Raw genomic sequence first — 331705 nt, forward strand, 5'->3', positions numbered from 1 at the left:
GCCGGATCTCCGGCTGGCGCGCTGTCTCCGGATAGCCGAGATGCCGGCGCGACACCTGGTGCTCGTGCCACACAACCACATAGTCATCATCCTCGGGATTCCGAAGCCACCGCTGAGGCAGTCGGCGAAGGCGTCGGGATTCCGGCCGAAGTAACCCCCAGGACCGTTGATCGCTTCGCCGATGACTCGCCGGGAGTCTTCCGGCGTTTTGATGTGCCTGCCGTCCGGCACATATGCCGGTGTCACGGAGCGGAGGTTATGCATGCTGCTCCACACTGGTCACTCCGATTCCGGCTGCCTGCTCTCGGCCCGGAAAAGCGCGTTCTCGTCATCGACGCTTACGGCGCAGCCGGGCGTGTGCGCGGCGCGAGTCGGCTTACCGCTTATTCGGCTTACCGCTTATGACGCCGCTTGCGCGCGCCGCCGGTACGGCGCGACCGGCCGGAGGAGGTGCCGGGCGACGGCGCATCGTCGGCGGGCTCGGGAGAAGCCGGGCCGGTCGGTGTGAAGTCCCCCTCGATGACGCCTTCCGCCGTGTCGAGAGTGGGGGCGGTGAAGCGCAGGCCGTCGGCGGGGGCGCGGCGTTCGAGGCCGCCGTCGGCCGGTTGCGCGGCGTCGAGGTGGAAGACGAAGCCGACGGACTCCTCCTTGATGGCGTCCGTCATCGCGCGGTACATGTCGTAGCCCTCGCGTTCGTACTCGATGATCGGTTCCCGGCCGAGGGTGAAGCGCAGCCCGATCCCGTCCCGCAGGTAGTCCATTTCGTAAAGGTGTTCGCGCCATTTGCGGTCGAGAACGGAGAGGACGACCAGGCGTTCCAGGTCGCGCAGGGGCTCGGCGCCGAGTTCCGCCTCGCGTTCGGCGTACCGGGCGTGGATGTCCGCCGTCACCGCCTCGACGAGGTCGTCCGGGGTGAGGTTCGCGCGCTCGCCCGCCTCCTCCTCCAGTTCGGCGATGGTGACGCCGACGGGGTAGAGCTGGCGCAGGGCGCTCCACAGCCGTTCCAGGTTCCATTCCTCGGGGAAGCCCGTGCTCGTCTCCTGCTCGATGTAGGCGCGGACGGTGTCGTCCATGAAGTGCCCGATCTGCTCCTTCAGGTCCTCGCCGGCCAGCACCCGGCGGCGTTCGGCGTAGATGCGCGTGCGCTGGCGGTTGAGGACTTCGTCGAACTTCAGGACGTCCTTACGGGACTCGAAGTGCTGCTGTTCCAGTTGGGACTGGGCAGAAGCGATCGCCCGGGTGACCATTTTGTTCTGGATCGGTACGTCGTCGGGCACGTTCGTCATCGCCATCACGCGCTCGACCACGTTGGCGCGGAACAGCCGCATCAGGTCGTCCTGGAGGCAGAGGTAGAAGCGGGAGGCGCCCGGGTCGCCCTGGCGGCCCGCCCGGCCGCGCAACTGGTTGTCGATGCGCCGCGCCTCGTGCCGTTCGGTGCCGAGCACGTAGAGGCCGCCGAGCTCCGTGACCTCGGCGTGTTCGGCCGCCGTCGCCTTCCCGAACCGGTCGAGCAGCGCCTGGCGTTCCTGCGCGCTCGTGTCCTCGGTGAGCTGGGCGCGCGCCATCTCCTCCGGGTTGCCGCCGAGCATGATGTCGGTGCCGCGGCCCGCCATGTTCGTGGCCACGGTGACCGCTCCCCTGCGGCCGGCCTGGGCGACGATCTGGGCCTCGCGCGAGTGGTTCTTGGCGTTGAGCACTTCGTGGCGGATGCCTTTGCGCGCGAGCAGGTCGGAGAGCAACTCCGACTTCACGACGGAGGTGGTGCCGACGAGCACCGGTTGCCCCACCGCGTGCCGTTCCTCGATGTCCGCCACGATCGCGGCGTACTTCGCCGCCTCGGTGCGGTAGACCCGGTCGGGATCGTCGCGGCGGATCATCGGCCGGTGCGTCGGGATGGGGACGACGTGCAGTTTGTAGATCTGGTGGAACTCGGCCGCCTCGGTCATCGCCGTGCCGGTCATGCCGCCGAGCTTCTCGTAGAGGCGGAAGAAGTTCTGCAGGGTGATGGTGGCCAGGGTCTGGTTCTCGTCCTTGACCGCCACGCCTTCCTTGGCCTCGATCGCCTGGTGCAGGCCCTCGTTGTAGCGGCGCCCGTCGAGGATGCGGCCGGTGTGCTCGTCCACGATGAGCACTTTGTCGTCGATGACGACGTAATCGCGGTCCTTTTTGAAGTGTTCCTTGGCCTTGAGTGCGTTGTTGAGGTGCCCGATCAGCGGAGTGTGATCAGACTCGTACAGGCTCTCTATTCCGAGCTGGTCCTGAAGGTATTCCACCCCCCGGTCCAGGATCGCGACCGTGCGCTTCTTCGGGTCGTACTCGTAGTCGTGCGTGGCGCGCAGCGCGGCGAGCCGGTCCTTGTCGGACGGCTTGGCGAAGTGCTCCTCCTGCACGCTGACGCCCCTCATCCGCTCGACCAGCTTGGCGAACGCGCCGTACCAGTTGGTGGGCTGCTCGGCCGGACCGGAGATGATCAGCGGGGTACGCGCCTCGTCGATGAGGATCGAGTCGGCCTCGTCGACGATCGCGAAGTGGTGCCCGCGCTGCACCAGTTCGTCCTGCGACCAGGCCATGTTGTCGCGCAGGTAGTCGAAACCGAACTCGGTGTTGGTCCCGTACGTGATGTCGCAGGCGTACTGCGCGCGGCGCTCGGCCGGGGTGGACCGCCCCGTGATGACGCCCACGCTCAGCCCCATGAAGCGGTAGACCCGGCCCATCCACGCGGCGTCGCGCTCGGCCAGATAGTCGTTGACCGTGACGAGGTGGACTCCCTTGCCGGTCAGCGCGTTCAGGTACAGGGGCAGGGTGGCGGCCAGGGTCTTGCCCTCGCCCGTCTGCATTTCGGCGACGTTGCCGAGGTGGAGCGCGGCGCCGCCCATGACCTGGACGTCGAAATGGCGCATGCCCAGAGCGCGCCGCGCCGCCTCCCGCATCGCGGCGAACGCCTCGGGCAGCAGATCGTCCAGGCTCTCCCCGGCGGCGTACCGCTCCTTGAACTCCGGGGTGAGGGCCCGCAACTCCTCGTCACCCAGTTCCCGGAAATCCTCCTCCAGGAAATTGACCTGTGCGGCCAGCCGCTTCAGCCTGGCCAGCATCCTGCCTTCTCCGGCCCGCATGATCCGGCCGGTGATGTTGTCGAAACCGATACCGGGCACTGGGATTCCCCCATATTCATACGGCATTCGTACTGCATTCATGCGGCGTATTCACACGGCGTCCGTGAGCATCCGTATCCAGCGATTGGCTCGCTGGAGAATCCGCACGCCCTGCTGATTCGCTGTGATCACCTCACGCAGCACGGGATCCCGCACCACCGCGAGCGCCTGCCCGAAGAGCTGCCCGATGACCGGCCGCTCCCCCGGACGCCCCGCATCCAGCAGCGCGTCGACATCCCGGACGTCGAACCTGCGGACGCGCGGGGTGTCGAACGAGGGGAGCACCGGCCTCGGCACCTCGTCGACCACCGCCAGCGCGCAGTCGTTCAGCAGGACCGCGAGCGCGTCCCGGTGCGCGTCGAAGGCGCGCGGGTCGGCCTCGCGCAGTTCCTCCGCGAGCGGCCACACCTCATTGCGCACGGTCTGTAATGCCGGTGCGAGCTGTGTCGCTTTCAGCTGGCGCTCGGCGTTCTCGCGGGCGCGCTTGAGCAGTGCGGAAATTCGCCGGGTGTTTTCTTTGGTGAGGGTCTGGTGGGTGTTGTTGCTGGGGTTGTAGCCGGTGTTGTCGCTGGTGTTCCGGCTGGTGGGCTGGCTTGTGGTCTGGCTTGTGTTTTCGCTGGTGTCCTGGTGCGCGTTGTCGTTGATTTCACGGTGCGCGTGATCGCTGATTTGACGGTCCGCGTTGTCATTGATGTTCTGGCGCATGTTCGTCCCCGTTCGCCATCGTGTTCATTGTTGACGGACGATTTACGGGCGGCAAGCAGCGGGAGGGCGGTAGGGGCAGGGGTGCGGTTCTGGGGGAAAAGGCAACGAGGGGGGGCAGGGTTGCGGCTTCGTTCGCGGGGCTTGTTCGTCGGAGCTTGTTCGTCAGCGCTTGTTCGTCGGGGCTCCTTCGCCGGGATTCCTTCGCCGGGGCTTTGTCGTCCCCGATCTTTTTCCGTCGAAGTCGTACCCGGTGCCGTGTTGAATGAGCGCATGATTCCAACCCCTGTCACACGACTTCGTCAGGCCGTCTCCCGTACCCAGGAGGCCACCCGCGACCGGACCGCCACGGGGCGGCGCGCGGAGGACGCCGACGATCTGATGGGCACCTTCGCCACGGACGGGGCGCTCGGCTTCGACCCGTTCCCCTTTCTCCGCGCGCTGCACGAGGCCGGTTGCCATGCGGTGGTCGTCGGTCAGGTGGCCGGGATCATGCACGGCTCCACGGAACTGACCGGCGACCTGGACCTCCTGTGGGACGGCACCCCCGCACAGGCCCGAGCCCTGCGCGACGCCCTCGTCCGCGCCGGGTGCGCCGAACCGCCCGCCCTCGACCGCGCCCAGGTCGCGTACCGCGTGACCGGCGCCGACGGAGACCTGTGCACGCCCGCCCTGCCCTGGGGCGGCCTCGACGTCTCGGCCTGCCTGACGCGGGCCGTGCACGCGCACGATCCTTCCGGCTTCACGATCCGTTACGTGGCCCTCGACGACCTCGTCCGTATGCGGCGCGCCATCGGACGCCCGAAGGACCACCGCCGCGCGGACGAACTGGAGCGGCTGCGTCGCTGACGGGCGCGGCGCGTGGGTGGTGGCCGGTCTGCCGATCTGCCGATCTGCCGGTCTGTCTGTCCTCCGGTCTACCTGCCTGCCGGGCGCGCCTCCGTCCGCCTTCCATGAATTGACGCTTCGTCAGGCAGGACCTAGGACTCCCGCCAGACCGTCATGTCCGCCGTCAGGGAGGCGAGCTTCGGCAGCGCGGTCGACTTGACCTGGACCACGAGCAGCGCGATGTCCCCGGAAGGGTGCTTGACGCAGATCTCGCTGCCGGCCGCCACTGCGGCCAGCGGGAGGTTGTGACTTCTGGCACCGGTGAGCATGAGGCGGCAGTCGTCGAGGGAGGCCCCCGGTTTATCGCTGTACAGCGTGACGAACACGCTGGTGTCGCTCTCCAGCTCGCAGCCGGCCATCTTGCAGCCGAAGCGGATGTCCCCCTTGCGGTCCTTGCGGTTGACCGGTTCCTTGATGCTCACCGAATTCGTGTCGTCCAGCATCAGGAGGGTGTACGGGGTGGCTTGCGGCTTCTTGGGCGCGGACGAGGTGGGTTCCGAGGACATCTCCGGCGCCAGGTCGCCGTCCTCCGACGTCGGCACGGACGCGGCGGACGGCCCCGACGCCCCCGGTGCCGCCGACTTGGACGCCGCCGCCCCGGGCGTCGATGACGCGCTCGCCCGCCGGTCGCGTATCCCGTCCACCATGTCGCTGACCGTCCACACCAAGCCGCCCAGCAGCAACGCCCCCGCCGTCACCGCCGCGCCCGTGATCAGCGCGATACGCCGCCGACGCGCCCGCCGCTCGTCCGGCCCCGCCGCCTGCGCTCGTGCGACCAGCGGCAGCGTGTGCACCTGTGTGGGGACGGGGACGGGCGCCGGGACGATCACTTCCGGACCCATGAACTCGCGCCAGACGGCCGGTCCCCCGCCCGCGTCGGCGTCCGGGCCCAGCCGCTGCCGGCACCATTCGATGATCTCCGCCGGGGTGGCCCGCTCCTCCGGGGCGGCGGCCAGGCACCGGGCGATCAGCGGACGGAGTTGCGTGGGCAAACGGGACAGGTCGGGTTCGTCGTGCACGATCCGGTACAGCACGCTGACCGAGGGCCCGTCCCCGTACAACGGCTCGCCCAGCGCCGCGAACGCCGCCGTCTGACCCAGCGCGAAGACGTCGGTGGCCGCGGTGACCTCGCCCGCGGTCGCCTGCTCGGGAGCCATGTACTGAGGGGTGCCGACGGCCGCGCCCGTGACCGTGTGCGAGGTGGTGTCCGAGGCCAGCGAGATGCCGAAGTCGATCACTCGCGGCCCGTCGGCGGCCAGCAGTACGTTGGACGGCTTCAGGTCCCGGTGCACGATGCCCGCCCCGTGGATGGCCTGCAGCGCCTCGGCCACCCCCGCCACCAGCCACAGCACCGCGGGCACCGGCAGGGGCCCGCGCCGGGCGACGGCCTGCGTCAGGGAGGGGCCGGGCACGTACAGGGTGGCCAGCCAGGGCGGCACGCCGTCCGCGTCGGCGTCGATCAGCTCGGCGGTGTACGCACCCCGGACCCGCCGGGCCGCCTCCACCTCCCGGCGGAACCGGCGCCGGAAGTCGGGGTCGTCGGCCAGCTCGGGCCGCACCACCTTGATCGCCACCGGTCGGCCGCCCTGCGTGTGCGACAGGTAGACCCGGCCCATGCCCCCCGCGCCGAGCCGGGCGGCGAGCCGGTAGCCGGCCACCTGGGGCGGGTCGTCCGCCCGCAGTGGCTGGAACACCTGGGACGCGTTGTTCATCGGGCCTCTTCCTGATGCTTACCTGATCAACATATGGTCGATCATTGGGAGAAGCCTATGCGGACCGGTATCAAAGGCCGATGTGGGCATGCGTCGGCGGCGAGCGGGGGGAACCGCGCGAGGACTGGCCGCCCTCTGGGGCGGGACTGGTCACCCTCTGGTGACGGGACTCGCCACCCTCTGGTGACGGGACTGACCGCCCCCTGGTGACAGGACTCGCCACCCTCTGGTGACGGTATCTACGGCGTGCCCGGCGGGTGCGCGAGCCGCAGGCGTGGAGGCGGCGGCAGCGGTGCGGGCGCTTCCGCCTCCGGTACGGCGGGGGTGGCTGGGGCGGTGCGGAATGCATCGATCATGTAGGCGGCGAAGCGGCGGGAGGCCGCGAGCCGGTCGGCGCGCGTCGCGCCCTGGAGGCCCTGGTGGGCCATGAGCATCAGGACCAGGTCGTCGACGACGAAGCCTGGGCGCAGTCGGCCGGTCTTCTGGGCGCGGCGGGCCAGTTCGGCGACCGCGCGCAGCGTCCGCTCCCGGTCGGCGGCGAAGTCCATGGTTTCGGGGAAGGCCGTCATAAAGGCGTCGGCGAACCCCCGGCTGTGGGCGTGGAGCTCGCAGATCCGCTCGATCAGGCTCCGGAGCCCCTGCCATGGGTCCGGGTCCGCGAGGGCGTCGCGGACGATGGCCTGGCAGGCCCGCCGCTGCTCGGCGAAGGTTTCCACGATCAGGGCCCGCTTGGTCGGGAAGTGCCGGTAGAGCGTGGCGGGGCCGACGCCCGCGTGCCGGGCGACTTCTCGCATGGGCGCGCTCAGGCCCTCTTCGCCGAACACCGCGCCGGCCGCGTTCAGGATGCGGTCCCGGTTGTCGCGGGCGTCCGAGCGTACGGAGTGAGGCAATTGGTCGGTCATCGTCTCTCACCTTAGCCAAACGGACGGGTGCGTCCGTTACGGTCCGATGACGGTGACGCCGCCGCCGGGTCCCCCGTCTTGTCAGGTCCCGTCTCGTCAGGGCCCCCGTCCGGTCCGTGACGGTTCGATATTCCGCCTGCGGCCGTCGCAGCCGCGTCCCCGTCCACCGCACCGCACCGCACCGCACCGCACCAAGGAGCCAAGATGAAAGCCGTCGTGATCAGGAAGTTCGGAGACCCCGAGGGTCTGGAGGTCGTCGACGTGCCCGTACCCGTCCCCGCCCCGGGGCAGGTGCGGATCGCCACGGAGGCCATAGGGGTGGGCGGCGTGGACGCCGTGATACGCCGGGGGACGCTCGCCGCGCACGGCTTCCGGGAGGGCCACCTCCTCGGCAGCGAGGTAGCGGGACGCGTCACCGCCGTGGGGGAGGGCGTGGACGCCTCGTGGACGGGGCGTCGGGTGTGGGCGTTCACCGGCCTGTCCGGTGGGTACGCCGAGCAGGCCGTCGCCTCGATCGAGAGCGTCCTCCCGCTGCCCGACGGGCTGACGGGCGCCGACGCGGTGACCCTCGGCAGCTCCGGCGTGGTCGCCCACTTCGCCTTGGAGCGCGCCCGTTTCGCACCCGGCGAGGCGGTGCTCGTACGCGGCGCGGCGGGCAGCATCGGGGTCACGGCGGTCCAGCTCGCGGCCAGAGGCGGCGCGGGCGCGGTGGCGGTCACCACGTCATCGCGGGAGCGTGGCGCCCGCCTGCGGGACCTGGGCGCGACCCATGTCCTGGGCCGTTCCGGAGAAGGCGGCGGCCCGGACGCGCCGACGGGCTTCGACGTGGTGATCGACATCGTGGGGGGTCCCGAGCTGCCCCTCTTCCTGGACCGGCTGAACCCCAACGGGCGGTTCGTGGCCGTCGGAATCGTCGGCGGGCAGCCACCGGCGGACTTCGGCACGCGGCTGCTGGACGCCTTCCGCAAGTCGCTGTCGTTCGCCACCTTCAGCGCCGACACCGTGCCCGAGCCCGACCGGCAGGCCGTCCGCTCGTCCCAGTTCGCCGATGCCGCACACGGGGACCTGCGGACGGTGGTGCACAGCGTGCTGCCGCTGGACCAGGCGGCGACGGCCCACCGGATGATGGACGCGGGCGAGGTGTTCGGCAGGGTGGTGCTGATCCCGTGAGGCGGGCAGCCGACGCCTGACCGCAACCGACCCCCTGAGCCGGACAGCCGACGCCTGACCTGGGCCGAGCAACCGGCCTCCCGAGCCGGGCCAGCCGGCCCCGAGCCGATCGGGAACGGCCCCCGAACGGCCCTGAGCCATCGGAACCGCCGGACCCGCTCGGCCGTGGCCGACGGCCGCCACCGCCCGCCCCCCGCCGTCAGCACCGCCGACGGCCGGAGACGCACGCGGCCCGCCCGGCCACGCCCCCGTTACGCCACAGTCGCGGAACGGCCGTGTCCGCGCCGACCGTGCGAAGCCTCGTCGCCGGGACGTATCCGCGTGAGCCGGTCCTCGCCCGCCGGTCCTGAGCCGGACTTGTCCAGGACGAAGGCGGTACCGGCCCGGGTCACCTGCACGTGGTTGGGCAACGCGCCGGTGGCCACGTTCCTCACCACGGCGCCCGACCGCGCATCGACGACCGACACGTTCCCCGCCAGGCGATTGACGACCAGCACGCGGCCCGAACGCGGTTCGACGGCAAGCGACTTGGCGCCCTCGCCCGTGGGCACGGTCTTGGTGACGGCGCCCTTGCGCAGGTCGACGATCGACACGCTGCCCGTGCTCTGGTTGGCGGTGTAGGCGGTGCGGCCGTCGGCGGAGAGCGCGATCGAGAGCGGCCCTTCGCCGGTGGGGATCAGGCGCGGGGTGCGGGAGCCAGGGGTGACCTCGATGATCCGGTTGTGGGTGAAGTCGGCGGCGTAGACCTTGCCGGTCCGCTCGTTCACCGCCAGCCCCGTCGGGCCGCTCCCCTCAACGGTGACGCGCTCGACCTCCTCGTAGGTGCGGCTGTCGTACGCGACGACGGCGCCGTCACCGAAGGCGGTGGTCCACACCCGGTCGCGCTTCTCGTCCACGACGATCTCGCGGGCGTGCCGCACGTTGGGGCGGGTCGCGAGGTGCGCACCGGTCTTCTGGCTGTAGACGGCGATGGAGTCGTTGCGGGTGTTGGTGACCCAGACGGTGTTGTGCTCGTCGTCGACGTCGATGCCGTAGACGGCCTCGATGGCGCCGGTGCCGTCGAGGGGCGGCGTGTACGTCGCCTTCACCTTGAGCGTGCGGGGGTCGACCTTCACCAGGCGGGACGCGGTGACCGGGGCCGGGGGCTGGCCCACGGAGGCGGTGGCCCACAGCACGCCGTTCCGCTCGGAGTACGCGGACTGGTAGAGGCCCGGCACGAGCGGCACGGAGGTGACGGGCACGGGGGATGACGCGGTGCCGGTGGGCCGGGTGGTGCCGGTGTGCGGAGTGGTGCCGGTGTGTGGGGTGACGCTGGTGTACGGGGTGTTGGTGTGCATGGTGGTGGTATCCGCAATCTCGGTGCGCACCGTGTCGATGTGCACGGAACCGGCGTGCGCGGTGCCGACGTGCGCGGTCGCGGAACCGGCGGTCGCGGAACCTGCGTGCGCGACCGCGGTGCCGCTCAGCAAGAGGGTGCTGCTTGCCGCGAGCGCCACGGCGCGTGCGGCGACGCGGCGGTTGAGCGAGGACATGGTGTGCTGGTCTCCCTAAAAGGTGCGCCTCTGACGAGGAGCCCGCGGAAGCAGGGCGCGGGTCCGGTCCGGCCGCGTCCTTCCGTCCACGGTCGGTACGACTGCCGAGGCTTCATGGCACGAGCGGGAGTGAGCGCCACATGGCACGCTTCAGCAACACGGGTCCCTTTCATGGCTCCCCACCCCAGGTAAAACTTAGGTAAGCCTAAGGTTATGCTCACTCAGGGAGCAAGCAGGTCACAGCGGCTGCGGCCCGCAGCCCCCCTTCCCTCACCTCGCTCTCATGAGGCTCAGCGCAGGAGCCGTCCAGGGACCGCATCTGCGTGAGCACTGGCTCCTGCGGTGATGACGTTTCCTGCGGTGATGACGTTTTCCGCACGCCATGAGCACTGCCCGTGGGTGCGGATCATGAGCAGAACGTCCCTCAGGGCCGCCATCGGTGGTCGCTCTGCGTAACGCCTGCCGTCTTCGGCCTACCTCCGGTAGGGCAACGAGGTTGTGCGGGTGGTGCGTTGTGAACGAGTTCTCCGTCACCGTGCTGGAGGAGCTCGCCGACTACCCGCTGCCGTTCCCGGCCGCGCGGTGGCGGGTCAACCATTCGGGTGGATGAGCCGGAGCCCGCCGAGCGGACCGCGCTCGGCCAGGGGGTGAAGTACGGCGCGGCCGGGGCTGCACCCCTGCCGGCAGACGAGGACCACAGCGAGGGCAACACCCCGACCGTGCTCGGGGATTCCGCCCACAGCACCGGTGCCCTGCGCGAACAGCTCACCACCGCCCGCACCCAGACCGCCACCGATACCGCCTGGCAGGACGAGTACCGCCGCTGGCGACCCCCGGTCGAACGCGCCATCGCCGGACTCGTCGACCGTGGCCACCGGCGAGTCCGCTACCGAGGCGTAATCGCCGACAACGTAGCGCTCCACCGCCGTGCCGCCACCCTCAACCTTCGCCGGCTGATCAACCTCGGACTCACTCGCACCCACGGCACCTGGACCCTCGCCCCGGCTACGCCCTGACGAAAGGGGGCCGCCCGACCTACGACCGGGCGGCCCCCTCAACAAGGTTCTCAGCAGCCTTTTCGGCTGGCGCGGTGACCGGTGAACAGGAGTGGGTGCAGCCGTCGGGTGTGTGGGCCACGGCGGTGGGGGTGGCCCGGGTGCGGGCGCTGGAGACCGAGCGGGCGGACGCGCTGTTCCGCGACCCACTGGCACAGGCCTTCGCCACCGCCGGCGGCCTGTGGTCCTCCTCGCCGCCGCTGCCCGGTGACGCGGTCGCGCGACGCCGCCGACCGGCCGTCCCGTACTCCATCGTCATCAGGACCTCGGCCGTCTCCACCCAGCGCTGATCCGCCCGCTCCACCACGCTGCGTACGGGACGGTCGGCCGCGGGCCCGGCCGGGCCCGACTTCTTGGACGTCGCCGTCCACCGGCGGATCGTGCTGCCCCCGACGCCGAGCTCGGCGGCCTTGACGGCGTAGCGGTGCGGCAATGGCTTGCCGGGGGCGAAGTCTGCCCGCGGCTCACCAACGAGTGCCGGCGCAGCATCACCGAGCCGGTATCCGGTCAGGACCTCCTGGAGGTGCCGGACCTTCACGGTCAGCTCGTCGTCCTCCTCGTCGGCCAGGCCGCTCAGCAGGGCTGCGGCAGCCATCGCTTCCTCCGGGGTCGGCTCCAGGATCTCGGTGGTGGGATGGGCGAGCGATACGGAGATGTCGACCTGCCGCAGCTTCGGCGGCCCGGCCGACGCCGACTGGCGCAGGAGAATCCGTCGCCCCTCGATCTCCGCGACGGTGAACTGCTCACCGTCGAAACCGATGGGCAGACCTGGCCGCGGCGTCGTCGTCCACTGGTTCGTCCACGCCTCCGCAGAACGCGCTCTCCCGACGGAAATGCTCGATCGATGCTCATGGTCACGCGGAAATGCTCACGAAACCGCGGAACCTAGAAGTCGCGTCACGACCCCCGAACCGGCCGCACGGTTGCGGTGCCGGAAAGCGAAGGACCGGCCTTCCTCAAGGGCGACGGGCTGTTCGAGCCTGACCGTCACCACGCCCTTGTGCAACGGCCGCAACACGTCCGTTTCCCGGGGCAGCGTCACCACGCCCGATACGCCGGCGGCGAGAAGATGGAACTGGAAGCGCTCGCCGGTGCGCACTTCGGTGGCGCCCTGTTCCTCGGACAGCAGCGCGATGTCCGCCTCGAAGCCGATGTGCGCGTGGATCGAACCGGGCGCGGCGAGCACCTGCCCCCGCTCCACCGCGCCCGTCGCCGCGCCGGGGAGCAACAGCCCCACGTTCATGCCCGCGCTCGCTTCGTCGATATGCCGGTGGTCCGCCTCGATGTCCCGAACGGGGACGATCGCGTCACCGCCGAGACCGACGAGCCGCACCTCGTCACCCTTGCGAACCCGGCCGCGTTCGACCCGGCCCGCCACCATGACCACCCGGCCCTGATTCCGGTGGAAGACATCCTCCACGCACATCAGGAACGGCTTCTCCGCCGCGTTCACGGAGTTCTCCTTCATCACCGGCCCCGAACAGGGGGCTCGCCGTCCCGGCCCAGACGGGCCGCCTTGGCCTCGCGCAGTGCGAAGACCTCCTCGCGCCGGTCTGCCATCTGCCGCAGCGCGTCCTTGCGGTCCCGCGTGGACAGCCGGTCGAGATACGTCCGGCCGAAGAGGTGGTCGGTCTCGTGCTGGAGGCAGCGGGCGAAGTACCCCGTTCCTTCGATGGTGAGCGGGTTGCCGTCCTTGTCGAAGCCGTGGACGACGGCGCGATCCGTACGGGGGACGGTCATGGCGGCGCCGGGCACGGACAGGCAGCCCTCGAATTCGTCGATGAGCCGGCGGCTGCCCGGCTCGGGCAGTTCCAGGACCGGGTTGAGGATGTGGCCGACGTGCCGGACCCCGTGGTCGTCCGGGCAGTCGTACACGAACAGCCGCAGATCGACGCCCACTTGGTTGGCGGCCAGCCCGGCGCCGTCGGCCACGTGCATCGTCAGGAACATGTCGTCGATCAACGCCGACAGCTCCGGCGTCCCGAACTCGGTCACCTCTCGGCAGGGACGGCTCAGGACCTCCTCCCCCACCACCGTGATCCTGCGCACCGCGCCCCGTTCCGCCTCCGGCGACAGAGCGGGATACGAGTCGACGGGGCGGCCCTGCACCCGGATCCGCCGGTCCTCGGGACGGGACCGGTCGTGAGAAACGGACATCGGGGTTTCCCTTTCTATGTATGTCTGCAACACGTCTGCACGCTTCTGCGCACGACTGCATGCTTCTGCACGTCTCTGCACACGCCTGCACGTACCTGCACACGCGTGCACATCTCTGCGCACGCCCGTACGCCGCGTGCCACGCCGCGCGCACGCCGCACACCACCACCGCGACCTCGTCCGCGCCCTCGTCCGCGTCCGCGTCCTGACGATTCCGCGCGAGGCCCGCTTGCCAAGCGCTTTGCAAAGTAGCAGACTTTGCAAAGTGACTGAAGACGACCTCACCTCCCAGCCCGGCGGCCAGCCCCGTCACACCGGCGAAGAACTGCGCGAACACGAGGTCCGCACCGCCCTGCTCGATCTGCTGGCCGAAGTCGGCACCGTCACGGCCACCGAAGCCGCCGCCCGGCTGGGCTACAGCTCGGGGCTCTGCTCGTTCCACCTCCGGCAACTCGCGCGCCACGGACACATCGAGGAGGCCCCTCACCACGGGGGACGCGCCCGCCCCTGGCGCCTGCGGCAGCCCGACCCCACCCCCGAGACACCCGCACCCGCGCAGGAACAGTTCGGCGACCTGGCCCGGGGGTTGGAGGACGAGAGCTGGCAGCGCTGGCTCGCCCAACGCGACCAGGCGCCGACCGAGTGGCGCCACGACGAAGCCTTCAGCGCCGTCGCCTACCTGACGCCGGACGAGATGAGCCGGGTCGCGGACACCATCCGACGGGCGCTCGCCCCCTACCGGGACCGCGAGCAGCGCCCGCTGGCCCGGCCCGACGACGCCCGGCCGGTGGCCCTCATCACCCGGCTGTTCCCCCTGCTGCCCTACGCGGGGGACGAATCCGATCACGCGTGAGAGGACGAGGAGGACGATCACACGTAAGAGGACGAGGAGGAAGAGGACGAGGACGAGGACGGCGCGGCGGGGACCGGGGCTGCCGGCCCTTACCGAGCGGTCGGGTTCGCCGCCTCGGCAGTTCTGCCCAGTTGGCCCGGGCCGATCCCGCGCATGCGCTTGAACGCCACGCTGAAGGCGAAGGCGTTGGTGTAGCCGGTAGCCGACCTTGCGGGCGGCGGTGGAGATGGTCATGCCGGGTTGCCGGAGCAGGTCCGCGGCGAGGTCCATGCGCCGGCCCGTCAGGTAGGTCATGGGCGGCGTCCCCACCATGGCGGTGAACCGGCGCGACGCGAGCGACGGACTACAGTTCCCCGGATGAGCAGCCGCGATGACCATGAAGGGCCAGGCGGGAGCCCCGTCCCGACCAATGTGCTGGGCCTGGGGGAGGTGTTCACCGATCCCCTGTGGCGGATCAGCGTCCGCCTGACGCCCGTCGAAGTCGACCTGTTGCGCACCGAGCCGCTGCGGCGCCTGCACTTCGTCGCGCACGGCGGCGCCTCGTCGCTCAGCACCCTGCAGTCGTACTCCCGGCTGGAGCACACCCTCGGGGTCTTCTCCCTGGTCGCGCACTTCCGCCCGGAGGACCAACCGTTGCGGGTCGCGGCTCTGGTGCACGACATCGGTCACCTGCCGCTCAGCCACACCTTCGAAGGCGTCGGCGGCCTCGACCACCACTCCATCGGCCTCCGGCTGCTGCGGGCCGACCCGGTCCGTGCCGTGCTGCGCGAGCACGGGACGAGTGCCGAGGCCGCCGTCGCCGTCCTCGGCGGGCAGCCGCCCTCGGCGCTGACCGGGCGGGCCGGTCTGCTCAACCTCGACCACCTCGATTCGTACGTGCGCAGCGGGCGCGCCGCCGGGCGGCTCGGCACCGATCCGGCCGCCTTGCTGGACCGGCTCGTCCTCAAGGACGGCGCGGTCTCCGCCGATCGCGAGGCGGCGGGGACGCTGATCGGTCTGGTCCGGGCGGAAGCACGGCTGCACACGTCGTGGGACAACGTGGGTCCGGTCTCGGTGGTCCGGCGCCTGGCGCAGCGGCTCCTGGACCATGGGGAGGCGACTCCCGACGAGCTCGCGCGGATGACCGATCCGCAGCTGTGGTCCGCGTTCGACTCCTGCGAGAGCACGCGTGCGGAGAGCGCCCGGCTCCGGTACGAGCCGCACCGCCTGAAGGTCGCGCCCGGCAGCGCGCCGGGGTCCCCCGCCGCGTGGGACTTCTCGCTGCGCAAGATCTACCGGTCCGCCCCGTTGGTGGACGGGCAGCGGCTGGAGGCGTCCGCGCCCGAGCTGGCCGCGGAGTTGGACGCTCTCGGACGGCTGCCCACCACGTATCGCGTCTGGTGGGACTGAGCACCCCAGCGCGTACGGACGACCATCCGCAGCGAGCACGGACGACCATCCGCAGCGAGCACGGGCAACCATCCGCAGCGAGTACGGGCAACCATCCGCCCCCGCCTATGTGACGAACCCCGCTCCGTGCAAATTCGCGCGACACGATCGCGCCGCCTCTGGAACGCTGCACTCTTGGGCCCGTGGTCTAGACCTTCGGCCCGGGTATCACCAACCGCGCTGGAGTGTGGATCGATGGGTTTCACGTTGGAGGGGCCGGTTCTGGAGGGCGCGCTCGTGCGTCTGGAGCCGTTGGAACATCGTCACGCGGCCGACCTGGCCGTGGCGGCCGAGGAGGACCGGAGCTCGTACCGGTTCACGTGGGTGCCGACGGCGGCCGAGGCCGAGGAGTACGTCGACGCGCAACTCGCGCGGGCCGCCGCCGGGAAGATGGCTCCTTACGCGCAGGTGGACCGGGCGACGGGGCGGGCGGTCGGCGCCACCTCCTACTGGGACCCGCGACTGTGGCCCGAAGGCGACCGTCTGCGCGCGATCGAGGTCGGCTTCACCTGGCTCGCGGCGTCCGCCCAGGGCACGGGGGTGAACACCGAGGCCAAGTACCTGCTGTTCCGGCACGCCTTCGAGAACTGGGACGTGGCCCGGCTCGACCTGAAGACCGACGCCCGCAACGGCCGTTCACGGGCCGCGATCGAGGGCGTGGGCGCCCGGTTCGAGGGCGTGCTGCGGAACTGGTCCCAGTCGTGGGCACCGGGCGAGGACGGGCGGCTCCGCGACTCCGCGATCTTCTCGATCACCGCGGCGGAGTGGCCCCACTGCCGGGCCGCGCTCGAAGAGCGAATGGGCCGGGACCTCGAACGGCGTCGGGGGCGGCAACGGGAAGCGGGGCTGCTTGCTCAGGGCTGAGCAAGCAGCGGGGTTGCTTGCTCAGAGCTGGGCAGGAAGCAGGGCTGCTTGCTCAGAGCTGGGCAAGAAGCGGGGTTGCTTGCTCAGAGCTGGGCAAGAAGCGGGGTTGCTTGCTCAGAGCTGGGCAAGAAGCGGGGCTGCTTGCTCGGGGCTGAACGGAAAGCGGGTCTTCTCGCTCGAAACCGAACGGGAACGCCCTCGCCGGTCCCTGGCGCACATGCCACGCTCCGGCAGCCGCCGACCGCCGGAGCCATCACCCACCTCCTCAGTCCCCTTCAGTCCCCTTCAGTCCCTCCTCAGCCCCTCAATCCCCCCTAGCCCTCCCACCCACAGGCGGCGCGCCGATCGAGCCATCCGGTTTGATCCTCGGAAGCGCCTTCTGCGGGGCGGGAAGCAGCGCCTTGTCCGGATCGATGCTGCCGTCCGGTGAGACGCCGTACAGGGCGTTGTAGATGTTGCGGACGGCGGGGGCCGAGGCGCCGGAGCCCGTGCCGCCTTGGGAGATCGTCATGACGACCGCGTAGTCCTTGGTGTAGGTGGCGAACCACGAGGTGGTCTGTTTGCCGTAGACCTCGGCGGTGCTGGTCTTGGCGTGCAGCGGGATCCTGTCCTGGGGCCAGCCCTGGAAGCGCCAGTCGGCGGAGCCGCGGGTGATGACGCCGGCGAGCGCTTCGTCGACGGCGTCGCGGGTGGCCTTCGTCATGGGGAGCCTGCCGTGTGTCCTGGGCTTGATCTCCTGGACCTTGCGGCCGTCGGCGCTGACGATCGCCTTGCCGACGGTGGGGGTGTGCACGGTTCCGCCGTTGGAGATCGCCGCGTAGATCGCGGCCATCTGGAGCGGGGTGACGAGGGTGTCGCCCTGGCCGATGGAGTAGTTGACGGCGTCGCCGGCGCGCAGCAGGTTCCCTTCGTGGCAGTTCTCGTAGGCGACGCGTTCGGCGTATGTGCCGTTCCGTTTCCCGGTCTCGCACCAGGCGTCCTTGTTGGCCTCCCAGTAGCGCTGCTTCCAGGCGCGGTCGGGGACGCGGCCGGCGGCCTCGTCGGGCAGGTCGACGCCGGTCGGCTTGCCCAGGCCGAACTGGTGGGCCGTCTTGTAGAACCAGTCCCGCGGCTTGGCGCGCGGGCGGAGGCCGCCGTCCTTGCGCCACTCCTCGTGGGCGAGCCGGTAGTAGACCGTGTCGCAGGAGACCTCCAGCGCCCGGCCGAGCGAGATGGGGCCGTGCTCCTCCGACTCGAAGTTGGTGAAGGTCCGGTCGCCGATGCTGTACGAGCTGGAGCAGTTGTAGGGGCCTTGGAAGGAGTGGCCCGCGTTGACCGCGGCGGTCGTGGAGACAACCTTGAAGATGGAGCCGGGGGCCGCCAGGCCCTGGACCGCGCGGTTCAGGAGCGGGTGGTGGGACTTCTCGTCGGTGAGCCGGGCGTAGTCCTTGGCGGAGATGCCGCCGACCCAGGCGTTCGGGTCGTACGCGGGGTTGGACGCCATGGCGACGATCCGTCCCGTTTTGGCCTCCAGGACCACGACGGCGCCCGCGTCCGCCTCGTAGTTGCGGCGGGTGTTGCGGTCCCACTGCTTGCGGGCGGCCTTCATCGCCTCGTTCAGCTCGTACTCGGCGACGCGCTGGACCCGGGCGTCGAGGGAGGTGACGAGGTGGGAGCCGGGGCGCGGCGGGTCGCTCGGTGCCCGGCCGATGACGCGGCCGAGGTTGTCGACCTCGTAGCGGGTGACGCCGGCCCGGCCGCGCAGGTACGCGTCGTATTGGCGCTCCAGGCCCGAGCGGCCGACCTGGTCGGAGCGCAGCAGCGGCGCGTCGGTGTCCTTCGCCCGCTGGACCTCGGCGTCGGTGACGGGTGAGAGGTAGCCGAGCACCTGGGCCGTGTTGGCCTTCCCCGGTGCGGGGTAGCGGCGGACGGCGGTGGGTTCGGCGGTGATGCCGGGGAAGTCCTCGGCGCGTTCGCGGATCTGGAGGGCCTGTTCGGTGGTGGCCTCGTCGGTGATGGGGATCGGCTGGTAGGGCGAACCGTTCCAGCAGGGCCGCGGCGTCTTCGCGTCGCACAGGCGGACCTTGGCCCTGATGTCCTCGGGCCGCTTGCCCAGGACCCCGGCCAGCCGGGTGAGGACCGCTCTGCCGTCGTCGGGCATCTTCAGCAGCTCGGTGCGCGAGGCGGTCACCACCAGGCGGGTCTCGTTGTCGGCGAGCGGCATGCCCCGCGCGTCGAGGACGGAGCCGCGCACGGCCGGCTGGACGACCCGCTGCACGTGGTTGCCCGAAGCCTCTCTCGCGTAGGCGTCGCCGTTGCGTATCTGGAGGTCCCACAGCCGGCCGCCGAGCGTGAGGAGCAGCGAGAAGACCAGGATCTGCACGACGATCAGCCGACGCCGGCCCCGGGGGGATTTGCCCGTCTCCGGAATGTTCGACACGCGGACCGAGCCTAAGTGAGGGGCGGATTCCGACGAAGCCGGTATTCGGTCACTTTCGATCACCCTGTACGCGTCAATTGGCCGATGAGTGCCGCCTGCTGACGGGACATCAGGAGCGGCTGACGACCGCGGCTCCGTGCGGCGGCCTCCGCGCGGGGCGGGGCGCCTCGGTGGCCGTCGGCCGCGGGGGCGGCGTCGTCGCACGTGGCGGGCGGCTCGTCCGCGTCGGCGGGAGTGCGGTGCGGACGGTGCTCCGCACCCGTGTCGCGTCCTTCGGAGCCGGGCGCCGGGGCGGGAGAGGGCCGGGCGTCCGGGTCGCCGGATTCCGCCGGACGTAGCGGTCCGTGTGTGCCCGGTGCCGCTACGGGATCAAGCCGCGTGGCCGAATCGGATGGCCTCGGTGGCGACCGGCGGGATGATGGGGCGCCTTGGGCGGCGCCCACGGGGAACACGGCGCGAACGAGGTGCTCCCGGGCCGGGAACACGGCGCAAACGAGGTGTTCTCCGGCCGGGACGACGAGTGGTCCGGCCGACTGACTTGGTGACTCGGCGTACGTGGCGCCGTGCTCGTTCCGGCCAGTTCACCCCGGGGCGATACCGCCAGACCGGACGGTTTCTTTACAGAGGTCTAGCCCAATCGTGGACACGGGTGACCGGTATGTAGCACGTGATCCCAGATGACGGTCCGGTTTCTCAGATACTGGGCTGACGCTGTCTCATCCCTGACCACTTGATGCCCCTTTGAGTGCGACTGCGGCCACTTCCCCGCCCTCATCTCCTGACCCGTTTCTTTCACCCGGGGCCGTGTCCTGAAGGCGACAGGTGTTCGACGACGGAAGCGGAAGGACACCTAACCTGTGGCTCATGACGCATTCCCGCAGCCATGGCGATTTCGCGCCGCCCCGCAGGCGCCGCTCCCGCGGCCGGACGATCGCGGCGACGGTCGCCGCGCTGGCCGTCACGGCAGGGGCCGGCTACTGGGGGTACTCCACCCTGATCGCCGGTGACGGCGCGGACGATCCCCAGGTGGTGAACGCGACGAAGGAACTGCGGAAGTTCCTCGACGCCTGGCAGGCGGGCGACGGCAAGCGGGCCGGTCGGCTGACCGACACCCCCGCCAACGCCGAATCGCTGATCACGTCCGTCATGACGAACCTCAAGCCGTCCAAGACCGAGATCACCACCGGAGACGGGAAGAAGACGGAAGCGGAAGGGGAAGTGGAGGTTCCGTTCACGGTGAAGATGGCGCTCCCGGGAGCGGGGAACTACACCTGGGAGTCGAAGGCGAAGGTCCGCGAGAACGACGACCGGTGGAAGGTCGAGTTCCGTACCGAGATGGTGCACCCCCGGATGGTTCCGGGACAGACCCTGGCCCTGAAGTCGCACGAGCGGGCCGCCATCCTCGACGCCAAGGGCGGGGAGCTCCAGGCGACCTCCCTCATCGGCGTCGTCGACACCGCCACGGGCAAGGGCACGTCCGGTCTCCAGGCCCGTTACGACCGGCAGCTCACGGGCGGCGACGGCGCGGCGAAATCGGTCGTCGTCGTGGACCGCCAGTCGGGCGCGGTCGTCAAGCAGCTCACGGGCGGGGCGGCCAAGGGCAAGCCGGTGCGCACGACCATCAACCCGCGGGTCCAGCAGGCCGCCGCGGACGCCCTGAGCGAGGTGAAGAAGAACGCCGCGATCGTGGCCGTCGATCCCTCGACGGGCAACATCCTGGCCGCCGCCAACAAGCCGGCGGGCCTGAACCGTGCGCTGGAGGGCCGCTACCCGCCCGGCTCGACCTTCAAGGTGGTGACCGCCGCGGCCCTGCTCAAGAAGGGCATGAAGCCCACGGACCCGGCGGAGTGCCCCAAGTTCGCCTACGTCGACGGCCAGCGCTTCGAGAACCAGGACCAGTTCGTCCTGCCCGCCGACTCCACGTTCCGGGACAACTTCGCGCACTCCTGCAACACCTTCTTCGTCAACTCGCGCGGACGGCTGTCCAACACGGACCTCCACGACACGGCGGCGGCGTTCGGCGTCGGCGGCACCTGGGACGTGGGCGCGGTGACGTACGACGGCGACGTCCCGGTCGCGACGAGCGACAACGACAAGGCCGCCTCCACCATCGGACAGGCCAGGGTGCAGGCGTCGCCGCTGGTCATGGCGTCGATAGCGGCCACGGTGAAGGAAGGCACGTTCAAGCAGCCCGTGCTGGTGCCCGAGGCGGTGAAGAAGCGGCACCAGGCCACGGCCCGGCTGGACACCGGCGTCGTCGAGTCGTTGCGGACCATGATGCGCGCGACCGTCACCGAGGGCGCGGGCAAGGCCCTGAGGGGCCTGCCCGGCGCGCCGCACGCCAAGACGGGCACGGCCGAGTTCGGCACCGAGACGCCGCCCCGCACGCACGCCTGGATGATCGGCTACCAGGGCGACCGCAACCTCGCCTGGTCGGTGCTGCTGGAGGACGGCGGTTCGGGCGGCTCCGACGCCGGACCGGTCGCCGCGAAGTTCCTCAGGAACCTGACGAGGTGATGCCCGAACGCTCCTGACGGTGGGGGCCGGCGTCCCGGCCCCCCTGGACCGAGAAGTGGTACGGGGGAGTACCGGTGGCGCGGCCCCCTGATCCGACGGCAGTACGCACTGCCGGTTCATCCGATTTCCGCACGAAGAGTTGTCACCAAGGAACGCACCCATGCCACGTCCGCCCTCCGGGGCGCAGCCGTGGTTCCTTCACTAGGGGGTATCCGCCATGAGCACCTTGAACAACGTGACGATCCGGCTTCTCGGTCCCGTAACCTTCGTGAAAGACGGCGTGCCCGTACCCGTACCGGGGCAGCGGCAGCGGCGCTTCCTCGTCTCCCTCGCCCTGCGCCCCGGACAGGTCATCTCCAAGGAAGCCATCAGCGAGGACTCCTGGGACGGCGAGCCACCCCTGACCGTCTCGGGCCAGCTCCAGACCTCCGCCTGGATGATCCGCACGGCCCTGGAGGAGGCGGGGCTCCCCCGCGACACCCTCGGCTCGCACGACCGGGGATACGAACTCTGTCTCCCACCACGGGCCGTCGATCTCTTCCTGTTCCGCGAAACGGTGCGATGTGCGCGCGACCTGCACGCCTGCGGAGAGCACCGGCAGGCCTCCGACCAGCTCGACGCCGCGCTGGCCCTGTGGAAGGGCCCGGCCTTCGCCGACGTCACCTCCAGCCGCCTGCGGCTCAAGGCCGAGACCCTGGAGGAGGAGCGGACGGCCGCGGTCGAGCTGCGCGCCCGGATCGACCTCGGGCTCGGGCACTACAACGAGGCCATCACCCGGCTGTCGGAACTGGTCGACGCCGGCCCGTTCCGCGAGGACCTCTACGTCAGCCTCATGAAGGCCTATTACGCGGAAGGCCGCCAGGTCGACGCGATCCAGGTCTTCCACCGGGCCAAACGCATCCTGCGCGAGCACATCGGGATCGACCCGGGGGCGCGGATGACGAGGGTGATGCAGGCGATCCTGCGCCAGGACGAGCAGTTCCTGAGGGTGGGGACGCCGGCGTAGGGAGCCGGCGGGAACGCGACAGGACCAACCCTGAACCCTGTGACCAGCCCTGTGACCAGCCCGGGCTGAGAAGCCCGGGTCCGGAAAACCGACGAGCCCCGGCTGAGAAGCCCGGGACCAGAAAACCGACGGGCCCGGCTGAGAACCCCGGGACCAGAAGACCGGCCGGCCTCGTGCCGGCCCGGGCCGGAGCGCCGCCCCCGTGCGCTCCGGCCCTTTCCCTTTTCCCGTGTTTACCGCGCGAATTCCCCACCGAACCCATTTCCCATTTCCCCGGAATTCCACGGAGAGGCCCCCGAGAGAGCCGCAAGAGAAGGCCAAGAGCAGTGCGCGTTAGTATCACAAGGCCGAAATGCGGCGCAAACTCAGGGGAGAGCGCTTTGAACGACTACTCTCGCGAGAACTTCCTGGATCTGAATGCATTCCGCGGATTGGGGGAGGACCCGGCCTACCACCCCCCGGCGCTGACGGACCGGCCGCGGGACTGGCCGCTGGACCGGTGGGCGGAAGCGCCGCGCGATCTGGGGTACTCGGATTTCTCCCGGTACCAGTGGCGGGGGCTGCGCCTGCTCAAGGACCCGGACGCACAGGCCGCGCTGCACGACCTGCTGTATGAATTCCGTCCGCGCACCATCGTCGAATTGGGCGTGTACGGCGGCGGTTCCCTGGTCTGGTTCCGTGATCTGACGCGGCTCATGGGCGTCGACTGCCAGGTCATCGGAATCGACAAGGACACCTCGCGCTGCCGGATTCCCGACTCCGAGATGTCGAACATCGCCGTCCACGAGGCGGACTGCACGGACCTGGGGACGCTGGAGAAGCTGCTCGGCGACGTCGCCCACCCGCTGCTGTTCATCGACGACGCGCACGCCGACACGTTCAACGTCATGCGGTGGGCGGTGGACCACCTGCTGCACGAGGGCGACTACTTCGTCATCGAGGACATGATCCCGTACTGGCACCGGTACAGCCCGAACCTGCTGGAGAAGTACCTGGCGTCGTTCCGGGACGTGCTGACCATGGACATGATGTACGCCAACACCAGCCCGCAGCTGGACCGGGGCGTCTTCCGCCGCACGGCGACGAACGGCTAGCCCGTCGTCATGCCCGACGTATCGACCGTCCTTCAGTACGCCGCGCCGCTGACGCCGGACTCCCCGGACGACGGCTGGTGCATCGACGCCCTGTCGCAGCCGCCCGAGGTGGTTCTCAACTTCCGCATCGTCCCGCACGAGGCGACCGTCACCGACCTGCGCGGCAGTGACGTGCGGCCCACCCTGGACACCATGGGGTTCGAGAAGGTCACCGCCCCGGCGCGGGCCGACCAGCGGGCCCTGGCGGAGGGCTCCGAGGAGGCCCGGGAGCAGTACCGGCGGGAGACCGCGGAGCTGCTGAGGTCCCTCACCGGGGCCGCCGCGGTGGAGTTCTTCGACGCCACCTTGCGGCGCCAGGACGCCGCCCCCACCGGCACGACGCCCCACCAGGCGCCGCACCTGCGCGTGCACGTCGACCAGACCCCGAACAGCGCCCGGGCGCGCGCCGCCCGGCACACCGGGGAGGACCGCCGCTTCGGCAGGTTCCAGATCATCAACGTCTGGCGGCCCCTGCTGGAGCCCGTCCGCAACTACCCGCTGGCGCTGTGCGACTTCCGGTCGCTGGACCCGGCCGCCGACCTCGTGGCGACGCGGCTGGACTTCCCGGAGTGGCTCAAGGACCGCGAGAGCTACTCCGTGAAGCACAGCCCCGGCCACCGCTGGCACTACTGGCACGCGCTGGCCCCCGACGAGGCCATCGTCTTCAAGTGCTACGACAGCGCGAGCCGTGATCTGGCGCTCGCCGCGAACGACGCGAGCGGGACAAGCGGCACGGAGCGTCCCGGGCTCGCCGACGTCGCCGGCGTCTGCCCGCACTCCGCGTTCTTCGACGAGGACGGGCCGAGCACCGGCCATCTGCGGACCTCTCTCGAAATGCGCGCCGTACTTTTCTACGACTGATCCGGGAAGGAGCAGGCCACCATGGCGGACACGACGGTGCCCCGCGTGCCCCTCTTCAGCCTCACCGCACTGAAAAAGGGCGAAGACCAAGAAGCACTGCGCACGTGCGTGACCGAGTCGGGCGTCTTCTATCTCACCGACTGCGGGGTGCGCGAGCAGGACCACCGGCTCGCCACCGACACGGCGATGGACTTCTTCAAGCACGGCACTCCGCAGGAGAAGGAGGCCGTGACGACGTCGATCCCGACCATGCGCCGCGGCTACTCCGCGCTGGAGGCCGAGAGCACGGCCCAGGTGACGAACACGGGCACCTACACGGACTACTCGATGTCGTTCTCGATGGGGATCTCCGGCAACCTCTTCCCCACCCGGCGCTTCGAGGACGTCTGGACGGACTACTTCAACGGCCTCTACACCGCCGCCCGGGAGACCGCCCGCGTCGTCCTGGAGTCCACCGGCACCTACGACGGCTCGGACGGCCGGGACATCGACACGCTGCTGGACTGCGATCCCGTCCTGCGGCTGCGCTACTTCCCCGAGGTGCCCGAGCACCGCGCCGCCGAGCACGAGCCGCGCCGCATGGCACCGCACTACGACCTGTCGATCATCACGCTGATCCACCAGACGCCGTGCGCTAACGGGTTCGTCAGCCTCCAGGCCGAGATCGGCGGCGAGCTGGTGGACCTGCCGCACATCCCGGACGCCGTGGTCGTGCTGTGCGGGGCCATCGCGCCGCTCGTCAGCCAGGGTGCCATCCCCGCGCCGCGCCACCACGTCCGGTCGCCGGAGGCCGGGATGCGCGAGGGCAGCGACCGCACGTCGAGCGTCTTCTTCCTGCGGCCGGCGACCGACTTCTCCTTCTCGGTCCCCAAGGCCCGTTCGTACGGCCTCGACCTCGACACCCTCGACGGCGAGACCGCGACGTTCGGGGACTGGATCGGCACCAACTACGTCACCATGCACGCCACCCCCCAGCCGTAGGCCGCCGCTCCATTCCGCTCCGTCTCGCCCTATCCCGTCCCGTCCCGTCCCGCACGTCCGTTCACACGCCGAGGGAAGAAATCATGGAACACAGGACCGACGCCGTCTTCAAAAAGCCCTCCATCTTCCGGGAAGGCATGCGGGAGTACGCGGAGAGCTGCTCCTCTCCGGTCTCCGCCGAGCTGCGGGAGATCGAGGAGGAGACCACCCGGCTCGCTCCCGAGTGGGCGGACATCAGCACCTCCCCGGTGCAGGCGACCTTCCTCCAGACGCTGATCCGCACCGCCGGCATGAACCGCGTCCTGGAGGTGGGCACCTTCACCGGGCACGGCACCATCGCCATGGCGTCGGCGCTGCCGGACGACGGCGAGATCGTCACCATCGACAACTACGTCGCCGACAAGCGCACCCAGGAGATCGCCGACCGGGCCTTCGCCCGCAGCCCGCACCAGCACAAGATTACGACCGTGCTGGACGACGCGCTCTCCGCCCTCCAGAGCGTCGAGGGCGACTTCGACCTCATCTTCATGGACGCGGACAAGCCCAACTACATCAAGTACTTCGAGAGCATCCTCGCCCGCGACCTGCTGCGCCCGCGCGGCCTCCTGGTGGTCGACAACACCATGTGGGGCGGCGAGGTCCTGCACCTGCGCGACCTGCCGCCCGCCGAGGAGGCGAAGACGGGCGAGGAGTGGGTGGAGCGCATGTTCGCCAACTGGGCGCACGACGTGGTCAAGTTCAACCGCCACATCGCCGAGGACCCGCGCGTGCGCACGGCGCTGCTCACCGTCCACGACGGCATGACCCTCGTCCAGCTTGCGTCGTGACCGCACAGGGCGGAATAGGGCTCTCCGTGGCGGCCCTGCTGCGGCGCGCGGTCGCCGTGGCACCCGGCAAGGAGATCCGTGAGGTGGACACCGCCGGGCGCCCCGGCGGCACGTCCTGGGCGGCCCTGCGGGAACGCGTCCTGCGGCTGACGGACGTCCTGGCGCGGCTGGGGGTGGAGCCGGGCGGCGCGGTCGCGACGTTCGCCTGGAACAGCACCCGGCACCTGGAGTGGTTCTTCGGCGTCCCGATGGCGGGCGACGTGCTCGTCCCCGTCAACGTCCGGTTCTCCGACGAGCAGATCGCCTGGGTCGTGGCCCACTCCGGCGCCCGCGTGATGGTGGTCGACGCCGCCCTCACCGGGCAGCTCGCGCGGGTGCTGCCCCGCCTGGAGGGCGTGCGCGAGTTCGTGGTGATCCCCGACGGCAGCGAGGTGCACCCCGCGTTCGCGGACGCGCACGGTTACGAGGAGCTGCTGGCCGCGGCCGAGCCCCAGGAGCCGCGCGACGTGGCGGAGAACCGCACCGCGTGCCTGTGCTACACGGGCGGCACCACCGGCAACCCCAAGGGCGTCGCGCACTCGCACCGCTCGCTGGTCCTGCACTCCCTGATGATGTGCGCGGCCGACGCCTTCGGGGTCCGCGAGCGGGACGTGCTCTTCCCGCTGACGCCGCTGTTCCACGCCGCGGCCTGGGGGCTGCCGTACGCGGCGGCCATGGCCGGGGCGGGGCTGGTGTTCACCGGACCACACCTGGAACCGCGGGCCATCGCGACGAGCCTGCAACGGGAGGGGGTCACGCTCGCGGCCGGCGTGCCCACCTTCTGGCTCGCCCTGGACGAACTGGCCCCGCCCAAGGAGGTGTTCGCCTCCCTGGAACGGATCGTCTGCGGCGGCTCGGCCATCCCGTACGGCCTGGTCCGCCGGTACGCCGACCGCGGGGTGACCATGCACCAGGCGCTCGGCATGACCGAGAACCTGGCGCTGGTCGCCCTGACCGGCGTCCGCAGCGGCCAGGAGTCCCTGCCCCCCGAGAAGCAGCTCGAACTCCACTACACGCAGGGCCTGGCCGTGCCCGGCGTCGAGCTGCGGCTGCTGGACGAGCACGGCGAGGTCCTGCCGCACGACGGGGTGACCCAGGGCGAGCTGGGCGTCCGCTCGTTCTGGGGGGCGACGCGTTACGAGAACCCCGGCGAGGAGGCCCACGCCGAGAAGTTCCGGGACGGCTGGCTGCGCAGCGGCGACATCGCCTCCATCGACCCGGACGGCTACGTGCGCATCACCGACCGCAGCAAGGACCTGATCAAGTCGGGCGGCGAATGGATCAGCTCGATCACGGTCGAGTCCGCGCTGATGGACCACCCCGACGTGCTGGAGGCGGCCGTCGTCGCCGTCCCGGACGACCGCTGGCAGGAACGGCCCCTGGCGGTCGTGGTGGCCCGCCCCGGCGCCGAGGTCACCGAGGCCGGGCTGCGGTCCTTCCTGAGCGACCGGCTGCCCAAGTGGTGGCTGCCGGACCGCTTCACGTTCGTGCCCGAGATCCCGAAAACGGCCACGAACAAGTTCGACAAGAAGGCGCTGCGGAGCCGGTACGCCGAGCGGTGACGGGCGCCGCGGGGGCGGTCCTGTCGCTCACCGGGGCGGTCCCGTTGCCGGGGCGGTCCCGTCGCCGGGGCGGTCCCGTCGCCGGGGCGGTCCCGTCGCCGGGGCGGTCCCGTTGCCGGGTCGGTCCCGTCGCTCACCGGGTCGGTTCCGTCGTCGGAGTGGCGTCGTGCGCCTCGCCTATGGGGCGGGCGTCACTTCGACGGCGGGGCCGGGGCGGCGTCCGGGATCGGATCGGCGTTCGGGCACGAGTCCGGGGGGCGGCCTGGGCCGATACCCGGGCCGGACCGACACTCGGGCCCGACCGGCACCCGGAATCGGACCGACACCCGGGATCGGCCCGACACCCGAGCCCCGACCGACACCCACGCCCGGACCGACAGGCCGACAGACCGACACCCTGCACCAAACACCGACACCCGACCCCGCCACCCGACACCCGACCACCGACCCCCGACCCCCGGCCAACACCCCGGGCCCGGCCCGGCCACGGAAGGAACAACGCGGGCATGCGACTGAACAACACCGGAGCGTGGCAGCCCGGTGACGCCCCGGGAAACCGGCGCTTCGTCGAAACCCACCCGGCCGACGCGCCGTTGCGCCTGTCCTCCGGGCAGACCCTCGGCCCGGTGACCATGTCGTACGAGAGCTGGGGCACCCTCGACGCGGACCGGGGCAACGCCGTCCTGATCCTGCCGCCGCTGAGCATGGTCAGCCACGCGGCGGGCCCGGCCGGTCCCGGGCACCGGGCCGAGGGCTGGTGGGACTCCCTCATCGGGCCCGGCAAGACCCTCGACACCGACCGCTTCCACGTCATGGTCGTCAACAACCTCGGCGGCTGCGACGGCAGCACCGGCCCCGCGAGCCTCGACGCCCAGGGCAAGCCGTGGGCGTCCCGGTTCCCCGCGCTCGACGTGGCCGACCAGGTCGCGGCCGAGGCCGCGCTCGCCGACGCGCTGGGCATCGAACGCTGGCACGCCGTCATCGGCCTGTCCATCGGCGGCGCCCGCGCCCTGGAGTGGGCCGTCTCCCGCCCCGAACGGGTCGGCCGGCTCCTGCTGATCTCCGTGGCGGCGGCCACCCGGGTCGAACAGGCCGGGCACACGTACGTGGAGCTGGAGATGGTCCGGCAGGACCCGCACTTCCACGGCGGCGAGTTCTACCACCTGCCCGAGGGCTGCGGACCGCGCACCGGCATGGGCCTCGCCCGCAGCTTCGCCCACATGCGCTACGGCTCGGAGGGCTACTGGCAGGAGCGGTTCGGCGGCGAGGCCTGGTACCACGACGCGGACGGCTGCCACGACAAGTTCCGCGAGTACGTCTTCGCCCAGGGCGACAAGGTCTGGGAACGCTTCGACGCCAACGCCTACCTCGTCCTCTCCGAAACCGCCCTGCGCGCCACGGTCGCCCGCGACCGCGGCAGCATCGCCGAGGCCCTCGCCCGCATCACCGCCCCCACCCAGGTCGTCGGCTTCACCACCGACCGGCCGTACCCTCCCGACACGCAGCGGGAGCTGGCGGCCGGCATCCGCGGCGCACGGGTGGACATCGTGGACACCGACCTCGGACATTACGGCGCACTGCTCGCGCCCGAGCTGATCGAGCCGTATGTGCGGGGGGTGGTGGGGTAGGGAGAGATGCCCCCGGTCGGGGCCTGCCCTGGCCGCCGACGACTTGGGGTCGTCCAGAAACCGCGCGGAGGCGGGTGCGGTTCGGCGCCACCTGAGCAGTAGCGGACCAGCTACCCGTCGTCCGGTGCGGCGGTTACATGTGCCGGGGGGTGTGACGTCGCTCGTCGGCCGGGCACGCCACACCCCGCCCTCCCCCACCACCTCCGGTGCTGTGACGGCGCTTCCCCCGAATCACATGATCAGCGGATGCGGCATTCGGGTCGGCACGGCGCTGAGGGCGGGGCCGCGAGAGCCATGAGGCACTGAACGACCGGCGTGCGGGGAAGGCTGGGGACACAGCCGACGATGGGGGGCGGTGTCCGTGACCGTGGCCGGGAGTAAGGACTCGGCTCTCAAGCGGGCCAGGGTGGCTCGGAACATGACGCTGGAAGAAGCCGCCGACGCCCTGAACGCGATCACTGGAGGCGCGTCGGACGCGAGCCTGATGAGCGCGTGGGAGTCCGGACGGCGCCGGACCGGCAAGCGGAACCGGGCCGGGCTGTGCCGGTTGCACCGCGAACGCCCCGAAGTGCTGTTCGCCCATCAGGACGGCGCGGTCACCAGCCTGCTGGAGTCCTCCGGCACCACGGTGGTCGTCAGGGTCCTCACCCGCTGGACCGATCTGGTCGAGGCGATGGTGGACGTCGCCGCCGGAGCGCGTGAGCACCTGGTCGTCACCGGTTCCCGCAGCCGGGAGAAGGCGTATCTGGCGGCGATCGAGACCGCCGTGGCCCAGCACCCGGACCTGGTCCATCACCGGGTGCTGTACGGGCCGCCCCGGCACCGCGTGCTGGCCGATCACCTGCTGCGGCTGCTGGAACTGCGCGATCCGTCGGCGCGCCGCAACGGTGTCAAGACGCTGCACATCGGGATGGTGGAGCCGGCCGAGGCACTGGAACGGTTCTTCGTCGCCTCCGAGGCCGCGGCGGTGGTGCCACTGCCGTCGTTTCACGGGGCGGAGGGTTTCGACTGCGGCGTTCTGCTCAGCCGGGAGGCAGCCGTCGGGCTGGTCCACCACGGGCGGGAGGCGTGCGCGTCCGCGCGGCCGGTGGAGACGATCGAGGCCGTCCGTGCGCTGCCGGTACGGCACAACCCATAGGGGCGAGGAAGAGGCGTGAGCGACCATCTGCGGCAGGCGGCCGAGGCCCGCGCGGCGTCCGTGATCGAGCTGGCCCAGGAGCTGGTCCGGCGCCCGAGCCGGGCCGGGATCGACGCCTACGGGCCGGTCCTGGGCGTGCTGGAGGAGTGGCTGACCGCCCATGTCCTGCCGCACCGCCGCCTGCACGACGGAGCGGGCGAACCGGTCGGGCTGCTGGTGGAGCTCCCCGGGGGACGGCCGGGCGCGTGGTGGACGCTCGACGCGTGCGTGGACACCGCTCCGTATGGTGACGAGTCCGCCTGGTCCTTCCCGCCGGCTTCCGGCGACATCGTGGACGGCTGGCTGCGCGGCCGTGGCTCGGCGGACTCCAAGCTCGCCGCGGCGATGTTCTGCCACATCGCCGCCGACCTCGCACCTCGTGCCGAGGCCCTGCACGGCGGACTCGCCGTGCTCCTGGACGTGGACGAGCACACCGGCGGCTTCGGCGGCGCCCGCGCCTACCTCGCCGACCCGCGGGCCGTCCGCCCGGCCGGGGTGATGATCGGCTATCCCGGACTGGACGACGTCGTGGTCGGCGGCCGGGGCCTGTGGCGCGCCGACATCACCGTGCACGCGCCGTCCGGGCACTCCGGATCGAGCCGGCGTGTGGTCGGGGCGATCTCGCGGGCGGCCCACCTCGTGCGCCTGCTGGACGCGGCCGAGCTGCCCGGCGTCGACGCCTCCTCGGGGTTCCCGCTGCCGCCGAAGCTGTCGGTGACTTCCTTCCACGGCGGCCAGGGCTTCTCGGTCACCCCCGACCGGTGCGACCTCAAGGTCGACATCCGTACGGTTCCGTCCTTCGACGCGCACGACGCCGAGACGCTGGTCCGCAAGGCGGTCGCCGAGCTCGACGCGGAGCTGCCCGCCCCGGCGCCCACCGACATCACGCCGGTCGCGGCCTGGCCGCCCTTCCGCCTGACCGAGGACGAGCAGCCCGCCGCCGCCCTGCTGGAGGCTGCCGCCGAGGCCGGGCTCGCGGTCACGGCGAAGACCGCCGGGCCGTCGAACATCGGCAACCTGCTCGCCGGGGAGGGCATCGCGGCCACCGCCGGTTTCGGGGTGCCCTATGAAGGGCTGCACGGCATCGACGAACGCGCCCACCTGGCTGAGCTGCCACAGGTATACGCCGTCTACCAGCGGGCTGTGCTGGGCCTTCTCCAAGGCTGACAAGACTGACGTCCCAGGCGCGTCCCACCTTTCTCCCAGATCAACTCCCGGGAACTGCCCAACTCCGTCTCTGGGAACGGGCCTCCGGCCGCGGTGACATAGAGGCAGCACGACCTCACATTCCCCGATGGAACGGAAGGCCGGTCATGACCGCTCAGATCCCCCACACCCGCTCGTCCGCCACCAAGGCGGACCCGTCCGCCACGGTGCCGGACATCGGCGGCTTCGCGCCGCAGATCAGCGCCCACTCAGTGGTCGCCCTCACCTTGGGCCGCCAGAACGCCAACGACGCGGACAAGTCCAACTACTTCGAGAGCGACTGACACGCCGCGGCGCAAGCGAGCAGTCCGGGGTGCGGCCGTTCGCGCGGCCGCATCCCGGTCACATGGTCGGCCGTCCAGGGGAGGACGAGCACATGGAACAGGAATGGATCACCGGTGGTGGGAGCACTGCCGCAGGAATGGTGATCGACGGGATGAGCGACGTCCGCCGGGCCCCGGGCGCGCGGCTGCGCGCGGTCGCCGAAGGGCCCTTCGCCCTGGCCGTCGTGGGCGACTGCCCGGTCACCGAGCAGGACCTGCGCGCCGGGCTTCGGGCGGTGCGGGCCGGCCTGTGGAACCGGCTGACGGGCTGGCCGGGTTCGTACTGGGTGATCGCGGGCAGCGGCCGGCAGCGGTTCGTATGCGGGGACCTGGCCGGTCTCCGGGGGATCTTCTACACGTCGCGCGGCCGGGCGACGGCGTGGGCGACGGAGGCCCGCCTTCTGGGGCGTCCGACCGTGCCGGACCTGCCGTGGCTGGCGGCCCGGCTCGCCGCCGGTGAGCACCACTGGCCGCACCGCACCCCGTACGAGGAGATCCGCCTGGTGCCCGGCGGGTTCGGGCTGCTGCTCACTCCCGGGGCGCCGCCACAGCTCGTCGATGTCCGCTGCATCGAGCCGGTGGACGAGCTTCGCGAGGGTGCCGACCGCTTCGGGCAGGCGCTCACCGACGCCGTTCGGCACCGGGTCCGCGCCGCACGCGGGGTGGTGGGGGCGGACCTGTCCGGCGGGCTGGACTCCTCGGCGGCCGTCGTCCTCGCCGCCGACGCGGGGACCGTGCACGCGGTCACCTACACCGACGGCTACACCAGTGGCGAGGACATGGCCTTCGCCGCTCGCGTCGCCGAGCACACCGGCATCGCGCACACAGTGGCCGCCGGAGGCGATGGGCAACTGCCGTTCGGCTTTCCCTCCGGACAGCCTGCCGGGGCCGAGCCCGTGCTGGAGGCGGTGAATTACGCCATGGACGCCTGCTACCTCCAGCCGGTGCGCTCCTTGCCGCTGCATCTGACCGGGCACGGCGGAGACGTCGTCCTGGACGCCTCCGGCTCCTGCTGGGTGCGCCTGCTCCAGGACGGTCGGCGGCGCGAAGCGCACCGGCAGGTCGTGGCGTTCGCCCGGTTGCGCAACACCGCGCCGGGCCCGTACTGGAAGGCCCTCAAGCAGGCCGCCGATCTGGGCAGGAGCGGCTCCCTGAAGCGTGCCGCCGAGACCCTGGAGCGCGGGCCGGTGACGCTTGAGGCGGCTGCGCCCGGCTGGTCATGGTGCCGCCTTGGTGCCGGGGCGTCCTGGCTCACCGGTCACGGCCGCCACCAGGTCGCCGCGTTTCTGCGGCAGGCGGCCGGCGACCGGCAGACGGAGGACGCCGACGAGTTCGACCAGTGGGCCGCCCTGCGGGCGGTGGGTGCCTCCGCCCGCGGGTGGGCTCCATACAGCCACGCGCTCGGCGTGAACCCCGTGTATCCCTACCTCGACAACCAGGTGGTCCGCGCCGCGTTCGCCGTCCCGGCCCTCGCCCGGCGCGGGCTGGTGGCCTACAAGCCGTTGCTGCGGGCTGCCCTCCCTCAGCTACCCGACTGGCTGACCTCCCGGCGCTCGAAGGGCTCGTTCACCGCCCAGCGCATCGCCGGACTCGCCCGGCACCGGAACAGGCTCGACACGCTGATCGCGTCGAGTCCGCTGGTGGACAGCGGTCTCATCGACCCCGCGACCGTCCGCACCGCCCTCGCGCGGGCGGCCAGGGGCCAGAGCGCCATGATGATCGCCGACCTGCACCATCTGATCGTGACGTGTTCGTGGCTGACCGGCCGGAAGCCCGCGCCGGAGACGGCATGCTGACCCCCGCACCCAGCGTCCACTACGCCACCGGCCCCCATGGCACCGCGGTGCTCGACGTCCGGCGCGCCAGGTGGCTCATGCTTGACGAGGACGCCTCCCGGATCTGGCACGCCGTGGCCGCCCGCGGCAGCACGGCCGGACTCGCCGAGGAGATCGCCGTCCAAACCGGCCAGGACCCGCGAGCCGTCAGCGGCCGGATCACCGCTTTCGTCGACGAGCTCGTGGCCGCCGGTGTGCTTCTGGACACCGACCGGCTCCAGAAGGCGCGGAAAAGGTGGTGGCGTCGATGACGGTCATGGTTCCCACCACCCGGCCCACCGCTCCGGTACGCGACCGGCTGGTGGCCGCCACCGCCCTTGCCTTTTCCTTGGCCGTGTGCCGGTTGCCGCTGCGGTGGCAGATCGCGGTCGTCCGGCTACCGCGCGGGCTGCCGGACGTGCGCCTGCCCCGGCTGGAGGCCCTCCACGCGGCGGTGCTGGCGGTGACTCCCTCATGGTGGCCGGGCCGGATCGCGTGCGGGGAACTCAGCCTCGCCACCGTCATCGCGACCGCACTCACCGGCCGCCGGGCCCGCTGGGTCCTCGGCGCCCGCTTCCTCCCCGACGCCGCGCACGCCTGGGCCGAGGCCCCCGAAGGCGCAGTGGGCCGCGACACCGCAGACGCCGTCGACCAGCCTTGGATGCCGGTCCTGTCCATGCCGTAACCGCTTCCGGGCCACCGTGGTCCGGGGGCCCGGCCCAGCCTTCACGCCCCGGGCACCGGCCTCACCGGAACGAGTGAAAACCTGAGAGTGTCGCCGACGGCCAGGTGAGATCGACCAGGAGCGATGTGGGGTGGGCACAACAATCCCGTTGCGCCGGACGTCCGGTTCGCCCCCTCATGGGGCGCGTGAGCTCTTCCGTGCCCTCCCCGCCCGTTGCCGCGGCGGATCAGCCGCCGGTCATGCGTCTGGAATCCGACCGGCACCGCGAGGCAAACGTCAATCTGTCCACCGGCACGATGGCACGCCGTTTGCCGTCCGCCCTCGCCCAGGCGGCCCGGCTGGGCCTGCGCACCGACCGCCGCGCCGTCCTGACCCTGCTGGCCTGTCAGACCGGCGCCGCCGCGCTCACCGCGACCGCGCTCGCGGCCACGGCCCGCGTGCTGACCGCCGTGTTCACCCACCCCGACATCGCCACAGGGCTGCGCGAGAACCTGACCCCCGTGGTGGTACTCGCACTCGCCGCGTCCGGCCGCTACCTGCTGGACGCCGCGGCCCACGCGTCCGCCGCCCGGCTCGCGCCGAAGGCCGTACGCGAAGCCGACCTGAAGATCATCACCGCGGCGACGGCCGCCGAGCTGGTGGCGTACGAGGATCCGGACTTCGCCGACGCCCACGACGCGGCTTCCGACGGGGCGGAGAAAGCCGGTGATCTCATCCTCGCCGCCCAACTGCTGACCTCCGCCGCAGCCCGGATGGCCGCCGCGGGGACGGTCGTCACCGTGCTGCACCCAGTGCTGCTGCCCCTGCTCCTCGCCTCCGTCATCCCGTGCGCCTGGGGCGCGGTGCGCGGTGCGCGGATCGAGCACGCCGCCCACCACCGCAACCTCGCGGACTCCCGGCTACGGAACGTCTTCCGCTCCTACACAACGGAGCGGAACACCGCTGACGAGGTCCGGGCGGGCACCATGGCCGGTTTTCTGATCCGTCAGTACCGCATCATCTCCGACCGCTTGGAGGCGGAACAGCTCCAGGCGACGCGGCAAGCCCTGGTGGCGCAGGGCGTCGGTGACACGCTCACCGCTGTGGGCACCGTCGCCACCTGGGGCATGCTCGTGCTCTTGGTGACCACCGGCCGCATGGAGCCCGCCGTGGCGGGGACCGCCGCCCTGGCCGTACGGACTTCCGGCGCCGCACTGGCCATCACGGTCCGGGCGGGGGCCCTGCTTTTCCGCACATCGCTGTCCCTGGAGGACTGGGCCCGCTTCCTCACGGTCGCCAAGCCGTGGACAACCCGCCGCGGCACCGCCGCCGTCGCCGAGGACGGACCTGAGGTGATCACCGCCCGGGACGTCTCCTTCACCTATCCCGGAACCGACCGACCCGCGCTCGACGCCGTCAGCCTGGATCTCAAACGTGGCGAAGTCATTGCCCTGGTGGGCGAGAACGGCGCCGGCAAGAGCACCCTGGCCCGCGTGCTGACCGGCCTGTTCCTCCCCACGGCGGGGTCGGTGCGGTGGGACGGCGTGGAGCTGGCGGACGCCGACCCGGCCGGGGTGCTGTCCAAGGTGGCGCTCGTGCCGCAGGACTACACCCGCTGGCCGCTGGCGGCCCGGGAGAACATCACACTCGGCCGGCCCCGCCCCGAAGGAGATGCCGCCGTGCACGCTGCCGCCGAAGCGGCCGGCGCCGACTCCGTTGTCGCCGCGTTGCCCCACGGTCTCGACACCTCCCTCGCGCGCTCCTGGTGGGGAGGGCACGACTTGTCCGGCGGACAGTGGCAGCGCGTCGCGGTCGCCCGTGCCTTCCACCGCGATGCCCCCGTGCTGGTGATGGACGAGCCGACCGGCGCGCTCGACGCCCGTGCCGAGCATCGGATTTACACCCGCCTCAAGGCTCTGGCCGCCGGCCGCGCCACCGTCTTCATCACCCACCGGCTGGCCAACACCCGCCTCGCCGACCGGATCGTCGTCCTCGACAGGGGCCGTGTCTCGGAGATGGGCACGTACGAGGAGCTGATGGACCAGGCCGGGAGTTTTTCCGAAATGGTGAAGTTGCAGGAGAACCGGGACTGAGCCCGTCTGGAGGCGAGCAGGGCGGTGACGGGCTTGCGGACCGCTTGCCCGGTCAAACGCACGAGTGTTACCTGCGCTTGCTCGGCGGCGCCGCGCGGCCCGATGCCCGTGCCCTGCCGCCTGCGCCCGGACCGGACCGCGGCCGGCCCCGCTTCCGCGCTCGTGCGCGAGCGCGAGCCGATCAGGAGGCGGGAAACCCGAGTTGTACTCTGCCGATCCCGACGCGTAGAACGCCCGGACCCGTGGAACATCCGGACGCGTTGGATCGTCCGAACGCGTAGACCGTCCAACGCGTGGAACGTCCGCATGCGTGGTTCGTCCGCATGCGTGGCTCGTCCGAACGCGTGCGACATCCGCACGCGGAGGACGACAACGGTCCCTTTCACGCGTCGCCCCGGCAGAGTGCGACTCGGCTTCCCGAAAGCAGGTACCACCGCATGTCCTTAGAGCAGTCCGGCCCATCCCGCCGTTCCCTCCTCGCCGCGGCGGTTCTGCTGCCCCTGACGGGGTGCGGTGGGACGGGGGACCGCTCGGCCGCCCCGGCACCGGCGCGTTCGTCCGCCTCCCCCTCGTCCTCCGCGCCGGCCACGGACCCCGCCCCGTTCCGCGCGCTCGAACGCAAGTATGACGCCCGGCTCGGGGTGTATGCCCTGGCCACCGGCACCGGCGCGACGGTCGCCTACCGGGCGGACGAGCGCTTCGCGTTCTGCTCCACGTTCAAGCCGCTCGCCGTCGCCGCCGTCCTGCACCGCAACCCGCTCCGGCACCTGGACCAGCGCGTCACCTACAGCTGGGACGACATCGACTCCATCTCGCCCATCACCCAGGCGAACGTCGCCAAGGGCATGACGATCGGCGAGCTCTGCGACGCCGCCGTCCGGCACAGCGACGGAACGGCCGGCAACCTGCTGCTGCGCGATCTCGGCGGACCCGAGCGGCTGACCGCCTACCTGCGCGGGCTCGGCGACACCGTCAGCCGCCTCGACCGGTACGAGCCCGCGCTGCACCGGAGCCACCCCCGGGACCCGCGCGACACCACCACGCCCCGGGCGATCGCCGCCGACTACCGCGCCCTCGTCCTGGGCGACGCGCTCGCCGCCGACAAACGCGCCCTGCTCACCGACCTCCTCGTGCGCACCACCACCGGCGGCAAACGCATCCGGGCCGGGCTCCCGAAGGGCTGGCGGGTCGCCAACAAGACCGGGAGCGGCAAGTACGGCCGGGCCAACGACGTCGCCGTCGTGTGGCCGGCGCGGTCCGCGCCGCCGCTGGTGATGGCCGTGATGTCCGAGCGCGCGACGCGGGACGTCCGGCCGAGCGAGTCCTTGATCGCGGAGGCTGCCGAGCAGGTGGTCGCCGCGCTGACGTGAGGTGGGGAGGGGAGGGGAGGGGAGGACGGACCACGGGGGGCGTTGCGCCGGGTCCGCGTGGGGGCATGTCGGCAGGCCCGCGTGGGGCATTGCGCCAGGCCCGGTCGCGGGCGGGCGTCGGGGAAAGCGCGGGCGGGCGCGGCGGCCACCGATGCCCGGCCGCGCCCGCCCCGCGCCCCTCAGCCCGGCCGCGCCCGCCGCGTGCCCTTCACCCCACCCGCGTCAGCTTCGTCCCGAGCGACGGCTCCGGCAGCTCGGACCGCAGCGCCACCGGCACCCGCAGCGCCTCCGGGCCGCCACCGCCCAATACCAGCTCACCGACCACGGTGCCGGCCTTCGCCCCGACGGCTACGGGCTTGTCGTCGGCGCGGAAGGTGAGTCCCAGCTTCTGCCCCGGCACCCCGATCACCTTCAGGTCCCGCGTGGCCACCACCGGCGTCCGGCCGCCGAGGCCGTCGTCGACGTGTCCGACGACCTGGCCCTTCCGCAGCGCCCGCTCCGAGGTGAGCGCGTCCCGGACCGCCTTGATGACCTTGACGCTGTTCTCCTGCACCAGTACCAGGCTGTTCGCGCCGTTGGGGTCCGGGCCGGTGACGTGCTGGTCCAGCATCGTGCCCAGGATCAGCCGGTCCTCGCCGTCCACCGTCCGGTACGCGGCCCACGACAGCGTGCCGCCCGCCGGGGTGTTCGAGCCGGTCTTGATGCCCTTGATGCCCAGCGGGAGGAGGATCAGCCAGTCGTTGTTGTTGTTGATGCGCCCGTACCCGGGGATGTCGGCGTTGGGCAGGGCGACGACCATGCGGAAGACCTCGAACCGCATGGCCGCTTCCGCCAGCTTGAGCTGGTCGACGGCCGTGCTGACGGTCCCCTTGTCCAGGCCGCTGGGGTCGGTGTAGGTGGTGTTCTCCATGCCGAGCGACTTGGCCGCCGCGTTCATCTTGCGGACGAACGCGGTCTCGTCCTGCGTCCCCGTGTCCCACCGGGCGAGCAGCCGGGCCACGTTGTTGCCCGAGGGGATCATCAGCATCTTCAGCATGTCCTGGAGGCTGAACGTCTGGCCGACCCGCAGCCCTTCTATGCGCGACTCGTCCGCCGCCTTGCCCTCCTCGACGGTCCGGGCGTCGACCGCGATGCGCGGACCCGGCTCGTCCTTCTTGAGCGGGTGGTCGCGGAGGATCACATAGGCCGTCATGATCTTGGCGACGCTCGCTGTCGGGACGGGCTTCTGCTCCCCGAACGTCCCGACGCCGCCCGAGCCCACGACCATGACCGCGCCCTGCCCCTCGTCGGGCCACGGCATGGTGAACGGGGCCCCGCCGATGGTGAAGGACGACGCGCCCTTCTCGATGGCGAGGGTCGGCTCGGGCAGCGGGCGGAGCAACTGGACGGCGAGGACGACCAGGACGAGGAGCGCCACGGCGGCCGTCCCGATCACGACGCCACGGCGACGCACCAAGGCCGGGGTGGGCGGTGGCGGCGGGGTGACGGTGGGTTCCACGAGCGGGTCGGGCGGGGAGTCCGGGGGAACGGGAACGGGGACGGGGACGGGGTCCTGCGCGGCGCGCGGGGTGGGTGTGGCCTTCACGTCCTGCGGTTCGTCCTTCGTGTTCTTCTCGTCATTCGTGTTCTTCTCGTCCTTCTCTCGCACATCGCGCGTGGCGGTCGCGTCCTTCGGGTCCTCCGTGGCGGTCGCGTCCTTGGTGTCCTTGGTGTCCTTCGGGTCCTTCGGGTTCTCCCGGTCCTCCGCGTCCTGCACATCGCGCGCGGCAGTCGCGTCCTCGTCACCCGCGTCCTGCGCGTCCCGCGTGCCCTTCCCGTCCGCCTCCTCGCGCGCGTCCGGCGCGGCGACGACGGGACCAGACGGCTTCGCAGCGGTGGCCTCCTCGGGCCCGTCCTCGGCAACCGCCTTGGGATCGCTCCCAGCAGCCGCCTCGCCCGCGCCCTCGCCCGCGTCCGTGTCCTCGTCCGTGTCCTCGTCGTCCGCGTCCTCGGCAACCGCCCCGGCGCTCTCCCCCGCCGTCACCTTCGTGTCCGCCGCCGCGCTTCCCCCCGACGCCGCACCGTCACCGCCACCCTCACCCTCGTCACCGACGTCCGATGCCTCAGCCGCAGTCGTCGGCTCCCCGGACGACTCCGACGACCCCGACGGCTGCGGCGACTCCAGCGATTCCGACGACCCCCCGCCGTCCTTCCGCAATAAGGCAGGCCGCGGCTCCCGGGCCGGGCCATGTGCCTTCGCCGACGATGTGTCCTGGTCAAGGCTGCCGCTGTCGGGGCGCCGGTCCGCCATCGCTGTCTCCTTCGTGCGTCCGCGACACGGCGTCCTGCCGGTGGGCAGGCCGGTGTCCTGACGCAGGGGGGGTGGTTGTTCTCGCCGGGCGATCCGTGGCTTCCGGGGGCGGGCCGGCGATCGTCACGCGGCGGAGCGGTCAGCGTAACCGATCACCGGTTCGAGGACGGCGGCGGCAGCCACCCATGCCACCGCCCCGGTCCGACAGCGCCGGACCGGGGCGGTACGTCGATGGGATGCCGCGCGGGCTACTGGGCGAAGTTCACCCCCTGCGCGAGCGTCACGCGGCCGGAGTGGTTCACGGTGTTCGTCGCGCGGCGCATGTAGGCCCGCCAGGCGTCGGAGCCGGACTCGCGTCCGCCGCCCGTCTCCTTCTCGCCGCCGAACGCGCCGCCGATCTCCGCGCCCGACGTGCCGATGTTGACGTTGACGATGCCGCAGTCGGCGCCGTCGGCGGCCAGGAAGCGTTCCGCCTCCCGCTGGTCGTTCGTGAAGATGCCGGACGACAGGCCCTGCGGGACGTCGTTCTGGAGCCGGATGGCCTCGTCGAGGTCCCGGTAGGTCAGGACGTACAGGAGGGGGGCGAAGGTCTCCTCGCGCACCACGTCGGTCTGCGCGGGCATGCGGACGAGCGCCGGGCGGACGTAGTACGCGTCCGGGGCCGCGTCGGCGAGCTGCCGTTCGCCGCCGGTGACGAGGGTGCCGCCGTCCGCGGTGGCCCGGTCGAGGGCGGCCCGCAGTTTGGCGTGGGAGGCCTCGTTGACGAGCGGTCCGACCAGAGTGGCGTCCTGGAAGGGGTCGCCGACCGGCAGCCGGTCGTAGGCGCGGGCGAGCCGCGCGACGAGGGTGTCGGCGACGTCCTCGTGCACGATGAGCCGGCGGAGTGTGGTGCACCGCTGGCCCGCCGTGCCGGCGGCGGCGAACACGGTGGCGTTGACGGTGAGGTCGAGGTCCGCCGAGGGGGCGACCACGGCGGCGTTGTTGCCGCCGAGTTCCAGCAGCGTGCGGCCGAAGCGGGCGGCCACCCGGGGCCCGACCGCCCGGCCCATCCGGGTCGAGCCGGTGGCGCTGACCAGCGGCACCCGCGGGGAGTCGGCCAGCCGCTCGCCGATCTCCGCCCCGCCGAGGACGACCTGGTTGAGGTGGGCCGGGGCGCCGGTCTCCGCCGCGGCCCGGTCCAGGAGGGCGGCGCAGGCGAGCGCGGTGAGCGGTGTGAGTTCGGAGGGCTTCCACACGACGGTGTCGCCGCACACCAGGGCCACCGCGGTGTTCCACGCCCACACCGCGACCGGGAAGTTGAAGGCGGTGATCACTCCGACGACGCCCAGCGGGTGCCAGGTCTCCATCAGCCGGTGGCCGGGGCGCTCGGAGGGCATGGTGCGGCCGTAGAGCTGGCGGGACAGACCGACCGCGAAGTCGCAGATGTCGATCATTTCCTGCACTTCGCCGAGCGCCTCGGACCGGATCTTTCCGGCTTCGACGGTGACCAGGTCGGCCAGTTCCTCCCGGTGCTCGGCCAGCAGCTCGCCGAGCCGCTTGACGAGCGCGCCGCGCGCCGGGGCCGGGGTCGTCCGCCAGGCGAGGAACGCCGTGTGCGCGGCCTCGACCGCCCGGTCGACGTCGGCGGGGGTGTCGGTGCGCAGACCGAACAGTCCGGCCCCGGTGATCGGCGTACGCGCGGTCAGGGCGTCGCCCTTGTACGCGGCGAGGTCGACCCCGCAGCCCGCCAGGGCCGCCGTCGCCCTGGCGCGTACGTCGTCGGTGCTGGTGACTGGTGCTGTAGCCATGCGGGCTGCTCTCTTCTGTGCCTGGGGGCGTGCCCGGGACGTGCCTGGGCACATGCCTGGGACGTGCCGGTGAACGTACGGGGGAACAGAAACGCGCCCTACGACGCCTTCTCCGTCCGGATGTTGACGTAATTGCCGCCGATCCAGTCCGCGAACGTCGCGGTCTCCCCGTCCAGGCTGATGTCGAATCCGCACTCCCGCGCCAGGGGCACCGAGAAGCTGAAGTCGGCGTTGGGCCGCAGGAAGAAGACGCTCGACGTCCGGCCGCTGCCCGCGATCTGGTCGCGGCCCGGCGCGGCGACGTGGTGCCGCGGGGCGTGCACGCGACCGCCGGTGACCAGGGTCGCGATGGCCCCGCAGAAGACGAGGGCCGTGTCCGGCCGGGCCGGCAGGTCGACGAAGGTGCCGCCGACCTCGCACTGGAGGCTGACAAAGCCGTTCGGGCAGGGAGTCTGCTGGATGAGCGTCACCGTGGACAGGTCGTAGTGCGGCGCCATGCGGAGGGGTTCCTCTTCGGCGCTGCGGTGCTCGGGCACCTCGGGGAAGTACCGGAACCGCAGCAGCGGCTCGCAGTTGACGAACGCCTCGGTGCCGCCGTCCGGCTCCGCCTCCATGGTCTTCAGGACCTGGCGCGCCACCTCGCGGGAGGCGTCGTACATGCCGTCGAAGTAGTGCGTCCAGGTCTGCTCGAAGTCGGCCGTCGGGAAGACGTTGTCCGAGGTGCCCATGGAGTAGCACATGGAGTAGTCGGTGTAGCTGCCGGTGTTGGTGATGCTGGCGGTGCTCTCCGACTCCAGGCCGGTGAAGCCGCGGCGCATGGAGGGGACCGTGGAGGTCACGGCCCGCTTCTGCTCCTCGGTGCCGTGCTCGAAGAAGTCGATGGCGACGTCCTTGGCGGACTTGTGGTCGGCCTCCGCCAGGCCGCTGTCCGTCAGGTAGAAGACGCCCTTCTCCGTCAGGCAGGCGCGGAACTCCTCCTGGTGGCGGCCTTCCTGGAGCTCCGCCAGGCTGAACGTGGGGACCGTCGTGTCCATCAGCTCTCACTGTTCCTCTCGTGACCGGACGGGGCCTGGTGCCCCGTCGTCAGTTCCTCCAGCGCGCCTGCCAGGTTTTCGATCTCGGTTTCGGTGGTGAAGAAGTTCACCGAGATCCGCAGCAGCGGGCCGTCCGGGCCCTCGACCGTGGCCGTCTCGATGCGGTGGTGTTCCCACAGCCCGCGGCGCAGCCCGTCCGCGTCCGCCCCCGGGGGCAGGCGGAAGGCGACCATTCCGGCGGACAGGCCGGGCGCCTCGGGTGTGGCCGGTTCCAGTCCCCGCAGCCCGGTGAGGCGGCGGCGTACCCGGCCGGCGAGTTCGTGCCGGCGGGCGGCGGCCCGGTGGGGGCCGAGCCCGGCGTGGAAGTCGATCGTCTCCGGCAGGGCGAGCCACGGGCACAGGTCCCGCGTCCCCTCGCACTCCAGGCGGCGCAGGCGCGGGGTGCTGCCGAACCGGTCGCGCTCGTCCGGGGGGCCCGCCGACGGGTGGTAGGCCCAGCTCACCTGGAGTGGTTCGAGGGCGTCCAGCCGTCCTTCGCCGAGGTGCAGGAACCCGACGCCGGTGGGCGCGAGCAGCCATTTGTGGCCGCTGCCCGCGTAGAAGTCGCAGGGGATGTCCGTCAGGTCCAGGTCGATGAGGCCGGGGGCGTGGGCCCCGTCGACGACGGTGACGATGCCGCGCCGCCGGGCCTGGGCGCACAGTTCCGCGGCGGGCAGCACCGTTCCGGTCGTGGCCGTGACGTGGCTGAAGGACAGCAGCCGGGTGCGCGGGCCCATCGCCGCGACGGCGGCGTCCACGATCTCCTCGGGGCCGGCGGGCCGCGGCGGCAGCCGGAACGTCCGTAATTCCAGGCCCTGGCGCCGCGCCAGCCGTTCCCAGGTCCAGCGCATCGGCGGGTATTCGTGGTCGGACAGCAGGATCTCGCCGGGCGCCGTCAGCTTCAGTGACGTCGCCACGAGGTTGACGGCCTCCGTCACGTTCGTGGTGAGGACGAGGCGGTGCGGGTCGCCGCCCAGGAAGCCGGCCAGGCGTTCCCGCGCCTTCCACAGCAGTGGGGGCACCTCGCGCAGCAGGAAGTCCATCGGCGCGCGGGCGAGGTGGGCGCGGAGCTCGCTGACGCGGGCGAACGTGGCGCGCGGCAGCGGTCCGCCGGAGCCGGTGTTGAGGTTGACGACGGTCGGGTCGAGGAGCATGTGGCCGCGGGCGGCAGCCCAGTCGGCAACGGCCATGGCGTGATCTCCCGCAGAATTCAGAAAAGGAAAAAGGAGGCCCGTGGCCCGCCGGGAATTCGGTCGACGGGAAGCACGTTAGCAGCCGCACCGGATCTCGGACAGATGCATTTCCTGCCGAACTCCCGGCACTCTCCGGGAGAACACCCGGGAGAACCCGCGAGAGAACCCCCGACAGAACTCCCCTGCGGGCGGAGAGGATTCCGAGAGAGCTCAAAGAGGGGGCCAAGAGGGCCGCGCGTTAATGTCGGAACTCCCGAATTCCCAGTTCACCGCCACGGCACGCGGCAATTGACAGTCCTGGCAATTCATCCTGCGCTACAGGAGTTTCCCCGCATGGACGAGCAAGCACGTTGTCCTGACAGTGATCTCTCGGAAATGGCACCGCTGACCGCCCGGGACGTGCATGGCGCCCTGGAGCCGCACGTGCTGGTGGACGGCTACGGCATCGTCGCGGATCTGCCGGCCAGCGGCGGCGCCCGGCTGGTCGACGCCCTCACCGGAAACGAGTATCTCGACCTCTTCTCCTTCTTCGCGTCGGCGCCGCTGGGCATCAACCCGCCCTGCGTCGCGGACGACCCGGACTTCCTGCGGGAACTCGCCGCGGCGGCCGTGAACAAGCCCTCCAACCCGGACCTGTACACGATTCCCTACGCGCGGTTCGTCAAGACCTTCGCGCGGGTGCTCGGTGATCCGCGGCTGCCGCATCTGTTCTTCGTGGACGGCGGGGCGCTGGCCGTCGAGAACGCCCTCAAGGCGGCCTTCGACTGGAAGGCGCAGAAGCTGGGCCTGGACGAGGACGCGGTGGACGGGCTCATGGTGTTGCACCTGGAGCACGCGTTCCACGGCCGCAGCGGTTACACCATGTCGCTGACGAACACCGAACCGGCCAAGACGGCCCGCTTCCCCAAGTTCGGCTGGCCGCGCATCCCCTCGCCGGCGCTGCGCCACCCGCTCACCGAGCACGCCGCCGCCAACCGGCAGGCCGAACGCCGGTCCCTGGAGGCGGCCGAGGCGGCCTTCCGCGCCGCCGACGGGATGATCGCCTGCTTCATCGCCGAGCCGATCCAGGGCGAGGGCGGCGACAACCACCTCAGCGCCGAATTCCTCCAGGCGATGCAGCGCCTGTGCCACGAGCACGACGCCCTGTTCGTCCTCGACGAGGTGCAGAGCGGCTGCGGTATCACCGGCACCCCGTGGACGTACCAGCAGCTCGACCTCCGGCCGGACCTGGTGGCGTTCGGCAAGAAGACCCAGGTCTGCGGCGTGATGGGCGGCGGGCGCATCGACGAGGTGCCGGACAACGTCTTCACCGTCTCCTCCCGGATCAGCTCGACCTGGGGCGGCAACCTCACCGACATGGTCCGCGCCACCCGCCTCCTGGAGACGATGGAGCGCACCCAGCTCTTCGACTCCGTCGGCCGGCGCGGCAAGTACCTGCGCGACGGCCTCCAGGCCCTGGCCACCGAGCACCCGGCCCTGGTGAGCAACCCGCGCGGGCGCGGCCTGATGTGCGCCATCGACCTGCCGGACGGCCCGGCCCGGGACGGCGTCCTGCGGCGGATGTACGAGGACCACCACGTCATCGCCCTGCCGTGCGGCGAGCGCGGGCTGCGGTTCCGCCCGCCGCTGACGATCACCGAGGGCGAGATCGACCGGGCGCTCGACGCGCTGGCGCACAGCCTCCGGCCGGCCGCCCGCTGACGCGCGGAGCGCGTGCCCGGCCCGCGGCGAACTGCACGAGAAGTCCCTGACCTCGCGGCCACGCGGCGGGCCCGGCCCCGCCGTGCGTCGCACACCCCTGCACGACGGAGAGCCTAGGTATGAAGTCAGCACGGTACCCGAGGACTGCCGCGGACTGGTCTGCCCGCATTCAAGGCGTATCGAGCGAGCGCTGCGATCTGGAGATGCTCCTCAAGGACGAGTGGCGCAACCGCATCGCGGTACGGGACGACGACCCCGGCGTACGGGCGACACGGCGCCAGGACCTGCTGGTCGGCGGGCCGGAGTACGCCGCGCTGCGCGCCGCCCCGCGCGATGGCAACGGGGTGTCGGTCGGGGCCCTGGCGCTCGCCACCCTGTCCACCGTCATGCGGGCGTACGGGCACGGGAACCGGACGGTCGCGGCGCTCGTGGACGCGACCGGGACGGAGGGCGCCGGGGCGGGCGCGACGGGGGCGGGCGCCGCCGACGCGGAAGCCGCTCGTCCCGACCGCCCCCGCGTCCTCCCCGTCCTCGTCGACCACCTCGCGCAGGCCCGCCTCACCTGCCGCGCGGCGGTGCGCGAGCTGGACGAGGCGATGCGCGACGCGGACGCGTACGTGCGCCCGGACGAGGTGCTGGGACGCGGCCTGTTCGACGCGCTGCTCGTGCTCACCGACCGCGAGGTGGACCTCGCGGAGCTGCCGCACTCCCCGCTGCTGGCCGTCGTCCGGGACGTCCCGGAGGAGGGCTGCCTGCGGTGGTCGCTGGCGTACGCGGGGGACCTGTTCGAGGACCGCACGATCGCCGGCGTCCTCGACGTCGTGCGCGAGGTGCTCGGCCAGTTCGCCGGGCACCCCGAGCGGCTGGTCGCCGACATCGAGCTGGTGTCGCGGGAGCAGCGCGAGCAGATGCTCAAGTGGAACGCCACCGACGGCGACTTCCCGGAGGACAAGCGGCTCAACGAGCTGTTCGAGGACGCCGTGCGGCGCTCCCCGGACCGGGAAGCCGTCGTCTTCGGCGACCTCCGGCTGACCTACCGCGAGATCGACGAGCGGGCCAACCGGCTCGCCCACTGGCTGCTCGGCCCCGCGCTGGGGGTGCGGCGCGAGGAACTCGTCGGGATGTACCTCGACAAGAGCGACCTCGGCGTCGTGACGACCCTGGGCATCTGGAAGGCGGGCGCGGCGTACGTGCCGATCGACCCGGCCTACCCGGCCGAGCGGGTCCGCTTCGCCGTCCGCGACACGGGCCTTGCGGGCATCGTCACCAACCGCCACCACGCTGCGCGGTTGCGCGAGATGCTCGGCCCGGAGCACGCCGCCGTCCGGATCATCGAGATCGAGAACGTGCTCGCCGCCGCACCGGATGCCACCGAGACCGCGCTCGCCGCGCGGGACGACGCCGACACCACGGCGCGGGACGACGCCGACACCGCGCTCGCCGCCGCCTCGGACGCCACCGCGACCGCGGCCCCCCGGCTCTCCCTGAGCAGCAAGGACCTCGCCTACATCACCTACACCTCCGGCACCACGGGCGTACCGAAGGGCGTGCCCAAGTACCACGACAGCGTCGTCAACAGCATCACGGACCTGTCCGAGCGCTACGACATGCGCCGCCCCGGCGAGGAGCGGGTCGCGCTGTTCGCCTCGTACGTCTTCGAGCCGCACCTGCGGCAGACGCTGATCGCGCTCATCAACTCGCAGACGCTGGTGGTCGTCCCCGACGACATCCGCCTGGACCCGGACCGGTTCCCCGCCTACCTCGACGAGCACGGCGTGACGTACCTGAACGCCACCGGGTCCGTCCTCCAGCACTTCGACCTGCGCCGCTGCACCCGCCTGAAGAAACTGCTGCTGGTCGGCGAGGAGCTGACGGCGGCGGGGCTGCGGCAGTTGCGGGAGCGGTTCGACGGGCTGGTCGTCAACGAGTACGCGTTCACCGAGGCGGCCTTCGTCACGGCCGTCAAGGAGTTCGGGCCGGGCGTGACGGAGCGCCGGGACCGCAGCATCGGCCGGCCGGTGCGGAACGTGAAGTGGTACGTGCTGAGCCAGAACCTCAAGCAGTTGCCGATCGGCGCCATCGGCGAGCTGTACATCGGCGGCTGCGGGGTCGCGCCGGGTTATCTGAACCGGGACGACCTGACGGCCGAGCGGTTCACGCCGAACCCGTACCAGTCCGAGCAGGACGCCGTGCGCGGGCAGAACGCCCGGATCTACAAGACGGGTGACCTGGCCCGCCTCCTGCCGTCCGGCGAGGTCGAGTTCCTGGGCCGCAGTGACTTCCAGCTCAAGCTGAACGGCGTCCGGGTGGAGCCGGGCGAGATCGAGGCGAGAGCCACCGCGTTCCCCGGCGTGCGCAAGTGCACGGTCATCGCCCGCGAGGGGGCCGGCGGCGCCGCCGACCGCCACCTCGTCGGCTACTACACCACCGAGGCCGGGGTGGAGGTCACCGAGGACGAGCTGCTGGCGTTCCTGGAGGAGCGGCTGATCCGGATCATGGTCCCGGCCCGGATGGTCCGCCTCGACACCATCCCGGTCAACGTCAACGGCAAGGTCGACTGGCGCGCCCTGCCCGAGGTGGAGCTGACGCGCCCCGGTACGGCCGCGCCCGCTTCCTCGGGTGGCACCGCCCCGGCGGACGGCACGGTCGCCGGGGTGCGGGACGCGCTGCGGGAGATCTGGAGCGAGGTCCTGGGCCTGCCGCCCGCCCGGATCGGCGACGGGGACGACTTCTTCCGGCTCGGCGGGCAGAGCATCTCCTGCATCCTGCTCATCGCCCGCGTGCGGCAGCGGCTGGGCGTCTTCGTCGGCGTGGACGATGTCTTCGGCCTGCGCACGCTGGGCGAACTGGCCGATCACCTGGCCGAGCAGCGGGCCGACGGGCAGCGGCCGGAAGCCGACGACGCGCCCCCCGCCACGGACGCCCCGCCCACCCCCGCCGACACACCCGTCCGCCTCCGCGCCAACGGCCTCCAGCAGGGCCTGCTCTACCACGCCCTCAAGCGCCGGAACGGCGACGACGCCTACGTCATGCAGTCCGTGCACCGCTACCGCTGCGCCCTGAGCCCCGACCTGATGCGCGCGGCCTGGGAGTACGCCCAAAGCAAGTACCCCGCGCTGCGGGTGCGCTTCGAGTGGGCCGAGGAGCCGCTCCAGATCGTCGAGCCCGACGACCAGCCCATGGACTGGCGGTACATCGACCTCGGCGACCTGCCCGACGAGGCCGCGCAGGACGCCCGCATCAAGGAACTCCAGGAGCGGGACCGGGCCGAGCCCTACGACCCGGCCGCCGGCCGGATGTTCCGCGTCTACCTGATCCGGCAGCGCGAGGACCTGTACGCGCTGCTGTTCAGCTGCCACCACCTGATCATGGACGGCTGGAGCCTGCCGGTCCTCCACGACGACGTGCACCGCGTGTACCTGCGCCTCCTCAAGGGCGAGCCGGTCGAGCCGGCCGTGGACCACGCGTACGTGGCGGCCCAGCGGCACTGGGAGGCGCACCGCGACGACCACGTGGAGCACTGGCTGCGGCAGGTCGAGCGGATCGAGGAGCGCGGCGACTTCGCCGGGCTCGTCAAGGAGGACCTGCGCTACCAGGTCGACCTGAGCGGCTACGACCACGTCCGGGAGCACCGCACCCGGACGCTGCGGCTGGGCGCGGAGCTGACGGAGACGCTGAAGGCGGTGTGCGCCGAGCACTCCGTCACCCTGCACTCGGTGCTCCAGTTCGTGTGGCACAAGGTGCTGTACTCCATCGGCGGGGGCACCACCACGGCCGTCGGCACCATCGTGTCCGGCCGCAACCTGCACGTCGACGGCATCGAGAACTCGGTCGGCCTGTTCATCAACACCCTGCCGCTGGTCGTGGACCACGACGAGCAGGCGGACCGCAGCGTCGGCGCGGCCATCGCCGCCATCCAGTCCGCCGTGAACACCATGAACGGCGCCAGCACGGTGGAGCTGGGCCGCCTGGAGACCGGCGGGATGAAGCGCCGGCTGTTCGACACGCTGCTGGTGCTGGAGAACTACCCGCGCCTGTTGGAGGAGGCCGAGGAGCACGACGAGCTGCTCCGCTTCGAGAAGGCCTACGACGCCGACAAGGTGGACTACCCGCTGGCCGTCGTCGCCCGGGAGGAGGGCGACGAGCTGACGGTCACTCTCTGGTACGCGGGCGAGCTGTTCGAGGACGAGACGATCGGCACTCTCCTGGACGTCACGCACACCCTGTTCTCGCAGGTGGCGCGGGACGTCGAGCAGCCCGTGCACGCGCTGGAGTCCGTCCCGCCCGCCATGGTGGAGCGGTTCGAGGAGTGGAACCGCACGGAGACCCCGTTCCCGGGTGAGAAGACCCTGCACGGCGTGTTCGCGGACATGGCCGCCGCCTGGCCCGAGGAGATCGCGGTGGTCTACCGCGACCGGCGGCTGACGTACCGGGAGCTGGACGAGCGGGCCAACCAACTGGCGCACCACCTGCGGTCCGTCGCCGAGCTGCGCCCGAACGACCTCGTGGGCCTCGTCGTCGACAAGAGCGAGCTGATGATCACCGCGATCCTCGCGGTGTGGAAGGCCGGCGCCGCCTACGTCCCCATCGACCCGGGCTACCCGGACGACCGGATCGCCTTCATGCTCCAGGACACCAGCGCCCGCCTGGTCGTCACCAACGAGGCGCACGGCGAGCGGCTGCGCGGCCTGGTCGCCGGCAACGAGGCGCACGGCGACCGACCGCACACCCCGACCGTCACCAACGACGCCCCCGGCAGCGAACCGCACGCCCCGACCGTCACCGACGAAGTCCACAGCGACCGACCGCACGACCTGCCCTCCGACGCGGCCCTCCCCGTCCTCGACATCGAGCGCCTGCCGCTGGACGACCACCCCACCACCGCCCCCGTCACCCCCGTCACCAGCACCGACCTCGCCTACGCCATCTACACCTCGGGCACCACCGGCAAGCCCAAGGCCGTCCTCGTCGAGCACCGGGGCGTGGTCAACCTCCAGCAGTCGCTGGCCACGCTGTTCGGGCTGGACAAGAGCCGCGGTGACGAGGCGCTCCTGTCGTTCTCCAACTACGTCTTCGACCACTTCGTGGAGCAGATGACCGACGCGCTGCTCAACGGTCAGAAGCTGGTCGTGCTCGACGACACGATGCGCACGGACGTCGAGCGCCTGTACCGGTACATCGACGACGAGCAGGTCACCTACCTCTCCGGCACGCCGTCGGTGCTCTCGCTCTACGACTACTCCACGACGCCGTCCCTGACCCGCATCGATGCCATCGGCGAGGACTTCACCGAGCCGGTCTTCAACAAGATCCGCGGAACGTTCCCGGGCATGATCATCAACGGGTACGGCCCGACCGAGATCTCCATCACCAGCCACAAGCGGCCGTACACGCCGGGCGAGCGGCGCGCCACCAAGAGCATCGGCCACCCGGTCGCCAACACCACCGCCTACGTGCTGGACAAGCGCATGAAGCGCGTCCCGGTCGGCGGCATGGGCGAGCTCTACATCGGCGGCGACGGCGTCGCCCGCGGCTACCTCAACCGCGACGACCTGACGGCCGACCGCTTCGTACCCAACCCCTTCCAGACCCCCCAGGAGCGGGCGGCGGGCCGCAACGCGCGCCTCTACAAGACGGGCGACCTGGTGCGCTGGCTGCCCAACGGCGAGCTGGAGTGCCTGGGCCGCACCGACCTCCAGGTCAAGATCCGCGGCCAGCGCGTCGAACTCGGCGAGGTGGAGGCCGTCCTGACCTCCTACCCCGGCGTGACCCGCTCCCTGGTGATCGCCCGCGAGCACCGCGGCACGGGCCTGACCGCCGCGCAGAAGTACCTCGTCGGCTTCTACATCGCCGAAACCGAGCTGGACGAGCAGGACCTGAAGCGGTGGATGCGCACGAAGCTCCCCGAGACCATCGTGCCCGCCCGCCTCCTGCGCATCACCGACATCCCGGTCACCCCCAGCGGCAAGCTGGACACCCGCCGGCTCCCCGAGACGGACTTCGGGCCCGGCGACGGCACCGCGTACGTCGCCCCCTCCAACGACGTCGAGGTCAGGCTCTGCGGCATCTGGTCGACCGTGCTCGGCGTCGCCCCGGACCGCGTCGGCGTGCACGACGACTTCTTCGCGCTCGGTGGCGACAGCATCCGCGCGATGGTGCTCGCCCAGGCCATCACCACCGCCTTCGGCCGCGGCGTCGGCATCGCCACCGTCCTCCAGCACACCACGCTCGGCGCGCAGGCCCGCCACATCCGCGAGACGGCCGGCACCGCCGAGGACCACGCGGACGAGCTCGCCGGCCCGCTCGCCACCGGCGCGGGCGAACCCCCGGTGTCGCTGACGCAGCAGCGCCTGCTGTTCATCGACGAGTTCGAGGGCGGCACCTCCGCCTACAACGTCCCCTTCACCCTGCGCGTCCCCGCGGCCGTCGCGACGGCGGACGGGATCGCCGACGCGCTGCGCGCCCTGCTGCGCCGCCACCCCGCGCTGCGCACCCTGCTCCCCACCGACCGGGACGGCGTACGGCGCCAGCGCACGCTGCCGGAGGACGAGGCCCTGGCCCGCTTCGCGGTGCCCGTGCACACCGTCGCCGACCCCGCCGAGCTGGACGCGCGGCTCGTCGAGCGCGCCGACCACGTCTTCCGCCTCGCCGAGGAACTGCCCCTCCAGGCCCACCTGTACGAGGTGGCCACGGACCCGGACGGCCGGTACCTGAGCCTCGTCCTGCACCACACCTGCTTCGACGGCTGGTCCTGGAACGTCCTCCGCGAGGAGCTGGCGGCGCTGCTGCGGGGCGTGCCGCATACGGACCTCCGAACGGTCGGCGGCACGTACGCGCAGTTCACGGCGTGGCAGCGGCGGTACCTGACCGGCCGGCGGCTGACGGAGCTGACCGAGTTCTGGACGAAGGCGCTCGCCGGCTACGAGACGATCCGGCTGCCGCTGGACCGCCCGCGCCCGGCGCGGTTCGACTACCGCGGCCGGGAGATCGAGTTCGCCGTCGACGAGCGCACCACGGACGCGCTCCGGGCGCTGGCCGGTTCGGCGCGGGTGAGCCTGTACAGCGTGCTGCTCGGCGCCTGGTGCCTGGTGCTGAACGTGTACACCGGCCAGCACGACTTCGTCGTCGGCACCCCGTCCGCCAACCGGGGACGGCCCGAGTTCGACCGCACGATCGGGTTCTTCGCCAACCTGCTGGCGCTGCGCGTCCGCATCGACCCGGCCGCCACGCTGGCGGAGTACGTCCGCGCGGTCGGCGAGCACGTCACCGCGGCCCAGGTCCACGGCGAGCTGCTGTTCGAACAGCTCGTCAAGGAACTGGACCCGGAGAAGGACCCCAGCCGCCACCCCCTCCTCCAGGTCAACTTCACCCTCCAGAACGTCACCGACCGCTCACCCGCGACCCCGGACGCCGACGAGCCGGTGCTGACCGAGTACCGCCCGGACGCCGACGGCTGGACGGCCACCAAGTTCGACCTGTCGACGACGCTGACCGAGACCTCCGGGGGCCTCGCGGGCAACCTGACCTTCGCCGCGTCCCTCTTCGACGACGCGAGCGTGGAGGGGTTCATCGCCACGTTCCAGCAGGTCCTGCGGGAGTTCGCGCGGCTGGCCGCGACCGGTGACGAGGCCCGGCTGACGGATGTGGCGGCCGTGGACGAGGCGGTCCACTCGCTGCCGGACGCGGCCGTCGACGCGCCCTCGGAAACCGCCCCCGCCCGGACCCTGCACGCCGTCTTCGAAGAGCAGGCCGCGGCATGGCCCGACGCGACCGCCGTGGTGGACGGCGACCGCCGCCTGACCTACCGCGAGCTCAACGAACGGGCCAACCAGCTCGCCCACCACCTGCGCTCCGTCGTCCAGCTCCGGCCCGGCGACCTCGTCGGCCTCGTCCTGGACAAGAGCGAGCTGACGATCGTCGCGATCCTCGCCGTCTGGAAGGCCGGCGCCGGATACGTCCCGATCGGCCCGGGGCACCCGGACGACCGGATCGCCTTCATGCTCCGCGACACCCGGGCGCGGCTCGTGGTGACCGGCCACGAGCACGCGGAACGCGTCCGCGGCCTGGCGGCGGCGACCGGGGCGCCCGTCATCGAGGCGGACCGGCTGCCGATGGGCGTCCGCTCCACCGAGAACCCGGTGACCGCCGTCACGCCCGCCGACCTGGCGTACGCCATCTACACCTCGGGCACGACCGGCCGCCCCAAGGCCGTCCTCGTCCCGCACCGCGCGGTGGACAGCTTCCGCGCGCAGATCACCGGCCGCTACTTCGGCACACCGGATGCCGTCCGCGAGGGCGTCCGGGGTGACGAAACGCGCGAGGGCGTCCGGACCGACGAGTCCCGGGGAGGCGAGACCAGGGGAGGCGAGACCGGGGGAGGCGAGACCCGGGGAGGCATCCGCGCCGACAAGACCCGCGAAGGCGCCCAGTCCGGCAACTCCCGCGAAGGCATCCTCTTCCTGGCCAACTACGTCTTCGACTTCTCCGTCGAACAGCTCGCCCTCTCCATCCTCGGCGGCCACACCCTCATCGTCCCCCCGGCCTCGCTCGCCCACGACGACGGCTTCTCCGACTACGCCAACCGCGCCGGCCTGACGTACATCAGCGGCACGCCCACCCAGATCCAGCAGCTCGACCTCTCCCGGCTCACCGGCCTGAAGACGGTGCTGGTCGCGGGCGAGGCGTTCCACGAGCACCACTTCGACAAGATCCGCGGCGAGTACGCCGGTCCGCTCGTCAACGCCTACGGCACCACCGAGACGGCCGTCTACAACACCGTCCGGCACTTCGCCCCCGGCGAGCCCTACCGCAACACCCTCGGGCAGCCCCTCGGCAACACCCGCCTGTACGTGCTCAGCGAGGGCATGAAGCCGCTCCCGCCGGGGGCCGTGGGCGAGCTGTACCTGTCCGGCGCCTGCGTGACGGACGGCTACCTGAACCGGCCCGACCTCACCGAGGAACGGTTCCTGCCGAACCCGTTCCGTACGGAGGAGGAGATCCGCGACGGCGTCCACCCGGTCCTGTACCGCACCGGCGACCTCGTCCGGCTCACCCAGACCGGCGAGCTGCGCTACGTCGGACGCAACGACGCCCAGCTCAAGATCCACGGCCTGCGCATCGAACCGGGCGAGGTCGAAGCGGTCCTGGCGAGCTGCCCGAACGTGCGTGAGTGCGCCGTCGTCGCCGCCCCCGACGACCGCTCGCCGGACGGCCGCCGCCTGGTCGGCTACTACGTGCCGGACAGCGGCACCACCGTCGACGAAGACGCTGTCTACGCCACCCTGCGGGCCAAGCTCATGCCCAGCATGGTGCCGTCCCTGCTGGTCCGCCTCGACGGCCCGCTCCCCATGACGATCAACGGCAAGCTGGACACCAAGGCGCTGCCGGCGGTCACCTTCGCGGCCCGCCGCGCGGACTACGCGGCCCCGCGCAACCGCACCGAGGCCCGGCTGTGCCAGCTGTGGGCGGCGCAGCTCCCCGGCGGCACGGTCGGCATCGACGACGACTTCTTCCGCTCGGGCGGCGACAGCATCAGCGCCCTGCACCTGGCCAGCCAGGTCCAGCGGGAGGTCGGGCGCCGGATCAGCGTGAAGGACGTCTTCGACTTCCCGACCGTCCGCGAGTTCGCCGCGACCGTCCTGACGCGCCCGGAGACCGCCCGCGGCACCGGCCAGCAGGGCACGGAGGCGCCCGAACAGGGCCCGCTGACCGGCGAGAGTCCCCTCCTCCCCATCCAGGAGTGGTTCTTCGCCAAGCCGCTCGCGGACCGCGGCTGGTGGAACCAGAACTTCGCCGTCACGACCCCGCCGCTCGACACCGACCGGCTGCGCGAGTCCGTCACCCGCCTGGTCGACCACCACGACGCCTTCCGCCTCCGGTACGCCATCGGAGACGACGGCGAGGTCACCCAGACCTACGCCGCCGCCCGCCCCGAAATCGTCCTGCACACCCTCGACGTGACCGGCATGACGCCGCACGAACTCAACCGCCGACTGGCGGACTGGCAGAGCGGCTTCGACCTGGCGAGCGGCCCGACGGCCTGCGCGGCCTACCTTCACGGCTTCCCCGACGGCACGGCCCGCGTCTGGTTCGCCCTGCACCACCTCATCGTCGACACGGTGAGCTGGCACGTCATCGCCCAGGACCTGGAGATCCTCTACCACGGCGGCGAACTGGACGAGAAGACCAGCAGCTACCGCCAGTGGGCCCGGGCGCTGCGCCGCTACACGCCCGACGCGGACGAACGCGCGCTGTGGGACGAGATCCGTCAGGCCCTGGCTCAGCCCGCGCCCCCCGCCCTCACGGCCCGGGCGGCGAACGCGCCGACCCACCGCGAGGAGTTCACCCTCGACGCGTCCGCCACCCGCGCCCTCCTCACCGACGGCCACTGGGCCTACGACACCACCATGAACGAACTGCTGCTGACGGCCACGGGCCTGGCCCTGCGCGCGGTCACCGGCCGGCCCACGAACCACGTCACCGTCGAGGGCCACGGCCGCGAACGCTTCGACGGCGCCCCGGACGTCCGCGACACCGTCGGCTGGTTCACCACGATGTACCCGCTGGCCCTGACGACGGACCCGGACGACCTCGGCCGCAGCATCCTCGCCACCCGCGAGACCAGCCGCCGGGTGCCGCACAACGGCATCGGCTACGGCGCCCTGCACGGCCGCTACGGCGGCGACCGGGCCCCGCTCCCCCCGGTGAGCTTCAACTACCTGGGCACGTTCGCCGACTCCCACGCGGACGGCGACGGCGCGCAGGGCTGGCGGCTGGACCCGTCCATGGCGGGCAGCGACATCTCCGACCGCAACCGCGGCGCCGACCAGTTCACCCTGGACGTGACGATGCGCTGCACCGGCGACCACCTCGTCACGGCCGTCGACAGCCGCCTGGACCCGGAGGTCACCCACCGGTTCGCCACCGCCCTGAAAACCTCGCTGGAGGAACTGGCGGCCCACACCGCGAAGGCGTCCCACTCCCCCGGCACGGCGGCCCGCCAACAGGCCGCCCCCTCCCAGGACTTCACCCCCTACCTCCTCGTCAACGAGGACGAACCGGACCTCCCCACCCTCTTCGTCTTCCCGCCCGGGGAAGGCGGCGCGGAAAGCTACCTGGGCAACCTCGCGCAGAAACTCCCCGGCCACCGCCTGGTGCTGTTCAACAACGTGCACCTGCACTCCCCGATGGAATCCTTCGAGGCGCTGGCCGAGTACCACCTCACACACATCGAGGAACTGGCCCCGACCGGCCCGTACAGCTTCCTGGGCTGGAGCTTCGGCGGCGTCCTCGCCCTGGAGATCGCACTCCGCCTCCAACGGAGCGGCAAGCAGGTGCGCGACCTCTACCTCATCGACTCCTACTTCAACGTGCGCGAGGCCTCGGCGGCCATCGGCCTCCCGGACGTGCAGGACATCCTCGACCCGATCAACTACCACTACGCGCCGAACCCGACGGACCTCAAGCGCCTCGGCGCGTCCGTCGAGAACCTGGTGCTCTTCAAGGCGGACGAACCCAACAACATCGTCCGCGACGACCACCAGCGCCGCCTGTTCACCTTCTACCAGCGCTCGCAGTACAACAGCCTGGACACGCTCCTGCCTGCCGAGGCGATCGAAGTCCGCGTCCTGCACGGCGAGACCCACCACACGTGGGTGCACAACGACGGCGTGGTCAGCGCGATATGCGAGCGCGTCTCGGGGGCGTCGCGTGACAGCAGCCGGTGAAGCCGAATCCGCGTGGCGGCGCCCGATGAAGCCGAATCCGCGTGGCGACGCCCGATGAAACCGGACCCGCGTGGCGGCGCCCGATGAAACCGGACCCGCGTGGCGGTGCCCGAGGAGAACGAAAGCGTGTGGCGACGCCCACCCGATAAGACGAAATCCGCAGAACCTACGGAAGAAGCCCTGGAGGGACGAATGCCCGTCCTGATGCCCTCGTCGGAAGTCCCGACGATCGACGTGTCACCCCTGTTCGGTGACGACGCGAACGAGAAGCTGCGCGTCGCGCAGGAGATCAACAAGGCGTGCCGGGGATCCGGGTTCTTCTACGCCGCCGGCCACGGCATCGATGTCCAACTGCTCCAGGACGTGGTCAACGAATTCCACCGGACCATGACCGACCAGGAGAAGTACGACCTGGCGATCAACGCGTACAACAAGAACAACCCCCACGTGCGCAACGGCTACTACATGGCCGTCAAGGGCAAAAAGGCCGTCGAGTCCTGGTGCTACCTGAACCCGTCCTTTTCCCCCGCCCACCCCGAAATCGCCGCGGGCACCCCCATGCACGAGGCCAACATCTGGCCCGACGAGAAACGCCACCCCCGCTTCCGCCCCTTCTGCGAGCAGTACTACCGCGACATCTTCGCCTTCTCCCGCACCCTGATGCGGGGCTTCGCCCTGGCCCTGGGCAAGCCGGAGACCTTCTTCGACGCGGAACTCCCGGAGGCCGACACCCTCTCCGCCGTCTCCCTGATCCGCTACCCCTACCTGGAGGACTACCCGCCGGTGAAGACCGGCCCGGACGGCACGAAGCTCAGCTTCGAAGACCACCTCGACGTCTCCCTGATCACCGTCCTCTTCCAGACCGAGGTGCAAAACCTCCAGGTCGAAACGGTCGACGGCTGGCGGGACCTGCCCACCTCCGGCGACAACTTCCTGGTGAACTGCGGCACCGCCATGGCCTACCTCACCAACGACTACTTCCCGGCCCCCAACCACCGCGTCAAGTTCATCAACGCCGAACGCCTCTCCCTCCCCTTCTTCCTCCACTCCGGCCACCACAACGTCCTCGACCCCTTCACCCCCGAAGACCAGGGCGACAAGGAACTCAACCCGCCCATCACCTACGGCGAATACCTCAACCAGGGCTTCCACGCCCTGATCGCCAAGAATGGGCAGACCTGATATTCGGAGCCTGAAAACGACAGCGCCGGACGGCTGGTGTGCCAGCCGTCCGGCGCTGTTCCCATATCAGGGCTACCCGCGAAAGATCACGGCACAACTCACTGGCCGTCGCCACGAAGCGAGGCGATCGCAGCCAGGAAATCGTCAAAGTCGTCGATGCCGCGTCCGACCAGTTCATCCAGAGAGACAAGCGGCGCGACACCCTGCTCCACGGCCAGTTCGTCCAAGGACCGGGCAGGTTCGAAGAAGCTCACGGGGTCGATGTCCGCGTTGCGCGATGCCCCGGTGGCGGATTCATGCGAATTCATCATGCACCTCTGCAATTCACGATTCCGGGCTCCGCGACCAGCCGAATTCATCCCTCACCCGCCCCCGGTTCCACCGCCGGCCGGGCATCCAGCTTCTCCCGCAGCCGCCGCAGCACCGCGACCGTGACACGCAGGTCGTCCAGCGGAATGCCCTCGGCCAGGTACTCCAGCCACCGCTCTTCCAAGGGACGCAGGTCGTCCAGGGCCTTCCGGCCGGCCGCGGTGAGTTCGACGAGCGGACTGCGCTGATCCTGCGGATTGGGGCGGGTCGCGACGACGCCCTCCGCACGCAGGCGCTCGACGGTCTGCTGGACCGCCTGCCGCCGCAGGCCCCGTTCGCGGGCGAGGTTGGCGACGGTGGACGGGCCGTCCAGCAGGAGCCCGGCCACCTGCCAGCGCGCCGAGGTGAGGCCCGCGTGCGCGGAGAGGCGGTCCCCTTCGCGGAGCAGGCGGCCGTTGACGGCAAAGACCTCGGTGGTCACCTCGATCAGGGCGTCCACGTCCGGTGGTGAGGAATCCATGGCCACAGCGTATGACCTCGTATGTCCTTGCATGACCTCCAGAGAATCCAGAGAACGACAAGAGCTTGTCAAAGTTCGCGGCGGCGCCTACGCTCGGCACCCGGCCGCGGCACCGACCGCGAGCGAGACGAGCAAGAGACGCACCAAGAGGCGCACCAAGAGGCGCACGGAACCGGGGCCACCGGCCCGGAAGGTCCGGACAGCCCCGGGACCACCGGCCCGGAAAGTCCGGAAAGTCCCGGAACCACCGGCCTGCAAAGTTCGGAAAGTCTGGAGAGTGAGGAACCGTGTCACCCGCGAATCCGGGCACCACCGGTGCCCCGGAGCGAACAGCCGGGGCGTTCACGCACCGGCAGGTCCTGACGGCCATGTCGGGGTTGCTGCTGGCCGTCTTCCTCGCGGCACTGGACCAGACGGTGATCGCCACCGCCATGCGCACCATCGCGGACGACCTGCACGGCCAGACCGAGCAGGCGTGGGCGACCACGGCCTACCTCATCGCCTCCGTCCTGGCGATGCCGTTCTACGGCAAGCTCTCCGACATCCACGGGCGCAAGCCGCTGTATCTGATCTCCATCGCCGTGTTCGTCGCCGGTTCGGTCCTGTGCGGCACGGCGGGTTCCATGGCGGAACTCGCCGTCTTCCGGGCGATCCAGGGCCTCGGCGGCGGCGGACTGATGTCCCTGCCCACCGCGGTGGTCGCCGATCTCGCCCCCGTACGGGAACGCGGGCGCTATTTCGCCTTCCTCCAGATGGCCTGGGTGGCCGCCAGCGTCGTCGGTCCGCTGGCGGGCGGGGCCTTCGCGGAGGCCGGCGGGGTGTTCGGCGTCGACGGCTGGCGCTGGGTGTTCCTGCTCAACGCGCCGCTGGGGCTGCTGGCCCTCGTCACCGTCCGCAAAGCCCTCACCCTGCCGCACGAGCGCCGGGCGCACCGGATGGACGTGCTGGGGGCCGCGGCGCTGACGCTGTTTCTCGTCCCCCTGCTGATCGTGGCCGAGCAGGGCCGCACCTGGGGCTGGAGCTCGCCGGCCTCCCTCACCCTGTTCGCACTGGGCGCGGCCGGGCTCGCGCTGCTCGTCCCCGTCGAACTGCGGCGCGGGGACGAGGCCGTGCTGCCGCTGCGGCTGTTCCGGCGGGGCGGCATCGCCCTGTGCTCGACGGTCAACTTCACCATCGGCGTCGGCATCTTCGGGACGGTGACGACCCTGCCGCTGTTCCTCCAGCTGGTGCAGGGGCGGACCCCGACCGAGGCCGGGTTGGTGGTCATCCCGTTCATGCTGGGCACCATCGCCTCCCAGGTGGTCTCCGGCAAACTCATCGCGGCCTCGGGCCGGTTCAAGAAACTCGCCGTCGTGGGCCTGGGCTCCATGGCCGGCGCACTGCTGACCCTGGCCACCGCCGACGTGGGAACGCCGATGTGGGGCATCGTCCTGATCGTCGGCTGGCTCGGCATCGGCATCGGCCTGTCCCAGACGGTCATCACGCTGGCCATGCAGAACGCGGCGCCCAAGAGCCAACTGGGCGTGGCGAACGCCGCCTCGGGCCTGTGCCGCCAGATCGGCGGCTCCACCGGCATCGCCGTCCTCTTCTCCGTCATGTTCGCGGTGGCACTCGGACACCTCACCGACCTGCTCCGCACCGGCCCCCTCGCCCGCGTCCTGACGGACCCGTCCGTCACCGCGGACCCCGCCAACCACGGCTTCCTGCACCTGGTGGAATCGAGCCACGGGGCAGGCATCGCCCTGGACGACACCTCCGTCCTCCAGGGCCTCGACGCCCGGCTCGCCCAACCGGTCGCGGAGTCCTTCGCCCACGGCTTCCACGTCATGTTCCTCGTGGGTGGAGCGGTGCTGCTGGTCGGCTTCGTCCTGAGCTGGTTCTTGCGCGAGCTGGAGGAGGGCGCGGACGAGGGCGCGGATACGGATTCGGACGAGGACGCGGCAGGGCAGGAGCAGCGGGCCGGCGGCGGCACGGCGGCGTGAGGCTACCGACTCCCCACACCGGACGCATGACACCTGGCCCCTGACGGCGGTGGCCCACCTGGGGACGACGAGCCCCATTCCTACCCCCGGCCGGATATTCTCCCTCGCCCCACCCATCCCCCGCTTCGAACTGGCAAGCGACCGACTGATCCACATAGGGTACGGATCCGGCGGACACGTCACCGCCGTCAGTACGCGAGGAGGGCCCCGTCAGGACCGGGGCGTGCTTGGGGGGGACCACATGCCGGGACAGTCCGGCTTCGACGTCGAGCAGGACGGCATGGCCGCCGAGGCCAGGAAGCTCGACACCGCGAGCGACGAGGTCGGCGACATCGCCAAGGCCGTCGCCGACGGCTGTGTCCAGCTACCGCGCTGAGGGCCGCCATGACCGGGCACCGTGACCACCGGCCCCGCCGCCCGATACGAACCGCTGCCGCCGCTCTGTGCGTGGCCGCCCTCCTGGGAGGCTGCGACTTCGGCGAGGCCGCCGTCTACTCGCTGGACCACCCCGACATCACCGCCGACGAAGGCGGCAGGTTCTCGCTGTCCGTGTCGCAGAACCCCTCCCTGGGCGAGGAGTGGTACGTGGTCGCCCCCAGCCCCGACCCCGCCGTCGTCCGCGCACGCGGTGTGCGCGCCGCTGACAAGGACGACGGCCTCGTCATGGTCGGTGCGGGGTACACGAGGCTTTACGACTTCGAGGCCGTGGGTCAGGGGAAGACACAGATCACCCTCCTGCACTGCCCCCTCAACGCGTGCAGCGGCGACAGCACGCCCCCGTCCACCACCCCCGGTCCCCACTGGCTCCCCACCATGCCGAAGGCCACGCACCACACCTACACCGTCACCGTCAACTGACCACCAGCCCGGCCCCGGGCACCCATGGCGCCCCATGGACACCCCCGACTCGCACCCCGTCCAAAGCCGACGCCGAGTTGCCGGCGCTCGACCTGCCCAACCCAGTCAGCTATGGAATCGCCATACCTGGACCGCACCGCACCGCCCTGTTTGAGGACGGTGCCGTCGCCACCGTGATGGAGCTTCGGGTGACGACGGGCACCGCTCACCCCCGGCCGTGACCACGCCACCGCCCGTCCGGGCCATCCGTACGCGTCCACAGCCGCCGTGAACCCGCTGCCCGCCCCCGCACGTCCCCGCCCCCGCACGTCCCCGCTCTGGCCGGACGGCGGCGGGGTCCGGCGGGATAGCACGGGGGCCCGGCGGGACAGCGCGGGGCGGGGGCGCCATTGCGCGCGGCGTGACGGACGGGAAGGCTGCCGCCGACCGTTGTCCGTCCTCCCGGAGGGAACGCCGCCGTGCGCAGAGGCTCAGGTACGACCGCCGGAAGTGGCTCAGGTACAACCGCCGGAGGTGGTTCAGGCACAACCACCGGAAGTCGTTCAGGCGCGATCACCCAAGGTGATGCAGGTACAACCACCCGCAGAAGTTCACGCACAACCCCCCGCAAACATGCACGCACAACCGCCCAAAAAGGCCACCCCTTCGGGCGCCGGCCCACCGGTGGGCTGGCCGACGTGCTGTGGGACTGGTCGAAGTCCGGCACCCGGCATGCCGCCCGGAACCGGCTGTTACGGCGGCTGCCCGGGGTGGGCCCTGACGCGGCGTACCGGTTCGGGCTGGTCGAGCGTCCGCACTACGCCTACGGCGTGCGCCGGGCCACCGAGTTGGCCGCGCGGCTGGGGCACCAGGGCGTCACGGTGGTGGAGTTCGGCGTGGCCGGGGGCAACGGGTTGCTGGCCCTCGCCGAGCACGCCCGGTATTACGCCGCCGCCACCGGCGTGACGGTGCGCGTGGTCGGCTTCGACAGCGGCGCGGGCATGCCCCCCGCCAAGGATCCGCGGGACCTGCCCTACCTCTTCGGCCCCGGCTTCTACACCATGGACCACGACCGGTTGCGCGCCCGCCTGGGCGCGGCCGAGCTGGTGATCGGCGACCTCGCCGACACGCTCCCCGCCCACCTCCGCACCCACGCGGACGTCCTGCGCGCCCACCCCGTCGGCTTCGTCGCCCTCGACCTGGACTACTACTCCTCGACGGCGACCGCCCTGGACCTCTTCCGCGTCCCGGCGCACGAGCATCTGCTGCCGCGGGTCACCTGCTACCTCGACGACCTGCCGGGAACGATCGCACAGATCGGCGAAGCCGCCGCCCTCGCCGACTTCAACACCGCCCACCCGGACCGCCCCATCGGCCGCGTCCTGGGCCTGCGCGCCTTCACCCCTTTCGACCCGCCCTGGGCCGACCAGATCTACGTCCATCACCGCATGGACCACCCGGACTACACACGGCTGGAGGTGGGCGCCACCGGGGATCAGCTGCCGTTGGTTTCCTGACGGCCGTCGCGGACTTCTCGACGGCCGCCGGGAACTTCTCGACGGCCGCCGAGGACTTCTGGCGGCCGTCGAGTGGGGCACCCACCCCCAGAACGTGCGGCGCACCGCCTCACCGCGCCAACGGGACCGTGATCTCCTTCAGCCAAGCCCGGCGGGCGAAGTCGCGGGCCTTGATGACGACCGCGTCGGGGCGCACCTCGACCTGGAGGCCCTGGTTGAAGGAGCCGCCGACGGCGACCTCGCCGCCCTTGCCGTCGTCGCGGAATCCGGTCTGGATGGCGCCGGTGTTGACCACGGTGAAGCCGCTGAGGTTCGCGGTGCCGGGCACGACGCGGCGTACCACCCAGTCGGAGAGTTCCAGGTCCCAGTGCGTGTGGCCGGAGAAGAGGAAGACGTCGGGGTGGCGGCCGAGCAGGTTCAGGAGGCGGTCGGCCTGGAGGTAGTCGTTCGCGTAGAGCTTGTTGCGGGTGCCGGAGACGGTGTTGGGCAGGGGGTGGTGGGTGATCACCATGACGGGCTTGCGGCGGCGCGACCAGTGCCACAGGCGGTCCTCCAGCCACGCGAACTGGGCGTCGCTGATCCAGACCTCGTCCCAGAGCTTGGGGTCGTGGTAGTGCGAGTAGCGCTCGGTGCCGAGGGTGAGAACGGGGACGCCGCCGAAGGAGGTCTCCGCGTGGACCGTGCCGCGCCCGGCGAAGTTGTAGAAGCTGCGGAAGAGGGAGTCCTCGGTGGTGCCGTTGGGCCAGGTGTCCTGCGCCAGGGTGTCGGGGTCGCGCCACTTCGGCACGTAGAACTCGTGGTTGCCGATCGCCCAGGCCACGGCGGACGGGTGCGAGTGACGCCGCAGTTCCGCGCTGACCTGGGCGTACTCGAAGTCGTAGCCGCGCGGCGTGATGTCGCCGGCGACGGCGAGGCCCGCGCTGTGCGGATTGACGGCCGCCATGTCGTCCAGCGCCCGGCCGAAGTCGCGCAGGTCTCCTTGGATGTCGCTGATGACGTTGAACCGGACGACGTTCCGGCGGAACACCGAGGCCCCGGTCGGGGTGGCGTGGGCCTGCGGGGCTCCGGTGGCGGCCACCAGGGCGCCGCCGCCGGCGGCGGCGAGGAGAGATCTGCGGTCCATGTCGCGGCTCCGTGTCCGTGAGGTGGGTGGGCTGGCACTGCGCCACGGGTGAAGATCACGGCGGCGGGTGCACGCCCTCCCACGTGCGACGGGCCTGTGCGTGAAGTGAAGGAGAACGAAAGGAAGTGAAAGCGGAGGGGGACGAGGGAGAGGAGCGCTGAAGGCCGGTGTTGTCGAGTCGATTCGCACGCACCCGAACCGATGACTGAAGCGAAACAGAAGGCTGAAATATTCGGCGACCATCTTTTGCCGTCAAGCATTTCCCGCGCGCCACAATTTCGGCCCACGAATACCGCAGTCACACCGAAGGCACATATCGCCCTTTCGCGAAATTCCCAACTTTTGACCGCCTCAAGGCACTTTCGCCTGCGGTGTTCCTCGTCGCGTCTGCGCAATCCGTCCGGCCAGTGAGCTCACATCGACAGGAGCGAGGGCAGCAGCCCGGCGCCGTCTCCGCGTCCTGGGGCCGCCGCGCACCCGTCCCGTCTCCCCCGACGCCGAACAACGCGTCCTCGCCCTGTTCCGGCAGCTCACCGCCGAGCAACAGGAACAACTTACGATTCTCCGCAGCAGGGTACGCAAGCCCGGCGCTTCGGCCGGACTTCCGCTTGCAGCCGTGCTGACCGCCGGGGGCGCCTCCTACGCCGCGACGGGTGCACAGAGCGGGTCGACACAGACGGCCGGGTTCGGAATTCCTGCTTCCGCACCGCGATTCATCTCGGACTACACTTTCCACTGCTCCAAGGAGATACTCGAAGACAGCATCACGGGTCCCGGTGCTCGGAATGTAGTGGCCACTGAGTACTCGTCAGCCAGGCACAACAGGGAAAAGGCGACTTGGAAGTACACCGGACGCAAGATCGTTGTCGTACTTAACAACAACGGCTTCTGTGACGGCCTGGCGCCTCTGAAGCTACCACTCCACAACCAAGGGGGAATCATATGACAAGCCGCATGGGTTGCCATATTCGTTACGATCCAGAAGCTGATGTGGCTCTGCTCTCCTTCACGGAATCATCCCGTTCGGGCGGCGTTGCGCTGGATTTCGATGACGATTCCGGATTGGCCGGTCTTCTGCGCCTTGGCGCAGGAGGAGAGTTCGACCACCTGGAACTTCTGGGGGCAAGACGTGCAATCCCTCAATTGGTGACGGGGTTGAACGCGCCGCCTTCGGGAGTACGGGACTATTGCCGAGGTGTGGTGAACGTGCACTTGGCGGCAGGTGACGAGCAAGGCGCGGTTCGCTTCGACCTTGTCGACATCTCCGCCGACGGAGGCGAGTACGAGATCTCAGTACGGGCCAAATCGTCGCCCTCGGTCCTCGCCACGCTGACGTATGACATAAATACGGGCGCACTCCGCTCTCTGACGCTGTTTCCGGTGGGGAATTTACTTCAAGGCATTCCCGGGATTACGTCCGACTGACCTAGGTAAAACCTTGCGTGTCCCCCTGCTCGATTTACAGGGCCGGGACACGCTCACGCCGCCACCATTGAAGGGGCCCCGGAAGAGCTCCGGAAAGCAGGCGCACGTCGGCTCGTCACCGTCGTTCGTTCTACGCGATGGTCTCCTCTGACCCTGCTCCACGGAAGGGCTATCACCGTCTCCCGGAGAGCGCCATCTGTCGTCGCTGGAAGGCGAGTTCCAGGATTGGCTGTGATGGTGTCTTCGGGTGTCGTTTCGGCGAGTTACGCATGATCGATGTCAGCGTCTTTCGGTGTCGCATATTCGTGCGATCGTGAGTTCCGGGGCCGTGGGCGCATCGGACGTGGGCGATCCAGCCGATATGGCGGTCGCGGTGGGCCGGGCCGACGCCGCACTGCCTGCGGCGCTCGTACGTCACGGCGCGGCAGCGGTGAAACAGGAGCCCCGGATGAACCGGCAGCCGGCCGCCGCGCCCGACCGTCAGCCCCTTGAGGAGCACGCCGCCGCGCCGATCCGCGAATGCGCGGCCGACCAGCGCGCCAAGACCGACGCCCTCGCCAGCGTCCCGGAGGTCGGCTGTGGCGCTAGTACAGATGGTCGCTCGCCTGGGCGCCGAGGACGTTCAGAAGGGCCAGCGCCTCGGCGCCGGGGGATCCCGGCGGTGCGCTGTAGAGCACGAGGTGCTGGTCGCGGTCGGTGAGCGTGAGGGTGTCGCAGTCGACGGTGACGTCTCCGACGGCCGGGTGGCGGAAGGTCTTGGTGAGCATCGGTGCGGGCTGTACGTCGCGCCGTTCCCAGAGCCGGGCGAAGTCGGGGCTGGTGTCGCGGAGTTCGTCGACAAGGCCGGTCACCGCGGGGTCGGTGGGGTAACGGGCGAGGGTGGCGTGGAGTTTCATGACCACTTGGTGGCGGAACTCGGCGGCGTCGGAGATCCCGTACAGCGGCGTATCGGAGTGCTCCGGCCCGGGGAATGCCCGGCGCGCGAGATTGCGGTCCTCGGGGGCGAGCTGGGCGAAGTCCTCCATGAGCGCGGCAGCGAGGTCGTTCCAGGCGAGCACCTCGAACGCGGCGGACACCACGAAGCCGGCCGTCCGCGGCAGCCGCTCCAAGAGCGCGAGGATGCTGGGGCGGACGTCGCGCCGGTGCAACCGGGTACGTGTCGGCGCGGTGCCGGCGAGGACGTGCAGGTGGTCGGACTCGGCGTCGGTCAGCCGCAGCGCGCCCGCGATCCCGGCGAGGACCTCGGCCGACGGGCGCGGTGCCCGGCCCTGTTCGAGCCGGACGTAGTACTCCGTGGAGATGTGCGCGAGGACCGCGGTCTCCTCACGGCGAAGCCCCGGGGTCCGGCGCCGCGGGCCTGAAGGGAGGCCGACGTCCTGCGGCCGGAGCCGCTCACGGCGGCTGCGGAGAAATGCCCCGAGTTCCCGCTTGTCCATACGGGAAGTGTGCCCGCCGTCCGGTGGCGGATCGTAGTACTGGTTGTGCCTGTATCCGCTCCCGGGCCGGAATGACAGTGGTGGCATGACAGAAAACACCGGCACCGCCGCGCCCATCGGCCTGCTCACCGGCAAGGTCGTCTTCATCACCGGCGCCAGCCGCGGCATCGGAGCAGCCGCGGCCCGGCTCTTCGCCTCCGAGGGCGCCGCCGTCGTGCTCGCCGCCCGCGGCACCGATGCCCTCGAAAAGATCGTCACCGGGATCCGTGCCGACGGGGGCACCGCCGATGCCGTCACCCTGGACCTCGCCGACAGCACGAGCATCCGCGCCGCCGTCGGCAGTGTCGAAAAGCTGCACGGACGGCTCGACGGCGCCTTCAACAACGGCGCGGTCATCCAGCGGCAGTTCGGCCCGGTCGACACCACGAGCGAGGAGGACATCGACGAGCAGTTCGCCGTGAACTTCCGCGCGCACTGGACCGCCATGAACGCCCAGGCCGCTCTCATGCGGCGGAACGGCGGCGGGGCGATCGTCAACACCTCCAGCATCGGCAGCCGCCGCGCGAACCCGGCCCTGCCCGCGTACGGCGCCATGAAGCGCGCGCTCAACAGCCTCACCGAGACCGCCGCGGTGAACTGGGCCCGCGAGAACATCCGGGTCAACGGCATCACGCCCGGCGGCACCTCCACCCAGATGATCGACACCTGGGAGGCGGCGGCTCCCGGCATCGTCGAGCGCATGACCAAGTCGATCCCGCTCGGCAGGATGGCCGAGCCCCGGCAGATCGCCGAGGCCGCCGCGTGGCTGCTCAGCGACCGGGCCTCGTACGTGACCGGCGCGATCGTCCCGGTCGACGGCGGCGCCGGCGCCTGACCAGGGCAACCCAGCACCACCACCCGCGCTCACCCCCTGAGCACCGAGCCGTCACTCCCGTAAGCCCCAGGTTCTGCCCACAGAGGTTGGCGACGACATATGGCTTTGGATGGTCAGCCGTTGGGCTTCCACTCGCCGAGGCGATTGCGGGCCTGGGCGAAGGCGGTGGTGCCGTCCGCGGGACGGCTTCCCGGCGATGACGCACAGTCGCTTCAGGCGAGCGGTCGGCGTTCAGCGCGTGGCCGCGGCTGGTGGCACGGTGCGAAGCTCGGTCGCGGCTCGGAGCAGCGCGGAGAGGGCCGGTGAGTGGTGGCCGGCCGGCCATGCGAGGACGGTTGTGATGTCCGGGGCGTCGACGACGGGCACCGCGACATGGTCGGGCCACTGCCAGGCGCGGCTGGAGGCAGGGATGACGAGCAGGGTCTTGCCGAGCGCGACGAGCTGAGCGAGTTGTGACTGCGTGCGCACCTCTGGCCCGGGGCCGTCGGGGTAGGAGCCGTCCGGCCGGGGCCATCGGGCGAGGGGAAGGTCAGGCACGTTGCCGACGTCCGCGAGGGTGAGCTGGGGACGTGCGGCGAGCGGGTGTCCCGACGGGAGGAGGGCGACTTGGCCTTCGGTGCGGATGTCCTCGGTATCGAACCCGGCGAGGTCGTCGACCGGCCGGTGCATGAGAGCCACGTCCGCGCGCCCGGCGCGCAGGAATCGTGCCTGCTCACCGACCTCGCACAAGACGACTTCGACCGGTGCCGTATCGGCGCCGGCCGCCGACGCGGCGAGAAGCCGTTGCAGCAGTTCGTGCGACGCGCCGGCTTTGGTCACCAGCACCAGGGGCCGCTGGAGGTCCGCGGCCCGCCGGGTCCGTCTGGCAGCAGCCGCGACCGCGTCGAGGGCCAGGCGGGCTTCGCGCAGCAGCACACCGCCGGCGCCGGTCAGGGCCACCCCCCGCCGGTCCCGGTCCAGGAGCCGGACGCCGAGCCGACGTTCGAGCTGCCGGATGGCGCGGGACAGTGGGGGTTGCGCGATCCCGAGCCGCTGGGCCGCGCGCCCGAAGTGCAGCTCCTCGGCGACCGCGACGAAGTACCGCAGCTCGCGGGTCTCCAGGTCGTCCATGTGCACACCCTATTCGCCTGGTGATACCCGCCAGGTATCACCAGGTACCTGATCCATATTGGACGAATCGGACGCCTCGCACGGAGCATGAACAGCGTGAACCACACCAAGACAGCGCTGGTCACCGGCGCGAACAAGGGAATCGGCTTCGCCATCGCTCAGGGTCTGGGATCCCTCGGCTTCACCGTCGCCGTGGGAGCGCGTGACGACGCCCGGCGTGAAGCGGCCGTGGAGCGGTTGCGTGCCGAAGGCATCGACGCGTTCGGAGTCGCCCTCGATGTCACCTCCGATGACAGCGTCGCCGCCGCGGCCACGAGCATCGAGAAGGAAGCCGGGCGACTCGACGTACTCGTCAACAACGCGGGAATCTCCGGCCGGTTCGAGGACGGCGCTCAGGACCCCACAACCCTCGACCTCGGTCTCCTGCACACGGTCCTGGACACGAACGTGTTCGGCGTGATCCGGGTGACGAACGCGATGCTCCCGCTGCTCAGCCGTGCTGCCGCGCCCCGGATCGTCAACATGTCCAGCACCATGGGCTCGCTGGCCCTGCAGAGCGGCCCGATGGCCGCCGCCTACGCACCCTCCAAGTCGATGCTCAACAGCGTCACGGCACAGTACGCCCGCCGATTCGCCGACACGAACATCATCGTGAACGCGGCATGCCCCGGGTACGTCGCCACCGACTTCACCGGATTCGCCGGGGACCGCACACCCGAGCAGGGTGCCGCGATCGCTCTGCACCTCGCCACCCTGCCCGACGACGGCCCCCGAGGCGGCTTCTTCGACGACAAGGGAGCCGTCGCCTGGTAGCTCGGGGAGCCGTCGCCTGGTAGCTCTGCGCGCGCGAGAGCGATGAGGTGGCGATAGGCGCGCCACGCAGCCGCCAGGAACCGTGCGGCCCCGCACCGACCTGCTCGGCGAGCCCCGCCTGAGACCCCCCGAACGACGTACGCGTTCCGCGCGAGCCCACCCACGTTTCCACAACCCGCTCCCGGACCCCAGCACTTGCCGGCGCCCACCGAACGGCCGGGTGCACGAGACGCGACTCGTGCACCCGGCCATGGTCGTCCTCCGAGCGGACAGACCCGCATGGTCCACCGCAACGCACCCCTGACCGAGACCGGCCGCCTGCGCCCGGCACAGTGCGCAGTCGACGAGCAATGGCCACTCCGCCGAGCAGCCGAACGCTTCCACGTCCCACCCGCCACAGCGAAACGGCGGGCCGACCGCTACCGCGAGCAAGGACCTGCCGGGACGGCGAATCGGCCCGGCCGCCCGCGCCTCAGCCCGCTTCGACCGCCCTCAATGGGGCGCCACCCGCCGGCCGTGTCCCCAACCTCTCGGGTCGGTATGCCCAGGCAACCTCCTTGGCTCTGTTCACGACCGAGCCCCAGATCTCAGTCCCCCGCCCGTCGATGGTGCGGCTAGCCCCCGGTCGATCGGGGGGGTGGAGCGGATGGTCCGGGTGCCCCCGCGCGGCGAGAGTTGCGCCCATGAACACGCACAAGGCCCTGCTCGCCGCCCTGCTCGTCCCGCTCGGTGCCACCCTGGCCGTCGCCCCGGCCGCCTCCGCCGCCACCCCGTCCGCCCCGCCCGCCGCGTCGGTCTCCGCCGGTGCCGCCGCGCCCGCCGGCCCGGAGGAGGCCGTGGCCGCCGCGTTCCGCTCCCCCGAGGCGGCCCTCGGCCGGGTGGCCCACCCGCTGCGCACCACCGAGCCCCGCGGCGGCCTGGCCGAGCTGCGCCCGTTCGGCCGGATGGTCGGCGACGCCCGGGTGGTGGGCCTGGGCGAGGCGACCCACAGCTCGCACGAGTTCTTCACCGTCAAGCACCGGGTCCTGCGGTACCTGGTCGAGGAGAAGGGCTTCAGGGCCTTCGCCCTCGAAGCCCCGTGGAGCACCGGACTGCGGCTCGACGCCTACCTCACGAGCGGCAAGGGCGACCTGAAGCAGATCATGGACGAGGAGTTCCAGGGCACCTACCGGTGGTGGAACAACGCCGAATACCGCGATCTGCTCCAGTGGATGCGCGCGTACAACGTCAAGCACCCCAAGGACCCGGTCCGCTTCGTCGGCGACGACGGCGCGTTCGCCGGTGCCGAGCTGTACGACAAGGTGAGCGCCTACGCGGCCGAGGCCCGCCCCGAACTCGCCCCGCGGCTCACCGAGTTGTACCGGGGCCTGCGGCCCACCACCGACGCCGAGACGTACGTCAACGACTACCTCGCGAAGCCGATAGCCGAACGCAAGGAACTCGCCGAGCGGACCGGCCGGGCGGTGGACCTGCTCAAGCAGCGGCCCGGCAGGGGCGCCGACGCCGACGCGCACGCCTGGGCCCTCCAGCACGCCACCGCGATCCACCAGATGACCACGCTGTTCGCCTTCGACCTGGACGACCCGCAGGGCGCCACCGACGCCATGCGCTACCGCGACCGGATCATGGCGGAGAACGTCGCCTGGTGGCAGCAGCGGACCGGCGACAAGATCCTGCTCGCCGCCCACAACAGCCACATCGCCCTCAAGACCTACGTCCCCGGCACCCATCCGAAGGTGCAGGGCGACTTCCTCCGCGAGAAGTTGGGCGGCGGCTACCTGAGTGTCGGCCTCACCTTCGACCGGGGCTCGTTCAACGCCTTCGGCCAGGACGGCGGCGTCCACCGCTTCGCCGTCGGCCCGGCCGCGCCCGGCACCACCGAGCACACCCTCGACCGGGTGCGGTACCGCGACTTCGTGGTGGACCTGCGCAACGCCCCGGCAGCGGCCCGCGCCTGGCTCGCCGCGCCGCGCACCGTCAGGAACATCGGCACCGCCTACCCCTGGAGCGGGGACTCCCCGCAGATCCGGCTCGCGGAGACACACGACGTCGTGATCCACCTCCAGCGGGTGGAGGCGGCCCGCCTGCTCAAGTAGCACCGGGCCCGCGCGGCGCGGCGGCGGCGCGGTAGGTCAGCCGGCCGACTGGGCGCAGGTCGGCCGCGCCTCGGTGCGCCGGCGAGTCACCGGCATGGCCGCCACCGAGGCCGCCACCGAGGCCGCCACTGCGGCCCAGGACGCCGCCGCCGACGACCACGACCGGGTCGAGGACGCCTACCTCCGGGCCGTCGAGGCGTTCGCCAGGCCGTCGAGGCGTTCGCCGCGGAGGCCGGTGTCGACCGCCTGGCCGTGTGGCCGGCCCTTTCCCGCGATGTCGGCGCGGTGCTCACGGCCCTGCCCGCCGCGGGTCTCGTCGAATGCGTATGGCAGGACCCGGACGGGCGCATCCACGACGCCATCACCGACGAAGAGGGGTTTCCCGAGCATTTCCCCGAGCATTTCCCTGGGACTTTCCCCGAGCTGATCGCCCGGCTGTCCGGCGCCACCGCCGCGGCACTCCTGCCCGTGGACGCCGACGCACGCGTGCCTTTGTGCACCGCCGTCATGCCGGATGACGACGGAGTGGTACGGGCCCGCTGGCGGACGGAGCCGACACCGAGCGACCGGGAGTAGGCCTCGCTCACCCGAGGACGTGCCACGGACCCCGACCGAAATCCTCGCCGACTCTGACCGTGCCATGGCCCGGCCCCGACCGCACCGGGCCCGCGTCAGCCGCGCCGGGCCCGCGTCGACCGTGCCGGGCCCGCGTCAGCCGCGCCATGGCCCGGCCCGACCATGCCTGTCCCGCATCGCCCCTGCCGTGGCCCCGGGCGAGGCCGCCGACAGTCAGGCGGAACGGCGCCGTACGGAACCCCGGCCCCCGTGTTCCCCTCTCACCAGCCGAAAGGGGAACACTTTGAAGACCAGGACTCGCCATCTCTCCGTCGCCGCCGCGCTCGTCTGCTGCTGCCTCGCGCTGACCGCCTGCGGTACGGAACGCGCGGGGGCGCCGCGAGCAGCCGCGCCGGAATCGTCCACGACGGACACGACCAGCGACGACCAGGGGGAAGACCTCCCGGACACCACCTCGGAGCTGAGTGACGAAGCCCTCCCCGACACCACGTCCGACGACCAGGGGCCGGAGCTGCCGGACACCACCTCCGACGACCAGGGCGAGATCCTCCCCGACACGACCACCGAGAACGGGGACACCGAGGAGACCGGGGACACCGACAACACCAACGACTACGACCCCGACGGCCCTCCCATGGGCGACACCGAGGACGAGGGCAGCCTCGTGCCGACGGCCGGTCCGCACCGCTGGTTCCCGATGCTCCGCGAATTCCGCGCCTACCTCGCGGCGGACGCCTCGAAGGCGGACGCCGCCATCGCCGATCACGTGCGGAGGGTCTACATCCGCACGCCTGCGGGCACCGCCCGGAGCGAGGCCGTGGTCCGGGTCGACTACGGAATAATGGAATCGGAAAAAGCGGACCGAACCGCCGAGGTGTTCACCCAGTGGCGGCATTCGGTGTACGGCGACCACGGCCACGTCCAGGTCCTCGGCCCGGCGAAGACGACGGCTGATCTGGACTGGTAGCGCGTCCGGCGCCGACGCCGAGCGCCCGCGCCGTCAGCCTTCCGTCTTCTCCCGCCTTCCGCCTTCCGCCTACGCACCAGCCACGAGTGGTCCGACGACGAGGGCGTCATCGTCTACGGGGAGTGGTGCGTGCCGACCGGGTTGACGGTTGGGTACGAGTACCAGCTGTAGCGGGGCGGCGTGGGCGGTTCCGTTCCCGGGCTGCGCCAAGTCGGGGTCCGGGCCGAGCCCAGCCAGCGGCCCGCGCCGGCGCCCAGCAGAGGCGCTGGACGAACGGGGTCAGGGAATTCGGCGTAGGGACTGCGGTCTCGTGAGCACTGGTACCCGCGAGAACACCGGCATGCACGCCCGATGGAGCGGTGGCCGTGTCGGTGGGTGATGCGTTGGGTGCGTTCTTTCCGCGGTCGCGGTCGGCGGCGATGAATGAGGAGTTCAGCCGTCCGGGGTTCTTCCTTATTCTCGCCGGCGCTGAGCTTTCGGTGTATGGCCTGCCGGGCGGTGGTGGCCTTCGCGCAAGGAAAGGCCTGAAGGTGCCTGTCCGACGGATGGTCGTAACCTCCCGGGCACTTATGCTGAGACCGCCGCATTCGACCACCCCAGCCCCGTGAAAGAAAAAACCAGTTGACTCCGCATTCCCTCGCGTTCTACGTGGACGTGGTCACCACCGGAACAGTGCTCGGCGCCAAGCCGACGGACAGCCCCGACCGGGTGACCTCGATCCTGGGTTCCGATTTCTTCGAAAACTCCCTCAACAACCACAGCATGTGGCGGGACTACGGAGTGGTCGAGTTCTTCTGGATACGAAAAACGCCAGAGCAGCCCTGGGAAGGTCACCACTTCACCTTGCAGGTGCACCGGCTGCCGCACGGGGGCGGCAGTCTCGTCAACCAGGTAATTCGCGACCGGTACGGGCGCTTCGACCGCCATCTCCGCTTCGCCAAGCTGGAGCGGCTGCTGAAGAATCGGGGCGTGTCCTTGGAAGACGTCCCGGACGTGAACGCACCGGCCGTCTCCCAGCACTGGCAGCCTGATTCGCAGGTGTCTGTCCTGGTGACCCGGGCCCACGAAGAATGGCGACCCCGCTATCGCGGCGACGACCGTTTGGGAGATGTGTATGCCATCTGTTCGTCGGTGAGCGCCGAGCAAGTGGCATGGAACAGGGAGCGATACGGCCGTTAGGAACCGTCCGGAACAGCCGGCCGGTCCCTCACCCAAGCCATGGCAAGGGCCCTTCGAAGCCGAATCGGCGCAGCCCTGCGCCCTTGAAACCACATCGACGAATCCCGGCGCCGGCCTCCGACCCAGGCCAGCCCTATACCGCCGGGGAAAGCGCCCCGTAGCCACTGCCGACAACCCGCGCATTGCATGTGCTCAGCTCGGACAGTGCTCGTCATCCGCACACCATCAGCGCGCGCTGATTCGCGCGCCCGTCACTCGACGGCGCCCATGCAACGCCCACGGCCCCCATTCAACACTCACGGCCCCCGACCGCTCACAGCGATCAGGGGCCGCGCTCAACTCGTGGAGCCGAAGCCATTCACCGCGCCGCTTCGGCCCGCTCCCGGGAATCCGGCCGCCCGTCGCCCTCGCGGGCTTCGGCTCGTCCTCCCAGCAGGTCCCGTTCGATCTCCTCCAAGCTCCGCCCCTTCGTCTCCGGCAGCAGTTTCCGTACGAAGACGAAGGCCGCGAAGGTCGTGACCGCGAAGAAGAGGAAGTTGACGCCCGCGCCCCAGGCGGTGAGCAGGGACGGGAAGACCAGGGCCACGATCATGTTGAAGAGCCAGTTGAACAGCACGCACAGGCTCACGGCCGCCGCCCGCACGCGCATCGGGAACAGTTCGGGCAGCATGACCCACTGCACCGGGCCCCAGGAGATCGCGAACGAGGCGATGTAGAGCGCGATGCCGAAGAGGGTCAGAACGGACAGCGCCGCGCCGTAGCCCAGTCCGGACAGGTTGGTGACGGCCAGCAGCAGCATGGCCGCGCACATGCCCAGGGCGCCGTACAGCAGCAGTGGCTTGCGGCCCTTGCGGTCGATCAGGCGCATGGCGGGGAGCGTCATCAGCATGTTGAGCAGGCCGATGCCGACGTTGGCGAGGATGGCGCCGTCGGAGCCGAAGCCGATGTCGGTGAGCAGGGTCGGCGCGTAGTAGATGATCGTGTTGATGCCGACGAAGTTCTGGAAGAAGACCAGGAGCATGCCGACGATGAAGACCGGGCGGAGCCGGGGGGCCGTCAGGTGGCGGAGGGTCAGCGTCTCGGTCTGTTCGCGTTCGACGCGTTCGGTCTCCTCGATCTCGGCGAGTTCCGCGCCGGCCGTGCCGTCCTCGCCGCGCAGCCGGACCAGGACCCGGCGCGCCTCGGTGGTGCGGCCCTTGCCGACCAGCCAGCGGGGGCTTTCGGGCTGGGTGACGATGCCGATCGCGAGGATCGCCGCGGGGACGACGCCCAGGCCGATCATCCAGCGCCACGCCTCGGCGCCGGCGAGCAGGTAGTCGGTGACGTAGGCGAGGAAGATGCCGACGGTGACCAGGAGCTGCATCAGCGAGGTCAGGCCGCCGCGCAGGTGTTTGGGCGCGAGCTCCGTCAGGTACAGGGGGACGACGACGGAGGCGATGCCGACGCCGACGCCGATGACGAAGCGGAAGGCGATGAGCGTCGCGGCGCCGGGGGCCAGCGCGGCGCCGAGCGTGCCGAGAATGAAGACGGCGGAGGCGGCGAGGATGAGGCGGCGCCGGCCCCAGGAGTCGGACAGCCGCCCGGAGATCCCGGCGCCGAGCATCGCGCCGACCAGGAGCCCGGAGACGACCATGCCCTCCAGGAGGGGCGTCAGCTCGATGTCCTTCTTGATGAACAGCATGGCGCCGGAGATGACGCCGGTGTCGTAACCCCACAAGATGCCGCCGAGGGCGCCGAAGACCCAGATCAGGGCGTTCTTCAGGCGGGAGGGCCGGGCGGGGGTGACCGTGGTGCGGGCCTCGGTTGCCATGGCCGGTCAGCCTCTCTTCAGCGGCGAGATGTGGATCTTGCGGCCGGTGCCGGCCCGGAAGCGGGCGACCGCCTCGTCGAAGTCCTCCAGCCCGAACACGTCGCTGACCAGCGGATCGAGGTTGAGACCGGCGGCGAGGACGTCGATGGCGGGCTGGAAGCTGTTGTGCACCGCCATCGAGCCGATGATGTCGATCTCGTGGTGGTAGACGCGGAAGGGGGAGAAGGACGCGGAACGCGCCGGGTCGGCGACGCCGAACTGGAGGAACGTGCCGCCCTTGCGGACGCGCCCGAGGCCGTCCTCGATGGCCGCGATGACGCCGGTCGCGTCGATGACGACCTCGAACCCCTCGTCGCGGCCCAGCTTGTCGGCGTGGGTGACGGCGGCGTCCACGCCGAAGGTCTCGGCGAAGGCCAGCCGGTCCTCGTTGAGGTCCACCACGGAGACGGAGGCGGCGCCCGCGGTGCGCACCAGCGCGGCCATCATCAGGCCCATCGTCCCGGCCCCGTAGATCAGGTAGTGCTCGCCGGGGCGGCGGGGCAGCCGGTTCAGGCCGTGCACCGCGCACGACAGCGGCTCGATCAGTCCGGCGGCGGTCTCGGAGAACCCCTCCGGCACGAGGTGGCAGCAGGCGGCCGGCACGGCGACCAGTTCGGCGAAGCCGCCGGCCTGGGTGACGCCGACGGCGCGGTAGTCGGCACAGAGGTTGGCCCGCCCGATACGGCAGTAGTGGCAGGCGCCGCAGGGCATGTTCGGGTTCACCGCCACGCGGTCGCCGACGGCCACGGAGTGCACGCCCTCGCCGACCTCGACGACCTCGCCGGTGAGCTCGTGTCCGGGGACCAGGGGGTAGGAGGCGGCCGGCAGCTCGCCGTCCAGGAGGTGCATGTCGGTGCCGCACAGCCCGCAGGAGGAGACGCGGACGACGACCTCTCCGGGCTGGGGCCGGGGATCGGGCAATTCGGTCAGGGCGGTACGGCCCGGCTCGGTGACCACGACAGCGCGCATCGGCGCCTCCTCACGTCATTGTGCGGTTCGGGGGTGCGCGACGGCTGGCCCCGGCGTTAGGTGCCGGGAACATAACCCGGACGTAAGCGTTTGCGCAATCGTTTACGTCTAGAGTGTGATGGACTGCGTTCCGGTAGGCCGTACCCGGTGCGGCGACCGGAACGGCGGCGCGACAAACTGCCCGGTACCGGCAATCGGGACCGGCGCGGCCGGTCACCGGAAGACGGAAACAGGCCGCAGGCCGGAACGTACGAAGACCGGAACGAAGAACGGCAGGCAGCCGGTGGCAGGACAAGGCCGGCAGGGCAGAACCGGACGAGCCGCCGGTGACAGGACAAGACACTGGTGACCGGACGAGCCACCGGCACCGGACGACACGAACACACACGGGGAGACGGACCGGATGACGACGATGGCCGATGTGGCACGGCACGCGGGGGTCTCCGTGGCCACGGTCTCGCACGTGCTCAACGAGACCCGGCCGGTGCGGCCGGACACCCGCGCCGCGGTCCTGCGCGCCATCGACGAGCTGGGGTACACCCACAACACCCTCGCCCGGTCCCTGGTCACCTCCCGCACCCGCTCCATCGGGCTCGCGGTCTCCGCGATCAGCAACCCGTACTTCACCGAGATCCTCCAGGGCGTCGAGGCGGAGGCCCTGGCCGCCGGGTACAGCCTGCTGATCGCCGACCCGCACGACGACCCGGAGCACGAGCGCAAAGTCGTCCGGCTGCTGCACGAGCGCCGGGTGGACGGCATGATCGTCGCGCCCTCGGCGGAACCCGCCGGCATGGTGGACTACCTGCGCCGCGGCAAGATCCCGGCCGTCTTCCTCGACCGGCTCGTCGGCGACGAGCACGACCAGGTCTGCGCGGAGAGCACCGCCCCCGTCCGCCACCTGGTCGAGCACCTGGCCGACGCCGGCCACACCCGCATCGGCCTGGTGGCCGGGCTGCCGGGCCTGAGCACCACCACCGAACGCGTCCAGGGCTACCGGGAGGGCCTGCGCTCGCGCGGCCTGCCCTTCGCGCCCGAACTGCTGGCCGGCGGCAATTCGGAGGCGGAGGGCGCCCAGGACGCCACCCGCCACCTGCTCGCCGCCCCGCAGCCGCCCACCGCGATCATCACCGCCAACAACGCGATGACCATCGGCACCCTCCAGGCACTGCGCGACCTCGGCCTCGCCGTGCCCCGCGACATCGCGCTGGCCTGCTTCGACGACTTCTCCTGGGCCGACCTCTTCGCCCCCCGGCTCACGGCGATCTCCCAGCCCAGCAAGGAGATCGGCGCCACCGCGGTACGGCTGCTGCTGGAGCGGCTGGAGGAACCGGACCGGCCGCCGCGCACGATCCGCCTGCCCTGCGCCTTCGTCCACCGCGACTCCTGCGGCTGCGGAACGGACCACGCCGACGCCCCCTGAGCCGCCGCCCTCCTCCCGTCCCGCACCTTCGTCCACCGCCGTCCACCGCCGTCCACCGCCGTCCACCGCGGCTCCCACGACTCCCGCGACTCCCGCGACTCCCGCGGCTGCGGAACGGACCACACCGCCAGCCCCTCCCCTTCCTCCCCTTCCTCCCGTTCCTCCCGAAACCCCACACGAAAGGCCAGCTCCCGTGATCGTCGTCGCCGGCGAGGCCCTGATCGACCTCGTTCCCGCCCCCCAGGACCCCGCCGGGGACGAGCGGCTGCCCGCGCTGCTGCCCCGCCTGGGCGGCGGCCCGTTCAACACCGCGCGCGCCCTGGGCCGCCTCGGCTCGCCCACCGCCTTCTGCTCACGCGTCTCCACCGACACCTTCGGCGAGGCGCTGCTGCGCGGCCTGCGCGCGGACGGGGTGGACACCTCACTGGTACAGCGCGGCGCCGAACCCACCACGCTCGCCGTCGCCGACATCAGCCCCGACGGCTCGGCCGGCTACGGCTTCTACGTCGAAGGAACCGCCGACCGCCTCTTCGTCCTCCCGTCCGAGCTCCCCGCCGGGACCAGGGCGGTGTCCCTGGGCACCTGCTCCCTCGTCCTGGAACCGGGCGCGAGCGCGTACGAGGCCCTGCTGCGACGCTCGTCCGACCAGGGCGTCTTCACGGCGCTGGACCCCAACATCCGCGCGCACATCATCCCCGACCACGACGCCTACCGCGCCCGCTTCCGCTCCTGGCTGCCGCACGTCACGCTGCTCAAGCTCTCGGAGGAGGACGCCGGGTGGCTGGCCGGCGGCACGGACGTCGCCGTGGCGGCGAAGGAGTGGCTGGCGGCCGGACCGTCGGCGATCGTGCTGACCCGGGGCGGCGACGGTCTCTCCGTCCTGACCCCGGACGGCGAGGTGACGGTCCCCGGCGAACGCGTCGAGGTCGTGGACACCATCGGCGCCGGCGACACCGTCAACGCCGCCCTCCTCCACCGCCTGGCCGGCCACGACGCCCTCTCCCGCGCCGCGCTGACCGCCCTCACCCCCGACGCCTGGCACGACATCCTCCACTTCGCCGCCCGCGCCGCGGCCGTCACCTGTTCTCGGGCGGGGGCTCAGCCGCCGTACGCGGGGGAGCTCGGCGTGGGCTGAGAGGTCGTTTCCTCCCGGTGTTTCATCCTGAGATTTGCGGTTGGTGGGGCTTTGCGGGGTCGCGCCAGGAGGTGGTGTTCTCACCGGTGAGGCGGCGGGCCATGAGGTCGGTCATCGCGAGGTGGATCATGGCTTCGGAGCGGGCGGGCAGAGCCTCGTAGTCGCGGGCCAGGCGGCGGTGGAGCATGAGCCAGCCGTACGTTCGCTCCACCGTCCAGCGTTTCGGGATCGGGGTGAATCCTCTGGTCCCGGGCATGCGTTGGGTGATTTCCATGTCGATGCCGAGGGTGGCGGCGTGTTCGACGAAGTGCTTGCGGTAGCCGCCGTCGACCCAGGTCTTGCGGATCGTGGGGTGGTCGGCGGCGACCTGGTCGAGCATCCGGGTGCCGGCCACGGAGTCCTGGACGCTGGCCGCGGTGACCAGGACGGCGAGGAGGAGGCCGAGTGTGTCGGTGGTGATGCTGCGTTTGCGGCCCACGATCTTCTTGCCCGCGTCCGTGCCCTGGCTCCTGGCCGGGACGCTGGTGGAGGTCTTGACGCTCTGGGCGTCGATCACGCAGGCCGACGGCTCGGCATTCCGTCCCTTCTTCTGCCGGGCAAGCTGCCTGAGCAGGCTGTTGAGCTGGGCGAACACGCCATCCTTCTGCCACTTCGCAAAGTAGCCGTAGACCGTCTCCCAGGGCGGGAAGTCGTGCGGCAGGTAGCGCCACTGCACCCCGGTCCGGTCGATATACAGGATCGCGTTGATGATCTCGCGCAGGTCGTGCTCGGGTGGACGCCCGATGTCCAGGGCATGCCGCCGGCGCTCGGCCCGCCAGGCGCTCAGCACCGGCTCGATCAACTCCCAGCGGGCATCGGACAGGTCACTCGGATACGGACGACGCTCGGCCATGTCCCGGGCGTACTGCCGACCGACGTCGGCGTCCAGGAGCGCGGGTCCGAGGTTGGGAGCACGGCTCCCGCCAGCGCGCCGGGCACCTTGGGATGAGACAGGCGTGAGCTCCATCCCGCCCCGCCTGTCACACCATCCGGCCCTGAAGCCTCACCCGCACTCACACTCCCACCCTCACCACATTCCCGGGTAGGAGAAATTAGGAGATTGCGCGCAGTGCAGATGAAAACGACCTCTGAGCGGTCCTGACTCCTCCGTGGCGCGCAATGCCCGATGCTTACGACGCGCGTCCGGGCTCCGCAGCGCACTCGTCCCCCTGGACCGCCCACCCCGGCCGCCACGTCCCCCCTCCGACGCCCCCCGAGCGAGCGGCCGTGGCGAGGTGCTCGCGCAAGGTGCCGAGCGCGGGATGAGGGTTGTCGACGCGCCAGAGCAGGGAGTGCGGGTAGACCGGGGTGGGGTCGCGCAGGGGGATGCGGCGCAGGTCGTGGCCGACGGGCCAGACGAGCGGGGTGCGCGCGCCGAGGAAGGTCGCCAGCGTCGACGAATCCGCGATGGCGTCGAGGAGCGCCTCGACACCGAAGTCGGGCCCGATCGTGTCGATGGTGAGCCCGAAACGGGCGGCCAACGCGTCGTAGTAGGCGCCCCATTCCGTGCCGGGGACGTTGCTGGGCATCCAGATCCGGTGCCCGGCGAGCTGCTCCGGGGCGACCGAGCGGGCGGCGGCGAACTCGTGGCCGGGGCCGGTACACAGTTGCAACGGCTCGTCGAAGACCGGGGCGGCCCGTACGCCGTCCGGGAGCCGCCGACCCGGCATGGTGACGGCCCGGAAGGTGGCGTCGATCGTGCCGTCCCGGACGGCGCTGACGGCCTGGTCGACATCGAAGAGGGTGACGACGTCGAGTTCCACCTCGGGATGCGCCCGGTGAAAGTCGCGCAGCAGCCCGGCCACCGCCATCCGCCGCCCGATGACGTCCACGCGCAGCGCCCGACGGCCGGGCCGCACGGAGGCGGCTGCCTGCTCCTCAGCCTTGAGCAGCGCCCGGGCGTGCGGCAGGAACGCCTGCCCGTCGATCGTGAGACTGGCCCCGCGCGGCGTACGGAGGAACAGCCGCACGCCGAGGTCCTGCTCCAGCGCGTTGATGCGCTTGGAGACGGCCTGCTGGGTCAGCGACAGATCGACTGCGGCCTTCTGGAACTGCCCCGCGTCCGCGATCGCGACGAAGGTGCGTACGGCGTTGAGGTCCATGGCGGCCACCTTACGCAGACAACTGTGGGTTGTACGCCGTGACCGTCCCGGTTGTTTGATCTGTTGTCGCGGGGCTCGCTTTGATGGTGAGGAGCGACGGCGGGTCGCCTGGTCCGGACGGGGATGAGCGCGCCCTGCACCGCGCCCTGCACAGGGAAAAGGCCGGACTCACGGTCCTACACCCGAAAGGCCCCGATCCGCCGGGCAAGCACACCGATCAACCGTTGGTTGTTGCAACAGGCAACAGGCCCACAGGCAACAGACCGCATGCCACACGCCACAAGCCCCACGCCATACGCCACTCCCCCGCCCCGGAGGTGACTCACCCGTGCCGGACTCCTTCGTCCACCTGCACAACCACACCGAGTACTCGATGCTGGACGGCGCCCAGAAGCTGCGGCCGATGTTCGGTGAGGTGGCCCGGCAGCGGATGCCCGCGATCGCCATGAGCGATCACGGCAACATGTTCGGGGCCTACGAGTTCGCGCAGGTCGCGAAGGACTTCGACGGCGTCAAGCCGATCATCGGGATCGAGGCGTACGTGGCACCCTCCTCCCGGTTCTCCCGGAGGCGGGAGTTCTGGGGGCCGGGGGGCAGGCGCGCCGTGAGCGAGGACGGCGAGGGTTCCAAGGACGTCTCCGGTGGCGGCCGGTTCACCCACATGACCATGTGGGCCCGCGACGCCGAGGGCCTGCGGAACCTCTTCTGGCTCAGCACGCAGGCCAGCTACCAGGGCCAGTTCCCGGCCGGCAAGCCCCGTATGGACCGCGAGCTGATCGCCGAGCGGCCGGGCGGCATCATCGCCACCACCGGATGCCCGTCCGGCGAGATCCAGACCCGGCTGCGCCTCGGGCAGTACGACGAGGCGAAGGCCGCCGCCGCGGCCTACCAGGAGATCTTCGGCCGCGAGAACTACTTCCTGGAGCTGATGGACCACGGCCTGGCCATCGAGCGCGACGTCCGCGGCGGCCTGCTGCGCCTGGCCGGGGAGCTGGACATCCCCCTCCTGGCCACCAACGACGCGCATTACGTCACCGAGGACCAGGCCGACGCCCACGACACCCTGCTGTGCATCGGCGTCGGCAAGAACAAGGACGACCCGAACCGCTTCCGCTTCAACGGCTCCGGCTACCACCTCAAGACGGCCGCGGAAATGCGCCGCCTCTTCTCGGAACTCCCCGAGGCCTGCGACAACACCCTCCTCATCGCCGAGCGCGTCGAGTCCTACGACGAGGTCTTCGACCACCGCGACGAGATGCCGAGGTTCCCGGACGTGCCCGAGGGCGAGACCCAGGAGTCCTGGCTGCGCAAGGAAGCCCTCAAGGGCCTGGCCCTGCGCTACGGGGACCCGGTGCCCGCGCACGTCCTGGACCGCTTCGAGACGGAGATGGCGGTCATCGGGCCCATGGGCTTCAGCTCGTACTTCCTGGTCGTCGCCGACATCTGCCGGTACGCCCGCACCCACGGGATCCCCCTCGGCCCGGGCCGCGGCTCGGCCACCGGCTCCCTGGTGGCCTACGCGACGCGCATCACCGAGTTGTGCCCACTGGAGCACGGCCTGCTCTTCGAACGGTTCCTGAACCCCGAGCGCATCAACCCGCCGGACGTCGACCTCGACTTCGACGACCGCCGGCGCGACCGCATGGTCCGCTATGTCATCGAGAAGTACGGCGAGGCGTACACCGCCCTGGTGAACACCTTCGGCACCATCAAGGCCAAGAACGCGATCAAGGACGCGTCACGCGTCCTGGGCTACCCCTTCTCCCACGGCGAGCGGATCACCAAGGCCCTCCCGCCGGACCAGAACGGCAAGCCCGCCCCGCTCGCCGCCCTCTTCGACCCCGCCCATCCGCGCTACGCCGAGGCCGGCCGGATCCGGCAGATGTACGAGGACGAGCCGGACGTGCGGCGCGTCGTCGACACCGCCCGCGGGGTGGAGGGCCTCACCCGCGGCACCGGGGTGCACGCCGCCGCGGTGATCCTGTCCAAGACGGAGCTGACCCGGCGGATCCCGCTGCACCTCCGCCCCGCCGACGGCGCGCGGATCACCGGCTTCGACTACCCGTCGTGCGAGGCGATGGGGCTGGTCAAGATGGATTTCCTGGGCCTGCGGAACCTGGGCGTCATCGATCAGGCGCTCGCCAACATCCGCGAGAACCGGGGCATCAGGCTGGCCACCGTCGATCCCCTGGACGGCGACCCCGCCACCGTCGTCATCCCGCTGGACGACGCGAAGACCTACCGGCTGCTGGCGAAGGGCAACACGCTCGGCGTCTTCCAGCTCGACGGCGGCGGGATGCGCGCCCTGCTGAAGCTGATGGCCCCCACCCGCTTCGAGGACATCGCCGCGGCCAACGCCCTCTACCGGCCCGGCCCCATGGCCGCCAACGCCCACACCAACTACGCCCTGCGGCAGAACGGCAAACAGGAGCCCACCCCGATCCACCCGGAGCTGGCCCAGGCCCTGGAACCGATCCTCGGCTCCACCCACCACCTGCTGATCTTCCAGGAACAGATCATGGCCATCGCCCGGCAGCTGGCCGGCTACACCCTGGGCGGCGCGGACATGCTGCGCCGCGCGATGGGCAAGAAGAAGCCGGAGGTGCTGGCCGCGGAGTGGGAGAAGTTCCACGCCGGAATGACGGCGAACGGCTACTCCGACGAGGCGATCAAGGCGCTCTGGGACGTGATGCTGCCGTTCTCCGGCTACGCCTTCAACAAGTCGCACACCGCCGGCTACGGCCTCGTCTCGTACTGGACCGCCTACCTCAAGGCGAACCACCCGGCCGAGTACATGGCCGCCCTGCTCACCTCCGTCGGCGACGACAAGGACAAGGCCGCCGTCTACCTCGCCGACGCCCGCGAGAACGGCGTCCGCGTCCTCCCTCCGGACGTGAACGAGTCCGTCGCGGAGTTCACCGCGATCGGCGACGACGTGCGCTTCGGGCTGCGGTCCGTGCGCAACGTCGGCGACGGTGTCATCGAGGCCGTCACCGACGCCCGCCATCGGAAAGGGAAATTCACCTCCTTCGCCGACTTCCTGGACAAGGTCTCCCTGCCCGCGCTGAACAAGCGGGCCGTGGACTCCCTGATCAAGGCGGGCGCGTTCGACTCCCTGGGCCACTCCCGCAAGGGCCTGTCCGCCGTCCACGAGGAGGCCATCGACGCGATCATCCCCGTGAAGAAGGCGGCGGGCTTCGGACAGGACGACCTCTTCGCCGATCGGGACGACGAGGACGCCGCCGGACCGCCCCTCGGCCTGGGCTTCCCCATCGACGACGCCGACTGGCCGCAACGGCAACTGCTGTCACTCGAACGCGAGATGCTCGGCCTGTACGTCTCCGCCCACCCGCTGGACGGCGCCGAGCACATCCTCGCCGGCGCCCGGGACTGCTCCCTCGCCGCGCTCCTCGCCTCCGGCCGCACCACCGGGGAGGTGCGGCTCGCCGGGCTGATCACCGGCGTCCAGCGCAAGGTGACCAAGCAGGGCAACGCATGGGCCCTGGTCACCCTCGCGGACCGGGACGCCGGCATCGAGGTGCTGTTCTTCCCCGCCGCCTACCAACTCGTCCAGCACGCCCTGACCGAGGACAACGTCGTCTCCGTCAAGGGCAAGCTCGAAGACCGCGACGGAACCCTGAACGTCTTCGGCAGGGAACTGCACGTGCTGGACATCTCCGCCACCGAACACGGCGGCCGTCCCCCCATCCGGCTCACACTCCCCTCCCACCGCGTCACCGAACACTCGATACGCGAACTGAAACGAATCCTCGCCGCCCACCCCGGCGACACCCCCGTCCACCTGCACGTCCGCGGCCCGCACACCACCACCGTCTACGCCCTGCGCGGCACGGTGAACGCCGCCACGATCGCCTCGGACGTGAAGGGGGCGTTCGGCGCGGAGGGGTGGGGTGGGGTGGGGTGATGGGGGGCACCCGCTTCGGCTTCTGTCCCGGTAGGCGGAAATGGCTCCGGAACGAGGAATGGGTCTCGTGCGCGTTTCGGCTTGCCGACCGTAATTACCGGGGGCGCTGGGATGGCGATGACGGAGGCATGACGGGCGCCGTGCTATCAGCATCGCCCGCCTGAACACGGGTGTGTGTTTTCGGACGGGAATGCCTCGCCTCGTCGATTGGCCGACTCGCCCTTTCCGGCGGTGGAAGGAGACGTCACCGGGCGAGCCGGGCGACGCCTTCCGAGGGCTGTGCCGGAGGGCGGGCGAGTAGGTGGCGGGGCGTTTTCTTCCCGTCGGACCGGAGGGGAGAACGGGTAGGCAAGGCCTTTGTGACGAGGCTCGGGGAAAAACCGGTTCAGTGCTTCGCCGTGTCGCTCGCGGCGAGGGCGGTTCTTGTCACCGAGGCCACTCGCGAGCGCGTGGGGCGCCAGTATCGGCAGCTCCGTTCGTCCTGCCTGGGTTCTCGCGCGGGTGCGTGCGGTCCGTTACTTCTCCTCCCCTCGTGCAGGTCTGGCACCGTCATCACTGAACTGCTTTAGTTGACCAGCAGCTTTCTGCGGCGCGTTCAGCGGGTGACGTCCTGGCACGGCATTGAGAGCACCTCGGCGCGGGGGCCGGCGTACCGCCCTTCTTCCGTACCGAGACGCGTGGCGTGGTGTGACTCCGGTTCCGCGTACGAGTTTGCGTGAGACCAGTGGGAGCGCTCCCAAGCATCGGGGGACATCAGCCCACCGTCAAGAGCGGGCATCGAATGGACGCCGCGTCGCACCGAACGATAAACGCGCCAACCCCCTGTATTTCCCGGGGACTTGTCGCTAGTCTCCGGCGTCACCAGTGGGAGCGATTCCAACCGCCGCACGGGCCGCACCGCTCGTGCAGGACCCAGGAGTCGCCCATGCGCAGTCCGCCGCACGGTACCTCCCGGCGGTGATCACGCCGTTCGCCGCCGTGGCCGCCGTCCCTTCCACCGGCCCGCCGGGCCCGGCCGAAAGGCCCGCGCCCCGGCTCCCTCCGCCGATGACCACACCACCCGGAACGCCCGGCCCCCGAACACCCGGGAGCGCGCGGCGGGCCCGGCGTCGATCCGCGATCACACGGGCGCGGTCACCACCTTCAACACCGGGCCGCGCGACTACCCGCGCGTCCTGAGTCGAACCGCCCGTCCATCCATCCACCCGTCCATCGACCCATCCGTCCATCGACCCGTCTGTCATGGCTCGTTCCAACCGAGAAAGGAAGACCCTCGCATGAGACACACCGCTGAACAGTTCCCCGAACGACGGCACCGCGTCCGGACCGCGGCGCTCGCGGCCTGCGCGATGCTGGTCGCCGCCACGGGTACCGCCGGGTCCCTGAGCGGCACCGCCCACGCGGCCACCGTCCGTGTCGACAACCCGTACGCGGGGGCCGGCGTCTACGTGAACCCGGAGTGGTCGGCCAAGGCCGCGGCCGAACCGGGCGGCGGCAAGGTGGCCGACCAGCCGACCGGTGTGTGGCTCGATCGCATCGCGACGATCAACGGCACCGGCGGCGCGCTGGGCCTGCGCGGCCACCTGGACACCGCCCTGCGCCAGGCGGCGGGCCGACCGCTCGTCGTCCAGCTCGTCATCTACAACCTGCCGGGGCGCGACTGCTCGGCCCTCGCCTCCAACGGCGAACTGGGCCCCACGGAGATCGGCCGGTACCGGACCGAATACATCGACCCCATCGCGGCGATCCTCGCCGACCCGAAGTACGCGTCGCTGCGGATCGTGACGACCGTCGAGATCGACTCGCTGCCCAACCTCGTCACCAACACCGGCGGGCGTCCCACCGCCACCCCGCAGTGCGACACCATGCTCGCCAACGGCAACTACGTGAAGGGCGTCGGCTACGCGCTGAACAAGCTGGGCGCGGTTCCCAACGTCTACAACTACGTGGACGCGGGACACCACGGCTGGATCGGCTGGGACGACAACTTCGGTGCCTCCGCGCGGCTGCTGCACCAGGCGGCGACGGCCGAGGGCAGCACGGTCGACAAGGTGCACGGCTTCATCACCAACACCGCCAACTACAGCGCGCTCAAGGAGGACAACTTCTCCCTCGGGGACACCGTGGCCGGCCGGTCGGTGCGCGAGTCCAAGTGGGTGGACTGGAACCGTTACGCCGACGAGCAGTCGTTCGCCCAGGCGTTCCGGCAGGAGCTGGTGCGCTCCGGGTTCCGCTCGGACGTCGGCATGTTGATCGACACCTCGCGCAACGGCTGGGGCGGCAGCGCCCGGCCCACCGGCCCCGGGCCGCGCACCAACGTGGACGCGTTCGTGGACGGCGGTCGCTACGACCGCCGGCTACACGTCGGCAACTGGTGCAACCAGGCCGGTGCGGGGCTGGGCGAACGTCCGAGGACGGCTCCGGCGTCGGGCATCGACGCGTACGTGTGGATGAAGCCGCCGGGCGAGTCCGACGGGTCGAGCCGGGAGATACCCAACAACGAGGGCAAGGGCTTCGACCGCATGTGTGACCCGACGTACGAGGGCAATCCGCGCAACAACTACCACCGCTCGGGCGCGTTGCCGGACGCGCCGCTGTCCGGGCACTGGTTCCCGGCCCAGTTCCGGGAGCTGCTGAGGAACGCGTACCCGGCGCTGTAGCAGACTCCGGCGCTGTAGCCAGCCCGGCGCTGTAGCCGATCCCGGCGGCTGTAGCCGGTCCCCGGCACGGGGGGCGTGGGCGGGAGAGGAGGGCACGCGCCGCCCTTCTCCCGCCCGTGCGCCGGGGCCCGGCACGCCGCGCGCGACACCGGCGGGCGGGGCCCCGGGCCGCGTGGTCCCCGCGGGGTCGGCCGGGGCAGCGGTCGGCCCCGGCGGGCCCACGCGTCGCGCGCGGCTTCGGGTCAGTCCTTCAGGACGTCCATGACGCTGCCGAGGTCGACGAACTTGAAGCCCGTGGCCTTGCGCTCGCCCACACCCGGGGTGTCGTTCCCGTCCTGCACGACGAGGAGACCGTGCGGGTACTTCTTCCCGAGGGGTGCGTTCAGGGCCGCGGCGCCGTCGCACTCCTCGGAGCCGTCGAGGGTGGTGGAGGCGGCCGTGACGCGGAAGCCGCCCTCGTACTCGTTGTCGTCGCTCAGTTCGCGGTCGTAGGCGGCGAAGGTGTTGTCGCCCTGGCTGGAGGCGAGGAGGTAGCCGTCGCCGTCGGGCTCGGTGATCAGGGTCAGGCCCTCCACGTCGGCGCTGATCCGCTTGCCGCCGTAGCCGGGGTCGGCGCCCCGGGTGCACTCCTCGGTCGCCTCGTCGTAGGTGCCGGGCACGCCGTACTCACGGACCTTGTCGATCAGGACGGGGGTGCCGGTGAGGTCGGCGCGCAGGCGCCAGATGCCGACGTCCTCCTGGCCCGCGTAGAGCGTGCCGTTGTCGGGGTCCACCACCATGCCCTCGACCTGCGGGAGTTCGCCCGGTTCCGCGCACGGCGACCAGGAGGAGCCGTTGGGCAGGCGGAAGGAGGAGGGCAGGTCGAGCGTGCGGACCTTGCGGTAGCCGACGGTGCCGGAGCGGGTGGGCTGGAGTTCCAGCAGGGCGATGCCGGTGGTCTCGCGGCGGCTGACGAGGGCGTAGGCGCGGCCGGTGGCGCGGTCGGTCCAGGTGGCCAGTCCGTAGGCGGTGCGCTGCTCGTTGATCTCCTCCTGGTTCGCGGAGAAGACCGGCGCGGCGGCCGGGTCGGTGATGTCCGTGAGGGGGCCTCCGGGCCGGTCGCGGTCGATGCGGTAGAACCGCAGCCGGTCGTTGCCCCGGTCGCTGGTCACGGCCAGGTCGGCGGCGCCGGTCGACAGCCGCAGCCCGTGGACGAGGTCGACGTTGTTGAAGCGGCCGGGCGCGTCCCCGGCGCCCGGCCCGGCCGGGGCGGGGAGGGCCTGGACCTGCCGGGCGTCGAGGTCGTAGACCCGCAGGCCGCCCTTCTTGGCCGTGGCGATGACCAGGCTGCGCCCCGGGTCGGCGGGGTCGCGCCAGATCGCCGGGTCGTCGGCGTCGGCGTTGCCGCCCGCCTCGTCGTCGTACAGGGCGGGGGTCTCGGCCCGGGGGGTGATCCCGGGCAGCCCGCCGGACCGGGAGTGGGCCTGGGCGGGCGCCGTCGCCACGAGCGCCGCGAGCGCGGTGACGAGGGTCAGGACGCTCGACCGTCGTATGCGGGAGGTGGGCACGAAGATGCTCCTTGGTATCGGGAACGGGTGCGTGCGGCAGCTTCTCTTCCGCATGTGAAGAGTTACCGCCGGTTGTACGCGCCATGGCATGTACATGAAATGAACATTGCCCTCATGTGTTGACATTGATGTGCGCGCGGCGCCTTGGACGCTTTCCGGTTCGTGGTGGTGGGGCCGCCCTTCTCCGTCAGGCGCTCGTGCGCGATGACGCCGGCCTTCTTCCGCACGCACCACCCCAACGACCCGGCGCGCGCAGGGCACACAGCACTCCTGGGAGGTGAGGAGCGCGGAACCGGCAGGATTACGTCGCGTGCCGGGACTCGGTGCCGCGGTTCGGTGCTGCGACTCGGTACTGCGGTTCGGGTGCTGCGGTTCGGGTGCTGCGGTTCGGGTGCTGCGGTTCGGGTGCCGCGGTTCGTCGCCGAGTGCGCTGCCGCGGTTCGTCGCCGAGTTCGGCCCGGCCGGGAGTTCCCGGTCGCCGACGTGGACGGGTCGCGTGCGGCGCATTTCCCCGTGCCCGGCGAGGAGTTCACCTCTGCCCGGCCGCGGTTCGGCGTCCTGCCGGAGCCCGTACCGGGGCACAGCGATACAGTCGACATCGTGGTGAGCGCACAGACCCTGGCGAGGGATACCCTCCTCCGGCCCGACCGCCTCGCCCCCGGGGCGAGTGCGGGCCGCGGGCTGCCGGCCCTGCCGCCCGGCGAACGGACGCGCATCCGCGTCGGCGGCTGCGGCACCGCGGACGCCGAGGCGGTCCGGGCTTCGTTGTTCAGTGTGGACGTGGTGTGAAGCCGCCCTCCGAACGCATCACGATCAACGACGTCGCGGCGCGGGCAGGGGTGTCCAAGGGCGCGGTCTCCATGGCGTTCAACAACAAGCCGGGCGTGTCGCGGACCACCCGGGAACGCATCTTCGCGGCGGCCCGCGAACTGGGCTGGGCTCCGCACCAGACCGCCCGCAACCTCTCCAACCGGCGCGTCGACATCGTCGGCATGGCGATCTGCCGGCCCGCCCGGCTGCTCGGCCTCGAACCCTTCTACATGGAGTTCATCTCCGGCATCGAAAGCGTCCTGGCCGAACGGTCGTGCGCGCTCCTGCTGCGTCTGGTGCGCGACCTCGACGAGGAGATCGCCCTGTACGAGAACTGGTGGCGCGGTCAGGTGATCGGCGGTGCCATTCTCGTGGACTTCCACCGGGACGACCCCCGGGTCCCGGCGCTGCGGGCCCTCGGGCTGCCCGCGGTCGCCGTGGGACACCCGTCCCTGACCGGCCCCTTCCCATCGGTCTGGACGGACGACGCCACGGCGGCAGCCGAGGCCGTCCGCTACCTGGCCGCGCTGGGCCACCGCCGCATCGCCCGCGTCGGCGGCCCGGCGGAACTGGGACACAGCGGCATCCGGGCCGCCGCGTTCGCCTCCACGGCGCGTGAACTCGGCCTCGAAGACCACCGGCAGGTCTCCACCGGCTTCGCGGGTGAGGAAGGCGCCCGGGCCACCCGTGGCCTGCTGCTCTCGCCCGACCGGCCGACCGCGATCGTGTACGACAACGACATCATGGCCGTCGCGGGCGCCGCCGTGGCGGCCGAACTCGGCCTCGCCGTCCCCGACGACCTGTCCCTGCTCGCCTGGGACGACTCGCAGCTGTGCCGCCTGACGCACCCGCCGCTGTCGGCCATGAGCCACGACGTACACCACTTCGGCACACAGGTCGCCCACACCCTGTTCGAGATCCTCGCCGGCTCCCAGAACGGCTCCCTTCAGGTCCCGACGCCTTCGCTGACGCCGCGGGGGTCCACGGGGCCGGCGCCGCGGGGGTAGGTGGAGCGGGGAAGTCCTTCATGGACGGACGTGGGCGGGCATGGACGGACGCGGACGGGCCCCCGGCGTATCGGTCTCTCGGAAGTCACCGACCGCCGAAGACGCTTGCTTCGCGGGCGGTCTGCCGAATGCCGTCGGGGCCGTGGAAGACACGCCGGCCCCAGGGGGTCAGTCGGCTCGCGGTGAAGTCGGTGGCCATGTCGAGGTAGGTGACGCCTCCGCCGTTGCCGCTCCAGGACCAGCCCAGATAGCCCAGGCCGAGTCGCCGGGCGGTGGCCATGATGGTGTCCTCGTCGGGATCGCCGTCCGAATGGGCGTCGCCGAACTCGCCGATGACGAGAGGGAGTCGGCTGGATGCGAACCGGTTCATATAGTCGCGGACTTCTTGGGCGGTGTCGTAGACGCCATACATGTGCACCGAGAAGACGGTGTTCCGGCGCGGGTCTCCGGCGAAGACGGCCGCGGCGTTGTCACGCATGGTGAAGGACCAGTCCTGGCCCCAGTTCGGGGCGTCCACCATGAGTGTGTGCGCGAATCCGGCGGCACGCATGCGGCTGATCGCCCGTGACGTGTCGGCTGTCCAAGCGGCGTATCCGGAATTGCCGTGCGGTTCGTTCCCGAGGTTCAGGATGGTGTATTTCTCCTGGCCTTTCACCGCGTCCCGCACCTGCGTCCAGTAATCCACCGCGCGGTCCAGGGAAACCGCGCCGGCCTGCTCTCCGTAGCCGGTGGTGTCGTGCGCTTCGAGGACGCAGATCAGCCGGTTCGCCTTGCACCGCTCGACGACGCCCGCGACGTCCGCCGTGTCGTTCCTCGTCCAGCGGTCGCCGGTGCTGAGCACGATGCGCACGGAGTTGGCACCGAGCGCCTTGATGTCGGCCAGCGCACGGCCGGTCTTGTCGCGGTACCAGGCATGGGCGTGGTTCACGCCCCTCAGGACGAAGTCGTTGCCGTTCGCGTCCAGCAGTCGGCCGTGCTCGACACGGAATCCGGGCGCCGGCTCGGCCGCCCGGGCGGTGACCGGCGCGGCAAGCGCCGAGGCGGCCAGGGCCAGCAGCAGGCCAGCAGTGGCGGCCCGTAATCTTCCCATTCTTCCGGCTCTTCCCGCTCCTCCGGCCGTTCCCGTTCTCCCGGCCGTTCCCGTTCTCCCGGCCCTTCCCGTTCTTCTCATCCTCGTCGTCCTTGTCATCCCTTGCTCCCGATTCGCTCCCGACTCGGTACGCGCACGCGGCGGGGTACGGCGTCACCCGCGTCCGGCATTTCCGTCGACGGTGGGTGAGTGATGTGCTTGAGGGATGTGCTCCGGGTCCCCGCGGAGTGGCGCTAAGTGGAGTGGCGCTAAGTGGAATGGTGCTGCGTGGAATGGTGCCGTGCGGAACGGTTTACGAAAGCTGGGGATCCTCTGTGGGTGCCTGGTGGTTCCCGGTGGCGTCCTGGTGGGTGCCTGGTGATCCCCGGTGGGTTTCCGTTGGTTCTGGGTGAGTTCCCGGTGAGTTCCGCGGTACGGCGACGGGCGGAGGGCGTGCCGGGCCGCGGGACTCGTCGGGAACTCACCGCGTGAATGGTCGCGCAGCTTTCCGAGTTCGCGGAACGGCACGGACCGGTCGGCCCGCGCGTTCGGCGATCGACAGCGAGGTTATGGGCTTTCCTCCTGCCACACAACACTCCGGCTCGAACCGGTTAAGTTCCCTCCTCGGCCGTCCGTACCACAGGGTCCCGCGGCGATACCGCTTCGGTTCCAGTCGGCGGACTTTCCTAACGCACGGCCTGCGAGGAGACGCCTCCGTCGGCCCGCCGGGCCGCGACGGCGTGCCGGGTGTCCTCGGCGATCAGGTCGGCGTTGATGGCCGCCGCGGCGCGGACGCCCGCGGTGGCGGAGCCGATGACCTGTTCCAGGATGTTGGCGACGTTGCCGGCCACCCACACCCCCGGTACGGCGGTCCGCCCGGTGGCGTCGGCCTCGACGTAGCTGCCGATCACCGTGCCGGCCATCTCCTGCTCCACCGGTTCCAGGCCGAGGCCTGTCAGGAAGCCGGCGCGGGCGGTGAATCGGGGGGCGACGGCCAGTGCCTGGCAGGCGAGGCGGGTGCCGGTCGCCAGCCGTACGCCCGAGAGCCGGCCGCCCTCCTGTTCCAGCGCGGTGACCTCGCCGTCCACCACCGCGATGCCGCGGGCGGCCAACTGCTCGTACTCGTCGTCGCTCGGCTCGGGCCCGGTGTGGAGGAAGAGGGTGACGTCCTGGCTCCACTGCCGCCACAGCAGCGCCTGGTGCGCCGCCAGCGGCCCGGTCCCCAGCACGCCGATGGGCCGGTCGCGGACCTCCCACCCGTGGCAGTAGGGGCAGTGCAGGACGTCCGTGCCCCACAGGTCGGCCAGGCCGGGCACCTCGGGCAACTCGTCGACCAGACCCGTCGCGACCAGCAGCCGCCTGCCGCGGACCGCGCCGCCGTCCGCGAGACGGACGGTCAGCCCGTCGTCGTCCCGTTCGACGGTGGCGACGTGGCCGCGCCTGATCTCTCCGCCGTAGGCCCGCACCTCCTCGCGTCCGTCCGCCAGCAGCTCGCCGGGCGGGCTGCCCTCGCGGCCGAGGTAGGCGTGGATCCCGTCCGCCGGGGCGTTGCGCGGCTCGCCGCCGTCGATGACGAGCACCGACCGCCAGGCCCGTCCCAGGGTGAGCGCCCCACTCAGCCCCGCGGCACCCCCGCCGATCACCACCACGTCGTAACGCCGGTCTCCGTCGAGGGGGGCGACGGCCGCCGTACGTCCGTCGGGGTGCTGTCCTGCGGGCTGCCCTGGCTGCGGTCCGCCGTTCTGTCCGGCGTTGTTCTGTCCGGGGTTCTGTCCGCCGTTCTGTCCGGCGTGCGGTCCCACGTTCTGTATCGCGTTCTGTTCTGCGACCTGTTCTGCGTGCTCACTCATGTGCGCCACCTCCTGGTATGAGGTGCAGAGTGCGCGCGGCGTTCTCGAATTGACAAAGTTCTTTGCCGCGGCAGCAAATGGGAGGCATGGCTGACAAAGGGCACAAGGAATCCAAGGACGACAAGGACAACAAGGACAACAAGGACAACAAGGACGAGCGCCTCGATCAGGTGATGACCGCTCTCGGGCCGCGTCTGCGTGCCCTGCGGCAGGCGCGCGGGACGACGCTGACCCAGCTCAGCGCGGATACGGGAATCTCCGTGAGCACCCTGTCCCGGCTGGAGTCCGGGCAGCGCGAGCCGGCGCTGAAACACCTGCTCCCGCTGGCCGAGGCGCACCGGGTGCCCTTGGACGAGCTGGTCGGCGCGCAGACCGGCGACCCCCGCATCCACCCGCGCCCCTTCACCCGGCACGGCCAGACGTGGATCCCGCTGACCCGGCAGCTCGGCGGCATGCAGGCCTACAAGCAGATTCTCCCCGCCCCGAAGACCCCCCGGACCGGACGCCCCAAGCAGGGATCCCACGAGGGGTACGAGTGGCTTTACGTCCTCTCCGGCCGTCTGCTTCTCGCGCTGGGCGACCACGATCTCGTCCTCACCGCCGGCGAGGCCGCGGAGTTCGACACCCGCGTCCCCCACGGCATCGCCAACGCCGGGGACCAGCCCGTCGAATGGCTAGCCCTGTACGGGCCCCAGGGCGAGCGGATGCACGTACGGGCGCGTCCGAAGAGCACGTGAGGGGGGTGGGCCGGGGCGTCCCGCGTCCCGGCCCGGTCGGAGGCGCGGCCGGCACGCGAGTTTCCGGCGGCCCCCTCTTCAGGCCCGGTCTCCCCTCCCCCGAACGACCAGCGGCAGGAACACCCGGTCCACGATCTCCTCCAGATCGGCGTCCGCCGGGGTGCGGCGGGCCACGAAGAGATCGTGGACGACCAGCACGACCGGGAGTGTGACCAGCCGGTCGGGGAGCAGGTCGGCGTCCTCGATCTCACCGCGCCGGGCCGCGCGCTCCAGCACCGTCCGCATCCAGTCGCGGCCCGGGTCCCGGTTGCGCGACGCGACGTAGGCGGACAGCTCCGACTCCTGGTCCTGTCCGTCTCCCTGCCCCTGTGCCTGCACCTGCGCCTGCGCCGCGGCCAGGACCTCGCGGACGGGGGCGAGTTCCCGCATCCGCTTGATGACGAAGCTCAGCAGGGCCAGGACGTCGCCGCGCAGGTCACCGGTGTCGGGAGGGCTGTCCGGTACGGGTGGTGCCTGGTGGCGCAGGGCGGCCAGGGCCAGTTCGCGTTTGGACGGCCAGCGGCGGTAGAGCACCGGGCGGCTCGTGCCGGCGCGGTCGGCCACGGCCTCGTATGTCAGCCGTTCGTAGCCGACCGCGACCAACTCGTCCCATGCCGCCTTCAGGAGCGCGGCTTCCAGTTCGGGGCCTCGGCGACGCCTGCGCGTGGACTCTTTAGACACGTCATGTATCTTAACGTCCACCATAAGATGCACAGTGACTCTTATTGGAGGCATCGGCATGCGCGGTAAGGGCATTCACTACGACACCGGCACCTTTCCCAACGGCGACACCTCCCGCCCCGTCTTCGACCCGGGCGTCGTCGAGCGGGAGATGCGGGTCATCGCGGAGGACCTGCACTGCACGGCGGTCCGCGTCACCGGTGGCGATCCGGACCGGATCGAGATCGCGGCGCGGCACGCCGCAGCCGCCGGCCTGGAGGTCTGGTTCTCGCCGTTTCCCTGCGAGATGACGAACGAGCAGATGCTCCCGTACTTCGTCGACTGCGCCGAGCGGGCCGAACGGCTGCGCCGGGACGGTGCCGAGGTCCGCCTGGTCACCGGCTGCGAACTGAGCGTCTTCGCCCGCGGCTACCTGCCCGGCGACACCCTGAACGACCGCATCCCCGTCCTGGCCGGCCCGGACCGCGAGGCCGCCGTCAAGGTCGTACCCGAGCGCGTCAACGCGTTCCTCGCCGAGGTCGTCGCCGCCGTACGGCCCGTCTTCGGCGGCCTCCTCGGCTACGCCTCCAACCCGCTGGACGGCGTGGACTGGGCCCCGTTCGACATCGTCGGCCTCAACCACTTCCACAGCCTGCGCAACGCCGCCACCTACCGCGAGGACCTGCCCAAGGAGTTCGCCCACGGCAAGCCGGTCGCGATCACGGAGGTCGGCTGCTGCACCTACCGCGGGGCGGGCGACTACGGCGGCGCGGGGTGGTACCTGGCCATGGAGCCGGACGGCGTCACCCTAAAGCCGGATCTGGTGCGGGACGAGGGCGAACAGGTCCGCTACCTCGACCGTCTCCTGCCCGTCTTCGAGGAGGAGGGGGTCGACTCCCTCTTCTGGTTCAGCTTCGGCGGCTACAGCACGCCTCACCACTCCCCCGGGCCGGACCCGGATCTCGCCTCCTACGGCATCGTCAAGATGCTCGACGAGCGGAGCGGCATCCCCGCCTCCGCGCGCACCTATCCCGCCCTGCCCTGGGAACCGAAGGAGGCGTTCCACGCGCTCGCGGATCGTTATCGGGAGCTCGGGCAGGAGCGGGCGACGGCGTATCGCGGGTAGGCGGTAGGTCGCGGCTCCCGTCCCGCTCTCGCTTTCAGCAAAACGCCGGTGCGCCGGGGAATTAAGCCTGCCGCGAGCAGGGCCAGGGCTACGACCGCATGTCAGCGGTCAGCCGAGGCGCCGTTTTCCAGAGATCCTGGAACGCCAGGAAAGGGTGCATTGTTCCTTTCTGCTGGATTTCGAGATGCCGAGAGACGGTAAGGGAGGGCGGGAAGAGGACGGGAACCAGTGCCCGGCATCGAGGAATTGAGCATTGTGTGGGAGGAGTTCGGCGAGGAGTTCGGCATGGATTCTCGTCGCATCGCGACTCGTCCCACATCTCACTTCTCGGCCCCACGCCCTACTTCACAGCCCACGCCCCCACTTCACAGCCCACGCCCCCACTTCACAGCCCAACGCGGGACCTGCCGCATCCGTTCCGCAGGTGCTGCTCCAGTGGCTGTTTCCGCGCGTGCTTCGGCTCGGGTGGCTGTTTCCGCGCGTGCTCGGATGTCAGTAACCGCGCGCACTCCGGCTCCGGTGGCTGTATCCGCGCGCGCTTCGGCTCTGGTGGCTGTATCCGCGCGCACTCGGGTGCCAGTATCCGCGCGCTCCGGGTCCGGTGGCTGTTTCCATGCGCGCTCGGGTGTCCGTATCCGCGCGCACTCCGGCTCCGGTGGCCGTTTCCACGCGCGCTCGGGTGTCCGTATCCGCGCGCTCGGGTGTCAGTAACCGCGCGTGGTTCGGTGTCAGTTTCCGTGGCTGCCGTTGGATTTGCGTTGTTGGGGCGGTGGTATGCGGGGCGCGGGCGCATTGGGTGGTTTCGGTAGGGCGGAACGAGCCGGCACTCGCGCGTTATCCGGATGGTGCCGACGCATGGCGTCCGATGGCGTGCTGACGGTGTGCCGATGGGGCCGGAGCGGGAAAGGGCGGTGTGACAGGATTCGGGGTCCGTGTCTCGTCGTAAGAAAGGAAGACGAAATCCGTGAACGGCTCATCGCGAGCGGAAGGCGATAACGCTCCGCCCGCACAGACCGGCTCCAGACCGGATTCCCCGCCCGGGTTCCCTCCCCCTGCCGGCCAGGTGGGTCCATCAGCGCATTACGGCGGTCCGGCCCCCCAGGCCGGGCCGCCTCCAGCCGGTCCGTACGGTGCCGTCCCGCCGCCCGGGTACCCCGCGCACGGGCAGCAGGCCGCGTACCCCCCGCACGGGCAGCAGTCCCCGCCTCCACCGGCCGGGCAGCAGTCCGCGTTTCCGCCGCCCGGACAGCAAGCCCCGTTTCCCATGTCCGGGCAGCAGGCTTCCTTTCCGGCGGCCGGGCAGCAGGCTCCTTTCCCGCCGCCCGGGCCGCAGGCTCCGGTGCCGGCGCCCGCGCCGCAGGCCGAGGGCAAGGGCCTGAAGCGGGCGGTGATCGGGGTGGTCGTCCTGGCCGTCCTCGCGGTGGTCGGTTTCGGTGGGGCGGCGCTGTTCAACGCCTTCGGGGGCAGTTCGCTGCCGTCGGCCGCCGGCGGGGACTCCAAGGGTGAGCAGCTCCTGGGCGACGACGACGTGACCGCGCTGCTCGACGGCCGCACCCGCGCGTTGAAGGCGGGGGACGAGGAGACGTTCCTGAAGCCGTTCAGCGGCCAGGCGCGCACCGAGCAGCAGAAGATCTACCGAAATCTGCGGAAGATACCGTTCGCGAGCGCCGAGTACCAGGTGGTCGAGCAGAGCGGCAGCGGGAGCAACGAGTACGGGGACGGGGCGACCATCGGCCTCGATGTCGCGTTCGTCCACAAGATCGAGAACGTGGATGTCGCGCCGGTGGCGGAGTGGTACCGGTGGACCATCAAGCGTGCCTCCAAGGAGGCCGCGCCGCAGATCACCAAGGTCGGTGGCTCTCCCTCGGCGTACGGGGAGAAGGGGTTCGTCTACTACCCGGCGGCCTGGGACGTCTACGACGACATGTTCGTCCAGCGGCAGGACCACAGCATCACGATCTCGGCGAGCAAGAACGCGGCCGACGCCCGGCGCTTCGCGCCCATCGTCGAGCAGTCCGCGCGGGACGACGTGCAGTTGTGGCAGCGACACGCGCCGTCCGAGGCGCCGTCCCCGCAGGGCTTCGTGTTCGTCCTGGAGCCCGACCGGAAGACCTACGCGACGCTGTACACCAGCAACGGCGACGACCCGGGCTGGGACGCCGGCGCGAGCGTGCCGATGCCCACCTTCACCGCCACCGTGGGCTCGCGGGACGCGAAGGAGCTGCAGTTCGGCGGCGCCCGCATCAAGATGGACACCTCCTCCGGCAGGTTCACGTCCGCGCAGTGGCAGCGCGGCGTGCGCGACATCACCCACCACGAGGTCGCCCACGCGTTGATGCAGCCGCTGGACCAGGGCAAATACGGCATGTTCAACATCGACGACGGTCCCCGGACCTGGGTGGTCGAAGGGTTCGCCGAGTGGGTCTCCAGCCGCTTCGACCCCGCGCTGTCCGCCGCCTCCACCCGCGGCCTGCGGGGAATGAAGTTCGACGGCGAACTCCCCGAGAACGACTTCGAGGGCCAATTGGGCCGGACGGTCTCGCAGAACTACACCCTCAGCTCCCTCGCGGTGCAGTTCGTCGCCGAGAAGCGAGGTGAGGAGGGCGTCTTCGACCTCGTCAGCAGCCACTACCAAGACCCCAAGCACCTCGACCAACAGCTCCAGAAGGTGCTCGGCATGGACGAGTCCGCGTTCGCGAGCGCCTGGGCCGACTACGTGAGACGGAGCGTTCAGTGACGACCCCGCAGCCGCCTTCCAACGATCCGTCGTCCGTGCCTCCGGGGGCGCCTGGGCCTCAAGGGGCACCCGGGCCTTCCGGCCCACCCATGCCGCAAGGGGCGCCTGGGCCTTCCGGCCCACCCGTGCCGCAGGGGCCACCGGCACCTCCGGGCCCACCCGCGCCGCCACAAGGGACGCCCGCGCCTCCGGGTGCTTACCCGGGTGCGTCCATACCGCCGGGTGCGTCCATGCCACAGGGTGCTCCCGCGCCCACCGGTGCGCCCATGCCCCCAGGAGCGCCCGCTCCCGCCGGGGCCGTGCCGCCGCCGACAGGGGCCGTGCCGCCGCCCGGTGCCGGGCAGGGCTTCGGACCGCCGCCCACCGGGGCCGCGCCTCCCCCGGGATACGGCTACCCCCAGCAGGGCCCACCACCCGGCTATGGCTACCCGGCGAGCCCGCCGGGCACCGGGCCCGGGCCCGGCTTCGGCCCGCCGTCCGCCCACGCCCACGTCCCCGCGTACCCGCAAGCCCCCGTTCCGATCCCCGTCCCGGCCCCGGCTCCCAAGAAGAAGAGCAAGGCGTCGTTGGTCATCCTTATGGTCGTCGCCCTGCTCGTGCTGGTCGGCGCTGGCGGCGGCACCTGGTACCTGCTCTCCGGCAACGACGGCCAGGTCCTGTGGAGCATCGAGGCCCAGACGAAGCAGGGCGCCCTGGTGGAGGCGCAGACCCGCGGCACCTGGTTCGCCGGCAACGCCGTCGTCCAAACCCTGCGGGACGGCCTGAAGGCGTACGACCGGGACACCGGCCGGCAACTGTGGGCCACGGCGCTGCCCGGCGACGCCCAGAGCACCTGCAGCGCCCCGGAGCTCTCCACCGGAAACATCGGAATGGTGGCCTACGGCGTCAAGCAGGGCTGCAACCAAGTCGCCGCCTTCGACCTGACCACCGGCAAGGAGTTGTGGCACAAGGGCTTCAAGAAGGGCATCCAGATCGCCCGGACCGGGGACGTCGCGGTGATCTTCGGGGAAAAGGACATAACAGCCCTGAACGCCCGTACCGGCCGGCTGGCGTGGGACCCCAAGGCGGCCGTCACGGAGGACTGTGGCCCTGGTGTCTACACCGGGGGCCCGGCGCTGATCCGGTACCGCAGCTGCGGTTCGCACACCGTGATCGGCAAGTGGTGGTCCGAGGTGTCCTCGATCGATCCGTCGACGGGCAAGGTCAAATGGACGTACCGCCTGGAGTCGGGCGAGCCCGGCGAGGAACCACTCTTTTCCAGCAGCCCGGAGATCATCTCGACCTCGCCGGTGGTTCTGCTACACGACACCGGTTACAAGCAGACCACCAGGCTCCTCGCTCTGGACGACGCCACCGGCAAGGTGCGCAGCACGTTGGCCGGGGGACCGCCCGCCAAGTACGTCCGGTCGCACGAGGAGAGCGGCCCGTGGCCGGAGGCGGTGACGGTCGGCTCCACCTTCCTCCTCTCGGCGCTCGACGGCGACGACAAGGGCATCATCGCGGCCTACGACCTCGACAGCGGAAAACTGCTGTGGAAGACGAAGCCGGGCCCGAAGCAGAAGTTCTTCCCGCTCCCCGCGGCCCCCGGCGGCCCGCTCCAGGCCTACCTCACCAACCGCGGCGGCGACCTGAACCCGCAACTGGTGGAGTTCGCCAAGGACGGCACCATGCGCACCGTCGTGGAGTACCCGACCGATGTGGACAAGCGCATGAGCATCTCGGCTCAGCCCTACGTCAACCGCGGGCGATTGTTCATCACCTGCGCCGATACCCGGCTGACCTTCGGCGACGAGAAGGCGTACAGCCTCGTCGCGTTGGCGATGACGGAGTAGCACACCGGCCGCGGTGGGGACCGATCCCCGGCCCCCACCGCGGCCGTTCCTTCCGGCCCCGACCGCGGCCGATCCCTCCCCCACCGCCGCCGACCCTCCCGGCCCTCACCACGGCCGCCCCTCCGGCCCCCACCGCAACTGGCAGCCAACCCCCCGCACACCACCCACCCTTGCCACCACCCCACCCCCTTGCGTACGGTGTGCGCAAGACGCGAACACTGTACGCGGGACGCCGTACACACGCACCCCGTTCGCACACCGACGAGGGAGACGTCGATGTCGTCGAAGCACACCAGCTGGGACACCGAAGGCAACTGGAAGGCAAGCGGCGACTGGGGGTCCGTCGCCACCGGGGGGCGGAAGCTGTACGTCGACCACTGGCAGGCCCGGCTCGACCGGCTGCGGGCCAAGTACCACGTACCGGGCGCCACTCTGGCGGTGCTGGCCGACGGCCACATCCACGAGCTGGCCAGCGGTGTGCTGCACCGGGGCACCGGTGTGGAGGCGGCGCCGGGCTCCGTCTTCCAGCTCGGTTCGCTCGCCAAGGCCTACACGGCGACGCTGATCATGCAGTTGGTGGACGAAGGCCTCCTCGACCTCGACACCACCGTCATCAGCGTCCTGCCGGAGTTCGCGACGGCGGACGAGGCGGCCACCCGCACCATCACCATCCGCCAACTCCTGTCCCACACCAGCGGGCTCACCTGCGACTTCACCTACGACTCCGGGCGCGGCGACGACTGCCTGGAGCTCTACGTGGCCGCGGCACGGAACGTCGGTCTGGACTGCCCGCCCGGGACCGGGGTCTCCTACAGCAGCCTGGGCTACAACGTCCTCGGCCGGATCATCGAGGTACTGACCGGACAGACCTGGGACGAGGCCCTCAAGAGCCGCCTGCTGACGCCGCTGGGGCTGACCGGCACCATGACGCTGCCCGAAGAGGCGCTGGCCTTCCGCACCGCCATGGGGCACCTCGGCGAACCCGGCGAGGAGCCGGTCCCGGCGCCCGCGTGGGACCTGATGCCGCGTTCGGCCGGACCGTACGGACGGGTGCTGGCCAGCGCCGCGGACGTGGCCCGGCTGGCGAGGATGCACCTGGACGGCGGCCTCGCGCCCGACGGGACGCGGCTGCTGTCGACGCGGAGCGTGGCCGCGATGCGGCGGCGCGAGGTGGACGTGCCGGACAAGTGGACGGTGAGCGCGGACGGCTGGGGCCTGGGCTGGACCCTCTACGACTGGGACGGCACGCCCGGGTTCGGCCACGACGGCGCCTCCATCGGACAGTACGGCTTCCTGCGGGTGGTGCCCGAGTCCGGTGTCGCGCTCGTCCTGCTGACGAACGGCGGCGGGGCGCGGCAGATGTACGAGGACCTGTTCGCGGAGCTGCTCGAAAGCCTGGCGCGGGTGCGGATGCCCGAACCCTTCGCCCCGCCCGCCGAGCCGCCGGCCGTCGCCATCGCGCCGCTGGTCGGTACGTACGAGCGCGAAGGCGTCCGCATCACCGTGACCGACGTGGACGGCACCGCGCACCTCGTGTACGAGTTCGTCGGCGGCATGAAGGACTTCTCGGAGCCTTTGGTGATGGACCTCGTGCCGGTCGGCGAAAAGGTCTTCGCCGGTCCGGGCAGCGGCGCCTACAGCGCCGCGTGGATGCCGGTGGTCTTCGCCACCCTCGCCGACGGGACGGGGTGCGTCTACATCGGCATGCGGGCGGCGCCGAAGACCTCCTGACAACCGATCGTGAGCGGGGCGGGCCCGGTGACGCCGGTGGTCGTCGTCGCGCTCGGAACGAGACAGGGTGTCCGTCAGCACCCGGCACTGGGAGAGATACGGTGAAAACACAGCTCGGAGCGACAAGGAGACCAAGGTGATGGCCAGGGTGCCGGCCGGCAAATCGAAGCAGGTCCCCTCGGTGTGGGTGCGACAGCGCGAACAGCGCGCGCTGAGCCGGGAACAGATCGTGTCCGAGGCCGTCCGCCTGCTGGACGCGGAGGGCATCGACGCGCTGAGCATGCGCAAGCTCAGCGCATCGCTGGGCGCGGGCGCGACCTCGCTGTACCGCCACGTGGCCAACAAGGACGAACTCATCGAACTGGTCATCGACGAGGTCTACGGGGAACTCGACCTGGCCGCGTCCCAGGAAGCCGCCCACTGGCGCGAGGACACCGCCGCCTTCGCCCAGAGCCTGCGCGCCCTGATCCTGCGGCACCCGTGGATCGCCTCGGTCCTCGGCGAAATGGGCATGGCCTACCTCGGCCCCAACATGATGCGCCTCACCGACCGTCTGCTCGCCATGTTCGAACGCGCCGGCTTCCCCCTCGACGAGGCCGACAACGTGGTCGGCATGCTGTTCGCCTACGTCACCGGCACGGCCACCAGCGAAGCCGCCTGGCTGACGAAGCTGGCCCGCACAGGCGTCAGCGAGCAGGAACAGGTCACAACCCTCTGGCCGGCCGCCGAAGCCGCCGCCCAGCAGTACCCCCGACTGCGCGAGGGCTACACCCACCACAAGACCACGGACCCGGCCGCAACCCGCGACGCGAACTTCACCTACGGCCTCGCCCGCATCCTCGACGGCCTCGAAGCCCGCCTGAACCGACTCGGAACCGGCTCCGCCTGAAGACACTCCAGCTCCGCCTGAAGACTCCGGCCCCACCCGAAGGCTTCGGCTAGGCCCGAAGGCTCCGGCTCACGAGCCCGACCCACCCCGGCAGATCACCGTCCCCAGCCCAACGATCACCGCCCCCACCGCACCCCCCAGACCCCGAAATTCCGTTGCCCCCGCCACCCCTCACGTCTTAAGTGGCCCCATCAGTCGACGTGAGGAGCGGGACGGGATCATGGAGCAGCGATTCCTGGGTGGGACGGGGCTGCGGGTCAGTGAGCTGTGCCTGGGCACCATGACGTTCGGCAGCGGTGCGGACGAGGTGACGTCGCACCGCATGCTGGACGCGTTCGCGGAGGCGGGCGGCACCTTCATCGACACGGCCGACATCTACGGGCAGGGCGCGTCCGAGGAGATCCTGGGCCGCTGGCTCAAGACCCGTGGCAATCGCGACGAACTCGTCGTCGCCACCAAGGTGTTCGGGTCGATGGGCGAGGGCGGCGGGAACGCGTCGGGGCTGAGCCGCAAGCACATCCTGACGGCCGTCGAGGGCAGTCTGCGCCGCCTCGGCACGGACTACATCGACTTGTACCAGACGCACATGTGGGACGTGGAGACGCCGATCGAGGAGACGCTGTCCACGCTGGACACGCTGGTACGGGACGGCAAGGTGCGCTATCTGGGGGCGAGCAGCGTGACGCCCTCGCAGCTTCAGAAGGCGCTGGACGTGGCACGGTTCCGCGGCTGGGAGCCGTTCGTCTGTCTGCAGCCGCTCTACAACCTGCTGGCGCGGGAACTGGAGTGGGAACTGCTGCCGTTGAGCGAGGCGGAGGGCGTCGGGGTCATCCCGTGGAGCCCGTTGCAGGGCGGCTGGCTCTCGGGCAAGTACCGGCGCGGCATGACGGCCGCGCCCGCGGGCTCGCGCGAGGCGGCCGTCCAGGAGCGGCAGGGCCGCGAGAGCTGGCGGGACCGGGACACCGAGGAGACGTGGCGGGTCGTGGACGCGGTGCTCGCGGTCGCCGACGAGGCGGGGCGCACCCCGGCCCAGGTGGCGCTGCGCTGGTTGCTTCAGCGCCCGGGCGTGACGGCGCCGATCATCGGGGCGCGCACCCTGGAACAGCTCACGGACAATCTGGGTGCGTGCGGCTGGGAGCTGACGCCGGAGCAGGAGGCGCGCCTGTCCGCGGCGAGCGAGCGTCCGCTGCCGCACCCGTACGACGTGCTCGCCAACCCCAGGGAACGCGCGCGGCCCGCCCGCCGGGCGTAGTAACCAGCCCGCGCGCCGGGCGTCGTACCGGCCCGCCCGCCGGGCGTAGTACCGGCCCGCGCGCCGCTCATGGCGGATCGGGCGCGGCCGGCATCCGGATGCGGACGACGGGCTTCTCTGTGGGGCCCGCCGCTTCGGTTGTCAGCCCGCGCCCGAGCCACGGTGCGCTGCTGACGGACGGGGAGACCGGGGTCCCCGCGAGGATGCGGGCGGGCTCCCTTCCGGAGGCGTCCGGCGGATCGGCCCCGGCTCCCGGCTCCCGGCTCCCGGCTCCCGGCTCCCGGCCGATCCACTCCCCACGCCGCGTGAGGTTCAAGCCGGGGCAGCGGCATGGGCGGATTCGGCACCAACGGCGTCGGACGGATACCGGGCCGGACACGAATAGCCGCGGGCGTGCACCCACCTGCCATCGGCCCCTGAAACCCGCGGCGGCCCGCCGGAGATCGCTCCGGCGGGCCGCCTGGTGCTGAGGGAGGGAGCGGGATCCGGTCAGCCGCACTTACCGGCCGGTCGGGTGCGCGTCACGACGTCGCTGATGCCGGTGGTCGCGTCGAGCCAGATCACCTGGTTGCCGGAGGCCGCGGCGGCGGAGAGCTGTTCGCCGCGGTTGCAGGAGACGCGGGTCCGGTGGACGGCGCCGCCGGGGGACGAGCCGTCGGTCGTGAACTGCCAGAGCTTGGACAGCGCCTCGTTGGTGAGTTCAGGCAGGGGTACGCGGGCGACGCCCGTCACCGCGGTCTCGGAGGCCGTCACGTCGGAGAAGTTCAGCGCGTCCGGGCCGGTTTCCGGGCTGAGGTCCACGATGTGGGAGCCGTCCAGGTCGGCGCGGCGCAGGGTGGTGTTCCCGTTGCTCTGCACCTCGTCGATCAGCCAGAAGACGTGCTTGCCGTTGATGGCCGTCGGGCCGAGGCTCGTTCGCGACGGGGTCTTCTGGATCAGCTTGTACTCGCCCGTCGCCACGTCCAGCAGCCAGGTGTTGTTCTCGTACGTGGCCCGGACCCGGCGCGTTTCCTGGTAGACGATCTTGCCGTCGTTCACCGTCGGGAAGTACGTCCGCCGGTACCTGCCCCCGCCGATGCTCTGAACCTGCGTCGGGTCGCTGATCCGCAGGTAGTTCACGTAGCGGATGCCCGCGCGCGGCCTCGACTCGAAGGTCACCAGGTCGCCGTCGACGTCCACCGTGGAGCCCACGTTCCGGCTCTTCCACAACTTCTTGACGGGCCCGCCGGCGAGCGGCCTGGCCAGGATCTCGGCGGAGCCGTTACCGACCGCCTGCCACACCACCCACTTGCCGTCGGTGGCCGGGTTGACGTGGTAGCGACCGTCGTTGGGGCTCATCAGCTTCAGCGAGCCCGTGCCGTCCGTGCGGCCGGCCCACACCGAGTACGGCTCGGAGCCCTCCTCGTTGGACTTGGACGCCACCCACCAGCCGCCACCCGAGCCGATGTGCGAGGCGGTGGTGTTGACGCGGTCGAGCAGCACGTCGGAGTCCACGCCGAGGGCCAGTTCCCAGCCGGGGACGATGCCGTGGGCGTTGAAGGCACGCTGCAGGGCTTTCTGGTCGTTGGCCGTGACCTTGAGGGCCTCGGCGGCGGCGAGGACGGCGGCCCGGCCCTCGGTGAAGCCGTCGAGCGGGGTGAGGTACTCGGTGACCGCCTTGTAGACGATCTTGTCGGTGAGTTCGGCGCCGAGGTCCTCGCGGGCGTCCCACAGCGCCCCGCCGAAGATGGTGGAGTTCAGGTGGACGCCGCCGTTGTCGGTGCCGAAGCCCACGCCGAGGAAGGACTTGGCCGTATTCCGCCCGTCGTTCAGGTCGCGGAAGGCGCATTCGCGCGGGGTCTTCGTCCGGCAGAGGTTCTCGCCCAGCAGCCCCGAGTCCGGGCTGTCCGTCGGGATGCCGTAGACGTCGTTCTCGATGGCGTTGCCGAAGTAGTCGGCGATCGCCTCGTTCATGGCGCCGGACTGGCCCGCGTAGACCAGGCCCGCGGAGTGCTCGATGACGCCGTGCGTCATCTCGTGCCCGACGACGTCCAGCCCCGCGGAGAGCGGCTTGTATTCGGCGTCGCCGCTGCCGTACACCATCTTCTGGCCGTCCCAGAAGGCGTTGACGTACGGCTGCCCGTAGTCGGTGACGCCCACCAGGGAGTGGATGGCCATGCCGTGGCCGTCCAGGCTGTCGCGGCCGTGCTTCTTCTTGAAGTAGTCGTAGACCTGGCCCGCGGCCCAGTGCGCGTCCACCGCGCCCGACTCGGTGGCCTCCGTGCCGAAGGCCGGGGTCGGCGAGCTGAACTCCAGGATGTCCGACGGCCACTGGCCCGCCACGTCGCCGACCCACTTGCCGCGCGCGTCCCAGGTGTCCAGCGGGTTGCCGCTGCCGTTCTGCATCCGGGCGCTGTCGCGCAGCACGTAGGTGTCGCGGTACTCGTCGTGGGTCACCTCCAGCTCGACGGTCTTCCCGTCCAGCCGCACCCCGGAGCCCGGCACCTTGGGCGCGGGCTCCGCGACACGGCGCGCCGGGGCGTTCTCGTTACCGGTCCGGGCTGCCTTGGTGGCGGCCCCGGCTGCCTTGGTGACGGCCCCGGTTGCCTTGCTGACGGGGCCCTTGTTACCGGTCTCGGCCGCCTTACCGGCCTCGGCCGCCTTGCTGACGGTCGGCTTGCTCGACGCGCCGCCCGCCTCGCCCGCATCGCCGAACGTCTTGATGCCGCTGTACTGGAGGACCGGATACCCGGCCCGCGCGTCGATGTAGACCTCGCGCAGCACCGGCTCGCCGCCCGCCGGGTCCGTGCCCCGTACGGTGACGTGCCGGGTGAGCACCCCCGCGCCCAGCGGCAGGACGACCAGCCCGCGGGAGGTGCCCTTCAGCGACGGCGCGCCCTCCTCGCCGTCGCCCTTCCCGGCCACGGAGAAATTCTTCTTCTCCAGCTCCGTCAGGACGGCGTCGACCGCACGCTCGACGGCCAGCGCCTCGTCCACCTGGGCCGTCGTGCCGGTCCGCAGCTTGGTGAAGTACTTGCCGGACGTACCCGTGACGACCCGCTCGCCGTCCTTCTTCTCCATCCGGACCACGTACTGGCCGCCCAGCACCGGCACGCCCCGGTGCTTCTGCTGGAGCCGTACGGTCTCCCGTCCGCCCGCGAACGTCGTCGTCCGCAGCGGCGTCAGGTCGCGTTCCGGAGCCGCGATCCGGTAGCGGTCCCGCTTGTCCGCGAGGTACGCGCGAGCCGCGCCCGCCGCGTTCGCCGCCGCCGGGGCCTGCTCCCGGATCCCCTCCACCAGCGCGGGCGTCGCCGTGTCCTGCCCCGGCACCACCTCCCCCGGGCTCGGCGGCGAAGCCGCCGCCACACCGCCCGGCACCAGCGAAACAACAAGTGCGGCGGCGCCGATCAGCGCCGCCGCACCGGATATCCCACCCCTGGGTGCTCTGGATGCCCTGGATGCTCTTGATTCTCTTGGTGTCCTTGAGGCTCTTTCTCTGTCCGTCCCCGCTCTGGCCGAGCGCGCTCGTGATCGACGCACGTCTCCCCTTCCCCCTGGTCAGTCGTAACCGACTCATCGACGCATCGATGTACCGATGTGCCTGCGGATCTACGGACCCACGGATCTACGGGTCCCCAGATCTACGGACCGATGCACCGACCACCGATGCACCGACGTACCGACAGCGGACCGCCACCGGCGAGGCCATTGGAAGCGACGATGCGCCGGTGCATCAATGGGGCGGGGGGTTCGACGGGTGGCTTTCGGCCGTGAGGAGGGTCGGGTACACGCAATCCGCGGTCTCGGGGCGCGTCGGCGGATCGATCGTGTGCGTCGCGGGGGCCCTCCCGAGGGCAGTCCTTACGAGCCCAACCCGCCCAACTACGAGCCCAACCCGCCCAACTACGCGCCCAACCCCCCCAACACCGCATCCAGCCCAAACTCGAACCGCTCATCGAACGTCCCCCGCAGCAGATGCCCCACCACCCGCCGCAGAGCCGGATACTCCGTAGCCTCCACGGCCCGGGGCAGGCGGTCGTCACCCGCGTCGGGGGCGCCCTGTTCCTCCTGGGTGAGGCCGAGGACGAAGTAGGTCAGGGTCCATGAGGTCCAGGCCGCTTGCCGCTCGTCGGCGCCCGTTTCCAGGAGTGCGCCGACGAGGTGGTCGACGTACCGCAGCGTGTGGGGCTCGGCCGTGTAGGTGCCGGTCACCAGCGCGGCGCCGTCGCGGTGGGCGAGGAGGGCCTGCCGGTAGCGGCGGGGCAGTTCCCGTACGCGTTGCGGTGCGGCGGACGGGAGGTCGGCGTAGCTGATCTCGCCGAGGATGGCGTCGGCCATCAGTTCCAGCATCCGGGCCTTGGTCTTGACGTGCCACAAGACGGTGTTCATGCGCACGTCCAGGCGTTCGGCGACGGCCCGGGTGGACAGCCCGTCCAGGCCCTTGTCGTCGAGCACCTCCAGCGCGGCCCGGATGACGGCCGGGCGGGTGAGCTGGCCGCCGGTGGTCTTTTCGTTCGCTTGCGCCTTGGTCACTGACCTAGTTTACTGCTCCTCGTAAGTCCTGGTCAGTGACCAAGAAGGTCGCCGGCCAAGAGACAGGGGAGGAAAGTTCATGGACTATCAGGTCGTCATCGCCGGAGCCGGTCCGGTCGGGCTCTGGCTGGCCGCGGAGCTGCGGCGCGCGCACGTCTCCGTCGCGGTCGTCGAGCGGCGCACCGAACGCGACAACCGCTCCCGGGCGCTGACCGTGCACCCGCGCACCATCGAGACGTTCGCCTCACGCGGTGCGCATCAGCCCTTCGTCGACGAGGGGATGCCCCTGCCGGGCGGGCACTTCGCCAACCTGGACAGCCGCCTCGACTTCCGCCGGCTGGCCGGCCCGTTCCCGTACACGCTCGCGCTCTCCCAGCGACGCACCGAGGAACTGATCGAGCGGCAGGCCCTGGAGCTGGGCGCGACCGTCCTGCGCGGGCACGAGGTCACCGGTCTCGACGACGGAGCGGACGCGGTACGCGTCCAGGTCCGCGGCCCCGAAGGCCCGTACCACCTGGACGCCGCCTACCTGGTGGGCTGCGACGGGACGCGGAGCACCGTACGCACCGCGGCCGGCATCGACTACCCGGGGACGCCCTCCACCGTGCTCGGCTGGCTCGGTGACGTCATCCTGGACAGCCCCCCGCCCTTCGGCCACAGCACCTTCGGCCCGGCCGGCAGCCTCATCACCGTCCCGCTGCCCGGCGGCCTGCACCGCCTGGTCGGCATCACGCCGCGCGACCTCACCACCCAGTGGCCCGGGGACCTCACGCTGGAGGAGCTGCGTCGCAACGTCATCGCCATCACCGGCGAGGACTTCGGTATGCGCGACCCGGCGTGGCTCTCCCGCTTCGGCAACGCCACCCGCCTGGCCGCCTCCTACCGCCGGGGCCGCGTCTTCCTCGCCGGGGACGCCGCGCACCAGCACTTCCCCGCCGGTGGGGTCGGCATGAACGTCGGCATCCAGGACGCCGCCAACCTCGCCTGGAAACTCGCCGCCACCCTCAACGGCTGGGCCGCCGACGGCCTCCTCGACACGTACCACGCCGAACGCCACCCGGTCGGCATCCGTCTCGCCGAGATCACCCGCGCGCAGACGGCCCTCATGACCGCCTTCACCCCCGAAGGCCGGAGCCTGCGGGCCCTGTTCAGCGACATGATCGGCACGCTGCCCGCCGTCAACGACCGACTGGCCGGGCAGATCAGCGCCCTGTCCGTCACCTACCCGCCCACCGATCCCGACGCCCACCCGCTGACGGGCACCCGCGCACCGGATCTGACGATCGCGGGCCGTGGGCTCTTCTCCCTGTTGCGCGCGGACGGTTATCTGCTGCTCGATCTCACCGAGAACGGCACCGCGCTGTTGACGGACCTGGTGCGTCCCGGGCTGCGACTTCACGCCGGAGCCGTTGACGAGCCCCCGGCAGCGTGGCGGGACGTGCGCGTCGCGCTGATCCGCCCCGACGGCCACGTCGCCTGGGCCGGGAGCGACCCCGGGGAGACCGCTGCCGCCCTCGCCGCCACCCACGCACCCGCCGTGGTGGAGCAGCGCGCGTAACCGTTCGTCGGGGGTGAGCGTCGGGGGTGAGCAAGGTGGCGGAGCCCGATGGCCTGGTTCCGTCACCCTCTGCCCGCCGGGGCTGGTCCGTTACGGCCGCCAGTACAGCGAGGGGTCGGGGTGTTCGGCGAAGCCGAGTGCGCGGTAGAGGGGTTCGCCTTCGGCGGAGGCGTACAGGTCCACTCGGGCGACCTCGCGTGCCCGGAACCAGGCGAGCAGATCCCGCATGATCGCGCGGCTGTGGCCACGCCGCCGATACGCCGGATCGGTGACGACTCCGATGACGTGCCCGATCCGGCCGTTGCGCAGGTGCGGGCCGGGGAGGCGCTGGTCGATGGTCCCGATGCCGCACGCGGCGAGGCCGTCCTCGCCCTCCACCACGAGGATGCGTACGGCGTCCGACGTCACCTGTTCCTTGAGCACCGCGGCGAGGGCGCTCCGCCAGTCGTCGCCTCCCGACGCGGGGTGGAAGAAGTCGCCGCCGAGAGTCTCGAACAGCAACGCTCGCAAGCGGACGAGCTCGGCGACATCGTCCTCGACTGCCTGACGCACACACGACATGTAATGACCCTATAGCGCTTCGGTTCATTACAGCGAGCCAATATCGAAGCGCCCCCGCCTCCCCCGGCATCGCTCCCCGGCGCGACCGCTTCCCACGGGCCCGTCCGCCCCCGCAGACCCGGGCGACGCACCCACTCACCCCCCAAAATCAGCCAACACCCCATCCAGTCAAGCCACTTGCGTCTCATCATCTAGGAATTTTCCTACTGCGATCCCGCATTTCATGTACATAGCATCCGGCTATGGAGATTCCGCGCGCCGCGCGCCGCACCACCGTGTCCCTCGCCGCCGCCATCGCGGCCTTGTCGTTGACCGCCCCCGTGGCCCTCGCCGCGCCACCGCAGCGGCTCGCGACATCCACGGTCACGCCTCTCACCCCGCGGCAGCAGGTCACCCAGCAGGCCATCCCCTTCACCGAGGCCACCGTCACCCAGCACGACGACGGCTCGTACTCCGTGTCCTGGCGGGCGCCCGGCGTCCGCTCGGTGACCGTGTACGCGGGCGACCGGCCGGTGGCGCACGGCGGCGCCGAGCAGACGGTGACCGTCCGGGGCCTGGCGCCGGCCGACCGCCAGTGGTTCCGGCTCGTCCCCGACCAAGGCGAGCCCCTGACCCTGGCCGATCGGTCCCTACACCTGAAGAGCGCCCCCAACTTCCGTGACGCGGGCGGCTATCGGACGGCCGACGGCAAGTGGGTGCGGATGGGCGTCCTGTACCGCACCGGCGAGCTGTCGAAGCTGACCGACGCCGACCTCGCCAAGCTCCAACGCCTGGGCATCCGCACCGACTACGACCTGCGCGCCCCGGGCGAGCGGGCGAAGGCCCCGGACCGCGTCCCGGAGGGCACCCGTTACGTGGTCGCCGACGTGCTCGGCGAGGACGTGACCGATTTCCCCACCACCCCTGAGCAAGCGGTCGACCTGATGATCAACGGCAACCGCGACTACGTCAGCAAGCCGTCGGCGCGCACGGCCTACAGCGCCCTCGTCCGCGACGCCGCCACCCCGGACGCGCACGCGCTGGCCTACCACTGCACGGCCGGCAAGGACCGCACCGGCTGGGCGAGCGCCGTCCTGCTGACCGCACTCGGCGTGGACCGCGACACGGTCATGCGCGACTACCTGGCCAGCAACGCCTACCGGGCCGAGGAAATGCAGGCGATCTACGACCAGGTGACACCGCGCGACGCCGCCATCCTGAAGCCCGTACTCGAAGTGCGTCCCGAATACCTGAACGCTTCTTTCGAAGAGGTCCAGGCCCGGTACGGCACCTTCGACCATTACCTGCGCGAGGGTCTGGGGTTGAACGATCAGGTGCTGACCGATCTGCGGAAGGCTTTGCTGGCGGGCTGAGGCAATGAGTGACGGGCTGAGGGATCGGGTGACCGACTGGTCGAATCCGCACGGGCCTTTTCGACAACTCGGCAACGTCTCAACGGTTACCGCCAAGGGAACGCCAGAGCGACTTCGGGCGAATTCACCATTCCATGGATCGTGGATCGTCGATCGTGGATCGTGGATCGTGGATCGCGGCCATAGGTCGTCGATCGCGGTCGTGGATCGCCGGACCCGATACCGAAGCCACCGCGCGCCGAATGACATGCGCCTCACCAGATCCAGATTGACCGAACCGTGGGTGGCGGATCACTTCGCCGCCCTCCGCACCAAGCAGCCGCACCAAGTACCCGCACCAAGCAGTGCCACGACTCACCGTTTGAAAGGCGCGACATGACCCAGACCGATACCCACCCCACCGGGACGACCATCCCCGCCTTCCCCAAGGACCGGACCTGCCCCTATCAGCCGTCGCCGCACTACCAGGAATTCCACAGCGAGGAGCCGCTGGTCCAGGTCGAATTGTTCGACGGTCGCCTGGCGTGGCTGGTGACGGGTCACGCCGAGGGACGCGCCCTGCTCACCGACCCCCGCCTGTCCTCCGACTGGGCCCACCCGAACTTCCCCCTCATCGTCCAGCGCACCGAAGGCCGTGAAGGGCTCTCCTTCCCGCTGATCGGCGTCGACGACCCGGAGCACGCGCGGCAGCGCCGCATGCTCATCCCGAGTTTCGGCGTCAAGCGCATGGCCACCCTGCGTCCCACGATCCAGCAGGAAGTCGACCGGATGATCGACGAAATGCTGGCGAAGGGACCGACCATCGACCTGGTCACGTCCTACTCGCTCCCCGTGCCCTCGATGGTGATCTGTGCCCTTCTCGACGTCCCGTACGAGGACCACGGCTTCTTCGAGGACCGTTCCCGCCGGTTCGTCGGCGCGGCCACGTCCGCGGAGGCCGACGCGGCCTTCGGCGAGCTGTACGGGTACCTCCACGGCCTGGTCCAGAAGAAGCAGGAGAACCCCGGAGAGGGCCTGCTGGACGACCTGATCGCCGGTCAGCTCGCCGAAGGCGACCTGAACCACAACGAGGTCGTCATGATCGCGCTGGTTCTGCTGCTGGCCGGCCACGAGACCACCGCCAACGGCATTTCCCTCGCCGTCCTCACGCTCCTCCAGCACCCCGAACAGCTCGACGCCCTGCGGCGCGACCCCTCCCTGATCACCAACACGGTCGAGGAAGTGCTGCGCTTCGCCTCCGTCTCGGACTTCATGGTCCGGCTGGCCAAGGAGGACATCGAGGTCGGCGGCACGACCATCAAGGCCGGGGACGCCCTGGTGTTCTCCATCTCGCTGATCAACCGGGACTCCAAGGCGTACGAGAACCCCTACACCTTCGACATCGAGCGGTCCGCGCGCCACCACGTCGGCTTCGGCCACGGCATCCACCAGTGCCTCGGTCAGAACCTCGCGCGCGCCGAGCTCGAAATCGCCATCGGCACGCTCTTCGCCCGGATCCCGGACCTCCGGCTGGCCGTTCCCCTCGACGAGGTGCCGATCAAGGCGGGCCACGACGCCCAGGGCCCGACCGAGCTGCCCGTCACCTGGTAAGGCCCGGGGCTGAGGGAACGGAAACGGATCACACCATGCGCATCACCATCGACCGCGAACGCTGCATCGGCTCCGGCCAGTGCGTCATGACCGCCCCCGGCGTCTTCACCCAGGACGACGAGGGGCTGGTCGAGCTGCTCCCCGGGCACGAGAACGGGACGTCCGACCCGGACGTGCGCCATGTCCCGGCGACCTGTCCGGTGCAGGCGGTCTCGCTCTCGGAGGACTGAGCCACACCACCGGGCGGCAGGGAGCCGCAGGGTCCGCGACGGTGATCGTGACTGTGTGCACGGTCATCGTCGCGGGCCCGTTTCGTTGCGGACCTACCTATCTGTGTCGTCGCGGATCCGTGGTGCTGCGGACCTGCCCGTGTCGTCGCGGATCCGTGGTGTTGCGGATTTGTGGCGCTGCGGATTTGTGGCGGGCAAGCCCTTCGGGCAGTCCGTTCACCAGGCGGGCGTCTCACCAGTCGTCGCACAATCCCGTCCGGCAGCACACGGGCAACAGCTCGCCCGCCGCCTCTCGGACGCCCCGCAAGCGTTCCCGATCGGGCTCCACGACGCTGAGGATCTCGAAAGCCGTACCGGCGGCGGAGACGGACCGGCCCGAGGCCACCTCCTCGTACAGCAGCCAGAGCCCCTGCCTGGCCAGCGCTCGGCACCGCTCCGGCAGGTCGAGCCCGCGCCGAGCGGACGCGGCATCCGTGCCTTCCCCCGCGACCATGTGCTGGAGGAGGTCGAGGAATCGGTGACGTACCTCCGGTGGGATCGGGTCGGCCAGAGCCGCCAGGGCGACGGTCGTCACCGCGGGTGCCGGTTCCCAGAGCAGCACCGGGGACCACACGTGCTCCTCAAAACCGGCGCCGTTCGCTTCCTCCCCCACGGCCCGGTCGTCCGCGAGTCGCAGGAGATCCGGCGCGAGATGCTCCGCGGAGTCCCCGCACCCGCAGCGCATGGCCGCCCAGTCCTGCCGGGAGATCTCCCACTCGATCAGTTCGATCAGTCGCATGGCTCCGAGACTTTACGGCGCCGTGCCGAGGGGCGGACCGGGGGGCGGGTGATCGGCGTCAGGATCATCCGGGGGCAGCGGGGCCGATTCATCCGCCCACCGGCGCAGGTCCCCACACCTTGGTTCGGGCATCCCCGACCGTTTGATCACGGTGGTCAGGGCATTATGAAACTCGTTCCACAGCCGGTGGATCGAAATCCCGGAACTTCCCGCCTGATAAAAAAGGAACCGCACCACATTGACGCGCGTCCGCTCCTCTTCGCTGAGCACGTCGAGCGGTAGACCGGCCAGTATTGCGTAATCTGGCTTGTTCTCCACTGCCGCGACGACGTTGCGCAGCGGAATGCGGTGGAGCGTCCGCAGGGAACGAGGGCTGCCGGTCGCGACCGTGTCGGCCAACACGGCATGGAACGCCAGCGTCCCGAGAGTGACGATCAGACGCTCGGCCATCCGCGCGTCAATGCCCCAGTTCTGGAGCCGTTCATGGCGTTTCGTTCGCCTCCACGGTTCCTGATCGTGAACGGGCAGGACCGCACGGCCGAGGGCAACGCATTCCGCCCATAAGCCTTCGGGATCCGAAGAGCCAGAAGGGTCCGAAGGGCCAGAAGGGCCAGAAGGGTCCGATGTCATGTGCGGCTCCTCGTGTGCCTCTGATACCGGATTTCTCAGCCGCTGCCGCAGAACTCGGCTGTCGCGGAATTCCCGTTTTCCCGCGCGTGCGTCAGCGCTGCGGAACATCCTTGACGAACACGATGCCATCGATGTCCGCCAGGTGGTCCGGGTGAAGCGCGGCGTAGCCGAACCAGGGGGACACGCGGGGCTCGGGTCGCGCGTCGCCGAGGGCGGTGGCCAGCTTCGGAACGTCGATGAGGCAGCGGTCACGGTCCTGCGGGAGCTCGTACAGGAGACCTTCGAGGGTGTCCGGCGGTGGCGTGTCCACTCCCTGGTGCCGGATCGTGCCGAGGGCCGTGGCCACGAAGGCGTAATCCGCGCCGAGTTGGGCGCTGATCAGCGCACCGGCGCTCCACCACTCCACCGGCCCCTGCCACATCCGCATCGTGCTCTTCCTCCGCTGGAGGTGGGAGTTGTGGGCGTGGACGAATACCGGGCCCCGTTCGGCGAGGGCGAGGAGGGTGTGGGCCATCATCACGTCCCGCAGGGCGCACAGCCTCGTCATGCGGGCCGGTGAGGTGTCGGCCATCCAGTGGTGGTAGCGCAGCAGGCCGGTCGCCGTCCGCGCGTACAGACGGGCCCGGTCCCGGTCGTCCGGCGAGGTCGTCGCGATCAGGTGCGGTGCCTGCGCGTCGAGCAGGGCGACGAGGTCGTCGGCGAGCAGCCGCAGCTCACGGGCTTCGGCCGACTGTCCTATGGACCGGGATGGGTCCAGCATCGCGGCGGGGTCGGTCCACCGGTCGTCGGCGCCGAGCAGGCGGTCGAGGGTTTCCGGGGTACAGGGGAGCAGGTCCGCGTCCACCCGGGTGGAGAGGTAGCCGTGGAGAGCGGTGAGGACGGGCCGGGGGCTCGCGGCGGCCTCGATCTCCAGCGGGCCGTCGAAGCCGGCGAAGCGGACCTGCTCGGACGCGGGCCGGCCGTCGTTGTAGGCGCGCATCCAGCGCACGAGCTCGCGGTTGGCCGCCAAGGTGCCCCACTCGTGGCTGAATCCGCGCGCCATGACCTCGTCGAGCGTGCCGGTGCCCGTGGTGGCGTAGTCGTCCACGACCAGGCCCATCAGGCAGTCGCTCTCGATCGCGATCGTGCGGTAGCCCGCCTCCTCGACGAGCTGTTGGAAGAGTTCGTTGCGCAGGTCGAGCAGCGCGTCCTCGCGGTGGGTGGGCTCGCCCAGGGCGAGCAACCGGGGGCGGGTCGGGAGCAGCTTCAGGACGGTGGCGGCTTCTACGGCGTGGGCGGTGACCTTGATGTCGGTTGCCATGCCTTCAACGGTATCGTTGAACCTTCGATGGAAACTTGGCTGGCGAATTCGCCGCGACGTTCCCGCGATATCGTCGGTCTCATGGGACGAAAGCTTCAAGTTGGCGGCGAGCACCGGCGACTTCGGCCGATCGATCTGGCGCGTGAGCACGGTCTGTCCACGCAGGCGGTCCGGAACTACGAGGAGGCCGGGATCCTGCCGACCGCCGACCGCACCGCCCACGGCTACCGCACCTACACCCCGTTGCACGCGGGGGCGCTGCGCGCGTTCCTCGCGCTGGTGCCCGGCCACGGCCACCAGACGGCGGCGTCGATCATGCGGGCCGTCAATCAGGGCGCTGTCGAGGAGGCGTTCCGTCTGATCGACGAGAGCCACGCCCAGCTCCTCGACGACCGGCGAACCCTCCAGGCCGTGGAGAGCGCCCTCCGCGATCTGGAGCCCGCCATGGCGCCCGGGTCCGGTGCGGGGTCCGGGCTGTCGGCGATGTCCGGGCGGGAGCGGACATCCGAGTCGTCCACGGTGTCCGGGCGGGGTGGGAAGCTCGGGTCGTCCGGGCGGGGCGCGAACTCCGGCTCGTCGTCGGCGTGCGGGGCCGGCTCCGGCTCCGGCTCCGGCTCCGGCTCCGGCTCCGGCTCCGGCTCCGGTGGCACGTTCATCGGGCCGCTGGCGGGGAGGCTCGGGATCCGGCCCGCGACCCTGCGCAAATGGGAGCGGGCCGGGCTGGTGCGCCCGCGCCGCGACCCACGGACCGGGTACCGCGTCTACGACGAGGCCGATGTCCGGGACGCCCGGCTGGCCCACCAGCTCAGGCGGGGCGGCTACCTGCTGGAGCAGATCGCCCCGCTGATCGCCCAGGTGCGGGCGGCCGGAGGACTGGAGCCGTTGGGGGCCGCGCTGTCCGACTGGCACGGGCGGCTGTCCGCTCGCGGACGGGCGATGCTGAACGGGGCCGCGGAGCTGGAGGCGTATCTCCGCGAGCGCGGATGAGAGGTCGACACCGGCGGAAGAACACCAGCCGCGCTCGACGGTGCGTCCAGTGACGCGCTCGGCGTTGCGCCCAGTGAGATGCACGTCGGTGACGTGCCCAATGAGACGCGCTCGGCGCCGTACCCGATGAGACGCGCTCAGCGACGTACCCAATGAGACGCACTCGGCGCCGTGCCCAATGAGAAGCGCTCAGGGACGTGCCCAATAAGAAGCGCTCAGCGGCGAAGACGGCGGCGCCACCGCCGCAGGCATGACCGCCCCCTGCGCAGCCACTGCTTCGGGGAGAGGACGCGCCGTACGGCAACCGCTCGGCGGCGCTGGGCGGCGATGCCCTCGTACCGGGCGGCCTGGAGGCGATCGCCGTGGTCCGCCCAGTAGCAGCCGAGGTTGTGGGCGGCGATCGCCTGGTCGTTGGCGTCTCCCTCGGCCATCACCTGCTCCCAGTGCTCCCGCGCTTCGGTCTTTCTGCCGTGCCGGTAGTGGAGGGCCCCGAGGTTGTTCACGGCGGTGTACCGGAAATCCGGATGGTCGAGCTCGCGCAGCATGGTGTAGCCGAGCCAGGACGCGGCGGTGTCGCCCTCCTTGCCGGCATCGAGGGCGGCGTGGAAGACACCGGCGGAGAGGTACCAGGGGTCGAGTGCGGGTTCGCACCGTGCGGCCCGGTCCAGTGCGGCCCGGGCGCGTACGCGATCCCGCAATCGCAGGTGGGAGCGGGCGAGCAGGAGATACATCAGGGGCACCTCCTTGGGGTGGCGCCGGGTCGTGGCGGCGCGCGCGAAGCACGCCACCGCGTCGGCGAAGTCGCCGCGTTCGTACGCCTCTTGACCGAGCTGCGCGTCGAGCAACTGGCTGAAGACCGCGGACAGATCGGCTGTTGGTTCCTTACGAAGCACCGGCGGCTCCCATGGGGTCTGCCCGGCCGGGCCGGGCGGTACGGCTGGTCGTCCGGAGTTCCCGGCGGATTGCGGGCAGCTCGTCGAGGGTTTCCTGAGCGAGGGGGAGGCAGGTGTCCAGCCCGTCCGCGTCCGTCCCCCGCAGGGCGTCGTCCGACAGCGCCATGACGAGGTCCCGGCAGATCCCCTCGGCGCAGTCCAGGTAGCCGGCGATCGCCTCCCGGGGCCGCCAGAACGCGTCGTTGAGCGGGCGGTGGCTCTCCTCGAACACCGTGAGCCGCGACGGCAGATCGGCCCGGCGCGGCGGCCGACCGGACCAGTCGGGCGCGGCCATCCCCGCGGCCGTCATCTCCGCGTCGATGCGCTGCCGGAGGATGTCGACCTCCGTTTCGAAGCGGCTGATCCGCTGCCGCAGCACGTGCGGGGTCGGTACGTGGAGCGCGTTCCCCGGGCAGGCCACGGCGACGGGTGCGGCTGTCAGCGAGCGGTCGTCGGCGTTGCAGACCAGACGGGGACGGAGCAGGTACACCCTGACCTCGGCGGGCAGCGCCGCGCGGACGTGGTGGGCCCGTGTCGGCGGCGCGTTCAGCCGCACCTGCAACCGGTCGGCGTCACCCGCGGCCAGGGCGTGCGACAGGGGCTGGACGACCCGCCCTCCCTCGGCGGCGACCGGCTCGGGGAGGGTCACGTCGTAGGAGGCGGACACCTCCATCATCGCGGCGCCCGAAGAGTCGCGGTACGGCAACAGCTCGTCGAGGACGGGGAACCGCCGCGCCCACAGCACGTCCAGTTCCAGCCGCTTGACGACGACGGTCTCGCCCCCGCGGTTGCGCAGCTTGAGATCGAGCACCGGCGCGTTCGAGGCTTCGTGCGGATCGAGGATCAGCGCTTCGACCAGCTCCGGGTACGAACCGGCCGGCCGCCGGGCCCGCAGCGTCGTCACCGCCGCGATAACGGCGGCGGCCAGCGTGCCGGCCACGCCGACGAGGACTTCGATCATTCCCCCACCACTCCCCCGAGATCCGAGATTCCCCCGAGATCCTCAGACTCCCCCGAGCCACCGCGCCCTTCGATTCCTTCGCGAGGCCCCCGCGCCCTTCATCCCTCCGCGGTGATCGGCGGACGCTCACCCATGCCCGAGTCCGGCACCGAAGTCCCGCCCGGCACTCCGACCCCGCCGGCCACCCATTGCAGCACCGGGAGCCGACCACCGACGGCCTTTCGGAAACGGTGCTCCGAGACGAACCGTCCAGGCACCAACACGAACCCGAGTCGGTCATCCTCGGTCGTTTTCCGCACCGTTGGCACCTTCTTCGAACAGCACCGCCAGTGGTCTGGCGGGCAGCGCCGCCAGTGGTCCGACCGACAGCGCCACCCGCACTCAGCAACCCGCACTCAGCAACCCGCACTCAGCAACCCGCATTCAGCCGTACGCACTCAGCCGTACGCATCGGCCCCGGCCTTCTCCGCGAAACGGACGTTCCCCGCATGCTCTCCCCGCGGGCCGTCCCCGTCGGCTCCGACCACTTGACCCGGCCCCCGCACGCGCCCGACCGTGCTTGCATCCCGTCGCTCCGTCGCCGTATCCCCGCCTTCGAGGAGTCACCGTGACCCGGCAGCCCGACCTGATCGTCCTCGACCCCACCGGTGCCGACCGGCACGCCGAGCATCTGCTGCTGCGCGCCCGAGGCGCGGCGGCGCGCGTGGACATCCTGGGTGTCCACGCGTGGGCCGTCACCGATCCGGCCCTGCTCAAACAGTTGCTGACCAGCCCGGACGTGTCCAAGGACGCCCGTCGGCACTGGCCCGAGTTCGAGAGCGTCGTACCGCGCTGGCCGCTGGCCTTGTGGGTCGCGGTGCAGAACATGTTCACCGCCTACGGCAGTGATCACCGCAGGCTGCGCCGCATGATCGCCCCGGCCTTCAGTTCCCGGCGCGTCGCCGCGCTCCAGGCGACCGTCGATCGACTCACCGGCGATCTCCTCGACGACCTGGCCACGACCCCGCCCGGCACAACGGTCGACCTGCGGGAACGCCTGGCCAATCCGCTGCCCATCGCCGTCATCGGCCGTCTCCTGGGCGTGCCGGAAGACCGGCGGGAGGGCTTCCGCGCCCTCGTCGACGGGGTCTTCGACACCACGCTCACGCCCGCGCAGGCCGCCGCAAACACCGAACAGCTCTACGGCCTCCTCGACGCCCTCATCACCGCGAAGCGGACCGACCCCGGGGACGACATGGCCTCCATGCTCATCGCGACCCGCGACGAGGACGGGAGCACGCTGGCGGAACACGAGCTGCGCGACACCCTCGTGCTGATGATCAGCGCCGGGTACGAGACCACGGTCAACGTCATCGACCAGGCCATCACGGCCCTGCTCACCCACCCCGACCAGCTCGAACACGTCCGTGCCGGCCGCGCCACCTGGGGCGACGTCGTCGAGGAGACCCTGCGCCACGAGCCCGCCGTCAAACACCTGCCCCTGCGGTACGCCCTCACCGACATCCCCTTGCCCGACGGGCAGACCATCGCCAAGGGCGAGGCGATCCTCGCCTCCTACGCGGCGGCCAACCGCCACCCCGACTGGCACGGCCCGGACGCCGACACGTTCGACGTCACCCGGCTCACCAAGGACCACCTCGCCTTCGGCCACGGCGTCCACTTCTGCCTCGGCGCGCCGCTCGCCCGCATGGAGGTCATCACCGTCCTGGACGCCCTCTTCCGCCGCTTCCCGCGAGTCGAACTGGCCGTACCGGAAGAGGACTTGGAGCTTCTGGGCTCCCTCATCAGCAACGGGCACCGATCGCTCCCGGTGCGCCTGCAACCGGCGGAGCCGACGACGCACCCGACACCGAGCGCGAGGGCCCGCCCGGATTCGTGAGGCGCCTCCGGTCTGCTTCGCTGCGTGAAGCCGCCGCGCGGCACCACCTTCCGGGCGAGTTCCGCGCGGTCGCCGTGAGCGGCCCGTGCGCGTCTGCCGACACGCGCGGGCGTGCGTCCGAGGTTCGCCTCAACCCTTGGCGGCCGTGCCCGTTGGGCACCTCCACGGGTCGAGGCCCGGCGCTGAGCCGCCGACGAGCGGTACCACTTGTACCATCGCCGCCATGTCGGAATCCTCCAAGGCGATGAGCCTTCGGTTCCCCAGTCCGGAGCACCACGAAGCCATCGCGGCAGCGGCCAAGCAGGCCGGTGTGAGCATGCAGGAGTACGTACTGTCCGCTGCCTACGAACGGGCCACCGCTGTCCAGCGTCGCTTCCTGAGCGCCTTCGAGCGTTCCATGGCGCACAGCGGCGATGCCTTCGCGGCAGAACCGAGCCCCCTCGATCCCACTCCGGAACAGCGGGCAGCCGAGCGCGCGGCCCGGGAGGAAGTCGAACCCAGTGGGCGGGGCCGCGCGGCGTGACCCAGCCCGAACTCTCATAGGCCATTGACGTCCCTTTGCTGGCCCAGACCGCCCGCCAACTGCGCACGTGGTCCGATCCCTGGCAGTGACGCAAGTAGTCGGCCGGACGGCGGCCCCCGCCCATCGCTCAACCACTCCGGGCCCATGGTCTGCCACCAACCCGCCCCCGTAGCGCCCGGCCGCCGCCGCGATCGGCGGTGACCGGGCGCCGCGGGACCGGCGGCGCTACGACCGGGCGGGGACCCGCCCGGAGACCTGCGCGGACGCAGGGGTGGACGTCCGAGCGGACGCCTGGGTGGACACCCGGCCAGACACCTGGCCGGACACCTGGCCGGCCGCCTCCGCAGGCTCCTTCAGCAGCGAGTCGTCCTCCACCCGCGCACCGGGCAGGTGGTACTGCGCCGCCAGCAAGGCCGCGTCGACGTCGCGCGTGCCGGTGGCCACGCACAGGGTGTAGGAGACGTCCTGGAACCGCTGTCGGGTCGCCGCGTCGGTCGTACCCGCCATGACCTGCTTCTCCAGCGCCTCGTACCGGGTCACCAGGTCTTGCAGAACCGCCGGGTGCGCCATCAGCATGCTGAACCTCCGTGAAGAGTCGTCACCAACATCGGGGCGGCTACCCGGAGGTTCCCTCACTATGCCAACCACCTCATGGACGACTGTTCTTGCCTCCGCTCGCCCATCGTCACGAGCGTCACACGCGCCACCAGCTCCCAGCCCGCAGCCACCAGCCCGCCCCGAGCCGATACCGATCAGGCGGACGACGGCGGTGTGGGGCGGACCGCCAGGATGGCGAGGTCGTCGTCGCTGTCGGCGCCCAGGCCGATGAGGAGTTCGTCGCAGAACACGTCGAGGGGTTCGCGGGCCAGGTCGGCGGTGTGCCGGCAGAGTCGTTCCATGGCGTTGTCGAGGGATTCGTCGCGGCGTTCGATGAGGCCGTCGGTGTAGAGCAGCAGGGTGGAGTGGGCCGGGAGATCGCGCTTGGCGCCGGGGCGGGGCATGTCGGGGTCCATGCCGAGGAGCAGGCCCGAGCCCTCGTCGAGGTAGTGGGTGTCGCCTTCGGCGGTGGTCAGCAGCGGGGGCGGGTGCCCGGCGGAGGAGTAGTGCAGCTCCCAGGGGCCGTGCGGGGGGCCTTTGACGAGGCCGTAGACGCAGGTGGCGGTGGCCTCCTCGTACAGTGTGTGGTTCGCCAGGTCCAGGCGGCGCAGGACCACTTCCGGGGGTTCTTGGCGGTCGACGGCGATGCCGCGGAGCATGCTGCGCAGCTGGCTCATGGCGATGGCCGCGTCGAGGTTGTGTCCGGTGACATCGCCGATGACCAGCGACGTTCCCCCGGACACCACGAAGCTGTCGTACCAGTCGCCGCCGACCTGCGCGGTGGTGGAGGAGGCGGCGTAGCGGGCGGCCAGCCGCAGGTGCTCCACGCGCGGGAGTCTGGGCAGCAGGGAGCGCTGGAGGCGTTCGGCGACGTTGCGGGTGTCCTGGTACAGGCGGGTGTTGTCCACCCCGAGCGCGAGGGTGCGGACCAGGTCGTCGACGAGGGACAGGTCCGCTTCGGTGAACGGCCGGTCCTCGCTCATACGGGCCACCGTCAGGGCCCCGAAGATCTCCCGCCGGGCCCGGAGCGGCGCGAGGATGGCGCTCGTCGCCCCCAATCGCTCGAACAGCTCCAGGTACTGGGCGTCCAGGGGGCTCTCGGCCTGGTTGGGCGGCGGCGCCTCGGTGAGCAGCAGCGGGCCGGCGCCGCGCAGTACGCGGGCCAGGGGCCCGCGCGCGGCCTCGGTCAGTGGGGGGACCCTGGCCTCGTACGCCTCCGGGTGCACCCCCCGGGGCGGGGCGCGGTGGACGACGCAGATCCGGTCCACCTGGGACTCGTCGTCGTACAGGTCCACCGCGCACCAGTCGGCCAGCCGCTGCGTCAGGATCAGGCCCACCCCTTGCAGCGCCTCGGTCAGGTCCATCGTGTTGTTCAGGGCGCTCCCGACGTCGGCCAGCAGGGAGAGCCGGTCCAGCGCCGACATGTCCGATTCGACGCCACTCGTCGTCCGGTCGCTTTCCGGGGTGGCCGACGGCTGCGGTTCGCCGCCCGGATTGGGGGACGACACGTGGTTCTTCCCCGGGATGCGCGGCGAGAGGAGGGACGTGCTCGCGCGGGGGGCGAGCTGGGCGACGAACACGGTGCGGCCGTCGGTCATCTCCTGGTTCTGGATGATCAGCCGGATCGGGACGAGATGGCCGTCGTGGTGCAGCGCCGGGAGCGGCACCGAGCGGCCCATGATCCGGGACTGGCCGGTGAGCAGGAGGGAGGTGAACGCCGCGATGTGCCGTTGCCGCAGGTGCTCCGGGATGATGGTGGTGAGCTTGCGCCCGACGAGTTCGTCCGCGTCCCAGCCGAGCATGTCCGCCGCCGGTCCGTTCGCCGCGATGATCCGGTTCGTCTCGTCGGCGGCGATGGTCGGAACCCTGCTGGCCCGCATGTGGCCGGCGTCCCACGGCACCAGCTCCGAAGGGCTGACCCCCGGCTCGTGCGGCACCAGGGTCCACGCGGTGGGGGGCCCGCCGTGGAGCTGGCTGGTGATCTGGTCGAACAGCCACTGCTGGAAGACGCGGCTGCGCGGAAGGGCGGGCAGGGTGAGGACGAGCTCTTCCCGGGCCGCCTCCTCGGCCAGGTCGAGTACGCGGCGCAGGTTCATCACGGCCGACGCGGCGTCCGCCGGTACCGACAGGGACAGGGAGTGGATGTCCGTGTTGGGCGGGTGCTGCTCCAGCGCGGCCGTCACGCACGCACTGATCACGTTGTTCGTGTCGTGGGCGTTGACGAGTTCCTCCGGCCGCAGCCCGAATCTGTGGCCGGCCGCCGCGGCGAGCGACAGCTCCCGCAGCACCGTGTGCCGGTGCTGCTCGCAGGACGAGTAGAGGGTGCCCGGCATGTCCACCAGCAGCACCGTCTCGGGGGAGTCGACGGGGGACGGTGCCGAGATCTCCCACCCGGAGGGTGGCGGCGGCGGTCCGTCGGCCCATACCTCGAACCACACCGACTTGCGGCCTTCGCCGGTCTCGACACCGCGGCGGGAGGTGAGCTGCTCGACCAGGGCCAGCCCCTGCCCCATACCGGCATACGGGGGACACTTCCGCAGCATCAGCCCGCGGGACGGCCGATGATCACTGACCCGTACGCACACCCGGCAACCGAGGGTCCGCACCGACACCTCGATCTCGGTGCGCGCATGCAGCACCGCGTTCGTCACCAGCTCGCTGACCAGGAGCTGGACGGTGTCGACGACATCCGACGAGGCGCGTTCCAAAACGCCGCCGACGAAACGCCGAGCCGCCCCCACACTCTCCGCCGACTGCGGAAAGCGCTGCGACCGTGCCTCCGGCGGATCTGCGTTGCCCATGCGCCCAGACTGCCCCAGGCCGCGCGTCCTCGCAGTCGCGGTTCGTGCTTTTGCGCTGGTCAGGGGGTGTGGGTGTGGTGTTGGTGTCGGCCGAGTGGGTGGGGCGGGGTGGAGTGGGGTGGGGTGGGGTGGAGTGGGGGAGACTGGCCGGATGAGGAGATGGGGATAGGGGGCGGGCGGATCTGTGACGGCTGATGCCGGGGGTTTGACAGGTGATGCCGGGGGTTTCGACGTCGCGACGGGCGCGGTTCCCCTGCGGCCCTCGCCGGGCGGTGCGGACGCTCGTCGGAAGGCCGTCCAGGAGGCGTTCCGCGGGCTGCTGCACATCCGGGAGCTGATGAACACCGAGGCCACGGACCCTCGCGCGGTACCCGCCGCGTGGGAGCGGCACCAACCCGTACGGGCCGTGGCCCTGAGCCTGGAAGCGTCCGGCATCGAACCCTCCGCAATGACCCCCGATGGGCAGCGGATCGGCACGGGGTATTGCGTGCGCGCGACGGGTCCCGGGGTGGTGCGGGTCGAGTGGGTGGGGCCGCCGGGGAGTGGTGCTCAGTACGAGGAGAAGGACGCCCTCGCCAAGTGCGTGCCGATCTTGGGCGGCCTTGGGTGGGAGGCGCTGCTTTATCGGGGGGAGCGGCGTCGTCATTATCTGGAGGTGGAGGCGAGGGGGTAGGGGGTCGGGGTCGGCGGGTCTTCGTCCGTCTGCGGTCGTCGCCACCGTGCGCGTGCGGGGCGACGATGGGCCGAGGGATCGACGGGCCGCCGGATCGCTGGATCGACGACGGGCCGAGGGATCGACGGACCAACGGATCGACGGACCGACGGACCGACGCGTCAGCTGAAGGTGCGGCGGTAGGTCTGGGGGCTGACGCCGGTGGTGCGCTTGAAGCGGTCGCGGAAGGCGGTGGGGGAACCGAAGCCGACCTGCGCGCCGATGCGTTCGACGGAGTGCCCGGTGGTCTCCAGCAGGTGCTGGGCCTGGCGGACGCGGGCCCGGTGCAGCCACTGGAGCGGGGTGGTGCCGGTCTGTTCGCGGAAGCGGCGCATGAGGGTGCGGGTACTCGTCCCGGCCTGGGCGGCGATGTCGGCGAGGGTGAGTTCGCGGGCGAGGTTGTCCCGCAGCCAGGTGAGGAGGGGTTCCAGGGCGGAGCCCTGCGGGGTGGGCGTGTGGTCGTGGACGATGAACTGCGCTTGCCCGCCCTCGCGTTCGAGCGGCATGACGGACAGGCGGGCGGCGTCGGCGGCCACGGCGGAACCGTAGTCGCGGCGGATCATGTGCAGGCAGAGGTCCAGACCGGCCGCCGCGCCGGCGGAGGTGAGGATCTGGCCGTTGTCGACGTACAGCACGTCGGGGTCGACCTCGATCTCGGGATAACCGGCGGCGAGGTACTTGGCGGCCATCCAGTGGGTGGTGGCACGCAGCCCGTCGAGGAGCCCGCAGGCCGCCAGGATGAACGTGCCCGAGCAGATGGAGGCGATGCGCGTGCCCTCGGCGGCGGCAGCACGGAGGGCGTCGTGGACGGCGGGCGCGAGCGGAACCACGGGCTTGGAGGTGCCGGGCACGATGATCGTGTCCGCGCCTTCGAGCCCGTCCAGCCCCCAGGGTGCGCGCAGGGTGAAGGTCCCGGCGTCGATCTCCGGTTTGTCGGCGCACACACGGATCTGGTAGGCGGGGCGCCCGTCCGGGAGACGGGTGCGGGTGAATGTCTCGATCGGGGTGGACAGGTCGAAGGGGATCACCTGGTCGAGGGCGAGGACGGCGACGGTGTGCATGGCTAGAACATAGCTGGGCGCCGGGTGTTCGCCAGGGGGTGTGGGGGAAGGGTGGGTGGGGTTGAGGGTGGGGCGTGATGCTGCGTGGCTTGAGGCTTGGTGCCGGTGGCCGTTGGCCGCTGGCCGCTGGCCGCTTCTAGGGACCTGTGGCCTGCTTATGGGGTGGTTGGTGGGGCGCTGGGGCGGGTGGCAGGGAGGTCACCGCCGGTCGGCGGTGCGCTCGGATCGGCCTGGGCCGGGTAGGGCGCGAGCGTTGCAGTGCGGCTGGCGGTATCCCGTTGAAAGCTGTCATTAATGCCACTGGGCCGTTGATCGGCAGCCGATTAGCGTCGGGGCGACGAATCCGGTGGCGGTCGGAAGGCGGCGGTCGGGCGGTCAGGCGGCCGGTCAGGCGGTCAGGCGGCCGGTCGGAACTGGTTGCTCGCTGCCCTGAGCCCGGTTCCTCGGCTGCCTGGTTGCCCGGTTGCCTGGTTCCTCGGCTGCCAGATCACTCGGCCGCCCGTCCGGCCCGGTTGCCGGGTCGCTTTCCGATGCCGCCGCCTCCCCTCGTACGCCTCAAGCCCCCCCGAAACGAACCGAAGGAAGCCCTATGCACGCCCAGATCGTCCTGTTTGACGGCTTCGACCCGCTCGACGTCGTCGCTCCGTATGAAGTGCTGCACGCGGGCGGCCACGCCGCGCACGGAGCGCTGACCGTGGAACTCGTCTCCGCCGAGGGACCGCGCGAGGTGATCAGCGGAACCGGCGGCCTGACGCTGCGCGCCACCGCCGCCCTCGACCCCACCCGCCCGGGACTGGTTCTGGTTCCGGGTGCGTCGGGGCGTATCAGCGAGCCCGGCGAGGAGCCTGGTCAGGACGCGGAGAGCGGGGGCGGGCAGCCGGGCGAGACCATCGCCGCGCTGCTGGGCCGCGCCCTGGCCACCGAACTGCCCGCGCTGCTGAAGTCGGCCATGGACAACCCGCTGGTCACGGTCACCACGGTGTGCGGCGGCTCATTGATCCTGGCCCTGGCCGGTCTGCTGGAAGGCCGCCACGCCACCACGCATCACATGGCCATGGACCAGTTGGAGGCCGCCGGGGTCCACGCCGTGCACGCCCGCGTCGTCGACGACGGCGACCTGGTCACCGGCGCCGGTGTCACCTCCGGACTCGATCTGGGCCTCTATCTGCTGGAGCGGGAGATCGGGCCGCGCATCGCGCACACCGTGGAGACCGTGTTCGCCCACGAGCGCCGCGGCACCGTGTGGAGCGCCCGGGGGCCGGTCCCGGCCGCTCTCTGATCCGTCCTCGCTCCCCGAGCCGCCCCCTCTTTCTCTTTCCGCCTCTGCGCTGCCGCTGCCCTTGTCCCTGTCCCTGTCCCTGTCCCTGACGCGCGCGCCCGTCCGCCCCCTGCCGCCTCTGCCGCCCCTCCCGCACCGCGAACACCCTCTGTTGACCGCACCGTAAGGAAGAACAGCACATGTCCATCCAAGGCGCCTGGGCCCCGTCCCACGCCCCCGGCACCAGAGCGCTCCGCACCTCCGCCATACGCTTCCGCACACCGTCCGGCGGCGTGATCGACACCCACCCGCGCCGGGCTGGCGTCGGCCCGCGCCGGGCTGGCGTCGACCCGCGCCGGACTGGCGTCAACCCGCACGGGTCCGGTGCCGACCCGCGCCGGTCCGGTGCCGACGTGCGCCCGGCCGCCGCCGACCGAGCCGCCGCGGAAGGTCGGTCGTGACGAAATTCCTGCTGTCCGTACACGTCCTGGCCGCCCTCCTGGCCATCGGGCCGGTCGCCGTCGCGGCGAGCATGTTCCCCCGCACCTTGCGCCACGCTTACGGGGAGGCCCCCGAGGCCTCCGACGCGTTCGGCACCTTGCGGTTGCTGCACCGCATCTGCCGTGTCTACGCGGGCATCGGTGTGGCCGTCCCGATCTTCGGGTTCGCCACGGCCAGCAGCCTCGGCGTCCTGGGCGACGCCTGGTTGATCACCTCGATCGTCCTGACCGGCGCGGCTGCCGCGATCCTCGCCCTGGCGATCCTCCCCGCTCAGAACGGTGTGCTCGTCGCCGCGGAGAATGGTGCGCCGACCGCCGCCGAGAACGGTGGTTCCGCCATCGACGCCCGGGCGGCCGGGCGCCTGGCCATGCTCACCGGCGTGTTCAACCTGCTCTGGGCCACGGTCACCGTTCTCATGATCGTCCGCCCCGGCTCCACCACGGGAGCGTGACCGTGACGGCCCCACACCCTTCAGCCCCTCCCCCGTCCCCGAACCCCTCTCCCTCTCTGTCCCCTTCTCAGTCCTTCCGCCTCCTGCGCATCGCCGCGCACGCCGAACTCGTCTCGCTGGTGGTCATGCTGGCCAACCTCGCCACGGTTCATCTCCCGCCCGTCTCCTCCTTGATGGGTCCCACCCATGGGTGCGCCTACCTGTTCGTCGTCGTGGCCACCTGGCGTCAGCAGCAGGCCGCGACGAGCACCAAGGCCGTCGCCGTCATCCCCGGAATCGGCGGTCTGCTGGCCCTGCGCCGACTCGAACGCGGCGGTTCCGGCAACCGTTCGTCGACGAGTTCCGAGCCCGGGCAAGGAACTCGTCCCAAGGCCAATCCCAAGCCTGGGAATCGTCCCGAGCCCAAGCCTGACGCGTAAGAACAGGCATCCGCAGAACCGATCACCACCAGCTCACCCAGAGCAGCGCCCCAACGCAGCGCCGAGATCGTCGAGGTGCCGGGCGACCGGTCCCAGGGTCAGCAGCCCGCTCCCTGCCCCGGCCAGTTCGGCGGCGGCCGGGAGGAGTGCGGCGTGGGCGCGTGCTATCGCCTTACGGTCGCCGAGGGCCAGCGCCGCTCGCCCGGTGAGGGTCCACAGGGCCTCGGACAGCAGGTCGTGCGGTGGTTCCGGGGCCTCCCGCAGCGCCGCCGCGGCCTCGGGGCGACGGTCCTGCGCGAGGAGGACGAGGGGACGGGCCCATGGCTCGTAGGGTCCCCAGTCGCCCCAGTCCGCCCCAGCGTCGAGCAACGCGAACCCGTCCGGCGAACCGGCATGCCGCACGCGCACCGACAACAGCGCGAGCGGCAACAGCCCGCGCTCCAGGCCGGGCATACCGGCGCCATCGAGGCACGCGGCGGCGTCTCGGTATGCGGCTTCCTCCTCGGCCGCCGACGCCCGGCCTGTCGCGGAGAACCGCAGGGCCCGGTACCACCGCGTGAACACCCCGACGAGGGGTCGCTCATGACGTGCGGCCAGGCGGTCGACGGCGGTCGCGTGCGCGTCGGCAGCGGGGAAGTCCGCGAGTGCGGCGCGTGCCTGGAGGCGGATGAGGTGCCCGAGGATCTCGAAGGTCACCAGTCCGTGCCGCGCGGACAGGGTGACGAGCTCCGCGCCGATCTCGTCCCTCTGCGGCGCCAGGCCCGCGTGCGAGAAGCTCTGCATGAACACGCCGTTCAGGGCGAACGCGAGCAAGGTCGGGTCGTCCAGGCGGCGGGCGATCCGTTCGGCTTCCTTGGCGGCCTGGAGACCTCGCGTCGCGGAAGCGCCTTGCCTCAGAGGGGCACCTCGCGTCGCGGAAGCCCCTTGCCCCAGAGGGGCACCTCGCGTCGCGGCAGCGCCTTGCCCCAGAGGGGCACCTTGCGTCGCGGAAGCGCCTCGCGTCGCGGGAACACCTGGCGTGCCGAGGGAACCGCGCGACTCCAGCGCGACGGTCGCCAGCAGCCTGGCCCGGAGCACCTCGGGCGCGTCGGGCGGGAGGGCGGCCAGGGTGCGTTCGGTCGCGGCGATGACGTGCGCCGACTGCTCCGGGTCGTCCGAGCGGGTCCAGATGGCCGGGACGTCGTACGCGCCGATGACGCGGGCCGTCAGCTCCGCGTCGCCCAGTTCCTCCGCCGCGGCGATGGCCGCCACGCGGTGCCGGCGGGCCGCCTCCAGGCCGCCGCCCCCGGTCACCGCGAGATCGCGCAGCAGCCCCACCGTCGACTCCAGCCGGGCGCGGGCGCCGGAGGCCACCGTCCGGTCGTACACGGCCGCCGCCTGCGCCCATACCTGATCCGCGGCTGCCTCCGCGTCCGATGCGACCGGACGCGCCGGTGCCTCCGGCCCCTCTGTCCCCTCCGTCCCCTCTGGCCTCCCCGTCCTTCCCGGTCCTTCCGTCCTCCCCGTCCTCTCCGGTCCCTCCGCCGACCTCCTTGATCCGTCCGGCCTGTTCGGTGGCCCTTCCCGCCCATAGGGCGGCGCGAGGTGCTCGGCGTGATCGAGGATGTCCGCTTCGAGGCGGCGCAGCCCCGGGCCCGGATCCACGCCCAGTTCCTCGACGAGGAGAGAACGGGCCCGGCGCAGCACCGCGAGCGCGTCACCCTGACGGCCGGTCCGGTACAGCGCCAGCGCCAGCAGACGCCAGGCGTCCTCCCGCCACGGGTGCTCGGCCACGTGGGCGTCCAGTTCGGGCACCGCCTCCGCCGCCAGCCCCAGGGCCAGCCGCGCCTCGGCCTGCTGCTCGACGGCGTGCAACCGCAGTTCCGCCAAGCGGGAACGCTCCGCCCGGGCCCACGGCTCGTCCGCGAACTCCGCGTAGGCGGGCCCGCGCCACCACCCCAGCGCCTCATCCCGCCGCGCGAGCGCCAGGTCGGGGGGCAGCGCCGCCGCGGCGGTCACCGCCTGCTCGAAACGCCAGGCGTCCACCGCGTCCGGCTCCGCGCGGAGCGCGTAACCCGGCCCCTCGGTGACCAGCAAGCGGGCCGGGGCCCGGGGCGGACGCTGCGGCTCCAGCGCGCGGCGCAGCGCGGCCACGAAGGTGCGTACCGCCGCCACCGCGCCCGGAGGCGGATCCGTCCACAGGTCGTCGACCAGGTGGGTGACGGGGACGACGCGACGGCGGGCGACGATCAGCCGGGCCAGCACCGCGCGATGCCGCGGCCCCTTCAAGGCGATCGCACTTCCGGCACCGTCCCAGGCCGTCACCGGCCCCAGCACCCCGAACCCGATCGGCACCCCTGACCACCCTTTCCGCAGCATCACCCCTGGTCACGCTATAGCGCGCTCATCGGATGCTCATTCGCGCCCAGCAGGCTGGGGACAGCTGATCGCACACGGACAGTCCACGCACAACGCACGGAACGCCGCAAAGCCGAATCGACCGCAAAACCGGGTCGGCTGCGAAGCCAAATCGGCCGTGAAACCGAATCGGCCGTGAAGCTGAATCAGCCACATAGCTAAACAAACCGCAATACAAACCGCAATAAAATGAAAGAACCGGAAAGGGACCACTCACCATGACGCGCATTACGGCACCCGACGCCACGTCCCCCATCCCCACCGCCACCACCCCCGCCATCCCCGGCTTCGACTACCGCCGCGTCCCCGTGGCCGACGGCGTGTCCCTGAACGTGGCCGTCGGCGGTTCGGGCGCCCCGATCGTCCTACTGCACGGATTCCCGCAGACGCACCTCATGTGGCGCCACGTGGCCTCCGACCTGGCCGCCACCCACACCGTGATCTGCCCTGACCTGCGCGGATACGGCGCCAGCGACAAGCCCGCCGAGGCCGACGCCACCACCTATTCCAAGCGCACCATGGCCGCCGACATCGTGGCCCTCGCCCACGCGCTCGGGTACGAGCGCTTCGCGCTGGCCGGGCACGACCGCGGCGCCCTCGTCGCCTTCCGCGCCGGGCTCGACCACCCGGCGGCGATCACCCACCTGGCCTGCCTCGACGTCCTGCCGACCCTGGACATGTGGGACGTCCTGCACGGCACCACCGCGGCGGTCGGCTTCCACCTGTACCTGATGGCCCAGCCCCCCGGCCTGCCCGAGCAGATGATCGCCGCCGCCCCGGACGCCTTCTTCGGCCACTTCCTCGACCTGTGGGCCAACGACCCGGAGGCCATCCCCGCCGACATCCGCGCCGCCTACCTGGCCGCCTGCCGCGACGCGGTGCCCTCGATCGTGGCCGACTACCGCGCTTCCGCCGGCATCGACGTCGAACACGACCGCGCCGACCAGGACGCCGGCAACCGGCTCCGGATGCCGGTCGCCGTCCTCCAGCAGGACTGGGGCGCCGCTCTCGGCTACGACGCCACCGCGCTGTGGCGCGCCTGGGCCCCCGACCTCCGGCACACCACCGTCACCGCCGGCCATTTCATGGCCGAGGAAGTCCCGTCCGACATCGCCAAGACCCTGCGCGAACTGATCGCGAACTGACCTCTGACTGATCGCGGACTGACCTCGAACTGACAGCGGACTGATCGCGAGCTTGAACACGAACTGAACACCAACCGCGCGAGAACGGAACGACGGCGCGGCACGCGCGCAGGGAGGAGGCCCGCCCCCGCACGCCGGGCCTCCCCACGCACATGGATTCCTCGCGGTCAGGCTCGGCGAGCGTAGGACGCGAGACGATCGGCGAGCGCGGTGACGAGATCGCGCAGTTCATCGGGGCGCTCGATGACGAACGGCCGGTCGAGTGCGGCGAGTACGGGAGGCAACCAGTCGAGCCGCTCCACCCGCAACTCGACGCGCAGCCAGCGCTCGGCCACCCGGCCCCGGCCCGCCGCAGGCTCGTCCTCGTCCAGGGTCGCGATGGTGGCGGGCAAGTGGGCGCGGATCTGCTCGACCGTCCCGTGGATCCGCAAGGTCACCTGGTGCCGGTACTCGGCCGTGGCGAAGGCCGACAGCACGCGCTGTGCCGGGCCAGGACCTTCGGGCACTTCGAACGAGCCGGGCAGGGTCCGCGCGTCCGCGATGCGGTCGAGCCGGAAGGTTCGGTCCTCGTCGATCCGGGCGTCCTTGCCCGTGACGTACCACCGGCCCGCATGGGCGACGATCCCGTACGCGTGCAGCGTGCGTTCGCTGCGCCGTCCGTCGCGGTCGGTGTAGCGGATCGAGACCGGTCGGCGGTGGCGCACCGCATCGGCGAGGGTGAGCAGGACCCCGGCGTCCGGGGTGTCGAACTCTCCGGGCTGTTCCGTGAAGGCAAGGGATTCCAGGAGGGTGTCGAGCCGGCGGGCGATGTGCCGGGGCAGCACCCGCCGGATCTTCGCCGTTGCCGTCTCGCTGGCCGTGTGCTGCGTCGTCGTCAGTCCTGCCCGGCGGCCGGCGACCAGGCCGAGCAGCACGGCCAGCGCCTCGTCGTCGCTGAGCATGAGCGGAGGCAGGCGGTATCCGGGAGCGAGCCGGTACCCGCCGTACCGGCCGCGCACCGATTCCACGGGCACGTCCAGGTCGATGAGCTGGTCCACATAGCGCCGCACGGTGCGCCCTTCGACACCGAGCCGGTCGGCCAGTTCGGCCACCGTGCGGGTGCCGCCCGACTGCAGCAGCTCCAGGAGTGTCAGCACGCGGGCGGTGGGTCGGGGCATATCCGCAGCCTAACGCGAATACAGGACCGATACTGTCCACTATTTCTCCTAGCCTGCGCAGTGCACGCCTTCAGCACGACCAAGGAGATCCCCATGGAGTTCGTCTCGATCCGCATCATCACCAGCGACGTGGCGCGCCTCGTCGAGTTCTACGAGCGGGCCACAGGGGCGCGGGCGACGTGGGCCACCGAAGAATTCGCCGAACTCAAGACCGCGGGCGCCACCCTCGCGATCGCCGGCACCAGCACCGTCCCGCTGTTCGCCCCGGGCTCCGCCCGCCCGGCGGACAACCACAGCGTGATCACCGAGTTCCTCGTCGACGACGTGGACCGCGTGCACCAGAACCTGACCGGCTTCGTCACCGACTTCGTCACCGAGCCCACCACGATGCCCTGGGGCAACCGGTCGCTGCTGCTCCGCGACCCCGACGGCAACCTTGTCAACTTCTTCACCCCCGTCACCCCAGCCGCCATCAAGAAGTTCGCACGCTGACGCCACACGAATCCGCTCACGCGGGAGCCCTGAGGTCCCAGGGCTCCCGCGGAACGCGGGGCCACCGGGCCCACCTGAGCTCCCGGGGCTCCCGACGGACGCGGGGCCGATGCCGATCGGGCCCGCCCCCGGGTGCCTTCCCCGTAAACGGTGCTGACACCGTAGGTGTCATGAGAGCAAAAGGAACGACCCCGGAACCGGAGACCTCCACGCTGAGTGGGCTCGCATCCCTGGGTCTCGTATCCCTGGGTGAGGCGGCGTGCCGTTATCAGGCGGACGAGATACCCCCGGAGGATCTGCCGATGATCGCTGCCGAGGCGCTCGCAGCCGGGTTGGACACCCCGACGTTGTGCGAACTCGCCGGTTGGCCTCGCAACGCGGACACCCGCGATCTTCGCGACGCGTTCGAGCAAGCACTCGCCGAGACCGGGGTCGGGTTGCCGGATCAGCGCCTGGCACGACGCCACTCTCTGCGCCGGATGGCGGCAAGGCTCATCGATGGAGAGATAGCTCCCGCTTATCTGGCGACGGACGACTGGTTGGAGATAGAGGGCGAGACCGCGGCGGAGCAAGCGTTCCTGGCGCTGCTCCCGCCATGTGATTGCTGCATCGAGTACACCTTGGGGCTTCACCAGCAGGCGTGGACGGCCCAACTGCGTGACGCCGCCCTCGCCCTGACGTCGTCTCCGCCGATCGGCCCTGGATGCTGACGCCGTCTCGCGTACTCATCCTCGGCAAAGACGTGGGGACCGGCCGAAACCCCTGCGCCCGCCCCCGCTGCCCCAACCACCCCAACCGGACTAGCTGACCCAGCCGCCCCGGCTGGGTCAGCCGGATCAGCGGGGCGCACGGGAACCCCCGGAACATCACACACACCGCGAAAAGAAACCTGAAACATTCCTGCCAAGCCAACGCATCAATGAAGTGAAGGGGTCGCCGACGCGCACAGTGAGGCTGGAAACAGGATGAGAGTGTCCCGGGTAGAGGAGTTCAGAGAGTTCGCGGCGGGACGGGCCGCGCACCTCTACCGCTCCGCCTGCCTCCTCACCAGCGGGGACACGCACCTCGCGGAGGACCTCGTACAGGAAACGCTGGGGCGGATGTACGTGCGCTGGGGGCGCGTCGCACGGATGGACAACCCGGCGGGCTACGCCCAGACCGTCCTCGTCCGCGCCTTCCTCACCCACAAGCGCCGGCGTTCGGCCTCGGAACGTCCCCTGGGGGAACTCCCGGACACCGCGTTCCGCTCCGGTGACGATCCCGAGTTGCGCATCGCCCTGCTCAACGCGCTCAGGCGCCTCTCCCCCAAGGACCGGGCCGTGGTGGTGCTGCGGTACTGGGAGGACCGCACCATCGAGGAGACCGCCTCCGCGATGAACGCGAGCCCGGCCGCCGTACGCACCAGATCCACCCGGGCCCTGACCAAACTCCGTGAGCACCTGGGCGACATCCGCACCGAACTCACCGCCGACTGGGGCCGCTGAACCCCGCGGCCCCGCGAGTCGACCGCACCGGCCCGCCACACCGGTCCACCGCACCGACCCACAGCACCGGTCCACAGCACCGACCGACCGCACCGGACGGGCCCACCCCCAGCAGGTCGCTCCCGTCCCCCTCGTTTCACCTCCTCCCCGCCCCTCCCGAACCGTCACCGATCGACCAGAGAGTGTGATGACCCATGCCTTTCGAACCCATGTCTCCCATGTCTTTCGAAGACGAGCTCAGCAACGTGATGCAGCGCGCCGGTGACGGGTTCCGCCCGGCGGCCGGTCCCGCGCTGGTGGAGGGCGGACTGGCCCGTGGTCGCCGCAAGGCGGCCAGGCGGCGGGCCGCGCTGGGCGGCGGCGTGCTGGCGCTGGCGGCGGTGGGCGTGGCCGGGTCGTACGCGACCGGCCTGATCGGCGCGGACGGCAAGACGGCCGCCCCCGGCGACGAGCGGGTCTCCGTCGCCGCTCCGGCCCGTCCCACCGGAAGCGGCCCGGCGGACATCGGACTCACCGCCGACGAGAAACGGCTGCTCAGCACCTTCAAGGCACTGCTGCCCGAAGGCGAGACCTCGCAGGAGTACAGCAAGGACGGCACCGCGTCCGTCGTGTTCGACGACGGCAAGGGCGCGGCGGCGATCTCCGTCGGCCTGAGCATGCTCAATCCGAACGACGCGCTCGCCACGGACTCCGTCACCTGCCCCTCGCAGGCGCTCGTCCGGCACGACGCCTGCACGGCCGAACGGTTGGCGGACGGCTCCCGCTACATGCTGCTCCAGAAGTACGAGTACCCGGACCGCCGGGAGCCGACCAAGGTGTGGCGGGCCACACTGCTCACCCCCAAGGGCGAGCTGATCGACGCGAGCGAATACAACGCGCCCGCCGAGAAGGGCGAGAAGACCACCCGCCCCACCCCGCCCCTGACCGCGTCGCAAATGAAGCGACTCGTCACCGATCCGTCCTGGCAACCGGCCCTCCGCGACCTCCGCGAGGCGACGCACGCCCGGAAGAACCCGACGCACCCCGCCCGGCCGGGGGCGTCGGACCGCGACACCGTGTCCAACACCCTCGCCGCGCTCCTCCCGGCGGGCCTGAAGGTGAGTGACAAGGGCGGCCAGGAGGAATACGGCTTCGTCGTGGCGGACGACGGCAAAGGCAAGAGTTTCGTCCAGATCAACGTGCAGAGCGGGATGGGCGACGTGACCAAGCACTTCGACCCGGCCAAGACCAGGAAGCTGCCCGACGGCACCACGGTCATGCGGGACCGGCAGGCCAACCCCGACGGCAAGGGCGGCGCCCGCGCGGTCGGCTGGACGGTGGACACCGTACGGCCGGACGGCTTCCGCGTCGTCCTCATGGCCTTCAACGCCCCCGGCCAGGGCCAGAACGCCAGCCGCGCCGAACCCGTCCTGACCATGGACCAGATGCAGGCCATCGCGCTCGACGAGAAGTGGCTGACGCTGCGGTAGAGCACCCGGCCACGGATCTCCCCACAGAAGACGCGGGCCGCGGATCTCCTCCGCGACCCGCGCCGCTGTCTTCGTCTTTCTCTTCGTCTTTCTCTTCGTCCTTCTCCTCCCCTTTCCTTCTCCGTCTGCGCCGTCAGTCAGTGATCAGGTGGTACGCCTGCGTGGCCAAGAGGGCGTGCGCGAGCCAACAGGTCGTCCACCCGCTCGTCTCCTGCCCCCGCTTCCGGAAGAACTGCAGCCACCCCACCATCACCAGAGCGACACCCAAGCTCCATGCGACCCAGGCGGCAGCGCGCCAGAAGGTGGAGAGATCGGTAAGGGTCCTGATGAGGACCACAGGAATGACGAGCAGCAGCGGTATGGCCCACGTGCCTTCACTGACTGCTTTCTCCTGCTTCTCGGAAGTCCCCGTGGCGACGGTCGTGTTGGCCGTGTTGGCCGTGTCGGTCGTGTCGGTCATGGCGCGCCTTTCCCCCTACTCGTCCCTGATCGGGTGGTCGGTCCGATCAGCGCCGGTCAGGTTACGGTACGTAACCCGGCACGGGCAGCACCATTCTCGATGAAATGGATCACTGCCTACGCAAGTACGAGCACAGGCAGACAAGTTCCCGCCACACTCGACGAATCATGGCCCGAACCGGACCACCCACACCGTAAACACGACCCAAACCCGATCACTCGCAGCGCAAGCGCGATCCACCCCAGCGCCGCCCATAACAAAACGTGACCGGAACCGGAACCAATCCCGCCCACGACGAGGCATGATCGAAACCATCAAAACCACCACCACGCGGCGAACGCGACGGATCAGGACCTTGGAGGAGCCCGCACCCTCCGCTGAACCGCCGCCCACCCGCCCACACCCCGAGGCTGCCTCGTGACAAGCGACCCCCACGCCCCCTACGACGGCCACGACCCGCTGTCCCGTCTCGACCACATCGACTCCGACGCTTCCTACGCCGAACTCCGCAACGACCAAAAGTTCTGGGAACCCCTGGCCCGCCGCGCACTGGACGGGCTGGGCCTGCCCGCTCCCCGGGAGCTACGGGTGCCCGGCGAGAGCACCAACCCGGTGCTGGTCGGTGACCCCGGTCCGGTGGTCAAGTTGTACGGGGAGCACTGGTGCGGCCCCGACAACCTCGCCGCCGAATCCGAGGCGTACGAGGTACTACGCGGCACGCGGCTGCCGATCCCACGCGTCCTCGGCCGTGGCGAGCTGCGCCCGGGGACCGAGGCGTGGCCGTGGCCGTTCCTGGTGGTGGAGAAGGTGCCCGGGATGCCCTGGCGCGAGGCCATGAACACGGCGGACCGGCCGACGCTGCTGTCCCTGGCACGAGACCTGGGCCGGCTCATCCGCCGGATGAACGCCGTACCACTGACGGGATCCACGGCACTGCGACGCGATTCACCGATCTTCCCCCGGCTGCTCAAGGAACGGCGTGCGGCCACCATCGAGGACCACCGCGCATGGGGCCACCTCTCGCCCCGGCTCCTCGACCGGCTGAACGCCTTCCTGCCCGACGTGGACGTCCTGCTCTCCGACCAGGAAATCCGCTTCGTCCACGGTGACCTGCACGGCACCAACATCTTCGTGGACGTCCGGAACCCCCGGGTCACCGGCCTGGTGGACTTCACCGACGTCTACGCCGGCGACCCCCGGTACAGCCTCGTCCAATTGCACCTCAACGCCTTCCGGGCCGACCGGGAACTCCTCTCCGCCCTGCTCGAAGGCGCTTCCTGGGAACCGTCCGAGAACTTCGCCCGGGACATGCTGTGCTTCACCTTCCTCCACGACTTCGACGTTTTCGAGGAAACACCCCTCGACCTGTCCGCCATCCACGACCCGGAAGAACTGGCGCAGGTCCTCTGGACACTCACCTGATCAGGCACCCCCATCACCCCCGTCCCCCCATCACCCCTTGATCCCCACCACAGGATCGATGTCATCACGCAACGACGACAACGGGAATGGACGACGATGATCCCCGTGACCGGCACGACACGACCGAGGACATGGGAAACGCCCTGCTGAACCACTTGCACGCGCGTGATGCAGATCGGAGAACACCGCCGCCTTCCGATGAGACGCCAAAGGAGGCCGTGGGGCCGTGCGGAGCCGTGGGACCGTGCGGCCGTGCGGAGCCGTGGGACCGTGCGGGGCCGTGCGGCCGTGCGGGGCCGTAGGGCCATGCGAGGCCGTTGGAGCCGTCACCAGCGACCAACCCTCACCCCAAACCTCCACAAACACACACAAACCAGGCGCTCAGTTTTTACGGCCGTAAAACTCCTGATCATGGAACGCCCCTCGCCACCACCCGGGCGACGAGTTTTACGGCCGTAAAACTCCCGAGCACACTCCCGCTACCCCGCTACCCCGCTACCCCGCTCGATGCCGCAGCAAGGCCGTGGCGATGGCCACTTGCGGTGCCTCCAGCACGGTCTTGCCGTCCTCGATGTCCCACAAGGCGTTCTGTAGCACGCGACCGAGCGTCCAACCGGTGGCCCGTTTCCGGTCCAGGCCGAGGGCCTCCGTGAGCAGGTCGAAGCGGAACAGCACGGCGCGCGTCACATCACCGGTCGCCACGACCGCGTCCCATCGGCTGTCGAGAGCGGGCCAAAGGTCGAAGCCGGGGTCGCCGGCAAGCGGTTCGGGATCGATGGCCAGCCAGGGTTCGCGGTGACCGGCGAGGACGTTGTCATAGTGCAGGTCCCAGTGCAGCAGCCGGTCACCCGGCTCGCCCACCAACTCGGCCACGGCGGACGCGCAGGTGCGTATGAGCCGTCGCTCGGACGGTTCGCGCAGCCCCGGCACGGCGTGCGGCACCTCGTCAAGCATGGCGGCGGCGATGTCGGCGAGGTGCCGCAGGCCGGGTGGCGCGGGCACCGCGACCAGGCGTGCCAGCAGACCGGCGAGGATGCTCATCGCGGTGGCGTCGTCACCTACGGAGGACAGCGACCGGGTCGCCTCCAGGCGCTCCAGCAGCAGGGTTCCGGTACCCGGGTCGTGGTCCAGCAGGCGGACCGCACCGTTGCCGTTCCAGGCACGCAACCCGATCGGCGCGGCGGCGAACTCCTCGCTGGGCGGCTGGAACTTGAGCGCGGCAGGTGTCCCGTCCTCCCGGACCACCGGCAGGATGAGCCCGGCCATCCCGTGCCGCGCCGGACCGTCCAGCCTCAGCGCCCAACGCTCCAGAAAGCCCGCCGCCAGCCCGGGCAAGGCTGCGACCCAATCGCGCCCGGCCGCACCGGGCCCACTATGGGACGCGGCCAGCGCCTCGGGAACGTCGATCCGGATCGACGTACTCATGGTTGACCTCTCCCCACTCGTCCCCAACACCCAGCCGCTCACACAGGGGCGGGCTCTGGACCGGCGCCGTCGAAGAGGGGATAACGCTGACGGCCCATGCGCTCGGCAGCGTCGATGTAGGTGGTGAGAGCGTCGCGGGATCGAGCGAGCTTCTCGATCTGATCGTTCAGCCGTTGCAACCGTGAGCGCATCGCGGCCAGCAGATCGGGACACCCGATCAGCTCCGGTATCTCTCCCACCGCACACGGCAGCAGGTATGCGATGTCCTCGGAAGATAAACCAGCGCCGAGCAGATGGCGTATCTGTTTCACCCGCAGTACGGCACTCTCGCCGTACTCGCGGTAACCGTTCGCGCCACGGTCCGCTTCCAGCAGGCCCTGGGCCTCGTAATAACGCAACTGGTGGGTGTGGACGCCCGTCCGACGACTCAGTTCCCCGATCAGCATCGAAACCTCGCTTGACCTTCACACCGGTATCAACGTTGACGATGCTGCCATGAACAGAACCGACACACCTGTGACCGTCATCGGCCTCGGTCTCATGGGCCAGGCGCTCGCCGGCGCGTTCTTGAGGGCCGGGCACCCTACAACTGTCTGGAACCGTACGGCTTCCAAGGCCGACCACCTGGTGGCCGAAGGTGCACGCCTGGCACCGACCGTGGGCGACGCGCTCAAGGCGGGCTCCCTGACGATCGTCTGCGTCACCGACTACCAGGCCATGTACGAACTGCTCGGCGCGAACGAGGTCCAGCTCGCCGACACAACGCTGATCAACCTGTCCTCGGGCGATTCGGCTCAGGCCAGGGACGCCGCCCGATGGGCCGAAGAGCGCGGCGCCCATTACCTGGACGGGGCCGTCATGGCCATCCCGCCGACGATCGGCACGGCCGAGGCGGTGATTCTGCACAGCGGGCCGCGGCCGGTCTTCGAGGCTCACGAGTCGACACTCGGCGCGCTCGGCACCGTCACCCACCTGGGCGCGGACCACGGGCTGGCGTCCCTGTACGACGTGGCCGGCCTCACCATGATGTGGAGCGTCCTGAACGCCTGGCTGCAAGGCACCGCCCTGCTCGGAATGGCCGGTGTCGACGCCGCGACCTATGCGCCGTTCGCCCGGCAGATCGCGGCCGGAGTCGCCGAATGGCTGCCTGGTTACGCCCAACAGATCGACAGCGGCTCATTCCCGGCCGAGGTGTCGGCCCTGGAAACCGAGGTGCGGACCATGGAACACATGATCGAGGAAAGCGAGGCGGCTGGGATCAATGCCGAACTCCCCAAGCTGATCAAGGCGATGGCCGATCGCGCGATCGCCGCCGGGCATGGCGGGGAGCAGTACCCCGTGTTGATCGAGGAGTTCGGCACACCGGGGAACGGCTGATGACCGACAACGGCTGACGGACTTCGATTCGACCCCGGTCCAATCCCGATCCGCCCCCCGATCCGCTCCCGGTCCGACCTCGACCCGGGCCCCAATCCAGCCCCGATCCCTCCCCGATTCAGCCTCGATTCCGTCACCGAGGCTGGTCGATCCGTGCCCGATCTGGCCTGATCCGGATCCGTTCTGGCCAGATCTGGCATCCCCCACCCCTCGCCCCCTCAACGCGCGACCGTCGCCACTTCCACCGTCCGGCTCCCCTCCTCCCCCAACGTCGGATAGTCGAGGTAACCGGTTTCGCCCCCCGTATACATCAGGTCCCTGCCGAGTACAGGGTTGACCGGCGCGCCGCGGCGCAGCCGTTCCACCAGGTCGGGGTTGGCCAGGAACGGGCGGCCCAGTGCGATCAGGTCGGCACCCGCGGCCAGCAGCCGCTCGGCCTCGTGCCGGCCGCCGTCGGCGGGGATCTGGTCGCGGGGCAGCACGGGGTTGGCGATGAGCGTGCCGGGCCAGTTCCGCCGGATTTCCTGGAAGAGGGGACGGTCCGGATCGGCGTAGACGACGTGCAGATACGCCAGCCCAAGGGGAGCCAGGGCGCCGATCAGCTCCCGGTAGATCTCCTCGGTGTCGCCCTCGGCCATCCCGTTGACCGCGAGTCCCGGAGAGATCCGCAGGCCCACCCGCTCGGCACCGATCGCGTCGGCGACGGCCTGGACGACCTCCCGCGCGAACCGGGTACGGCCTGCGGCCGAGCCACCGTAGGCGTCGGTTCGGTGGTTGGTGCCCTGCCCCATGAACTGGTGGATGAGGTAGCCGTTGGCGCCGTGCACCTCCACACCGGCGAACCCCGCGTCGATGGCGTTGCGCGCGGCGGTGGCGAAGTCGGCCACGGTCGCACGGATGTCGTCTTGGCTCATCTCCCTTGGGACGACGGCGGGTTGGTGGCCCTTGGGCGTGAAGATCGTGTCGGGGAGCGGGATCGGCGATGGTGCGACCGGCGCCAGTCCGCTGTTGTCGGGGTGCCCGATGCGACCGCCGTGCTGGAGCTGCACGAACATCCGGCCGCCCGCCGTCCGCACCGCGTCGGTGACGCGCCGCCAGCCCGCCACGTGCTCCTCGCCGTAGAGAGCGGGGATGTTGGGGTACGTCTGCCCGACGGCGTTCGGCGTGGACGCCTCGGCGATGATCAGACCCGCCGAGGCCCGTTGCGCGTAGTAAGTGGCCATGATCGGTGACGGGACGCCGTCGTCCCCGGCCCGGGTGCGGGTCATCGGCGCCATCACCAGACGGTTCGGCAGCCGCAGATCACCGAGGCGGACGGCATCGAAGAGGCTGGTGGGTGCGGAGGGGGTGATGTGACCGGAAGGCCCGGTGGGCTCGTCGTGGTTGGAGTCAACTCGTGTGTTCGTCATGCTCGTACGGTAGAAGTTGACATCAGTGTCAGATTCAAGCCCAGTAGGGCGGACGGGATGGTGGTCATCATGCGGATCGGTGAACTGGCTCGGCGCACGGGCGTCAGCGAGCGCTCACTGCGCTACTACGAAAAACAGGGGCTGCTGACGGCCGAACGCACGGTGGGCGGCCACCGCGACTTCCCCGACAGCGCGGTCGACCGGGTCATCCGCGTCCAGGAACTCTTCGCCGCCGGGCTGTGCAGCAAGAAGATCGCACAGCTCCTTCCCTGCATGCGGGACGCGGACGGCGGTCCCTCCGACATCGCCACGCCACGCCTGGTCGCCGAGCTCACGACGGAACGCGACCGCATCAACCGGATGATCAACGACCTGATCCGCTCCCGCGACGTCCTGGACGACGTGATCACCACGGCGTCGGGCCGACAGGCACCTTCCACCCTCGAAGATGTCGCGGTCGCCGGCTGATCACTGCTACGGGAACGGCGGGCCACGGCGCGGCCCGGCTTTCGGTCTGGGCCGCACCGTCGATCGGGACATCGGGACATTCGGGCACCCAGGCACCCAGGCACCCAGGCACCTAAAGGCATGATGTCGACGAGTCAGCCGTCGGCCGCCCCCAGCCGGTCACCGTCACGGGAGCTACCCGAATTACCTGAGCCACCCGAGCCAGAGCCACCCGAGGAACTCCCCCTGCCGACCGTCCCCCTCCCCCCGTCCCCTCCCCGTTCCCTCCGACCCGCCCGGCGCCAGATCAGCGTCATCCCTGCCGCGAGGACGCACAGGGCAACGACGACGATGACGCCTTTGATCGCGTAGTCCCTCAGCAGGTGGTCGACCAGATCGGCCGACGCCGACGCGTGGCCGTTCATCACCGCCCCCTCCCCCGCCCTCCACGGGACCGCCCGTCCTCCAGGAACCGAGCGGTGGCGCGCAGGGCCGCTCGTGCGGCTGGTTCCGCGTAACGGCGCGCCTGGTCGAGCTTGCCCCGGCGCTTGAGAACCAGCGCCACGGCGAAGACCACCAGGGCCAGCACCACCAGGCCGCCCGCTATCAACCCAAACCTGACCAGCATGAAGTTGAGGTACGTCTCCACGAAGACCTCCGAGCTTCGCCGCTCAACGATTTTTCTATCACATGCGTGATAAATAGAATGTATCACAGCCGTGATAGAAAGAAGCCATGCCGAAGCTCGTGGATCCGGACGCCCGCCGCCGCCAGGTCGTCGACGCCCTCTTCCGCGTCGTCGTACGGGACGGCCTGCAACGCACCTCACTGCGCGCGGTCGCCGACGAAGCCGGACTCAACATCGGATCCCTGCGCCACTACTTCTCCAGCCAGCAGGAACTGATGGACTTCGCCATGCAGTCGATGCTCGACCGCCTCAGCGGCCGACTGCTCCAGCACGTCGAACACATCGGCGACCTCGGCCGGCATCCCCGCGCGGAACGGCTCCGCCTCGCCGCCGACCTCCTGGCCGAGTTGCTCCCGCTCGACGACCGCCGCCGCGCGGAGGTCACCGTCTTCCTCGACTTCAACGCCGCCGCCCGCACCAACCCCGCGTTCCGGGAGCTGTCGCACGAAACCACCACCGGCGCCCGGAGGTTGGTGCGCCGCGTCCTCACCCGGCTCGACGACAGCGGCACCCTGCGCCCCGGCAGAGACCTCGACATCGAGACCGAGCGCCTGACCGCCCTCCTGGACGGCCTCGGTCTCAGCGCCGTACTCCACCCCGAAGTCGTCAGCGCCCAAACCTGCACCACTGTGCTGCTCGCCCACTTGGACGAGCTGTCCGCACCGGAGTAGCCGCCACCGCCCGCTCCCACCCTCCGCGGCTCATTCCGTGCCCGGTGCCTGTCCCCCCACGCAGCCTCCGTCTCCTCCTGGCAGCCTCACGCGGGGCTCTCCTCCCCGGTATGTTCCACCGGCATCCGCCGCGTATCCGGTGAGGTATTCGTAATACTCCCTCTCATCACTCCACAGCGAACTGCTGTCGAATTGGCTCAGCGCGGAGAGGTCTGCCGGATCGACAAGACCGCTGTCCAAGAGTTCGCACAGCGCGTGGAATTCACTTTCCCGGCAATCACGGTCCCGCTCGACCACTATTCGGGACGCCAGCAGTACCGTCAGCAGGCTCACCTCCGACGCGGAGAACGACCTGAGCCAATCCGTGACCGTCTCACACGCCTCCTCCCTGTCCCTGGCAGCCACAGACGCAAGCCCTTCGACAAGGCCCGCCATCCTCTCTCCGCCGATCACACGTCCTCCCCTTGTCTTCCTCCTACGGCCTCTTACGCCCACCCCGAGCCCGAGGGTTTCCAGTGCAATACCGTACGAGCCGTTCGGCAAACGAGCCGTTCGGCGAACGAGACATTCGGCGAGCGAGACTTCGGGCTGTTCAGCATCGCCACCGGATCCGTTATGACAATCCGCAACCCAGCCCAGGCCATGTGAACGACTTGTGTGGGCACGCGTACATTCCGTTGCCGATCCGCTCCCTCTGGAACCATGGATTCAGTTCACGCGAGACCCGTTGCCTTACGTAAGGAGCGGCTTTGGACTGGTCGGCAGCCGTCGCGTACGGGGCGATGGGCGGCGCCATCGTGGAGGCGGTCGTCTTCTACGGACGGATCTCGACCTGGCAGGCCGTACGCCACCGGGTGCTCGCACGCGGCAGAGGCCGGTTGCCGTCACTGCGCCGGTACATCGACCTGCCGTCGGACCTGCTGGCCGCGGTGACGCGACTGCTCCTGGGCGCGGGTGCCGGGTGGCTGTTCCACTCGCAGATCACCGGCGTGTACGCCGCGGTCGCGGTCGGCGCCTCCGCTCCCGCGTTGCTCCGGCAACTCGGTGCGGCCAAAAGCGTCCGGGGCTCCGCTGACGATGCCACCGCCACCGGGTCGCGCCGCGGCCGTGCGGCGGTCGGAGACATTGCGGCCGGAAACGAACGGACGGCGACACCCGGGGCGGCTTTCGGCTCGGGAGGCGTGAACGAGCAGTGGGGGGAGGGCAGCGGGTGAAGGATTCGCTGCTCCGGCGCTACCGGAATTCGCTGCTCGCCTCGGACCTGGTCGAACGCCGGCCACCAGCCGAACCGTACGACCGGCACGCATACCCCTTCCACCGGCGGTATCTGGCGTCGCTCATGGACGTCCCACCGCGGCCTCGGGCGGCAGGGACACGGAGCGCCGGTGGTGAGGAGGACGTGACCAGTGCTTCCAGCAATGCCGTCCGTACGGACGCTGTCCGGAACGGCGGCATGCCCACCACCCGAGCCAGGACGGAGACCAGGCGCAGGGCCCGGAACAAGGGCAGGGGCAGGGTCTGGAGGCCTTACCCAGCCTCTGCGGCAGATGAGGAATACGAGGGATACCAGGAATACAAGGAACACGCAGGGTATGACGAGTGGTTGCGGACGGCTCGGGCCCCGTCACCTGCCTCTGCCGCCGGGCGGCGATCTCCGTTCGCCACCCTGCGCGGGATCGCCATGGGATTCGCCTTGTTGTGTGCGCTGATGACGGGAACGACGGCAATGTTCCTGGTGGGTGACGGCCCGGCCGATCGCCGCCCGGCCGGGGAATCGGCCGCCCCCCACCTCCCGTCAGGAGCCCGTCCGCCGGACGGTTACCAGCGAATGCGAGACCCGGCCGGTTACCGGCTGGACGTACCGGTGGGCTGGAATCGCAGCACGAAAGACGGCAGCGTCTTCTACACCTCCCCCGACGGAAAGAGCATCATCCAGATCTTCTCGCCGGGGGGGCACCGCACTCCATACGATTCGTTGAAGGCAGCCGAGGTCTCCCTACGGAAGCAACCCGGCTTCCGGCGCGTCCGAGCGGAGCTGATCGGCCCGTACGTAAATGAGGGCGCCCAGCTCGAATACCTCTACCAGAATCACCAGAGCGGCCTTGTCCGCGTCCTCGTCCGCTACTTCTCAGGCGCCGACAAACTCTCGTACGCACTCCTGCTCATCGATCCGGCAGACCAGGGCAGCGGCCCCCAACGGCAGAGACAACGGATCATCCTGCGGTCCTTCTGCCCGATCACACACTGCCCGCGCTGAGCCGGGGCGAGAGACCACCAGGTCAGGCGGCGGTGGTCCCCTGCGGTCCGGGGCCGATCTCCCGCACGACCGTGTAGGTCGGGCTGCCGCTCATACGAGGCGTCGCCTTGCCGGTGAGCCCGTCCAACGCCGCCTGAATGGCGGCCATGCGGTCCTCGGTATCGGACGTCTCGACAAAGTTGCGGTAATCGGCCTCGCTCGCCCAGTGAACGATGTTGTAGACGCGGGTCCCGTCCGTGCTGACGTGGAAACGGGCCGACCTGTAGCCGGGGTAGAAGCGCACCCACTGTTCTTGGATTTCGGCGAAGGCGTTCACAAGCTCGGTCTGCGTCTCGGGGCCGTCGACGGTGTAGTCGATGAACGAGTAGAAGCCGGAGTCGGTGCTCATCTTTTGCTCTCCTTGCACGGGGGTTCCAGAGGCATCGCAGCCCCGAACAAGATCGTGCAACCTCAACAAGCCTTGAGGTCAAGAACGCTCCCCGCTCCCCCACGTCCGTACCGTCGAACGCCGGCAGCCCACCACTCCACCATTTATATAGATATATCAGCCTAATCCTCACAGCAGGCCGGCCACGCTGCCCCCTCCCCCAGGGCCCTCCTCCCACCAAGCCGAGCGTCCCCGAAAGCAATGGGAACGTCATGAATCACATCGCCGCCCTCCCCGCTTCCGGCATCAGGGGAACCGGACCAGCCGACCGAGTGCATGGGTCGTCGGCGGCCACCACAGTCCCTTCGTCGCGCCAGTCGATTCCGTGCGGCCACACCAACGGAGCGAAAGCCGCCCCGCGCACAGAACAATGGAAAGCGAATCGCTCGACGCGGCAACGAAATTGACTTCGTACTTCGTCTTCGCTGAACACCGGTTGGCAGCCATTACGCGCGAACGCGCCGACGCACCTGGCGAAGGCGACCACACACCGTCAGGGACAGAGGTCGAAGATCAGCGGTCCGAGGCCTGCCGCGCCTGTCAATTCCTGACGCGGCACCACGTCGGTCAGCGTTGGGAGCGACGGGTTATCCGAAGGAAGGCCGTCTCCAGAAGAATCGAATGTCCATACGTAGAACGCCAGAGCGAGTCCTGGGGGTACGCCGGGTACCCGGGGTACCCACCTCGGGATCAGCGGGCTCCACCAGGCCCTCACATCAGCCGGGTACCCCGGGTACCTGCCCATCCCGGGTACCCAGGCGCCCCCGGGTACCCGGGGTACCCACCCCAGTCACATGACCACAGAGGCTCCTGTTCCCGGCCCTGGCTAGCCGGGTACCCCGGGTACCCGCTCTCGGTGCTGGACAGATGGGTACCCCGGGTACCCGGCTGAGCACCCAACCGGCGGGTACCCGGGGTACCCACTCATGGCGGGCCCCGGGTACCCAAGGACCGGCCGGGTACCCCGGGTACCCACGGGCCTCACCCACCGAGCAGCCGTCACTACCCCTTCCCCTTCGGTGGCGGGTACCCGGGGTACCCACCCCCTCCAGCTCAGGCCCGGGTACCCGGGGTACCCGCCCTAAGCCTCCCGTCCGGCGGGGAGGGTACCCGGGGTACCCACCTCCGCGACCTGCCGGGCACCCCGGGTACCTGCCTCGCCGAGAACCCAAGCCCCGGGTACCCCGGGTACCCACCCGTCCCGCCATCCCACCCCGGGGCAGTCCGGGTACCCGCCGTTCCGGGTACCCGGGGTACCCACCATCACCCAGCCACACCCCGGGTACCCGGGGTACCCACCCACTCCATCACCCCCGGGTACCCCGGGTACCCACCCACTCACGCCTCGCGGGTACCCCGGGTACCCACCCACTCACGCCTCGCGGGTACCCCGGGTACCCGCCCCGCCCGGCCCGTCCGGGTACCCCGGACACCGCGGGTACCCGGGGTACCCACCTCGCCCAACCCACCCGGGTACCCGAGGTACCCACCTCACCCAACCCACCCGGGTACCCGAGGTACCCCGGGTACCCACCCCACCGCACCACCCCCGGGTACCCCGGGTACCCGCCCACCAAAAACGGGACGACACCGCGTAGTTGCGATGTCGTCCCGTTCAGGACGCAGACCCATTCAGTCCTCCAAGGACTCGGGTCTCACCTCGATGCCCAGCTCTTCCCGAAGCTGTTCGGCCAGCTTCCAGAGCTTCAGGGCCTCCTTTCTCGCCTGGGCGCTGTCGGTCTGCATCAGCGAGCGGATCTCGCCGAAGGCCTCCTCGACGGTGCGGATCCGTGGAGACGAGACGGTCGAGCCCTCGCGTCTCCGGCCGCCCACCACATTGGCCTTCTGCTCGACGGGTTCGCCGTAGCCGAGGAAGTACGCGGCCTCGCGGAGGGATTTCTCGGTGATCTTTCCCTTCCTCAGCGCCTCGTCCCACGTGGCTCGGACGGCTTCGTCCCCGTGCTTCTCCTGGACGGGAGCGAGGGGGCGGAGGTGTTTCTCCGCGAGTTCCATGCTGGTGACGGACTCCAGGGCCTTCACCACCGGCATGGCGCGGATGATTTTGTTGGCGTAGTTCTTCCCGTAGTTGAAGCGCTGTTTGACCAGCGCGTCGAAGCCCGGAAGACCGAGGACGTGCCAGAGCTGCTCACGCTTCATGGCGAGCAGGTACTGACCCTGCACGATGATCTTCTGCTGCTTCGCCCGCTGGACGTTGGCGCGCGACGCGTACTCCGCCGCCACGACGCCGCGCGCGTAGTGCTCCAGCCTCTCCCGCGGGTCCTCGGTCGTCGGCTCGCTGAACGTGGGCATCGGGACGAAGCCGTGCTCGTTGCGATTCGGCGGCAGGCTGACCAGGCCCTCGTCCTCAGCGGTCAGGTCGAGGTGGCGGTCACCCGTACCGTCGTCCAGAGGCGCTTCAGGCCCGGTTTCGACGGGCGCCGCCTGCGGTTCCGCCGCGCGCGGCGCGGCCTCCGCCGCCTCGGGGACGCCGGTTTCCTTCGCCGTCTCGTGCACGTCGGATTCCGGTTCCGCGACCGCGGCAGCCGCTCCGGCGGGAGCGGCTGCCGGCGAAGGCACGGAGGCCGCAGCCGACGCGGAAGCCACCGGTACGGAAGCCGTCTCAGCTGCGGCGACCGTATCGGGCCCGTCGGCCGGTTCCGTGCTCTTCGCGACGGCCTCCCGACTGGCCGCGCGCTCGGCGCGCTGCCGTTCCTCCCATTCCTTCCGGATCTCCGCACGCGTCCGGACCGGAGGGATGGCTTCGTCGGGACGGCTTTCGCTGTTGCCCTTCGGAAGGGTCGCCGGTCGGTACTTGCTCATGCGGCGAGTTCCTTCGCGAGCTTGCGCATCGACTCGGCCTGCACGCAGTCAGGCGCGTACTGGAAGAGCGGGATCTCGTAGTCGGAGGACTCGCGACCCTCGATCGAGTCCTTCAGCTCGGCGAGCACGCTCGGCGACGTCAGCGTGTTCCACTCGTCGTAGAAGCCCCTGGTCACCGTCCCCTTGCGGGAGTCGTAGGCGTTGACGATGAAACCGAGCTGGTCGACCTCGATCTGCATGTTCGCGCAGGTCGTCTGGATCTGCCGGTTGAGCAGGTTGTACGCGCGGAACGACGACTTGTCCGACCAGACCGGGATGAGGATCCCGGAGTGCTCCACCAGCTCGCCGGGGCGTCGCTGGACGTAGTCGATGGCGAGGTCCATTCCGAGCCCGAGGTTGGGCGGTCCGTCGAGCACGATCACGTGGTAGTCGTTCTCGATGGGTTCCAGCGCACGGCGCAGGCAGGTGTCCCGCCCCGCACGCATCGTCGCCAGCTCGGCGTCCATGAGGAACGCGTCCTCGTGGGCGGGCAGTATGTGCAGCCTGCCGTCGAAGAGCGTGGCGGCCGGCCGGTCGTCCCCGTCGAGACGTACTTCTTCGAGCGCGATGATCGAGCGGCGCAGGTGCTGGGTGGCCTTGCCGAGCATGTGCGTGAGGAGACTGTCCCCTCCCGTCGGCAGATCCGCCACCTGGAGGCGTGCGGACAGGTGACCCTGGGGGTCGTAGTCGACGAGCAGGACCCGCAGTCCCGCCTCGGCGAACGCCTGGGCCAGCCCGGCCGCGATGAACGTCTTGCCGACGCCGCCCTTCTGGTTGCCCACCAGGATGCGCTTGACCGGCTGGGCCACCAGCCGTTCCGCGGGCGACGGGTGGTGGTGCAGCCAGTTCGTGATGACTTGGGCAATTCCCTGCACCTTGGTGATGCCCCGGGCCGTACACTCGGCCTCGAAGCGGGAGATCCCGCCGACCGGGACGTAGCAGGCCCAGGACTTGGCCCCCTTGACCTCCACGTGCGGGACCTTGTGGTTCTCGTACCAGAGCGACAGAGCGTGGATGACGGCGTCGGAGACGTTGATCCCCCGTTCGGCCGCTCTGATTTTGAGGTCGCGGCGCATCTCGGGCATCACGTTGGCGACGAGCTTCTCGGTGCTCGGCTCGTTGTAAGTGCTACTCATGTCCGTCAACTTATCAGTCGTTGACTTATCGACCGGGTAGTTCACGTGTGTCGCAGGGCTCCGCGCCGACACGTCGCCGGTTTGGCCGCGGGTTCTGACGGCCCGATGGACATCCGAGCGTTCAAACCGTTCCTCGTTTTGACTCGTCGTTCGCTTCGTCGACGAGTGTCCGCGCGTCGCGTCGTGCGTGCGCTCCGCGTCTCGGTTCGGGTTGCGGTTTGAGTCTCACATCGATCTGCACAACGTTCGTCGCAGCTTCCAAAGCGATGTGTGCTTTGCGCGCCGTCTCGCGTTTTTCGCACGCAAAACAGAAACGAGAAGTGACGGCAGAACGCGCATTTTTCGGCTCAAAATTTGAGGAAACGTTTTAGCTCGCCGATCGGCACGCCACCCCTCTGACCTGGTAAGACGCCCCCGCAAAAAGGGTGTATCTTCGGCCGTGGTCTCCCTCAGCGGAGCCTTTTACGCGGATGCCATGGGGCGTCAGAAAACGGCTTCCGATTAATTCCACTTTGCTGCACAGTGAGGTTTCGATTTTCTTCGAAACCCGCATCCCCTGTAGGGGCGAAGTGTGACCGACCCGGAAGCGACCGAGTCCTGGGGAGGAACCTTGCCCACTGTGTTGCAGGCCCCCGGCGGTGAGACGAGCCGGACCGCCGGCCACGTCTCACCGCCCCGGAGCAGCGCTCGCTTCGGACAGGTGCGGGTGCCGTGGCGCCTTGTGAACTCCAGGACAACGGTTGACGCTGCCTTGTCAGTCTATGTAAAGACCGCCGCGCTCGGATGGCGGGCGGAGGGCTGCACCGCGGGCGTCGCGGTGATCGCCCGCTTCATCAACCAGAGCAAATCGACCGTCGAGCGCGGGCTGCGGGTCCTGTGCGAGGCCGATCCCTATGACGGCATCGTCGAAATGCACACCGTCCGGCGGACACTGCCCGGCGGACGCGGGACCACCGCCCTGCGGCGGGTCCGCCCCGTGACCCGCCGTGAGCCCTTCATCTGGGTGCCGGTCGAACTCTCCGAGAAGCTGGAACCGCGCCAGCTCCGGGTCTGGGCCGTCCTCGCCTACGCCACCACACGGCGCATCCCGGTGACGGAGCGGCAGATCGGCGAGATCCTGAGCCGTCCCCGCCAGGGCCGCCGCCCGGGCAAGGCGGTCGACACGGGCACGGTGCGGTCGGTCATCGGCGAGCTGGAGGACATGGGCCTGGTGAAGGTGCACCGGCGCGTCGGATACCAGGGACGCAACGAGTACGAGGTCTACCGCCAGCCGCTGCCCGCCGCCGACGGCACCCCTCGGATCCTCACCCCGCGCCCCAAGAAGCGTCGCGGAACGAAGCGCTGCAAGGCCGGCGAGACCACGACCGGTCCCGCCACGACCACGACCACGGCCCAGGCCCCCGCACCGACGGCGGCTGCGCCCACGTCCACGCCACCCGAGCCGCCGTCGCACGACACGGCGCCTGCCGAGCCGGAAGATGCCGCCCCGCGGGACCAGGCGGGCAACGGGGACCTCTTGCCTTCTTCTGACGGATCGGGTTGCGGATCTGTGGACGGATCCCTCGCGTATATGGAAGACCGCTGTACTGACCGACAGGAGAACAACAACGATGATGGGGGGGTTGTACCCGCCGTAGGCGAACTACAGGTAGTAGCGCGCGAGGCAGCTGTGGAAAACCTCGATTTCGGCCGCGCGCCTGTGGAAAACCCTCCCACAGCTTCCGACCGCACCGCCGACTTCGGCGCATCCGATCTCGCGCTCCGCGCGGGCGGCAAGAACACCCCCAGCCCAACTCCGCACGCGGACAAGGCCGTTACCGAGCCGAAGATCCCCTACGGCGGCCCCCCGCTGACGTTCAGCAAGCGCATGTCGTGGATCACCGAGCCAGTGCGCTGGCTACTGGCCAGGACCACGACCTACGTCCAGCGCAGGTTCGCCCGGGTCCTGTCCAGCCAGATCAACCAGGGAACCGAGCCCGAGCGGCTGCGCCAGCGCCTGGAGAGCCGCTTCGCAGCGGCCAACCTCAGCGAGATCCGCAGCATCGGGGGCTGGCTGCTCAAGGTCGCGGCGCCGCGGTGGGGATGCCACGACCCGAAATGCGAAAGCGGCGTGTTGTGGGCGTCGGGGGAAACCTGCGCCGAATGTCGAGCCGCATGGGTCGAGCGCCGACAGGAGCGGGCCTCCAAGGCCGCTGGCGGCGCTCCAGGCGCCTCGGAGGGCTCTGCCGGGGGTCACGACGTCCTGGGGGCTGCCAGGGCCTCTGACGGCCACACAGCGGTTTTTCGTAGCTGTGTGTCGTGCATCGATGGCTGTGCGTCATGCGGGAACGGGACATTTGGAGCAACCAGGGCGGACGGCGCGGCCGTCCCTGGCGCTTGGCCGACTCTCACACCCGGCGTTTCTCCCGAAGTCGTGCCGGACGCCGTGGCCCCGGGGATTCCCGCACCCAGGGGCCAGGAGCGGTCTCCCGGCCAAGCGCCTGCCGGGCGGTTCGCCCCGGGTGAGCGGCGCAGGCCGGACGATTGGCGTTCCGACAAGGACGAACCCCGCTGTGCGGACTGCCGGTCGCGCACCTCGGACCTCGACGCCGGTGGCCGGTGCCGACCCTGCAACCTGGCATACGAGATCGGCCAGGCGGTGATCGCCGCCATGGACGCGGCCGGGGCCGACCTCCACGGACGGAGGAAGATCGCGGCAGCCCACCAAGCCGCCGCCGACGTCAGGCAGGAGGCCGACCGCGCCCGGACCGAGGCCACCGAACAGGGGCTCGGCGAGGACGAAGCCGGCCGTGCGGCCTTGCTGGCAGCACAGGCGCGCGCGGCGAAGTGGGCGTCAGCGGACGCATAGCGCTTGCTTGCGAGGTGGTAGCCCGTCGGGTGATGTTCCCGCGCTTTCCGTGGGTCTCGGCTGCGTGTGGCCTCGCCTCCTGGTACGCGCCGTGGAGTTGCTCTTCGGCGTCCACGCGGGAGTATTGAATTACTTCCTTCGGGTGGATGTTGGCGCCTATCTGTGAGAGATCATCCGGGCTATGGGGATGCTCTCCCGTTGGCCGGGTGTCGTCCGGACATGTGTCTGGACAAGTACCGTATTCCGGTACGTATGCTCCCGACATGGGCGCGCTGCCTGCGTTGCCTGAGAGGGCTTCTGCCCACGGCTTCGCATCGGCGACGACTTCCCCCTCGACCGGAGAATCGTTCTGAGAGAACTTTTCGTGGTCCGCCGACGCAGGGTCGCGGCTGCCTCGCGGCGTGAGCCGCGCGCTCATGGGGCGGGCGCGCTCCTCGCTTGATGCCTGCCCCTGCCCTGATCTTGCTTCCGAGGCATAGGGAGCGGTATGGAGCAGCACGGAGAGGAAACGGATGCGGCGGATGTCCGCGTCTTCGTCAGCCATTGACGGGAGCCCCTATGACAGCGGCCCTGTCTCTTCCCCATAGGAAGGGGAAGAGACAGGGCCGCTTGGGCAGGTCAGTTCCTCAGCGGAGGCCGGGAGAGATCAATCGCTCTCGGCCTGCTGCTGCCACAGCTTGGCCGCGACCTGGAAGTCCTCCGCGGTCATCCATTCCTTGGCGATGCGCACCACGGCATGCGGGTCTGCCCATGGCATCGCATCGGCCGTCACGACGTCCGACAGCCCACCGCCGGTGTCGCTGACGGAATCGTTGAGGCCGTCGCCCGTCCCATCGGTCGCCCCTCCCAGCAGATCGCTGACGGAACGTTCGAGGCGGGACGGTTCTGATCGATCCGGCCGGGCCGCGCGGTCCGAGCCGGACCGGTGGGTTCGCGCCGCCTGCTCGGGACGAGCGTTCAGGCCCGAACCGTTTGCCTCGTGCGCGCTGCCGCCTGCTCCGTTATTGGCGTTGCGTCCGACGCTCCCACTGTGCGCACCCTGCTCGGCCTCACCGGCGGCGAGTTTTACGGCCGTAAAACTTTCGATCTTGGTGAGGTCGCTCGGCGGGTCCGAAGCGAGTCGTCGAGCGAGCGACGGATCCGCCGAACCCGAGGACTCGCCGCCGCTGTGGCCTTCCGTGAGCGGCGCTGCCTCGCGAGCGGCCTTCTTGGCCGCCCGGCGCAGTTCGGCATTCGCCTGACGCTGCTGCTGCTCGTCGGCCCACCACTCCAACTGGCGTTCCTCGCGCCAGCCGTAGTCCTTGACCAGCTTGCCGAGCCGACGTGCCGCTTCGAGCGGCATGGCCCGGTTGCGTACGAGGTCCTGCAGCGCGGGCGCCAGCTCCAGGAGGATGCGGCGCTGCGACACCCAACCGTCCACCCGCTCGTAGTGCTGCGCCACGGCACGCGCGGTGCCGAAGACCTCGACCAGCGACTCGACCGCCTCGGCTTCCTCGATCGGGTCGAAGTTGGAACGGTCGATGTTCTCCGAGACCACCGCGTCCATGAAGGTCTTGCGGTTGGCGGCGAGGTCATCGTTGATGACGCAGTCGAGCGCCGAGAGGCCAATGGCGAGGCCACCGCGGTAGCGCCGCTCGCCGCTGACGATGACCACGTCGACGGAGCCGACCTGGCGCTCGTGCTCCGGCCACAGCTTCAGGTACGCCTTGCGGGTCACCACCGGGAGGGCCTGGATCTGCCGGCGCTTCAGGCTCCTGCCGAAGTCCTCCAGCTCGGCGTCGGTGCCGAAGTGGCGACGCGGGTTGACGAGGTTCGGCGCGATCCGGGACAGGGGGACACGCAGCAGGCGGCCGTCGGCCTTGGTGTCTACGACGCCTTCGTCCTCGTCCTCGTCATCGAAGAAGTCGTCGAAGGCGGTGCGGCTGCTCGCCATTACAGGGCACCTTCCTTGTTCTGCTGTCGCCGGAGCTGGTGCTCAAGCGCCAGGGAGAGGAAGTCCTGCTTGGCCTTGGTGGCGGTGTGGTTGGACATGTACTGGGTGCAGACCCGGCCTTCGGCCAGCGCGCGGGCGTGCATCCGGAAGTGCCGGATGTTCGCGTTGAACAGGCTCCAGCCTTGCTTGGTGACCATGTTCTGGGTGCGTTCGAGGTCGACCTTGCCGTCCCGGGGCTCCCAGTTGCTGATGACCACGCCGTACGGCAGGCCGCGCGGCTTGATGACCTTCTCGATGGTCGTCCGGGTGGGCTTGAAGCCGGCGGGGTCGGGCTCCAGCGGAACGATGACGTCGTCGGCGATGTCGAGTACGGCGCGCAGCGCGTCACCCACCGGCCCGTCACCGAGGGGGTCGATGCTCTCCCCGTCGTCGGTGAGCGGCAGGAAGCCGGGGGTGTCGATGAGGATGATGTCTGCCTTGGCGCGTCGCAACTTGCGAAGGTTGGCGATGTTGTTGCTGGCGTCGAGGGTGCGGAAGGGAACCGGCCTTCCGGCCTTCTCGATCTTCTCGGTCCATTCGATGCTGGTTCCCTGCGGGTCGATGGAGACGACCGCGACGGAGGGTTCCTTGGTACCGCCGTTCGCCAGCATCTCCGCGTAGACCGCGGCCAGCTGAACGACAATCATCGACTTCCCGATGCCGCCCTTCTGATTCAGGACAACAGTGATGTAGGGCACGTGCTTCTCCGAGTGCTTCCCGTGTGATCCGGTACTTCGGACGGAGGCATCATCGCAGATGAACACGGGGTGTTTGGCCACGTGTGAGATCGATGTGGTTTTACGGCCGTAAAACTGGTGCCTCGGTGGGGGTTCGTCAGGGATCCGGCGTGGCCTCGCCGAGGTTCGGTTGCGCTGCGTCTGTGCTCCCGGCGGACCGTCAGGAGTCGTCGGCCGGCGGTTTTACGGCCGTAAAACTGTTGATCTTGCTCGGGGGCTTGAGCGGCTCCTCGCGCCGACTCTCCTTGGCTGCTTCTGGTTGGCCTCGGTTGGGCCCTCTTCTCGGAGGGGGTGTGGGAGTGCGGTTGGGACGAAGGGCGGGTGTGGGGACGAGGCGCGGGGCTGGGCATGGGCGGCCAGTTTTACGGCCGTAAAACTCGTGATCATGACTCCGATGGCCAGGGTTTCGGCAGGGCGGGGTTTTACGGCCGTAAAACTTTGGATCTTGGTGCGGGTCGCAGGGGGCAGGTGCGGGCAGTTTTACGGCCGTAAAACTGGCCGTGGCCCGGCGCAGCTGGTGGTGAGGCTTGGTGCTCGTGCTCGTGCTTGGCGCTAGGGGCGCTGGCTGGGGTTCTTCTTCTGGGACGGGTTCCTGCTGCTCGCGGGCTCGGCGGGATCGTGGGGGAGGGGGCGGCGCAGTCCGTGGGCGCGAGGAGGCAAGCCCTCGCCGCCAGGTGAAGACTGACTCGCCGACACTCGGAGAAGGTCGGAGCGAAGTCTCACTGGGGTCAGCAAGAGACGGGTTCACCTATGGAGCGGCGCGAGCTGGTCGGTTGAGGGGCAGAGTCTGGAGCTGGGGAGCGGGGCGCTCCTGCGGCGGTTTCGTTTGTGCTTCTGGTCGTGGGCGGGGAGGCTGCCGATGCGCGGGTCGCCCGTGCGGAGTCCGGCCGAGTGGGATTCGCCAGGTTGGCAGGAGACCAGCGCGTTCTGGTCGGCCACTGCCGGCAGGACCAGGGCGTCTGTCCAAGCGCGAACACGCATCGGTCGTTCTTCGGGTTTCGCGGGCCATGCTCATGCTCGTCGGCCAGATGGACCCACCGGGTGACTTCCCATGAGCCTCTCCGGCTTCAAGACCTGACACCCCGATGGACGACCACAGCGATCGACTACCGGATCAACGAATGGGACGAAGGGAGCCAGCTGGGACCGGAGCCTCACCCCGCACCGTCGCCAGGCTTAACCGGCGGGCGACAGAGCATCAGTGATCCGGGATGTGGGGAGAGCGGGCCCTGGGGGAGTGGGGCTGGCAGTTCCTGGCTCCTCTTCTCACCGTGGGACGGCGAAGGAAGCCGGGGACGGGCGGCTGGTTTTACGGCCGTAAAACCAGCCTTCGTTGGGGGCGTTGGTGCTGCGGCTCACCGCCTGGGTGTTTTACGGCCGTAAAACTCGGCTGTGTGGTGGGGGAGCGGAGAACGGGAGCTACTGAGGTTCCCCGCTGCTGCTCAAGATGACTGACCCGGTGCTCCGACGGCTTCCTCTACGAGTCGGGAGCCCACACATCGATGGAAGCGTTCGCGCCGGACGGTGACAGGGGCGTGCTGGAAGCGGCCTCGGCTGTTCGCTCGGCCTCACAGGCCGTCGACCGGCTGCGAACAGGGGGCGCGGGTGCCCGTGGCCTCAGACAGAGAGCGCTCGACATCCTCGTCCGGTTCAGCGCCGGCGACGATGAGGGACGGCTGTGGTCGGAGCCCTGGTGCTGGCGGGGGACGGGTGCTGCGGCGGCACGGTGTGTGCCATGCGGCAGACGGCAGGTGATGCAGAGAACTGTGCAATCACCGGACTCGGCTTCCCTGTAGGTGTAGGCCGTCGTTCCGGCTCATGGGAAGGCGTCGTCGTACGAGTGGCTATGCCGAAGGGGAGGGGCGAACTGTGAGTGCGGCCCCCGGCGCTGTCTTGGGAGCTGTGCTCATGCCTCGGGTGACGGGGTTGGGGGCGGAGGCGGGTGGGAGTGCCGAGCAAGATCGAAAGTTTTACGGCCGTAAAACTGGATCGGTTGGGACGCTCGCACTTGGGTTCATGATCGCGGTTTTACGGCCGTAAAACTCCGGGGTCGCGGTCGAGCGGTGGTCCGAGACCGCCGGGCTTCCTCGATCGGCTCTCCTGTCAGTGGACGTTCTGCGGAGAGCCGTAGGCATTGAGGGCAGGCTGCCCGTTCGAGAGCTCCCAGCCGACTGCGGACGGGGTGCGCTGTGGGCGGACGGGAACGTGGTCGGTATCGCCCTGCTCGACAAGGTGACCGTGACTGCGTCGGCCGCGACGAGAGTGTGGATGGGTGCCGGGTTTATGGAGACCGCCGGGTCTCCATAAGGGGAGGGCCGACGCGGGTGGTCGGCGGGAGGGGCGGCCGGGGTCCGGCGAGCGCTCGGGTAGGTGGGTATGGAGGTGGACGCGGGTGCTCGGGCCGATGTCGTAGCTTCCCGGTCGGCTGCCCTTGGCTAAGGCGGGCAGGCTGCGGAACGGCGGCAAGGGCGGGGAGATTGGGAAGACCTGCCTCTGCCAGACGCGGAGCAGTACGACGCCGAGCTGGGCGCCACGCCCCTCTGCGTCGGCTCGCACCAACTCCAGGCCGCGAGCAGAACTGTGGCGCGAGCAGAACTGTGGCGCGGACGGGGTCGCGGTGCCGTCCAAGGCGCGGAGGCCTTTGGCCGTGTCGTCATGCGACGGGTGAGCGGTGTGGCCGCGTGCTGTCCGGGCCCTTGCGCCAGGGCACGGGCTCGCTCGCCATGAGTCAGCTCTGCGAGTGCTCTGGGGGCGGCCCGGCGAGCGATGTCGTCGACCGGCATCGTGTCGTGTCGTGCTGGGCCCGGCTGGGAAACCGTTCGTCGATTGCCTCGTCGACGAGGTTCCCGTGCGACGTTGTGGGTGCAACGTGCCAGCGGCTGAGGAAGGAACCAGGCGAGCACCTGGTGGCGGCGCCCGTTCCGGCCGGCCAGTGTTGTCGGCCGTCGTGGGGGCTTCTAGGGCGGGCCAGCAAGATCGAAAGTTTTACGGCCGTAAAACTCCCGGGGTCCTTGCCACGCGGTGCGGTCGGCCAGGGCCGAGTTTTACGGCCGTAAAACTCGGGCGTCAGGTTCGCCCGGTGACGATCCGCCGACAGCATGGATGCTGGGGGTCCAGGCACACGGGGTGCCTTGCCCCAGGCGTGTGCGGTCCGGCGGAGCGTCGTCATTCGATGACGGATGTTTGGCGGCTCGTAGGGCTTGGTGGTGGCCGGTAGCCGAGCTATCAAGGTGATGGCTGCGCAGGTGATGAGGGTGCGGGGCATGTCGAGTGGGGTGAGCGAATATCCGCGTGCCGCGTCGTCGGTGGAGGTGCAGACTCGCTCCATGGCGGACTTACGGGCATTCCGGGAAGCGGTCAGTGGGTGGGCGGCCGGTGGATCCGGCGGGTCGGCGAGCGATCTGGTCGTGCGACTGGGGGTGCGGACCGTGGTGCTGCTGGAGGGGCCCAGTGACCTCGCGGCCGTTGAGGCACTGGCCGCACGGCGTGGCCGGGACCTGACCGCCGAGGGGATCTGCGTCATGCAGATGGGCGGGGCGATGAGCATCGGCCGCTATGCCGGTCTCCTAGGCCCGCCCGGCCTTGGCCTGCGCCTGGCAGGGCTGTGCGACGAAGGCGAGCAACGCTTCTTCGAGCGCGGCCTGAAGCGGGCACGGGTATCCCGCCGGGACTTCTTCGTGTGCGTGACGGACCTGGAGGACGAACTCATTCGCGCGCTGGGCACGGCAAGGGTCGAAGAGATCGTTCGGGCCGAGGGCGATTCCCGGGCTTGGCAGACTTTCCTGCATCAGCCCGCACAGCACGGTCGGTCCCGGCAGCAGCAGTTGCGGCGATTCCTCGGCACGAAGAAGGGGCGCAAGATCCGCTACGGCAGCCTTCTCGTCGAGGCTCTTGGACCGGACCAGGTACCGGTCCCGCTCGATGACCTGCTCACGAACCTCTGAGCTTGTCCTTCCACCCACGGGGCTCGGGCGGCTTCGGACCAGAGTCTGTGCCGTTCAGCCGAGCTGGTGGTCGAACCAGATGCGATGTGTGCCGTCAGTGTCGTCGACCATTCATCCGGCGCCGGAGACCTTCGCCGGCTCGGCCGGGACGAATGCTGTGCCGGGGAGAGTCGCCGTAGCACTTATGCCGCGACCGTACTACCTGTGACGCATGCCTCCCGGTCCTGCCGGGCGTACGCCGCCCGGTACCGCGGGGTGCTGCGTACGGCTTGTGAGAGAAGGATTCTGAGAGAAGCGCTCTCCGAGAAGTTCTTGTGGAGTCGGCGGAGAGACGCTCGGAGAGAAGCCGTCTCAGGGAAGCTCTCTGGGAGCGTCCGGGCGGAATCGCCGGAGGATCGTTCTGAGAGAAGCCTCCTCACGGAACCTCGCATGATCTCGTAGCGGGTCCCAGTTCCGGAGACGCGGCACGGGAGGCGGAGGCGCCTGCTCTTTCGAGGGCGTGGAACAGTGGAATAGAGGGAAGGCCGACCGGATCTGCTTCTCCGGTCGGCTTCAATCCGTTCGTGCTGTTGTGGTCGCACGCACCAAGTCCCCTGGGAAAGCCTGCTTGCCCTGCCCTGAGCCGGTCGAGAAGGCCCGGGCCCGTAAGCTCCGCAAGGCACCCGCGAGAAGTCGCCTCAGGGAGCCGGTACCTCTGTCAGCTCGGTCGTCGCGGTGAAGGCTGATGTGCCGCTTTGGACGGCGTTGATTCGTACGCTGCGGGGTGAGTCGTCCCCCTCCGGGGACGGGGGCGCCGGCTCGGCTTCGATCCAGCAGGGCGCGTCGAATTCGACGTACCGGTTGAAGGTGACGTCCATCGCGGTGGGTATCGCGAGGCCCGTGGTGGGTGTCAGCGCGTGGGCTGCTTGGCGTACGGATTCCAGCAGGAGCATGCCGGGGACGTGATCGACGGGGTGGTCGAAGAGCACGGGGTGGGTGGGGTCGACGCGCAGTTGCCAGCGGTGTTCGTCCTGGGTCGGGGTGAGGACGACGTCCTTGTGCCGGTCGCGTCCGACCAGGGAGTGGGGGACGGGGGCCGTGGGGGCGGGGGCGCTCGCGAACATCTGGGCCACGTTCCCCCGGCCTCCCGCTCGCAGGCGTTCGTACACCTTCGGTGTGTGGCAGCCGAAGTGCGTGTCGGCCACCGCGAGCTGCGAGCCGTTCCGGACGGCTTCGATGCGCATGGACATGGAGGCGAGCACGTCGCGGCGGTAGCGGATGTCGGAGCAGCGGACGTGCAGCTCGATCTCGGCAGGAGTGTTCGCCACGCGCATGGCCTGCGGACTGACCGAGTACCGGAAGTGCGACCAACTGAGCTGGTGGCCGAACGGGACGTCGTAAGCGGCGTGGCTCAGCAGCGGGAAGGTCTGGCGGACCGTCTCGCACAGCAGAAGAGGGTCGTGCAGGCCGTGCTCGGTCGCGTAGAAGCTGTGGCTTCGTGGCCACTGGGCGGTGACGACGAACTCGTCGTCACCCGTGCGGTACCAACCGGTCAGGAACACCTCCGAAAGGGCCGCCCGGTGGACGTATTCTTTCGCGACCGTGGTGGTCAGCGCGGGTCGCGATATGGCAGGACGTTCTGTGGTGACGAGCATGCCTCTCCCCTGGGCGTGCGAACGCGGGCCCTGCGGCCTGCCCGGCGGCGGGGCTGTTTGTAAAATAAAGGTTGTCCGTTTTGTTTGTCGAGACAGAGAGTGGGGTGGCCGCTGTGGCTGAGCCGAAGCAGGAGCGGGCGGTGAAGACGCGTGAAGCGATCCTCTACGCGGCTGCCCAAGTGTTCGACGAGACCGGATTCAACGGGTCCAGCATCAGCAAGATCATGAATCGGGCCGGTGTGACCCAGGGAGGCATGTACTTCCACTTCAAGTCGAAGCAGGGGCTGGCGCAGGCCGTCATGGCCGCGCAGCAGGACTTCGTCCACCTCCCGCCGGGCGAGGACGGGCTGCAGCGGCTGATCGACGTCACCTTCCACATCGCCGACGAGCTGCAGAACAACGTCATGTTCCGGGCGAGCGTCCGGCTTGCCGTGGAGCAGGGGGAGTTCGGGATGCAGGACGCCACGGCGTACGAGGGGTGGGTGGAGCAGTTCTACGCCCAGCTGGTGGCGGCGCGTGGACGGGGCGAGTTGCAGGAGGGGGTGGAGGAACGTGAGTTCGCCCAGGTGCTCGTCGGTGCCTACACCGGGACCCAGCTCTTCTCCAACGTCTCGACCAAACGGGCGGACCTGCCCGAGCGCATCGCCGCCTTGTGGCGCTACCTGATCCCGGCGGTCGCCACCCCGCAGACGGCGGCGCGGTTGCACTACCGCCGAGGTGCGCGGGGCAGCGCCGCGTGAGGGGCCGCAAGTCCGATGGTCGTCGCCGGGTCGTGCTGACGGGGGCGACGGGGTTTATCGGCTCGGCTGTGCTGCGTCGGCTGGCCCGGGGCCGCGAAGCGTCCGTTGGTGGGGAACTCGTTGGTGGGGATTCCGTTGGCGGAGCATCCGTTGGTGGAGTGTCCGCCGGTGGAGTGTCCGCCGGTGGAGTGTCCATCGGTGGGGGCGGTATCGAGATTCTGGCGGTCGGGCGTCGTCCGCCGCAGGGCGCGGCGGCCGGGCTGGCGGACGCTTGGGTGCCGGCTGACCTCGCCGATCCGGCCAGTCTGCGCGGCGTGTGCGAAGGGGCGGACGTGTTGCTGCACCTGGCCGCCGCACTCGGCCCGGACGATGACCACTGCGCCGCGGTCAATGTCCGCGGCACCGCTGCCCTGATGGAGGAGGCCGTACGGGCGGGGACGGGACGGATCGTGCACCTGTCCACGGCTGCGGTCTACGGACCCGGGCCGCATCACGGCATCCCGGTGAACGGCGTCGAACCCGTTCCGGTCTCGCCCGCCAGCCGCACCCGCCTGGCGGGCGAGACCTACGCGCTGGCCGCCGGAGCCACCGTGCTCCGGCCGGGATTGGTACTGGGTGCCGGTGATCGCTGGGTCATCCCCGCCTTGGCCAGACTTGTCCACGCGGTGCCTGCCCTGTGGGACGGCGGTCGGGGATTGCTGTCCATGGTGGCCGTCGAGGACCTGGCGCGGCTGATCACGCTGCTCGGTGTGGGGGACGCGTACGCGGGGCCCGGCGGCGGGGACCCTGCCATCTTCCATGCCAGCCACCCGCAGCCCGTCCGTACTGGGGAGTTGCTGGCGACCCTCTCCCAGCATGGCGTACTGCCGGCGGTGACCGATGCGCTGCCGTGGGACGAGTGTCTGCGGCGGCTGAAGGAGAGCGACTGCGGAGTGAGTGAGCGTCAGTTTTCTCTGCTCGCGCAGGACCACTGGTACGAGAGCACGGATGCCTGGGTCGCTGCTGACTGCCCGCCGGGGCCGGGGCCGTTGGAACGGCTGAAGGATGCGGCCGATTGGTATCGGGGGTTCTTGGGCGGGGGCCGGACGTGAGGGGCTGAAGGGCTGAGGCTGGGTGGGGATTGGCTGAGGTCTGGGGTGTGGGGTTTTACGGCCGTAAAAATTTTGATCTTGGTCCGGGGGAATCGGGGTGGGGAGTGAAGGCTCGGGCACCGCTCGGGGTCTGACTCAGGCTGCGGAGCGAGGGTGGGTTTTACGGCCGTAAAACTTGCTCTGCGGGGAGGGCCATTGGGCCGTGGTGGAGCTTTGAGGGGCTGGGGAGTTTTACGGCCGTAAAACTCGATCGCGTCTGTGGGGTGGCTCGTCGGTCCTGGGGCGGCTCGTCGGTCCCGGGGCGGTTGCTCGGGCGGAAGGCGGAAGGCGGAAGGCGGAAGGGGCCCGTTGGGAGTTTTACGGCCGCAAAACTCTGGGGCTCGTCTGCGGACCGCTGTGGTTGACGCCGTCGCTGCACCCGGCTACCTGTGCGTGGCCGGGTGGCTGCCTGATACGTGGGCGGGTGGCCACACAGGTGATCGGGTGGAGTGGCTGCTGTCTGCCTTGGGTGCCTGCCGGGGTGCCGGGGAGCCGAGGTGCCGGGGTGCCCAGTTGAGTTTTACGGCCGTAAAAGTCGGCAGCGGTTTGGATGGCGCGCTGCCGACCGTCGTTGACGGGCCGCGGACGTGGTCACAGGGACGAGACGTGGTCAGTGGGCACAGGGACGAGGCGGGTTTTACGGCCGTAAAACTCGGTCTTCCCTCGTTCACGACAGGGCTGCGGTGTCTTCGATCGTCGCTCCCGCTGCCCCGTCCGTGCGCCGGGCCGGTGGTAAGTGTGCCCCTACGGTCGCTCCTGGAGCCGAGACTCCCGCCAACGCCAGTCGCCAGACTCTCTCCAGTTGGGCCGCGGCGCTCTCGGACCGGGTTCCTGCTCCCAACCGGTCGCGTAGGTACGCTTCGGCCCCGCTCGTCAGATGCTCGACCAGCATCGTGACGTCTGACGGCCGTGCGTCACCGTGAAGTTGGCCGGTTTCGTGTGCCTCGTCGAGCAGTCGGCTGACCATCGGGAGCCACAGTTCCGACCAGGACCGGGTGCCGAGCCGCTCCCGGGCGAGCCGTACGGCGGAGCGGACGAGGGTCTCTTCCTCCAGCAACCGGGTCAGTTCCAACGTCAGGTCGACCACCGTCCGCAAGGCCGGGGCGGGGGCGGCGGTCACCCGTTCCAAAGCCTGCCGGGTGACGGAGTGGCCGGCTTCCTGCACCGCGTCGGCGAGTTCGGCCTTGGTCGAGAAGTGGAAGGTCAGCGCGCCCACGGAGATGCCGGCCGCCTTGCTGATCCGTGCGAGGGACGTGCCGTCGTAACCATCGCGGTCGAACTGCGCGGCTGCCGCCCGCACGAGGGCGGCCCGCGTCCGCACCGCCCTCTCCTGCTTCACCATGCTGTCTCCGAATAGGCACGTGCCGACGGACGCATGGGCGCGGTGCTCCCCCACCGGCGCACCGTTCCGTTCCCGCACTGGTCCCGTATGTGGTCGTCCGTCTGTCTCGTCGTCTGCCTGTCTAAGGGGCCCAGCCTGCTCTGCTTGCGACACGGACAGCAATACGAAGTTGGTGAAGATGCAACGGTTTCTGGCTGGATCCTGTCGCAGGTGCCGGGGGTGCGGGGGAGCGGGCGCGTGATGACGAGAGCCCAACTCGCTGTGCTGGGAGCGCGGAAGGCCGTCGTATGGCTCGTCGGAGCCCCATCGTTCTCGTTTCCGCCTCTGTCTCCGTCTCCGTCTCCGTCTCTGTCGTGTCCTCGTCCTCCGTTGCCTCGTCTTCGTTGTCACGTCCTCGTTGTCACGTCTTCGCCATGGGTTCTCGTCACCGGGGTCTCGTTGCTGTGCCTTGGTCGTCCACGTCACCTCTCGTCCCGACTTGGCGAAGTGGCATAGGACACTCTCTTCGGTCACAAAAAAAAGAGGGCGTTCGCTATTCTTTTCACCGTGCTCGTCAGCCGTCGACGGGCACAGGGAGGGAACTCGCGATGGTCACGCATGCTGTGACGCGCTCACGGACATCGGTGCCCGCGTTCGCGGAACGGATCTTCGAGCCGCTGCCGCGGACGGACCAGCGTCGCTGGGCGCACGTCTACCTGCAGAGTCTGCTCAGTACGCCGGGCAAGAAGTCGGTTCGGCGGCTCGCCGCCGCGGTCTCGGATTCGCCCACGGCGTCGCAGTCGCTGCACCAGTTCATCAACGCCAGCCCGTGGGAGTGGACGCCGGTCCGCGAGGAGCTGGCCCGGTGGGCCGAGCCGCGGCTCGCACCGCAGGCACTGGTGGTGGACCTCGCCGTACTGCGCAAGCGGGGGGAGCACTCTTGCGGGGTGCACCGTCGCTTCGTCCGGGCCACGGGGCGTTCGGTGAGCTGTCAGGTGGGGATCGGGGCGTTCCTGGCGGCGGCTGACGAGGCGGTGCCCGTCGACTGGCGGTTGTTGCTGCCCGGGGCCTGGGCCAAGGACCCCGAGCGCCGGACGCGCACCCGTATCCCGGAGCACGTGGGGCCTCGCGGGATCGACCAGCACGTTCTGGACCTGGCGGATGCGCGGATCGGTGGCGCCCGTGTCGCGTCGCTGCCGGTGGTGGCCGACCTGAGCGGTGAGTCCGGTGCGGGCGCGCTGGTGCGCGGGCTGTCCGTGCGCAAGCGGGAGTTCATCGTCGGGGTGCCGGGTCGGCTGCGGATCATGGCGGGCCGTCACCTGAGTGCGGAGTCACCGTTCGGGAGGCCGTACGGGGCGGCGGAGCCGGGCGTGATGGTGGATGCCCGCAGCCTGTTCGAGACCCGGGCCGGCGGCCTCGTACGCATCGAGACGGTGACGCCGCCTTCGGGGCGGGGTAGGGCCGCTATGGTGCTGACGAGTTCCGTCAGGCTGCCCGAGATACCTGCCGCGGGCCCGCTGTTGAACCGTACGTACCGGCTGTTCGCCGTCCGACCCGTGGGGGGCCGGGGCCCTGCCAAGCTGTGGCTGACGAACATGACGCAGACGCGCATGGAAACGCTGCTCGCCATGGTGCGGTTGCCCTCCCGTACGGCGCGCAGCGTGCAGGAACTGGAGGAGGACTTCGGGCTCGTCGACTTCGAGGGCCGTTCCTTCCCCGGCTGGCACCACCACATGACCATGCTCTCCGCCGCCTACGCCTTCAGCCGACTCGGACGCCCGGCCGGGACGAGCGAGGTGGCGTCCGAGGCGGGGGGAGGGGCGTGCGAGGCGGGGTCGGGGGAGGGGCTGGTGGCGGCGTGAGGGTGTTTCGTGGCCTGGTCGACGAGGGGCAGGTTTTCGAAGGGGTGGTTGCCGAACGGCCGGCTCTCTCGGATGCTTGGCACCCATGGGCCCGATCCCCGTGGGCCCGGTTTCGTTGATCGGCATCTGCTGAGCCGGTTGGCATCCGTTGGTGACGGAAGTCTTTCGGTGAACCGGTATTGCTCGGCCACTGGGCTTCTTGTTCCCGTGCGTGGCGTCGCGGTCCTTGGGGCGAGCCTCTGACAGGTGCTCGGTCTTGTGGCCGTAGGCCGTTTTCTTCAGCCGCGCGCGTCCTCGTCCTGTCAGTGCCCGGCACTAGGGTCCACGACATGACACACAATCGACGAACGATACGGCTGCCCCGCACGGACGCCGTTCCCGTTGTCCGGACCGACTTCACCGATCTTGCCGGCTGGGCTCGTCTGCTGCGGGCCCTGGAGACACCCGTCACCTTCGAGGAGGGCTCGCAGGACGTTTGCGACTACGACCAGGCCATCTCGTACGTCATCCCGATCGACAAGGAGAAGTACCGGGGCCTGCTGCCCGAGACGGTGCTCGCCGCCGCCCCGGATGCCGGTCACGACCTGGCGTACGACCACCTTTATCTAGCCGACGCGGAGACCTTCGCCTCCGACGAGCTGCCGCTGCTCGGCATCGACATCCATGTGGACGACGCGGGAGATGAGCCCTGGCCGCGTGAGAAGCCGTTCCGCGTCCCGGCCCTGCACGTGGCCAGCGTCGAAATGAACGACAGCATCGCCAACTTGTTCTTTCGCGAATTCCACGACTCCGACTGGGCGGACTTCGAGGTGCATGTGGCGGGGCCAGGGACGGCTGTGTATGAGGAATTCCGCCGGATGGATGGAGGGGATGAGGACGACGACTGATGGGGTATGAGCCCGTTCGTACGGAGACGTTCCCGCACCCGGTCAGCGGCTCGTGCGGAGGCCGACGCGGGGTCAGCCGGGCCGTAGGGTCGGTTCCGGGGCGCGCTGTGCCGTCGGCATACGGTCAGCTCACCACCGGAAGAGACCGCCTTGGCTGGTGACGGCCGCTGTCGCAGGGGGACGAGCGCTGTGCGAAGTCGCGCATGACATGGGACGCGGAAGCCGGTAACCGGCAGGGGCAGACAGACATCCAGCCCTCAGCCGTCCTGCGGCAGGCTCACAGGAACGGCCGGGCACTCGTGGCTGACGTCCCAGGCATTGACCTTGTAGAGCCTCGGATCGTCGAGTACGGGGCCGTCGCAGCCGTCAGTGGTCGAGAAGGTGAAGCTTGCCCATGAGTCGGCGGATGGTTCGGTCAGCACGGTCCGTTGGGTGTCCGGGACTCGGGTGTCGAGCCACCAGCGGCACTCGATCGCGTCCAGAGCGGAGGTTATCTGCTGGTATGTCATGTGGGACGGGAAGGCGACGACCGTGTTCGATCCCGGGGCCGGAAGCTCCAAAGGGGCGTCGTGCCAGGTCGATATGCCCATGGTCGAAACGAGCCGACAGCGGCAGGTGATGAATTCGACATCGCCGTAACAGAACCTGTGTGATCCGTGTCGGGGCTCGTCGATCCCACCGAGATCCTCCGCCGGGCCGAGTGCCGCGAAGACATCGGTCAAGGACGCGCCGCAGCGCAGCACACCGATACCTCCCGTGAGTCCGACCTCGGCCATCATGTCCAGGAGTGCCATGAGCTGGATGTTCGCTGGTCACAGCCATCGTCGGCAAACGCATTACCTCGCGGCGCGCCATCACAGGAGCACCCGTGTCCGCCACCCACCGCACCATCTGCTGCCGCGTTCAGCCCGCGTTCGGCCCGCGTTCGGCGTCCGGAGGGGGGCGGTGGGGGAAGGCCCTGCCTGCCCGGCACGGCTTGATCCCGGGGAGGTCGGCTTCGCGCACGAGTCGGCTGGGCGGTGCTGGGATGCTTCGCGGCATGGAATCCCGTAAGAGCCCCGGAAGGAGCACCTGGCCGCATTGCCGTCGAGTCGGTGAGTCATCGAGTCGGTGAGTCATCGAGTCGGCTGACCATGGTCTCGGACGGTCCCGGGGCGGGCAGATCACCGGGACGCACCTCGCCGTCGAGCAGGGGCAGAAGCCGCTGTCCGTGCTGATCACGGCCGGGCGGTGAGGTGATTGGCCGCAGTAAGTCGGCCGCTCGCTACGAGGCGGCTGTGCTGATCTCGTTCCCTCAACGAATGGCTTGGAGCAGTGGCCGGAATCTGCTTCCGGACATTGCTCACCAGTGCCGAGTGGCTATCAGCTCCTCGACGTCCGCGTCCGCGAACCCGTAGGCGGAGGCGACGAACCAGAAGTCCTCGGCGATCTGCTCCCGCGCGACCGTCTCGATCTCACTCCCGGCTGCTTCGAACTCTGCTTCCAAGAGGTTGAACTCTTCCGTCGCGGCCTGGGTGAGTGCGTACAGAGCCGCCAGGCCCGACGGCCGCTCGGCCTCGATCCGTTCGCACAGCCGCAGCAGGATCGCCCGGCCCTTGTCGACGACGTGATCGGGAAAGTATGAGTCCGCGGAAAGCTGCCGCAGGAACGCGTGCTCTGCTATTCGCTGGTTTGTGATCGGCATAGTGCCCCGTCCCTGTGGAAAAGCCGACGTGCCGATCATGCCCGACGGCACTGACAACGCTGCCGCACCCGAGGCCGGACCGGCTGTGGTCGGTGCCTTCGCCGCAGGCCCGGGGTGCAGGCAAGGCGGCGTCTCGCCATCGGGTCTCCGGCTCGGGTCATTGGGTGGAGAGCTTGTGGACGGTGGTGTCGTCGGGGTCCAGTCGTCGTCCGTCCGCGGACAGCACTTCCAGGGTGCGCAGACGATGTCCCTGCCGGCGGTCGACCAACTGGGAGTGGGGTTCGTCGGGGGCGAAGAAGTGCTGTTCGCCCCACTGCCGTAGGGCCACGATGACGGGGAAGAGCGCCTTGCCCTTGGGAGTCAGTACGTATTCGCGGTAGGCGCTGCCGTCCGAGGCGGGGACGGATTCCAGGACGCCGCCGGCGACCAGGGTGCGCAGCCGCGCGGTGAGGATGTTCTTCGCCACGCCCAGGCTGCGCTGGAACTCGCCGAAGCGCCGGCTTCCGTCGAAGGCGTCCCGCACGATCAGCAGGGACCACCAGTCGCCGATCGCGTCCACCGACCGGGCGACGGGGCACTCGCTGTCGTCGAAGCGGGTCCTGGTCACCATGGCGTTCCTCTTTCGTTCTGCCGCTCTGTCGCTCTGTCGCTCTCGCGTGGTGGTTGCAACATGCTACCAAGGGGGTTAACGTCGCCGCTGGTTGCAAGTTGAAACCAGGTCAGTTGGAACCAGGCAAGTGGAAGCCAGATGCGCGGAGGGGTGCCGATGCTCGGCAACGGTGAGGCTGTGAGCGGTGAGGCTGTGGGCAATGAGGTTGTGCATGGTGAGGGTGTGGGTGGTGAGGGTGTGGGTGGTGAGGGTGTGGGTGGTGCGGCCGTGGCGGCGCGTGTCGCGGTCGGGAGCGGGGGAGGTTCCGGGTTCGTTCTGTCCCGTGGCGTCGTCATGCTGTTCGCCGTCGCCTGCGGGGCCGCGGTAGCCAATGTCTACTTCTCCCAGCCGCTCCTGGTGACGATGGGTCATGACCTCGCTATGAGCCCGGCGCTCGTCGGCAGCGTGGTCACCCTGACGCACGTCGGATACGGGCTGGGGCTCTTCTTCCTCGTGCCGTTGGGTGACGTGGCCCATCGCAGACGGCTCATCGTTGCCCAGTTGTCGCTTCTGGTGGTGGCGCTGGTCGTGGTGGCGGTTGCCCGGGCGGCGGTGCTCCTGCTCGCGGGTGTGGCCGCGGTGGGGCTGCTCGCGGTCGTCACGCAGACGCTGGTGGCCTTCGCGGCGTCACTGGCTCCGCCCGCCGGGCGCGGTCGGGTCGTCGGGCTGGTCACCAGTGGTGTGGTCATCGGCATCCTGCTCGCCCGCACCGTCTCCGGCCTCATGGCCGATCTCGCGGGCTGGCGCTCCGTCTACCTGGCCTCGGCGGCGCTCACCGCTCTGCTCGCCCTGGTCCTGTACCGAGTGCTGCCGCGCCACACCGACGCCCCGCCGACGAACCTGCGTTACGGGCAGCTCCTGCGCTCCACGATCACCCTGTTCGCACGGGAACGACTGCTGCGGGTCCGGGCCCTGTTCGGCCTGCTGATCTTCGCCGCCTTCAGCACCCTGTGGAGCAGCGTCGCACTGCCGCTGAGCGAGGCGCCGTACTTCCTGCCCCACAGCGCGATCGGGGCGCTGGGACTGATCGGTGTCGCCGGCGCGCTGGCCGCGACCGTGGCGGGCCGCCTGAACGACCGCGGCCTCTCCCGGCGGACCACCGGCATCGCCCTGGCACTGCTCGCCGCCTCGTGGTTGCCCCTGGCCTTCACCCGTAACTCGCTTTGGGCGCTGGTCGTCGGGGTGATCCTGCTCGACCTCGCCGTGCAGGCGGTCCACGTCACCAACCAGACGGTCATCTACGCGTTGCACCCGGACGCGGGCAGTCGGCTGATCGGCGGGTACATGGTCTTCTACTCGATCGGGAGCGCAACCGGCGCCATCGCTGCGACCTCTCTCTATACGGCGGCCGGCTGGGGGGCCGTTTGCGTATTGGGCGCCGCGTTCAGCTGCCTCGGGCTCGTGCTGTGGGCGGTCACCGGGCGCGGGGCTACGGATTCCAGCACCGTCAAGGGGATCTCTCAGGCCCTTCCCCGGCCCGCTGAACGTTGAGTGTCGGTTGTGTCGGTTGTGACGGTTGTGTCGCGGGCGAGGGGGGAGCACTGCACGGGTCGTCTCTCTGGAGGACAGGGGCACGCGTGTTGTCGGCGTCGTGGGGGCCACGTTGGGTGTGTGCGGTGAGACGTCGACGGGCGGGGCGCTCGCTGAGACGATGATCGCCTCAGCGCCCGGTGAACGCCCTGGTCCCTGGTCAGCGAATCGGTTCGTGGCTCGTCCTGACGTCTTCACGGCTCGCCCTGCTGTCTTCCTGGCTCGGTCTGACGTCTTCGTGGCTCATCTCGACGTCCGAGGGTTGAAGGACGAGCCTCTGGCGCGTCATAAAGGACGAGCTTCCGGCGCGTCGTAGTAGTAGGAGAAGCCGTACCCGGCCCACTCGGTAACCGGGACGTATCCGATGCGCCGGTAGAGGGCGTTGCTGGTGGGGTTGGCCGGGTCCGTGAAGAGCACGACGTCCGTCGCGCCCGCGACCAGTGCGGCTCTGCTCACCTCGGCTGTCACGGCGCCCGCGTAGCCATGACCCCGGAGATGGGCCGGGGTGTAGACGGGGTCCACCCGCACCATGCCGGCGACCATCGACGTCGCGGCAGCCATGGAGACGGGAATGCCGTCCGGGGTCTCCCAGAATGTGAAGTGCCGGTCGGCGAAGCGCGAGCCGGCCCAGGAGTCGTTGTCCACGGCGGGGACTTCTCCGACCGTGTCGACGAATTCGCCGCACCAGCGGACGAGTTGCTCGTGGTCCCGCTCGCCCGCCATACGCGCCCGGCCCTCGGGGAGTGGCTCCGGTGGGACGAGTGTGCCGAGACGGTGGAGCCGGATGCGCTTGTTCAGCGTCGGGGCCGCGCCCGTGCGCCGCTGCCATGCCTCGGCGAAAGCGGTAGCGGTGTCGTGGTCCCCGCTGGCGCCGGGGACGAGGTGCCCGAGGTCGGCCAGGCGGGCGGCGAGGATGTCGGCCTGCTCGCGGGTGAGGGGGGTGAGGCTCAGGGGGCTGGTGGGGGTGCGCTGGTAGAAGGTGGCGCGGACCTCGCCCTCGCGCTCCAGTCGGCCGAGTACGGGGACTTCGGTGCCGCGCGCGTCCGCTCTGCGCGTTCGCAGCTTCTCGGTCACCGTCAGCGGCATGGTGTGCAGGGTGGGACGGGAGCGCAGGAAGTCTCCGGCTCGGGCGAGGAACTCGTCGATGTCTTCGGTGAGGTGCCAGTCGTCTGGGCGCATGCTTCATGGTTCCTGATGTGTTCGACCCCCACCCGCGACTGCGTCCGCAACGTTGCCCGGGGCGAGCCGCCCGCTCGGATTCCGCGGTGTGTCCTGCTTCACACCTGGTCGCCGATGCGTTTTCCGTTCCGGAGAAGTCACATGGGCCGGCAGTTCTCATGTCAGCAGTTAGGCAGCAGCAGACAGCAGCACAGCCTTCGAAGCAAGGTATGCCCGGGATCGCCGTGCTCCTCATGAAGCTCATGCCGAAAGCGTGGGCCGGGCTCACCAAGTTGGCCCGCACCCTGCCCTATGACATCGCGATCATGGGTGACACTCAGACACCCAGCAGGGCAAGCCGCGCGACGCGGCGGAGTGGGCGGGCGCGACGGCACCCACCAGGGTGCTGACCGGGGGAAGAGCCCGGCCGCCTTCCAGCGTGCTGCCCGTGCCCTGACCGAGGTGCTGCCCCGGGCGGACCATCGCGTTCTGCCCGGCCTCAACCACGGCGCGGTGGTCATGGCACCGAAGAAGAGCGCCCGCCCCACAGTTGGTCGACTTCCTCAGGGTGACCGACCGGGTGTCGAGCGCAGCAAGATGGCGTGGACGAAGAGGGCATCGTCCCAGTGCGGACGTCCGGTTGCCGCCCGCCCGGGGAACTGCGGAGCTCACGTTCGAGAAAGCCCCTGTAGCCCGGAACGTGAGCACACCTACAAGCCGCCGTGCGCCACTCTCCGGCGTTTTCTCGCTTGCCGGGCAGGGGGGATTGCCTGTCGGGTTGAGCGGGCGCGAGAGAGGCGTGTGGGGGTCTTCTCGCTCCAGGTTCGTGCGGGGATCTCGGTATCCTGAGGGGGTTCTTGTCGCCTCCCCGGTGATGGAGCTCGCGGGCTTTGGGGACCTGTTTCGCCTGCCCGCTTCCGTGTTCCGTTCAGCGATCCGACCGCTTCCGCGCCGTGGTGCGGTAGCGCGGTTTGCCGTGCCCGAAAAGAGAGCGTTTTGACTACTTCCGGCACTCACGCCGCCCCCGACATCTTCGACGCGGGGCAGAACGGCCCTGAGGGCCCCGCGGGCCCCGCGGACGCCGCCGGCTCTCCCGGCTTACCCGGCTCTCCCGGCTCCGCCGCGTACGACGCCCACGCGATCACCGTCCTGGACGGGCTCGACGCCGTCCGCAAGCGGCCCGGTATGTACATCGGCTCCACGGGGGAGCGGGGGCTGCACCACCTGGTGCAGGAGATCGTGGACAACTCCGTCGACGAGGCGCTGGCCGGGGTGGCCGACCGGATCGACGTGACGATCCTGGCCGACGGCGGTGTGCGGGTGGTCGACAACGGGCGCGGCATCCCGGTGGGAACGCACCCGGTGGAGAAGAGACCGGCCGTCGAGGTGGTGCTGACGGTGCTGCACGCGGGCGGCAAGTTCGGGGGTGGCGGGTACGCCGTCTCCGGTGGTCTGCACGGTGTGGGCCTGTCGGTGGTCAACGCCCTGTCGACGCGGCTGTCGGCGGAGATCTGGACCGATGGCCACCGCTGGACCCAGGACTACAAGGACGGGGCGCCGACCGCGCCACTGGCCCGCCACGAGGCCACCTCGCGGACGGGCACGTCCCTGACGTTCTGGGCGGACGGTGGCATCTTCGAGACCACCGAGTACTCCTTCGAGACGCTGGCCCGGCGGTTCCAGGAGGTGGCCTTCCTCAACCGGGGGTTGACCCTGACGCTGACCGACGAGCGTGCGTCGGCCCGCGCGACGGCCGCGGCCGACGAGGCGGGGCCGGACGCCGCCGGGGAGCAGGCCGCGAAGACGGTCTCCTACCGTTACGACGGCGGTATCACCGACTTCGTCGCCTACCTCAACACCCGCAAGGGGGAGCCGGTCCACCCCTCCGTCGTCTCCATCGCCGCCGAGGACACCGAGCGGTTGCTGTCGGTGGAGGTCGCGATGCAGTGGAACAGCCAGTTCGCAGACAGTGTCTACTCCTACGCCAACACCATCCACACCCACGAGGGCGGCACCCACGAGGAGGGCTTCCGTACGGCGCTGACCACGGTCGTCAACCGGTACGCGCGCGAGAAGAAGCTGTTGCGCGAGAAGGAGGGCAACCTCACGGGCGAGGACATCCGCGAGGGCCTGACGGCGATCGTCTCCGTCAAGCTGGGCGAGCCGCAGTTCGAGGGCCAGACCAAGACCAAGCTGGGCAACACCGAGGCGCGGACGTTCGTGCAGAGGGTCGTGCACGAGCACCTGACGGACTGGTTCGACAGCAACCCCAGCGAGGCGGCCGACATCGTCCGCAAGGCGACCCAGGCGGCCACCGCCCGGCTGGCGGCCCGCAGGGCACGTGAACTGACCCGCCGCAAGGGCCTGCTGGAGACGGCGGCCCTGCCGGGCAAGCTGTCCGACTGCCAGTCCGACGACCCGGCGAAGAGCGAGATCTTCATCGTCGAGGGCGACTCGGCGGGCGGCTCGGCCAAGTCCGGCCGCGACCCGCGGTGCCAGGCGATCCTGCCCATCCGCGGCAAGATCCTCAACGTCGAGAAGGCCCGCATCGACAAGATTCTGCACAACCAGGAGATCCAGGCGATGGTCTCCGCGTTCGGCACCGGCGTCCACGAGGACTTCGACATCGCCAAGCTCCGCTACCACAAGATCATCCTGATGGCGGACGCCGACGTCGACGGCCAGCACATCAACACCCTGCTGCTGACCTTCCTCTTCCGCTTCCTGCGCCCCCTGATCGAACACGGCCACGTCTACCTCTCCCGCCCCCCGCTCTACAAGATCAAGTGGGGTCGGGACCACGTGGAGTACGCCTATTCCGACCGCGAACGCGAACAGTTGCTGGCTCGCGGCCGGCAGGACGGCCGCCGGGTCAGAGATGACTCCGTCCAGCGGTTCAAGGGCCTGGGCGAGATGAACGCCGAGGAACTGCGCGTGACGACGATGGACGTCGACCACCGCGTGCTCGGCCAGGTCACCCTCGATGACGCGGCCGTGGCCGACGCCCTGTTCTCCGTCCTGATGGGCGAGGACGTTGAAGCCCGCCGCCACTTCATCCAGCGCAACGCCAAGGACGTCCGCTTCCTCGACATCTGATCGCCGGGTCTCGGCCGTTCGGCCGTTCGGCAGCCCAGGCCACGCCCGCGCGGCCTGGGCTGCGGCTCCTGCTTTCCCGAGGGGCACGAGAGGCGATGCACCTACACAAGGCGCCGCAAGCCACCAGGCCGCAAGCCACCAGGCCGTAAGCCGCCAGCCCGGGAACCACATCCCGCGCAATCCGGGAACCACACCCCGTGCAAGCCACCCCGAGCAAGAGGCTCGCGCACGACAGCCCAACCAAGCCGACCACGGCCAATGGGCGTCAGGAGGTTGATTGAGGACGACTCATCCGCCGGGCCACGATCACGTCCAACACCTGCTCGGTCGTCGTCTGGAGCAGGGTCGGCAGGTCCACGTCGGCCATGGAGCCGCACATCGCGCGTTCCAACTGCTCGCGGACCCGCAGCACGGCCGGATCCGGGTCCCCGTAGGCGTCGAGCAGTTCCAGGGCGCGGCGGGCGCCGTCGGCGCAGCGGGCCGCGCCGTAGGACGGGGGCTCGCTCAGCAGGCCCTGGCCGCTGCTGAGGAGGAAGGCGGCCAGCAGGACGATGTCATCGGTGAGGTCCGGGGGTGTTCTCGGCGGGGGGTGCCCAGGTGTCATGGCGGATCACCTCGTCGCGGTCGCGTCGGGGGGAGGGGCGTACCGGGTCCGCCGGGTGGCCGACCGGTACGAGGAAGACGGGTTCGAGGTGGTGCGGCAGCGCCAGCAGGCGCCGTACGGCGGTGCCGGAGAAGCTGCTGACGGGGCAGCCGCCCAGGCCGGTCGCGTGCGCGGCCAGGAGCAGGTTCTGTACGGCCATGGCCACGCACAGCAGTCCGACCTCCTGGGGGCCGCTGCCCTCGCGGACGGCGCGGTCGCGGTCGAAGCAGGCCGCCACCACGAGCGGTGGCCGGCCGATGATGCCGGGCGCGAAGGCGCGCAGGCAGCGCAGGGTGTACGGGTCTTGGACGGCCACGAAGCCCCATGCCTGCTTGTTGGCGGCCGTGGGCGCTGCCGGCATGACGCCCAGCAGTTCCTCCACCAGGGCGTCGTCCACCGGTTCGTCCGTGTACCGGCGCACCGCCGCCCGTGAACGCAGCAGGTCCAGGAACGGTGCTCTCCCTGTGGCAGGGCGTGTCGGCTGTGGCTGGGCCATGTCACCACAGGACCGGCAGGCGTTCGGGCGTGCGCTTGATCCAGCCGGAGCGCCAGTTGATCTCGTCGGCGGGGATGGCGAGCCGCAGGTCGGGCAGGCGCGCGAGCAGGGTGGTGAGCGCGGTGGCGGCGTGGGCGCGGGCCAGCGCGGTGGCCGGGCAGTAGTGGCGCCCGTCCCCGAACGCCAGGTGCGGGTTGGGTGTCCGGGTCAGGTCCAGCCGGTCGGGGTCGGGGAAGACGGCCGGGTCGTGGTTGGCGCCTTCGATGAGGACGAGGACAAGGTCGCCCGTGGCGATGGGCACACCGCCCAGTTCGGTGTCCTGGGTGGCGATGCGGGACAGGGCGTCACCGATGGACAGGTTGTAGCGCAGCAGTTCCTCCACCGCCGGTCCGATGGCCTCGGGGTGATCGCCCAGCCACCGCCGCTCCTCGCTGTCACGCAGCAACAGCACGATTGCCAACGACAGGAAGGCGGACGTGCTGACCGCTCCCGCCTCGAACAGGGTGTGCAGCGTCATGGTCAGGTACTCGTCGGTGTCCGCGTCTTCCTCGCCGCCGTGCTCGGCGCGCAGGCGGGCCAGCGTGCCGAGCAGGCCGGGCGCGTCGGTGGCGCCGGGTGCCCGCAGGCGCTTGGCCATGTAGGACATTCCTTTGTCCCAGTTGGCCTGGGCCCCTTGGAAGGGGCGGGGTGCGGTCATGATGCCGATGTCCAGGCCGCTCATCAGCCGGCGCCAGTCGTCGTCGGGCAGCCCCAGAACGGCGCACATCACGGACGCGGTGTAGGGATCGGTGAACCGGGCTTTGAGGTCGATGGGCGGTCCCTCGGCCAGCATCTCGTCGATCAGCGCGTCGGCCTTGTGGCGGAAGCCGCCCGTGGCTTTCTTGATCACGGGCGGCGACAGCGCCCGCATCACGGCGTCGCGCGCTCCCCTGTCGCTGATGCGCGCCATGTTGTTGCGGACCTGGAGGGGGAACGTGGGCGCGTACTGGTTGCGCGCGTTGGGGAGGGCGGTGGCGGACAGGCTGAAGGTCTCGTCGCGCAGGACGCGGGTGGCCAGCTCGTAGGTGGACACCAGCCATGCCGGGTCGCCGGTCAGCGTGCGCACCCGGGCGATCGGACGGTGCTCGCGCAGCCAGGCGCATTCGCCGGGAACGACGTCACCGCGCCGGGACAGGGGAAAGGCCACGTCCACGTCGGCATGAGGCGCGGTGCGCTCCTCCGGAGGAGCAGCGCTCTGGGCAACTGGGCAGGCCGCCTTCGGCCCATTCGCTTCCGGTGCCCGGCCCGTGCTCCCGGTTGCCGGGGGTGTCTCGAATGCCGGCGGCGAATGGGGTGACGAGGGTGGTCCGCTCATATCAGTCTCTTTTCTTTGATCGGTTGTCCTCATGGATTCCCGGTCCGGTGATGGGGTCGCTTTGCGGCACGGGACCGGCAGGACGGCCGCATGCGCGGGGATCGGTGTTTCCGTTTCCGGGGCGGTCGGTGTCCGATGGATCGTCCGGAGTGCCAACGGGTGTCACTTCCAGGAACGCCTGATTTGCTGCGGCCCGTAGACCGGAATTCCGCCGGACCAGTGGTCCGAGGATGGGCGTGAACTTGTGGTAACAGGAAACCGACGAGGGCACCTTGAGAATGCTCGGGGTGTCCACGAAGAAAGGCAGTTCGCCACCGAGATACTGCAGACCGGCCCGGACCCGCCCCAGCTCCGCCGCTTCCCCCGGACCGCCGCCCGCGCTCCCGGAACCGGTACCGCTCTTTGCTCCCGGGCGGCCGAGGAGGTGTCCGCGGACCATGTCGTCGCAGGCGTCCGCGAACTCCCGGTCTTCGCGCAGGGCTTGGTCGATGTCGGCTCGCAAGCGCTGGTAGACGGGGTGCTGCTGGAAGTCCGACAGCAGGTGGAAGCCGGGCCGTGGCTCGTCCGGTAGCGCCGCGTCAAGAGCCCTTTCGATCCTGCGACGCACGTCTCTGACGCGTCTGCGCGCGCGCCGGCCGGCGCTCTGGGCGTCTGCGCCCTCGGCCACCAGCACGGTGTCGATGTGCAGGTCGGCGCAGATGATGTCGACGGCGCGGAAACATTTCTGCGCCCAGTGCACCAGCTCCGTGAGCCGTTGGATGGTGAAGTAGCTGTTGTTCGTACTCACACCGAGCAGCGCGTGATCGCCGCGCTGCCGGGTGCGATCGCATCGTTCGCTGAAAGGCCGTGTGCGGAAGATGACAGCAGTGTTGGGCACACTCATGCCCGACCTCCTGACCGTCAGGAAAAGGCAAGGAAAGCGCCCGGTTCGTTTTCTGCCATGAATTCGGAGAGATCGGCTCTGGCCTGTCGGCTCGTCCCTGGCACGCCGAGCGCGTTACTCCTGAGAGGGTTCCCGGGAATGGCTCGCGTCGACCTTCATCGTGTTCGCTTCACCCGTTCGAGCGATGTGAATGTTCTGCGTGGGTTCCTTTTATCTGCAATTTCTCCGGGTTGTGCGCCCGCGCAGAAAAACTCCGTCGAGGAGCCCCTTAAAAGCCCGGCTGACGGGAAAACCATGCAGGTATGACACATCCGAGAAAGGGCGATGCCTTGTGACATACGAGGAAATGACACCCTACGGCCGGGAAGCCGCATGGGTGGCCGATCAAGTCGCCGCACGGTATGCCGAAGAGGCACCCGCCCACCAGCAATCCCAGATCGCCGCCGTCGAGCGACTGCTGACGCGCCTACCGCGCGGAGCCCGGGCACTGGACGCGGGCTGCGGCACCGGACAGCCTACCTGCGAGCAATTGTGCGCGGCCGGGCTGGACGTCACCGGGATCGACGTGTCGGAGGCGATGCTGACCATGGCGCGCGCGAACGTGCCCCGAGCCCGCTTCCTTGCGATGGACCTGCTCAGCGAGCGGACCTCCGAACTCGGCACGTTCGACGCCGTGCTCAGCTTCTTCTGCCTGATGAACCATCCCGAGCCGGTGTTCCTCTCGGCCCTGGCCCGCCTCTCCACCCTCACCCGGCCCGGCGGAACGGTCATCGTCGGCGTCGCCGAACGCCCCGGCGACGCACCCGTCCAGGGACTCCTGGGCACCTACCACCCGCCCCGGTGCACCCGCCAGGACCTGCGGCGCCGCGCCGAGCAGACCGGCTTGCTGGTCGAGGAACTCGACGCCCGGCCGGGCAACGGCCTCACGGGTACCGAGGAAACGCACCTTTTCCTGTACGCGCGCGTCCGGCATGAAGGAGAGGCCCTGTGATCACTCCTCGATGGCCAGGCAAGGCCATCGGCGCGATGCCGAACCCGGCGCGCGTGCTGCCACTGCCTGCGCGTGCTGCCACTGCCTGCGCGCGTGCCGCCACTGCCTGTCCCGCTGTTCCGGCACATCGTCGAGCGATGCCCCCGTGGCGCGTCCGGGGCAGGCCGGGCCGCTGCCCCGCAGGCCGCTGGTAGGCCGGGCGTGATCGGTGGCGAGCAGGCCGGAGCAGCGCTGCCGCGCGGCGCGGCCGGTGGTGATGGGGGCAGGACCGGCAGTCGCTCGGCGATGTCCGATGGGTGATGCCCGCCGGAAGACAGGATCCCGCAGGGCCGGTACCCACGGGCCCCCGCGTCCTTTCGGCGGGCGGGCGTTCACGCCCACGGCTGGGATATAGGCGCCGCCGACCCGAAAAGGCGATGCGCGCTCCGCTCGCCGGCCAACGCGTAATAGGAGATAGCGGTGAACGCGACGAGCCGACGCGCTGTGCTGACCGCCCTGGCCACGACCCCGTTTCTCACGAGCGGGCAACAGACCCGCGAAGCCCCCGCTCCCCGACCGTCCGTGCGGGACGTACTGATCCGGGGCGCCGCCGTCGTGCTCACCATGGACCCGACGCTCGGCCGGGGACCGCTGGGCGCGGTGCGCGACGCCGATGTCCTGCTGCGCGGCGGCCGTGTGCATGCCGTCGGGCACCGGCTCCCCCGGCCCGCCGACGCCCGGGTACTCGGGGCCGCCGGGAAACTGGTGCTGCCCGGATTCGTCGACGTGCACAACCATCTGTGGCAGTCGGGGTTCCGCGGCGGCTGCGCCGACCAGGACCTCAACGGCTGGTTCCGAAACTGTCACCACTACGTGGTCAGCAGGCTCACGCCCGCGGGCATCTACTGGCTCGTCCTGCTGTCCTGCGCCGACGTCCTGCGCTCCGGGGTGACCACGGTGGTCGACTGGGTGCCTCCCCTGCCGTACGCCGTGTACGCGCGGCACTTCGCCGCCCTGGAGCGCTCCGGGCTCCGCTTCGTCTTCGCGGTCTCACCACACGGCCGGGACGTCCGGATTCCCGCCCGGGTGCACCGCGAGCTGGTGCTCCCCACACCACGAGCCTCGCTCCACGTGGCAGGCTCCGCCGCCATGTTTCTGCTGCGGGATCTGCGAGTCGGCTACGCCACGGCCCGCGAACTGGGCGTGATGTACAACCTGCACCTGTTGGAGCACATCAGCCAACGGCAGGGCGAGCCGATCCGCGCGCTGCGCGCGGCCGGAGCCCTGGGGCCGGACGTCCTGGCCAATCACGCGATTCACCTCACCGACGCGGAGATCTCCCTCTTGGCCGAACGGGACGTGCGCGCGGCGTACTGCCCGCTCAGCAACATGCGCCTGGGCTCGGGCGTCATGCGCCTTCCGGACCTGCACCGCCACGGCATGAAGGTCGGCCTGGGACTGGACGGCGCCGCCAACGACACCTCGGACTACTTCGCGCTCATGAAGACCGCGATGGGGCTCCAGCGCGCCGTTCACCGGCGGGCCGACGTCTACCCGGGCATCACCGACGTGCTGCGCATGGCGACCCTGGGCGGCGCGCAGGCCATCGGCATGGCCGACCGGATCGGAAGCCTGACGCCCGGCAAACGCGCCGACGTCATCGTCGTGGACCCGCACACGGTGAACTTCGCCCCACGCCACGACTGGATCAGCCAGCTCGTCCTCAACGCCCAGCCCACCAACGTCACCCACGTCTTCGTCGACGGCGTCGAACTCAAGCGGGATGACCGCCTCGTGGCACTGGATACGGAGGAGATCCTCGCGAAGGCGGAGCATGCCGCCGAGAGCCTTCGCTGAGTTCGTTGCCGAGCCCTTCGCTGAGCTCGTTGCTGAGTTCTGCGTCGAGGCGACGACATTCGGCCGCCGCAGAAGGGCTCGGCGAGTAGGCACGGCACCCTCTTGGGCGAGACGCTCCAACTGGCCCGGGGTGCGTGCGCGAACGCCTCGGCAGCGGACTGCCGACCGCCCGCCCCACAGGCCGCTTACGTCCACGTGCGGGAGCCGGGGCCCGGATGGCGCGCGCTGTCGGGCCTGACCCTGGACGACCCGGGGCCGGGACCGACACGCCTTAAGGCACCGCCGACGCGGACATAGGGAGCCCTTTCCCTGTGCACCATCGGTGTGCGAGCGGCGACGATTGCCTAGCATCGACGCATGCCCGCACACGCGTTCGTCCCTGACGACTTCCCCGTCCCGCAGCGCGCGACCCTCGGACCGTTCCGTCTGGAGCCGTTGGGACCCCGGCACAACGAAGCCGATCACGCGGCCTGGTCCTCCAGCATCGAGCACATACGGGCGACGCCGGGCTTTGTGGGGCGGGGCTGGCCTCCGGTGGAGGGGATGTCGTTGGAGGCGAACCTCGCCGACCTGGAGCGGCACCGGAGCGACTTCGACACACGGGCCGGGTTCACCTACACCGTCCTCGAAGGCGGCGAGGACGGTGAGGACAGCGAGGACGGCGAGGATGGTGCCGAGGGAGCGGACGGTGACGACGGCGAGGTGATCGGCTGCGTGTATATCTATCCCTCGCGTACCCAGGAGCACGTCACCACGGTCCGCTCCTGGGTACGCGCCGACCGCGCCGAATTCGACAAGCCTCTGTACGACGCGGTGAGCGCCTGGCTGCGGACCGACTGGCCCTGGCCCCTCCCGTCGATCCATTACGCGCCCCGCTGACCGGGACCCCCGGAGGAGTGCCCGGTGACAGCGGGCGGGCCTCGGTGCCGGTCAGGAGGCCGACGGCGACATGGGATACGCCCAGACCCGCATGACGGGCTCCTGCCGGAGGGTCACTCGCACAGGGCGGTGTCCAGCAGGCGTTCGGCGTTGTGGCGGCCCTGTTGGGTGGGGCCCGGGTCGGCGCTGACGGCGATGGTGGCGGCGCGGCCGTCGTCCGTCGCGGACGGGTAGGTCGCGTAGCCGATGAAGTCGCCGTCGTGCCCCCACATCAGGCCGCCGCAGCTCATCGGCCGGCTGACCAGGCCCAGTCCGAACCGGGTGCCCTTCGGGTACCCGGCGTCGCCCGGTATCGCCATGGTCGTCCGCATCTGGGCGAGCTGCGTGGGCTTGAGCAGCTTGCCGCCGAGCAGGGCGCCGAAGAAACGGTTCAGGTCGCTCGGGGTGGTGATCAGGGCGCCGGCGGCCCAGGCCGCGGACGGGTCCATCTCGGTGACGTCCAGCAGCGGCGCGCCGGGCTTCAACGAGACGTAGCCGCGCGGGTGGGCGCCCCGTATGGTCTGGTCGCCCACGGCCGGGAAGTAGGTGTGCCGCAGCCCGACGCGGTCGAGCACCCGGTGGGTGATCTGCTCGCTCACCGGACGCCCGGTGACCTGCTCGATGAGCAGCCCGGCCACCACGTAGTCGGTGTTGCTGTACCGCCGGGCCGTGCCGGGCGGGAACTCCGCCTTGTGCCGGAGCGCGAGGTCGAGCAGCGTACGGGGCTGGTAGTAGCGGTGGCGGTTGCTGACGAGGTCGTCCAGGTACTGGGTGTAGTCCGGCAGCCCGCTGGTGTGCTGGAGCAACTGGCGCACCGTGATGCGACGGCCGTCGATGCCGTCGCCGCGCAGCAGCCCCGGCAGGTAGGTCTCGACCGGGGCGTCCAGCCCGACCTTGCCCTCGCCGACGAGTTGCAGGACGACGGTGGCGGTGAAGGACTTGGTGACGCTCGCGGCCCGCACCCGCCCGTCGACCGGCGCCTTCGCCCCGGTCCGCAGGTCGGCGACGCCCGCGGCGGAATTGCGGACGCGCCCGTCGCGGCCGGTGACGGCGGCCAGCGCGGCCGGGTAGCCGTCCTCGTGCACCAGCCGCTCCAGCCCGCGCTGCACCGGACCGGCGGCGGCCCGGGTCTGCGTGGCGGACGCGGGCAGCGTGCCCGCCAGGGCCAGGGTGGCGGCGGCCAACGAGGCCGCCGCCGTGATCCGACGACGGTGAGACCGGCGGTGGGAGCGACGGTGAGACCGACGGTGAGAGCGCTTCGACATGATGAACCCCTCCTCGTGTACGCGGCTGTGGCAGCAGGGGATCCAGCCTGCTGGCGCGCGGCTCGGTACACCATCCGGGCAGCCGCAGGAGGCCAACTGGGGCTGCCCTCATGCCAGTTGAACCGCGAGCCGCGTTGGTCGCGGAGCTTGCGACGCACTGCGCTGCCGGGCCGCCGTGCCGCCGCGCCGCGTGGCGTGGTAGTGGACCCGTGCACGTAAGAGGCAGGCTCGGCTTGCGTAAGAGGCGAGCTCAGTGCGTCGCGAGGTTCGCCTCGATGAGGGCGACGGTCGCCTTCGGTGCTGCGATCACCTGGATGACGAGACGCGCATGGTGTTCGTCGGCGAGCTCGATCACCACGGCCTTGGTGTGGTGGCAGGTGGCAGGTGACAGGTGGCATCGGGTGGCATCTCGACGCTCTTCGACGCCTCGGCACTTCGGCGCTTCGACCGGTGGCATGACCTGCTGCGACGGAGAAGAAGACCGCCGAACGTCCCGGGAGCGTCACTGGCGGAGGCGGTCCCCGCTCCGGTCGCTCCGCTGGTGCGGTCTGATTGCCCCGAGATATGCCCTCGCGTTCACGACCGACCGACAGACCAACCGACGCACCGACCACGGGACGGCTACGAATGCGACGGGAGCGGGCATATCGCCGTCAGCCACCGCGCCAAATGTTGTCGAACGCGGCTTCTTCGACGGCTCGCCGTTGCCGAACGGCTTCCAGTTCCAGCAGTGCGTCGTTGACGGCGGCCAGCACCGTCGCCACCCCGTCGTCATCCACGTTCGGAGACTCGTCCCCGCTTGGAGGCTCATGCTCGTCCGTCCGCTCCTCGTGGATGCCGACGGACGACGCGAGGGCGGCGAGGACGGGCTCACCCGATGCCCGGCGGTCCGCCGCCCGGCGGCGATCGGGCGAATCGGCGAGGGCGAAGGGACCGGCACCGGAGAGCTTCAAGCGGCGGCGCCGACGGACGAGTTGCCCTTCGCTCTCCAGCGCGGCCAGATAGGCGGAGGACAGCCCTCGTCCCCTGCGCCACAGCCAATCCTCCACCGACTCGTACGGCACTCGTCGCACGACCGACGACGCGGCCTCGTCCAGCAGGCGGTCTCCGGGGGCGGGCCGGGAGCCGGGCACGATGTGATCACCGTCCAGAGCGATGGCCTGGGCGGACAGGAGGTCGATCAGCTCGGCTCCGGCCAGTGCGAGGGACAGCTCGCCTTGCTCCAGCGGGCGACTGGGCGCCACGTCCAGGGCCGTGATCAGCAGGTCCCGTGGTGTGCTCATGGGCGGCTCCGCTTCGGGGCGTCGGCGGGTGAGGACTCGCTGGTCCGTCCAGATTACGGCGCGTCCGGTGGGGCCGGCCTGGGGCGGGCGCCGACTTGGCCCGGTTCGTCTCTCGGGGAGGGGTGCCGCGTTCGCCGGAGGAGTCTTGGTCTGACGTGTGCCGGGTCGAGGAGCGGGTCCGCCGGGGGGAGTCCGAGTTCGACCGGGGATCCCGAGAGCCGCCGGGGAGCCTGCGTCCGACCGGGGGAGACCGAGATCCGCAGGGAGCCTGCGTTCGGCAGGGGAGCCCGAGATCCGCCGGATGAGGCCCACGTTCGGGTGCCGGTCGAATTCGGTCGCAGTAAGAGCCGGGCGTTGCTAGCTTGCGGCCGTGGACCTCTTTTCGCACTCTTGGACGGCGCTGCGCACGGCGGTGGCCGAACTTCCGGACGAGGATTTCGCGCGGCCGTCCGGCTGCGCCGGGTGGCTCGTGCGGGACCTGGTGTGCCACCTGATCATCGACGCTCAGGACGTCCTGATCACCCTCGTCACCCCCACCGAAGCGGAACCGAACCGGGACGCGGTGACCTACTGGGACATCGTCGAGCCCCCGACCGGTGACGATCCGCTCGACGCGCTGATCGTTCGGCTGGCCGCCGCGTACGAACAGCCGTGGCTGCTCAAGTTCCACTTGGACGATGTCGGATCGGCAGCCGGTCGCGCCGCCGAACTCGCGGATCCCGAGGTCCGGGTCAGCACCCGCGACGTGGTGCTCACCACGGGTGACTACCTCTCCGCGTACGTCCTGGAATGGACGCTGCACCACCTCGACCTGATCGCGTACCTCACAGACGCGGCGGAACCGCCCGCCGAAGCGCTCGCCCGGTCGCGCGAGATGCTGGAGGAGATCGCGGGGGCGGCGTTCCCGCCGTCGTTCTCGGACCGGGACGCGCTGTTGATCGGCACCGGACGGCGTGCCCCGGACGGATCGCAGAGGGCCGCACTGGGAGAGCTGGCTGGGAGACTCCCGCTGGCCATCGGCTGATCGGTCCGTTGGCGCGGCAACGAGTACCCGTCTGCGGTCGGCCTCCTCCATCGGCGAGCCCGAGTGGCGGCCGGACAGCCGCGCCCGGCACCCGGCTCCCGGCCCCCGCCTCCAGCCCCGGCGTCAGCGGACGAGCCCGAGCGGCAGTCGGACAGCCCCACCCGGCACCAGCCCCGGCGTCAGCGGACGAGCCCGAGTGGCGGCCGGACAGCCGCGCCCGGCACTCGGCTCCCGGCCCCCGGCCCCCAGCCCCGGCGTCAGCGGACCTTCCCGAAGAAGACCCGCAGGTCGGCCGCGAAGGCGTCCGGCAATTCCATCGCCACGAAGTGGTGCCCGGCCGGGTTGTCCAGCGGCCAGTGGACGATGGTGTTGTCCCGCTCGGCGAGGCGCCGGAAGCCGGGCGTCCCGCTGTAGACGCCCGTCGGCACCGCCTTCTGGCCCTCCGGCCAGCCGAAACCCGTGCTGTCGTACATGGGCCAGGACGACGTGCCGAACGTGTCGGTGAGCCAGTACAGCGTCACGTTCGTGAGGATGGCGTCCCGGTCGATCAGCTCGTCCGGAAGCGCGTCCGCGGTGGTGAACTCCTTGAACTTCTGCGTCATCCAGGCCAGGGCGGCGACCGGGGAGTCCTGCCACCCGTAGGCGAAGGTCTGCGGCGCGGCGCGCAGGAGCGCGTGGTGGTCGACGCCGTTCATCCAGTCCTGCTCCTGGAGATGTGCGTAGGCCGCGCGTTCTTCGTCCGTCATGGTCGGCACGTCCGCCTCGGTCGGGAAGCCGAGGCCGCCGATGACGTAGACGCCGACGACGTGTTCGGGGGCGGCCTTGGCCACTTCGGGGGCGATGTACGCGCCGAGGTCGCCACCCTGGACGCCGTACCGGTCGTAGCCGAGGCGGCGCATCAGCTCGGCCCACATGCCCGCCACGCGAGCGATGTTCCAGCCGGTTCCGCGCGGCGGCTCGGAGAAGCCGAAGCCGGGCACGGAGGGGATGACGACGTGGAACGCCTGGGACGGTTCGCCGCCGTGCGCCCGCGGGTCGGTCAGCCGAGGGATCAGGTCGACGAACTCCAGGAAGGAGTTCGGCCAGCCGTGGGTGAGGAGCAGCGGGAGGGCTTCGGGCTCGGCGGAGCGTATGTGCAGGAAATGGACGTCGTGGTTGTCGATCTCGGTCATGAACTGCGGGAACTCGTTCAGTTTCGCCTCCTGCCGACGCCAGTCGTAGCCCTCGCGCCAGTAGGTGAGCAGTTCCTTGAGGTAGTCGACGGGGACGCCGCGGGACCAGCCCTCCCCGGGGAGCTGCCGGGACCAGCGGGTGGCGGCCAGCCGGTTGCCGAGGTCGTCCAGGTCGGCCTGGGGGATGTCGATGCGGAAGGGGCGGATGGCGGGCTCGGTCATGGCGGTTTCGGTCCGGGGGGTCTGGGTGGTCTGGATGGTCTGGGTCATGGCGGTTCCGGTCCTGGTGGTCTGGGACTTGGCTGTTTCGGCCCTGGTGGTCTCGGACTTGGCGGTTTCGGTCGTGACGGTTTCCGACTTCGCGGTTCCCGGCATCCTGGCTTCGGTCATGGCGGATTCGTCTCCTCAGCGTTCTCCGGGTGTGGCGCTCTCGGGGTGCGGCGCTCTCCGGGTGCGGCGCGCTCGCGAGCCGTGCCCCTGCGGCTGGACCGGCTGAGGACGACGATAACGGCCGTATAGGACAGTTCCCGGCCTATATTGCGGGACATCACGGGCCCATGACCGCCACTCCCGCCCGGCTGTTGGCGCTCCTGTATGTACTACCGGTCCGGGCCCGGTCTGGCCTACGGTGCCGAGCTCTTCGACACCGCCACCGGCACGTTCACGAGGGCGGGGCAGCTCAGCCCTCCCGGGAGCGACCTGTCGACCGCGATCACCAGCAAACACGTCTACTGGCTGGTGCAGGAGGACCACGACAGCGCACCGCTCGCGGTCCGCCGCGCGGACTTGGACGGGGCGAACGTGGTGGACCTCAGCCCTGGGAACGGCCCCGAGGCGCTGTGGGCCGACGGCCTGGCGGCCTCCGAGGACGCGGTGACCGTTTCCGCCCGGACAGCGGCCGATCCCGCCGACCCGAGCCCGGACAAGCTCCGGCAGTTCCCCACCGACGGCACCCGGCGCCAGGTCTCCTGCAACCCCGGCGAACAGGCCGGGGTCGCCACCCCTGGCGGCCGACAGGTGATCTGGGTCGACCACACCTCCGGGACTCCGCAACTGGTCACGCGCCCACAAACGGTGGAACGCCGCCAGTGAGCCCAGCGGCTTCGCGATGGCGGTGCCGAGTGTCTGATCCAGGCAGAGACCGCATCGCTCGGCGGCCGTGATCGGTGAGGTGAAGGATCAGGTTGCTCAGCCGGCGTCCGAACCCATCAGGTTTCGTCGGGTCCTGTCGCCGCGGATTGTGGGGGACGGCGGCTTGTCCGGGCGCGGCGCCCGTGGCCGGAGGCCGTTCCCGGTCCCAGGCGCTGGGAGGCGAGGCCGATGCGTCCCGAACCCTGCGCGTTCCGGACGGCGTGCGCGGATGGGGGCCGCGGATCTCTCGGGGGAGTTCCTGCCCCCGTCCGTCTCAGGTCGCGGTCGGCGGGTCCGGCCGTTCGGCGGCGCGGCGGTACTCGGCGTTGATCCGCCGGGCTTCTTCGAGCTGGTCTTCGAGGATGATGATGCGGCAGGCGGCCTCGATGGGAGTGCCCTGGTCGACGAGCTCACGGGCGCGGGCGGCGATGCGCAGCTGGTAACGGGAGTAGCGGCGGTGGCCGCCGGCGGAGCGGAGCGGGGTGACCAGGCGGGCTTCGCCGATGGCGCGGAGAAATCCCTGGGTGGTGCCGAGTATTTCGGCGGCCCGCCCTATGGTGTAGGCGGGGTAGTCCTCGTCGTCGAGCCGGTCGTACGAGTTGTCTGCTGTCATTGAACCTCTTTCATGGAACGCGTCGAGGGGCCCGGATGCCTACTGGCACCCGGGCCCCGAAGGAACTGCTACACCATCTGCCGGCCTTGGTCATGCGCCGGCCTTCTGTGTCCGCGGGCCCGGCCGAAAGGCTGCCAGGGCTGCGGGGATCGCGGTTGCTTGACCGGAGACCACCTCACTATCGATGTCCTGCGGTACCCGGGCCTCAGACGTGCGCCCGGGCGATCCTGATGGCGACCGCTCCTCCGTTCTTCCCTCGGTGATCAACTGCTTTGCTGCGTACTGCTGATGATGCGAACTGCTCAGCGGCCTGTGGCAGCGCCGCCTTCCGGCTGCCGGCCCGTTGCCCGTCCTGCTCTGGCGTGGAACCTGCTGCCTTGTTTCCCGGTGCGCGCGCCTGCAGCCGACGCCTTCACCGGGGTACTGCTGCGGCGGCCCCTGTTACTGCGGGCCACCCGGTGCGGCCGTCAGCCCCGTCGCCGTCCTGCACCAGCTATGGCTTCGGGACTCCACCGCCGCACCGTCCTGCGTGCTGCATGTGCGGGTCCTGCTGCCCGGCAGTTCGTCTCTGCCGGACCTTGCGGTCTCTCTGGGTTACGAGAGAAAGCATAACCCCGCCGCCACCCGATTTCTACTGCGGCCGACATAGTTTTTTGCGTGTTCGGCGGGGAGGTAATCGGCTTCGGACGGTGACGGGGTAGGCGCACCGCCCGCACCACAGGAGTAGCGGGCCGCAAGCCGGGCACACGCACCGGACAAGCCGGACCGGGCATGGGCGAGGCAGAGACGGGGGCTGGGGAACATCCGTGTCAGGTCGTCCGCTAAGGGTTCGCTGGGTGGTTTGGTGCTTTGACCTGGGGTGATTGAGCGGCGGAGCCTTCGAGGGTCGTTGTTGTCAATCTTCGGAGAGCTGTTGTGGCGGTCGAGTTCCTGACGGACGAGCAGGCGGCCCGGTACGGGTCGTTTCACGAGGTGCCCTCGCGGCGGAGCTGGAGCGGTACTGCTTCCTGGATGACGCGGACCGGGAGGCGGTGCAGGCCAAGAGGCGTGCGCACAACCGGCTCGGGTTCGCGGTCCAGCTGACGAGCGTGCGGTTCCTGGGCCGGTTCGTGCCGGACCCGCGGCAGGTGCCGGCGGAGGTGGCCGAGTACCTGGCCGGGCAGCTGGACATCGAGGACGCCTCGTGTCTGAAGCTGTACGGCGACCGGGACGGGACGGTACGGCCCGTACGCACGCCGAGGAGATGCGGGAAGCCGAGGGCTGGCGGGGCGCCGAGCGAGACGAGGAAGGCGTCCGCCGCCGGGCGGACGGTCACCGCCTTCCCGGCCGGCACTTGCACGACGGCGGGCGCCGCTCCCCCTTGCCACGGATAGCAGGACCGCTTCGCCTACGGCCCGGAGAACGTCACCGCAGGTGACGGATCAAGCTCCCCCAGATAACAGGGCGTTATCTGGGGGACGACTCCGCGGCCGTCCGACCACCGGTGTCCCGTCAGCCACCCACCAGTGCCGACGAATCCTTAGCGCACGATCTGACAGCGGTGTTCCTCGGGCCACGACGCCCGCTGGGAGTCGATCGAACCGGCGCTGAGCGCCTGGCGGGCCCGGCGGCGCCGACACGCCCCGGAGATCGGCCGCCCACCCGGACGCGACCTGCGCGAGATCATGGACGCGATCTTGTACGTGGACCGCACCGGGGGTGCGGTGGCGCTACCTGTCGCACGACTTCCCACCCTGGGGGACCTGCTACGGCTGCTTCGCCAAGTGGCAAAAGGACGGGGTATTCGCCCAGCTCACCAGAGTGCTGCGGCGGCTGTTACGGCAGCAGGAAGGGCGGGACGCGGAGCCGTCCGTATGCGTGATCGACTCTCAGGGTGTCAAGACCGCCACCAGCGTCCCGGCCTGCGGACCGGGCATCGAGGCGGGCAAGAAGATCGTGGACCGCAAGCGCAGCGTCGCGGTCGACACGGTCGGCCTCCTGCCGGCGGTGCTGGTCACCGACGCCGGCGTGCAGGGCTCCGCCGTCGGCACCCGCCTGCTCGACCGGGTCTCCGCCGCCCGCCCACGCCTGCGCAAGGTGTGGGTGGACGGCGGCTACCGCCAGCGCCTCGTCGAGCACGCCGCCATCCTGGGCATCGACATGGAAATCGTCCGCCGCGAGACCGCCACCAGGGGGTTTGTCCCGCTGCCCCGCCGGTGGTGCGTCGAGCGGACGCTGGGGTGGCCGATGTTCCACCGCCGCCTGGCCCGCGACTGCGAAACCCACCCGCACCGCTCCGAAGCCATGATCCAGCTCGCGATGGTCGACCTCATGAGCCGCCGTCTCACCGGCGAGACCACCGTCTCCTGGCGCGAGGCGGCATCACAGGATCAAATGCCAATTCCGGGATGAAACATCGGGAGAATGCGGCGGCCTCTCAGTCGATGTAGTGCCATTCCGTCTGCGTACTGCCCACAACGGCGGCAGCCCCTGCCTGCCTGTCGGCAGTGAGCCACCTGTCCGGTTTGCTCACCTTGAACTTCCCGCCGGCTTGGCTGCGCCATACCTGAGAGGAGTCACTCTTGCTGCACGTCGTGAATTTCGTGCTGTTGTTTCCCAGAGCTTGCAGACAGGTTGCCCTGTTGACCGACTTGAGGAGAATCCACCCGGTGTTGGGAGGAGCGGACAGCCTGACCGGGGTCATCCACTGATCTCTTTCACTCTTGTCGCACTTCTCCACTGTCGCGCCGCCAGCGGAACTCGCCTGCAAGCACAGGTCAGTCCCCACCAGGTTCAGCCGACTCTGGTACGCCTGCGGCGCAGAACCCGCGCGTTCAGCCGGGGATCGAGGCGGTTCCGCGCTCCCGTGGGCGGCCGGGGCAATGGAGGCCCCCACGAGGGCGGCTGCGGCGAGGGCCAGGGATGCGTGCATGGGGCATCACTCCGTCATCGGTTTGGTCGCGCGCCCGGGGCGACAGCGCGGCGGGGGCGCGTATGCAGCTTCAGTCTCAGCACCCCAACGAGCCAGGACAATCCGAGCACGCCTTTCGGGTGGCATGCGACCTGCGCGTATCCCGACGGCACGCTCACAACGCGATCCGGACGATATGTCACCCCGATGCGAACTTCGCGTGATGTGGTCCCAGGCCACAGCTTCAATTGATTTTGGGTGGTGGATCACGTCGGGTGATACGTCGGCATGTTCGGCATGTACTGTCCGATGCGGTAGGGGAATTCCTCTGTCCGCTGCTGCCCGAGTCCTTTCGTGGGCGGGAGCAGTTGGACGACCGAATCGTGCTCAACGGGATCATGTGGAAGTTCCGCACCGGAACGGCCTGGCGGCATCCGAGCGGTACGGCACCTGCCACACGCCGCAACCCGTTTTCGCCGGTAGGCCCTGGGCGGCACCTCCGAGCGGATACTCCAAGCCGCCCAGTCCCGGGCGGACGCGGCGGGGGAGACCGACTGGCTGGTGTAGGACGACTCCGCCGAGCGGACAGATACGAGACGGCCTGCGACAGGACCTCACTGTCGGAGCCCTTCTTGAACTCGATCACCACCGGGCTGCCGTTCTCGTCCAGCCCCAGCGTGTCGATCCGCCCCGGTGCCACGGACCGGTCGCGTACTCCGACGCCACGAACCGGATGCCGAGCATCTGCTCCAAACCAGCCTCGACCCGCCGCTGCAGCTCCACCTCCAGCGCCACCGTCGAACCGGGAAGCTCGACATCCCGCCCGTTCGCGTCTCGCCGGAGCGTCATCAGCTCGGCCATCAGCGTCCCCTCTTGTGATCTCTGCAAGGAGACCAATCGATCGACCGAGGGCCCGGGGTATTCCGCATCCGGGCCGACGAAGTGGGCGTTTACCCAGCCCTCCGGCGTGCCACCGTCCGTGAGGACCGGTGGTCGCCGATCTCGTGACGCAGAGCCGACGGAGTGGGGCGGACACCCGGCCCCCTTCAGCTTGACGTTTTTCGTCACCGAGCCCAGCCCCCACCCTGGCGCTCAGGTCCGTACCAGCAGCCTTCAGCGCTCGATTCATCCGGTTGCCTCGTCTGAGTGTCGTACGAGCCCTTGGACGCGCGAGCGTGGAGACGGATGTCCGAATGCCGGACAGGAAGACCGTTGCGACCAGTCGCAAACGGCCCGTCCACCTCCCCCGCAAGCCGGTTTCCCGATGCCGTGAGGAATGCCGCGCCCCCGGGGCGGTGGCCAATCAACTCAGAGGAAAGGAACGCGAAATGCGACGTTTGGTGAGCATCATGGCAGCGGTGGGGGCCCTTGCTGCCATATCGGCGCCGGCCATGGCCGAAGAGTCCGGAGCCGGGGAACTCCCTGCCGGACGCATAGTCATGATCAAGAACGTGCAGCGCGGCACGTGTGTGCTCGACGAAGGCGGCGACGGAAGGCCCGACAACCTCGTCCTGAGACCCTGCGACTCCAGCAACCCGAGTCAGAAGTTCCACCAGATCCCGGTGGGCACCCACTGGAACTTCAAAAACCTCGGCACAGGCCTGTGCATGGACAACAACAACTGGGAGGCCTACTCGAAGTACTGCAACGGCGGCGCGGCGCAACGCTGGGAGGGACGTGAGATCGTCGAGAACGTCATGATGCTGAAGACGCAGTACTCCACACGCTGCCTCGACTCCAACGGCAGCGTCCTGTTCATGCGGGAGTGCATGAACCAGCCGTGGCAACGCTGGGAGATCATCTCCGTCTGAAGGTTCCGGTTCCGGACATAACGGGCGTCCGATCAGCTCGCGGCGTCTGGTGCCCGCACAGCGAGGCGCCGTGAAATGCCGTGCCCCGACGGGCGCCCACCAAGGCCACTGCGGGCCACCGCCCTCGATGTGAGCACCCGGACAGGACCCGATGCGCTTCCTCTGCTGCTCGGTTCGTCCTGGGGCGCGGCACCGTCAGCCCGCCGGCCAGCCCTGAGCGGTGGGGCACATCGCCCACCGGCGTACGCGTCCCGCCCCGTGAACCGCCCGACTCGGACGCGGCGTCCTTCGTCGCCCGCAAGATGTACGCGCTGGCCCCCACGTACGAAGTACGGGCCACGGTCCACCTCCCCGCCGAGCAGGTGATCGCCGGGCTGAACACCCCTCCGGAACAGGTCCAGCCGATCGACGGGTCAAGCTGCCGCCTGCACGGAAGCGCGGACACCCTGGAATGGATGGCGTCTCGGCTGCTCGTGCTCGGCTGCGAGTTCGAGGTGCACGATCCGCCGGAACTGGTGGCCTACCTGCAAGCGCTCGCGGGTCGGGCGGGGCGTGCGGCGGCGGGGGCGTAGGGCGGCGATCCGGTAGCAGCGGCATGCTACGAACGTGGGCGCGTCCGCGTCCGCGTCCGCGTCGGCATCCGCACCCGCATCCGCATCCGCATCCGCATCCGCTGCGAACCGGGCATTCGTTGGGGCGAGCGGGCGGCTTCTGAACGTCGCGTGTTGTGCCCGTCAGGGGGTGAACCTGTGTCGTACCCCCTGGTCAGTGACTATCTGTGGCAGGCGGGCAAGCGGGCAAGCGGGCCGGTTCGTTCATCAGTGGGGTGGGGCGGGATGGAGTGGGGCGGGCGGGCCGGAGGCGGAATGGGTCGGCTACGGAGCGGACGTCCTGCGGAAGGGGCAGGCTGTTCGTCAACGTTGCGTCCGCGCCGCCGCACTGGTTGAGCGGACCGGTCACGGGCAGGCCCAGGACGCCCCCGGCGCTGCCGCCGGGGGCGTGGGAGACGGCCGATTGTTCGCCGATCGTGGACAGGGCAGGGCAGGTCAGTCGGTCACTCGCAGGTGCCGGCCGGCTGTGTGCGCGTCACGAGGTCGGTCGAGCCGGTGGTCGTGTCGATCCACACCACCTGTTGGCCGCCCGCGGAGGCGGGAAAGAGCTGGTCGCCGCTGTTGCAGGAGACCCGCTCCCGGCGCGTGCCGTCCGGCGAGAACTGCCACAACTTGGCCGCGGTCTCGGGGCCCGTGCCGCCGTCGGCGGTCCGGGCGGCGACGGTCACCGCGTCCTCCGAGACGGTCATGCGGTCAAGGAGCAGCGCGTCCTTGCCCGAGCCCGGGTCGATGACGATGGGGTCCGAACCGTCCAGGTTCGCCCGGTGCAGCACCTTCGGCCCGGCTCCTCCGTCCTTCGCCTCCAGCCAGTAGACGTACTGGGAGGTGAGGGCGGACGACCCGGGGAACATCGCGCCGGACACCACGGTGCGTTGGCCCGTCGCGACCTCCAGGACCGCGATCCGGCAGGTGGTGCCGGTGTCGGCCTTGTACTGGCAGTCGTTGAACGCGATCCTGCCGTTGCTCAGGGACGGACTGCCCGTCGACAGCCCTCGCGGGTTTCCGTTCCCGGAGGGAGGGATGCCGATCGGTCCGGTCTCCCCCATCCGCAGGTACACCGCGCGCGTGGTGCGGCTCTTGTAGCCGACGTCCGTGTAGGTCACGGTCTTTCCCTCGACGCCCAGCGAGGTGAAAGCACAGCCGATGCCCTGGCTGGAGACCAGCTCCTGTACCGGCCCGCCGTCGAGTGGCCGCGCCAGGAGGTAGCACCACCTGCCCTGGTAGGCCGACCACACCACGGTCTTCCCGTCGGTGACCGGATGCACGTGGTCGCGTCCGTCGTCGGGACTGATCCGCTGCTTCTCGCCGGTGCCGTCCAGGCGCCCGGCCCACACCGTGTCCGGCCGCGAGCCGTCCTGGGCGGCCACCGACACGGTCCACCAGCCGCCTCCCGCGCCGGGCGCGCCGTCTCCGCCGGTCGTATGGGTCCCGGTCAGCAGCACGTCGGCGTCCCCACCGGCGGTCTGCTCCCGGCCGGACACGGTGCCGTGCCCGGTGGAGGCCCGCTCCACGCCGCCGGGTGGCGCCGCGGCAGCCGCCGCCCCGGCAGGAACCGCCGAAACGAGGAATGCGGCGACGCCGAACAGCGCCGCCGCGCCCCTTATCCCGCCCCGCGCGGTGAACGTTCTCCGTCTGGCCGTATGAACCTTGGGTCTTGGCACAGCCACGCCCTCCCTGTGAGATGCCGTACGGCAGCACACATGCAATCGGCACATGCCCTTCGTGGCAAAGGAGAGGCCGTGTCCGTAGGCGCTTTCCGGCCTGGCGCCGAGCACGCCGGGACCACCTGCTCCGTTCTCTTGCTCGTCTCTTGCTCGCGGGGTATCCGGTCGTGCATCGCCTTGAACGCCACCTCCGGAGAACAGGGCGGCGTTCCCGCCGCGTTCCCCCGCACTGGCGGAGTTGCTCCAGAGCACCGCCGAAGTCAGTGACGAACTCGGTGCCGAGCCTGGTGCCGACTCCGGTGCCAATCCCGGCGACGAGTTCAGCCGGCGAACGCTCAGCCGACGAACTCAACCGGCGATGTCAGCCGGCGATGTCAGCCGACGCCCCGGGCGATCGTCTCGGCCACCTGAAGACCGAGCGCGGAGCAGACATCCGCGGCCTGCTCCGGCGAGATGATCGCGCCGCGCAGTAGGGGGATCACGCGCTCGGTGATCTCGCCGAGGTCGGCGCCGCGAAGGTCCGCCCCGGACAGGCGGGTGTCCTGGAAGTGGACTTCCCGCAGACGGCAGTCCTCGAAGACCGCGTCTCTCAGGTCGGTACGGGCCAGGTTCGCCTCGGTCAGGTCGCAACGGCTGACGCGGATGCCGCGCAGCGCCGTACCGTGCAGGTCCACGAGCTGCATCGAGCAGCCGCTGAACGTGAGGGTGACCGCCAAGCCCTGCAACGCGGACAGGTCGGCCCCGGTCATCCGGCAACCGGTGAAGGTGACGTCGTCCAGCATGGCCCGGCTGAGGCAGGCGTTGGCCAGGTCGGTATCGGTGAACGCGGCATCGCCCAGGTCGGCCTCGCGGAAGTCGGCGGTGGCGAACGAGCCGCCGACGAAACGTGCTTCCGCCAGCACGGCCCGTGAGAGGTCTGCGCCCACGGCGGTGCAGTTCTCGAAGGTGGCCCCGGTCAGGTCGGCATCGCGCAGGTCCGCGCGGCTGATCACGCAGTCCCGCAACACCAGCCGGGACCCGCGGCGAGCCAGCGCCGTACGCAGGTCCACCCCCGTGAAGTCCAGACCGGTCAACGCGTCCTGGGTGGCGAGCGCGTCGAGTGCGTCCTGCCGTGCGGAGGCGTTCATGATGACGAATCCTTACGTCGGGCCCGCGTGGCGAAGCGGCGGGGCTGGCGGTGGTGTGGGGGCCGACCCTCGCCCCGGTGGAGCGTACCCGTGCGGGTTTACGGCGCCGCTCCGGCCACGCAAGAACGACGGCTGTCTCGGTCCGGACCGTTTTACGGCCGTAAAAACAGCCCGCCGAGTTTTACGGCCGTAAAACTCCCAGCCCCTCCCCGGCCCCCCTGCCTTCCCTCCCCGGCCCCCCTGCCTTCCCTCCCCAGCCCCCTGCCTCCCCTCCGCGGATCCTCCCCGCCCAGGCGCCTCGCCCTCTCCCAGGGCCTCGCCCCGGCTGGCACCGCGTCCTCGTCCCGGCCCGCACCGTCCCCGTCCAGACGCCATGCCCGTCGGTTTTACGGCCGTAAAACCGACGGACATGGCGCACTCTTCCGTCGTAAAAAAGGTCAAACCGCGCCCACGCCAGACGCAAGTGGAAGTGACTCAGGAAGACCGGGACGCGCGCCGCCTGTCGCGTCGGGTAAGAGAGGCGTGCCGAGGCCCACGCTGCCGATGGTGACTTTCTCGGCTGGTGTACCGGCGTGGTGGTGTCCCGCCCAGGGGGCGCCCGTTGTTCACTCCCGCCCGTCATCGGGCGCGGGGGCGCCGGTGGAGGTGGGGTGGCTGGCACTGCCGCGGTGAGTGCGTACCGCAGCCGGGAGCGCAGGTCGGGGAGGATTTTCGGTCCGGGCTGCTTCACCCACTGATCCATGGCGGAGTGGGTGTGGAACGTGGTGACGAGGAGGTCCCGGGCCGGGCGCGGGCGCAGATCTTCCGGATCGGTCAGGCCGGGCCTGGTGTGGAGCGTGCGCCGGGTTTCGTCGCTGAGGCGATCGCGGAAGCCGAGGTGGAGCGCGACGATCGAGGGTGAGGTCTCGGCGAGTTGCCGGCCGGTGGTGGCCCGTTCCGCCCGGCCTGGTGCTGTCCTCGTGGATGACGCGACCTCCAGTGCGCCGGAGAAGCGGGCTGCCCCCGCGCCCCCGGTCCGCTCTCAGCTCACGCCTGGTTCCCCTTGGGCTTGCCCGGTTGTCCGGGGTGGCCGTGCGGGGGCGGGTGGATCGGTTCCGCGGAAGTGCTCGGCGAGACCGGAGAGGAACTCCGCGAGGGCTGCGACCCCGCGGGCCTGGGCTCGGAACCACCTGGAGACGGCGTACCACCCCGTTCCAACTGACCGAGCCGTGCGGTCAGGAGCTGGACCACGGCGGCTCGGTCGGCGTGTGCCCGCTCGTGCCGGAGCAGTTCTTCCAGTTCCCCGGAGGTCAGGGACCGAATGCGGTGCTCCAACTCGCCGACCGGCAGTTCGTCGAAGTCGGCGAGCGGAAGACCGCCTGTCTGAGGGTCGCTCATCCTCATCCTCCTGGACGGGTGGGAGATCGAATCCTGGACGCGTGGAAGATCGAACGTCCACCGGGGGTACCCCCCGCCGCACGGGACAAACGTACGGACGTGCGATGAGGGGATCGGAGGGGGAGGCAAGCGTGTCGGCCCATAGCGATCTGTGACGGTGCGCATCGGGCGGGACACGGCAGCGCATCTGCTCGTCCGCAGGCCATGCGAGCCGTCCGATAGCGGGCACAGCCGTTTGTTGCCGCCTGCCCAGCTCAGCGACCACGCTCGGCTGCTCGGCTGCTCGGCTGCTCGGGTGCGGTGGTCGTGAGAGGACGGCGAGGTGGTGGGTGCGGGAGGGGCGAGTGCACCGGTCTGCCGTCTGCGCGGTTGACCTCAAGCGTGGTTGATGTCCCAGGCTGCTCCGCATGGACATGGATACGGCAATGGACAGGGATACGGCAGTTGTCGACGCGCGGACGCGCGAGGTGGAGACCGCGGCGATCAAGGAGTTGGTCGCCGTGCTCGAACACTCCCAGCAGAATGAACTGTGTGACGAGTTCGTCGGCCTGTTCCGGGCCGACGCGATCTGGACGACCGGTCACGGCAAACGCCTCATCGGCCGCGATGCGATCTCCGCGTTCACCCGGCAGGTGCTCCCGGGGGCGATGAAGGGGTCCACGGCCACGTACGAGGTCGTGCACGTGTTGTTCATCCGTCCCGATGTCGCCGCAGTCAAGGTGCGGCAGCGGTATCTGACGCTGGACGGGGAGCAGATCGGCAACGAGGGGAGTCCGTTGTACGTCATGGCCAAGGAGGACGGCCAGTGGCGCTTGGTCGCCTGCCAGAACACGGAGGTGGCGGAGGACTGACGGCGGCAGGGCGATGGCACACCGTGAGCTGATGCAGAGTGCGCTGGCGCAGGGTGCGCCGTTCCGCCCTACAGCCCGAGAGGCCGATGGGGCCTAAGACCCTTCGGCCCCTCGGCCCTATGGCTCTTCGGCCCCACGGACCGCAGTCGGCGAGATCAGTCGCGTTCGTTGAGTTCGTCGTGTCCGTCGCGGAGGAACGCCAGGATGGATTCGGTCTGGCCGAAGATCGAGTGTCCGACCTCGGGCAGGACGTTCACGGTCGCGTGCGGGACGCACTGGCGTATGCGCCGAGCCGTGCCCTGGGAGTCGAACATGGCGTCGCGGGCTCCGACCGTCACCATCATGGGCAGGGTCAGGCGGCTCAACACTTCGTCGGGGAATATGGGCAGCCGCTCCGTCCGCGGCCTGAACTGCTCGAAGGTCAGCATCACGTGGTCCAGGACGTCCGGCCCGTGCGCCGGGTCCAGGCCCGCGAGGCCCACTACGGAGCGGCGCATCCCCCAACGGCCGAAGGGGCGTAGGAGCAGGGCCTTGACCACTCCGCCCATCCGCTGTCTCCCGACTCCGCCGGGGCACAGCAGGGCCAGGCGCGTCACCCGCTCCGGTCGGCGGATGGCGTAGTCCAGTCCCACCCAGCCACCGAGAGACATCCCGACGACCGACGTGCTTTCGACTCCGAGGTCGTCCAGCACCTCGTCCAACCACAGCGCATAGGCGTCGGAGGCCAGGGGCGGGCGGGACGGCGCGCTCAGGCCCGGCTCGCCTATGAGGTCGAGGGCGTACGTGCGGAAGTGCTGTGCCCAGGAGGCGACGTCGCGCAGCCACATCGAGGTGTTCGACCCCGAACCGTGGAGTAACAGGACGGGCGGCGCGTCCTCGGGTCCTGAGACGACGACGAAGGTCTCCCCCTCGGGGGTCGGCACCCGTATGTGCTCGGCGGGGACCGGCCAGGCGTCCAGTCCCGCCTGGTAGCGCCGTCGCAGTTCCTTGGCGCCGACTTCCGATTTGTAGATCGTGTTCATGACGTGAGTACCCCCTCTATGTAGTCGAGCACTCGGGCGGTGGGGCCCAAGCCGCCCAGGACGATGACCTTGAGCCGGTTCCGCTCCGCGTCGTAGGCCGTTTCGATCCGCAACGGATCGTCGTCCGGGCGATGGTTGGTTGCCGAGCCCACCAGGAGGATGGTCAGGCGATCGGCCGTCTCGCGGCTGATCCCGTCGATCTCCACGATGCTCGACACCTCGCTGTGCTGCCGCACCTCGGCGTGCTGCCGTCGCCCGGCCGCCTCTTCCGAGGGCCCGGGCATGGGGCGGCCGGTGAACGCCTCCAGGTCCTCCTGCGCGATCCGGTACTGCTTGCCGATGCGGACGGCGGTGAGCCGCCCGTCGCGCACGTAGTTGCGGATGGTGCGTACGTGCAGCCCGAGGTGCTCGGCGACCTGTTCCACGGAGTAGAAGCGATCACTCATGAAAGTACCTTAACCTTCCCTGTGGGGGATGGTCGATTGGGTATTTTGGGGAAAGTGAGGAGCGGTGGGGAAGGGTAGGGAGCGATGGGGGGTGGTGGGGGTGGTGGGGCGTCGAGGGGCGTCGAGGGTTGGCTGGCTGCGGGATTGACGCGGGAGTGGATGAGGGCAGGGGAGCGGGCGGCGGTTGATGCGGGGCGCCCGTGCGGTCCTTCCGTGGCGTGCGGCGATCGCCTTCGGGCGGCCCTCGGACCGTAAGACGGCCTTGGACCATAAGACGGCCCTTGGACCGTAAGCGCCGCTGACAGCGGGCAGGGCTGGCAGAGGCGGTGCCGGTTACGACTCGCCTGCGTCGTGGACCAAGAGGGCGATCTGTACCCGGTTGTTGAGGCCCAGCTTCGTCAGGACGCGGGAGACGTGGGTCTTGACCGTGGGGACGGAGAGATACAGCTCCGCCGCGATCTCCGCGTTCGCCTTGCCCTGGCCCACGGCGACGGCGACCTGCCGTTCGCGTTCGCCGAGTACCGCCAGCCGTTCGCGGGCGCGGGCGGCCCGCGCGTCCTGACCCGCGCCGCCCGAGACCTGGGCGATGAGCTGCTGCGTCACGGCGGGGGACAGGACCGGTTCGCCGGCCGCGACCTTCCGTACGGCGGTGACGAACTCCCGTGGCGGCGTGTCCTTCAGGACGAATCCGGCCGCGCCCGCCCGCAGGGCACGCAGCACGTGTTCGTCGGTGTTGAAGGTGGTCAGCACGACGACCTCGGGCGCGTCCGGACTGCGGCGCAGCTCCTCGGTGGCGGCGAGCCCGTCCATGCCCGGCATCCGGATGTCCATGAGGACGACATCGGGGGAGTGCGCGGCGACCAGGGGGCGCACCTCGGTGCCGTCGGCGGCCTCGGCGACCACGTCGATGTCCGGCGCGCCGCCGAGCATCAGGCGCAGACCGGCCCGTACGAGCGGATCGTCGTCGACGATGAGCACGCGGATCGGGTCGGGAGCGTTCATCGGCGGGGTGACCTCACGGTGGGGAGCGGGTGACGGGAACGGCGGGGGCTTGGGTGGGCGAGGCCCGGGTGGCCGGTGGCTGTTCGTGGCCGGTGGTTATTCGTGGTCCGCGGGCCAGGGTAGCCAGGCCGTCAGCCGGAAGTCGGTGCCGGAGCGGCCGTGCTCCAGCCGTCCGCCGGCCAGCGTGGCCCGTTCGGTGAGGCCGATCAGTCCTTGCCCTGCGCCGGGGATGTCCGGTGGGGTCGGGCGACCGGTGGCCGGGGGCTCGGTGCCGGGGTGCGCCCGTCCCGCTTGCGGGCCGTCCGGCGACGGATCGCCTTGCGGGCTGTCCGGCGACGGATCGCGCGTCTCCGAGGGCAGGCCGCGCGCCTTCGACGAAAGGCCGCGCGTCTCCGACGAAAGGCCGCGCGTCTCCGGCAAAGGCTTACGGGCCTCTGGCGAACGGGCGGGCGCCTCCGGCAAAGGGTTGCGCACCTCCGGCGAGAGACCGGCCGCCGTCCCCGGCAAAGGGTTGCGTACCTCCACGTCCAGACCGTGCCCCGGGCCGCCGGTGATCGTGACGCGCACCGGGGCGTCGGGGGAGTGCTTGCGGGCGTTGGTCAGTCCCTCCTGGACGATGCGGTATGCCGTACGGCCCACGTCCTCGGGTGCCGTGATCTGTGCGGGAGGCTCGTAGTGGATCCGCATCCCGGCCGTTCGCGACTCCTCGACGAGCCGGGACACGTCCCGGAGCGTCGGCTGCGGGCGCCCGTCGTCGACCGGTGCGCGCAGGACGCCGATGATCTCGCGCAGGTCCTGGAGCGCCTGGTGCGCGCTGTCGCGGATCACGCCGGCCGCGCGCTCGATCTCGGCCGCCGGGGCCGACGGATTGAACTCCAGCGCGCCCGCGTGGACGCTCAGCAGCGACAACCGGTGCGCGAGCACGTCGTGCATCTCCCGTGCGATCTCCTCGCGGGCCCGCCGCTGGGCGCGTTCCGCGCGCAGCGCCGCCTCGGCCTCCGCCCGCTCGGCCCGCTCCCGCAGTGAGGCGATCAACTGGTGGTGGGCGCGCCGGAACAGTCCCCAGCCGACGGCCCCCGCGAGCAGGGCGAAGTACGTGATCGCCGGGCCGGCGCGGCTCTCCTCGTACTCCGGCACCTGGTAGAGGAAGACCGGCAGCGGGGCGAAGGCGACCGCGGCGACCCAGGCCGTGTGGCGCCATGGGCGCGTGGCGGCGACCGTGAAGACGGCGACCAGTGCCGGACCGGTCAGGTAGTGCGCCTGGCTGCCGCCCACCAGCAGGACGACGGCCAGCGGGACCGGCCACCGCCGACGCAGGAACACCGCCGCGCACGCGAGCCCGCCCGCCAGTTGGTCGGCGAGCTGCCACCCCGGGCTGAGCTCGTTCGCGACCGGCAGGGACTGGGAGCTGATCGCGGCGAAGGACGCCGCGAAGAGGAAGAGGCCGATGTCGGCGGCCCAATCGCGGGGAGTTCGGTGGATACGGTGAAGGCGGCGCGTACGCATAATCGACGAATCTACGGTCAGGCCGCCGGGGCGAGGGGCCTGGGAACGCCCGGCACCTGCTTCGGGGACTTCGCGAGCGGCATGTCGATACTTTGGGATGACCGCCGGCCCGTGTTCCGGCTACTTCGGTCGTGCGATCGGCTGCCGGTGGCCGATGTGGGGCGGGGTCGGCGACTTCTAGCGTCGAAGTATGAAATCTCCTGTTCGGGGCCTGCTCGGGCTCGTCAGTTTCATCCTCGTCGTCGGAGGGATCGGTGGCCTGCTGGGGGAGTGGGTCGGTTGGTTCCACCTCTTCGGGTTCATGCGGTATCTGGTCGTGGAGGGCTACGAGGTCTACAGCTACGCCGTCATGATCGTCCTCGGCATAGCGGTGGGCATGGCGAGTGAGGCTGGGCGGCGTGGGGGTGCGGGGAAGTAGGGATGTGGGGGCGGGGTACGGCTTCCGTGGGTTTTACGGCCGTAAAACCCATGGGCGCCACAACCGGGGCGGGTCGCCGCCACAGCCGACTCGTCCGGGGCGTCGGCCGTGGCCCGGTCCGGCCCGTACCTGCGCTCGTCGGCCGTGGCCCGGTCCGGTCTGCACCCGCACCTGCGTCTGCACCTGCGCCCGTCGGCCCTGGCCCGTCCCGGTCTGCCCCCGCACCCGCACCCGCGCCCATCAGTCCCGACAGGACAGGAGCAGGACACGGCAGGTCTGTCCCGTCCCGTCCCGTCCGGATCCGGCTCGCGTCCGCCGGTGGCCGGTGGCCGGGCGTCCGGGTGGTCGGGCGTCCGGGAGTGCTTACGCCTTGGGGAAGCTGAAGCCGTAACCCTGTGATCGCAGCCAGGGCAGGAGCTGTTCCAGAGCTTCGACGGTCTGGGCGCGATTGCCACCGCCGTCGTGCACGAGAATGGTCGGGCCTTTGGGAAGCTGGTTCTTTATCGCGCGCACGATGGTGTCGGTGCCGGGCCGTCGGTAATCGTCGGGATCGACGTTCCAGCCGAGGTTGCGCATGCTTTCGGATGCGGCGATCTGCCGGCTCTGCGGGGTGAAGGCGCCGCCCGGGGCACGGTAATACCAGACCTTGGCACCGCCCGACGCCTCGTCCAGCATCCGTTTCGCCTCCAGGATTTCCTTCCGCTGATAGGCGAGGGGCTTTTTGTCCATGGCGGTGTCATGGCTGATGGAATGGTCACACAGTCGGTGGCCGGCGGCTACCACCTTCTTCACGAGGTCCGGATGCGCCGCGGCATTCGGGCCGATCATGCAGAACACCGCCTTGGCGTGGTACTTCTCCAGAATTTCCAGGACCTTGGGCGTCCAGCGCGGGTCGGGTCCGTCGTCGATGGTCAGATTGACGTTCTTGCCGCCGTCTGCGGATTCCCGGACGATCGCCATGTCGACCTTGGGCGGAGGCAGGGACGGGTCGGTCACAGTGGAGGCCCCGGCGGTCTTGCCCGTGGCGGCCGGTTCCGCGTGGCTCTCGCTGATCGCCGAGAGCGCCGCCGTGGCGGTCAGGGCGATGCCCGCAGCCGCGAGCACGGCCGTCGTCCGCCGCCCGGTCCGTGTGCTCGCGGTGGTCCGTGCCGCTTTCCCGGCCGCCCGCGCCGCCCTGCGGACCGCGTCGCGGGCCGGGTGGGTGAGGTTGCGGGCGTTCCGGGCGGCTTTCGCGTTGTTCTCGTTGTTTTCTTCGTCCACGTCGTTTTCTTCGTCCACGTCGTGCTCGTCGTGATTCATGCTTCGACGCAAACACGTGCCGGATGCGCGGAGAGCCGCCGTCATCGATTCATCACACGACGCGAAACACCACGTCATAGAGCTCGCGCAGCATGGTCAAGGAGCGCTTCCGCCATAGGCTTCCGGCCGGAAGCCCTGCCCGTTATGCCCTGCCCGCGAAATCCCGACAGCGAAGCCCCGACCGCGCGAAGCCTTGACCGTAAAGCCTGCCCGTTACGCCCTGCCCGCGAAGACCCGACCGCGAAGCCTCGACCGTGAAGCGCTGCCCGTGTCCGAGGAATGGCGCCGCTCGGAAAACCGGAGACGAACACAGCCTCATGTCACGAGTTCTGCTGATCGAAGACGATCCCGCCGTACAGAAAGGGGTCGCGCTCGCGCTGCGCCGCCGTGGCCATGAAGTGGAAATCGCCGGAAGCGGCGAGACCGGCCTGCTGTCCTTGGAACGGGCACGCCCCGATCTCGTCCTGCTCGACCTGATGCTTCCCGGAATGAGCGGACTGGAGGTGTGCCGGCGTATCCGCGAATCCCAACAGGTTCCGATCATCATCCTTTCGGCGCGCGGCGACGATATCGACATGGTCGTCGGCCTGGAGGCCGGAGCGGACGACTACATCGTCAAACCGGCCGGGGGAGAAGTGCTGGAGGCCCGTATGCGGGCGGTGCTGCGGCGCGTCGTCGGGCCGGAGACCCCGCCCGACAGCCACCGGCAGTCCGATGGACGGGAAACCCACGGCGCGCTCACCGTCGACCGGGCCGGTCTGATGGTCGCCAAGAACGGTCGGGAACTCGTCCTGGCCCCTTCCGAACTGAAACTCCTGCTCTTCCTGAGCAGCGCCCCCGGCCAGGTCTTCAGCCGCCAGCAACTTCTGGAACAGGTCTGGGAGCACAGCTTCTACGGCGACGCCCGCCTGGTCGACGCGTGCGTGATGCGGCTGCGCGCCAAGGTCGAGGACGACTCGCGCCGTCCCGTCTACATCCAGACGGTGCGCGGCTTCGGCTACCGCTTCGGCCCGGTCCCGGCGGCGACGTCGCCAGCAGCGGGGGCGACGCCGCCTGGCGCGGGTGGGCCTGGCGCGGGTGGACCTGGAGCCGGTGGGCCGGGAGAGGGGTCCCCCGAGGCGGGCCCGTCAGGGGCAGGGAGTCCCGAGGCGAGTGCGTCCGGCCCCACACCCCCCACCTCCCCCGCATGATCCCCCCACCGCGCCGCCGCCTCCGGCTTCCCTCCGGGCCGCTCTTTCCCCGTGGCCTGCGGGCCCGTCTGATCGTCGCCTTCCTGGTCGTGTCGGCGTTCAGCGCCCTGATCACCGCCGCACTCACCTTCCGCCAGGCCCGCGAGGGGATTCTCGACCGTACGCAGAACACCGCCGTGCACGACCTGCGCGCCCAGGTCGGCTCGCTCGCCCCCGACCTGCCTTTCCCGCCCACCACCCAGGACCTGCGGGACTTCGTCCGGCAACTGGACCAGGCCGGTGGTTCGCGCGAGTGGCGCACCGCCGCCGCCTACCGCGACGGCCCCTTCGTGACCTCGCCTCATCCGCGGGACGGCACCCCCCGCCCCCGCCTCGACGCGCTGCGCGCGGCCGTCACCGAACAGAACGCCACCGTCTACCAGCGCACCGAACACGACGGAGCCCCCCGGCTCACCATCGGCATGCCCGTCACCTACGCGAGCGAGGGCACCGCCCGCGACACCGGCTCCTCCCCATCCGCCACCCCAGCCCACTCCGCCACCGCCTCCGGGCTCACCGTCTACGCCGAGGTGTCGCTGCGGGAGGACGCGGCCGACATCTCCGCCCTGGTCACCGCCGCCGAGGCCGGTGCCATCCCCGCGCTCGCACTCGCCGTCGTCCCGGCGCTGCTGGCCGCCCGCCGGCTGCTCCGGCCCGTACGGAATCTGCGGACGGCCGCGGAACGGATCACCTCCGGCGCGCTCGACACCCGCCTGACCGTCACCGGTCACGACGAACTGGCCGACCTGACCCGCACGTTCAACTCCATGGCCACCTCCCTGGAGGAGAACGACACCGAGTTGCGACGGCTGGAGGCCAACGCGCGCCGCTTCGCCGCCGATGTCTCGCACGAACTGCGCACGCCGCTCGCCGCCATGTCCGCCGTCACGGAAGTGCTCGACGAGGACGCCCACGCCGGCACCCTGCCCCCCGACACCGCCGATGCCGTCCTGCTCATCAGCGACGAGACCCGCAAACTCTCCCGGATGGTCGAGGACCTCATGGAGATCTCCCGTTTCGACGCGGGCGCCGCCGCCCTGCACCCCGATGACGTCGATCTGCGTACCGCCGTCCACAAGACCTTGCAATTGCGTGGCTGGGACAGCCCGGACCAGGTGGTCACCGAGGTGCCGTCCGGTCTCCGCGTGCGCGTCGACCCGCGGAGGATGGACGTCGTCCTCGCCAACCTGGTCGGCAACGCCTTGCGCCACGGCGGCGCACCGGTCCGTGTTCGGGCCCGGACCACCGCCCGGGAAGGCGCGGAGGGTGACGGGCCCGGGGCGGACGAAGGCGGCGCGCGCGGGGTGGGCAGGCCAGCCGAACGCGGGGCCGCCGAGCCCGGGGTGCGCGGGGCCGCCGAGCCCGGCGGGGAACTCGTCATCGAGGTCCGTGACCAGGGGCCCGGCATCCCCGAGGACGTCCTGCCCCGCGTCTTCGACCGCTTCTACAAGGCCGACGCCGCCCGGGCCCGCTCCGAAGGCAGCGGCCTCGGCCTGGCCATCGCCCGCGAGAACGTCCGGCTCCACCGCGGCACCCTCACCGCCGAGAACGCCCCGCACGGCGGCGCCGTCTTCACCATCCGCCTGCCGCTCGACCAGCGCCGACCGGACGAGGAGCAGCGATGAACGCACCGTCAGCCCGGCCTCGCGGAACGGTCCGAGGGGGAACGGTCCGACCGGGAACGGTCCGGCAGGGAGCGCCCCACCGGGGAACGCTCCGACAGAGAATGCCCCACCGGGGAACGCTCCAACGTGACCCGGCCCGCCCGACGGTCCTCGCCCACCCAGCCCGCCCGACGAACCCCTTCCACCCAGCTGGCCTCCTCCTCCTGCTGCTCGTCCTCATCGGGGCGACGGCGGGATGCGGCATCGGCGGCACCGGCCTGATCCGGGCCGGCGGCCCCGCCTCCGGCATCCAGGAGCCGGGTGCGCGGGCGCACTCCGCGCGGCTGTATCTCGTCGGCCCGTACGGTGTGCGCGCCGTCTCCCGTCCCGTCGACCGCGCCCTCACCCCGCAGCAGGCGCTAGACCTCCTCATGGAGGGCCCCACCGAGACGGAGCGCGAACGCGGCCTGATCAGCGAGGTTCCGCCCATGAGGGGCCAACTCGTCGCCACCGCCGGTACGGGGCGGGTCGATGTGTACGTGCCGATGCGGATCAGCGAGATCGAGGTCGTGGCGGTCAGCCAGCTCGCCTGCACCGCCGCCCATGCCGACGTACCCGGCGGCAGGCCCCCCACGGCGGTCGACATCCGCTTCCACGAGAACGGCGTCGGCCCCGGCACCCCCTGGACCGTCCGCTGCAACGCCTCCGGCAATGTGTCTCCCGCCAGGTGAGGGGACCGCTCGCGGCGAGGTGCCGATCGATCGGATGCCTCCGGGCGACCGTCCGCCCCCGATCGATCGGATGCCTCCGGGCAACTACCCGCACCGATCGATCAGGTACTTACGGAAAACCATCCGCACCCGATCCCTCAGGCACAACTACCGAGCCCCCGCGCCCGAGCCCCGATCCTCACCCCTCCAACCGCGTCTCCCGGAACGTCTCCACCGTCGCCGGCGGCGGCGCGTCCTCGGGTTTGGGGTGGGGGTGGCCGGCGGCGAGGACGTAGAGGGGGGTCTGGCCGGTGTTGTCGAGTGTGCAGCGGGCGGCCAGGCGGCTGTCGTTGAAGGCGCCGGTCTGGGCGGGCCCGAGGCCGAGGGCGGTGGCGGTGAGGGCGAACGTCTGGCCCAGGTGCCCGGCGTTGAGCAGGGACACGCGATAGCAGCGCGGCGTGGGGTACTTCACACTCATCCGCTCCAGCCGGGCGGCGAGGAGGACGAGGAACGCGGCGCCGCCGCCCCAGGACTGGTCGGCGCACAGGTTGGCGGCCTCCTCAGGCGTGAACCCCTCGGTGAGGAGTTCCAGGGAGTGCTGGAGGCCGTTGTAGTGGTACCAACCGGGGTCGACGCCGTTGACGTTCAGGGCGCCCACGTAGACGTCGAGTTCCTGGCGGGCACCTCCGGAGGGACTCGTACGGCGGAAGAGTCCGCCCCGGCCGCAGTCGATGAAGTCCACCGGGCCGAAGACCGTGGAGAGCAGGGTGGCCAGGGTCTCCAGGGAGACGGGCTCACGGGTGAAGTCGCGGACGGTACGGCGGTCGTAGAGGACCTGTGCGTAGGGGGCGTTCAGGTCGAGGGGACGGCGGGGGAGGGGGAGCCGCGGGGCGTCGGGGTAGCTGGTGAAGAGGGCCGGGAGTTCGTCGGTGTCCAGCTTCAGGGCCTCGCCGGTGTTGATCTCCTCCGGCTTCTCCTCGTACACGTCCTGCGTGGCGTAGTGGAGGAAGGACGCCTCGGGGGACCAACTGCCCCAGTGCCGGGCGATGTCCTCGTCCCGCCGGGCCTCCTGGCTGTCCTCGGCCAGCAGCGCGCCACTGTCGGAGAGGGCGAGCACCGCTTCGTCGACGGTGTCGGGGGTGAGGTGGTCGAGGGTCTTGGCCGCCTCGGCGGGCGTCATCCAGTCGTCGAACGCGGCCAGGATCTCCGCCGCCGCCGGGTGGAGCGAGGTCGGGGTGCCGTGAGGATAGGGGTGGACGACGAAGAGGCCGTCGTGCCAGTAACAGGTCAGGGAGCGGGAACGGCGCAGGCGCATGGGGGACTCCAGCGGGTCCGGAGAGGGAGGAAGGAGCGGACGGGGGAGGGGGGACGGGAGAGGAGCGGGACGGAGGAGGAGTGAGGCGCGGCGGAGGAGGAGTGAGGCGCGGCGGGCGAGGTGGGGCCGGGGCTCGGCCAGGGCCCCGGCCCCACCGTTGGGATCAGGCGCTGTGGTAGCGCCACAGGTAGCGCTGCCCGCCTGTGCTCGGCCGGTCGGCCCGGAGAGCCGTCTGTGCCTGCATCGAGATCTTCCGCATGAGTTGTCACCTCCTCCCGATGTGCGCGTGGTGATGACGTGCCCCACCATCACCGCGCACCAAAAGACCGCATACAAGAGGTTCAGCACCAAACCACTCCATCAGTGACATGCGCGTCGTTAGCGGACTTGCCCGCGTAAAAGTGAGCGCCACCTTGCATACGGACGCACCGGGGCGGGCGTGCCGCGCGGGAGGTCGCACGGGTCGCCGCGGCGGCGTGGAAGGCGCCGTTTGCGTGACGGGTGGGGCGAGAGCCGCGTTCCTTGGCGGCTTCCCTCGGCATGAATGTGACGCGGCACACAACGGTCCGCCTTGACCTTCACACTAATGCGAAGGTTCGAGCATGCATCTCAGGAAAACGCAGCACACCGCAGTCCCGAGGTGGGAACGATGGACAACCAGCTTTTCGACTACAGCCCGATCGTCGACCGCGCGCCCATCCAGTGGCCGGGCGGCGCCCGCATCGCCTTCTACGTGGGCCTGAACGTCGAGCACTACCAGGTCGACCGCCCCTCGACGAGCATCTTCCCGGGCACCGCGGGACTGGCGCCGGACCCGCTGAACTACGGCTGGCGCGACTACGGCCCCCGGGTCGGCATCTGGCGGCTGATCGACAGCCTCGACCGGCACGGGATGCGCGCGAGCGTGATGCTCAACTCCGACGTCGGCGACCGCTACCCGCAGATCATCCAGGCCGGCCGGGACCGGGACTGGGCCTGGATCGCGCACGGCAAGAACAACTCGATCTTCCAGGCCGACATGACGCCCGACGAGGAGCGCGCCTACCTGGAGGACGTCATCGCCACCATCGAGCGGACCACCGGCCACCGCCCGCGCGGCTGGCTCGGCCCGGCGCTCACCGAGACCTTCCGGACCCCGGAACTGCTCGCCGAACTCGGCCTGAGCTACGTCCTGGACTGGGCCAACGACGACCAGCCGTACCCGCTGAACGTGCCCGGGATGCTGAGCGTCCCGTATTCCATCGAGGTCAACGACATCAGCCTGTTCGTGGGCAAGAGCCTCAGCGGCCCGGACTTCGTCCAGATCGTCAAGGACCAACTCGACCAGCTCTACGCGGAGTCGGAGCACAGCGGCCGGGTGATGTCGCTCGTCCTGCACCCGTTCGTCATCAACCAGCCCTTCCGGCACAAGTACCTGGACCAGGCGCTGGAATACGTCGCGAACCACCCCGGGGTCTGGCTGACGACCAGCGACGAGATCGCGGAGCACTACGCGCGGGAGATGGGGACGGAGGTGGAGACGGAGACGGAGGCGGAGGCGGCTGCGGACCGGTAACGGGGCAACGGGTGACGCGCAGGCGGAACGGGTGCCGTCAGCGATGGCCCAGCACGTTGACCACCCGCCCGTTGGGGTCGCGGACGAAGAACCGCCGGACGCCCCACTCCTCGTCCCGCAAGGCGTGGACGATCTCCGCACCGCTGTCCCGCATGGCCGCGTAGGCCGCGTCCACGTCGTCCACTTCGATACTCATATCGGGCGTGACCGGGGCGGTCTTGTCGCCGGACATGAAGCTGATCTGCGCCGCCGGGCCGGACGGGGAGGCGAGCGTCATGATCCAGCCGTGGTTCATGACCTCCTCGAAGCCCAGCAGGCCGTAGAACTCCCGGCTCTCCTGCGCGGCCCCGGTCTGGATGTTGGGCACCACACGACGAACGGCCATCGACGACTCCCGGGGAAACGAATCTGCCTCAGTGATCTTTGCTGCAAGTGCTGCTACGGCACAGCCACCCTCGCCTACGCCTGGGCTGTGAGCGGCAGGTGGTACTCCACGGCCCGCCGCTCGGTCGGCGAGAAGCCGCAGGCGGTCAGCGCCGCGTGGAACGTGTCGTCGTGCGGGTCGGTGGGGGTCTGGGCCGTCCGTACCCCGGGATGTTCGGCGGACACCTTGCCCACCACCGCGGCGGTCAGCTCCGTGAGCTCGGCGGTGGTGCCTTCCTGTTCGCGGTTGTGCGTGAGGATCGCCGTACGGTCGTCGACCTCCACGTCGAACAGGGCGTCGTCGAGGCCGAGCCGGAAGGCGGTGCCATCCGGGGCGGGCAGTTCCGACACCGCGGGCCCGGCGGCGGGCAGGTGCGCGGCGGGCAGGTCGCGCCGCCACCAGCGGTACACCTCGTCGCCCTGGCGGGCACCCAGTTCCGCCACGGCCTGCGGCTCCGTCCCGTCGGTCTCCGCGACCCACCGCAGTACGGTGCCGCCGGCCTCGCGCGCGACCCGTGCCGCCGCCCGCATCAGTGGTGCCAGGGTCTCGCCGGTGCCCTCCGGCAGTGCGACGAACCTGAGATCCGGGTCCTCGGCCCCCAGGTCGATCAGGGCGACGGAGCCGGTGACCGACTCGCCGTCGCGCTCCATGGCGACCGCGACCGTGCGGTCGTCGGGCCAATGGTCGGGAGCCGCGTCGCGGGTGTGGTGAAGCTCAATGGAGGGGGGCATGGAGTGATCCTCTCACGAATACGAACGCATATTCGATAAACCGGAGGCGTGAGCCGTCGGCATGGCCCCCTACAGATCATCTCTTCTCCGACCGGTGTCTGATCAGTGGCGATAGGGTGCGCCACCGTGACCGAAACAGACTTCCTCCATGCCACCCGTGCCGGATATGACGCCATAGCCGACGACTACGCCGAGTGGACCCGCGACGAACTGGAGACCAAACCGCTGGAGCGGGCGATACTCGCCGCCTTCACCGAAACGGTGCGGGCGTCCGAGGCCGGGCCGGTCGCCGACGTGGGGTGCGGCACCGGTCGTGTCACGGCGCACCTGCACGGACTGGGGCTGTCCGTGTTCGGCGTCGATCTGTCGCCGGGGATGATCGCGGCGGCCCGGAAGCGGCACCCGGGTCTGCGGTTCGACGTCGGCTCGATGCTGGCTCTGGACCTGCCGGACGAGTCCCTCGGTGGCCTCATGGCCTGGTACTCGATCATCCACGTCCCGGTGGAACGGCTGCCGGAGGTCTTCGCCGAGTTCCGCCGGGTGCTCGTCCCCGGCGGCCATCTGCTGCTCGCGTTCCAGGCCGGTGACGGGGTCCTGCACCTGTCGGAGGCGCTCGGCCACACCGTCTCCCTCGACTTCCACCGGCGGCAGCCGGAACACATCGCCGAGTTGCTGGGCCAGGCCGGTTTCGACGTACGCGCCCGGACGCTGCGCGAGCCCGAGACGGAAGGCCCCTTCCCGGAGCGGACACAACAGGCTTTCCTGATGGCGCGCAAGCCGATGACGGATGCGTAGGGCGGGGACGGACGTGTAGGCCGGGGAGGACGAGCGCACAAGTCGGGAGCGGGGCTGGTGCGTGCTGGGGGTGGGTTCACGCCCGGCCGTCCCCGCCACCATCGCGCCCTCCCGCGCGCACGTCCCCCAGCGCGACGAAGACCGCCAGGAGAAGGACGGCGGCAGCGGCGACGAAGCCCGCCGGGTACCCCGCGTACTGGACGACGGTGCCGACGCAGAACCCGCTCAGCGCCAGCCCCGCGTCGAAGGCCAGGTTCCACTGCGCCCCGGCGACGGCGAAGCCGGGGCGCCCGGCGCGGTGCAGCATCAGGACGAGCGTGGCGTTCTGAAGGGCGCCGAAACCGAGGCCGAAGACCAGCATCAGCACGAGCAGGGCGGGGAGATGGCCGGTCACCGTGCCGCCGAGTGCGCCGATCGCGGTGATCAGGGCCGCGGGCGGCAGCAGCATCCGGTTCCCGAAGCGGTCGCCGAGCCGCCCGGACAGCCAGCGGCTGCCGGTGAGGGCGAGCTGGAAGACGAGCAGGGCCGCCGGGGACAGCCACACCGGCTCCCGGGGAGCGGCCGGCGGCAGGAAGGTCATCACCGTCCCGGCGGCCATGGTCCCCGCCGTGAGCAGGACGAACGGCCGCAGGAGCGCCGGCTGCCGCAGCCCGGTCAGGACGCGCGTCCGCCGTACGCGTCGCGGGCGGGGAGCGATGACGCCGAGGGCCGCCAGCAATCCGCAGGCGGGAGCCACCGCACCGGCGACGAACATCACCCGGTACCCGAACTCGTGGGTCAGCAAGACGCCGAAGGGCAAACCGATCGCGCCCCCGAGGCCGGTGGCCACGCCGTACCAGCCGGCTCCCCGGCTACGCCGGTCCTCCGGCGACAGCTCGGCCACGGCGGCGCTCCCGGCCACCACGAACACCCCGAACCCGGCCCCGCGCAACAGGGAACAGATGGCGACCACGACGGGATCGCCGGTGAGGACGAGCACCGGCACGGGCCCACCGAGCAGGGCCATGGCGACGACGAGCGCGGCTCGGTAGCCGATGCGCGCCAGGAGCCGGGGCACCACCGGCTGCACCGCGACGGTGGCGGACATCAGGAGGCCGGTGACGAGTCCCGCGGCGCGCTGACCACCGGCCTCGGCCGCGTACTCGGGCACCGTCGGCAGCAGCAAGTAGAAGCCCGCGAACCCGCTCCACGTGCACAGCAGCACGGCCGCCAAGGGCCGGGTGAACAGCGTCGGCGCCGTCTTGGCGCGCGGGGTGGTCCGGGAAGGAGGCGTGGGTGGGGTGTTCCGGGAAGGAGGCGTGCGCGGGGTGTTTCGGGAAGGAGGCGTGGGCGGGGTGGTCTGCGAAGGAGGCACAAGGCGATCCGATCAGCCCGGGAGGCGGGCGGACAGTGTCCAGCCGACCACCGATCGGGGCCGACGGTGTGCGTTTCTCCACCGCTCTCCAGCGCTCTCCACCGCTCTCCACCGCGGTTCCTGATCCCGCCCCGCCCCCTCCCGTTCCGTCCCGCCCCGGAAACATGTCCGGCGGGACGGACGTTGATTCAGTTCACCGTGGCCCCTGGTGGGCGAGGGCCGACCGAAGACCCGGAAACCCGATGGGCATGAGGGCATGAGGGCATGAGGGCCGACCGAAACCCCCGAAACTCGATGAGGTGTGACCGTGCTGCGCATCCGTGACCTGCTCGGCCGGCCGTCGCTGGGGCTGGAGGCGGTGGCCGGGACCGGCGATCTGGACGCGGAGGTCCGTTGGGCGCACGTCACGGAACTGCCCGAGCCCGAGGCGTACGTCCGGCAGGGCGAGCTGGTGCTCACCAACGGGCTGTGGCTGCCTCAGGCCGAACCCGCCGCGTTCGTGCGCTCGCTCGTCACGGCGGGGGCGATCGGCCTCGTCTTCGGCCTGCGGACCGCGCGGACGGAGATCCCGCCCGCACTCGTCGCGGCCTGTCGCACCGCCCGGTTCCCGCTGCTCCGGCTGCCGGTCGAGGTTCCGTTCGTCGCCGTCACCCACTTCGTCGCCACGGCCCAGGCGGATCGCCGTCAGCGGCAGCTCCTGGACGCGCTGCGCCGCAGCGACGCCCTGACCAACGCCATGTCGGCGGGGCGCGGCGCGCTCGGGGTGCTGGCGGCGCTGTCGGGGCCGGAAGGGGTTCCGGTGGCGTTGGTCGACGGCTGGGGCGCGGTCGTGCGGCAAGTGCGCTGGGAGCTCCCGGCGGCTGACGCGCGCCGGGTGGCCGAGAGGGCGTCGTCGGACGGAGCGGCCACCGCGAGGACCCGGGACCGTTCGACCAGTTCGATCAAACTGTCCGACGGGACGGAAGCCACCGTGTTCCCGATCCGGGAGCAGGGCGCGGGCGGCCCGGATCACGCCGTGCTCTACGGACGCAGGCCGGATCGCATCCAGCAGGCGGAGTGGGACGCGCTGGAACAAGCCGCCCGCCTGCTGACGGTCGAACTCGCCCACGAACGGGCCCTCTCCGCCCTCGAAATGCGATTCGCCGGGGAGGTCCTGGACATGATCCTCGGCGGCCCGCGTCGCGCGGAGGAACTGGCGCCGCGCCTGCGCTCCTTCGGCATCGACCCGGAAGGCCCGCTGGCCGTCCTCTCCCTCCTCACCGGCCCGCTCGAACACGCCACGGCCACACCCACGACCGTCACCCGCTTCTTCCTCGCGCGGGGACTCCCGTCGGTCGTACCGAGCGGTGACCGGGACCTGGTGGCCATCGTGGGTCTGCGGAAGAACGACGACGAGGACGACGAGGACGACGACGAGGACGACGTACGAGCCCTGGCCGAGGCCCTGGCCGAAGCCCTGGCCGAAGACCTCGCCGCGGCACTGGAACGGCCCCCGCGCGTACGACAAGGAGAACGGCCGGCGAAAGGACAACGGCCGGCGAAGGGAGAACGGCCGGCGAAGGGAGAACGCCCGGCGATCGGCATCGGCCGCATCGCTCACGGCCACCAGGAACTCCGCCGCGGCCTCCTCCAGGCCAGGGAAGCGGCGAAGACGGCGTGGCGGCGCCAGCACGGATCACGGGTGGTGTCCTTCACCGACGCCGGGTCGTACCGGCTGGCGCTGGACCTGCTCGACGCCGGCACCCGTCAGGACTTCGCCGAGGCCGTGCTGGGCCCGGTGCTGGCGTACGACCGGGCGCACGGCAGCGAACTGCTCCGGAGCCTGAGCGCCTTCCTGGACTCGGGGCTCGCCTGGGGAGCGGCAGCCGCGTCCCTGCACGTCCACGTCAACACGCTGCGCAAACGACTCGCCAGGCTCCAGCAGCTCACCGGCCGGGAACTCGGCCGCACCGAGGACGTGGTGGACCTCTTCCTCGCCGTACAGGCCCTCGGGGAGTATCCGAACGGAAAGGGGATCGGCGGTGTGCCGGTCGAGTCCTGACCTGGGCGAGGCGGGAGAAGCTCTCGCCGGAAGGGCGCCTCGGCGAGCGCGCCCGCACCGCCCGGCCCAGTTGGAGCGGTCGCACGTCCGCCACTTCGTACGAGGCTTGTGCCGGACTGTTGGACTGCCGGATTCTTGGACCGTCGAACTGTCCCGACACCATCCGTACACGGCAACGGGGTGCATGCGATGCCTCTTGAGGGCGAGTACGAGCCGAGTCCGGCGCAGTGGATCCGCGAACAGGTCGAGCTGTACGAGAGTTCGGGCGGCACCCAGGGCACCACGCTCTGGGACACGGGCCTGCCGGTCGTCATCGTCACGATGCGCGGCGCGAAGAGCGGCAAGATTCGCAAGATTCCGCTGATGCGCGTGGAACACGAGGGGCGGTACGCGGCGGTGGCCTCGAAGGCCGGCTTCCCGCGCCACCCGGAGTGGTACTTCAACCTCAAGGCCGACCCGCGGGTGGACCTCCAGGACGGCCCCGAACGCCGGGGCATGGTGGCCCGTGAGCTCACCGGGGACGAGAAGGCCCAGTGGTGGCGGCGCGCGGTCGCCGCGTATCCGCCGTACGCCGAGTACCAGGAGAAGACCGACCGCGTGATCCCGGTCTTCGTACTCGAACCCGAGCACCCGGCCGGGCCCCCGAAGACACCGGCACCGACGAGGAACTGAGCCTCGGACCTCACTCGCCCGGCCCGGCAAGACCCGGCAAGACCCGGCAAGACCCGGCAAGGCGTCGCGCGACCTCTTACCGACGCCGAACCGGAGCCCGACCCCGGGGCGTAACCATCCCGGTACCCATCCCCCACCGTGTTCAGCAGCGCCGGTTGTGCGTACCCGGCGTGTACCCGAAGGCCCGGCGGAAGACGTCGATGAACGCGCTGGTGGAGGCCCACCCGCAGCGGTGGGCGACCGTGGTCACCGGTACGTCGTCGGCCAGCAGGCGCAGGGCGTGGTACAGGCGGAGCTGTGTACGCCACTGGGGAAAGGTCATGCCCAGCTCCTGGCGGAAGAGGCGGCTGACGGTGCGCTCGCCGGCGCCCGCCGCGGACGCCAGGGCGGACAGGGAGCGCGGGTCCGCGGGGTCGCGGCGCAGGAAGTCGCAGACGGTGGCGAGGCGGGGGTCGGTGGGCGCCGGGAGCTGGACGGGTTGCTGGGGCGAGGCGCGCAGTTGGTCGAGGAGGACGGCGCGCAGGCGCAGCCGCTCGGGAGTCTCGTCGTGGGGGCCGCGGGTGTAGGCGAGGAACAGTTCGCGGAGCAGGGGGCTTACGGCGAGGACGGTGGGGGTGTCGAGGCCGAGGGGATTGGTGTCGGGCGGCAGGCCGAGCAGGTGCAGCGCGAGGTGGCCGTGGGCACGGTGGGCGTGGACGCAACCGGCGGGGACCCAGATGGCCCGGGTGCCGGGGGCGAACCAGGTCCCGGCGTCGGTGGTCACGGCCACGACCCCCGAACCCGCGTAAATGATCTGGTGGCCGTCGTGGCGGTGGGCGTCGATGCGCTCCCCGGGAGCCAGCGACTTGATGCTGGTGGGCGCTTCGGGCGTGTGGCGGATTTCCGACATACATTGGCACTTTATCGGAAGCACGCTGGACCACACGGTGACGACGATGAGTCGGTGCCAACGAACCAACCAACAAGCCAATCCACGAGCCAATCCGCGAACCAATTCACGAGCCAACCAACGAACCAGTCAACGGATCAGGCAACCGACGAGATAGCCGACCAGACAGCCGACCAGGCAACCAACCAGGCAACCGACCAACCACCACATCACCTCCCCCAACGCCGTACCCGGCGACCCATCACGCTGCTGTCCCTCGGGCACGCCTGTGTGGACATCTATCAGGGAGCGGTGGCGGCCCTGGTGCCGTTCTTCGTCTCCGAGCGCGCCTATACCTACGCCGCCGCCTCCGGCATCGTCCTGGCCGCGTCCCTCCTGTCGTCCGTCGTGCAGCCGCTGTTCGGGGCGCTGACCGACAGGTGGGCCATGCCGTGGCTGCTGCCGGTGAGCACGCTGCTCGGCGGGGCCGGGGTCGCGCTCGCCGGCGTCACCGATTCGTACGAGCTGACCTTGACGGTCGTGGCGGTGTCCGGGATCGGCGTCGCCGCCTACCACCCCGAATCCGCCCGCGTGGCACGTAAGGCGAGCCGCGGCAGCCATACGGCGATGGGCTGGTTCTCGCTCGGGGGCAATGTCGGTTTCGCCCTCGCGCCCCTGATGGTCGCCGCCGTGATCGCCACCGGCGGCCTGCACGCCTCGCCCCTGCTGATCGTCCCCGCCCTGGCCGGTGCGGCGCTGTGCGGGGCCGCACTGCGGGGGATCGAGGCCCCCGCGGAATCGGCGACCGCCCGCGCAGACCAAGCGGTGGGCCGGGACGACTGGGGCTCCTTCCTGAAGCTGTCGGGGGCCATCGTCTGCCGTTCGATCGTCTTCGTCGGTCTCAGCGCGTTCGTCTCGCTGTACGTGCCCGAGCGCACGGGCGGGGGAGAGGTCGCCGGTACGGCAGCGCTGTTCGTGCTCTACCTCGGGGGCGCTGTGGGCACCGTGGCCGGCGGAAAGCTCGCCGCCCGTTACGGCCGGGTCCCGGTCGTCCAGTGGTCCTACGCCTTGACGGTTCTCGCCGTGGCCGGGGTGGTCTTCGTCCCCGGACCGCTCCTGTACGGGTGCGTCGCCCTCACCTCGGCCGGCCTGTATGTGCCCTTCTCCCTGCACATCACCCTCGGCCAGGACTACCTGCCCCGGCGCGTGGGCACCGCGAGTGGCGTCACGTTGGGCCTGACCGTCAGCATCGGCGGCATCGCCAGCCCGCTCATCGGCGCCCTCGCGGACGCCACCTCACTGCGGACCGCCCTCGCGCCGCTGATCGTCCTGCCGGCCCTCGGGTGGCTCCTGCTGCGGACGCTGAAGGAGCCCGCGGCGCTCGAAACGGCCGGGGTGAGGCGCCGGCCGACCGTCGGTCGCCGTCGGGGAGCGGGCCGTTGGCCGACGATCGCTCTGCTGGCCAGGCGCCCGGTCGGAGCTGAGTGACCGGAGCTCCCGGCTTTCCCGTCCAGGCCCAGGCCAGGCCCAGTCCCAAACCCATGCCCAGGACGTGGCGGCGACTGGGTCCGCCTGCGCCTCCGTCTCCGAGTCCGGGCGGAGCAGGAACAGGCCAGGCGCCTGCGGGCTTGCCGCGATGCCGCGTTGCGGCGGACCTCCTTGTCGAACAACCGCTGTTGGACGAGGGGGTCGCGGTATCCGGAGGTGAGGCCGATGAGCTGCCCGTGGCCCCAGAGCGCCTCAGTGCGTGCGACGGTGAACGCCGCCCTGGCACCATCGGTGAGCCCGGTGAGATCCTCGGCGGGAAACCGGCACCCCAGCGCCCAGCGGCAGGCCAGTTCACGGGCGCGGCCGGGACGGCGGACGAACGCGACGGGCAGCAGAAGCACGGCGAGCACCACCGCGAGTACGGCGAACAGCCGGTCACGGGGCCGAGGCGGGATGACGTGTGGTTCGTTCCTGCCATCGGTCGGGTGGGTGTGTGGTTTGTTCCTGCCACTGGTCGGGTGGGTGTGTGGTTCGTTCCTGCCATCGGTCGGGTGGGCGTGTGGTTCGTTCATGCCTCCAGACAAGGGGGCGTGAAGTTGTCGGCCCGTATCCGGTTTTCGATATGCCGGCGATATGGCACCGGCTCGTAGCATCAGGCCATGCGCGTGTTGGTTGTCGAGGACGAGCCCTACATGGCAGAGGCCATCCGCGATGGGCTGCGCCTGGAAGCGATCGCGGCCGACATCGCCGGTGACGGTGATACCGCTCTGGAACTGCTGAGCGTCAACGCCTACGCCATCGCCGTCCTCGACCGGGACATCCCCGGACCGACCGGTGACGAGATCGCCGCACACATCGTCGCCTCCGGCAGCGGCACGCCGATCCTCATGCTGACCGCCGCCGACCGGCTCGACGACAAGGCCACCGGGTTCGCGCTCGGCGCCGACGACTACCTCACCAAACCCTTCGACATGCGCGAACTCGTGCTCAGGCTCAGAGCCCTCGACCGCAGGCGCGCCCACACCAGGCCACCGGTGCGAGAGATCGCGGGCCTGCGCGTGGATCCGTTCCGCCGCGAGGTCTACCGCGAGGGCCGCTACACCCCGCTCACCAGGAAACAGTTCGCCGTGCTCGAAGTCCTCGTCGCCGCCGAAGGCGGTGTCGTCAGCGCGGAAGAGCTGCTGGAGCGAGCCTGGGACCAGCACGCGGACCCGTTCACCAACGCCGTGCGCATCACCGTCTCCGCCCTGCGCAAACGCCTCGGCGAACCCTGGCTGATCGCCACCGTGGCCGGCGTCGGCTACCGCATCGACACGGGCCCGGACACCGATGACCGGGGCGCGCAGCATGGATAGGCGTCAAGGGCTCAGCGTCCGCCTCAAGCTCACCCTCAGCTACGCCGGATTCCTCGTGATCGCGGGCGCCCTGCTGCTCGCCGCCGTGTGGCTGTTCCTCCTGCGCGGAAGGTCGAAAAGCCCGAGCATCCCCGAGCTGTCCGACTTCCGACGCGTCTTCGACCCCACCAATTTCGGCCCGGTCGTCTTCGCCCCGGCGGGAATCCTCGTGCTGGCGTTCCTGCTGGTGTTCGGTCTGGTGGGCGGGTGGATCCTGGCCGGCCGGATGCTCACCCCGCTGACTCGCATCACCGACGCCACCCGCAGGGTGGCGAACGGACCGCTCTCCTACCGGATCCGCCTGCCGGGCCGCCAAGACGAGTTCCGCGAACTCGCCGACTCCTTCGACACCATGCTCGCGCGGCTCGAAGCCCACGTCGCCGAACAGCAGCGATTCGCGGCCAACGCCTCGCACGAACTGCGCACCCCGCTGGCGGTCACGCAGGCGCTTCTCGACGTGGCCCGCAACGATCCGCACCACGACACCTGCGAGCTGGTCGAGCGCCTCCGCCTGGTCAACACCCGAGCCATCGACCTCACCGAAGCCTTGCTCCTGCTCAGCCGCGCCAACCAGCGCTCATTCACCAGGGAACCCGTCGACCTGTCCCTCCTGACGGAAGAAGCCACGGAAACACTCCTCCCCCTGGCGGAAAGGCACGGCGTCACCATCGAAACCTCCGGCGACACGAGCACCACCATCGGCTCACCGGCACTCCTGCTGCAGATGGCCACGAACCTCCTGCACAACGCGATCGGCCACAACCTGCCGGAACAGGGCATCGTATGGGTGCGTACCAGCGCCCGCCCCGACACGGTCGTGCTCACCGTCGAGAACACCGGCGAGAAGCTCACCCCACAGCGGGTCTCGACACTCACCGAGCCGTTCCAGCGCGGCACCGAACGCCTGCACACCGGCCACGCGGGCGTCGGCCTCGGCCTGGCCATCGTCAAAAGCATCGTCCAGGCACACGACGGAACCCTCACCCTCACCCCCCGCCCCGCCGGCGGGCTCCGCGTCACGGTGCGACTACCCGCCGCGTCGGCGCACGCACGAACAGAGGGCGATCATGCCTGACGCACGTCCGGACCCCACAGGGGAACGGCCGCCCCAGCCTCGACGGGACCTGTAGACGGACCTGTAGACGGACCTGTACGCGTCAGCCTCGACGGGACATGCAGACACACATGCAGACGGACCTGTAGACGTCAGCCTCGACGGGACATGCAGACGCACACGCAGACGGACCCGTATACGTCAGCCTCGACGGGACATGTAGACGTCGAATGCCTTGTAAAGCAGGCGGTTCAGCGGCAGGTCCCATTCGCCGAGATACTCCACGGCTTCGCCACCGGTGCCGACCTTGAACTGGATCAGGCCCAGGTGCGGGGCGTTCTCGTCGACGGTGTCGGTGATGCCGCGCAGGTTGTAGACCGTGCATCCGGCAGCCAGCGCGTCAGTGATCATCTTCCACTGCACGGCGTTTGAGCCGCGTACCTCCCGTTTGGCCGTGGCGGAGGCGCCGTAGCTGTACCAGGCGTGTTCTCCGACCCGGATCCAGATGGTGGAGGCGACGAGGTCGCCTTCGTGGTGGGCGAGGTAGAGCCGGATCCGATCCTTGTCCTCGGCCAGCAGCGCCTCGAACATGGCCGGGAAGTAGCCGAACGGCCGCGGGACGAAGTGATCACGTTTCGCGGTCTCGACGTAGACCCGGTAGAAGTCCGGCAGGTCCTCGACACCGCCCTGGGTCACGATGACGCCCGCTTTGCCGGCCTTCTTGATGTTGCGCCGCCAGAGCTGGTTCATGCCCTTCAGTAGTTGATCCTCGTCCTTGCCGGCCAAGGGGACCTGGAAAACCCAGCGCGGCTGCCCGGCGGAGAATCCCGCTCCCTCTGCTTTCGGCGGACGCCAGCCCAGATGCCGGAGCTGGACGCGTGCCCGAGCGGCGGCGTCGCCGACCGTGTCCGGTGGTACGTCGCCGAGCCTGATCATCCCCGGGTCGGCGATCGCGGCCTTGATCGTCGCGGCACTCCAGGTGCGGGCCACCGCCGTCGAACCGATGCGTATGGCGAAGGCGCCGGAGCGTTTCAGGTGGTCCACCAACGGGCGGAGCCAGCCGGCCAGATCGTCCGAGGCCCAGTCGATCACCGGCCCTTCGGGCAGGTACGCCAGCGACGCCTTGAGCCCGGGCAGCCGCCGATACAGCACCAAGCCCGCGCCGACCAGTCGATCGTGGTCGTCGAACCAGCCCAGCGATTCCGACCCCCACTCGCTCTTCACCGACGCCCAGGCCGGGGTCTGCAGGAAACTCACCGCGGGTCGGGCCGCGTTGAACGCGGCGTGATCGCTCGCCGTGATGGTCCGTATCCGAAAAGCCACAGCCGCTGCTCCTACCTGTCGTCCATGGGTCGATCTGCCGGCGCGTCGTGGGCACCGGACGCGAGGCGCGGCGTCGACCTCGTCCAGGCGCGCCCCGCGGGAGGCCTTGACGAGCACCACGTCGCCGGCGGTGAGCCGACCGCGCAGCCACGCGACGGCCGCGGCGTTGTCGGCCCGCGCCGTGGCCCGCGCTCCGGCTCCGTCGGCGGCAACCGGCCGCTCGCCATGGCGGCGAGCGGGGGCGGACCGGCGAGGTGGAGGACGGCGGAGATCGGCTGGCCGGAATTCATGCCGTCCAGTCAAATGAACGTGGTGTTGCCGGCGCATATGCGATTTTCGATACGCCGACGATATGGTGCCGGCCGCCGCCTCGCGAAAGCATGGATGTGGCCGGCCGGCCGCGTCGGCTTCACCTGCGGAATCGACTGTGGGCGTCAGGCGCGGCAGCACCGTTGCCTACCCATTCGAGTCTCGCTTCCGGATCGCCCGGAGCTCTGAGGGCGACGCGACACGGCGACGTATCCCGCATTCACCGCACCGGAATCCTCCGCGGACCGGGGACGCGTCCTTGAAGGTCAAGAAACGAGCATCACCCTGCGCTTGCAGCGGCCGGCGACACCCATATCGTCGGCGTATCAAAAAACGCATACGCGTCGGCAACGCCGCCCCCTCTTCTCTGGACGGCATGAGTTCCAGCGGAGCGATACGAGCGGCGGTGCGCCGCACCCGAGCCCCGGCGTCGTCCTCACGTGCTGTCTCGACAACGGGAATCACGGTGTACGGATGCGAGCGGGACGAAGCCCTTCTCTTCCGGGAAATGGCGCCTCGCTACGGCGTGGTGCCCACCATCACGAACGAACCGTTATCCGAAGCCAATATCGACCTGGCAGTCGGGAATCGGTCCGTCAGCGTCGGCCACAAGACGCACGTCACCCGGGCCGCGCTCTTCGCGCTGAGCCGCGCCGGTGTGGAGTATCTCTCCACACGAAGCGCCGGATACGACCACATCGACGTGGGCTACGCGGAGAGCGTCGGCATCTCCGTCGGCAATGTGGCGTATTCTCCCGACAGTGTTGCCGACTACACGCTGATGCTGATGCTGATGGCCGTGCGCCACGCGAAGGCCATCATCCGTCGCGTCGACGCCCATGACTACCGGCTGAGTGAGACGCGCGGCAAAGAGCTGCGGGACCTGACGGTCGGAGTGGTCGGCGCGGGGCGTATCGGCACAGCGGTCATCGACCGGCTGCGAGGCTTCGGCTGCCGCGTGCTGACCTGCGACAATCGCCCCGAGAGTTCCGCCGGTCACGCGCCGATCGACGAGCTGCTTCGGCGCAGCGACATCGTCACGCTCCACACCCCGCTCACCGCGGAAACCCGCCATCTCCTCGACCGCCGACGTATCGAGCAGATGAAAGACGGCGCGTTCGTCGTCAATACCGGACGCGGGGCGCTCATTGATACCGAAGCGCTTCTTTCGGCATTGGAGAGCGGCAGATTGGGCGGCGCGGCGTTGGACGTCCTCGACGGCGAAGAAGGAATCTTCTACGCCGACCGCCGGAACAAGCCCATCGAGAACCGCTCGCTGTTGCGACTGCAAGAGCTGCCGAATGTGTTCATCAGCCCGCATACGGCTTATTACACCGACCATGCGCTGAGTGACACCGTCAGGAACAGTCTCGTCAACTGCCTCGACTTCGAAAGCGGAAAAACATGAACAGGTTGAAGATCGGTGTCGTCTTCGGGGGCGCTTCCGAAGAGCACCCCGTCTCCGTCAAGTCCGCCCAGGAGGTCGCGAAGAACCTCGACACCGACAGGTACGAACCGTACTGGATCGGCATTACGCGGTCCGGTGCCTGGACGCTCTGTGACTCCCCCGGCGCGGACTGGGAGAACGGCGGCGCTCGTCCGGTCGTGCTGTCACCCGACCGAAGCGTCCACGGACTGCTCGTCCTGGAGCGGGGGCGATGCGAAGAGGTCCGTTTGGACCTCGTGTTGCCCCTTCTGCACGGCACGCTCGGCGAAGACGGCGCGATCCAGGGCCTGTTGGAGCTCTCCGGCCTCCCCTATGTCGGCTGCGATGTCCAGAGCTCCGCCCTATGCATGGACAAATCCCTGACCTACACCGTCGCCCGGAGCGCGGGAATCGCCACGCCGAATTTCCGGGTGGTATCGGGGAACGGGGCGGTCGACGCCGGCCGGCTTCCTTACCCGGTCTTCGTGAAGCCGGCCCGTTCGGGCTCGTCTTTCGGCGTCAGCAAAGTCGCCGGGGAAGAGGACTTGCCGAGTGCGCTGGACGCCGCACGACAGTACGACTCGAAGGTCCTGATCGAAGAGGCCGTGGCCGGGAGCGAGGTCGGCTGCGCGATCCTGGGGGAACCCTCCGCCCCGATCGTGGGCGAGGTGGACCGCGTAGCCCTCTCCCACGGATTCTTCCGGATCCACCAGGAGGACGCACCCGAGGAGGGCTCGGAGAACTCGACGTTCGTCGTTCCCGCCGACATCTCCGAAGAATCGCGCCAGCTCGTCCAGGAGAGCGCCAGGACCATCTACCGCGCACTGGGCTGCCGGGGCCTTGCCCGCGTGGACATGTTCCTCAAGAAGGACGGCCAGGTGGTACTCAACGAAGTCAACACCTTGCCCGGCATGACCTCCTACAGCCGCTATCCCCGGATGATGGCCGCCGCGGGACTACCACTTTCCGACGTGATCGACCGGCTCGTGTCCATGACCCTGCACCGGGAAAAGCGATGAACGACGACTTCGTATATCTGGACGAGCTGGTGCCCGGCATCCGGTGGGATGCCAAGTACGCCACCGGGGACAACTTCACCGGAAAGCCGGTGGACGGTTACCTGGCCAATCGGATAGTCGGCACCAGAGCTTTGTGCGCGGCCCTGGGGCAAGCGCAAGCCGAAGCCGCGTCCCTCGGCTTCGGCTTGCTCGTCTGGGACGGATACCGTCCGCAACGCGCCGTCGACTGCTTCCTGCGCTGGTCGGAACAGCCGGAGGACGGCCGGACGAAGCAGCGCCACTACCCCAATCTCGACCGATCCGAGCTTTTCGACAAGGGGTACGTGGCCGCCAAGTCGGGCCACAGCCGCGGCAGCACCGTCGACTTGACGCTCTACGACCTCGCCACCGGAGAAAACGCCCGCATGGGCGGCGACCACGACCTCATGGACCCGATCTCACATCACGGAGCAAGCGGAATAACGCCCGTCGAAGCGGAAAACCGCGAGCGCCTTTGCTCCATCATGGAGAACTGCGGATTCGCTCGCTACCCCTACGAGTGGTGGCACTACACGCTGAAAAGCGAGCCATACACGGATGTCTATTTCGACTTTCCCGTCATCTGATGGGAGCCCCCCTCACGCTCACGTCTGCCCGTGGGGAGGCCCGGACCGGAACGACGGGGCGGTCGTGCGGCGTGCCGCACGGCATTGGTGACGAGTTCCGACAGCAACAGCACCGCGGCGTCGCACACGTCCTCGTCGATGTTCCAGGCCGCCGACTGCGCGCGCAGCACGTCGCGGGAACGGCCCACGCTGCGTGGGTGACGCGGAAATCGATGGCTCACCTGTGTGCCTGAGTGGCCGGTCGGTGGCTGCGGTGCGGGCTGACGGGCAGGGGACATCGACGTCTCCTTGTCGAGGGGGGCATACAACCGAACGAGCGCATCCGTAACGGAATACCACGCGGGAATGCCGGCGCCGTTCCGCATCCTCGGCTTTCCCGTCCGGGACGACCTCGACGTCGTGTACCTGGAGAGCCACACCAGTAGCCTCTACCTCGAACGCCCGGAAGACGTGGCCCACTACAGTCGTGCGTTCGACCTGATGCGAGCCGCCGCGCTGGACATCGGGCCTTCGCGCGATCTGATGGCCCGACTCGCGAAGGAACTCACATGAGGAATCCCCGTGAATTCCGCCTCCCTGACGATCAATTAGCGTGGCGGAGGAGTTCGTACAGCGGTGCCCAAGGCGACTGCGTGGAGATAGCAGAGCTCGCCGGAGCGCATTACGCGGTACGGGACAGCAAGAATCCCCGCCGCGCGCGCCTCGTCTTCCCCGCCGAGGAGTGGGCGGGCTTCATCGGCGTCCTCTCCGGGGACGGCTTTCCGGCGTGATACGAGAGAAAGGTTGCCCAGCGGGGGCGGAGGACATCGTTCTCCGCCCCCGGGTTGTTCTCCGCCCCCGGGTCGTTCTGTACGAGGGGGACGAGCCGTTCAGCGCCGCCGCAAGTGCCGGATGAAGAACCCGCGCATGTACCCGCGCACCAGCGGCACCGACACCGCCGGTTCGATCGTGCCGACCATCTTCTTCCGCTCGTCGGCCGTCATCAGCCCGGCAGCCTGCAACTGGGGCACCAGTGCCCCGTAATCCGTGAACGTCCAGTGATCGGCGTCCCCGACCTCGCGCCGGTGGGCGTGTCCTCCCGAATGGGCGAGCGCGGCCGACCAGGAGCGTTCCAGTTCCCGCTTCCCGAGGAAGCCGGAGGAGCCCAGCAGGAGCAGCGGTCGGTCCACGCCGTCGCGGGCCACGGGGAACAATTCCCCTTCCTGGCCGGGTGCCTGGGGCGGGTGGTCCAGGAAGCCTTCGATGTTGACGGCCGCGCTGACGCGATCGTCGTCGTACAGCGTCTGCGCCGCGGTCGTCCCACCGGCCGAGTGGCCGTAGACGCCGACCCGCCGCAGGTCCAGCGCGCGGCCGAGGTGCCGGGGGAGCGGGTGGCCCGTCGCGTCGGGGTTCCGTCCGGCCGCCAGCGCCTCCAACTGGTCCAGCACGAAACGGGTGTCGGCGATCCGCGTTTCGATCATGGTGCGGAAGAGCCGCGGATTCGTCCGGGGGTCGTCCCGGAACACCGTCGTGCGGATCTTCTCAGGGCCGGGCGGCTTGTGCGGGAAATCCACTTCGGACGCGTCCCCGGGGTGGTCGATGGTGACCACCACGTGTCCGTGGGAGGCCAGTTCCTCGGCCACACCGGTCCCGAGTGTGCGCGGGTCGCCGCCGCCCGGGGTGTAGAGGAGCACCGGTCGCCGTACGGGCAGCGCGGGCGCGCCCGTGTGGGCGTGGGTTCGGGTGGCGGCCCAGGCCACGCCGGTGTCGGGCAGTTCCCGGTGCAGGGTGGTGGTGTCCAGGACCTCGAAGACGGCCGCGGCGTCCGGGGTCATCTGCGGGGCGACGGGATAGCCGCGCACCGTGTGGGCGGGGTAGAAGACGCTGATCATCAGTTCGCGGGGCCGTGTTTTATCGACCCACGGGTCGTTGCGCTCCGTGTCGACCAGGTAGAGCGTGGTCGCGCCGAGCCGGTACGGGCCGGTCGGCGCCGGTAACTCCAGGACGAAGCCGTCCGGGTCCCGGGGCGAGGCGCCGTTCGCCGTTCGCGCCGAAGGAACCCCGTCCGCGTCCCCCGCCGCCCGTGCGACGCCTCCCCCGCCGGCGAACAGGAACGCGGCACCGGCACCCAGCACGGCGGATCTGGCGACGGCCCGCCGGGTCATCCCGATCACGCCCTGACCTCCGGTGATGTCGTCGGCGGACCCGCGCGCCGGCGCGCAAGCTCCGTTCGCACGCCCATTGCCTCGCGCTCCCTTACCGACCATGGCTCTCCCCTCATGAATCTCTGACGCCGGTGATTCGCACCGCGCTTCCGCCGTGCCGGGGGTTTGCCCCGCGTTTCCGGGAGGATGGCGAAGCCGCTGCTCAACGACCCTGTGGAAGGGCAGGTCCGACCGTTTCGCAGGCGCAAGCCGGAGCCGGCAGGTTCCGTCAGGGTCTCCGCAGTCTCCTGCACGGGTGCCGTCGGATGCCCAAGATTTTCGGCCATGCGGGTGATCGGCTTCTCGGCGCCGGGCGGGGAGGTCCGAGAGGCCCGGTGAAGCCCGGTGAGGCCGGGTGAGGCCCGGGGAGCGGCGCAGTCGCGGTCAGGCCTGCTGTCGCAGTCGGATCTGCCCTCGCGATCAGACCTGCCGTCGCGGTCAGGTCTGCCGTCGCGGTCAGGTCTGCCGTCGCGATCAGATCTGCCGTCGCGATCAGGCCCGCTGGCGCGGTTCGGGAAAGGGCTCGGGGATGGGTACCGGGGTCAGCCGTGCGCTCGTGGGCACCTGGGCGCGGATGTGGTGGCGCAGGAGCGCGAGCGGGACGGGCCGGTACAGCGGGCGGGGGCGGGGGTCGGCGGCGTAGCGGTGTTTCCTGCGGCGGGTGAGGCGGGGGAGGTAGGCGTTGGCGAAGCGCAGGAGGGTGGGGCGGTCGGCTTGGGCGAGGCCGGTGTCCAGGTCGCCCAGGATTCGGGAGCACAGGGCGCGCTGGGCGTCGGCGGCGCCCTGCGGGCCGTGGAGCATGGCGTGCAGGCGCACGGTGTTGAAGGAGTCCTCGGCCAGGTCGCTTTCGTAGGTGACACGGTCGGCGGTGATCTCGTCCCGGGCGAAGACGTGCGCGGCAAGCCGCAGGAACTCCTCGTCGGCGGGCATGCCGGCGAGGTGGTGGGCGAGCCGGGCCAGGAAGCGGATGTGGGAGGAGCGCTGGTAGCAGGTGGCGTGGACGAGGTCGTCGGTGAGGGTTTCGAGGCCGCGGACGATCCGGGTCTCCAGGTCGAAGTAGGCGTCGAGGGCGTCGAGTTCGCCGGTCAGGGCGGTGTCGGTGGTGAGCTCGTAGGCGTCGAGGATGGCGTCGATGCCCTGGCGCCAGGTGGTGTCGGGGGCGGTGTGGTGGCGCTGGTGGTCTTCGTAGCTGAGGTCGGCGCGGTAGACGAGGGCTTCCACGTGCTGGAGGGCGGGCCTGACGCAGTTGGCGGCGGCGGGCGGGCAGCCGAGGCGGACGATCAGGTCGACGGTGGTGTCGGTGATGGGGGTCGCTTTGAGCTGGTGCTGGAAGGTGATGGCCGTGTGCTGCCAGGCGGATTCGCCGGTCACCGACAGGGCCCCGCGCACCCGGTTCCTCGCACGCAGGAGGGCGGTGACGGCAACGGTGTGGGCGGTGGTCAAGGTGGCCTCCCCGTAAGCGCTATTGGGAGGGGTCGTGCTCATGGTGCGTGGGTTCCATGCGTGGCGGCGCGGGCGCACAGGGGCCCATAGGGGCATCCACGCACTCCCGGTTGGTCCTTTGATCGGATGAGTGCCGCGCATGCCCCCCATGAGGGTGATGCACATCATGTAATCGTCCCGTCACTCTGTGCTGAATGGGTGATTGACGGAATCGCCCGCGAGGTGAAGAGGGGATGTGGTGGACGTGGTGATGGAAACGCGCGAGACCGAGATCGTGTACCAGGCGCCCGAATTGGTGGCGGTCGGTGATTTCGCCGAGCTCACCCTCGGCAAGAGCGCGCCCGACGCGGAGAACTACACGGGTATGGGCGGCTGGTGAGGATTCCCCGAGAGAGGAGCATGAGGATGGAAACGCGCGAGAACGAGATGGCCTACCAGGCACCCGAGTTGGTGGCGGTCGGCGATTTCGTCGAGCTCACCCTCGGCAATGGCGTGGACGCCCCGGAAGGCTACGGCGACATGTCATGAAGGACCTCTCGTGACATGAGAGTTGTCGTTCGCGGTTCTGCCCGACGCCGATGCGGCCCGTGAGTCGGCGCGGCTCGTGTGTGCGCGGCCTGGGGTTCAGGTGGTGGCGCACACGTCGGGTCGTCCGTGGCTGGTGGGTCGTTGGCCGGCCGGGCCCGGGCGGTTCGGGGTCGGGCGGATGCGCGTGGCGGTGGCCGGGTTCTGCGCCCGGCCGCCGGCCAGGCGCTGGGGGCGGCGGCCGGGCGGCTGCGGAGCCTGACGGGGGCGCGGGGCGGCGGTGTGGGAGGGGCGAAGTGGCCCCCGTGCGTGCTGTGGCAAGGGGTCGTACTCGCGGTACACGGATTTCATGCGTGACGTGGCGGGCGCATAGGGCTCATGGGAAGCATTCGCACACACCCGGTAGCGCCGGGGCCGTGCGAGTGCCGCGCACGCCCCCCATGAGGGTGATGGCACGTCAGGTAATCATTCGGTCACTCTGTGAAGGCGGGTGGCAGATGGGGTCATTCGCGAAGCGAGTAGAGAGGACGCGGTGATGGAAACGCGCGAGACCGAGATGGTGTACCAGGCGCCGGAGTTGGTGGAGGTCGGCGAGTTCGTCGAGCTCACGCTCGGCGGGGGCGGGCCCGTCCCGGAGAGCTACATGACTTACCCCGGCGGCTGGTGAGTGTCCTCCCGTGACACGGGAGACGTCGTTCGTGTTTCTGCCCGATGTCGATGCGGCCCGTGAGGCGGCACGGCGGGTGCGGATTCTTCGAGAAAGGACGTGGTGATGGAAACCTGCGAGACCGAAATGGTGTACCAGGCGCCGGAGTTGGTGGAGGTCGGCGATTTCGCCGAGCTCACCCTCGGCCAAGGCGGGTACGACCCGGAGGGCTACCACGGCTACACCGGCTGGTGAGGCTTCTCTCGTGACACGGGGGACGTCGTTCGTGCTTCTGCCCGACATCCACGCGGCCCGAAGGGCGGCGCGGTGGGTGAGGGTTCTCTGAGAAAGGACGCAGTAATGGAAACGTACGAGACCGAAATGGTTTATCAGGCGCCGGAGCTGATGGAGGTCGGCGATTTCGCCGAGCTCACCCTCGGCCCAGGCGGCCCCCAGTACGAGACCTACACCGCCTACGGCTGGTGAGTGTCCTCTCGTGACACCTGAGACGTCGTTCGTGCTTCTGCCCGACACCGACGCGGCCCGTGAGGCGTCCCGGTTGGTGTGCGCACGGCCTGGGGTCCAGGTGGTGGCGCACGCGTCGGGTCGTCCGTGGCTGGTGGGTCGTTGGCCGGCCGGCCGGGTTCGGGTGGTCGCGGCCGGGCAGGTGCGCGTGGCGGTGGCCGGGTTCTGCCCGGCCACCGGCCAGGCGCTGGGGGCGGCGGCCGGGCGGCTGCGGAGCCTGACGGATCTCGACGCGGTGGCCCGCGCGCTGGCGGGCAGCGCCCACCTGCTGGCCTCGGTCGGGGGCCGGGTCCGGGCGCAGGGGACCGCATCGGGCGTGCGGGCGCTGTTTCACGCGCGGCTGGCCGGGGTGACGATCGCCGCCGACCGGCCCGATGCCCTCACCCGGTTGACCGGCGCCGAAGTGGACGACGAGGCGCTGGCCCTGCGCCTGCTCGTCCCGTGGGCCGCGTACCCCTTGACGGGACGTCCGGTGTGGCGGGGGGTGCGGCACGTACCTCCGGGCTGCTGGCTGCGGATGGACGAGGACGGGGCCGCGCACACCATTCGTTGGTGGCACCCGCCAGAGCCGACGGTTCCGCTCGCCGAGGGGGCCGGGGCCGTGCGGGAGGCGTTGACCACCGCCGTCCACGCCCGGGTCCGGGACGCGGAAAAGGTGGTCAGCACGGACCTGTCCGGGGGGATGGACTCCGGCACGGTCACCCACCTCGCCGCGAGCGTGACCCCCGGGCTGGTCACCATTCGTACGCCGCAGTTGGACACCGGCGGGGACGACGCGGCGTGGGCGGCCCGCATCACCGGGCGGCTGCCGGACGCCGAGCACCTGGTGCCGGCCTACGAACAGGCGCCGACGATGTTCGCCGGGCTGGACGACGCCGACGGCATGGTCCTCGCGTCCGAGCCGCCCTACTGGGTGCGGGCCGGCGCCCGGCTCGTCGACGTCGCCGAGCGCGTCGCCGCCCGCGGCTCCTGCCTCCACCTGTGCGGCCACGGCGGTGACGAGGTCTTCCACACCGGAGCCATCGCCTTGCACACCCTCGTCCGGCGCCGACCGCACAGCGGCGTCCGCGCGATGCGCGAGGCCCGGTCGCTGGCGCACTGGCCGCTGGGTCCGACGGTGCGGGGCCTGGCCGACTCCCGCTCCTTCCCCACCTGGCTCACCCGTCTCGGCACACAGCTGCACCACCCGCCCCCCGCTCCCTTCCTCCCCTCCCTGGGCTGGACATCGCCCCTGCGGATGCCGGACTGGGCGGCCCCCGAAGCCGTCGCCACCGCGGCCCGGCTGCTGCGGCAGGCCGCGCGGGAACGCCCGCGCCCGCTGGGCCCGGGTCGCGCGGCGCACACCGCAGTAGAGACCATCCAGCGCGGCGGGGCCATGGTGCGCTACGCCGCCGGGCTGATGGCCGCCCACGGGGTGGACTTCGCCGCGCCCTACCTGGACGATCAGGTGATCGAAGCCGCGCTGGCCGTACGCCTCCACGAGCGCGCCACCCCGCGCCGCTACAAGCCCCTGCTCGCCCAGGCCATGCGCGGCCTGGTCCCCGACGACCTGCTCGGCCGCTCCACCAAGGGCAACTACGGCGAGGACACCTTCGACGGCCTGCGCCGCCACCGCGCCACCCTGCTGGACCTGTTCCACGGCTCGCAGCTCGCCCGCCGCGGCCTCATCGACGAAGCCGCCGTCCGGGCCACTCTCCGCGCCGACCACGCCTTCTACCAACCGCTGCAAGCCCTGGAACCCACCCTCGCCTGCGAGGTATGGCTGCGCAGCCTGGACCGCACCCGCGAACCCGCCGACGAAGGAGCCCCGTGACCCTCACCCTGGCCCCGGACGTGGTGCCCACCGACACCGAGCACGGCACCGTCCTCCTCGACGAACGCCGCGGACGCTACTTCAAGCTGAACGCCACCGGAACCTTCCTGCTGCGCGCCCTGCTCGACGGCGCGGACCACCACCAGGCCGCCGCCCTCCTGTGCCGCCGGTACGGCATCGACCCCGCACGGGCGCAGGCCGACGTCTCCGCCCTCGTCGACGCCCTGACCGCGGCGAAACTGGCCCGCCCATGAGCTCCCCGCTCACCCTCGAAACACAGGTCGCCCTCCGGCTGCGCCGCCGCCTGGCCGCCCGCCTCGCCGTGTCCGCGGCCCGCCTCCTGGCCACCCAGCCACCCCGCCGCATCCGCGCCGCCCTCCGCCTGCTGCGCACCGGCGCCCACCCCGCCACCACCGAACAGGCCCAGGCCGCCCGCGACGCGGTGGTCACCGTCAGCACCCGCTGCGCCGGGCAGCACTGCCTGCAACGGTCCCTGGCCGCCGCCCTGCTGTGCCGGATGACGGGCACCTGGCCCACCTGGCGCACGGGCGTACGCACCGCCCCGTTCCGCGCCCACGCCTGGATCGAAGCCGCCGGCCGCCCTGTTGGCGAACCCCACCCGGACGACTACTACCGCCCCACGATGACGGTGGGGCCGTTGGGGCCCTGATGGGCGGATGGGGCCGCCCCTGGCCGAGCCTCCGGACGATCCCCGCAGCCTCCGTCGGGTCTGCCCCGCGACGATGGGCGAAGCGCGACCCGTACGACGGGCGAACCGCGGCCCGCACGATGGACGAAGCGCGCCCCGTACGCTGGACGAACCGCGGCCCCGGGCCGTGGCGGTCGGTCGGCGGGGGCGGCCTCCCCGTAGTCATCAAGGAAAAACCGACGCTTTACGGCTTCACGGGCCCTCGGCAAGGCAAGCCCCGAACGCCATCGCGGATAACGCGTCAAGGCGGTGGATAACGCGTCAAGGCGTCCGGAGGTTCGTGCAGCCGTGTTCGTTCGCGGACTGCTGCGCGAACGCGCGCAGCGCCTTCCGTTCGAACTCGTCCGCCTCGGAAGGAACGGCGGGTTCGCCGCGTCCGACCGTACCGGCGAGATAGAGCGCTTTGCGGTGGTCGGGGCACTGTGCGGTGGCCCAGGTTGCCGTTTCCCGCTGACCGGAAGCGCCCGGATACCTATCGAAGCCGTCCTCGCTCTTCCCGATGTTCTCCGCGGCGCGCCCGTACAGCGCCATGAACCGGAAGACCGACTCGAATTGTCGCTTGCCCTTGCCCCTGATCAGGAAGCAGTCTTCGGCGAGCGAATCCGGGTCCTTGGGGCTTCCGGCAGCCAAGGGAGCGTTCTGCCGACGCGCGTCGGGGGTCATCCCGGCCAGCGGGGCGCAGACCCCGGTGGCCCGGTCCAGGGGTTTGGACGCCAATTCCAGGTACGGGGCGGTGGACGGCACTCGCTCGACCGGCTTGCCCAATTCCGCGTCGCAGCCGAACTTTTTCGCGGCGTTCGTCGCGGTGCCGGTGAGAGCCTGGGCGAAACGGGTGCGGTACTGGTCAGATGCGGCCTCGTCCATAGTCAGCCCGCGTTGGCTGGTGGCCACGAGCAGCCTTTCCCCGGACTTGTTGCGACACGTCAACTCAACGGCCCCACGCATCACCGGCACTATTTCCTCGTTCGACACCACCGAACCGCGCCAGCCGTACCCGACGGGATAGCCGATTCCCTCATACCCGTTGGCGAATATATGGTGGATGCCCCAATTGGCTCTCGCCGCATGGGAAGCCCAACGGATGTCCACCGTCATGACTCCCCGTTCTCTGTCCTTGCCCCCCTCCCACTCGCGGTCCTTCGCATGGCACTGAGCGATGCTCTTCCCGTTGTCCCCGAAGATGAATGCGCCGCCATCCGGAATGGCCCTGACCGCGTCACTGCCCAGCGCCGATCGCACGGTGTCGCCGTCCATCACGCCCTGGCAGGCCTCATCGAAGGATTGCCTGTCACGCCACTTGTCGAAGCCGCCCGTGAGGTAGAAGGCACCACCGGCGGCGGCCATCAGACAGACGAATGCCACGGCTCCCGTGATCAAGCGACGGCGCTTCTTGTTCACCGGGCCAGGCTCATTCACACGTGTTTCTTCCTCGGCCTGACTGGTCATGAGACGGCCCACCCCCCACTGCCCCCAGTGTCCACTCAACAGTGCTGAACGACCGAAGGTATCAACGAAACGATCGTAGAAGATAGCTTGTTGCGATCGTCCCGTCCGGGTCCGGCACTTCCTTCTTCCAGCGATGGCCGCGCGCCACAGAGGGCGGAAGCTGCTCAGCCTGGTTTTCCCCGCGAGAACCGACACCGTCGGCGGATTCGCCAACGGTGTCGAGAGCTGCTGGTCCGGAACTGCTGGACGAGAGTTATTGGGAGGGAGCTACTGGTAGGGAGCTACTGAGGGGGAGGGCCCCTACTCCCCGGCCCCCCGACCCTCCGGCCGTCGACCCATCCACACCATCCGCTCGGCACGCATGGTGAGGTCGTTCCGCCGCAGCACGCTCTGCGGGCCGTCATCGTCGATGAGAGCGTCCAGTACGGACAGGTCGTCCGCGCTCAGGCGCCCGTCGAGACCGGTGCGGGTGCGCCGCAGCACCATCTGGGCGTAGCGACGGGCGGGCTCGGGGAACGGAGAGGTCAGTTCCACGGTGAACGGACGCTCGCCCTCGATGACGAATCCGGCGTCGGCCAGGCGCGGTCCCCAGTCGGCGCCCATATGGGGCATTGTCTCCGCGCGCTGGTGGGCCATCGCGGCTTGGCAGCGGGCTTCCAGGCCCGGTCGGCCCACACCGAGGTCGTCGGGGAGGAAACGGGGGACGCCCTCCAGCTCGATCACGGCCAGCAGCCCGCCGGGACGCAGCGCCGCGAACATGTCGCGCAAGGCGCGATCGGGGTCCGCCATGTGGTGCAGGGACGCCGACGCCCACACCAGGTCCACTTCGCCGAAGTCGGGCCACGCCGCGTCCAGGTCCGCCTCCACGGTGCGCACCCGGTCCGTCACGCCTCGTTCGCGGGCCTTGTCCCGTAGGTGCCGCAGCATGTGTGGGGAACTGTCCACGGCGATGGCCTCGGCGTCCTTGAAGTGCGGGAGCAGGGCGAAGGTGCCCTTGCCGGTGCCGCTGCCCAGGTCGAGGATCCGGCGGACGGTCATGCCGTCGGCCAGGTCCGCCACCCAGGAGGTCACCTCGGAGAGGTACGTGTGCAGGACTTCCGCGTCGAGGTCGAGCATGGCGGCCATGTCCGATTCGTCGAATGCGGACGACGCGTGGGTGTGGGCGTGATGGTGGCCTTCATCGTGCCCCTGTTCGTGGCCGTGGCCGTGGCCTGGACCGGAGCCGTGAGCGTGCTGGTGCGGGGAAGGCGAATGCGGGTGATGAGTCATGTTTCGACCTTACGAGTCCCTTGCGTCGGTCGCATACCATCTTGCGTATGACGCAAGAAAGCGAAGATCTCGACGCCCTGGTGCGCAAGCGGATCAGGGGCCTGCGGGTTGCCGCGGGCTGGTCGCTGGACGAGCTCGCCGCCCGCTGCTACCTGAGCCCGTCCACCCTGAGCCGCATCGAGACGGGCCATCGGCGGATCGGCCTGGACCAGCTCACCGCGATCGCCCGGGCCCTGGGCACCACGCTGGATCAGCTCGTGGAGACCGCCACCGACGATGACGTCATCATCAGGCCGCGGCACGACGCGGTGCGCGGGGCCACCATGTGGGCGCTCAACCGCGATCCCGGCGTCACCGTGGTCAAGATGCGCATCACCAAACCGGCCCCGACCGGCACCGCGGCGTTGAAGGCCCACCCCGGCCGCGACTGGTTCACCGTCCTGTCCGGAACGGTGGTGCTGCTGCTGGGAGACCGCAGAATCCTCGTCGAGACGGACCAGGCGGCGGAATTCTCGACCATGACACCCCACGCGTTCGGCGCCCACGGCGGCCCGGCGGAGGTCCTGGGCGTCTTCGACCACGAGGGACAGCGCACCCATTTCCGGTCGCCCGATTGAGGCGGCACCGGCCCGACGCGGCAGCCGGACCACGTCCATACGTGCATTCCCGCCACCGGTCCGAGCGACAGGGGCAACCGGAGCAACCGGAGCAACTGAAGTAACCGGAACAACTGAAGCAACCGGAGCAGCTGAAACGGCCGGGGCAGCCGAAACGGCCCGTCCGACGAACCGAGGGGCCGTTTCGAGCGACCGAGGCTACTGAGGTTGAACTCGTGATGCCGCCAGGTTGCTCAGGCCGGTCTGTTGCCGGGCCGGTCTCGGCGAGGCAGCCGTTTATGACCAGACCACCGGCCGCCGCCGATTACCTGGTGCGCTCAGTGCGATCGTCGTACTTTTCGCGGGCGGTGATGACTTCTTCGATGTGCAGCACGGACCACTCCGTGAGCGCCTTCAGCGGTTCCCGCAGCGTCTGGCCGAGCGGGGTCAGCTCGTACTCCACGTGCGGCGGCACCTCTGGGTAGACGGTCCGGCTGACCAGCCCGTCGCGTTCGAGGGTGCGCAGCGTCTGGGTGAGCATCTTCTCGCTCACGCCCGCCAGCGCCTGCCGGAGCTGGCCGAACCGGGAGGCCCCGTTCCGGCCGAGTTCGCCCAGCACGAGGACCGCCCACTTGCTGCCGATCTGGTCGAGCAGGTCCCTCGACGGGCAGCCACGCTCGTACGGATCGAATGACGGTGTGGGCGGTGTGGGCCCGGTCACGTTTTCGACAGTAGCCATACGGCTCACCTCAATGCTATCGGTCCGGTAAGTACCCTACCCAAAGGTGGCTACTCCCCAAAAGAGAGTGACTAGGTCAGTCTGTGTTCCATCCCGCCGCGGACGGACCGCGGCAGGCGTGCCAGGCACGCGGAAGGAAGGAATGACCATCATGCGTATCGTCGTCACCGGAGCCACCGGCCAGTTGGGCAGGCTCACCGTCGAGGCTCTGCTGCGGCGCGGGATCCCGGCCGCGGACATCATCGCGACCGGCCGGGACATCGTCAGGATCAAGGACCTGGCCGACCGAGGCATTACGGTACGCCGCGCCGACTTCGCGGACACCGAGGGCCTGGCCGAGGCGTTCGCGGGGGCGGACAGGCTGCTGCTGATCTCGGCCTCGGTCCCTGTGGGCGAGCGGGTCGCCAACCACCGCCGCGTGATCGACGCCGCGGTGTCCGCAGGCGTGTCGCTGGTGGCGTACACGAGCACGACGCACGCGAACACGGCCACCACCGTCCTCGGCGCCACGCACGGCGAGACCGAGGAGTACCTGCGGGACCGCGGAATCCCCAGCGTGCTGCTGCGTAACAGCTGGTACCTGGAGAACTACACCAGCCAACTGCCGCAGATCCTGAAGAACGGCGCCGTCGTCGGAGCCGCAGGCGAGGGGCGGATCAGCGCCGCGTCCCGCGCCGACTACGCCGAGGCCGCAGCGGTCGTCCTCACCACCGAAGGCCACACCGGCAGCGTGTACGAGCTCGGCGGCGACGAATCCTTCACCCTCACCGAGCTCGCCACCGCGATCTCCGCCGCGGCCGGAAAGCAGGTTACCTACGCCGACCTCCCGGTAACCGACTTCGCCCAGGCACTGGCCGCCGCCGGCCTACCCGCCGAGCTGGCAGAGGTCCTGGCTGACGCTGACCGCGGCATGAGCCACGGCGAGATGTACACCAACTCTGGCGACTTGCGCCGCCTGATCGGCCGCCCGCCCATGACCCTGGCCGAGGCATTCGCGACCGCCCTGCATGACCGAGGTTGAACTCGTGATGTGGGCGGGTTGCTCAGGCGAGTCTGACCGTCGGGCCGGTCTCGGCGAGGCAGCCGTCCATGAGTTCGCTGCGGTACTGGATATCTGGATATGCCGTAGGCCGCGCCGGATGCGCCGGACGAGGTGTTCGGGGTGCTGAAGGCGACGTTGGAGAGCCAGCCCGCGTCGCAGGAGGGACCAGACCCCCTCGACGGGGTTGAGGCCGGGTGCGTAGGGCGGCAGATGGTGGATGGTCGGCCAGTCCCGGGCCTCGGCGAACTTTTGCAGGTCGGCGGCCTTGTGGACGTTGAGGTTGTCACGGACGAGAACGATCGGGCCGCCGAGCTGCTGGTGTGCTGCGATCAACAGGTCCCGGCAGTCGCGCCAGGAGGAAGCTCCTGCGCCCATCGCGACGGCCGTCGTCATGGCGGGGCCGGTAGATGAGCCTGGAGCGGTGACCGGGCTTGTAGCAGGTCAGCGCGGCGATGGAGATCCGTCTGCGGGAGCGGGGCCGCGGAGCCGCACCACCGGGGTCCGGCCGCGCTGTGACCAGGTCTTCGCGTGCGGCGGCGTCCATGCAGAATCCGGCTTCGTCCTCGAAGACGAGCCAGGCTCCACGGGCCGCCGCAAGTCTTCCGCGCAGGGCCACACCTCCCTGACCCACCCGGCCACCGCCCCGCCGTTCAGCCCCCCGCCCCAGGCCGCAGATCGTGCCGGACCCACACATTGGGCTCCACGTACACGGCCCGGTCGTGCGCGACATCGCAGCACACCGGGACGAGAGCGCCGGGCACCACCACCTCGCCGTCACTGTCACCGTCGCCGTCGAACGGCAGGCCGGTCCACTCCCGCCACCGGGCCAGGGAGCCGCTGACCGTCATCGACGCCGGAGCCACCTTCTCGATGGTGCCGCCGGCCCTGATGTGGACGCGCAGCCAGGGATCGGACGGCAGCCCGTCGTCCCGCAACCGGGCGATGTACTGGGCCATCGGCTCGTGCGGGTGCAGGTGTTTGGCCGTCGGGCGGACCGGGGCGAGCAGTACGTCGTAACCCTGCTGCCGGGCCGCGTCCCGCAGTGCCGCCAGCAGGCGGTAGGACAGGCCGCGACCGAGGTAGCCGACATCCACCGTGATCTCCAAGGCGCTGACCGTCGTCGTCGGCCGCCCGTGCCACTGATCGGAAAAAGCCCAGGTCAGAACGCGGTCCCATCCCTGGTCCGGAGTCTCCTCCCGTCCTTCGACCCGCGCGTTGAAGGGGACGCTGAACCCCCGCGCGACAACACGATCACCATCCGTCGCCACGACGCAGTGCTGTGGGAACTCCTCCGGCACCCGTTCCAGCAAGCCGTCGACGATCAGGTCACCAGCGGTGAACTCCGGCCATGCGTCGTCGATCTCGTACAGCCGGTCGGCGAGTTCCGGACGCTCGACGAGGGTGGTGATCTGGATGCCGTCAATGTCTGCCACGACGTGGCACCCTGCCACGAACTCCACATTCCGGCCACGGAATTTGTGGGCGGGGCGGTGGTGGAACCCCGTTCTTCCCGGGCGCTAATTCGCTGGTCGCCCGATCATCCGGGCATTTACCCTGCGTTCGGCATTCGAAGTTGATCAACGGCGTCTGCCATGCCGAGGCAATGCCCCCGCCACCCGTCGCCCGCCAGTACAGAACCGGCCGCAGGCACCAACGCACGGAACCCCCGGAAGGATCGCGCACGCACATGGACCCGGCCGACTTCTACACCGGCATCGTCGCGGAGGCCTACGCCCCGCTGAAGTCCTTCTCCCCGGACCCCGGGCGCTATGCGGCCTTCATACGCGAGACCGGTGGTCCGGCGCTGGAGCTGGGTTGCGGAGACGGTGACCCGCTGCTCGCCCTGCGCCGGAGCGGCCTGGACGTCGAAGGCGTCGACTCCTCCGCGGACATGCTGGAGCGCTGCCGCCGCCGGGCCGACGAGGCCGACCTCGCCGTCACCGTCCACCACCAGCGGATGGAAGCGCTCGACCTGGCCCGCCGGTTCCGAGCGGTCTTCCTGGCGGGACCGACGTTCAACCTGCTGCCCGACGACGACGTTGCCGATGCCGCCCTCCGCGGCATCCGCCGCCACCTGGCGGACGACGGTTCCGTGCTGATCCCGCTGCACGTCCCGTCCCCCACCCCCGCCGACCAACTCGGCCAGGTTCGCACCGCCGTCGCTGACGACGGCGCCGAACTGCGGTTCTCCATCGTGTCCGAGGAACGTGACGAAACCCGGCGCACCCAGACCGCCGTGCTGCGCTACGAACGCCACAGTGACGAGGGGAGCACGGCGGCGGAGCGCCCGTGGCTGCTGCACTGGTACACCCGCGCCGGATTCGAGGAACTGGCCGCCGCGGCCGGGCTGGGCACGGTGTCGGTCACCGACGAGGACGGCAACGCGATCGAGGACGACGCCCCCTACATGGTCTTCCGACTCCGGGCTGACGACCACCGCCGTTAGCGAACGCGATTCCCTACGCGCCTACGTGCCTGCGCGCCTATGCCCCTGCGACCTCGGTCGCGCCCTCGGCCTCGGTCTCCAGATCCACCACCGTGCATCCCCACAGCTCGCGCAGCATCTGCGAGGCGAGGCACCAGCGGGTGGGAGGCCGGTCGTACGGGGCCACGTAGTCGTGGTGGGTCAGCGCCGTCAGCCCGCCCGGCCCGTCGCGGTAGAGGACCCCGAGCACCCCGTACGGCACGGGGTGTTGGGCGCGGACCGAGACCGCTCCCCGCCGGATGAGGTGAGGGCACGTCCGTACGGAGAGGCGGGCGTCCTCCAGGCACAGCGGGGGCTGCGCGGTCAGCGCCCCCTCGGGCCAGCCGGCGCCGACCTCACCGGGGAGAGGACGCGTCTCCAGGAACAGCCAGCCCAGCGCCGTCCGGCTCGCGGGCCGCATACAGAACTGGCAGCGGAGGTCGCGCATCGCCGCGCGCTGCCGGATCGGGTGCACGTCACGGAAGCGGGGCCGCCCCGACGGCCTGCCGAAAAGGTCAAGGTTCTGCGAACACCGGGCCCACAGCACGCCCCGCTCGTCCCGGTCCTCGGGGGTCTCCGCCCGATAGCTCAGCCCGACGCGGCCCGGGAGCACCGCGAGCGCCGAGGCCGGGGCGCAGTCCTCACCGGCGCGGGCGGTGATGTACGGGATGGGCGGGGGCTGCGCCCACCGCGTACGGGCCCCGTCGCCCGCCGCCGCGATCGTCACCGCCCGTCCTCCCCGGCGGACCGCAGCGTGCACCAGGTGCTCGTCCCGTCCGCGCTGACGCCCCACCGCTCGGCCAGCGCCCGGACGATGAGCAGCCCACGCCCGCCCTCTTCCTCGGGCCCCGGCTGCCACAGCCGCGACCGGTCGGAGCAGCCCCCCGAGACGTCCAGGTGCACCCCGTCCCCTACATGCGACATCCGCAGGACGACGCGCCGTCCCGCCGTTCCGTGCAGCACGGAGTTGGTGACGAGCTCGCTGACGACCAGCCGCGTCGTCTCGGTGAGGTGGACGAGCCCCCAGCGGCGGAGCTGTTCGTCGCCGAAGCGACGGGCGATCCGGATTTGAGCGGGCTCGGGGACGAGGGAGAGGGCTACGTGGTGGGGGTGGGTTTGGGGGCGGGCTGGTGAGGGTGGGGGAGGGGATGAAGGCATGGTGGGGCTGCCTTTCGGTACGTGAGTGGGTCCGCGTGTGTACGGGTGAGTGCCAGAATTCATGTACGGATATGGCACCGATGAGCGTTACCCCGGGTGGATTTCCTGTTCCCGGAGTGCTTGGAGATCGGGGGAATGAGCCTGGTCCGGATCACCTGCCGGGCGGCTCGCAACTACGGTGACGGGTCCGTGCGTTGGTGTGCAACAGCATGTCGGCTGAATATTCAGTCCACGACAAATTGGACTATGCCGGAACGTGCGGAAACGGCTGCGGAGTCCGCACCGAGGCTGCCACACTCGGCGCAGAGCACCAACGGAACAGCACCGGGAAGAAGGAAAGGCGCACTACATGGCAGCAACACGCGGGCCGACTGGAAGGCGTCTGGAACTGGGAATCCAGCTCCGGGAGTTGCGTGAAAGCGCGTTCATGGACAACGGCAAGCCCATGACACGCAAGGTGGCCATCCACGGAACAAAGCTCTCCGAAGCGTCTTTGCAGCGCATCGAGACCGGTCGTCTGAATTTTCGAAACGTCGGTGACCTGCGCAAGCTACTCGACAAGTACGGGGTCAATGATCCGGACGTCATCGACGCGCTGGTCGACCTGAACCGCGAGGCCACGCGCCAAGAGTGGGTCACGCGGTATCGCAACAACGTCCTGCCCGGTATGCGGGGCTTCGTAGGACTTGAAGCCGAGGCGCAGGAGATTCGTCTCTACCACCCGGCCATAGTTCACGGCCTGCTCCAGACCGAGAGCTACGCCCGGGCAGTCTTCGAGAACGAGAAGCCGGTCGAGGAGACGACCAGCGAGTTCGTCCGGAACAATGTGGCATTGCGCATGGAGCGCAAGGAACGGGTGCTGGAACGAGACCCGGACCCGGTGAAGGTCAGGGCAGTGCTCGGCGAGGCGGCACTGCGGTATGTCATCGGGGGTGCCGACATCATGCGCAATCAGTACGATGAAATCGCACGACTGTCCGTGCTGCCCCATGTCACGGTTCAAGTGTTGCCTCTCAGCAGCCGGGGCTACCGTGCGAGCAGCGATCTCGCCATCCTCACTTTCCCCGACCGGTTGCCGCCTATGGTGCAGGTTGACAACGCATGGGGCGCGATGTCGTCTTCGGACCGGCCGAAGGAGATCGCGCGATTCCTCCGTCGATTCGATGCCATGGTCGCCTCGGCACTTCCGCCCGAGGACACCCCGGAATTCCTGCAACGACTAGCGAAAGAGCTGACGAGCCATTAACACTCACGTTTCAGGCACTGAACTGGCCCCTGAAAGCACCTGGTACAAGTCGTCATACAGCGGCGGAACGGGCAATAGCTGTGTCGAAATTGCTCGCTTGACTGATGGCGTTGGCGTCCGCGACTCTAAGGATGTAGGAGGCCCTGCCCTCCGCGTCCGGGCGTCCGCTTGGACGGCGTTCGTGGATTTCGTCACCCGATAGAGCAGGCGTTCACGCACCTGCCGGCGGTGATCTCGCGGTCCCCTTCCATGAATCGGAGGGGGGCCGCTTCGTGTCAATGCGGGTGCTGGCCATACATCGACGGCGAATGGTCAGTAAAGCGCACACTGAACGGCCTGGTGGTCCCGGAATGCACATCATCCTGACTGAGAACATCCTGCGTCCGACATCGGACCCTCTCAAGTGATGCATACGCAATACGCGGAGGCCAACCGACTCAACGAGCTGGACAACATCGAGGCTCGGATCACTGCGGACAGCCCACCCACCCTACGCTCTGCCTGGGGTTTCACGGGCCTGGAGTTCGATGAGCCCAATCCCGTGTACCCAAGCGACAGCTCCCGGTACCTTCAAGCCGAGTTTCCGGCACGAGCTGGGGGGGAAACTGTGGACATGACTGTTCGCCGGGTTCAGTGCAAGTCTCCCGAGCTGATCCCCGAGCCTGCCTGGATCAAGTCCTCTTACAGCACGCAGAACAACGGGAACTGTGTGGAGGTCGCGCTGCTGAGCGACGGTGTCGGAATCCGCGACTCCAAGATCACGGAAGGTCCCGGCCTGCATGTTGGGGTGGTTTCTTGGTCAGCGTTCGTGGATTTCATCAGCCGATAGATGATTCCCTGCAAAGACTAGGAAAGAGCTGAATAGCCATTAGCGTGGACATTTCAACCACTGAACTGGCTTCTCAAAGCACCTGGTATAAGTCGTCGTACAGCGGTGGAGGCGGCAATAGCTGCGTCGAGATCGCTCGCTTGAGCAAAGGTGTCGAAATCCGCGACTCCAAGGATGCGGCAGGTCCTGCACTCCGTGTTCAGGCGTCCGCTTGGGCAGCGTTCGTGGGCTTCGTCATCCGATAAAGCGGGTACCACATGGCACTCGCCAGGAAGGAGGTGTGTTGGTGAGCCCATCAGACGCCTGGTTCAAATCCTCCTACAGCAACGACTCAGGAGGTCTCTGCGTCGAAGCAGCGTTCCTGCGGTCCGCGCAGACGGAACCCGTCAGCAAAGTTGGCATCCGCGACTCCAAGAACAAGAGCGGGCCCGCTGTGCTTGTTGCTGCGACCACTTGGGCGGCGTTCGTGGATTTCGTCACCCGGTAAAGCAGGCGCACAAGCACGCGCCGCTCGGCGATCTCGCGGTCCCCCTCCGTGTCTCGGAGGGGGACCGCTTCCGTGTGAGCGCGAGCCGGCCGGGGCGGGGCAAGGGGCCGTGGACACGGCCGCGTACGTAGCTGGCCCAAGGGCCAGAAGCCGCCGACGGCCTACCGATCCACGGCGAACGGTTTGCCAGACCGGCAAGTGTGCTTGCCGGGACGTGGACACGCGCGTGCAGGCTGTGCCGAGAAAGTGCCGGTTCACCAAAGACCGTACTTGCCTTACAGGGCAGAGGAGGCAGCAGATGGAAAATCACCATGTCGTGATCATTCCGATCGAGATCGACGAGGAGAAGGAAAGCTCGTATCTCGATGCCTGGCAGGGCGCTGCGGAAGTGATGGCCGCGCAACCCGGCTTCCTGCGGACGTACATGTTCCGCACGACCGTTCCGGGAAGCAGGTTCGCTCTCGTCAATGTGGCGGAATGGGAGTCCGCCGCTCACTGGGAAGAGGCGATGAACGTCTGCCCGATGTTGGGTCAACAGACAGCCGTTGCCCATGCCTCGAATTACGAGGTGATCCGGACGGTCCTGCCCGCCTCCGACCGGCGCCGAAGCTCCGGCCGGGCGCCAGATGAAGCACGAGAACGGCGGCCGTACTGATCTCGGCCTTCGGCTGGCCGAGCGCGGCACCGTGCGTACGTTTCTCGCCCGCGATTGCTTTTCGGCTGCCCTGCCGCGTCAACAGATCAAAAGCCTCCCGCCTGGCAGCCCTCTCTCTCCGTCTCGTGCCGGTGTGGATGTAGGAAAATGACGCAGCACTTGTACGCAGGGCCGACTGTCGTAGAGCGGATGGGTATTTCTGGCTGGCCGGGTGGTGGTACGCCGATGCGAAACACCCGACGAGGATCAGTCCCGCGTCTTTCACCGTCACCGTTGGCCGACAAGTGATCATCGATGACGCGGGAGTGAGGGGAAGCATTCCGAATCCGAGCGGACGAATCCTGAGCCACAGCACGGACTACTGGGGCGACGACACGTATAAACTCTCCGCGGACGCCGTCGTATTCGGGCCGTACTGGGAGGAAACGCGGCTCACTGTTCCGTCGGAAACCTGGCACTTCGATCTCAAGGCGTAAGGATTTTCCGGAACCCTTGATATTGCCGGACCCCGAGGATATCCCTGGATATCCTCGGGGTCCTTGTTGTCATCGCGGGCGTGCACGCACCCGCCGGCCGCGTCGGCGGCCTCACCGGGCCGCACACCTCGACAGGGTGCGGCCCGCGCACCGTCGCAGAGGAGCGGCTCAGAGCGTCGAAACCCTTCTCGTCTCCGCGTACGGGAGTCCCTCGAAATTGCTCAACTGGGCCGTGGTCAGAACGGGGTCGCCCTTGCCGAACGGCAGGCTGTCCCCCCACAGCTTGGGCACGATGACCCGCGCGTCGTGAGCCTGCTCGTCACAGGTGATCGCGTATGGCGACAGCACTCCGCGGGGGCTGTTGAGCTGCGAGTCCCGCTCGTCGGCCAACCGCCAGGTGATGCCCAGGCTCAGCTTGGGGGACGGCTCGCAGATGTATGTGACTTCGACGGCGATGGCCTTGTTCGGCTCCGCGAGCGTGACGTTGCGGATGATCACGTTGTTGTTGTCGAGGCCAGGTCGAATGGTCTGGGCGGCGGAGGCCGGAGCGGCGGTGGCCACGGCACTCGTACTGATCGCGAGGGCGGCGAACGCGGTGGTGGCGAGGTGGCGGAGCCGTAAGGACGGCATGCGTAATCTCCCTTTGCCGACAGCGAGTTGAGGCGGGTGCTCTGGTGCCACCGCACTGGCGACGGCACCACCGGCACCATGCCACCGGCATCATCACACCGGCCTCTCTCGCTCGGCTCTCGGCTCCTTCTGGGCAGTGCGGTCGAGGTCTCTTTTCGCCGGCCGCCCGTCAGAGGGTCGGCTTCACCGCTTCCAGTACCTCCACGTAATGCGGGTTGTACATGATCCCCAGGATGTTGCCGAAGGGGTCGATCACCGATGCGGTGACGAAGCCGCCGCCCTGGTGGTCCGTCGGGGGCTGGTGTTCCTTCGCGCCCAGGGACAGGAGCCTGGTCAGGGTGGCGGGGACGTCGTCCACGTGCCAGTACACGATGGCGCCGGACGGGCCGGACGCCGTGCCGGGGGGTGCGTAACGGCGGTCGACGAGGCCGAACTCGTCCTGGTAGTCGCCGACGCGGAACTCGGTGTAGCCGGGGCGTACGAAGTAGGGCTCGATGCCCAGGACCTGCGTGTACCACGCGGCGGCTGCCTCCAGGTCGTCGGCCCAGTACGTCGCGGTGCTCAGCCCTCGTAACACGGTGCCCTCCTTGTCGGTGGGAGACCGACGGCAGCAGGGGCGCAGTCGATCCCGAACGCGTGGGTGACGTGCGGTACGTCGGTGAGAGGTGCGGTGGGACGGGCGGACTGCGGGCCCTCGCGCGGGCCCGGACGTGGCCAATGCGCAGGGTCAGGGTCGTCGTCACCCTTCATGGCGTCAAGTGAGCGCGGGCGAGCATAAGGGGACGGGGAGAGACCGGTTCGGTGCGTTCAGGGGGCGTGGGGAGGCCGGTCCGGTGCGTTGAGAGGGTGGAAAGAGACCGGCCGGTCCGGTGCTCGTCTGCTCGTCTGCTCGTGAGGAGTGTGGAGTGTGGAGTGGCCCGGTTTCGTCCAGAGTGCCGGTCGGTGCCCGTATGGGCCGTTCGGCCCATGGTGTCCGGGGAAGGGATGATCCATGATCGAAGCGGTGCGTTGTGTGCGTGGATCAGTGACAGGAGCGGTTGTGGAGCAGTTGAGGACGTTCTCCGAGGAGAACCCGATACGGGTCTTTCTCATGGACGACCACGAAGTCGTCCGGCGGGGCGTGTACGACGTCCTGGACGCCGAACCCGGCATCACGGTCGTCGGCGAGGCCGGATCCGCGGAACAGGCCCTCGCCCGGGGCCCGGCGCTCCGCCCCGACGTCGCCGTGCTGGACGTCCGGCTGCCCGACGGCGACGGCATCACCGTGTGCCGGGAGCTGCGCTCCAAGATCCCGGGCCTGGCCTGCCTGATGCTCACCTCGTTCGACGATGACGACGCCCTGCTGGACTCGATCCTCGCCGGTGCCGCCGGCTACGTCCTCAAGCAGATCCGGGGATCGGACCTGGTCGCCGCCATCCGCACGGTCGCGTCGGGTCAGTCGATGCTCGACCCGGCCACGACGACCCGCCTGATGAGCAGCCTGCGTGCGGAGGGCGAGCCCTCGCCCGAGGACGAGCAACTGGCCGTCCTGTCGCCCCGCGAGCGCGAGATCCTCGCCCTCATCGGCGACGGGCTCACCAACCGGGAGATCAGCACGCGGCTGTTCCTCTCCGAGAAGACGGTGAAGAACCACATCTCCCGCCTCCTCGCCAAACTGGGCGTCGAGCGCCGCATCCAGGCCGCCGTCCTGGCCGTGCAGGTCGCCGGGAGCGGCGGGGGAGCGGGGGAGGGGCGCACGGCGCGCGGTCGCTACGCCGGTTGAGGTCGTGTGGCCGTGAGTTCGTGAGGCCGTGTGTTTGTGAGGTCGTGAGTCCCGGACGCTTTGAGGCCGCGCCGGGGGCGTCGGCGGTTGGGCGGGCGAAGGCGACCGGGAGCTGGGACGGTCGGATGGCCCGCGCGCCATTGGCCATGGTGCGCGGGCCCCCGGGCAGACCGGGACTGTCAGAGCCAGACGTCCGGCTCCCAGTAACTGGCGGGCTTGTCCCAGAGGATGCGGCGGATAGCGGCGATCATGTTCGTTCACCTCCCTTCGTCAGCGTTGCGGACGGGGTCTTGAGGGGGGTGCGTCGCAAGGTGAAGGGGCGGGGCAGGACGGAGCCGGACACCAGGGGCCGGGCATCGCCGCCGCCGACGGTCAGGCGGGCGTCCCGTGCCAGGGCGGTGAGCGCCTCGGTGGTCAGGCTGTGGGCGACGGCCGCGCCGGCACAGGTGAAAGGTCCGGTGCTGAAGGGGAGGTAGGGGCCTTGCCCACCCGGTTCGTCCCAGCGTTCCGGCCGGAACAGCTTGGGACGGTCCCAGCGGTGGGGGTCGTGGTGCAGCAGGTAGGGGCTGACCGACAGGATCGTGCCCGCCGCGAACGGCCGGCCGCCGAATTCGAGGGGATGGGGGGCGGGGCGGCCGACCATCCAGACGAACGGGCGGTGGCGGGCGGCCTCGCGCACCACCCAGTCGGCGGGCCACGGCCACGTCGGGCCGGACGGGTGGTGCAGACAGGCCAGCAGGAGCGCCCACGCCACCGCGTAGCCGATGTTGCCCACGATCGACTGGAACAGCAGGAGGTAGAGGTCTGCCACGGTCCGGTCGGTGAGCTCCCCGGGGACGGTTCCGATCACGGCGTCCATGACATCCCGCGGCTCTTCGTTTCCGGGGCCGCGCGTGCGGCGGCTGCGGACCTCTCCGGTGATCGCGGCCAGCAGCCTGGGGCGCAGCACCTCCGCCCGTGCCCGTTGCCGCATGGACGGCTGGCGGGCGGTCAGCCCGGCCGCGACAGCCTGGGCCAGCTGCTGCCGTAGTGGCGGCGGGGCGCCGGGGTGCAGCAGCACGTCCGCCGTGCACCGGTACACCAGCACCGGACCCGCGTCGGGCCACCGGCTGACCGGGCCCAGCCCGGCCGCTTTCTCGGCCGCGCACTGGCGGTAGGCGGGCAGGTGCGCCCTCATCAGGTTCCGGACGGCGCGGCCGAGGGCGACCTGGGCGGTTCGCGAGGGCAGCATGTCTCCGAAGAAGGTGGACATGCCGCCGTGGAAGGCGGGGTCGCGCAGCACCGTGAGCGCCAACTCGGTGTCCCTCACGCACCAGGCGCCCCAGGGAAGCCGGAACACCTCCGCAGCACTGCGGAGTGCGCGGTCTTCGAGGTATCCCAGCGGATCACGCCGGAATCGGCGCATCTCTCGCACGTCTCGCACGCTCACCGCACGCCCTCTCCCAGGGTCGTTCGTCCGCGTCATCAGGGCGACGCCTGTCGTCGGTCACGTTCTCGGAGCCATCGGCTGTTTCGCCGGCCCGCTCGGTCGCGTCCGAAACCGTCGGGCCGGGAGGGTGCGAAGACGGGACGGGCCACGTGCCGGCGTACCAGGGACGGAGCCGTGGTTCCTCAGTCCGTGGTCCCTCAGCCCGTGGTCCCGCAGCCGAGACGAGCCCCGGCGGGCGCCTTCCCACAGCAGCCTCACCCACCGTCAACACCCAAAACGAACACGGGTGATAAACCACCCCATCGAGTAATAGAACGGCCTGCGGGCGGAACGTCACAGGGGGCGGGAGTGGGAGGGGGAGAGGGAGCGGGAGGAGGAGTGGGAGCGGGACAGGTGGCACACCGACGGGCACCGGGCCCGCGAGCGCCGCGCCGACGCCCGCCGGGCGCGCCGCGCCCGACCAGGGGGGCGACCGTCAGGTGCGGCCAGGGCTACACCCTGCGCGTCGGCGCTGCCCCCTCCTCGACGTCCGACGACGCGTGCGTCCGGCCGCGACTTCGAGCACCGGGCAAGGGACGAACCGGAGGGGCGGCCACCGAAGGCCCGAGGCCGAGTCGACCCACCCCCGTTACGGTCGCGCGGCCGGAGCCTCAGCCGGAGCCGGAGCCGGAGCCGGAGCCGGAGCCGGAGCCGGAGCCGGAGTCGTAATCGCAGCCGGACGACGGACAACAGGCCGAAAAGCGGTACTTGACGTTCCGGGACCTTCAGCCCTATCCGATGCGGCGCCGGGCGTGCATGACTGTGCGCCATGGTGAGTTTCCGCAGTCAACGTGGTCCGCTGCCGGGCCGAACCACCGCCCCTTTCCACCCCGCTCCGGGGGAGCACCGGCGGTGACGGCGGGCATCCCGCCGGTCCGGCACTCGATTCAGACGGTGGCCCTGCCCTCGTCCGAAGCCGTGCGTCTCTTGGGGAAGGCGCGGATCGGACGGGTGGTCTTCAGCCATCGCGCGCTGCCCGCCGTGCGGTTGGTCAATCACGTCCTTCTGGACGACCGGATCGTCATCCGGACGCACACCGGTGCCGCGCTGCTCGGCCCGGCGCAGGACGGGGCGGTGGTGGCGTACGAGGCGGACGAGGTCGATCCCGTACGGCGAACCGGATGGAGCGTGGTGGTCACTGGTGTCGCCCACCTGGTGCGCGATCCGGCCGAGCAGCTGCGCTACCAGGGGGCCCTGGAACCGTGGATCGGCGGGGGGATGGACCAGGTGGTCGGCATCAGCATGGATGTGATCACCGGTTATCGCATCAGGTGACGTCGGGAGGGCGGGGGATGGCGTCGGTGCGCGGCGATGGAGGAACGGCGGCGGCGCGGTGGCGCAAGAGGGACCAGTGGCCCCCGGGACGGGACCGCTCGGCCCCCGCGCGCCGGGGGAGTGGTGCCGCATGCTGGCGGGGAACCGGTCCGGAGGTGCCCGCCTGGGTACGAACCCGCGCTGCATCCGCTCGGCAGCCTCGTCCGTCGTACGCCGTCGTGGGTACGAGGCGCGGCTCCGGGCCGGTGACCGTCCGGCCGCCTGTCTGTCCTCCCCCGTCCCTCAGGCGGCCGGACGTGCGGGGGACGGGCGACGGGCTGACGGGCTGACCGGCTGGATGGGCCGGGGCGTGCGGGCCCGTCGGGATCTTGCCGCTGATCAGCCACCGCCTGCCGGGGCCGCCCCTCCTGACGGTGGCAGGTACCGCCGCTGCCTGCGCCTGCCTGCGCCTGCCTGGCCTTCCTGGGCCGGCCGGAGCCTGCCTGACCCCTACTGCCACTGATCGTCCTCGCGGTCCACGTCGGGGATCGGACCGAGGATCGCCCACCCCGGCTTCAGTGACCGGGTGCTGCGGAAGCCGCGATCCTCCGCGTACGCCGCCATGCCGTCCGTGCTGTCGGACGCGTGGATGATCGTGTAACGCGGCGGGTCGTTCCCGTAGAAGCGGAAGAACGTGCGGCCAGGGTCTTTCGCCTGGTGCACGATCACGTCGGTGCCCGGCAGTGCGTCGTACGCCGCCTTGTCCTCCGGAGTCGTCGGCTCGCAGGTTTCGGCCCGTCCGGCCTCGCGTACGCAGATCAGCGCCGGGATCCAGGTGATCCGTTCGGCCTTCGGATGGGCGGCCACCAACCCCCGCATCCGGGCGTCGGCCTTGGCGAAGGCCGCCTGCCCGTGATCGAACCGCGTCTCCAGCTCGTCGAACCGCCGGGCGTCGTACCCGCTGCCGAAATGGACTTCCAGCATTCCGAAAACGACGACCCGCCAGGCCAGGAAGAGCGCCGCCACGATCATCAGCGTGACGAGCAGGACCCGGCCCGGCGAGCGGCGCCAGCGGCGCCGCTGTGACTCGTCGAGGGCGTCAGAACGAACCACTGATGGGTATTTCGACGTCCGCCACCGCGATCGGCGGTGCGTATTTCCCGTCGAACCGGTCATAGTGCTGGAGCGTAAACCAGTCGATGAAGCCGTACTCGGTGACCTCGTCGTCGGGGTCCAGCCCGAAGTGGTCGTAGGAGTGGAACAGCAGCTTTCCGGAGAACGTGTTCCCCTCGACCTTGTAGTCCTTCAGCCGGATCGTGTGCCCGTGGAACTGATGGATGGCGATGGAGAGCGCGCGCTGATTGGCGTCCCAGAGGGAGAAGTCGTACACCGGGTACTGCACGTTGTCGCGGGCGAACAGCTGGTACAGCAGGTTCTTGCTCAGGTCGTCCTGGACCTGGAACTGCGCCGTTCCGCCCCGGTTCTCCTTGATGGACTGGATGATGATTTCCTTGGCCTTGTCGGTGTAGTTCTTCTCCTGCGGTGATGCCGCGACCGCCCGGGACAGGGCAGTGCCGGAGCCGACTTGCAGATACCGGGCGGGGTCGTAATTGTCGTCGACGGTGACGCGGCCCGCGCTCTGCCCGTTGTGGCCGTAGCGGAAGGCGTTTCGCAGGTCGTCCACCGTCTGCTGGTTGTCGCTGTCGGCGCCCAGCTTGCCGAAGTTCATGATGTCGTTGAACTCCGCCCACATCAGGAACTCGGGCGTGAACGAGGCGTTCCAGAATTGCCAGCTGAGATCGGTCAGCTTGTCGTAGTCGTAGTCGTTGAACGTCAGGTCGTCCGCCACCAGCAGGCTCGGGGGAACCTGGGGGTGATTGGGGTCGGGCTCCTTGCGCCGGCCCTCCCGGTTCGCGGACTGGTGGATCAGCATGTCCGGCTGGTCGAAGACCAGCGGGTGCCGGTCGGCCCGGTCCTTGGAGCCGTCGCCGTCCGTGTCGGGCTTCAGCGGATTCGAGGTCAGCTTGACGTAGGTCGGCTTGGCGTGGGACGGCTTGTCGTGGGTCGGTTGGTCGGATGTCGGCTTGTCGTGGGTCGGCTGCTTCGTCCCGGGCAGCTCGCCCGTGACGATGCGGACCTCCTCGCCGTCCTTGAGCGAGTCACCGTCCGAATCGGGGTTATTGGCGTCCATGGCGCCCACGGGCACCCCGTTGCCCTGGACGAGGTTCCCGGCCCGCATCTCCTTCTCGTCGCGGTCGCTGATCCCGTCCTTGTCGGTGTCCTTGCCGGGGTCCTTGCCGGTGTCCTTCGATGCGTCCGACGTATCCGACGTATCCGACGCGTCCGGTTCCCGGGCGGAATTCTTGTGGACGGCGCGGTCCCACACTTTGTCGAATTCCCGGCTGTCGAGCAGGACGTATTTCGAGAATGCGCCGGTCGTGGCCGTGATCGTGTCGCCGTCGAGCCGCTGGTCCGCGAGTTTGACCAGGCGCTGGGACTTCTCGTCGTAGCTGTAGACGGCCGGCTCGAAGCCAGGTCCCACCGGCTTCCGGTCGACGCGGAAGGAGATCTTCGCCTCGTCGAATCCGCCGTCGACCGCGAACTCGTACCCGTTGCCGAGGTAACCCGGAGTGGCTTTCGGGAACTGCCTCTGGTCGTCCGGCAGCTTGGTGATCCTGAACGTCGACACCTGCTGGGGGCGCAGCCCCTTGATCGTGGCCGAGGCCGTGGTGGCGCCGCCGTCCACCGTCCGCGTCACGTCGAACGCGGACTCCGCGACACGCGGGTTGGACCCGATGCGCGTCTCCTGGCCGTCCTCCACACCGTCGCCGTCGGTGTCGGGCTTGACCGGACTCGTGTGCCGGGCCGTTTCCTTCCCGTCGTCCAGTCCGTCCGCGTCGGTGTCCGCCCGCAGGGGTGAGGTCTTGAGTCGCAGCTCGCGCAGGTTCGGCACGCCGTCGCCGTCCGGGTCCTCCGCGCCGTCATGGACTCCGTCGCCGTCGCTGTCCCGCTTCAACGGATTGCTGCCGGTCCCGAGTTCGAAGAAGTCGGAGAGGCCGTCGTGGTCCGTGTCCTTCTTCGTCGGGTCGAGCTTGGCGCGCTGCTCGATGTCGTCCGGGAGGCCGTCGCCGTCGGTGTCCTTCGTCGGCCGCGCCCCGTTCTTCGCGAAGGTCGCCCAGGTCGGCGTGTGCGCCGTCCCGTCGGCCCGCGCGAGATACCAGAGCGTGGAGGTCGTGCCCGGCCGGATCACCTTGTTCGCCGGAGCATTCTGGATCGTGGTGCGCTCGCCCTGCCGGGCGTCCAGTTTCGCCGACTCGGTCGCCGTAATCCGGTCCGGCAGTTCGAAGGTCAGGGACCAGTCGGTGATCGCCTGCTTGGAAACGTTCTTGATCTGGAGCTCCGCGATGTAAGAGCCCTCCGGCACCTTGTCGCGGAACGTCCGCGGCACCTTGCTCCACTGCGGATCGTCCGGCGCGAGCTGCCGGTAGGAAACGTCGACCGCGTCGTCCCGGTAGATCGTCTTCTCGGGAGAGGAACTGTCGCCGTTGCCCGCGACGGCGGGCGCCGCGGCTCCGAGCAGGAGTAACAAGGCACCGAGTGGCATTGTGACGCGTCTGTTCATTGCGCCTCCCATGTATGGAGACTTACCTGGCGTCGCGAAGTAGCCCCCGTTTCACGGCACTTCGCCAGTCGACCGGAGAAGCTAGCACCACTTCATGAACATGACAAACAGGTGCCTCTTTGGTGATCGGTACCGGGCGGGAGTACCGGGGTCGGGGTATCAGGGTTGAGGTGCCAAGGTCGGTCGGTCACGTATTTCGCGGCGGCGGAGGGCGGCCCGCGGTGGCTCTGGCGTGGTTCTCCGCCGCTTGCTGTGCTGAGGGCGAAGTGCCGATGTGCCGGTGCGGGCCGGGCCTCTCTTCTCGCCTTCTCGTCTCCTCTTCTTCTCGCCTTCTCGTCGGGTACGTCGGGTACGTCGACGACGGGATCTCAGACGTGACAGGTGCCGTTCTTGATCTCGGACGCGTCCGTGGAGATGTTCTTCTGGCAGTTCATGCTCTTCCCGACGATCTCCAGCACTTTGTCGATGACCTTGGCGTCGCGGGGGAGGTCCGGGTGGGTCACGCCTTGGATCTCGTAGTTGGCGCCCCAGTTCAGATAGGGCGTCCCGCAACCCATCAGTGTGTCGGCCGGCGAGCAGATGGAATGCGCGCGCGGGAATCTCGCGTGATCCACCTCATTGACGAAGTCGGAGTTCAAGAGCGCGCATACGGATGCCCAGGCTTTTCCCGTCGCCGCGAAAGTGCCCGCCAGGCAGTACTGCTGCGATTGGCCCAGAGTGATGACGTTCGCCACCTTCCCCATGCTGAGGAGCGCCTGCACCAGGCCCTTGCTGCCGCCGAAGTTGTTCGGCCCGCCCAGGGAGATCCAGCTCTGGAGATTGACTCCTCTGGCCATCAATCGCGTGGGGATGCTGCCGAGCGAGTGCCCGACGAGGACCACGCGTCGGTCGCCGAATCTCCCCCTGACTTCTTTGTGCAGGTCGCTCGCGGTACCCGTGAGCTCGTCGCGCCAGTCGTATTCCCAGGCGTCAAGGTCGCCCTCCTTCCATCCCGCGTTCAGGAACTTCTGCTTCATGCTGTTGAAAGCTCCGGCGCTGTCGTTCATGCCATGCACGAAGACAACCGCGGGGACCTTGGGGTTGGTGGGCTGCGAGTAGCTGGAGATATTCTTCGAATTGATCTCCGTGGACCCGTTGTACAGCCTCACCTCCTCGCGTCCTTTCCCCCTCTCGACCGCCAGCCGCCCGTTCCGTCCGATGAGGAACCTGCCGAGGGGGTCTTTGTGGTTGGTCTCGGTCCAGATGGAGCCGGTGTTCTCCAGCAGCAGTTCGGTGCCCTCCTGCGACTCGTCGACCGAGTAGTCGTTGATCCGCAGAAACCGGGAAGGCGGGCTGTAGTGGGTCAGCTTCACTGTGGCGTATCTTGACTCCTGCTTCACGACGGAGACCCGCCATGTCACGCTCTCGCTTTCCTGCGCCGTCTCCGCGGGGCCCTTGTAACAGACCCCCTTGGGGTCGCAGAGCTTGAACGGGCCGAAGAGGTCTTTGCCCCCGTCGAGGGATAGTGCGCGGGAGTCGTGCCGCGGCGGGATATGCGCAGGCGCGGAGTGGGCCGGGGCGGCGGCCCCGGCGAAGGCCGTCAGGGCGGCGGATATGACGCACGCGGTGGTGCGTGACCAGCGAAGAGTTTTCATCGCCTTTTCTTCCAATCCTTCCAAAGGCAGTGCGGAACGCGCGGATCGGCGCGCGGAAGCGGGGGAATCACCTGGATCGCGCCCGCTCTGCAAGTAGCTCACGTGCGAGATCGGCGCACATGCGCAGTGCTCGGTTCGGGTGACGGAGGCGAGGGCCACGGGAGGCCGCGCCCGTGGCGATGGAGTCCATGGCGGTGCCGGCGACGATGACGTCCGTGGCGATGACGTCCGCGACGATGCCCACGGCGATGACGTCCGCGACGATGCCCACGGCGATGACGTCCGCGACGATGCCCGTGGGGATGATGTCCGTGCGCCGGTTCTGCTACGGAGGAGGCGAGCGCCGTACCTCCACCGCCTACTCCGCACGGCTGAACGCCGGATGTGTGGCGTTTTAGGGCTTGCTTACGGGGTTCCCATGTGTCCGGGGCCCTTCGGAAACACCACGGTCCTCACTCGGTCGTCACTCGGTCCTCCCCTACGGACCAAAGGGCCTGCCGATCCCCTCCCAGCCTCGACGCAGGACGACACCACGCCCTGCCGACCCTCCCGCACGTCACACGACGGCGTCCGCGAGAACGTCTGGGTGCGCATGCACACGCTCGACCACATCGCCGGCCCCGACGGCGCCCACACCCCAAGGCCGTACAGGTGCGGTGCGGGGAGCTGACCTGCCCGGGGGCGAGCCGATATCCGTGGTGACGCCCGGCTGCCCGGCCGGAAAGGACACGTCCGTGGGTCAGGCGCCGTCGGCCAGCGAAGGGACCTCCGTCCGGGACGGTTCCGGGCCCGTAATCAGCGATCCCACCCCCCACCCCTACCCCCCCCACTCCACAGACACAGCTATACGACGGGGAACTCCCGCTCCATGACGGTGAACTCCCGCTCCATGGCAGGGAATTTCCGCTCCCTGGCGGGGAATTCCCCGCCGTTCCGACTCGGCTGGTTCCGGCCGAAGAAAGAGGTGAAGGCAATGACCGAGGTAGACCGGCGACGGTTCCTGCGAGACGCGGCCCTGACGGTGGGGGCGGGGGTGCCGCTGGCATTCGCCGGCCGCACCACGGCGTGGGCCGAGACGCTGACCCGCCCGCCCGTCGAGGCGCCGGACGTGTTCCCCCGCTCCGGCGACCTGGGCGGGGTGCGCGCGGCGACCGTCCAGTGGATGAGCCGTGTTCCGGACGACACCGACATCCGCGGCATGTCGATTCCCGGCACACACGAGTCCTGCGCCCGTTACCCCGGCAACAGCATGGGCTTCGCCCAGTGCCAGAACCGGGATCTTGACTGGCAACTGCGTGCAGGGGTGCGCTACCTCGACATCCGCTGCCAGAACTGGGAAGACTATTTCACGATCCACCACGGTCGCTATTACCAGGAGATGGTGTTCGGGCAGGTTCTGCAGATCTGCAGGGATTTCCTCAACAAGTATCCGACGGAAACGATCCTGATGCGGATGCAGCAGGAACACTCGTCCGACAGCACCAGGTACAAGAGAATCTTCAAGGACTATCTGGACAAGAAGGGATGGCGTTCGTACTTCCATATCAGCAGTAGTTTCCCGACGCTGAAGACGGCGCGGGGAAAGATCGTGCTGATGACCGGCTGGCCATGGGTGGACGAAGGTCTCAGGGTCTCCGACGAGAACCAGTTCTCCATCCAAGACCTGTACGACGACCCCACCTTGGCGAAAAAGAAAAACGCGATCGACGCCCATTTGCGGGCCGCCATCTGGCAGTTCAACGGAAACAAGATGTACATCAACCACCTCAGCGCCAACGGCGCGGGTGGCAGCACCTGGACCCCCTGGAGCTACGTCAAGGATCTCAATCCCTGGACGCGGAAGCTGATCGAAGGGCAGTACTACTACAAGACGCATCGCGTCGGCGTGATCGCCATGGACTACGTCGACAGCCCCGACGCCAACTGGAACGCCGGCGACATCGACATGACCGCCTCGGTGATCCGCATGAACACTTTCACGCGCCCGACCCTCCAGGTCGGCAAGTCCTATGTGATCTGGAACAGGGGAACCGGAAAGGCCCTCGACGGGGGAACCGCCCAGACATCCGTCGTCCAGTGGACCTACAGCGGATATCCCCAGCAGCGGTGGACCCTCGAAAGAGCGGACAACGGCACCTATCGGTTGCGCTGCGAGCGCAGCGGCAAGTGCCTGACCTGCCATCCCGGCAGCGCGGCAACCCAGGAAAATGGCAACCACTGCACCTGGCACATCACCCCCCACTCCGACGGCGACGGCTTCCAGCTCAAACTGGACACCACGGGTACGTATCTCCACACCCCCGGCAACAACAAGGGCAGCGGTGTTCAGCCAAGCCTCGGCAGCAACGGGACGCTGGACGAATGCCGCTGGGTATTCGACGAACGCGTTCAGGTGCGGTGAAAGGGCCTCGTAGCCTCGTAACCTCTCGGGGTGAGCCTTGTGGATCCCGGTCTATGGCGCCCTGAGGGGCCATGAGGACCGGGAACAGGTCCGGAGGGGCGCTGGACGGCTGCTGGACGGCTGCTGAACAAACGCTGCTCAGCCACTGGTCAGCCCGCTGTTCAGTCCCTGGCCAGTCGCTGGTCAGCCGCTCACGAGGTCAACAACTGGATGACTTCGAAGAGAATCGGCAGCAGCCCGATGCCGGCCACCATGCCGGTCACCTTCCAGTGCTCGGGCGGGTAATGACCGGCTGGGTACAGCCTGTTCGGCCTCTTCGGGCTGTAGGTTATCCGCACCGATTCGCCCTCCTTCGCCATCCGCGCCTTGGTCTTCATCGTGGCGTATGACGACCGGTCGCCCAGGCTCCGGCGTTTGAAGTAGTGCACGTACGTGCCGTCGGACCGCCTGATCACAGAGGAGCATTCGGCGTAGGTCGTGATCCTCCGCCGGTACCCCCGGTACTCGGAAAGCCCGAGACAAATTCCGATCAGAATCCACACTCCGCCGGCCACGAATCCGGAACCCGCCACGACCACTCTTGCTCCCTCACTCACGCACGCGCATGTCCGGACATCGGGATCTCCCATCCGTCCCTTCCTATACGCGTAATATAAACTCTTTTAGGGGTGGCCCAGTGATGGCCAGTGTGGGGAGGAAACTGATGGGTGGGTGTGTTTCGCACCGCGGCTGGTGGAACCGCGAGGTCGAGTTGGTGCGTTCGTCCGGCTCGCCCACGCTCGTCGAGCTGCGCTCCACGAGCCGGACCAGCATGTTCCACGCCTTCGGTGTCACGAGGAACGCGGAGTGCGAGGAACGCAGTCCCCTGGGGGCGGAGACTTCCGGCAAGAAGTGGTACCGCTTTCTGTTGGAGCCGGCACACACGCACGTTGTGGTCCAGCGCGTTGCGAGCAGCGGCGACGCCGGAGGATTCGGGCGTTGGCAGTTGCGGATATTGCCCTTGGAAGAGGCCAGGCACCTTTCGGGAACCGTCCGAGGTGAATCCGGGGATGTTGTGCGGTGCCCCGAGGGCGTGCGCGCCATCCACTATTCCTTCGATCAGCGCTCCGCCAGCAACGAGATCGTCATCATCCACATGTCACCGAACGGGAAGAAGGTGACAGACCTGACCACTTACGGCCTGGTGCGGGGCACCTTGCGGATTCCTGGGCCGGGTTATCTCCATATCGGCGCGGCGGGGACATGGGAGCTGTCCGTCTGATCCGTCTGATCCGTCGGTTCCGTCGGTTCCGGCTGATCCGTCGGTTCCGTCTGGCGGAGGCGATCGGCGTCCCGCCGGGTGGCCGACCTGCGTCGGACGAACCGGCAGAGCCATGGCGCGACATGGCGATCACGGACGACGCCGCGCACACTGGCGACGCGGCGACCAAATAGCGGCCCAGAGGCCCAGAGGCCCAGAGGCCCAGAGGCCCCGAGGACGGGAAGCGTCTCCTCGGGCGCGTGGCCGGGTGGCCGGTTCCCGCGACCGTGGCAATGAACTGCCGTGCCGAACCGCTGTGCCGAACTGCCGCAGCGTAGGTCCGTGGCGAGCCGTCGCGCTGCTCAGCCGCGGCGAACGAAGCGCGACGAAGCGTGATGCCGTACCGCTGGGCCGAACCGCCGTCCTCTTGTGCTGTGACGCGCCATTGTGGAGAGCGCGGAGGACGAAGGAACGGTGCCGGGCAGGCGCAGGGCCTCAGACCGGTGGGCTTTGAGCGCTGGGGGCCACCGCACGGCGCGAGGTCGGGCCGGCGGAAGACGAGTGGACAGGGGGCGGGGTCCGTGAACGCGGACATGAGCGCGGACGAGGAAGCGGACGATAAGGGCACGAGCGTGGGCGGCCCCCCGGGCACGTCCGCGGCTGGGCACAGGGACACGAGCAGCGGTGCACACGTGGATGCGGGCACGGGCATGGGCGCGGGCGCGGGGACGGGCGCGGGCGCGGGCGCGGATATGCATGTGCACGTAGACGTGAACGCAGTCGTAGACACAGACACAGACGCACACGCAGACGTGAGAACGGACGCGTACCGGCTGCGCGTCGCGTGCATGGAGCGGATCGATACCTACGGAGCCGGGTACTTCCACGGGCGGGACTGGCTGCGGAAGGCGTTTCTCGCCGTCCCGCGCGAACATTTCGTGCCGGATCGGGTCTGGTGGCCCCAGCGGGGCGCGGACGGGTTGTTCCCCCTCCTGGATCGCCGGGTGCGGCCCCGGCGGTGGATCGCGGCGGTGTACCGGCCGCTCGCGGCCCTCGTCACGCAGATCGCGGACGGGCGGATCCGGCCCGAGGACGGGCCGACCGACTGCGCCGAGTTCACCAGCAGCATTTCCTGTCCGGCCGTGGTCGTGGACATGCTCCACCACCTCGACCCGCGACCAGGCGACCGGGTCCTGGAGATCGGCACCGGCACCGGCTACAACACCGCGCTCCTACAGGCGCGCGTCGGGGCCGGCAACCTCGACACCATCGAGATCGACGAGGGCATCGCCGCCCGGGCCCGTACGACGCTGGGCGCTCGGGGCGCCGTCCCCCGCGTGATCACGGGGGACGGCGAGTACGGTCACGCGCCCGGCGCGCCGTACGACCGGCTCCTGTCGACGGCCGCCGTCCGTGAGGTGCCCCGGGCGTGGCTGCGGCAGGTCCGGGCGGGGGGCGTGATCGTCACGCCGCTGGACACGCCGTTCAACTGCGACGCCCTGCTCCGCCTGGTCTGCGACGGTGCCGGCCACGCGACCGGGCACCTCATCAAGGGCATCGGCTTCATGAAGCTGCGCGGCCAGCGCGCCCCGCGCTCGTATGCCTCACTCGGCTGGCCGCCCTGGCCGTCGTACCGCGTGACCGTCGGGCCGGACGAGCAGCGCATCACGGCGGGGGCGGGGGAGGACGAGGGACCGGTGGGGAGTATCAGCGGGACCAGTTGGTGTGAGAGGGATGCCTGTCCTTGAACGCGGGTCGCCAGGCGGTTGCACGTGGGTCGCCAGGTGAGGCGAGCGAACTTGGGTCGCCCGGCGATCGCGCGCGGGCTGCCCGGCGACGGGGCGGAATGCCCTGCGACGGGGTGGCGCGCCCGGTGACGGGGCGGCGTGCCCGGTGACGGGGCGGCGCGCCCGGTGACGGGGTGGCGCGCCCTGCGACGGGGCGGCGTGCCCTGCGACGGGATGGCGTGCCCGGCGACGGGACGGCGACGCCTACCGCCCCACCGCCCCGTCGAACTGCTCCCGCAGGATGTCCGCGTGGCCCGCGTGCCGGGACGTTTCCTCGATCATGTGGACCAGGAGCCAGCGCATCGACGGCGGCGGCGTTTCCCGCAGCGAGCGAGCACCGGGCACGTCCAGGTCCTCGCACGCGGCGGTGAGCGCGTTGCTCGCCGCGATGGCCTGCCGGTAGGTGGTCACCAGAGTGTCGTACGTCTCCTCGGTGGTGGGCAGGGCGTCATCGTCGAGGAGATCCACCTCGGCACCGGCGTACGCCCAGGTGAACCAGTTGTGTTCGACGGCGGTGAGGTGCTTGAGCAGGCCGAACAGGCTGGTGCCGGACGGCACTCCGGGCGTGCGGGCGTCCTGGTCGGGGACGCCCGCCGCCTTGGCGATGACCGCTTCCCGGAGGTAGTCGAGGAAGGCCGACAGGGTGGTCTTCTCGTCGGCGTTGATGCTCGGCGGGCGGAGGTCGCCGCGCGAGGTGGTGTCCGTCGGGCGGCCCGGTGTCACGTCTGGCATGTCTGTCACGTCGGTGACCGTACTCCGTGGGTGGGACGGGAGCGAGGAGGGAGGCGATCTCGGCAACAGAGGAGGGAGGCGATCTCGGCAACATCGGCGGGCGAGGTGGTCGAAGTGCGCGCCTCCCGTGGTGATCCCGGCTTCAGCCGACGCGATCGACGGGCGCCCTTTCCGCCTCCACGGGCGCCCTTTCCCCCTCCACGGGCACCCTTCCCGCCTCCACGGGCACCCTTCCCGCCTCCACGAGCACCCTTTCCGCCTCCACGGGCACCCCTTCCGCCGCCGGTTCAGAAGACGGCTCCTGAACCGGGGCTTCGGCGGTTTCGATGGCCGGAGCCCGGCGGTCGTCGCTCGTCGCCGCGTTGCGCAGTCGCAGCGCGGCGAGCACGGTCACCGCGATACCGGCGGCGATGGCCCAGGTCGCAAGCTTGATCCCGGCGACGAGCTGCGCCGGGTCGGCGTCCGTCCGCGGTCCGTTGGCGGACGCGGCGAGCGCGATCAGCACGGCCAGGCCGACGGCGCCGCCGATCTGCTGGCCGGTGGTGGCGATGCCGCCGCCGATGCCCTGGTCTCCGGCCGGAGCGCCGGTGGAGGCCGCGGCGAACATCGTGGTGAACACCATGCCCCGCCCCAGCGACAGGACGGCCAGGGACGGGACGAGCACGGCGTACGAGACACCGGCACCGATCGACAGGGCGAGCGCCGGGGTGCCCATGATGCCCAGCGCCAGTGACAGCAACAGCGTCGTGCGAACGCCGAGCCTGGTGGCGGCCTTCCCACCGATGACGGTGCCGAGCAGCACACAGCCGGACGGGACGACGAACGCGAACCCGGTCTGCCAGGCCGAATACCCCTGGACGACCTGCCAGAGCTGCGTCAGGAAGTAGGCCAGCGCACCGAAGGTGGCCATGAAGAGGAAGGTGATGACGCTGCCGGTGGACAGGTCGCGGTTGCGGAACAGCCGCAGCGGGACGAGCGGCGACGCGGCCTTCGCCTCGACGAGGAGGAAGAGGACGAACAGCACCAGGGCCACCACCAGCGACCACACCACGACCGGCGCGGTCCACCCGGCCTCCGGACCCTGGACGAGCGCGAACACCAGCAGTGTGGAGGCGACGGTGCCGAGCAGCGCCCCCGGGACGTCGAACCCACCACTGCCCGTGCGGGCCGTCTGAGGGAGCAGGACCAGGGCGGCGATGACGCCGACGCCGGCGAGCAGCACGTTCACGTAGAACACCGCCGACCAGCCGAACCAGTCGGTCAGCAGCCCGCCGAGGACCGAGCCGAGAACCATGCCGGACCCGCCGGCGCCACCCCAGATCGACAGCGCCCGGTTACGCTCGGCGCCCTCCTCGAACAGGGTGGTGACGAGCGAGAGCGTGGCGGGAGCCAGGAACGCGCCGCCCAACCCCTGCGCCGCCCAGCCCCTGCGCCGCCCAGCCCCTGCGCCGCCCGCGCCGCGATCAGCGATACCGGGTCCCCGGCGAGTGCCCCCACCAGGGAGGACGCCGCGTAGAGGAACATGCCGAGGACGAACATGTTCTTCCGGCCGAACAAGTCGGTGGCCCGACCGCCCAGCAGCAGGAACCCGCCGAAGGCGACGGCGTAGGCGGAGACGACCCACTGGAGGTTCTGCGCCGTGAAGCCGAGGTCCGCGCCGATCTCCGGCAGGAACACGAAGACGATGTTGTAGTAGATCGCAATGATCATCTGGGCGAAGGCCGGCAGGGCCCTGGCCGATCAGAATCACTCACCGGGGCTTTCTGCGCCCCGACCAGCCGCGCTCAAGGTTCACCAGCGCCGTTCGTTCATCCCGCGAGTTCTTCCGACCGAGCCTCACCGAGTGCACAAGAGCGACGAGAAGACCGGCACGCGTAATGCGGTCTCGGCTCAACGCCCACGGGAAATCGGTGACGAATTCCCGCACGTCGTGAAAGCATCGACAGGTGATCAATGCTGAGGACCTGGTCGGAAAGTGCCTGGTGCGGGTGACGACATCCTGGCACCACTACCAGGAGACCAAGCCTTCCCTTCTGCACCTGTGGATGCACATGGAGGGCCTTGGCCCAGTCCGTTTCCACACGGTGGGCGACGGTTTGTCCATGGAGATCGACCAGCCTCACGGCCCCTACGACATGGACGAATACGGCCACACCACGGTCGAGGACGACCTGCCCGATTTCCCCATGACCCGGTTCGTCGGCCGGCGGATTCTTTCCGTCCGGGAGATCCGCTACCGGCACGACAACCTCGACTTCGCCATTGGCGTCACCCTGCGATTCGAGACGGGGAGCATTCGCGTCCTCAATCTCGCGGACGAAATCGTGCTCGCCCGTGACGCCTATGACGCCCGTGACGCCCGTGACACCCATGACGAGCACCTGGGCCCGGTCGAGTCATATTTGCGTGCGGGTGACGAGGCCCAAGGCCGGGACGCCTCGCCGTGGCTTCGGGGCGGACAACTCACGGAGCGTTTTCAGCGTGGCCACTGATCGGGTGACGGGATCGGTTCTCGCAACGCACGAGGTTCCGCGCCGTCCGCCCCATGGTTCCTGGCAGGAGAGGGACGTCTACGGGGCGGGACTTGTTGCAGCTGCCTGGTCGAGTGTGGCCGGACACGAGTCGGCGTCCGGGTGTGTGGCGAGGGAGATCAAGGCGTCGAGGCGTTGGCCCGCCGCCTGCAACTCGGCGACCTTGGCCGTCGTGCGGGCCCGTTCGTCAAGCAAGCGCGCCAGCAACTCGGGACCGATGTGGCGTGCATCAATGGCCGGCAGGAGTTCGGCGATCACGCGGCTGGTGAGCCCGGCTGTGTAGAGCTCGCGGATCAGCCGCACACGGTCCTCCGCCGACTCCGGGTAGGCACGTTGCCCTCCTGCCGTGCGCAAGGAACACAGCAGGCCCTGCTCCTCGTAGTAGCGCAAAGCGCGCGTACTGACACCGGCCCGGTCGGCCAGCTCTCCGATACGCACTGTGACTCGCCCCTCGCTCTGCGGTATCCGATTTGCACTTCACGTTGACGTCAAGTTCTAGCGTAGGCCGAAGGGCTGGGGTAATTGCCACCCTCCGCCTGAGGAAAGGACAATCATGGACATTGCTGGTTCCACCGCGTTTGTGACCGGAGCCAACCGGGGCATCGGCCGACGCTTCGTCGACGAATTGCTGGCTCGCGGGGCGAAGAGGGTCTACGGGGCGGCACGCAGCCCAGAGACGATCACCGCATCCGACCCCCGCGTCATCCCGCTCCACCTGGACCTCCTCGACGAGAGGTCGATCACGGATGCGGCCGCCATCGCACAAGACGTGACACTGCTGGTCAACAACGCCGGCATCGCCACGGGAGCCAGCCTGCTGACCGACGACCTGAACGACGTCCGGCGGGAACTGGAGACGCATCTCTTCGGCACCCTCCGCGTCATCCGCGCCTTCGCTCCGGTCCTGGCCGCCCACGGCGGCGGAGCGATCGTGAACGTCCTCTCCGTACTGTCATGGGTCGCCACCCCCCAGGGTTCGGGCTCCTACTCCGTCGCCAAAGCCGCCGAGTGGAACATGACCAACGGCGTACGCGTCGAGCTCGCCGGACAGAAGACCCTGGTCCAGGGCGTCCACCTGGCGGCAGCGGACACCGACATGATGGCGGGCAGCGACGTCCCCAAAATCGATCCCGTCGACGTCGCACGCGCCAGCCTCGACGGCGTGCAGAGCAACTCCCTCGAAGTGCTGGTCGACGACCCCAGCCGTTTCGTCAAGGCGGCCCTGGCGGGCGACCCGGCACAGCTGTACGGCCCTGCGCCCGCCAGGTGAGCCCCTCTCAGCGATGCCTCTCCAGCGTGAGTACGGCCTTGGCGATGACGGTCATGCGGTTGGGGCTGATGCGGGATCTTCGGAAGATCCGCCAGGCCTTCAGGCGTGCCATGCCGCGTTCAACCGGAGCGCGGGCTTGGGCGAGGCTGCGATTGCCGGCGCGCTGGGTGGGGGCGAGTTCCCCGCGGGGCGGTCGCCTGATCCCGGTGGGGACCCAGGGGCCAGCGCCTTGGTAGGCGCGGTCGGCCAGGACAGGGACACCTTGTCGCTCACGGATTCGGATGACGCGGTGGGTTCGGGCCGCGGTCAGGTCGTGGGTCCGCCCCGGCAGGGCGGGTGAGATCCACAGGACCCTGCCGCCGGGGTCGGTGACGACTTGGACGTTCCCCCGTGGCGGCGGTGCTTGGCCGAGTAGTCAGCGCGACTGTCTCCGACGCGGTCGCATTCGGCGAGGGTCCCGTCCAGGAGTACGAACCCGGGGCCTTCTTCGCGCAGTGTTCTCAGTAGGCCCGGCGCGCGGTCGGCGAGCATGTCGGCGACCGAAGTGACGTAGGCATGGGCGGTGCCGACGGATATCCCGAAGCCGGCGGCGATGTGGGCGAGGGCGTCGTGACGATGCAGGTACACGAGGGCGACGAGCGCACGCCGGTGCGGTGGGAGCTTGCAACGGCGGTCACCTTCGCAGGTGACGATGAGCATCGTGACCCACTCGACCAAGGCGTGAGGCAGATCCAGTGCGGCAGGATAGGGAACCAACGAGGCTCCCGCGCCGATGGGTTGAGACTTCGAACATCTCCCTCAACGGCACGGGGGCCTCGTGCGTTTCGGCCCCGCGTCCGCCAGCAGCCCCGTCACCCGACCGGTGGCCACACTGAAAAGGTTCAGTGGCTGCGAGCGAGGCCAGCGGCTCCGAGCGTGGCCAGCAGCTGTGAACGAGGCCAGTGGCTGTACGTGCGCTCGGCCCGCGCCCCGATCACCGTCTGCCGCCTGCCGTCCGCCGTCCGGCCCCCGCCTCACAAGCAGTCGCTGATGGCGTCCAGGGCCTGCCGGACGTGTTCGGCACGGGTCCGGTGGGAGAGCACGCAGAGGCGCACGGTGTGGTGGCCGGCGACGCGGGTGCTGGAGAGGAAGACCCGGCCGGTGGCGTTGACCCGGTCGACGAAGCGCGCGTGCGCGTTCTCGTCGCGGTCACGCAGGCGGAAGGCGACCGTCGTCAGGTCCGGGGTCCAGGGCACGGTGATCCTCGGTTCCGCGGCGAGCGCGGCGTGGGCCCGTGCGGCCAGGTCGAGGCGCTCGTCCAGGGCCTCGCGGAAGGCGGCGGTGCCGTGCAGGTGGAGCGGCAGCCACAGGCGCAACCCCCGGAACGGCCGGGTCAGTTCGGGCCCGAGGTCGGCGAAGTCGGGCAGTGCCGTGTCCTTGTCGACGTCCTGGAGGTAGGGGGTGTCGTCCAGGACGAACGCCGCGCGCAGGTCGCCCCGGTCGCGGACCAGCAGCACTCCGGTGCCGAAGGGAAGGAACAGGCTCTTGTGCGGATCGAGGGCGATGGAGTCGGCCCGCTCGATGCCCGCCAGGCGGGCCCGGCCGCGGTCGGTCAGCTGGAAGAACCCGCCGTAGGCGGCGTCGGCGTGCAGCCACATTCCCTCCTGGCGGGCGAGGGCGGCGATGTCGGCCAGCGGATCGATGCTGCCGGTATCGGAGGACCCGGCGGTGGCGATGACGCAGAACGGCCGCAGCCCCGCCTTGCGGTCCGTGTCGATCAGGGCGCGCGCGGCCTCGACGTCCATGCGCAGGTCGGCGTCGACCGGCACGGTGCGCACCTGGCCGGGGTGCAGGCCGGCGATGCTCGCGGCCTTGGCGATGGAGCGGTGGGCGCAGGCGGTCAGATACAGGGTGCCCCGGGCGGTCTCCCGGGGGTCCAGGTGCCGGGTGCGGGCCGCGACGACGGCGGACAGGGCGGCCATCGAGGCACCCGAGCAGGTGACCCCGGCGGCGGCCGACGGCAGCTCGAACAGGTCGCACAGCCAGCGCAGCACGCCCTGCTCCAGGGCGACCGCGCCGGGCGCGTGGCCGGCCAGCCCGGTGTGCCGGTTGACGGCCGAGGCGAGGAACTCCGCGAGCGCGGCGGACACCAGCCCACCGCCGGGCACGAACCCCATCATGCGAGGGCCGGCCATCTCCGCTCCCATGGACACGGCCTGCCCCAACACCTCCAGCAGCTCCCGCAGGTCACCCGGCGTCCGCGGCGGTGCTTGCCGCAGACGGGCCCAGAGCTGTGGCGCGGCGGGCTCGTACGCGGCCGGTGCCTGCGCCAGCCCGGCGACGAACCGGAGCACGAAGGCGACCGTCTGATCCGCCCATTCCCGCACTTCGCCGTCGTCCGGTTCCATCCGGCCGAAGCCGCCGGAGGGCCGTGCACCTGTTGCCCGATCACAGGGCTGCGCGCCCGTTGCCCAATCCACGATGATTCTCCCTGAAGCCCGGACGGCTGCGCGGCGTCGGACAGCCTTCGGCGGCGGACGGCGGCGGATACGGACGGCGCACGGCCCACCCCAGGCTCGGACATCCTCTGCGGGCGACGGACCGATCGCACCCCGCTCGACGCCGCCTGCGAGCCGGACGCGGACCTCCTGGGCCGACGAAAGCGGCGGACCTTCTGGGCCGACGAAAGCGGCGGACCTCCTGGGCGGACGAAAGCGTCAGTGCGAGACGTCAGTGCGAGATCACCACAGCACCGGAAGCCGTTCCGGGGTGCGCTTGACCCACCCCGAGCGCCAGTTGATCTCGCTCTCCGGGATCGCCAGGCGCAGGTCGGGCAGGCGCTCCAGGACGGCGGACAGGGCGACGGACGCGTGGGTGCGGGCGAGCGTGGTGGCCGGGCAGTAGCCCTGCCCGCTGCCGAAGGACAGATGCGGGCATTCCCCACGTGTCAGGTCCAGCCGGAGCGGGTCCTCGAAGACGGCCGGATCGTAGTTGGCGCCTTCGACCAGGACGAGAACCAGGTCCCCCGCGGCGATGGGCACCCCTCCCAGCTCGGTGTCCCGGGTGGCGACCCGCGGGAGTCCGTCACCGATGGCAAGGTTGAAACGCAGCAGCTCCTCGACCGCGGACTCCATGGCCTCGGGGTGGGCACGCAGCCACCGCAACTGGTCAGGGCGCTGCATGAGATGCAGCAACGACAGCAGCAAAAACACCGAGGAGCTCACTGCCCCGGCCACGAACAACCCGTGCAGCATCCGCGCCATCTGCTCATCGGCATCGTCCGTCCCCGTTTCCGTTCTTGCTCCTGTTCCCGCTCCCGTCCCCATTCCTGCTCCTGTCCCCGTCCCCGTTCCCGTTCCCGCTCCCGTCTCCGTTCCCGTTCCCGTCTCCGCTTGCTCGGCCCGCAGGCGGGCCAGCGCACCCAGCAGTCCCGGGGCCTCGACGGCGCCGGGCGCCCGAAGGAGAGCGGCCATCGATGCCGTGCCCTTGTCGTAGTTGACCTGGGCGCCCTCGAAGAGGTGCGGCACGGTCATGATGGCGATGTCGAGCCCGTTCATCAGCACCCGCCCGTGATCATCGGGCATCCCCAGAACGGCGGACATCACGGACACGGTGTAGGGGTCGGTGAACCGCGCCCGCAGGTCCACCGGCGGCCCCTCGGCCACCAGCTCGTCGAGCAGCGCCTCGGCCCGGAGGCGGAAGCCACCGGAAGCCTCCTTGATCACGCGGGGGGACACGGCCCGCATGATCGCCTCCCGCAGCCCCGCGTCCTGCATCTCCTGCAAGGTTCTGCGATTGGTCTCGGGGAAGACCGGCGCGTACTGCAAGCGCGCACCGGGCTCGGCCAGGGCCGACAGACTGAAGACGTCGTCGTGCAGGACCCGGCCGGCCAGTTCGTGCGTGGACACCAGCCAGGCCGGCTCCCCGGTCAGCGTACGGACGCGGGCCACGGGCCGGTGCTCCCGCAGCCACGCGCACGTTTCGGGGACGACGTCGCCGCGCCGGGAGAGGGGCCACTCCACGTCCATGTCCACCGGGTGCCTCGCCTCGGTGGCGCTGTCCGGCTGCGTACTCATCTCCGACTCCCTCCACGGAGCCGGACCGGGGCCGGTGTGCGGCGGCCAGGCATCCGGCCCGGCTGACGACGGCCAAGTGGCCCGGGCGCGGCCAGCATGCCCAGCCGTCCCCTGCCGCCGCATCCGAACTCACCCGTACCGGCCCGCCATTTCGTCCTTTCAGTCGGTGGTACACCACTGCGACAGCGCACGCCCCGGGCGCCGCGGCGACCGCCCCGTCCCGCAGCCGTGAGGTCTGGCGAAGGGGGGCTGGAGGCCGGGAGTGCGAGTCGGGCCGCGCTGTGAAACATGTCACCGAACGCTGTCAGACGTTCGTTACGGGCGCTTGGCTGTCGTCTCCGGACGTCGTCTCCGGACGTCGCCTCCGAACGCCGTCTCCGAACGCCGTCTCCGAACGCCGTCTCCGAACGCCGTCTCCGGACAGGACTGCACGCCCCGTCAGGCAGCCCCCGCCATGCCCCCATCCTGTCCCCCCGTCAGGCGGCCATCGTCATGCCACCCAGCACCGGCTCGCCGCTCTCCGCCCACCGGGTGGCGATCAGCTCGCGCGTCGCCGGGTCGGACAGGAGGAGGACGAGGCGGAAGCCCCCTTGGCGGGTGAAGTCGAGCGTGACGCGGGTGAAGCCGACCAGTCCGAGCCCCGGGTGGTCCATGGCCTGGGTGAGGCACGACCCGTCCGCCACGACACGCTGGTCCCACAGCCGCGTGAACTCCTCGCTGTCCCGCCGCAAGCCGTCGATCACCGTGGACACCTCGGGGTCCTCGACGCGTCCCCCGCTGTGGGCCCGGAAGCGGGCGACCGTGTCCGAGGCGTCGCGCTCCCAGTCGGGGAACAGGCGCCGGAAGGACGGGTCGGTGAACAGCAGCCGCAGGTAGTTGCCCTCGGCGAGCTGCGAGCCGAGCAGCAACCGCGCCGCGCTGTTGGCCGCCATGACGTTCCAGCAGCAGTCCACGACATAGGCGGGGTCGGGCAGGTACGCGTTCACGACCTGGGGGATCACCAGACCGTCGTGCCGGGCCTGTTCGCGCGACGGCCCGGCGATCGAGGACCCGGCGATCCCGGCGAGCATCGCCACCTCTCCCCGGCGCAGCCCTGGCCGACGGCGACCGGACGCCGTCGGAAGCCCCACGCTCTCGGGCGCGACCTCGGCTCGCCTCGCGGCAAGGAATCGCCCCAGCTCAACGGCCTTGGCGTTCGACTTGGCAGCTCTTTCCGTCGCGAGCACGACAATAATCCGTGCGTTCGTACGCGACGGGTGAGGCGTACCTGAGAGGACGCGACGCCGAGGCCGACGCCGACGCCGAGGCCGACGCCGACGCCGAGGCCGACGCCGTGACTCTCGCCCCCTGGCGTCCCCCACGCCCACCGCATCGATAACACCGACCGCACCGACCCGACAGCACCGACCGCACCGACCACATCGACCACCCCAGCGCACCCAGCAGAACGCCGCCCCTTCCCCACCCCAACGATGTCTCAAACCCCACTGTCCCTAGGTCGCCCGCACCTTGGCTCGTTTCCGTCGGATGCCCGTGGAATGGCGTTGACGTGCTTCTTTTCCCGTACTTACGGTGATCACGTCATCGGTTGTCCCAAGCGGCCAGGGGCGAAGGGGAGGGTTCCGGCGGCCGGATACCACCCCCGGACAGTGCGCGGCTCGGGACGTGCGGTGTCGCGCTGGGCACCGACCGGGCAGGACCGGAGGGTGCCGTTCCGGCCTCGTGTCCCCGCCTCCTCAGGCGTCGCCCCCCACGCCATCGCCCCGCTCCGTCGGTACGTCAACGCCGTGCGGCCCGCGACCGCCCGACGGGCAGCACGGGCCCTCCCAGGAAGAGGAATCCATGCGAATCCTGTGCACCTCGACCGGCTCCCCCTCACACGGTCGGGCCCTCCTGCCGCTGGCCCGCGCGCTGGCCGCGGCCGGACACGAGGTCACGGTGGCCTCGACGCCGGAACTGGCGTCGGTGTTCGCCAACGACGACGTGACCCTGACCCCCTGCCTCCCGCCGATGCCGGTCCCGTCCGCGCCGGACGTGTCCGCGGGCGCCGACGGGAGCGGTGGGCCCGGGGTCCAAGACCCCGCCGCGCCCACCGGGTTGGGCGGTGCGGGGGAGATGATCGCCAAGTGGCTGACGGGTCCGCACGCCGTCGACAGCTTCCGTGCGCTGCAGCCGCTGGCCCGCGGCTTCCACCCGGACGTCATCATCCGTGACGGCATGGACCTGTCCGCGGTCCTGGTCGCGGAGCAGCTCGGCGTCCCGCACCTGCCCATACCGTCCGGCATCGTCAACACGATCAACCCGGAGTGGCTGCTGTCGGACATGAACCGGCTGCGGGAGGAGTTCGGGCTGCCCACACAGGAGTCCGCGGCGTCGCTCTACCCGTACGGCCGGTTCGACTACCTGCCCGCCGAGTACTCCTTCGGCCACTTCCCGACCTCGGTCCTGGCCTACCGGCAGACCACGATGGTGGACCGCACCTCCGGGCTGCCGGGCTGGCTGGCCGACCTGCCCGCCGACCGCCCGCTGGTCTACGCCGCGATCGGCACCGCCCTGCCGATGGTCCGGAACATGCTGCCCGACCAGGAGTTCAGCAACGGCATGACCGACCCCGAGGTCGCGCTGCGGGACATGATCGACGCGCTGTCGCAGCTCGACTGCACCGCCGTCGTCTCGACCGGCGGCATCGAACTCGACGGCGTCGAACCGGCCCCGCACGTCCGCCTGACGGAACGGATCGCGCAGCCCCTGCTGCTGGAGTGCGCCGACCTCTTCGTCACCCACGGCGGCTACAACAGCATCCGGGAGGCGCTGCGCACCGCGACGCCCATGGTCGTCATCCCGAACTTCGGCGACCAGCCGCCGAACGCCGAGCGCGTCCAGGAACTCGGCCTCGGCCGCCACGTCACCGAATCCGGCTCGGAGCCCATCGTCACCGCGTGCCGCGAGGTTCTCGCCGACGACAAGATGGCCGCCCGCCTGCGCCGTGCCCGGCTCGCCACCCTCGCGCTGCCCGACCTGAGCCAGGCCGCGGCCGACTTGGAGAAGCTGCTGGCCCGCGACTGAGCGGGGGCGTTGCGAGGTGTTCCGGTGGGGCGGGGATCGTGAGGTCCCCGTCCCACCGTGTTCGTCATGCTTTGTGCTGATAATCCACCCGAATTAGTTCGGAAAGAACGATTCTTCAGCCGCCGGATGGGGTTCAAATGTCACCTTTACGAATGAGGTCAGGCCCATCGGCTGACGCGGGCCGTCGGTTGTCACCCCTGCCGGTGGTGCCCGGCGTGGGGCGTTTCTGAAGTAATTGTCGGATCGTTGGCCCGTCTGAGCTGTGTGACCGGCCGGCAATCAGGCCGACCCGGAACCCCGGCCGACGTCGATCCACCCACGCACAAGGAGGCACGCCATGCGTGCACGCACCCTCGCCGCCGCCCTCGTCCCGTCCGCCCTCGCCGTGGGCTCGGTGCTCGCCCTCGCCCCCACGGCGTCCGCGGCACCTCATAGGCCCACGCCCCACCAGTTCGTGGCCGGCGGTGGCGTCGTCAAGATCTGCACCCGGGGCACGTTCCTCGACGGCCTGGTCAGCATGGGCTGCCGGGCACCCCACGCGCTCGGAACCGCCACCACCTGGCGTGACCTGCGGGAGGAGGAAGACGCCGTGACACCGATGCTCTGCCGGCCCTCCCTGGTGAACGAACTCTTCGAACGCACGGAGGTCGCGGCCACGGGCGCGGGCGCCGCCCTCCAGTGCACGCCGGTCCCCTCCGCCTGGTACCGGTAGGGCCACGCCGCACCACGGCGGCGACACCGGGCCGGGAGCCGGCCGACACCTTCCTCGGGGTGTCGGCCGGCTCCTCGCATGTCGCGGGGCGTCAGTGGGTGGCGTGCGCTGATGCGCCTCGCCGCACGTTCGATCACCGGCGCCTTTCGATCACCGGCGCATGGCGGCGATCGTCGGCGAGTACCGGGAGTAGCGGCAAGCGCAGCCAGATGATTGACAAGATCATCGGGCGGTGACGAGCATCTACAGGCGTTGAGCAGGTGCTGACGTGCTGACGGACTTGAGCAGGTTCTGACGGGCGCTGACGGGCGTTGACCGGCGTTCATGGGCGTCGGTGCCGACGACCGCTGGGCAAGCACGGGTGGGACGGGCAACGCTGGTACTGGCGACGGTCGGCACGGCAAGCGTCGGCACATACGGACGACCGGTGGCAGGCGTCGGTGATGACTTCGGCATTCACTGGCGGCGGTCCCTTCTGTTCCGTTCCTTCTGTTCCGTTACGGACGGAACGGTCGCTGTCACCGGCTTCGCTTTCCCGTTCCGTCCCCGTTCCTTCGGCGCTGTCACCACACGAATCACATAAGGGAGTTCTCATGCTGAAGATCAAGGATTTCGACCACCTCGTCTTGAACGTGCAGGACGTGGAGCGGTCGCTGGAGTTCTACTGCGGACCGCTCGGTATGGAGCCGGTCCGGGTGGAGGAGTGGCGGGCCGGGAAGGTCCCGTTCCCGTCGGTGCGGGTCAGCCCGGTCACGATCATCGACCTGGTCAGCCGCCCGCGCGGTGAGTCGAACGTGGACCACATCTGCCTGGTCGTGGAGCCGCTGGACTGGCAGCAGGTCATCGACTCGGGCGCGCTCACCGTGCTGGAAGGCCCGGTGCCGCGCTTCGGCGCGCGTGGCGAGGCCCAGTCGATCTACGTGTCGGACCCGGACGGCAACACGGTCGAACTGCGCTGGTACCCGCAGGACGCCAAGGACGCCAAGGACGCCAAGGACACCCAGGACGCCCAGGAGTGAGCGCCCGGGTGGGGCGGATCGTCCTCGGCGGATGAGCCGGCGGATGAGCCGGTGGATGAGACTGCCGGCGTCGTCCCCTGTGACGTCGCCGGCGGCCGGCTTCCGGGCCGTCAGGGACAGAGAGCGAAGACGCCCTGATCAACGGGGCGGGACGTGCGACGTCATGCCGGTGGGGCGAGGAGCTACGGGCACACGAGCTGGTTCCCCTTGATTCCGGCGAGCAGCGCCGCGAAATCGATACGGCTGACGGTGACGGTCACGGCGGGGATGTCGCTCTCCCGCAACAGGAGACGGCCTTCGTGGGCTGCCACCTCCACACAATTGCTCTCCGCGTCCGTGGAGAAAGACGACTTCTGCCACTGCATTGCCACGAGTTCCACGCTTCCACGCTTTCAGGCTTGGTTGGCGATGTGGTGAATGAGGTCCCGTGACCGCTTCGGAGTGAGGGATATCGCCTCTGTGCGGTCGAGAACCCCGCGGTAGTTGATGAGCTGCGCTTCCGTGTGCAGGAAGTCCATGCCGGTCGCGGTGTCCAACTGCACGGTGTCCAACTGCGGGACCGGCCCGTACGCGTACAGGGTCGAACTCCCGGCATTGGGGAAACCACCGGCCGAGAACGGAATGACCCTGACGGTGATGTTCTCCCGCTCGGATTCGCGGAGCACGTGCTCCAACTGCGCCCGGTGCACTTTCCGGTCGCCGAACACCAGGCGCAGGGCGGCCTCGTGAATGAGGAAAGTGCACGGCGGCCGGTCGGGACGGTCGAGCACGTCACGGCGTTTGAGCCGGTGGGAGAGCCTGCGGCGGAGATCGGTCGCGTTCAGCGGCGGCACGGCCTGGGCGAAGACGGCGCGGGCGTACTCCTCCGTCTGCAAAAGTCCCGGCACGTGCATGATCTGGACGGTGCGCAGGGCACGAGCGTGGTGTTCCAGCTCGGCGAGATCGAGTGCGGCGTGAGACAGGCTGTCCCGATACTCTTCCCACCAGCCTTTTCCGCGTTCCTCCGCCATGGCCATAAGGGCTTCCACGTAAGGGGAGTCGGTGCACGCGTAATGCGCCGCCCAGGTGCGTACGCGCTCGCCACTCACACCGAACCGGCCGAATTCGGTATTGCTGATCGCCGTACGGTCGGTGCCGAGGAGTCCGGCGGCTTCGTTGAGCGTGAGGCCGGCACGTTCACGCAGCTTCCGCAACTCGGCACCCAGGCGGCGCTGGCGGGCGGTCGGGACCTTACGTGGCGGCATCGTCCTCCCCATCTGTCGGCCCTCAGTGTGACCCGTATCTCCGGGGTGGTCCAATTCGTTCCGCACCTGTGCCGCACAGGGCAAACGAGTGCTACGTGACCGGTGGTTGGGTCGGCCGTGGCGCGCGACGCGCCGAGGAGTTCGTCTTCCCAGCCCGTCCCGGAGCTCGTCCCGAAGCTCGTACTGAAGCTCGTCCCGGAGTTCGCCCTGACGCTCGTTCTGAAGCTCGTCCCGGAATCGATCGCGGCTGCCTGGGGTGGAGGGGGCCCGGGCCTGCCGAAGGCGGGGCGCGTCAGGGGAGGGGCGCGCCCTCGGGGGATGAGGGGGGCGGTCGGTGAGCCGGGAGTTTTACGGCCGTAAAAACGCGATCTTGGTGAGAGGGGCGGGGGGCGGTGGGCGAGGGGCGAGGAATGAGGTACCGGGCCGGTCGGCTGTGTGCTGCGTCCTCGTTCGTATCCGCTTGCCACCATCGGACGCGCACCAGTGTCAAGGGCGACACACCGAACGTAGTGTGATGAGTGAGGCTATCTGCCGATATGGCGTACTGCCGGATGGATAGACGTATCTGTCTGCGTATCTATATCTACCGATGCACGAACACATGTACGGGATAAGTGAAGGAGTCAGGATGCGTGCACTGCGCATGGCCGCGACCGGAGTTCTTGCGGGTTCCCTTCTGCTGGCGATTCCGGCAGCCGCCAATGCCGCGCCGGCCGCCACCGCCATGTCCGCGATGTCCGAGACCGCTCACGTGTGTGGCGGGCAGAAGAGGGCTTGGACGGACCACCGCGGCGATGCCGTCTATGAGGGCGTGGGGTCGATCAACGGCAGGAACTACGACCTGCGCGTCGTGTTCGACCGTGGTAAGGCAACGGCCTACCTCAAGGGACACACCACGGGCACCGCCGACCCCGAACTGATCATTTGGGAGCAGGCCGCCAGCCTGACCTGGGACGTGCGAGGCGTCCGCTGGACCCTTTGGCACCCCACCTGCAAGGCGGTCGGCAACCGGGACGTGCAGGCCGCGAACGCCACCTTCAAGGGCCGCCTCGGCACGGGCCAGGCTTCTCTCGTACGCACCGCCTGATCCCCTCACCCTCCGACCACGCTCGGCCGGTGGACATGACCAACTGGCCGAGGCGATGACTCCGCCCCTCCCCCCGTCCTTTCCTCCCGGGGGGAGGGGCGGACGCCCGTTTCGGCATCGGGCGTGCCGCATGCCGCATCGATTACTCGGCCGAGGCCGAGGCCGCCCCCGATACCGACGCTGACCCCGATTCCGACACCGATTCCGACACCGCTCCTGGGAGCGCGTCGAGCGCGAGCTGCGGCGCGTGGCCGTCCGCCAGGTGCGCTGCCGCCCCCGGGCCCGTCGGGTTTCGGGTCAGGTAGGCCTCGAAGAAGGTGGTCAGCACTCGCCGGACGACCGCGATTCCGTCACCTGATGGCAGGGTGCCGAAGGACTCCTCGGCGTCCGGATCGTCCGGGCCCCGCAGGCCCAGCGTCGCGGCCAGGGCGTCGAAGTCGGTGGCCGACCAGTGCCCGGCGCCGGGAACGGTGACGTGGTGACGCGGCCCGCGCAGCCGGGGCCACAGCCGGTCCCAGCCCGCCAGGACTTCCGGGTCCTCCGGATCGGGAGGAGTGAGCCCGCACAGGAGGAAGGGGAGCGCCAAGCCGGTGGTGAGGACCTCGCCGTACAGGGAACCGTCCAGCACGGCGGCGGCGGTCACGCGCGGGTCGAGCCGGGCCGTCTCCGCAGCCGCCGCCCCGCCCAGTGAGTGCCCGGCGACACCGATTCGCGCGGGATCGATCAGCTTGGGGGAGGGGGCGGTGGCTCCGTCCCCGGGGTTGGGCGACTGGTCCTCCCCGAATTGAGGCAGGTCGTCCCCGGAGCTGATCAGTCGGTTATCGAGACCGGTCAACCGGCTATCGAGACCGATCAGCCGGTCGTCCATATCGAGCAGCCGATCCAGGACGAAGCGCAGGTCGGCGACGCGGGTGGGGAGGTAGCGCGCCAGCAGGTCCGAGTCGTCGCCGTCCTGGAGGCCCTCCGGTTCGTGGTGGGCGACGAGGCGGCCGTCGGGGAACTCCACGCCCGCCGCGTCGTACGGATGGTCCACACTCACCACCACGAAACCGCGCGACGCCAGTTCCTCGGCCAACGCGGTCAGCCCCGTTCGGTACTCGTCCAGCCCATGGGACAGCAGCACCAACGGACGGGGCTCGCCGAGTACCGGTGGCGCGCTCTCATACGCGTGGACCCGCGTCCCGGCGAGGACGGCACTCGATTCCGGGCCGAACTCCTCCTCCTCGTCCGCCCAGGCGTCGAGCACCAGGGCCGCTACGGACGGCGAAAGATAGCGGGCCGGTGCGCCCACGGCGGCAGCCGCCGGGTACCAGATCTGGGCCATCAGTTCCCGGGGCCTGCCGTCCGTGGACCACGGGTCGGGGCGTGACGGGTGGGTGAGGTGGAACGCCCGGGTCCCGACGGGGTGCGGACCGCTGGGCGCCGGCAATAACGGGGGCAATAGCGGTGCGTGCGTGCCGGGATGTTCGACTGACACGGGGGCCGTTCCTTCCGACGTACGAGCTGCTGGCGAGCCGATCTAACCGCAGCTCCGCGCGGTGCGCAGCCGAGTTTCGCGGCGGGGCCGCGACACGCGACTGTGCGGCTGGGAACGGGGCGCCGGGCTGGTCCGTGGAGTGCCCTGGCCGGGGCGCCTCCGGGGGCGGAACTCGGGGCCGGGCCGGACCGCCGGACCGGATACTGCATGTCCCGTGAATGCTCGTGAATGCTCGTGAATGCTCGTGAGTGGCCGTGAATGGTTGTGAACGGGTGGGCAATGCCCCACGTAGGGCACACAGTTCCCATTGGGCATGGGAACCGTGAGTCCAGAGAATTAAGGGATTGAGATTGATTGATTGATGGCTTGCCCCTGACGTGACGAAGCGACGCCCCGGCCGCTCCTCTCCTCGATCCCGGTCCTGCCGTCCCGCCCGGGCGGAGGCGGGGACGCTCGGCACGCGGGACGGTCCGGCTGGCCGGAATGCGCCCCCCGCGCGGTGAATGAGCGCGGACGCTCGGCCGGAGCCGGGCTCGGGCGCGTGGGTCGCATAGCAACGTGGAAGCGTTGGAGCGCGGGAACACGGGCGGTAGAGGGGATACCGGTTGCCCGAGCGTACGGTCCTGTTGCTGTTTCCGGGACAGTTGTTGGCGATGAACGACGTGCCATTTAACTTCTCCAATGGCGCCGTGCACCCAGCGCTCCGCACACCTTTGTCCACCTTGTCCACCGGGCTGAGGGCGTTCCGCCCATTCCAGAATTCGACCTCTGCCGAAGCACTCCCCGAAGCAGTCCCCCGAAGCACTCTCCGAAGCGTTCTGCCGAAGCCGAGGTTCCGCGATTGGTTCCGCCGGTGCAATAGTCATCTGAGGAGCTGTTTGATGTCGACCGTCACCGCACCGAGGGCAGGTGCGCGCGAGTGGATCGGGCTCGCCGTTCTCACCTGTCCGGCCTTGCTGATCGGCCTGGACTTCACGGTGTTGCACCTGGTGATACCGCACCTCGCGGTGGAACTGCGGCCGAGCAGCGTCGAAATGCTGTGGATCGTGGACATCTACGGCTTCGTGATCGCGGGGATGCTCATCCCGATGGGCGCCCTCGGCGACCGCATCGGCCGGCGACGACTGCTGCTGATCGGCAGCGTGCTGTTCGCGCTGGCGTCCGTGGCGACGGCCTACGCCACCAATCCGGCCATGGTGATCGCGGCGCGGGCGCTGCTGGGCCTGACCGGCGCCACGCTGATGCCCGCCACCCTCGCGCTCGTCACCAACCTGTTCCGGGACGACACCCAGCGCCGCCTGGCGATCGCCGTGTGGAGCACCGCCTTGAGCATCGGCAACGCGGCCGGGCCGGTGGTCGGCGGGGCGATGCTGGAGCACTTCTGGTGGGGGTCGGTCTTCCTGCTCGCGCTGCCGGTGATGGCGGTGATGCTGGTGCTGACCCCGATGGTGGTGCCCGAGTACAAGGACGCGGAGGCCACCGGCCGGATCGACATGACCAGCGTCGGACTCCTCATGACCTCGCTGATCACGATCGTCTACGGCATCAAGGAGATCGCCAAGAGCGGCGTCGGCCTCGTGCCGCTGGCGGCGATCGCGGTGGGCATCGTCGTCGGCGTGATCTTCCTGCGCCGCCAGGGGAAGCTGCCGGACCCGCTGCTGGACCTGGCGCTGTTCGCCCGCCGCCGGTTCAGCGTCAACATCGGCGCCCAGTTGGTGTCGCTGTTCGCGCTGGGGGCCTTCCAGTTCTTCCTGATGCTGTACTTGCAGATGGTGCTGGGGCTGTCGCCGCTGAAGGCCGGGATGTGGACGCTGCCCGGCATGCTCGCGGGCGTGGTCGGGGCGCTGCTGGGCCCCGTCTTCACGCGGAAGTTCACCCCGTCCCAGGTCATCACCGGGGGCCTTGCCGTGGGGGCGGCCGGCCTCGGCTTCGCCATCTGGGCGGTGCAGGGCCTCGTCCCCGTCGTCATCGCCTTCGTGGTGACGAACCTGGCGATCAACGTCGTCTGGGCGCTCAGCTACGACCAGATCATGAGCGCCGCGCCACCGGAGCGGGCCGGTACCGCCTCCGGGGCCGCCGAGACCGGCAACGAACTCGGCATCGCGCTGGGCGTGGCGCTGTCGGGCAGCCTCGGCACCGCCGTCTACCACGCCACGGTCTCCGGCTCGCTGCCGGCCGGACTCTCCCCGCGCGACGCCGGCACCGCCGCCGACACCCTCGCCGGCGCCGTCTCCCTGGCCGAGCGACTCCCCGAGGAGGTCGCCACACGGGTGCTGGACGTCGCCCGGGACGCCTTCACCACCGGCATGCGATTCACCACCGCCATGCTGGCGCTGCTGATGGCCGGGATGGCCATCACCGTCGGCGTCCTGCTGCGCGGCCGGTCCGGGGACGGTGAACCCGCGGACGCCGGAGCCGAGGACGCCGCCCCTGCGAAGGGCGACGCCGCGAAGAGCGACACCGCCGCGCGGGGGGACACGGCGCCGGAACAGTCCGCCCGATGATCGTGGTGGTGGGCTGACAACCTGACGGCGGGTTGGGGGGGAGGGGGCGCCATCCGCTGGTGTCCTCCCGGGGGGCGCAAACGGCCCCTCACCAGCGACAACAGGTGGGGGTCTCAGCATGTCTCATATGCACATCGCTCACGCACCAAGTGCCTAGCCAAGATCACATCTCCGTCTTCAGTGGATGAGGAGTGGATTCGACACTGCGATCAGACATCTGCCTGCAGAATCACGTTCGCTGCGGTTGCCGCCAGCCTCGCCTGTGCCGTTTCGGGTAGGCCGAAGCGGTTCCAATGGAACAGAACGTGCGTGGCCAGAACACTCCGTAAGCCTCTGCTGAGCCGGCCGTCGTCGGCGAGGGTGCGCAGGGTTCTACCGGCCTGCTCGAATGCCGTGACCCATCCCGCGGCGAAGTGCAGTGAGCCGCCGGGGCGCAGGAGCGGGCCGTACGGTGCGACGTCCACCGTCAGCAGTCGGCACAGCGGACCGAGATTCGCGCGCCAGGGCTCCGGCAGCATCCGAGTAGCGGTCGGGCGGTTGTCGCTCACTCGGGCCCAGATGTCACCCTGCTCGTTCCACTCCTGCCCTGCGGCGCGCATCAGGAGGCCGCAGAGCAACACCGACAACTCACAACGTCCGGCGCTGAGAGCGCCTGGTCGTTGACCGACGTAGTCCAGGACATGGTCGCTGTCACGGTGGAAGAGCCGGTGGGCGGCCTCCATCGCTTCCCGGCCGCCGAAGGCGTGCTCTTCCGGCTCGTACAGAGTCCGCCACCAGCCGGTGATCTTTTTCTGGGCGAGCAGTTTGTCGAGCCGGCTCTCAATACATGAGCGCAGCTCGTGACGTGGTGAGCCGGGCGTTGGGTGCCAGCGGAGCCGCCAGTCGTGTTTGCGCACGAACCACCATGTGGTCAGCAGACCGGCGTCCTCCGCCCGGCGCAGTGCCGGGGCCAGGTGTTCCGCGGCGATCCGTTCGGCGGTGTGCCGGTCGGGAAATCGGATGCGGACCTGGTGCCAGCCCTCGTGTTCTGTCTGCCGGTCGATGGCCGCGGCTCCTGCCGTCCTGTATGTCTCGGTGGCGTCGGCGAGGACGGCTGGATGGAGGGCGTGTCGGGCGGCCACCGTCTCCAGAGAAGCACCGGCGAGGACGGCCAGGACCGCCTCTTCGAGAGAAGTCACTGGGCGGCCGTCTCTGTTCCGGAGGCGATCAGGAGGCAAGAGTCCCAAGCAGTGAGCGGGGCCCCGGTGGCTGTCGCACAGAGCGCGAGCGCTCGGCCTGCTTCGCCTTCGAGCAGCCCTCGTGTCCGGTCCCATCGAACGGCGGGGGCCTTCGGGGCGGAGAGGACCTTCGGGGCGGAGAGGCGGAGCAGCTTGTCCGATAGGGCAGGCAGGTGGTTCGCGAGGCCGGGGGTGATCGCTTCGGCGGCGATGTGGCGCACCGTGTGAAGGAGTCCGGCCGCCCCGTGGCAGAGGCCGGGATCGGTGATCTGGGCGAGCTGGGCCGGGTCGGTCAGGCAGCCGAGGACCGCCTGTTCCGCGGTGTGTTGACGGCTGCGGTCGCCGGTGGCCAGGGCCGCGAGTTGCAGGGCGCGGCCGATGCCGGGGGTGCCGTAGCACCAGGAGGGCCGTAGGGGGCGAGGCTGGTGGGTGCGGTTGCTGAGGTGTTCGGCGCGGGTGATCCATTGCGGCCACCAGGGGCCGGAGGGGTGATCTTGGCGCCAGGTGTCCAGCCAGGAGCAGATCCGGGTGATGCCTTCGGTGTGGCCGTCCACGGTGATTCCTTGGCGCAGGGCCAGGGACAGCAGGGCGAGCGGTCCGGTGATGCCGTGGGCCAGGCCCAGGTTGGCGTGGCCGCCGGGGAAGTGGTGGGAGCGTTCTCGGATGGGGGCGTGCTCGGTCCACCAGCCGGGCACCGTTCCGTCGCCGGTGGGCAGTGGCTGGGTGAGCCTGACCAGGTAGGACAGCACGCGCTGAAGCGGGTCTCCGTGCGGGTGCCGGAGCAGGTGGAGGGCTCCGAGTCCGGTGAGTCCCGTGATGACGTCGTATTCGGCGAAGGTGGGCAGGGCGCCGTGGCGGATGCGTTCGCAAGCTCGGTCGACGCGGCGATGGGTCAGCGTGGCGAGCTGCCGGTCCAGCGCGTGCGCCGCTCGTCGGCACATCCCGGGTCCGGCCGCGGCGGTGTGCGCGGCGAGCGCGAGGGCGGGGGCGCCGAAGAACAGCCCGGCACTGGCGCCGGTGGCCAGGTGCTCACGGGTCGCGCGGCGCAGCCAGACGTGGGCGGTGTGCCAGGGGCCGGCCCCCGCCACGGCGCGCTCGGCGTGCAGCAGGGCGATGCCGGGAGCGCCGACAGCCAGAGACTGTGACCACCCTTGGTAGTCGGACGGCCAGGTGTCGGGCGGTTCGGTCAGGCGATCAGCCACAGCATCGGCCTCCTGCCGGGCCCAGCCGGGATACGGGGGATTCATCGCGGGTTCCGTTCGGTTCGGGCGCGGTGGGCCAAAGCGGCGGCGCGGGCCAGCCTGAGGCACTGGTTCTCGGCGTCCGGGGCGGAGCCGGCCATACGGATGTGATGCAGGTGCAGCAGCGAGGACAGTACGGAGGGCGGGGCAGGAGGCCCCAAGGCGGCGAGGCGGTCGCGGTAGGCGGCCAGCGCGGCACGGCGCCGCTCCCACGCGGCGAGCACCCGAGCGCCCCCGGTCAGGGAGCGGAAAACGGCTAGGGCGCCTTGCGAATCAGTCAGAGCCAACACCTGCCGTCTCAGGGTGCGGTCCACGGCAGGTCCGGAGGCACCGATGTTGCCGATCAGCCAGTCGGTCCCCTGCTGCGGGCCGCCGGTGAAAGCGTGTGCGATATCCACCAGGCTCGCTGCCGTGACGGCTTGCGGACTCGGCGCCTGCGTTCCGCCGAGCGCCAGTTGTGCCACGGCCGTGGCGGAATCGGCCGCGAAGACCGTCTCCGCGGCGGCCATGGCGGGGTCCGCGCCGTAGCGGCCGGTCTCCGGGTAGTAGGTGTCGAGCTGTACGCGGCTGGTCAGCCCGGCGCGTCGAAGGCCGGCTGCCCAGGCGCCGACGCGTTGGGCCGCCCCGCCGTAGGCATGGGCACTCGGCAGGCGGACGCGCAGCCGCAGGTGGGGGTCGGGGTCTTGGTAGCGCACGAACCACCACTCGGGCTCGTCCCCGGGCCAGGTGGACAGCAGATCCGGAAGGCGGGTCACAAGCAGGGAGGTCTGCCGGTGCGGATGCCCGTAGATCTTCGCGTACAGCCACGGGGAGGCACCCGGCAGGTGTCCAGACGCACAGTCGGCGGAAATCGCAGTGCGTGGTGTGGATAGGGGCGGCCGGGTGGCGGCGAGCGGCAGCACGATTTCGTGGGCACGTCCGTCGAACCATCCGTACGCCGTGGGTTCGGGCGCCTCCTGGAGCGTCGCGTGCCCGGTCCGTCCCAGATGACCGCGCAGCAGGTGTAAGTGCGCTGGCTCAGTGAGATCGAGGTACAGGCGTCGGTCGTCGGCGCCACAGAACACCGTGTCCGGCACCCGCAGCCGGCGCCGTACTGCCGTCAGACCGTTCCGCCAGTGCAGCCAGGACGCGTCCGGGCCGGGCAGTGCGGCGGCCGACAGATGCCATCGAGCAGGGGCCAAGATGCTGCGGCCGACGCGGACCCGCGGCAAAAAGGGCAGCTCGGCCGCGGCTCCCCAGGAGAACGGCAGGGCCGCGGTGTGTGCCGTGGCGATCTCGGACAGGAATCGGGCGAGGGGATGGGAACGGTTGACGAACTCGACCGCGTTGACCGTCCTCGGCTCCACGGGACGCCCGTCGCAGAGGGAGACCAGACGCAGCCGCCGGGCGTCGGCGCTCACCGCCAGCTCTTCCACGGCGATGGGGACGGGGCACGCGCCGCCGACGGGGTGTTCGGCCAAGGACACCACGCGCGGAAGGACTGCCGGGGCGTGGGCGATGGTCTCGGTGTCCGCGTACAGCGGCGGGCAGGAGACCTGGACCGGAAGCGCGTCGGCTTCGGCGGTGGGCAGTCGGCGGTAGGCCGCGGCCATACGGTCCCGGTCACGGGCGTCGAAGAGGTGGAGGAAGCGGCCGGCCATGGTGCCCGCCGCGCGGGAGACGCTGACGACGGCAAGCGTGAACCGCCCGCTCACCAGGTCGTCCCGGGTGCCGGAGTGCAGGTGGAAGGTGAGTTCGGTGTGGGGCGGCGGTTGCGCCTGCGCGCTCTCCGGTTCCGCCAGCGCCTCGATCGCCTGGTCGTCGAGGAGCACTTCCCGCGCGCCGTTGAGGGCTGCCTGCTGTGCGAGGGGCAACAGGCGGGTATCCCGCTGGGTCAAGGACGGCGGCGGCTTCCCCAGAAGCGCGTCACGGAACCCTGCCGGATAACCCAGCCCTCGGTCCGCGTCCACCAGCTGGAGCAAGGGAACGCGAGCGCCAGGGCCGTACCGTTCAAGAAACCGCTGGTGGTAGTCACGCCATGACCGGGGCCCGTGCGGCTGCGCCGTGAGCCGGGCCAGCGCGGCCACGGCCCGCTCCGCCTCGCGTGCCACCACGGACGGCAGGACCAGAACGCAGTCGCCGCGCAGATCGATCGCCAGTGGCCGGTCCGTTACCTCGCACAAGGCGGTCATCCGCCGGGCCAGCTCCGCCGTGGCAGCCCGACGGTCGGCACCGGGACGGGCCCGCTGGTACTGGATGAGGCGGTCACGGACCGCGCGCAGCTCCTGAACCGTGGGGGCCACCTCGGCGAGGTCGTCGGCCCCCACGGCGACCAACTGGGTCATGACGTGGTGCAGCGCGTCGGTGACCGTCGTGGGAGGGCGCAGACCGGTGATCAGCACCCCATGGGTGACCAGCTCGCCGATCACCCGCTCAATCACCGCCAAACACCCCGCAGAGGGGCGCCGGTCGGCGACCTTGTCGGCAAGGTCACCGACCGTCAAGGGAGAACGCGCGGCCTGACGGACCGCTTCGACCTCCGCGGTCCGTCGCACCGCCACCTCCCCCGGCTCTTTGTGGCCTGCGAGGACATACGACCGCCGACAGGGAACCACCAGCCGATCACCGCGCACGAAGCACAGGTTGTTCAGCACCACCGGCAGCCGACGCAGCAGTTCCGGACACGCCTCCAGCCGCGTGATCACCTCCGACAGCCAGGCACCGTCCGGGCGGGCCACCGCCCGGTGTTCCGTTCCCCAGCACCCGGCCGGTACGGGCCCGAAACGTACGGGTGCGACACCGGCGAACAGGCCGAACGGCGTGGCCCGATGCCGCATACGCAGCACGTATCGCAGAAGGGACTCCGCGGCTCGCCGCACCTGGCGCGGCGCGACCAGCCGGCCGTCACACACGGCCCGGACTTGGTCGGCCAGGGCGGGGCTGGCCACCTCGATGGCCTCGGCTGTCTCCGGCCGGGCCCAAACGGCGCCCAGCCAGCGCCGCCACTGGTCGACGCCCGCGGTGGGCTCCAAAAAGAAGTCCGGCCAGGGAGGCAGCGGCGGTTCGTCGTGGGCCCAGGAGGCGGCTCGGAGCATGGCCGCATCAACACTTTCGTACACCTGCTGCTCCCGAAGGACGGGGAAGAAGAAGTGCTGGGTGCCGGGGCCCGGACGGGCCCCGGCGGGTGGGACCGGACGGGTCAGGGAGCCACGCACGTGCTGTTGGCGCACGCGCTCTCGCAGGTCTGGCCGCAGTCGTCGTCCGTGTTGCGCATCAGTCCGGCGACGGCCGGGACCGATTCGGTGAAGGTGACATCGAGGACGAAGTCCTCGTCGTCCATTGCGACGGGGATTGCTTGGAGTGCCGGCATGGTGATCCCTTCTCGTGGAGTTCCAGGGCACCTGGCCTCGGCCGCGAGCGGTCAGGGCCAGGAGATCGACACCTTCGTGCGTCCTTTGTCCAGCACGCGGCCGAAGGGAAGCTGTTGGTGGGGAGTGTCTGCCGGAAGCACCTCGAAACGAGGGCCGGGCCCACCACGCTGACGTTCGTCCCAGTCCCGGATCTGCCTCACCAGCCGGTCCGCGACCGCCTCGGCCTGCGGGCCGTGGGCATAGGCACCCAACTCGTACCGGTCCTTCTCACCAGTGGAACGCACGGTCCGGTAGGCGAAGCTGCCGCTGCCGTGGTCGAGCAGGGTGGGGACGCCCATCGGCGAAGCCGACTTCACCAGCCCTGCCTCGCGGGCAGCCGGCCCGGCGGCGAGCAGCGCGAAGTCCCGCAGCACGGTGGCCAGCCAGAGGTCCAGGTCATCGAAGGGCTCCATGCCACCCACCGTCACTCCCGACCACGCTGTCGCCGGTGGGCGACGCAGAGCGGCCCCCAGCCGCTCGGCATCCACGGACTGCTCGTCATCCAGCCGCAGCCCCACCTCCCGGCCTTCTTCCTCATGCAGGATGGCCAGGCGTTCCCGTCGCTCCCCCGCCCCTTGCATCGGCACGAACCCGCACAGCTCGTACGAGCGGCTGACCAGGCGCTCGTCCTCGCGCTCCAGCGCGACCGACCGGGTCAGCCCTCGCATGCGAAGGGGGACGACGATGCGGCCCCCCTCGGCCAACTGCTCGACCCACGCAGGGGAGATCGCCCACGCTCCGGCAGTGACGAGGATGCGGTCGTACGGGGCCTGCTTGGGCTCCCCTTCCTCACCATCCGCCCGCATCACCCGCACGCGCTCGTACCCGGCCGCCGTCAGGCACCGGCGGGCCCGCTCGACCACCTCCGGGTCGATGTCGATGGTGGTGACCTCGCCGGAGGGGCCGACGAGCTCCCAGATCAGCGCCGCGTTGTAGCCACCGGATCCGATCTCCAGCACGCGCATCCCCGGGCGGATCGCGGCCTGCTCCAGCATGAACGCCTGGACGCGGACGGCACTGACCGAACTGATCGACACACCCGTTGCGTCTCGCTTGGTGACCACGGCCCGCTGCGCGGCGAACGCCTCGCTGAGCGGCACCTCGGGAACGAACAGGTGCCGGGGGACGGCCCTGATGGCTCGTTCCACCTCTGAGGTGCGCAGTGCCCGCAGGTCACGCAGTTCCCTGACAAGGGAATCGCGCAACTCCTCGATGTCCGCCGGCGGGTGTTCCGTGGTGTCGTTCATATTCGTCCTTTCGGGAGCTACTCGGTGGTGACGGTCTCGTTGGGGCGCACTGCGGGAGAAATACGCGCGGAGGTGAACGGGTACGCGGAAGTGCCATTCGTACGCCGCCGTGCCAACCGGCTGGGAAAGGCGAACGCCACGGGCAACGTCCCTTCCTCTTTCGCTGTCACCGGCACACCCTCATAACGGCCTACGCGACGTTGGTGGGCACGAGGCCATCTCTGTGGCGACATCACACGACCAGAGATCTTTCGTCAGTGGACGCTGGCACCCGGTGCCGTCAGGGAAAGAGGGGTTGTCTCGCGCTGAGGACCGTGCTGCCTGTCCGACGCCCCTGGCGAACGGGGCTTCTGGCAGGGACTGGGGTGCCGGCCCAGCGGGTGCCGGCCCAGCCATGGGCCCCGCGCCGAGGCGCCAGGGCCGGAAAGGGTGGCTCCGCGCCTCCTCCCCCGACTCAGTGCGGGAGGAGAGGCTGTGGCGGCAACGCCCTGTGGTTGCGTGACAGCACAAGGGCGCTGCCGCCCATGCCGCGCGGCCCAAGGTGCACGGGAAACACCCGGGCCTTCGCGACATCCGCGTGACGCAGTGACTCCGCGCCCGCAGATATATCCGGTGAGCCGCTGGTCTGTGCAGCGCGTGCCCACTGACGCCGCAAGCACGCGCCGATCCGCAAGGCCGCGCCCGAGCGGTTCCCCACACCTTGAAACACAAGTTGAAACACGAGCCACCGCCCGTGCGCGACCTCCTGCGGAACGGGGCCCTGCGTTGGGCGGCGCAGCTTCGCCACCGTATGCCGTGAGGCACAGACTGCCCTCGCAAGAAACGAGCCCGTTGGGCATGACTATCGCTCTCCCCCTTGGCCATGGGGCAGGCCCTGCTGGAGCTCGGCAGGTGGCAGCCCATTGATGATCACCTCGACAGCGGCTTTGCTCACCAGGCCCGGGACCAGCCCGCAAAACTGGGAAAGCTCATCGCAGGATGCCCAGCGGTAGGCCGTCACTCCGCGGTGCGCGCTCACCGTCGAGGCGGGGATGAACCCGCAGTCATAGACGAGGTCCAGCCGGGCGTATTGGCGGTGCTTCCACTCGATGGGATTCCAGTTCAGCGCGACGAGACGCCGTGCCACGACTTCCGGCGGGCACAGTCGCACTTCCCGCTGCACGCAACGATGGAGGGCGGTCCGAGGCGACTCGTTCTCCACTGCGACGCCACCAGGCAACCGGTATCTGGCGGCGCCGACCGAGCGCACCAGAAGCACGCGCTGTTTTTCGTCACGCAGCACACCGAAACTGCTGCGGAATTCACGGTGAGGATCCTCGGGATACGGATTGGCGTACACCACGGGTGCTCCGGGATGATCTCCAGGGCCTGCGCAGATGGAATACGACGGTGACACCGCCGCAGCCGGGCGGCCGGGATAGAGCGGCAAGCCAGAAGCGAGCTCGGCAATGCGATGTCCCCGGTGCGCGACCGTCAAGGCCGCCTGGACCCGGTTGTGCACGTCTTCACGACAGCACCACCGAAGTTGTGCCGCAGTCGCCCATCGGTGTTCCACCACCGGCTGGGCACCCGGCTGAGTACGAAGAGGGATGATGTCCGATGCAGCCGCAGGCGGAATACAGTCGTAGATGTACAGGTCGTGGGCGGGCCTCTCCGGCCCTGGGCTGGACCAGTCCTTGCTGATCAGTTTCCGCGGCAGGACAGACAGACCCGTCTGCTGGAACACCGTGCGCACCATCGCCGTCCAGTCGGGTTCGCCCTCTCCTGCCTCGCCACCCGGCAGGTCAAAGTGCTCGCTGTCAGCAGTGCGCACCACTAGGAAACGCGGCTCGCCTCCGGCCTGCAGGGGAACAAGACCATAGGCGAATCGCCGGTGGGCGAGTGTTCGACCTGCGTGGTCACGGCCATCGGGCGTTTCGGGCGGGCACTCGACGTGGTCGTCCATGGACTGCCGTTTCTGTGCTGCTGGTGGTTGCAGTGATCGACGGGGTGGCGGGCGGCGGACCTGAGGAGGGCCTTGCCGCGAAGTCAAGAGCGCAGAAGCTGCGATCCGAGCCGGCCGGCCCGTCCGAGGTATGCCCATCACCGACCGCCCAAGGGCCGCAACGACCTCTTGTGCGCATGGTGACGAGCCACACCGTCGCCTTATCGAGCGGCCAGAGTGCACCAAGTGGTCGTTCCGTTGTCACTGACGCCCCATTCCTTGGCCAGGGTTTGCACCAGGAAGAGACCGCGGCCGTGCTCTTGGTAGGGACCAGCCGTTTGGGTACGCGGCTTTTCGGTGGAACCATCGGTGATCGCAATGCGCACCTGTCCTCGTGCATGGGACATGGCAAGGCCGATGCTGCACCCCGCACCATGCTGGACGGCGTTGGTTCCCAGCTCGCTGATCAGAACTTTGGTGGTGTCCACCAGTTCCGGCAACCCCCAGCGCGCCAACTGCCCGGCACCGAAGTCCCGCATTTCTTTGACGCTGCACGCCGTACGGGCGAACGAAGCCAGCGCGGCCGGCATGTTGGCGTGCACCCGGAGAAGAGTCGCTGTTCCGTCTCGCCCTACGACGGCGGCAGCAGGCAGGCGAATGGGTTGCCACACATCCGCTCGGCACCCATCGCTTGGCGTATCAGGACGTTTCGGCAGCATTGGCGTTTCCGATCGTCGGTGGGGACGCGCTCAGCAGGTGACTCCCTGGGAGCGCTGCCGGACCACGATCGCGAGTCGGTTGGTCGCGCTCAACCATCGCTTCCGATGAAAACAACGGAAGCGATGGTCTTCTCGCTGCGATGACCATCGCTTCCATCGGATACTGGGCGCGCATCCAAAGGTCGGCGAGGGAGACGCCGGAATGGAAGTACTGCGGGCAAAGGAACACGGGCCATCGTGCGCGCGCCGCATTCGCGGACATGCGTCCGAACAGGGCCTGGGTTTCAAGCAAACAGCATGGGAGATCCAGCGGTGTTGCGGCGTGACAGCGCTGCGGTCCTTCCGGTTGGCCCGGGGTCTCACGTTGAACGAAGCCGGAGCGGAATTGCGCACGCTCGGTTCTCAGGGCGACGCCGGCGGAGCACAGGCGTACGCGAACCAGCTCCGTCTGTGGGAAACCCCCGGCGGGCGCCGCCCACGCGCCGAGACGATCAGCCTGCTGTGCCGCTTCTACGCGTGCACTCCAGCGGAGCTCGGACTCCTCGAATACCACGAGGAAGAAGAACGTCCGCACCCGCCGGAGCGCAGCACCGTCCAGGGATGCACGGCCACCGCGCAGAACGGTCTGCTGGCACACGTCGACGCCGCCCGTCGGTCGGTGGACCGCACGCTCGCGGCAGGCAGCGTGAGCGCCGGCCAGATGGACCTGCTGGAGGAGCGCATGCTCATGGCGCGCCGGGCATACGTCTACACGCCTCCGGCACCGATGCTGAACGACCTGCTGGCGGACTTGAAGGAAGTCGAGCAACTGACTCGGGAACAGCAACCGACGTCCATACAAGTCCGGCTCACCGAGACCACGGCAGTCCTGACCACGCTGATCGCCGACGCCTTGATGAAGCTCGGACACACCCATCAGGCGTGGGCATGGTACGGAACCGCGCGACACGCCGCCGACGAAAGCGGCAACCGCGACCTTCGAGCCCGGGTGAGGGTGCAGGCAGCCATGCTGCCGTACTACTTCGGCCCCCTGGAGCAGGCGATCGCACTCGCTCGTGAGGCCCGGGTCATGTGCCGCGGCCGGCCGTCCGCCACCGCAGCTTTCGCCGCCGTGGCGGAAGCACGTGCCCTGGCCCAGCACCACCAGGTGGCCGCGGCCGACGCACGTGTCCGCGAAGCGCGCCAGCTCTTCGACCAGGTACCGGCCGCGTCCGTCCAAGACGATGCCTTCGCCTTCCCCGAACGCCGCTTCCTGCTCTACCTGAGCGGGACGTACACAGCGATGGGACACGGCACGAAAGCACGCCGAGCTCAGGAGGAGGCACTGGCCCTCTACCCCAAGCAGACCGGCATCGATCCCGCCCTGCTGCGCCTGGAAGCCGCCATCTGCCTGGCCCACGATCGCAGCCCCACCGAGGCGTGCCAGCTCGCCACGGCGACCTACCTGCAAATCCCGGAGGATCACCGCACGCCGATCATCGGAGCCCGAGCCCGTCGTGTACTCGAAGAGCTGCCCGGAGGCACCGGGCGAGCCCCGGCCGTGAAGGAACTCAAGGAACTGTTGGAGCTACCTTCCGGCGCCAAGTGACATCTGCACCACCCGTGAGTCAGCCTGGACGACATGACCTCTCAGGTGCCCGCCTACGGCGGTTACGACCAAGCCGAAATGCTGCACATTCTGCGACAAGCGTGTGCCACTGCCGGCTTGGACAGTACCGGCGCCCAGCTCCTCCGTGGCCATACCAATGCCGTCGTACGGCTGGCCACCAGCCCAGTCGTCGTCAAGATTGCCCGCCGCGGCTCACACCCCTCCGATGTCGAACGCACCGTGCGGTTCGTCCGCTGGCTGATGGAACAGAATTTCCCGACGGCACCGCTGCATCCGGTCGAGCAACCCGTACTGGTCGGTCAGCACGCGGTGACCTTCTGGACCTACCTTCCCCAGCCCTCCCATCCGGTGGCAGCCCAGCAGCTGGCGAAACCGCTGTACGCCCTGCACTCCCTTCCCACACCGCCTGTCGCGCTGCCCTCCCTCGACCCGGTCGGGGCCATCCGTTCGTCCCTCACTAAGATCACCGACCTTCCCGGGCCCGCCACCCGGTTTCTCTCCCAGCGGCTGGACCGGTTGGTGGGACAGTTGGCCGAAGTTCGGTTTCCCTCACCGGAAACGGTCGTCCAGGGAGATCCTCAACACCGCAACGCACTGCACGACGGACACGACGCGGTGCTGTGCGACTGGGACACCGTCGCTTTGGGCCACCGGGAGTGGGACCTGGTGACCATCGAAATCCACTGTCGTCGCTTCGGTTACAGTGCCGCCCACTATCGCGCATTCGCCGAGACCTACGGGTACGACATAACGAGGTGGGCAGGTTATCCGGTCCTCCGGGACCTTCGGGAACTTCGGATGATCACCACTAACGCCCGAAAAATCCGCTACGCCCCTGACAGCCGTGTCGAGGTGGAGCGCCGCATCGATGGTCTTCAGTGTGAAGACACACAACTCTGCTGGCACATTTTGTAATGAGCATCGATTAGCCGCCGTGCGCACCCGAAGCCATCGCCTACGACTGACTCAAAAGGTTTGTCATCGAAAAACCGGACCCAGAGTTCCGACGGATTTGTGCCGGGCGAGATCGATTCTATCGGCGACTATCGATGAGTCCGCTATGAGGGCCGCCCCCTCACCAGATAAAACATACCTTTCCCAGGCGTGGCGGTGCTGCGGATGGCCGCTGACTTGGACGCGCCGAAAAGGGGCGCGAGCTGGCGCAGGGTGAGGTGCGTGCACCAGTACGCGGCGATCAGCAGCACCCGGTCCTCCATCGGCAGACTCCACGGCCGACCCTTGCGCACCGGATCGGCGCCTTCACGCCGCAGCGCGGTGATCAGCCTGCCGGACTGCCAAGGACTCAGTCCGGTGAACGGGGCTCTCCAGGACGGTTCCGATGCCGTGATCAGACCAGTCACGACAACATCATTCACCCGTGACCAGCAGTTACGTGACAGCCTTTAGCCACCTCAGCAAGAACGCCCCACCTTGAACCGCAACGGAATGACCAGCCCTCGCTCGGGACTCCCGCCCGCGTCCGTCTGCCGGTAGGCGGACGCGGGGAGCCCCCCGAGGGACCCCGGGTCCGCCCCGGCCTCCGGCCATCCACCGGGCGCCCGGCGGCTTCCCGGCCCGGGCCCCGGCCCACGCGATCGCCGACGCGCAGTGGCTCCAGACGGAGGCGTACCGACACGGTCGGAGTGGCGGTCGGCCATATGGGGGCTTGGGGCATGAGGAGGAAGAGTAGCGAGCGCGTGCATCCCTCATCCCTCCCTTACACGGTCGGCTCCGGCGTACGCGGTTGAGGGGTCCCCGCGCCCGGCGCTCGCGGCTTCGCGCGGCGCTCGGCGTCGGCGGTGCGCTGGGTATGCACCGGTGCCTCCCGTACGCGCCCTGTGGTGAGCGCTACGGTCACTCCAGGAGGTACGCCATGTTCTTCGAAACACGTGAGACCCGTTCGGAGTCGGCCCCGGGCCGGTACTACATCGTCCACACCCCGGACGGCCACCTCGCCCATATCGAGCGCGAGGGGCAGCAGGTCGCCGCGTTCTTCGACAACAAGGCGGCGGCCGACGCCCACACCCGGCGCCTCAACGAGGAGGAGTACGGGCACCTGCGCAAGAGCACGCCGTGACCTGCGCCGACTGCGGGAACCCGATGCGGGTGGAAGGCGGGCACTGGCACTGCCCGCACTGTGGCGCCGCCGGACCTCCGTACCGCTGAGCCGACTTCGACCGAACAGCTGAACGACTCCATGCGCCGGCACCGTCTGTCTGATGGTGCCGGCGCATGGATGTCTTCGGGCGTGTACGGACGGATGTCTTCGGACGGATGTCTTCGGACGGGCGTCTTCGGACGGGCGTCTGCGCTCCGGCGGAGTGGTTCACGTCCCCGGCCGTGAGCCGACCTCGGCTTGGAGGAGGCGCGGGGAGGGCGCGAAGCCGTGGCGGGTGTAGGCCGGGACGGCCCGGGTGCTGGAGTGAACCGTGACGCGTTCGAGGCCGAGGTCCCGCGCGAGTCGGAGGACCGCGTCGATGAGCCGCCCGCCGAGTCCGGTGTCGCGTTCGTCCGGCACGACGTACACGCACTGCACGTCACCCGCCGCCCGCTCCGGGGCACGCGGGCTCGGCACGCGCTGGGTGATCGCCAGCCAGGCCATGCCGATGACGGCGTCATCGCGGACGAGGACCAGGCAACGGTGCGAGGACGCGTGCTCCCCCGCCCACGCCACGAGACGGCGTACGAACTCCGCGCGGGTGGTCACGGGCGTCCCCTCGTTCTCCAGCACCCATTGCCATCGGAGCTCGGCGACGGCGCGCAGTTCGTGGGGGCGGGCGGGGCGGATGGTGGGGGTGGTGTTCACTTCGTCATGGTCGGCGTGCGGTGATGCCGGGGCAATGATCCCGTCGGCCGTTTCCGGGGATCTGGTGGGCGCGTACGGCCTGATTGCGGCCGTCCTGCCGCCTCATCGCCGTCCACGTGGCCGACAATCGAGCCACGAGCGACAAGAGTGAGCTGAAGGTCGAGGGCAACTGGTCCGAACTCGTCAGGTAGGTATCGCCTGGCTCGACCGCTTGCCGCCGACGAGGGCTTGGGCCTTACGCCCTGGCGTCGGCGGGTGAGCAGGCGACCGGGGCGGGGCAGCGGGCGGAATCCCAAGGGCCAAAGCTCACAACGGTCCGTTCCTCCACCCCCGAAAGGCCACCGACATGCGCGCGCGAGGCATCAACTACGACACCGGCTTTCTTCCCGAGGCGGAAATCTCCCGGACGGTATTCGACCCCGAGGTGGTCCGGCGCGAGATGGCGGTGATCGCCGGTGAGCTGCACTGCGACGCCGTACGCGTCTCCGGTGGCCGTCCCGGACGGCTGGCCACCGCTGCCCGGTGCGCGGCGGAAGCCGGCCTGGAAGTCTGGTTCGCGCCCTTCCCCGTCGATCTGTCCCCGGAGGAGCTGCTGCCGTTCTTCGCCGACTGCGCGCAACGGGCCGAAGCCATACGACAGGGCGGCGCCGAGGTGGTGCTCGTCGTCGGGTGTGAGATCAGTGCTTTCTGCCACGGTTTCATTCCGGGTGAACGCTATGGGGACCGCCTTCGCGCCATGTCCGCCGGGGATGCGGAGTGGTGGACCTCCCTCGGGCCGGTGCAGAAGCGGCTCAGCGCTTTCCTCTCCGAGGCCGTCGCGATCGTGCGCGGTCGCTTCGGTGGGCGGGTGACCTACGCCGCCGGGCCCTGGGAGTTCGTCGACTGGACACCGTTCGACATCGTCGGTGTCGACGCGTACCGGTCGGCCTACAACGCCGACACCTTCCGTGACGAACTGCGCGGGCACCTCGCCCATGGCAAGCCGGTCGCGGTGACCGAGTTCGGCACCTGCGCCTACCGGGGAGCGGGCGAGCGAGGCGGGGCGGCCTGGCAGCCGCCATCCGGGGCGGTGCGGGACGAGGGCGAGCAGGTGCGCTACTTCACCGAACTGCTGGACATCTTCGAGGAGGAGGGGATCGACACCGCCCTGTGGTTCACCTTCGCCGGTTACCGGAAGCTCGGGGAGGACGACCTCTCGTCGTACGGCGTCGTCCGGATGCTCGACGAGACCCGGTGGGAGCGGAAGGAGGTCTTCGATGTGATGGCCGAGCGGTATGGCCGGTATCGGCGGGGGTGAGGGGGTCCTACCTCTTTCGCCGCTGGTGCCGTGTGGTTGCCGGTGATGGGTGCTGGGGTGGGGGCGGGGTCACCAGACCGGGCGCAGGGGTGGGAGGTGTCCGTCGGTCAGGGCGCGGATGAAGCGGGCCAGTTCGTTTCGCAGGACGGACAGGTCGCCCTGATCGGCTCGGTGCGCCGCCTCGGATTCCAGGTCGTGCAGGATGCGGCCGGCCACGGCCAGGTGCCGGTGTGCCGCCTCGGTGAGGACGACGAGCTTGCGGCGCCCGCCGGCCGGGTGGGCCTCGCGGCGGACGTAGCCCCGTTTCTCCAGGTCGTCGACGATCTGTCCGGCGGCCTGCTTCGTCACGCCCAGCTTCTCGGCGAGTTCGCTGCTGGTGGCGCCCGGCCCGTACAGGATCTGGAAGGCCATGCCGTGTACGGGCCGCAGGTCCGGGTAGCCGGCCTCGGCCACGCGGTGGGTGAACTCCGAGAGCAGGAGCTGGAAGGCCATACCGAGCAGGAAGGTCAGTTCGACGTCGGGGAGCTGGTCGTCGCTGTGCACGGGGTCCATCGTGTCATATGCGAGTCAAGTGTCTTTACTCGTTGTGAGTAAAGCTGTTTTACTTGGCTGTCGCACGTGTCGCACGTGTCGCACGTGTCGTACGTGTCGTCGCGTCACACCCACAGGACCCGAACACAGGAGGCAGCTCATGCACGTCATCACGCCCTCGTCAGACCTGGTCACCGCCACGCCCGCCGCCGTCATGACCGGGCTCGCCGCGCCCAGCCGGGGGAGCGCCGAACTGAGCACCTGGCAGGTGCGGATGGAGCCGGGTAGCGCCGGTCCGGAGCACGTCGTCGACCGCGAGCAGGTCTGGATGCCGACGCGCGGCTCGGTCGAGGTCACCGCGGGCGGCCGGACGGAGCGGGTGGCCGCGGGCCAGGCCCTCGTCCTCCCCGCCGGCGTCGTGCGGCAACTCCGGGCGGCGGAGGAGCCGTTCGAGGCGCTGGTCGCGATGCCCGCGGCGGGACGGGCCTCCGTGCCGGGCACGGAGGGGACTCGCTCGTTGCCGTGGGCGGAGTGACGGGGAGGGAGGGGGAAGGAGGGGAGTGGCGAGGAGTGACGAGGGAGGGCGGGCGGTGATGGGGCGTCAGGAGCTCGTCACAAACTCGTCGGGAGTCCGGCCCCCGGCGAACGCGTGAGAGGTGCGGGTCAGGGCTTCAGGAGGGCCTTGATGGCGCGGCGGCCACCCAGGACGTCGGCTCCCCTGTGGGGCGGGGAGCCGACTGATCCGGTCCGGCGGCCCGTTACCTGTTCTCGCCGTTCCACAAAGGTCCCGTCTCCGCCCAGCGCCGGTCCCAGTCGGCCAGGCGCCTGGCGTCCAGGCAGCGGCGTAACCACCAGCGGATGCCCAGGAACACCAGGGCGGTGGCCGCCCCCGTCCACAGACCGGCGGAGATCGAGCTGGTCAGTGCCTCGTTCCGGCTGAGGGGCGGGGAGACGAGTTGGCCGTCGTGTCGTACCCAGACGCTGGTGCGGGAGCCTTTTCGCAGGTCCGGGCCGACTTCGATGGTGCCGGTGCGCGGGGTGCCGTCCGGCGCGGTCCAGTGGGCCGGGGCCACCTGATGGGTGCCCCGGAAGTCGGCGCCCGTCGTCGATCGCGCCGAGACTCCGTCCCGGAGCAGCACGGCCGGCACCCGGGACCGTTCCTGGGCCTGCCGCTCGACGACATGGCTCTGTGCTCCGTACACGATGGTCGCCGCCGCAACCCCCACTCCCGGGGCGCCGAGCACCAGGAGAAGCGTCATGAACAAACCCAGCCAGGCATCCAGCACGTCCACTGGGCGGCGCAACGGGCTCCGACGCCAGCGCCACCGCCATCCGACCGAACGACGCATAGGGCGACACCTCCTTCGCCGATTCGTACTGTCCTCCCGGAACGCGGGTGTGGGCAGGGGCAGGACGGGCTCTGCTCGGGGAACGGAAGGAATCGGCGGAACCGGCGGTCGGGCGGTCGGTGTTGCGGTGCCGACATCCGTTTCGGCGCCCGCGTCGGTGCCTGTTTCGGCGCCTGTTTCGGCGTTCGTCGCGGCACGCGCTTTGGCGTTCGTTTCGGCTCGCGTTACCAGGTCAACGCCGAACTACGGGCCCGTGGAAGTCCGCCGGTGTCCGCCTCTGGCGAGCCCGGTCGCCGTCAGAAGGTATCTACTGCCGGGACAGTCCAGCCGGATCGATCGCGAGTGGGAACGGGTCGTCCAGGTGGGTGGTCGCGCCCGCGAGTGCCGTGGTCCGCTCTACGTAGCAACCGCCCTGCAGCTCGTAGATGACGAGCATGGGGGCGGGGTCGAACTCCAGGCGCCAGAAGTGCGGGATGGCGGCCTCCGCATACAGCAGGGGTTTGACCTTGCGGTCCATGGTGCTGTTGCCGGGGGAGACCAGTTCGACGACGAGCTGGACCGCGTCGATGTCAACGGTGACGGGGTCGTCGGCGGTCGCGCCGGCGTCGGCCACGACCAGGTCGGGCACGACCAGCCCGGACGGTAGGACGACGTTGACGCCTTCCAGGATCTCCACCGGGGCGCCGACGGCTCGGGCGGCCGTTTCCAGGGCGACGTGGAGGCGGAACGAGGCGCGCTGGTGGCGGACGCCGGGAGCGGGGGACATGACGAGGGATTCCCCCAGCAGCTCATAGCGGGTGGCGCGGTCTTCGGGCAGGGCCAAGACGTCGGCGACTGTCCAGGGACCGGTGTGGTCGATGGCAGCGCTCATTCCCCTTCACCTCCTCATCCGCCCGGCAGGCACAGTGTGACTTCGGCAGGCGGTGCACGGTCAGCATATGGGTGCTCCCACCTGCCGACACGAGCGCTGCCATGAAAGCGACTCCTAGAGCAAGTGTGCCACTCGGTCACCCGCCCCAGGGGTGTCGGCATGGCTCGGAGCCGGGCGCAGACGCTGACGCTGATGTGGGCCGCCAACGGTGACAACGCGGGCCACGAACGGAGACAACTACGGACCACAGCCTTGCTTGCCGCCGCCCCATCCCTCCGCTGTCGTTGCCGTCAACTACTGCCGTCACCCCACGCACCAGCCCTGTCAGGGCGCGCCTGGCGAGGCTTCCGCATTGTCGTCGCATATGCCGCGCCCGGCATCAACTGGGGGCGCCGCCGCATCATCGCGTCACCGGGGCGTCGTCCCAGGAGGACGAGACGTTGGCCGGTCCCGCACCGCGCGGACCGGCCACCGTGACGGCCATGTCGGCCGCAGCCCAGGCCCAGGCCCCGGGCCCCGGCCCAGCCCCCGACCCCGGGCTCAGGCGATGCGCCGCCCGTTCGCGGTGGCGGGGACGGGCGGCCGGGCGTCCGTGACGGGCACGGGCCGGGAGCCCGGGACGGGAACGCGTCCGGAGGCCGGGGAAGGAAGGGGGCCGGGACCGGCGTCAGGGGCGGGGGCGGGGACGGGATGGAGGAACAACTCGTCCGTGGCGTGGATGACGAGGTCCGCGCCGACGCGGCACAGGTTCGGCCGGTGGCGCAGGGTGACGGTGTCGTCGACGGCCACGACGAGGCCGAAGCGGCCCTGCCGGGCGGTCCGGATGCCCGGCAGGGAACGTTCGACCGCGGCGGCGTGCGCGGGGAGTACGTCGAGCAGCCTCGCCGCCGCGGCGCGTGGGGCCCGGGGGCGGGCGGCCGTCTCGTGCCGCGGGCCACCGGAGACGACGGCCGTGAACAGGTCCGCGACCCTCGCCTTCTTGAGGAGCGCGAGGGCGTGCGGCCCCGCCGACACCGCCGCTACCGGTATGCCCTCCGCGCGCAGGGCCCTGAGCAGCCGGATGATGCCCGGCCGGGTCGTCGCGCCGTAATGACGGACGTAGTCGGACAGCGCCCGGTCGGCGCGGGCGGTGATGGCGTGCAGCGAACCCCAGCCGGGCGGCGCCGCCGGGTCGCCGACGGGCAGGTCGATGCCGCGGCTGCGCAGGTAGCGGGCGGCGCTGTCGAACGGCGGGAGCCCGTCGAAGTGGCGCGGGAAGTCCGTACCGGGGTCGAAGGGAACGATCCGCGCGGGAGCGGGCGGCGCGAACTCCTTGAAGAACGCGTCGAAGGCCCGTTTCCACGCGGCGGCACGCAGCGGGGCGAGGTTCGCGATGACCACGTCGACGTCGAACAGGACGGCGCGAGCCGTGCGCAGCCGGGGGATGAGTTCGCTGCGCGCGGGGGACGGGGACGGCGGCCTCATGCCTGCTCCCTCCCTTTTTGGACCTTGCTTCCTGCCGTCATCCTTGCCCGGCGGCACCCCGCGTGAGCAGGGCCGAACCGCCCTGTCCGGCGGCCCTTCGGCCCTTCGGCCCATCGGCGGGCGGCGGGGTGGGGGCGTGGGCAGGCCGGTGAGGGCCCCGGACCGGGGTTCCCTCACCGGCCTGCCCAGAGCCGCCCCTCAGCCGCTCAAGGCCGCAAGGGTGGCGTCCAGGTCGGTCGTCGCGCCGGTGCCGGTGGCGCAGGCGGAGGACCGGTTGTAGGGGAGTTTGGCGAGTACGCGGGCCATGCCGCAGGTGTTGCTGAGGGCGGAGAAGACCAGACCCCCGGCGACGCCCGCGGAGAGCAACCGGGCCCCCGGCACGCGTCGGCCGGCGACCAGTCCCGTCAGGACGAGGGACCCGGCCGCGAGGCGCACCTGGCGTTCCATGGCCCAGGGGGCGCGCACGCCGTCGACGCGCTGGAGGTCGTGGCCGCGCCGGGCCCAGGCGGTGGTGCCGCCGGTGAGGGTCGCGGCCTTGATGCCGTGCCCGGCGAGCGTGGCGCAGGCCTGGGCGGAGCGGACGCCCGACGCGCAGACGAAGAGGAGATCGCCGCGTCCGGCGGCGGTCCGCAGGGCGGGCAGCGCCCGGTCAAGCTGGTCGAGGGGGACGTTGTGGGCGTCGGGCAGGTGGCCGGAGGCGTACTCGCCGGGCGAGCGGACGTCGATGACGGTCAGCTCGTCCAGGCGGGCGTGGGCCTCTTCCGGGGTGAGGGAGGGGGTGGTCATGCTGGTGCTTCCTTTTCTTTGCGGACCACTGCCCTGCGATAGGATACCCGTAGGGGTATAACGAGGGAGTGGCTGGTGGAACTGGCGATGGCAGCTGAGGAACTGAAGACGGTGGTCAACCGGCTGCGCCGGGCACAGGGCCAGATCGCCGGCGTGATCAAGATGATCGAGGAGGGCCGGGACTGCGAGGACGTGGTGACGCAACTCGCCGCGGCCTCCCGCGCGCTGGACAAAGCCGGGTTCGCGATCATTGCGACGGGCCTCCAGCGCTGCTTGGGTGACGGGGAACTCGCGGCCGGTGAGGACCGCGAGCAGATGCGGGCCCGCCTGGAAAAGCTCTTCCTGTCCCTGGCGTAGCCAGGCGGCTCGACACAGGACGGGCGGCGCTCCGAGCGAACCGCTCTGCCGGTACAACGACGGACCGCGCCGCCGGAGTGCGCTGCGGATGCGGCAACGCTCGCGCTGTCGGTGCAACAACAGAGCGGTGCCACTTCATAGCGAGGCGTCCTGACGAGCGTTCTGACGAGCTTCATAGCGGGGCGTCCTGACGAGCGTTCTGACGAGCTGCCGCAGCAGGGGCGTCACGGCAGCGCGTCGTCACGGCAAGGCGTCGTCACCGCAAGGGATCGTCACAGCAACGTGGCGTCCACGAGCATGAACGTCGCCACGGCCAGCAGGGCGACCGCGAAGACGCGGCGCAGCAGCGTGCCGGAGACCTTGGCGGCCAGGCGCTTGCCGTCCCACGCGCCGAGCATCGCCGCCGCGGTGAACGGCGCTATCACCGACCAGTCGAGCCCCGCCGTCGTGGCGCCCCGCGTGGCCAGGGACGCCAGCGAGTTGGCGGAGATGACCAGCAGGCTGGTGCCGGCGGCGGCCTGCATCTCGAAGCCCAGGACGGTCACCAGGGCCGGTACGACGAGGAAACCGCCTCCCACACCGAGCAACCCGGTCAGCCCGCCCAGCCCCGCGCCCGCCCCGGTGGCCCGGACCGCCCGTACGCCGTCCGTGCTCTCACCCGCCGTGGCGCGCGGAGGCCGCAGCATCATGACGGCCGCGAGCGCGGCGACGCCGGCGAAGGCCGCGGTCAGCGCGGGCTGCGGCAGGTGGGACGCGGCGGCCCCCGCCGCGGCGGCCGGCAGCAGCCCGGCCGCGGCGAACAGCCCGCCCGCCTTCCACCGCACGTTGCCCGCACGGGCGTGCGCGTAGAGGGCGGTGAGCGAGGTGAGGGTGACGATGATGAGCGCGGCCGTGGTGGCGGCGGCCGGGGTGAAGCCGAGCAGGTAGACCAGCGCCGGGACGGCCAGGACGCTGCCGCCCCCGCCCAGCGCACCGAGCGCCAGACCGACGGCCCCGCCGGACACCACGGCCCATATGAGTGCTGCGGTCACGCTATGACACCGTCGCCGCCGCCCGGACAGGTCACGGGCAGCCCCGCCTCCGCCCACGCGGTCATCCCGCCGGTGACATCGGTCGCCTCCACGCCGCTCGCGGCCAGGATCTCGGCGGCCCGCTGCGAACGGTTCCCCGAGCGGCAGACGGCGACCACCGGCTTGCCCTGCGCTGCCGACGGGAGCGAGGCACCCGCCGACAGCCGGGACAGCGGCAGGTGCAGCGCACCGGGCGCGTGCCCGGCCGCCCACTCGGCGTCCTCGCGGACATCGACCAGCACGGCGTCGCCGTCGGCGACGCGCTGGTGCGCCTGCGCGGGGGTGAGGCGGCCGGGGCCGCGGCGGAAGAGGGAGAACATGGTGCGATCACTCCGTAGGAGGGGGTGGAACATCAATCAGGTGGGGTGGGGCGGGGTGGGGTCTGATCAACCCGCCGTGGTGTCGATCAGCCCGCGGGGGTTGGTCAAGCCGCGAGGGGTTGATCAACCCACGAGGGTTTGGTCAAGCCGTGAGGTATCGGCCAAGCCGCGAGGTCAAGCCGCGAGGGTTTTGGTCGACCCACCGTGGTGTCGATCAGCCCACCATGGTGCCGGTCAGCCCATCCCGGCAAAGTCGACGGACAGCCCGGCCGGAGCCGCGGACTCGAACCCGTCGTCGATGGCGACCACCTCGCGCCCGACCGCGTCCAGAAACGACGCGGCGATCGCCGCGCGCATGCCGCCCGCGCAGTGCACCCACACCACACCGCCCGGCACCTCGTCGGTCCGGCCGTGCAGCTCGTGCAGGGGGATGTGCACCGAGCCCTCGATCGCCCCGTTCGCGAGCTCGGAGTCGCGTCGGACGTCCAGCACCACCGGCTCCTCGCCCCGCGCGCGGGCCGCGGCGAGATCGGCGAACGTGGCGCGCGGGAAGGACCGCAGCCGCTCGCCCTCGCGGACCCAGGCGCTCGGGTCGCCGGTGGCGGCGGCTGCCGGGCGGTCGATGCCCACCCGGACGAGTTCCCGCTGGGCCGCGGCGACCTGCTCCGGCGTCTCCGCGAGCAGCGTGACCGGCTTGCCCCAGGGGATCAGCCAGGCCAGGTACGTGGCGAGCTTGCCCTCGCCCTCGAAGTTGAACGACCCGGCGACGTGCCCCGCGGCGAACGCGACCCGGTTGCGCAGGTCCACCACCCACTCCCCGGCCGCCAGCCGGGCGGCGATCTCCTCGGCGTCGGCGCGCCGCGGCGGGGTGAGGTCCACCGGCGCGGGACCGGCGGCGTTCGTCGGACCCATGTGCGCGTAGTAGGCCGGCACGTCGTCCAGACCGGCGAGCATCTCGGCGACGAACGTGTCCACGTCCTTGATCAGCGCGGCGTTGCTCCGCCGCTCGGCGCCGATGGTCGTGGACTCGCCCTCGGCCTGCGACGACGAGCAGAAGCTGCCGAAACCGTGGGTGGGCAGCACGGCCACGTCGTCGTCCAGCTCGTCGGCGAGCCGGTGCGCCGAGGCGTGCTGGGCGCGGGCCAGCTCCTCGGTCAGCCGCGGTTCGACCAGGTCGGGGCGGCCGACCGTACCGATGAGCAGTGACCCGCCGGTGAACGCGGCCACCGCCCGGCCCGCCTCCTCCAGGACGTACGAGGTGTGGTGCGGGGTGTGACCGGGGGTGGCCAGCGCCCGCAGGACCAGGCCCTCGTCGATGGTCAGCGTGTCACCGTCGGCGACCGGCGTCCGCTCGTAGGAGACCGACGCACCGGCCGGTACGAGGTAGCGCGCGCCGCTGATCCGGGCCAGTTCGAGGCCGCCGGTGACGTAGTCGTTGTGTACGTGGGTCTCCGCGACGTACGCGATCCGCACCCCGCGCCGCGCCGCGGCGGCGATGACCTGGTCGATGTCCCGCGGCGGGTCCACCACCACGGCGGCATCGGGACCACCGGCCAGGTAGCTGCGGTTGCCCAGACCCTCGAATTCCAGGGTGTCGACGAAGAACACGACCACGACTCCTTCCATGAGCGAACTATGTACCCCGGGGGGTATCTGTTTCTCACCATAACAGGGGTACCCCCGGGGGTATCTAGTGCCTGGAGGTAGGGATTCCGGTCACATCTCTGAACCGGACCGCTTCCCGGGCACCTCTTGGGCGCTGGTTCCGCGCTGGTTCCGCGCTGGTTCCGCGCTGGTTCCGCGCTGGTCCCGTCCCGGTTGTCGGGTGCCACGGGTGACCGCGTCGCAAGCGGTGTGGGGGGAGCCGGGGGCAGCGGGCGGTTTTACGGCCGTAAAACTCCGGGCCGGGCTCTTGGCCGGGGAACTGCGGGTGGGCCTCGCGGCTGTTCGCGGCTGTGGGGCTCCGGGGGCTCGCGGCGCGAGGGGCTCCGGGCGGTTTTTACGGCCGTAAAACTCCCGATGGCCGTATGCGTGCGAAGCGACCCCGGGCAGCCGCATGGCCGTGAGGCAGCGCCGGGAGTTTTACGGCCGTAAAACTCGGTCGGAGAGGTGCGGCGGAGGGATGCGGCGGACGGACGGCGCAGGGGGCTGCCGACGGTGGTGGGGCAGGGGTGCGGTGGTTCGGGTCGTTCCCGGCGTCTCAAGAAGGCTGCCAGTCGGCCTGCACCTGCTCGCCTGCTCGTCCCTCCGAAGGGCCGACCCCACCCCGTAAGGAACGCGTCGCACAGAGACACAGAGACGACGACCCCCGTCCGCAGCCGGGGAAGTGGCGCGGTCGGGGGCCGTCTGGGGCCGGTCGCGGTGTCGGAAGAGGGCAACCAGGGGCGTCCGGCGGGAGGTGTTGTCAGCGGCCGAGTGTGTTCAGTACCGCCTCTGCCATGACGCGTTCGCCCGTCGCGTTGGGGTGGAGGGGGAGCGCGGGCCGGGTCGGGAGCAGGCCCTCGATCCAGGGCTGTGACGAGCAGGTGTCGTGGCCCTTGGTCGGGGTGAGGGTGTCGACGTAGGTGGCGGCGTTGGCGGCGGCGGCGCGGGCGGTCTTGTCGTTGAGTTCGCCGAGAGTGGAGCGCAGGTAGGCGAGGTCACCCGTGGTGATGGGGAGTTTGCCCAGGCACCGCTTGGGATCGTCGGGCAGCACGGACGGGTAGCCGACGACGAGCACCCTGGCGTTCGGAGCCTTGGCGTGGATCTTCCGCAGGCCGTCGGAGAGTTGTGCCGCGGCGGAGTCAAGCCGCTTGCCGAGCGTGTCCCCGTAGGCGGCACGGCATGGGGCGCCGAAGGGATTGGTCACGGCGAGGGCGGCGCAGGCGGCGACGACATCGACGAAGCCGAGGTCCGAGGTGCCGATGTTGTTGCCGCCGATGGTGACGGTGACCAGCGCCGTGTCCCGCGTGACGGCGTCCAGTTGGGGACTGTTGACGACGATGCCGAGGTCGGTCTGCGCGGTGGTGAGCGCCGCCACCTTCGCTCCGGTGCAGGTCTTGTCCTGGTACGAGGACGAGGCGAGGGCCGCCGCGACGACCCGCCCGTAATTGCGGTCGGAGCGCAGGCACAGGCCGCCCGACAGGGCCGGGATACCGGCGCCGGCGGCGTAGGAGTCGCCCAGCGCGACGTACCGACCGGCCGGGGGCGCGGCGGTGGCCGCGGCCGTGGCCGTGGTCGCGCTCCGTTCCACGGCTTGGGCGGCGGGGGTGACGGCGGTGAGGGTGGTGGCGAGCAGCGCCCCACCGGTCAGGGCGGAGGACCACTTCCTCAGGGTCTTGGCCCGCAGGGTGCTTCTGATGCGTGAGACGACGTTTCCGGTCAAAGGTGTCTCCTGAGAAGGCGGAGGAGTGCGGAGGAGTTCCGAGCAGCCCCAAGGAGTTCCGAAGAGCCCCGGGATCGCCGAGGAGTTCCGAGGAGTTCCGAGGAGTTCCGAGGAGTTCCGAAGAGCCCCGAGGAGTCCCCGGAAAGGGGGAACGCGAGAAAAGAACAATGGGATGGGAGGCGGGGGAGGGCCCTGTTCCGGCAGATACCGACGGTAACGGTTCCGGTATCGTCGCGGCCCCCCGTGTTTCGGGCCATGTTCCGGCGCACAGCAGCACACCCGGTCACACTGTGCCCGCGCACAACCGGGCCGTGCTGTACGCGTGAGTACCCTGCGGGCCATGAGCCGTACGCAGGACCCGCCCGCCGAGATCGTCCCCGTGGCGGCTGCACTCTTGGGAAGAGCGGGCGAGTTGGGCGTCCGTATGGCGCGCCGGATCCGGGCGGAGGTGGCCTACTACGGCACCGCGGAACACGTCCCGTTCCAGGAACTGAGCGCGTCCTGCCGACGCAACGCGGAGCTCGTCCTCGGCCAGCTCGTCGACGGCAGGACGGCCGCCGACATGACCTCGGCGCAGGACACCGGCCGCGTACGGGCCCGCCAGGGCGCGCCGCTGGGCGAGTTGCTGCACGCGTACCGCGTCGGGTCCGCGTTCCTGTGGGCCGAGTTGGCCGCCGGGGCCCGGGCCGCCGACGGCGTCACCGCGGACACGATCGTGGCGCTGGCCGCCTGGTGGGTGGACGAGGGGCTCGCGGCGGCGGCCGGCGACGCCTACCGGGAGGCGGCCTCCGAACTGCTGCTCCAGCGCGAACGGGAACGCTCGGTCCTGGTCGAGGCCCTGTTCACGGGGCTGCTCACCGATCGCATCACCCTCTGGGAGGCCGCCGACGCGCTCGGCCTGCCGACCGCAGGGCCGTTCATGGTGGTGGCGGTCGAGACGCCCGCGCCGGGACGCGAGGCGCTGCCCGGCGTCGAGGACCGGTTGCTGGCCGAACGGGTGCGCTCCGCCTGGCGGTTGCTGCCCGATCTGCAAGTCGGCGTGGCCGCGGCGGGGCGGACGGCGGAGGAAGCGACCCTGCGGGTCCTCGGCCGGTACCCGGACGCGCGGATCGGCGTCAGCCCGGAGTACCACGCGCTGCGGGACACCCCCCGGGCGCTGCGCCTCGCACGCCTGGCGCTCGCCGGAACACGCGCGCCGGCCGGCGTCGTCCGGTTCGACGACAGCCCGGTGTCCCTGCTGGTGGCGGCTGCTCCGGAGGAGGCCGGCCGGATCGGCGAGGCCGTCTTCGGACGCGTACGGGAACTGCGCCGGGAGGAACGGGACCGGTTGCTGGAAACGCTGGAGCAGTGGTTCGCCGCCGGGGGCTCGGTGACGGAGGCGGCCCGGCTGCTGTACTGCCACCGCAACACCGTCCGCTACCGGCTCCGCAGGCTGGAGGACCTGACCGGCCGCTCGCTGCGAGATCCCCGATCGGTCGCCGATCTGGCCGTGGCTTTACGGGCGTTGCGGTTGGGGGACGAGGGCGGGGGCGGGGACGGTAGCGGGGACAGGGACACGACGGGGCGGTTGTGAGGCCGCGGGGGTGGGAGAGGGGAGCCGCCGCCCGCTGACGTCCCGTCCGCGCGGCCGTGAGAGTGCGGGGGAGGGGGGAGGCCGAGCCGCCCCCCGCCACGATCCCGTCCGTACGGGCGTGACGGCTCGGCATCGGCATCGGCATCAGTCCACCCGCGCCGCCTCCCGTGCCGTCCCCCGCGCCGCCTCCCGCACATCGGCGAGGACGCAGCTCACGTTGTCGGGACCGCCGGCCTGGTTGGCCAGCGCCACGAGTTCGCGCACCGCCTCCTCCGGGGGCGTGGCCGTCGACAGGACGCGGCGTATGTCGTCGACCGGCACGACCCCCGTCAGGCCGTCGGAGCAGAGGAGGTAACGATCCCCGGGCCGGGCATCGTGCAGGCGGATGTCCGGGGTGGCGTCGGCGCCCGGGGACAGGGCGCGGACCAGCAGGGACCGCTGCGGGTGGGCGGTGGCTTCGTCCGGACTGATCCGCCCCTCGTCGATCAGGGACTGCACCACGGTGTGGTCGTGGGTGATCTGGAAGAGCGCGCCCTCGCGCAGGAGGTAGGCGCGGGAGTCCCCGATGTGGACGAGCGCCAGCCGGGAGCCGGTCCACAGCATCGCGGTCAGCGTGGTCCCCGCCTCGTGCGGCGCCGATTCGGTGGCGCAGACGCCCCGCACGGCCCGTCCGGCCTGCTCCAGGGCGTCTTCGAGGACGTTGAGGAGACTGCCCGCGGGGAGGCGGTCGGTGTCCAGGTGCTTGAGCGCGTCGATGGCGGCGGCGCCGGCGGGGGCTCCCGCGCCGCCGAAGCCGTCGGCGACGGCGAGCAGGCGGGACCCGGCGTACGCGGTGTCCTGGTTGCTCGCGCGGACCAGGCCGGCGTCGGACAGCGCGGCGTAACGGATCTCCAGGTGGTGGGTGTTCGCGGACACGGCGGGGTCCTTCCAGGAGAGATGGTCGATGAGGAAGGCGGCCAGTTCGCGCCGGGCCGCGGTGTCCGCCTCGACCTGCGCCCAGTAGGCACGGACCTCCCGGGCCGCCGCGGACGGTTCCAGGGCGCACACCTCCCGGATACGGGCCAGCGGCATGCCGAGCCGGCGCAGCCAGGCCACCAGCCGGGCCCGCTCCAGTTGCTCCGGGGCGTACAGGCGGTAGCCCGTCACCGGATCGACGCGGGCGGGTGTCAGCAGCCCGAGCTCGTCATACAGGCGCAGCGCCTTCGGCGACAGCCGGGACGCCCTCGCGAACGCCCCGATGGTCAGCACGTCCATGCCCGCTCCTCCTCATGCCGGGCTCCGCGCCCGGCCCCACCGATGCTGTGACTTGCCCCAAGGGGAAGGTCAAGCCGGGGGTGGGGCGGGGTTTCGCCGCCGCGGGCTTCCGCCACATGAAGCGTTACGGACCGCGCCTGACCACCCACCCCCGCCTCCTCCACCGCGCGCCCCTGCCCCGAACATCCCCATGCGTGGTGGGATGCGCACCATGACCGATGACGCGCGCGACACCGTCCTGTCCCGGCTCGACACCGTCCTGTCCCGGCTCGACGCCCGCATGGCGGATCTGGAATCCCTCTACGAAGACCTGCACCGGCACCCGGAGATCGGCTTCCAGGAGACCCGCACGGCCGCCGAGGCGGCCCGCCGTCTCACCTCGTACGGGTACGAGGTCCACACCGGCCTCGGCACCACGGGCGTGGTCGGCGTGCTGCGCAACGGTGACGGACCGGTGGTCCTCCTGCGTGCCGACATGGACGCGTTGCCGGTCGAGGAGCGCACCGGCCTGCCGTACGCCTCCACCGTCCCCGGGACCATGCACGCCTGCGGCCACGACGTGCACGTCACCTGTCTGGCCGGGGCCGCGGACCTGCTGGCCGCCGGGCGCGACCACTGGTCCGGCACGGTGATCGCCCTCTTCCAGCCGGCGGAGGAGGTCAGTGGCGGGGCGCGTTCCATGGTGGGTGACGGTCTCTTCTCCAAGGGCCTCGTGCCCACCCCCGATGTCGTACTGGGGCAGCACGTGGCGCCGCTGGCCGCCGGCATGATCGCGTACTGCTCGGGGGCCTGCATGGCGTCGGCGGACGGCCGGAGGATCACCTTCCACGGCGTCGGCGGACACGGTTCGCGCCCGGAGAGCGTGATCGACCCCATCGTGATGGCGGCGGCATTCGTACAGCGGGTGCAGGGCGTCGTCGCCCGGGAGGTCGCACCCAAGGACCAGGTGGTGATCACCATCGGTGCGCTGCACGCCGGCAACGCCGCCAACGTCGTCCCCGACCACGCGACGGTCGACCTCACCGTCCGCAGCTTCGACGACGACGTGCGCGCCCGGGTGCTGGCGGCCATCGACCGCATCGCCAAGGCCGAGGCCGCCGCCTCCAACGCACCCCGCGCACCGGAGACGGAGGTACTGAACGCCTTCCCCGTCACCCGCAACGACCCGAAGACCCTCCACAAGGTCAACGACGCCTTCGCCGCACTCTTCGGCGCCCGCAACCTCCTCGCCTACGAGCCGGTGAGCGGCAGCGAGGACGTCGGAGACCTGGCGACGGCGGCCGACGCGCCGCTGTACTACTGGTGGCTCGGCGGCTGGGACCCCGACGCCTTCCACGCCGCCCTACGCGCCGGACGCGTCGACCAGGACATCCCCACCAACCACTCGCCGCACTTCGCCCCCGTCAAGCAGCCGACCTTGACGATGGGCGTCCAGGCCCTCGTTACGGCGGCGTTGAGCCACTTGGGGTGAGGCGCCCATGTCCGTTGCGTGTGTAGGTGTGTAGGTGCGTACGTGCGTTGGGCGCATGGGCGCTTCAGCCTCCGAGGCGGTGTGCGAGGTCGAGCAGGTCCGCCAGGCGCAGCACCCGTCCGTCGAATCCGGGGAGGGGGACGTGGAGCGGCCGGGTCCAGTGGACGGGGATCGCGTCCAGTCCGTAGTACGCGCCCGCGAGGCCGCCGGTGACCGCGGCGACGGTGTCCGTGTCCCCTCCGAGGTCGATCGCCGCGCGTATCGCCGCTTCGAATCCGGTGGTGGTGCGCAGGGCCCAGACGGCGGAGCCCAGGCAGGGCCAGACGGCGCCGTTGAACTCCGTCGCCTGGTCGGGGTGCCAGTCGGGGGCGAGGACCGTGCGGTAGCGCGGGCGGTGGTCGGGGTGGACACGCGCCAGGACGCGCGGAAGCGCGGTGAGGGGATCGGCGCCTTCGATGGTGACGCGGACGAGCTCGTGGAAGATGGCGGTCCCCTCCCACGCGGCGCGGTCTCCGTGGGTGAGGGCCGCGATGCGGCGGGCCGCGTCCATGGTGGCCTCCGGGCCGGCGGACGCGAAGTGGACCGCGGACGTCGATGCCCGCATCAAGGAACCGTTCCCCGCGGCTCGCGGATTGGTTCGGAAGTGCGCCGCGGCGGCCTGATCCCAGGGCAACCCGTTGGTCAGGACGTCCTCTGTCTGGAGGCCGATGTCCTTGGGCTCGCCCGCCGCCCACCGCTGGAAACGGGCGAAGATGTCCGGCAGATCCAGCCCGCCCCGCTCCACCAGGGACTCCGCCACCAGGACCGCCATCTGTGTGTCGTCGGTGGCCTCGCCGGGTTCCCAGCCGCCGCCCCCGCACATCTCGTCACCGGCACCCGGGATGGGGAACCGGGCGGAGAACGCCCCTGACGGACCGAACTCGAAGGGGCCGCCCAGCGCGTCCCCCACCGCCGAACCGACGATCGCGCCGGCGGTCCGTTGGGCCCGGTCCACTCGGCCCCGCTTTCCTCGCGTCATCGGTGCAGGCTATCGGCAGGCATCGGGCGATGGAGCGCGCCGTCTCGGACCACCCTCGCTGCTCACGCGGGCTTCGTCCGCACCGTCGAAGACGGCCACGAGCGTGGAGGTGCGGGTCGGTGTCCCCGCGGGGCCAGCCGTACGGGGTGCCCCAGCCGCCAGCCGCCAGCCGCCAGCCGAACGCCGGGGCTTGCCGCCGGTCGGCGGCCACCGCGTTGCCGGTGAGTTCGGCCAGTTCCCCGCCTCTGTCATCGGCGTCCCCGTCCTCCGTCACCGCCGCCCCCGTCCTCCGTCACCGGCGTCCCTGCCCCCCCATCACCGCCGCCCCTGCACCACCAACGCGCCATACGTCGCCAGCCCATACGCCAGATGAGGCACCGCATCCGAAACCCAGTCGCCCGCGGACCAGGACGTCGGATCGCTGACCTTCAGACGGGCCATCGGCAGATCGCTGGCGGCCATCGCCAGTGCGCCGGTGAGGATGCCGCCCAGCAGCAGCGGTGGCCGGATGCCGATGCCTCGTACGATTGCGACCGCCACGCCCACCGCCGTGCCGACGGCGATGCCGGACAGGGAACCGAGTCCGGTCAGCCGGTTGTCACGCTCCTCGCCCCGGCCTGGTACGGGGTGCCCGGAGACGGTGGCCAGGGTGTCCAGCGTCTCCTGCGGCGTGTTGCTCGTCGGTCGGCCTCGCCAGGCCATGTCGCCGTAGGTGACGGCGTTGAGTACGGACGTGCCGGCGGCGCCGGCCACCGCGCCGCGCGTGATCAGTCGGAACATGCGCTGCTGGGTGTCCCGGAGTCTTCTGTGGCGAAACAAGGCGGAACCATTCGTACGCGAATGGAGCAGGGGTGGGGGCCGAGGGCCGGTCGTGGGAGGCGCTTCAGGCCTGCGGGTGGCCGGGGGCCGGTGACGGGCAGCGTTTCAGGCCGCTTCCGCGCGTTCGGTTTTTCGCGGGGACGCGGTGGCGGCCAGGAGGAGCCCGGCCGTCCAGAGGAGGGCCGCGATGACGGCCGCGCCGGGGTCGGTGGCGGGAGGGAGGGACCAGGCCCACCACTCCGGGGTGCTGTCGCGGCCGACGCCGAGGAGGAGGGTGGGGCCGAAGGTGCCCAGGGGCAGCAGCCAGGCGAGGCCGCTGCCGAACAGCCGGCCGCTGATCATGGCAAGGCCGAGGTAGCCGACGGCGTTGCGTGCGGCCGTGACGAACACCGGGAAGGGGAGACCGGCCGGCAGGGGCAGCGCCGTCAGCAGGACGGCCAGCAGTGCCAGGCCGGTGAGGTGGAGGGCGCGGTGGCGGTGCATCGGCTGGGCGGCGGTCAGTTCGAGGTCGGCCATCGGGGTGAAGAGGGTGGTGCCCAGGACGATGGCGTACGCGACGGGGGCGATGGCGGCGACCGGCACGCCGAAGTCGACCAGGTAGCGGAAGTCGGGGAAGTCCACCTGGCTCCCGGCGAAGGCGGTGGTGGCCAGTGCGATGACGAGGCAGATGAGGGCGGCGCGCGGGAGGTCGCGGCTGCGGGCGAAGGCGAGGGCGGGGTTCATCGGGGCAGCGGGGGGACCGGTCGGCAGGCGCGGATCTGGCGGGCGGCGGCGTTCAGCCAGGCGTCCTGCTCGGCGCGGGGGGCTTTGACGAAGCGGTCGACGGCGGCTGAGAACTGGTCGCCGTACTCGGTGCCGACGATTTTCGCTCGCCGGTGGAGGACCGCTTCCACGAAATGGGTGTCCGGATAACCGCCGGCCTCCCGCATGGTCACGGGATCATCACCGCAGTTCGGGCCTGGTTCGACGGCTCCGTAGAGCATGTCGCTGATCAGAGCGTCGGTACGGATCTGAGGTGAATTGACCTGCAATTCGACACCGGGACCGTGGCTGGGTCCGAGGCCCCTTTGGTAATAGCGGTGCTGGAAATCGCGGAATGGTCCGGTGACCTTGTCGACGTACGCGACGGCGTTTTCCACCTGGGTCAGCAAGTGGCGGTCGTCCGGCCACATGCAGGCGGTGGTGCGGCCGGAGGTCGTGCACAGGGGGCGGGCGGGCTGGGCGCGTTCGGCGGCCCAGAAGGAGTCCAGGCCCAGCGGCCGGGTCAGCAGCGTGCCGCCGGCGGCGAGGGCGAGCAGGGCGGCGGGCACGGCCGCGTAGGCACGCGGGGCCACCAGCGGGCGGCGCAGGGCGGCGGGCAGGGCGAGTACGGCGACGGCGGCGGCCAGACACCAGACGGTGGCCAGCAGCAGCCGGGAGTCCAGGGGCCGCAAAAACTGGTCCCAGTGTTCGTCGATGGCGGGGAACAGCTTGACCAGGGGGAGGTGAGGGAAGAAGGCGAGGGCGACGAACAGGCCGTACCAGGCGGCGCCGACGAGGGGAGCGGTCAGCCGGACGGGCACCAGGGCCCCGACGGCGACGCCGACGGCCGTCTGGAGGCCGAGCATCCCGGCGCCGAGCAGCACCGGGGTCCACACGGGTTCGAACACCTCGCTCACGCTCGCCGTCCGCAGGAAGGCGATCAGGACGAACAGGGCGTAAGCGACGAGGCAGCAGAGCCAGGCGGCGGCCCACAGCACCAGGTGCTGGGTCCAGCCGCCGCGCGGGGTGGTGTCGGTCCAGGCGCGGGTGCGGTGGCGGTAGCCGCGGCCGGCGGTCCAGGCGGCGACGGTGCTCATGATCGAGCCCATCACGATCACGGCGAAGATCTGGGGCTCGATGGCGGCCTGGGTCCACCACCCGATCCAGTCGCTGTCGGCCGGGTCCGCGGTGACCAGGTACCAGCCGCCGATCAGCGCCAGGACAAAGGCGACCCTGCTCGCCTCGCCGCGTCGGAGCTCCAGAAGCAGCATGCGCGTCACAGGTGCGGCCCGTTCTGCTCGACGACGGCGAGATACCCGGCTTCCACGGCGGGACCGGTGAGGACGACGTCCCCTTCTCCTTCTTCTCCCTCCCCGGCGAGGGCGCACAGTTCGGCGGTCGTGCCGCTGAACCGGACGTTCCCCTCCAGGAGCACCGAGACGCGGTCGCAGACATGGGCGACGTCCTCGGCGAGATGGGTGCTCAGGACGACGGCGGACCGTTCCCCCAGACCGCGGATCAGGTCGCGGAAGCCGACGCGCTGGGCGGGGTCGAGCCCGGCCGTGGGCTCGTCCAGCAGGACCAGCGCCGGGTGGTTGACGACGGCCTGCGCGATGCCCACGCGGCGCAGCATTCCACCGGAGAGCGCACCCATTCTCCGGTCCGCGTATTTCTCCATCTCGACCAGGCGCAGCGCCTCGCGGGCCCGTTCGGCGCGCTGGGCACTGGGAACCTTGCGCAGCCAGGCCGCGTACTCGACGAATTCCCGGACGGTGAAACGCGGATGATGCCCGAACGCCTGCGGCAGCACCCCGATGCGCTCACGTAAGCGCCGCATGCGCGCCCCGCCCGTCACCGGCTCGTCCAATACGGAGACGTTTCCCCGCTGCGGTCGGCGGGCGGTGCTCAGCAGCGACAGCAACGTGCTTTTGCCCGCGCCGTTGGGGCCGAGGAGCGCGGTCGTCCCGGTGCGGAAGTCGATGGACACGTCGTCGAGCGCGACCACGGTTTTGAAGCGGACCGTGGCGCCTCGGACCGCCGCGACCGGCGCGACCTCGGTATCGGTGGTGGTGCTGCTCTCGATCAACACAGTTTCCCGTCGGGGTAGGGCGCGGACGTAGCCCTGCACACGGCTACCGGGAACTGCGGCAGGCCCGGGTGACAGCGCGCGGTGTCATACCGGCTGCGCCGCCCGCCCTCCGGCCGTTTCGCTTTCCGTTCGGCCGGTCGGCGGACGCCCGGCCGGCGGACGTTCGGCCGGTGCAGGCAGTCGTCGGCGTGGTCAGCCGCTGGCATGGTCAGCAGTCGGTGCGGCCAGCCACCGGCACGGTCAACCATCGGTGCCGCCGGCCGTCGTTCGCGGCCGATCCGGCCCCGTGATCCGCTGTTTGGTTCGACGTTTTATTTCCACCCAGGCGGGTTTTCCCGATTTCCGACTCGGTGGTTTTTTTGGCGGATGGTGCGCGGGAATCGTACGGCGCTGCCGATAGCACGCGCCGTGACGGTGATCACATGCCTTGACCCGGATTGGCCAAAAGTGGACTCAATTGACTCCCCTGCTGCCTTCCATCCCCTTCATTCACGGGAATTCCATAGAGCCGTTGTGGCTGGATCCGCCGCATGCCCGCACGGCGGGAAAGGTCACGAAAGGCCACGAAAGAACACGAAAGAACGCTGCGAACTCGGAGCGCGGACCGAAAAGCCCACGCCGAAGCCCACGTCAAAGCCCGCGCCAAAGCCCGCGCCAAAGCCCGCGCCAAAGCCCGCGCCAAAGCCCGCGTCCGGCATGGCCGAGGACAACCGGACCGGACTCAGGGATCCCGGACCTTCTGCGACGCGCCATAGCCCCGTATTGAAGCTCTGACCAGCAGAAAGCAGCCTCCATCGCAAAAAGTCTCAACCCGTTATTCAACGATACTGTCGAAGGCGGTCGAAAGGTAAGCATTCGGATCCGCTCACGAAAGGCGTCCCATGTCCCTGCCGCTGCACGCGTCCCTCCGCGCATCCCTCCACGACATAGCTCTCCCCTTCGGCGACGACCCCGCGGAACTCGGTTCCGCCGTGGACGCGCTCCTGGACACGTTCGGCAGGCCCGTCACCCTCCTGGGCCTGGGCGAACCGACCCACGGCGAGGAGGCGTTCCCGCGACTGCGCAACCAGATGCTCACGCACCTGGTGCGGCACCACGGCTACCGTTCCGTCGCCATCGAGAGCGACTGCCTGGCGGCGGCGACCGTCGACGACTACGTCACCACCGGCACCGGAGACCTGGAAGCCGTCCTGGCCACCGGATTCAGCCACGGCTTCGGGGCCTCGCCCGCCAACCGCGAGCTCGTGGAGTGGCTGAGGGACCACAACGCGGGGCGCGCCCCGGAGCAGCGGGTCCGGTTCCACGGGTTCGACGCCCCCCTGGAGATGACCGCCACCCCGAGCCCGCGCGCCACCTTGCTGGCGGCACACGCTTACTTGGCCGAGCACCTGCCCGCACACCGCGTCCCCCATGCCATGGACGAGATCGACGCCCTGCTCGGCGACGACGGCGCGTGGTCCAATCCCGCGGCGCTCATGGACTCCACGCAATCCGTCGGCGACACGCCCCAGGCGCGCACCCTGCGCCTGATGGCCGACGACGTGCTGACGGTGTACGAGACCCACGCCCCGACCCTGCGCCAGGCCACCTCGGACCTCGCCTTCGATCGCGCGCACGCGCAGGCCCGCACCGCCAAAGGGCTGCTGCGCTACCACGCGGCGATGGCCTCCTCGGCCCCGGACCGCGTGGCGTTCATGCTCGGCCTCCGGGACGTGATGATGGCGGACAACCTGCTGGCCATCGCGACAGCGGAGGCGCGGCGCGGCCCCTGCCTGATCTTCGCCCAGAACACCCACCTGCAACGCCACCAGTCCTCCTGGGAACTCGCCGGCATGGACCTGCGCTGGTGGAGCGCCGGCGCCCTCACCGCCGCGTCCGTTCTGGGGGACCGTTACGCGTTCGTCGCGACGGGGTTCGCGGAGGGCGCGGAGGACGAGGCGAAGGCCGGGGACGATGCAGAGACGAGCGATGCGCTGAAAGCTGGGGGCGCGGTGAACGCGAGCGACGAGGCGAACGCGAGCAACGCGGTGAATACGAGCGACGCGGTGAATACGAGCGACGCGGTGAACGCGGGCAACGAGGCGAACGGGAGCGACGCGATGAACGCGGGTAACGCGGCGAATACGGGCAACGAGGCGAACGCGAGCGACGCGACGGGCGAACTCGACCTCCACCGCGCGCTGACCGAGGCCACGCGCGGCGGCCAGGGGTTCTTCCCGGCGGCACCCCTGGCCGCCGTCCTCGCGGACCGGAAGGACCTGCGCGCCCGCACGGACGCCGCCCGCCCGGGGTACTTCCCGCTGGACCCCGCCCACTTGGACGGCATGGACGCGGTGGCGTTCCTCAAGGCGCGGGGCTGAGAGCGGATACCGGGGGCCTGTGGTGAGGCCTGGCTGAGTGCGGGCCGCTCCGCCGTATCGGTGCGTATCCCGGCCGTTCATCGGATTAGCCGAAACGGAATCCTTTGTACGCGGTAGCGTCGTGGTGAACTGCCCCTGTCGGTCGCGAAATCGGACACGGGCAGGGGACGGCAGACCCGTCTTGTGGCCATGGAGGTGCTCCAGATGGTCGACCGTTCAAAGAAGTACGGAGCAGTGGAGTTGTCGTTCACGAACCGGTTCTATTTCGCGTGGAACGACAAGAAGTCGAAGGCGAAAAGGGACGTCGCCATCTGGCACGCGAAGATCGGTGGAACCTTCGACCCCAACCGGCGGCGTATCGGTCAGCTCGTCATCACCGACTACGACAACCCGGACACCCGGTTCAACCAGCTCGTGGCCAAGGACGCCGTTTCCGGGGCCGAGATGTTCAAGCTGCCGGTGGACTACCAGTGGCTGTGGAACGACAAAGGGTCCGGTGCGACGAATTACGGTTCGATATGGCGTCCGATCCCTCCCGCGGGATACGTGGCGTTGAGCGACGTTTTCACCGCGGGGTGGGAAAAGCCCGCACGGGACGCGATCTGGTGCGTGCGCAGGTCCTACAACGGCCGCGCCTACGTCCGCGAGGGGGACGTCGGGGAGACCGACCTGTGGAACGACAGGGGGTCGGGCGCCGACCGGGACTGCTCGCTGTGGCCGATCGTGCCGCCGGCCGGCATCGGTGACGATGACGAGCGCCTGCTCGTCCCCGTGGGCGGATTCACCTTCGTCGGCCACTACGACCGGCCGGTCACGTCCCCGGTGTGCTGGGTACTCGATGTGCCCGCAGAGGTCAAGAAAGCCGCCGGGCCCCCCATTCCGGTCATGAACGGCTACACGAAACCGGAAGACACCCAGAAAGTCATCGACCGCCAGCTGACGGTCCCGCACACCATGATCCGCGACCCCAAGCGGGAGCCCGCCTGGCAATTCGAGCACTCGCCGTTCTACACGGTGCGCCGCAAACACAACTTCACGCTGGCCCACCACCTGCACAACACGTCCGACAAGGACCAGTCCTGGGGCCGGAAAATCACCACCGGTGTCAGCAAAGCCACCTCCGACGCGTTCTACATCAACACCTCGATCTCGGTGACCACCGAAGGAGGCATCAAGCTGGGCCCCATCGGGGGCAAATCCCGCGTCAATGTCACGGTGGAGACGGGTTATTCCACCCGCACGGACGTCGCCTATCTCAAACTCGAAACCGACGAGCACAAACTCGTCGTCCCTCCGCACAAGGCCGGGGCCTTGTGGTTCGCCCACCATGAGCTGGAGTCGATCCGCGCCGACAACACCATGGTCCCCTCGGACGTGGCCATGTCCTTCGACATCAATTCCACCGTGGTCACGCAGTACCCCAAGGACGGTCCCCAGGTCACCCACTTCGTCGCGGTCAACGACTCCGCGGACGAGGTCGCCGACCGCATGGCACGCACAGCGCCCCCGCCCGACTACCCGGCCGAGTCACGGGCACAAGCCGAACCCGACGCCAGCGCCCGAGAGGTGAAGCCTGGAAACGGCGTAGGCGACTGACCGCGACATCGGCCACGCCCTCGATCCGTTGCCGCCGACTGCTCCGTTGGTCCCCAAGGCCGATGCCCCCCACAGCACAGAACCGCTCCTCCGGTCCCGGGCCGTGGCCCTGGTGCGGAACCGGAGGAGCGGTGGACGGACGAGGCAGGAAGCTGTGTGGGGGGAAGCGTGCGCGCAGGTGCGGGCCCGACGGGGAAGTGCGTGGATGCGTACGGGCCGGTGTGGTGCGAGAAGTGCAGGTCTTGCCGGAAGTTCAGGTGGTACCGGAAGTGGTTCGGGTGGTACCGGAGGTGCGGGGCCCGCGGGGCGTGTCCGCGGTCGGGGGCGGGCGTCAGGCCTGGGCGCCGGCCGGGGTCGGGGGCGTCGTCGGGCACACCACGCGCGTGGCGGGGGAGAAGAAGGTGCCGTCCTTGGCGGGCTGGCCACCGGCGAACTCGTAGTAGATGTACGAGTAGAAGGCGATGTCCGGGTAGCCGCAGGAGGAGTCGGCGCCGATGGTGTAGGTCATCGTGACCTTACGGCTGGCACCCGGGGCGATCGGCACGGAGTACTGGGCGCCCGCGCCGGGGGTGCAGTTCACCCCGGGGTCCGCGGAACAGGTCGTCCAGGAGTACTTCAGCCCGGAGGCCGTGCTGGTCTCCCAGGTGGGCTGGAACGACTGCCAGACGAAGCGGACGTCCGCCGTGCCGGTGTTGGTGAACGTCATGGTCAGGTTGACCGTGGAGCCGGGGGTGGCTTCCGCCTTGTCCACGGTGAAGGACAGGGCGGGGGTGTCGGCGGCGGCGGCCGTGGTGGCGCCGCTCAGACCGAGGAGGGAAACGAAGAAGGAGAGGATGATGGCGAGGCTGACTCTGCTGAAGTTTCTCTTGGGTCTGCGCATGACCAGGGAGCGTAGGGGGTTACTCGCTGTTCGGAGTGGTTACGGAAGAACTAGATTTTTTCAGCGAAAAAGTCCGGCCATGACCAAGAACGACGTGATCACGGCCGGTTCTTGACCGAACGGCCGGATTCGTACGAGCCCCCTCGCGAGCCCCCGCGTACCCGACGCCCCGCCCACGCGGTGCCGCCCTCCGCGTCCGCCGAGCGGATGCGCACGCCTGTGCGGATGCTAGGGACATTCGGTGAACGACCTGTGGTCTCCCTGGCACGGCACCCCCGACGCCTTCGCGAGTGACGGCGAACACGCAGGTCGACCACGGCGGCACACGTCCGCCCGAGGCCGAGGGCCGACGCGTGGTACGGCGACCGGAGCGCTGCGACCGGGACGCACCGTACGCGTACGACGACCCGCCCGAGGACGCCGCCACCACCCCCTCCGTCCGCCGCGACCGCGCCGAACCGGCGGCAGCCTCCTCCTAGGCCCCAGGCCCCGAACGTGCCGCAGCCCCGCCGACAGCGCCACCGATCCTGGCGGAAAGCCACCCAGCCCGCGACGGCTGTGCGGAGGGTCCGTGACGAAGTCGTAGAGAGACATGTGCGAACTTGCACGGATCGCGCGGGGAGTGTGGGAGCGCTGCGAGGCGTTGTGGTGCCGAGACAGCCCTTCTCGCGTCTTCGGAGGGGCACAACACCCGTTCGCCCGCGCCGACTTGGGGAGCCCGTGCTCTCAGGGAGGAAGCTCCGAAAGCAACAAGGAAGAAGCAGGAAGAAGAACGAAAAAGAATGAAAAAGAACGGAGAGGAAGGAGAGGCAGCCATGAACGACGCACTTCGATCCATCCCGCGCATGGCCGGGGACGGTCGCCGCGAGGCCAACGCCGCCACCGTGCTGCGCACCGTCCTCGATCACGGACCGGTCGGCCGCAGCGTGATCGCCCGGCGGACCGGGCTCAGCCCGGCCGCCGTGTCCCGGCAGTGCACCGGCCTGATCCGGCTCGGCCTGCTGCGCGAACTGCCGGAAGGGGCGGCCGGAGGGAGCGTGGGGCGGCCGTCGATCCCGGTGGACCTGAACACCGGTGAGGCCGGGGGGCCGGTGGCCGGCGGGGTGCACATCGGTGTGCCGGGTTCCACGTTCGGGGTGGTGGACCTGCGCGGGCGGGTGGTGGCCAGCCGCAGGTTCCCGCACCGCGGGGTCCCGCCGGGCGAGCTGACCACCGAAGTCGCCCGGGCGCTCGGCCGGTTCCTCGACGAGGCGACGCAGGACCGGCCGCTGCTGGGGGTGGGCGCCGCCGTGGGCGGCTGGGTGCGGCCCGACGACGGCGTGGTCGTACGGCATGACGCGCTCGGCCGTCGCGACTGGCCGCTCGCCGCCGACCTGGCCCGCGAACTGGCGCTGACCGTACGGCTGGACAACCACGCCCGCGCGGTGGCGCACGCGGAGATCCTCTTCGGCAGACCCGCCGCCCGGCGGAGCCTCGTCCACCTCTTCGTCGGCAACGTCGTGGACGCCGCCTTCGGCATCGCCGGCGTTATCCACCAGGGCCCCGGCTCGGGCGCGGGCGACGTGGCCCACCTGCCGGTACCCGGCTCCACCGCCCGTTGCGTGTGCGGCTGCCACGGCTGCCTTCAAGCGACCGCCTCGGACACGGTGCTGGCCGCGCGGGCGGTGAGCCGGGGAATCGTCCCCGAAGCCAGTGCCGCGCTGGTCGTCGACGCGGCGGCGACCGGCGACCGGCGAGCGGACGAACTGCTGCGGGAGCGGGCCAGGGAGGTGGGCCGGGCGACGGCGTTGCTGCTCGACGTGCTCAACCCCGATCTCGTCGTGATCACAGAACAGTCGAGCGTGCTCAATCCCGACTACCTGGAGGAGCTACGGGACACGGCCGTGGCCCTCTCGCACGTCTGCGACGACCCCGAGCGGATCGTCGGGCCCTTCGCCGGGCCGGGGGTGCTTCCGGTGGCGGCGGGCACGGCCCTGATGGTGCCGCTCTTCCGGGACCCGGTGACGGTGGCCGAGAGCCTGCGGTCGCAGACTGGCGCATGACGGCCACAAGTGGCTTCGATTCGTAGGCGCTGTTCGATCAGCAGGGCGCCCATCGGTCACCGAATCGTTGCCGTTACCGGGATCTCGCACACCTTCGTTTCCATGGTTCCGACCCTGCCCTTTGCCGGGCAGAGGGGTGTCTTGCGCCGTGCCCGGGAAGGGATCCGCGTCGTACGCCCGAAGCATGAGCACCGCGGGGCAGAGGGTCAAAGAAGTCCGCAAGCGTCGCGGGCTGTCACAGCGTGAGGTGGCGGACGCGTCGGGAATCTCCCTCTCGGCCATCCGGAAGCTCGAACAGGGCGAGCGGGAAACCGCCCGTCTGGAGACACTGCGCAAGCTCGCGCACGCGCTGAGGGTGCCGACGATGCGCCTGGCCGGCGAACCGAACGCGGAGGATGCCGGCGAGGAGACAGTGGATCGGTGGGCGGCCGTTCGAGGGGCGCTGGAACGTCCCCACGTCGCCTTGGGAACGGAAGACGAACCGCCGACCGTCGGCGGAGTGCGCGCCGCCCTGCGCGACACGGTGCCCCTTTTCTCCGGCGACCATTACACGGCGCTGTCCGTTTTTCTCCGGCGACCATTACACGGCGCTGTCCGTACTGCTGCCGCCTCTCCTACGGGACGCCGACGCGCTGGGTGCGGAGGGGCGGGCGGTCCGGGTGCGGCTCTTGCAGCTCGCTGGGTGGCTCATGGTGCAGACCCGACAGTTCAAAGCCGCCGAGACAGCTTTGGAACGTGCCCTGGACGACGCGGCGGACCGCATGGAGAGTGCGGCCACGGTCAACACGCAGTGCTGGCTGCTGTTGCGCCAGGGAGAGTTGGGCAAGGCGTACGGCCTGGCCGTGAAGTGGGCCGACGAGACCGAGCCCCGGGTCTCCCGCGCGACTCCGGCGGAGCTGAGCACGTGGGGCTGGATGCTGCTCCGCGTCTCCGCTGCCGCCGTCCGGAACTCGCAGCCCGGCGAGGCCGAGGACGCCTTGAAGTTCGCCACGGCGGCAGCCGTCGCCCTGGGGCGCGAGCACGCCCCGGACAACGATTTCCTCCGCACGTTCGGGCCGACCACGGTCAAGCTCAAGGCCGCAGAGAACGCCGGCGTCATCGACCGACCCGACAAGGTGCTCCGCATCGCCGAACGTGTGCCTGTCTTCAGCCTCAAGCCCACGTCGAACAATCGGAACCGTCACGTGCTGGACGTGGCCGACGCGCACGCCAAAATCGGGGACTTCGCCGAGGCGTTCGGCAAGCTGGAGCAGATCCGTGCCGACAGCCCCGAGTGGCTGCCGAACCAGCGCTATGCCCGCGACATCCTCGGCCGGGTGGTCAGGGGGCGGCGGACGTCGGCGTCGGAAATGCGGGCGATGGCCGACGTCGTGGGGCTGCCGCTCTAGCGGTTGTGGTACTTGCCATCGGCGGGTCCGCAAAGTGCCACAGACAAGTGCCACAGACAACGGGAAGTCGCCGTTCCTGGCGTGGATTTCGTCGGACGGGCCACGAGGGAACGGCGGTGAACCATGGGCAGGGGCTGGACCCCCACCACGGGAACGTACGCGGTGGACACGACAAACGATCGGATCGGAAAGGTACGCGGACTGCTCGAACGGTCCGCGTACCTCGTTCCGCCGGGTGGCGGAGCCGAGTGGGTGGTCAGGCCGGATGATCTGCGCGAGCCCACCGCTGAGGAACACGCGCGGGCGCTCATCGAGCAGAGACGGGCGGCCAGGACCAGCCACTACCGGCAAGGCGATCGGCGATCGGCAAGGCGACCGGCCGTCAGGGGCATCGGTTTCGCGCCCGGTGCGGAATTCGGTACGGCAGTTCCGGGCGTAGCAGAGCGCTGGCAATCGGTTCGCCAGTGGTTTTGGCATAAGCGAGCCGCTCCTTGACCTCTCTGAGCGTACGCGGCCGGTATCCCGGGCCGCCGCAGCAACTCTTGTGGAAGCGAATTCCCGCGTGCAGAAGCACGGAGAGGACCCGCCACCCCTCCTCGTCCCGCCTCGGGGGCGGGGCGAAGGCGGAACCGACATGGACCAGCGGTTTCCCGCAGCGAGGACAGTGTCGCTCGTGGTCGTAGTGCGGTGTGGGGTAGTGCTGCTTGTACGAAGCTCGGCACGGCAGGCATACGTACGAGGTTTTCCCATGGCCGGACATTCGGTCAGCATAAATCCCTGATCGGCGGAAACGCACCGGATTTCCGTCCGGACCGGGCGACTCGCGCGACGGGACGGAATTCGGCAGGGATCCCGGTAAAGCCGGAGGGGAATGGCGTGTGCCTGCGGGCGCGGGGATTTCGGCCGTTCAAGGGCCGGCATCTCGGACGCTCACGGCGCTCGCACGTCGGCCACGGACCGTACGGCCGGTCCGTG

273 protein-coding genes and 13 pseudogenes are annotated in these 331705 nt (G+C 70.2%); 152 read left to right on the forward strand and 134 right to left on the reverse strand.

Going from position 1 to position 331705, the window contains the following annotated elements; all coding sequences use genetic code 11:
* The 3 genes and pseudogenes from ABZX96_RS01395 to ABZX96_RS01405 form a co-directional block, all read right to left on the reverse strand.
* Positions 1–231 (reverse strand): annotated as a pseudogene (locus ABZX96_RS01395) (barstar family protein); the annotation flags it as partial.
* Between the two features lie 161 nt (positions 232–392).
* Positions 393–3113: a preprotein translocase subunit SecA gene (gene secA, locus ABZX96_RS01400; RefSeq protein ID WP_355536687.1), complete on the reverse strand. Its 2721-nt coding sequence runs from the start codon at positions 3111–3113 to the stop codon at positions 393–395.
* Positions 3114–3203: 90 nt separating this feature from the next.
* Positions 3204–3857: a hypothetical protein gene (locus ABZX96_RS01405; protein WP_355535915.1), complete on the reverse strand. Its 654-nt coding sequence runs from the start codon at positions 3855–3857 to the stop codon at positions 3204–3206.
* 270 nt (positions 3858–4127) lie between these two features.
* Here ABZX96_RS01405 and ABZX96_RS01410 point away from each other — a divergent pair, with 270 nt between their 5' ends.
* Positions 4128–4703, forward strand: coding sequence for a hypothetical protein (locus tag ABZX96_RS01410; protein ID WP_355535918.1), 576 nt, complete (start codon positions 4128–4130; stop codon positions 4701–4703).
* A 131-nt stretch (positions 4704–4834) separates the two neighbouring features.
* Here ABZX96_RS01410 and ABZX96_RS01415 read toward each other — a convergent pair whose 3' ends face one another.
* Both ABZX96_RS01415 and ABZX96_RS01420 read right to left on the reverse strand, forming a co-directional pair.
* The gene (locus ABZX96_RS01415; protein ID WP_355535921.1) at positions 4835–6454 is read right to left on the reverse strand and encodes a serine/threonine-protein kinase; all 1620 of its coding nucleotides are present in this window, start codon (positions 6452–6454) and stop codon (positions 4835–4837) included.
* A gap of 239 nt (positions 6455–6693) precedes the next feature.
* Positions 6694–7356, reverse strand: a complete 663-nt coding sequence (locus ABZX96_RS01420; protein WP_355535924.1) for a helix-turn-helix domain-containing protein — start codon at positions 7354–7356, stop codon at positions 6694–6696.
* Between the two features lie 204 nt (positions 7357–7560).
* Here ABZX96_RS01420 and ABZX96_RS01425 point away from each other — a divergent pair, with 204 nt between their 5' ends.
* Positions 7561–8526, forward strand: a complete 966-nt coding sequence (locus ABZX96_RS01425; protein ID WP_355535927.1) for a zinc-binding dehydrogenase — start codon at positions 7561–7563, stop codon at positions 8524–8526.
* 251 nt (positions 8527–8777) lie between these two features.
* Here ABZX96_RS01425 and ABZX96_RS01430 read toward each other — a convergent pair whose 3' ends face one another.
* Entirely contained in the window at positions 8778–10058 is a 1281-nt protein-coding gene (locus tag ABZX96_RS01430) for a YncE family protein (protein WP_355535930.1), read from the reverse strand.
* A 758-nt stretch (positions 10059–10816) separates the two neighbouring features.
* On the opposite strand from ABZX96_RS01430, the pseudogene ABZX96_RS01435 reads away from it, so the two are divergent.
* A pseudogene (locus tag ABZX96_RS01435) lies at positions 10817–11074 on the forward strand (transposase); the annotation flags it as partial.
* A gap of 110 nt (positions 11075–11184) precedes the next feature.
* Positions 11185–11379: pseudogene (locus ABZX96_RS01440) on the forward strand (class I SAM-dependent methyltransferase); the annotation flags it as partial.
* Between the two features lie 602 nt (positions 11380–11981).
* Here ABZX96_RS01440 and ABZX96_RS01445 read toward each other — a convergent pair.
* Both ABZX96_RS01445 and def read right to left on the reverse strand, forming a co-directional pair.
* Complete coding sequence (locus ABZX96_RS01445; protein WP_355536690.1) at positions 11982–12566, reverse strand: EF-Tu/IF-2/RF-3 family GTPase; 585 nt, start codon at positions 12564–12566, stop codon at positions 11982–11984.
* A 14-nt stretch (positions 12567–12580) separates the two neighbouring features.
* Positions 12581–13270, reverse strand: coding sequence for a peptide deformylase (def, locus tag ABZX96_RS01450; RefSeq protein WP_355535934.1), 690 nt, complete (start codon positions 13268–13270; stop codon positions 12581–12583).
* A 265-nt stretch (positions 13271–13535) separates the two neighbouring features.
* Here def and ABZX96_RS01455 point away from each other — a divergent pair, with 265 nt between their 5' ends.
* On the forward strand, positions 13536–14123 hold the full coding sequence (locus ABZX96_RS01455) for a helix-turn-helix domain-containing protein (protein WP_355535937.1): 588 nt from the start codon (positions 13536–13538) through the stop codon (positions 14121–14123).
* Between the two features lie 255 nt (positions 14124–14378).
* On the opposite strand, the pseudogene ABZX96_RS01460 reads toward ABZX96_RS01455, so the two are convergent.
* Positions 14379–14501 (reverse strand): annotated as a pseudogene (locus ABZX96_RS01460) (AraC family transcriptional regulator); the annotation flags it as partial.
* Here ABZX96_RS01460 and ABZX96_RS01465 point away from each other — a divergent pair.
* Entirely contained in the window at positions 14481–15512 is a 1032-nt protein-coding gene (locus ABZX96_RS01465; RefSeq protein ID WP_355535940.1) for an HD domain-containing protein, read from the forward strand. The pseudogene ABZX96_RS01460 and the gene ABZX96_RS01465 overlap by 21 nt on opposite strands.
* Before the next feature lie 234 nt (positions 15513–15746).
* Complete coding sequence (locus ABZX96_RS01470; RefSeq protein ID WP_355535943.1) at positions 15747–16415, forward strand: GNAT family protein; 669 nt, start codon at positions 15747–15749, stop codon at positions 16413–16415.
* A gap of 304 nt (positions 16416–16719) precedes the next feature.
* Here ABZX96_RS01470 and mrdA read toward each other — a convergent pair whose 3' ends face one another.
* Positions 16720–18834, reverse strand: a complete 2115-nt coding sequence (gene mrdA / locus ABZX96_RS01475) for a penicillin-binding protein 2 (RefSeq protein ID WP_355535946.1) — start codon at positions 18832–18834, stop codon at positions 16720–16722.
* A gap of 864 nt (positions 18835–19698) precedes the next feature.
* Here mrdA and ABZX96_RS01480 point away from each other — a divergent pair.
* The 16 genes from ABZX96_RS01480 to bla all read left to right on the forward strand — a co-directional run bounded on the left by ABZX96_RS01480 (position 19699) and on the right by bla (position 38035).
* Entirely contained in the window at positions 19699–21351 is a 1653-nt protein-coding gene (locus ABZX96_RS01480) for a penicillin-binding transpeptidase domain-containing protein (protein WP_355535949.1), read from the forward strand.
* A 217-nt stretch (positions 21352–21568) separates the two neighbouring features.
* The gene (locus ABZX96_RS01485) at positions 21569–22357 is read left to right on the forward strand and encodes a BTAD domain-containing putative transcriptional regulator (protein ID WP_355535952.1); all 789 of its coding nucleotides are present in this window, start codon (positions 21569–21571) and stop codon (positions 22355–22357) included.
* 380 nt (positions 22358–22737) lie between these two features.
* Positions 22738–23451, forward strand: a complete 714-nt coding sequence (locus ABZX96_RS01490) for a CmcI family methyltransferase (RefSeq protein WP_355535955.1) — start codon at positions 22738–22740, stop codon at positions 23449–23451.
* A 9-nt stretch (positions 23452–23460) separates the two neighbouring features.
* Complete coding sequence (locus ABZX96_RS01495) at positions 23461–24351, forward strand: CmcJ/NvfI family oxidoreductase (protein ID WP_355535958.1); 891 nt, start codon at positions 23461–23463, stop codon at positions 24349–24351.
* A gap of 21 nt (positions 24352–24372) precedes the next feature.
* The gene (locus tag ABZX96_RS01500; RefSeq protein WP_355535961.1) at positions 24373–25332 is read left to right on the forward strand and encodes a 2OG-Fe(II) oxygenase family protein; all 960 of its coding nucleotides are present in this window, start codon (positions 24373–24375) and stop codon (positions 25330–25332) included.
* Positions 25333–25415: 83 nt separating this feature from the next.
* Entirely contained in the window at positions 25416–26159 is a 744-nt protein-coding gene (locus ABZX96_RS01505; protein ID WP_355535964.1) for a class I SAM-dependent methyltransferase, read from the forward strand.
* A complete protein-coding gene (locus ABZX96_RS01510) occupies positions 26156–27760 on the forward strand; it encodes a long-chain-fatty-acid--CoA ligase (protein WP_355535967.1) in 1605 nt (534 codons plus the stop codon). The genes ABZX96_RS01505 and ABZX96_RS01510 overlap by 4 nt, the downstream gene beginning before the upstream one ends.
* A gap of 506 nt (positions 27761–28266) precedes the next feature.
* The gene (locus tag ABZX96_RS01515) at positions 28267–29388 is read left to right on the forward strand and encodes a homoserine O-acetyltransferase (RefSeq protein ID WP_355535970.1); all 1122 of its coding nucleotides are present in this window, start codon (positions 28267–28269) and stop codon (positions 29386–29388) included.
* 418 nt (positions 29389–29806) lie between these two features.
* Positions 29807–30526: an XRE family transcriptional regulator gene (locus ABZX96_RS01520; RefSeq protein ID WP_355535973.1), complete on the forward strand. Its 720-nt coding sequence runs from the start codon at positions 29807–29809 to the stop codon at positions 30524–30526.
* Between the two features lie 15 nt (positions 30527–30541).
* Entirely contained in the window at positions 30542–31732 is a 1191-nt protein-coding gene (locus ABZX96_RS01525; RefSeq protein WP_355535976.1) for a M20/M25/M40 family metallo-hydrolase, read from the forward strand.
* Between the two features lie 146 nt (positions 31733–31878).
* On the forward strand, positions 31879–32055 hold the full coding sequence (locus tag ABZX96_RS01530; protein ID WP_355535979.1) for a hypothetical protein: 177 nt from the start codon (positions 31879–31881) through the stop codon (positions 32053–32055).
* Between the two features lie 92 nt (positions 32056–32147).
* Positions 32148–33890, forward strand: a complete 1743-nt coding sequence (locus ABZX96_RS01535) for an asparagine synthase-related protein (protein ID WP_355535982.1) — start codon at positions 32148–32150, stop codon at positions 33888–33890.
* A complete protein-coding gene (locus ABZX96_RS01540) occupies positions 33884–34180 on the forward strand; it encodes a PqqD family protein (RefSeq protein WP_355535985.1) in 297 nt (98 codons plus the stop codon). Before ABZX96_RS01535 ends, ABZX96_RS01540 begins: the two co-directional genes overlap by 7 nt.
* Positions 34177–34593, forward strand: a complete 417-nt coding sequence (locus ABZX96_RS01545; RefSeq protein ID WP_355535988.1) for a lasso peptide biosynthesis protein — start codon at positions 34177–34179, stop codon at positions 34591–34593. The genes ABZX96_RS01540 and ABZX96_RS01545 overlap by 4 nt, the downstream gene beginning before the upstream one ends.
* Positions 34594–34832: 239 nt before the next feature.
* Positions 34833–36665 (forward strand): ATP-binding cassette domain-containing protein, encoded by a 1833-nt coding sequence (locus ABZX96_RS01550; RefSeq protein WP_355535990.1) that lies wholly within the window; start codon positions 34833–34835, stop codon positions 36663–36665.
* A 437-nt stretch (positions 36666–37102) separates the two neighbouring features.
* Positions 37103–38035, forward strand: a complete 933-nt coding sequence (bla, locus tag ABZX96_RS01555; protein ID WP_355535993.1) for a class A beta-lactamase — start codon at positions 37103–37105, stop codon at positions 38033–38035.
* Between the two features lie 208 nt (positions 38036–38243).
* Here the strand turns inward: bla and ABZX96_RS01560 are convergent, their stop codons facing one another.
* The 4 genes from ABZX96_RS01560 to ABZX96_RS01575 all read right to left on the reverse strand — a co-directional run bounded on the left by ABZX96_RS01560 (position 38244) and on the right by ABZX96_RS01575 (position 44375).
* On the reverse strand, positions 38244–40058 hold the full coding sequence (locus tag ABZX96_RS01560) for a serine hydrolase (RefSeq protein ID WP_355535996.1): 1815 nt from the start codon (positions 40056–40058) through the stop codon (positions 38244–38246).
* Positions 40059–40573: 515 nt separating this feature from the next.
* A complete protein-coding gene (locus tag ABZX96_RS01565) occupies positions 40574–42112 on the reverse strand; it encodes an aldehyde dehydrogenase family protein (RefSeq protein WP_355535999.1) in 1539 nt (512 codons plus the stop codon).
* Positions 42113–42210: 98 nt separating this feature from the next.
* Positions 42211–43146: a 2OG-Fe(II) oxygenase family protein gene (locus ABZX96_RS01570; protein WP_355536002.1), complete on the reverse strand. Its 936-nt coding sequence runs from the start codon at positions 43144–43146 to the stop codon at positions 42211–42213.
* The gene (locus ABZX96_RS01575; protein ID WP_355536005.1) at positions 43146–44375 is read right to left on the reverse strand and encodes an aminotransferase class V-fold PLP-dependent enzyme; all 1230 of its coding nucleotides are present in this window, start codon (positions 44373–44375) and stop codon (positions 43146–43148) included. Before ABZX96_RS01575 ends, ABZX96_RS01570 begins: the two co-directional genes overlap by 1 nt.
* A gap of 336 nt (positions 44376–44711) precedes the next feature.
* Between ABZX96_RS01575 and lat the strand changes: the two genes are divergently transcribed.
* The 3 genes from lat (at position 44712) to ABZX96_RS01590 (ending at position 58987) form a co-directional block, all read left to right on the forward strand.
* The gene (lat, locus tag ABZX96_RS01580) at positions 44712–46079 is read left to right on the forward strand and encodes an L-lysine 6-transaminase (RefSeq protein ID WP_355536008.1); all 1368 of its coding nucleotides are present in this window, start codon (positions 44712–44714) and stop codon (positions 46077–46079) included.
* 119 nt (positions 46080–46198) lie between these two features.
* Positions 46199–57805 (forward strand): amino acid adenylation domain-containing protein, encoded by an 11607-nt coding sequence (locus tag ABZX96_RS01585; protein ID WP_355536011.1) that lies wholly within the window; start codon positions 46199–46201, stop codon positions 57803–57805.
* 192 nt (positions 57806–57997) lie between these two features.
* The gene (locus ABZX96_RS01590) at positions 57998–58987 is read left to right on the forward strand and encodes a 2OG-Fe(II) oxygenase family protein (RefSeq protein WP_355536014.1); all 990 of its coding nucleotides are present in this window, start codon (positions 57998–58000) and stop codon (positions 58985–58987) included.
* Positions 58988–59085: 98 nt separating this feature from the next.
* On the opposite strand, the gene ABZX96_RS01595 is transcribed toward ABZX96_RS01590, so the two are convergent.
* Positions 59086–59295: a hypothetical protein gene (locus ABZX96_RS01595; RefSeq protein ID WP_355536017.1), complete on the reverse strand. Its 210-nt coding sequence runs from the start codon at positions 59293–59295 to the stop codon at positions 59086–59088.
* Positions 59296–59342: 47 nt separating this feature from the next.
* Entirely contained in the window at positions 59343–59816 is a 474-nt protein-coding gene (locus ABZX96_RS01600) for a MarR family winged helix-turn-helix transcriptional regulator (protein WP_355536020.1), read from the reverse strand.
* Positions 59817–60103: 287 nt separating this feature from the next.
* On the opposite strand from ABZX96_RS01600, the gene otr(B) reads away from it, so the two are divergent.
* The 4 genes from otr(B) (at position 60104) to ABZX96_RS01620 (ending at position 64152) form a co-directional block, all read left to right on the forward strand.
* Complete coding sequence (otr(B), locus tag ABZX96_RS01605; protein ID WP_355536023.1) at positions 60104–61798, forward strand: oxytetracycline resistance efflux MFS transporter OtrB; 1695 nt, start codon at positions 60104–60106, stop codon at positions 61796–61798.
* 241 nt (positions 61799–62039) lie between these two features.
* Positions 62040–62174, forward strand: coding sequence for a hypothetical protein (locus ABZX96_RS01610; RefSeq protein ID WP_355536026.1), 135 nt, complete (start codon positions 62040–62042; stop codon positions 62172–62174).
* Positions 62175–62182: 8 nt separating this feature from the next.
* Positions 62183–62656 (forward strand): protease inhibitor I42 family protein, encoded by a 474-nt coding sequence (locus ABZX96_RS01615; RefSeq protein ID WP_355536029.1) that lies wholly within the window; start codon positions 62183–62185, stop codon positions 62654–62656.
* 677 nt (positions 62657–63333) lie between these two features.
* Positions 63334–64152, forward strand: a complete 819-nt coding sequence (locus tag ABZX96_RS01620; RefSeq protein WP_355536032.1) for a hypothetical protein — start codon at positions 63334–63336, stop codon at positions 64150–64152.
* A 109-nt stretch (positions 64153–64261) separates the two neighbouring features.
* On the opposite strand, the gene ABZX96_RS01625 is transcribed toward ABZX96_RS01620, so the two are convergent.
* A complete protein-coding gene (locus ABZX96_RS01625; protein ID WP_355536035.1) occupies positions 64262–65275 on the reverse strand; it encodes a DUF4073 domain-containing protein in 1014 nt (337 codons plus the stop codon).
* 942 nt (positions 65276–66217) lie between these two features.
* On the opposite strand from ABZX96_RS01625, the gene ABZX96_RS01630 reads away from it, so the two are divergent.
* A complete protein-coding gene (locus ABZX96_RS01630; RefSeq protein WP_355536038.1) occupies positions 66218–66700 on the forward strand; it encodes a DUF2283 domain-containing protein in 483 nt (160 codons plus the stop codon).
* Positions 66701–67284: 584 nt separating this feature from the next.
* Here the strand turns inward: ABZX96_RS01630 and ABZX96_RS01635 are convergent.
* On the reverse strand, positions 67285–68136 hold the full coding sequence (locus ABZX96_RS01635; protein ID WP_355536041.1) for a helix-turn-helix transcriptional regulator: 852 nt from the start codon (positions 68134–68136) through the stop codon (positions 67285–67287).
* 85 nt (positions 68137–68221) lie between these two features.
* Here ABZX96_RS01635 and ABZX96_RS01640 point away from each other — a divergent pair, with 85 nt between their 5' ends.
* Positions 68222–69010 (forward strand): SDR family oxidoreductase, encoded by a 789-nt coding sequence (locus ABZX96_RS01640; RefSeq protein ID WP_355536044.1) that lies wholly within the window; start codon positions 68222–68224, stop codon positions 69008–69010.
* Between the two features lie 231 nt (positions 69011–69241).
* Here the strand turns inward: ABZX96_RS01640 and ABZX96_RS01645 are convergent, their stop codons facing one another.
* Positions 69242–70120 carry a LysR family transcriptional regulator gene (locus ABZX96_RS01645; protein WP_355536047.1) on the reverse strand — a complete coding sequence of 293 codons (879 nt, stop codon included), beginning with the start codon at positions 70118–70120 and terminating at the stop codon, positions 69242–69244.
* A gap of 87 nt (positions 70121–70207) precedes the next feature.
* Here ABZX96_RS01645 and ABZX96_RS01650 point away from each other — a divergent pair, with 87 nt between their 5' ends.
* From ABZX96_RS01650 to ABZX96_RS01675, 6 genes and pseudogenes are all read left to right on the forward strand, one after another.
* Entirely contained in the window at positions 70208–70933 is a 726-nt protein-coding gene (locus ABZX96_RS01650) for an SDR family oxidoreductase (RefSeq protein WP_355536050.1), read from the forward strand.
* Between the two features lie 279 nt (positions 70934–71212).
* Positions 71213–71428, forward strand: a pseudogene (locus ABZX96_RS01655) (helix-turn-helix domain-containing protein); the annotation flags it as partial.
* 188 nt (positions 71429–71616) lie between these two features.
* A complete protein-coding gene (locus tag ABZX96_RS01660) occupies positions 71617–73029 on the forward strand; it encodes an erythromycin esterase family protein (protein ID WP_355536052.1) in 1413 nt (470 codons plus the stop codon).
* Between the two features lie 252 nt (positions 73030–73281).
* Positions 73282–73605, forward strand: a complete 324-nt coding sequence (locus tag ABZX96_RS01665; protein WP_355536055.1) for a hypothetical protein — start codon at positions 73282–73284, stop codon at positions 73603–73605.
* 283 nt (positions 73606–73888) lie between these two features.
* Positions 73889–74572 carry a hypothetical protein gene (locus ABZX96_RS01670; RefSeq protein ID WP_355536057.1) on the forward strand — a complete coding sequence of 228 codons (684 nt, stop codon included), beginning with the start codon at positions 73889–73891 and terminating at the stop codon, positions 74570–74572.
* A 648-nt stretch (positions 74573–75220) separates the two neighbouring features.
* On the forward strand, positions 75221–75751 hold the full coding sequence (locus ABZX96_RS01675; RefSeq protein WP_355536059.1) for a hypothetical protein: 531 nt from the start codon (positions 75221–75223) through the stop codon (positions 75749–75751).
* Positions 75752–76109: 358 nt separating this feature from the next.
* On the opposite strand, the gene ABZX96_RS01680 is transcribed toward ABZX96_RS01675, so the two are convergent.
* A complete protein-coding gene (locus tag ABZX96_RS01680) occupies positions 76110–77561 on the reverse strand; it encodes a sugar porter family MFS transporter (RefSeq protein ID WP_355536062.1) in 1452 nt (483 codons plus the stop codon).
* 6 nt (positions 77562–77567) lie between these two features.
* The gene (locus tag ABZX96_RS01685; RefSeq protein WP_355536065.1) at positions 77568–78569 is read right to left on the reverse strand and encodes a zinc-dependent alcohol dehydrogenase family protein; all 1002 of its coding nucleotides are present in this window, start codon (positions 78567–78569) and stop codon (positions 77568–77570) included.
* 403 nt (positions 78570–78972) lie between these two features.
* Between ABZX96_RS01685 and ABZX96_RS01690 the strand changes: the two genes are divergently transcribed.
* A complete protein-coding gene (locus ABZX96_RS01690) occupies positions 78973–79989 on the forward strand; it encodes a LacI family DNA-binding transcriptional regulator (RefSeq protein WP_355536068.1) in 1017 nt (338 codons plus the stop codon).
* A 193-nt stretch (positions 79990–80182) separates the two neighbouring features.
* Positions 80183–81124, forward strand: coding sequence for a carbohydrate kinase (locus tag ABZX96_RS01695; protein ID WP_355536071.1), 942 nt, complete (start codon positions 80183–80185; stop codon positions 81122–81124).
* Between the two features lie 22 nt (positions 81125–81146).
* On the opposite strand, the gene ABZX96_RS01700 is transcribed toward ABZX96_RS01695, so the two are convergent.
* Positions 81147–82016, reverse strand: a complete 870-nt coding sequence (locus ABZX96_RS01700) for an IS5 family transposase (RefSeq protein WP_355536074.1) — start codon at positions 82014–82016, stop codon at positions 81147–81149.
* 277 nt (positions 82017–82293) lie between these two features.
* Positions 82294–83265, reverse strand: coding sequence for a LysR family transcriptional regulator (locus tag ABZX96_RS01705; RefSeq protein WP_355536077.1), 972 nt, complete (start codon positions 83263–83265; stop codon positions 82294–82296).
* 328 nt (positions 83266–83593) lie between these two features.
* Between ABZX96_RS01705 and dnaE the strand changes: the two genes are divergently transcribed.
* Complete coding sequence (gene dnaE, locus ABZX96_RS01710; RefSeq protein ID WP_355536080.1) at positions 83594–87190, forward strand: DNA polymerase III subunit alpha; 3597 nt, start codon at positions 83594–83596, stop codon at positions 87188–87190.
* 1277 nt (positions 87191–88467) lie between these two features.
* Positions 88468–89850, forward strand: coding sequence for a glycoside hydrolase family 6 protein (locus tag ABZX96_RS01715; RefSeq protein ID WP_355536083.1), 1383 nt, complete (start codon positions 88468–88470; stop codon positions 89848–89850).
* 242 nt (positions 89851–90092) lie between these two features.
* Here the strand turns inward: ABZX96_RS01715 and ABZX96_RS01720 are convergent, their stop codons facing one another.
* Complete coding sequence (locus tag ABZX96_RS01720) at positions 90093–91397, reverse strand: phytase (protein ID WP_355536086.1); 1305 nt, start codon at positions 91395–91397, stop codon at positions 90093–90095.
* 600 nt (positions 91398–91997) lie between these two features.
* Here ABZX96_RS01720 and ABZX96_RS01725 point away from each other — a divergent pair.
* Both ABZX96_RS01725 and ABZX96_RS01730 read left to right on the forward strand, forming a co-directional pair.
* The gene (locus tag ABZX96_RS01725; protein ID WP_355536089.1) at positions 91998–92186 is read left to right on the forward strand and encodes a hypothetical protein; all 189 of its coding nucleotides are present in this window, start codon (positions 91998–92000) and stop codon (positions 92184–92186) included.
* Entirely contained in the window at positions 92183–93214 is a 1032-nt protein-coding gene (locus ABZX96_RS01730) for a LacI family DNA-binding transcriptional regulator (RefSeq protein WP_355536092.1), read from the forward strand. Before ABZX96_RS01725 ends, ABZX96_RS01730 begins: the two co-directional genes overlap by 4 nt.
* Before the next feature lie 85 nt (positions 93215–93299).
* Here the strand turns inward: ABZX96_RS01730 and ABZX96_RS01735 are convergent, their stop codons facing one another.
* Entirely contained in the window at positions 93300–94304 is a 1005-nt protein-coding gene (locus ABZX96_RS01735) for a glycoside hydrolase family 5 protein (protein WP_355536095.1), read from the reverse strand.
* A 665-nt stretch (positions 94305–94969) separates the two neighbouring features.
* Positions 94970–96133 (reverse strand): NAD(P)/FAD-dependent oxidoreductase, encoded by a 1164-nt coding sequence (locus ABZX96_RS01740; RefSeq protein WP_355536098.1) that lies wholly within the window; start codon positions 96131–96133, stop codon positions 94970–94972.
* A 173-nt stretch (positions 96134–96306) separates the two neighbouring features.
* Here ABZX96_RS01740 and ABZX96_RS01745 point away from each other — a divergent pair, with 173 nt between their 5' ends.
* A complete protein-coding gene (locus ABZX96_RS01745) occupies positions 96307–96870 on the forward strand; it encodes an XRE family transcriptional regulator (RefSeq protein ID WP_355536692.1) in 564 nt (187 codons plus the stop codon).
* Positions 96871–96948: 78 nt separating this feature from the next.
* On the opposite strand, the gene ABZX96_RS01750 is transcribed toward ABZX96_RS01745, so the two are convergent.
* On the reverse strand, positions 96949–97590 hold the full coding sequence (locus ABZX96_RS01750) for a TetR/AcrR family transcriptional regulator (RefSeq protein ID WP_355536101.1): 642 nt from the start codon (positions 97588–97590) through the stop codon (positions 96949–96951).
* Positions 97591–97648: 58 nt separating this feature from the next.
* Here ABZX96_RS01750 and ABZX96_RS01755 point away from each other — a divergent pair, with 58 nt between their 5' ends.
* From ABZX96_RS01755 to ABZX96_RS01780, 6 genes are all read left to right on the forward strand, one after another.
* Entirely contained in the window at positions 97649–98695 is a 1047-nt protein-coding gene (locus ABZX96_RS01755; RefSeq protein WP_355536104.1) for a hypothetical protein, read from the forward strand.
* A gap of 1264 nt (positions 98696–99959) precedes the next feature.
* Positions 99960–101432, forward strand: coding sequence for a hypothetical protein (locus tag ABZX96_RS01760; protein WP_355536107.1), 1473 nt, complete (start codon positions 99960–99962; stop codon positions 101430–101432).
* A 266-nt stretch (positions 101433–101698) separates the two neighbouring features.
* Positions 101699–103264, forward strand: coding sequence for a PQQ-binding-like beta-propeller repeat protein (locus tag ABZX96_RS01765; protein WP_355536110.1), 1566 nt, complete (start codon positions 101699–101701; stop codon positions 103262–103264).
* 276 nt (positions 103265–103540) lie between these two features.
* Positions 103541–104995 (forward strand): serine hydrolase domain-containing protein, encoded by a 1455-nt coding sequence (locus tag ABZX96_RS01770; RefSeq protein WP_355536113.1) that lies wholly within the window; start codon positions 103541–103543, stop codon positions 104993–104995.
* A 139-nt stretch (positions 104996–105134) separates the two neighbouring features.
* Positions 105135–105884: a TetR/AcrR family transcriptional regulator C-terminal domain-containing protein gene (locus ABZX96_RS01775; protein ID WP_355536116.1), complete on the forward strand. Its 750-nt coding sequence runs from the start codon at positions 105135–105137 to the stop codon at positions 105882–105884.
* Positions 105885–106104: 220 nt separating this feature from the next.
* Positions 106105–107136, forward strand: coding sequence for an aldo/keto reductase (locus ABZX96_RS01780; protein ID WP_355536119.1), 1032 nt, complete (start codon positions 106105–106107; stop codon positions 107134–107136).
* Positions 107137–107625: 489 nt separating this feature from the next.
* Here ABZX96_RS01780 and ABZX96_RS01785 read toward each other — a convergent pair whose 3' ends face one another.
* The gene (locus tag ABZX96_RS01785; protein WP_355536694.1) at positions 107626–110448 is read right to left on the reverse strand and encodes a M4 family metallopeptidase; all 2823 of its coding nucleotides are present in this window, start codon (positions 110446–110448) and stop codon (positions 107626–107628) included.
* Positions 110449–111018: 570 nt separating this feature from the next.
* On the reverse strand, positions 111019–111648 hold the full coding sequence (locus ABZX96_RS01790; protein ID WP_355536122.1) for a TetR/AcrR family transcriptional regulator C-terminal domain-containing protein: 630 nt from the start codon (positions 111646–111648) through the stop codon (positions 111019–111021).
* Positions 111649–111727: 79 nt separating this feature from the next.
* On the opposite strand from ABZX96_RS01790, the gene ABZX96_RS01795 reads away from it, so the two are divergent.
* Positions 111728–113206 (forward strand): FAD-dependent monooxygenase, encoded by a 1479-nt coding sequence (locus tag ABZX96_RS01795; RefSeq protein WP_355536125.1) that lies wholly within the window; start codon positions 111728–111730, stop codon positions 113204–113206.
* A 90-nt stretch (positions 113207–113296) separates the two neighbouring features.
* Here ABZX96_RS01795 and ABZX96_RS01800 read toward each other — a convergent pair whose 3' ends face one another.
* A complete protein-coding gene (locus ABZX96_RS01800) occupies positions 113297–113767 on the reverse strand; it encodes a GNAT family N-acetyltransferase (protein ID WP_355536128.1) in 471 nt (156 codons plus the stop codon).
* Between the two features lie 242 nt (positions 113768–114009).
* Here ABZX96_RS01800 and ABZX96_RS01805 point away from each other — a divergent pair, with 242 nt between their 5' ends.
* From ABZX96_RS01805 to ABZX96_RS01815, 3 genes are all read left to right on the forward strand, one after another.
* Complete coding sequence (locus ABZX96_RS01805) at positions 114010–115119, forward strand: tyrosine-protein phosphatase (protein ID WP_355536131.1); 1110 nt, start codon at positions 114010–114012, stop codon at positions 115117–115119.
* 375 nt (positions 115120–115494) lie between these two features.
* A complete protein-coding gene (locus tag ABZX96_RS01810; RefSeq protein WP_355536134.1) occupies positions 115495–116709 on the forward strand; it encodes a cytochrome P450 in 1215 nt (404 codons plus the stop codon).
* A 35-nt stretch (positions 116710–116744) separates the two neighbouring features.
* On the forward strand, positions 116745–116939 hold the full coding sequence (locus ABZX96_RS01815; RefSeq protein WP_355536137.1) for a ferredoxin: 195 nt from the start codon (positions 116745–116747) through the stop codon (positions 116937–116939).
* A 232-nt stretch (positions 116940–117171) separates the two neighbouring features.
* Here the strand turns inward: ABZX96_RS01815 and ABZX96_RS01820 are convergent, their stop codons facing one another.
* The 3 genes from ABZX96_RS01820 to ABZX96_RS01830 form a co-directional block, all read right to left on the reverse strand.
* Positions 117172–117717: a hypothetical protein gene (locus ABZX96_RS01820; protein WP_355536140.1), complete on the reverse strand. Its 546-nt coding sequence runs from the start codon at positions 117715–117717 to the stop codon at positions 117172–117174.
* 12 nt (positions 117718–117729) lie between these two features.
* A complete protein-coding gene (locus ABZX96_RS01825; protein WP_355536143.1) occupies positions 117730–118167 on the reverse strand; it encodes a hypothetical protein in 438 nt (145 codons plus the stop codon).
* Between the two features lie 271 nt (positions 118168–118438).
* Complete coding sequence (locus tag ABZX96_RS01830; RefSeq protein ID WP_355536146.1) at positions 118439–119647, reverse strand: erythromycin esterase family protein; 1209 nt, start codon at positions 119645–119647, stop codon at positions 118439–118441.
* A gap of 81 nt (positions 119648–119728) precedes the next feature.
* On the opposite strand from ABZX96_RS01830, the gene ABZX96_RS01835 reads away from it, so the two are divergent.
* On the forward strand, positions 119729–120634 hold the full coding sequence (locus ABZX96_RS01835) for a TioE family transcriptional regulator (RefSeq protein ID WP_355536149.1): 906 nt from the start codon (positions 119729–119731) through the stop codon (positions 120632–120634).
* Between the two features lie 215 nt (positions 120635–120849).
* On the opposite strand, the gene ABZX96_RS01840 is transcribed toward ABZX96_RS01835, so the two are convergent.
* Both ABZX96_RS01840 and ABZX96_RS01845 read right to left on the reverse strand, forming a co-directional pair.
* Positions 120850–121527, reverse strand: coding sequence for a hypothetical protein (locus ABZX96_RS01840; RefSeq protein ID WP_355536152.1), 678 nt, complete (start codon positions 121525–121527; stop codon positions 120850–120852).
* The gene (locus ABZX96_RS01845) at positions 121517–122527 is read right to left on the reverse strand and encodes a hypothetical protein (RefSeq protein WP_355536155.1); all 1011 of its coding nucleotides are present in this window, start codon (positions 122525–122527) and stop codon (positions 121517–121519) included. The genes ABZX96_RS01840 and ABZX96_RS01845 overlap by 11 nt, the downstream gene beginning before the upstream one ends.
* 607 nt (positions 122528–123134) lie before the next feature.
* Here ABZX96_RS01845 and ABZX96_RS01850 point away from each other — a divergent pair.
* Complete coding sequence (locus ABZX96_RS01850) at positions 123135–124406, forward strand: cytochrome P450 (protein ID WP_355536158.1); 1272 nt, start codon at positions 123135–123137, stop codon at positions 124404–124406.
* Between the two features lie 223 nt (positions 124407–124629).
* Entirely contained in the window at positions 124630–124929 is a 300-nt protein-coding gene (locus ABZX96_RS01855; RefSeq protein ID WP_355536161.1) for a DUF1778 domain-containing protein, read from the forward strand.
* Between the two features lie 225 nt (positions 124930–125154).
* Here ABZX96_RS01855 and ABZX96_RS01860 read toward each other — a convergent pair whose 3' ends face one another.
* Both ABZX96_RS01860 and ABZX96_RS01865 read right to left on the reverse strand, forming a co-directional pair.
* Positions 125155–125505, reverse strand: coding sequence for a DUF5133 domain-containing protein (locus ABZX96_RS01860; RefSeq protein ID WP_355536164.1), 351 nt, complete (start codon positions 125503–125505; stop codon positions 125155–125157).
* 176 nt (positions 125506–125681) lie between these two features.
* A complete protein-coding gene (locus ABZX96_RS01865; RefSeq protein ID WP_355536167.1) occupies positions 125682–128327 on the reverse strand; it encodes a SpoIIE family protein phosphatase in 2646 nt (881 codons plus the stop codon).
* A gap of 205 nt (positions 128328–128532) precedes the next feature.
* On the opposite strand from ABZX96_RS01865, the gene ABZX96_RS01870 reads away from it, so the two are divergent.
* A complete protein-coding gene (locus ABZX96_RS01870) occupies positions 128533–129000 on the forward strand; it encodes a hypothetical protein (protein ID WP_355536170.1) in 468 nt (155 codons plus the stop codon).
* A 161-nt stretch (positions 129001–129161) separates the two neighbouring features.
* On the opposite strand, the gene ABZX96_RS01875 is transcribed toward ABZX96_RS01870, so the two are convergent.
* Complete coding sequence (locus tag ABZX96_RS01875; protein WP_355536173.1) at positions 129162–130100, reverse strand: helix-turn-helix domain-containing protein; 939 nt, start codon at positions 130098–130100, stop codon at positions 129162–129164.
* A gap of 589 nt (positions 130101–130689) precedes the next feature.
* On the opposite strand from ABZX96_RS01875, the gene ABZX96_RS01880 reads away from it, so the two are divergent.
* The 3 genes from ABZX96_RS01880 (at position 130690) to ABZX96_RS01890 (ending at position 132729) form a co-directional block, all read left to right on the forward strand.
* Entirely contained in the window at positions 130690–131379 is a 690-nt protein-coding gene (locus ABZX96_RS01880; protein ID WP_355536176.1) for a DJ-1/PfpI family protein, read from the forward strand.
* A gap of 436 nt (positions 131380–131815) precedes the next feature.
* Entirely contained in the window at positions 131816–132310 is a 495-nt protein-coding gene (locus ABZX96_RS01885; RefSeq protein ID WP_355536179.1) for a hypothetical protein, read from the forward strand.
* A gap of 2 nt (positions 132311–132312) precedes the next feature.
* Positions 132313–132729 carry a hypothetical protein gene (locus tag ABZX96_RS01890; RefSeq protein WP_355536182.1) on the forward strand — a complete coding sequence of 139 codons (417 nt, stop codon included), beginning with the start codon at positions 132313–132315 and terminating at the stop codon, positions 132727–132729.
* A gap of 33 nt (positions 132730–132762) precedes the next feature.
* Here ABZX96_RS01890 and ABZX96_RS01895 read toward each other — a convergent pair whose 3' ends face one another.
* Positions 132763–135063, reverse strand: a complete 2301-nt coding sequence (locus tag ABZX96_RS01895; RefSeq protein ID WP_355536185.1) for a BTAD domain-containing putative transcriptional regulator — start codon at positions 135061–135063, stop codon at positions 132763–132765.
* A 281-nt stretch (positions 135064–135344) separates the two neighbouring features.
* Between ABZX96_RS01895 and ABZX96_RS01900 the strand changes: the two genes are divergently transcribed.
* A complete protein-coding gene (locus ABZX96_RS01900) occupies positions 135345–136271 on the forward strand; it encodes an alpha/beta fold hydrolase (protein ID WP_355536188.1) in 927 nt (308 codons plus the stop codon).
* Positions 136272–136438: 167 nt separating this feature from the next.
* On the opposite strand, the gene ABZX96_RS01905 is transcribed toward ABZX96_RS01900, so the two are convergent.
* Positions 136439–137428, reverse strand: a complete 990-nt coding sequence (locus ABZX96_RS01905; RefSeq protein WP_355536191.1) for a YafY family protein — start codon at positions 137426–137428, stop codon at positions 136439–136441.
* 93 nt (positions 137429–137521) lie between these two features.
* On the opposite strand from ABZX96_RS01905, the gene ABZX96_RS01910 reads away from it, so the two are divergent.
* From ABZX96_RS01910 to ABZX96_RS01925, 4 genes are all read left to right on the forward strand, one after another.
* On the forward strand, positions 137522–137920 hold the full coding sequence (locus ABZX96_RS01910; RefSeq protein ID WP_355536194.1) for a VOC family protein: 399 nt from the start codon (positions 137522–137524) through the stop codon (positions 137918–137920).
* A gap of 302 nt (positions 137921–138222) precedes the next feature.
* On the forward strand, positions 138223–138630 hold the full coding sequence (locus tag ABZX96_RS01915) for a hypothetical protein (RefSeq protein WP_355536197.1): 408 nt from the start codon (positions 138223–138225) through the stop codon (positions 138628–138630).
* 255 nt (positions 138631–138885) lie between these two features.
* Positions 138886–139404, forward strand: a complete 519-nt coding sequence (locus ABZX96_RS01920; protein WP_355536200.1) for a SigE family RNA polymerase sigma factor — start codon at positions 138886–138888, stop codon at positions 139402–139404.
* Between the two features lie 218 nt (positions 139405–139622).
* The gene (locus tag ABZX96_RS01925; RefSeq protein ID WP_355536203.1) at positions 139623–140873 is read left to right on the forward strand and encodes a hypothetical protein; all 1251 of its coding nucleotides are present in this window, start codon (positions 139623–139625) and stop codon (positions 140871–140873) included.
* A gap of 133 nt (positions 140874–141006) precedes the next feature.
* Here ABZX96_RS01925 and ABZX96_RS01930 read toward each other — a convergent pair whose 3' ends face one another.
* Positions 141007–141333 (reverse strand): hypothetical protein, encoded by a 327-nt coding sequence (locus ABZX96_RS01930; protein WP_355536206.1) that lies wholly within the window; start codon positions 141331–141333, stop codon positions 141007–141009.
* Between the two features lie 417 nt (positions 141334–141750).
* Between ABZX96_RS01930 and ABZX96_RS01935 the strand changes: the two genes are divergently transcribed.
* Entirely contained in the window at positions 141751–142755 is a 1005-nt protein-coding gene (locus tag ABZX96_RS01935) for an aminoglycoside phosphotransferase family protein (protein ID WP_355536209.1), read from the forward strand.
* Positions 142756–143250: 495 nt separating this feature from the next.
* Here ABZX96_RS01935 and ABZX96_RS01940 read toward each other — a convergent pair whose 3' ends face one another.
* Both ABZX96_RS01940 and ABZX96_RS01945 read right to left on the reverse strand, forming a co-directional pair.
* The gene (locus ABZX96_RS01940; protein ID WP_355536212.1) at positions 143251–144180 is read right to left on the reverse strand and encodes an aminoglycoside phosphotransferase family protein; all 930 of its coding nucleotides are present in this window, start codon (positions 144178–144180) and stop codon (positions 143251–143253) included.
* 38 nt (positions 144181–144218) lie between these two features.
* Positions 144219–144626 carry a MerR family transcriptional regulator gene (locus ABZX96_RS01945; protein ID WP_355536215.1) on the reverse strand — a complete coding sequence of 136 codons (408 nt, stop codon included), beginning with the start codon at positions 144624–144626 and terminating at the stop codon, positions 144219–144221.
* Positions 144627–144675: 49 nt separating this feature from the next.
* On the opposite strand from ABZX96_RS01945, the gene ABZX96_RS01950 reads away from it, so the two are divergent.
* Positions 144676–145557 (forward strand): NAD(P)-binding domain-containing protein, encoded by an 882-nt coding sequence (locus ABZX96_RS01950; RefSeq protein ID WP_355536218.1) that lies wholly within the window; start codon positions 144676–144678, stop codon positions 145555–145557.
* A gap of 218 nt (positions 145558–145775) precedes the next feature.
* Here the strand turns inward: ABZX96_RS01950 and ABZX96_RS01955 are convergent, their stop codons facing one another.
* Complete coding sequence (locus ABZX96_RS01955) at positions 145776–146966, reverse strand: alkene reductase (RefSeq protein ID WP_355536221.1); 1191 nt, start codon at positions 146964–146966, stop codon at positions 145776–145778.
* 69 nt (positions 146967–147035) lie between these two features.
* On the opposite strand from ABZX96_RS01955, the gene ABZX96_RS01960 reads away from it, so the two are divergent.
* The gene (locus ABZX96_RS01960; protein WP_355536224.1) at positions 147036–147434 is read left to right on the forward strand and encodes a MerR family transcriptional regulator; all 399 of its coding nucleotides are present in this window, start codon (positions 147036–147038) and stop codon (positions 147432–147434) included.
* A gap of 403 nt (positions 147435–147837) precedes the next feature.
* Here ABZX96_RS01960 and ABZX96_RS01965 read toward each other — a convergent pair whose 3' ends face one another.
* Positions 147838–148062 carry a hypothetical protein gene (locus ABZX96_RS01965; RefSeq protein WP_355536227.1) on the reverse strand — a complete coding sequence of 75 codons (225 nt, stop codon included), beginning with the start codon at positions 148060–148062 and terminating at the stop codon, positions 147838–147840.
* An 86-nt stretch (positions 148063–148148) separates the two neighbouring features.
* On the opposite strand from ABZX96_RS01965, the gene ABZX96_RS01970 reads away from it, so the two are divergent.
* Positions 148149–148772: a TetR/AcrR family transcriptional regulator gene (locus ABZX96_RS01970; RefSeq protein WP_355536230.1), complete on the forward strand. Its 624-nt coding sequence runs from the start codon at positions 148149–148151 to the stop codon at positions 148770–148772.
* A 30-nt stretch (positions 148773–148802) separates the two neighbouring features.
* Here the strand turns inward: ABZX96_RS01970 and ABZX96_RS01975 are convergent, their stop codons facing one another.
* Positions 148803–149225 carry a hypothetical protein gene (locus ABZX96_RS01975; RefSeq protein ID WP_355536233.1) on the reverse strand — a complete coding sequence of 141 codons (423 nt, stop codon included), beginning with the start codon at positions 149223–149225 and terminating at the stop codon, positions 148803–148805.
* 296 nt (positions 149226–149521) lie between these two features.
* On the opposite strand from ABZX96_RS01975, the gene ABZX96_RS01980 reads away from it, so the two are divergent.
* Positions 149522–149986 carry a hypothetical protein gene (locus ABZX96_RS01980; protein ID WP_355536236.1) on the forward strand — a complete coding sequence of 155 codons (465 nt, stop codon included), beginning with the start codon at positions 149522–149524 and terminating at the stop codon, positions 149984–149986.
* Between the two features lie 467 nt (positions 149987–150453).
* Positions 150454–151029 carry a hypothetical protein gene (locus tag ABZX96_RS01985; RefSeq protein WP_355536239.1) on the forward strand — a complete coding sequence of 192 codons (576 nt, stop codon included), beginning with the start codon at positions 150454–150456 and terminating at the stop codon, positions 151027–151029.
* 22 nt (positions 151030–151051) lie between these two features.
* Here ABZX96_RS01985 and ABZX96_RS01990 read toward each other — a convergent pair whose 3' ends face one another.
* The 3 genes from ABZX96_RS01990 to ABZX96_RS02000 form a co-directional block, all read right to left on the reverse strand.
* On the reverse strand, positions 151052–151417 hold the full coding sequence (locus ABZX96_RS01990) for an antibiotic biosynthesis monooxygenase (protein ID WP_355536244.1): 366 nt from the start codon (positions 151415–151417) through the stop codon (positions 151052–151054).
* 1671 nt (positions 151418–153088) lie between these two features.
* The gene (locus ABZX96_RS01995; RefSeq protein WP_355536247.1) at positions 153089–154276 is read right to left on the reverse strand and encodes a hypothetical protein; all 1188 of its coding nucleotides are present in this window, start codon (positions 154274–154276) and stop codon (positions 153089–153091) included.
* Entirely contained in the window at positions 154273–155451 is a 1179-nt protein-coding gene (locus ABZX96_RS02000; protein WP_355536250.1) for a ParA family protein, read from the reverse strand. Before ABZX96_RS02000 ends, ABZX96_RS01995 begins: the two co-directional genes overlap by 4 nt.
* Before the next feature lie 751 nt (positions 155452–156202).
* Here ABZX96_RS02000 and ABZX96_RS02005 point away from each other — a divergent pair.
* Entirely contained in the window at positions 156203–158299 is a 2097-nt protein-coding gene (locus ABZX96_RS02005) for a hypothetical protein (RefSeq protein ID WP_355536253.1), read from the forward strand.
* A 646-nt stretch (positions 158300–158945) separates the two neighbouring features.
* Here ABZX96_RS02005 and ABZX96_RS02010 read toward each other — a convergent pair.
* Positions 158946–160232 (reverse strand): hypothetical protein, encoded by a 1287-nt coding sequence (locus ABZX96_RS02010; protein WP_355536255.1) that lies wholly within the window; start codon positions 160230–160232, stop codon positions 158946–158948.
* A complete protein-coding gene (locus ABZX96_RS02015) occupies positions 160232–160969 on the reverse strand; it encodes a ParA family protein (RefSeq protein ID WP_355536258.1) in 738 nt (245 codons plus the stop codon). The genes ABZX96_RS02010 and ABZX96_RS02015 overlap by 1 nt, the downstream gene beginning before the upstream one ends.
* Positions 160970–164334: 3365 nt before the next feature.
* Between ABZX96_RS02015 and ABZX96_RS02020 the strand changes: the two genes are divergently transcribed.
* Positions 164335–164952: a TOPRIM nucleotidyl transferase/hydrolase domain-containing protein gene (locus ABZX96_RS02020; protein WP_355536696.1), complete on the forward strand. Its 618-nt coding sequence runs from the start codon at positions 164335–164337 to the stop codon at positions 164950–164952.
* A gap of 677 nt (positions 164953–165629) precedes the next feature.
* Here the strand turns inward: ABZX96_RS02020 and ABZX96_RS02025 are convergent.
* Entirely contained in the window at positions 165630–166586 is a 957-nt protein-coding gene (locus tag ABZX96_RS02025; RefSeq protein ID WP_355536260.1) for a ScbA/BarX family gamma-butyrolactone biosynthesis protein, read from the reverse strand.
* A gap of 113 nt (positions 166587–166699) precedes the next feature.
* Between ABZX96_RS02025 and ABZX96_RS02030 the strand changes: the two genes are divergently transcribed.
* Positions 166700–167326 (forward strand): ScbR family autoregulator-binding transcription factor, encoded by a 627-nt coding sequence (locus ABZX96_RS02030; RefSeq protein WP_355536263.1) that lies wholly within the window; start codon positions 166700–166702, stop codon positions 167324–167326.
* A 188-nt stretch (positions 167327–167514) separates the two neighbouring features.
* On the forward strand, positions 167515–168417 hold the full coding sequence (locus ABZX96_RS02035; RefSeq protein ID WP_355536266.1) for an NAD(P)-dependent oxidoreductase: 903 nt from the start codon (positions 167515–167517) through the stop codon (positions 168415–168417).
* 706 nt (positions 168418–169123) lie between these two features.
* Here ABZX96_RS02035 and ABZX96_RS02040 read toward each other — a convergent pair.
* A complete protein-coding gene (locus ABZX96_RS02040; RefSeq protein WP_355536269.1) occupies positions 169124–169798 on the reverse strand; it encodes a TetR/AcrR family transcriptional regulator in 675 nt (224 codons plus the stop codon).
* Positions 169799–170385: 587 nt separating this feature from the next.
* Between ABZX96_RS02040 and ABZX96_RS02045 the strand changes: the two genes are divergently transcribed.
* Positions 170386–171639, forward strand: coding sequence for a transposase (locus tag ABZX96_RS02045; RefSeq protein ID WP_355536272.1), 1254 nt, complete (start codon positions 170386–170388; stop codon positions 171637–171639).
* Positions 171640–171968: 329 nt separating this feature from the next.
* On the forward strand, positions 171969–172526 hold the full coding sequence (locus ABZX96_RS02050) for a hypothetical protein (RefSeq protein WP_355536275.1): 558 nt from the start codon (positions 171969–171971) through the stop codon (positions 172524–172526).
* A 257-nt stretch (positions 172527–172783) separates the two neighbouring features.
* Here the strand turns inward: ABZX96_RS02050 and ABZX96_RS02055 are convergent, their stop codons facing one another.
* From ABZX96_RS02055 to ABZX96_RS02065, 3 genes are all read right to left on the reverse strand, one after another.
* Positions 172784–173320 (reverse strand): hypothetical protein, encoded by a 537-nt coding sequence (locus ABZX96_RS02055; protein WP_355536278.1) that lies wholly within the window; start codon positions 173318–173320, stop codon positions 172784–172786.
* 548 nt (positions 173321–173868) lie between these two features.
* The gene (locus ABZX96_RS02060; RefSeq protein WP_355536281.1) at positions 173869–174210 is read right to left on the reverse strand and encodes a DUF5713 family protein; all 342 of its coding nucleotides are present in this window, start codon (positions 174208–174210) and stop codon (positions 173869–173871) included.
* A gap of 157 nt (positions 174211–174367) precedes the next feature.
* Positions 174368–174820: a helix-turn-helix domain-containing protein gene (locus ABZX96_RS02065; protein ID WP_355536284.1), complete on the reverse strand. Its 453-nt coding sequence runs from the start codon at positions 174818–174820 to the stop codon at positions 174368–174370.
* 333 nt (positions 174821–175153) lie between these two features.
* Here ABZX96_RS02065 and ABZX96_RS02070 point away from each other — a divergent pair, with 333 nt between their 5' ends.
* On the forward strand, positions 175154–176350 hold the full coding sequence (locus ABZX96_RS02070) for an MFS transporter (protein WP_355536286.1): 1197 nt from the start codon (positions 175154–175156) through the stop codon (positions 176348–176350).
* 324 nt (positions 176351–176674) lie between these two features.
* On the opposite strand, the gene ABZX96_RS02075 is transcribed toward ABZX96_RS02070, so the two are convergent.
* A complete protein-coding gene (locus tag ABZX96_RS02075; protein WP_355536289.1) occupies positions 176675–177568 on the reverse strand; it encodes a GNAT family N-acetyltransferase in 894 nt (297 codons plus the stop codon).
* Between the two features lie 975 nt (positions 177569–178543).
* Here ABZX96_RS02075 and gyrB point away from each other — a divergent pair.
* Positions 178544–180643, forward strand: a complete 2100-nt coding sequence (gene gyrB, locus ABZX96_RS02080) for a DNA topoisomerase (ATP-hydrolyzing) subunit B (RefSeq protein ID WP_355536292.1) — start codon at positions 178544–178546, stop codon at positions 180641–180643.
* Between the two features lie 265 nt (positions 180644–180908).
* Here the strand turns inward: gyrB and ABZX96_RS02085 are convergent, their stop codons facing one another.
* The 4 genes from ABZX96_RS02085 to ABZX96_RS02100 form a co-directional block, all read right to left on the reverse strand.
* Positions 180909–181247: a DUF6092 family protein gene (locus ABZX96_RS02085; RefSeq protein ID WP_355536295.1), complete on the reverse strand. Its 339-nt coding sequence runs from the start codon at positions 181245–181247 to the stop codon at positions 180909–180911.
* A complete protein-coding gene (locus ABZX96_RS02090; protein WP_355536298.1) occupies positions 181198–181782 on the reverse strand; it encodes a nitroreductase family protein in 585 nt (194 codons plus the stop codon). Before ABZX96_RS02090 ends, ABZX96_RS02085 begins: the two co-directional genes overlap by 50 nt.
* A 1-nt stretch (position 181783) precedes the next feature.
* Positions 181784–182974 (reverse strand): cytochrome P450, encoded by a 1191-nt coding sequence (locus ABZX96_RS02095; protein ID WP_355536301.1) that lies wholly within the window; start codon positions 182972–182974, stop codon positions 181784–181786.
* A 163-nt stretch (positions 182975–183137) separates the two neighbouring features.
* Positions 183138–184019, reverse strand: coding sequence for a tRNA-dependent cyclodipeptide synthase (locus tag ABZX96_RS02100; RefSeq protein ID WP_355536304.1), 882 nt, complete (start codon positions 184017–184019; stop codon positions 183138–183140).
* A gap of 346 nt (positions 184020–184365) precedes the next feature.
* On the opposite strand from ABZX96_RS02100, the gene ABZX96_RS02105 reads away from it, so the two are divergent.
* The 3 genes from ABZX96_RS02105 (at position 184366) to ABZX96_RS02115 (ending at position 187725) form a co-directional block, all read left to right on the forward strand.
* Positions 184366–185010 (forward strand): class I SAM-dependent methyltransferase, encoded by a 645-nt coding sequence (locus tag ABZX96_RS02105; RefSeq protein ID WP_355536307.1) that lies wholly within the window; start codon positions 184366–184368, stop codon positions 185008–185010.
* A gap of 459 nt (positions 185011–185469) precedes the next feature.
* Positions 185470–186846, forward strand: coding sequence for an amidohydrolase family protein (locus tag ABZX96_RS02110; RefSeq protein ID WP_355536310.1), 1377 nt, complete (start codon positions 185470–185472; stop codon positions 186844–186846).
* Positions 186847–187203: 357 nt separating this feature from the next.
* Positions 187204–187725 carry an N-acetyltransferase gene (locus ABZX96_RS02115; protein ID WP_355536313.1) on the forward strand — a complete coding sequence of 174 codons (522 nt, stop codon included), beginning with the start codon at positions 187204–187206 and terminating at the stop codon, positions 187723–187725.
* A gap of 113 nt (positions 187726–187838) precedes the next feature.
* Here ABZX96_RS02115 and ABZX96_RS02120 read toward each other — a convergent pair whose 3' ends face one another.
* Together ABZX96_RS02120 and ABZX96_RS02125 are read right to left on the reverse strand one after the other, a co-directional pair.
* A complete protein-coding gene (locus tag ABZX96_RS02120) occupies positions 187839–189029 on the reverse strand; it encodes a serine hydrolase domain-containing protein (protein WP_355536316.1) in 1191 nt (396 codons plus the stop codon).
* 653 nt (positions 189030–189682) lie between these two features.
* Entirely contained in the window at positions 189683–190312 is a 630-nt protein-coding gene (locus ABZX96_RS02125; protein WP_355536319.1) for a GPP34 family phosphoprotein, read from the reverse strand.
* Between the two features lie 370 nt (positions 190313–190682).
* On the opposite strand from ABZX96_RS02125, the gene ABZX96_RS02130 reads away from it, so the two are divergent.
* Complete coding sequence (locus tag ABZX96_RS02130; protein ID WP_355536322.1) at positions 190683–191336, forward strand: maleylpyruvate isomerase N-terminal domain-containing protein; 654 nt, start codon at positions 190683–190685, stop codon at positions 191334–191336.
* A 257-nt stretch (positions 191337–191593) separates the two neighbouring features.
* Here ABZX96_RS02130 and ABZX96_RS02135 read toward each other — a convergent pair whose 3' ends face one another.
* Positions 191594–192898, reverse strand: coding sequence for an epoxide hydrolase (locus tag ABZX96_RS02135; protein WP_355536325.1), 1305 nt, complete (start codon positions 192896–192898; stop codon positions 191594–191596).
* A 204-nt stretch (positions 192899–193102) separates the two neighbouring features.
* Here ABZX96_RS02135 and ABZX96_RS02140 point away from each other — a divergent pair, with 204 nt between their 5' ends.
* The gene (locus ABZX96_RS02140) at positions 193103–193600 is read left to right on the forward strand and encodes a hypothetical protein (protein WP_355536328.1); all 498 of its coding nucleotides are present in this window, start codon (positions 193103–193105) and stop codon (positions 193598–193600) included.
* Between the two features lie 313 nt (positions 193601–193913).
* Here ABZX96_RS02140 and ABZX96_RS02145 read toward each other — a convergent pair whose 3' ends face one another.
* Complete coding sequence (locus ABZX96_RS02145; protein WP_355536331.1) at positions 193914–194252, reverse strand: MerR family transcriptional regulator; 339 nt, start codon at positions 194250–194252, stop codon at positions 193914–193916.
* Positions 194253–195167: 915 nt separating this feature from the next.
* On the opposite strand from ABZX96_RS02145, the pseudogene ABZX96_RS02150 reads away from it, so the two are divergent.
* Both ABZX96_RS02150 and ABZX96_RS02155 read left to right on the forward strand, forming a co-directional pair.
* A pseudogene (locus ABZX96_RS02150) lies at positions 195168–195519 on the forward strand (DUF4158 domain-containing protein); the annotation flags it as partial.
* Positions 195520–195826: 307 nt separating this feature from the next.
* Positions 195827–196643 (forward strand): annotated as a pseudogene (locus ABZX96_RS02155) (IS5 family transposase).
* A 1082-nt stretch (positions 196644–197725) separates the two neighbouring features.
* Here the strand turns inward: ABZX96_RS02155 and ABZX96_RS02160 are convergent.
* A pseudogene (locus tag ABZX96_RS02160) lies at positions 197726–198003 on the reverse strand (hypothetical protein); the annotation flags it as partial.
* A gap of 467 nt (positions 198004–198470) precedes the next feature.
* On the opposite strand from ABZX96_RS02160, the gene ABZX96_RS02165 reads away from it, so the two are divergent.
* Together ABZX96_RS02165 and ABZX96_RS02170 are read left to right on the forward strand one after the other, a co-directional pair.
* Positions 198471–198953 carry an RICIN domain-containing protein gene (locus ABZX96_RS02165; protein WP_355536334.1) on the forward strand — a complete coding sequence of 161 codons (483 nt, stop codon included), beginning with the start codon at positions 198471–198473 and terminating at the stop codon, positions 198951–198953.
* An 80-nt stretch (positions 198954–199033) separates the two neighbouring features.
* Entirely contained in the window at positions 199034–199525 is a 492-nt protein-coding gene (locus tag ABZX96_RS02170; protein WP_355536336.1) for a WYL domain-containing protein, read from the forward strand.
* A 482-nt stretch (positions 199526–200007) separates the two neighbouring features.
* Here the strand turns inward: ABZX96_RS02170 and ABZX96_RS02175 are convergent, their stop codons facing one another.
* Together ABZX96_RS02175 and ABZX96_RS02180 are read right to left on the reverse strand one after the other, a co-directional pair.
* Positions 200008–201225, reverse strand: a complete 1218-nt coding sequence (locus tag ABZX96_RS02175; protein ID WP_355536339.1) for a hypothetical protein — start codon at positions 201223–201225, stop codon at positions 200008–200010.
* Between the two features lie 377 nt (positions 201226–201602).
* The gene (locus ABZX96_RS02180; protein ID WP_355536342.1) at positions 201603–202355 is read right to left on the reverse strand and encodes a pentapeptide repeat-containing protein; all 753 of its coding nucleotides are present in this window, start codon (positions 202353–202355) and stop codon (positions 201603–201605) included.
* Positions 202356–203109: 754 nt separating this feature from the next.
* Between ABZX96_RS02180 and ABZX96_RS02185 the strand changes: the two genes are divergently transcribed.
* Positions 203110–203256, forward strand: a complete 147-nt coding sequence (locus ABZX96_RS02185) for a hypothetical protein (protein WP_355536345.1) — start codon at positions 203110–203112, stop codon at positions 203254–203256.
* Between the two features lie 125 nt (positions 203257–203381).
* On the opposite strand, the gene ABZX96_RS02190 is transcribed toward ABZX96_RS02185, so the two are convergent.
* Complete coding sequence (locus ABZX96_RS02190; protein ID WP_355536348.1) at positions 203382–203732, reverse strand: hypothetical protein; 351 nt, start codon at positions 203730–203732, stop codon at positions 203382–203384.
* Positions 203733–204157: 425 nt separating this feature from the next.
* Between ABZX96_RS02190 and ABZX96_RS02195 the strand changes: the two genes are divergently transcribed.
* On the forward strand, positions 204158–204583 hold the full coding sequence (locus ABZX96_RS02195) for an SgcJ/EcaC family oxidoreductase (RefSeq protein ID WP_355536351.1): 426 nt from the start codon (positions 204158–204160) through the stop codon (positions 204581–204583).
* A 155-nt stretch (positions 204584–204738) separates the two neighbouring features.
* On the opposite strand, the gene ABZX96_RS02200 is transcribed toward ABZX96_RS02195, so the two are convergent.
* The 4 genes from ABZX96_RS02200 to ABZX96_RS02215 form a co-directional block, all read right to left on the reverse strand.
* A complete protein-coding gene (locus ABZX96_RS02200) occupies positions 204739–205605 on the reverse strand; it encodes an alpha/beta fold hydrolase (protein ID WP_355536354.1) in 867 nt (288 codons plus the stop codon).
* Entirely contained in the window at positions 205602–206051 is a 450-nt protein-coding gene (locus ABZX96_RS02205) for a helix-turn-helix domain-containing protein (RefSeq protein WP_355536357.1), read from the reverse strand. Before ABZX96_RS02205 ends, ABZX96_RS02200 begins: the two co-directional genes overlap by 4 nt.
* A 333-nt stretch (positions 206052–206384) precedes the next feature.
* Positions 206385–207053, reverse strand: a complete 669-nt coding sequence (locus ABZX96_RS02210) for a response regulator transcription factor (protein ID WP_355536360.1) — start codon at positions 207051–207053, stop codon at positions 206385–206387.
* 96 nt (positions 207054–207149) lie between these two features.
* Positions 207150–208559, reverse strand: coding sequence for a histidine kinase (locus tag ABZX96_RS02215; RefSeq protein WP_355536363.1), 1410 nt, complete (start codon positions 208557–208559; stop codon positions 207150–207152).
* Positions 208560–208749: 190 nt separating this feature from the next.
* Here ABZX96_RS02215 and ABZX96_RS02220 point away from each other — a divergent pair, with 190 nt between their 5' ends.
* Positions 208750–208977: a hypothetical protein gene (locus tag ABZX96_RS02220; RefSeq protein WP_355536366.1), complete on the forward strand. Its 228-nt coding sequence runs from the start codon at positions 208750–208752 to the stop codon at positions 208975–208977.
* A gap of 363 nt (positions 208978–209340) precedes the next feature.
* Here ABZX96_RS02220 and ABZX96_RS02225 read toward each other — a convergent pair whose 3' ends face one another.
* A complete protein-coding gene (locus ABZX96_RS02225; protein ID WP_355536369.1) occupies positions 209341–210276 on the reverse strand; it encodes a polysaccharide deacetylase family protein in 936 nt (311 codons plus the stop codon).
* A gap of 317 nt (positions 210277–210593) precedes the next feature.
* On the opposite strand from ABZX96_RS02225, the pseudogene ABZX96_RS02230 reads away from it, so the two are divergent.
* From ABZX96_RS02230 to ABZX96_RS02240, 3 genes and pseudogenes are all read left to right on the forward strand, one after another.
* A pseudogene (locus ABZX96_RS02230) lies at positions 210594–211292 on the forward strand (response regulator transcription factor); the annotation flags it as partial.
* Between the two features lie 170 nt (positions 211293–211462).
* The gene (locus ABZX96_RS02235) at positions 211463–213130 is read left to right on the forward strand and encodes a HAMP domain-containing sensor histidine kinase (protein ID WP_355536372.1); all 1668 of its coding nucleotides are present in this window, start codon (positions 211463–211465) and stop codon (positions 213128–213130) included.
* Between the two features lie 101 nt (positions 213131–213231).
* Positions 213232–213840 carry a hypothetical protein gene (locus tag ABZX96_RS02240; RefSeq protein ID WP_355536375.1) on the forward strand — a complete coding sequence of 203 codons (609 nt, stop codon included), beginning with the start codon at positions 213232–213234 and terminating at the stop codon, positions 213838–213840.
* A gap of 178 nt (positions 213841–214018) precedes the next feature.
* On the opposite strand, the gene ABZX96_RS02245 is transcribed toward ABZX96_RS02240, so the two are convergent.
* On the reverse strand, positions 214019–215134 hold the full coding sequence (locus ABZX96_RS02245; protein WP_355536378.1) for a SagB/ThcOx family dehydrogenase: 1116 nt from the start codon (positions 215132–215134) through the stop codon (positions 214019–214021).
* A gap of 649 nt (positions 215135–215783) precedes the next feature.
* Here ABZX96_RS02245 and ABZX96_RS02250 point away from each other — a divergent pair.
* Positions 215784–216689, forward strand: coding sequence for a polysaccharide deacetylase family protein (locus ABZX96_RS02250; protein ID WP_355536381.1), 906 nt, complete (start codon positions 215784–215786; stop codon positions 216687–216689).
* 37 nt (positions 216690–216726) lie between these two features.
* Here the strand turns inward: ABZX96_RS02250 and ABZX96_RS02255 are convergent, their stop codons facing one another.
* Positions 216727–217074, reverse strand: a complete 348-nt coding sequence (locus ABZX96_RS02255) for a VOC family protein (protein WP_355536384.1) — start codon at positions 217072–217074, stop codon at positions 216727–216729.
* A gap of 74 nt (positions 217075–217148) precedes the next feature.
* Complete coding sequence (locus ABZX96_RS02260; protein WP_355536387.1) at positions 217149–217844, reverse strand: hypothetical protein; 696 nt, start codon at positions 217842–217844, stop codon at positions 217149–217151.
* A 126-nt stretch (positions 217845–217970) separates the two neighbouring features.
* Here ABZX96_RS02260 and ABZX96_RS02265 point away from each other — a divergent pair, with 126 nt between their 5' ends.
* Positions 217971–218639, forward strand: a complete 669-nt coding sequence (locus tag ABZX96_RS02265; protein ID WP_355536390.1) for a class I SAM-dependent methyltransferase — start codon at positions 217971–217973, stop codon at positions 218637–218639.
* Between the two features lie 76 nt (positions 218640–218715).
* On the opposite strand, the gene ABZX96_RS02270 is transcribed toward ABZX96_RS02265, so the two are convergent.
* On the reverse strand, positions 218716–219993 hold the full coding sequence (locus ABZX96_RS02270) for an MFS transporter (RefSeq protein WP_355536393.1): 1278 nt from the start codon (positions 219991–219993) through the stop codon (positions 218716–218718).
* Between the two features lie 307 nt (positions 219994–220300).
* On the opposite strand from ABZX96_RS02270, the gene ABZX96_RS02275 reads away from it, so the two are divergent.
* Positions 220301–222034 carry a PucR family transcriptional regulator ligand-binding domain-containing protein gene (locus ABZX96_RS02275; protein WP_355536396.1) on the forward strand — a complete coding sequence of 578 codons (1734 nt, stop codon included), beginning with the start codon at positions 220301–220303 and terminating at the stop codon, positions 222032–222034.
* A gap of 189 nt (positions 222035–222223) precedes the next feature.
* The gene (locus tag ABZX96_RS02280) at positions 222224–222706 is read left to right on the forward strand and encodes a nitroreductase family deazaflavin-dependent oxidoreductase (RefSeq protein ID WP_355536399.1); all 483 of its coding nucleotides are present in this window, start codon (positions 222224–222226) and stop codon (positions 222704–222706) included.
* A 142-nt stretch (positions 222707–222848) separates the two neighbouring features.
* On the opposite strand, the gene ABZX96_RS02285 is transcribed toward ABZX96_RS02280, so the two are convergent.
* Positions 222849–223595, reverse strand: a complete 747-nt coding sequence (locus ABZX96_RS02285) for a helix-turn-helix transcriptional regulator (RefSeq protein WP_355536402.1) — start codon at positions 223593–223595, stop codon at positions 222849–222851.
* A 240-nt stretch (positions 223596–223835) separates the two neighbouring features.
* Between ABZX96_RS02285 and ABZX96_RS02290 the strand changes: the two genes are divergently transcribed.
* The 3 genes from ABZX96_RS02290 to ABZX96_RS02300 all read left to right on the forward strand — a co-directional run bounded on the left by ABZX96_RS02290 (position 223836) and on the right by ABZX96_RS02300 (position 227531).
* The gene (locus ABZX96_RS02290; protein ID WP_355536698.1) at positions 223836–225062 is read left to right on the forward strand and encodes an MFS transporter; all 1227 of its coding nucleotides are present in this window, start codon (positions 223836–223838) and stop codon (positions 225060–225062) included.
* Between the two features lie 659 nt (positions 225063–225721).
* The gene (locus ABZX96_RS02295; protein WP_355536405.1) at positions 225722–226417 is read left to right on the forward strand and encodes a response regulator transcription factor; all 696 of its coding nucleotides are present in this window, start codon (positions 225722–225724) and stop codon (positions 226415–226417) included.
* Positions 226410–227531: a HAMP domain-containing sensor histidine kinase gene (locus tag ABZX96_RS02300; protein WP_355536408.1), complete on the forward strand. Its 1122-nt coding sequence runs from the start codon at positions 226410–226412 to the stop codon at positions 227529–227531. Before ABZX96_RS02295 ends, ABZX96_RS02300 begins: the two co-directional genes overlap by 8 nt.
* 180 nt (positions 227532–227711) lie before the next feature.
* On the opposite strand, the gene ABZX96_RS02305 is transcribed toward ABZX96_RS02300, so the two are convergent.
* Complete coding sequence (locus ABZX96_RS02305; protein WP_355536411.1) at positions 227712–228833, reverse strand: peptidoglycan bridge formation glycyltransferase FemA/FemB family protein; 1122 nt, start codon at positions 228831–228833, stop codon at positions 227712–227714.
* A gap of 685 nt (positions 228834–229518) precedes the next feature.
* Between ABZX96_RS02305 and ABZX96_RS02310 the strand changes: the two genes are divergently transcribed.
* Genes ABZX96_RS02310 through vanX form a run of 3 tightly spaced genes read left to right on the forward strand, consistent with a single transcriptional unit; the run spans position 229519 to position 232192 of the window.
* Positions 229519–230550 carry a D-isomer specific 2-hydroxyacid dehydrogenase family protein gene (locus tag ABZX96_RS02310; RefSeq protein WP_355536414.1) on the forward strand — a complete coding sequence of 344 codons (1032 nt, stop codon included), beginning with the start codon at positions 229519–229521 and terminating at the stop codon, positions 230548–230550.
* Entirely contained in the window at positions 230547–231587 is a 1041-nt protein-coding gene (gene vanA, locus ABZX96_RS02315; RefSeq protein WP_355536417.1) for a D-alanine--(R)-lactate ligase, read from the forward strand. The genes ABZX96_RS02310 and vanA overlap by 4 nt, the downstream gene beginning before the upstream one ends.
* Entirely contained in the window at positions 231584–232192 is a 609-nt protein-coding gene (gene vanX, locus ABZX96_RS02320; protein WP_355536420.1) for a D-Ala-D-Ala dipeptidase VanX, read from the forward strand. Before vanA ends, vanX begins: the two co-directional genes overlap by 4 nt.
* Here the strand turns inward: vanX and ABZX96_RS02325 are convergent.
* Positions 232168–232380: a hypothetical protein gene (locus ABZX96_RS02325; protein WP_355536423.1), complete on the reverse strand. Its 213-nt coding sequence runs from the start codon at positions 232378–232380 to the stop codon at positions 232168–232170. The genes vanX and ABZX96_RS02325 overlap by 25 nt on opposite strands.
* A gap of 100 nt (positions 232381–232480) precedes the next feature.
* Here ABZX96_RS02325 and ABZX96_RS02330 point away from each other — a divergent pair, with 100 nt between their 5' ends.
* Both ABZX96_RS02330 and ABZX96_RS02335 read left to right on the forward strand, forming a co-directional pair.
* Positions 232481–232744 carry a Scr1 family TA system antitoxin-like transcriptional regulator gene (locus ABZX96_RS02330; RefSeq protein WP_355536426.1) on the forward strand — a complete coding sequence of 88 codons (264 nt, stop codon included), beginning with the start codon at positions 232481–232483 and terminating at the stop codon, positions 232742–232744.
* A complete protein-coding gene (locus ABZX96_RS02335) occupies positions 232741–232962 on the forward strand; it encodes a DUF397 domain-containing protein (protein WP_355536429.1) in 222 nt (73 codons plus the stop codon). Before ABZX96_RS02330 ends, ABZX96_RS02335 begins: the two co-directional genes overlap by 4 nt.
* Positions 232963–233061: 99 nt before the next feature.
* On the opposite strand, the gene ABZX96_RS02340 is transcribed toward ABZX96_RS02335, so the two are convergent.
* Positions 233062–234336, reverse strand: a complete 1275-nt coding sequence (locus ABZX96_RS02340) for an alpha/beta hydrolase (protein WP_355536700.1) — start codon at positions 234334–234336, stop codon at positions 233062–233064.
* Between the two features lie 531 nt (positions 234337–234867).
* Positions 234868–235860 (reverse strand): hypothetical protein, encoded by a 993-nt coding sequence (locus ABZX96_RS02345; protein WP_355536432.1) that lies wholly within the window; start codon positions 235858–235860, stop codon positions 234868–234870.
* Positions 235861–236068: 208 nt separating this feature from the next.
* Between ABZX96_RS02345 and ABZX96_RS02350 the strand changes: the two genes are divergently transcribed.
* From ABZX96_RS02350 to ABZX96_RS02385, 8 genes are all read left to right on the forward strand, one after another.
* Positions 236069–236197 carry a lasso RiPP family leader peptide-containing protein gene (locus ABZX96_RS02350; protein ID WP_355536435.1) on the forward strand — a complete coding sequence of 43 codons (129 nt, stop codon included), beginning with the start codon at positions 236069–236071 and terminating at the stop codon, positions 236195–236197.
* A gap of 26 nt (positions 236198–236223) precedes the next feature.
* The gene (locus ABZX96_RS02355) at positions 236224–236346 is read left to right on the forward strand and encodes a lasso RiPP family leader peptide-containing protein (RefSeq protein WP_355536438.1); all 123 of its coding nucleotides are present in this window, start codon (positions 236224–236226) and stop codon (positions 236344–236346) included.
* A 532-nt stretch (positions 236347–236878) separates the two neighbouring features.
* Positions 236879–237010, forward strand: a complete 132-nt coding sequence (locus ABZX96_RS02360) for a lasso RiPP family leader peptide-containing protein (RefSeq protein WP_355536441.1) — start codon at positions 236879–236881, stop codon at positions 237008–237010.
* A gap of 105 nt (positions 237011–237115) precedes the next feature.
* Positions 237116–237244 carry a lasso RiPP family leader peptide-containing protein gene (locus ABZX96_RS02365; RefSeq protein WP_355536444.1) on the forward strand — a complete coding sequence of 43 codons (129 nt, stop codon included), beginning with the start codon at positions 237116–237118 and terminating at the stop codon, positions 237242–237244.
* A 105-nt stretch (positions 237245–237349) separates the two neighbouring features.
* Complete coding sequence (locus ABZX96_RS02370; RefSeq protein ID WP_355536447.1) at positions 237350–237475, forward strand: lasso RiPP family leader peptide-containing protein; 126 nt, start codon at positions 237350–237352, stop codon at positions 237473–237475.
* Positions 237476–237485: 10 nt separating this feature from the next.
* Entirely contained in the window at positions 237486–239327 is a 1842-nt protein-coding gene (locus ABZX96_RS02375) for an asparagine synthase-related protein (RefSeq protein ID WP_355536450.1), read from the forward strand.
* A complete protein-coding gene (locus ABZX96_RS02380) occupies positions 239324–239581 on the forward strand; it encodes a lasso peptide biosynthesis PqqD family chaperone (RefSeq protein WP_355536453.1) in 258 nt (85 codons plus the stop codon). The genes ABZX96_RS02375 and ABZX96_RS02380 overlap by 4 nt, the downstream gene beginning before the upstream one ends.
* Positions 239578–239997: a lasso peptide biosynthesis B2 protein gene (locus ABZX96_RS02385; protein ID WP_355536456.1), complete on the forward strand. Its 420-nt coding sequence runs from the start codon at positions 239578–239580 to the stop codon at positions 239995–239997. The genes ABZX96_RS02380 and ABZX96_RS02385 overlap by 4 nt, the downstream gene beginning before the upstream one ends.
* Positions 239998–240297: 300 nt before the next feature.
* Here ABZX96_RS02385 and ABZX96_RS02390 read toward each other — a convergent pair whose 3' ends face one another.
* Together ABZX96_RS02390 and ABZX96_RS02395 are read right to left on the reverse strand one after the other, a co-directional pair.
* The gene (locus ABZX96_RS02390; RefSeq protein ID WP_355536459.1) at positions 240298–241482 is read right to left on the reverse strand and encodes a hypothetical protein; all 1185 of its coding nucleotides are present in this window, start codon (positions 241480–241482) and stop codon (positions 240298–240300) included.
* A 300-nt stretch (positions 241483–241782) separates the two neighbouring features.
* Positions 241783–242607: a class I SAM-dependent methyltransferase gene (locus ABZX96_RS02395; protein ID WP_355536462.1), complete on the reverse strand. Its 825-nt coding sequence runs from the start codon at positions 242605–242607 to the stop codon at positions 241783–241785.
* A 191-nt stretch (positions 242608–242798) separates the two neighbouring features.
* On the opposite strand from ABZX96_RS02395, the gene ABZX96_RS02400 reads away from it, so the two are divergent.
* Entirely contained in the window at positions 242799–243368 is a 570-nt protein-coding gene (locus ABZX96_RS02400) for a helix-turn-helix transcriptional regulator (RefSeq protein WP_355536465.1), read from the forward strand.
* A gap of 304 nt (positions 243369–243672) precedes the next feature.
* On the opposite strand, the gene ABZX96_RS02405 is transcribed toward ABZX96_RS02400, so the two are convergent.
* On the reverse strand, positions 243673–244086 hold the full coding sequence (locus tag ABZX96_RS02405; RefSeq protein WP_355536468.1) for a helix-turn-helix domain-containing protein: 414 nt from the start codon (positions 244084–244086) through the stop codon (positions 243673–243675).
* A gap of 142 nt (positions 244087–244228) precedes the next feature.
* On the opposite strand from ABZX96_RS02405, the gene ABZX96_RS02410 reads away from it, so the two are divergent.
* Positions 244229–245107: an SDR family oxidoreductase gene (locus tag ABZX96_RS02410; protein WP_355536471.1), complete on the forward strand. Its 879-nt coding sequence runs from the start codon at positions 244229–244231 to the stop codon at positions 245105–245107.
* Between the two features lie 22 nt (positions 245108–245129).
* On the opposite strand, the pseudogene ABZX96_RS02415 reads toward ABZX96_RS02410, so the two are convergent.
* Both ABZX96_RS02415 and ABZX96_RS02420 read right to left on the reverse strand, forming a co-directional pair.
* Positions 245130–245672, reverse strand: a pseudogene (locus tag ABZX96_RS02415) (transposase).
* A gap of 106 nt (positions 245673–245778) precedes the next feature.
* Positions 245779–246561: an N-acetyltransferase gene (locus ABZX96_RS02420; protein ID WP_355536474.1), complete on the reverse strand. Its 783-nt coding sequence runs from the start codon at positions 246559–246561 to the stop codon at positions 245779–245781.
* A gap of 254 nt (positions 246562–246815) precedes the next feature.
* Here ABZX96_RS02420 and ABZX96_RS02425 point away from each other — a divergent pair, with 254 nt between their 5' ends.
* Positions 246816–247574 (forward strand): class I SAM-dependent methyltransferase, encoded by a 759-nt coding sequence (locus ABZX96_RS02425; RefSeq protein WP_355536477.1) that lies wholly within the window; start codon positions 246816–246818, stop codon positions 247572–247574.
* Positions 247575–247611: 37 nt separating this feature from the next.
* Here the strand turns inward: ABZX96_RS02425 and ABZX96_RS02430 are convergent, their stop codons facing one another.
* Positions 247612–248319, reverse strand: coding sequence for a hypothetical protein (locus ABZX96_RS02430; RefSeq protein WP_355536480.1), 708 nt, complete (start codon positions 248317–248319; stop codon positions 247612–247614).
* Positions 248316–248750 (reverse strand): ATP-binding protein, encoded by a 435-nt coding sequence (locus ABZX96_RS02435; RefSeq protein ID WP_355536483.1) that lies wholly within the window; start codon positions 248748–248750, stop codon positions 248316–248318. Before ABZX96_RS02435 ends, ABZX96_RS02430 begins: the two co-directional genes overlap by 4 nt.
* A 349-nt stretch (positions 248751–249099) precedes the next feature.
* On the opposite strand from ABZX96_RS02435, the gene ABZX96_RS02440 reads away from it, so the two are divergent.
* The 6 genes from ABZX96_RS02440 to ABZX96_RS02465 all read left to right on the forward strand — a co-directional run bounded on the left by ABZX96_RS02440 (position 249100) and on the right by ABZX96_RS02465 (position 251967).
* A complete protein-coding gene (locus ABZX96_RS02440; RefSeq protein ID WP_355536486.1) occupies positions 249100–249996 on the forward strand; it encodes a helix-turn-helix transcriptional regulator in 897 nt (298 codons plus the stop codon).
* 22 nt (positions 249997–250018) lie between these two features.
* Entirely contained in the window at positions 250019–250198 is a 180-nt protein-coding gene (locus tag ABZX96_RS02445) for a DUF397 domain-containing protein (RefSeq protein ID WP_355536702.1), read from the forward strand.
* 411 nt (positions 250199–250609) lie between these two features.
* Entirely contained in the window at positions 250610–250825 is a 216-nt protein-coding gene (locus ABZX96_RS02450) for a DUF397 domain-containing protein (protein ID WP_355536489.1), read from the forward strand.
* Positions 250826–250869: 44 nt separating this feature from the next.
* Entirely contained in the window at positions 250870–251070 is a 201-nt protein-coding gene (locus ABZX96_RS02455; protein ID WP_355536492.1) for a DUF397 domain-containing protein, read from the forward strand.
* Positions 251071–251111: 41 nt separating this feature from the next.
* Positions 251112–251312: a DUF397 domain-containing protein gene (locus tag ABZX96_RS02460; RefSeq protein WP_355536495.1), complete on the forward strand. Its 201-nt coding sequence runs from the start codon at positions 251112–251114 to the stop codon at positions 251310–251312.
* Positions 251313–251610: 298 nt separating this feature from the next.
* A complete protein-coding gene (locus ABZX96_RS02465; RefSeq protein ID WP_355536498.1) occupies positions 251611–251967 on the forward strand; it encodes an antibiotic biosynthesis monooxygenase family protein in 357 nt (118 codons plus the stop codon).
* Positions 251968–252611: 644 nt separating this feature from the next.
* Here the strand turns inward: ABZX96_RS02465 and ABZX96_RS02470 are convergent.
* Positions 252612–253073 (reverse strand): hypothetical protein, encoded by a 462-nt coding sequence (locus tag ABZX96_RS02470; RefSeq protein WP_355536501.1) that lies wholly within the window; start codon positions 253071–253073, stop codon positions 252612–252614.
* 169 nt (positions 253074–253242) lie between these two features.
* Complete coding sequence (locus tag ABZX96_RS02475; protein ID WP_355536504.1) at positions 253243–253650, reverse strand: VOC family protein; 408 nt, start codon at positions 253648–253650, stop codon at positions 253243–253245.
* 513 nt (positions 253651–254163) lie between these two features.
* Between ABZX96_RS02475 and ABZX96_RS02480 the strand changes: the two genes are divergently transcribed.
* Complete coding sequence (locus ABZX96_RS02480; protein ID WP_355536705.1) at positions 254164–254835, forward strand: response regulator transcription factor; 672 nt, start codon at positions 254164–254166, stop codon at positions 254833–254835.
* A 247-nt stretch (positions 254836–255082) separates the two neighbouring features.
* Here the strand turns inward: ABZX96_RS02480 and ABZX96_RS02485 are convergent, their stop codons facing one another.
* The gene (locus ABZX96_RS02485) at positions 255083–256144 is read right to left on the reverse strand and encodes a cytochrome P450 (RefSeq protein WP_355536507.1); all 1062 of its coding nucleotides are present in this window, start codon (positions 256142–256144) and stop codon (positions 255083–255085) included.
* Positions 256145–257155: 1011 nt separating this feature from the next.
* Between ABZX96_RS02485 and ABZX96_RS02490 the strand changes: the two genes are divergently transcribed.
* Positions 257156–257578 carry a pyridoxamine 5'-phosphate oxidase family protein gene (locus ABZX96_RS02490; RefSeq protein WP_355536510.1) on the forward strand — a complete coding sequence of 141 codons (423 nt, stop codon included), beginning with the start codon at positions 257156–257158 and terminating at the stop codon, positions 257576–257578.
* A gap of 489 nt (positions 257579–258067) precedes the next feature.
* Here the strand turns inward: ABZX96_RS02490 and ABZX96_RS02495 are convergent, their stop codons facing one another.
* The 3 genes from ABZX96_RS02495 to ABZX96_RS02505 all read right to left on the reverse strand — a co-directional run bounded on the left by ABZX96_RS02495 (position 258068) and on the right by ABZX96_RS02505 (position 262915).
* Positions 258068–258670, reverse strand: a complete 603-nt coding sequence (locus ABZX96_RS02495; protein WP_355536513.1) for a hypothetical protein — start codon at positions 258668–258670, stop codon at positions 258068–258070.
* Positions 258657–261146 (reverse strand): DUF3289 family protein, encoded by a 2490-nt coding sequence (locus ABZX96_RS02500; protein ID WP_355536516.1) that lies wholly within the window; start codon positions 261144–261146, stop codon positions 258657–258659. The genes ABZX96_RS02495 and ABZX96_RS02500 overlap by 14 nt, the downstream gene beginning before the upstream one ends.
* A gap of 401 nt (positions 261147–261547) precedes the next feature.
* On the reverse strand, positions 261548–262915 hold the full coding sequence (locus tag ABZX96_RS02505) for a hypothetical protein (protein ID WP_355536519.1): 1368 nt from the start codon (positions 262913–262915) through the stop codon (positions 261548–261550).
* A gap of 71 nt (positions 262916–262986) precedes the next feature.
* Between ABZX96_RS02505 and ABZX96_RS02510 the strand changes: the two genes are divergently transcribed.
* Together ABZX96_RS02510 and ABZX96_RS02515 are read left to right on the forward strand one after the other, a co-directional pair.
* A complete protein-coding gene (locus ABZX96_RS02510; RefSeq protein ID WP_355536521.1) occupies positions 262987–263211 on the forward strand; it encodes a hypothetical protein in 225 nt (74 codons plus the stop codon).
* A 470-nt stretch (positions 263212–263681) separates the two neighbouring features.
* Positions 263682–265214, forward strand: a complete 1533-nt coding sequence (locus ABZX96_RS02515) for a phosphatidylinositol-specific phospholipase C domain-containing protein (RefSeq protein ID WP_355536524.1) — start codon at positions 263682–263684, stop codon at positions 265212–265214.
* 191 nt (positions 265215–265405) lie between these two features.
* Here the strand turns inward: ABZX96_RS02515 and ABZX96_RS02520 are convergent, their stop codons facing one another.
* Complete coding sequence (locus ABZX96_RS02520; protein ID WP_355536527.1) at positions 265406–265669, reverse strand: hypothetical protein; 264 nt, start codon at positions 265667–265669, stop codon at positions 265406–265408.
* Between the two features lie 224 nt (positions 265670–265893).
* On the opposite strand from ABZX96_RS02520, the gene ABZX96_RS02525 reads away from it, so the two are divergent.
* Both ABZX96_RS02525 and ABZX96_RS02530 read left to right on the forward strand, forming a co-directional pair.
* Positions 265894–266475 (forward strand): hypothetical protein, encoded by a 582-nt coding sequence (locus ABZX96_RS02525; protein ID WP_355536530.1) that lies wholly within the window; start codon positions 265894–265896, stop codon positions 266473–266475.
* Positions 266476–267266: 791 nt separating this feature from the next.
* A complete protein-coding gene (locus ABZX96_RS02530) occupies positions 267267–268202 on the forward strand; it encodes a methyltransferase domain-containing protein (RefSeq protein ID WP_355536533.1) in 936 nt (311 codons plus the stop codon).
* Positions 268203–268445: 243 nt separating this feature from the next.
* Here ABZX96_RS02530 and ABZX96_RS02535 read toward each other — a convergent pair whose 3' ends face one another.
* The 3 genes from ABZX96_RS02535 to ABZX96_RS02545 form a co-directional block, all read right to left on the reverse strand.
* Positions 268446–268973: a DinB family protein gene (locus ABZX96_RS02535; protein ID WP_355536708.1), complete on the reverse strand. Its 528-nt coding sequence runs from the start codon at positions 268971–268973 to the stop codon at positions 268446–268448.
* Between the two features lie 142 nt (positions 268974–269115).
* Positions 269116–270267: an MFS transporter gene (locus ABZX96_RS02540; protein ID WP_355536536.1), complete on the reverse strand. Its 1152-nt coding sequence runs from the start codon at positions 270265–270267 to the stop codon at positions 269116–269118.
* Positions 270234–270683 (reverse strand): MFS transporter, encoded by a 450-nt coding sequence (locus ABZX96_RS02545; protein ID WP_355536539.1) that lies wholly within the window; start codon positions 270681–270683, stop codon positions 270234–270236. Before ABZX96_RS02545 ends, ABZX96_RS02540 begins: the two co-directional genes overlap by 34 nt.
* Positions 270684–270919: 236 nt before the next feature.
* On the opposite strand from ABZX96_RS02545, the gene ABZX96_RS02550 reads away from it, so the two are divergent.
* Entirely contained in the window at positions 270920–271465 is a 546-nt protein-coding gene (locus ABZX96_RS02550) for a hypothetical protein (protein ID WP_355536542.1), read from the forward strand.
* A gap of 78 nt (positions 271466–271543) precedes the next feature.
* Here the strand turns inward: ABZX96_RS02550 and ABZX96_RS02555 are convergent, their stop codons facing one another.
* Complete coding sequence (locus ABZX96_RS02555; protein WP_355536545.1) at positions 271544–271942, reverse strand: MerR family transcriptional regulator; 399 nt, start codon at positions 271940–271942, stop codon at positions 271544–271546.
* A 115-nt stretch (positions 271943–272057) separates the two neighbouring features.
* Between ABZX96_RS02555 and ABZX96_RS02560 the strand changes: the two genes are divergently transcribed.
* Positions 272058–272774 (forward strand): SDR family oxidoreductase, encoded by a 717-nt coding sequence (locus ABZX96_RS02560; protein ID WP_355536548.1) that lies wholly within the window; start codon positions 272058–272060, stop codon positions 272772–272774.
* 7 nt (positions 272775–272781) lie between these two features.
* Here the strand turns inward: ABZX96_RS02560 and ABZX96_RS02565 are convergent.
* The 4 genes and pseudogenes from ABZX96_RS02565 to ABZX96_RS02580 form a co-directional block, all read right to left on the reverse strand.
* Positions 272782–273530: pseudogene (locus tag ABZX96_RS02565) on the reverse strand (transposase family protein).
* A 257-nt stretch (positions 273531–273787) separates the two neighbouring features.
* Positions 273788–275233: an aminotransferase class V-fold PLP-dependent enzyme gene (locus tag ABZX96_RS02570; RefSeq protein ID WP_355536551.1), complete on the reverse strand. Its 1446-nt coding sequence runs from the start codon at positions 275231–275233 to the stop codon at positions 273788–273790.
* Between the two features lie 261 nt (positions 275234–275494).
* Positions 275495–276829, reverse strand: a complete 1335-nt coding sequence (locus tag ABZX96_RS02575; RefSeq protein WP_355536554.1) for a cytochrome P450 — start codon at positions 276827–276829, stop codon at positions 275495–275497.
* Positions 276830–277305: 476 nt separating this feature from the next.
* Positions 277306–277899 (reverse strand): hypothetical protein, encoded by a 594-nt coding sequence (locus ABZX96_RS02580; protein WP_355536557.1) that lies wholly within the window; start codon positions 277897–277899, stop codon positions 277306–277308.
* A 772-nt stretch (positions 277900–278671) separates the two neighbouring features.
* On the opposite strand from ABZX96_RS02580, the gene ABZX96_RS02585 reads away from it, so the two are divergent.
* The 3 genes from ABZX96_RS02585 to ABZX96_RS02595 all read left to right on the forward strand — a co-directional run bounded on the left by ABZX96_RS02585 (position 278672) and on the right by ABZX96_RS02595 (position 281626).
* Positions 278672–279895, forward strand: coding sequence for a glycosyltransferase (locus tag ABZX96_RS02585; RefSeq protein ID WP_355536560.1), 1224 nt, complete (start codon positions 278672–278674; stop codon positions 279893–279895).
* 337 nt (positions 279896–280232) lie between these two features.
* Positions 280233–280607, forward strand: coding sequence for a hypothetical protein (locus ABZX96_RS02590; protein ID WP_355536563.1), 375 nt, complete (start codon positions 280233–280235; stop codon positions 280605–280607).
* Between the two features lie 593 nt (positions 280608–281200).
* The gene (locus ABZX96_RS02595; protein WP_355536566.1) at positions 281201–281626 is read left to right on the forward strand and encodes a VOC family protein; all 426 of its coding nucleotides are present in this window, start codon (positions 281201–281203) and stop codon (positions 281624–281626) included.
* 182 nt (positions 281627–281808) lie between these two features.
* Here the strand turns inward: ABZX96_RS02595 and ABZX96_RS02600 are convergent, their stop codons facing one another.
* Positions 281809–282006, reverse strand: a complete 198-nt coding sequence (locus ABZX96_RS02600; protein ID WP_355536569.1) for a DUF397 domain-containing protein — start codon at positions 282004–282006, stop codon at positions 281809–281811.
* A gap of 12 nt (positions 282007–282018) precedes the next feature.
* Positions 282019–282870, reverse strand: a complete 852-nt coding sequence (locus ABZX96_RS02605; RefSeq protein ID WP_355536572.1) for a Scr1 family TA system antitoxin-like transcriptional regulator — start codon at positions 282868–282870, stop codon at positions 282019–282021.
* 628 nt (positions 282871–283498) lie between these two features.
* On the opposite strand from ABZX96_RS02605, the gene ABZX96_RS02610 reads away from it, so the two are divergent.
* On the forward strand, positions 283499–283957 hold the full coding sequence (locus ABZX96_RS02610; RefSeq protein ID WP_355536575.1) for a hypothetical protein: 459 nt from the start codon (positions 283499–283501) through the stop codon (positions 283955–283957).
* 142 nt (positions 283958–284099) lie between these two features.
* Here the strand turns inward: ABZX96_RS02610 and ABZX96_RS02615 are convergent, their stop codons facing one another.
* A complete protein-coding gene (locus ABZX96_RS02615; protein WP_355536578.1) occupies positions 284100–285434 on the reverse strand; it encodes a lipase in 1335 nt (444 codons plus the stop codon).
* Between the two features lie 881 nt (positions 285435–286315).
* Here ABZX96_RS02615 and ABZX96_RS02620 point away from each other — a divergent pair.
* Complete coding sequence (locus tag ABZX96_RS02620) at positions 286316–287938, forward strand: MFS transporter (protein WP_355536581.1); 1623 nt, start codon at positions 286316–286318, stop codon at positions 287936–287938.
* A gap of 209 nt (positions 287939–288147) precedes the next feature.
* Here the strand turns inward: ABZX96_RS02620 and ABZX96_RS02625 are convergent, their stop codons facing one another.
* The 7 genes from ABZX96_RS02625 to ABZX96_RS02655 form a co-directional block, all read right to left on the reverse strand.
* Positions 288148–289116: a thiopeptide-type bacteriocin biosynthesis protein gene (locus ABZX96_RS02625; RefSeq protein WP_355536584.1), complete on the reverse strand. Its 969-nt coding sequence runs from the start codon at positions 289114–289116 to the stop codon at positions 288148–288150.
* The gene (locus tag ABZX96_RS02630) at positions 289113–290357 is read right to left on the reverse strand and encodes a lanthionine synthetase C family protein (RefSeq protein ID WP_355536587.1); all 1245 of its coding nucleotides are present in this window, start codon (positions 290355–290357) and stop codon (positions 289113–289115) included. The genes ABZX96_RS02625 and ABZX96_RS02630 overlap by 4 nt, the downstream gene beginning before the upstream one ends.
* 41 nt (positions 290358–290398) lie before the next feature.
* Positions 290399–293470 (reverse strand): lantibiotic dehydratase, encoded by a 3072-nt coding sequence (locus ABZX96_RS02635; protein ID WP_355536590.1) that lies wholly within the window; start codon positions 293468–293470, stop codon positions 290399–290401.
* 104 nt (positions 293471–293574) lie between these two features.
* A complete protein-coding gene (locus tag ABZX96_RS02640) occupies positions 293575–293715 on the reverse strand; it encodes an FxLD family lanthipeptide (protein WP_355536593.1) in 141 nt (46 codons plus the stop codon).
* Positions 293716–293796: 81 nt separating this feature from the next.
* The gene (gene fxlM / locus ABZX96_RS02645; RefSeq protein WP_355536596.1) at positions 293797–295032 is read right to left on the reverse strand and encodes a methyltransferase, FxLD system; all 1236 of its coding nucleotides are present in this window, start codon (positions 295030–295032) and stop codon (positions 293797–293799) included.
* A gap of 841 nt (positions 295033–295873) precedes the next feature.
* Positions 295874–296977 carry an NUDIX domain-containing protein gene (locus tag ABZX96_RS02650; protein ID WP_355536599.1) on the reverse strand — a complete coding sequence of 368 codons (1104 nt, stop codon included), beginning with the start codon at positions 296975–296977 and terminating at the stop codon, positions 295874–295876.
* A gap of 200 nt (positions 296978–297177) precedes the next feature.
* Positions 297178–297558 carry an ATP-binding protein gene (locus ABZX96_RS02655; RefSeq protein ID WP_355536602.1) on the reverse strand — a complete coding sequence of 127 codons (381 nt, stop codon included), beginning with the start codon at positions 297556–297558 and terminating at the stop codon, positions 297178–297180.
* Positions 297559–297877: 319 nt separating this feature from the next.
* Here ABZX96_RS02655 and ABZX96_RS02660 point away from each other — a divergent pair, with 319 nt between their 5' ends.
* Positions 297878–299263, forward strand: a complete 1386-nt coding sequence (locus ABZX96_RS02660) for an XRE family transcriptional regulator (RefSeq protein WP_355536605.1) — start codon at positions 297878–297880, stop codon at positions 299261–299263.
* A gap of 33 nt (positions 299264–299296) precedes the next feature.
* A complete protein-coding gene (locus ABZX96_RS02665) occupies positions 299297–300199 on the forward strand; it encodes a phosphotransferase (protein WP_355536608.1) in 903 nt (300 codons plus the stop codon).
* A gap of 206 nt (positions 300200–300405) precedes the next feature.
* On the opposite strand, the pseudogene ABZX96_RS02670 reads toward ABZX96_RS02665, so the two are convergent.
* Positions 300406–300645: pseudogene (locus ABZX96_RS02670) on the reverse strand (transposase family protein); the annotation flags it as partial.
* Between the two features lie 512 nt (positions 300646–301157).
* Between ABZX96_RS02670 and ABZX96_RS02675 the strand changes: the two are divergent.
* Entirely contained in the window at positions 301158–301361 is a 204-nt protein-coding gene (locus ABZX96_RS02675) for a hypothetical protein (protein WP_355536611.1), read from the forward strand.
* A gap of 249 nt (positions 301362–301610) precedes the next feature.
* Here ABZX96_RS02675 and ABZX96_RS02680 read toward each other — a convergent pair whose 3' ends face one another.
* Positions 301611–302090, reverse strand: coding sequence for a GNAT family N-acetyltransferase (locus ABZX96_RS02680; RefSeq protein WP_355536614.1), 480 nt, complete (start codon positions 302088–302090; stop codon positions 301611–301613).
* Positions 302091–302436: 346 nt separating this feature from the next.
* Here ABZX96_RS02680 and ABZX96_RS02685 point away from each other — a divergent pair, with 346 nt between their 5' ends.
* Positions 302437–303387: a hypothetical protein gene (locus ABZX96_RS02685; RefSeq protein WP_355536617.1), complete on the forward strand. Its 951-nt coding sequence runs from the start codon at positions 302437–302439 to the stop codon at positions 303385–303387.
* A 69-nt stretch (positions 303388–303456) separates the two neighbouring features.
* Here ABZX96_RS02685 and ABZX96_RS02690 read toward each other — a convergent pair whose 3' ends face one another.
* Positions 303457–303939 carry a MarR family transcriptional regulator gene (locus ABZX96_RS02690; protein ID WP_355536620.1) on the reverse strand — a complete coding sequence of 161 codons (483 nt, stop codon included), beginning with the start codon at positions 303937–303939 and terminating at the stop codon, positions 303457–303459.
* Between the two features lie 139 nt (positions 303940–304078).
* Between ABZX96_RS02690 and ABZX96_RS02695 the strand changes: the two genes are divergently transcribed.
* On the forward strand, positions 304079–304453 hold the full coding sequence (locus ABZX96_RS02695; RefSeq protein WP_355536623.1) for a cupin domain-containing protein: 375 nt from the start codon (positions 304079–304081) through the stop codon (positions 304451–304453).
* A 223-nt stretch (positions 304454–304676) separates the two neighbouring features.
* Here ABZX96_RS02695 and ABZX96_RS02700 read toward each other — a convergent pair whose 3' ends face one another.
* From ABZX96_RS02700 to ABZX96_RS02715, 4 genes are all read right to left on the reverse strand, one after another.
* Positions 304677–305177, reverse strand: a complete 501-nt coding sequence (locus ABZX96_RS02700; RefSeq protein ID WP_355536626.1) for a hypothetical protein — start codon at positions 305175–305177, stop codon at positions 304677–304679.
* A gap of 397 nt (positions 305178–305574) precedes the next feature.
* Positions 305575–306138 (reverse strand): Uma2 family endonuclease, encoded by a 564-nt coding sequence (locus ABZX96_RS02705; protein ID WP_355536627.1) that lies wholly within the window; start codon positions 306136–306138, stop codon positions 305575–305577.
* A gap of 540 nt (positions 306139–306678) precedes the next feature.
* Entirely contained in the window at positions 306679–307602 is a 924-nt protein-coding gene (locus ABZX96_RS02710; protein WP_355536629.1) for an HAD family hydrolase, read from the reverse strand.
* A gap of 198 nt (positions 307603–307800) precedes the next feature.
* Positions 307801–308388 carry a rhodanese-like domain-containing protein gene (locus ABZX96_RS02715; protein ID WP_355536632.1) on the reverse strand — a complete coding sequence of 196 codons (588 nt, stop codon included), beginning with the start codon at positions 308386–308388 and terminating at the stop codon, positions 307801–307803.
* A gap of 75 nt (positions 308389–308463) precedes the next feature.
* On the opposite strand from ABZX96_RS02715, the gene ABZX96_RS02720 reads away from it, so the two are divergent.
* On the forward strand, positions 308464–308745 hold the full coding sequence (locus tag ABZX96_RS02720; protein ID WP_355536635.1) for a metal-sensitive transcriptional regulator: 282 nt from the start codon (positions 308464–308466) through the stop codon (positions 308743–308745).
* Positions 308746–309017: 272 nt separating this feature from the next.
* Here ABZX96_RS02720 and ABZX96_RS02725 read toward each other — a convergent pair whose 3' ends face one another.
* The 4 genes from ABZX96_RS02725 to ABZX96_RS02740 form a co-directional block, all read right to left on the reverse strand.
* Positions 309018–309776 (reverse strand): sulfite exporter TauE/SafE family protein, encoded by a 759-nt coding sequence (locus ABZX96_RS02725; RefSeq protein WP_355536638.1) that lies wholly within the window; start codon positions 309774–309776, stop codon positions 309018–309020.
* Positions 309773–310135: a rhodanese-like domain-containing protein gene (locus tag ABZX96_RS02730; RefSeq protein ID WP_355536641.1), complete on the reverse strand. Its 363-nt coding sequence runs from the start codon at positions 310133–310135 to the stop codon at positions 309773–309775. The genes ABZX96_RS02725 and ABZX96_RS02730 overlap by 4 nt, the downstream gene beginning before the upstream one ends.
* A gap of 234 nt (positions 310136–310369) precedes the next feature.
* Positions 310370–311743, reverse strand: coding sequence for an MBL fold metallo-hydrolase (locus ABZX96_RS02735; RefSeq protein ID WP_355536711.1), 1374 nt, complete (start codon positions 311741–311743; stop codon positions 310370–310372).
* A 796-nt stretch (positions 311744–312539) separates the two neighbouring features.
* Positions 312540–313499: an SGNH/GDSL hydrolase family protein gene (locus ABZX96_RS02740; RefSeq protein WP_355536643.1), complete on the reverse strand. Its 960-nt coding sequence runs from the start codon at positions 313497–313499 to the stop codon at positions 312540–312542.
* A 340-nt stretch (positions 313500–313839) separates the two neighbouring features.
* On the opposite strand from ABZX96_RS02740, the gene ABZX96_RS02745 reads away from it, so the two are divergent.
* Positions 313840–315072: a helix-turn-helix domain-containing protein gene (locus ABZX96_RS02745; RefSeq protein WP_355536646.1), complete on the forward strand. Its 1233-nt coding sequence runs from the start codon at positions 313840–313842 to the stop codon at positions 315070–315072.
* Between the two features lie 144 nt (positions 315073–315216).
* On the opposite strand, the gene ABZX96_RS02750 is transcribed toward ABZX96_RS02745, so the two are convergent.
* Positions 315217–316326, reverse strand: coding sequence for a MerR family transcriptional regulator (locus ABZX96_RS02750; RefSeq protein WP_355536649.1), 1110 nt, complete (start codon positions 316324–316326; stop codon positions 315217–315219).
* A 211-nt stretch (positions 316327–316537) separates the two neighbouring features.
* Here ABZX96_RS02750 and ABZX96_RS02755 point away from each other — a divergent pair, with 211 nt between their 5' ends.
* Positions 316538–317797, forward strand: coding sequence for an amidohydrolase (locus ABZX96_RS02755; RefSeq protein WP_355536652.1), 1260 nt, complete (start codon positions 316538–316540; stop codon positions 317795–317797).
* 64 nt (positions 317798–317861) lie between these two features.
* Here the strand turns inward: ABZX96_RS02755 and ABZX96_RS02760 are convergent, their stop codons facing one another.
* The 5 genes from ABZX96_RS02760 to ABZX96_RS02780 form a co-directional block, all read right to left on the reverse strand.
* Positions 317862–318791: an ADP-ribosylglycohydrolase family protein gene (locus ABZX96_RS02760; protein ID WP_355536714.1), complete on the reverse strand. Its 930-nt coding sequence runs from the start codon at positions 318789–318791 to the stop codon at positions 317862–317864.
* A gap of 339 nt (positions 318792–319130) precedes the next feature.
* Positions 319131–319595 carry a hypothetical protein gene (locus tag ABZX96_RS02765; protein ID WP_355536655.1) on the reverse strand — a complete coding sequence of 155 codons (465 nt, stop codon included), beginning with the start codon at positions 319593–319595 and terminating at the stop codon, positions 319131–319133.
* Between the two features lie 144 nt (positions 319596–319739).
* Positions 319740–320357: a hypothetical protein gene (locus ABZX96_RS02770; RefSeq protein ID WP_355536658.1), complete on the reverse strand. Its 618-nt coding sequence runs from the start codon at positions 320355–320357 to the stop codon at positions 319740–319742.
* Positions 320354–321646 (reverse strand): hypothetical protein, encoded by a 1293-nt coding sequence (locus ABZX96_RS02775; protein ID WP_355536661.1) that lies wholly within the window; start codon positions 321644–321646, stop codon positions 320354–320356. The genes ABZX96_RS02770 and ABZX96_RS02775 overlap by 4 nt, the downstream gene beginning before the upstream one ends.
* Positions 321647–321651: 5 nt before the next feature.
* Positions 321652–322461 (reverse strand): ATP-binding cassette domain-containing protein, encoded by an 810-nt coding sequence (locus tag ABZX96_RS02780; RefSeq protein WP_355536664.1) that lies wholly within the window; start codon positions 322459–322461, stop codon positions 321652–321654.
* Between the two features lie 884 nt (positions 322462–323345).
* Here ABZX96_RS02780 and ABZX96_RS02785 point away from each other — a divergent pair.
* Complete coding sequence (locus tag ABZX96_RS02785; protein ID WP_355536667.1) at positions 323346–324824, forward strand: erythromycin esterase family protein; 1479 nt, start codon at positions 323346–323348, stop codon at positions 324822–324824.
* Positions 324825–325028: 204 nt separating this feature from the next.
* The gene (locus ABZX96_RS02790) at positions 325029–326420 is read left to right on the forward strand and encodes a Vps62-related protein (protein ID WP_355536669.1); all 1392 of its coding nucleotides are present in this window, start codon (positions 325029–325031) and stop codon (positions 326418–326420) included.
* A gap of 331 nt (positions 326421–326751) precedes the next feature.
* Here ABZX96_RS02790 and ABZX96_RS02795 read toward each other — a convergent pair whose 3' ends face one another.
* Complete coding sequence (locus tag ABZX96_RS02795; protein WP_355536672.1) at positions 326752–327300, reverse strand: hypothetical protein; 549 nt, start codon at positions 327298–327300, stop codon at positions 326752–326754.
* Positions 327301–327590: 290 nt separating this feature from the next.
* Between ABZX96_RS02795 and ABZX96_RS02800 the strand changes: the two genes are divergently transcribed.
* The 4 genes and pseudogenes from ABZX96_RS02800 (at position 327591) to ABZX96_RS02815 (ending at position 330730) form a co-directional block, all read left to right on the forward strand.
* Positions 327591–327779 (forward strand): hypothetical protein, encoded by a 189-nt coding sequence (locus ABZX96_RS02800; protein ID WP_355536675.1) that lies wholly within the window; start codon positions 327591–327593, stop codon positions 327777–327779.
* 336 nt (positions 327780–328115) lie between these two features.
* On the forward strand, positions 328116–329342 hold the full coding sequence (locus ABZX96_RS02805; RefSeq protein WP_355536678.1) for an ROK family transcriptional regulator: 1227 nt from the start codon (positions 328116–328118) through the stop codon (positions 329340–329342).
* Between the two features lie 184 nt (positions 329343–329526).
* Positions 329527–329655, forward strand: a pseudogene (locus tag ABZX96_RS02810) (helix-turn-helix transcriptional regulator); the annotation flags it as partial.
* Between the two features lie 376 nt (positions 329656–330031).
* Positions 330032–330730, forward strand: a complete 699-nt coding sequence (locus tag ABZX96_RS02815) for a hypothetical protein (protein WP_355536681.1) — start codon at positions 330032–330034, stop codon at positions 330728–330730.
* 382 nt (positions 330731–331112) lie between these two features.
* On the opposite strand, the gene ABZX96_RS02820 is transcribed toward ABZX96_RS02815, so the two are convergent.
* Positions 331113–331490, reverse strand: a complete 378-nt coding sequence (locus ABZX96_RS02820) for a deoxyxylulose-5-phosphate synthase (protein ID WP_355536684.1) — start codon at positions 331488–331490, stop codon at positions 331113–331115.
* Positions 331491–331705: the final 215 nt, after the last annotated feature.

The sequence above is a fragment of the Streptomyces sp. NPDC003077 genome, assembly GCF_040611095.1.
In the GTDB taxonomy this organism is placed as follows: Bacteria; Actinomycetota; Actinomycetes; order Streptomycetales; family Streptomycetaceae; genus Streptomyces.

Excerpts from the sequence above, each read along its gene's own strand:
- ABZX96_RS01930 (WP_355536206.1), bottom strand. The coding sequence starts at position 141,333 with ATGACCGACACGACCGACACGGCCAACACGGCCAACACGACCGTCGCC.
- ABZX96_RS02060 (WP_355536281.1), bottom strand. The coding sequence starts at position 174,210 with ATGCCGATCACAAACCAGCGAATAGCAGAGCACGCGTTCCTGCGGCAG.
- ABZX96_RS01415 (WP_355535921.1), bottom strand. The coding sequence starts at position 6,454 with ATGAACAACGCGTCCCAGGTGTTCCAGCCACTGCGGGCGGACGACCCG.
- ABZX96_RS01660 (WP_355536052.1), top strand. The coding sequence starts at position 71,617 with ATGAACACGCACAAGGCCCTGCTCGCCGCCCTGCTCGTCCCGCTCGGT.
- ABZX96_RS02340 (WP_355536700.1), bottom strand. The coding sequence starts at position 234,336 with ATGACCCGGCGGGCCGTCGCCAGATCCGCCGTGCTGGGTGCCGGTGCC.
- ABZX96_RS02705 (WP_355536627.1), bottom strand. The coding sequence starts at position 306,138 with ATGAGCGCTGCCATCGACCACACCGGTCCCTGGACAGTCGCCGACGTC.
- ABZX96_RS02700 (WP_355536626.1), bottom strand. The coding sequence starts at position 305,177 with ATGACGCTTCTCCTGGTGCTCGGCGCCCCGGGAGTGGGGGTTGCGGCG.
- ABZX96_RS02385 (WP_355536456.1), top strand. The coding sequence starts at position 239,578 with ATGAGCTCCCCGCTCACCCTCGAAACACAGGTCGCCCTCCGGCTGCGC.
- ABZX96_RS01430 (WP_355535930.1), bottom strand. The coding sequence starts at position 10,058 with ATGTCCTCGCTCAACCGCCGCGTCGCCGCACGCGCCGTGGCGCTCGCG.
- ABZX96_RS02240 (WP_355536375.1), top strand. The coding sequence starts at position 213,232 with ATGCCCCACCGGGGAACGCTCCAACGTGACCCGGCCCGCCCGACGGTC.
- ABZX96_RS02135 (WP_355536325.1), bottom strand. The coding sequence starts at position 192,898 with ATGACCGAAGCCAGGATGCCGGGAACCGCGAAGTCGGAAACCGTCACG.
- ABZX96_RS01705 (WP_355536077.1), bottom strand. The coding sequence starts at position 83,265 with ATGGACCTCAACGCCGTACGCACCTTCGTCGCGATCGCGGACGCGGGG.
- ABZX96_RS02620 (WP_355536581.1), top strand. The coding sequence starts at position 286,316 with ATGTCGACCGTCACCGCACCGAGGGCAGGTGCGCGCGAGTGGATCGGG.
- ABZX96_RS01700 (WP_355536074.1), bottom strand. The coding sequence starts at position 82,016 with ATGGCCGAGCGTCGTCCGTATCCGAGTGACCTGTCCGATGCCCGCTGG.
- ABZX96_RS02195 (WP_355536351.1), top strand. The coding sequence starts at position 204,158 with ATGGACAGGGATACGGCAGTTGTCGACGCGCGGACGCGCGAGGTGGAG.
- ABZX96_RS02685 (WP_355536617.1), top strand. The coding sequence starts at position 302,437 with ATGCGCGCGCGAGGCATCAACTACGACACCGGCTTTCTTCCCGAGGCG.
- ABZX96_RS01795 (WP_355536125.1), top strand. The coding sequence starts at position 111,728 with ATGGACTATCAGGTCGTCATCGCCGGAGCCGGTCCGGTCGGGCTCTGG.
- ABZX96_RS01615 (WP_355536029.1), top strand. The coding sequence starts at position 62,183 with ATGACCGGGCACCGTGACCACCGGCCCCGCCGCCCGATACGAACCGCT.
- ABZX96_RS02100 (WP_355536304.1), bottom strand. The coding sequence starts at position 184,019 with ATGAGTGTGCCCAACACTGCTGTCATCTTCCGCACACGGCCTTTCAGC.
- ABZX96_RS01505 (WP_355535964.1), top strand. The coding sequence starts at position 25,416 with ATGGAACACAGGACCGACGCCGTCTTCAAAAAGCCCTCCATCTTCCGG.
- ABZX96_RS01465 (WP_355535940.1), top strand. The coding sequence starts at position 14,481 with ATGAGCAGCCGCGATGACCATGAAGGGCCAGGCGGGAGCCCCGTCCCG.
- ABZX96_RS02675 (WP_355536611.1), top strand. The coding sequence starts at position 301,158 with ATGTTCTTCGAAACACGTGAGACCCGTTCGGAGTCGGCCCCGGGCCGG.
- ABZX96_RS02140 (WP_355536328.1), top strand. The coding sequence starts at position 193,103 with ATGTACTACCGGTCCGGGCCCGGTCTGGCCTACGGTGCCGAGCTCTTC.
- ABZX96_RS02440 (WP_355536486.1), top strand. The coding sequence starts at position 249,100 with ATGGCAGCAACACGCGGGCCGACTGGAAGGCGTCTGGAACTGGGAATC.
- ABZX96_RS02545 (WP_355536539.1), bottom strand. The coding sequence starts at position 270,683 with ATGATCATTGCGATCTACTACAACATCGTCTTCGTGTTCCTGCCGGAG.
- ABZX96_RS02590 (WP_355536563.1), top strand. The coding sequence starts at position 280,233 with ATGCGTGCACGCACCCTCGCCGCCGCCCTCGTCCCGTCCGCCCTCGCC.
- fxlM (WP_355536596.1), bottom strand. The coding sequence starts at position 295,032 with ATGAACGACACCACGGAACACCCGCCGGCGGACATCGAGGAGTTGCGC.
- ABZX96_RS02730 (WP_355536641.1), bottom strand. The coding sequence starts at position 310,135 with ATGTTCTCCCTCTTCCGCCGCGGCCCCGGCCGCCTCACCCCCGCGCAG.
- ABZX96_RS01820 (WP_355536140.1), bottom strand. The coding sequence starts at position 117,717 with ATGCGACTGATCGAACTGATCGAGTGGGAGATCTCCCGGCAGGACTGG.
- ABZX96_RS02120 (WP_355536316.1), bottom strand. The coding sequence starts at position 189,029 with ATGTCGAAGCGCTCTCACCGTCGGTCTCACCGTCGCTCCCACCGCCGG.
- ABZX96_RS02805 (WP_355536678.1), top strand. The coding sequence starts at position 328,116 with ATGAACGACGCACTTCGATCCATCCCGCGCATGGCCGGGGACGGTCGC.
- ABZX96_RS02125 (WP_355536319.1), bottom strand. The coding sequence starts at position 190,312 with ATGAGCACACCACGGGACCTGCTGATCACGGCCCTGGACGTGGCGCCC.
- ABZX96_RS01775 (WP_355536116.1), top strand. The coding sequence starts at position 105,135 with ATGGCCAGGGTGCCGGCCGGCAAATCGAAGCAGGTCCCCTCGGTGTGG.
- ABZX96_RS01520 (WP_355535973.1), top strand. The coding sequence starts at position 29,807 with ATGACGCTGGAAGAAGCCGCCGACGCCCTGAACGCGATCACTGGAGGC.
- ABZX96_RS02710 (WP_355536629.1), bottom strand. The coding sequence starts at position 307,602 with ATGAGGCCGCCGTCCCCGTCCCCCGCGCGCAGCGAACTCATCCCCCGG.
- ABZX96_RS02220 (WP_355536366.1), top strand. The coding sequence starts at position 208,750 with ATGAAATCTCCTGTTCGGGGCCTGCTCGGGCTCGTCAGTTTCATCCTC.
- ABZX96_RS01680 (WP_355536062.1), bottom strand. The coding sequence starts at position 77,561 with ATGGCAACCGAGGCCCGCACCACGGTCACCCCCGCCCGGCCCTCCCGC.
- ABZX96_RS01640 (WP_355536044.1), top strand. The coding sequence starts at position 68,222 with ATGACAGAAAACACCGGCACCGCCGCGCCCATCGGCCTGCTCACCGGC.
- ABZX96_RS01540 (WP_355535985.1), top strand. The coding sequence starts at position 33,884 with ATGCTGACCCCCGCACCCAGCGTCCACTACGCCACCGGCCCCCATGGC.
- ABZX96_RS02610 (WP_355536575.1), top strand. The coding sequence starts at position 283,499 with ATGCGTGCACTGCGCATGGCCGCGACCGGAGTTCTTGCGGGTTCCCTT.
- ABZX96_RS02200 (WP_355536354.1), bottom strand. The coding sequence starts at position 205,605 with ATGAACACGATCTACAAATCGGAAGTCGGCGCCAAGGAACTGCGACGG.
- ABZX96_RS02695 (WP_355536623.1), top strand. The coding sequence starts at position 304,079 with ATGCACGTCATCACGCCCTCGTCAGACCTGGTCACCGCCACGCCCGCC.
- ABZX96_RS01760 (WP_355536107.1), top strand. The coding sequence starts at position 99,960 with ATGTCCGGGCAGCAGGCTTCCTTTCCGGCGGCCGGGCAGCAGGCTCCT.
- ABZX96_RS02395 (WP_355536462.1), bottom strand. The coding sequence starts at position 242,607 with ATGGCCGCCATGCTCGACCTCGACGCGGAAGTCCTGCACACGTACCTC.
- ABZX96_RS02790 (WP_355536669.1), top strand. The coding sequence starts at position 325,029 with ATGGTCGACCGTTCAAAGAAGTACGGAGCAGTGGAGTTGTCGTTCACG.
- ABZX96_RS02250 (WP_355536381.1), top strand. The coding sequence starts at position 215,784 with ATGGACAACCAGCTTTTCGACTACAGCCCGATCGTCGACCGCGCGCCC.
- ABZX96_RS02085 (WP_355536295.1), bottom strand. The coding sequence starts at position 181,247 with ATGACACCTGGGCACCCCCCGCCGAGAACACCCCCGGACCTCACCGAT.
- ABZX96_RS01600 (WP_355536020.1), bottom strand. The coding sequence starts at position 59,816 with ATGGATTCCTCACCACCGGACGTGGACGCCCTGATCGAGGTGACCACC.
- ABZX96_RS02755 (WP_355536652.1), top strand. The coding sequence starts at position 316,538 with ATGACCGATGACGCGCGCGACACCGTCCTGTCCCGGCTCGACACCGTC.
- ABZX96_RS01995 (WP_355536247.1), bottom strand. The coding sequence starts at position 154,276 with ATGAGCAAGTACCGACCGGCGACCCTTCCGAAGGGCAACAGCGAAAGC.
- ABZX96_RS01425 (WP_355535927.1), top strand. The coding sequence starts at position 7,561 with ATGAAAGCCGTCGTGATCAGGAAGTTCGGAGACCCCGAGGGTCTGGAG.
- ABZX96_RS01480 (WP_355535949.1), top strand. The coding sequence starts at position 19,699 with ATGACGCATTCCCGCAGCCATGGCGATTTCGCGCCGCCCCGCAGGCGC.
- ABZX96_RS01630 (WP_355536038.1), top strand. The coding sequence starts at position 66,218 with ATGACAAGCCGCATGGGTTGCCATATTCGTTACGATCCAGAAGCTGAT.
- ABZX96_RS01800 (WP_355536128.1), bottom strand. The coding sequence starts at position 113,767 with ATGTCGTGTGTGCGTCAGGCAGTCGAGGACGATGTCGCCGAGCTCGTC.
- def (WP_355535934.1), bottom strand. The coding sequence starts at position 13,270 with ATGTCCGTTTCTCACGACCGGTCCCGTCCCGAGGACCGGCGGATCCGG.
- ABZX96_RS02010 (WP_355536255.1), bottom strand. The coding sequence starts at position 160,232 with ATGGCGAGCAGCCGCACCGCCTTCGACGACTTCTTCGATGACGAGGAC.
- ABZX96_RS02070 (WP_355536286.1), top strand. The coding sequence starts at position 175,154 with ATGCTGTTCGCCGTCGCCTGCGGGGCCGCGGTAGCCAATGTCTACTTC.
- ABZX96_RS02090 (WP_355536298.1), bottom strand. The coding sequence starts at position 181,782 with ATGGCCCAGCCACAGCCGACACGCCCTGCCACAGGGAGAGCACCGTTC.
- ABZX96_RS02235 (WP_355536372.1), top strand. The coding sequence starts at position 211,463 with ATGATCCCCCCACCGCGCCGCCGCCTCCGGCTTCCCTCCGGGCCGCTC.
- ABZX96_RS02390 (WP_355536459.1), bottom strand. The coding sequence starts at position 241,482 with ATGACCAGTCAGGCCGAGGAAGAAACACGTGTGAATGAGCCTGGCCCG.
- ABZX96_RS02820 (WP_355536684.1), bottom strand. The coding sequence starts at position 331,490 with ATGTCCGGCCATGGGAAAACCTCGTACGTATGCCTGCCGTGCCGAGCT.
- ABZX96_RS02285 (WP_355536402.1), bottom strand. The coding sequence starts at position 223,595 with ATGTCGGAAATCCGCCACACGCCCGAAGCGCCCACCAGCATCAAGTCG.
- ABZX96_RS02145 (WP_355536331.1), bottom strand. The coding sequence starts at position 194,252 with ATGACAGCAGACAACTCGTACGACCGGCTCGACGACGAGGACTACCCC.
- ABZX96_RS01535 (WP_355535982.1), top strand. The coding sequence starts at position 32,148 with ATGGAACAGGAATGGATCACCGGTGGTGGGAGCACTGCCGCAGGAATG.
- ABZX96_RS02465 (WP_355536498.1), top strand. The coding sequence starts at position 251,611 with ATGGAAAATCACCATGTCGTGATCATTCCGATCGAGATCGACGAGGAG.
- ABZX96_RS02425 (WP_355536477.1), top strand. The coding sequence starts at position 246,816 with ATGGACCCGGCCGACTTCTACACCGGCATCGTCGCGGAGGCCTACGCC.
- ABZX96_RS02310 (WP_355536414.1), top strand. The coding sequence starts at position 229,519 with ATGAGTTCCAGCGGAGCGATACGAGCGGCGGTGCGCCGCACCCGAGCC.
- ABZX96_RS02595 (WP_355536566.1), top strand. The coding sequence starts at position 281,201 with ATGCTGAAGATCAAGGATTTCGACCACCTCGTCTTGAACGTGCAGGAC.
- ABZX96_RS02350 (WP_355536435.1), top strand. The coding sequence starts at position 236,069 with ATGGAAACGCGCGAGACCGAGATCGTGTACCAGGCGCCCGAATTGGTG.
- ABZX96_RS01990 (WP_355536244.1), bottom strand. The coding sequence starts at position 151,417 with ATGAGCACCGACTCCGGCTTCTACTCGTTCATCGACTACACCGTCGAC.
- ABZX96_RS01880 (WP_355536176.1), top strand. The coding sequence starts at position 130,690 with ATGCACGCCCAGATCGTCCTGTTTGACGGCTTCGACCCGCTCGACGTC.
- ABZX96_RS02775 (WP_355536661.1), bottom strand. The coding sequence starts at position 321,646 with ATGCTGCTTCTGGAGCTCCGACGCGGCGAGGCGAGCAGGGTCGCCTTT.
- ABZX96_RS02165 (WP_355536334.1), top strand. The coding sequence starts at position 198,471 with ATGCGACGTTTGGTGAGCATCATGGCAGCGGTGGGGGCCCTTGCTGCC.
- ABZX96_RS02405 (WP_355536468.1), bottom strand. The coding sequence starts at position 244,086 with ATGGCTACTGTCGAAAACGTGACCGGGCCCACACCGCCCACACCGTCA.
- ABZX96_RS01970 (WP_355536230.1), top strand. The coding sequence starts at position 148,149 with ATGCCGAAGCTCGTGGATCCGGACGCCCGCCGCCGCCAGGTCGTCGAC.
- ABZX96_RS02045 (WP_355536272.1), top strand. The coding sequence starts at position 170,386 with ATGGTCACGCATGCTGTGACGCGCTCACGGACATCGGTGCCCGCGTTC.
- ABZX96_RS01595 (WP_355536017.1), bottom strand. The coding sequence starts at position 59,295 with ATGAATTCGCATGAATCCGCCACCGGGGCATCGCGCAACGCGGACATC.
- ABZX96_RS02245 (WP_355536378.1), bottom strand. The coding sequence starts at position 215,134 with ATGCGCCTGCGCCGTTCCCGCTCCCTGACCTGTTACTGGCACGACGGC.
- ABZX96_RS01635 (WP_355536041.1), bottom strand. The coding sequence starts at position 68,136 with ATGGACAAGCGGGAACTCGGGGCATTTCTCCGCAGCCGCCGTGAGCGG.
- ABZX96_RS02020 (WP_355536696.1), top strand. The coding sequence starts at position 164,335 with ATGGCGGACTTACGGGCATTCCGGGAAGCGGTCAGTGGGTGGGCGGCC.
- vanX (WP_355536420.1), top strand. The coding sequence starts at position 231,584 with ATGAACGACGACTTCGTATATCTGGACGAGCTGGTGCCCGGCATCCGG.
- ABZX96_RS01830 (WP_355536146.1), bottom strand. The coding sequence starts at position 119,647 with ATGGCAACCGACATCAAGGTCACCGCCCACGCCGTAGAAGCCGCCACC.
- ABZX96_RS01955 (WP_355536221.1), bottom strand. The coding sequence starts at position 146,966 with ATGACGAACACACGAGTTGACTCCAACCACGACGAGCCCACCGGGCCT.
- ABZX96_RS02650 (WP_355536599.1), bottom strand. The coding sequence starts at position 296,977 with ATGGACGACCACGTCGAGTGCCCGCCCGAAACGCCCGATGGCCGTGAC.
- ABZX96_RS01410 (WP_355535918.1), top strand. The coding sequence starts at position 4,128 with ATGATTCCAACCCCTGTCACACGACTTCGTCAGGCCGTCTCCCGTACC.
- ABZX96_RS01900 (WP_355536188.1), top strand. The coding sequence starts at position 135,345 with ATGACGCGCATTACGGCACCCGACGCCACGTCCCCCATCCCCACCGCC.
- ABZX96_RS02575 (WP_355536554.1), bottom strand. The coding sequence starts at position 276,829 with ATGAGTACGCAGCCGGACAGCGCCACCGAGGCGAGGCACCCGGTGGAC.
- ABZX96_RS02000 (WP_355536250.1), bottom strand. The coding sequence starts at position 155,451 with ATGAGTAGCACTTACAACGAGCCGAGCACCGAGAAGCTCGTCGCCAAC.
- ABZX96_RS02535 (WP_355536708.1), bottom strand. The coding sequence starts at position 268,973 with ATGCCAGACGTGACACCGGGCCGCCCGACGGACACCACCTCGCGCGGC.
- ABZX96_RS02105 (WP_355536307.1), top strand. The coding sequence starts at position 184,366 with ATGACACCCTACGGCCGGGAAGCCGCATGGGTGGCCGATCAAGTCGCC.
- ABZX96_RS02040 (WP_355536269.1), bottom strand. The coding sequence starts at position 169,798 with ATGGTGAAGCAGGAGAGGGCGGTGCGGACGCGGGCCGCCCTCGTGCGG.
- ABZX96_RS02400 (WP_355536465.1), top strand. The coding sequence starts at position 242,799 with ATGACGCAAGAAAGCGAAGATCTCGACGCCCTGGTGCGCAAGCGGATC.
- ABZX96_RS02280 (WP_355536399.1), top strand. The coding sequence starts at position 222,224 with ATGCCTCTTGAGGGCGAGTACGAGCCGAGTCCGGCGCAGTGGATCCGC.
- ABZX96_RS02065 (WP_355536284.1), bottom strand. The coding sequence starts at position 174,820 with ATGGTGACCAGGACCCGCTTCGACGACAGCGAGTGCCCCGTCGCCCGG.
- ABZX96_RS01910 (WP_355536194.1), top strand. The coding sequence starts at position 137,522 with ATGGAGTTCGTCTCGATCCGCATCATCACCAGCGACGTGGCGCGCCTC.
- ABZX96_RS01740 (WP_355536098.1), bottom strand. The coding sequence starts at position 96,133 with ATGAGTGAGCACGCAGAACAGGTCGCAGAACAGAACGCGATACAGAAC.
- ABZX96_RS01825 (WP_355536143.1), bottom strand. The coding sequence starts at position 118,167 with ATGGCCGAGCGTCTGATCGTCACTCTCGGGACGCTGGCGTTCCATGCC.
- ABZX96_RS01780 (WP_355536119.1), top strand. The coding sequence starts at position 106,105 with ATGGAGCAGCGATTCCTGGGTGGGACGGGGCTGCGGGTCAGTGAGCTG.
- ABZX96_RS02365 (WP_355536444.1), top strand. The coding sequence starts at position 237,116 with ATGGAAACCTGCGAGACCGAAATGGTGTACCAGGCGCCGGAGTTGGTG.
- ABZX96_RS02225 (WP_355536369.1), bottom strand. The coding sequence starts at position 210,276 with ATGAATCACGACGAGCACGACGTGGACGAAGAAAACGACGTGGACGAA.
- ABZX96_RS01565 (WP_355535999.1), bottom strand. The coding sequence starts at position 42,112 with ATGGCTACAGCACCAGTCACCAGCACCGACGACGTACGCGCCAGGGCG.
- ABZX96_RS01690 (WP_355536068.1), top strand. The coding sequence starts at position 78,973 with ATGACGACGATGGCCGATGTGGCACGGCACGCGGGGGTCTCCGTGGCC.
- ABZX96_RS02745 (WP_355536646.1), top strand. The coding sequence starts at position 313,840 with ATGAGCCGTACGCAGGACCCGCCCGCCGAGATCGTCCCCGTGGCGGCT.
- ABZX96_RS02025 (WP_355536260.1), bottom strand. The coding sequence starts at position 166,586 with ATGCTCGTCACCACAGAACGTCCTGCCATATCGCGACCCGCGCTGACC.
- ABZX96_RS02585 (WP_355536560.1), top strand. The coding sequence starts at position 278,672 with ATGCGAATCCTGTGCACCTCGACCGGCTCCCCCTCACACGGTCGGGCC.
- ABZX96_RS01610 (WP_355536026.1), top strand. The coding sequence starts at position 62,040 with ATGCCGGGACAGTCCGGCTTCGACGTCGAGCAGGACGGCATGGCCGCC.
- ABZX96_RS02690 (WP_355536620.1), bottom strand. The coding sequence starts at position 303,939 with ATGGACCCCGTGCACAGCGACGACCAGCTCCCCGACGTCGAACTGACC.
- ABZX96_RS02345 (WP_355536432.1), bottom strand. The coding sequence starts at position 235,860 with ATGAGCACGACCCCTCCCAATAGCGCTTACGGGGAGGCCACCTTGACC.
- ABZX96_RS02255 (WP_355536384.1), bottom strand. The coding sequence starts at position 217,074 with ATGGCCGTTCGTCGTGTGGTGCCCAACATCCAGACCGGGGCCGCGCAG.
- ABZX96_RS02335 (WP_355536429.1), top strand. The coding sequence starts at position 232,741 with ATGAGGAATCCCCGTGAATTCCGCCTCCCTGACGATCAATTAGCGTGG.
- ABZX96_RS01545 (WP_355535988.1), top strand. The coding sequence starts at position 34,177 with ATGACGGTCATGGTTCCCACCACCCGGCCCACCGCTCCGGTACGCGAC.
- ABZX96_RS02785 (WP_355536667.1), top strand. The coding sequence starts at position 323,346 with ATGTCCCTGCCGCTGCACGCGTCCCTCCGCGCATCCCTCCACGACATA.
- ABZX96_RS01645 (WP_355536047.1), bottom strand. The coding sequence starts at position 70,120 with ATGGACGACCTGGAGACCCGCGAGCTGCGGTACTTCGTCGCGGTCGCC.
- ABZX96_RS01735 (WP_355536095.1), bottom strand. The coding sequence starts at position 94,304 with ATGGGAAGATTACGGGCCGCCACTGCTGGCCTGCTGCTGGCCCTGGCC.
- ABZX96_RS01405 (WP_355535915.1), bottom strand. The coding sequence starts at position 3,857 with ATGCGCCAGAACATCAATGACAACGCGGACCGTCAAATCAGCGATCAC.
- ABZX96_RS01495 (WP_355535958.1), top strand. The coding sequence starts at position 23,461 with ATGCCCGACGTATCGACCGTCCTTCAGTACGCCGCGCCGCTGACGCCG.
- ABZX96_RS02075 (WP_355536289.1), bottom strand. The coding sequence starts at position 177,568 with ATGCGCCCAGACGACTGGCACCTCACCGAAGACATCGACGAGTTCCTC.
- ABZX96_RS02580 (WP_355536557.1), bottom strand. The coding sequence starts at position 277,899 with ATGCTCGCCGGGATCGCCGGGTCCTCGATCGCCGGGCCGTCGCGCGAA.
- ABZX96_RS02190 (WP_355536348.1), bottom strand. The coding sequence starts at position 203,732 with ATGAGCGACCCTCAGACAGGCGGTCTTCCGCTCGCCGACTTCGACGAA.
- ABZX96_RS02410 (WP_355536471.1), top strand. The coding sequence starts at position 244,229 with ATGACCATCATGCGTATCGTCGTCACCGGAGCCACCGGCCAGTTGGGC.
- ABZX96_RS01810 (WP_355536134.1), top strand. The coding sequence starts at position 115,495 with ATGACCCAGACCGATACCCACCCCACCGGGACGACCATCCCCGCCTTC.
- ABZX96_RS01940 (WP_355536212.1), bottom strand. The coding sequence starts at position 144,180 with ATGAGTACGTCGATCCGGATCGACGTTCCCGAGGCGCTGGCCGCGTCC.
- ABZX96_RS02210 (WP_355536360.1), bottom strand. The coding sequence starts at position 207,053 with ATGAACGCTCCCGACCCGATCCGCGTGCTCATCGTCGACGACGATCCG.
- ABZX96_RS02640 (WP_355536593.1), bottom strand. The coding sequence starts at position 293,715 with ATGGACGACGAGGACTTCGTCCTCGATGTCACCTTCACCGAATCGGTC.
- ABZX96_RS01925 (WP_355536203.1), top strand. The coding sequence starts at position 139,623 with ATGTCTTTCGAAGACGAGCTCAGCAACGTGATGCAGCGCGCCGGTGAC.
- ABZX96_RS01815 (WP_355536137.1), top strand. The coding sequence starts at position 116,745 with ATGCGCATCACCATCGACCGCGAACGCTGCATCGGCTCCGGCCAGTGC.
- ABZX96_RS02765 (WP_355536655.1), bottom strand. The coding sequence starts at position 319,595 with ATGTTCCGACTGATCACGCGCGGCGCGGTGGCCGGCGCCGCCGGCACG.
- ABZX96_RS02540 (WP_355536536.1), bottom strand. The coding sequence starts at position 270,267 with ATGGTTCTCGGCTCGGTCCTCGGCGGGCTGCTGACCGACTGGTTCGGC.
- ABZX96_RS02470 (WP_355536501.1), bottom strand. The coding sequence starts at position 253,073 with ATGCCGTCCTTACGGCTCCGCCACCTCGCCACCACCGCGTTCGCCGCC.
- ABZX96_RS02480 (WP_355536705.1), top strand. The coding sequence starts at position 254,164 with ATGGACGACCACGAAGTCGTCCGGCGGGGCGTGTACGACGTCCTGGAC.
- ABZX96_RS01650 (WP_355536050.1), top strand. The coding sequence starts at position 70,208 with ATGAACAGCGTGAACCACACCAAGACAGCGCTGGTCACCGGCGCGAAC.
- ABZX96_RS01550 (WP_355535990.1), top strand. The coding sequence starts at position 34,833 with ATGCGTCTGGAATCCGACCGGCACCGCGAGGCAAACGTCAATCTGTCC.
- ABZX96_RS02355 (WP_355536438.1), top strand. The coding sequence starts at position 236,224 with ATGGAAACGCGCGAGAACGAGATGGCCTACCAGGCACCCGAGTTGGTG.
- ABZX96_RS01625 (WP_355536035.1), bottom strand. The coding sequence starts at position 65,275 with ATGGACCGCAGATCTCTCCTCGCCGCCGCCGGCGGCGGCGCCCTGGTG.
- ABZX96_RS01530 (WP_355535979.1), top strand. The coding sequence starts at position 31,879 with ATGACCGCTCAGATCCCCCACACCCGCTCGTCCGCCACCAAGGCGGAC.
- ABZX96_RS01905 (WP_355536191.1), bottom strand. The coding sequence starts at position 137,428 with ATGCCCCGACCCACCGCCCGCGTGCTGACACTCCTGGAGCTGCTGCAG.
- ABZX96_RS01470 (WP_355535943.1), top strand. The coding sequence starts at position 15,747 with ATGGGTTTCACGTTGGAGGGGCCGGTTCTGGAGGGCGCGCTCGTGCGT.
- ABZX96_RS01585 (WP_355536011.1), top strand. The coding sequence starts at position 46,199 with ATGAAGTCAGCACGGTACCCGAGGACTGCCGCGGACTGGTCTGCCCGC.
- ABZX96_RS01920 (WP_355536200.1), top strand. The coding sequence starts at position 138,886 with ATGAGAGTGTCCCGGGTAGAGGAGTTCAGAGAGTTCGCGGCGGGACGG.
- ABZX96_RS02115 (WP_355536313.1), top strand. The coding sequence starts at position 187,204 with ATGCCCGCACACGCGTTCGTCCCTGACGACTTCCCCGTCCCGCAGCGC.
- ABZX96_RS01685 (WP_355536065.1), bottom strand. The coding sequence starts at position 78,569 with ATGCGCGCTGTCGTGGTCACCGAGCCGGGCCGTACCGCCCTGACCGAA.
- ABZX96_RS02715 (WP_355536632.1), bottom strand. The coding sequence starts at position 308,388 with ATGACCACCCCCTCCCTCACCCCGGAAGAGGCCCACGCCCGCCTGGAC.
- ABZX96_RS02450 (WP_355536489.1), top strand. The coding sequence starts at position 250,610 with ATGACTGTTCGCCGGGTTCAGTGCAAGTCTCCCGAGCTGATCCCCGAG.
- ABZX96_RS02525 (WP_355536530.1), top strand. The coding sequence starts at position 265,894 with ATGGCCAGTGTGGGGAGGAAACTGATGGGTGGGTGTGTTTCGCACCGC.
- ABZX96_RS02260 (WP_355536387.1), bottom strand. The coding sequence starts at position 217,844 with ATGCCCCCCTCCATTGAGCTTCACCACACCCGCGACGCGGCTCCCGAC.
- ABZX96_RS02515 (WP_355536524.1), top strand. The coding sequence starts at position 263,682 with ATGACGGTGAACTCCCGCTCCATGGCAGGGAATTTCCGCTCCCTGGCG.
- vanA (WP_355536417.1), top strand. The coding sequence starts at position 230,547 with ATGAACAGGTTGAAGATCGGTGTCGTCTTCGGGGGCGCTTCCGAAGAG.
- ABZX96_RS01835 (WP_355536149.1), top strand. The coding sequence starts at position 119,729 with ATGGGACGAAAGCTTCAAGTTGGCGGCGAGCACCGGCGACTTCGGCCG.
- ABZX96_RS01860 (WP_355536164.1), bottom strand. The coding sequence starts at position 125,505 with ATGCTGATGGCGCACCCGGCGGTTCTGCAAGACCTGGTGACCCGGTAC.
- ABZX96_RS01770 (WP_355536113.1), top strand. The coding sequence starts at position 103,541 with ATGTCGTCGAAGCACACCAGCTGGGACACCGAAGGCAACTGGAAGGCA.
- ABZX96_RS01945 (WP_355536215.1), bottom strand. The coding sequence starts at position 144,626 with ATGCTGATCGGGGAACTGAGTCGTCGGACGGGCGTCCACACCCACCAG.
- ABZX96_RS01500 (WP_355535961.1), top strand. The coding sequence starts at position 24,373 with ATGGCGGACACGACGGTGCCCCGCGTGCCCCTCTTCAGCCTCACCGCA.
- ABZX96_RS02215 (WP_355536363.1), bottom strand. The coding sequence starts at position 208,559 with ATGCGTACGCGCCGCCTTCACCGTATCCACCGAACTCCCCGCGATTGG.
- ABZX96_RS01845 (WP_355536155.1), bottom strand. The coding sequence starts at position 122,527 with ATGATCGAAGTCCTCGTCGGCGTGGCCGGCACGCTGGCCGCCGCCGTT.
- ABZX96_RS01515 (WP_355535970.1), top strand. The coding sequence starts at position 28,267 with ATGCGACTGAACAACACCGGAGCGTGGCAGCCCGGTGACGCCCCGGGA.
- ABZX96_RS01960 (WP_355536224.1), top strand. The coding sequence starts at position 147,036 with ATGCGGATCGGTGAACTGGCTCGGCGCACGGGCGTCAGCGAGCGCTCA.
- ABZX96_RS02300 (WP_355536408.1), top strand. The coding sequence starts at position 226,410 with ATGGATAGGCGTCAAGGGCTCAGCGTCCGCCTCAAGCTCACCCTCAGC.
- ABZX96_RS01805 (WP_355536131.1), top strand. The coding sequence starts at position 114,010 with ATGGAGATTCCGCGCGCCGCGCGCCGCACCACCGTGTCCCTCGCCGCC.
- ABZX96_RS02815 (WP_355536681.1), top strand. The coding sequence starts at position 330,032 with ATGGTGCAGACCCGACAGTTCAAAGCCGCCGAGACAGCTTTGGAACGT.
- ABZX96_RS01715 (WP_355536083.1), top strand. The coding sequence starts at position 88,468 with ATGAGACACACCGCTGAACAGTTCCCCGAACGACGGCACCGCGTCCGG.
- ABZX96_RS01575 (WP_355536005.1), bottom strand. The coding sequence starts at position 44,375 with ATGGCCGTTGCCGACTGGGCTGCCGCCCGCGGCCACATGCTCCTCGAC.
- ABZX96_RS02360 (WP_355536441.1), top strand. The coding sequence starts at position 236,879 with ATGGAAACGCGCGAGACCGAGATGGTGTACCAGGCGCCGGAGTTGGTG.
- ABZX96_RS01985 (WP_355536239.1), top strand. The coding sequence starts at position 150,454 with ATGGGATTCGCCTTGTTGTGTGCGCTGATGACGGGAACGACGGCAATG.
- ABZX96_RS02750 (WP_355536649.1), bottom strand. The coding sequence starts at position 316,326 with ATGGACGTGCTGACCATCGGGGCGTTCGCGAGGGCGTCCCGGCTGTCG.
- ABZX96_RS02205 (WP_355536357.1), bottom strand. The coding sequence starts at position 206,051 with ATGAGTGATCGCTTCTACTCCGTGGAACAGGTCGCCGAGCACCTCGGG.
- ABZX96_RS01865 (WP_355536167.1), bottom strand. The coding sequence starts at position 128,327 with ATGGGCAACGCAGATCCGCCGGAGGCACGGTCGCAGCGCTTTCCGCAG.
- ABZX96_RS01875 (WP_355536173.1), bottom strand. The coding sequence starts at position 130,100 with ATGCACACCGTCGCCGTCCTCGCCCTCGACCAGGTGATCCCCTTCGAC.
- ABZX96_RS02435 (WP_355536483.1), bottom strand. The coding sequence starts at position 248,750 with ATGCCTTCATCCCCTCCCCCACCCTCACCAGCCCGCCCCCAAACCCAC.
- ABZX96_RS02560 (WP_355536548.1), top strand. The coding sequence starts at position 272,058 with ATGGACATTGCTGGTTCCACCGCGTTTGTGACCGGAGCCAACCGGGGC.
- ABZX96_RS02605 (WP_355536572.1), bottom strand. The coding sequence starts at position 282,870 with ATGCCGCCACGTAAGGTCCCGACCGCCCGCCAGCGCCGCCTGGGTGCC.
- ABZX96_RS01915 (WP_355536197.1), top strand. The coding sequence starts at position 138,223 with ATGATCGCTGCCGAGGCGCTCGCAGCCGGGTTGGACACCCCGACGTTG.
- ABZX96_RS01755 (WP_355536104.1), top strand. The coding sequence starts at position 97,649 with ATGCGCGGTAAGGGCATTCACTACGACACCGGCACCTTTCCCAACGGC.
- ABZX96_RS01765 (WP_355536110.1), top strand. The coding sequence starts at position 101,699 with ATGCCCCCAGGAGCGCCCGCTCCCGCCGGGGCCGTGCCGCCGCCGACA.
- lat (WP_355536008.1), top strand. The coding sequence starts at position 44,712 with ATGGACGAGCAAGCACGTTGTCCTGACAGTGATCTCTCGGAAATGGCA.
- ABZX96_RS02795 (WP_355536672.1), bottom strand. The coding sequence starts at position 327,300 with ATGCGCAGACCCAAGAGAAACTTCAGCAGAGTCAGCCTCGCCATCATC.
- ABZX96_RS01590 (WP_355536014.1), top strand. The coding sequence starts at position 57,998 with ATGCCCGTCCTGATGCCCTCGTCGGAAGTCCCGACGATCGACGTGTCA.
- secA (WP_355536687.1), bottom strand. The coding sequence starts at position 3,113 with ATGCGGGCCGGAGAAGGCAGGATGCTGGCCAGGCTGAAGCGGCTGGCC.
- ABZX96_RS01485 (WP_355535952.1), top strand. The coding sequence starts at position 21,569 with ATGAGCACCTTGAACAACGTGACGATCCGGCTTCTCGGTCCCGTAACC.
- ABZX96_RS02055 (WP_355536278.1), bottom strand. The coding sequence starts at position 173,320 with ATGGCACTCCTGGACATGATGGCCGAGGTCGGACTCACGGGAGGTATC.
- ABZX96_RS01950 (WP_355536218.1), top strand. The coding sequence starts at position 144,676 with ATGAACAGAACCGACACACCTGTGACCGTCATCGGCCTCGGTCTCATG.
- ABZX96_RS02665 (WP_355536608.1), top strand. The coding sequence starts at position 299,297 with ATGACCTCTCAGGTGCCCGCCTACGGCGGTTACGACCAAGCCGAAATG.
- ABZX96_RS02180 (WP_355536342.1), bottom strand. The coding sequence starts at position 202,355 with ATGAACGCCTCCGCACGGCAGGACGCACTCGACGCGCTCGCCACCCAG.
- ABZX96_RS01420 (WP_355535924.1), bottom strand. The coding sequence starts at position 7,356 with ATGACCGACCAATTGCCTCACTCCGTACGCTCGGACGCCCGCGACAAC.
- bla (WP_355535993.1), top strand. The coding sequence starts at position 37,103 with ATGTCCTTAGAGCAGTCCGGCCCATCCCGCCGTTCCCTCCTCGCCGCG.
- ABZX96_RS01570 (WP_355536002.1), bottom strand. The coding sequence starts at position 43,146 with ATGGACACGACGGTCCCCACGTTCAGCCTGGCGGAGCTCCAGGAAGGC.
- ABZX96_RS02770 (WP_355536658.1), bottom strand. The coding sequence starts at position 320,357 with ATGAACCCCGCCCTCGCCTTCGCCCGCAGCCGCGACCTCCCGCGCGCC.
- ABZX96_RS02660 (WP_355536605.1), top strand. The coding sequence starts at position 297,878 with ATGGAAGTACTGCGGGCAAAGGAACACGGGCCATCGTGCGCGCGCCGC.
- ABZX96_RS01855 (WP_355536161.1), top strand. The coding sequence starts at position 124,630 with ATGTCGGAATCCTCCAAGGCGATGAGCCTTCGGTTCCCCAGTCCGGAG.
- ABZX96_RS02295 (WP_355536405.1), top strand. The coding sequence starts at position 225,722 with ATGCGCGTGTTGGTTGTCGAGGACGAGCCCTACATGGCAGAGGCCATC.
- ABZX96_RS02635 (WP_355536590.1), bottom strand. The coding sequence starts at position 293,470 with ATGCTCCGAGCCGCCTCCTGGGCCCACGACGAACCGCCGCTGCCTCCC.
- ABZX96_RS02370 (WP_355536447.1), top strand. The coding sequence starts at position 237,350 with ATGGAAACGTACGAGACCGAAATGGTTTATCAGGCGCCGGAGCTGATG.
- ABZX96_RS01745 (WP_355536692.1), top strand. The coding sequence starts at position 96,307 with ATGACCGCTCTCGGGCCGCGTCTGCGTGCCCTGCGGCAGGCGCGCGGG.
- ABZX96_RS02050 (WP_355536275.1), top strand. The coding sequence starts at position 171,969 with ATGACACACAATCGACGAACGATACGGCTGCCCCGCACGGACGCCGTT.